The 461,373-nt window shown below is 42.0% G+C and carries 410 protein-coding genes, 10 tRNA genes, 1 pseudogene and 1 riboswitch (2 of these 422 cut by a window edge); of the genes and pseudogenes, 127 read left to right on the top strand and 294 right to left on the bottom strand.

The genetic code is table 11. From position 1 onward, the window contains the following. From purL to dapA, 3 genes are all read right to left on the bottom strand, one after another. Window positions 1-3,241 carry the 5' portion of a phosphoribosylformylglycinamidine synthase gene (purL, locus tag F612_RS0103745; RefSeq protein WP_019556412.1) on the bottom strand. The gene continues 629 nt to the left of window position 1, outside the view, so 3,241 of the gene's 3,870 nt are visible here — the first part of the coding sequence; the start codon lies at window positions 3,239-3,241; its stop codon lies beyond the left edge, outside the window. Between the two features lie 61 nt (window positions 3,242-3,302). Then, on the bottom strand, window positions 3,303-4,424 hold the full coding sequence (locus F612_RS0103750; protein WP_019556413.1) for an outer membrane protein assembly factor BamC: 1,122 nt from the start codon (window positions 4,422-4,424) through the stop codon (window positions 3,303-3,305). 32 nt (window positions 4,425-4,456) lie between these two features. Then, a complete protein-coding gene (gene dapA, locus F612_RS0103755) occupies window positions 4,457-5,335 on the bottom strand; it encodes a 4-hydroxy-tetrahydrodipicolinate synthase (RefSeq protein WP_456119695.1) in 879 nt (292 codons plus the stop codon). A gap of 202 nt (window positions 5,336-5,537) precedes the next feature. On the opposite strand from dapA, the gene F612_RS0103760 reads away from it, so the two are divergent. Together F612_RS0103760 and F612_RS0103765 are read left to right on the top strand one after the other, a co-directional pair. Then, a complete protein-coding gene (locus tag F612_RS0103760) occupies window positions 5,538-6,017 on the top strand; it encodes a peroxiredoxin (protein WP_019556415.1) in 480 nt (159 codons plus the stop codon). A gap of 34 nt (window positions 6,018-6,051) precedes the next feature. Then, complete coding sequence (locus tag F612_RS0103765; protein ID WP_019556416.1) at window positions 6,052-7,458, top strand: PhoH family protein; 1,407 nt, start codon at window positions 6,052-6,054, stop codon at window positions 7,456-7,458. 83 nt (window positions 7,459-7,541) lie between these two features. On the opposite strand, the gene F612_RS0103770 is transcribed toward F612_RS0103765, so the two are convergent. The 6 genes from F612_RS0103770 to F612_RS0103795 all read right to left on the bottom strand — a co-directional run bounded on the left by F612_RS0103770 (window position 7,542) and on the right by F612_RS0103795 (window position 13,983). Continuing rightward, window positions 7,542-8,492 (bottom strand): LysR family transcriptional regulator, encoded by a 951-nt coding sequence (locus tag F612_RS0103770; protein WP_019556417.1) that lies wholly within the window; start codon window positions 8,490-8,492, stop codon window positions 7,542-7,544. A 175-nt stretch (window positions 8,493-8,667) separates the two neighbouring features. Next, window positions 8,668-9,498, bottom strand: a complete 831-nt coding sequence (locus tag F612_RS0103775; protein WP_019556418.1) for a potassium channel family protein — start codon at window positions 9,496-9,498, stop codon at window positions 8,668-8,670. Further along, entirely contained in the window at window positions 9,499-10,791 is a 1,293-nt protein-coding gene (locus F612_RS0103780) for a UbiH/UbiF/VisC/COQ6 family ubiquinone biosynthesis hydroxylase (protein WP_019556419.1), read from the bottom strand. Next, a complete protein-coding gene (locus F612_RS0103785) occupies window positions 10,788-12,020 on the bottom strand; it encodes an FAD-dependent monooxygenase (protein ID WP_019556420.1) in 1,233 nt (410 codons plus the stop codon). The genes F612_RS0103780 and F612_RS0103785 overlap by 4 nt, the downstream gene beginning before the upstream one ends. A gap of 41 nt (window positions 12,021-12,061) precedes the next feature. Beyond that, a complete protein-coding gene (gene pepP, locus F612_RS0103790) occupies window positions 12,062-13,387 on the bottom strand; it encodes a Xaa-Pro aminopeptidase (RefSeq protein ID WP_019556421.1) in 1,326 nt (441 codons plus the stop codon). Beyond that, a complete protein-coding gene (locus tag F612_RS0103795; protein ID WP_019556422.1) occupies window positions 13,387-13,983 on the bottom strand; it encodes a UPF0149 family protein in 597 nt (198 codons plus the stop codon). Before F612_RS0103795 ends, pepP begins: the two co-directional genes overlap by 1 nt. Window positions 13,984-14,078: 95 nt before the next feature. Here F612_RS0103795 and F612_RS0103800 point away from each other — a divergent pair, with 95 nt between their 5' ends. Beyond that, window positions 14,079-14,360, top strand: a complete 282-nt coding sequence (locus tag F612_RS0103800; protein WP_019556423.1) for a cell division protein ZapA — start codon at window positions 14,079-14,081, stop codon at window positions 14,358-14,360. Between the two features lie 532 nt (window positions 14,361-14,892). After that, on the top strand, window positions 14,893-15,546 hold the full coding sequence (locus F612_RS12135) for a 5-formyltetrahydrofolate cyclo-ligase (RefSeq protein WP_019556424.1): 654 nt from the start codon (window positions 14,893-14,895) through the stop codon (window positions 15,544-15,546). 78 nt (window positions 15,547-15,624) lie between these two features. Here F612_RS12135 and F612_RS0103810 read toward each other — a convergent pair whose 3' ends face one another. Both F612_RS0103810 and tsaE read right to left on the bottom strand, forming a co-directional pair. Further along, window positions 15,625-17,187 carry an N-acetylmuramoyl-L-alanine amidase gene (locus tag F612_RS0103810; RefSeq protein ID WP_019556425.1) on the bottom strand — a complete coding sequence of 521 codons (1,563 nt, stop codon included), beginning with the start codon at window positions 17,185-17,187 and terminating at the stop codon, window positions 15,625-15,627. A 159-nt stretch (window positions 17,188-17,346) separates the two neighbouring features. Further along, window positions 17,347-17,868, bottom strand: a complete 522-nt coding sequence (gene tsaE, locus F612_RS0103815; RefSeq protein WP_019556426.1) for a tRNA (adenosine(37)-N6)-threonylcarbamoyltransferase complex ATPase subunit type 1 TsaE — start codon at window positions 17,866-17,868, stop codon at window positions 17,347-17,349. 204 nt (window positions 17,869-18,072) lie between these two features. Here tsaE and queG point away from each other — a divergent pair, with 204 nt between their 5' ends. Then, complete coding sequence (gene queG / locus F612_RS0103820) at window positions 18,073-19,371, top strand: tRNA epoxyqueuosine(34) reductase QueG (RefSeq protein ID WP_019556427.1); 1,299 nt, start codon at window positions 18,073-18,075, stop codon at window positions 19,369-19,371. A gap of 369 nt (window positions 19,372-19,740) precedes the next feature. On the opposite strand, the gene F612_RS0103830 is transcribed toward queG, so the two are convergent. Next, the gene (locus tag F612_RS0103830) at window positions 19,741-21,105 is read right to left on the bottom strand and encodes an anti-phage deoxyguanosine triphosphatase (RefSeq protein ID WP_019556429.1); all 1,365 of its coding nucleotides are present in this window, start codon (window positions 21,103-21,105) and stop codon (window positions 19,741-19,743) included. A gap of 205 nt (window positions 21,106-21,310) precedes the next feature. On the opposite strand from F612_RS0103830, the gene F612_RS0103835 reads away from it, so the two are divergent. The 6 genes from F612_RS0103835 to F612_RS0103860 all read left to right on the top strand — a co-directional run bounded on the left by F612_RS0103835 (window position 21,311) and on the right by F612_RS0103860 (window position 29,482). After that, on the top strand, window positions 21,311-21,538 hold the full coding sequence (locus F612_RS0103835; RefSeq protein ID WP_019556430.1) for a hypothetical protein: 228 nt from the start codon (window positions 21,311-21,313) through the stop codon (window positions 21,536-21,538). Window positions 21,539-21,623: 85 nt separating this feature from the next. Continuing rightward, a complete protein-coding gene (locus tag F612_RS0103840; RefSeq protein ID WP_019556431.1) occupies window positions 21,624-24,593 on the top strand; it encodes a YdbH domain-containing protein in 2,970 nt (989 codons plus the stop codon). A gap of 307 nt (window positions 24,594-24,900) precedes the next feature. Next, on the top strand, window positions 24,901-25,104 hold the full coding sequence (locus F612_RS0103845; RefSeq protein ID WP_019556432.1) for a YnbE family lipoprotein: 204 nt from the start codon (window positions 24,901-24,903) through the stop codon (window positions 25,102-25,104). A gap of 24 nt (window positions 25,105-25,128) precedes the next feature. Continuing rightward, on the top strand, window positions 25,129-25,479 hold the full coding sequence (locus tag F612_RS0103850) for a YdbL family protein (RefSeq protein ID WP_019556433.1): 351 nt from the start codon (window positions 25,129-25,131) through the stop codon (window positions 25,477-25,479). A 152-nt stretch (window positions 25,480-25,631) separates the two neighbouring features. Next, window positions 25,632-27,965 carry an AsmA family protein gene (locus tag F612_RS0103855; RefSeq protein WP_019556434.1) on the top strand — a complete coding sequence of 778 codons (2,334 nt, stop codon included), beginning with the start codon at window positions 25,632-25,634 and terminating at the stop codon, window positions 27,963-27,965. Window positions 27,966-28,222: 257 nt separating this feature from the next. Next, window positions 28,223-29,482, top strand: coding sequence for an APC family permease (locus F612_RS0103860; protein WP_245539510.1), 1,260 nt, complete (start codon window positions 28,223-28,225; stop codon window positions 29,480-29,482). Window positions 29,483-29,756: 274 nt separating this feature from the next. Here F612_RS0103860 and F612_RS0103865 read toward each other — a convergent pair whose 3' ends face one another. Continuing rightward, window positions 29,757-30,161, bottom strand: a complete 405-nt coding sequence (locus tag F612_RS0103865; RefSeq protein ID WP_019556436.1) for a DUF4332 domain-containing protein — start codon at window positions 30,159-30,161, stop codon at window positions 29,757-29,759. A 107-nt stretch (window positions 30,162-30,268) separates the two neighbouring features. Continuing rightward, window positions 30,269-31,723, bottom strand: coding sequence for a helicase HerA-like domain-containing protein (locus F612_RS0103870; protein WP_019556437.1), 1,455 nt, complete (start codon window positions 31,721-31,723; stop codon window positions 30,269-30,271). Between the two features lie 391 nt (window positions 31,724-32,114). Here F612_RS0103870 and F612_RS0103875 point away from each other — a divergent pair, with 391 nt between their 5' ends. From F612_RS0103875 to F612_RS0103895, 5 genes are all read left to right on the top strand, one after another. Continuing rightward, window positions 32,115-32,879 carry an SDR family NAD(P)-dependent oxidoreductase gene (locus tag F612_RS0103875; protein WP_019556438.1) on the top strand — a complete coding sequence of 255 codons (765 nt, stop codon included), beginning with the start codon at window positions 32,115-32,117 and terminating at the stop codon, window positions 32,877-32,879. Window positions 32,880-33,100: 221 nt separating this feature from the next. Next, window positions 33,101-33,625 (top strand): DUF2062 domain-containing protein, encoded by a 525-nt coding sequence (locus F612_RS0103880; RefSeq protein WP_019556439.1) that lies wholly within the window; start codon window positions 33,101-33,103, stop codon window positions 33,623-33,625. 47 nt (window positions 33,626-33,672) lie between these two features. After that, on the top strand, window positions 33,673-34,263 hold the full coding sequence (locus F612_RS0103885) for a DUF924 family protein (RefSeq protein WP_019556440.1): 591 nt from the start codon (window positions 33,673-33,675) through the stop codon (window positions 34,261-34,263). Between the two features lie 2 nt (window positions 34,264-34,265). Further along, window positions 34,266-34,877, top strand: coding sequence for a transglutaminase-like domain-containing protein (locus F612_RS0103890; protein ID WP_019556441.1), 612 nt, complete (start codon window positions 34,266-34,268; stop codon window positions 34,875-34,877). A gap of 262 nt (window positions 34,878-35,139) precedes the next feature. Continuing rightward, window positions 35,140-36,858 carry a proline--tRNA ligase gene (locus tag F612_RS0103895; RefSeq protein WP_019556442.1) on the top strand — a complete coding sequence of 573 codons (1,719 nt, stop codon included), beginning with the start codon at window positions 35,140-35,142 and terminating at the stop codon, window positions 36,856-36,858. Window positions 36,859-37,256: 398 nt separating this feature from the next. Here the strand turns inward: F612_RS0103895 and F612_RS0103905 are convergent, their stop codons facing one another. Beyond that, complete coding sequence (locus tag F612_RS0103905; protein WP_019556443.1) at window positions 37,257-37,583, bottom strand: DUF4156 domain-containing protein; 327 nt, start codon at window positions 37,581-37,583, stop codon at window positions 37,257-37,259. Between the two features lie 187 nt (window positions 37,584-37,770). On the opposite strand from F612_RS0103905, the gene F612_RS0103910 reads away from it, so the two are divergent. The 3 genes from F612_RS0103910 (at window position 37,771) to F612_RS12885 (ending at window position 40,595) form a co-directional block, all read left to right on the top strand. Next, window positions 37,771-38,373 carry a DUF938 domain-containing protein gene (locus F612_RS0103910; RefSeq protein WP_019556444.1) on the top strand — a complete coding sequence of 201 codons (603 nt, stop codon included), beginning with the start codon at window positions 37,771-37,773 and terminating at the stop codon, window positions 38,371-38,373. A gap of 5 nt (window positions 38,374-38,378) precedes the next feature. Beyond that, window positions 38,379-39,101 carry a tRNA (N6-threonylcarbamoyladenosine(37)-N6)-methyltransferase TrmO gene (gene tsaA / locus F612_RS0103915; protein WP_019556445.1) on the top strand — a complete coding sequence of 241 codons (723 nt, stop codon included), beginning with the start codon at window positions 38,379-38,381 and terminating at the stop codon, window positions 39,099-39,101. A gap of 288 nt (window positions 39,102-39,389) precedes the next feature. Then, complete coding sequence (locus F612_RS12885) at window positions 39,390-40,595, top strand: HD-GYP domain-containing protein (protein WP_019556446.1); 1,206 nt, start codon at window positions 39,390-39,392, stop codon at window positions 40,593-40,595. Between the two features lie 101 nt (window positions 40,596-40,696). Here the strand turns inward: F612_RS12885 and cynS are convergent, their stop codons facing one another. From cynS to F612_RS0103940, 4 genes are all read right to left on the bottom strand, one after another. After that, window positions 40,697-41,140 (bottom strand): cyanase, encoded by a 444-nt coding sequence (cynS, locus tag F612_RS0103925; RefSeq protein ID WP_019556447.1) that lies wholly within the window; start codon window positions 41,138-41,140, stop codon window positions 40,697-40,699. A gap of 157 nt (window positions 41,141-41,297) precedes the next feature. Further along, window positions 41,298-43,019, bottom strand: coding sequence for a bifunctional protein-serine/threonine kinase/phosphatase (locus F612_RS0103930; RefSeq protein ID WP_019556448.1), 1,722 nt, complete (start codon window positions 43,017-43,019; stop codon window positions 41,298-41,300). A 73-nt stretch (window positions 43,020-43,092) separates the two neighbouring features. Then, a complete protein-coding gene (locus tag F612_RS0103935; protein WP_019556449.1) occupies window positions 43,093-43,908 on the bottom strand; it encodes a formate/nitrite transporter family protein in 816 nt (271 codons plus the stop codon). Window positions 43,909-44,450: 542 nt separating this feature from the next. Beyond that, on the bottom strand, window positions 44,451-45,404 hold the full coding sequence (locus tag F612_RS0103940) for a lipid A-modifier LpxR family protein (protein ID WP_019556450.1): 954 nt from the start codon (window positions 45,402-45,404) through the stop codon (window positions 44,451-44,453). A 292-nt stretch (window positions 45,405-45,696) separates the two neighbouring features. On the opposite strand from F612_RS0103940, the gene F612_RS0103945 reads away from it, so the two are divergent. After that, the gene (locus F612_RS0103945; protein ID WP_019556451.1) at window positions 45,697-46,776 is read left to right on the top strand and encodes an alkene reductase; all 1,080 of its coding nucleotides are present in this window, start codon (window positions 45,697-45,699) and stop codon (window positions 46,774-46,776) included. Between the two features lie 186 nt (window positions 46,777-46,962). On the opposite strand, the gene F612_RS0103950 is transcribed toward F612_RS0103945, so the two are convergent. The 3 genes from F612_RS0103950 to F612_RS0103960 form a co-directional block, all read right to left on the bottom strand. Beyond that, the gene (locus F612_RS0103950) at window positions 46,963-47,214 is read right to left on the bottom strand and encodes a GlsB/YeaQ/YmgE family stress response membrane protein (RefSeq protein ID WP_019556452.1); all 252 of its coding nucleotides are present in this window, start codon (window positions 47,212-47,214) and stop codon (window positions 46,963-46,965) included. Between the two features lie 308 nt (window positions 47,215-47,522). Continuing rightward, complete coding sequence (locus F612_RS0103955; protein WP_019556453.1) at window positions 47,523-48,962, bottom strand: ice-binding family protein; 1,440 nt, start codon at window positions 48,960-48,962, stop codon at window positions 47,523-47,525. Between the two features lie 515 nt (window positions 48,963-49,477). Beyond that, entirely contained in the window at window positions 49,478-50,941 is a 1,464-nt protein-coding gene (locus tag F612_RS0103960; protein WP_019556454.1) for an ice-binding family protein, read from the bottom strand. Window positions 50,942-51,590: 649 nt separating this feature from the next. On the opposite strand from F612_RS0103960, the gene F612_RS0103965 reads away from it, so the two are divergent. Then, on the top strand, window positions 51,591-52,283 hold the full coding sequence (locus tag F612_RS0103965) for a hypothetical protein (RefSeq protein ID WP_019556455.1): 693 nt from the start codon (window positions 51,591-51,593) through the stop codon (window positions 52,281-52,283). A 225-nt stretch (window positions 52,284-52,508) separates the two neighbouring features. Here F612_RS0103965 and F612_RS0103970 read toward each other — a convergent pair whose 3' ends face one another. The 5 genes from F612_RS0103970 to F612_RS12890 form a co-directional block, all read right to left on the bottom strand. Beyond that, window positions 52,509-53,375, bottom strand: a complete 867-nt coding sequence (locus F612_RS0103970; RefSeq protein ID WP_019556456.1) for a delta-class carbonic anhydrase — start codon at window positions 53,373-53,375, stop codon at window positions 52,509-52,511. A gap of 378 nt (window positions 53,376-53,753) precedes the next feature. Continuing rightward, the gene (locus F612_RS0103975) at window positions 53,754-54,086 is read right to left on the bottom strand and encodes a hypothetical protein (RefSeq protein ID WP_211209470.1); all 333 of its coding nucleotides are present in this window, start codon (window positions 54,084-54,086) and stop codon (window positions 53,754-53,756) included. Between the two features lie 159 nt (window positions 54,087-54,245). Then, the gene (locus F612_RS0103980) at window positions 54,246-54,950 is read right to left on the bottom strand and encodes a dUTP diphosphatase (RefSeq protein WP_019556458.1); all 705 of its coding nucleotides are present in this window, start codon (window positions 54,948-54,950) and stop codon (window positions 54,246-54,248) included. A 208-nt stretch (window positions 54,951-55,158) separates the two neighbouring features. Further along, complete coding sequence (locus F612_RS0103985; RefSeq protein ID WP_019556459.1) at window positions 55,159-55,740, bottom strand: PilZ domain-containing protein; 582 nt, start codon at window positions 55,738-55,740, stop codon at window positions 55,159-55,161. A 150-nt stretch (window positions 55,741-55,890) separates the two neighbouring features. After that, window positions 55,891-57,081 carry a GGDEF domain-containing protein gene (locus F612_RS12890; protein ID WP_019556460.1) on the bottom strand — a complete coding sequence of 397 codons (1,191 nt, stop codon included), beginning with the start codon at window positions 57,079-57,081 and terminating at the stop codon, window positions 55,891-55,893. Between the two features lie 441 nt (window positions 57,082-57,522). On the opposite strand from F612_RS12890, the gene katG reads away from it, so the two are divergent. Continuing rightward, window positions 57,523-59,688, top strand: coding sequence for a catalase/peroxidase HPI (gene katG, locus F612_RS0103995; RefSeq protein ID WP_019556461.1), 2,166 nt, complete (start codon window positions 57,523-57,525; stop codon window positions 59,686-59,688). Window positions 59,689-59,804: 116 nt separating this feature from the next. Here katG and F612_RS0104000 read toward each other — a convergent pair whose 3' ends face one another. Then, window positions 59,805-60,239: an RrF2 family transcriptional regulator gene (locus F612_RS0104000; RefSeq protein ID WP_019556462.1), complete on the bottom strand. Its 435-nt coding sequence runs from the start codon at window positions 60,237-60,239 to the stop codon at window positions 59,805-59,807. A gap of 136 nt (window positions 60,240-60,375) precedes the next feature. Between F612_RS0104000 and hmpA the strand changes: the two genes are divergently transcribed. From hmpA to F612_RS13190, 3 genes are all read left to right on the top strand, one after another. Beyond that, window positions 60,376-61,566, top strand: coding sequence for an NO-inducible flavohemoprotein (gene hmpA, locus F612_RS0104005; RefSeq protein ID WP_019556463.1), 1,191 nt, complete (start codon window positions 60,376-60,378; stop codon window positions 61,564-61,566). A 194-nt stretch (window positions 61,567-61,760) separates the two neighbouring features. Further along, window positions 61,761-62,717 (top strand): sensor domain-containing diguanylate cyclase, encoded by a 957-nt coding sequence (locus F612_RS12150; protein ID WP_019556464.1) that lies wholly within the window; start codon window positions 61,761-61,763, stop codon window positions 62,715-62,717. 37 nt (window positions 62,718-62,754) lie between these two features. Then, a complete protein-coding gene (locus tag F612_RS13190) occupies window positions 62,755-62,928 on the top strand; it encodes a hypothetical protein (protein WP_157760449.1) in 174 nt (57 codons plus the stop codon). A gap of 94 nt (window positions 62,929-63,022) precedes the next feature. On the opposite strand, the gene F612_RS0104015 is transcribed toward F612_RS13190, so the two are convergent. From F612_RS0104015 to F612_RS0104025, 3 genes are all read right to left on the bottom strand, one after another. After that, the gene (locus tag F612_RS0104015; RefSeq protein ID WP_019556465.1) at window positions 63,023-63,304 is read right to left on the bottom strand and encodes a hypothetical protein; all 282 of its coding nucleotides are present in this window, start codon (window positions 63,302-63,304) and stop codon (window positions 63,023-63,025) included. A gap of 300 nt (window positions 63,305-63,604) precedes the next feature. Beyond that, on the bottom strand, window positions 63,605-63,892 hold the full coding sequence (locus tag F612_RS0104020; protein WP_019556466.1) for an encapsulin-associated ferritin-like protein: 288 nt from the start codon (window positions 63,890-63,892) through the stop codon (window positions 63,605-63,607). A 280-nt stretch (window positions 63,893-64,172) separates the two neighbouring features. Beyond that, on the bottom strand, window positions 64,173-65,417 hold the full coding sequence (locus F612_RS0104025) for an L-lactate MFS transporter (RefSeq protein ID WP_019556467.1): 1,245 nt from the start codon (window positions 65,415-65,417) through the stop codon (window positions 64,173-64,175). A 580-nt stretch (window positions 65,418-65,997) separates the two neighbouring features. Here F612_RS0104025 and F612_RS0104030 point away from each other — a divergent pair. Beyond that, complete coding sequence (locus F612_RS0104030; RefSeq protein ID WP_019556468.1) at window positions 65,998-66,600, top strand: TetR/AcrR family transcriptional regulator; 603 nt, start codon at window positions 65,998-66,000, stop codon at window positions 66,598-66,600. A 9-nt stretch (window positions 66,601-66,609) separates the two neighbouring features. On the opposite strand, the gene F612_RS0104035 is transcribed toward F612_RS0104030, so the two are convergent. Next, a complete protein-coding gene (locus tag F612_RS0104035) occupies window positions 66,610-67,281 on the bottom strand; it encodes a haloacid dehalogenase type II (protein WP_019556469.1) in 672 nt (223 codons plus the stop codon). 295 nt (window positions 67,282-67,576) lie between these two features. Here F612_RS0104035 and F612_RS0104040 point away from each other — a divergent pair, with 295 nt between their 5' ends. Beyond that, complete coding sequence (locus F612_RS0104040) at window positions 67,577-68,116, top strand: carboxymuconolactone decarboxylase family protein (RefSeq protein WP_019556470.1); 540 nt, start codon at window positions 67,577-67,579, stop codon at window positions 68,114-68,116. A gap of 318 nt (window positions 68,117-68,434) precedes the next feature. Here the strand turns inward: F612_RS0104040 and F612_RS12155 are convergent, their stop codons facing one another. From F612_RS12155 to F612_RS0104055, 3 genes are all read right to left on the bottom strand, one after another. Further along, window positions 68,435-69,694, bottom strand: a complete 1,260-nt coding sequence (locus tag F612_RS12155) for a TlpA family protein disulfide reductase (protein ID WP_019556471.1) — start codon at window positions 69,692-69,694, stop codon at window positions 68,435-68,437. 275 nt (window positions 69,695-69,969) lie between these two features. Beyond that, window positions 69,970-72,405 carry a phosphoenolpyruvate synthase gene (gene ppsA / locus F612_RS0104050; RefSeq protein WP_019556472.1) on the bottom strand — a complete coding sequence of 812 codons (2,436 nt, stop codon included), beginning with the start codon at window positions 72,403-72,405 and terminating at the stop codon, window positions 69,970-69,972. A gap of 346 nt (window positions 72,406-72,751) precedes the next feature. Continuing rightward, on the bottom strand, window positions 72,752-73,324 hold the full coding sequence (locus F612_RS0104055; RefSeq protein ID WP_019556473.1) for a hypothetical protein: 573 nt from the start codon (window positions 73,322-73,324) through the stop codon (window positions 72,752-72,754). Between the two features lie 386 nt (window positions 73,325-73,710). On the opposite strand from F612_RS0104055, the gene F612_RS0104060 reads away from it, so the two are divergent. Beyond that, the gene (locus tag F612_RS0104060) at window positions 73,711-74,175 is read left to right on the top strand and encodes a phosphate-starvation-inducible PsiE family protein (protein ID WP_019556474.1); all 465 of its coding nucleotides are present in this window, start codon (window positions 73,711-73,713) and stop codon (window positions 74,173-74,175) included. 210 nt (window positions 74,176-74,385) lie between these two features. Here F612_RS0104060 and F612_RS0104065 read toward each other — a convergent pair whose 3' ends face one another. The 7 genes from F612_RS0104065 to F612_RS0104095 all read right to left on the bottom strand — a co-directional run bounded on the left by F612_RS0104065 (window position 74,386) and on the right by F612_RS0104095 (window position 82,153). Further along, on the bottom strand, window positions 74,386-74,832 hold the full coding sequence (locus tag F612_RS0104065) for a DsrE family protein (RefSeq protein ID WP_211209471.1): 447 nt from the start codon (window positions 74,830-74,832) through the stop codon (window positions 74,386-74,388). Between the two features lie 144 nt (window positions 74,833-74,976). Further along, window positions 74,977-75,315: a DUF1840 domain-containing protein gene (locus F612_RS0104070; RefSeq protein ID WP_019556476.1), complete on the bottom strand. Its 339-nt coding sequence runs from the start codon at window positions 75,313-75,315 to the stop codon at window positions 74,977-74,979. A gap of 216 nt (window positions 75,316-75,531) precedes the next feature. Then, entirely contained in the window at window positions 75,532-76,920 is a 1,389-nt protein-coding gene (locus F612_RS0104075) for an NAD-dependent succinate-semialdehyde dehydrogenase (protein ID WP_019556477.1), read from the bottom strand. 7 nt (window positions 76,921-76,927) lie between these two features. After that, entirely contained in the window at window positions 76,928-78,184 is a 1,257-nt protein-coding gene (gene doeA, locus F612_RS0104080) for an ectoine hydrolase (protein WP_019556478.1), read from the bottom strand. A gap of 13 nt (window positions 78,185-78,197) precedes the next feature. Next, window positions 78,198-79,466, bottom strand: coding sequence for an aspartate aminotransferase family protein (locus F612_RS0104085; protein ID WP_019556479.1), 1,269 nt, complete (start codon window positions 79,464-79,466; stop codon window positions 78,198-78,200). 54 nt (window positions 79,467-79,520) lie between these two features. After that, complete coding sequence (gene doeB2, locus F612_RS0104090; RefSeq protein WP_019556480.1) at window positions 79,521-80,684, bottom strand: N(2)-acetyl-L-2,4-diaminobutanoate deacetylase DoeB2; 1,164 nt, start codon at window positions 80,682-80,684, stop codon at window positions 79,521-79,523. Window positions 80,685-81,250: 566 nt separating this feature from the next. Then, the gene (locus F612_RS0104095; protein ID WP_157760450.1) at window positions 81,251-82,153 is read right to left on the bottom strand and encodes a DUF11 domain-containing protein; all 903 of its coding nucleotides are present in this window, start codon (window positions 82,151-82,153) and stop codon (window positions 81,251-81,253) included. 793 nt (window positions 82,154-82,946) lie between these two features. Between F612_RS0104095 and F612_RS0104105 the strand changes: the two genes are divergently transcribed. Further along, window positions 82,947-84,536, top strand: coding sequence for an alkaline phosphatase D family protein (locus F612_RS0104105; RefSeq protein WP_019556483.1), 1,590 nt, complete (start codon window positions 82,947-82,949; stop codon window positions 84,534-84,536). Between the two features lie 131 nt (window positions 84,537-84,667). On the opposite strand, the gene F612_RS0104110 is transcribed toward F612_RS0104105, so the two are convergent. The 13 genes from F612_RS0104110 to F612_RS0104175 all read right to left on the bottom strand — a co-directional run bounded on the left by F612_RS0104110 (window position 84,668) and on the right by F612_RS0104175 (window position 95,116). Further along, on the bottom strand, window positions 84,668-84,916 hold the full coding sequence (locus F612_RS0104110) for a DUF3297 family protein (RefSeq protein ID WP_019556484.1): 249 nt from the start codon (window positions 84,914-84,916) through the stop codon (window positions 84,668-84,670). Window positions 84,917-85,157: 241 nt separating this feature from the next. Then, window positions 85,158-86,408, bottom strand: coding sequence for a DEAD/DEAH box helicase (locus F612_RS0104115; protein ID WP_019556485.1), 1,251 nt, complete (start codon window positions 86,406-86,408; stop codon window positions 85,158-85,160). Window positions 86,409-86,870: 462 nt separating this feature from the next. Then, window positions 86,871-87,467: a hypothetical protein gene (locus tag F612_RS0104125; RefSeq protein ID WP_019556487.1), complete on the bottom strand. Its 597-nt coding sequence runs from the start codon at window positions 87,465-87,467 to the stop codon at window positions 86,871-86,873. Between the two features lie 96 nt (window positions 87,468-87,563). Next, window positions 87,564-87,935, bottom strand: a complete 372-nt coding sequence (locus tag F612_RS0104130; RefSeq protein ID WP_019556488.1) for a hypothetical protein — start codon at window positions 87,933-87,935, stop codon at window positions 87,564-87,566. A gap of 171 nt (window positions 87,936-88,106) precedes the next feature. Beyond that, entirely contained in the window at window positions 88,107-88,709 is a 603-nt protein-coding gene (locus F612_RS0104135; protein ID WP_019556489.1) for a hypothetical protein, read from the bottom strand. Between the two features lie 72 nt (window positions 88,710-88,781). Beyond that, complete coding sequence (locus F612_RS0104140) at window positions 88,782-89,258, bottom strand: hypothetical protein (protein ID WP_019556490.1); 477 nt, start codon at window positions 89,256-89,258, stop codon at window positions 88,782-88,784. A 22-nt stretch (window positions 89,259-89,280) separates the two neighbouring features. After that, the gene (locus F612_RS0104145; RefSeq protein WP_157760452.1) at window positions 89,281-89,952 is read right to left on the bottom strand and encodes a hypothetical protein; all 672 of its coding nucleotides are present in this window, start codon (window positions 89,950-89,952) and stop codon (window positions 89,281-89,283) included. 107 nt (window positions 89,953-90,059) lie between these two features. Then, window positions 90,060-90,290 (bottom strand): hypothetical protein, encoded by a 231-nt coding sequence (locus F612_RS0104150; protein WP_019556492.1) that lies wholly within the window; start codon window positions 90,288-90,290, stop codon window positions 90,060-90,062. A gap of 79 nt (window positions 90,291-90,369) precedes the next feature. After that, the gene (locus F612_RS0104155; protein ID WP_019556493.1) at window positions 90,370-91,113 is read right to left on the bottom strand and encodes a toll/interleukin-1 receptor domain-containing protein; all 744 of its coding nucleotides are present in this window, start codon (window positions 91,111-91,113) and stop codon (window positions 90,370-90,372) included. A 142-nt stretch (window positions 91,114-91,255) separates the two neighbouring features. Next, window positions 91,256-91,873 carry a hypothetical protein gene (locus tag F612_RS0104160; RefSeq protein WP_019556494.1) on the bottom strand — a complete coding sequence of 206 codons (618 nt, stop codon included), beginning with the start codon at window positions 91,871-91,873 and terminating at the stop codon, window positions 91,256-91,258. Window positions 91,874-91,979: 106 nt separating this feature from the next. Continuing rightward, window positions 91,980-93,053 (bottom strand): DUF6602 domain-containing protein, encoded by a 1,074-nt coding sequence (locus tag F612_RS0104165; protein ID WP_019556495.1) that lies wholly within the window; start codon window positions 93,051-93,053, stop codon window positions 91,980-91,982. A 95-nt stretch (window positions 93,054-93,148) separates the two neighbouring features. Then, on the bottom strand, window positions 93,149-93,874 hold the full coding sequence (locus F612_RS0104170) for a hypothetical protein (RefSeq protein WP_019556496.1): 726 nt from the start codon (window positions 93,872-93,874) through the stop codon (window positions 93,149-93,151). A gap of 84 nt (window positions 93,875-93,958) precedes the next feature. Beyond that, on the bottom strand, window positions 93,959-95,116 hold the full coding sequence (locus F612_RS0104175) for a Shedu immune nuclease family protein (RefSeq protein ID WP_033394529.1): 1,158 nt from the start codon (window positions 95,114-95,116) through the stop codon (window positions 93,959-93,961). A 172-nt stretch (window positions 95,117-95,288) separates the two neighbouring features. Between F612_RS0104175 and F612_RS0104180 the strand changes: the two genes are divergently transcribed. Further along, window positions 95,289-96,269, top strand: coding sequence for an integron integrase (locus F612_RS0104180; RefSeq protein WP_026329619.1), 981 nt, complete (start codon window positions 95,289-95,291; stop codon window positions 96,267-96,269). 237 nt (window positions 96,270-96,506) lie between these two features. Here the strand turns inward: F612_RS0104180 and F612_RS0104185 are convergent, their stop codons facing one another. The 7 genes from F612_RS0104185 to F612_RS0104220 form a co-directional block, all read right to left on the bottom strand. Next, window positions 96,507-97,070, bottom strand: a complete 564-nt coding sequence (locus tag F612_RS0104185; RefSeq protein ID WP_033394530.1) for a YcbK family protein — start codon at window positions 97,068-97,070, stop codon at window positions 96,507-96,509. A gap of 16 nt (window positions 97,071-97,086) precedes the next feature. Then, window positions 97,087-98,823 carry a L,D-transpeptidase family protein gene (locus F612_RS12895; RefSeq protein ID WP_019556500.1) on the bottom strand — a complete coding sequence of 579 codons (1,737 nt, stop codon included), beginning with the start codon at window positions 98,821-98,823 and terminating at the stop codon, window positions 97,087-97,089. Between the two features lie 242 nt (window positions 98,824-99,065). Next, window positions 99,066-99,743, bottom strand: coding sequence for a spermine/spermidine synthase domain-containing protein (locus F612_RS0104195; RefSeq protein WP_019556501.1), 678 nt, complete (start codon window positions 99,741-99,743; stop codon window positions 99,066-99,068). A gap of 458 nt (window positions 99,744-100,201) precedes the next feature. Next, window positions 100,202-100,387, bottom strand: coding sequence for an EMC3/TMCO1 family protein (locus F612_RS0104200; RefSeq protein WP_019556502.1), 186 nt, complete (start codon window positions 100,385-100,387; stop codon window positions 100,202-100,204). A gap of 309 nt (window positions 100,388-100,696) precedes the next feature. Beyond that, entirely contained in the window at window positions 100,697-100,906 is a 210-nt protein-coding gene (locus F612_RS0104205; RefSeq protein WP_019556503.1) for a DUF3820 family protein, read from the bottom strand. 255 nt (window positions 100,907-101,161) lie between these two features. After that, the gene (locus F612_RS0104210) at window positions 101,162-102,481 is read right to left on the bottom strand and encodes a glycerophosphodiester phosphodiesterase family protein (RefSeq protein ID WP_019556504.1); all 1,320 of its coding nucleotides are present in this window, start codon (window positions 102,479-102,481) and stop codon (window positions 101,162-101,164) included. Between the two features lie 351 nt (window positions 102,482-102,832). After that, on the bottom strand, window positions 102,833-103,276 hold the full coding sequence (locus tag F612_RS0104220; protein WP_019556506.1) for a hypothetical protein: 444 nt from the start codon (window positions 103,274-103,276) through the stop codon (window positions 102,833-102,835). A gap of 858 nt (window positions 103,277-104,134) precedes the next feature. Between F612_RS0104220 and F612_RS0104225 the strand changes: the two genes are divergently transcribed. After that, complete coding sequence (locus F612_RS0104225) at window positions 104,135-105,112, top strand: ice-binding family protein (RefSeq protein WP_157760453.1); 978 nt, start codon at window positions 104,135-104,137, stop codon at window positions 105,110-105,112. Window positions 105,113-105,620: 508 nt separating this feature from the next. On the opposite strand, the gene F612_RS12900 is transcribed toward F612_RS0104225, so the two are convergent. Further along, window positions 105,621-105,944: a transposase gene (locus F612_RS12900; RefSeq protein ID WP_051080291.1), complete on the bottom strand. Its 324-nt coding sequence runs from the start codon at window positions 105,942-105,944 to the stop codon at window positions 105,621-105,623. Between the two features lie 221 nt (window positions 105,945-106,165). Between F612_RS12900 and F612_RS0104235 the strand changes: the two genes are divergently transcribed. The 3 genes from F612_RS0104235 (at window position 106,166) to F612_RS0104245 (ending at window position 108,279) form a co-directional block, all read left to right on the top strand. Next, window positions 106,166-106,987, top strand: coding sequence for a DUF2189 domain-containing protein (locus tag F612_RS0104235; protein WP_019556509.1), 822 nt, complete (start codon window positions 106,166-106,168; stop codon window positions 106,985-106,987). Window positions 106,988-107,089: 102 nt separating this feature from the next. Beyond that, window positions 107,090-107,416 (top strand): transposase, encoded by a 327-nt coding sequence (locus F612_RS0104240; protein ID WP_019556510.1) that lies wholly within the window; start codon window positions 107,090-107,092, stop codon window positions 107,414-107,416. A gap of 11 nt (window positions 107,417-107,427) precedes the next feature. Beyond that, window positions 107,428-108,279: an IS3 family transposase gene (locus F612_RS0104245; RefSeq protein WP_245539521.1), complete on the top strand. Its 852-nt coding sequence runs from the start codon at window positions 107,428-107,430 to the stop codon at window positions 108,277-108,279. Between the two features lie 239 nt (window positions 108,280-108,518). Here F612_RS0104245 and F612_RS0104250 read toward each other — a convergent pair whose 3' ends face one another. The 7 genes from F612_RS0104250 to F612_RS0104280 all read right to left on the bottom strand — a co-directional run bounded on the left by F612_RS0104250 (window position 108,519) and on the right by F612_RS0104280 (window position 117,641). Beyond that, entirely contained in the window at window positions 108,519-108,893 is a 375-nt protein-coding gene (locus F612_RS0104250; RefSeq protein WP_019556512.1) for a hypothetical protein, read from the bottom strand. Beyond that, a complete protein-coding gene (locus F612_RS0104255) occupies window positions 108,890-109,222 on the bottom strand; it encodes an STAS-like domain-containing protein (RefSeq protein ID WP_019556513.1) in 333 nt (110 codons plus the stop codon). Before F612_RS0104255 ends, F612_RS0104250 begins: the two co-directional genes overlap by 4 nt. Then, complete coding sequence (locus F612_RS0104260; protein WP_019556514.1) at window positions 109,197-110,306, bottom strand: hypothetical protein; 1,110 nt, start codon at window positions 110,304-110,306, stop codon at window positions 109,197-109,199. The genes F612_RS0104255 and F612_RS0104260 overlap by 26 nt, the downstream gene beginning before the upstream one ends. Before the next feature lie 396 nt (window positions 110,307-110,702). Continuing rightward, window positions 110,703-112,496, bottom strand: a complete 1,794-nt coding sequence (lpdA, locus tag F612_RS0104265) for a dihydrolipoyl dehydrogenase (RefSeq protein WP_019556515.1) — start codon at window positions 112,494-112,496, stop codon at window positions 110,703-110,705. 11 nt (window positions 112,497-112,507) lie between these two features. Then, complete coding sequence (aceF, locus tag F612_RS0104270) at window positions 112,508-113,839, bottom strand: dihydrolipoyllysine-residue acetyltransferase (protein ID WP_019556516.1); 1,332 nt, start codon at window positions 113,837-113,839, stop codon at window positions 112,508-112,510. Between the two features lie 81 nt (window positions 113,840-113,920). Next, on the bottom strand, window positions 113,921-116,581 hold the full coding sequence (aceE, locus tag F612_RS0104275; RefSeq protein ID WP_019556517.1) for a pyruvate dehydrogenase (acetyl-transferring), homodimeric type: 2,661 nt from the start codon (window positions 116,579-116,581) through the stop codon (window positions 113,921-113,923). A gap of 562 nt (window positions 116,582-117,143) precedes the next feature. After that, window positions 117,144-117,641, bottom strand: coding sequence for an RNA pyrophosphohydrolase (locus F612_RS0104280; RefSeq protein ID WP_019556518.1), 498 nt, complete (start codon window positions 117,639-117,641; stop codon window positions 117,144-117,146). Between the two features lie 183 nt (window positions 117,642-117,824). On the opposite strand from F612_RS0104280, the gene F612_RS0104285 reads away from it, so the two are divergent. Beyond that, window positions 117,825-118,478 (top strand): histidinol-phosphatase, encoded by a 654-nt coding sequence (locus F612_RS0104285; protein WP_019556519.1) that lies wholly within the window; start codon window positions 117,825-117,827, stop codon window positions 118,476-118,478. A gap of 176 nt (window positions 118,479-118,654) precedes the next feature. On the opposite strand, the gene F612_RS0104290 is transcribed toward F612_RS0104285, so the two are convergent. Beyond that, window positions 118,655-119,170, bottom strand: coding sequence for a flavodoxin (locus F612_RS0104290; RefSeq protein WP_019556520.1), 516 nt, complete (start codon window positions 119,168-119,170; stop codon window positions 118,655-118,657). Window positions 119,171-119,825: 655 nt separating this feature from the next. Between F612_RS0104290 and F612_RS0104305 the strand changes: the two genes are divergently transcribed. After that, on the top strand, window positions 119,826-121,847 hold the full coding sequence (locus F612_RS0104305; RefSeq protein ID WP_019556523.1) for a cache domain-containing protein: 2,022 nt from the start codon (window positions 119,826-119,828) through the stop codon (window positions 121,845-121,847). A gap of 79 nt (window positions 121,848-121,926) precedes the next feature. On the opposite strand, the gene ampD is transcribed toward F612_RS0104305, so the two are convergent. Then, complete coding sequence (gene ampD, locus F612_RS0104310) at window positions 121,927-122,547, bottom strand: 1,6-anhydro-N-acetylmuramyl-L-alanine amidase AmpD (RefSeq protein ID WP_019556524.1); 621 nt, start codon at window positions 122,545-122,547, stop codon at window positions 121,927-121,929. Between the two features lie 151 nt (window positions 122,548-122,698). Here ampD and nadC point away from each other — a divergent pair, with 151 nt between their 5' ends. Continuing rightward, on the top strand, window positions 122,699-123,559 hold the full coding sequence (nadC, locus tag F612_RS0104315; RefSeq protein ID WP_019556525.1) for a carboxylating nicotinate-nucleotide diphosphorylase: 861 nt from the start codon (window positions 122,699-122,701) through the stop codon (window positions 123,557-123,559). Between the two features lie 2 nt (window positions 123,560-123,561). Beyond that, on the top strand, window positions 123,562-125,556 hold the full coding sequence (locus tag F612_RS0104320; protein ID WP_019556526.1) for a monovalent cation:proton antiporter family protein: 1,995 nt from the start codon (window positions 123,562-123,564) through the stop codon (window positions 125,554-125,556). Window positions 125,557-125,601: 45 nt separating this feature from the next. On the opposite strand, the gene pgeF is transcribed toward F612_RS0104320, so the two are convergent. Further along, window positions 125,602-126,411, bottom strand: a complete 810-nt coding sequence (gene pgeF / locus F612_RS0104325) for a peptidoglycan editing factor PgeF (RefSeq protein ID WP_019556527.1) — start codon at window positions 126,409-126,411, stop codon at window positions 125,602-125,604. Between the two features lie 43 nt (window positions 126,412-126,454). Continuing rightward, complete coding sequence (gene rluD / locus F612_RS0104330; RefSeq protein WP_019556528.1) at window positions 126,455-127,498, bottom strand: 23S rRNA pseudouridine(1911/1915/1917) synthase RluD; 1,044 nt, start codon at window positions 127,496-127,498, stop codon at window positions 126,455-126,457. Window positions 127,499-127,639: 141 nt separating this feature from the next. On the opposite strand from rluD, the gene F612_RS12170 reads away from it, so the two are divergent. Next, window positions 127,640-128,512, top strand: a complete 873-nt coding sequence (locus F612_RS12170; protein WP_083917327.1) for an outer membrane protein assembly factor BamD — start codon at window positions 127,640-127,642, stop codon at window positions 128,510-128,512. Between the two features lie 110 nt (window positions 128,513-128,622). On the opposite strand, the gene F612_RS0104340 is transcribed toward F612_RS12170, so the two are convergent. The 3 genes from F612_RS0104340 to sucC all read right to left on the bottom strand — a co-directional run bounded on the left by F612_RS0104340 (window position 128,623) and on the right by sucC (window position 132,387). Next, on the bottom strand, window positions 128,623-130,251 hold the full coding sequence (locus F612_RS0104340) for an NAD+ synthase (RefSeq protein ID WP_019556530.1): 1,629 nt from the start codon (window positions 130,249-130,251) through the stop codon (window positions 128,623-128,625). Window positions 130,252-130,334: 83 nt separating this feature from the next. Continuing rightward, a complete protein-coding gene (gene sucD, locus F612_RS0104345) occupies window positions 130,335-131,219 on the bottom strand; it encodes a succinate--CoA ligase subunit alpha (RefSeq protein WP_019556531.1) in 885 nt (294 codons plus the stop codon). Between the two features lie 4 nt (window positions 131,220-131,223). Then, entirely contained in the window at window positions 131,224-132,387 is a 1,164-nt protein-coding gene (gene sucC / locus F612_RS0104350) for an ADP-forming succinate--CoA ligase subunit beta (protein WP_019556532.1), read from the bottom strand. A gap of 156 nt (window positions 132,388-132,543) precedes the next feature. On the opposite strand from sucC, the gene F612_RS0104355 reads away from it, so the two are divergent. Continuing rightward, the gene (locus tag F612_RS0104355) at window positions 132,544-132,825 is read left to right on the top strand and encodes a PP0621 family protein (RefSeq protein ID WP_019556533.1); all 282 of its coding nucleotides are present in this window, start codon (window positions 132,544-132,546) and stop codon (window positions 132,823-132,825) included. Between the two features lie 39 nt (window positions 132,826-132,864). Here F612_RS0104355 and F612_RS0104360 read toward each other — a convergent pair whose 3' ends face one another. The 5 genes from F612_RS0104360 to F612_RS0104380 all read right to left on the bottom strand — a co-directional run bounded on the left by F612_RS0104360 (window position 132,865) and on the right by F612_RS0104380 (window position 135,992). Beyond that, the gene (locus tag F612_RS0104360; protein WP_019556534.1) at window positions 132,865-133,323 is read right to left on the bottom strand and encodes an FKBP-type peptidyl-prolyl cis-trans isomerase; all 459 of its coding nucleotides are present in this window, start codon (window positions 133,321-133,323) and stop codon (window positions 132,865-132,867) included. Between the two features lie 40 nt (window positions 133,324-133,363). Next, window positions 133,364-134,623: a GGDEF domain-containing protein gene (locus tag F612_RS0104365; RefSeq protein ID WP_019556535.1), complete on the bottom strand. Its 1,260-nt coding sequence runs from the start codon at window positions 134,621-134,623 to the stop codon at window positions 133,364-133,366. Window positions 134,624-134,752: 129 nt separating this feature from the next. Then, window positions 134,753-135,205, bottom strand: coding sequence for a hypothetical protein (locus F612_RS12175; protein ID WP_157760455.1), 453 nt, complete (start codon window positions 135,203-135,205; stop codon window positions 134,753-134,755). 114 nt (window positions 135,206-135,319) lie between these two features. Next, window positions 135,320-135,634 (bottom strand): hypothetical protein, encoded by a 315-nt coding sequence (locus F612_RS0104375; RefSeq protein WP_019556537.1) that lies wholly within the window; start codon window positions 135,632-135,634, stop codon window positions 135,320-135,322. A 49-nt stretch (window positions 135,635-135,683) separates the two neighbouring features. Further along, window positions 135,684-135,992, bottom strand: coding sequence for a hypothetical protein (locus tag F612_RS0104380; RefSeq protein WP_019556538.1), 309 nt, complete (start codon window positions 135,990-135,992; stop codon window positions 135,684-135,686). A 227-nt stretch (window positions 135,993-136,219) separates the two neighbouring features. Between F612_RS0104380 and F612_RS0104385 the strand changes: the two genes are divergently transcribed. Together F612_RS0104385 and F612_RS12180 are read left to right on the top strand one after the other, a co-directional pair. Continuing rightward, the gene (locus F612_RS0104385) at window positions 136,220-137,527 is read left to right on the top strand and encodes a glycosyltransferase (protein ID WP_019556539.1); all 1,308 of its coding nucleotides are present in this window, start codon (window positions 136,220-136,222) and stop codon (window positions 137,525-137,527) included. Window positions 137,528-137,567: 40 nt separating this feature from the next. Further along, window positions 137,568-137,867 (top strand): VF530 family protein, encoded by a 300-nt coding sequence (locus F612_RS12180; protein ID WP_019556540.1) that lies wholly within the window; start codon window positions 137,568-137,570, stop codon window positions 137,865-137,867. 25 nt (window positions 137,868-137,892) lie between these two features. Here F612_RS12180 and F612_RS12905 read toward each other — a convergent pair whose 3' ends face one another. The 12 genes from F612_RS12905 to F612_RS0104450 form a co-directional block, all read right to left on the bottom strand. Continuing rightward, window positions 137,893-138,318 carry a c-type cytochrome gene (locus F612_RS12905; protein WP_019556541.1) on the bottom strand — a complete coding sequence of 142 codons (426 nt, stop codon included), beginning with the start codon at window positions 138,316-138,318 and terminating at the stop codon, window positions 137,893-137,895. A gap of 96 nt (window positions 138,319-138,414) precedes the next feature. After that, a complete protein-coding gene (locus F612_RS13325; RefSeq protein ID WP_019556542.1) occupies window positions 138,415-138,936 on the bottom strand; it encodes a c-type cytochrome in 522 nt (173 codons plus the stop codon). 163 nt (window positions 138,937-139,099) lie between these two features. Then, on the bottom strand, window positions 139,100-141,697 hold the full coding sequence (locus F612_RS0104405; protein ID WP_019556543.1) for a methyl-accepting chemotaxis protein: 2,598 nt from the start codon (window positions 141,695-141,697) through the stop codon (window positions 139,100-139,102). Between the two features lie 27 nt (window positions 141,698-141,724). Then, complete coding sequence (locus F612_RS0104410; protein ID WP_019556544.1) at window positions 141,725-142,603, bottom strand: sensor domain-containing phosphodiesterase; 879 nt, start codon at window positions 142,601-142,603, stop codon at window positions 141,725-141,727. 34 nt (window positions 142,604-142,637) lie between these two features. Next, complete coding sequence (locus F612_RS0104415) at window positions 142,638-142,979, bottom strand: EAL domain-containing protein (RefSeq protein WP_019556545.1); 342 nt, start codon at window positions 142,977-142,979, stop codon at window positions 142,638-142,640. A gap of 48 nt (window positions 142,980-143,027) precedes the next feature. Beyond that, a complete protein-coding gene (locus tag F612_RS0104420) occupies window positions 143,028-143,885 on the bottom strand; it encodes a hypothetical protein (protein ID WP_019556546.1) in 858 nt (285 codons plus the stop codon). 109 nt (window positions 143,886-143,994) lie between these two features. Continuing rightward, window positions 143,995-144,789, bottom strand: coding sequence for an ABC transporter ATP-binding protein (locus tag F612_RS0104425; RefSeq protein WP_019556547.1), 795 nt, complete (start codon window positions 144,787-144,789; stop codon window positions 143,995-143,997). 28 nt (window positions 144,790-144,817) lie between these two features. Next, the gene (locus tag F612_RS0104430; RefSeq protein WP_019556548.1) at window positions 144,818-145,816 is read right to left on the bottom strand and encodes an ABC transporter permease; all 999 of its coding nucleotides are present in this window, start codon (window positions 145,814-145,816) and stop codon (window positions 144,818-144,820) included. A gap of 79 nt (window positions 145,817-145,895) precedes the next feature. Further along, complete coding sequence (locus F612_RS0104435) at window positions 145,896-147,290, bottom strand: CmpA/NrtA family ABC transporter substrate-binding protein (RefSeq protein ID WP_019556549.1); 1,395 nt, start codon at window positions 147,288-147,290, stop codon at window positions 145,896-145,898. A gap of 363 nt (window positions 147,291-147,653) precedes the next feature. Next, complete coding sequence (locus tag F612_RS0104440) at window positions 147,654-148,805, bottom strand: CmpA/NrtA family ABC transporter substrate-binding protein (RefSeq protein WP_019556550.1); 1,152 nt, start codon at window positions 148,803-148,805, stop codon at window positions 147,654-147,656. Between the two features lie 12 nt (window positions 148,806-148,817). Continuing rightward, window positions 148,818-149,414 (bottom strand): ANTAR domain-containing response regulator, encoded by a 597-nt coding sequence (locus F612_RS0104445; protein ID WP_019556551.1) that lies wholly within the window; start codon window positions 149,412-149,414, stop codon window positions 148,818-148,820. Window positions 149,415-149,456: 42 nt separating this feature from the next. Then, the gene (locus F612_RS0104450; RefSeq protein WP_026329628.1) at window positions 149,457-150,062 is read right to left on the bottom strand and encodes an ANTAR domain-containing response regulator; all 606 of its coding nucleotides are present in this window, start codon (window positions 150,060-150,062) and stop codon (window positions 149,457-149,459) included. A gap of 466 nt (window positions 150,063-150,528) precedes the next feature. Here F612_RS0104450 and gnd point away from each other — a divergent pair, with 466 nt between their 5' ends. From gnd to pgl, 3 genes are read left to right on the top strand one after another with little or no spacing between them, the layout of a single operon-like run. After that, complete coding sequence (gene gnd, locus F612_RS0104455) at window positions 150,529-151,449, top strand: phosphogluconate dehydrogenase (NAD(+)-dependent, decarboxylating) (RefSeq protein WP_019556553.1); 921 nt, start codon at window positions 150,529-150,531, stop codon at window positions 151,447-151,449. 19 nt (window positions 151,450-151,468) lie between these two features. After that, window positions 151,469-153,034, top strand: coding sequence for a glucose-6-phosphate dehydrogenase (gene zwf, locus F612_RS0104460; RefSeq protein ID WP_019556554.1), 1,566 nt, complete (start codon window positions 151,469-151,471; stop codon window positions 153,032-153,034). Between the two features lie 3 nt (window positions 153,035-153,037). Further along, window positions 153,038-153,703, top strand: a complete 666-nt coding sequence (pgl, locus tag F612_RS0104465) for a 6-phosphogluconolactonase (RefSeq protein ID WP_019556555.1) — start codon at window positions 153,038-153,040, stop codon at window positions 153,701-153,703. Between the two features lie 265 nt (window positions 153,704-153,968). Here pgl and F612_RS0104470 read toward each other — a convergent pair whose 3' ends face one another. From F612_RS0104470 to uvrC, 6 genes are all read right to left on the bottom strand, one after another. Next, complete coding sequence (locus F612_RS0104470) at window positions 153,969-156,599, bottom strand: glycosyltransferase family 2 protein (RefSeq protein WP_019556556.1); 2,631 nt, start codon at window positions 156,597-156,599, stop codon at window positions 153,969-153,971. Window positions 156,600-157,037: 438 nt separating this feature from the next. Next, window positions 157,038-157,124 (bottom strand) — tRNA-Leu (locus F612_RS0104475). A 55-nt stretch (window positions 157,125-157,179) separates the two neighbouring features. Next, window positions 157,180-157,253 (bottom strand) — tRNA-Cys (locus tag F612_RS0104480). Between the two features lie 8 nt (window positions 157,254-157,261). Beyond that, a tRNA-Gly gene (locus tag F612_RS0104485) sits at window positions 157,262-157,336 on the bottom strand. A gap of 104 nt (window positions 157,337-157,440) precedes the next feature. Continuing rightward, window positions 157,441-158,019: a CDP-diacylglycerol--glycerol-3-phosphate 3-phosphatidyltransferase gene (pgsA, locus tag F612_RS0104490; RefSeq protein ID WP_026329630.1), complete on the bottom strand. Its 579-nt coding sequence runs from the start codon at window positions 158,017-158,019 to the stop codon at window positions 157,441-157,443. Between the two features lie 80 nt (window positions 158,020-158,099). Then, entirely contained in the window at window positions 158,100-159,968 is a 1,869-nt protein-coding gene (uvrC, locus tag F612_RS0104495) for an excinuclease ABC subunit UvrC (protein ID WP_157760506.1), read from the bottom strand. 131 nt (window positions 159,969-160,099) lie between these two features. On the opposite strand from uvrC, the gene F612_RS0104500 reads away from it, so the two are divergent. Continuing rightward, window positions 160,100-161,053 (top strand): S49 family peptidase, encoded by a 954-nt coding sequence (locus F612_RS0104500; RefSeq protein WP_019556559.1) that lies wholly within the window; start codon window positions 160,100-160,102, stop codon window positions 161,051-161,053. A 121-nt stretch (window positions 161,054-161,174) separates the two neighbouring features. Here the strand turns inward: F612_RS0104500 and F612_RS0104505 are convergent, their stop codons facing one another. Together F612_RS0104505 and acnB are read right to left on the bottom strand one after the other, a co-directional pair. After that, window positions 161,175-161,753 (bottom strand): hypothetical protein, encoded by a 579-nt coding sequence (locus F612_RS0104505; protein ID WP_157760456.1) that lies wholly within the window; start codon window positions 161,751-161,753, stop codon window positions 161,175-161,177. A 155-nt stretch (window positions 161,754-161,908) separates the two neighbouring features. Further along, a complete protein-coding gene (gene acnB, locus F612_RS0104510; RefSeq protein WP_019556561.1) occupies window positions 161,909-164,482 on the bottom strand; it encodes a bifunctional aconitate hydratase 2/2-methylisocitrate dehydratase in 2,574 nt (857 codons plus the stop codon). Between the two features lie 392 nt (window positions 164,483-164,874). On the opposite strand from acnB, the gene F612_RS13175 reads away from it, so the two are divergent. Continuing rightward, window positions 164,875-165,402: a hypothetical protein gene (locus tag F612_RS13175; RefSeq protein WP_019556562.1), complete on the top strand. Its 528-nt coding sequence runs from the start codon at window positions 164,875-164,877 to the stop codon at window positions 165,400-165,402. 498 nt (window positions 165,403-165,900) lie between these two features. Here F612_RS13175 and F612_RS0104520 read toward each other — a convergent pair whose 3' ends face one another. The 10 genes from F612_RS0104520 to F612_RS0104570 all read right to left on the bottom strand — a co-directional run bounded on the left by F612_RS0104520 (window position 165,901) and on the right by F612_RS0104570 (window position 178,369). Next, window positions 165,901-167,196: a DUF2254 domain-containing protein gene (locus F612_RS0104520; protein WP_019556563.1), complete on the bottom strand. Its 1,296-nt coding sequence runs from the start codon at window positions 167,194-167,196 to the stop codon at window positions 165,901-165,903. Window positions 167,197-167,306: 110 nt separating this feature from the next. Continuing rightward, on the bottom strand, window positions 167,307-167,558 hold the full coding sequence (locus tag F612_RS0104525; protein ID WP_019556564.1) for a GlsB/YeaQ/YmgE family stress response membrane protein: 252 nt from the start codon (window positions 167,556-167,558) through the stop codon (window positions 167,307-167,309). A gap of 13 nt (window positions 167,559-167,571) precedes the next feature. After that, window positions 167,572-167,781 carry a DUF3185 family protein gene (locus F612_RS0104530; protein ID WP_019556565.1) on the bottom strand — a complete coding sequence of 70 codons (210 nt, stop codon included), beginning with the start codon at window positions 167,779-167,781 and terminating at the stop codon, window positions 167,572-167,574. Between the two features lie 371 nt (window positions 167,782-168,152). Continuing rightward, window positions 168,153-169,484 (bottom strand): APC family permease, encoded by a 1,332-nt coding sequence (locus F612_RS0104535; protein ID WP_322785250.1) that lies wholly within the window; start codon window positions 169,482-169,484, stop codon window positions 168,153-168,155. 582 nt (window positions 169,485-170,066) lie between these two features. Next, window positions 170,067-171,143 carry a DUF4116 domain-containing protein gene (locus tag F612_RS12190; RefSeq protein ID WP_019556567.1) on the bottom strand — a complete coding sequence of 359 codons (1,077 nt, stop codon included), beginning with the start codon at window positions 171,141-171,143 and terminating at the stop codon, window positions 170,067-170,069. A 632-nt stretch (window positions 171,144-171,775) separates the two neighbouring features. Further along, window positions 171,776-173,308 carry a hypothetical protein gene (locus F612_RS0104545; RefSeq protein ID WP_245539512.1) on the bottom strand — a complete coding sequence of 511 codons (1,533 nt, stop codon included), beginning with the start codon at window positions 173,306-173,308 and terminating at the stop codon, window positions 171,776-171,778. A gap of 485 nt (window positions 173,309-173,793) precedes the next feature. Beyond that, complete coding sequence (locus F612_RS0104550) at window positions 173,794-175,020, bottom strand: ATP-grasp domain-containing protein (RefSeq protein WP_019556569.1); 1,227 nt, start codon at window positions 175,018-175,020, stop codon at window positions 173,794-173,796. Window positions 175,021-175,049: 29 nt separating this feature from the next. Then, a complete protein-coding gene (locus F612_RS13200; protein ID WP_019556570.1) occupies window positions 175,050-175,214 on the bottom strand; it encodes a hypothetical protein in 165 nt (54 codons plus the stop codon). Window positions 175,215-175,466: 252 nt separating this feature from the next. Beyond that, window positions 175,467-176,744 carry an Nramp family divalent metal transporter gene (locus F612_RS12195; protein WP_033394402.1) on the bottom strand — a complete coding sequence of 426 codons (1,278 nt, stop codon included), beginning with the start codon at window positions 176,742-176,744 and terminating at the stop codon, window positions 175,467-175,469. A gap of 491 nt (window positions 176,745-177,235) precedes the next feature. Then, window positions 177,236-178,369, bottom strand: coding sequence for a histone deacetylase family protein (locus F612_RS0104570; RefSeq protein WP_019556573.1), 1,134 nt, complete (start codon window positions 178,367-178,369; stop codon window positions 177,236-177,238). A gap of 743 nt (window positions 178,370-179,112) precedes the next feature. On the opposite strand from F612_RS0104570, the gene F612_RS0104580 reads away from it, so the two are divergent. Next, window positions 179,113-179,337 carry a hypothetical protein gene (locus tag F612_RS0104580; RefSeq protein ID WP_019556574.1) on the top strand — a complete coding sequence of 75 codons (225 nt, stop codon included), beginning with the start codon at window positions 179,113-179,115 and terminating at the stop codon, window positions 179,335-179,337. Between the two features lie 307 nt (window positions 179,338-179,644). Here the strand turns inward: F612_RS0104580 and F612_RS0104585 are convergent, their stop codons facing one another. Then, entirely contained in the window at window positions 179,645-180,202 is a 558-nt protein-coding gene (locus F612_RS0104585; RefSeq protein WP_019556575.1) for a hypothetical protein, read from the bottom strand. Between the two features lie 646 nt (window positions 180,203-180,848). Next, a riboswitch (cyclic di-GMP riboswitch) is annotated at window positions 180,849-180,932 on the top strand. A 158-nt stretch (window positions 180,933-181,090) separates the two neighbouring features. Between F612_RS0104585 and F612_RS0104590 the strand changes: the two genes are divergently transcribed. The 4 genes from F612_RS0104590 to F612_RS0104605 all read left to right on the top strand — a co-directional run bounded on the left by F612_RS0104590 (window position 181,091) and on the right by F612_RS0104605 (window position 187,644). Then, entirely contained in the window at window positions 181,091-183,385 is a 2,295-nt protein-coding gene (locus F612_RS0104590; RefSeq protein WP_019556576.1) for a methyl-accepting chemotaxis protein, read from the top strand. Between the two features lie 153 nt (window positions 183,386-183,538). Then, window positions 183,539-184,567: an IS30 family transposase gene (locus tag F612_RS0104595; protein ID WP_019556577.1), complete on the top strand. Its 1,029-nt coding sequence runs from the start codon at window positions 183,539-183,541 to the stop codon at window positions 184,565-184,567. Between the two features lie 282 nt (window positions 184,568-184,849). Beyond that, window positions 184,850-186,250: an adenylosuccinate lyase gene (purB, locus tag F612_RS0104600; protein WP_019556578.1), complete on the top strand. Its 1,401-nt coding sequence runs from the start codon at window positions 184,850-184,852 to the stop codon at window positions 186,248-186,250. 224 nt (window positions 186,251-186,474) lie between these two features. Continuing rightward, the gene (locus F612_RS0104605) at window positions 186,475-187,644 is read left to right on the top strand and encodes a cupin domain-containing protein (protein ID WP_019556579.1); all 1,170 of its coding nucleotides are present in this window, start codon (window positions 186,475-186,477) and stop codon (window positions 187,642-187,644) included. 99 nt (window positions 187,645-187,743) lie between these two features. Here the strand turns inward: F612_RS0104605 and F612_RS0104610 are convergent, their stop codons facing one another. The 16 genes and pseudogenes from F612_RS0104610 to acs all read right to left on the bottom strand — a co-directional run bounded on the left by F612_RS0104610 (window position 187,744) and on the right by acs (window position 209,129). After that, window positions 187,744-188,091 carry a 5-carboxymethyl-2-hydroxymuconate Delta-isomerase gene (locus tag F612_RS0104610; RefSeq protein ID WP_019556580.1) on the bottom strand — a complete coding sequence of 116 codons (348 nt, stop codon included), beginning with the start codon at window positions 188,089-188,091 and terminating at the stop codon, window positions 187,744-187,746. 18 nt (window positions 188,092-188,109) lie between these two features. Beyond that, entirely contained in the window at window positions 188,110-191,031 is a 2,922-nt protein-coding gene (locus F612_RS0104615) for an insulinase family protein (protein ID WP_019556581.1), read from the bottom strand. 353 nt (window positions 191,032-191,384) lie between these two features. Continuing rightward, window positions 191,385-193,475 carry a polyribonucleotide nucleotidyltransferase gene (gene pnp, locus F612_RS0104620; RefSeq protein ID WP_019556582.1) on the bottom strand — a complete coding sequence of 697 codons (2,091 nt, stop codon included), beginning with the start codon at window positions 193,473-193,475 and terminating at the stop codon, window positions 191,385-191,387. A gap of 345 nt (window positions 193,476-193,820) precedes the next feature. Then, complete coding sequence (rpsO, locus tag F612_RS0104625) at window positions 193,821-194,087, bottom strand: 30S ribosomal protein S15 (protein ID WP_019556583.1); 267 nt, start codon at window positions 194,085-194,087, stop codon at window positions 193,821-193,823. Window positions 194,088-194,359: 272 nt separating this feature from the next. After that, entirely contained in the window at window positions 194,360-194,848 is a 489-nt protein-coding gene (locus F612_RS0104630) for a Crp/Fnr family transcriptional regulator (protein ID WP_051080309.1), read from the bottom strand. Window positions 194,849-194,885: 37 nt separating this feature from the next. Beyond that, the gene (locus F612_RS12910; protein ID WP_019556585.1) at window positions 194,886-195,728 is read right to left on the bottom strand and encodes a methyltransferase domain-containing protein; all 843 of its coding nucleotides are present in this window, start codon (window positions 195,726-195,728) and stop codon (window positions 194,886-194,888) included. Continuing rightward, window positions 195,728-196,714: a tRNA pseudouridine(55) synthase TruB gene (gene truB, locus F612_RS0104640; RefSeq protein ID WP_019556586.1), complete on the bottom strand. Its 987-nt coding sequence runs from the start codon at window positions 196,712-196,714 to the stop codon at window positions 195,728-195,730. Before truB ends, F612_RS12910 begins: the two co-directional genes overlap by 1 nt. Further along, window positions 196,715-197,077, bottom strand: coding sequence for a 30S ribosome-binding factor RbfA (rbfA, locus tag F612_RS0104645; protein WP_019556587.1), 363 nt, complete (start codon window positions 197,075-197,077; stop codon window positions 196,715-196,717). A 108-nt stretch (window positions 197,078-197,185) separates the two neighbouring features. Next, complete coding sequence (gene infB / locus F612_RS0104650) at window positions 197,186-199,732, bottom strand: translation initiation factor IF-2 (RefSeq protein ID WP_019556588.1); 2,547 nt, start codon at window positions 199,730-199,732, stop codon at window positions 197,186-197,188. A 14-nt stretch (window positions 199,733-199,746) separates the two neighbouring features. Continuing rightward, the gene (gene nusA / locus F612_RS0104655) at window positions 199,747-201,237 is read right to left on the bottom strand and encodes a transcription termination factor NusA (protein ID WP_019556589.1); all 1,491 of its coding nucleotides are present in this window, start codon (window positions 201,235-201,237) and stop codon (window positions 199,747-199,749) included. Window positions 201,238-201,312: 75 nt separating this feature from the next. Continuing rightward, window positions 201,313-201,768: a ribosome maturation factor RimP gene (gene rimP / locus F612_RS0104660; protein ID WP_019556590.1), complete on the bottom strand. Its 456-nt coding sequence runs from the start codon at window positions 201,766-201,768 to the stop codon at window positions 201,313-201,315. 212 nt (window positions 201,769-201,980) lie between these two features. Further along, complete coding sequence (locus F612_RS0104665; protein ID WP_019556591.1) at window positions 201,981-202,643, bottom strand: 3'-5' exonuclease; 663 nt, start codon at window positions 202,641-202,643, stop codon at window positions 201,981-201,983. Continuing rightward, a complete protein-coding gene (locus tag F612_RS0104670; RefSeq protein WP_019556592.1) occupies window positions 202,644-204,653 on the bottom strand; it encodes a DUF294 nucleotidyltransferase-like domain-containing protein in 2,010 nt (669 codons plus the stop codon). It lies immediately after the preceding gene. A gap of 152 nt (window positions 204,654-204,805) precedes the next feature. Continuing rightward, on the bottom strand, window positions 204,806-206,464 hold the full coding sequence (locus F612_RS0104675; RefSeq protein ID WP_019556593.1) for a cation acetate symporter: 1,659 nt from the start codon (window positions 206,462-206,464) through the stop codon (window positions 204,806-204,808). Beyond that, entirely contained in the window at window positions 206,461-206,766 is a 306-nt protein-coding gene (locus F612_RS0104680; RefSeq protein WP_019556594.1) for a DUF485 domain-containing protein, read from the bottom strand. The genes F612_RS0104675 and F612_RS0104680 overlap by 4 nt, the downstream gene beginning before the upstream one ends. Window positions 206,767-207,169: 403 nt before the next feature. Beyond that, window positions 207,170-209,129, bottom strand: a pseudogene (gene acs, locus F612_RS12770) (acetate--CoA ligase). 554 nt (window positions 209,130-209,683) lie between these two features. Between acs and F612_RS0104700 the strand changes: the two are divergent. Then, complete coding sequence (locus F612_RS0104700) at window positions 209,684-210,349, top strand: nitroreductase (protein WP_019556599.1); 666 nt, start codon at window positions 209,684-209,686, stop codon at window positions 210,347-210,349. Between the two features lie 149 nt (window positions 210,350-210,498). Here F612_RS0104700 and dnaE read toward each other — a convergent pair whose 3' ends face one another. Beyond that, the gene (gene dnaE, locus F612_RS0104705; RefSeq protein ID WP_026329635.1) at window positions 210,499-213,975 is read right to left on the bottom strand and encodes a DNA polymerase III subunit alpha; all 3,477 of its coding nucleotides are present in this window, start codon (window positions 213,973-213,975) and stop codon (window positions 210,499-210,501) included. 400 nt (window positions 213,976-214,375) lie between these two features. Here dnaE and aat point away from each other — a divergent pair, with 400 nt between their 5' ends. The 7 genes from aat to infA all read left to right on the top strand — a co-directional run bounded on the left by aat (window position 214,376) and on the right by infA (window position 219,351). Continuing rightward, complete coding sequence (gene aat, locus F612_RS0104710) at window positions 214,376-215,152, top strand: leucyl/phenylalanyl-tRNA--protein transferase (RefSeq protein WP_019556601.1); 777 nt, start codon at window positions 214,376-214,378, stop codon at window positions 215,150-215,152. Window positions 215,153-215,287: 135 nt separating this feature from the next. Beyond that, window positions 215,288-215,677 (top strand): succinate dehydrogenase, cytochrome b556 subunit, encoded by a 390-nt coding sequence (locus F612_RS0104715; RefSeq protein WP_019556602.1) that lies wholly within the window; start codon window positions 215,288-215,290, stop codon window positions 215,675-215,677. Further along, window positions 215,674-216,036 (top strand): succinate dehydrogenase, hydrophobic membrane anchor protein, encoded by a 363-nt coding sequence (gene sdhD / locus F612_RS12210; RefSeq protein ID WP_019556603.1) that lies wholly within the window; start codon window positions 215,674-215,676, stop codon window positions 216,034-216,036. The genes F612_RS0104715 and sdhD overlap by 4 nt, the downstream gene beginning before the upstream one ends. 94 nt (window positions 216,037-216,130) lie before the next feature. Continuing rightward, window positions 216,131-217,930: a succinate dehydrogenase flavoprotein subunit gene (gene sdhA, locus F612_RS0104725; RefSeq protein ID WP_019556604.1), complete on the top strand. Its 1,800-nt coding sequence runs from the start codon at window positions 216,131-216,133 to the stop codon at window positions 217,928-217,930. Between the two features lie 97 nt (window positions 217,931-218,027). Then, entirely contained in the window at window positions 218,028-218,726 is a 699-nt protein-coding gene (locus tag F612_RS0104730) for a succinate dehydrogenase iron-sulfur subunit (protein ID WP_019556605.1), read from the top strand. Beyond that, on the top strand, window positions 218,726-219,067 hold the full coding sequence (locus tag F612_RS0104735) for an FAD assembly factor SdhE (RefSeq protein ID WP_019556606.1): 342 nt from the start codon (window positions 218,726-218,728) through the stop codon (window positions 219,065-219,067). Before F612_RS0104730 ends, F612_RS0104735 begins: the two co-directional genes overlap by 1 nt. A 65-nt stretch (window positions 219,068-219,132) precedes the next feature. Beyond that, window positions 219,133-219,351: a translation initiation factor IF-1 gene (infA, locus tag F612_RS0104740; RefSeq protein WP_019556607.1), complete on the top strand. Its 219-nt coding sequence runs from the start codon at window positions 219,133-219,135 to the stop codon at window positions 219,349-219,351. 181 nt (window positions 219,352-219,532) lie between these two features. Here the strand turns inward: infA and F612_RS0104745 are convergent, their stop codons facing one another. From F612_RS0104745 to F612_RS0104805, 13 genes are all read right to left on the bottom strand, one after another. Further along, on the bottom strand, window positions 219,533-220,471 hold the full coding sequence (locus F612_RS0104745; RefSeq protein ID WP_019556608.1) for a class I SAM-dependent methyltransferase: 939 nt from the start codon (window positions 220,469-220,471) through the stop codon (window positions 219,533-219,535). A gap of 53 nt (window positions 220,472-220,524) precedes the next feature. Next, window positions 220,525-221,430, bottom strand: coding sequence for a bile acid:sodium symporter family protein (locus tag F612_RS0104750; protein ID WP_019556609.1), 906 nt, complete (start codon window positions 221,428-221,430; stop codon window positions 220,525-220,527). 91 nt (window positions 221,431-221,521) lie between these two features. Next, on the bottom strand, window positions 221,522-222,226 hold the full coding sequence (locus tag F612_RS0104755) for a hypothetical protein (RefSeq protein WP_019556610.1): 705 nt from the start codon (window positions 222,224-222,226) through the stop codon (window positions 221,522-221,524). Window positions 222,227-222,287: 61 nt separating this feature from the next. Further along, window positions 222,288-222,653 (bottom strand): hypothetical protein, encoded by a 366-nt coding sequence (locus F612_RS12215; protein WP_019556611.1) that lies wholly within the window; start codon window positions 222,651-222,653, stop codon window positions 222,288-222,290. 77 nt (window positions 222,654-222,730) lie between these two features. Next, entirely contained in the window at window positions 222,731-223,114 is a 384-nt protein-coding gene (gene acpS / locus F612_RS0104765) for a holo-ACP synthase (RefSeq protein WP_019556612.1), read from the bottom strand. Window positions 223,115-223,151: 37 nt separating this feature from the next. Then, complete coding sequence (gene pdxJ / locus F612_RS0104770) at window positions 223,152-223,898, bottom strand: pyridoxine 5'-phosphate synthase (RefSeq protein WP_019556613.1); 747 nt, start codon at window positions 223,896-223,898, stop codon at window positions 223,152-223,154. A gap of 75 nt (window positions 223,899-223,973) precedes the next feature. Continuing rightward, window positions 223,974-224,693, bottom strand: a complete 720-nt coding sequence (gene recO, locus F612_RS0104775) for a DNA repair protein RecO (RefSeq protein WP_019556614.1) — start codon at window positions 224,691-224,693, stop codon at window positions 223,974-223,976. Between the two features lie 121 nt (window positions 224,694-224,814). Further along, window positions 224,815-225,795 (bottom strand): GTPase Era, encoded by a 981-nt coding sequence (era, locus tag F612_RS0104780; RefSeq protein ID WP_019556615.1) that lies wholly within the window; start codon window positions 225,793-225,795, stop codon window positions 224,815-224,817. 181 nt (window positions 225,796-225,976) lie between these two features. Beyond that, window positions 225,977-226,690 (bottom strand): ribonuclease III, encoded by a 714-nt coding sequence (gene rnc / locus F612_RS0104785; protein WP_019556616.1) that lies wholly within the window; start codon window positions 226,688-226,690, stop codon window positions 225,977-225,979. A 1-nt stretch (window position 226,691) separates the two neighbouring features. Continuing rightward, entirely contained in the window at window positions 226,692-227,462 is a 771-nt protein-coding gene (gene lepB, locus F612_RS0104790; RefSeq protein WP_019556617.1) for a signal peptidase I, read from the bottom strand. Further along, window positions 227,462-229,267, bottom strand: coding sequence for a translation elongation factor 4 (gene lepA / locus F612_RS0104795; protein ID WP_019556618.1), 1,806 nt, complete (start codon window positions 229,265-229,267; stop codon window positions 227,462-227,464). The genes lepB and lepA overlap by 1 nt, the downstream gene beginning before the upstream one ends. Window positions 229,268-229,616: 349 nt before the next feature. After that, entirely contained in the window at window positions 229,617-231,062 is a 1,446-nt protein-coding gene (locus tag F612_RS0104800) for a DegQ family serine endoprotease (RefSeq protein WP_051080312.1), read from the bottom strand. 198 nt (window positions 231,063-231,260) lie between these two features. After that, window positions 231,261-231,899: a SoxR reducing system RseC family protein gene (locus F612_RS0104805; RefSeq protein ID WP_083917288.1), complete on the bottom strand. Its 639-nt coding sequence runs from the start codon at window positions 231,897-231,899 to the stop codon at window positions 231,261-231,263. Between the two features lie 123 nt (window positions 231,900-232,022). Here F612_RS0104805 and nadB point away from each other — a divergent pair, with 123 nt between their 5' ends. Continuing rightward, on the top strand, window positions 232,023-233,624 hold the full coding sequence (nadB, locus tag F612_RS0104810) for an L-aspartate oxidase (protein ID WP_019556621.1): 1,602 nt from the start codon (window positions 232,023-232,025) through the stop codon (window positions 233,622-233,624). 94 nt (window positions 233,625-233,718) lie between these two features. On the opposite strand, the gene F612_RS0104815 is transcribed toward nadB, so the two are convergent. After that, window positions 233,719-234,273 carry a chemotaxis protein CheW gene (locus F612_RS0104815; RefSeq protein ID WP_019556622.1) on the bottom strand — a complete coding sequence of 185 codons (555 nt, stop codon included), beginning with the start codon at window positions 234,271-234,273 and terminating at the stop codon, window positions 233,719-233,721. A gap of 243 nt (window positions 234,274-234,516) precedes the next feature. Between F612_RS0104815 and ygfZ the strand changes: the two genes are divergently transcribed. Then, window positions 234,517-235,602, top strand: coding sequence for a CAF17-like 4Fe-4S cluster assembly/insertion protein YgfZ (ygfZ, locus tag F612_RS0104820; protein ID WP_019556623.1), 1,086 nt, complete (start codon window positions 234,517-234,519; stop codon window positions 235,600-235,602). Window positions 235,603-235,763: 161 nt separating this feature from the next. Here the strand turns inward: ygfZ and lysS are convergent, their stop codons facing one another. Then, window positions 235,764-237,275: a lysine--tRNA ligase gene (gene lysS, locus F612_RS0104825; protein WP_019556624.1), complete on the bottom strand. Its 1,512-nt coding sequence runs from the start codon at window positions 237,273-237,275 to the stop codon at window positions 235,764-235,766. 168 nt (window positions 237,276-237,443) lie between these two features. Further along, a protein-coding gene (prfB, locus tag F612_RS0104830; protein WP_096777653.1) for a peptide chain release factor 2 occupies window positions 237,444-238,539 on the bottom strand; the annotation gives its coding sequence in 2 pieces (ribosomal slippage) (window positions 237,444-238,466 and window positions 238,468-238,539; 1,095 coding nt in all). A 317-nt stretch (window positions 238,540-238,856) separates the two neighbouring features. On the opposite strand from prfB, the gene F612_RS0104835 reads away from it, so the two are divergent. After that, entirely contained in the window at window positions 238,857-239,585 is a 729-nt protein-coding gene (locus tag F612_RS0104835) for a DUF5610 domain-containing protein (protein ID WP_019556626.1), read from the top strand. 121 nt (window positions 239,586-239,706) lie between these two features. Here the strand turns inward: F612_RS0104835 and F612_RS0104840 are convergent, their stop codons facing one another. After that, window positions 239,707-240,354 carry a response regulator gene (locus F612_RS0104840; protein ID WP_019556627.1) on the bottom strand — a complete coding sequence of 216 codons (648 nt, stop codon included), beginning with the start codon at window positions 240,352-240,354 and terminating at the stop codon, window positions 239,707-239,709. A 59-nt stretch (window positions 240,355-240,413) separates the two neighbouring features. Then, entirely contained in the window at window positions 240,414-242,552 is a 2,139-nt protein-coding gene (locus tag F612_RS0104845; RefSeq protein ID WP_019556628.1) for an ATP-binding response regulator, read from the bottom strand. 129 nt (window positions 242,553-242,681) lie between these two features. Between F612_RS0104845 and F612_RS0104850 the strand changes: the two genes are divergently transcribed. The 11 genes from F612_RS0104850 (at window position 242,682) to atzF (ending at window position 255,627) form a co-directional block, all read left to right on the top strand. Further along, a complete protein-coding gene (locus tag F612_RS0104850; RefSeq protein WP_019556629.1) occupies window positions 242,682-244,091 on the top strand; it encodes a class II fumarate hydratase in 1,410 nt (469 codons plus the stop codon). 48 nt (window positions 244,092-244,139) lie between these two features. Beyond that, window positions 244,140-244,520, top strand: a complete 381-nt coding sequence (gene trxA / locus F612_RS0104855; protein ID WP_019556630.1) for a thioredoxin — start codon at window positions 244,140-244,142, stop codon at window positions 244,518-244,520. 217 nt (window positions 244,521-244,737) lie between these two features. Next, the gene (locus F612_RS0104860) at window positions 244,738-245,580 is read left to right on the top strand and encodes an MYG1 family protein (RefSeq protein ID WP_019556631.1); all 843 of its coding nucleotides are present in this window, start codon (window positions 244,738-244,740) and stop codon (window positions 245,578-245,580) included. A gap of 167 nt (window positions 245,581-245,747) precedes the next feature. Continuing rightward, window positions 245,748-246,023 (top strand): (2Fe-2S)-binding protein, encoded by a 276-nt coding sequence (locus tag F612_RS0104865; protein WP_019556632.1) that lies wholly within the window; start codon window positions 245,748-245,750, stop codon window positions 246,021-246,023. A gap of 212 nt (window positions 246,024-246,235) precedes the next feature. Next, a complete protein-coding gene (locus F612_RS0104870) occupies window positions 246,236-247,228 on the top strand; it encodes an ABC transporter permease (protein ID WP_019556633.1) in 993 nt (330 codons plus the stop codon). Between the two features lie 12 nt (window positions 247,229-247,240). After that, window positions 247,241-248,170 carry an ABC transporter ATP-binding protein gene (locus F612_RS0104875; protein ID WP_019556634.1) on the top strand — a complete coding sequence of 310 codons (930 nt, stop codon included), beginning with the start codon at window positions 247,241-247,243 and terminating at the stop codon, window positions 248,168-248,170. Further along, on the top strand, window positions 248,170-248,649 hold the full coding sequence (locus tag F612_RS0104880) for a CopG family ribbon-helix-helix protein (RefSeq protein ID WP_019556635.1): 480 nt from the start codon (window positions 248,170-248,172) through the stop codon (window positions 248,647-248,649). The genes F612_RS0104875 and F612_RS0104880 overlap by 1 nt, the downstream gene beginning before the upstream one ends. Then, entirely contained in the window at window positions 248,646-249,413 is a 768-nt protein-coding gene (locus F612_RS0104885; RefSeq protein WP_019556636.1) for an urea amidolyase associated protein UAAP1, read from the top strand. Before F612_RS0104880 ends, F612_RS0104885 begins: the two co-directional genes overlap by 4 nt. Further along, window positions 249,406-250,062: an urea amidolyase associated protein UAAP2 gene (locus tag F612_RS0104890; protein WP_019556637.1), complete on the top strand. Its 657-nt coding sequence runs from the start codon at window positions 249,406-249,408 to the stop codon at window positions 250,060-250,062. The genes F612_RS0104885 and F612_RS0104890 overlap by 8 nt, the downstream gene beginning before the upstream one ends. 139 nt (window positions 250,063-250,201) lie before the next feature. Continuing rightward, window positions 250,202-253,831, top strand: coding sequence for an urea carboxylase (gene uca / locus F612_RS0104895; protein ID WP_019556638.1), 3,630 nt, complete (start codon window positions 250,202-250,204; stop codon window positions 253,829-253,831). After that, window positions 253,831-255,627, top strand: a complete 1,797-nt coding sequence (gene atzF, locus F612_RS0104900) for an allophanate hydrolase (RefSeq protein ID WP_019556639.1) — start codon at window positions 253,831-253,833, stop codon at window positions 255,625-255,627. The genes uca and atzF overlap by 1 nt, the downstream gene beginning before the upstream one ends. A 244-nt stretch (window positions 255,628-255,871) precedes the next feature. Here the strand turns inward: atzF and glnT are convergent, their stop codons facing one another. The 11 genes from glnT to F612_RS0104955 form a co-directional block, all read right to left on the bottom strand. Further along, window positions 255,872-257,233 (bottom strand): type III glutamate--ammonia ligase, encoded by a 1,362-nt coding sequence (glnT, locus tag F612_RS0104905; protein ID WP_019556640.1) that lies wholly within the window; start codon window positions 257,231-257,233, stop codon window positions 255,872-255,874. A gap of 9 nt (window positions 257,234-257,242) precedes the next feature. Next, the gene (locus F612_RS0104910) at window positions 257,243-258,022 is read right to left on the bottom strand and encodes a creatininase family protein (protein WP_019556641.1); all 780 of its coding nucleotides are present in this window, start codon (window positions 258,020-258,022) and stop codon (window positions 257,243-257,245) included. Window positions 258,023-258,274: 252 nt separating this feature from the next. After that, entirely contained in the window at window positions 258,275-259,252 is a 978-nt protein-coding gene (locus F612_RS0104915) for an ABC transporter substrate-binding protein (protein ID WP_019556642.1), read from the bottom strand. Between the two features lie 191 nt (window positions 259,253-259,443). Next, entirely contained in the window at window positions 259,444-260,298 is an 855-nt protein-coding gene (locus F612_RS0104920; protein WP_019556643.1) for a DMT family transporter, read from the bottom strand. 58 nt (window positions 260,299-260,356) lie between these two features. Beyond that, on the bottom strand, window positions 260,357-261,205 hold the full coding sequence (locus F612_RS0104925; protein WP_019556644.1) for a sugar phosphate isomerase/epimerase family protein: 849 nt from the start codon (window positions 261,203-261,205) through the stop codon (window positions 260,357-260,359). Window positions 261,206-261,210: 5 nt separating this feature from the next. Next, window positions 261,211-261,993, bottom strand: a complete 783-nt coding sequence (locus tag F612_RS0104930; protein ID WP_019556645.1) for an N-acyl homoserine lactonase family protein — start codon at window positions 261,991-261,993, stop codon at window positions 261,211-261,213. A gap of 19 nt (window positions 261,994-262,012) precedes the next feature. Continuing rightward, complete coding sequence (locus F612_RS0104935; protein ID WP_019556646.1) at window positions 262,013-263,026, bottom strand: fatty acid desaturase family protein; 1,014 nt, start codon at window positions 263,024-263,026, stop codon at window positions 262,013-262,015. A 471-nt stretch (window positions 263,027-263,497) separates the two neighbouring features. Further along, window positions 263,498-264,193 carry a type 1 glutamine amidotransferase gene (locus F612_RS0104940; RefSeq protein WP_019556647.1) on the bottom strand — a complete coding sequence of 232 codons (696 nt, stop codon included), beginning with the start codon at window positions 264,191-264,193 and terminating at the stop codon, window positions 263,498-263,500. A gap of 339 nt (window positions 264,194-264,532) precedes the next feature. After that, window positions 264,533-264,608, bottom strand: a tRNA-His gene (locus F612_RS0104945). 39 nt (window positions 264,609-264,647) lie between these two features. Further along, a tRNA-Arg gene (locus F612_RS0104950) sits at window positions 264,648-264,724 on the bottom strand. Window positions 264,725-264,802: 78 nt separating this feature from the next. Next, window positions 264,803-264,879: transfer RNA gene (locus F612_RS0104955), tRNA-Pro, on the bottom strand. A gap of 307 nt (window positions 264,880-265,186) precedes the next feature. Here F612_RS0104955 and folD point away from each other — a divergent pair. After that, the gene (gene folD, locus F612_RS0104960) at window positions 265,187-266,047 is read left to right on the top strand and encodes a bifunctional methylenetetrahydrofolate dehydrogenase/methenyltetrahydrofolate cyclohydrolase FolD (protein WP_019556648.1); all 861 of its coding nucleotides are present in this window, start codon (window positions 265,187-265,189) and stop codon (window positions 266,045-266,047) included. A gap of 119 nt (window positions 266,048-266,166) precedes the next feature. Here the strand turns inward: folD and F612_RS0104965 are convergent, their stop codons facing one another. From F612_RS0104965 to F612_RS0105035, 15 genes are all read right to left on the bottom strand, one after another. Beyond that, window positions 266,167-267,981, bottom strand: a complete 1,815-nt coding sequence (locus tag F612_RS0104965; protein WP_033394549.1) for an ABC transporter ATP-binding protein — start codon at window positions 267,979-267,981, stop codon at window positions 266,167-266,169. Window positions 267,982-268,002: 21 nt separating this feature from the next. Next, entirely contained in the window at window positions 268,003-268,794 is a 792-nt protein-coding gene (locus tag F612_RS0104970; protein ID WP_019556650.1) for a TatD family hydrolase, read from the bottom strand. Then, the gene (gene holB, locus F612_RS0104975; RefSeq protein ID WP_019556651.1) at window positions 268,791-269,867 is read right to left on the bottom strand and encodes a DNA polymerase III subunit delta'; all 1,077 of its coding nucleotides are present in this window, start codon (window positions 269,865-269,867) and stop codon (window positions 268,791-268,793) included. Before holB ends, F612_RS0104970 begins: the two co-directional genes overlap by 4 nt. After that, window positions 269,864-270,499 carry a dTMP kinase gene (gene tmk, locus F612_RS0104980; RefSeq protein ID WP_019556652.1) on the bottom strand — a complete coding sequence of 212 codons (636 nt, stop codon included), beginning with the start codon at window positions 270,497-270,499 and terminating at the stop codon, window positions 269,864-269,866. The genes holB and tmk overlap by 4 nt, the downstream gene beginning before the upstream one ends. 51 nt (window positions 270,500-270,550) lie before the next feature. Next, window positions 270,551-271,579: an endolytic transglycosylase MltG gene (gene mltG, locus F612_RS0104985; RefSeq protein WP_033394403.1), complete on the bottom strand. Its 1,029-nt coding sequence runs from the start codon at window positions 271,577-271,579 to the stop codon at window positions 270,551-270,553. Then, window positions 271,576-272,499 (bottom strand): aminodeoxychorismate lyase, encoded by a 924-nt coding sequence (pabC, locus tag F612_RS0104990; protein WP_019556654.1) that lies wholly within the window; start codon window positions 272,497-272,499, stop codon window positions 271,576-271,578. Before pabC ends, mltG begins: the two co-directional genes overlap by 4 nt. 16 nt (window positions 272,500-272,515) lie before the next feature. Next, the gene (locus tag F612_RS0104995; protein ID WP_019556655.1) at window positions 272,516-273,934 is read right to left on the bottom strand and encodes an aminodeoxychorismate synthase component I; all 1,419 of its coding nucleotides are present in this window, start codon (window positions 273,932-273,934) and stop codon (window positions 272,516-272,518) included. A gap of 51 nt (window positions 273,935-273,985) precedes the next feature. Continuing rightward, window positions 273,986-275,224, bottom strand: coding sequence for a beta-ketoacyl-ACP synthase II (fabF, locus tag F612_RS0105000; RefSeq protein WP_019556656.1), 1,239 nt, complete (start codon window positions 275,222-275,224; stop codon window positions 273,986-273,988). 190 nt (window positions 275,225-275,414) lie between these two features. Then, the gene (gene acpP, locus F612_RS0105005) at window positions 275,415-275,648 is read right to left on the bottom strand and encodes an acyl carrier protein (protein WP_019556657.1); all 234 of its coding nucleotides are present in this window, start codon (window positions 275,646-275,648) and stop codon (window positions 275,415-275,417) included. Window positions 275,649-275,813: 165 nt separating this feature from the next. Beyond that, window positions 275,814-276,554, bottom strand: a complete 741-nt coding sequence (gene fabG / locus F612_RS0105010; RefSeq protein WP_019556658.1) for a 3-oxoacyl-ACP reductase FabG — start codon at window positions 276,552-276,554, stop codon at window positions 275,814-275,816. A gap of 150 nt (window positions 276,555-276,704) precedes the next feature. Continuing rightward, window positions 276,705-277,628, bottom strand: a complete 924-nt coding sequence (gene fabD / locus F612_RS0105015; protein WP_019556659.1) for an ACP S-malonyltransferase — start codon at window positions 277,626-277,628, stop codon at window positions 276,705-276,707. 102 nt (window positions 277,629-277,730) lie between these two features. Then, window positions 277,731-278,708, bottom strand: a complete 978-nt coding sequence (locus F612_RS0105020) for a beta-ketoacyl-ACP synthase III (RefSeq protein ID WP_019556660.1) — start codon at window positions 278,706-278,708, stop codon at window positions 277,731-277,733. 90 nt (window positions 278,709-278,798) lie between these two features. Then, a complete protein-coding gene (gene plsX, locus F612_RS0105025; protein ID WP_019556661.1) occupies window positions 278,799-279,833 on the bottom strand; it encodes a phosphate acyltransferase PlsX in 1,035 nt (344 codons plus the stop codon). Window positions 279,834-279,839: 6 nt separating this feature from the next. Beyond that, entirely contained in the window at window positions 279,840-280,016 is a 177-nt protein-coding gene (gene rpmF, locus F612_RS0105030; protein WP_019556662.1) for a 50S ribosomal protein L32, read from the bottom strand. 29 nt (window positions 280,017-280,045) lie between these two features. Continuing rightward, a complete protein-coding gene (locus tag F612_RS0105035; protein ID WP_019556663.1) occupies window positions 280,046-280,561 on the bottom strand; it encodes a YceD family protein in 516 nt (171 codons plus the stop codon). A 194-nt stretch (window positions 280,562-280,755) separates the two neighbouring features. On the opposite strand from F612_RS0105035, the gene F612_RS0105040 reads away from it, so the two are divergent. Next, window positions 280,756-281,424: a Maf family protein gene (locus F612_RS0105040; RefSeq protein WP_019556664.1), complete on the top strand. Its 669-nt coding sequence runs from the start codon at window positions 280,756-280,758 to the stop codon at window positions 281,422-281,424. A gap of 93 nt (window positions 281,425-281,517) precedes the next feature. On the opposite strand, the gene F612_RS0105045 is transcribed toward F612_RS0105040, so the two are convergent. Continuing rightward, window positions 281,518-282,177, bottom strand: a complete 660-nt coding sequence (locus F612_RS0105045) for an HAD-IA family hydrolase (protein WP_019556665.1) — start codon at window positions 282,175-282,177, stop codon at window positions 281,518-281,520. A gap of 74 nt (window positions 282,178-282,251) precedes the next feature. Then, the gene (locus F612_RS0105050) at window positions 282,252-283,199 is read right to left on the bottom strand and encodes an RluA family pseudouridine synthase (RefSeq protein ID WP_019556666.1); all 948 of its coding nucleotides are present in this window, start codon (window positions 283,197-283,199) and stop codon (window positions 282,252-282,254) included. A gap of 984 nt (window positions 283,200-284,183) precedes the next feature. Between F612_RS0105050 and rne the strand changes: the two genes are divergently transcribed. Next, the gene (rne, locus tag F612_RS0105060; RefSeq protein ID WP_019556668.1) at window positions 284,184-286,937 is read left to right on the top strand and encodes a ribonuclease E; all 2,754 of its coding nucleotides are present in this window, start codon (window positions 284,184-284,186) and stop codon (window positions 286,935-286,937) included. Between the two features lie 173 nt (window positions 286,938-287,110). Here rne and F612_RS0105065 read toward each other — a convergent pair whose 3' ends face one another. Next, window positions 287,111-287,605 (bottom strand): low molecular weight protein-tyrosine-phosphatase, encoded by a 495-nt coding sequence (locus tag F612_RS0105065; protein WP_019556669.1) that lies wholly within the window; start codon window positions 287,603-287,605, stop codon window positions 287,111-287,113. A 56-nt stretch (window positions 287,606-287,661) separates the two neighbouring features. Between F612_RS0105065 and F612_RS0105070 the strand changes: the two genes are divergently transcribed. From F612_RS0105070 to F612_RS0105080, 3 genes are all read left to right on the top strand, one after another. Continuing rightward, window positions 287,662-288,339, top strand: a complete 678-nt coding sequence (locus tag F612_RS0105070) for an RluA family pseudouridine synthase (RefSeq protein WP_019556670.1) — start codon at window positions 287,662-287,664, stop codon at window positions 288,337-288,339. A 67-nt stretch (window positions 288,340-288,406) separates the two neighbouring features. Then, window positions 288,407-289,834, top strand: a complete 1,428-nt coding sequence (locus tag F612_RS0105075) for a hypothetical protein (RefSeq protein WP_019556671.1) — start codon at window positions 288,407-288,409, stop codon at window positions 289,832-289,834. 41 nt (window positions 289,835-289,875) lie between these two features. Then, complete coding sequence (locus F612_RS0105080; protein ID WP_019556672.1) at window positions 289,876-291,042, top strand: methyl-accepting chemotaxis domain-containing protein; 1,167 nt, start codon at window positions 289,876-289,878, stop codon at window positions 291,040-291,042. Window positions 291,043-291,230: 188 nt separating this feature from the next. Here F612_RS0105080 and F612_RS0105085 read toward each other — a convergent pair. After that, a tRNA-Ser gene (locus tag F612_RS0105085) sits at window positions 291,231-291,321 on the bottom strand. 100 nt (window positions 291,322-291,421) lie between these two features. Between F612_RS0105085 and F612_RS0105090 the strand changes: the two genes are divergently transcribed. Beyond that, entirely contained in the window at window positions 291,422-291,754 is a 333-nt protein-coding gene (locus F612_RS0105090) for an MGMT family protein (protein ID WP_019556673.1), read from the top strand. A gap of 85 nt (window positions 291,755-291,839) precedes the next feature. Here the strand turns inward: F612_RS0105090 and serS are convergent, their stop codons facing one another. From serS to F612_RS0105135, 9 genes are all read right to left on the bottom strand, one after another. Further along, entirely contained in the window at window positions 291,840-293,126 is a 1,287-nt protein-coding gene (gene serS / locus F612_RS0105095) for a serine--tRNA ligase (RefSeq protein ID WP_019556674.1), read from the bottom strand. A 96-nt stretch (window positions 293,127-293,222) separates the two neighbouring features. Continuing rightward, complete coding sequence (locus F612_RS0105100; RefSeq protein ID WP_019556675.1) at window positions 293,223-293,750, bottom strand: glycine cleavage system protein R; 528 nt, start codon at window positions 293,748-293,750, stop codon at window positions 293,223-293,225. After that, the gene (gene gcvP / locus F612_RS0105105; RefSeq protein WP_019556676.1) at window positions 293,747-296,668 is read right to left on the bottom strand and encodes an aminomethyl-transferring glycine dehydrogenase; all 2,922 of its coding nucleotides are present in this window, start codon (window positions 296,666-296,668) and stop codon (window positions 293,747-293,749) included. The genes F612_RS0105100 and gcvP overlap by 4 nt, the downstream gene beginning before the upstream one ends. A 58-nt stretch (window positions 296,669-296,726) precedes the next feature. Next, window positions 296,727-297,098, bottom strand: a complete 372-nt coding sequence (gene gcvH / locus F612_RS0105110) for a glycine cleavage system protein GcvH (protein WP_019556677.1) — start codon at window positions 297,096-297,098, stop codon at window positions 296,727-296,729. Between the two features lie 84 nt (window positions 297,099-297,182). After that, on the bottom strand, window positions 297,183-298,310 hold the full coding sequence (gene gcvT, locus F612_RS0105115; protein WP_019556678.1) for a glycine cleavage system aminomethyltransferase GcvT: 1,128 nt from the start codon (window positions 298,308-298,310) through the stop codon (window positions 297,183-297,185). Window positions 298,311-298,446: 136 nt separating this feature from the next. After that, on the bottom strand, window positions 298,447-298,842 hold the full coding sequence (gene crcB / locus F612_RS0105120; RefSeq protein WP_019556679.1) for a fluoride efflux transporter CrcB: 396 nt from the start codon (window positions 298,840-298,842) through the stop codon (window positions 298,447-298,449). Between the two features lie 49 nt (window positions 298,843-298,891). Next, complete coding sequence (locus tag F612_RS0105125) at window positions 298,892-300,250, bottom strand: replication-associated recombination protein A (protein ID WP_019556680.1); 1,359 nt, start codon at window positions 300,248-300,250, stop codon at window positions 298,892-298,894. Beyond that, window positions 300,250-300,894 carry a LolA family protein gene (locus tag F612_RS0105130; RefSeq protein ID WP_051080292.1) on the bottom strand — a complete coding sequence of 215 codons (645 nt, stop codon included), beginning with the start codon at window positions 300,892-300,894 and terminating at the stop codon, window positions 300,250-300,252. The genes F612_RS0105125 and F612_RS0105130 overlap by 1 nt, the downstream gene beginning before the upstream one ends. Before the next feature lie 62 nt (window positions 300,895-300,956). Further along, complete coding sequence (locus tag F612_RS0105135; RefSeq protein WP_019556682.1) at window positions 300,957-303,494, bottom strand: DNA translocase FtsK; 2,538 nt, start codon at window positions 303,492-303,494, stop codon at window positions 300,957-300,959. Between the two features lie 303 nt (window positions 303,495-303,797). Between F612_RS0105135 and trxB the strand changes: the two genes are divergently transcribed. Together trxB and F612_RS12220 are read left to right on the top strand one after the other, a co-directional pair. Continuing rightward, complete coding sequence (gene trxB, locus F612_RS0105140) at window positions 303,798-304,748, top strand: thioredoxin-disulfide reductase (protein ID WP_019556683.1); 951 nt, start codon at window positions 303,798-303,800, stop codon at window positions 304,746-304,748. Between the two features lie 140 nt (window positions 304,749-304,888). Further along, on the top strand, window positions 304,889-305,584 hold the full coding sequence (locus tag F612_RS12220) for an FKBP-type peptidyl-prolyl cis-trans isomerase (protein WP_019556684.1): 696 nt from the start codon (window positions 304,889-304,891) through the stop codon (window positions 305,582-305,584). A gap of 260 nt (window positions 305,585-305,844) precedes the next feature. On the opposite strand, the gene F612_RS0105150 is transcribed toward F612_RS12220, so the two are convergent. Then, window positions 305,845-306,156, bottom strand: a complete 312-nt coding sequence (locus F612_RS0105150; protein WP_019556685.1) for a Nif3-like dinuclear metal center hexameric protein — start codon at window positions 306,154-306,156, stop codon at window positions 305,845-305,847. Window positions 306,157-306,273: 117 nt separating this feature from the next. On the opposite strand from F612_RS0105150, the gene F612_RS0105155 reads away from it, so the two are divergent. Continuing rightward, window positions 306,274-306,537 (top strand): hypothetical protein, encoded by a 264-nt coding sequence (locus F612_RS0105155; RefSeq protein WP_019556686.1) that lies wholly within the window; start codon window positions 306,274-306,276, stop codon window positions 306,535-306,537. A gap of 175 nt (window positions 306,538-306,712) precedes the next feature. On the opposite strand, the gene F612_RS13380 is transcribed toward F612_RS0105155, so the two are convergent. From F612_RS13380 to F612_RS0105170, 3 genes are all read right to left on the bottom strand, one after another. After that, window positions 306,713-307,954 carry a methyl-accepting chemotaxis protein gene (locus F612_RS13380; RefSeq protein ID WP_019556687.1) on the bottom strand — a complete coding sequence of 414 codons (1,242 nt, stop codon included), beginning with the start codon at window positions 307,952-307,954 and terminating at the stop codon, window positions 306,713-306,715. A gap of 267 nt (window positions 307,955-308,221) precedes the next feature. After that, a complete protein-coding gene (locus F612_RS0105165; protein WP_019556688.1) occupies window positions 308,222-309,343 on the bottom strand; it encodes a protein-glutamate methylesterase/protein-glutamine glutaminase in 1,122 nt (373 codons plus the stop codon). A 54-nt stretch (window positions 309,344-309,397) separates the two neighbouring features. Next, window positions 309,398-310,225 carry a CheR family methyltransferase gene (locus tag F612_RS0105170; protein ID WP_019556689.1) on the bottom strand — a complete coding sequence of 276 codons (828 nt, stop codon included), beginning with the start codon at window positions 310,223-310,225 and terminating at the stop codon, window positions 309,398-309,400. Between the two features lie 111 nt (window positions 310,226-310,336). On the opposite strand from F612_RS0105170, the gene F612_RS0105175 reads away from it, so the two are divergent. The 5 genes from F612_RS0105175 (at window position 310,337) to F612_RS0105195 (ending at window position 313,410) form a co-directional block, all read left to right on the top strand. Continuing rightward, the gene (locus tag F612_RS0105175; RefSeq protein WP_019556690.1) at window positions 310,337-311,371 is read left to right on the top strand and encodes a hypothetical protein; all 1,035 of its coding nucleotides are present in this window, start codon (window positions 310,337-310,339) and stop codon (window positions 311,369-311,371) included. A gap of 380 nt (window positions 311,372-311,751) precedes the next feature. Next, window positions 311,752-312,276: a chemotaxis protein CheW gene (locus F612_RS0105180; protein WP_019556691.1), complete on the top strand. Its 525-nt coding sequence runs from the start codon at window positions 311,752-311,754 to the stop codon at window positions 312,274-312,276. Window positions 312,277-312,335: 59 nt separating this feature from the next. Then, window positions 312,336-312,695 (top strand): response regulator, encoded by a 360-nt coding sequence (locus F612_RS0105185; protein WP_019556692.1) that lies wholly within the window; start codon window positions 312,336-312,338, stop codon window positions 312,693-312,695. A gap of 28 nt (window positions 312,696-312,723) precedes the next feature. After that, window positions 312,724-312,999, top strand: a complete 276-nt coding sequence (locus tag F612_RS0105190; RefSeq protein ID WP_019556693.1) for an STAS domain-containing protein — start codon at window positions 312,724-312,726, stop codon at window positions 312,997-312,999. A 114-nt stretch (window positions 313,000-313,113) separates the two neighbouring features. Continuing rightward, entirely contained in the window at window positions 313,114-313,410 is a 297-nt protein-coding gene (locus F612_RS0105195; RefSeq protein WP_019556694.1) for an EscU/YscU/HrcU family type III secretion system export apparatus switch protein, read from the top strand. 97 nt (window positions 313,411-313,507) lie between these two features. Here the strand turns inward: F612_RS0105195 and F612_RS0105200 are convergent, their stop codons facing one another. From F612_RS0105200 to F612_RS0105480, 57 genes are all read right to left on the bottom strand, one after another. Beyond that, a complete protein-coding gene (locus tag F612_RS0105200; protein ID WP_019556695.1) occupies window positions 313,508-314,014 on the bottom strand; it encodes a chemotaxis protein CheW in 507 nt (168 codons plus the stop codon). Between the two features lie 33 nt (window positions 314,015-314,047). Next, window positions 314,048-316,099 (bottom strand): chemotaxis protein CheA, encoded by a 2,052-nt coding sequence (locus F612_RS0105205; RefSeq protein ID WP_019556696.1) that lies wholly within the window; start codon window positions 316,097-316,099, stop codon window positions 314,048-314,050. A gap of 114 nt (window positions 316,100-316,213) precedes the next feature. Then, a complete protein-coding gene (locus F612_RS0105210; RefSeq protein WP_019556697.1) occupies window positions 316,214-316,894 on the bottom strand; it encodes a protein phosphatase CheZ in 681 nt (226 codons plus the stop codon). Window positions 316,895-316,987: 93 nt separating this feature from the next. Next, window positions 316,988-317,395, bottom strand: a complete 408-nt coding sequence (locus F612_RS0105215) for a chemotaxis response regulator CheY (RefSeq protein ID WP_019556698.1) — start codon at window positions 317,393-317,395, stop codon at window positions 316,988-316,990. A 49-nt stretch (window positions 317,396-317,444) separates the two neighbouring features. Next, window positions 317,445-318,173, bottom strand: a complete 729-nt coding sequence (locus F612_RS0105220) for an RNA polymerase sigma factor FliA (protein WP_019556699.1) — start codon at window positions 318,171-318,173, stop codon at window positions 317,445-317,447. 6 nt (window positions 318,174-318,179) lie between these two features. Beyond that, window positions 318,180-319,058 carry a MinD/ParA family protein gene (locus F612_RS0105225; protein WP_019556700.1) on the bottom strand — a complete coding sequence of 293 codons (879 nt, stop codon included), beginning with the start codon at window positions 319,056-319,058 and terminating at the stop codon, window positions 318,180-318,182. Beyond that, complete coding sequence (gene flhF, locus F612_RS0105230) at window positions 319,048-320,223, bottom strand: flagellar biosynthesis protein FlhF (protein WP_019556701.1); 1,176 nt, start codon at window positions 320,221-320,223, stop codon at window positions 319,048-319,050. The genes F612_RS0105225 and flhF overlap by 11 nt, the downstream gene beginning before the upstream one ends. Before the next feature lie 2 nt (window positions 320,224-320,225). Next, the gene (gene flhA / locus F612_RS0105235; RefSeq protein WP_019556702.1) at window positions 320,226-322,322 is read right to left on the bottom strand and encodes a flagellar biosynthesis protein FlhA; all 2,097 of its coding nucleotides are present in this window, start codon (window positions 322,320-322,322) and stop codon (window positions 320,226-320,228) included. Window positions 322,323-322,351: 29 nt separating this feature from the next. Continuing rightward, on the bottom strand, window positions 322,352-323,476 hold the full coding sequence (flhB, locus tag F612_RS0105240) for a flagellar biosynthesis protein FlhB (protein WP_019556703.1): 1,125 nt from the start codon (window positions 323,474-323,476) through the stop codon (window positions 322,352-322,354). 4 nt (window positions 323,477-323,480) lie between these two features. Then, window positions 323,481-324,260: a flagellar biosynthetic protein FliR gene (gene fliR / locus F612_RS0105245; RefSeq protein ID WP_019556704.1), complete on the bottom strand. Its 780-nt coding sequence runs from the start codon at window positions 324,258-324,260 to the stop codon at window positions 323,481-323,483. Window positions 324,261-324,264: 4 nt separating this feature from the next. Next, window positions 324,265-324,534, bottom strand: coding sequence for a flagellar biosynthesis protein FliQ (fliQ, locus tag F612_RS0105250; protein ID WP_019556705.1), 270 nt, complete (start codon window positions 324,532-324,534; stop codon window positions 324,265-324,267). Next, window positions 324,534-325,280 (bottom strand): flagellar type III secretion system pore protein FliP, encoded by a 747-nt coding sequence (gene fliP, locus F612_RS0105255; RefSeq protein WP_026329647.1) that lies wholly within the window; start codon window positions 325,278-325,280, stop codon window positions 324,534-324,536. The genes fliQ and fliP overlap by 1 nt, the downstream gene beginning before the upstream one ends. Beyond that, window positions 325,273-325,725: a flagellar biosynthetic protein FliO gene (fliO, locus tag F612_RS0105260; protein ID WP_019556707.1), complete on the bottom strand. Its 453-nt coding sequence runs from the start codon at window positions 325,723-325,725 to the stop codon at window positions 325,273-325,275. Before fliO ends, fliP begins: the two co-directional genes overlap by 8 nt. Beyond that, window positions 325,725-326,180, bottom strand: a complete 456-nt coding sequence (gene fliN, locus F612_RS0105265) for a flagellar motor switch protein FliN (RefSeq protein ID WP_019556708.1) — start codon at window positions 326,178-326,180, stop codon at window positions 325,725-325,727. The genes fliO and fliN overlap by 1 nt, the downstream gene beginning before the upstream one ends. Next, window positions 326,173-327,189 (bottom strand): flagellar motor switch protein FliM, encoded by a 1,017-nt coding sequence (fliM, locus tag F612_RS0105270; protein ID WP_019556709.1) that lies wholly within the window; start codon window positions 327,187-327,189, stop codon window positions 326,173-326,175. Before fliM ends, fliN begins: the two co-directional genes overlap by 8 nt. Before the next feature lie 10 nt (window positions 327,190-327,199). Continuing rightward, window positions 327,200-327,817, bottom strand: a complete 618-nt coding sequence (locus F612_RS0105275) for a flagellar basal body-associated FliL family protein (RefSeq protein ID WP_019556710.1) — start codon at window positions 327,815-327,817, stop codon at window positions 327,200-327,202. Window positions 327,818-327,868: 51 nt separating this feature from the next. Beyond that, window positions 327,869-328,750, bottom strand: a complete 882-nt coding sequence (gene motB, locus F612_RS0105280) for a flagellar motor protein MotB (protein WP_019556711.1) — start codon at window positions 328,748-328,750, stop codon at window positions 327,869-327,871. A gap of 41 nt (window positions 328,751-328,791) precedes the next feature. After that, window positions 328,792-329,643, bottom strand: a complete 852-nt coding sequence (motA, locus tag F612_RS0105285; RefSeq protein ID WP_019556712.1) for a flagellar motor stator protein MotA — start codon at window positions 329,641-329,643, stop codon at window positions 328,792-328,794. A 35-nt stretch (window positions 329,644-329,678) separates the two neighbouring features. Then, window positions 329,679-330,671 carry a methyl-accepting chemotaxis protein gene (locus F612_RS13385; protein WP_019556713.1) on the bottom strand — a complete coding sequence of 331 codons (993 nt, stop codon included), beginning with the start codon at window positions 330,669-330,671 and terminating at the stop codon, window positions 329,679-329,681. Between the two features lie 10 nt (window positions 330,672-330,681). Further along, on the bottom strand, window positions 330,682-332,319 hold the full coding sequence (locus F612_RS0105295; protein WP_019556714.1) for a flagellar hook-length control protein FliK: 1,638 nt from the start codon (window positions 332,317-332,319) through the stop codon (window positions 330,682-330,684). Window positions 332,320-332,402: 83 nt separating this feature from the next. Beyond that, window positions 332,403-332,858, bottom strand: a complete 456-nt coding sequence (gene fliJ / locus F612_RS0105300; protein ID WP_157760459.1) for a flagellar export protein FliJ — start codon at window positions 332,856-332,858, stop codon at window positions 332,403-332,405. A 67-nt stretch (window positions 332,859-332,925) separates the two neighbouring features. Further along, window positions 332,926-334,272 (bottom strand): flagellar protein export ATPase FliI, encoded by a 1,347-nt coding sequence (gene fliI, locus F612_RS0105305; protein ID WP_019556716.1) that lies wholly within the window; start codon window positions 334,270-334,272, stop codon window positions 332,926-332,928. 27 nt (window positions 334,273-334,299) lie between these two features. Further along, the gene (locus F612_RS0105310; protein ID WP_019556717.1) at window positions 334,300-335,061 is read right to left on the bottom strand and encodes a FliH/SctL family protein; all 762 of its coding nucleotides are present in this window, start codon (window positions 335,059-335,061) and stop codon (window positions 334,300-334,302) included. After that, the gene (fliG, locus tag F612_RS0105315) at window positions 335,062-336,084 is read right to left on the bottom strand and encodes a flagellar motor switch protein FliG (protein WP_019556718.1); all 1,023 of its coding nucleotides are present in this window, start codon (window positions 336,082-336,084) and stop codon (window positions 335,062-335,064) included. Window position 336,085: 1 nt separating this feature from the next. Continuing rightward, entirely contained in the window at window positions 336,086-337,774 is a 1,689-nt protein-coding gene (gene fliF, locus F612_RS0105320; RefSeq protein WP_019556719.1) for a flagellar basal-body MS-ring/collar protein FliF, read from the bottom strand. 56 nt (window positions 337,775-337,830) lie between these two features. Next, complete coding sequence (gene fliE, locus F612_RS0105325) at window positions 337,831-338,169, bottom strand: flagellar hook-basal body complex protein FliE (protein ID WP_019556720.1); 339 nt, start codon at window positions 338,167-338,169, stop codon at window positions 337,831-337,833. Between the two features lie 229 nt (window positions 338,170-338,398). Next, complete coding sequence (locus tag F612_RS0105330; protein WP_019556721.1) at window positions 338,399-339,820, bottom strand: sigma-54-dependent transcriptional regulator; 1,422 nt, start codon at window positions 339,818-339,820, stop codon at window positions 338,399-338,401. After that, the gene (locus F612_RS0105335) at window positions 339,817-340,965 is read right to left on the bottom strand and encodes a sensor histidine kinase (RefSeq protein WP_019556722.1); all 1,149 of its coding nucleotides are present in this window, start codon (window positions 340,963-340,965) and stop codon (window positions 339,817-339,819) included. Before F612_RS0105335 ends, F612_RS0105330 begins: the two co-directional genes overlap by 4 nt. 17 nt (window positions 340,966-340,982) lie before the next feature. Beyond that, window positions 340,983-342,110, bottom strand: coding sequence for a sigma-54 interaction domain-containing protein (locus F612_RS12225; RefSeq protein ID WP_019556723.1), 1,128 nt, complete (start codon window positions 342,108-342,110; stop codon window positions 340,983-340,985). Window positions 342,111-342,201: 91 nt separating this feature from the next. Next, window positions 342,202-342,489 carry a hypothetical protein gene (locus tag F612_RS0105345; RefSeq protein ID WP_157760460.1) on the bottom strand — a complete coding sequence of 96 codons (288 nt, stop codon included), beginning with the start codon at window positions 342,487-342,489 and terminating at the stop codon, window positions 342,202-342,204. A 6-nt stretch (window positions 342,490-342,495) separates the two neighbouring features. Beyond that, window positions 342,496-342,930 (bottom strand): flagellar export chaperone FliS, encoded by a 435-nt coding sequence (fliS, locus tag F612_RS0105350; RefSeq protein WP_019556725.1) that lies wholly within the window; start codon window positions 342,928-342,930, stop codon window positions 342,496-342,498. 19 nt (window positions 342,931-342,949) lie between these two features. After that, window positions 342,950-345,280: a flagellar filament capping protein FliD gene (gene fliD / locus F612_RS0105355; protein ID WP_019556726.1), complete on the bottom strand. Its 2,331-nt coding sequence runs from the start codon at window positions 345,278-345,280 to the stop codon at window positions 342,950-342,952. 229 nt (window positions 345,281-345,509) lie between these two features. Then, on the bottom strand, window positions 345,510-345,980 hold the full coding sequence (locus F612_RS0105360) for a flagellar protein FlaG (protein WP_019556727.1): 471 nt from the start codon (window positions 345,978-345,980) through the stop codon (window positions 345,510-345,512). A 30-nt stretch (window positions 345,981-346,010) separates the two neighbouring features. Beyond that, complete coding sequence (locus F612_RS12230; protein WP_019556728.1) at window positions 346,011-346,418, bottom strand: flagellar protein FlaG; 408 nt, start codon at window positions 346,416-346,418, stop codon at window positions 346,011-346,013. Between the two features lie 40 nt (window positions 346,419-346,458). Continuing rightward, on the bottom strand, window positions 346,459-347,280 hold the full coding sequence (locus tag F612_RS0105370; protein WP_019556729.1) for a flagellin N-terminal helical domain-containing protein: 822 nt from the start codon (window positions 347,278-347,280) through the stop codon (window positions 346,459-346,461). Window positions 347,281-347,436: 156 nt separating this feature from the next. After that, window positions 347,437-348,258: a flagellin N-terminal helical domain-containing protein gene (locus F612_RS0105375; RefSeq protein ID WP_019556730.1), complete on the bottom strand. Its 822-nt coding sequence runs from the start codon at window positions 348,256-348,258 to the stop codon at window positions 347,437-347,439. A 253-nt stretch (window positions 348,259-348,511) separates the two neighbouring features. Then, entirely contained in the window at window positions 348,512-350,968 is a 2,457-nt protein-coding gene (locus F612_RS0105380) for a motility associated factor glycosyltransferase family protein (RefSeq protein ID WP_019556731.1), read from the bottom strand. Between the two features lie 148 nt (window positions 350,969-351,116). Beyond that, complete coding sequence (locus tag F612_RS13205) at window positions 351,117-351,320, bottom strand: hypothetical protein (protein ID WP_019556732.1); 204 nt, start codon at window positions 351,318-351,320, stop codon at window positions 351,117-351,119. 95 nt (window positions 351,321-351,415) lie between these two features. Then, the gene (pseI, locus tag F612_RS0105390; RefSeq protein ID WP_019556733.1) at window positions 351,416-352,465 is read right to left on the bottom strand and encodes a pseudaminic acid synthase; all 1,050 of its coding nucleotides are present in this window, start codon (window positions 352,463-352,465) and stop codon (window positions 351,416-351,418) included. Then, on the bottom strand, window positions 352,465-354,075 hold the full coding sequence (gene pseG / locus F612_RS12235; RefSeq protein ID WP_157760461.1) for a UDP-2,4-diacetamido-2,4,6-trideoxy-beta-L-altropyranose hydrolase: 1,611 nt from the start codon (window positions 354,073-354,075) through the stop codon (window positions 352,465-352,467). Before pseG ends, pseI begins: the two co-directional genes overlap by 1 nt. Continuing rightward, window positions 354,075-354,773 (bottom strand): pseudaminic acid cytidylyltransferase, encoded by a 699-nt coding sequence (gene pseF / locus F612_RS0105400; protein ID WP_019556735.1) that lies wholly within the window; start codon window positions 354,771-354,773, stop codon window positions 354,075-354,077. The genes pseG and pseF overlap by 1 nt, the downstream gene beginning before the upstream one ends. Continuing rightward, entirely contained in the window at window positions 354,770-355,933 is a 1,164-nt protein-coding gene (pseC, locus tag F612_RS0105405; protein WP_019556736.1) for a UDP-4-amino-4,6-dideoxy-N-acetyl-beta-L-altrosamine transaminase, read from the bottom strand. Before pseC ends, pseF begins: the two co-directional genes overlap by 4 nt. A 12-nt stretch (window positions 355,934-355,945) precedes the next feature. Next, window positions 355,946-356,941 (bottom strand): UDP-N-acetylglucosamine 4,6-dehydratase (inverting), encoded by a 996-nt coding sequence (pseB, locus tag F612_RS0105410; RefSeq protein ID WP_019556737.1) that lies wholly within the window; start codon window positions 356,939-356,941, stop codon window positions 355,946-355,948. Window positions 356,942-356,983: 42 nt separating this feature from the next. Continuing rightward, window positions 356,984-358,210 (bottom strand): murein transglycosylase domain-containing protein, encoded by a 1,227-nt coding sequence (locus F612_RS0105415; RefSeq protein WP_019556738.1) that lies wholly within the window; start codon window positions 358,208-358,210, stop codon window positions 356,984-356,986. A gap of 91 nt (window positions 358,211-358,301) precedes the next feature. Further along, a complete protein-coding gene (gene flgL / locus F612_RS0105420) occupies window positions 358,302-359,330 on the bottom strand; it encodes a flagellar hook-associated protein FlgL (RefSeq protein WP_019556739.1) in 1,029 nt (342 codons plus the stop codon). A gap of 5 nt (window positions 359,331-359,335) precedes the next feature. Then, window positions 359,336-361,192, bottom strand: coding sequence for a flagellar hook-associated protein FlgK (gene flgK, locus F612_RS0105425; RefSeq protein WP_019556740.1), 1,857 nt, complete (start codon window positions 361,190-361,192; stop codon window positions 359,336-359,338). A gap of 41 nt (window positions 361,193-361,233) precedes the next feature. After that, on the bottom strand, window positions 361,234-361,719 hold the full coding sequence (locus tag F612_RS12915) for a rod-binding protein (RefSeq protein ID WP_019556741.1): 486 nt from the start codon (window positions 361,717-361,719) through the stop codon (window positions 361,234-361,236). Window positions 361,720-361,739: 20 nt separating this feature from the next. Further along, window positions 361,740-362,840 carry a flagellar basal body P-ring protein FlgI gene (locus tag F612_RS0105435; RefSeq protein WP_019556742.1) on the bottom strand — a complete coding sequence of 367 codons (1,101 nt, stop codon included), beginning with the start codon at window positions 362,838-362,840 and terminating at the stop codon, window positions 361,740-361,742. Window positions 362,841-363,144: 304 nt separating this feature from the next. After that, window positions 363,145-363,873 carry a flagellar basal body L-ring protein FlgH gene (locus F612_RS0105440; protein ID WP_019556743.1) on the bottom strand — a complete coding sequence of 243 codons (729 nt, stop codon included), beginning with the start codon at window positions 363,871-363,873 and terminating at the stop codon, window positions 363,145-363,147. Between the two features lie 123 nt (window positions 363,874-363,996). Further along, a complete protein-coding gene (gene flgG, locus F612_RS0105445; protein ID WP_019556744.1) occupies window positions 363,997-364,788 on the bottom strand; it encodes a flagellar basal-body rod protein FlgG in 792 nt (263 codons plus the stop codon). 17 nt (window positions 364,789-364,805) lie between these two features. After that, the gene (locus F612_RS0105450; protein ID WP_019556745.1) at window positions 364,806-365,549 is read right to left on the bottom strand and encodes a flagellar basal body rod protein FlgF; all 744 of its coding nucleotides are present in this window, start codon (window positions 365,547-365,549) and stop codon (window positions 364,806-364,808) included. Window positions 365,550-365,867: 318 nt separating this feature from the next. Continuing rightward, entirely contained in the window at window positions 365,868-367,415 is a 1,548-nt protein-coding gene (locus F612_RS0105455; RefSeq protein WP_019556746.1) for a flagellar hook protein FlgE, read from the bottom strand. Window positions 367,416-367,535: 120 nt separating this feature from the next. Further along, window positions 367,536-368,228 carry a flagellar hook assembly protein FlgD gene (locus tag F612_RS0105460; RefSeq protein WP_019556747.1) on the bottom strand — a complete coding sequence of 231 codons (693 nt, stop codon included), beginning with the start codon at window positions 368,226-368,228 and terminating at the stop codon, window positions 367,536-367,538. A gap of 16 nt (window positions 368,229-368,244) precedes the next feature. Beyond that, window positions 368,245-368,655 carry a flagellar basal body rod protein FlgC gene (flgC, locus tag F612_RS0105465; protein ID WP_019556748.1) on the bottom strand — a complete coding sequence of 137 codons (411 nt, stop codon included), beginning with the start codon at window positions 368,653-368,655 and terminating at the stop codon, window positions 368,245-368,247. 23 nt (window positions 368,656-368,678) lie between these two features. Continuing rightward, entirely contained in the window at window positions 368,679-369,086 is a 408-nt protein-coding gene (gene flgB / locus F612_RS0105470) for a flagellar basal body rod protein FlgB (protein ID WP_019556749.1), read from the bottom strand. Window positions 369,087-369,565: 479 nt separating this feature from the next. Further along, window positions 369,566-370,897, bottom strand: coding sequence for a hypothetical protein (locus tag F612_RS12245; RefSeq protein WP_019556750.1), 1,332 nt, complete (start codon window positions 370,895-370,897; stop codon window positions 369,566-369,568). Window positions 370,898-370,950: 53 nt separating this feature from the next. Then, window positions 370,951-371,916, bottom strand: coding sequence for a chemotaxis protein (locus F612_RS0105480; RefSeq protein ID WP_019556751.1), 966 nt, complete (start codon window positions 371,914-371,916; stop codon window positions 370,951-370,953). Between the two features lie 247 nt (window positions 371,917-372,163). Here F612_RS0105480 and flgA point away from each other — a divergent pair, with 247 nt between their 5' ends. The 4 genes from flgA to F612_RS0105500 all read left to right on the top strand — a co-directional run bounded on the left by flgA (window position 372,164) and on the right by F612_RS0105500 (window position 374,664). Beyond that, the gene (gene flgA / locus F612_RS0105485) at window positions 372,164-372,832 is read left to right on the top strand and encodes a flagellar basal body P-ring formation chaperone FlgA (RefSeq protein WP_019556752.1); all 669 of its coding nucleotides are present in this window, start codon (window positions 372,164-372,166) and stop codon (window positions 372,830-372,832) included. A 172-nt stretch (window positions 372,833-373,004) separates the two neighbouring features. Then, on the top strand, window positions 373,005-373,313 hold the full coding sequence (gene flgM / locus F612_RS0105490; protein WP_019556753.1) for a flagellar biosynthesis anti-sigma factor FlgM: 309 nt from the start codon (window positions 373,005-373,007) through the stop codon (window positions 373,311-373,313). 41 nt (window positions 373,314-373,354) lie between these two features. Further along, window positions 373,355-373,846 (top strand): flagellar protein FlgN, encoded by a 492-nt coding sequence (gene flgN / locus F612_RS0105495; protein ID WP_019556754.1) that lies wholly within the window; start codon window positions 373,355-373,357, stop codon window positions 373,844-373,846. 230 nt (window positions 373,847-374,076) lie between these two features. Next, window positions 374,077-374,664, top strand: coding sequence for a PilZ domain-containing protein (locus F612_RS0105500; RefSeq protein ID WP_019556755.1), 588 nt, complete (start codon window positions 374,077-374,079; stop codon window positions 374,662-374,664). Window positions 374,665-374,773: 109 nt separating this feature from the next. On the opposite strand, the gene F612_RS0105505 is transcribed toward F612_RS0105500, so the two are convergent. The 7 genes from F612_RS0105505 to F612_RS0105535 form a co-directional block, all read right to left on the bottom strand. Beyond that, window positions 374,774-375,064 (bottom strand): hypothetical protein, encoded by a 291-nt coding sequence (locus F612_RS0105505; protein WP_019556756.1) that lies wholly within the window; start codon window positions 375,062-375,064, stop codon window positions 374,774-374,776. Window positions 375,065-375,130: 66 nt separating this feature from the next. After that, complete coding sequence (locus F612_RS0105510; protein WP_019556757.1) at window positions 375,131-375,676, bottom strand: LPP20 family lipoprotein; 546 nt, start codon at window positions 375,674-375,676, stop codon at window positions 375,131-375,133. Window positions 375,677-376,032: 356 nt separating this feature from the next. Then, a complete protein-coding gene (locus F612_RS0105515; protein WP_019556758.1) occupies window positions 376,033-377,127 on the bottom strand; it encodes a hypothetical protein in 1,095 nt (364 codons plus the stop codon). Window positions 377,128-377,228: 101 nt separating this feature from the next. After that, complete coding sequence (locus tag F612_RS0105520) at window positions 377,229-378,740, bottom strand: penicillin-binding protein activator (RefSeq protein WP_019556759.1); 1,512 nt, start codon at window positions 378,738-378,740, stop codon at window positions 377,229-377,231. Between the two features lie 36 nt (window positions 378,741-378,776). Beyond that, a complete protein-coding gene (gene pepN, locus F612_RS0105525) occupies window positions 378,777-381,428 on the bottom strand; it encodes an aminopeptidase N (RefSeq protein WP_019556760.1) in 2,652 nt (883 codons plus the stop codon). Window positions 381,429-381,528: 100 nt separating this feature from the next. Continuing rightward, window positions 381,529-382,059, bottom strand: coding sequence for a peptidoglycan-associated lipoprotein Pal (gene pal, locus F612_RS0105530; protein WP_019556761.1), 531 nt, complete (start codon window positions 382,057-382,059; stop codon window positions 381,529-381,531). Window positions 382,060-382,372: 313 nt separating this feature from the next. Continuing rightward, entirely contained in the window at window positions 382,373-383,098 is a 726-nt protein-coding gene (locus F612_RS0105535) for a helix-turn-helix domain-containing protein (RefSeq protein WP_019556762.1), read from the bottom strand. Window positions 383,099-383,674: 576 nt separating this feature from the next. Between F612_RS0105535 and F612_RS0105540 the strand changes: the two genes are divergently transcribed. Then, a complete protein-coding gene (locus F612_RS0105540) occupies window positions 383,675-384,874 on the top strand; it encodes a PfkB family carbohydrate kinase (protein ID WP_019556763.1) in 1,200 nt (399 codons plus the stop codon). Window positions 384,875-385,006: 132 nt separating this feature from the next. Here the strand turns inward: F612_RS0105540 and rlmB are convergent, their stop codons facing one another. Both rlmB and rnr read right to left on the bottom strand, forming a co-directional pair. Then, on the bottom strand, window positions 385,007-385,756 hold the full coding sequence (gene rlmB, locus F612_RS0105545) for a 23S rRNA (guanosine(2251)-2'-O)-methyltransferase RlmB (protein ID WP_019556764.1): 750 nt from the start codon (window positions 385,754-385,756) through the stop codon (window positions 385,007-385,009). Further along, window positions 385,753-388,098: a ribonuclease R gene (gene rnr / locus F612_RS0105550; RefSeq protein WP_019556765.1), complete on the bottom strand. Its 2,346-nt coding sequence runs from the start codon at window positions 388,096-388,098 to the stop codon at window positions 385,753-385,755. Before rnr ends, rlmB begins: the two co-directional genes overlap by 4 nt. 678 nt (window positions 388,099-388,776) lie before the next feature. On the opposite strand from rnr, the gene F612_RS12250 reads away from it, so the two are divergent. Beyond that, window positions 388,777-390,171, top strand: a complete 1,395-nt coding sequence (locus F612_RS12250) for an MltF family protein (RefSeq protein ID WP_019556766.1) — start codon at window positions 388,777-388,779, stop codon at window positions 390,169-390,171. 149 nt (window positions 390,172-390,320) lie between these two features. Here F612_RS12250 and thiI read toward each other — a convergent pair whose 3' ends face one another. After that, window positions 390,321-391,760, bottom strand: a complete 1,440-nt coding sequence (thiI, locus tag F612_RS0105560) for a tRNA uracil 4-sulfurtransferase ThiI (protein WP_019556767.1) — start codon at window positions 391,758-391,760, stop codon at window positions 390,321-390,323. Between the two features lie 585 nt (window positions 391,761-392,345). On the opposite strand from thiI, the gene F612_RS0105565 reads away from it, so the two are divergent. The 4 genes from F612_RS0105565 to panD all read left to right on the top strand — a co-directional run bounded on the left by F612_RS0105565 (window position 392,346) and on the right by panD (window position 397,630). Beyond that, on the top strand, window positions 392,346-393,320 hold the full coding sequence (locus F612_RS0105565; RefSeq protein ID WP_019556768.1) for a class 1 fructose-bisphosphatase: 975 nt from the start codon (window positions 392,346-392,348) through the stop codon (window positions 393,318-393,320). Window positions 393,321-393,404: 84 nt separating this feature from the next. Next, complete coding sequence (ppa, locus tag F612_RS0105570) at window positions 393,405-393,935, top strand: inorganic diphosphatase (RefSeq protein ID WP_019556769.1); 531 nt, start codon at window positions 393,405-393,407, stop codon at window positions 393,933-393,935. A gap of 194 nt (window positions 393,936-394,129) precedes the next feature. Then, window positions 394,130-396,919, top strand: a complete 2,790-nt coding sequence (gene ppc / locus F612_RS0105575; protein WP_019556770.1) for a phosphoenolpyruvate carboxylase — start codon at window positions 394,130-394,132, stop codon at window positions 396,917-396,919. A gap of 321 nt (window positions 396,920-397,240) precedes the next feature. Continuing rightward, window positions 397,241-397,630, top strand: a complete 390-nt coding sequence (gene panD / locus F612_RS0105580; protein WP_019556771.1) for an aspartate 1-decarboxylase — start codon at window positions 397,241-397,243, stop codon at window positions 397,628-397,630. Between the two features lie 171 nt (window positions 397,631-397,801). On the opposite strand, the gene panC is transcribed toward panD, so the two are convergent. The 4 genes from panC to pcnB all read right to left on the bottom strand — a co-directional run bounded on the left by panC (window position 397,802) and on the right by pcnB (window position 401,462). Next, on the bottom strand, window positions 397,802-398,650 hold the full coding sequence (gene panC, locus F612_RS0105585; RefSeq protein WP_019556772.1) for a pantoate--beta-alanine ligase: 849 nt from the start codon (window positions 398,648-398,650) through the stop codon (window positions 397,802-397,804). Between the two features lie 6 nt (window positions 398,651-398,656). After that, window positions 398,657-399,448, bottom strand: coding sequence for a 3-methyl-2-oxobutanoate hydroxymethyltransferase (panB, locus tag F612_RS0105590; RefSeq protein WP_019556773.1), 792 nt, complete (start codon window positions 399,446-399,448; stop codon window positions 398,657-398,659). 73 nt (window positions 399,449-399,521) lie between these two features. Then, on the bottom strand, window positions 399,522-400,001 hold the full coding sequence (folK, locus tag F612_RS0105595; protein WP_019556774.1) for a 2-amino-4-hydroxy-6-hydroxymethyldihydropteridine diphosphokinase: 480 nt from the start codon (window positions 399,999-400,001) through the stop codon (window positions 399,522-399,524). A gap of 18 nt (window positions 400,002-400,019) precedes the next feature. Beyond that, window positions 400,020-401,462 carry a polynucleotide adenylyltransferase PcnB gene (gene pcnB, locus F612_RS0105600; RefSeq protein WP_019556775.1) on the bottom strand — a complete coding sequence of 481 codons (1,443 nt, stop codon included), beginning with the start codon at window positions 401,460-401,462 and terminating at the stop codon, window positions 400,020-400,022. Window positions 401,463-401,713: 251 nt separating this feature from the next. On the opposite strand from pcnB, the gene F612_RS12920 reads away from it, so the two are divergent. Further along, entirely contained in the window at window positions 401,714-402,169 is a 456-nt protein-coding gene (locus F612_RS12920) for a methyltransferase family protein (RefSeq protein WP_211209473.1), read from the top strand. 121 nt (window positions 402,170-402,290) lie between these two features. Then, window positions 402,291-403,301: a tryptophan--tRNA ligase gene (trpS, locus tag F612_RS0105610; RefSeq protein ID WP_019556777.1), complete on the top strand. Its 1,011-nt coding sequence runs from the start codon at window positions 402,291-402,293 to the stop codon at window positions 403,299-403,301. A 55-nt stretch (window positions 403,302-403,356) separates the two neighbouring features. Here trpS and F612_RS12925 read toward each other — a convergent pair whose 3' ends face one another. The 10 genes from F612_RS12925 to F612_RS0105660 all read right to left on the bottom strand — a co-directional run bounded on the left by F612_RS12925 (window position 403,357) and on the right by F612_RS0105660 (window position 412,330). Beyond that, window positions 403,357-404,196: a GGDEF domain-containing protein gene (locus F612_RS12925; RefSeq protein WP_019556778.1), complete on the bottom strand. Its 840-nt coding sequence runs from the start codon at window positions 404,194-404,196 to the stop codon at window positions 403,357-403,359. Window positions 404,197-404,256: 60 nt separating this feature from the next. Next, window positions 404,257-404,580: a hypothetical protein gene (locus F612_RS0105620; protein WP_019556779.1), complete on the bottom strand. Its 324-nt coding sequence runs from the start codon at window positions 404,578-404,580 to the stop codon at window positions 404,257-404,259. Window positions 404,581-404,955: 375 nt separating this feature from the next. After that, window positions 404,956-405,032 (bottom strand) — tRNA-Arg (locus F612_RS0105625). Between the two features lie 147 nt (window positions 405,033-405,179). Beyond that, window positions 405,180-405,256, bottom strand: a tRNA-Arg gene (locus F612_RS0105630). Window positions 405,257-405,329: 73 nt separating this feature from the next. Continuing rightward, window positions 405,330-405,421, bottom strand: a tRNA-Ser gene (locus F612_RS0105635). A gap of 348 nt (window positions 405,422-405,769) precedes the next feature. Continuing rightward, entirely contained in the window at window positions 405,770-406,996 is a 1,227-nt protein-coding gene (locus F612_RS0105640; RefSeq protein WP_019556780.1) for an aspartate kinase, read from the bottom strand. A gap of 67 nt (window positions 406,997-407,063) precedes the next feature. Next, entirely contained in the window at window positions 407,064-409,655 is a 2,592-nt protein-coding gene (gene alaS / locus F612_RS0105645; RefSeq protein WP_019556781.1) for an alanine--tRNA ligase, read from the bottom strand. A gap of 109 nt (window positions 409,656-409,764) precedes the next feature. Further along, on the bottom strand, window positions 409,765-410,340 hold the full coding sequence (locus tag F612_RS0105650) for a regulatory protein RecX (RefSeq protein ID WP_019556782.1): 576 nt from the start codon (window positions 410,338-410,340) through the stop codon (window positions 409,765-409,767). A gap of 33 nt (window positions 410,341-410,373) precedes the next feature. Then, complete coding sequence (recA, locus tag F612_RS0105655) at window positions 410,374-411,402, bottom strand: recombinase RecA (protein ID WP_019556783.1); 1,029 nt, start codon at window positions 411,400-411,402, stop codon at window positions 410,374-410,376. Window positions 411,403-411,844: 442 nt separating this feature from the next. Then, the gene (locus F612_RS0105660) at window positions 411,845-412,330 is read right to left on the bottom strand and encodes a CinA family protein (RefSeq protein ID WP_019556784.1); all 486 of its coding nucleotides are present in this window, start codon (window positions 412,328-412,330) and stop codon (window positions 411,845-411,847) included. Between the two features lie 118 nt (window positions 412,331-412,448). On the opposite strand from F612_RS0105660, the gene mutS reads away from it, so the two are divergent. From mutS to F612_RS0105685, 5 genes are read left to right on the top strand one after another with little or no spacing between them, the layout of a single operon-like run. Further along, on the top strand, window positions 412,449-415,073 hold the full coding sequence (gene mutS / locus F612_RS0105665) for a DNA mismatch repair protein MutS (protein WP_019556785.1): 2,625 nt from the start codon (window positions 412,449-412,451) through the stop codon (window positions 415,071-415,073). Between the two features lie 46 nt (window positions 415,074-415,119). Next, window positions 415,120-415,986 (top strand): tetratricopeptide repeat protein, encoded by an 867-nt coding sequence (locus tag F612_RS0105670; protein ID WP_019556786.1) that lies wholly within the window; start codon window positions 415,120-415,122, stop codon window positions 415,984-415,986. Between the two features lie 59 nt (window positions 415,987-416,045). Then, window positions 416,046-416,627: a cytochrome b gene (locus F612_RS0105675; protein ID WP_019556787.1), complete on the top strand. Its 582-nt coding sequence runs from the start codon at window positions 416,046-416,048 to the stop codon at window positions 416,625-416,627. Next, window positions 416,627-417,481, top strand: a complete 855-nt coding sequence (locus F612_RS0105680; protein WP_019556788.1) for a DUF5718 family protein — start codon at window positions 416,627-416,629, stop codon at window positions 417,479-417,481. Before F612_RS0105675 ends, F612_RS0105680 begins: the two co-directional genes overlap by 1 nt. A 43-nt stretch (window positions 417,482-417,524) precedes the next feature. Then, the gene (locus F612_RS0105685; RefSeq protein ID WP_019556789.1) at window positions 417,525-418,079 is read left to right on the top strand and encodes a DUF1415 domain-containing protein; all 555 of its coding nucleotides are present in this window, start codon (window positions 417,525-417,527) and stop codon (window positions 418,077-418,079) included. Between the two features lie 103 nt (window positions 418,080-418,182). Here the strand turns inward: F612_RS0105685 and F612_RS0105690 are convergent, their stop codons facing one another. Beyond that, window positions 418,183-419,070, bottom strand: coding sequence for a DMT family transporter (locus F612_RS0105690; RefSeq protein WP_019556790.1), 888 nt, complete (start codon window positions 419,068-419,070; stop codon window positions 418,183-418,185). Between the two features lie 115 nt (window positions 419,071-419,185). On the opposite strand from F612_RS0105690, the gene F612_RS0105695 reads away from it, so the two are divergent. Next, window positions 419,186-419,692, top strand: a complete 507-nt coding sequence (locus F612_RS0105695; RefSeq protein WP_019556791.1) for a thioredoxin domain-containing protein — start codon at window positions 419,186-419,188, stop codon at window positions 419,690-419,692. An 87-nt stretch (window positions 419,693-419,779) separates the two neighbouring features. Here F612_RS0105695 and F612_RS0105700 read toward each other — a convergent pair whose 3' ends face one another. From F612_RS0105700 to guaB, 10 genes are all read right to left on the bottom strand, one after another. Further along, window positions 419,780-420,556: a nitrilase-related carbon-nitrogen hydrolase gene (locus F612_RS0105700; protein ID WP_019556792.1), complete on the bottom strand. Its 777-nt coding sequence runs from the start codon at window positions 420,554-420,556 to the stop codon at window positions 419,780-419,782. A gap of 232 nt (window positions 420,557-420,788) precedes the next feature. Further along, a complete protein-coding gene (locus F612_RS0105705; RefSeq protein WP_019556793.1) occupies window positions 420,789-422,393 on the bottom strand; it encodes an ABC-F family ATPase in 1,605 nt (534 codons plus the stop codon). 219 nt (window positions 422,394-422,612) lie between these two features. Continuing rightward, window positions 422,613-424,508, bottom strand: a complete 1,896-nt coding sequence (gene htpG, locus F612_RS0105710) for a molecular chaperone HtpG (protein ID WP_019556794.1) — start codon at window positions 424,506-424,508, stop codon at window positions 422,613-422,615. Between the two features lie 147 nt (window positions 424,509-424,655). Continuing rightward, window positions 424,656-425,588 (bottom strand): hypothetical protein, encoded by a 933-nt coding sequence (locus F612_RS0105715; protein ID WP_019556795.1) that lies wholly within the window; start codon window positions 425,586-425,588, stop codon window positions 424,656-424,658. 209 nt (window positions 425,589-425,797) lie between these two features. Next, window positions 425,798-426,367 (bottom strand): hypothetical protein, encoded by a 570-nt coding sequence (locus F612_RS0105720; protein ID WP_019556796.1) that lies wholly within the window; start codon window positions 426,365-426,367, stop codon window positions 425,798-425,800. Between the two features lie 51 nt (window positions 426,368-426,418). Beyond that, window positions 426,419-428,488: a chemotaxis protein CheA gene (locus tag F612_RS0105725; RefSeq protein ID WP_019556797.1), complete on the bottom strand. Its 2,070-nt coding sequence runs from the start codon at window positions 428,486-428,488 to the stop codon at window positions 426,419-426,421. Window positions 428,489-428,500: 12 nt separating this feature from the next. Then, a complete protein-coding gene (cheD, locus tag F612_RS0105730; protein WP_019556798.1) occupies window positions 428,501-429,076 on the bottom strand; it encodes a chemoreceptor glutamine deamidase CheD in 576 nt (191 codons plus the stop codon). 156 nt (window positions 429,077-429,232) lie between these two features. Further along, the gene (gene tadA, locus F612_RS0105735) at window positions 429,233-429,787 is read right to left on the bottom strand and encodes a tRNA adenosine(34) deaminase TadA (RefSeq protein ID WP_019556799.1); all 555 of its coding nucleotides are present in this window, start codon (window positions 429,785-429,787) and stop codon (window positions 429,233-429,235) included. Between the two features lie 102 nt (window positions 429,788-429,889). After that, entirely contained in the window at window positions 429,890-431,470 is a 1,581-nt protein-coding gene (gene guaA, locus F612_RS0105740; protein ID WP_019556800.1) for a glutamine-hydrolyzing GMP synthase, read from the bottom strand. Window positions 431,471-431,573: 103 nt separating this feature from the next. Next, the gene (gene guaB / locus F612_RS0105745) at window positions 431,574-433,034 is read right to left on the bottom strand and encodes an IMP dehydrogenase (protein WP_019556801.1); all 1,461 of its coding nucleotides are present in this window, start codon (window positions 433,032-433,034) and stop codon (window positions 431,574-431,576) included. Between the two features lie 328 nt (window positions 433,035-433,362). On the opposite strand from guaB, the gene F612_RS0105750 reads away from it, so the two are divergent. Then, the gene (locus F612_RS0105750) at window positions 433,363-433,692 is read left to right on the top strand and encodes a hypothetical protein (RefSeq protein ID WP_019556802.1); all 330 of its coding nucleotides are present in this window, start codon (window positions 433,363-433,365) and stop codon (window positions 433,690-433,692) included. Window positions 433,693-433,792: 100 nt separating this feature from the next. Here F612_RS0105750 and F612_RS0105755 read toward each other — a convergent pair whose 3' ends face one another. Next, window positions 433,793-434,461 (bottom strand): energy-coupling factor ABC transporter permease, encoded by a 669-nt coding sequence (locus F612_RS0105755; protein WP_019556803.1) that lies wholly within the window; start codon window positions 434,459-434,461, stop codon window positions 433,793-433,795. Between the two features lie 127 nt (window positions 434,462-434,588). Here F612_RS0105755 and F612_RS0105760 point away from each other — a divergent pair, with 127 nt between their 5' ends. Both F612_RS0105760 and serB read left to right on the top strand, forming a co-directional pair. Then, window positions 434,589-434,984, top strand: a complete 396-nt coding sequence (locus F612_RS0105760) for an RDD family protein (RefSeq protein WP_019556804.1) — start codon at window positions 434,589-434,591, stop codon at window positions 434,982-434,984. Window positions 434,985-435,029: 45 nt separating this feature from the next. Beyond that, window positions 435,030-435,860: a phosphoserine phosphatase SerB gene (serB, locus tag F612_RS0105765; RefSeq protein ID WP_019556805.1), complete on the top strand. Its 831-nt coding sequence runs from the start codon at window positions 435,030-435,032 to the stop codon at window positions 435,858-435,860. 114 nt (window positions 435,861-435,974) lie between these two features. Here serB and F612_RS0105770 read toward each other — a convergent pair whose 3' ends face one another. Then, the gene (locus F612_RS0105770; RefSeq protein WP_019556806.1) at window positions 435,975-436,970 is read right to left on the bottom strand and encodes an MBL fold metallo-hydrolase; all 996 of its coding nucleotides are present in this window, start codon (window positions 436,968-436,970) and stop codon (window positions 435,975-435,977) included. Between the two features lie 280 nt (window positions 436,971-437,250). Here F612_RS0105770 and exbB point away from each other — a divergent pair, with 280 nt between their 5' ends. The 5 genes from exbB (at window position 437,251) to F612_RS12275 (ending at window position 441,505) form a co-directional block, all read left to right on the top strand. Further along, window positions 437,251-437,703, top strand: a complete 453-nt coding sequence (gene exbB, locus F612_RS12265) for a TonB-system energizer ExbB (protein ID WP_019556807.1) — start codon at window positions 437,251-437,253, stop codon at window positions 437,701-437,703. Between the two features lie 7 nt (window positions 437,704-437,710). Then, the gene (locus F612_RS0105780) at window positions 437,711-438,121 is read left to right on the top strand and encodes an ExbD/TolR family protein (protein WP_019556808.1); all 411 of its coding nucleotides are present in this window, start codon (window positions 437,711-437,713) and stop codon (window positions 438,119-438,121) included. 10 nt (window positions 438,122-438,131) lie between these two features. Beyond that, a complete protein-coding gene (locus F612_RS12930; RefSeq protein ID WP_019556809.1) occupies window positions 438,132-438,983 on the top strand; it encodes an energy transducer TonB in 852 nt (283 codons plus the stop codon). A 108-nt stretch (window positions 438,984-439,091) separates the two neighbouring features. Continuing rightward, the gene (locus tag F612_RS0105790; RefSeq protein WP_019556810.1) at window positions 439,092-439,526 is read left to right on the top strand and encodes a SufE family protein; all 435 of its coding nucleotides are present in this window, start codon (window positions 439,092-439,094) and stop codon (window positions 439,524-439,526) included. Window positions 439,527-439,636: 110 nt separating this feature from the next. Beyond that, a complete protein-coding gene (locus F612_RS12275; protein WP_019556811.1) occupies window positions 439,637-441,505 on the top strand; it encodes a methyl-accepting chemotaxis protein in 1,869 nt (622 codons plus the stop codon). Between the two features lie 315 nt (window positions 441,506-441,820). Here the strand turns inward: F612_RS12275 and F612_RS13215 are convergent, their stop codons facing one another. From F612_RS13215 to gatC, 6 genes are all read right to left on the bottom strand, one after another. Continuing rightward, window positions 441,821-442,087 carry a hypothetical protein gene (locus F612_RS13215; RefSeq protein WP_157760464.1) on the bottom strand — a complete coding sequence of 89 codons (267 nt, stop codon included), beginning with the start codon at window positions 442,085-442,087 and terminating at the stop codon, window positions 441,821-441,823. 9 nt (window positions 442,088-442,096) lie between these two features. Beyond that, on the bottom strand, window positions 442,097-442,510 hold the full coding sequence (locus F612_RS12935; RefSeq protein ID WP_019556813.1) for a hypothetical protein: 414 nt from the start codon (window positions 442,508-442,510) through the stop codon (window positions 442,097-442,099). Window positions 442,511-442,624: 114 nt separating this feature from the next. Next, a complete protein-coding gene (gene htpX, locus F612_RS0105805; RefSeq protein ID WP_019556814.1) occupies window positions 442,625-443,521 on the bottom strand; it encodes a protease HtpX in 897 nt (298 codons plus the stop codon). Window positions 443,522-443,779: 258 nt separating this feature from the next. Beyond that, entirely contained in the window at window positions 443,780-445,216 is a 1,437-nt protein-coding gene (gene gatB, locus F612_RS0105810; protein ID WP_019556815.1) for an Asp-tRNA(Asn)/Glu-tRNA(Gln) amidotransferase subunit GatB, read from the bottom strand. Window positions 445,217-445,234: 18 nt separating this feature from the next. Further along, window positions 445,235-446,689 carry an Asp-tRNA(Asn)/Glu-tRNA(Gln) amidotransferase subunit GatA gene (gene gatA / locus F612_RS0105815; protein WP_019556816.1) on the bottom strand — a complete coding sequence of 485 codons (1,455 nt, stop codon included), beginning with the start codon at window positions 446,687-446,689 and terminating at the stop codon, window positions 445,235-445,237. A gap of 13 nt (window positions 446,690-446,702) precedes the next feature. Beyond that, window positions 446,703-446,990: an Asp-tRNA(Asn)/Glu-tRNA(Gln) amidotransferase subunit GatC gene (gatC, locus tag F612_RS0105820; RefSeq protein WP_019556817.1), complete on the bottom strand. Its 288-nt coding sequence runs from the start codon at window positions 446,988-446,990 to the stop codon at window positions 446,703-446,705. 346 nt (window positions 446,991-447,336) lie between these two features. On the opposite strand from gatC, the gene F612_RS0105825 reads away from it, so the two are divergent. From F612_RS0105825 to hslO, 11 genes are all read left to right on the top strand, one after another. After that, window positions 447,337-448,383 (top strand): rod shape-determining protein, encoded by a 1,047-nt coding sequence (locus F612_RS0105825; protein ID WP_019556818.1) that lies wholly within the window; start codon window positions 447,337-447,339, stop codon window positions 448,381-448,383. Window positions 448,384-448,612: 229 nt separating this feature from the next. Further along, the gene (gene mreC / locus F612_RS12285; RefSeq protein WP_019556820.1) at window positions 448,613-449,434 is read left to right on the top strand and encodes a rod shape-determining protein MreC; all 822 of its coding nucleotides are present in this window, start codon (window positions 448,613-448,615) and stop codon (window positions 449,432-449,434) included. Continuing rightward, window positions 449,424-449,927 carry a rod shape-determining protein MreD gene (gene mreD, locus F612_RS0105840; protein ID WP_019556821.1) on the top strand — a complete coding sequence of 168 codons (504 nt, stop codon included), beginning with the start codon at window positions 449,424-449,426 and terminating at the stop codon, window positions 449,925-449,927. Before mreC ends, mreD begins: the two co-directional genes overlap by 11 nt. A gap of 49 nt (window positions 449,928-449,976) precedes the next feature. Next, complete coding sequence (gene mrdA / locus F612_RS0105845) at window positions 449,977-451,809, top strand: penicillin-binding protein 2 (protein ID WP_019556822.1); 1,833 nt, start codon at window positions 449,977-449,979, stop codon at window positions 451,807-451,809. Between the two features lie 35 nt (window positions 451,810-451,844). Further along, window positions 451,845-452,972 (top strand): rod shape-determining protein RodA, encoded by a 1,128-nt coding sequence (gene rodA, locus F612_RS0105850; protein WP_019556823.1) that lies wholly within the window; start codon window positions 451,845-451,847, stop codon window positions 452,970-452,972. Between the two features lie 161 nt (window positions 452,973-453,133). Continuing rightward, window positions 453,134-454,330 carry a D-alanyl-D-alanine carboxypeptidase family protein gene (locus F612_RS0105855; RefSeq protein WP_019556824.1) on the top strand — a complete coding sequence of 399 codons (1,197 nt, stop codon included), beginning with the start codon at window positions 453,134-453,136 and terminating at the stop codon, window positions 454,328-454,330. Window positions 454,331-454,355: 25 nt separating this feature from the next. Further along, window positions 454,356-455,243, top strand: coding sequence for a D-amino acid aminotransferase (locus F612_RS0105860; protein WP_019556825.1), 888 nt, complete (start codon window positions 454,356-454,358; stop codon window positions 455,241-455,243). A gap of 40 nt (window positions 455,244-455,283) precedes the next feature. After that, on the top strand, window positions 455,284-455,568 hold the full coding sequence (locus tag F612_RS0105865; protein WP_019556826.1) for a YbeD family protein: 285 nt from the start codon (window positions 455,284-455,286) through the stop codon (window positions 455,566-455,568). Window positions 455,569-455,578: 10 nt separating this feature from the next. After that, window positions 455,579-456,214, top strand: a complete 636-nt coding sequence (lipB, locus tag F612_RS0105870; RefSeq protein ID WP_019556827.1) for a lipoyl(octanoyl) transferase LipB — start codon at window positions 455,579-455,581, stop codon at window positions 456,212-456,214. 71 nt (window positions 456,215-456,285) lie between these two features. Then, a complete protein-coding gene (gene lipA, locus F612_RS0105875) occupies window positions 456,286-457,287 on the top strand; it encodes a lipoyl synthase (RefSeq protein WP_019556828.1) in 1,002 nt (333 codons plus the stop codon). 53 nt (window positions 457,288-457,340) lie between these two features. Further along, window positions 457,341-458,201 (top strand): Hsp33 family molecular chaperone HslO, encoded by an 861-nt coding sequence (gene hslO / locus F612_RS0105880; RefSeq protein ID WP_019556829.1) that lies wholly within the window; start codon window positions 457,341-457,343, stop codon window positions 458,199-458,201. 148 nt (window positions 458,202-458,349) lie between these two features. On the opposite strand, the gene F612_RS0105885 is transcribed toward hslO, so the two are convergent. The 3 genes from F612_RS0105885 to F612_RS0105895 form a co-directional block, all read right to left on the bottom strand. After that, window positions 458,350-459,255, bottom strand: coding sequence for a Dyp-type peroxidase (locus F612_RS0105885; RefSeq protein ID WP_019556830.1), 906 nt, complete (start codon window positions 459,253-459,255; stop codon window positions 458,350-458,352). 77 nt (window positions 459,256-459,332) lie between these two features. Next, on the bottom strand, window positions 459,333-460,109 hold the full coding sequence (gene yaaA / locus F612_RS0105890; protein WP_019556831.1) for a peroxide stress protein YaaA: 777 nt from the start codon (window positions 460,107-460,109) through the stop codon (window positions 459,333-459,335). A gap of 160 nt (window positions 460,110-460,269) precedes the next feature. Further along, a complete protein-coding gene (locus F612_RS0105895) occupies window positions 460,270-460,797 on the bottom strand; it encodes a YgjP-like metallopeptidase domain-containing protein (protein ID WP_019556832.1) in 528 nt (175 codons plus the stop codon). Between the two features lie 179 nt (window positions 460,798-460,976). Between F612_RS0105895 and F612_RS0105900 the strand changes: the two genes are divergently transcribed. Beyond that, window positions 460,977-461,373, top strand: the 5' end (the start) of a protein-coding gene (locus F612_RS0105900) for a bile acid:sodium symporter family protein (protein ID WP_019556833.1). Its footprint extends 464 nt past the window's final position; the window shows 397 of its 861 coding nt (coding positions 1-397); it begins with the start codon at window positions 460,977-460,979; its stop codon lies off the right edge, out of view.

A 461,373-nucleotide genomic window follows, 5' to 3' on the forward strand; every position in this document is an offset into this window, starting at 1 on the left:
CTGCAAAAGAGACTTCACCAGACAAAACATCTGTCATGTGAACGTCAATTGCATCAAAACCAGCTTGATCAAATGCAGCCGCCATCTCTAACTGACCATTAACACCTTGCTCACGTAAGATAGCCACTTTTGGCTTATTCTTGTTAGGGAAATGAGCAGTAATATCCTCATTGAGATCAAAAGTGACAAACGGTTCAATCTGAGTATGTTCATCGTTTTGTATTGAGTCGAACTCTTGCTGCGCGCAGTTTTCATTGTCACGTAAAGCTTGCATGCGATAAGACGTTTCAGCCCACCATGACTGTAGAGATTTACGATTTTTAGACAATAAAGTATTACCATGTGCGGTGATATTGATTTGATCATCGCTTAATGGGGAGCCGATCCAATGCGAAAGGGTCGACAGTCCATGCTCGGCTAATAAAGCTTCAACCTTTACTTTGTCATCTGCTTTTACCTGAATGACCACCCCGATCTCTTCTGCACATAATGCAGCAATTGGCTCTGCACCCAACTTGGAGACATCAACATTCAATCCACAATGACCTGCAAACGCCATCTCTAACAATGTGACCAACAGGCCACCATCCGCTCTATCGTGATAAGCCAACATTAAATCGTCAGCCATCATCGCCTGAGTCGCATTAAATAAATTCAATAAATCTTCAGCACTTTCTAGATCCGCAGAAACATCGCCAATTTGATTATAGACTTGCGCGAGACAACTGCCGCCAACACGGTTTAGACCGTGACCTAGGTCAATGACCATTAGTTCAGTCTCACCCAAATCTGTTCTTAACTGGGGCGTCACTGTTTTACGCACGTCCTCGACGGGTGCAAACGTCGTAATGTTCACAGACATAGGAGAAATAACGGCTTTTGAGACACCCTCTTCTTCCCAAACCGTCTTCATTGACATTGAATCCTTTCCAACAGGAACGGCAATACCAAGCTGAGGACATAACTCCAAACCAACGGCTTCAACTGCGTCATACATAGCTGAATCTTCACCAGGATGGCCGGCCGCTGCCATCCAGTTCGCGGAGAGCTTAATATCACTCATCTTCGCAATTTTAGCGCAACCAATATTGGTAATAGCTTCGGCAATAGAGAGACGAGCTGAGGCTTTTGGATTAATCAAGGCAACAGGGGGACGCTCACCAGAGGCCATTGCTTCACCAGTATAACCTTTATAGTCAGAACAGGTGATGCCCGCATTGGCAACAGGAACCTGCCAAGGGCCAACCATTTGATCACGAGTCACCATTCCAGTAATAGAACGGTCACCAATAGTGATCAAAAAGCTCTTGCTAGCAATCGTGGGTAACTTCAATAAACGTTCAGTTACATCATCAAAGTCCAATACCGCCGTTTCAAAACCCGCTTGAGGTATCTTGCGTGATTCTGCCGTACGGTGCATTTTAGGAGGTTTTCCTAATAAAATGTTTAATGGCATATTCACCGGGTTATTTTCAAATACCGTATCATTAACCACTAACTCTTGAGCTTTAGTCGCTTCACCGACAATTGCATACAAACAACGTTCACGTTTGCAGATCGCTTCAAATTGCTCAATTTGATCTGGAAAAATCGCAATAACATAACGTTCTTGAGATTCATTACACCAGATTTCCATCGGTGCCATGCCTGGTTCATCATTAGGAATAGAACGCAAATCAAACATCGCACCTTTACCTGCATCATTCACTAACTCAGGAAAAGCATTCGATAACCCCCCTGCACCCACATCATGAATTGATGCAATGGGTGTGTCTTTCCCTAAGTAAGTACAACGATCGATGACTTCTTGTGCACGGCGTTCCATCTCAGGGTTTTCACGCTGCACGGAAGCGAAATCGAGAGTTTCAGAACCTGAACCACTGTCAATTGAAGACGCCGCACTACCGCCTAAACCAATTAACATGGCTGGACCGCCTAAAACAACTAACTTTGCACCAACAGGAATATCACCTTTTAGGACGTGCTCTTCACGAATATTCCCTAAACCGCCTGCCAACATAATTGGCTTGTGATAACCCCGAACCTCTTCACCATCATGTGTGGTGTATGTGTTTTCGTAGGTACGAAAATACCCGTTAATTGCAGGACGACCAAATTCATTATTAAAACCAGCCGCACCTAAAGGGCCTTCAAGCATAATATCCAATGCTGAAACAATACGCGCAGGCTTACCATAAGGACGCTCCCAAGGCTGTTCAAACCCTGGAATATTTAAATTCGAAACAGTGAAACCGGTCAAACCAGACTTAGGTTTTGAGCCTCGACCGGTAGCGCCTTCATCCCGAATTTCGCCGCCTGCGCCTGTTGCAGCACCTGGCCATGGCGAAATAGCCGTCGGATGGTTGTGGGTTTCTACTTTTATTTGGAAATGCACATTTTCGGTGTGGGCTGCATAAGAACGTGTCACCGGATCCGGGAAAAAACGGCTGGCGTTCGGGCCTTCTAAAACGGCGGCATTATCACTGTATGCTGACAAAACACCTTCGGGATTCTTTTGGAAGGTATTACGAATCATGCCGAACAGAGAGTAAGGTTTATTTACACCATCAATCGTCCAGTCAGCATTAAAAATCTTATGGCGACAATGTTCTGAATTGGCTTGAGCAAACATCATCAACTCGGCATCGACTGGATTACGTTTTAAACCATTAAAAGCATCGACCAAATAATCGATTTCATCACTGCTTAGGGCCAAACCCATCTCATTATTGGCCTTATTAAGTGCAGTTTTACCACTGCCAAGTACATCAACAATAGAATAAGGCTTTGGTGATTGATGCGAGAAAAGACCTTCGAGAATAGCCACTTCATGAAAAACTTGCTCCATCATGCGATCATGCACTAACGCTTCCATCTTTGGCTTATCAATGGCTGAAACACCCTCAAAGAAATAAGCAATGCCACGTTCAATACGGTGGACATGCTCAATACCACAGGTATGAGTGATATCAGTTGCTTTGGATGACCAAGGAGAAATTGTTCCTAAGCGAGGAGTCACAATACAAGAATCCGCACTCAAAACGGATGTTTGATCAGATTCTGAATTATTTAATAAAACCTTAAGATGCGATTGTTCTGTATCGGTAAGTTCATTATCGACACCTATGAAATAAATGTATTGTGATTGCATTGCTGAGATACGGCCAACGGCTTGCAATTTATTAAGTAATTGAGTGCGACGGTAATCTGAATGAGCGGGATTTCCCCAAATGATCTGCATAGTTTTTGTCCTTTACAAAAAACAAAGCCCTCAAATAAGAGGGCGTTTAAGTCTGACTGAATTATTCTGCCAATAACCCCAGACTTTCAAACACATAGCGTCTTTGCTGTGCATTTAACGGCTTATTACCTTCGGTATTTTCGACCGTTAAGATGGTTTGAGCAGGATCTATTTTAGAAGGAGTTAGTTGAAGCTCAACAATACCAGGTAAATCGGCTTTACCTTTATCTTTCCAAAACGCTAAGTTAGACAGAAATGAATCTTCTTTTTTAGCACTGTCAGGCACCTTAACCCACATTTTATGATCACCAATACGGACCTTATCCATCTGCCAATTTGCGCGATATACCATGGCCTGAATATAACTCCAACTCTTATCAATATCAGCCCTTAATGATAGGCCTTTAAACTCTTCACCATCAACGATTTCAACCATTTTTTCAGTGATTTTCAACTGAGCTAAAGCCTTTTCACTGGTCGAGCCAAAGAAAACCATTGCTTGGTAAAGCGCTTCTGCCTCCATAACCGGATTATAAGGCTTAATTCTCCAACGATCGCCTAAGTCACGCGCTTCATTTGCATCCGGTGAAAAAAGCATATGATGACTGAAATAGATGCGTGTTTTATTGCCCGACACATCCGTTTCAACTCTAGCAACGTACTTGTCGTAAACCCCTTCGGCAAGCTCTGGACGCCAGCTATTTAGCATTCTAGTGAGGGGCCCAACATCATCCAATGGCACTAACTCAGAACGTTGCAGATACGCGGTTTTCATCACCCCGATATCCTTGCGTTCTTCAGCAATCGTAAAGCCAACCGATTCAAAGAAGCGCTTTAAGCCTGACCAAACTTCTTCACTATTGTCAGATTCAATCTCTAACCAACGCTCTGATAAATTCGATTGAATAGAAATTCCATTAGATTTAAAATTTGGAATATGGTCGTAGCTATCTTGCTGAGCAAGTGTATCTTGTTCAGCTTGAGCCAAAGCCAGTGAAAGATTACTTTTTGCCTTACCTGGATTAAATAAATTAGGTGGCATTTCTAGGTTTTGAACAACCTTACCTTCACTATTACGATATTCACGATCAGATCCAAACAGAGCGGTAGTTGTTGAACAACCACTTAAACTCGCTGCTATTAACGACGTAGAAATTACAACTGTTTTTGCAGTTAGACGCATAAACCCAGACACCTTTTAATGTGTTAAAAAAATTAAACTTCTACACCAGCTTCTTTCATGGCTTGCAACACTTTCGGTTGATAACATTCAGAAAGAGGCGTTAAAGGTAGACGCAGAGCTCCCCCCATCAAGCCCATCTTCGCGACAGCCCACTTAACAGGTATAGGATTTGATTCTATAAAAAGATCACGATGCAGGGCTCGTAATGGCGCATCCAATGCATAAGCTTGCTCTGCATTACCCGATAGCGCTAATGCATAAACATCATGTATTTGCTTTGGCACAATATTCGCAGAGACTGAAATTCCACCGTGTCCACCCGCTAAAATAAAATCAACGGTTGTCGCATCATCACCCGTATATAAGTCAAAACTATCAACAACACCGGCTTTAATTATAGCGACACGGCCAATATCTCCCGTCGCCTCTTTAACCCCGATAATATTAGGGATTTTTGAAAGCCTAATCACTGTTTCTGGTAGCATATCAACTGCTGTTCGGCCCGGAACATTATATAAAATCTGAGGAATATCAACGGTTTCAGCGATTTTTTTATGATGTAAAAACAGACCTTCTTGTGTTGGCTTATTATAATATGGACTCACTAACAAACAGGCATCAACGCCTGCATCTTTAGCACACTGCGTTAATTGAATAGCTTCACTTGTCGAGTTAGCCCCCGTCCCAGCTATGACCGGAATTCGACCTTTGACTTTTTCAACGACAAAGCGAACGACTTCACAATGCTCCTCAAAATCTAACGTTGCAGACTCACCCGTAGTGCCCATCGTAACAATGGCATCCGTTTGTGCTTCAATATGAAATTCCACCAGCCTTGCTAGTGATTCAAAATCAACTGATTCATCCTCTAACATCGGGGTGACTAACGCCACCATACTGCCTCTAAACACGGCGATTTTCTCCATTCAATTAACGCAAACATAAAAAAGGTAATATTAACCTTTCCCCCCTGACACTTCAACAAATTAATACTGATATTAAAGAGATACAACCAGTTAATTCCAAGCCTTAAATTTTCGTCTCATAACGGTTGCCAACAATTTTAAAAGCCGTCATACTGAATTTAATTCTTTCATTAAAGGAACGCTGTTAATGAGCATTCAGATTGGTGCAAAACTTCCTCAATTTTCGGCCTTAGCAACCTCAAATATCCATCTAACTGAGGCGGATTTAAAGGGTCATTACACCGTAATTTATTTTTATCCAAAGGACAGCACACCCGGCTGCACGACAGAAGGACTAGAATTTAGCCAGCTCACTCCACAATTCAAATTACAAAATACAGTTATATATGGCGCATCAATGGATTCCATGAAACGTCATGACAACTTTAAGGCTAAAAAAGAATTAAGCTTCGATCTTATCTCAGACCCTGAAGGTCAATTTTGTTCCCTCTTTAATGTCTACCAACCTAAGAAAAACTTCGGGATCGAATACATGGGTATTGTTCGCAGCACTTTTTTATTCAACCCTGATGGCGAATTGATCCATGAATGGCGTCAAGTCAAAGTCAAAGGTCATGCACAAGAGGTACTCGACACAATTCAATCACACCAACAAATAACACTATAGACACCCCTTAAATACTTCAAATGGAGAATCCCTTATGAACATCAAAGGCAACCGACTGTTTATTTTAGATACTAACGTACTCATGCACGACCCCATGGCACTGTTCCATTTTGCTGAACACGACATATTTATCCCCATGACCGTTTTAGAAGAGTTAGATGCCGGTAAAAAAGGCTTGTCAGAGGTCTCCAGAAACGTACGTGAAACCAACCGATTGATTGATCAAGTCATTAGCGATGCAACCTTTGAAGACATCAAGAATGGCCTTTCCTTAGAACGAATCCACCCAAGCCATAAAAAGTCCAGCATTCATCTAGGTAAACTCTACTTTGAAACCGAGCCGTTATTGGTTGAGCTCCCTACCTCCTTACCCAGTCACAAAGCCGACAACCATATTTTACAAACAGGCCTAGCACTGAAACAAATCCTGACGCAGTGTCAGGTCACCTTAGTGACCAAAGACATTAATATGCGTATTAAGTCTTCAACCGTGGGTCTTCATTCTGAAGACTACTACAATGACCGAGTACTTGAAGACACAGATTTACTCTATCGTGGTTGGGAGTATTTACCCGAAAACTTTTTTGAGACACAAGGTAAATTCATGAAGTCTTGGCAAGATGAGGGGCGTACATTTTATGAATTAGACGTTGATGAACATTGTAAATGGCTGCCCAATCAATCTTTAATTAGTACAAATGAGGCGGGTTTCAATGCCATTGTTAAAAGCATTGAAAACGGCAAAGCCGTTTTAGAGTATATGCAAGACTTCAGCCAGCAGAACCACACTGTTTGGGGAGTCAATGCACGTAATACTGAACAAAACATCGCCTTCAATTATCTCATGAACCCAGAGATTGACTTCGTCACCTTACTTGGGGTTGCAGGCACTGGTAAAACACTATTGACTTTAGCCGCCGCCTTAGAGCAGACCCTTGACCTAAATATCTACAATGAAATCATCATGACACGAGCAACAATCCCCGTGGGTGAAGATATCGGATTCCTACCGGGCACTGAAGAGGAAAAAATGACTCCTTGGATGGGGGCACTAATGGATAACTTAGAAGTTTTAAGCGCTTCAGACAGCGGGACTGAATGGGAAAATGCAAGTACCCAACAACTGATAAGTAAACGTATTAAAATCAAATCAATGAACTTTATGCGTGGTCGAACATTCCTAAATAAATTCATTATTATTGATGAAGCCCAAAACCTAACACCCAAACAAATGAAAACCCTCATCACCCGATCAGGTGAAGGCACGAAGGTTATCTGCCTTGGAAATATAGGACAAATTGATTCTCCTTATTTAAGCGAGACGACCACGGGCTTAACCTACGTAGTAGATCGCTTCAAAGAATGGGAGCACAGTGCTCATATCACATTAGAACAAGGTGAACGTTCACGCCTTGCGCTATTTGCTTCAGATAATCTTTAAACGAATATAAAAAGACGAATCCTAGAAACCAAAAAAGGCCGTAAACGGCCTTTTTTGGTGGGAAGAATTTAGCCTTGCTAAATTTAACGCCCCATTTTTTGATCTTCTTGAGTTGGTACTCTGAAGCCAAGCTCTGTCGCTCTTTCGCGACAATAATCTACAGCAAACTCTAACAGCTCACCCACTGCTCTATGGCGAAACTTGTGCTTTTGTCTCACATGCGAAAAAGGTCTAAGAATCGGAGGATCTAAAGGAATTGCGACTAAGGTATCCAGCTTTAACTCTTTCGCTAAAGTGCTACGCGAAACAATTGCAATCCCGACATCAGACTCAACAGCCATCTTAATTGCTTCAGGACTGCCTAATTCCATAACGACTTTCAAATCACTATACGTTAAGCCCTGCTCTCGAATATACGAATCAATAACAGTACGAGATCCAGAACCCTCTTCACGCGTAATGTAACCATACTTACGGAAGTCTTCAACCGTCACTTTATCGCGTTTAGCTAAAGGGTGCGTCTTAGGACAAATCAATTGCATCTCATCAATCCGGCAGACATCCACTTCTAAGTTTTTATTATGTACGGGCGCCTCAACCAGACCAAGGTCAATCATATTATTTTCAACCATTGAAACAATGGCATCCGTATTACCAACCTGAAGACGAATATTGACATCATCATACTGCTTTTTGAAAGCACCTAACAAGCTTGGCAGCATGTATTCAGCAATCGTGGTACTGGCTCCAATCACTAATGTGCCCGTCACTTCACCCGTCATCTCACGCACATCACTGTTCATTCTCTCATACAGCTCAAGAATCTGATCAGAATAGTCATACACGACTTTCCCAGCATCCGTTAAGGTAATTTTATTATGAGTACGATCAAAAAGACGAGTATTGAAAAAATCTTCTAGCTGTTTAACTTGGAAAGTTACTGCGGGCTGAGTCATATGAAGAGTTTCTGCAGCTTTGGTAAAACTCATAACCTTGGCAACGGTATGGAACACTTGAAGACGTCTGTCTGCCATTCGTAATTTCCTTTATGCTGTATAAATTAATTTTGGGTGGAGTGAATATAGGCTGTTATACGGCAAAAGTCAAACAACTTGTCGACCTATAAACAAAACATGGAATAAAACAGGATTTTTAGAAAGGTAGCCCAGATAAACAAAGGCATCCAAGCAACTATTTTAATAGATTTTTCTAATTTTTACGCTCTTTTTCAAGTGCTCGTTTTAAATCGGCCAACTCGTTTGAAAAATGGGTCATTAAGCGCTCTACATGTTTCTCATTGGCAACTGACTGTTGGGCTAAACGATCCTCTGTTTTACTCATATACTCTAAAAGATCGGCTTCCGATTTACGTTGGTCTGATCCAATTAAGAATGCTGCAATATTTGCGGCTACCAATGAGAAAAATACGACTCCAAATAAAATCAGTATCACACCGAAAATATGACCCGCTTTAGTCAATGGCACAACATCTCCGTAACCGACAGTCGTGATGGTGACGACAGCATACCAAACACCATCACTAAAGGAACGTTCTTCAAGATAGGAAAAAATCCCACCAGCCCCAATGATAATGAAGGCAAACGCCAACAGGATTTGACCAAAGCGATTACTTTTGAGAATAATCAACACATTACGAAAGAAACCACTGATAAAACGCAAAAATAAAACCAATCTTAAAGAACGAATAATGACAGCCCAATCGCTGCCATAATCAAGCCATGGAAATGCCAATATCACAATGAACAAATTCATCCAGTTTTCACGTAAATAACGTGAACGATCACGAACATTAAACAGGTTAACGACTAATTCCAGCGCAAAAACAGACCAGATAACCAGAGAGAACCAAAATGACTCTAGCGACTCACCTGAATAGAGCATTAATAACTGGACAAAAACAGCAAACAGGGCTACTAATACCAACCACTCAAAGCGATGGCCAATCTTAATGGCATAATCACTTTCTAAGTGATTCACACCCGCAACTCCTAAAAGAGCCTTAAAGTTCAAACGTTTCATTTATCTTTCCTGAAAACCGATTGATTTAGCGAGTTTTGGCAGGGCCTCTCGGCCATTTAAGGCTTGTCCCATTAACCAATTTTTGATCGGAGTGAGGCGATTGGCAAGAGGAAGAAGTCCTTTTCTGACAATGACCTTAAGAGACGCATCTTGTTTAAATAACCAGTCAAAAGCTTCCATCGATCGTTGCACTAAAGCATTATCGCCACGACGCCAACGCTCATACTTTCTTAACACGGAGTACCTACCCCATGCTTTATTCAATGCCTTAGCGTCTAACACGGTTTCAATTAAAGCCGCCGCATCAAGCAATCCCAGATTTACACCTTGGCCTGCTTGCGGATGAACAGTATGCGCGGCATCGCCAACCAAGGCTAAGTGTGGCTTAACATAGTGTTCAGCATGTCTTCGTACCAGAGGGAAAGCCCCTCTTTCAGCCACTTCAACCACGGCTCCCAATCGGTAATCAGAAGCCTTGGAGACTTCTTCTGCAAAATCTTTATCCGAAAGTGCCAAAGCCCACTGCATTTTTTCCATCGGCAAATACCAAGCAATAGAGCTGACGTTCTCCCCCATTGATAGATAAGCAAATGGGCCATTTTGGGTATAACGTTGCCAACAGGTGTCTTCACTCGACAACTCTGTTTTGACACAACCGACTACGGCACACTGTTCATAGTCATGCGTGTCTAAGCCAATACAAGCCAGCTCTCTCACTTGCGACATGGCGCCATCGGCTCCAATAAGCAATTCGGTTTGTATCTCACCCACGCTTTCTAGTGTTAACCAGGCCTGGTCGTTTTCTAAACGTAACGATTCTAAACGATGATCGAGAAGCACCGTTATATTGTCACAAACCTCAACCTGTTCCCATAAAGCGGACTGAATGACATCATTTTCGATGGTATAGCCTAGATTAGGTTCACCCATATCTTTTGCCGAAAAATGTATCTCCCCCGGAGTCACTTCATCCCAAACATGCATCGCCGTAAACGGATGGAAGCGGCGATTCTCTATGCCTTGCCAGGCACCTAGATTTCGTAATATTTTTTCAGAGGCTCTCGTGAGTGCACTGACTCTCATCTGATAAGCTGAATCAGCTTTCCATGATGTCTCAATCGCCTGCTTTTCCAACAACAAGACCGACATGCCTTGCTGGCCTAGCCCTAAAGCCACGGTGGCACCAACCATGCCGCCACCGACAATGACAGCATCCCATTTTTTAGAAGCGATATCTGTCACCGGCTTTTCAGTGCTCTGACTCTCTATAGTCTTATCTAAAGGGGCATTCATGAGTGATCGCCTCCCATTGCAAATCGTGAAAAACGTCTTTTTAACGTGGGCATCGCCTGCATTGCCATCAATCCAATCCCTCTTAAATGTCCGACAATAGGTGATTGGTGCTGAAAGAGATCAATCAAACCATCTGTCATTCCCATTACCTTTTCATGGTCAGATTTTCTGGCGTTTGCATACTCCGTTAGAAACACTGGCATGCCAATATCGTCGGTTAAAGAAGTCATCTCCAAAAACACCTCAATATCCCGAATCCCCAAATTCAAACCTTGCGCAGCAACCGGGTGCTGCGTATGCGAGGCATTGCCCATTAATAATGCACGCCCTTTAGACATTTGAGGCACATAGCTCTCTTTTAAGGGATAAATAACACGTGGACTAACGTGCTTAAATTGACCTAAACGCTCCCCCATCTTTGAGGCAAACAATGCAATATATTCGTCATCATTTAACGCCTTTACCCTATCAATTTCATCTTCAGGGCAAACCATTACGGCTTTATGAAAATGGCCTTTCATGGGCAATAATGCCACAGGACCTTTTTCAGTAAAACGTTCAAATGACCAACCCTGTGGATGCATTTCCGTTTCTATCTGTGTTATTACGCCAAAGGCTTGATACGATTTTTCTTCAATCGGTAAACCAAGTATTTTTCTGACCTGAGAATCCGTACCATCCGCCCCAACAATCAACTTGGCCTCAACTTCATAGGATGTATCTGAAATACCTGCACTCTCTGAAGTCATCGCTATTTCAGCCTGAATAATCGATTCATGCTCTTCAAAAGTCATTAATCGAGCCGGACAAAGCACTTTAATCTGTTGATTTTCCAGGACATGCTGCCAAAGAACCTTACCTAAATCACTCGACTGGATACTGTAGCCTAAAGCAGGCACATCAGCCTCTTTTGCATGTAATTTCGTCAGCCCCAAATAGCCTTTTTGCGACACATGAACGTGATGAATCTCCGTGACGTGTTCAACGAGGTCATTCCAGATATTGAGTTTTTTTAAAATCAGCATTGAACCATAGGACAAGGCTAAGACTCGGCCATCAAATGAAGTAGGGGCATCTGCACTGGGTACATACATCTCTGCCAGAACAACTTGAAAAGTTTGCTGGGCTAAACCTAACGCTAACATCAATCCAACAGGCCCACCACCGGAGATGACTGCATCGCACTTAATTAACTGAGACGTTTTTTCTGAAGAGATATCTGAATTCACTGTTTCAATCCTGCCCTGACTTAAATCTAAATAACATTGCTCTAGCGTAACGCGGTAAAGGCTGACATCTGTGCTTCAATCTCAGCCACCGTTCTTGGCAATCCAACGGTTAAGATTTCATGCCCTATCTCAGTCACTAAGATATCATCTTCGATTCGAATTCCAGTGTTATGCCATTGACTGTCCACATCAGAATGCTCCGCAGAAATATATAAACCCGGTTCAACCGTTACCACCATACCGGGTTTAAATTCTCGCCAGGCCTGGTTCTGTTTATAAGCGCCTACATCATGCACATCCATACCCAACCAGTGGCCAATACCATGCATAAAAAATCGTTTATAAGACTCTTCTTTTATCAAAGTCTTAAGCTTGCCTTTTAAAATACCCAAATCTATCAAACCTTGAGTCAATACCTTGACGGAGGCTTCATGTGCGACATTATATGCAACTCCAGGTTGAATGACCGAGATGGCGGCTTGCTGAGCCTTTAGGACTAGAGAATACAACTTGGCTTGCGCCGAACTGAACTTACCATTAGCAGGGAATGTGGTTGTGATATCGCCTGCATAACCTTGCCATTCTGCACCGGCATCGACCAGCACTAAATCACCGTCTTGAATCTCATCTCGATTTTCAGTGTAGTGTAGGATGCAGGCATTATGCCCACTTGCAATAATCGAACTGAACGCCACTCGCGGAGAGCCTTCGCGAACAAAAGTAGCCTCTAATTCGGCTTGCACTTGAAACTCAAATTTTCCAGGTAAGGCTGCCGCCATCGCCGCTAAATGGCCTTTTACCGAAATTTGTGCCGCTTGACGCATTCTAGAGATCTCTTCTGCGGATTTAAACAAACGCTGTTCGTGTAGAACCCCATCTAAGTCACAAATCTTACTCGGGGCTGAGATACCCTGTCGCCCCTTCTGCTTCAGACCATCAATCCAAGCACTGACGGGGGTCAACCAATCTGATATTTGAGAAAATGAAAAGTAGACCGATTCAATATTCTCAAGCAGTTCAAGTAGACCTTCATCCAACTCATCAATTGACCAGGCCTGGTCAACTGATAAAGCTTCACACGCATTTTCAAGACCCAAGCGCCTACCCTGCCAAGTTTCCTGTTCAGGATCCTTAGGACGCAAAAACAGATGAGTGACCCGCGACTCTTTTTTGAGCAGGACCAGGACACAATCAGGCTCGGTAAATCCTGTTAAGTAAAAAAAATCACTTTCAGCCCTAAACGGAAACTCTACATCTCGATTGCGAATTTTTTCAGCTCCCGAAGAGACCAATACAGCGCTATTATCGGGCAAACTAGCCAATAATTTATGACGATTATGCTGATGAAATTCATTGCTTTTTAACATTAGTGAATCGTACCGTTTTCTTCATCTTCCGCACTGAGCATAGGAATCGGTTGCGCATCCGCAGGGTTCAACGATTCATTCATCGTCAAAATGCCAATTTTCACAAATTCAACCAATTGCATCAGGTCTGACTCTTCGGTATCACCATCCGCTACGGACTTACCTAAATCTTCAACATCGATACTGGCGATATCACTAAAATCATTTACAAGCTCTCGAACATCTGGGGCAATTTCATTTTCAGCGTCATTTAGACAACCTATTAGCCCTAAGCCATAAAGAATACCCTCGCAAAGTTGCCCTACCATCATAGCGCGATAGACTAAGGCCTCATTATCGTCCGGCAGGCACAACTCCAATTCAAAACCAGAGCCATTCATGCCCTTATTGGTTTCTTGATAAAGGTCATGCAAAACCTGTAGAAATGACTCTTTAACCGACTTAATATTGGCCTCTTCAATCAATTTCTTAATCCAAACTGCTTCTTGAATATCATTATCGCCACACAACAACCCAATGAGCATCCCTTGAATAAATGCGGGTGACTCTAACTCTGAATGTGGTGTGACCACTTCTTTAACTCGATCGAAATCCATTAAAACCTTCCCTTGTTTATCCTTAGTGATTAGTGAATAATATCATAATTAGCTTAAATTCAAATTGCTTAACCCCTAATTTTCGGAGCAAACTCGTGTTAACGCTTACCTTAATGAATCACACCTTTGAAATCCCTTGTGAAGCGGAAGATCGTGAACGCCTAATCGAAGCCGCTACCTTGCTAGAAGACAAGCTTGACCAACTACCTGATTTAAAAGGCGAAGGTAAGGTTTTAATGATGGCTTTAAACCTTTGTTATGATTATCTTCACCTCAAAGAAGACACCACACAATACACTTTAAGACTTGAAGATCAGGTAGATACGGTAATGAAACACGTTGCTACTAATAACAATAAAGAAAACCCACATTCTTAGAATCAACCACTCTACTGAACTTAAAATTATGATTTAGTGGGCTAAACCCACCTAAAATTCATTTTTTATCTACGTGCACAATACAAAACGTCATCATTAAAACAGTCAGACTTGAGTGAATCGCCACTAAACTTAAGTGTATTAACGTATCATTAATTCTATTACTGGTTATTTATTAAAACAAATGATCACAATTCCAGATCAATATTTAAAATCTGATAGTCATTTTGTTATAATAGATTCCTAGCATTTAGTCATCGGGCATTAACCCCTTTCCGATAATTAATATATTGGGGTCTGAACTTGAATATGGTGTGCATCTCGTTAGCTTGCTAACCCGAGAAGCCTAAATACCTTGAGAAGACTGCCACCTAGAACTCTTCGGTTCCAGGATTTTTTGTTCGTTGGCTATTTGCTTTTCCATTCCTTCCAAATATTCAATGTATGTTTTATTGACTTATTAATAGTTTAGATTTTCTGTTTTATCCGTTAATATAAAAAGACCTACATAACCATTCAGGGACGTTTCATTATGACGACTCTTGTAACAAACTCAAAGATCCTCAGAAAACAACTTCGCGCGTTCAGAAATCAATTAACACCAGAACAACAAAGCCAACACGCTTTAGACGCTCTAGCGTATTTAAAAGTATGTCTAAAGCACTACGAAAACCAAGTGGCGCCGGATCCGCTACCTCATCCTCTAAACATTGCACTTTTTCTTTCTCAAGACGGTGAGCTAAAAACGCAATCTGCTATTGAGTATTTGTGGCAACAGACTGGACATCGTGTCTTTTTACCGACATTGGAAACCAAACCTGATCTTCACATGGCCTTTGTGGAATACCATAAAACGAGTCAGATGGAAAATAATCGATTTGGCATGCCTGAGCCTAAAACACCATTAGATCGACACTTTGCCGGCTCACACATGGACATAGTCTTCATGCCTCTAGTCGGATTTGATCTTCAAGGTAATCGACTCGGAATGGGCGGGGGTTACTATGATCGAACTTTTGCATTTAAACGTCTGCCACAAGATTCTGCGAACCCGACACTCTTGATTGGATGGGCACATAGTTGCCAGCAAGTCCCACAGCTGCCGAATCAACCCTGGGATGTGCCTTTAGATGGCATTATCACGGAAAAAGGGCTTGAATTCTTTACGGCAGAACAGCTTGAGTAGAATGGATATTTCTATGCAAAAAAGCGCCTAATAAGGCGCTTTTTTTAAAGTCGATTATATTTTTTATATTTCGCCCAACTACAAACCTGCCACTATTTTCTCTGACAACGGGATTTTAACTTTTTTACCGACATACAATGCATTGGCATTTTTGATCTTATTGATTTTCTTTAGACTCTGAGTGGACACTTCGTAGTTTGCGGCTATTTGTGACAAGGTATCACCCTTCTTCACTTTATATTGAACGTATAACGATTCACCCCATCGAGGTTTTTGGACATTTCTTGCAACAAATTTCGTTAAACCACTGGCGATTGCACTCGCCATTTTCGTTTGGAACGTTTTGTTCATAAGGTTACGTGCTTCGCGTGGATTAGAAATAAATGCCGTTTCAATCAATAAAGATGGCATATCAATCGATTTTAAAACTGCAAATTTAGCCGACTGAACGGAATTCTTATGCATTTTGACCTTTTTTTGCATTTCGTTCAAAACCGTATGCGCAAGTTTACGGCTTGCTCTGACATTCGCTTCGCGCGTTAAATCACTCAAGGCAAAAGCGACATCATCATCACGCCCTTTCAATTGAACATCTTGCAACGAAGCATTCTCACTTTTCGCCAATAAACGAGCCATCACACTACTCGCACCGCCTCTTGAAAGAATGTAAACCGAACCACCACGCACGGAGGTATCATGAAAGGCATCAGCATGAATCGAGATAAACATATCGGCATCCTGACTTTTTGCAATTTTCACGCGCTCGCCGAGTGGGATAAATACATCCTTGTCTCGTGTTAAAATAGCTCGCATACTGGGCTGCAAATCAATTAAACGCTTTAATTCTTTTGCCATGCTTAACGTCGCAACTTTCTCTTGCACATCATTATGACCTATGGCACCCACATCTTTACCACCATGGCCGGCATCAACTGCAATGACCAGCATTTTTGGTTGTGCAAAGACAGAACTCCCTTTATTTAATAAATTTTGCGTTGCGAGCTGGCTATCTGATTTTTGTTGAGATTTAACTTTCGTCATTTTAACTAATGGACGAATATTTTTCTCAACGGGGACTTTAATGCCCGTTTTTTTCCTTGGCTTCTCAACTTTAGCCATGACGTTTGGAGTCGCTTTAACGGATGAATTTGCAGATGCTTTGATTAAGGGTTTTACTGGAGATTTAACCTTGGTAATCTGCGTGGCGGGTTTATGCACGATCTGATTTGAAACCGTATCGCCTAAATCGACCACCAGACGCTGATGACCAGCTTTATCTTTAGACAAGGTGAACGCTTTATAAGTTGAGTGTTTATGCAGATCTAAAACGACTCGGGTCCGTTTTGCACTATCAGAGACGCGAATTTTAAACAATCGCTTATCGGTAATACGCTTATTTTTAAAGGAGAGCTTATTGGCCGTTTTATAGAAATCAACAACTAATCGGGAAGGATTTCTTAGTTGAGAGACTTTATATCCGTCCATCTGCTTTAAGTCGAACACTACACGCGTTTTGTCATCTGTTTGGCCGATTCGCATCCCCGAAAGTTCGGTTTTTGCAATCGCATTTGAGACCCAAACAGAAAGCATGACGAAGAGCGCTACACTGATAAATTTTTGAGAGAAATTAAGTAATTTCATACTGGATAGCCTGTTCATTATTACTTTTACTGGTTATATAACAAATTCCGTGCCAACACACATGCCAAAAACTCGACAGGCAAACCGGTTTGCTCAGTGGAAAACAACCATGACCATTGATACACTTCATTAAAACGTCATACACATTACAGCAACGGATTATTTACGCATATTCATCATCAGCTGTTCAACTACCGCACCCCCTAATACAGAGCTCGCGGTCATTTCGACCCTTCTATTTTCTGACTCAAATTCTTGGGGGTGCTGAAGCTCAATGACGACATCAGCTTCCGGAAAAATCGGCTCACCCTTTTGTGGCCACTCAACTAATGCGACATAAGATCCCATAAGTAAGTCCCTTATGGCTAAGTACTCTAACTCCTCTGGATCACAAAGTCTATACAAATCAAAGTGATGAATAGTAACTGTAGAAGTTTTATAGCTTTCAACGATAGTATAAGTCGGACTTTTGACCTTTTGTCCAGGTAAAAAGTTTTGAATAAATGCTCTTGAAAAAAAGGATTTTCCCGCCCCTAAATCTCCTTTCAAATAGACGATAAGCCCTTTATTTACGGCATTTGTGGCCTCACAAGCGAAAGCAAAGGCATGCGCTAAGTTAATGGTTTCCTGCTCATTTATTAAGGTAAATTGATTTGTTACAACGTCGGTATCGCCTGACATAGGTCTTCCTTTAAATTTTTGCACATATTTTACGTAGAACCTTCATTTATATCAGTAGTCCCCTTAACAACACGTTCGAAATACCGTTATGGCTGACACTTATAAAACAGCTTAGCTTGATTATTAAACACAGTGCCCGATACTATTTACATGAAGGAACCAATAAATAGACGATTTAATAGCAGGCTTGTTAAAATAAACAACATGCCAAATCAAAACAACCATTCCACCCCTCAACCGACCTTCGATCCAAAATCCAGAACGAGTCTATCTCACTGTATTAAGCAGTGGGGCAAAGAACTCGGTTTTGCAGACGTAGGTATCACCAATACTGACCTTTCAAGCTATGAGACGGACTATTTTAACTGGATAGGTCAAAACTTTCATGGCGAAATGGAGTATATGGCTCGCCATGGTACCAAACGTACTCGTCCCAACGAATTAGAACCTGGCACTCAGAGTATTATCAGTGTGCGCTTGAACTATTTAGATTTAAGCCGTGAATCCGCGACTGAACAGCTCCACAATCCAGAGCAGGCCTACATTTCACGTTATGCATTAGGTAAGGATTATCACAAGTTACTCAGAAAACGCTTGCAACTTTTAGCTGAAAGAATCGCCGTCGAAGTCGATGATTTCAAATATCGCGCTTTCAGCGACAGCGCGCCTGTATTAGAACGCCCTCTGGCTGAAAAAGCCGGTCTTGGCTTTATCGGTAAAAACAGTTTGATTATCCACCCACGTGCGGGGTCCTGGTTCTTTTTAGGCGAGCTCTATACAAATCTTGACCTGCCGGCCGATGCGCCTTTTGCAAAACAAGGGTGTGGCCCTTGTACAGCGTGCATTCAGGAGTGTCCGACCCAAGCCATTTTAGACAATGGCGTGGTTGATGCACGTCGCTGTATCTCTTACTTGACCATTGAATACCAAGGATCGATCCCTGAAGAATTCCGCCCCCTTATGGGTAATCGAATCTATGGCTGTGATGATTGTCAATTGGTCTGCCCTTGGAATAAGTTCACCGAAGACACTGAAGAAATCGCCTTTAAAGCCAATGATGTCTCAAACAACCAACTCGATAATCAATCACTTCTGGATCTTTGGCAATGGAATGAATCGACCTTTCTTAAAAATATGGAAGGCTCTCCTATTCGTAGAATCGGCTATGCGCAGTGGAGCCGTAACTTGGCGGTCTCTTTAGGCAACATTGAATTCAAGCAAAAATCACTCAATAGCCCAGAGCGCACGATCTTTTTAGAGCGTGTTATAGAGGCTTTACAGGATAAATTAAACCAGATCAGTGAGCTGGTGGATGAGCATATTTTGTGGGCGATAAAGCAGATACAAAGCCGAATTGAACGTTTATCAAAAACGCAACAGACCAGGCCTGGTGATTTTGAAGCGAATCCAATTCAACTTACTCCTGAGCCGGCTATTAACCTCCTCATAAAAGAAATTAAGCCGTTTATCGTTCGCAAGTACTACCTACCGAAGAAAAAGTAGTTAAATGGCGCAAACGTCTTCACAATACCCCCCTTAAATCTGATTGAAGCAAATTGACCAGGCCTGGTCAAATCTAAAAGCACTACAAAAACTAAAGAGGAATAAACAATCTCACGTAGAAACTCTACCCTTTTGTAAGCAATCGTGATTTCACTTAGTGAAGGACGCGTTTAAACATTCCCTGTGTTTGAGCTGAAAGCGAGTTTAGGGAATGTCAGCGGACAAGCTTAGTAAAATAGAGGGCGTCAGCAGGGTTCGTTTTTTGGTTACTTTTTGCCGAATAGCAAAAAGTAACGTGAAGCCTATAGAAAATAAGAAAGGTTTATCAGAATCAAAAAGGCTTCTCAACCACATACGAAAATTAGTTATTTAAAGTCGATCAAAGATAGAACCATGAGCAGGCGTAAACAACTTAGCATAAAGTCTCGCCGCATACGTGTTGGTCATACCTGCTATGTAGTCTGAAATAACACGTTGCTTTGCTTGCTCTGTCGGGGCATTTTTATACTTTTCATAAGCTGTCGTGGTGAGTAAAGCACTCGGATTGGCTCGTAAAGATTTAAATAACTCCAGCACAATCAACTGGCCTTTATATTCCATCTGTTTTACTTCTGGAATAGTAATCACATTCTTATACACAAATGTTTTTAACAGCTCTAAAACCGCAGCATGTTCTGGCTTCAACTTCGCTTGATAACGTAACAAAGGGTGTTCAAATTCTGAATTTTCGTCGATAAAAATACTTTCAACCATAATGCCAACCATCTTACTGATAGCATGTTTACGACCTCGAGATGAGTGACTAAAGAGACGTGTGGTCATTTCGTCATCCCATAAGGCATACTCTTGAAACAGTGGGTTTTCCATGACCTCAGCTTGCCAAAGTTCACGCGCCACCATTTTCATGGCAACCGCATCTTCTAAATCATGAATACCGTAAGCGATATCATCTGCCAGTTCCATAATGGTCGTGTCCAAAGCCTTATATTTTGTTTGCTTATGACAACCATCACAATCAGCAAGTTGCGTGAACTTTGCCCTATCTGCCAAAGAGAAAGGCTCCAACACCCAATCAAATAATACCTTCTCTTCTAAATAAAGGCTTTTAGGGGGCGACCAACGATTCATCTGTAAAGTTCTAAAGTCATCGACTTGCTGTTCTTGTAACTGAGCCAGGTAATTGGTATTTGATGCGGTCACATCATTATAGATGGCCGGGTACTTCATGACGCCTAGTGCGGTTCTACGGGAGAGGTCCAAGCCATTTTCCGGGGTATACTCTCCCAGTTTGGCCAATATTCTTAAGGTCTGAGCATTACCTTCAAAACCGCCATAATGGCGCATCATATAGTTTAAGGCGACTTCACCGCCATGTCCAAAAGGCGGATGCCCTAAGTCATGCGCTAAACAAATCGCTTCTATTAAATAGAAAGAAGGTAACCACGCTATGTAATCCGCCTCTTTATCACTCTCATCCGTACCGACCGTAATCAACTGCTCCACCAGACCGGAACCAATTTGGGCCACTTCCATAGAGTGCGTCAGTCGTGTGCGATAAAAATCGGACTCGCTTAACCCAAAAATCTGGGTCTTGGCCTGTAGCCTTCGAAAGGAGGCTGAATGAATAACCCGGGCACGATCTCTTTGATAGACAATTCGGGCGGGTCGCGCGGGCAAGTCATGCAGATAATCGGTATAGCGTTGTGTCCAATTAGGTGTCTCAAGAGAGTCCATATACGTTTGCTCTTTCAAAGTTGTGTGGTGGATTAACATGATACTAAAAAACAGTGATTCTAAGTGGCTTTACTTTAAATACAACTATTTCCATTGGATGTGGTGCGCCCCCTAGACGAAACCTATTTTTGGCGTTATTCTAATACCCTAAAGTTGACACTAAATAGAATCTACAAACGTCCATTGAACAGTATGAGGTTGAACAATGATTACAGTTACCAATCCGCTTAGAAAGCCCAGTATCCATGCAAAACTGCCCTTCCTTATGGTGCTAACGGCTTCAACGTTATTGCTCTCTGCTTGTGGACCCTCACCTGCTCAAGTATGCATTGAAAAAAAGAGCTCTCTTTGGGACAGTAAGGCCGTGAGCAAAGCTGACAACCAGACCTACTGGGATGCGGTTAAATTATGCAATGAAAAATACAAAGAATAATTCTTCCCAACCTTCCCCCTAATGTCTTTAAATAGGGGGAATCGGTTTCTTAGGAAAACTATCCACATAACTTGAGAAGCAAACGATGCGTTGGATAAAACCTCTTGGCCTAATTTTCCTGGTAACGTTGCTCCTTCTTATAGTGGGGCTTTCCTTCACGCTGCACCAAAAAATTAAACAAGCTGAGATTACCAACCTTACCTGGTCACTTGGCCACCTGGGGTTTAATTCCCTCGAATTAGAAAACATTAGCGCAACTTACCAACAGCAACAGCATATTCGATTGGAGAATGTCCAAGTCCATTGGACAGATATCAGTACTTGGTTTGACTCCTCTTTTCAAATCACAACGTTAGCCATCGAAAATGCGCAGCTGCAATTAACCTTTCAAAAACGCATCGAAGGCCAAGTGCCTAACAAAGAAACGCCTCTAGAATTTTCTTGGCCTAAAACGCCAGAAGAGTGGCAAGCTAATTCTTTTTTAAGTGAGCGGCTCCCTTGGTTGGCTTTACTGCCTAAAAAAACTGTGATTAAACACTTTTCATTCAGTCGTCATTGCCCAGAAGGTTTATGCAGTTTGACTGGACAACTCAGTGCTTCAATTGAAACCAGACAGACAACTCAGCAATCTATGCCCTTGCAAGCAAACTTTCAAGGTTTGATCTCGAATCCGATCTCTCCCGACAATCAACTCTCTTTTCAATTGAAAGCCGCCCTATCCTCTGAAAAATTACCCAGCCTGCAGTTACAACTTTCACTCGATAATAGCCTTAACTTAACTCTGAATAATGAGATCAGACTGCATCGCGATTTAAGCTCTGAAAACCAACTTTACACAAGTTTACAACTGTCCGGGACTATTCCCAACCCCATCTGGTTTAAAACGCTTGAGAACTGGTCTGGACTAAAACTAACAGAAGCGACTTTATTACAACTGCATCAGCAGGCATCGACGCCTGTTAACATCGACATTCTCAATAACATGCCTTTAACATCCGTTACCTTACTTGTTAAACAGCTGAGTTCGACAAACCCGAAAATTAAAAAAACAGCAACCACTGAACCATCACCTTTCAGCAAACCGGTTGAATTCGTTTCCAAACTGTCTACCCAATTTGAGATGAACATTGAACTGCCAAAACCCATCCCTATTCCTGCAATCGGTTTGCTCCAAGGGACACTCAAAGCTAAGCTTAAACTGCAACAGGGACTCTTACAGAATTATCAACTGCATGCCAGTGGTAACCTCTCAGAGCATGCCTTCTCAGAAAAGTTAAAAGCATTCGGGCAATTTAAAGGACTTGATATTGCGAAGATTTCTTTTGACCTAAACAGTCAAATTCGTTCTCAGAAAAACGATTTAGCCAACATTCCATTTAATCTGTCTTTAAACTCCGTTACGCCGACGATGAGTAAAAGCCAACTCCGTTTGGTGACTCAGGGTGAACTCTTTATTGGAGACAACCCTCGTCTCAAGCTGTATGACGCTCGAATCACTTTGCAGCAACCTGCATTAACCATTCAAGTCACTTCAGACCAACCACACTATGACATTCAGAACCTTGCGCTGAATATTCCCTTTACAGCGGATTATCAAAATCAAGTCTTTACTTTCAAATCACCTTCAGCGCTGATTAAGAGCGATGTCAAAATCGTTGATCAATCGAATGGTGCCTCTTTAGCGATATTCAACCAATCTAGCCTGCAACTGAACAGGCTCAATGTTCATTTAAGAACCGATCCTATTAACCCTCTAACGTGGTCACTCTCAAGCAAAAAAACAGTTCTTAATGCCCAATTTACAAGTCCACCGTTAAAAGCTAAAAACCTTCAGGTTAGCTTAACTTCTCTGCAATTAAACAATTCTGATAATGGACTGAGCTCTCACCCCGTACAAATCAATGCCCATTATAATGTCTCTACGGCACGGTTAGAGCAGGCTAAACTCGTGCCTCAATTCTGGTCGGCTAAAGGGGTTTTATCGGGAGGAGTGGATGACTTTAAATTTTCAGGTCGCATTAGCAATGCCTCTGAATTAAGCATTAAGCACAATAGCCGCTGGAAAAACCAAAACCTCAGCAGCACCTGGTCGCTAGAACCGCTGTTTTTTCTGGGCGGTAATCCACTGAAAAAGTCTTTCTCTTTTTGGCCTCAAGAACTCACATTGGCCAGCGGCCAAATGGCTTTACAAGGTCAATTAAAATTCAATTTTAAGCTTTTAAAAGCTCCCCTTGCAGCACTGTCTGGCACAGTCAATGCCGACATTAAACAAGTAAGCGGTCTCTATCAGCAAACGGCTTTCAGCCAAATCAGCGTATTATCAGCCCTTAATTTAAACAATAAACACTTTAATGTCTCTCTACCCACCTTACAGATCACCCGAGTCAATCATGGCCTGATTGCCGGGCCAGTTCAAATGACTGCTCGTTATGAAGGTGCATTGGCCAACCCTCTAAAGGGAGTACTCGAAATAGAGACTCTACGCAGCGGACTTTTTAACGGCCAAGCCTGGTTAGATCCTCAAATCATCAATCTGTCTAAACCTTTTAAAACCACACTCCATTTAAAAGACATTGATATTGAAGAACTACTGAAACAGCATCCAACGAGTAATTTAAAAGGCAAAGGATTGATCGATGGTACATTGCCATTAGAGATTGATTTAACAACGGAATCGCCAAGCTTCTTAATTCAACAGGGTCTAGTCACCTCTCAAGCCAGTGGAGGTTTATTACAATATCAACCAGAGGCTAAATCAGGCATTGGTAAAAGTAATCAAGGTATGCAACTCGTCTTAGATGTATTGGATGATTTTCACTACACATTATTACAGAGCAGTGTCAGCATAGGAGTGGATCAAAAACTAAATTTAGGATTGACCCTAAAAGGGCAAAATCCGAATGTCGAAAAGGGTCGAGCGATTAACTTAAATATCAATCTGGAAGAAGACCTACCTTCTTTGATAACCAGTATGCAAATCACCAATCAAGTGAGTGAAACCATTAAACGCAGAGTTCAAGAAAAAATTCGACAACAATCTAATCAGGAAAAATAAAACATTCGACTCAGTAAACAACTCTTACGCAAGTATTAAAGAAGGTTGAAAGTGTGTGTATTTGCTCAACCGACAGATGCGTTACTGTTAAATTCTGCTAAACTACAGCCATTATACTAGACGAGGCTGAGTCATTAGGTAGCCTCAATAGGATGCATACAATAATGACAAATATTAACGGTTATCTAGGATTTCATAATGAAAAACATCCCTTTTTTCATCGTTAATTAAGCCATTTAAAAAATGACTTTAATCCCAACAACGTTAATTTAAGCGCGATTCGCGTTTTAACATAGGAGTTTAAAATATGGATTTATTACAAAGCTTCCATAGAACCGTTATTTTGATGGGTCTACTCGGTGTCATTTCCGCGTGTACACCAACCGTTCAAATGGCCTTACCCAATGAACCCATTAACATTAATCTCAACGTTAAGATCCAACATGAAATTTTAATCAAAGTTGATAAACAACTTGATGCCATGTTTAGCAAATCTAGCGGATTATTCTAAGAAATGACTATAAGGATTAATATCATGATGCTTAAAAAAACACTCCAGCCTATTTTCTTTATTCTAATGTTTGCTTTCGCCGCAAATGCCTATGCAATGTCGTTACAACAGGCCATGGGACAATTAGGTGACTACAAATCTCAAGGATTAGTTGGTGAACACCCTAATGGTTACTTGGGGGTTGTAACAAATCAAAATGAAGCCACGGAATTGGTACAGTTGATTAATGACGCCAGAAAGGCTCAATACCAAAAAATGGCCAACGCCAATGATATAGCCATTCAAGACATTGAAACGTTAGCAGGTAAAAAATCTCTCGAAAAAACTCAAGCCGGTCACTATATAGAGATCAATGGCCGCTGGGTCAAAAAATAACGCGCTTCTCTCATCGCCCTCCTTCAAAACCTTTAGATAAACCTTTGTATTGAAACACAAAGGTTTATCTCTTTTAAAAATCTGTATTCATTCCACTAACGTATCTGTTAGTATTCCCATAATACCTAGTAAAAATACGCTGGAGCGTTTGTATGAAAGTCTTACCGTTAATCTTAAAAATAACCGCCGGTTTTGTGGCCATTATTATCATTGCAATCGCTGTCATTGCCGTCACAGTGGACCCCAATGATTACCGTGATGAAATTACTCAAGTGGTCAAGAAAGAGACTGGACGTGATTTAAAAATCGAAGCCATGAGTCTCTCCTTTTTCCCTCATTTGGGGCTAGAGTTAGAAAACACCTCATTAAGTAATGCAACAGGATTCAGTGAACAGCCCTTTTTAAAGATTGATAAAGTCCAAGTCGGCGCGGCTATATGGCCTTTACTGAGCCAACGATTAGAAATTGACACTCTGACCTTGCATGGCCTAAATTTAAACCTAGAAAAAAATGCCCAAGGCATCAGTAACTGGGATGATTTAATCCAGAAAGACGATGACGTCAAAATCAAAGAAAAATCAGTCGACAGTGCAAACCCTCTTGATAAATTGGCCGCGCTAAACTTTGGCGGAATGGATATTCAAAATGGTCAGATACATTGGAATGATCAGCAAACTCAACAGACTGTGGACCTAAACCTCTCCGAATTATCGACGGGCGCGATTACTTTTGGTGAATTTTTCAACATCGTTTTATCTGCTGAAACCACCGTTGCCAAGCCTGCACTTAAATCACAGTTGCATTTAACCATTGAAGCGAAACTTGAGAAAGATGGCCGTTATTTTTTGCGTAATCTGGCCCTTAAAAGTACGACGCAAGGAGCTGGCATTCCCGTGGAAAAAGCAACCGCAGAGCTCTCTATTCCAACGATTGATTTAGTCATGGCTAAAAACCAACTGTCACTGCCTAACTTAAAACTGACTTATGATGTGATGGGTGGCAAAGAGTTCCCGATGAAGACCATCCAAGGTGAATTAACCGTCAAAGAGTTTAGTGGAGACATAAAAACGCAACAATTTAAAGCACAGCAATTAACCGTAAATACCGATTTAACGGGTGATTTATTACCGGGTGGCAAGACGCAAGTAACCCTAGAAACTCAACCAACTATCGATCTTACCGCGCAAACAGCTAACTTAGATCAGCTGACTTTACGTGCCATGGATATTGTGGCAAAAGGCTCTGTAAAAGCCACACAAATTACGACCGATGCCCTGGTTGATGCAAAACTTGATATTGCACAAACAAATCTAAGAACCGCTTTAAAACAGTTGGAAGTATCTCTTCCCGAGATGGCAGATGCAAAAACCCTAACTCAGTTTGCAGCCACTTTAGGTGTACACTTTAATGCAAAAACGCAAGCAGTGAATGTTCAAAATCTTAAAGTAACCTTAGATGACAGTGTATTAACCGGTAATGGCTCTATCAGTCAGTTTAAGACACCCAATATTCGTTATGATCTAGCCTTAACTAAAATTGATTTAAACCGTTACTTGCCCGTGAAAAAAACCGTTTCAGAACCAGAAACCGTTACGGAGGAGACAGATATTCCTCTACCCACGGAGTTATTGCGCAACTTGACTATCAACGGAACCTTTAAGGCCGGAGCCGTTACCTTTGATAAACTCCAGCCTAAAAACATCGTCTTAACGCTAAAAGGCAGTCAAGGAAAACTCTACGCCAACCCAATTCGTGCCGACATTTTCAAAACGACTATAAATGCACAAGCAGGGTTAGATGTCAGTGGCAAAACGCCTCAATATAGCTTTAAAACTGATGCTGAAAATGTTCCTGTGGGAGAGGTCTTGATGGCCTTTACCGGTAAAGACAAAATCAGCGGGACAGGCGCAGTGAGTGCCAATATCACTACGGCTGGCACACGTGTATCGCATTTCAAACAAAACTTGAACGGTACCGCTGCCGCCAACCTAGAAAATGGTGCCATCAAAGGTTTTAACCTGGCACAATCGATTCGTGAAGCCAAAGCCAAAATGAACGGCACTACCGCACCTGCAGCAAATGGGGATTTGCAAACAGACTTTAGCTCATTGATTGCTCAAGCCAGCATCAAGCAAGGCATTATCACTACCACCAAACTGCTAGCACAAGCGCCTTTCATGCGTATCTCTGGCTCGGGTACAGTTGACTTACCTAAAGAATCCTTAAACTATTTGGTTCAAGCCAAAATTGTCGCTTCAGACAAGGGCCAAGGTGGCGCAGACCTTAAAGAACTTAATGGCTTAACCATTCCAGTCAGACTGAAAGGCGCTTGGGCCACTCCAAGTGTTTCACTTGATTTGGCCTCTTTACTGGAACAAAAAGCCACGGCTGTCATTGAAAAGAAGAAAGATGAAGTGATTAATGAGACAAAAAAGAAAGTTGAGGAGCAGCTTAAAGACACTTTGCTTAAGGGATTTAAGTTCTAAGTTAAAGTCCTGAACCTTTACTTTTAAATATTATGACCTTAACGTCCAGGCCAACCTCAAAATGACCAGGCCTGGTCTAAATTTGTCATCACACTTCACGCCTATTTCATCAATGACGATTAGATAGGCTTTTTTATGGTCTCGATAAAACCTTCTATGAATGACTGAACTACCTTTCTATACGAGAAGAAACCTTTAAAACTAGATATGCGTATTCTTTTAAACGTTAACTTTGTATACTCAAGGAAGCGTTCATTGTGAATACAAGAGATTCAATCCATATGCCCCAATCCACTCGTTTAAAACGTGTAATATCTCTGCCTATGTTGGTACTTTATGGTTTAGGCACAACAATTGGTGCAGGCATTTACGCGCTTGTGGGTGAACTCGCCGGCGTATCAGGTTATCTTGCACCAGCAGCCTTCTTGGTGGCCTCTATATTAGCAGGTATCACGGCCTTATCGTTTGCTGAGCTCTCTAGCCGTTACCCATGGGCGGCCGGTGCCGCGCTTTATACGCGGGAAGGATTGGGTTCTGAACGCTTTTCAACCTTAGTCGGTTTATTGGTGGTTTCAGCGGGCCTAGTCTCTTCGGCCGCCTTAGTGAATGCGTTTGCCGGTTACCTAAACCACTTAATAGCTCCATGGGTTGAATTAGACCGTATGACGATTGTTTTGTTGGCCACTCTTTTTTTGGGTCTATTTGCACTTTGGGGCATTCTGCAATCTATTCTCATTACCACAGCCATGACCCTGCTAGGAATTGCGGGTCTTATCATTATCATTTATGTAGGTCATGGCGCTTTAGCGGACCTTTCTACCGAATGGCCAAAACTGATACCCTCTGCAGACTTTACCAGCTGGGGTTTTGTTTTCGCAGGTACCTTATTGGCATTTTATGCCTTTATCGGGTTCGAGGACATGGTGGATGTTGCCGAAGAGGTCAAAGACGTTAAACGTAACCTTCCGCTCGCAATCCTAATAACATTAGGGTTCACAACAGTACTTTATATGTTGATTATGACCATTGCCGTGCTGTCCATGCCACCAGAAGTTTTTGCTCAAAGCTCTGCACCCATGGCGTTTCTGTATCAATACCATACAGGAGAGGATGCCAAACTTATCAGTATCATAGGGTTATTTGCGATTATTGATGGGGTATTGATCCAGATGATCATGGCTTCAAGGGTACTTTATGGTCTAAGTTCAAGAGGACAACTACCGGCTCTACTGAGCCGTGTGCATCCAAAAACACAGACACCACTTTATGCGACCGGACTAACGATTTGCTCTGTACTCATACTTTCTTTAGTAGGACGACTGGGATCTTTAGCCGAATTAACTTCGATTATCATGTTAATCGTCTTTTCACTGGTCAACCTTTCATTATGGCGTATCAAGCAACGTGTACCGAATAATGAAGGCCATATCAACTTGCCACCCTGGATTTCACTGACGGCTTTTATGCTAAGCTCTACTTTTGTGACGCTAGAGATCTCAAAACTATTTTTAAAATAATCGCTTTTACCATAAATAAAATAATATTTTATACTGGCGACTTTAGCGACAAGGCACGATCTCGTTATTATCGATAATGTCAAAAATTCCACCAACCAATCAACTGGTTATAGAACCCTAATATTTATCAACCGTTTAAGAATTTATAATCAACGCTTTATCCTCACAGAATAAACCTGCCCATTTTTCTCATAAAAAGGCACCCACCCCGTAAAAGAGAGGGGTAGATTCCTCAAACAACAAGCTGCTGTTTATTTAATAGACCCATTGCGTCTTAGTGAGTGACTACGCGAGGCAGTTCTTTAGCTTGTGCCACCCAATCCTCTACTTGCGAAACAGAGGGCAATTTGCGAACCAAATTTTTGGCGTCATTTACTTCAGTCATTTTGGTTTGAAGGTTTTCAGCATTACGTTGTGCAAGTTCAGGAATAGTATCGACACCTGCGCTTTCAAGTAAATCAGCATATTGCGTACTGACCCCTTTAATGCGAGTCAAATCAGCACGATTTACCCAGCTCAATACCAGTTTTTCATTAACACCTGATTTATTTGCAATCTCTTTACGGCCCTTTTTACTGGAACCCGTTTCTAATAAGTTTTCTAAAGAAGTAACACCAGCTTCTTTTAATTTAGTTGCGTAGCGTCCACCAATACCTTCAATTTCAGATAATTTAGTCATTTAGCGTTCCTTTCCTTTCGGTTTTTTACAGTTAAAAACATCACATTTGATCGATTAATCGTTTGTACCTATTTGTTTTGTGAAAGATTAAATTAAAGACTGCCTGATTATTTTCCACCAAAGATGGATCCCATAAGTCCACGCATAATTTTGCGACCTAATTGGCTACCCATAGCACGAGCTGCACTCGTAAATAAAGCTTCTGTTGGACTTTGGCGAGAGGAGCCACGCGTACTTTTAGAGTGACTACGTGCACTCTCACCAGATTGGGCTAATTCTGCTTTACGATGCTCTGCCTGAGCTTTTTCTAATGCGTCGGTTTTAGCTTGTTCAAGTTGTTCATTAGCACGGGCCGCCAAAATTTCGTAAGCTGAGTGGCGATCCAGGACCTCTTTATAACGGTCTTTTAACGGCGAACGGTCAATACGTTGTTGGCGCTCTTCATCACTTAGTGGTCCTATACGTGATTCAGGAGGACAAATGAGGGTTCTCTGGACAGGTTGCGGCCTACCTTTCTCATCCAACACAGAGATAAGTGCCTCTCCTGTGCCAAGATCGGTAATGGTCTCTTGGGTATCAAATGCAGGGTTGGTTGGAAAGGATTCCGCCACACTTTTAATGATTTTACGATCTTTGGGAGTGTAAGCTCTCAGGGCATGTTGAATTTTTAGGCCAAGTTGGCCTAGAATTTCCTCGGGGATATCAAGCGGAGTTTGGGTGATAAAATAAACACCCACACCTTTAGATCGTATTAAACGAACAACCTGTTCGATTTTATCCACCAGTAATTTTGGTGCTTGATCAAATAGCAAATGCGCTTCGTCAAAGAAAAATACCAATTTCGGTTTATCAGGGTTACCTACTTCAGGCAATTGTTCAAACAACTCAGAGAGCAACCACAATAAAAAAGACGAATAAACACGCGGAGATTGCACCATTAATTTTGAAGCATCCAACAAGCTAATTACACCGTTACCCGAGAAATCGACTTGCATCAAATCACTGAGTTTTACCGCTGGCTCGCCAAAAAAATGCTCTGCACCTTGCTCTTCTAAAACGAGCAATTGGCGTTGAATAGCACCGATACTCGAACTGGAAATATTGCCATATTTACCCGTCAATTCTTTCGAGTTCTTGCTCATCCAAGTCAGCATCGCTCGCAAATCTTTTAGGTCTAACAGCAACATACCTTGGTCATCGGCGATTTTAAAACAGCCATACAAAATTCCCGACTGGGTGTCATTTAGGGAGAGTAAGTTAGAAAGCAGAAGTGGCCCCATTTCGGAGATAGTTGCCCGAATAGGGTGGCCTTTTTCACCAAAAATATCCCAGAAAACCACAGGATAAGGACGTTGTTGAAAATGTTTAAGCGGAATTTTTGCTAAACGTTCATCTATTTTGGGGTGTGGATTACCCGCGATACCTAAGCCTGATAAATCACCTTTAATGTCCGCGGCAAACACCGGCACACCTAAACGAGAAAAATTTTCGGCCAACACCTGTAAAGTAACCGTTTTACCTGTCCCAGTGGCCCCTGTAATGAGGCCATGTCGATTGCTCATTTTGCAAAGTTATTCTACTAAGACGCCATCCGCCCCGCCAATCGCAAACTTTTTTAAATCGTCCATGTAACCTCAATGCTTAGCTGTTCCTACTAGAGTCTCTATGTACTTGTACTTACAATACGTGTTACATGTTTGATTTTACTACGAATAAATTTAAAGTTAAAGGATATTTTTCCATTTACATTAAGTGGCTTATTTCAGCGTTAAGGAGTCTTATATTTTTGCTTATAATGACCTTTTAAAGAGAAGTTCCTAGACAATTTTTGACGAATCCCTTTTCGCGATTAAGCAATTACAATTGCTCTTGATGGGTTGTCTCCTAAAATAAGACACGCTTTACGCTAGATTATCCTCTAAAATAATCATCTTCTTTATTTGAGACAGAGTTATGAACTATCAAGTTGCCCTCATTACCGGCGCCTCTAGCGGTATCGGCAAAGCCACTGCCGAAAATCTTGCCAAGCAAGGCATTAAATTGATCCTGCTTGCGCGAAGAGCTGAGCGACTCGAAACCTTGAAAACGACACTTTCTGCACAGACGCAATGTCACATAATCGCCTGCGATATTAATGACCACGCCACATTAGAAAACGAATTAAGCAATCTGCCTGTCATTTTTCAAAATATCGATATTCTGGTGAATAATGCTGGCTTGGCGTTAGGCATGAGTCCGGCACATGAAACGGATTGGATTGATTGGCAAACCATGATTAATACCAACTGTATGTCTTTGGCATTTTTAACGCATCTAATCCTGCCAGGCCTGGTTAAACGTAATCACGGTCACATTATCAATATCGGCTCGATTGCTGGGACTTATCACTACAAAGGTGCCAATGTCTATGGCGCGACGAAAGCATTTGTTGAGCAATTCTCAGGCAATTTACGCAGTGATCTATTAGGTACCGCGATACGAGTAACAAATATTGAACCCGGTATGTTGAATGAGAGTGAATTTTCTCTGGTACGTTTTAAGGGCAATGAAACGAAAGCAGATCAGGTTTATGCGGACCTAGAGCCGCTTAAATCATCCGATATTGCCGAGAGTGTGAGTTGGATTTTAAACCAACCAGGACATGTCAATATAAATCGAATTGAGATTATGCCCGTGCAGCAAGCTTCTGGCGGACCCATTACGGCCAAAAAGGTTTAATCTTTAGCTGCTTACGTTGTAGCCCGAGGCCACTTCTTCGGGCGAAACGTTCACCTTCGAGCATAATCACCTGCATTTTTTGCCTCATTCAGCACAATTCTTCTTCCTTTTTATCTTCTCCCCTTAGGCCTGAAAAAATAAAAGTAAACTAATTTCTCTAAGCCGTTGTCCTTAAACATTTTTGGCCACTAATTTCAGCAATCTCTGATATGATAATTTACATGATTCGATACTTAAGACTAAAAGTCCATCAGATTGGTCGCGCCACTAAACGCTCAGCGTTTTTAAACCAATACTTCCCAAAACTTAAGGATCCCGTTTATTGGGCGGGTGACAGGCACTCCTTTGCAAAAGCTGGCTTTATCGGCATGTTTTGCATGATGCTGCCTATTCCTTTTCAAATGTTGCTTAGTTCTGCGCTCGCCTATTACCTGCGAGCAAACATCCCACTGGCGACAGCCTTAGCCTGGATTACCAATCCCTTAACCATGTGGCCAATTTGGTATGGTGGATACCTTTTTGGCACTTGGGTTTTAGGCACGCCCGACCTTTTTGCAGCCTCCGCACATATTACTATTGGCTCACAGGTCTGGTTTAATGAAGTCTTTCCGCTGATTTGGAAACCTTTTTTCTTAGGTAATTTTTTATTGGGCAGCCTTTTTGGCTTCGTGACCTATCTTATGATTGGTTCCTTTCGTTGGTCGTACATTCGTAACCTAATGAACACTGTTTTAAGAAGACATTAAGCCTTTTTGCTTTGAGTGTAACAAGGCTTAAAATTCACGAGGTATATATGTTTAACGTAAACCCCAAACCATCAAACATACCTGTCGCGGCACAAGATCTTCTGGAGTTTTGGTTTTCTGCAGACGTTCAGCCTTTATGGTTTCATTCAACACCCAAATTCGACCATGAAATCAAATGTCGATTTGAACATTTATGGCAACAGCTTCAGAAAGATCCGCAATCAGATAGGTTCACCGAATGGTCGCAAACGCCTGAAGGTGTTTTGGCCTTATGTATACTGTTTGACCAACTCCCCTTGAATATGTATCGGGGTGAATCAAGCAGCTTTCAAACCGAATCTCTGGCCATTGACGTCGCTAAACAAGGCATAACGAACGGATTTGACCAACAGATTGCGCATGATAAACTGATGTTTTTCTATATGCCACTGATGCACAGTGAAAAACTAGAGGACCAAAACCAGTCTGTCGCGCTTTTTAGCAAAGCCGGACTTATTCATAATCTCCGGTTCGCTCAACATCATCAGCGTTTGATTAAACGCTTTGGGCGCTTTCCACATCGTAATGCTATTTTAGGTAGAAATAGCACGCAAGATGAAATGGAATACCTTGATTCTAAAGAAGCTTTCAGAGGATAGTCATGTCGAACAAACTTAACGTCCCCCAAAATCTCACCCTTTTTTTGTCCGAGAGTGACATCATTAACTTCAACCACCCACATGTCAAAGCTCTTGCTAACGCTTTAAAAGAAACGAGCACGGGTGAATATGAACTTGTAAAAAACTGTTTTGAATACGTGCGTGATTCTATTCGGCACAGTGGTGATTTTCCAGACAACAGTATCCAAACAGCCGTCTCTGCAAGTGATGTTTTAACATTTAAAACAGGCTGGTGTTACGCGAAAAGTCATCTTTTGGCGGCTTTACTCAGAGCCAATCAGATTCCTATCGGATTTTGTTATCAACGTCTTAGTTGCTCAGAATACCAACCGGATATTTTTTGTTTACATGGATTAAATGCAGTTTATCTGACAGACTTTGGCTGGTATCGTTTAGACCCTCGTGGCAACAAAACAAGTGTTAACGCTCAATTCAAACCGCCTGTTGAGCAACTTGCTTTTGCTTTAGCGGAGGGGGAACAAAACATTCAAGAGATTTATGCCGAACCTATGCCGATCGTTATCAACGCTTTAAAAAGCCATCAAACCTACGATGAAATGGTTCAAAACTTGCCTGATCTAAGTATTGAGTAGCCCGCGAAATACTAATACATAATGCAGATCACTTCGACACATGAATCAACAACAAAAATGGCAATTGACCAGGCCTGGTCAATTGCCATTTTTTGAGTTTTTATCCTTTTTAATACGTTCTCCTACAATTTCTAAGCGTTCATCAACAGAAAATGCATATTAGCGTTTAAGCATTCAAGACCACATGCTAAAATAACCGGTTACTAAGTCCTAAACTTCATTGAATTGCACCCAAACTTTACACCTAAGGTAAAACACCATAATGAGAACTTCCAACCTACTACTCGCCACCACCCGTGAAACCCCTGCTGATGCCGTTGTTATCAGCCATCAATTGATGCTTAGAGCAGGTATTGTTCGCCCACTGGCTGGTGGACTCTACAATTGGTTGCCATTAGGTGTCCGAGTATTAAGAAAAGTGGAAGCCATTATTCGTGAAGAGATGAACCGCGCCAATGCACAAGAAGTCTTGATGCCAGTGGTTCAACCGCTTGAATTATGGGAAGAGTCTGGACGTTTACAAGACTACGGCCCGGAACTACTGCGTTTTGAAGATCGTCACGGTCGTGGTTTTGCCCTTGGTCCAACACATGAAGAGATCATTACCGACTTAGTGCGTAAAGAGATTCGTAGCTATAAGCAATTGCCCGTCACCTTCTATCAAGTTCAAACTAAATTCCGTGATGAGATTCGGCCGCGTTTCGGTGTCATGCGCTCGCGTGAATTCATTATGAAAGATGCTTACTCTTTCCATATGGATCGTGAAAGTCTTGAGAAAACCTATGCCGAAATGTATGAAACTTACAACCGCATCTTTAGCCGAATCGGTCTAGACTTCCGTCCAGTACAAGCTGATACCGGTTCCATCGGCGGCGATGGTTCACATGAGTTCCACGTACTGGCTGATTCAGGTGAAGACGATATCGCCTTCTCAACTCAATCAGACTTTGCCGCCAACGTAGAACTTGCAGAAGCCCTAGCACCGCGTGGTGAACGTGCCGAAGCAACGGAAGTTTTGACCAAAGTAGCGACGCCAAACAAACACAGCATTGAAGAAGTCTGTGATTTTTTACAGATTAAGAAAAAGAAAGCCGTTAAAACCTTATTGGTTAAGGGTGCTACACAAGCTGCACCCGTGGTGGCCTTAGTGCTTCGTGGCGACCATGAACTCAATGAGATCAAAGCACAAAATTTAGAACTCGTCGCCGAACCTTTTGAAATGGCAACCGATGAAGAAATTCTGGCGGCCGCAGGTTGTAAGGCCGGTTCAATCGGTGCTGTTGGCTTAACGATCCCAGTGATTGTCGATCGCACAGCGGCACACATGGCTGACTTTGTCACCGGTGCCAATGAAGATGGCTTCCACTTCACAGGCTGTAACTGGGAAAGAGATGCCACATCGACTTTAGTGGCCGATATTCGTAATGTGATCAAGGGCGATCCTAGCCCATGTGGTCAAGGTAAAATCCAAATCCGTCGTGGCATTGAAGTTGGGCATATCTTCCAACTGGGTAATAAATACTCAACCGCTTTGAACGCCAATGTCCAAAACGAAAGCAGCCGCTCGCAAATTTTAGAGATGGGCTGTTACGGAATTGGGGTAACACGAGTGGTTGCGGCTGCGATTGAGCAAAACTATGATGACAAAGGTATTATCTGGCCAGAAAGCATCGCGCCTTTCCAAGTCAGTATTGTGCCAATGCAAATGCACAAGTCACCACGCGTGGCAGAGGTCGCGGAAGCAATCTATCAAGAACTGATGACAGCGGGTATCGAAGTCCTTTTTGATGACCGTAGCGAACGCCCAGGTGTTATGTTCTCTGATATGGATTTGATTGGTATTCCACACCGCATCGTGATCGGTGAGCGTGGTTTAGATAATGGTATGTTGGAATACAAGTATCGTCGTGATGAAAAATCGCAAGATATCCCGCAAGCGGACTTTATGGCATTTTTATTAGAAAAACTAGGTAAACACTAAACGCTCACCCCACACCTTTACGTCACTTCAAAAAAGAAAACCGATCGACTCCGATTGGTTTTCTACCCATTTCTACTCTACTTCAAGCTTAATCGATACAACACGTAAGTAGGCTCTTACAAGAAACCGTATTTTAGATGGTATAGACGCTTAAATATAACGATATTAAAGCTCATAAACGCTTTAATCCAAAACCAGCATGCCTGCTAAATTGACCCAACTACCAGATAAGGTGTGTGTCCAAACCGACTTCAACCGTGATAGTGAAGAGGTTTATGAATGACTTACAAAAAAAGATCAATATCAGCGTAATTGACATAAGACTGTCTTATGTCGGTATTGAAGAACGACATTCTCAGGAAACGTTAAATGCGTCAAATAATACTCATCATGAACATTTACGGTTGTGACACAGTCTTACAACGGTAGATATCAAAATTCATCTGCCCATCTATTAATGGAGAGCTTGATACAATAGTATTGCCCTGCATTTTGATGGCTTCATTTTGAGCCAATTTGATCAACTCCTTTTTAATCGCCTCATCATCGCGTTGGTAAAAGCCAACCTTAGACAACGTAGTGGTCGAACTGCTGCCTAATTTTTCACAGCGACTCACTTCATCGCTTTGTAAAACGGCTACCCTTTGCGCGCCTTCGATAGGATTGATCCAACTACACGCCGATATCGATATTAGCACAATTCCCAATAAACCTATTTTCAACATACCCATTCCTTTTATTAAATGCTTATTAGCCCGGTAAGGTTTCCCAAATTAAGTACCACTTTATACTGCAAAACCTTCTACAATTAGTCAAGTACAACTCAAAAATTGTAAAAGACCAGCATGACCAGGCCTGGTAACTTATTCAAACACATTAAATTTACGCTTTAGACGAATATAAAGACACATTATGAACCTAATGAAACCTTTTTCAGAATCCACTGAACAGAACAAGCAAGTCATACTTGCCATCATCCAACCACTTTTCTCGAAGCTTAAGCGTGTTTTAGAAATCGCCAGTGGTACAGGCCAACATGCTGTTTACTTTTCACAGGTTATGCCACACTTGGATTGGCAACCTTCGGATTTGGAAAATGCCCTTCCTGGCATACAGAGTTGGGTGAATGAAAGCGGCCTTAAAAATCTGAATCCACCCATTGCACTTGATGTCTCTTCTCCAAATTGGCCTCAACAAACCTTTGATGCCATTTTCAGCGCCAACAGTTTGCATATTATGAGCCAACAGCACGTTAAGGACTTCTTCTCTAATGTGGGCCGGGTATTGGATATAAACGGGCTTATCGCCGTTTATGGTCCCTTTAATGAGCACGGCCAATTTACCAGTGAAAGTAACCAACACTTCGATGCTTGGTTGAAATCTTGCAACCCTGACAGTGGCATCAAAGCGTTTGAGTGGTGTAATGAGCTTGCACAAAAAGCAGGATTCAAATTGATTGAGGATCATCCAATGCCACAAAACAATCGAATTCTAGTCTGGCAGAAAATGGCTTAAACACGATGAACTCAAATCAACTCTGTCTGCATACCATCGGCACCGTCCACAGTCCTTTTAAAGAAAAATTTGGTGTCCCTCGGCAACCTGGCCTGGTCGAAGGCAATATTGGTCGAATTGAATTATTGGCTCCCTGGAATAGAGAAGAGTCTCTGCAAGGCTTAGAAGGTTTTACTCATCTGTGGGTCATCTTTATTTTTCACCGGTCCATAAAACCTGATGCTGTCTGGCGACCAACGGTACGTCCTCCCAGAGAAGGTACAAAACGCCAGGGTGTTTTTGCCACCCGCTCACCTTACCGACCCAATCCGATTGGTCTTTCCGTATTGAAATATCACGATTGGATCAAGGAAAACGGCAAGCTCTATTTGAATGTTTCAGATTTAGATTTGATTGATGGCACACCGGTTATCGACATCAAACCTTACCTTCCTTATGCCGATAATATCTCAAATGCAACAGGAGGTTTTGCACATCAGGCACCAAAGGCAGCCGATGTGGCCGTTATTTTTACTGATAAAGCGTTAGACCAAATAAAACGGCTTAATAAAAAATATCCACAGCTTCAAGTCTTAATTGAAACCACATTAAAGCATAACCCACGTCCTGCATATTTTGGCAGTATTGATAAACGCAAAACGTTTGGCATTAAGCTGTATGAGTTTAATGTCAAATGGCAATTTGAAAACAGTTCCATCACCGTCTTATTACTTGAACCAATACCTTAGGACTTGGCCTTAAAGACCCTCATTAAATACAACAAGGTATGAGCGTTAGACGCGCCCCTCAAAAACCGACACGATGTTATTTACTCCAATAGATAAATAACGGGTTAAATAACATTTTTTCGCGATAAAAATGGCTACTTTGCAGGGGTTTGTTAACGTTTTATGACCATTTTATTAAGCTTTTAATAAAACCTATACCTTCCCAAATAAAATATCAATAAAACAGGTCATATCGGACTGGTATTTAGATATAATCAGCTCATTCATTTTAAACAAGCCTCATAAAACATGCCTAGAAACCAGCTCAATGCGAGTCGCATTCTCTATTTGTCACAAATGACATTCACCTCTGTCCTTGCTCAGATTGTATTTGCTTTATTACTCTCCACGCTTCTTATCCTTTCTGGGATAGAAGAGAACTTAGTATTCACCTGGCTCACGATCGTTTACGTTATTCTAGGCTTTCGCTACTATACCGCAAGACAAACCATCAAACAGGAGCGATTGTCTCTTAAACCTGATGGCGTTTTGACGATGACCCAAATACGCAGCCAGGCGATTATCCTTTTTGCCTTAAGCATCGCTTGGTCACTTTCCTTTATTTTTTTATTCATGGTCGAGATTCCAGAGCATCAGTCAGGTTATCATATGATTGCCGCCATTTTTACAGTGGGTTTAATTGCGGGCGGTGTCACCTCCCTGGGTACGGTTCGTCTTGTTCTATTTTCCTTTGCTATACCTATGACGTTGACCGTGGCCTACTTATTTTTCGCGCAAGGTGACCTATTCCATATCATGTCCGCCACTGCGACGATTGCAGGTATTTCATTTCTGTTGATTTTCAGTACCTTCTTTAGCAAACAATTTGATAAGAGCATCTTACAAACACAAGAAATTAAAGACACTGAATTGGAAATTATTACCCGTTTAGCGAAAGCATCTGAATTTAGAGATGAGGAGACGGGAAATCACATTCTTAGAATGAGTTATAACTGTTACTTGCTGTCAATGGCGTGCGGTTTTGATAAAGAGCGCGCCGAGCTCATGCTGTATGCAAGTTCGTTACATGATGTCGGAAAAATAGGCATTTCTGATACCGTTCTGCTTAAACCCGGCAAGTTCACGGCCGAAGAAAGACTCATTATGAACAAACACCCACTGATTGGGGCGAATATCTTGGGTAACTCTAAATCTGCTCTCATCAAGCTCGCCAGAACCATTGCTTTATACCATCATGAGAAAGTCGATGGCACAGGTTATCCGCATGGTCTAATAGGCGACAAAATTCCTATTGAAGCACGTATTGCGGCCATCTGTGATGTCTATGATGCTTTGACCTCCGTACGCCCCTATAAAGAGGCCTGGACGAATGAACAGGCACTTACATTCATCATTGATAATGCAGGTAGCCATTTTGATGCAGAACTCGTGCAAAATTTTCAAAACATTTACCCGCAAATACTCGAATACGCACAAACCTACTCTGACTGTTAACCTATCTTTCTCGACCAGGCCCGGTCATTATTTCAAACATTAATTTCTAAATTAAAAAACCGCTAAGAAGCGGTTTTTTAAGACATTGGCTGAGACTTAACTTACCAAGACTTATAGCCTAAAAACTTACCATTCATGGTCACGACTACGCGATCACCTGCTGGATTTTCTTCCTTTTCGATGTGCATTGAAAAATCGATTGCACTCATAATGCCGTCTCCAAACTTTTCGTGAATCAACTCCTTCATCGTCGGGCCGTAAACGCCAACGATTTCATATAAGCGATAAATAAGCGGATCGGTTGGCACCGCCTTTTCCCAAGTTTTATGCGGAAACATCTGCAATGCGGTAGAGACATCTGCCTCTAGCCCTAAAAAATCACAAAGTGCTTCAGCAGCTTGTGGATTTAAACTGTTCATACCCAAGCAAGCTGAGGTGGTATAAACCTCGCTTAATCCTGTCGCGGTGGCAATTTCACTCCAGCTCACTTGCTTGTGAGCTTTCGCTAGAATAATAGTTTCTGTCATTTCAATTTTAGTCATCATGTCATTCTCTCCTTAATGGATTACAAGGTATTAAAAGTTTTACCAATTTGGTGGTTTTATTGACTGAATATGCTTAATGTTGTTCACGGCTAAAGCATCATTTATCAAGGTCTCATATTTATTTAACTTACTCCTCTGTTTACTTTATGCGGGACGATTACTTCATTAATAAAAAAATAATTATTAACAGTAAGCCGAACGAAATTCCTTTCCAAAACAACAGTGGATTACGTTCAATTAAAGGCGGTTGTGTTTTATTTAAAAAAGCACTGCTAGGCCGACGTAAATCTTGAATAAATTCAGAAATCTCAGCATAACGTTTCGTCGGCATAGGCTGAACTGCTTTTTTGATGGCATCATCCATCCATGCAGGAATGGATTTATCATCATCCAATACCGTTTGATAACGTAGGTTTCTTTGGGCTGATTTTGTGGTTGCTCTTGCCACGAGAGTTCCGTAAGGCAATTTGCCAGACAACATTTGATAAGTGATGACCCCCAAAGAAAACAGGTCGGATTGCGTTGTGCCCGCTTCCCCTAGAAAATATTCAGGGGCTGTAAATTGTGCGGTGCCTAAGTTATCCTGACGATGAAGAGGGGTATTTATCTCCATTAAACCTGCCACTCGGGCAGCACCAAAATCGATAATTTTGACCGTACCATTTTGGTCAATCATAATGTTATTGGGGCGTAAATCCTGATGTAACATCTCTTGTCGATGAAAAGCTCGTAAGCCTTTTGCCAATTGCTCAACAATTCCACGTACGGTTTCAACACTCGGTGCCGGATGATCAACCATCCATTGCGCCAAGGTTTGGCCGTCAATGTATTCTGTCACGATATATAAATAATTACGTTTTCTGGTCTGTAAGCAAGGCTTTAAGACGTTTTCATGATGAATACGCCTTGCAATCCACTCTTCCATTAAAAATCGCTCTAGATAAGCGGTGTCATCGCGTAAATCAACCGACGGCGTTTTAATAATCACCTGGGTATTGGTTTCGTGGTCTCGAGCCAAATAAACATGACTGCGACTGGAGATATGCACTTCTCGAAGAATTTCATAGCCATCAAATTCCATTCTGGCACTCAGTTTGGCCGCAAATGGCAAGATGGTCAGCCGTTGATGAATTTCATTTTCATCGAAACTTGGCAGCTGCTCTATCTTAACAATTTGTAGCGTTAAATTATCATCGCTACCCTTTTGATAAGCTTCATCCAAAATCAATTCAGCTGCAAGATCCAAATCCTCAAGATTTCCATGAATGGTTTCCAACATAAATTTATCAGTGACAAACTCATAAATACCATCAGTGGTCAGTAAAAAAATATCCCCCTGCTCTAAAGGAAGTTTTTGATAATCTATTTCCAGCTGCTCATTCACCCCCAAGGCACGACTCAGATAGCTTTTTTCTTTCGACACCCACATTCTATGATCTTCTGTGAGTTGTTCTAGCTGATGACCTTGCAAGCGATAGACACGACTGTCTCCTGCATGAAAAATATACGCTGTAGTAGATTTAAAAATTAGGGCACTAAACGTGCAGACATAGCCTTTATCTTTATCGTAACGATACTGACTTTTTCGGGTTTGGTTGTATAACCAGGAGTTGGTGGCGAACAACACACTTTGCGCAGCTCTTTTGACAGACCAAGACTCCGAGGTACAATAATAGTCTTCTAAAAAGCCTTTCACCGCGGTCTCACTGGCAACTTGGCTCACCTGACTGCTACTAATACCATCGGCCAAAGCGACAACAATGCCTTTTGAACTGAGTAAGGGATCTTCAGGAATATAAATCCCATGAAAATCCTGATTCAGTACTTTACGGCCTTTGTCAGATTTCTGTCCAATGGAAACTGTTAATTTATTTGCCATATTAATTCCAATAAAAAAGTCCCTGTACCGAATAGTACAGAGACTCTATTGACCAAACAAAAGCTCTTAAAAACTATGCGTTTTTAGCACGCTCAGCACTCGTTTTAACATGAGTATAGTATAAAGGCAGACCTACAAATAAGAAGCCACCGACTAAGTTCCCTAATGCCGTAGGTAGTTCATTCCAAAGAAGGTAGTCAGATACGGCAAAGTCGCCGCCCATAATCATAGAGAAAGGGAATAAGAACATATTAACGATTGAGTGCTCAAAACCCATGAAGAAGAACAACATGACTGGCATCCACATCGCCACAATCTTACCGGTAGTTGAAGAAGAAACCATCGCACCCACAACTCCCATGGCCACCATCCAGTTACACAGCATGCCGCGGATAAAAACGGTCAACCAACCTTCCAAACCATGTGCTTGATAACCTAACGTCCGGGCTTCACCAATACTTGCCACCTTGGCACCAAGTGCTCCAGGATCAATGCTGTAGCCGTAGGTCAAGACAAACGACATCATAAATGCAACGGTCAATGCGCCCATTAGGTTACCCAAGAACACTAACCCCCAATTACGCAATAACCCTGGAAAGGTCACGCCAGGTCTTTTATCCAAAAGGGCTAAAGGCACCAACATAAACACACCCGTTAACAGGTCAAATTTCATTAAATACAGCATTATGAATCCGACAGGAAAAAGCAGAGCTCCAATTAATGGTGAACCCGTTTTAAAAGCAACAGTGATTGCAAACATGGCAGCGAGTCCTAAAATGGCACCTGCCATAATAGCTCTAATCAAGGTATCTTTCGTGGACATAAAAATCTTAGATTCACCCGAATCCACCATTTTGGTCACAAACTCACTGGGTTCTAAATAGGACATATTGTTTACCTCTCATTTCTATCTATTAATGCATTGAATGTTACTGACGCTCGATTAAGACTTGATGCGACTAAATCTTGCTCATTTATTCTCTATTCATGAATTTAAAGTGTCGCGTTGTGTATAGACGTTTTTTAAAACAAAGGATTCGGTAAAAGCAAACATGTGCCAACATATCTGAAAACTCTGGTTAAAGTCCGTTTTTGAACGCATCACTTTAAACTAATTAAAGAGCATAAAGAAATAAACGCTCCAACAAATTTAAGTTATTAATAATCATAAGGATAGATTTAAACACCCCACTTTCACAGGATCTTTAATGAGAAGTTACGCACCAATAAATGACATTGTCGCACCAAATTCTTTACGTGAATTTACAGGTACAAATAAACTAAGTAACCCTAGTTCACAATGAACAGACATTGGACTACTTACATAGAATGCATCCTATAAACGATGCTTTAACGTCTGCAATGTAATGAGGCATTACTTTGATGCTAGCGAATGAATAAGGTGGATATGGAGATGATAATGGCCAACGTTTAAAAAGACCAACTCACCGTCAAGGAAGCGAAGCTAAACACTTTTTCTGGCTGCCCTTTATAAACATTCCCAATGGCATTGCCACTTACAGTTACTGCAATATCCTTATAAGATAGCCCCACTCCATACTGCAGCATCGGCACCCAGCGATAACGTTCAAAATAAACTTGATCATGGCTCAATACTCTGCCATCTAATAAAGCACTGTAAACCAAATTACTTAAACCAATATTTCCAAAATAAAAATAGCCAAAGCCCTTAGCGCTAGGTTGAACATGATTAATTTTGTTATACATGATTACAGGACGACTATTCACTGTACGGATCATACCTAAACCGGCATAGACCTCAGTAGCAGGACTTCCAAGCTTCACCCATGTTGTCTGATAAAACTGCCAATCATCCACTAAAAACAAATCGGTGTTTACATCCAAGCCAATCTGGATCGTGGCTTGATTCGGTAATTCGTAAAGAGCATCTTCAACAGGGTCATTCCCTATCAACTGATGCAGTTCATTTTGCATCGGCTTTCCAGGGCTATCAGGACCTAACCATCCAAAAACAAACTCGACTCCAATTGACTGCCCTTTTCTTTTATAAAAACGTCGCAAATCAATATGCGTCCAAGTTTCATTTAAGATCGGTGTAATTTTATTGGCTCGATTCAATTTGGTCAGTGTAAAAGCCTCCACAGACACTTCAGCTTGGTCAAATAATAAAGTCATGCCTAAGTCATTGATCAAAGACTGCATAGGAGAGACTAAAAAATTATTAATGCCCAAAAAATCATCAGTGAATTTAAACTTAAAGCCTCCGGTATATCCTCTATCCGTTCCAAAAATAACATCATTATCGACATGTACTGTCAAAACGCTCTCAGCCTGCGCTGGCTGAATCAATGCCAGCAAGGCAAAACTAACCACTCGTGCAGAAAAAAAACCGTATTTTTGCATGACATACCCCATCGAAAGAACCTACCCCATTAACGATCGAAGTCTATCAGCTTAATACAACTCAAACCAATCGTCACAAACATTCTCAAACCAGGCTTGACGAGCCTTTTCAGACACCTGATGGTTTTAACTTCTATATTTGCGTTTACCGCAACAGTGTTTTCTACTAGGACAACTATATCTCGATGGAGAGTGCGTGTTAATATTGACCGAAGTTAGAATACGTACAAGACCGCATTTCCATAAAATCAACCTTAAAAACCGACAACCTTAATTCATGTTAGGAGATATTATGACAAACCCTTATCCGCACCTCTTTTCTCCCCTTAAGCTCGGGGCCATTCAACTGCCTAACCGTATAATCATGGCACCTTTAACGCGTGCTAGAAGCGAAGAGGACCATATCCCGACCGATTTAATGGTCGAATATTATGCTCAACACGCCAGTGGAGGTTTGATCATTGCCGAAGCCACCATGGCGATGGAAGGTTGCAGTGCCTTCTGGAAAGAGCCTGGCATCTATTCAAATGAACAAATTGCAGGTTGGAAAAAAATCACCGATGCCGTACATGCAAAAGGTGGGCGCATTGTTCTACAAATCTGGCATGGAGGGCGTGCCTGTCATCCTGTGCTTAACAACGGCCAAGTACCCGTCTCAGCCAGCGCCATTGCCATTGATGACAAGGTGCATACACCAGAAGGAGAGCTGCCCTACACCGTACCACATGCGTTAACCATAGAAGAAATTCCTGCGATTATCGAAGGTTTTAGACAAGCGGCAATTAATGCCAAAACAGCGGGCTTCGATGGCATAGAAGTCCACGGTGCCAATGGCTATTTATTAGATCAATTTCTACGCGATGGCAGTAACAAACGCACCGACAACTATGGTGGTTCCATTGAGAATCGGGCACGGTTATTATTAAAAGTGCTTGCTGCGGTATCAGAAGTTTGGGGGAGTAATCGAGTCGGCCTACGCTTATCGCCTTTAAATAGCTTTAATAGCATGCTCGACAGCGACCCCGTCGCTTTAACAAAATGGTTGAGTGAAAAGCTGAATGAATTTAATTTAGCTTACCTACACATAATGCGTAGCGACTTTTTTGGTATTCAAAAAGAGGACGTTCTTTCGGTTGCAGAACAATTTTACCAAGGAAATATTATTGGAAATATGGGCTACGATGCTGCAGAAGCTGAAGCCGCGATTGCCAAAGGTGATTTAGAAGCCGTTGCTTTTGGTGTCAGCTATTTGGCAAACCCAGATTTACCTGAACGCCTCAAAGCCGGCGCTGAACTCAACCAACCTAATCCAGATACCTTCTATACAGCGGGTCCAGAAGGTTACACAGACTACCCTTTCATGCAGAATTAAGATTCCAAGATCTTGAGAAAATAGTTAATAAAAAAACCCGCATAAAGCGGGTTTTTTACTGGATTAGATTTTTAGTGGTTAAAACTTACCAGGCCTGGTCATCTTGTTTTTAATTAAAAATTAACATGCCAGACAACCTTCACAACCAAATATTGATGGTTAATTTTCTCGTGAGTAACTATTGAGTTAGGCTCTCTTTACAAGACTAATTACAAACAACAAAATAATAGCGCCAACCGTCGCGGTAATAATGGAACCGAGTAAACCACCGGCGACCAAGCCTAGAAAATTAAATACGGACCCTCCCACGATAGCACCCACGATACCTATCAAAATATTACCAAGCAGACCAAAACCACCTCCTTTCATAATATTACCTGCTAACCATCCCGCTATCGCGCCAATGGCCAAAAATATTATTAAGCTATTTATATCCATAATGCCTTCCTTTATCTATTGAGTGTAAAAAAATCGGTCAACCGCCAAAACGGACGACACGACTCATGAAAAACGTCACTATCTTACTGATTGAGTCGGCGATTTGGTTATATGTGAATCACCCTTATCCAGTCTTTAAAAACTCATAAGTGAAAACACCTGCCTCACTAATGAAACTATTCAATGCTCATGCTGCATTCTTGCCTTCACATTGACAGGTAAGATTTAGCAATGGTCCTAATAGACAAAAAAAAGGACCCAACTGGGTCCTTTTTTTGTCATTGTGCTTTCACACGGTAACACATACTTTATGGAGTTGTAACTACAGTAGTCGTACCAAGTCTAACTTCTGTCTGTGCAAGTAATCGGCCGTCTATGGTAGAACCGGAGATCATTTCAATATCGGTTTTAGCCAATATATTGCCCTTAAATGCTGCAGCTGAATTAAGAGTTACTGTACTAGAAGCTTGCCAGAAGACATTTTTGGCCACAGCACCGCCCGTAAGAAAAATAGACTTACTTGCTGCGAGATCTAGCGTACCGCTCACCTGGAAAATCCAGACATCATTCGCGCCGCCATCAAGCGTAATGTCGCCTGTTAAGTTTACGTTGGTTCCCCATGTGTAAACACCAGGGACAAGTGTTTGAGCAGTCACCGTTCCAGCGCCAATATTCAAGTTTGAACCCACGCCTGCAGGAGCTGCAGCAGCTTCGGTGTATGCAGTACCCACGTCACCTATTGCAATGGCGGAAGCGTTCTTGTCAGTCGAAACACACGTATTAACAGGTTCAGCGTTGTCTGTAAACATTTCAGACCCAGCCGACAGTTCAGTACAGGCTACTGTAATAGACGCGCCAGTGATTGGGCTAGTACCAATATTACCAGTGATTGTAGTGGATCCAGCAGAGGTAATACCTGCGGCTGTCATGATCGCAAAATTAGCAGCCGTCCTAAGATTGACTGGTGCCGGTCCTTTAGCAACGGTACTACCGGTCGTAAATGTCCAGACCTTAGCCGCCGCCAAAGCATTTGCAGGCTTCGCGATGTCTGTAATACCCGTTGTTAATGTAGCCGTATAGGTCGTATTGATAACCAAATTATCAGTTGGAGTAAAGCTTGCTACCCTATTGCTATAGCTAACTACGCCTGAAACTGACGTACCACCAGCACTTAATGTGAAGGTCGAATCATTAACGGTAGCAGGGTGAACTGCTTCACTAAAAGTAGCACTGATTCGAGGGTTTATAACAACATCTGCCGCCACATCAAGAGGGTTAGTAGAGACTACAGTAGGCGCGATTGCATCAGCTGCCGTGCCACTAGTAAAACTCCAGACATAGGCTGCTGCAAGCGCCTGACCTGTGGCACTTTTTACTGCCGTTGAAAGTGTAGCCGTATGAAGTCTGCTAGCCGTGAAAGGTCTATCAGCCGTAAAAGTAGCCGTTTTAGATGCTGCATCATATGACACAGTACCCGTTAATGCTGACTCGTTTAAGCCAACAACAGTGAAACTACTGGTGGTAATAGTGGTGTCATCCATTGCTTCACTGAAAGTAACAACCACTTTGCTGTTAAGCGCCACATCTGTAACAGTATTTATTGGTGCTGTTTCGACCACTGTTGGAGCTGTGCCCGTGGTTGTACCCGTGGTTGTACCACTACTGCTATTACATCCTGTAATAAGAGAGGTCAGCACAAGTCCGGCTAGCAACAAACTTCGGCCAGTGTATTTTTTAATCATATTCATTATTTTTCTCCGGGGAGTTTTTAATACCGTGGGTGATAAGTAGCCATGATATTAATTGGCAAAAAACATATTCTTGCCTAAGGGGGGTTCTCTTTTATCCGCACCGCAGCACACTGTCCAATTACCTTGTATTGAAAGTTTTGCTGCGTTAAGGGGATTTTTTCGAGACTGTTCCGTCTAGTACTAAGGCCTCAGACGGAAGGAGGAGAGAACCCTACTATATACTTTAAATAGACCAATAGCTAAGTTAATCGGTCATTAAATAGGGTATTTCGTCACTAATTACATGGAAATGCGTATAAACACTAAGGAAAGGCTCGTGGTTTTGAGTAGCTATTGATCCATCACTCTATTTAATTTTCAGTCATACTTTTTGCAAGGCTCAATTTTTGCGCTACATTCTTTCTGTCAAAATCACACTACTAAGGGTAGTTATTCATTTGACTAGACAAAAAAAAGGACCCGATTGGGTCCTTTTTTTTGTCACGGTGCTTTCACACGGTATAACGCATACCTTATGGCTGCGTAACCGTATTACTTTGCAAGGTAACCGCAGTCTGCGATAACAGTCTGCCATTCACCGTTGCACCTGTTTTAACAGCAATCGCTTTTACAGCCAGCACAACACCTTTGAAATCTGCGTTGGTATCAATAGCAAGACCCGCTCCACCACCGATCTGCCAGAAGACATTCTTGGCTAGAGCCCCACCGGTCAATGTGACATGAGTGGCACTTGCCTGGATAACGTCCCCTGCGATCTGAAAGATCCAGACATCATTTGGACCCCCATCGAGAGTAACATCCGTGTTGATCAGGACACTCGTACCCCACTTATAAAGGCCAGGAACCAGTGTTTTACCACTAACATCACCGGCATACAACTCAGTAAAATCAGGTGTTGTTCTGCCTGCCGCATCGGTATAGGCGATTCCCATATCGAGCACCGCATTGGCGACTAACGTATTGTCAGGTGCCGTACCCTTAAAGCAGGTAACTGTACCACTGCCAGTATAGGCCGCATCCGCACCATAAATAAAACCAGTCATTTCTGAACAGGTCACATTATCCATTGCCGCAGCGGTAATTGGGCTAGCACCAATATTGCCAGTAATAGCGGATATAGGAACGTTTGTGATACCGGTTTTGGTCAAAATAACAAAGTCTCCCGCCGTGCTAAGATTAACCGGGGCCGGACCTTTAGCAATGACGGTGCCGGTCTTGAACGTCCACACTTTAGCCGTTGCTAGTGCATTTCCAGGATGCGTAATATCTTTAATGCCTGTTGTTAGCGTAGCAACATAGTCAGTGGAAATCTTTAGATCGCCATCAGGGTTAAAGGTCGCCACCTTGTTGTTATAGCTTACAGTACCTGAAACGGGTGTTCCGGCATCGGTTACCGTAAAGGTCGATGTATTAACAGTAACAGGATTAAGCGCTTCACTAAAAACAGCCGTCACGCTGCGATTAAGTAAAAAATCCACTGACAAGTCAACAGGGTCAGTAGAACTTACCGTAGGCGCAGTCGTATCGGTCACACTACCACTAGTGAAACTCCAGACATAGGGCGCTGCCAGAGGAATGCCTGTTGCTCTTTTTACCGCAATCGTCAGTGTGGCTGTGTGGAGAGTGAGGGATGTAAAATCGGCAGAGGGAGTAAAAGTAGCCGTATTAGATACGGCGTCATACGACACGGCACCGCTTAGTTTTAAACTTGTATTTTCATCAATTACGCTAAAGCTGTCGGTCGTAATTGTGGTGGCATCCATCGCTTCACTGAAGCTGACAATCACATTGCTGTTAAGTGCCACACCTGTAGCAAGGTCGACCGGTGTCGTTTCGATCACTGTCGGAACGCTAGTTGTAGTTGTAGTAGTGGTGGTACTTGTTCCACTACCACTACTACATCCTGCGATAAGTGTCGTTAACATAAGGCCGGCTAGCCACAAACTTCGGCCAGTGTATTTTTTAATCATATTCATTATTTTTCTCCGTGGAGTGTTTAATATCGTGGGGTTATAAAATAGCCATGATATTGATGGGCAAAAAACATATTCTTGCCTAAGGGGGGTTCTCTTTTATCCGCACCGCAGCACACTGTCCAATTACCTTGTATTGAAAGTTTTGCTGCGTTAAAGGGATTTTTTCGAGACTGTTCCGTCTAGTACTAAGGCCTCAGACGGAAGGAGGAGAGAACCCTACTATATACTTTAAATAGACCAATAGCTAAGTTAATTTATATATTTCCTTGTAAATATCCAGGTTAATTCATCATTTGCCTAGCTTAGGTATAAATAGAGGAGTTAATAAACCAAGAGATTACTTTTCAAGACAAGTTTGATGACATAGTTTGGCATGAACTCCCTAGAGGCTTTATCTTGTGAGAGGTATTGAAAAGAGAAGATTAAACTCAAATATCCTCATCCATGCCTCCCTACACACTAGGTATAAAATGTCATATCGTCTATTTTATGCGCATAACGAAGGCTCCATGTTTTTGAAAACGAGTCATCATCATTGTGACTTTATATGAGAAATAGCTGTCTTATAATAAGTAGTATAAAAACTATTCTTTCTGAGTTAACATGAGATAACTCTTTGTTTAAACACTTAAAATGGCAGGATACGTTAATGACTAGAAAATTTGATATTGAAATCATAGACTATAAAAAAATTTCTAGCATTCAAAATGCTTGGAACACTCAAGACTACACAGCCATTTTAGAACTCATGGAGAATGACGATGTTGCAGGGATGTCAGATTCCGATATAAAAGAGATGTGTTTGATGGCTCTTAACGATCTAGAAGCCGAAGAAGCTGCAACGATCGTTTTAACGTATCTGTTGGACGGTGCGGTAACAGCTGGCAAAATTAGCCAAATGGCACATCAAATGCCTGATGATAAACTATGGGAAGAGTTTGCAGACCCACTCTTTCATGAAAGATTGTTTAATGCATATGAGTTATTACGAGAGGCTTTTAATGGCGTTTTTGCCAAACCAACCGGAGTCATCATGCGACTCACGATCAAAGCTGAGAATGAACTTGCACAGCAACAGTTTAAAAAATCGCCTAAAGTGAGCCTTGTTCGCATTCTCTCTAAAGGACTCGATGACTCATCCCTGTTAAACCGTTTGTATGAAGAGCAAATTGCGGGAGAGCATTTTGAAGAAGCCGAAGGCATTATCTGGAAGATGACCCCACTCACCAACAGCGGGCTACAAACTGAATATGAAATCACCAGTTCTCAACTTTGGTTAGAAGACCTTGAAGGTATCTCACCTTTTAAAGCCTCTATCCCTGCGGATGCACTGGAAGAGTAACCGACGTAAGCTAATAACGACAGCACTTTAATGAAGTATCCTCTCGGATTATTTATTTAGAGTCGTCACACATCCCCTTGATAAATAACAGTAAGCGATATTTAAAGTTCGTTCAGACACAAAAAAACCCACTTAACAATACAGCTAAGCGGGTTTTATAATCCATTCAAATAAAAGCATTCAAATAAAGGAAAGAGCTCCCTTTATGGATGACTCATTTATAGATTACTGAATCTTAGAAAGTAAGTCAGGATTGGTCACTAAGTTTCTAACGCCATGTGCATGATCTTCATTAAAGACATTACCTTTACACCATTGTGCAACCGATTTGATATTCACTTTTTCTACTTGAGGACGAACGCTCCATGTAACTTGGAATGGAGAACCCGCTTCATTGTAACCCGGTCCAGTCGTAGAGCCCGCATACTCAACAGGTGTTCCTGTATTGCTTGGGATATTCAACGCTTGGTAAACGCCCTTTTTCATACCGTATTGGGTTAAGTTATTAAAATCTAAAGCCGCCTGATCATTAACCAAAACATAGACTTGTGTTTCTACGCGCAATTGAGGATTCTTAATAGAATCGCTTAAACAAGCTCCTAACGTTGGGCCTGGAGTGACATTTGCTGTTGAGTAAACATAATGCACTTCGATCGTGTCACCTGAAGACAAAACACTATGTTCACTCGGACAAATTTTAGATTTAGTTGGCATCTTTTCAGACGATGTTAGCTTACCGCTATATTTATAACCACTCTGATCACCATGACCATTACCATTGCCTGCAAAAGTAGTGAACTCGCCACCTTTATGCTCCGCATTTTTATGAAAGTGAATATTACACAGATTCATATTCGAAGAAGCAGGAGACGAATTAAATATAATCGAATTTGCCCCCATTTTGGCATCAATATCACGGGGTGATTGTGGCCCGAATCCTTTCCCTGTTGTATTTGCTGCTAAAGCGGCGCGCTGTTGAGAGACGACCTCATCGGCAACCGGACTATGATGGCTTTCATCGTGAAGACCGGTTGTGGCACAAGCTTGTAAAAGGACGGTTGATGCTAATACTGTAATAATTCTCTTATTCAATTTTCGACTCCTAGTCATTTTTAACGACGTTTAAAAAGTAAATAATGACTCTGGTTAAGATATTTGCAAATAACCGAGTATCCAACCTATCTAAAAAGTATGGACCCGTTATAAGATCAAAATTCACGAAGGAAAATTATACTCAAGAATGGTTATTAACAAACCATTAGATGGATAAAAATCACTTTTTTTGAATGAAAAGTGTATGTTTTTTATACTCAATACAGGCTTTTACGTAACTTACTTCCAGTCGAGCCAACTAGGCCTGTTCATAATCATTTAGCGGTACATTTATCCCATTTGTGTCTCGCCCTTTTCAATAAGCGACCGACCATTTTGCTCCCACTGAATCCGCTAAGAGATCACATCTCGGTAAGTTTATTTCAAAGGCAACACAACGCTCACTTCCCTGCCACCATACTCATGCACAGAATCAAATGCACGCACAGTCACCGATTTGATGTTTTTTGGAATAACCACATCCGCAAGAGTACGTGTAAAAGGCTGTTCATTCACATGTGGGTGATACAGAGTTCGAGTGGCTAACACCTTGCCGTGGCTGTCTAAGATCTCCCATTTATTGGCATAATGTTTCCATCCACTGTCTTGATGAAGGACCGTCACATTAAAATCATAAAGGGTATCCCCTGTTTTCTCCACGGCCACCTCTGTAACGTCAGCTTCACCTGCCAAACAAACTGTTCCAAACATGCACAAAAAACTTATACCTAAAACTTTATTCATCGCGTTATGAAAAATGTCCCAATTTGCTTGGACCTTAAAGAGTGGTTGAAAAAACATGCTTTTTCCCTATCTGTTTTAAAGCCGTTATTTGAGAGAGTGTCTCATTCTGGCGACTCTAGTTATGGGTTAAGAACCGTTTATTAAGCGATAGTTTTCTTTTAAACTGAGATAAAGCTGATCGCCAGAGAAGTCGGTCATGGTTGCGATGATTTCAAACATGACAATATTATCCTCTTTGCCATTCCACTCTTTAATATACGTGCCCTCTTTATAACCATGATCTTGTCTAAACTTATTTAGGACGTTTTTGGCCATATAGATTTGATACATCTGTTCAAAACTTAACTCCGCAACTTGGCATGCATTGACAAAACTCTTTGCTAAACGCGTAAGGTATCCTTCCGAAACCTCACCTGACTCTAACGCTATTCTCATCAGTGTTTCATGCACCAATACCTGCTTGATGATCGGCATGTCACAGTGAACAATCGATACTTGCTCACTGTTTGAGATAAATGCCTCGTCTAACAGGATAGCGGCTTTTGAAATCTCAAGCGTCTCTAACGTCAAACTTAACAGAAAATGCCAAATATCCACCAACTCAATCCGTACATTTTCCATATCCGTGGTGGCGGTAATATTTTTCCAGTGTTTCCACGGATAACTATCTATCAATTCTGCTGCTTCCATATAAATACAACGCTTCCAATCAATCACTTTACCCAATTGGGTCAGACCTGAACGCCACTCGGCTCCATTCGTCATCTTATTTAAAGCGCTTTGCATGTGGAGCATTTCGTGGATGGCATGGATTGATGATTGGTTTTGCATGAAATTTCTCGTTAGCGGTAGGGTTGGAACTGTTGGTTTAATGTAAATAGAATAGAAGATGGTCACTTAAGAAAGCGTTCTGTTGAGGTTTATAGCTTGGGGATGACGGCCATTCAATGAATCTATCCATTGATTTCAAGTTTAAAACCAGAGACAACCTCTTATTTTATCTCAGTTTTTATTGACGACAATACAAAAATGACCATTTCTATTTCGTTGAGAACCTGCTGGCCTCCCTTTCATGAGCGGCATCTTCAAGTTGCTTACGGTTAACCCAATCCGTCAAACGGCTTCGATCCGCTTCCACAATACTTTCAAATTCTAGCGCGAGGGAACACCCTTGAGACCCAAATTTAGGCGGTAATATTTTAACGATTTTACAACGAGTCACAATAGGCTTTATGTCTGGACTCGGCTGAATAAACACATCTACTTTATCATTTTCATTCGGAGCTTCATTCACATCAAAGGCCATGCCACCCGCACTGATATTCACCATCGTGACCGGCGCATCATTTGACTTAGGCATGGAATCAATTGCATAAGTAACACGTTTATTAATGACCGATAATGCCTTCGCCATTAGGCTACTTTTTTCACCAATGAGTGCAATGATTTCATTCGCTTCATCTTCTAATGATTTAAGCGTCTTTATCGCACTGTTTTGAATAAAACGGGCGTCAGAACTTTCTGATGCAGGCGTTTCTTCAGCTTCCTGCGCAGGGATAATCTGATAACAAAAAGGAATTTTCACATTGATGCGAAAAAAATTTCTATTTTCTTGGGCCACAATAAAATCTCAATTATTTTAACAATTTACAAACTTAATGAGACCTTCGGCTCAACACACTCAATTCCAAATATCCACCCTCACGATTGCTGGTTCATTTTAGTGCAATCCAATGTGACTGTTGTGGACAAATACAGATATTTATTAATGTTATTCGGCCAGAAAGGCCCTCTTTTCCTGCGAGTGATGCCATGCTGAAGTCACTTTATTTCGTCCATTACGCTTACTTTCAAACAGCATATGATCAGCCTCTTTCAGCAGACTATCCGCAATGCAACCATCGACGGGTATTTGAGCACTCACCCCTAAACTCAGTGTAATGCCTTGCTGACTTCCAGCAATGTCTATTGGGTCATTCATAATACTGTGGCGAATTGTGTCTGCAATCAATACTCCTTCATCTAAGGTTGTATTATGAAGTAAAACGGTGAACTCTTCACCACCATACCTAAACAAAACATCACTAGGTCTAAGCTGCTGTTGGAGATTATCTGCTACTCTAACTAATACAGTATCTCCAATCTGATGACCAAAAGTGTCATTAAAATCCTTAAACAAATCAATGTCGCACATAATTAAACAAATCGTTTGCTGGTTCATTTTGTGATCGGCCCAAGCGCGGTTCAAAGCTTCATCAAATGAACGTCGGTTTAACACATTGGTTAAAAAATCAGTCCGAGAAGATTCTGCTAATTTTTGATTAGCGGTTTGCATGTTCGTGATTAAAAATTCATTTTTTAATGTCTGAATAATACTTTTCTTATGTGTTCGATGAAGTCGACTCGCCTGCCCATACAACATTCCACCAAAGACCATGATAATCAGGCTAATAATAATGGATTCTAAACTCCATTGCGTTAAATGATAGGCAAATTGACTGCCCAGATAAGGCACTACGGATAAAAAAAAAGCCGGCATAAAAAAAGCCGAATACATGGCTGCACTTGCGGCTAAAGCCATGACCATCAAACTTAACGATAACGATTCAAGGGGTAACGTCTTAAAGTCCAAAAAAACGACAGTAGAGGCCCATAAAGCTCCACTCATTAAAGAGGTCCCAAGTGCCATATTCCGCATCCATAAATGTTCTCTGGATTCTTTAGTGGCATTCAACCAAGTTTTGATAAATAAAAACCGAACAAGCATATTTGTCAACAAAATGGCCAACCAACTGAAAAGCAAGATTGAATCGACTTTACTGAATAGAATGATCGAGACTAACAGGCCAAATACGGTATGAATAAAGACGGTTCCATAGGCATTTGAATACAATTTGTGAGTGAGCAATAAGTCGATTTTTTTATCTGAGTACTTAAATTCTGATATATCCTGTACATTCACTGGACGGGTTCTCCACTATCACAAAAGAATAAGTCTAATACAGTAATCCAGAACAGCACCAACTGCCAACCTTTGTTTAAAAATTAATATAATTACGCATAGAATCCGTCAAAATATAAGTCATACTACGCAATTATTTAACCGTTTTAATCAAGAAGACCAAACCTGGCTGTTTAGAGATGTCTTTATTACACTTTGACTTCCATTATTATGGAATAAAAAGGGCAAGCATTCCCGTTTGGTACTTATTTTTTTTTAAACAAAAATGCACCATACCTTACTTTACAAGCGCTGCATGAGCTGCATGAGCTACACCTTTAAAACTAGGGTCATTAATAAAAACTAACATAACGATTTGTAAATACTATTGGTAAATTACGAATAAATTACTTATAACTAAAGTTGGTAATTAACTGTTTAATGATCAAAGGATATAATGACATGTCTGAAAGTAAATGTCCGTTTCATCACGTTGCACATGAAAGTACCACTAATAGAGACTGGTGGCCAAACAAGCTACCCCTCAACATTCTTCGCCAACACGCTTCTAAATCCAACCCAATGGGCAGTGATTTCGACTATGCCGAAGCGTTCAAATCACTTGATTTGCAAGCCATAAAACAAGATCTTAATCATCTTATGACGGACTCTCAAGACTGGTGGCCTGCCGATTACGGTCACTACGGCCCCTTCTTTATTAGGATGGCTTGGCATAGCGCGGGTACCTATCGAATGGGTGATGGTCGCGGAGGAGCGGGCAGTGGTAACCAACGTTTTGCACCACTCAATAGCTGGCCAGACAACGTTAATCTAGACAAGGCCCGCAGACTCCTTTGGCCTATTAAACAGAAATATGGCCATAAAATTTCATGGGCTGACCTGATGGTACTCACAGGGAACGTCGCTCTTGAATCCATGGGGTTTAAAACCTTTGGTTACGGAGGTGGTCGCGTTGATATTTGGGAACCCGAAGAGGATGTTTATTGGGGCAGTGAAAAGACCTGGTTGGACGACAAACGCTACACGGGTGAGCGAGAACTCGAAGACCCATTAGCTGCGGTACAGATGGGGTTAATTTACGTCAATCCAGAAGGTCCGAATGGCCAACCAGACCCAATTGGATCAGGACAAGACGTACGCGAAACTTTTGCACGAATGGCTATGAACGATGAAGAAACCGTAGCCCTCACCTGTGGCGGTCATACTTTTGGGAAATGTCATGGTGCTGGCGATGCTGCACTGGTTGGTCCAGAACCCGAAGCGGCAAGCATCGCGCAACAAGGCTTCGGCTGGAAAAGTAGTTACGCAAGTGGTAAAGGGGGGGACACCATCAGCAGTGGCATCGAAGGCGCATGGACACCGACGCCCACAAAATGGGACAACAGTTACCTAGATATGCTGTTCGGCAACGAATGGGAGTTGAGCAAAAGCCCGGCTGGCGCGTGGCAATGGACTCCGACTGAAACAACAGCCACCAACCAAGCACCTGCTGCAGACGACCTCTCTAAACGAGTGCCTATTATTATGACCACCGCGGATATGTCAATGCGAATGGACCCCGTTTACGCTCCGATTGCCAAACGTTTCCATCAAAATCCAGCCGAGTTTGCCGACGCCTTTGCTCGTGCCTGGTTCAAACTCACCCACAGAGATATGGGGCCGATTACTCGCTATTTGGGTGAAGAAGTGCCGAACGAGGAACTTATCTGGCAAGACCCGATTCCGGACGTGAATCATCCCCTTATGAATAATGGGCATATAGCCGCACTCAAATCCACTTTGCGCCATTCAGGCTTATCCACATCCGAAATGGTGTCGACCGCTTGGGCATCCGCGTCCACCTTCCGTGGTTCGGATTTACGTGGTGGCGCCAATGGCGCACGCATTTGTCTAGCTCCGCAAAACAACTGGGAGGTCAATGAACCCACACAACTGACCAAGGTACTGAATACCCTTAAAGGAATTCAAAACGACTTCCAACGAGGCGGAAATCAAGTATCCATGGCGGACTTAATTGTACTCGCTGGCTGTGCCGCCATAGAACAAGCGGCCCAAGAAGCTGGCCTTAAAGTAACTGTACCCTTTACCCCTGGTCGTATGGACGCTTCTCAAGAACAAACAGATATTGAAGCGTTTGATGCACTGGAGCCCATGGCCGATGGCTTCCGCAATTACCAAAAAATGCATTACACCATTTCGGCCGAAGAGCTGCTTGTAGACAAAGCGCAACTGTTGACGCTTACCGTTCCTGAAATGACGGTATTGATCGGTGGCATGCGCGTCATGAATACCAATGTGAAACAGAGTCAACACGGCGTGTTCACGAACCAACCCGGTGCCTTAACCAATGATTTTTTTGTTAATTTATTGGATATGAACACTGAATGGAAAGCGACTTCCGAGGAAGAAATAACTTTTGAAGGGCGTGACCGAAAGACTGGTAACCTAAAATGGACAGCGACTCGAGTTGACCTCATCTTCGGTTCAAATTCAGAACTGCGTGCCTTATCAGAAGTCTATGGCAGTGCAGACGCGCAAGCCAAATTTGTGAAAGATTTTATTGCTGCCTGGCATAAAGTTATGCACCTAGATCGTTTTGATCTATAGCTTAATGCACCTCAATTCTTAAACAATCAACAAAAAGGACCGAGTTTTCACAAGCGGTCCTTTTATTATTCTCTATTGTTTAACCCCACATCCCATAAAAAACAGTCCTCTTCTTTTTACGATTTCAGAACATCCCAAAACACCTCAGTACGCACTGACGTTGTCACGATATCTGCAAGCGTAAATTGCCCCAAATGGTTCAAGAAGGCTAACTGTGCACCTTGAAGAACACTCTTTAATTGGCAACTTTTGTTAATTAAGCAGACGGGTTCATCACAATTGACTGGATTTAACGTGTGCTCCATAAGCTCTACAATTTTACGTAGATTAATCTCATGCATCGGTTGCGCTAATATAATTCCCCCACTTTGACCCCGTACCGATTTAATGATCCCATGGGCCACCAATTTTTGCACAATTTTCATAATGTGACTACGCGACATAGTGAATGTTTCTGCTATCGTTTGTATATGAGACAACTCACCGGTTTTTTGTGATCCAAGATAGATCAATACACGAAATGCAAAATCGGTATGTTTAGTTAACTGCATGTCCCCTCCTAATATAGGGACTTATTATATTTGACATTCGTACAAATATGCAAATAATATGAATCATTAAACATTCATTTTACATGCATGTTATAATTCTCCACAAAACTATTACCCTAAAAGGAACTTGTCTATTATGTTAAGTGAACACGTTATTAAAACCGTTAAAGAAACCGCACCTGTCCTTGCAGAGCATGGCGAAGCCATCACTACTTTGTTCTACCAAAAACTGTTTGCCAACCATCCTGAATTACAAAACACGTTTAATATGGCCAACCAAGCCAAAGGTGAGCAATCAAAGGCACTGGCAACCTCAGTCTTTATGTATGCGAGTCACATTGATCAGTTGGAAGCGCTTGGACCAATGGTCAGTCGCATTGCTAATAAGCATGCTAGTTTACAAATTCAACCAGAGCACTACCCTATTGTCGGTAAATATTTACTTGAAGCTGTTCAAGACCACCTGTCTCTCCCAGCAGACCACACGATCATTAAAGCGTGGGAAGAAGCTTATGGGTTTTTAGCGAACATATTTGTGACGACCGAAGAAAAAATTTACACCGATAATGAGCAAAAACCAGGTGGCTGGCGTGGGTTTAAGGAGTTTGTCATTACAGACATTCAAACAGAAGCTCAAGGTGTTCGTTCGTTTTACCTGTTTCCCAAAGATAATCAAAGCTTACCTATGTTTCAGGCTGGACAATACATTGGTGTTAAGGTTAAGCCTAACGAAACAGACTACGAAGAAATTCGTCAATATTCACTCTCTAATGCACCAGGTGACAACTACTTCCGTATTACGATTAAATCAGAAGCGTTAAATAAAGACCTACCAGGGGTTGTTTCAAACTACCTGCATAAAGCACAAATTGGCAACTCTCTTTGGATACAGCCGCCTACTGGAGACTTTGTCTTAAAAGACAATGATTTAGATAAAGTATTTATTGCAGGTGGCGTGGGCATCACCCCCGTTTTAAGCATGCTCTTAGATCAATTAAAACAAACGCCTGCTAATAAACTGACCTTTATTCAATGCAGTAAAGATAAGTCAAACCAAATTATGGCTGAAAGTCTAACGGCCTTACAAAAAGAACACGGCTTTAACTATTATGTGGCATACCAAACAGATGAAGGCGCAGATCATAAGGGATATTTGGACAAAAATGTCATGCAAAAATGGCTACCGGCCTCTGCCGATATTTATTTTTGTGGTCCTAAAAACTTTATGAGTGCAGTTAATACATTATGTGGTGAATTAGGCCATTCAGAGAATCATTTACACTACGAAGTATTTGGTCCAACCATTTCATTAAATGATCCGCAGTAAAAGCCAAAAAAAGTCCACTCTATGTGGGCTTTTCACTCTTCTCTCATCCGCTAGCTCTAGTCTAGTTAGATCCACTTAATTCGATGTTTATTCAAGAGATTGATGATGGCTTAAGTCATTAACCTACAACTAAATACGGATACTTTATCGACACCACTTACGTTATAATTCCAAAAAAATAAGCAAAGTCAATTATGCATAAAGATAAACATGTAGATGGTAAAAAACTCATTAGTGAGCTCGAATCATTGCTCGATGAAATTCATCGCTATTCCGATACCATTAACCAATATGTTATTACCTCCACTTCTGACCTACAAGGCAACATCACAAGTGTCAGTCAAGCCTTCTGTAAAATTTCTGGTTATGAAGAACACGAACTCATTGGCCAAAACCACAGCCTGCTACGTCATCCAGACATGCCATCAGAACTCTATCAAGACCTTTGGAAAACAATTCAATCTGGGGAAACTTGGGAAGGCGAAGTTAAAAATAAAAAGAAAAATGGTGATGCTTACTGGGTGAATGTTCACATAGATCCCATTATAGATGAGAGTGACGAAATTACAGGCTATCTAGCCGTTAGACAGGATATTACAGACCATAAGTACATTGAGAGTCTCACCGTGACGGATGAGCTTACAGGTGCTCACAATCGACGTTATTACAATCAAGTTCTTCAACCTGAAATTGATCGCGCAAAACGCGATGGCCGTTACCTATGTTTCTTAATGATGGATGCAGACAATTTCAAAAAATACAATGACACCTATGGACACCCAGCCGGTGATGAAGTTCTTAAAACCATTGTTTCATCCACTAAATCTGTTTTTAAACGCGCAGGCGATTACGTTTTTAGACTGGGTGGTGAAGAGTTTGCGGTTCTGTTTAGGGCCATGGATCAAGAGCAAGCCTTCCTCGTCAGTGAGAAATGTAGACAAGCTATCTTTGACTGTAATATAGAACATTCTGGAAATCCCCCTTTTCAAAGACTCACTTTGTCAATGGGACTTATGGTCCTAGAACCAAAACAGTCCTATATTATTGAAGAAATATATAAGTATGCTGATGAAGCGTTATATAAAGCAAAACAGAATGGTCGTAACCGCGTTGAAGTTCATAATACTGACGAAGATATAGAACTTTTCTAGTTTAACTGACTTTATATATAAATGGATATTGAGGGTGATGCCTCAAAACTCTGAGAAGAAAAATCCCAGAATCTATTTAGTGTTATGGCTTTTAATTAACTATGCCATTGAGTTGAATCGACCAGGCCTGGTCAATTTACAATCTGAGCGAAAATACATAATGAAGTCAGAGAACTATCCAACAGAATTTAGTTCGTTGGCAACTCTGTAAGAAATCGTGTTTGTCTACTTTTAAAAGCGCTAGAAAAGAGAGACGTTAAGAAGATAAGAATAACGTCTCTCGCTTTTATAGGGATCTTAATGGTTTAATGCTGTGACGCTTTGATATAGGTGCGGGCGCGTTCAACCTTATCGATACAGTTTGGATATTTATCGAACTGTTGTTGGACTTTTGCGGCCCCTAACAGGCTGGCGGCTTTGGTATATTCCACCGTTCCATCGAAACCGTGTGCCTTAGCAAAATCAAGCTCTTCATAGGCCACTTTCAGACCATTTTCGCATTGCATGGCTTGCGAACTATTAGGATTGCCGGCACAACCGGCTATTAGGAACGTAAACAAGCTTACTGCAAGTATTTTTGTGCGCATTTTGGAATACCTCCACTTAATTTTAATTTAATACATCTTTCATGTACGTCATTTTTATCATAATTTATTTGTAATAAATAAGCAATTAGTCTTACTTGACGAAACCTTCCAGCAAATACCTCCGGGTAAATAACCAGACCGTCTAAAAGACGCTTTAATGTATTCTACCCCCCCCATAATTTGAGCTATATGTGTACATTTACAATGACGCATCGAAGGTGTTGTTGTCACATAACGTGATTCATTAATGAGCGGCGCCTGTTTTTAGTCTCGCCTAAGTTAAACCTTGTTCAACCATCTCTATTTGTAAGCAATCGTTTTTTTGGTAAAAAGATAATCTTTTAATTCTTTATCCATCGCGGAATCTTTTCTTCTTATCCACTCTAAAATCATCGCAGCATGCTCTTTTTCTTCATCTCGGTTGTGCACAAGAATGGCTTTTAACTCACCATCCTTGCACGCATCCACTCTTTGATTATACAAATCAATTGCTTCTAACTCTTCCGTTAATGACACAATTGCTCGATGCATATCTCGAGTCTCTTCCGCTAAATCTTCTATTGGTTCTTGGTAACCGTTATTTGACATTATATTCTCCAGTTGAATTTGTGTTATCTTTTGTAATCTAAGAGGTCGCAGTTAAACACCGTACTTCATAACCTACTGAAGGCTGGGTAACTATACGTACATATCCTAAACCAGTCATACTACGTATGTCAATCCTGTATAAAGCCTGTTTTCCACCCACAAAAAACCCGCTGAAAAGCGGGTTTTTTGTGGGTAGATCAGACCAGGTTAAAATGGTTTAAGCGAACTTAGGCTCGCATCACATAAAACAGTGTAATGACGCAACCTTGTCTAACCTTATCTACAGCGCTCTATGCTGTTTTTTCTGGATCGATTTGATGTTGATTAACATAGCAATGGAGATCACCAACGCAATCATAAAGAACCCTGAAAACACATACAATGTGTCCGCATAAGAACCAGTTGCATCTTTGACCATCGAAATAATAAGCGGTCCAACCAAACCTGCTGCAGCCCAGGCTGTTAGGATATAGCCATGGATCGCACCCAACTCTTTGGTTCCAAATATATCTCCGATATACGCTGGAATTGACGCAAATCCGCCACCGTAACAAGACATAATGAAATATAAGATAAACTGAAAAATGATTATTTCAGTAATTGATGGCAACATGTAAAACGCGACGGCTTGTGTCGCAAAGAAAATGATATAGACAATCGGTCTCGTTAGATAATCTGATAACGAGGCCCAAAAAAGTCTACCTGCACCATTGAAAATGCCCATTAAACCAACGGCTGCCGCAGCTGCAATTGCAGAAAGTCCAAGCACCTCTTGTAACAGTGGTGATGCCACACCAATAATCGCAATGCCGCACGTTACGTTAATAAATAGCATTAACCATAAACCATAGAACCGGGGAGTTTTGACCGCTTCATCAAGACCAAGCATGGCAAGATCTTGTTTAATGGTCTTATGGCCCGCGGCAACCTTTTTCTTGAACCCTTCAGGCAGATAGCCCTCTTCCGGTTTTTCTAAATAAAGTGCCGAAGCGAACATGATGACAAAATAAGTCGCACCCAAAACAATAAATGTTGAAGATAACCCTATTGAAGTGATTAACACTTTGATAGTTGGTCCCCATATAGCAGATGCAAAGCCAAACCCCATAATCGCTAAACCGGTCGCTAAACCTCTTTTGTCCGGGAACCATTTGACCAACGTGGAAACCGGCGCAATATATCCAATTCCCAGTCCGCATCCTCCTATGACGCCATAAAAGAAGTACAAAAGCAATTTCGATTCCATCAAGATAGCAAGACCAGACCCTGCTGTCCCTAGACCAAACAAAACGGCTGCAATAATAGCAGCTACTTTTGGACCATTCCTCTCAACAAACTTTCCCATTAAAGCGGCGGATAAACCTAGGAAAAAAATCGCAATACTAAAGGCGATCGTGACATCGGTTAATGTCCAGTTCATCTCTTCTTTAATCGGATTAACGTAGACACTCCACGCGTATACCGAACCGATACAAATATGGACCCCGACTGCAGCTAAGGCCATAAGCCATCTATTTTTTTGCATATAAAACCTCTTTCAAAATGTCTCGCGAGTTATCGCTAAATTAAGCTAAGCCAATATCGTTGAAAGTCGGTAGTTTGTCTATCTATAACCCCGGTTTTAAGACTAAAAATATTTACACCCCTATAAAAATGACCGTTAACCAACATTTAAAATAAGATGCGTTTTTGTGAGAAGTTTGAAGTGCCCCTTTCTCCTTCAACAAAAAAATCCGCTCAACATGCCTTGTTAAGAGGGTTCTTTATTTTAAAAAACAACCAGACCTGGTAACCTTAAAATAAAAAAGTAGAATCCTATTTTCCCAAATGAAAGTTGATCTATCAGACCAGTGGCCTTATAAAAGAAAAAGTTCAAAGCAGCATATTTGAATAGACTGACGTGTTTTAAACCAAAATAAGAAGCTATTCATTTATCCATGATGCAGCATCTTCAAATTGTAAAATGGCGCTTTATGATAAAGTCTAACCGTCCTGTCTACTGGGAACGACTGTCTGAGTAATTGATTTTTGAACGCGCCTTTGACTTAAACTATACCGTTAGGTACAATTTATTAATTACTTATCTATTTTAATACGGAGTCATTGTGTCCAGCGGAAGAAAAAAATCATTTGATGAAGACACGGCTTTAAATGCCGCAATGGATGTCTTCTGGCAAAAAGGCTATGTTGGTGCTTCTCTTACAGATTTAACGAAGCGTATGGGGATCAATAAACCCAGCATGTACAGTGCTTTTGGTAATAAAGAGTCTTTATTCATTAAAGCCACGCAATGTTACATTGAAACTAAAATGAAACCTCATGTTGAATTACTATTTGAAGAAGACGTTAGCTTAAAGCAACGTTTGAAAAATCATATGATGTCTATTGTTACTATGCAATGTGATTCTGAACAGGCACAGGGTTGCTACCTAGTATTATGTCAGTCAGAACTTGTAAGTGGTGATATTCCTGAGCAGGCAGAGTCAATACTTAAAGAAGCCGATGTAATGCCAATTCAGCTGTATACAGAGTTATTTACGAGTGATATAGAATCGATTGAGCTAGGGCTTAATAAAAATGCTCAAGCCAATGGTTTAGCCTTATACACTATGTTAAAAGGCACGGCTTCAATGGCACGTTCCGGCATTGATAAATCAACACTGGAATACAGCATCGATCGCATTCTTGCTGGTATAGGGCTTCATTAGTCAGTTTGTTTAAAGGTTGTTTAACTGTTGGTTTAAGTTATCTAAACGCTTAATCACAATATTAGGTTCAATGCCCCAAGGATCATATACGGCTGAACGACTCCGCTTGATCCAAACCGCATTCATTCCAAACGATTTTGCACCAATGACATCAAAGGGGTTGCTTGATATGAGCCACGTCTGATTGGCTTTTGAGTGTGCTCTGTTCAGTAAGTGCTGATAGATATCCGGATCGGGCTTAAAGGTCTTAATTTCGTCAGCCGTCACAACATCCTTGAAATAGCTTCTAATATTGGCATTGTTAAGTAACTTCTCTACCGACTCTTTCTCACCATTTGAAAAAGCCACCAGTTGATAATTCCGTTGAAGTTGAGATAACCCTTTTTCAACATCATCAAATACAGGGAGCGTTTTATAGCTTTCTAACAACTGTTTCTTCTGCTCACTTGTTAACGCTATTTTTAACATGTCACATGTATAGTCCAAAGCCTCTTTAGTACAGACTGAAAAACCTTCGTAGCGCTTCATTAATCCACGACGAAAAGAGTACTCCAGTTGTTTTGAGCGCCAAATTTCGGAAAACAAGAGTGCTTTCTTGGCCACCATTTTTTCTAAAAGCACCAAAACACCCTGCGTATTGATTAATGTTCCGTAAACATCAAAGGCGAGCACTTGCTTCATTCTAAATCTCTTTATTAATTAATCTCATTAAGGTGTTAACACTCTATTCACAGCCGCATTCGTTCTAAATTCAACAAACTGTTTTATCCAAAAAATATTTTCACTCATTCAGTGTTGACTTTAATATACCTATCGGTACAATAAAAACACCAAAGCTTACCGATAGGTACAAAATAAAGTTTCAAAGATAAATAACCCGTTAACATGCTACTAATTGGCTTTAGATTAATGGTTAATAACTAAAACCCCTTAAACCCATAGTAAACTAAATTAACGATAAATTGAGGAAATAAAGATGACAACATTAAAGATCCACACCATTGAATCAGCACCGGAAGCCAGCAAGTCCGAATTAGAAAACTCACTAAAAACAAATGGCATGTTACCAAACCTGCATGGTGTATTAGCGGGTTCACCTCAAACATTAAAGGCATACCAAACACTACACCAGCTCTTTATGAATACGTCATTTGATGCTGAAGAATTGACCGTTGTTTGGCAGGCCATCAATGTAGAACACGGTTGCCGTTACTGTGTGCCAGCGCATACCGGCATTGCTCATTCTATGAAAGTTGATCCCGCATTAACGGAAGCATTACGTAATCAAGAATCCATGCCGACACCTAAATTACAAGCTTTGTTGGATATGACATTAACCATTGTTCGTAATCGTGGACATGTATCACAAGAAGATTTAGATCAATTCTATGCGGCGGGTTATGGCGAGCAGCAAGTCTTGGAAATTATCTTAGGCGTCTCTCAAAAAGTAATTAGTAACTACACTAATCGTATTGCAAATACACCGGTAGATAAACCTTTTGAAAAGTTTGTTTGAGAAAAGAAAGCTTAATACATAATTAATTTGGTGCTGATATTGCCGATCAACGAACAACTGATGGGCTAAAGCGTTAGGGTGATTTAGAACGAAAGAGTCATCATTGGGTCAAGATCAAAGTAAAACCTACCCAATCACCCTATATAAAAATAACGTAATAAAATCAATAATAAACCCGCGTAAAGTGGGTTTATTAATTTGACTAGGCCTGGTCAAATTAATATAACTCTCAACCAATCAATAAGAAATATAGGGTAGTACTTGATTCTTGAATTCAAGAGACCCTCTTCCCTTACGTTAGTAACTTAATGATCAAATCTACTTAAGTATTGAATCGATGCGTTCTTTAATTTGTGGGTCATCCCATTCAATGGCTGCATTCACCGAATAACGTAACTTGCCCTGTGCATCAATAATAAAAGAACTTGGAAAAGCAAAAATCTCATATTGGTTTGCTATTTTTCCATCCAAATCCATTAACACCGGAAAATCCACCTGCACACGCTTAAAAAAGGCAGAGATAGTCTCAGGACGCTCTTTAAAATTCACCGATACAATTTCAAATTTATCGGCATCAAACGATTTTGCAAGACGGTTCATAGAGGGAATTTCTTTGACACAAGGTCCGCACCAGCTCGCCCAAAAATTAAGCAATATGACCTTGCCTCGTTTCTCTTTTAAATGAATGGTATTGCCAGCCGTATCGGTTAATTCGAAGTCAGGCGCCGTGCGCTTAGCAACGGACACCAACCCTTTTACACTGACTGTTGCTTGTTTTGTGACCAAGTTTTTAACGGGCTTAAAGATTTTTTGGTCTGAAACCTGTCCCGCTTTTAACCAACTCTTAAACCACTCAGGAATGTTCTCTCCTGCTTTTCTTTCAAAATCAGTCGGCTCACGTCTTAAAAAATACCCATCTCTTGCATTCGGTACAGAAGCAATTGCTACTTGGCTTTGTGAAGATTCTAAAGCCGTTATAACCTCCGGCAGTTTCCATTTATAAGTCCCTTGCGTTGGTTGTACAATAAGAATAGGCAAGCTGGTGGCTGAGACAATTGGGAACAAGGTGGGCGCATCGCCTGCTTTTTTGGGCGCATCAAACAGATTTGGAAAAAAAGTCACCACTTGCTTAAGCGTACCAATCCCCTTATCAGGATGATACTCAAGTTGCCATAAACGGCTTCCCCGCAACAACACTAAACTCATCCGTCCAGTGCTGATCGGCACAAATTCTTTGCCTTGTTTACTCGCGTATTGCAACACGGCAGCCACTCCTTCCCCCGTTAGATCACGGACATTAGTTGGCGAGGATTCAATAAAATAAGAGTCCAATAAATCAATTTGCCAAAACGCATACCCTAAATCATTAAATTGAGAAATGAGTTGTTTAAACGGTTTTCGGCTGGCATAACCTTCAGTAAACCAAATCAATAATGGCTGATCGGATACACCTAAAGTCGCCGGATACACGTTTACAGTGACCTCTTCTCCTGAATCAAGTGGTAAATTGAAACTATCACTTGCCTGTGCTGAAGAAAGACAAAAGAGCACACCTATAAAACAGAACCAATGACGCACAAATAAATCCTTTAATAACACTGAACGGTCACTATATTATAGTGATACAGACTGAATAGGGAGCGTCATTTTTAACTCACCAAATCACTTAACTCTATATCGTATAATTACCCAATAAAAAACCCGCTTAACAAAACAGCTAAGCGGGTTATTTTGATTTGACCAGGCCTGGTCAGATTGTTTTAGCTTACTTAAATTCAACTATTCACAACAAGAGATACGAATAAGCATCCTAAAGCTGCCTCCATCCAATCGTCATAAAGGGTAACAACTTTTTAAGAGCATTTAAGCGCTTCCTCTGCTTCCAAAACGATAGGGATCGTGTCTAAAATCGAATCTGGATTCAAACTCATTGAACTGATACCTTCCTCTACTAAAAACGCAGCAAATTCTGGATAATCTGACGGAGCCTGCCCACAAATACCAATCGGTTTATTATTACGCTTAGCCCCTTCAATCGCCATTTTCACCATTTTCTTCACAGCAGGGTTTCGTTCATCGTACTCGAACGCGACCTTATGAGAGTCGCGATCAACGCCTAGAACAAGCTGGGTTAAATCGTTGGTGCCGATTGAGAAACCATCAAAGTATTCTGAAAACTCATCTATCAGCAGAACATTACTTGGCAACTCAACCATCATATAGACTTGCAAGCCGTTTTCACCCCGTACCAGATGATTTGCGGCTAAGTTTTCCATAACAAGTGCCGCTTCTTCTACCGTACGGCAAAATGGAATCATAATCACTACATTATCTAAACCCAGCGTCTCCCTAACCCGTTTCACCGCTTCACACTCTAGGGCAAAACTGGCTTTACATTCAGGGTCGTTATATCGAGCGGCCCCCCTAAAACCGAGCATAGGGTTCTCTTCGTTCTCCTCAAATACATCTCCACCAATTAGAGTTGCGTACTCGTTCGTTTTAAAGTCGGACAGCCTTAAAACCACCTCTTTAGGGTAAAAGCCTGCCGCAATGCTCGCAATGCCTTCTGCAAGCTTATCAATGAAAAATTCACGACCACTTTCATAGCCTGTCGTAAGTTCAGAAATCAACTTCTGAGTGGAAGTATCCGTGATTCTTTCTGGATTTATAAACGCCTGAGGGTGAACTTTAATACTATTACTAATAATAAACTCCATACGTGCCAACCCCACACCATCATTCGGTATTTGATTAACGATGAATGCTTGTTCAGGGTTACCCAAGTTCATCTTCACTTTTGTTTTCGGCATCGTTAAATGCCCAATATCGACCTCACTTTCTGTAAATTCAAGTGTTTTGGCATACACCCGACCTTCATCTCCCTCAATACAAGAAACCGTTAACTCTGCACCGTTTTTAATCAAGTCGGTCGCATTCTCAGTTCCGACCACGGCCGGAATACCAAGTTCACGAGCAATAATGGCGGCATGACAGGTACGTCCTCCCCGATTGGTGACTAATGCCGATGCTTTTTTCATAATCGGCTCCCAATCAGGTGTTGTCATGTCAGCCACCAATACCTCACCTTCTTGAAACTCATGCAGAAATTCTGCCGATTCAACAAGCCTCGCTTTACCGCTGGCGACACGGCTTCCCACTGCTCGACCTGTAACCAAAGGCATTGGACGATTTTCTTCTAACGTATATTGTTTTAAAAACCCACCCTGTTTTTGAGAAACGACGGTTTCTGGACGCGCTTGTACAATAAAGAGTTCACCTGTTTCACCGTCCTTAGCCCACTCTATATCCATCGGGCGATTTACTTGCGCAAGCTTACTGTAGTAATCTTCAATTTTGATCGCATAGTCAGTTAACTTCATCACATCTTCATCAGAGATACAAAACGAGTGCTGCTGCTCTAAAGGTGTTGGAACGTTCTCGATTGATTCACTACTTGTAGGGTCAGTTGCGTAAATCATTTTGAGCTTTTTAGAGCCTAGGTGACGTCTTAAAACACTGCGGTAACCTTTTTTGAACGTTGGTTTGTGCACATAGAACTCATCAGGTTCAATCGCGCCTTGCACTACGTTTTCACCTAAACCATAAGCGCCCGTGATCAACACAACATCCTCAAATCCACTTTCGGTGTCCACCGTGAACATCACACCAGAAGAGGCTAAATCAGAGCGCACCATAAGCTGGACACCCACCGATAAAGAGACTTCAAAGTGATCAAAGCCTTGTTCAACACGATAGTGAATAGCACGATCGTTGAACAAACTTGCAAAACACTGCTTACAAGCATCGATGTACTCTTCGAGACCCGAAACATTTAAATACGAATCTTGCTGTCCTGCAAAACTTGCTGTCGGTAAATCTTCGGCCGTGGCTGAACTTCTTATCGCTAAAGAAAAGTGGGGACCGAGAGGCTGAGTCAGCATTTCATAAGCCAATACCATTTCGTTATAAAGCGACTCTGGTAACGTTGCTTTGTAGATGAGTGCTCTTATTTCTGCACCACATTTTTGCAGGTCTTGTGTATTATCAACTTCCAAAGGGTCAAGGATCGCATGCAGTCTCTCCAACAAATTATTCTCTTTAAGAATGGCATTGTAGGACTCTGACGTAATTGCAAATCCATTCGGTACAGGCACGCCTTGAGGAATCAAGCTCTGATACATTTCTCCTAATGAGGCATTTTTACCGCCAACGAGTTGAATATCATCCATGCCGATTTCTGAAAAAAAGCGGATATACGAACTATTAGAAAACTGTAATTCTGACAACATGATTTTCACCAACTTTAGTAACCAAATTTCGAAAATCCAGAGTACACGTTTTTTTAAAAATACGAGAGCATTTAAACATTAATTTTTGTTATACCAAGTATAGCAATCCATCGATACCACTTAATTAAACTTTAAAAACAACAAGTTAATATCACAACTGGGGTGTTACACACATCATTAATAAAGTAAAAACAGCTACATCTAACCATTTAAAATCGGATTTTTGGGGTTCTTTTGAGTACAAAACAGATCAAAATGAGTTTATTTTTAAAAAAATAGACCTTTTAGTCGCGGTTCAATAGGTCTGGGTAGATTGATTTTCACCAGATAAACGGGTTCATTTGACTTAACGAATCCAAGATGTCGCCTTATCGTAGAAGCTCTCTTCTGGTTGTTCTATATGCTTTTCTCTGACCATCAACCCTGTTTGACTCTTTAAGACGGTATATTCTGTATTGAGCTTAATGTCCTGATATACCGAACTGCCATAAGTTGCATCAACAAAAAAGCTGAATGTATCGATGATTCCTTGGCTTTCCAGTTGATATGCTTTGTGCACACTGTTGTTTTCTTGATCGATATTTTTGTATCTTCCCTCAAATCGATTCAAAGCATATTTTGAGTCAAGGCCAAATATATTTGCCCAATATTCCATTTTAATGAACACCGCATCCATGCGCCATTGATCACCGTAGATTTCACAAGTATCAATCACTGAACCCGTATCATCATAAATGTGTGCGATATACACATACTCTTTATTTTCTACCTGATTAAACCTTATGGTGGCTATCGTTTTTTCTTGAGTAAGAGAGGAGTATGTTAAGACTAAAAGACCCGCTAAAAATACATTTAAAACTAAACTTATTATTGTTACAACAATGGGCAGTCCAATCATCCAACCAATTAATTGTCGCATTTAATCTCTCTTAATTATTTAGATCTAAAGACTATTAGACATCCTAATATAGGCCTTATGAAGTTAAGAAAAATCAACGATTTAACCTCGTTAGGCAATGAACACCATCCTATCCTATCATAAAGTAAAGTGATGCATTTCTATCAATAAAACCCATTGAATAGTTGGTTATTTTTGAGGTAACCAGGCCTGGCCAAAATGGTTAATTGTGTGTTCTGTTCCCCATTATTCAAGGGCTCAATTAAATCCTTTAATTCACTCTAATTTACAATATTTTTCTTGAAATTTTCCACTCTCCCCTCTATTGAAAATACAGGTTCTAATTAAGACCTTAACCCTTTTCTTTAGGGAAGTACCATCTATTGTTCTTGAATAGGAGAGTATTTATGGATACGAAATCTATCTGGATGACGATTCGTTCAGAGTGGTCTGCGATGAATGTATTTGAAAAGTTTGAACAAGTGATTGCGCTGATATTGGGGCTTTTTATCTCCCTTGTCATTATCATCTCTTTGCTTCATCTGATGCACTCAGTTCTGCCACTCTTACTCAGTGGGGTGTTTGACCCATTAGATCCCCAGGACTTTTACAAGCTATTTGGCATGATCATGACGGTGTTGATTGCGATGGAATTTAAGCACTCAATTATTCGTGTCGCCTTGCGACAGCAAAGCATTGTTCAAGTCAAAACCGTCATCCTAATCGCACTACTTGCTTTGGGTCGAAAGTTTATAATTCTGGACACCACTAAAACCGATGCATCGACCATTGCCGCTCTTTCCGTTGGAGTATTAGCATTAGGGGTGGTGTATTGGCTGATGCGTGAACGGGATGACAGTAATATTGACTGAATTCTAAAGAGGATAAGCAGGTGAACTCAGGTTGAACATTTGAACAGAAGAGAATCATTGGGGTCACATAAAAATGAGAAGTGGGTTTCACTTCAATGTTGATCCCAATCATGTTTAATCGCCGCGCACGATCTGTTTACGTTGTCCGACATAAGTTAAGGATTCTTGGTACGAGCTTATTGTGAAGAGAACGTGGATCATTTGATCCTGTTATTGCATGTATGCATACCCTTCCTGTTGCAGCTTCACAATCTCTGCGTCAGCCATAGGCACCATTTTAACAAAACCATGAATATCCCTTGGTTTATAGCCCATTGCTTTAGCAGCGGCCTGACACATACGAAACTCTATCGGTGCATCAACGGTAAGAGCATGCGCTCTTTTCATTAACTCTAAATTAGCCGAGTGAGCGATACTAAAAAAGGGAATGGCATCACCATGAATAATGATAACAATTGAACTATCAAACAAGTCTGAGTCGTATAGTTTATATAACAAACTCACTCTATCTAATATATTTATTAAGTCCTTTTCATTACCTGTCGTCAGGTCATACAGTACCTTTTGAGGCTTGTATTTAAAATCTGACTTTTCGGCAACGCCCCAAGGGCTGACTTCGTTTGCTTGAGCCGCAACGGTAAAAACCAGTTGAGACACAATATATATTGCTATCAATAACCTCGTGGCCATTTTTCTTCCAACGAATTAGTACACATAATATTAATTTAAGTTGCGCGCTTCAGCCTGCCCACCTTTAATAAAGCGGTTAGGGTTTAAGGTGTCGCTCATTCACCAGTATTATTAAATCGTAATGCCAGGTTCAGTCGCTCCAGCTTCTTCCCACATAACATTGCAGTGTTGATCAGAAGCGGCCTTTAATAATTCGATTAAAGGCATCGCACGATTTTGCAGACTGACACTCTGATCATCCCAAGCATTATTTTGAGTCTCAGTGTTTAAGTCTGCATCGCCCTCTGCTTCAATTGCATCTGTTAAATGTTTCAGCACCGCAGGTACATCCTCAGCTAGGACCGCACCTGGTATTGTGGCATTATGCCCCATTTTTTTTAGCATGAGTTTTGCAACGTCACCAAACATTGTGATTCCGGCGTGCGCTTCAGTTCGAAAAGTTACGAGCATATATTTTCTCCTTGTCCAATTCAGTTGCTACAGATTCCAGGCTAACATGAGCCATGTTTTTTACATTGTAGTCCGTATAATCTCCTAATGTACATGAGTTTCTTTGAGTTAAAACTTTTTCGGAAGCAAAATAAATTAGAGAGCCTTAAACTCAAGATCCCTCTTACATTTTTTATCATAAAGTCTAAGTGTCCAGTTTATTGGAAATACTTCACTTTAAACATCTACTTTCGGACCTACCCAGACCTGTTGGATATTAACAAACTCCCTAATGCCGTGCGGACCCAATTCTCGGCCATAGCCTGAACGTTTAATACCACCACTGGGTAATCGGGGATCGCTTTTAACCAACCCATTGATGGCAACTTGCCCAGCTTCAATCATCGGCGCCAACTTAACCGCCTTACCAACATCCGCCGTCCAAATTGAAGCGGCCAAGCCATAAGGTGTCTCATTCGCAATTTTCAGAGCGTGCTTTTCAGACGTCGCTTTCATGACGACGGCAATGGGTCCAAAAGTCTCTTCACAGGATGCTTGCATCTCAGGCGTGACATCAACCAACAAGGTCACTGGATAAAAAAATCCGGGACCATCCAGCATTTTACCGCCTAATAGGCATTTACCGCCTTGCTCAATGGTCATCTGCACTTGACGGTGTAACCCTTCTCTTAAATCTGCTCTCGCAATCGGACCCACTTGAGTGGTTAATTCGATAGGATTGCCCATTTTCAACGTCGCTAATTTACCTTTAAACTTCTCTACAAATTCATCGTAAACCGCATCCACAACAATCAATCGTTTAGCGGCGATACAGGACTGACCTGCATTGATCATTCTAGAGACAACCAACGCCTCTACAGCCGCATCAATATCGGCATCAGCAAAAACCAAACTTGGATCAGACCCACCTAATTCCAATACAGCCGGCTTGATTTGTGATGCGGCGAGTGAGGCAACCGCACTCCCTGCACCACTTGAACCCGTTAATGAAACGGCTTTAACAGCATCATGTCTGATGACCGTTTCTACTTGCGCTCGATGAATCGGTAAGTTCTGCATAATCCCCTGAGGCAATCCTAGCTCAGCACTCACTTCGCTAAATAATCCAGCAATCGCTTCCGCACAAGCCGGAACATGCTCGTCATGCTTCATCAAACAGGTATTACCCGCCATAATCGACGGCGCACAAAACCGAAAGGCTAACCAAAAAGGCGCATTCCAGGGCAAAATACCCAGAATAGTGCCTAGAGGCAGGTGTTGCACATAACTGTGTGTAGCATCCGATGGCAAATCAATCGATGACAGATAGGCTTCACCATGTTCAGCATAATGCTCTGCACACCACGCAGCTTTTTCCACCTCGCCATAGGACTCAGTAATCGGCTTTCCCATCTCAATGGTCATGAGGTGAGCAAGCCGCTCTTTATCTTCTCGCATTTTTTCTGCAACGCGATTTAACAGTTGTTTTCGGGTATTGAAATCGGTCAGTTTCCAACGTTTAAAAGCGTCAACCGATTGTTCAATCGCCTCGTTAAGTTGTGAATCATCCATTGGCGGATAACGGTGCACTTCTTGACCTGTGCAAGGGTTGATTGCTATTAACATAAGTTCCCTATTTGGTTTTTTTATCGGTTGACTCTTGCGTTTCGTCATTGTGACGACTGATGGGCGTAACGGATTTAGCTTTCGATTTTTCAGTGGTAGCCGGTTTAATCACAAAGTCCTGATCCACATCTTCAAAGAACGAGCCGCAGCCATCTTCCGTAATATAGAAGGTATCGGAAATACCACAAGTTTTGTCTCCATCAACCCCCCAAAGCCAAGGAATAATATGAAATGTCATTCCAGGTTTCAGCACATCCGATTGACCTTGATGCAAACTCAAAATATACCCTTCGTCCCAAGACGGTGGAAAGGCGATACCAATTGAATAACCTGAACGGGTAATCAAACGTGCCCCCACATTATTTTCATGCAAGATACTGCGTACCAATTTATCAACATCAGAAACCGTCAAACCTGGCCTTAGCTCTACACGTAAAGCGGCCAGCGCTTTTTTCATGATATCTTGCGCTTCCAGCATGCTTTCTGACAATTCACCACAAATCACGGTACGCATCATCGCGGTATGATAACGGCGATAACAACCTGCGACCTCTAAAAATACATGTTCACCCGGCTGGACCGTTCGCCCCTCCCAGGAGGCGTGACCGATCATCGTTCTCGGGCCTGATGTGACATAAGGCATGACTGCAGGTATCTCACCGCCAACAGCAAACATGGCCTGACTGATCGCGCCACCAATTTCGTTTTCAGTGACCCCAGCCTGCACCGCTTCAATTCCGGCCAGCATCCCAGCTTTGGTCGCAATGGCGGCTTTTTTCATCGCTTGCAACTCATACTCTGACTTACAGACACGGCTCTTCTCAACAATACCAAAACAATCCATTAAACGACTACGCTTAAAGGAGGTTCTGAAAACATCCTGATGGTACGCGCTGAAATAATAGGAGTTACGTTCATATCCAATGGTTTTACCCGCGAACCCAAACTCCACCAATGCACTCACCAGCATCTGAATCGCATCGCCAGTATCAGGATAAGGTCTGGAAATTTCAACCCAAGTACGGTGAATGACATTTGACTCCTCAAGCTTTCGGGTCACCATAAACGGTTCGCCTTCCAACGGCACCACTAAAGCCTGAAAAAAGGAGTAACCAGTGGTTTGATAGTCCGTTAAATACAGAATGTTTTCCGCATCCGAAATAATGACCACATCCAACAAACGCTCAGCCATATTTTCTCGCAACTCGTTCACACGGCGCAGATACTCGGAAAACGGGAAGGTCATATCATCTCTTTCTCTCATGATCTTCTCCTCTCTATTTGGCCTTGGATAGCAGTTTAATCTGACGATCAACCGCTTCTTTCAGAATGATAAACCCCTGTTTAAGATCTTTTTCAGGAATGGTCAAAGGCGGGATCATTTTCATCACCTCGCCCCCGACACCACATGGGCCAAAGAGCATCCCATTTTCAAAACAATCCTTAGCAATCGCCTTAGAAAGGGTGCCATTACCCACATCAATTGCCTGCATCATGCCTTTTCCACGAACCACAAAATCATGCTCCGGATAACTGTCCGCTATCTCTTGCAGTTCTTGACGCATCATCTCTCCCTTAGCTTGAGTCTCCAACATAAACGTATCATCTTCAAAGTAGCGCAAAGCCTCACGGCCAGCAATAAAAGAGATGTTTTGGCCTCGGAACGTTCCCGTATGCTCTCCTGGTAACCAATGCTTGTCATGCTCAGGTTTCACCAAATTCATCGCCATGGGTGTTCCCATACCGCCAAGCCCTTTTGCCAACGTAATAATGTCAGGCTCAACGCCGAGATCATCAAAGCTAAAATATTGACCCGTACGGCCACAACCCGCTTGAATATCATCAACAATAAGCAGCGATCCGAAGTCTTGACACAGCGTTTGCAGTGCCTGCATCCACTCTTTAGAAGCGACATTCACCCCCCCTTCGGCTTGGATGGTTTCAACGATAAACGCGGCAGGTGCTTCCACACCACTGGAGGTATTTTGGTACATGGCTCGAAGCGTATCTAGAGCCTGTATACCGCCACCTTGATGGGTTTCAAAAGGACAACGTGACACATTTAATAAGGGAACGCCGGCGGCTTGGCGAAAATAGTGATTGGCGGTACAAGAGAGCGCGCCTAAGGTCATTCCATGAAACCCTTGGGTGAATGACACCACCGTTTCTCGTTGAGTGACCTTACGTGCCAGCTTAAGCGCCGCTTCGACCGCATTGGTACCGGTTGGGCCCATAAATTGAAGTTTGTAATCCATCTCTCTAGGTTTGAGAATGGTTTCAACAAACGCTTTGATAAACTCTCGTTTTGGTGGTGTCATCATATCTAACGTATGAATAACACCGCCTGACTGCAAATAATCCACGATTGCGGTGGTCATTCCAGGGTTATTATGTCCAAAATTGAGCACACCTGCACCAGCATAGAAATCTATATATTCCCGACCTTCCTCATCCGTCTGGCGAGCATTATCACCCTTTACAAAGACCGCTGGGTAAACACGACTATAAGCACGAATATCCGATTCATAAGTAGCAAACCAATCCATGATGTTTCTCCTTTTTTGAGTGTAAAGAGACCACATCCGTGCGGTCAAAGTATTTTAAGCAGGAATTATGCCTACTAATTTTGAAAAACTACGCATCACTAATTCGATTAAGCGATCATTGAATTGATAGTGAGGATTATGACAAGGGTAGTGATACATTGATTGATCCCCCTGCTGTTCAGACATGCCAATTAAAGCAAACGCGCCAGGAACTTCATTTAGGTAATAACTAAAGTCTTCAGAGGCCATAATCGGCAACATTAAATCGACTTGATTATAGTCTTCACCCAATTCATCTTGTAAAACATGGCGGAAGCTGGCGGCAACAGAAGGGTCATTAATTGTGGCTTCATAACGGGGTAACACCTCAACCACGGCCTTCACACCATAAGATGAAGCCGTATCTTCTGATATCTGCGTGATCAACTCAGTTAATTGAAGGCGCCACTTAGGATCGGATAACCGAATACCGCCGGAAACTTTGACGGTTTGAGGAATAATGGTGACATCAGAATCAGCCAGAATGCGGGTAACACTAACAACAACGGCGGCTTGTGGCGGTAAACGTCGACTGACAATCTGTTGTAAATTTAACGTAATCGCCGCGGCGGCTAATACCGGGTCGTGACACGCTTCTGGCTGAGAAGCGTGTCCGCCTAAACCCATTACCTCTATATTAAAACTTCCATTACCCGACATCACCGGGCCATCAGGGCATACGGCGGTGCCAAACGACATAGCGGGCCAATTGTGCCAACCATAGATGACATCAACGCCATCAAGCGCGCCATCTTCTATCATTTTCTTGGCACCATGCCCTCCCTCTTCTGCCGGTTGAAACAGAAAGCTCACCGGGCCTTCAAGCTTACTTTCGTTTTGCTTTAACCAATAAATAGCCCCTAAAAGTGCCGCCATATGCCCGTCATGACCACACGCATGCATCTTACCGTCAAAGGTAGAACAAAATGCGATATCGGCCTGCTCTTTGATAGGCAAACCATCCATATCCGCGCGCAGTGCAATATGCTTTCCTGCTGTATTTTCTGAGAGCGTGGCAACCGTTCCATGGATCGCGCACACTCGCCAAGAAATAGCCCATTCATCTAAACAGTCACGAATTTTCTTGGCCGTATCCGCTTCTTGCCAGGTCAACTCAGGATATTGGTGAAACCAATGTCTTAGCTCTACTGCTCTTCGTACTGCTTTTTGCCACTCCATATGATTCCCCTTTGATTGCTAGCAAACTATTCAAATTTGTGACTCTTTTATTAACACCTTGCACAATGAATACCAACAAAACCTCTAAGCCAGTAAGAACCAAATCCAGGGTTAACCAACGTATTATTCAAAATAATTATGAGCGGAATAAAATTAAAATAACTCTAAATCTAATTCCATCATACATGAACTTTATACGTATTAAAATCAAGCAACACTTCTCTCAAAAGTGGGGACTCTAATTTTATAAATTGACCAGGCCTGGGGAAATCAAATGCCAATAAAATAACCAAACTAACGACCATTAAGCCAATGTAGAAAACGTAGCGGCCTATTACCAATTGTCATGGCATACCCTAAGGGTATTAGCTAGACATGCCATTAGTGAAAAGTTAAATGGTAAAGAATAAAAGGTAATACTCTTTCTTTTATCAACAAAAAACCCGCTAAAAAGCGGGTTTTTAAATTTGACCAGGCCTGGTTAGATTGTTTTAATTTTACTCACCCCTCGAATCTCGAAGGTCAAAAAGTGGTTAAAATACAATCCCCTCGTTCCTTTTATTTTTTTATTTACATTTATTACCTCTACAGGGTTTAACCCCACCGTCAGGGTCCTGTACCAATGTTGATTGACTCACATTGTTATTGTTCGGATTAAGATCGTCTTCAGTCAAATTGACGCTCGCACTATTGGTAAGCGTACCCGCCACGTTGGATCTGATCACAATATCAACGTTGGCTGAGGCGCCATCGGCCAGATTACCCAGAGTACAACCCACGTCTGTTGTTGTGACGGTGGTTTTATTACCTCTCGTTTTGGTGACCGTAGTTGGTGTGCACGTTCCTTGACTTGTTACTACGGATTCAAACGTAATGTCGGCTGGTAAGGTATCGGTCAATGTGACTCTTGTCGCCTCTGCGCCAATGTTAGTCACAACAAGACGATAGGTAAGCGGCTCATTTATTTGTACTGGACTTGGATTGTCATTGATGGTGATGCTTACATCGGTTGCCATCGTGGTACCGCTGCCCTCAAACAATTGCAGATAAAACGAACGTGGAATGAAACCATTAGGATCAAGGGTGGAGACTACTTTTTGATCCGTTACGTTATACATTATGGCAGAACTGCTCCCCTGCGCATGTCGGTTGTATAAAGGGGTTGGAATGTTATCGGTACCAATGGCTTCGTACTGCATACTAAACCATCCACCCGAAGCACCGCTATAATACAAGCCTGGTTCAGATGTGAACACAAACTGCTCGCTCGGATCGAGCTGAATCGTCACTGCCGGGTGTTCTCCAGCGGGTAAATCTCGAGAGATTTCAGCTACGAGGGCCCCTAAAAGTCCTGTTACCGGATCAACGCCGTAAAAACGAAATGTGGCTTTAAATGGTGGATCTGTTTCGTAAGATGATTTATAGCCAAACGTGAACGCACTCACCACATGACTGCCAGCAAAAGGCACATCATCCGCCCATTCCCGCGTACCACCGGTAGAGTAGACCGGCGCAGGGGAAATGGATGAGGGGGATATATTATTGTAGTAGACTGTATCTGCCTGCGCATGCACACTGCCGGAATGCAATGCAAAACCGACGAGTACCGCCGCAAAAAATATCTTTATTCTTATGGTAAATTCCATTCTTAATCTCCTTTTTATATTGAATTATTGGGTACTGCCTGACCCCATTAATTTTTAAGCTGACTCCAATTATTACTTTGGTGAATTGAACTCATACACCATGATGGGATGAGTTGCCCAAGAAAACCTCACAAAAGGTTCACATATGAGTACTATTTCCTGTTCATTTTGTTGCGTAACATAATCTAGAGTTTCATGTGCACGTGGGTTGTATGAGCGATGAGCAAAAAGGTATATTTAAAATTAATAGGGAGAAGGAATAGAGGGGTCAGCTTGAATTCAGAAACTACGAAATAAAATTTACAAAAAAACTGCTAAAACGCGGCCTTTCAAAAAGTGAGTCTTCATCCGTTGTAAATAAAGACCAGCGAGCCCTTCTGCTTGGATGAATTTAAATTGAACATTCCCAATCCACCTTGAATTAGAACGAAATAAACCCAATCTATCTCCATTGATTAATTTCCTTTATCCCATTGATTTCATTTATTTTTTCCTATTTCACTCTAAAAACATCATTTCATTAAACATCAATAAATACTTCATTGCCCTGTCACAGTATTTTTTTACATTAAAGTCTCACCCAATTACTTAAATCTACTTATAAAAGGAAATGACCATGTACAACTTTAAACATTTGTTTGTCATGACTGCGTTGTCACTCTCATTGAATGTCGCCCAGGCGACTCCAACTATTGAACAACCCGTTATGAAACAGGGCATCCAAATTGGTGATGTCACCGAAGGCCGTGCCGTTATATGGAGTCGTGCAGACCGCCCTTCTCGAATGATGGTGGAATACGCGTTTGATAATAATTTTAATGATGCCATTAAGGTAAAAGGACCATACGCTACGCCTGAAACTGACTTTACCACCAAGCAGGATTTAACCAAACTGCCTGCAGGTAAAGAAATATTCATTAAGGTCTGGTATGAAGACTTAACAAATAATCATAATAAAAGCACACCTGTGACAGGTCATTTCCATACCATCGGTAAACACGACAATATTCGCTTCGTCTGGGGTGGTGATGTCGGTGGTCAAGGCTGGGGAATTAATCCGGACTTCGGCGGCATGAAAATATACGAAGCGATGCGCCAGGTCAATCCGCAGTTTTTCATTCAAAGTGGTGACAGCGTCTATTCCGATGGACCTATAAAGGCAAGCGTTGTGGCCGAAAACGGTCAAGTCTGGAACAATCTGGTCACACCAGAAGTCAGTAAGGTCGCTGAAACCCTGAATGAATTCCGCGGTCGTTACAAATACAACCTGCTGGATGAAAACATGCTTCGTTTTAATGCAGAAGTACCGCAAATATGGCAGTGGGATGACCATGAAGTGGCCAATAACTGGTCTGACTCAAAAGATTTAAGTGCCGACAACCGTTACACTGTCAAAGATATACCACTGCTTGTCGCTCGTGCCTCGCAGGCATTTCATGAATACGCGCCTTTACGTCCACATAATATCGAAGAACCAGACCGCATCTATCGCAAGATATCTTACGGTGATTTGTTGGATGTATTTGTATTGGACATGCGCAGTTATCGTGGACCAAATACCAATAACCTACAGTCGCAGGAAAGTGCTGAGACTGCATTTTTAGGGGAGGCACAATTAGCTTGGCTACAAAAAGGACTGAAAAATTCTCATGCAACATGGAAAGTCATCTCTTCGGATATGCCCATCGGCTTAAATATCAGTGATGACTACATCCACAAGCCACCTCAAAAATGGGAAGCTATCTCTAATGGGAATGATGGCCCTGCGGCAGGACGTGAATTAGAAATGGCGCGTCTGTTTAGCTTTATTAAACATAAGCACATTGAAAATATCGTGTGGTTAACCGCAGACGTACATTACGCCGCGGCCCATTTTTATAATCCAGCGAATGCTGCAACCAAAGACTTTACCCCTTTCTGGGAATTTATTGCCGGACCTCTAAATGCCGGAACCTTCGGACCAAACAGTACAGACGGCACCTTCGGTCCACAAGTCGTTTTCAGCAAAGCACCACCGGCTGGCCAAGCTAATTTATCACCTTATGCAGGTCTGCAGTTCTTCGGTGAAGTGAACATCGACAGAGGGTCTCGAGAAATGATCGTGGATTTGAAAGATATTGATGGCAACATCGTATTTAGCAAAACGCTTTCAGCTGAGGAAAATGAAGATAACCGTCATGAAAGAGATGACAGAGATGAGGATTAAACCAACGGTCAATAATGCTTGTTAAACATTAACACGACGCCCGGTGCTCACACACCGGGTTCTTTTTTTAAAAAGAGGAAAAATGGTAGCCCCCTCTTTGTAAAACTTCAAAATTAGAAGGACCACACAACTTAACGATAAAAGACTTCAACCGTACCTTTCAGCTTAATCAAAAGCGGTTGTCCTCTGCGGTCCAACGCTTTAGGTGACGCAACTTTTACCCAACCTTCACTGATGCAATATTCCTCAACATCGGTACGCTCTTTTCCGTTCAACCGAATACCAATGTCGTGCTCGAAAATGTCTGCCACATGATGTGGGCTACTGGGATTACCCGAAAGACGATCTGGGAAAGCGGGAAGTGATTGAGTATCGCTCATGTTCGTGACCTGAATTAAATAAAAAGTACGCCATTGTAGACAATAAAGATGGGATGCTCAAGAACTGCCGTCGCCGTTTAATCGCATTGTTTAATGATTTGTGAATTTCGGCTAATTTATGGAGTTATTCATAAGATCTCCAAATCGCGACGGCTTTTCGGACAATAAGTAGATAAAAAGATTTTCTATTTTTCTGCGAATCTACTTAATTTGGCCGCGACCCTAATTATTGCGATCCTATCTACTGCCTACGTCTCTGAGGTTTACCCCGACGTCGGGATTTAGGTTTAAGCTGAGGTTTAGTATCTGGTTCAAAATTTCCGTACTCGTCATCATCAAATTTGCTTATTGGAGCCTTCTCAGTAGGCATAAAACCACGGAAAATCTTACGCTCAAACTGAAACCCAATGACCTCCTCAATAGACTTTAACTGTTTATACTCATCCTCGCTGACCAATGAAACCGCCAAACCAAAGGTGCCAGCACGACCCGTACGACCAATGCGATGCACATAGTCCTCTGCGACATAAGGCAGATCAAAGTTAACCACACAAGGTAGTTGACTCACATCAAGACCCCGAGCAGCAATATCCGTGGCGACCAATGCCACAACCTGACCACTTCTAAAATCCTCTAAGGCATGGGTACGTGCGTACTGGGTTCTATTTGCATGGATGGATGCCGCACTAATGCCAGAACTTTCCAGTTCGCTTACCAAACTATCCGCCCCTTTTTTGGTACGACTAAAGACCAACACTTGATGCCATTTGTTCTTTTTAATCAGGTCAATCAATAGCTCGCTTTTACGCTCTTTATCAACAGGATGAATGACCTGCTTAATCGTAGGCGCCGTGCTGTTCTCGGCAGCCACCTCAATCAAAAGTGGATTATTGAACATCCCTTCAGAAAGCAATTTGACCTCTGTAGAAAACGTCGCTGAAAACATCAAGGTTTGACGTTTGTCAGGCAGCAATATTTGAATACGACGGATATCATCGATAAACCCCATATCCAACATACGATCAGCTTCATCCAAGACCAATATCTCAAGCTCATCAAAGTTAATCGCCCCTTGACCATAAAGATCAAGCAAACGACCCGGCGTCGCAACCAGCACATCTACCCCTTCTTGCAGCGCAGCTATCTGCGGCTCAATCCTCACACCGCCAAACACCGCGGTAGAGCGAATATTCATATGGCGGCTATAGTTCTGAACACTTTCGCTTACCTGAGCAGCAAGCTCGCGGGTCGGCGTAAGCACTAACGCACGTACATGCAGAGCCCCAGGACGAGCACCACCAGACAAAAGCTGCACCATCGGCAGCGTAAAGCTCGCCGTTTTCCCCGTACCCGTATGGGCCGCCGCCATCACATCACGCCCACTAAGCACCGCAGGAATCGCTTTAATCTGTATCGCTGTTGGTATTGTATAACCTTGTTCAGCAACCGCTTTCAACAACTCATCACACAAGTTTAAAGAGGCAAATGACATAAAAAATATTCCTTGGATTGATTAATGAGAAATGTGCGAGAAGTACGGTTTTTTTCTAAGGTATGGTAACGCAATTGAATAAGGTCAGGTCTTGCTTATTTCTGATGTGTCTTGAGTGGCTTTTGGGAACTTCGAAGGGAATTAAATAAGGATAATTGAAATAAACAGGCTTCTCAACAAGATATGAAAATCAGTTTCCCAAATCGACCAGGCCTGGTAACTTTTAAATAAAAGACGTCCACTTTTCCTCCTTTTCCTTTCCCCTTTGCCTTGAGATTTTGGATTCTGCGTACAAGAAATAACCTGGGAAGAGAATTATCAATATCTGTCAATTTCTCATGAAGTTCTTCAACAGTTTCTGTCATATATTTTCCAGTTGCATAACGTCTCGCATAAATGGCCGAACGGTACCGAGAACCGAACCCGCGCATTTTGCGAGCGATTTTGATGCGATTGTTATGGCTACGTTGGTATGTTGGCAAGTTGATTATTTTTTCCATAATTACTTGCAAGATAATAGCGAATTTCCCACATGGATCGGCGTTTAATGTGCTTGCCTTTTGACGATTGAACGTGAAAGCTCATAAGTGAAAACAAAAGATAATTTATTGTTTTTGAACTAAAAAGGCATTCTTGCGCTTCAAGAATAACATTCATCATGTCATCCAACGGGATAGTTGCAGTAATTGATTCTCCTTCTACGAGAGCTTTGCTGGGATCTCGGTTATATGAAACAACTAGGTCGCTTGCGTAAGTTGTTAATGGTTTTGTGCCTGTAAAATCATCTAGTGCTCGAAGTATTTTCAAAGATTTAGGTACGGAAAGCCTTGGCTCGCTGTTCCCCGTAGGTAATGGAAACCGGATAGAGCTGATGACGATTGGTTTTTCTGATTTGTTTGTAACTGTAATTACCGCAGAAATTTTTCCATGAATTTCTTTCAATTCAGAATATGTAGAAAGTCTAGTGCGTTTAGACCTAATTAAATAGATTAGGGTAAAGACTGAGCAAAAAGTAGTTATCGAAAGAAGAGTTAGCTTTATAAGCTCAATATTTTCCATGTGTACCTCTTTTGCCATAACGCCGCAAATAACCGGGCGCAGATGAAGCGCAGCGGAATTTGCGATCCGTGTTAATTTGCCTTGTTAGGGGCTGCGTCATTCTTGAGATTTCCGCAATTTTACGACCTTGTACACCCAAACTATTGCAGCACAAAAAAATACTATCCCGGCAAAAACGGAGGCGGTTGATATAACTAGGGATAACGCAGTCATACTTGGCACAAAAGCCAAGATTTGACTAACTGCAGAAATGGGATTCGGATTCCTTGCTTCATCTTCCGGGGTTAATCTTGCTAGTCCGGCATAAGCGATGGTCGACGGAATGCTGATTGCGAAAAGAACGAGAATCACTTCAGTAAGCCAGCAACAATCACTCGCTGGGCTTTTGACGAGGTAAAGCACAATTGCGAACTGGAATGCAGCATATGCCCTCATAGTGTTTCTCATTTCTTTATGATGCTCAGACATAACTACCCCTAACGTTTAAGCTAACCGGCCGCGCGTTAGCGCGGTCGGGTTGAGTGAATTGTTAGTTATTTCTTTATACTAGGCCAATTTAAAATTGGTTTTTTTTCAGGTACACCAAATTCAATAGATTTTATGTTTGACTTTGACATAACTGCGACAATATTTTCAGATTTATCCCATAAAAAAAAAGTCACCAGCCCAGCCTATATATTTCTGTTCAATGACTTTGCCATTTATCTTTAAACCTTGGAGACTGTTCTTGGATTTTTCTGCATTAACTGCCCCCCTGCCAAACGAAAATATCAGAACAGCAAATAGAGTATTCACGACGACAATTCGTACCTGTTTGTTTGGAATATATGTACTTGCAAATTCAGCATTTCCAATCAAGATAAGTAAAGGCATAAATACTAAGACAGCGACTTTAAACCATCGGAGATTACCAACCTCAAAAAATACAACGAACAAAGCATAGCTTAAAATACAAACGGTAATAAGAATGAAAAACCAACGTATATATTTTGCTTCAGGTAAATCAGCCCCTCCTCCTGGAGGCATAACCTCACTAAGAGGCACACTGATAATTTGACCAACAGCTAAACCTAAAAGCAGAAAGATAGAGGAGTACAGGAGTGGGTACATAGCATTTTTTATTACATCAGACAAAGTGATGTATTCAAGCACGTTAATATTGAATGTGCTCCAAAAACCAAACAGGTACAGTAGTGAAACGACCAGGCTATAAGGAGCAATAAAGCTAATGTATTTTTGCAAATTTGAAAATCTCTATTAAATGACTAACGATTAAAATAAGAGGGGTTTAAAAGTGCGTGCGGAGCACCGCTTTTAAACGTCCTTTTTGATTGCCTTGTTAGAAGCATTAGAGTGCGCAACAACGGCTACGGATTTAATTACATTTTTTAAGTTTTCTACATTAAGTTCGTTGCCAATATTTTCATATACATAACGCCATTCAACAAATACATTATCGAAAGACTTGGCCAACTGTATAAACTCTTCATTAGTTAATTCTGTGTTAGCAGTTCGCCTACCATATTCACCTGTTATTTCACTCAGACAAGATACTTGTATATTTTCAAGTAATTTAGATAGCTGATGTGTTTTAGGTATCTCTGTTGGGTTTTCTATTAGTGACTTTAAATAAAGCTCTAATGAAAATGACAAGCATGTAATGAATGCTTCTATGGGGAAAAAGTGCTTACTTTCATCCTCTATTTCCATATTGTCTTCTAAATGTATAGCAGCGACGAGATATGATGCTGCTGTATCAATAATTTTTTTTGTGCTGATGTTATTGTTCATTCTTGTCTTCTAACGATTAAACTCAGCGGCTGCGCGGTAGCGCAGTCAGCTGCAGAACCTTGTTAACCAGTGGTTGATCGCCACTTGAAATAGAGTAACGGATAATATCTTCTTCTCTTGCCATTAGCCGATACTTGTCTATGAGGTATGGTATGTCCCTATTTGGAGGCCAGTATTTTTGGTTTATGGACGATACAAACATACCTGCATCTTCTTCACTTAGCGACCAACATATATTGGAAACAGATGTTCTTATTTTAGAAATTTCTTTTTGTTGTTCTGTTTGCGAAATTTTGCTTTTTAATTCTAGACGCTCAATAGCTAACAAAACTCTACGAATTTTATCTGGATCACAATAAGCTTTTTTACTTTCTATGATGTCAGATTCATTAATTCCATTTTTGATTAACTCACTTGTGACTAGGTGTTTTAATGATTTTGCATCCTGAATCATATAGTCTATACCAGAGCGAAACGAACCATATTGGCCAATACCAATATATATTGCTCCTAAGATTAAAATCTTTGCTTTAAGGCTTCCCTCTTCAAGGTGAACAAATATCTCCGTTTTCTGGTTATAAATAACATCAGAATACTTTGAAACCGTTTTCTTTAGATATTGTTCTGCATCTTCAATATCAATTTCATTAAAATCTAAATCGAAATGAAATTCCATTCCAGAGATATATGACACTTAATTTTCCTAGTGGGTTAACGCTTTGATAAGCGGCGCGCGGTAGCGCGTCCGAATGAGCAACGCGAATGACTTGATTTACTTGTTAGGCTTTTTATTGCCATGTGTTAATTGTTACACCTAACTCTGATTTCTTTACGATTAAATCCAGCATCTTCAGATAACACCTTATATCCATTTGGGCATTCTGACTTTGCCCTGTCATGACATACTGAAAATGACACAACCGCTCCACACTCTATTAGGATGGCTTCTTTACCGTCTTTTTCATATATCTTGTTTGCCGTAGTGCAGCCATAGAGCAATAGCAACGTTATTGTCGTTATAAATAATTTCATGCGCTGTCCTTCTTCTTGTGGAGCCTAACGCCCCTCTTATGTGGCAACTACGTAGCAGTTGTCCAACATGAAGGGATTGTTATGCCTCAATAATTCCATGGTTTATTAGATATTCATATCCATCATCTGTAACTGAATATTTGTTGAGGATGTTGCATTCAACGAGGCCCTCAGATTCAGCGAGACTCAGGTATCTTTCTATTTTAAGCCGATGAGCATTCGTAAATTTGGCAATCGTCCCAACGTCGAGCTCGTCATATGGACTTTTTTCAAAAGCCGCTGCAATAGCGCTCATCGCAGCCTTTAAGCCATCTGCTGTTCTGTCAGGTTTAGATCCCCCAAGAGGTTTAAATGGGTTAGCGCCAATCTCAGGTTTTTCATATAAAGGGGCTTTTAACAGTGTTCTAACAAGCTCATCTAATGAATACTCAACATCTGAGTCATTGGAAAAGTTTATATATAGTTTTGATTGAAGGAATGTTGGTAGAACTGGAGTATCAGACTGCCTCACAATTGGTATTATTTTATTTTCATCTATCTTTGATAGTAATGACGCGGATGCAATCATTTTTTCATATCCCACCCCCCCTTTTCCTGCATTGGCCTTAACTACATATTCTTCTGTACATACAATAACCACGAAGTCGCATTTTGCTAGCTCAGTTTCCATAAAGTGCGGTAAATCGTCGCCGGGCTTTAAATCCCATTGATCAAGTACTGCGTCTATTCCCCTATTCCGGAGCGTAGTAGCAAAATCGAGAACCCAGCCTTTGTGTTCTGCTGAGTCATGTGAATATGAGATAAAAACTCGTGGCGGTATCATTATTTCCGTGTCCTCTGATGTGGGTTTTAGGCATAACGCTGAGCTAAGCGGCTTGGGTGAGATGGCTGATTTTTTGCTGCTTTTATGCAAAAAATAGGACAGCTTGCCCAAGTTCGACTGAGCATTTTGTTAGCAGTTTTACTCATAAGTTACTCGGTTTATTTTCTTCAGCCAAAACTTTTTCCATATGTGGAAAAGCGAACTCTCTTAGAGTTGGATTGTCTGCTCTTATGTCACTGATTATTTGTGACAGATTTCTATTCTTAGCGTCTTTTCCTACAATATTATTAAAGCTTACCACTGCAAACGAATTTGTAGCCCTTTGAGGGGAATTATTTATATATTCAAGGAATTTTCTCATGCTCCCTTTGGGGGCATAGCCACCCCATGCCGAACATAAGAGATGAATAGCATTTTTTAACTCACGGTTTAATGGATGTATTTGTGTTCCAGCTTCGTTATTTCCTTCACCTCCACCACCTTGTCCATTTTCGGCTTGAAATGGATTAAACAGGCTGATCGGCGCATGGCCTGTTAACTGTAGAAATTGATCGCCGCAATCATAACCAACCGAGAAATTTTCAATCTCTTTTGTTTCTTTATGCTCGGCCTCGAACAGATAATATTTATCTGTAATTGGGCCGCAGCAACCATCTATTTTTTGTCCTGCAAGTAAGCGGATATATACAATAGGTTTTATGTTGTACGAATCAACAATTTTATTCTTTGCTTCACTTCCTCGACAATTTAAGAAACTCATGACTTCTCCATGACTGCTAACGCCTCAAACACCGGCTTGGTGAAGTTGGCGGCTTTTTTGTACCAAAAAAGGTGACAGCTTTATCAAGTCCGAGTGCTTTGACTTGTTAGCTGCTCTCGTTCTCTGAAATATTGAATAAGATTTTGCTTGATTCTTCACTGGTTTCAAAACTAAATCCAACTTTATCGACATCATAGCTCAATCCATTTTCATCGAAATCCTGACAACTTAAATTACCCCACATATCTTCGTAGCATACTGCAAACACCTTTGGTTCATGCACCGCAGAATGTAACAAATACTGGCCAAAATTTCCTTTTGATAATGTATTGGAGATACCAGAAAGAAAAGATAGCTCAACCTCGTTACTATTCACTTCAACTCCCACCCACTTATGAATATTAAACGTGATATCACTATACTTTAACTCATTGATTGTTAACTCTTTGCCATCAATTTCTGAAGAAAGGCTATTCATTCGAATCATACCTTGGATACACAATGCAAATTGCGAGCGACTCATTTGAGATAAGGCGACATCATTCAACATCAAATCTCGCATGGTCTCAATTGCACCATCTAAATCAAGCTCAGAGGCCTCTTGAAACAGTTTTAAAAACTCCGAATTACTAATGCAGTCTTTAAGATAGTGCTTGCTGACACTCTTAAAGTAATAACTTTTAGTGGAAGTACATAAAACGGTAATTGCAGGATTAATAAAGAAGTTCTTGTCGTATTTCTTCAGCCGCTTAAGCTCACTTCCTTCAATATCACTAGAGAATGAGAAAAGTACAGTAGGTGAAAATCCACCAATATTTTTAAACCTTTCAAATTTAGATAAAGTGGTTTTTAGTTCATTTGCATTCAAACCGCTTTTAACTTCAAAGTTATACTTTACCGCTTCGACGGGGACAAAAGTCAGTTCATTTTTCATGTATGAAGGAAGTATCTCATCATCATAGATGAGAATATCAGTTTCATTTGACTGATCTCCCCTTGAGTTTTCAATAACCCCTTTTGTTAGCTTATATCTATTCGGAATAACTTCTCTTACTAGATCAGAAAGTTCGCTTTCATTTAACCCACCTTTAATCCCTTGATGAACAACCTCTTTATTACTTTCAAACTCAACCTTTAAGGCTGATATTTTCGCGCTGAATTTATCAGATATGATGCTCATTTACTTCTCTAATCTGGATGGTTTTTCTTTGTACAGCTAACGATTAAGCTAAGCCGCTGCGCATTAGCGCAGTCGGCTTGAGCGCCTTGTTAGGCCTATTTAGCTGGCAACTGGAGTAGTTCATCAAAATTAATTTCCTCCCCATAAAATGCCTTATAGTTCCCATCTGGATATGATGTTGATACGCTAAGGCCTATAGAATGCTTTGAATAAAACTGCTTACACACATTCAATATTGTCTCTAGACATTTCTTTGCATCAGAATAATCAAGATTCACAGGCGAGTTGAACTTATTAGCTGAAAATTTCTTTGACCAATCTACTGAGTCCTCTTGATCATGGACTTCCCAACTATTCTCCCCAATTGGTTCTAAAAGCATTGTTGTATTATAGGAACTTCCATGCATTAATATATTTCTAAGGTTGTTGATTTCAGCGATCTTCTGCTTTTGGATTTCGCTCATTGCATCTAGGTCTAATTTTTCCAGTAGGAAAGTAATTTTATCTACGCTCCTAGTCATGTTCCAGTTTGAAGCCAATTTCTTTAATAGAAAGTCTCTATTTTCTTCTGATATATACTCATCGGAGTCTTTGTTAAAAAGTAATTTATAACCCAAATCATTAACCAAAGACTCTAGAAAACAAAATCCATGCATAATGCTAGACATGGCAAACTGATGCGCTGACATTTTTTCATAGCCAGTGTTTTTAGATACAGCCAAGTCATATGACCGCCTCATAGAGTCGATGGCTTGCCCAACGTGAGAATAAGTCAGCGACTGGACAACCGTATGTAAATTTCCTTCTGGCATGGTACTCATAATTCTCTCGTAAGCCTAACGTCCAAGCTGTGCTGTGCGGCGCAAACGAAGCGCAGCGTAGTTTGCATCCGAACAAGCGCCTTGTTAGCTTTGGTTGTGTTTAACAATAAATTTTGCTCTTTCATATAGTTCGTCAAAAGTAATAATTTCCGGATTTGAAGTATTCTTTCGCAATAATTCAAATGACCTCAATTTATCTTTGTTTACGCCATTATCTGAAACAAACTCGTTCATGCTGCCAATTACTAGGTAGGATTTAGGTTGGTAATTGAAGATTTCCTCACCCGTAGGGTTGCCTTCTTTATCGCTTGGATTAATTTTACTAGACAAGTTTTCGATAGCAGATGCAACTGTACCTTGCACCTGTGCAATAGCACCAGCCAATTCCTTAGAAGGTGCCCAACATCCCGACCTGTATGGCTTGGATTCAAGTAGTTCAGTTGCATGGGTTTTTATTTCAATAAAACAGAGGTTAGAAATAATACCTTTTGTTTTCATTAGGGCGTCAACACGCTTACCATGAGAATCTAAACTATACCCTTGAACTACTTGCTCAAGCTTCTTGTCATCTAAGCCTGATAAAAATATATAACCTAACCCATAGCCAAATACCCAATTGTTCTTTTCAAAGTATTTCTGCCAGAGCCCTTCATTGGAACATTTCTTTTTTTCTTTTAGGCTATCAAAGTAACTTTGATCACTGAGTAAACTTTCATAGACGCTCAATTGCTTCTTTCTGTAACCGACAGCAATTAGATCCTCTGTTGTAACCTCGGACTTCAGAACTTCAGCAAACAGATCTTGGTTTTCCGTAACGAATGTTTTTGCTTGGTGAGTAGTTAAAGCGATTTTCCGAAGTTCTTCGTCAGTAATATTTACTTTGGCTCTAGTTTTGAAATCAACAGACTGGATATTAGCCAGGAACTCACAAAATCTTCCTATTTCTTCACCTACAAACGAAAACCCCGTTCCGTTGGGCTGGCCTGTTTCTGATACAAACTTTTGGACAGTTAACACAAAGGTTTGCCGAGTATCTTCAAGAAACTTTGCTGTTATATATGTTTTAGCATCCGGTTTTTTTCGCAAAACAACTTCATCGCGCTCTTTCACATATTCATAACCATCTTCGGAGGGTAATATTTTTGAAGCAATACGAACCCTTCGCTCTTTGTCACCGAAAGACTGGAGAGAAGGACTTATATATGTTTTCCCAGGCAGAGGGCTTTGATAATCATCATCCATATTTTTGATTTTTCTCCGAGAAGCTAACATTTAGTATAAGGCATTCTTGCCTTGGTATTGGGTATTGAAATTAATTTCAGGTCTATTTTCCTGCATATAGAGAAAACTGTTGTTCTGACATGATAATACGTTATTATACATACAACCCTGTCAATTTCTGAAATACGGTTATATGAATACTACCCTAAAAAAACCTTCTTTTCTAGATGAAATGCGTAGTCAATTGCGACGAGAGGGATATGCGTATTCTACAGAAAACACTTACTGCGATTGGGTTAGGCGGTTTGTTAAGTTTCATGGTTTTTTGGATCGTGAATCGATGCTAATTGACTCCACCGCAAGAGTGGAGCAGTTTTTAACAAACTTGGCCGTTGAGCAAAATGTAGCACCCTCAACACAGAACCAGGCGTTAAATGCGTTGGTTTATTGCTACTGCAAGGTTTTACAGGTGCCATTTTCAGACCTGAAGGCCAGTCGTTCTCGAAAAGAGCCGAGAATTCCAGTGGTCTTAACTAAAGAAGAGGTTGGCGAGGTTTTATCGGTAATGGATGGCGCGGCGGGATTGATTGCCAAGTTATTATATGCGAGTGGGCTTCGCATCACGGAAGCCGTTAGATTGAGAGTTCAGGATATTGATTTTGGATTTAAACAAATAACCGTTCGTGATGGAAAAGGTAAAAAAGATAGAGTGACTCCTCTTGCCAACAACTTAGTACCACTTATTGAAAACCAATTAAAAATGGTCAAAACTTTGCACCTTCAGGATCTGGAGAAAGGATTAGGGTCGGTTTATTTGCCGTATGCATTGGCAAAAAAATATCCCAATGCGGATAAAGAGCTGGGCTGGCAATATGCTTTTCCGAGCCGGAACCTGGCAGTTGACCCGCGCTCGGGCATAATGCGCCGACATCACATTGATCAATCGGTTGTCAACAAAGCCATTAAGCGAGCGGTGAAACAGTGCAGCATATACAAAAAAGTGAGCGCGCACACCTTCAGACACTCGTTTGCCACGCATTTATTACAAACCGGTACGGATATTCGAACAATTCAAGCGTTATTGGGGCATGCCGATTTAAGGACCACGATGATTTACACGCATGTATTGAAACAGGGTGGTCAGGGAGTCGTGAGTCCGTTTGATAACTTATAATCATTAAAATCAATTCTGTTTTCGGCTGACATACAACTATCTTTATCGCTTTTAAACACCAATAATTTTAAAACAAAAAACCACTAAACTAGCCAACCACCCTATACAAAAACTACAAAATACAAGCCATAAAAAACCCGCATAAAGCGGGCTTAATTAAATCGACCAGGCCTGGTCGTTTTGAAATAGCATTTAGATTGCCATTAAGATTAAATAAAGAGGTCTGATCCCTGGTTTTTACCAGCTACGCACCCGTCCGGTGTCTACATGGACGAAATTCGATTTAGGATAGAAACCGACACCGCCTTGCCCTTCATGCATGGCAATCTTTCTAAGGTGTGTCAAGTCAAAGCCTGGAAGGTTGATGTCAATTGCCTTACCGACCATATGTAAGCTCTTTTTAGCCACGCCTTGAGTGGTATGGTTGAGCATTGCATTGGTTTTGGGTGAGCGATAACCGGAGATGACGTTAAACGATTTGTTACTGCCCGTTTTATTGCGGATATCGTGCAACAGATCAAACAAGGCGATGTCCATATCATGACTTTCACCCGTGCGGAAGTCTCTTAACACGTGATTAATCTCTTCAAGTGCTTCCGGATGATAAACGCCCTGCTCCCAGTAAGTGGTGCGCAATGATTCGCCTGTATGCAGGTTATACAAAGACAGCGAGCGAAACTCTTCGTTCTTGTGCTGTTTCTGTGTACTTGCGAACAGCGAAGTGGGTGCCAAAGCCGCCGCAGCGCTCATTCCACCTAATTTTAAGAAGGTTCTACGTTTCATCTGATTGTGTATTGGCATAGCCACCCCGTCCAATTTATGAAAATATACCATAATTTATTTTGTATGTACTTTCAAGTTTTTTCATAAATTTCAGTAGGTTAGCATCTAATCCATATACATCTTTACGTAAGTACAGTCTCCCGTCCGCATCAGCCCAGGCGGTTTGATAGGTTACATAGACCGGTAATTTTTCTTTGAGATGCTTAACTTGAAGAGCACCGGTCTGTATTTGCTTATAAATTGATTGCAGGGTGATTTCAGGCTGTTCACGACTCAATATTTCATAAGCCAGCTGCATGGGCTTTTCCGCACGAATACATCCAGAGCTGACCAGGAACGACTTGCTTTTGAAAAGATAACGAGCGGAGGTATCGTGGATATAGATGTCCTCGCTATTTGGGAACATGAATTTTATGATTCCTAGAGGATTTTTAATTCCCGGCTCTTTACGGAAGGTATAGCGAAGCATGCCTTTTTTGCTGATTTCGTGCCAGTTTATTGCGGTGGAATCGAGCGGGTAACTTTCGGTATTATCCACACTACTGAACAGAGTGATTTGATTGGCGTTCAGATAATTTTTATTGGCCTTTAGTTTGGGGAGGATATCTTCTGCGAGAATGGTTTTAGGGATGCGCCAATAAGGGTTATAGACAAGATAACTCATCCTTGCTTCCATGATTGGGGTTTGGCGTTTCGTCTGACCCACCACGACCGTCATCGACAGTGACTGGCCATCATGAACAAATTTCAGGGAGAAATCCGGAATATTGACCATGATATAGTTGTCATCCACCAGGGTGCCGTACCAACGCCAGCGCTCAAGGTTGAGTTTAATTGTTTCGATTCTCTCTTGTACGCTTTTAGCGAGATCGATGCGAGTTTGCGCACCGAGGATGCCGTCCACCATAATGTGCTGACGTCGTTGAAATTGTTTTATGGCCGCGATGAGCGCTTCAGGTTCAGAACTGGTTTCAGTCACGCCGTCCATGACAGTATCGTTGTTTGTTTCGTCGTTTGTTTCGGTGCCATCCCAACTCCAATCAATTGGGGCTGTGTTAAGAGTGTGATTCAACGCTAAAGCGCTATCTAGTTCATCATTGAACTCCCCCGTGATGGAGAGTCTTTTTTTAACCAGCTCGAGATCAAGGTAGGCTTCGGGGTCTTCGTTCCATCCGCCTTTGCTGGCCATGTCTCTGTAATGACGCAGTGCACTTTTAAGGTTCTGATAACCTACATACTTTGGTGCAAGCCTCTCAAGCATTTCAAAAACCTCTCCCTGTTGCAGGGCAATGGTCAGTATTTCCGGCATATTAAGGGTTTCACGCGGAATTGCGCGATGAAGTATGTCCGCGGTTGTGCCGAATGCCATGCCATGGAAAAGGTGTTCACCCAGTGTCAGGAATGCATCGCTAAGCAGCAAATCCCGAAGTACTCGTTCTTCCGCTGTCTGTGGCTGGGCGAGGTGTTGTATGAGGTTTTTGTGGTAAAGGGGGTAAGATGGATCCAGGCCATCATCTGCGGAGGCATCAATTGCTCGGAGCAATTGAGTGGACAAATCTTTGCCTGTAGCGTTGGTTTGCCACGCAAGATTATAGTTTCGGTGTTGGTAAAACTGTTGTAGTTTCAGTCTTTGTGAGAGCAGAACAACGTCTTTACCGTCTATAGAAGGCAGATTGTCTTGCGATAACATCGCTTGCAGCTCTTGCTGGGTACTTGGCGGTTGCGCCTGCGCGGTCGTCAGAAGCATGCCAGCAATCAGCAGTATACTCATAAATCGTACCACGGTGATTACCTCCTTACTGAGTCATCTTTACCGTTAGTTTAACGAAATTTCGCCTTAAAATCAGTATGATTCTGCTGGGATGGATTAAGCAGTCAGGCATAAAGGAAAGCTGAAGCTTGAGGGCTCAGCTAAAATTCAAGCGGCCCCCTCTTTAATTTGATTCTTTCATTTTTAATTCGAAAATAGACAAAGCCCTTAATGCCATTATCTGCACATTGCATGAACGAATGCTAAGGCTTTTTAGCCAGGAAAATAATATGCCGACTGCCTTTACCAGGCCTCGCTCTTACCATTTTATCGCTCGCTTTGAACCCGGCTTTTTTAAGTTGAGTAATGAACATCGAATCAGGCGCTGCAGACCACACAGCAAGCATCCCTTTAGGGCGTAGGCTGTTATATAAGGCACTTAAGCCAGCCGAAGTATAAAGCCAATTGTTATCACTGTTGGTAATGCCTTCTGGGCCATTATCAACATCGAGCAAAATGGCGTCAAAATCTGGCTTCTGTTGTTTGATTAATTCGGCGATATCGCCTAATCGCACATTGCTGCGTTCATCTTCTAACGGTTTGCCTGCACATTCACCTAACGGGCCGCGGTTCCATTCAACCACTTCTGGAATAAGTTCTGCCACAGTAACCCTTGAACTAGCCGTCACACACTCCAACGCGGTCGCCAAGGTATAGCCCATACCCAAACCGCCCACTAAAACTTCTGCACTCTCTTTGTTTTTAATATGCGCACAGCCAAGCTTAGCCAACTCCTGCTCGGAGTTATAAACCCGGCTATTCATCAATACTCCGCGTGAACCAGAAAGCTTTATCGTAAATTCATCTTCACTCTGTAATAAAACCAACTCACCGCCGTTGTTGGGAATAATCGCTGTCGCGAGTTTATTTAATTGCTTCATATTATCTCGTAGTGGTTGTGTGTGTTTTTACAAAAAATATTAGAACAGAAAACAGGTAGAAAGTATTCACCCTACTCCTAATCAATGATGAAAACGACAGCAAATAATCGTCATTTAAAGAGGTCGGAGTGAAGTTCCCTTTTCCATCCATAAAAAACCCGCTAAAGAGCGGGTTATTTTTTATTTGAATCTGCACTCACATGATTTTGTAAAACCGCGGGACATGCCAGGTCTGGTCAGGTTGTTTAATTTACTCTGACCACGAACTCTTGGCTAGGGGCATACGGTAAAAAGAAGCGAGTATTTCCAGGCCTAAAAACAGCGTAACAACGATTTATGAAATAAATAAGTTATGCACATTAAATAGCTCTAATCTCTTTAATATTTTGTGCTTCTCAAATTATATAAATCGCAAACGAGTACTGCACGGTATGTTCCACCATGTAGAACGTATCATTTTACATGCCTTTCATGTCCTGCATCATGGACATGTTGTCCGACATCATTTCCAAGTGCTCTTGCATAAGTTTCTCACGCTCTTCGGCATCCTTGGACTGCATAATCTTGTGCATCTGTTCGTGCATCCGCAGCATTTTTTCCTGCATAACGCCCATTTTTTTGTCCATATCTTGCGTATTATTCATCGTATTCTCCAAAAATATACTGTTAAGGAAACCAAGAATCAAAAACCCTTTGGCTCAGCATAATGATAACTACATATACTTATATACATACTTGCATATACCTACAATAAAGGTCAAGTTATTCTGTGCGCTACCAGGCATACAGTAAATTTTAAACTGCTTTGTACGGAGTGATTTTTAAGCTATTGCCCGAATACTTTATTAAAGGGGACGCTTTATTAAAAGAGGACGCTATGAGGTTCCCCCACAAAACTGGACACTAGATATCACTATTTGGGGTCTTAAGTGCCCCGTTTTCTACTTAAAAGCTTATTTTCTTAAGGGGTCAAGAAGGTGCTTTAAGCCATTGTGATCTAACTCCTGCATTAGAGCCAATAACTGCCCTAAACTACCCGATGGAAAGCCCTCACGCGCAAACCAATTAAGGTAATTTCCTGGCAAATCAGCAATAATTCTACCCTTGTATTTTCCATAAGGCATAGTGACAACAACTAGTTTTTTTAAGTTTTCTGGATTCATAAGTTAAAGTATCGAGATAAGCATTTATTAAGAAAAAAGAGTCAGCCTAGAATCAACTTGCAAGTGTTGCACTTTCAAGTTGATTCTAAGCTAACCCCTGTATTAAATAAGAAAGACCAAAGCCTTTTTTATCGGCGTTAAATCCTGCCAACATTGGCAGGATTTTTAAGTTTTAACATTTATGATTTAAACTAAAAGTTCACCATAGCCAGAGTAGAGTGACTTCATCTGCCACTCCTATTTTACCAGTAATAGCTAAAGCCCTTTGCAGTTTGCATAATAAGTGACTGAGGCAGGCCAATCAGAAAAAATCCCCATGATTCCTACGTCTTGTGCCAAAACATCCAAAGCCTCGTATTTATCCCCGTCATTATTAATCGCATTAGTGATGGTTTGGTAATACCAACCGCCACCATTTTTTAGCAATCCAGAACGTTCAAATGTCCAAGTAATGATATCAAGACCAGACGATTTTGCAGCGATCGCGTAGTCTGACGGCACAATATTATTCTCTACATCCAAATCCAATAACATCCACATAGGTGGCGAAATAATATTGACACCCATTGCTGATAGCTCAGGCATACTGGGAGTCAAAGTTGCTGGATATCTATGATCAAAGCTAGGATCGTCGTAACGACCATCTAAGAAAACAGCTTGTCGACCAAATTCCTGATCATTGTTAATCCAATAGAGGATGTCAGGCAAGTTAAATGACTGAGGGAAAACTTGGCTTGGGTTTACGCCTGCTTCTTTGTAGTCATTAATCATCTGTTGAGCATATTGTTGCTGTGTGTAATCTCCTTCATAAGGCATAACAACACTGGGGCTTTTAAGTTCAGGAGTCATTTTCACACCCAGTTTTTTAAACAAGGCGATGCTGTCTTTATGTGTCATTAACGTACCTGTAGCAGCATATAAATCCGTACGCCATGAGGGTGTTGCATTCATATATTCCGCAACCGTTGTCGCATTTGGGTTGACTGCATCCATTTTGCCTTTCAGGCTCTTAAACTCCTCTAGAGTAAGATCCGTCGCACAACATTGTGCGCTTGCTGGCGTAATGGTTTTACCCGTAACAGGATCAATCACAGCAGGTACAAATGGAGATGTACACTTAGCCGCTAAAGGGGTCGCCAGTATATTTGTCGTTGCATGTAAATCACATTGAGAATGACGGCAGACAAGTTCACGATCCTTTGTAAACGTGACATCGCATTCAATAATACCAGCCCCCATACGTGCTGCCGCCTCGTAGGATTCTTTGGTGTGTTCCGGAAACTGCATTGAGGCACCACGATGGCCAATTGAAAAGTCTGTTTTCTTAAACGGACCTTTACCGCATTTAGTTAATTCTTTTTTAAGTTCACTAGGGTCCATATCATTCACTAGGAAATATGGGCGAGGACCCAGTTGAATCGTCTTGGATAAATTCTTGGATGCATGATGAGACTCATTGGCCTCTTCCATAGAGTGATCACGTTGACTGTCTTCGTGAGAAGATGCGGCCGAGACGGTATTAAAATGTGTTAAAGATAAGGCAATGATTGTCGCCATCAGTGTCTGTTTAAACATGTTAGTGCTCCCTTTCATTCCACTACCAAAATTGGTAATTTCACGTACCATTATATTTTTACACTATGGCAGCTAGGTGAAAGAATTATGAACAATCAGGGTCAGAGTAAAATTAAATCACTCTTTGAAACTAACTAAGTATCGTACACAATGAATATGAGTAATAAAGCCTATCAAAAACAACCAGACCTGGTCCGTTCTAAAATAGGCAAGTGTCAAAGGCGCTTAGGATTAAAGGGGGGACGCCTTTTTCTCTTGGTCCATGCAACAAGAGTGAACAAGGTTAAACAAAAAAAGGCTGTCTCTGTTTAATGTAATGGCAGGCGAAGATATGTGACACTTCATTAGGCGTTATGATTCTTCTGTATTGAATTCAAAAACTACAGGTTCTACGTTCGGTCTTGAAACCGTAATGTCGAATTGTACTGGAAAGGTCGAAGTTACAATATAGGTGCCTAGCCATGTCTGTTTAGAATGTTTCATTTCCCGTCGCAATTCCATGATTTGTTGAGCAGTCCCGATGGTTCGATAGGTTGCTGTAACGTTATCCGCAAGCGGAGCCACGCATGACAATACACCTGTATTCGGGTCAGGCTTGATACTATGACGTGACAAGCTTTCTTTCGGCAACTGGGTTGAGTTCATGGCTGTACAGCGTATCTCTGTGCCATCGATGTTTTCTACATGGTAAGCACGTTTAAAGCTTTTATTCTGCGAAGCATCGTCACAGGCTACAAGCAAAGAGATACCTATCAGTAAAAATATCCATTTTTCGATTTTCGCTATGTTTTTCATTTCAATTCCTCTATCGATAAGATATGACCATTATGTAGGATTTATCCGTTATCCGCATTGAAATATGTCAATGCTTACCCCAGACGGCCACTGTAAGCGTCGCTGATCAGGAAATTGTCTTTCGTTTTTATACTCATGTTGCCGCTAATTCAGATAATGAAACCGTACGAAAATATGCAGAAATTTTAGCTAAGGAAGAGCTTGGCCATGCAGCTTTACTTCGAGCAGAACGTCGCTACACTTATCATGCTTAACGTAAAAATCGCGCGTTCTTCAGGACTTAAATGATAATAATTGCTCAGGTATACATTCTGATTGAATGTGTTGCACTTGCAACTTGAACCTAAGACGTCCCCTTTTCTTGTGAGTTGACAAGATCCTTATAAGTAAGTATTGTTACTACGTTGAGCGTATAAAGTACGACCTTCTATTAATCTTGGAATTTTTGACACGAAGTCTAAGCGGGCAGCTCTTATGATTAAAACCTGTAAGTTGCTGCTAAGACGACCCGATGCGGTACTGCATCCGGGAAAAAATAATTTAATGACGTCATTACTCATTTTTACAAATGATGTTTAAAATGCCCGTCTGGGCAACTGTTTAAAAACCAGTTAAAGGAGATCTATAATGATTACCCAACATTTGAAACTCGTAATTCCTCTCACTGTGGCCCTTGCATGTGGTAGCGCCGCAGTCAGCGCCGCGCCATTAGTACTCGGTGACGATTTGAATAGCTTAACGGTATTTTCTAATACCTACACCACCACTGGTGCGAATTCCAGTGTCTACGGCAACGTACTATCCGGCGGCGTTTCGACCACCGGTACAAATGCTGCGGTCACTGGTAATCTTGTATCGGTGGGCGCCGCAAACGTTGGCGGTGGTACGTCCACCGTCGGCGGCGATGTAACGTCTAACGGGGCTATGATGGTTGGCGGTGCAGTCACTGCGCTGAATGGCCCTATCGTTAGCGGTAGCATCACGTCCACTGGCGATTCGACGATTGGCGCGTATGCGACAGTCGGCGGTGATATGTTATCTGGCGGTGCGGCAACGACAGACGCCAACGCCAATGTCCTTGGCAATCTGTGGTCAGGTGGCGCGGCCACTGTCGGGGCGAACTCTACTGTATCCGGTAATTTGACGTCGACGTCAGGGCCCATCACTATCTCAGCCAGTGGTAATGTTGGCGGAATCCAGACGACGGGGGGAGCAATGCCAACGTTGTCGGGAGTACGCACCAGCGTTTCTTCTGAGTCGACACAAGTGACCAACGCGCAAACTTTGCTCAGTGGTTTGGGTTCAGGTACGGCCCTCGCCGCAGTGCCATATAGCATGACGCTCGCGCCTGGTGTTTATAGCGCTGCCAGTCTGTCCATGGCCGCGGGTAATACCTTCACACTGGATGGCCAAGGTCAAGAAGACCCGTTCTGGGTTTTCAACATCAAAGATATTCTGGCCCCTGGTGATAACACGGTGGTTAGCTTGATCAATGCTGGTGACAGTGCCAGTGTGTTCTGGAATGTAAGTGACGGTTATGCCAGTATCGGTGACAACTCTACGTTCATTGGCACGATTTTCGCAGACAATTATATCAGCGTCGGTGCAAGCACCACAGTGAGTGGCCTCGGGTCTTCTTGCGGTGGCATCTTTTCGGCGACTTCATACGTCTCAACCGGCGATGGCGCAAGCATTGGCGGAATAGGTTGTTCAGGTGTGAACGTGACGTCGGTGACGTCGGCAGTGCCTGAACCACAGATGTTTGGATTGATGCTTACTGGTCTTGGTGTGCTAGGTTTTGTTACACGTCGTCGCGCCCAAGCCAAGCGCGCATAATCTAAAACCAGAACTGAACCACTAAAAATCCAATCAGCTTCAACGATTCGGAACTTAAGGGTTCAGGTCTTTGGTTTTAACCCAGTATTTAGCTAGGCCGCATAGTGATGGTGTCGGCCTAGCGACTCAAGATTAAAGGCAGATTAAAGGGATTAAAGGGAACGCTACCCTTTTACAGGTCGCCCTACGGGTTTAAACTTTAGACTACGATTCGTTTTTTTCTCTAAGCCTTCAATAAAACCATCTCCTCCACACGGAAGACCTTTATCAATATTTCTTCTCAAAACTATCATGTGCTCTTCCGAGTTTTCTTTTTGTAAATAACTTTTCCAACCTCTTTACTCAGCCGGGCTGTAGGATTCAGAAATATTAGATAAAAGAACAGACTCGGTTATACCCATATGGGCTGAAGCACTAGACCAAAGATAATCTTCTGGATTATCAACTATTTTGGCTCTAACAGGGTTTTGCTCTACATAACGAATAGCCGAATGAGTATAAGCCCCATCTAAAGCTGAAGAGAAAAAACGACCTTGCCACAAGTGCCTTTCCAATGATGTTTTTTATTAATGTACTGCGCATAACGCATATGAAGGGGCTTAAGAACTTTTTGCAAGCCATCTTCCGTTGATGGCTTCAAAATTAAATGAATATGGTTTGTCATTAAACAATATGCCCAAACTTCAACTTCGTGTTTAACACTGTAATCATGTAACAAATCAAGATAGAACTCTCGATCTAAATCACAAAAGAACACATCTTCACGACGATTACCACGCTGGGTAATGTGAAACGGGATATCAGATAAAACAACTCGGGCTAATCTAGGCATGATTCAATAGCAGCAGAGTTCAAAATAAAAGGGTAGCGTCCCCTTTGCTACCCATGTTTTTTAAATTTTTCTTTATAAATCAATATGATGATGTAAATCATAAAATATATTACCATGTGTTATCAGGTTCTGATAAAGTAGTAAGATAAGTAATAAAACTTAGCCTTTAGTCTGCTATAAAACGCTTAATATTTGATATAAATTAAAGTAAGGAGGACGTAATGTCTAATAAAGCAACCTCAACACATGAACACGATCATTATACCGAGGCCGGAGAGAATATCATTTCAAGCGATGTTCAATTATCCAACATTGGGCGTTGGTTGAAAAAAGGCTGGCACGACATGGCGCATGCGCCCAGTATTTCCCTTTTCTATGGCCTGGCAATGGCCTTGTCCGTGATGCTGATGTTATTTGCTGTTCAATATCAGCCAATACAGATGATTACCATCGCAGTAGTGTTTATTATCTTATCGCCATTTTTGGCTACCGGACTGTATTACACAGCACACAGACTGGAGCAAGGGGAAAAACCTTCATTAGGCACATCTATGGTAGCTTGGAGTAGTAAAAAATCGAATTTCGGCCTTTTTGCCATCTGCTTAGTGATCATTGCCGCTATTTGGATAAACGCTGTGCCATTTTTTGTCGCGGTTGTACTTGGGGCAAGTTCACTCTTAATCGTTGACACGAGCATGGGTGTAACGGGGTTCCTCGCCACACAAGAAGGCCTAGCTTTCTTGGTTCTTTTTGTTGGCCATAGCGTGATAATGGCGGCTTTTGTATTTATGATCAGCGTGGTGACCATTCCGTTAATGTTACGAGACAAAAATATTGGCGCAATCTCAGCCATGATTTTAAGCTTTAAGATTGTGATGGAAAATAAACTTGTAATGACGGCTTGGGCGCTGGTTATTGGCTTTATGCTTATTGTGGGTATCATGTCGCTGGGCTTAGGTATGTTAATTGTGATGCCGTTGCTCGGTTATGCCAGCTGGCACGCTTTTAATGATCTGGTCTCAATACATGAGAACATTGTTTAAATAATCACAACGTTATAACTCACGATTTACCCGCCTATCAGAATAAAGTGAGGTTCCCCCACAAAACTGGACACTAAATATTACCATTTAGGAGTCCTAAAAATGAATCGAAAATACACCGCTTTTACTAAAGAGTTTAAACTCGAAACTCTGCATCTAGCAAGCCAACCTGATACAGTTATCGCTCACCTTGCTAGGGATCTTGGTATCCGTAGAAATATGATTTATAAATGGAGGCAGCAATTGAACTCAAAAGATGAAAAGGCATTCAAAAGAACCGCCACCAACGAAAATACAGAGCATAGACAGCTAACTGTCTCCGAACTTATCAAAGACAATAACCGGCTTCAAAAAGAACTGCAACTAGCTGCAATGGAGAATGAAATCTTAAAAAAGGCTCAGGCTTACTTCGAGGAAGAAAAGGACTGAGATTTAAGTTCATAGAGGCACAGCAGATGAACTACCCCGTAGCCCTGTTATGTAAATGCTTAGATGTCTCTAAGAGTGGTTTTTATCACTGGAAAACGGCACCCGTCAGCCAAAGAAGTAAGCACGATAACTATTTGTTATTGAAAATAATTGAAGCCTATAAAGCAGGCCGTAAAAACTATGGTTCACCAAGAGTTTATAACGAGCTTAAGGCAAAGAGCATCAGTATTAGTCTAAATAAAGTCGCTAGAATGATGAAAAAGCATGGCATTCATGCCGTTACATCGATAAAACACAAGAAGGCCAAAATCGCACGTAACACGAGGGGCTTTTCAGACAATGTTTTAGATAGAGAGTTCACTGCCATTAAGCCCGGTAAAAAATGGGTAAGTGATACCACTTTTGTCTATACACGACAGGGCTGGCTTTATCTTGCGGTGATTATTGACCTTTATTCTCGTAAAGTTATCGGTTGGTCAATGAGCCAATATAACGATACCAAACTGGTCTCTAGAGCATTAGAAATGGCAGTTAAAGTAAAGCCAATAAAGGAGCAAGTACTCTTGCACTCAGACCAGGGATCAACTTATCGAGCTGATGCTTACTTAGCCTTATTTAAGAACAATAAAATTATGCAGAGCATGAGTCGAAAAGGTGAATGCCACGATAATGCCGTTGCTGAAAGCTTTTTTAGCACCTTAAAATCAGAATTAGTCTATCAAACAACTTACCAAACTAGAGAAGAAGCTAAAAGCAGCATCTTTGAGTACATCGAAGTGTTTTACAATAAAGTGAGAAGGCATTCATATTTGAATTATGAATCGCCCAAAAATTATGAAATGGCTTTTTATAATAGAGTCTAAACAGTCCAGTTTATTGGGGGAACTTCATAGCGTCCCCTTTTCCACTGTTTGTGCTTACGCCCAATGAAATTAAAGGGGGTCAGAGTAAAATTTAAATCACTCTAAAACCAATAAGACATCACACACAGCAACTACGTAATAAAGTCACAAAAAACCCGCGTAAAGCGGTCTTATTAAAACTACCAGGCCTGGTCAGATTGTTTTGATTTTACTCTGAGCCCGAACTCAAAATAAATTACTTATGGCCGCAATTTATCGACCAATTCGCTTGTGATGTGGAATTTTTCGTGTGTTGGCTCTATTGATATTCTGCTAGGAGATTCAAAATCTGAGCCTGTTGTCGCCTGTCTAAGCTTGGTAAGCGTTGATTGATGCTTAGAGGGAAGTTTTGATTCTAATTTTTTTAAATGTTGTTTAATTTTTATAGATGCGATGATAGATTGATTATCAACGCCATTATTTGTCCAAAAAGCGGTAGAGTCTTCTTCTAGTTGATTTAAAACTGTGTTTAGCTCTTCTTTACTTTTCAGACGACTATTGAAGTAGTAGGTGATACTGGCTGTAACAATCGGGATGATAAGCCAACTAGCGACTATGTATTCGTTTGAAATCATAGTTTTCTTTGCTTTGCGGCATCTTCTATGTATTCCCAAATCTCAGACTGAATACTTGGGAATTCTGTTGTTTTTATTTCTAAGCTTTTTCTTAATTGATCTAGCGTATAGTTGCTTTCTCTGACAAGGCCTCCAAAAGCTTCTTCTACAAAAGATGAGCCATAACCAATAGAGCCATCTAATTCAACGATGACTTTATCGTATTCATTTAGAGCTGGCACTAGCAACTTTTCGCGAAAACCTTGTCCAGTAAATTGACCATCTCCGGTATATCTTCCTGCTGGTGCCCAGGTATAGTCGTTTTTAATGTTGATTGTTTTCTTGTTCATCTTCTATCATCTTTTGTAATTTATCTAATGGTGCTGACCAAGATATTATGGTGCCCATTATAGAATGTTTTAAGTCAGTGGAAAATTTTTCTTTTTTTGAGGCTGAATAAGTATATAAGCCTTTGTTGCTTAAAATCGACAGGCTACCGTCTTGCATAATATCTATGGCCTCTTTTAATTGGGCCATCCCTTTTCCTCGGTGTGCAAGATCAGAAGATGAAGAGCCAACCTCCATTGAGGTTTTAATAACTTTGCTTTCTTTGCCACCATCTAGCTTGCTTATTACTTTTTTTATGAATGAGAAGTCATTTCTATTTTTAAGTGATTCTGGTATTCCCTGTCCAAGGTCACAAATAACAAGCGTTAATCGCTCTTCATTGCAGCCTGTAAACATCCACCACTTGTGATCACTGAATGGATACCCGTCTGCTCTTTCTGGTATTTCTTTTTTGGTTTTTGTGTTTTTATATGCGTGCATGCAAGCATTCGTAATTGCCTCGCTTATGCCATTAAAGAAAGCAGACCTATACTTAGGCTTCAGATTTATCTTTTCTAACTCTTTGGCTGCGTTTATTACTGTTGCGTCTGTTCCTGTTAGGTAATTATTCCAATAGGTTACAGTTTTATGGTTTATATCAACTTTTGTATTAATGCCTAACAGTCTTGATAGCCCCGTTTTACAAAACACTTGTGCTGGTATATCTTCGGTTGGTAAACAACCTTTTATATAACTAGAGTTGGTTAGATATTGAATTCGTTCAATCTCTGCTATAAGCATCAGTGTTGCAGTAGATTCCATGTACTTAACATCTTTGAACGATATAAATATCCTTTTTCTTTTTTGAACCGTTAGTTTTTTTATTTTACTAAAGAACGCAATGGTTTTATTGTGTGCCTTTCGTTCGAATGAAATGTGTTGTGGCGAGATTATTTGTACAATTCTTTCATTGTCCAGTTTGTTCAAAAATCCAGAATTCAATCGGTTTTTAGCAAGCTTTTTACTTTTAGAAAGTAGTTTTCGTTTAAATCTTTTGCGACGGCGATTTATAGTATGTTTGGTTGTTTTCACGCTATTAATTTTCATTTAAAATTTTGTATTCCCTAAAAAGTTAATGCGAGTAGAAATGACCACACAAATGATTCTACGTTGCTAATCGGCAGTTATTTTGATTTAAATAATTGGGGTCAGAGTAAAAGTGAAATCACTCTAAAGCTAACAAGTCATCATACACAAAAAATACGTAATAAATTCTATAAAAAACAACCAGGCCTGGTCAGTTCTAACAACGGATAGATCGCTTATCAATACAGTGCTGAATTTAAGACACAAAAAAACCGCCAAAAGGCGGTTTCTTCAGATTAAGAAACGAGTTAGTTGCGAGATAAAACTTGTCAGTTCAAGGCTTGAAAATGTTGAGCATACAAGTGTATGTGATCATTTTCATAACGCAGAAATGGCGAGTTTTAGACGCAACCCAAATTACTTACGCTTCTTAGGTGGCATTAGATCTGTAATTGTCCCTTCCGCCATCTCTGCCGCGAAACAAAGCGTCTCTGACAAAGTAGGATGCGGATGAATAGTAAGCGCTAAATCTTGCATATCAGCCCCCATCTCAATCGCCAACATCGCTTCGGCGATCAACTCACCTGCATTAGGCCCGACAATACCGCAACCCAACAGTCTATGCGTTTTTGCACAGAACATCGCTTTGGTAAGGCCTTCATCGCGTCCTAGACTTAAGCTACGTCCAGATGCCGCCCATGGGAATGCGCCCTTCTCGTACTCAATGCCTTCGGCCTTAAGTTCGTCTTCGGTTTTACCCGCCCAAGCCACTTCTGGGTCGGTGTAAGCCACTGATGGAATGCTCATTGGCGTGAACGCGCTTGGCATGCCGCTAATGACTTCTGCCGCTACCTTACCTTCGTGTACCGCTTTGTGCGCTAACATTGGCTGACCGACAATGTCACCGATGGCGTAGATATTACCGACATTGGTTTCTTGGCGCTCATTGACTTCAATGAAGCCCCAATCGTTGACGGCCACACCGGCTTTTTCAGCATCAATCAGTTTACCGTTGGCCGCACGACCTACCGCGACTAAGACGCGATCGAAGGTATCGGTGTCAGGACAGTCTTTACCTTCAAAGGTAACGACCAGGCCTGCATCGGTGGCTTCAACGTTAGTGACCTTAGATTTAAGGAAAACGTTTTCGTACTGTTTTTTGATTTTCTTAAGCAATGGCTTAGAGATGTCTTTATCCGCACCTGGGATAATAGTATCGCCCAGCTCAACCACGGTAATGCTTGAACCTAAAGAGTCATAAACCTGAGCCATCTCTAGGCCGATAATGCCGCCACCGATCACCAATAGACGCTTAGGAATCTCTTCAAGCGCTAAGGCACCGGTAGAGTCCATAACACGTGGATCGTCATGTGGAATGAAAGGTAACTTAACAACACGTGAACCGGCCGCGATAATCGCTTTTTCAAACGCGATGGTCTTTATAGAACCATCAGCCGCTTCAACGCTGACCGTATTAGCCGAGGTGAATTTACCGTAACCGGTCACCACTTCTACTTGACGTGCTTTGGCCAGACCTGTTAGACCGCCAGTCAGCTTATTAATAACACCGTCTTTGAAGGCACGAATCTTATCAATATCAATTTTTGGCTCAGCAAAAGTAATACCGTGAGCGCCCATCTCTTTGGTTTCATTTAACACCACAGACATGTGCAATAGGGCTTTAGACGGAATACAACCGACGTTTAGACACACCCCACCGATATCGTTATAACGCTCAATCATGACCACTTTTTTGCCAAGATCAGATGCACGGAACGCTGCGGTGTAACCACCTGGGCCAGACCCTAATACCAATAGTTCACACTGCATGTCTGCATCTGGTAAGTCTGCTGCGGCAACCGCTTTCGGCGCTTCAGTTTTAGGTGCTTCAGCTTTAGGGGCTTCTGCTACCGTCGGTTCCGCCGTTGCGGCCACAGATGCTTCCACATTTGCCGCGACAGTCTCAGTATTGGCGATTTCAATCGTCCCAATAATGGAACCTTCTTTAACTTTGTCGCCGACCTCGACACTCATCGAAATAATTTTACCGGCAAAAGGCGCTGGAATTTCCATGGTCGCTTTGTCTGATTCTAAGGTTAACAAAGAATCATCTTGAGCCACTTCTTCACCCGCCGAAACCAATACTTCAATGACGTCTACTTCTGCAAAGTCACCAATATCTGGAACAATAATATCTACAATCTTAGTCATCTTATCCCCTACTACAGAATTAGCTGACGTAAGTCAGATAGGTAGTTGCCAACGGTGGTCGTGAAACGAACGCCTTCCGCACCATCTAAAGCACGGTGATCGTAAGAAACACTGAAAGGCATGACCAAACGTGGAATGAATTCTGAACCATTCCAAACGGGCTGCATTTTCGCTTTAGACAAGCCCATAATCGCCACTTCTGGTGCATTAACGATTGGCGTAAACTGAGTACCACCGATACCGCCTAAGCTAGAAATCGTGAAAGTACCACCCGACATATCGGCTGGCCCAAGCTTTCCATCACGTGCCTTAGCAGAGATTTCCATTAGATCGCGAGAAAGCTCATAGATGCCTTTCTTATCAACGTCTTTAACCACCGGAACCATCAAACCATTCGGTGTATCAACGGCAATACCGATATTGTAATAATGCTTTTTGATAATCGACTGACCGTCTGGCGACAGTGAAGCATTAACGCTTGGGAACTCTTGTAACGCTTTAACCACCGCTTTCATAACGAAAACCAATGGTGTTAATTTGATGCCTTGCTTTTCAGCAGAGGCTTTTTGATCTTTACGGAACTGATCCATTTCGGTAATGTCACACTCATCAAACTGAGTGACATGCGGAACATTCAACCAACTAGCGTGCAGGAACTTACCTGAAATCTTTTTGATACGACCCAACTCTTCAGTCGTGGTGTCACCAAACTTGCTGAAATCAATCACTGGAACAGGCGGTATGCCTGCCCCACCAGTCGCTTGACCTGGTGCAGAAGACTGACCAGACATAACGGCTTTAATGGCGGCTTCTACATCGGTCTGCTTGATACGGCCTTTAGGCCCTGATCCAGGAACTTTATCAATCTCAACACCCAGTTTGCGGGCAAAAGCACGCACAGAAGGTGATGCATGTGATGTCGCACCCATGCTTTGAGAATTGATCGGTTTAGACGCGTTGGCTAATGCCACCGGAGAACTTTGTACAACCGGTGCAGCTTTAGGGGCTTCTGTAGCTGCGACTGGCGCAGGTGCTGTCGCCACAGATGCGGCGGTTTGAGCCGGTGCCGAAGCAGGCGCTTCAACCGCCGGCGCAGCAGCGGCTGCCGAGGCTTCGATATCAAAGACGTAATCGCCTTCTTTAACATCGTCACCCACGGCAACGCTGATTTTGGTGACTTTCCCAGCCACGGGAGAAGGAATCTCCATCGTAGCTTTATCTGACTCTAACGTTAATAAAGAGTCATCAATGGCGACCATGTCACCAACTGAAACTAAGACCTCAATGACTTCGACTGAATCAAAATCACCGATATCAGGAATATTAATTTGCTGTGTAGCCATAATATCTTCTTCCTAAAAAATTCTGTAAAAACATGTTAAACGCATAAAAAAGCCGCTCTAAACAGAGCGGCTTTAAAAGGATTAAGCGTGTACCGGATAAGTCTTTTCGCTGTCAATGCCATATTTTTCCATGGCTTGAACAACAACTTCCGCTTTAATCGTACCCGCATCAGCCAATGACTTAAGCGCTGAGACAACAACATATTGAGCGTTGACTTCAAAGAATGCACGTAATTGCTCACGTGTATCTGAACGACCAAAACCGTCTGTACCCAATACATGGTATTCACCAGGAACATACTGACGAATACGCTCTGCGTAATCGCGCATGTAATCGGTTGCGGCAATGAACGGCCCTTGGGCACCAGAAAGCATCTCAGTCGTGAAAGAGACTTTAGGTGTAGCCGTTGGGTGCATTGTGTTCCAACGCGTTGTTTCGATACCGTCACGACGTAACAAGTTGAAACTTGGTACACCCCAGATATCAGCCGAAACATTCCACTCATTCTCTAGCATTTCAGCCGCAGCGATGACTTCACGGAAAATCGTTCCAGAACCCATTAGCTGTACTTTGTTTTTATGCTTAGCAGTCGAGTTCTTAAATTTGTACAGACCTTTCAGAATATGTTCTTCAGAGCCTTCAGGCATCGCAGGATGGCTGTAGTTTTCATTCATCGCGGTGATGTAATAGAAGACATCTTCTTTCTCATTAAACATACGTTTAATACCGTCACGAATGATCACGGCCATTTCGAATGCGAATGTTGGATCGTACGTCATACAGTTAGGAATGTGATCATACTGAATTAAGTTGTGTCCATCCTGATGCTGAAGACCTTCACCTTCAAGCGTGGTACGACCCGCGGTACCACCGATTAGGAAACCACGGGCACGCGAATCACCGGCGGCCCATGCTAAATCACCAACACGTTGGAAACCAAACATTGAGTAGTAGATATAGAATGGAATCATGCTGACGCCATAGTTAGCATAAGCGGTTGAAGCCGCCACCCAGTTAGACATCGCGCCCGCTTCGTTGATACCCTCTTCAAACACTTGTCCTTCTGAAGATTCTTTGTACCACATCAATTGGTCGTTATCCATTGGCTCATATAACTGGCCTGCAGGATCGTAAATACCAACCTGACGGAATAAACCTTCCATACCAAAAGTACGCGCTTCATCTGGAATGATTGGCACGATACGCGGACCTAGAACCTTATCGCGCAACAAGATAGAGATGATACGTACGAACGCCATAGTGGTCGACATTTCACGCTCACCAGTACCATCGGTTAGCATTTTGAAGGTTGATAAATCAGGAACCGGCAGCGGCTCAGCGTTATCTTGACGAGATGGCAATGCGCCACCTAATGCTTCACGACGCTCTTTCATGTACTTCATGACGTCAGAATCTTCTTCTGGAACATAGAACGGGACTTGCTTCGCTAGATCTTCATCTGAGAAAGGAATCGCGAAACGATCACGGAAATACTTATACCCTTCAAAATCTAATTTTTTCTGTTGGTGTGCTGTGTTACGAGACTCACCATAAGGCCCCATGCCGTAACCTTTAACCGTCTTGGCAAGGATAACCGTTGGCTGACCAACCGTCTCTTCGGCACGTTTATAGGCGTTATACACCTTACGCGGCGAGTGTCCACCACGCGTCAGCTTAAAGATTTGTTCATCGGTCATATCTTTAACAAGTTCAGCTGTTTCTGGGTATTTACCAAAAAAGTGTTCTCGAACGAACGCACCATCTTTTGCTTTATAAGCCTGATATTCACCATCGACGACCTCGCCCATGCGCTCAATCAACTTACCAGAGACATCTTTTTGTAACAGACGATCCCAACCAGAACCCCAGATGACTTTCGTCACGGCCCAACCTGCTCCACGGAACACGCCTTCAAGTTCTTGAATAATGCTGTCGTTACCACGAACCGGTCCATCTAAACGCTGGAGGTTACAGTTAATGACGAACACTAAGTTATCTAGTTTTTCGCGTTTGGCTAACTGTAACGCACCACGTGATTCCGGCTCATCCATCTCACCATCCCCAAGGAATGCCCAAACTTTACGACCGGTTGTTTTCGCTAAACCACGTGCATGCATGTATTTCATGAAACGTGCTTGGTAGATTGCCATCAATGGCCCAAGACCCATAGAAACCGTTGGGAACTGCCAATAGTCGCTCATCAACCAAGGATGCGGATAAGAAGACAGTCCGTTACCACCGACTTCTTGGCGGTAATTTCTCAGCTGCTCTTCACTCAAGCGGCCTTCCATAAAAGAACGCGCATACATTCCAGGTGAAGTATGCCCCTGGAAGAAAATCATATCTGCGCCAAGCTCATGCTTAGGCCCTTTAAAGAAGTGGTTCATTCCGACTTCATATAAAGTACAACTCGAAGCATAGGATGCAATGTGTCCACCGACGCTGGTGTTTTTATTGGCACCTGAAACGATTGCCATTGCATTCCAACGTAAAATCGAACGCATTTTCTGCTCTAGACCGACGTTTCCAGGGTAATTGGCTTGGTTTTCTTCGGCAATCGTGTTGCAGTACGGCGTATTCGCTGCATAAGGAATATCAATTCCGTGGACACGTGCTTTTTCAATCAGGGTTGCGATAATATGTTGTGCTTTATCAGATCCTTCAAAAGAGACAATGGCTTCTAACGCATCTAGCCATTCTTGGGTACCTTGTGGATCTTGGTCGATAAACTGTTCGCTCATTAAAGAGTTCCTTATGTAAAGTTGGATCAATATTGCTTTAGGACTGGGTATGCCTAAAGTAAGCCAGAAAGGATAGTTCGTATCTTTTCTGCCAACAAATCTTCATCTTGATGACGGCTACTTGGTCATTCAAAACGTTTCGCTTTTTAGTGAAGAGCGCAAGTGATTACCCTCGGTGTTTTGAAAACACCAAGATTCCACCACTAAAAAGGCAAATAAAGTCGTAGAATAATAACATGTTTTACTTAAAAAAACTCTTGAAAGCATCAAGCGCTTTGTTCTGACAAAACCAATAAAAGGCAGGTTTACGTTAAGTCATTGAATCCGAAAATAAAACGCGACGCAAAAGGCTTTGCGCAGATGAAATCCTTTACATTTCATAAGGGTTTAAACGCCCAGACAGGCCATCTCTGGCAAGGATGATATCGATATTTTTCATGCGTTATATTCAAAATTTAGCTTTTAGCCATAGATTACACGCCCCCTTAAACCAAAAAAGCACCGCTTAACGCATCGGTCAAACGGTACTTTTTATTGAACTTGCAAGGGGCATGATTAACCCTTAAGGCAGGTATTTATGAAACCAAAATTTCTCTAAGGTATCTTCCAGTTCTGTTAAAGCCTGGTGGTAAACACCCTGCTTAAAATTGACGACTTCTTGAACGGGTCGCCAATACTCTACCCAATCCCAACCTTCAAACTCAGGGGTATCATGTGAGTTTAGATCAATCTGACTCTCATCCCCTTCAAGCCCTAACATAAACCAAATCTGTTTCTGACCGACACAAATCGGATGACTATAGTGACGAATCAGATGTTTTGGCAGGTCATAACTTATCCAATCTTCTGTTCGACCGAGTATACGGACATCAGAAGGATCAAGTCCTACCTCCTCTTTTAGCTCTCTAAAAACGGCTTGCTGTGGGGTTTCATTTTCACGAATTCCACCCTGCGGAAATTGCCAAGCATCCTGCTGAATTCGCTTACCCCAGAACAGCTTACCTTCTTTGTTAACGATAATAATACCGACGTTGGGCCGATAGCCTTCTGAATCGATCATGGAAGCCTTAAATTCTTTTAATATTGATTATGGGTTAATAGTGCCTAAATTTGTGGCATTTTTCAATCCAAATTTTAAGCTTTTTATATAAATGCTTGTTATAACACTCTTTTTTAAAAAACAATCTTGTCCAATCCATGGGTTTAGTTTAGGATGTGGCCAAAATCAAATTGGAAAATATTTATGGCACTTGTAATTTTTGACCTCGATAACACCTTAATCGGTGGCGACAGCGACTACTTGTGGGGTGCGTTTTTAGTTGAAAACCAGTATGTTGATGCAACTGAATTTGCCGCGCAAAATGAACAATTTTATGAAGACTATAAAGCGGGCACTTTAGACATCATGGCCTACCAACGTTTTGCCCTTAAACCGTTAAGTCAACACAGTATGGAAACCTTGAATGAATGGCATGCTCAGTTTATGCAAACGTTCATTGAACCCATCGTTCTGCCTAAAGCTTTAGCGCTGGTGAATGACCATAAAAACAAAGGCGATCGCGTGATCATTATCACTGCGACCAATACCTTTATTACCCGACGTATCGGCCTGCGTTATGGCATTACAGAATTGCTCGGCACCAATGGTGAGATTGTGAATAAACGTTATACCGGAGAGGTTGAAGGGATCCCCACTTTTCAGGCGGGTAAAGTGACTCGATTAAATGAGTGGCTAGAACGTGAAAATGTCAGCCTTGCGGGGAGTGTCTTCTACTCTGACTCCTTCAATGACCTTCCCTTACTCGACATTGTCGACAACCCGGTCGTGGTTGATGGGGATGACAAGCTGCTTAACATTGCGAAAACACGTGGCTGGCCATCGATTAGCTTGCGATAACCTGCTACTTGACGCTCGGAAACAGACTTTAATTGTCAAAACAGTGATCAACTAAAACGACCAGGCCTGGTCATTTTAGTTTAGCGATCTTTTCCAGTCTGTTTAGACACAAAAAAGCCGCTAAGGACTCATCCTTAGCGGCTTTTTTTTGGTTGAAACCCGTCAAGAGGCAAGGTTTATAAAGCCATCTCTTCTTTGATTTGCTCAACCCAATCATCAATGCGGCCATCTGTCATTTCCGGCTGCTGATCTTCATCAATCCCCAGACCAACAAAAAACTCACCATCTTCTGTCAGAGCTTTAGACTCATCAAATTCAAAACCTTCCGTTGATGTGTAGCCAACAGGGGTTGCTCCACCTTCTAATGCAATATCGTGCATCAAACCCACGGCATCTAAAAAGTATTCGGAATAATCAGCTTGATCGCCTAAACCAAAGCAAGCCACTGTCTTACCCGTGAAATCAATGCCCTTAAAATCTTCCCAAAAATCATCCCAACTGCTTTGCAGTTCGCCATAGTACCAAGTTGGCTGACCTAAGATAATCTTGTCATATTTTTCAAAATCAGCCGCCGTGGCCGTCGAGATGTCATGCACATCAACAATGTCCGCACCAATTTTGTCCTTAATAATATCAGCTACACGCTCGGTATTACCTGTATCCGTTCCGTAGAATAGGCCAACTTTACTCATTTTTTTTAAACCTTTTAAATCTGATGATGAATCTTGTAAAATATCGCTTTATACCTTAATTTTAGCAGACCAAGGCTTTAAATATTTATTAAAATGAATAGCCAAAGATAATACACAACCACTTTATTATGGAATTCACTCATTTCTACGCTTAAATATGAAAAATACTAATCCATCTATTACTAATCAACCCATTGACTGTTTTCAATGCAAGCACTTTTTCGTTACTTGGGATGCTACCAATCCTCGAGGTTGCAGAGCTTTTGGTTTTAAAACACCCAAACTACCGAGCATCGTTGTTTTTGAGAACTCCGGTGAAGCTTGTTTAAAATTCACACCCAAAGAAAACCTCCAAAGCCCCAGCAAAAAAACAGGTTGGATTGCTTAAACGTACACTCAACTTTCTGATCGAATATTTATCCAGACCAACGATCGTTTAGCTTAGTTCACATGTACAAATAGTGCAAACAGGTCTGCTTGCGCTTCATTTTCGAACAACAACGCTTCATATTGGTGAGTTTCTTGAGAAATCTCCGCCACACTCCACCCTTAAAACCACAGATAAAATAAGTTAATTGATTGATAAATTTAAAAGAAACCACCCTGGAATAGGCATTGCTAAACGCTTGTTAATATACATCCATTTGAGATCATTATGACGCAGCCGAATAAGCAGACACACCACTATAACGACCACACAAAACACCTACCCAAAGTAAAAAAATACATCGCTGAACTGGAACATCAGGACTTGTGGTGGTCGACCGTCGCAATGGTTGGCAAGATTAACAATGAGAACATAGACGCTCAACTATTAGAGTCGATAATCAATACCCAAAAAGAGTTTCAAAGCCTTAGAGACATTATGATTAAAGAGTTGATTGGGCGCTATCTAAATCAAACCAATAGTGAAATCTCACTGAAAGCTCAAACCACCATAGACATTTTAATTAGAAACTTATTTGAAAGAACGGCCGATGTGGGATTTTTAGCGACCGATGATGATCTGGTCGATTTTATGGCGAAAAGTACAGCAACGACAGAGGATGAAGTTTTTATCCAACAACGACTTGAGGAGTATGTTGCCAAATACAGTGTGTATGATGACGTACTACTCGTCAGTACGACAGGGGACATTAAAGCTAAGCTCGACCCCACCAATCCAGTGATGCACAGCAGTTCCCCCGTTATTTATCAGGCGCTCACCACTCAAGAAGAATATATTGAAGTCTACGGTTATTCAGACCTGTTTCCCAACAAACCCGCCAGCTTAATTTATGCTAAAAAAATCATGAAAAGCCTGCCTAACGGACAGTTTGAAAACGTGGGAGTATTGTGTCTAAGCTTTAACTTTGCAGATGAAATGGAAGGAATTTTTAACACCCTCAATACTGAAAATAATTTTGGCATCATGTTACTGAATGACTCAGGAAAGATTTTGGCTTCAAACTCTCCACAAACGCATCCCATTGGTAAGCAAATCACCAACCCAAAGGCGTTTGCAGCCCCTCTCAGCGCAGGAAACAACATGCACTTCGCAACCAAAACCACTGGTTACCAGGGGTATTTTGGCCTCCCCTGGTATGGTTACATTGATGTTAAAAATGAAGTTGCATTTAATCTTAACAAGCACAAAAAAGATCTTGGGGTAAGTATTTCAAAACAGTCACCGCTGTATTTAACAGAACTTGAAGAGGTCAATATCAAGGTGAGTACTCTACTGCTTATTGTCATTATGAATGGTAAAATCATGTCCTTAAAAAAGCGTGTTAAATCATTCTTACCGATTCTAGATAGTTTTCATAAAATCAGCACTGATATTCAAAACATATTCGCAAGTTTCATTGATCACATCCATCAAGTATTACTCGATACCATTCAAGGAAAAGTCGCTTTTAGTGCTGTTTTAGCAGTCGAAGTGATGGATCGAAATCTCTATGAACGCGCCAATGACTGTCGATGGTGGGCACTCAACAGTAGCTTTCGTCAAATTTTATCTGCACATCAAAAAGACAATACCTTTCCAAAACAAGCATTTCAAAAACTGACTGACACGCTTGCATATATCAATAGTCTCTATACCGTTTATACCAATATTCTACTCTATGATCAAAATGGAAAAATTCTAGCCGTTTCAAATCCAGTTGAGCAACACCTTGTTGGCTCAACAATGCCACGTCCTGACGATACTTCGCGCTGCTTGGGTCTGAAGAATACTCAAGACTATACCGTGTCAGATTTCCATGCAACAGAGCTCTATGCAAATGAGCATACCTACCTCTATCACGCAGCGATAAAAGATTGGGAGAACATTCATGTCAATGTTGGAGGCATTGCGTTAGTGTTTGACTCTAAACCTGAATTTAAAGCCATGTTAGAGGAGACAGAGCCAAAATATATTAATCCACTCCTCAGTGACAACACTTTCAGCGTCTTTCTCAATCGAAGCGGAGATATCATCTCATCCACAAGTCCTGAAGTACTGCCTGTAGGGAGTAAACTCAGCTTGCCAAACGAGGTATTAACAGCAGAAAATGGGCAAAATGACACCATTTCTTGGGAGTGGCAAGGTAAACCTTACTTAGCGGGATACAAAGTAAGTGAGGGTTATCGCGAGTACAAAAAGGGGGATGGTTATGATAATGATGTGATTGCGCTCGTCTGTACAGGCATATAAACAGAGTAGATGTGATTGGATAGACAACCCATAAAACCATAACTCCATACTGAAGAGGTTTTGAGATCAAACTAATTCGTTAACTGTTTTTTTCTAATAACCGGTTCAGAGAGCCCCACTGAAAATAAGGACCCGGGTCGGTTTTACGACCAGGTGCTATCTCATTGTGCCCAACGACTTGATGTCTTTTTAAACTCGGGTAGGCAACCCACAGTGATTTAACAAGTTGTGCTAGAGCGGCATACTGGTAAGCGGTATAACAGGTTTGATCCGAGCCTTCCATTTCAATCCCAATTGAAAAATCATTGCAACGACTTCGCCCCTTAAATTCAGACAAACCAGCATGCCAGGCTCTGTCATGGAAAGGTACATACTGAATGACCTCACCATCACGTCGGATTAAAGCGTGCGCGGACACTTTCATCTCTTTAATTTTCTCAAAATAGGGATCGGCCTTAGGGTCGAGTTGATTGGTGAAAAGCTGGTTAATCGCTTCCCCACCAAACTGATTGGGAGGCAAACTTATCCCATGCACCACTATGAGCTCAGGCAATACACCTGCTTCTCGAGAATCACAATTAGGACTGGCAACAAACTTAATGCTTTGCGCCCTACCTGAATTTTCGTCAATCTTGAAGAGTGTTTGCGTTTGGCTTTTCACGTCCTGAAGCTCACACGATTTTTCATCCAATTTTTGCATAAGTTTTTTGTTTTATTTCTTGATTTCATTAGAGAGATAATAGGACTTATTATCCTCAACTTTAATAGGCATTAGTATACGTCAATAAGCGTGCATTTAATTCGGTATAATAATCGCAATTCCGTTAAAAGCAGATAGAAAGCGTGACACAATGAATGATATTAATTTTTTTGAAAACCTGGAAACCACTGTTGCAATCGCGCTTGAAGAGGATATTAAATCGGGTGACTTAACGGCGAGCTTAATCCCAGAAGTGACTCAAGCAGAAGCCAATATTTTCTGCCGCGAAAAAGCCGTTATCTGTGGACGACCTTGGTTTGATGAAGTCTTTCGGCAAGTGGATCCAGACATGACAATCAAATGGCTTTGTGAAGAAGGTGAACACGTTACAGCGGACCAATGTGTATGCACCATTAAAGGTTCCGCCAGAAACATTTTAACGGCTGAAAGAACAGCGCTTAATTTCCTACAAACCCTTTCCGCAACCGCCACTATAACGGCACAGTATGTTGTGCAATTACAGGGTTCCCATACGCAACTGTTGGACACACGTAAAACCCTGCCTGGCTTACGCCTCGGACAAAAGTATGCGGTGGCATGCGGTGGCGGCACAAACCATCGAATTGGTTTGTTTGACGCGATCTTAATCAAAGAAAATCATATTATGGCAGCAGGCGGTATTCGCCAAGCGGTTAGTACGGCCAAACAAATGCATCCCGACACAACGGTTGAAGTCGAAACCGAAAATTTAAAGGAAGTGCAACAAGCCTTAGAGGCCGGAGCGGATATCATTATGCTCGATAACTTCTCTTTAGAGATGATGTCTCAGGCGGTGATACTCGTAGATCGCAAAGCCAAGCTCGAAATCTCCGGTAATGTCGAACTATCCCATTTGCCACAACTCGTCAAAACTCAAGTGGATTTCATTTCTACCGGGGCAATCACCAAACACATTCAAGCGATTGATCTTTCAATGCGTTTTAAGATGTCAACCGAATCGATGGCGAGCTAATTATGGGCGATCATATTCTCCTGCATATCGTTTTACTGCTCGGCATTGCCGTGATCACGGTGTCGATTTTTAGACGTATGCATTTTCCGCCGATTCTGGGTTATATCATCGTCGGCATTATCGTCGGTCCAAGTGGTTTTGGTTGGATTCAAAATGAGGAGAGCATCTCCTTATTAGCTGAATTTGGCATTGTTTTTTTACTGTTTGCAATTGGTTTAGAGTTTTCCCTATCGCAAATGATTGCGATGCGCAAGCAAGTGTTTGGACTAGGGACGGCTCAAGTATTGACCACCGGAGGCGTAGTGTATCTCATTGGTTGGTTAGCAGGCCTAGACGCTAATACCAATATCGTCATTGCGGGCGCATTTGCTTTATCCTCAACCGCGATTGTCATTAAACAACTGACGGAACAGTCTGAGATTCAATCACGACATGGCCGTGCCACCGTCGGTATTTTAATTTTTCAAGATATCATGGCCATTCCATTACTCATCTTAATTCCCGCATTAGCCATGAGCCAAGGCAGCGAAAATGCGCTTGCGATTACACTCGGAATTTCTTTTCTAAAAGGGATTTTAGTCGTTGGTATCATGCACCTTATTGGTCGTTACTTGCTGCGCCCTCTTTTTCATGAAGTGGCCTCAGCGAAATCACAAGAACTGTTCACTCTAACCGTTCTCACCGTTGCATTAGGTGCGGCTGCTTTTACCGAAGAGATGGGGCTTTCAATGACGCTCGGTGCATTTTTGGCTGGCATGATGCTCAGTGAAACTGAATATCGCCATCAAATAGAGTCCGATATTCGTCCGTTTCAAGATATTTTATTAGGTCTATTTTTTGTCACTGTCGGCATGCTTATTTCACTTGATGTGCTTGCGAAACATTTCTGGCTAGTGGTATTAATTACGCTGGCAATTTTTGTTGTTAAAGGCGTCATAATCTACTTTGTTTCTCGCTTATTTAATAAAACACCGGGGGTTTCAGCACGTATCTCCATCTCCTTGTCTCAAGTAGGTGAGTTTGGACTGGTCTTGATGACCTTGGCTTTCACTTATAACTTACTGCCAGTTGAAACCGGTAACATTCTTCTCACCTCTGCAGTATTAAGCATGTCAATGGCTCCGTTTTTGGTTAAATTCAACGGTAAAATCGCCAAAGCATTACACAAGACCACCTATCATGAGAACCATAGTGAAATTGAACAGACTATTTCCACCAATAATCAGTTAATTTCGGATCACGTTATCTTATGTGGCTTTGGACGGGTTGGTCAAACAGTGAGTCGGTTTTTACACAGTTCAAACAAAGCGTTTGTCGGTTTGGATATGGATATCAGGCGCGTTAACGAGGCACGTGCGGCTGGTGAAAGCGTATATTATGGAGATGCATCCAAGCAAACTATTCTGCATGCTGCCGCCATCGAGCGCGCTAAGATTGTGATTATCACGTTCAGTGATTTTCATGCAACCATCAAGACGCTCAAAGCGATTAGACAACATTACCCTGACATTCCAATACTGGTTAGAACGTTAGATGATCAATACCTCAACGAACTGACGGCCGCTGGCGCGAATGAAGTTGTGCCAGATACTTTCGAGTCGAGCATTATGTTAGCCTCTCACCTGTTATTGATGATTGGTCAGCCTCCCAGAAAAGTTCTAAAACAGACGCGTGAGGCGCGTAAGGATCGTTACCGTCTATTAGAAAACTTCTACCCCGGTGAAGATTCGAATAAACACAAGCAACATCAAATTATGAAAAATATCATTCATACCATTATCCTGGATGAATCTGCTTATGCCGTCGGCAAGCAACTGAAAGAAATTCCGGTAGATTATCTTAAAATTCATATTGAAGCCATTAAACGTGGCAATGTCAGAGGGGAGCACCCGACGGGAGAGACCGTACTGAAAGAGCTCGATAATGTGGTGATCAGTGGGCTACCTGAAGATATTGAAAAAGCGAACGACTACTTAAAAACAGGAACCTTATCGTAATTATTGGGCCATGCGAATATTGGGCCATTCTAAAAATAAACGACCCTATCCATTTCTGGTAGTAGGTTCTATCCAGATCAAACAGGCCATTCTGCCCGTCTGACCAGAGCGTCTATAAGAGAAAAAATCCTCGCTTAAAGCAAAAGAGCATAAATCTCCACCATATACATGAGACACGCCCAAATCATTCAACTCCTTTTTGACCAGGCCTGGTAGGTCTGCCAGATACTTTTTGGGAAGAGGTTTCGAGGGGGTTTCATCCCGTGGTTTAGCGTGGAAATAGCTTGAATTAGCGCTGTCTTGATCTATAAAGGTATCATAGACATCCTGCCCGACTTCAAAGTGCTGCATACTGATGGCTGGACCAATCCAGGCTATCAACTGTTCGGGGCATTGCTGAATGTCTGTTGGAAAGCTTTGAATCGTTTTGCGCACAATCCCTTTCGCCAACCCTTTCCAGCCTGCATGTACTGCAGAAACAATCGTGCCCGCTTGATTGGTGATTAAAATAGGTAAGCAATCCGCTGTCATGACCACCGAGACGATGCCTGGATTTTGTGTCCAAGACGCATCTGCAATAGGAGGTGGAAGCGAATGAGAAACTTGAGCATTCAGATTGGATTGGTCAAGCTGTATTGCTATATCCGTATGTTGCTGATCTAACCAGATAGGTTCAGACGGCAGACAGGCCTGGTCAAAGAGTTGCTGACGATTAGCAACGACATTCTCTAGAAGATCGCCCACATGGGTGGCAAGATTGAAAGAATGAAAAGGGGCTTTGCTCATACCACCCTGGCGAGTGGTATAAATGGATTTAACCGTGCTGGGTACTGGCCAGTCAGGTTTGATAAGCATATTAATGGTTTTTATCCTACACTGACTAGCGCTTAACTTTTAATTACTCAGGAATGTCTTCATCGGTCACATAAGCGACTTCAACGCCGTAATCATAGTCAAAGCCATCATCGCCTTTCATTCTGGACTCATAGACTTCGACATCTTCACGTAAAACATCAATCAACTCGAATAAATCATCCGGCATTTCAACCTTCCACTTCACTTTTTTGCCTGTCACCGGATGCGTAAAACTTAAGGCCCCTGCATGTAACGCTTGGCGTTTAAAGCCGCGTAAAAATGTGACGAACTCTTCAATCATTTTTTTAGGAATTTTAAAGCGTTTACCGTAAGTTTGATCACCGACTAATGGAAACCCTAAAGAAGCCATATGCACACGAATTTGATGAGTACGTCCGGTTTCAAGCTTAACGCGAATACGCGTGTATTCTCTAAAGCGTTCTAAGACTCGGTAATGTGAAACCGCCTCTTTGCCACCAAAAGATCGGATGGCCATTTTAGTTCGGTCTTTAGCACTACGGCCAATAGGTGCATCGACTGTACCGCCAACTTTCATTTGTCCAACCACCACAGCATCATAGATACGCTCAACGTCATGGCGCTGTAACTGGTCGACTAGGTTGGTTTGCGCAGGAATGGTTTTAGCCACAACCATCAAACCTGACGTGTCTTTATCCAACCGGTGAACAATGCCGGCACGCGGCACGTCACGTAGCTTTGGGTTATGGTGAAGTAATGCATTCATCAAGGTCCCGTCTGGATTACCTGCACCAGGGTGCACGACTAAACCGACGGGTTTATTAATGATCATCACCGCATCATCTTCATAGACGATGTCTAAGGGAATATCTTGAGCAATAGCATTCAAATCAGTATTGATTTCAACAACCAATTCGACCTCTTCGCCCCCTAAAACGGGCTGTTTAGGTTTGGTCCAGGGCTGACCATTCACCACAACATTACCATCTTTAATCCACTGCTGAATTCGACTTCGAGAGTACTCAGGAAAAAGAGGTACAATTGCAATATCTAAACGTTCACCAAGGGCACTGTGGGGGATCGTTGCTGTTAATAGTTCTTTATTCAATTTATGACCTTGCTCTCTTTTACGCTGACCGATTATTAAATAGCGAAAATGCGCATTTTATATAATGGAGAGGTGATTTGATAATATTTAAGTATGATACAATCAGTATCAATTTTATTAACGCCTATTGTACCTAAAAATATGAAAAAAACGCTGCTATCCACTCTGTTACTTGCAACCTTGACTTTGCAGGGCTGTTCAACCCTATCCAATCTGATTGAAAAGCCCGATTCTGAAAAGTCGGTTGAAGAATTTTATCAAATTGCCACTGAAGCTTTTCAAGAGGGTCAATGGGATACTGCAATTCAAAGCTATGAAAAGCTTAAGTCTTTTTACCCTTATGGCGCCTATGCTGAACAGTCCTATACCGAATTAGCTTATGCTTATTATCGTTATGATGAACCAGAATCTGCTATTCGTGAATTAGAAGAATTTATTCGTCTCTTTCCAAAACACCCTGAAATTGCGTATGCTTACTATTTAAGAGCCGTGGCTGCTGATTCAATTAATCGTAGTTGGTTAGATAAATATCTAACCGACCCCGCTTCTCGTGACAGTAAGTCAACCTTAAGAGCTTTTCGCTATTACAGCGAGCTGCTTAACAAATTTCCTGAAAGCCGTTATGTTGCATCGGCCAGTAAGCGTTTAATTGTATTACGTAATCAAATGGCACGTCACGAACTTCAAGTTGCACAATATTACTTCAATAAGCAAGCTTATTTGGCCGCGGCGAATCGTGCTCAATATATCGTCGAACATTATCCACGAGCCGCGGTGACTTTAGAGTCGCTCGCCATGTTAGAGCAGGCTTATGAAAAGCTTGGAATGACTGAAAATCTGGCAGATGTTAAACGCGTTTATGAATTAAATCGTGATCTCGAAGTCACAAATGTCATGCCTTCAAAAGAGGTAAGCATACCGGAAGATAAATCCGAACATAAACCAGAAGATAAACCAGAGGATAAAAGCTGGTGGTCTAAGGTAAGTGATAGCGTTGGCAGTCTATTTGACTAAGGATTAGTTCATTATTCACTTAAAGTAAAAGCCTCGTTTTAGACGAGGCTTTTTTTATGGCGGTGTTTTAACCACCTATGAGTACTCTTCACTCAAACGCTTAACTCGATCTATTCTTTATAAAGACTGGTAATTGGATAGCGACGATCTCGCCCGAAAGCACGATGGGTTATTTTAATACCCGGCGCGGCTTGACGACGCTTGTATTCATTGCGGTTGATCATATTAATGACGCGACGCACATCATATTCAGGATAGCCCATATCAACGATCTGTTCAGGTGTCTTATCCTGATTGACGAACGCGTCAATAATGCTATCCAATACCTCATACTCTGGTAAAGAGTCTTGATCGACCTGATCAGGACGCAACTCAGCGGAAGGTGGTCGGGTAATCACTCTTTCTGGAATCACCAAAGAGACGCGATTGCGATATTCCGCCAAACGATATACTAAGGTTTTAGGGACATCTTTTAAGGGAGAGAATCCGCCGACCATATCACCATACAACGTTGAATACCCTACTGCGACCTCACTTTTATTGCTGGTCGCCAACACCATTTTTCCAGTTTTATTGGAAATGGCCATTAAAATGGTGCCACGAATGCGCGCTTGTAAATTTTCTTCGGTTAAATCGTCTTCCAGGCCAGCAAAGGTTTCGGCTAATGCCGATTCTAAAGCCAGATAACTGCCTTCAATTGGGATGGATTGGAAATTCACCCCCATCATTTGCGCTTGTTGCTCCGCATCCTCTTTACTGATATCTGCCGTGTACCGGAACGGCATCATCACAGCTTCGACATTCTCTGCGCCCAATGCATCGACAGCAATAGCAAGGGTTAAAGCGGAATCGATTCCGCCTGACAAACCTAATAAAATGCCTGAAAAACCATTTTTAGACACATAGTCTTTAACGCCCATGATTAAAGCCTGATAAATACGCGCTTCACCTTCAAATATATCGGCTTTCTCTCCAGTGAGCATCACCACAGAGTCGTCTTGTTTAATGAACTGTACTGGCGATAAACAGACTTTAAACTCAGGACTTTGCACACAGACGTCACCTTCGGCATTGATGGCAAATGATCCACCATCAAACACCAACTCATCTTGACCGCCCACTTGATTGACATAAATAATCGGTTTTTTAATTTCCTCAATGCGGCGCAATACGGTCTCTAAACGATCCTGATGTTTTTCCGCAGAGAAAGGCGAAGCATTCAATGTCAGAATAACATCCGCGCCCGCTTCTTTCGCTTGTGTACTCGGTGAAATTTTCCAAATATCTTCACAAATCAGCAAACCGAAACGAATCCCATTATATTCCATGACGCAAGGTTGATGACCGACACTAAAATAACGTTGTTCATCAAATACACTGTAATTGGGTAAATGTTGTTTCATATAGCTGGCCTGGATAATACCGCCTTCTATCCACGCAGCCATATTAAAGCGTTCACCCAACTCATCCATCATCGGATACCCAATCACACAAACTACATCCAATACCTGTTCACCAATTTGAGATAACGCTTGATGAATTTGAGGGTAAAGTCCGTTTCTGAGCAATAAATCCTCTGGTGGATAGCCCGTGATGGTCATTTCCGGAAAAACCACGATATCCGCTGAATGGAGCTTTTTAGCCTGGCGAGCCGCATCGATGATACGTTTTACATTGCCAGAAATATCACCGACAATCGGATCAATCTGAGCCATAACGACTGTTACAGTCTGTGTCATATAGGAGTTATCTCTATTGGGTGTATTGCATACACCAACCCATTTAACGTTATGGACTGGTTGTTTTATCGTTTTAAATGATCTTAAACGGAAAGCGCCTTGAGCATTGCATCACCCAGTTCGGCAGGCGAACGTACGATCGTAACGTTGGCAGATTCTAAAGCGGCAAACTTAGCTTCCGCAGTGCCTTTTCCGCCACTCACGATGGCACCTGCATGTCCCATGCGTTTACCAGCAGGTGCGGTAACGCCAGCGATATAGGCAACTACCGGTTTAGTCACATGCGCTTTAATGAATTCGGCGGCGTCTTCTTCAGCTTGTCCACCAATCTCGCCCACCATAATAATACCTTCGGTTAAAGGATCTGCCTGGAATAACCTTAAACAATCAATAAAATTCATGCCCTGAATAGGATCACCACCGATACCTACACAAGTTGACTGACCTAAGCCATTTTGGGTGGTTTGATGAACGGCTTCATACGTCAAGGTTCCAGAGCGAGAAACGACTCCTATCTTTCCAGGTAGGTGAATGTGCCCAGGCATAATTCCAATTTTACAACCCGTGCCATTGTCTCCAGGCGTAATCAAACCAGGACAATTAGGACCAATGAGATAGGCATCAGATTTTTCCAGTACTGCACGCACTTTCAACATATCCGCAACCGGAATGCCTTCAGTAATACAGGTAATGACTTTAATACCGGCCGAAATGGCTTCAATGATAGAGTCTGCTGCAAAAGCCGGAGGTACATAAATCATCGATGCTTGCGCACCCGCTAATTCAACTGCCTCTTTAACCGTATTGAAAACCGGTAGACCTAAATGAGTTTGCCCACCTTTACCAGGTGTGACGCCGCCGACCATATTGGTGCCATAAGCAATCGCCTGCTCAGAGTGGAATGAGCCTTGTTTTCCAGTAAATCCTTGGCAGATGACTTTGGTGTTGTTCTCAATTAAAATGCTCATTCTGTTATTTCCTTGCTGCTTCGACGACTTTAATAGCCGCATCGGCCAATCCATCTGCGGTAATAATACTCAAACCACTTTTGGCGAGTATTTCACGCCCTAGCTCCACATTGGTGCCTTCTAAACGCACAACCACTGGAATCGTCAAACCCACTTCTTGAACGGCCTGAATAATCCCTTCTGCGATAAGATCACAACGCACAATGCCGCCAAAAATATTCACCAGAATAGACTTTACCTCTGAGGAAGACAAAATCAATTTAAAAGCTTCAGAAACACGTTCTGGAGTTGCCCCTCCCCCCACATCTAAAAAGTTAGCGGGTTCACCACCATTAAGCTTGATTAAATCCATGGTCGCCATCGCCAAACCTGCCCCATTGACCATGCACCCAATATCGCCATCTAAAGCGATATAATTTAACTCATGTTCAGAAGCTTTCGCTTCACGCTCGTCTTCCTGAGTGAAGTCACGTAATTCAACCAGGCCTGGTTGTCTGTAAAGTGCGCTTGAATCAATACTGACCTTGGCATCCAAAGCAATCAGTTCATTGTCTGCAGTACGTACTAACGGATTGATTTCAAGCTGTGATACATCTTTATCCAACGTCAATTGGTAAAATTGTTTCATCAATTGACCCAACTGTTTGAAGGCTGTACCAGTGAGGCCCAGTGCAAAACCGATTTCACGACACTGATAAGGCATCACCCCTACCGTCGGATCAATATGCACCGATAATATTTTTTCAGGTGTGGCTTCTGCGACCGCTTCAATATCCATTCCGCCGGCGGCAGAGATCACAAAAGTATGGGTGCGAGTGACCCGATCAACGACTAAACTCAGATAAAGCTCTTCTTCAATCGCAAGCGTTTCCTCGATTAACAAGCTGTTAATCGGCAGTTCCTTACCCGCGGTTTGCATTGTGGCTAAAGCACTGCCCAGCAATTTCGCAGAAACTTGATGCGCTTCTTCACGACTCGTCACCAACTTTACGCCACCGGCTTTACCTCGTGCGCCCGCATGAATTTGAGCCTTTACGACCCAGCCCTTACTGTCGATGGAATCCAGTACGTCATCAAGTTGATCGAGTTCGGTGATTAAACGGCCTTTAGGAATGCCAATGCCATATTCGGCAAAAAGGGCTTTAGACTGATATTCATGTAAATTCATGTAAAGAAACGTCTCCAACGTCCACTGCTTAAAACATTTCTGATCTATTTTCAGCAGGATTTTTAAGATAATTTAAAAGATAAAAATTGCTTTTATTGTATGATTTTTAGACAATGATTGCATTAACAATTCCGAACCATTACTCGCGAGCCCCCCATGAGAGCCATTGTCTTTTTACTATTTGTAGTTTTAATCTTCTTTATTATTCGATTTATTCTGAATCGAGTCATTCAAATCCGTGAACACAATAAAAAATTAGCAGAGGATAAAAAAGGCAGTCTGGCAGAAAACACAACTGAAGCAATGGTACGTTGCGCCCTATGCGACATCCACCTTCCGCAATCTGAGGCTTATTATGATGGCAAAGACACCTTTTGCAGTGAAGGCCATATGCACAAATTTCATCATCAAAAAAACACGACAACGACGGAAGATTAAACAACTTAGTCCGTGTTTTAGGCGTTCTATCAGCACGCTTTAACCGCCGTTATTATGGATGGCTTTAATCGTTGCCGTAAACACCACCGTAGCATCCGCTAAGGGGTGATTAAAATCGATGATCACAGAATTGCCATCAACTTCATGCACTGTCCCTGGAATTTCTTCTCCCGTTGGGGTTTTGAAGCCAATGACATGTCCTGGATTCAAATCAATCTCTGCTGGAAACTCACTGCATAACATGGTTTGAACGTTATTGGGGTCAGACAAACCAAAAGCACGTTCTGCCCCTAGTGTAAACTTCGCTGTTGTCCCTAACTCTAAACCCACTAACATCTCTTCAATACGATTCAAAAAGGTGCCATCGCCCAGTGTAAATCTTAGCGTTTCACCCTCTGACGTCTCTTCTACAATGGTTTTATCGACCAACGCTAATTGAAACTCAATCTCAATGTCACTGCGCTCTTGAACAATTGGCAAAGGACTTTTTATGGCCATGATGTTTTCCTTATTTCTTCTATCTAAAAATAGTCTTAAATTATGAAATTTTACTCGGGGCCTTACTATTATTTGCTTTAATGGCTTTTGCCGTCGCTCTGGGTGAACGACTATTCACCTTATTGGGGGGAGAAAGACTTTCAACAACTTTATTCCGTCCTGTTTTCTTAGCTTTATACAAACCTTCATCTGCAAACTTCAAAACGGCCTCCGGCACTTTATAGATTTTGTCATTTTCGGCAAGACCAATACTGATCTTCACTTGAGTTTGCACTGGTTTGCCATTCGCGATAAATTCTAAACTTTCTGCGGCGATGGCTGCGCGTAAACGTTCTAGTTCAGGCAAGGATTCTGCCGCCGTTTTACCTGCAAAGACTAAGGCGAACTCTTCTCCTCCATACCGATAAGCCCTACCGCCTGAAACGGTGTTAAGAATTGAGGCCACGGTACGCAAGACTTCATCGCCGATGTCATGCCCGTAGGTATCATTAAAACTTTTGAAGTGGTCGATATCGACCATTGCAATGCTGTATTTTCGACCTAAACCTAAAAAGGTTTCATAAAGCGCACGGCGTCCCATAATTCCAGTTAACTCATCCGTATACGCAATATGATGCGAGTCGAAAATAACTGAGAAGATAATAATGGTCGCAGAAATCATTGAAAACCAAGCCAACATGCCCGGCTGGAAAAAGGCATTTAGCCCATAAGCCATCAACAGCAAGATGACCACAACGGCATGATATAAAACTTTAAAACGGTGATAACGTAATTTAAAAGACAGTACAAAACCGGCCAATAAAAACATTAAACTGCTCGCAAACGGCAACTGAATGACTTGAGAACCTTCAATAACACGTAAACTTAATGGTTCAACCCACTGGAGAGACAAATCCGTCATTAACCAATAAATAGCTATACCTTGAACAATAAACACCGATAAAACAGCGATATCAAAACGTTTATTGTAAATCCCTTTTTCAGGCAATAAAATCCAAAGCAATAAATTCAGCGGTAGTAGAAAAGCCAAAATAGGAAACAAAACGGCGCTCGATAAATTCATCTCTGAAGGCGCTGCGAAATACGTCAATAAGCCGTTAAGCAAACCAATCGACATTAACACGAGAAAAGGCTGAATTCGGTTTAACCACAAACTAATAAAAATGCCAATTGCCACAACGATATAAAGTGAATAGCTCAATAATGAATGCCATGCAACGGGCCAAAAGGCGATCTGCGTCGATTGCCAAATAGAAAACACAACGATACTAAACAACCAAATATAATGCTTTATAACCATAGACCAAGACCTTCTCTTCTCTTTACCGGTACATACTTTAAATTCAAATACAAAAAAGCCACATTATGAATAATGTGGCTTTTGTTGACAGACTTTAATCCAGTCTAATTTTATTGCAAGACAGAGCATTTAACTTTGGGTTTTTCCAAAGAGGGTGAACGGTTCATAAGGAACATCTTCACACTTTATGTTCCACTCTAAAGTATAACCACAACCATTTCCACCAACACATTGCTCATGTGAATAGGCAAATTCCCCCGCCTTCTTAGCTTGACGGGACTGGTAAGTATAGCCTTTAGGACAAGATTCTCTGGCTTTAGCGCGCATAGCAAGACTATCCAAACTGCCAACTGGCTCATAAAATAGCTCTGACAACTTAAAGTTATCATCATCTATTTTTTTAACCTGAACGTCGCTTGTCATAGATTGCAACTTATCGCTTAAACTGACGACACCTTGACCCACCGCATCCAAACCACCGGTTACACTAGAGCATCCCGCTAACAACGTTAAACTGATTGCTAACAAGGATGTTTTAGCCGAGGTTTGCATAAAGGACCCTTTGAATTCAACCATCTTCATTATTACTGTTCGCTCTACGTTAAGAATGAAAGAATCATATCAAAAATCAGCCGACCACAGGTGATTTTCTTACATTGTCGCCTCTACTCAGAGGCCCAAATAAATCACCTAACATTACTGTTTAATTGACTGTCCAGGAAAAGCCTCTTCTTTAACGCCAATTTCAGCAATCACGAAACATAAATTAGTATGAACTTTTTTGCCATCAATCAAGATAGAAGTCCCGTCAGAATCTTCCGGGTTGATTCTCACATCACCCTGATATACTTTAATCAACTTACCTGTCATGCAACTGTATAACTCAACAGTTCTCTCTAAACCCACCCAATCGGATTGAAGGTTTTTTGCGCTGTTGGCGACTTTATCGCACCCCGTCAAAAAAGAGGTACTTAACAGCAGGCTCAGTGATACCCACATTATTTTCTGCATTTTTTCTTCCTCTGAGTTCTAACGAACGGCTAGAATTTATAAAGCCACTCTATTGTTGTGGTATACCATTCTCATCAACATTAGGCTTTGAAGGATGTTTCGCACTCTCTTTTACATCTTTCCAGGCTTCTTTATAGGTTTCTTTATCGCCTAATTTTTTTATATCGTCTATCGGCTCTTCGCTTGACTCTGTTACTTCTTCTTTCACATCTTTTGCACCATCGGTCACGGAGTTCCAAACAGAGGAAGCGGCATCTTTAGTCTCACCCCAAGTATCACTCCACCAACCAGCTTGTGCATTCAAAGAGACAGAACTGATTAAAAGCGCTCCAAGCGTCATTAATAATTGCTTTTTCATTATGTTTATCCTATTTTTTATTTAACGCCCAATTAACTTAACCTGTAAAGATCACGGTTAAAAGTCTTGAATATACTTATTCAGTACAGACATTACCATACCATTCAAAATGCAACCACATTTTGTTTGCAACTTGTTGATAAAATAGTTTACAGAATAGTTACCAGCTCTGATTGAAGCCATTAAAATATCTTTATTCAAATCCCTACACATTTAAACTGAGCACCATGTCTTCTAAAACGTCTTCAAAAACACTCCTAATCATTGGCTATGTCTGGCCTGAGCCTAATTCATCTGCGGCAGGCACGCACATGATGCAGTTGATACATTTTTTTCTAAAACAAGGCTGGTCTATCACTTTTGCCAGCCCTTGCAATCTCGGAGAGCATAAAGCTGACTTATTGAGCCTAGGGATTAATGAACAATTAATTGAGTTGAATAATGAAAGCTTTGATCTGTTTATTCAACAACTTCAACCAGGCCTGGTGATTTTTGATCGCTTCATGATGGAGGAACAATTTGGCTGGCGTATTGAAAAACAAGCACCTCACGCAGTCCGAATTCTCAATACGGAAGATTTACACAGTCTAAGAGCGGTTCGTCAACAGCTTATTAAGGATTATCTCAATACCCAGCCTGACATAACTGATTTACAAAAGGTGCCATTGCACGATGCGCAGCGCCTTTTCGAGAAGATGGCCACCTCGGATCTCACCAAACGAGAAATTGCCGCCATCTTTCGCTGTGACTTAACCTTGATGATCTCTGAATTTGAGATGGACCTGCTGCAACAGCAGTTTCAAGTGCCTATTCGTCAGCTAATTTATCTGCCATTTCAATATGAAAAGCTACCGACAAGTGCACTCAAAGCATTCGAAATGCGTCAACATTTCATAGCCATAGGCAATTTTAGACACGAGCCTAACTGGGATGCCGTTCTATGGTTAAAACAAGAAATATGGCCTCTAATTCGTCAACAACTTCCACGAGCTGAACTGCATATTTATGGAGCATACCCCAGCAAGAAAGCAACCCAATTGCATAATCCTAAACAAGGATTTCACGTCATGGGATGGGCTGAAAATGCATTTGATGTCCTCTCTCAAGCCAGGGTGTGTTTAGCCCCTTTACGTTTCGGAGCTGGGATCAAAGGCAAGCTTGCTGAAGCAATGCTTTGCGGAACGCCTAATGTCACGACTTCCATTGGCTGTGAATCGATGCAAATAATAAACTCAGAAGCCTGGGGAGGTGCGATTGCCAACCAACCACATGAATTTGCAGAACAAGCTGTAAGGTTATACCAGGATGCTGCAGTGTGGCAAAAGGCTCAAAAACAAGGTTATAAAATCGTGACTGATCGCTATTTACAAACCCCAACAAGATCACAACTTCTATTAGATAAAATCAATGAATTAATGACAGACATCACTACGCACCGAACGGCCAACTTTATTGGCGCGATGCTAAACCACCATCACCATAAAAGCACACAATATATGTCACAATGGATAGAAGTTAAAAATAGACTAGAATAACCTCAAATCTCACTCAAGCAGATGCGGACCTAAATACAGTATGAATAACACAACAGAAAAAGCGAAATTAACCATCACAGCTCAAGACAGAGTTCATCCAAAAGACCCTTTACATGGTATCTCTTTAAAAGAGATTGTGACAAGCCTTGAAGAACATTATGGTTGGGAAAAACTCGCCTCGTTAATTCCCATTAACTGCTTTAAAAGTGATCCAAGTATTAAATCAAGCCTGACCTTCTTAAGAAAAACGCCTTGGGCGAGAACGAAAGTTGAAGAGCTCTATGTAAAATCGAGTCAAAACTGGGGGAAATACAAGAAAGCCGCAGTCGATAAGCCGTGAGAACCACGACTTCAAAAGGATGTTATTATTTTAACGTAGTGATAAATTCAGAGACTTGGTCAATGCCTTGTTCACTAAGAACACCTGCCATTGAAATCATGACGCTGGCATTAACACCTCGTGGCTCTCCACTCTTATAAAGGTTAAGCTTGGTGACCAACTCTTCTTTACTTTGGTTGTTAATCCGTGGACCAATACCACCGTCACCTTTGATACCATGACAGCCTAAACAAGTCACATACAACCTCTCGCCAGGGTTGATCGTGCTTATCAAGAGTTTTGATGTCTGCGGAAGCTTAAACTCTTCGGTTGTTGCATTCTGTTCAGTACAGCCTGAAAGCACCCATAAACTACTGATCAACAAGAGAGCTAATAACGGTTGAATATATGTTGAAATCAAACGGAATGACAACGATTTTGATTTGAGGGTAGATTGATTGCGATAAGTCATACGGCATCTCCAAAACGCATTGTTAAATACAAAAAAGGGCTCTAAAGAAATCTTTAAGACCTCCTTAGAACCCCTATTTGACCAAAACGAATCAACTTATTTTAATGTAACGACATACTCGGCAATCGCTTTCATATCATCCTCTGACAAACCAGCCGCCATAGGCGCCATCATACCTGTCATAGGTCCCATCTGCTCACCCGCTTTGTATTTCTTAAGTTTCGCGACAATGTCTTCAGGTTTTTGATTATTTAAACGCGGTCCAAGTCCACCTTCCGCTTTAGCACCATGACAACCGACACAAGTTGCATAGATTTTTTCACCATTGGGTGCAGCAGCAACTTCTTTAGCCATTTCAGCTTGTTTTTCGACAACTGGGGCTGGAGCAGGTTTAGGAGCAAGCAGAGGTGCTGGTTTAGGAGCCGGCTGAAGTGCGGGTTTTGGTGCTTCAACAACGGTAGGCTGTTTCACATCCATAGCACTTTGTTGTGTTGTGGCTTTGTTAGCCGATGACGCTTCATCTGTATCACTGGAACAGCCCGTACTTAATACGACTGCACCGCTTAGTAACGCGTAAGAAACTAAGCGTGTAACCTTTGTATTTGAAATTCTTTGCATGGTATTACCCTCTAATTTTGACTATTTTTCTAGCTGAACAACCGTCTAAAAGACGTACAAATACCCAAAATGAGTACTCTATGTTTGCACAGTGTATAAAGGTTTTTGAAACTTCTCAAGCTTAACACTTAAATAAGTATAAGTATTTATTAAAACCAAATGCTTAAGCGGCAAGTAGAACAACTTTTTTACTAGCCGACTGGTTAAGCTTATTCAAAGCAGCATCCAATTCATTGGTAATCGTCACAAAGGCATCAAGCAAACTATCTTTTTCTTTTAACATATCAAAAGTCATTGAACTCTTCGATTCTTTTATTAAAATAATATCCTGCACCAATTTGTGCTGCCTCTGATGTAACTCTTGGGCTTTAATAAACTCAGGCAAAGCCTGAATTGAAGAATCTGATTGTATCAAGCTCCCTAAGACTTTCCCTACGCCAGACTTGAGAGGATCTACTGCAGCCTCCATATCCACAACCACATTTATACCATTCAAATAGGATTGAATGTTCGTACGCCAGATGCGCATAGACTGCCTTACATCCGACATGCGAATCCCATGCAAAGGTGGTGTCACCTGGGTTAAATCCTGTGCCTTACTGTCATCTATTTGGAACTTACTGGTTTCACCGTTCAACAGCACGGCTTGTTGTTTTAAAGATTCCGCAGCGGCGGACGTTTCTTCAACCAAAGCCGCATTACTTTGAATATTTTGATCTAAATGACTAATGGCTTGAGCAATTTCTGTTACCGAATGTTGTTGTTCACCAATTGACAATACGACCGAACTCAGTGCTGAGCCGATATGTGTAACGCTTTCATTAACCACTTCGAAAGCTTGGTTTGTCTCCTGAACTTTATCCACGCCTTCTTTTACCTTAATGACAGATGCATCAATGAGTTTTTTAATGTCTTTAGCAGCATCAGCAGACTTTTGTGCAAGTGAACGTACCTCTCCAGCAACCACGGCAAAACCACGGCCATGCTCACCGGCTCTTGCAGCTTCCACCGCAGCGTTCAAGGCCAGTAAATTTGTTTGAAATGCAATGCCGTCAATAATACTGATTATATTTGCAATTTTCATAGACGTTTCTTGAATTTCTTCAATCGCATTGACGGTCGCACCCAAGGCAAGTTTTGCATTATTGTTTTCTGAAATAGTACGGCTTGTTAAACCGTGGACAGCATTCAGTTCAGTTGTATTCTCTTTTTGTAAACCGTGTACCATTTGCATTGACGCATTGATTTGCTCTAGGCTAGCCGCTGCTTGCTGGGTTCTATCAGACAAGTCCAAAGCAGTATTAGACGATTTATCGGCGGCTGTTCTTACGGTATCTGTTGCCTGTTTTATATACCAAACAATGACACTCAAATTATCTAATGAGACATTGGTTGCCCCTTTCATCGCCGCTAAAGACCCCTGTAGATCCTTATCTACCCTGCCACGTAAATCTCCGGTTGCCAGTTTTGTCATGACAAAAACGGTGTTTTCAATAATGGCATTAAATTCTGCCAATAATGAATTTATGTTGTTTGAAGTGTCTAAGAAGAATCCACTTAAATTTTCTGTTTCTATATGTAAATCCGTGTGTCCAATAGAAGCAAGTTCTAGCGTCGACCGCAAATTGCTCTCAATACTTCTTTGCTGAGTCAAATCTTGCCATTCTATGACGGTTCCTATCTGTTCACCCATCTCGTTAACGACCGGTTTAACTTTTAGGTAAACGGTTAACTCTCCAAATGTTTCTTCAAAACTTTGCATGTTATTTAATTCCCTAAAGCAGGCTTTATCAAAAATTTCGAGTAATTGGGCACCCACAACATTTTCGATTGAAAAATCAGTGCAACAACTTGGAAAAGTCCTCTCTTGTCCAAAAAACAGCGATTGTAATTCATTATTTAAATAAATAACCACACCCGCTTTATCAACCATCATGACATTCGCAGAAGCACTGTCTAGTGCAGATTTTAGACGAGTACTTCGATTCAATTTTGATTGCGAATCGTCATACATAGCGCCCAATTGCACCTGCATCATTTTTACTGCAGAAACCAATTTACTTAATGAATGTTTACCATAAAAATTCACCTGGCCGGTAAAATCCCCTTGTCGCATATTATCCATTAACACTTTAGCCTTACCTAGACGGTTAAAAACGTATTTTTTACCTGCCCAAGCATAACCATAAAAACCCACAGCAACAATTGCGACCCACTCAACGGGCAAACTCACCAGGCCTGCTTGAATTAATACCGCAAAACTTCCTAATAACCCAATCATCAATAGCATGAGATTAATTGGGTGAAAATGGTTGAACAAGCAAACTTTTTGCAAGCGGTTTATAGAATAACCATTTGAGATCGATTTTTGACCTCGCTGTATTTCTTTATACCATTGTGTCGTTAAGACTTTAGCTTGTGAACTTATCGCTCGACTAACAGATAAATACCCCACCACAGAACCATCTTCTAATATGGGTGTTGCATTTACTTCAACCCAATAATAACCGCCATCTTTACGCTTATTTTTGACCACTTGGACCCAAGGCTTTCCGGCTTGCAAAGTTTTCCACAAATCTTTAAATAACTCTTTTGGAACATCAGTGTGACAAATAATGTTGTGAGGCTGTCCAATCAATTCATTTTTGGTATAACCACAGGCTGCCTCAAAAGCATCATTCACTTCTATAATAAGGCCATTTAAGTCTGTTTTAGACACAATTGAACCCAAACTTTGAATATCCATTTCCATATTTTCCATGACTAGTGACTTCCTTTAACTTTATGCTTAGACAGTAATCTGTACAGATTCCGTAGATTTATCGTGATAAGCCATATCAAAACACACTACAACGATCACACCGTTCGCCCGCACAACTTTTGAAATGGTTAAACACAATTGCATATCAATCAACGATCGATAAGGCTTTGAAACATAAATTTGGTCAGGCTGTTGCATTGCTTTGACGAAATATTGGCGATTTTTCCAACACAACCCCTTGCCTTTTCGGAACACTTCTAGACGGCCAATGATTTCATCAGAACTGTCTTCATCGCTAATTTGATAACCACATTCGTCCAACACAAAATTGCGTTTTACAAAAGACAATAGCCCTATTTTGGCCATTTCTTCCTCAAGAATTTCCTGACTGTGGAGGCCTTCTAGACTGGCAAAAAATGCTTCATAACCTTTTCTTTGTATTCCTCGAACAAACGCTTTTTCTCGAAGATAGTCAGGATAAGACTCAATGACATCCTTCACTAGCTCCTGGCCTTCAAGAAGCTTGTCAAACGTTTTACAGGGTCTAGCAAAATAAAATCCTTGCACTAAGTCCACCCCAACATCCATCGCTAATAAGGCTTGTTCTTTAGTTTCGATGCCTTCTAATAAACAGACACTGCCAGCTTCTTTAATCAGTTTTGTGAGATTACGTAAAACACTTTGACTACGTAAACTCTTGGTTGCTTCTAATAAAACACCCCTATCAAGCTTCACGATATCCGGTTGTGCCTTCCAAATTCGATCTACATTAGAGTGCCCGGCACCAAAATCATCTAATGCAATAAGACACCCTAATTTTCTAAGAACCAAAATAATCTCTTCAAATAAAACCTCATCACTAATTTCACTTTCAACGACTTCAATGACGACTTCATAACCCTGCATCTTAAACTTTGTAATTAAATCGCCCAGGCAAATGTCACTTAGGTTCGTCACCCCCCTGGAAATCTAAATTTAAGAACAACCAGCTGTTCGGTATTTTGGAGGTTTGCCAGTTGCGTAAATGAAGTGTATTCAATCGTTGGCTAAATTCAGCATTTGTAAGTTCATTAGGGACACGTAAGCACTCATTAACAGATACTTGAAACCCTGTTTTCTCTGATCGTCCACGCACCAATGCCTCAGCGCCAATACAAGCTTGGTTAGAAAAGCTATAAATTGGTTGAAAGACGGAATAGAGTTCTTTTCCCTCCATTTCCATTACATTTAGTTTCGACTTAACAAGTTGACTCTCTATAATGCCTTGCGGTCTAACATTCATCGTTATTCATCCAATACCTGTGTTGTAAACTGCATCAATTGCTTAGTATTATTTCTCACTAATTACAAACTTACTGTAAACCGAAAGTGATAAAATAATTAAAGACACGCCAATAATCAGATAAAGTGCATAAATCATTTGACTTGGATCATCCAATGCAATCTTAAAGACCACCATCAAGGCTTCGATAGAGAGCGCGATAATAATCGCCGTTAAAAACTTAAGCAGCAACCTGCTTTCATCTTTCTTATCAGAGTAGGCCTTAAAAAACACCTCTCGTTCTAACAATGTCTTAGCCAAATCAAAAATAGCCAACCCCATTGTCAATGCAATAATTGGTTTAAAAACACTTTCTAGACTGTAATTTTCAGGCGCCAATAATTGAGATGACAAGTAATCATAAAAGGCATAACCAATCGACATTAAAGAGAAAAACATTAATGAAACGCCAATAGCCAAGTAAAAATACTTGGTCACTCGATTAAATATACTGTGGCGTTCCAGCACACCAAATAATGTCAATAAAATGGTTATATTAAAATCAAAGAAAAAGTATTGATCTCCTATGGAATACATCAGAGTGACACAGGGCTCACCTGTAGCGGAACTAATATAAGGCGTACTAATCGCCACATTTTCATCTCTGGCTTCAACCTTAGAGATTAAATACGTTCTATTTTTACCGATTGAACTTTCATCAATAGAACTTCTTTTAATATTTGGGGAGGTTTGATTATAAGACTGATCTGCAATATAGATCAGCTCTAGACTTGGGAAAATAGCAAATAACTGCTTTATTTCAGGCAAGCCAGATTGCGCGATATGACCATTAGTGCGAATAGTTTCAATTAACAACTTCTCTATTTCCAACCTATTCTGGTTGTAGAGGGTAATCACTTCTTGCATAAGACCTCCTTGTCTATTGTTGTAATTAGTTAAGCGTCTTAAGCTAAAATCTTTCTTTCAAAAAACTAGACGGTTTAACTTAACGCCTTAAAATAGTATTTAAAATGACTTAGTGTTCGACCTTTCTTTGCTTTTCATATAAAAATCGCATCACCTCTGAACGATAATGGTTATAAGTTGGGTCATCAGCCAGTGCCAACCGATCTCTTGGATGTGGTAAATCTATTTTTAAAATTTCACCAATGGTTGCATTTGGACCATTAGTCATCATGACAATTCGATCTGATAACAAGACCGCTTCATCGACATCATGGGTAATCATAATCACCGTGTTATTTAACGCTTTCTGTATCTCCATCAAGGAATCCTGCAAATGCGCTCTCGTTAATGCATCGAGAGCCCCAAATGGCTCATCCATTAGCATCACTTCAGGCTGCATCGCTAAAGCTCTGGCAATCCCAACACGTTGTTTCATTCCACCAGAGATCTCGTCAGGTCGTTTATGCATCGCATGATCCATATGAACGAGTTTTAAGTTGTACTCAATCCACTCTTTTTTCTCAGCGGCCGTTTTACTTTTCTTAAAGACTTGGTCAACGGCTAATTCGACGTTTTCATAAGCACTCAACCAAGGTAATAAAGAATGGTTTTGGAAAACGACCGCTCTTTCTGGACCGGGTGAATTCACTTCACGTCCATCTAAAAGTACACCACCTTCCGTCGCTTCATAAAGCCCGGCAACAATGTTTAACACGGTTGATTTACCACAACCTGAGTGACCAATCAGAGAGACGAATTCTCCTTGATCAATTTTTAAATTAATATCTCTAAGGGCTCGAAAAGGCCCTCTTGGGGTTGGAAACTCAATTCCAACATTGGTTAATTCTAAGTGGACTTCTGACATTTAAATTCTCCTAACCCTATTGGCTTTATTAACGCAATGTTGCTGACTTATCCCAAGATACGGCTTGCTGAATCATCAACATGCCTCTATCTAAAATAAATCCAACAATACCGATTACAACCACTGCAACCATAATGCGTCCTAAAGAATCAGAACTTCCATTTTGGAACTCATCCCAAACAAACTTACCTAAACCAGGGTTTTGAGCCAACATTTCTGCTGCAATCAAGACCATCCAAGCAATACCAAAAGAGATACGTAAACCGGTAAACATCATAGGAATTGAGCATGGCAGCACAATTTTTCGAATATGAGTCCACCAATTTAAACTCAGTACTTGGCTGACATTTTTAAGATCTTGAGTCACCGTGGCAACGCCAGCAGCCGTATTAATAATGGTTGGCCACAAACAACACAGTAAAACCGTAAACATAGAGTTTAAGAACGCCTTATCAAACATAGGATCATCCGTGACATAGACAGCCGAGACCACCATGGTGACTAAAGGTAACCAAGCTAAGGGAGAAACGGGTTTAAATATTTGAATAATAGGATTAAATGCGGCATAAGCATTACTACTTAACCCAATAACAATGCCAATCGGTACGGCAATCAAAGAGGCTAGTAAAAAACCACTAATGACAGTAACTAAACTACGACCAATCTGGTCAAAAAAAGTAGGTGGACCTGTGTAATCACGGACTTTAACCTCTGCTTCTGAATTGGCGGCCAATTTTTTCTCATTACGAACATATTGTCGTTCGTAAAATGCCTGCTCTTTTAGAGAAGAGGCTTTAGCTTCATCCACTAAAGAAACAAACTGTTCATAGGTCTGTTGAGGGCCTGGAAACTGACCTAAAGAAGTATGGATATGGGATGCAGCACCTTGCCAAATGAGCAGAAAAACAAAAATACCTGTTAAAGGCAAACCAACCATCTTCACTATGGCATTAAGCTGACCTTTACGATTCTCGCCAATAACCAGTTTATAAAAGGGCTCGATTGTTGGCCATTTTAAAGGATTCATATATTTCACCTTTGAATGAGTTGAATACTCAAAAATACTCTATCAACACACGGTGCCAATAGAGTCATTTATGATTGAATTAAAGTTTAGTTGAACCCTTAAGTCCGATTGTCATGCTGTCAATATAGGCATTCGGTTTAGTACCATCATAGGGAACACCATCCATAAAGTCGTTTTGAACACCACGGAAACCATCTGATTCAGACACACCAGGGAAGTCAGTTTCTTTAAATTTACCGTCAGCAATCAACTCATTAACGGCTTGTTTGTAAATATCAGGACGATACACCTTTTTAGCCATGTCTTTGTACCAAGAATCCGTTTTCTGTTCAGAAATTTGTCCCCAACGACGCATTTGAGTCATGTACCAAATGGCATCTGAATAGTACGGATAGGTTGCGTTATAACGGAAGAACACATTGAAATCGGGCTCAGAACGCTGATCCCCTTTTTCATATTCAAATGTACCCGTCATTGAATTAGCAATGACTTTGTAATCTGCTCCAACATAGTTTGATTTAGATAAAATTTTCACTGCTGCTGGACGGTTTTTATTGTTTTCAGCATCTAACCAATAGGCTGCTCGGATCATTGCTTTAACGACACGAATCGTTGTGTTTGGATACTTCTCATAGAAATCTTCACGCAGTCCAAATACTTTTTCAGGATTGTTCTTTTGAATTGAGTTATCAGAGATCACTGGGACACCAATGCCTTTAAAAACAGCTTGCTGATTCCAAGGCTCGCCAACACAGTAACCTTCAATCGTGCCAGCCTCCATAGTCGCAGGCATTTGAGGTGGCGGCGTAACAGAAAGCAAAACGTCAGCCTCCAACGTTCCTGCCGTATTGCCCCTGTCAGGTGCATAAAAACCTGGATTTAACCCCCCTGCGGCTAGCCAATAACGTAGTTCATAATTATGTGTTGAAACAGGAAAGACCATACCCATTTTGAAAGACTTACCAGCGTCTTTATAAGATTGTACGACAGGCTTTAAAGCTGAGGCGCTGATGGGGTGTACAGGTTTGTCGCCATCCATCTTGACGTACGGCTTCATTGCAGCCCAAGTCTTGTTGGAAACCGTAATGGCGTTGCCATTTAAATCCATTGAGATAGGAGTAATAATATTTGCTTTGGTGCCGTACCCCATTGTCGCGGCAATCGGCTGACCCGCTAACATGTGCGCACCGTCCAACTGGCCGTCAATAACGCGATCTAAGAGTACCTTCCAGTTGGCTTGCGCTTCTAACTGAACATAGAGCCCTTCATCTTCGAAATAACCATTTTCAGCAGCAATAGCTAAAGGTGCCATATCCGTTAATTTGATAAAACCAAATTTTAACTCTTCTTTTTCGGGTGCGCCTAAGGCGTAGGCACTAGAAACATAGGCACCTGATGAAAATGCCATAACGGTACTCACTGCAAGTACGGTTTTCTTTAAGAAATGACGACGTGATGATTTGAATGCAGACATGGCAAGACCCTTCCTTTATTTATATGTATTTACTAAACTTACAAAGCTTAAAGAATTCAGATATATAAATAGAAGGGATATGATTGCTCTACAGCCCTCCCATCAATAGGAAGAATTCTAGAGCAACATTACTCGATTAACTTAGTAACAATCAAGCATACCGTAGGCCAATATTAAATTTATCATTATTTTCATGGTGTTAATAAAAATAACACAACATAACCAGTTATTTAAACATGGGTTATCACCAAAAAAGACTGCCTTACATTTATTTTGGTGCAACCGTTCTTTAGATAGTGATGAACAGAATAGAAGTTTAGAAAAGTATATGAGAAATTTAGGCGAATAATGGAAACAGAGGAACTAAAGAAAGAGATCCTCTCCCAACAAATACCTTTCATTTACCCGAGGAACAGCATGCTCTCCTTCCACTTTTGAATTTACACTCGGAACAGAAATGCCATGCGCCAACAATATTTTACGATACAAATCGGTCCGATACGTTGCTGCAACAACGGCTTTAATATCAAAATCTCCAGAAATCTGACCGACAGCCTGCATTTGTTGCAAAATCCACTCTGCATGAGATTGCCACGGGAAATTGGCTTGATGCTTAAAGGGCAGTGAAAAATTTGGAACACTACGACACGTTTTATAGACTGGGTTACAAACCTGGCCACTGAGCGCACTCTCAATACTGGACACCGGTGCATTGACATACTCTTCCATCGCCAAATAAGAGATCAATGCTGGACGATTCTCCGCGTGATCAATCCACCGACTTGCTTGATATAATGCCCAAATTAGCCTGTTATGAATATCCGAATTGTTTTTTGCCCACTCTTCAGTGACCGCTAACACTTTCTCTGGCGCATTATTCCAGATTTCACAACCCGTTATAATCGTTACACCTACTCGCCGCTTGACCGCATGCGTATTCCAGGGCTCACCGACACAATAACCATCAATAACCTCCTCCTCCAAGGCTTGAACGACGCGGGATGGCGGCACAACTAACACCTCTACATCCTCATTAATATCGACCCCTACTGTTTGCAACCAATGACTTAACAAGTAGTAATGCATCGAAAAAGGAAAAACCACAGCGAAGCGTAACTTAGCCTTAAACTGCTCTTTGCGAACCTTTATAACCTGCTTTAAAACACTGGCGGTTTTTTCAGGACACTCAATTAACTCAGGTTCGTAAGCAAGCATCGCCTCAAACAATACATTAGAAACACTTACTGCATTGCCATTCAATCCAAATGAGTATGCCGTTAGCAATGGCTTTTTAATGCCACTCTGCCCTAAGGTTGTTGCTATCAACATCGGGGCCAACATATGTGCGGCATCAAACTCACCATAGACGAGTTTATCTCGAATATTTGCCCAAGAAACCTCTTTGCAAAGAGTGACATCCAACCCTTCCTGCGCAAAAAAACCCTCTTCTTTAGCGACAATCAAAGGCGCACAGTCCGTCAATGGGCTAAACCCTACTTTTATCTTATCCAACATGCAAATAACACCTCATATCTCCATTCCTAACACGCTGATAATATTCTGCGCGACATCCGCTAAGGATTTATTTTGATCCATAGACATTTTTATAATGGCCTGATGCGCTTCCTGCTCCGTTGTATTTTTATGCTGGACTAACAACTTCTTCGCTTTTTGCACCATCTTATTAGTTTGCAATTCACTCTTTGTCTGTAATAACTCATCCTTTAAAGCTTGATACTCCCTAAATCTAGCAATCGCTACCCGCATAATTGAGCGCACTCTTTCAGGGTCTGTATTACGCGCGATATAACCACTGACACCCGAACGGATGGCCTCGCGCACAACCGTATCATTATCTTCATCCGCGAACATTACCACTGGCAATGGGTTATGCTCATTTAATAAAGAGACACTTTCTAGCATATCCCTATCTGGTGAATCGGTATCAATCACAATCATATCCGGCATAATTCTGGCAATTTGTGCCAATAAGTTTGGCCCAGGACTTAAGCGCTTGATCACTTCATACCCCTGATCCTGAAGGGCCTGACCCAACAGTGCCGAACGCGCGGTATCAGTATCCACCAAGACAACTCTTAGAAACTCACCCCAATCCTTAATCACTGAAGCCACTCTTCATGTTTAACAATATAATTAAAACAGGCATCATGCAGACAAAGCCACTATGACATCGCAAATTTCATGTGCGACAATGGATATTTTTTTACCTTGATCCATCGCCAGTTTGCGCATAGTCTTATATGCTTGATCTTCTGTCATTTTCTTGTGCTCCATCAATAATCCTTTTGCCTTTTCAATCACCGCGCGCTCGGACAATTTATTTTTAACCTGCGCCAACTCCTTGCGTACTGCGAAACATTCATTGAAACGCGCCATCGCCACATCAATAATAGGCCTAATTCGATTAGCATCCTTACCATCCACAATGTAAGCCGTCACTCCAACTTTCACCGACTTGGCAATAACCAATGAATCACGTTCACAACTAAAACAGACGACAGGAAGCGGGCAAAATTGATGCACAATCGCAAATTGCTCAAACAATGCTGTTGAGGGTTTTTTTACATCCAAAACAATCAAGTCCGCAGACATTTCATTCAGAACATTTAACACATTAGAATCAGTCGAAATTATTTTGATCTGGGTAATACCTGAACGCCTCAGCCCTGCTTCAATCTCATGCGTATTAGCAACCTCATCACTGACCAGTAGCACTTTAAAATCTGCTTTCACAATATCAATCTCCATCATTAAGAACCTATTTCATAAAGCTTATCCAAGCCCATAAAAATTAAACATTTTAAATACAATCACTTAACTATTTATTAAGCCTTTATTAAGGCAACATCTAATAATATTGCACCCTAAACTCTTAGAGCTGCATTAACATGGTGCACTACTGCCCTTGTTCGTACATTTTAAAAATCTATGGCTTCAAACAATCGAGAACTGCACGCAGAATTTAAGTGAAAGAATAAAAACAATTTAAATAATCAGCTCTGGTTATTTATAAATTTCCGCTTTTCTTCTGCGTAATTACCTGTAGAATTAAAAGTAAGTTTGCAGCGTCGCAAACACCTAAATATTGGCTAAATCTGCCACACCTCTTCTAAAACGAATGCAGTGTCACCCGACTAGCCATGCTACCTAAGCATCCAACAAATAAATTTTTTCGTATTAAAGACATAAAAATATTCGATCAAATAAGGAGATTGACATGAAATTAGCAATGATTGGCCTAGGCAGAATGGGAGCAAATATGGTTCGACGTCTAGCAAAAGATAATCATCAGATCGTTGCCTACAATCGCTCAGAGCAAGTTGCAATTGACCTGGCAAAAGAAGATGAAAATATACAAGCGGTTACCTCATTTAAAGCCGTTATTGACAACCTAAGCGCACCGCGCATTATCTGGTTAATGGTGCCACATGAACACGTTGATACAACCATTGAAACCATCATTGAAGCGGGATTAGAGCCGGGTGATTTAATCATTGATGGCGGTAATTCAAACTACAAGCAGTCTCAAAGACGCGAGTTGGAGTTGGAAGCAAGAGGTTATCGTTTTATGGACAGCGGAACCTCTGGCGGCGTCTGGGGTTTAGAGAATGGCTACAGTCTAATGGTTGGTGGTAAAAAAGAGACCGTTGCCTTGGTTGAACCCGCCCTGAAGTCTCTGGCCCCTTCATACGATACGGGTTGGGGACATGTTGGACCTGCTGGCGCTGGGCATTATGTCAAAATGGTTCATAACGGAATTGAATACGGCATGATGCAAGCGTTTGCAGAAGGCTTTGAACTGATGGAAGATAAGCCGGGCATGGATTTAGACATGACGCAAATCTCACAAATATGGCAACACGGCAGCGTGGTTCGCTCATGGTTACTCGACTTAATTGCAGATGCCATGAAACAGGATGTCGCCTTAAGTGGCTTAAGTGATTATGTGGATGACTCTGGCGAAGGTCGCTGGACAATTGAAGCCTCTATCGAGCAAGCGGTTCCTGCACCCGTTTTGAGCTTGGCATTGCAAATGCGCTTCCGTAGCCGACAGGAAAATACCTACTCTGGCAAGGTTCTCAATGCGATGCGCGCAGGTTTTGGTGGGCACTCCATTAAACCAGTAAAAAACAAGTAACCTTACGGATGGACTTGAGATGACAAAGCGAAAAGCAAGCAAACAGCCCTTGGAGGCTGAAACCCACGAGACCGGCAATGAAAGCATTGTGCTAGCAAAAGCAGCTGATCCATCCAATATTGTTATATTTGGTGCCACCGGTGATTTGACCAAACGTAAGCTTATCCCTTCCCTTATTCGTATGCTCGATTGCGGATTAGTGCACAAAGACAGCCGAATTATTGGACTGGTGAATAAACGGAGCAAAGAAGAGTGGATTCAAATCCTCTTTGATGGTCTGGTGGAAATAGACCATGCCATTATTAAAAGCCCAAAAAAATGGAAGGCGTTTACCGAAAAATTGATTTTAGTGCCTGGCGACTTAAACCGGGATAAAAGCTATTCACTGCTAGCCGAAGCCATCCTTCCTCTAGGCAACTGCAAGCAAAAAAACGCGATGTTTTACTGTGCTATCCCCCCTGCTTGGTATGGCAAAGTCGCACAAGGTTTAGGAAAAGCAGGTTTAGTGTCAGAAGCCGAAGGTTACCGTAGAATTGTCATTGAAAAACCCTTTGGTATGAACCTGGAAACCTCTTTGGCGCTAAACGCTGAGTTACAAGCCGTTTTTAATGAAAATCAAATTTATCGAATAGACCATTATTTGGGAAAAGAAAGTGTCCAAAACCTATTAGTCTACCGCTTTGCCAACGGCATTATGGAACCACTCTGGAACCGAAACTACATTGATAATATACAAATCAATGTCTCTGAAACATTAGGCATTGAGTACCGCGCACAATATTATGAAAAAGCAGGCGCCCTACGTGACATGATTCAAAGTCATCTCATGCAAGTCATGACTTTAGTGGCCATGGAACCGCCGGTCGAATTCACAGAAGACGCTGTACGTGATGAAAAAATCAAAGTCCTACGTGCGGTACGACGATTTAAACCCGAAGATATTGACTCATTAACGGTTGCCGCTCAATATGCAAAAGGGGTGATACGTGGTGAAATCAAACCTGCCTACGTTGCAGAAGAAGGTGTCTCTCCAGACTCTGTCACTGAAACATTTGCGGCAGTACGCTTTCAAATTGATAACTGGCGTTGGCAAGGCGTTCCCTTTATTTTAACCTCTGGAAAACGTCTGCCGTGTCGAATGTCTGAAGTCATCATTCGCTTCAAAAAACCGCCTTTTAATCTCTTTAATGAACACGCTTCACTGCCAACCTCCAACGCACTCATTTTCAGACTACAACCAGACAGTGGCATCGTCTTAAGAATAAACGCTAAAAAACCAGGTCAAACCACAGACAACGAAGTCATGGAAATGCATGCTCCTTATGCGAATACCGATGCGGTAGCGGATGCTTACGAAGTCCTTATGCATGATGTACTGACAGGAGATGGCACGCTGTTTTCTCGGGCAGATGAAGTCAATGAGTCCTGGGCTATTATAGAACCTATCCTAAATGCTTGGAAAAACCGGGTCTCAATTGATCGTTACCCCGCAGGAAGTTGTGAGATTACAGCAATGGATAAACTTACCAAAGACTGTTTGTGTGGCTGGTACCAACCGGGCCAAGATCAGAGCAACGAGGAGTAAGTAATGGATCATTATCATATATATGACAATACCGAGCAGCTCGCGGAAGCCGCTGCTCATTTTATCGTTCAAAAAATCAATGAATGTTTACGTCATCAGCCCCGCTGCCGAATTGCACTGCCTGGAGGTAACACCCCAGCACCTTGTCTAGACAAACTCTCAAGGTTCGCTCTACCATGGGAGCAAATAGAGTGGTATATGGGGGATGAACGCTGTCTGCCTTCAGGAGATCGCGAACGTAATGATAGCATGGTGTCTAAAACACTTTTTAATGGACAAGGCCCCTCAAAAAAGCACTTTTACCCAATTAAAGCTGAATTAGGTGCCGAGGAAGCGGTTAAAGACTACCAACCCAAAATAGAGGCTTTCGATGCGTTTGATATAGTTATTTTAGGCATGGGAGAAGACGGTCATACAGCCAGCCTATTTCCCAATAATAAGGCATTAACGAGCCAAGATTCGGTGGTTGCGGTATTCCATGCGCCAAAACTACCAGAAGAACGGGTTTCCTTAAGTCTAAACACACTCATCAAAGCAAAATACCGCATTGTTCTAACATCTGGTGAGAGTAAAAAAGAGGTCTTGAAAAGGTTGACGATGGGCGAAAAACTTCCCATCAGTCTCATTGGCCCTAAACATTGGTTTCTAGACCAAGCCGCTATAGGTTAAATTTTCTCCATTCAAGCCCGTCAAAATGATGGACTACCCCCACCTAATGATTGAACACTAATTTCAAACGAGACACACCTAATCAGGTTACTTTACCACCCTACACTTGAGGGCAAACGCTTAGCACATGGTGGAAGCTTCTCTCATCAACTATTGAGGTGTATTGTGAGCGATTTGATTCAAAACTAGGTCGCCCTATTTAACCAGGCCTGGTCAGTTCAAGTCATCTTTACGTTTTTTCTCACTCGCACATTTTGCAAGCGAGTTATTCAAGCGGCGGAGTGACGGTATGACACGCTGATTTGTTGGCTTCAACCCCCACCCAAGCCGCAGATAATTTAGGCATAGCACTGATTAAAGACAAAATCAGAGCCGCTAAATAAGGAATGATTTGAACGACCATAACGATTATCCATAATGTCGTTTCAAATGAGTCCAAGCCTACACGCCAAACAATCAACCCCATCAAAACCAGCAAAAGAGTTGCCATAAAGGTTTCCATCCTGGCATCAATGAAGGCTTGGGTAAATGCTAGCGTATCCGCCTGTTTTGGCGTGCGTACAAAAGGCATTTGACGGCCGATGAATAAACCAGACAATACCGCCATTGCAATCGCGTGGGACAAAGCTAAACCAGCAATTGCCGCGCATAAGGCGGTTATAAAAGAGGTTTTCACCTGCCCTATGTACAAAATTAGCATTTTGATGACTTTGAACCCAAAAAACGCAATCGGAATCAGTGAAAAAATCATCTGCGGTGCGTTGAATTCAATGGGATTGGCAATCATCAAAGCAGACCAGACGATGGCCATCAGCGTGAAAATAAAGTTAAAACCATCCGCAATCCAAGGCAACCATCCCGCGACAAAATGATAACGCTGACCAGACTGGAGCTTGGTGCTTTTCCAGTGCAGCAAGGCTTTAGAATGTTCACGCAAAATCTGCATAGCACCATATGCCCATCGGTATCGCTGCTGCTTATAATCAATAAAAGTATCAGGCATTAAACCTTTACCAAAACTCTGTTCAACATAGGCCGCCTGGTGACCATGCTCAAAAATTTTCAACCCTAAGTCGGCATCTTCGGTAATCGTCGTTTCACCCCAACCACCTACTTCTTCGAGTACACTCCGACGCACAATGGTCATAGTGCCGTGCTGAATAATCGCATTACGCTCATTACGCGTAACCATACCGAGATGAAAAAATCCTTTATACTCTGCATAACACATCGCTTTAAAAGCATTTTGTTGATGATCACGATAATCTTGCGGTGCTTGCACAATGGCAATCTCAGGGTTGATTAACTGGGCCGCAAGCTGTCTTAACCAACAAGGCTCAACCATATAGTCGCTGTCAATCACGGCAATGGCTTTGGCTTCAGGCACGGTCTGTTTTAGGGCAAAATTCAATGCACCTGCCTTATAACCCGCGAGTGGAGACTCATGAAAAAATCGGAAGCGTTCGCCCAGCAGCAGACAATGGGCTTCAACGGGTTCCCAAACCTCTGGATCCTGGGTGTTATTGTCGATCACAATGACTTCAAAGTTCGGGTAATCCATCTCAGCTAACGCATTTAAGGTTTCAATCATCATCTCTGGCGGTTCGCTGTATGCTGGAATATGTACCGAAACAAAAGGCAAGTTTTCATCGGTCGTCTCTGTCTCGATCAGCACCCTTCTGCGAGATTTATACCAAATCGCCTCAGCCCACTCATGTGCTTCCGTTAAAATCACCACCAAAACACCCACAACACCTAGCAACAGTAGTACACCCACCAGAGCACTTACCCAGCTTTGATAATGGATTGAATAATCATAAACAAGCCATACAATCACAGACGAAGCCATGAACGATGAGCCCACCAAAAATCCACGACCACGGTTATCCAAAGTTGAACTATCGATGAGTAAAACCATAATCAAAAAAATGGCCAACAAGACTGAAGATGCCGCAAGCAATCGCCACTCAGGCACGGCAATAATAGAGGAACGAAATTCAAATTTTGCTTGGCGGTTAACGTCATATACTCCCCAATAACCGCCAACAGAGCCTTCTAGGCGATCTTTCCAGGGTTGGTCAAAAGCTTCCATGATATAAAAGGTATAATTTTCCTGATTGGCTCTTTCAATAAAACGGCGCAAGAACTTCGCCTCATTCGATTTAGACGCCGAAGCTTCCTTGATTGAGCGCCCACTACTTGGCCAACCTACCTCGGCAATCACAATAGGTTTATTAGGGAAAGTAGCTTTCAATAGATTCATTTTCTCAACGATATAATCTGTTGCTGAATCCATTGCAATACCCTCCCAAAATGGCAGCATATGGACGGCAAGGTAATCTACATGTTCAGCTAATTCAGGGTGCTTTATCCATATATCCCATGGTTCAGCAGTACTCACTGGAACGTCGACTTTACTGCGCAATGCATCAAGATAAGCAATCATCTGTTCTGGTGTTAAGTCCTTGCGTAATACCGATTCATTTCCCGCCATAACCCTAACAATATTGTAGGGTTTGTTTTTGACTATGCTCACGAGGCTATCCAGCTCAATTTGATTGGTCTCGAGATTGTCATCCAGCCAAGCACCAAGAGCGACATTAATTTTATACTTACTTGCTAAAGCCGGAATTTCACCAAAAACACCGTTCACCGTATAGGTACGAATGGCATGAGTTGATTGTGACAAAATCTGTATATCTTGTGCGACGGATTCACGTGAAGGATAAAGACTTGTAAACGGACTCTCGCCTTCTTGATAAGGAGAAAAAGCGAAACCGGGTATTTTATTAGGCCATGGTGGCTCTTGGCTTGGATTGTTAAAATAACCCCACAGACCAAAAACAAATAAAACAAATGCAAGTACAATTAAATAAGTATGTTTAGAACCAGTCATTATTTGCACTCCTAGAGATGACAGCATACGAGGGTATATTTGACTATTCTCACCCATTTAGTGCCTTTTGGGGAGTTGAAACTAAAATAGTTTAATTTAGGCTGTTCATTTTAGACTAAATAAACCGACATCAAACTTGCGGATAATACACAGATTGAATGCTTGTTCGAAAGATTAACGCGCATGACTTGCTGTTTAAAGTATAGCACTCCACCATGAGAGACAGCGTTGTGTAAAGAGAAGGTGTTCATGTTCGATTTACTTGAACTGAACATTGAGCAGAACAATCTGTCAGTCAGGCATCACTTATACATAAAACGCATATCTAAGAAATGGCTAAGCTAGGCAAGCCTGCTTTGTGAAGTTCCCCGTTAGAATCACTAAATTTCAGACATAAAAAAACCCCGTAAGCCATTGAGCTTACGAGGTTTTAGAATATGGTGCCCAGGGCCGGACTCGAACCGGCAAGGTGTTGCCACCGGGGGATTTTAAGTCCCCTGCGTCTACCAATTTCGCCACCTGGGCAGATAGCTAACATTTAAAATGCTAAGTCAAAATTTATCAAATTTCCAAATGTAAATGGAGGCGGAACCCGGAGTCGAACCGAGGTAGATGGATTTGCAATCCACTGCATAGCCACTTTGCTATTCCGCCAATATATTTGGAGCGGGAAACGAGGATCGAACTCGCGACCCCAACCTTGGCAAGGTTGTGCTCTACCGCTGAGCTATTCCCGCTTGATGTGGCGTATTATAGGGAATCGACTTTAAACGTCAAGCAATTTTTAGTAAAAATCCGAAAAGAAAGTTCAGTTAACAAGGCTTAAAGCACGAAAACAAAATTATCCTTCTGATTTGACTGAACGGATGATTTCTGGCAATGCGGCTTTGGTATATTGAATCCAAGTAATCACCGTCAGGGTTGCTGCAAAGTACAACATTGGGAAACCGAGCTCGCCCCAATTGACACCCCACAACTCGCCACCGTACAACAACCACGTCAATGCGGCCAGCTGTGAAGCTGTCTTAAGCTTTCCTAAGTTAGACACGGCCACAACTTCACGAGCATTATTCTCAGCCATCCATTCACGTAAAGCTGATATGCCAATTTCACGCATCATAATTAAAACGGCTGAAATAATCACATAAATATTATCGTGATACTCTGCCGCGACGACAATCAGCGCCGCGGCCACAATCAACTTATCCGCAACAGGATCCAGAAAAGCACCCAATTTACTATCAACACCTAATTTTCTGGCTAAATAGCCATCAAACCAATCGGTAATGGCGGCCACCATAAAGGCTAACCCTGCCCAGTAACGGGCGTCTTCTATCGGCGCGTAGTAACAGATCAAAAATACTGGAATTAAAACAACGCGTGACCAGGTCATCATCATCGGGAGGGATCGTAAATTCATAATTTTCTTTTTTTCTTTAATAATAGATAGGAGGAATACTATCATAAGCTAAGAATGTTTAAGGTGATTCACCCCAGTTTTTATAAACTTCCATGAAAAAAATCATAGATTCGTTGTGCTTTGTCCTGACTGACCCCTTTGACTTTACTTAACTCAGAGATTGAAGCTAGCTTAACCTCCGTTAATCCACCGAAGTGTAACAGTAAAATTTTTCGGGTTTTCGGCCCTATGCCTTCAATGGACTCTAAATTAGAATGGGTTTGCGCTTTGGTGCGTTTGGCTCTATGCGCTGTAATAGCAAAGCGGTGTGCTTCATCACGAATATGGTTTATTAGATGTAATGCTATATCATCCGACTCTAAATCAATGCCTTGCATATTATAAGGCGTATAAAGCACCTCTAAGCCCGCCTTACGCCCCTCGCCTTTAGCAACAGAGACCAAAGGAATATTGTCTAACTCCAATCCCTTAAGAACCTCAATGGCTTGGTTCAGCTGACCCTTACCGCCATCCACGACAATTAAATCTGGTAACTGGGCCGATTCTGTTTTTAAACGACTGTAACGCCGCTCCAGGACTTGAAACATGGCGGCATAATCGTCGCCCCCAGTAATGCCTGAGATATTGAATTTTCGATAGGCCTGGGTGTTTGGAATACCTTCTGCAAACACTACACAACTTGCAATCGTCAACTCGCCCATAGTATGACTAATATCAAAACACTCCATGTAGTTCGGCGGGTTCACTAACCCTAAAGCTTCTTGTAAGGCTTTGACGCGCTGAACCTGAGTCGCTTTCTGGGTAACATGTTGCTTTAGCCCTGCATTGGCATTGGTTTGTGCTAACTTAATTAAACCTTTTGCGGTCTGTTGAACGGGCTGTTTTATTTTAACCAGGCCTAGTCGTTTATCTTTTAACCACGACTCTAATCCAGCTTGCTCGGTTAATTTGATCGGCAGTAAAATTTCAGCAGGCACTGGATGAGATTGATAGTGCTGGGTGACAAAAGCCGCTAACACGTCTTGTTCTTCGGCTGAATCCATATATTTTGGATAGAAGTGCTCACTGCCCCACAGGTTGCCACCTCGATACATCATTAAACAGACACAGACTTGATTAGCCTGTTCAGCCGTAACAATCACATCTATATCTTTAGTACCAGGTTGATTAATAAGATGCTGACTCTGTATCGCCCTTAAAGCCGCCACCTTATCGCGATAGGATGCTGCCTGTTCAAACTCTAAAGAGTCAGCTGCCTGCTCCATCTTTTCACCAAGCACTTCAATGACCCTAAAGCTTTTGCCCTGCAGAAACATCAACGTATGCTCAACATCCTCTTGGTAGGCTTCCTTTGTCACCAATCCATCAACGCATGGGCCCGAACAGCGTTTAATTTGGTATTGCAGACACGGACGCGAACGATGGTTAAAAACGCTTTCGGCACACTGCCTTACTGGAAAAATCTTTTGTAAAGCCTGTAAGGTTTGATGGACCGCTGACGTATTTGGGAAAGGGCCAAAATACTCCCCTATTCGGCGCTTTGCGCCACGATGGTAACTTAATGCGGGATACTCTTTGCCTGTAGAAACATAAATAGAGGGATAAGATTTATCATCTCTAAAGAGAATATTGTATTTAGGTTTGTGGCGCTTAATGAGAGTGTTTTCGAGAATTAAGGCTTCGCTCTCTGTATCAGTGACCGTCACTTCAACTTTGGCAACCTGCTCAACCATAGAAGCCGTCTTGATCTCATCATGCCTTTTCTTAAAATAACTGCTGACTCGACGTTTTAGATTTTTGGCCTTACCGACATAGATAATCACGCCTTTTTTATTCAACATCCGATAGACGCCAGGTCGCTGTGTTAACTGCTTTAAGAAAGCATCTATATCAAATTCGAATAAAGCACTCCCTGACAGTTCCACAGGCGGCAAGCTATCTTCCTGCATATCGGTAGCTTGAATAAGTTCTGTCTGACTTTTGGCAGACTCACTATTTTTTAGAGTAGGCGTATTTTCTTGGGTCATAGGCTCGAACAGGGTAGAATTACAAAACTTGAAATTATTATAAGGCATTCAAAATGGAACAAGAGTCTCAAAAATCAGAAAATAGCTTTAATCGACTGGCCACGGCCGTAGAGTCTCTGGTCAAACAAGAACGTTGGACTCGCCGTTTTGCCAATTTTCTAAAACTGGCCATTGCGGCCTACATCATTTTCTTTATTTATATGGCCACTCAAAGCATAGGCTCTTTGAACGATATTGATGGATTGTCTGCAGGTAAAGATCATGTCGCTGTTGTCAGAATTGAAGGCCCCATTATGCCAGGGTCTAAAATCAGTGCTGAAAAAATCAATCCTTTGTTAGAACAAGCTTTTAGTAACAAGCATAGTAAAGCCGTCATTATTAAAGCAAACTCTCCTGGTGGAAGCCCCGTTCAGTCAGCCTTGATTAATGATGAAATTACACGTTTGAAAAAAATCTATAACAAGCCAGTTTACGTCGTCGTTGAAGACCTATGTGCATCTGGCTGTTATTACATTGCAGTGGCGGCCGATGAGATCTATGCCAATAAAGGATCGATGATTGGTTCTATCGGTGTGCGTATGGACTCTTTCGGTGTTACGGGCTTAATGGACAAGATCGGGATTGAAAACCGCTCAATGCATGCCGGAGCCCACAAAACCTTTATTGACCCTTTCAGCCCTAAAGACGAAGCAGGGCGCGCTTTTTTCCAAGAAAAAGTGCTCGAAAAAACACATCAACTGTTTATTTCTGCCGTACGTGAGGGTCGTGGAGATCGCATTAAAGAGACCGAAAACACCTATACAGGTTTAGTCTGGTTAGGAGAAGATGCGATGGCCAATGGTATGATTGATGGCCTTAGTGATTTAAACAGTGTGGCGCGTGATATTATCGGTGTTAAAAATGTGCGTTATTACGAAGGTGAGAAAAGCATTATGGAAGAGTTACTGGGGGATATTACCTCTGAAACCTCGAGTAAATTATCACTCTATTTAAGTACTCTGCATTAACCTTTTTAAAGCCCCACTGATTGATCCATACATACAATCATGTCTGGTGGCTTTCTTAGGGATAAAAAAGCCTGATAAACTCAGGCTTTTTGTCTCTAAAATTAATAATTCTCGCTGTGCTCTATAGTAAATTCAAAGACTTCATTGACTCTAAGGTCCATTCAACCTCTTCAACCCCATAAGCAAGACCATTCTCTTTTTGATAGGTTAACATCGCCCGCTGAGTTCTGTCATCCCACAGGCCATTCAACAAATTTGATCTAGTTACTTTCTCTGACGTTAAATAGCCTTTATCATGCAGACTGGCTTGCACTTTAATAATATTTTTCACGGTAAAATGCTTTTTACAAATAGCGGCACGATAACTTTCTCTCTGCTCAGAAATTTGCACTTTGGTATCAGATGATAACGTTTGAGCAGGCACCGTCACACGCACTATACAGTTCCCTGCAAGTACGGGTAAGTTCATCTTTTTCAGATGGGCAAATACGCTCGCTCTCACCACTTGTTGCTTATACTCTGCTTGAACTCTTACACGCTCTGCGGCCTTGGCTTTATGAATCATTAAGTCAATATCTGTTTGTGAGATGCCCCCGTGATTGGCCGAATCCATCCTCTTAACCACACTCTCCGAACAGCCTATTAAACTTATCGAAGAAAATATGAGAAGTGTACTGACGGAAAGTCTAAATATGAACATGCTTACCCCTTTTAATCTATTTTTCAAATAACGATCATTTTAACGTATTACTTTCGATGATACAGCCTGTTGAGAGGGTGATTTTTAGGCATAAAAAAACCGCTTTTGACATACGTCAGAAGCGGTTTTCTATTAAAAGGCCGTTAACAAGAGAGTTAACCTACTGCAACGCCAATTTCTGCCAATGTTTTTGGCGACACGACGTCGTAGTCCGCCATCTCATCAAACTGTAAGTAACGATAAACATCATCCCCCATGGTATCCAGCATCGCCACTTCTTTTAGATATTCAGCTGGCGTCGGCAATTTACCTAAAGCAGCACAGACCGCCGCTAACTCGGCAGAACCCAGGTAAACGTTTGCGCCATTCCCCAAACGATTCGGGAAGTTACGGGTAGAGGTTGAGAACACAGTGGCACCATCCATAACACGGGCTTGGTTCCCCATACACAGTGAGCAACCCGGCATCTCGGTACGCGCACCGACTCGGCCATAAATACTGTAATACCCCTCTTCAATCAACTGACGTTCATCCATTTTGGTAGGGGGTGCAATCCACAGACGCGTTGGTACATTACCCATACTCTCTAACACTTTACCCGCTGCACGATAGTGACCGATATTGGTCATACATGAACCGATAAAGACTTCATCAATTTTGGTGCCCGCTACATCAGATAATAACTTAACATCATCTGGATCATTCGGACAAGCTACGATCGGCTCTTTGATTTCGTTTAAGTCAATTTCAATCACGGCCGCATAATCTGCATCGGCATCCGCTGACAATAACTGTGGATTATTTATCCATGCCTGCATCTCATCACGACGACGTAACAATGTACGCGCATCGGCATACCCGTTTTCGACCATCCAGTCGATTAATGCCATATTTGATTTTAAGTAAGCAATAATAGGTTCTTCAGATAACTTAACCACACAACCATTTGCAGAACGTTCAGCGGAGGCATCAGACAACTCAAATGCTTGCTCTACGGCTAGGTGTTCAAGCCCTTCAATCTCTAATACACGACCATTAAAGACATTCTTTTTACCTTTCTTCTCAATCGTCAATGAACCTTCTTGAATCGCTTGGTAAGGAATGGCGTTGACCAAATCACGCAATGTGACACCTGGCTGCATTTTGCCTTTAAAACGCACCAATACTGACTCAGGCATATTCAAAGGCATAACACCCAAAGTTGCCCCAAAAGCCACCAAACCAGAACCCGCAGGGAAAGAGATACCAATCGGGAAACGCGTATGAGAATCGCCTCCCGTACCCACAGTATCAGGCAGTAACAGACGGTTTAACCAAGAGTGAATAACGCCGTCACCAGGACGTAACGCCACCCCACCACGACTGGTCATAAAGTCTGGTAACGAGTGCTGTAAAGTAATATCGACCGGCTTTGGATACGCGGCGGTGTGACAGAAAGACTGCATGACTAAATCGGCAGAGAAACCTAAACAAGCCAACTCTTTCATCTCATCACGGGTCATTGCACCAGTGGTGTCTTGAGAACCGACGGTGGTCATGTGGGGTTCGCAGTACATCCCAGGACGAACACCCGCAATACCACACGCCTTACCGACCATTTTTTGAGCCAAGGTATAACCGTGGTTTGCTTGCGACTTATCTGACGGACGAATAAATATTTCGGAAGGGCCCATTCCTAACGCAGTACGCGCCTTATCCGTTAAACCACGACCGATTATTAATGGGACACGTCCACCAGCACGTACTTCGTCCGGCATGGTCTCTGGAGCAATCTCAAAAGTAGAGAGAGTCTCCCCTGCTTCGTTAGTGACTTTACCAGCGTATGGGTGAATCGTAATCACATCACCCATATTCATAGAATCAACATCACACTCAATCGGTAATGAGCCTGAATCTTCAGCAGTATTGAAGAAAATGGGTGCAATTTTGCCACCTAAAACCACGCCACCTTGGCGTTTATTCGGGACATAATGAATGTCTTCACCAAAGAACCACATAACCGAGTTCATAGCCGATTTACGAGATGAGCCCGTTCCAACCACATCGCCAACATAAGCAACCGTATGGCCTTTGGCTTTTAATTGATCCATCACAGCGCCGACATCATCAATACGCGCCGCTAACATCTCTTTAGCATGTAGTGGAATATCAGGACGTGACCATGCAGCTGTCGCTGGAGAGAGATCATCGGTATTGGTTTCACCTTCCACCTTGAAAACGGTTACGGTAATTTCTTCTGGCATCTTTGGTTTATTGGTAAACCATTCGGCATTTGCCCACGACTGCATTACCTGCATCGCATAATCGTTAGTTTTCGATTTCTCGACCACATCATGATACGCATCGTAAACCAATAACGTTTTAGAAAGCGCCTTTACTGCAGCTTCTGCGACATTGGCTTTGTCACTGTCTAACAAGCTAATTAAAGGTTGAACGTTATAACCGCCAAGCATTGTGCCTAACAAAAACGTCGCTTGTTCAGCAGAGATTAAGTCATTGGTCATCGTGCCATTCGCCACATCTGTTAAAAAGCCAGCCTTAACATAAGAAGCTTCATCCACGCCTGGCGGTACGCGATTCGTTAACAAGTCCACCACAAAACTTTCTTCACCGGCTGGTGGATTTTTAATCAACTCAACCAATGAAGCAGTTTGTTCCGCGGTTAGCGGTAACGGCGGCAGACCTTGCTCTGAACGTTCTGCAACGTGACTACGGTAGGCATCTAACATGATGAGATTTCTCCTGAAAATTAAAATTTGAATGCACGTATTTTATCACAGTAAAAAACGGATGGTTTCTGGATTGTCTGGGGTTTTTCATGGGATTAAAATCTAACAGGTCTCGGTAGATTGAGACCATGAATGAAAGAGACGTTTATTTTGCTTGCCTTATTACGAATTTTTGCTAACATCATAAGTGATTTTATTATAATCACAAGATTATTGGCATTGAGTATATTAATACTCTCTTCCTACCTGCTGGACTTATATTCCAAATGCAGGTTACTCAAGTGTACACGCCAATCTGTAAAATTATTTATGACCAAGTTAGCCTCTGAATGGGTTGCAGGGGCCATGGTTACCCACTTGCATCAACCTCTATTTATAAGGAGTCAACCATTATGAAACACACATTGATTATATCTGCTTTAACTGGCGTCTTATCGCTGTCCACTGGCTATGCGCTGGCGGCAGGCCAAGAGAGTTCATCCACACAAGACACTGTCTACGGTAGTCAAATGATGACGCAACAGGAACGTGCAGAATATCGTAGCAAACTGAATGCCGCTAAAACGGCTACACAAAAAGAACAGATCCGTAATGAACATCATCAAAGTATGCAAGAACGTGCGAAATCACAGGGACTTAGCCTACCCGACTCACCCTCGATGCAAAAAAATAACATGAGACAGGGTAACGGCATGGGTTCAGGCAATGATATGAAAGGCATGGGTTCAGGACACGAAATGAAAGGCATGGGATCGGGCAATGGTATGGATGACATGGGGGCTGACGGAAACATGAAATCTGGCGGAGACATGGAATCAGGCAGTGGGATGGAATCGGACAGTAACAAGGGATATGGAAGAGGCATGGGAACTGGCAAACGCATGCCATCTGGTGAGGATATGGAGTCTGAAGACCGCTAATCCTGACCTCTCCTGGAATTTTAAAGTTCGTATGCAGTAAAGAAGCTTGGACGAGACATCTTTTGTATGCACCGTCCATTCATTTTAAATCTAGAAGCTTAAATCTGTTAACACATTGACGCTGGACCACTAGAGTCAATCAAATACAAGTCACTTGTCATTAATCATTAATCATTAATCATTAATTGTGTCGTATTTAATACCGTGGATATAGCCTTTCACATTAATTAACTCTACTTTAGCTTACATTCCTAAACATATTGCTCTCTTTCCAGAGAAACTCTCGCATTCATCTGTACGCACTCTTAGGAGTGTAAAAAATCTTCCTCAACTCCGTCCCTAACGTGATGCATTTGTAACTAACCACGCCAGGTTGAGAATGCCTTATAAACTCATATCATAAGATAGGAAAATCAACCGTCATTATCAAGACTTTGAAGAAATTAGAGGTTAAAAAAGATCAGAACATTTTAACGAGCTAGTCCACTAAAAGGGCTTCTAAGCGTTCTGAGAAGATGCAAACCTGGCAGCATCACGTATGGCCGTCAAATCTTCAGTTATATCCAGTACAAGTTGCGCACGTTTCAGTGCCAGTTGACTATGATACTCGGCGGCCTCTCGCATTTCTGAACCCCCTGTTGATGCAAGAGAGTGTAGCGCTTTTTGTAACCGCACTGACACTTCGACAGTACTTGCGCCGTCACGGGCAATGGCCGTAAAAGCGTCATCGAACATATCACTCACCGAGACTTCAGGGACTTCTACTCGATCGTACTTTGGAACAGATTCATCTTTATCTTTAGCCTTATCGTCGGACTCAAACCCACTCCATAAGGCAAAAAGTCGCACCATGGTTCCTATAATATCAATGGCTGTACCCGGATCATTAACGGCTGGTGACAAAGCTCGTCCGGCAATTTCCGACAATACAACCAAACCAAATCGTGGGTCGTCATCAAACAGGCGATCATTTCCGATTTGGAACGAGTCAATAACACCTTTGTGGTTCATTTTAGGCCGGTCGCTAGGCAAGGTACTGACGTAGGCCAAAGCTCTTCCAGGCACGGCGAATGTGCCTGGCAAAGCCGCCACCACCACCCGCACTTCATATTCTTCAGCCCACGTTTGAAGTGCAGCAATATCGATGTGTTGAACATAACCCACCTTTTCCGCAAACACAGCAAATCCTAGCGCTTGTCCACTGACTGGCATGCCATAAAGCGTTGGGCCTTTTCGTCGACGTCGCAAGGCATCGGCAGTCGCCTTTTCAACCTTGCTAATCGTCGAGCCCATACGCCCCAGTCGGGCGACTCGATCAACCCAACGGACAAACATAATGATGACCAAGCCAAATACACTCGTTGTCAAAACAAAAAGAATAAAAAGACCTGCCGTCATAAAATATTCATTCTTGACTGCAGTGAGAGCCACTATGCTAAAAATAAAGGCACCCACAAAAGTAGAAAGCGCATTCTGGGACGCATCATCTGCGACGACCAAAGTAAATGAACGAGGAGTTGCCGTGCTGCTTGCCGAAGCGTAAGCAGAGACCATTGAACCTACCGAAAAGGTGGCGATCACCAACATACTGGTGGCCATGATGGACAACAGTGTCACAAGAGATTCTTCTGCAATCACAGGGACGATATTCGCTAAAGAAGTACCATCTGCAAATTTTGCGGTGAAGACCATCGCGATTGAGAGTAGACAAACGGCCAACGGCTTTACCCAAAGCCGGTCACGAAACCGATTGAGGATAACTCTGACTCGGTCCGATGAAAAAATAGAGGCCATCTTAAAGTCCTTTTTGCCGCTAAACAACAGAATAACCTGGCAACCGTTCAGTGGGTACGTTTTCCTGTTGAAACGGCAATCAGGTTATGTTTTTACGAGCGACTATTGAGTTAGGCCCTCTTGACGAGACTGATTATAAATAACAAAATAATAGCGCCAATTGTGGCCATAATAATAGCACCGAATAAGCCACCCGTTATAACATTAAGCAAACCGAATATAAAACCACCCAATATAGCGCCTAGAATTCCGACAATGATATTGCCTATGAGACCAAAGCCTCTTCCCTTCATTATGTTGCCGGCAAGCCAACCAGCCAATGCACCCACAGCGATAAATACGATTAAGCTTATTATATCCATATTGCCTCCAAGGTTATTTTCTAGCGAAAAGGAAGAGACCTACAACAAAACTGATCGCGCCAGTAATGTAGTATGTCATGACCTTATCTGTGTCTGCTCCTGTCACCGCTTCTGTTATCTGTGATCCGACAGAATCAGATAATTGAAACCCCCATACTGCAAGACCAATTCCTAAAACCATTAAGGCAAGACCCATAACTTTCATTGTCGCTGCTGAACCCATTTGTTGAACTCCTATCATTTAAAAAAGACTAAATATATTTAATATAAAAACTAACGCTTAACCTAAATTGTTAAGAGTGGGCGTTAGCCTTTTAACTTTCGATGTTAATAAAAACCTAATATTAATAAGTATTTTAACTAACTATTGTAAGTTGGTTCAATACTATCAAATTAATTATTGGTTTGGTAGCTTATTTTTTCATCATATTGCCACACAGGCTCTTGTGAACAAGCCTATAAACAACCAGGCCTGGTTGTTTTGATATAAATAGACAAGACAACCCCCTCTTTCAATAACGACACCTTACCACTGGCTCTTGACAAATGAATAGAATAATCTAGGTTCAATGACCCATTAACGCCGAGTGTTACTTATGGTTGTGATGTATTTTCATCGGACTCAACCGGATGGTATCGCAAGAAAAGCGCTTCACCTATTAGGATGAGTAACATGACTGTCACAGCAACGCCTACCACCAGTAAATCACTTGATATTTTTACCCAGAGGAATCCTGTCAGAACAATCAGATCAAGAATGATCGCGGTTATAAGAATAGCACTATGGGCACCAATTTCTTGTCGGAGATGACGGAACACACCCCAATGGAGAGCAATATCCATTATCAAGTAAAAAATAATGCCTAACGCCGCGATGCGTGACAGATCAAAGAAAGCCGTCAATAACAGACCCAAAACGACGGTATAGACCAAGGTATGCTTTTGGATATTGCCCGGCATTCCAAAATGGCTGTGGGGAACAAGTTTCATATCAGTCAGCATGGCCAACATCCTTGAAACTGCAAATATGCTGGCAATCACCCCGCCCGCTGTCGCCAGCATAGCCAGCACAACGGTAAACCATACAGCATATTTACCAAGCGCCGGTTTAGCGGCTGCGGCTAGCGAGTAATTCTTCGTATCAATAATTTCCTGAAGCGATAAATTGCTTGCGACAGCAAAGCCCACCAGTGCATATATAACAACACAGAGCGCGATGGAAATGATGATGGCTCTGCCCACATTCCGGTGTGGGTCTTTCAGCTCCGAACCACTATTTGTAATGGTTGTAAACCCTTTAAAAGCCAGAATACCAAGCGCCGTCGCCCCCAAAAAACCCGTCAAAGAGGTATCAAGATTCTGAGCTGAGAAATTCACTTCGGTGGAATCGGCTACGACAACCCCAACAATGCCAAACAAAACGATGCCGCCAATTTTGATAAACCCAAGTACTGATGAGACCCCTTGGATCATACTATTAGCCGATAAATTGATTAAAAAGGCCACCACTAATAATGCAACACCCAATGTCGGTACCAGCAAACTTGAATCACTGATTTCAAATAACTGTAGAGTGTAAGATCCAAATGTACGCGCCAGAAAACTCTGGGCAATGACCATCGAAAAATACATCAATAGAGCAAAGAAAGCCGTGGTCAATGTACTGCCATAGGCCTTTTTTAGGTACATAGCTATTCCGCCAGCCGATGGATACGCATTTGACATTTTGATATATGAGTAGGCGCTAAAGGAAACGACCAGCGCGGCCGAAAGAAACGCCAGAGGGAAAAGATTCCCGGTCATTTCAGCCATCTGACCGGTCAGGGCAAATATGCCTGCCCCAATCATCACCCCTGTGCCAAGGGCAACCGCTCCGACCAATGTCAGACTGTCTTTGCGGTATCGTGAGGTCCTATCTTCAGTCATGTCCATACTTTCGCTACTCTCTCATTGTTCAGGATTGATATTCTTTATCCTGGTGGTTCGAATGCCCGACTTTATGGGCCACTAAAGTGCAACCTAAGAACATTTTATATTTCAATAAAAACTCATTATTAAAGTTGAATCCTTCTGAAGGCCTGATTCTAATGCAACGGCTTTACGACTTCTCTACAGAAAAAAATAATAGAGGCAAAGTAAAATTAACCTTACGACGAAACCTTAATCTATCCATATACGATCTATCCATATACGATTTTATTAAACTTTTACTGCATTAAACAGTTTATTGTTAAGTATTTTAACTAATCACATTGAGCCGCTCCAATATAGCAAATTAAGGAATGCTTTGGCAATGTGTATCCTGTGTATTTCCACACGGACCCGAGTAATAAAATCATACAATAATGACATTTATGTTTTCAAACATGGTCATTGCAAGACTCTAAAACACATAACATTTAGAACAGCACCCCTTCTATTAAGCCGCTTAGGCGCACATTATAGGCGGACAGAAAAGAGCGGTCTCCATGCCCTTCTGGCATCACTTTACTGAAGTAGAGCCAACGTTTATTTTTTACCCTTACCAAAGAGATTCAGGAGATCCTGTCTCAGGATTGGCAGAATATCTTTTACCAAAGATTCTTTAACAAGCTTGATTTGAAGTGCTTTTCCGTCCTTATGCAACGCTTTTATACAACTGTTTTTAAGCCTGTTATTTTGTATATATTTAAGCGCCTTAACATCTTTAGCCACCGCTTCAAGACAGATTTCTTTAGTCTGATGAGTGATATATTTAAGAGCATAAAAATTGGTACGAACGGCCTCTAAACAAATTTCGTCGGTTTGATTTTTAACGTAACCCACGAGTACCCCATCATGTCGAACTGCGATAAGACACATCTCTTCTGTTTGATGTTTTACATACTCAAGTGCGGCTCCATTTCGACGCACAGCGATAAGGCACATCTCTTCTGTTTGATCCTGTACGTGCCTCAGAGCAAGGGGACTTTTATGAACCGCTTCAAGACAAATTTCTTGCGTTTGCTTTGTAACGTACTTGAGTGCATTGCCATTTTGACGAACAGCTTCCAGAGATATTTCTCGCGTTTGATTGGTGACGTATTCAAGAGTTGATCCATTCTGACGCACGGCTGCCAGGCATAATGCATCAGTTTTATGCTTTATAAACTTAAGATTGTCGGCGTCTTTAGTGATCGCTAATTGACATATTTCATCGGTCTGTTCAACGACATATTCGAAGGCGTATCCATTTTTAGTGACCGCTGCAAGGCATATCTCTTCCGTCTGATGTTCAACCATCCGCAGAACGGTTCCTGTTTCACGTACTGCCGCTAGACATATTCTATCCGTTTGATGGATAACATACATCAATGCCGTCCCTCGATGATGAACGGCTTCTAGACATATTTCTTCTGTTTGGTTACGAACATACTGCAACGCCATATAGTCTTGCCGAACCGCTGCCAGACAGATTTCTAGCGTTTGATCGCTGACATATTCAAGAGCAGATCCATTTTCACGGACGGCTTCCAAGCAGATCTCTTCCGTTTGGTTTTTAATGTGCTTAAGTGCTAATCCATTTTCACGGACGGCGTTAAGGTCTTTTAGTTGCTCGGTCATCATGGCCTATCTATCGTTGATGCAAAATGAATGATGTCACTTTTTTAGGTGATAAAAAAGGAGACACTCTGTTTTAATTTTTTGTTGAATAAGAGACAACTATTACGCGTTGTTCTACCATCCTTTTAAGATGGTCCAATATATCAAATTTACCAAGGATCTTGGTAAATTAACGCCTCATTTACATTCCATTATGACAATATTTCCTCCCACCTCTTTTAACCCTATTATTACGTTCTATAAAATTTGAAGACAGAAGCAGAGTAAGTGCAAATTACGAGCATGCAATTGAGCTTAATTCGATGTAGGTCATGATTAGGAGGGATTGTGATGCTGCGTGCTAGAAATAAGTTAAAAGAGAAAAATTAAGCGTAAACGGAATGTCGTTGATGCATTAAGTCGGCGGGTCGTGATGAAATCAAATAAATTTCACTCCGTTCCCAAATTTATATAAGCTTTTTCATGATCTATTTTTAATGACATAACGTTAATGACATAACTTTAATGACATAACGGATGTGTTTGTCGGCTGCTTTATTTAGGTTTGCACGCAATATCCTATTTTTTACAAATTCGATTCCTTTCGTAAACCAATGACCAAGTGACACTCCTTCTATTTTCATTTAGACAATGCATTAAGCAACGGTTGGATGCCGTAGCGCCGCCCAGCTTTTTAGAGCCATGTCTTGTACTTGATCGAATTCTTCTGTGGGCAGTTCGATCATGTCTGTCTGCATTGGAATGGACTCGTCATGAAAAATATACAGGCGTGAAGCCAGTTCAGGGAACGGCAGAGATGCTTCGCCGAAACGTTCACCGTGTCCGTGGGTGGAGACCACCACACCATTACCCCAGTCCTGACCACTGTCATTATTGGGGTTGTAAAAATACACACGCATCACCTCACCCTGGTCGAGGGCAACGCGCAACAAAGTGATGGCATGCCAGCCCACGAATTGAGCATTACTGTCGGTCACCGCAATGCCCGCCGGCTGTGGATGAATCACTGGTTGATTGCCATTGTATAATGGGTGATAACTGCGATAGAACTGGGCGAGATAATGGGTATAATCCTGTTTCATCTTACCCGTAGCAACATCTACGGCAATGAAGAATTCGCGTCCCACCCACCAACCGTGAAATTCTGGGTTAATCCAACGGTGTGGGTCTTCTCCCCGTCCCACACAAGCCTCACCCATAGCGTGATACACCCGATCAAGATGAGGCACAAGTACAATCGAAACTGGATCGGTATCGAGTGGAATATCACTCGCCAGACCAGGGGGGAGTTCCGCGGAAGCAATGAGCTGGCCTTCGAAATTCATCTGAATATTATCAAAACGAGCCGCCTGTGCAATTAGGTGGAGTAAGAAGTCTGGATCGTTATATGACCACATAGAAATGGCGCGTGCCGACTGGCAAGTGGGGTTATTACCTTGACCCACACCCAGTGGCTGACCCAGAACAGAAATCACCCCCGCAAGCAGGCGTACCCTAGGCGTCACTTCATCGCCATAAGCCGTCTGCAGTGCCGTTTTGGCCTGTGCCGAGGGCTGTAAATTAAGCTGACGCCATAACCCTGGAGCAATGGGTGGTGAATAGAGAATACCGCGCTCCAGTAGCATCGCCAATCCATATACTGTCTGTGCGGTTTGCGGGTGAATGGCTTCTTCAATGAGCTTGTGAATCAAGTCCTGATAAGTGCGCAGAGCATCCAGCCCAGTACTACTCAGACCCAAAGCATCTGGTATTAACTGGCTTTGCTCATGTTGCAGTAACCAACGCAGGTAGCCGGCGTGGTAATCGGATACTAAACCAACGTCTAGCATTGCCCGGGAGAAACCATAGGCTTCCCGTTGCAGGGTCGGAAAGTCCATGACCTCCAATCGCAATAGGTAGACCTCCATCCCAGGATCATCTAGGCAGCCCTGGGTCGGACTGAACAGTGCACTGATCAATCGATCCGATCCCAATAAAGCTTCCCCAATATTACCCACTCCCTCTGTCAGGGTCAGGGCTATTTGGGTCACCATCGTTTTCACACCATCGACCTGAATAGGTCGCTGAGCCAATATGCGCCATATTTCTTCAATCAGGCTACCGAGAATATTTTCAAACCCTATGTGTTCCAGCAGATAACGAAACAGTGCTTGGAGCCCATCTCCCAAACGACCAAGCCGAGTCCGTTGGGTCTCATTAGCAAGCCCAAACTGATAACTGAGATTCAGTGCCAGCACCTGGGTGAGGAAATGGCGTGCCTGCTCGACGGAAATGCCTTCATGCTTGTGCACGCCCTTAGCAATTGCCAGCAGTCGCAATTCACTCAGACATTCCAATATAACCAAAGATTTACTGCCCTGTTCAAGCGTATTGTGTACCAGACTAGGCAACAGTGCACCTGGCTCAGCCCAATCAGTGCCGTCAAATAGTTCGGCATCATCCAGCCTAGGCGCCAGAGCATAGAGTTGTTGAATGCCACCCGGTTGTGCCAACATGCGCCCGGCTAATTCCAATACTGGCGACTGGAAGTTAAGCCTAGCGAAGGAGCTGGCCTGTTCTAATTGACCTATGGCATGCTCCAGCTTTTCTTGCAGCAGCCGAGTTTGTTCATTAGTAGCAGCCGGTTCCGCGTTGGCGTTCATCACGTATTCCTTCAGATATAATAATCGAGCTCTTCCTGGGCTTTTAGTAGATCTCGTAGACGATATGGATCCTCTCCAAAAAAGTATACCAGACCCCAGTGTGTGCCGAAGGCGCTACGCTTAGGCACTTTGTTTTGCATAGGCGACTGCAGTTCATGAAACTCAAAATAACTATCATTTTCGGTCGCTTCCGGTATTTTAAGTTCACTGATGACGCGTCGGCGCGGATAAACACCAAAGCAACCAGCATGTCCTTTGGCGTCCACCACTTCCCGTGGGAAAAACGCTTTAATTTCCTCATCGGTGGTTTTCGGGTCAAACATCATAACGAGAGCCTGGTAGGCGCTGAAACCATAGGCACGTTCAATCAGCTCGAAGGCATTGAAACCTGGTGGCCGGTAAGCCACCTCACCGAAGTACATTTTACCATCACTGGTCACAAAATATTCGGGATGTATGAAACCGAAGTCGATATCGAAGGTTTCGATCAGCTTTTCGATTTCCGCAACCACCTGGGGCCGCCACTTTTCCAGGTCGGGGGTGGCGGGTACGAACACCGAGTACCCCAGAGTGACATACTCAGATATATTTAGAAAATGGATCTTTCGGTTTTTGATAAACGCCTCGACGGCAAATTCCCATCCGTCGAGGTGGCTTTCCACCAGTGCGGGAAATTCTTCATCGGGTATATTAGCCACATCGTCTGGGGTGCGGATAACATAGTGCCCCAGACAGCCAGCTTTGTTGAAGGCTTTAAGGTGAATCGGGTCATTGGGATCACCATCCAATTTTAATAGAGCCTGATTGACCCGTTTGAGAAAATGGATAACATCATCCCTGTCGTGCGCCTCTTCAAAGATGCCGACACGAATGCCGCCAAGCTGCGCACGTCGTTTCATCATTGCCTTGTCACGGAACAGTAATGATTGACCCATAAAACGTGGGTTGTTCAGCAATACTGAGTTGATTGCGCCAGCCCATTCCACCGTTTCTTCAAACAGTGGAATAGCGACATCGACGCCCTCCTTTTTTAATTGTTCGGCAATCTCCATGGAACACTCATTTAGCTGTTCGAAATTCCAGGAAATGAAAGGTATGCTGTGTTCCTTCGCATATTCTTCTGCCCATGATGGTGCGACAATGACATAACGACGGTCAAAATTTTCAAGGGCGTTAATGGCATTTACACTCCAGCCAAGAATGGCTACATAGCCTTTATCAGGATTTTTTGGTGTCATATTAAGCCTCCTAAGGGGGTAGAGGGAATCTATAACGCTAAAACGTGAACCGTGCAAAAGTTGTACTGGTCATCCACATCCGCGTTATCGGATTGAAAATAAGTTTTGAGTGGAAAAAGTGAAGATGGGTCAAATATAAATGCAGACTCCGCTAAAGCTTTAGGATTTACAACCGCTAACGTTTGACTGGACATGCAAGTAAAACACCTTATAAATACGTAATTTAACGAACACTCTTACCTTCAAGTAATATATCAAACTAATAACTGTATGGGTAATTTATCTTACTGAATAATTCCCACATTCAACATGGAAATACATCATAAAATTAACCAGGCCTGGTTGGTTGAGAAGAATGGCACTTCGGGAGAGAGGCAGATGAATGGATTTAAAAGCTCGCTTTTTTCACAATGAGGCAAGCATGAAAATGGCTGTGTGAATAGGATTCACACAGCTTTCAAGGCATCAATGGTCAACATGATCAATAGCCAAAGATTCAATGCAACAATAATTGCCGTGGCCGACCAAGCTGTTACCTTGGTTTTTAGATCATTCGTCAGATCCCCCATCAGGTGTGGATTGGAGGTCATCCTCACTAAGGGAATCACCGCAAACGGCAATTGCATAGATAAAACGACCTGAGACAATACCAACAGGCTTAAGGGTTTGGCACTCATCAATATGGCTAAAGCGGCTGGAAACATGGTCGCTAAACGTATGTAGAGACGAATTTTGAGGATATTGAGGGGTCTTTTTTTAAAAAAGGATTCAAATACAATTTGCCCAGCCAAGGTTCCGGTGGTCGAACTGGCAATCCCCGACGCCAATAAAGCGATCGCAAACGTTAATGCGGCGGCATCACCTAATAATGGCCCCAGGGTTTTATAGGCCTCATCAATATCGGTAATGAGTAAACCTTGTTCATGAAATGCCGCTGAAGCCATGATTAAAATGGCTGAATTAACCAGCCATGCACCTACTAGCGCGATAACCGTATCCCATTTCATCATTTTGTAGAAACGTTGACGCACCTCTTTAACATCTCCATTGCCTTCTCGACGGCTAATTACTTGATGCGAATGTAAATAGAGGTTATGCGGCATAACAGTTGCCCCTAAAATACCCATGGCAATAAACAGTGCGGTGGTATCCAAAATAGTTGCATTGGGTATGGCCATTGCAGAAATGACCTCCGCCCACTGTGGCTCTGCCAACCAGAGCTCAACCACGTATCCCAAACCGATCGTCACCACAAAGGCCATAATGGTCATTTCAACCCAACGAAAACCAAAACGCTCCAGCCACAAAATCAGTAACACATCAAAAATAGTTAGAAAAATCCCCACTACCAATGGAATATCAAACAGCAGATTTAAAGCGATCGCTACCCCTAAAAACTCTGCCAAATCCGTTGCTACCATAGCGATAGCGGCAGAGGAGAGCAATAAGGTACCGCCGTTTCCAGGGTGTTGCTGGCGAATCATTTGTGCAAGATTTTTACCCGTTGCAATGCCCAACTTGGCACTCAATAACTGCATTAAAATGGCGATTAATGAGGCCAAAGTAATCACCCACAAGAGGTCATAACCATAACGAGAGCCCGCCTCCAATGAAGTCGCCCAATTTCCTGGGTCCATATACCCGACTGAGACCAAAAATGCGGGTCCTATGAAAAACCAAAACGAACGTTTGGTACTCAAAGATGTGTTTACAGAATGGCTCATAGTGATCTTATTAACTTTATTGTTTTATAATTCAGTGATCTATTATTAACCTAAAAATAGATTAATTAGACTAATCTAATCCATAAGTTAGCCATAGCTAACTTTAGTGAATAACTATAACAAAAATGAATAAGCAATACAGATATTTCAGTCACTTGGCAAGTTTTTATATAAGAAAATAAACAATTGTTTGTTGGTCTTATTTAAGAGACAGCATCCAGCAAACAATAAAAATCAAGGAAACGATGAATAACGCCTTTAAAACCCTTTACAGAGTTGGTATTCGATTCGCAAAGTCCATCCCTAAAATCGACAGGCCTGGTCAGTGCTTGTTTTTTTTTGATTTTGAAAGCATGAAAACAGCAGGGAAAATGAAGGGTTATCTATAGAATGTAAAACGAACGCGTTAACACTCACCCGACAGACGGCTTCAATGAGGAGAATTTAACTTCGATTCAATTGTGTTTTCACTCTCAGGTCATATTTCAGGGTCAACGTGGGCTTAATAAAGCGATGTTATTGGCATGAAAGAGCGCCGCCTCCTTCACTGCAGCACAGCCATCATCTATCGGCAGTATATTGATGTCAGTGATAGTGTTTCCGGCCAGTGCATTGACTACCGCATGTCCGCTGTCACCCAATGCTTTGGTATTGTACCCCCCTTCAAGCATCAGGACTAACCGTCCATCACAGAGTTCATCGGCTAGAGCACAGACACTCTGAGTAATTGCAGCATAGCCGGTCTCATCCATGGCAAACGTCATGTCGAGATAATGGCAATCAAAACCCGAAGAAATCAATAGAATATCGGGTTGAAATGCCCGTGCAGCCGGACTTACTATCTGCTTAAATACTTCAAGCAATGCCGCATTACCACTCCCTCTTGGCAAGGGTACATTAAGGGTGTAACCCACCCCCGCTCCTTCGCCAGTTTCAGTCAGCAACCCTGTGCCGGGATAAAAAGGTGCCTCACAATGACTGTCGACCAGCAATACGTTCGGATTGGCATAAAAGATGGCCTGGGTACCGTTGCCGTGATGCATGTCCCAGTCCCAGATCATGACCCGTGCATCACCGAGTGCGAGGCGGGCATGCGCGGCAGTGACCGCCATATTATTATAAAGACAGAAACCCATTGCGCGATCGGCCATGGCGTGATGCCCGGGTGGGCGCACGATACAAAATGCACGGCGTGCTTGACCTGTGGCTATAGCATCTATGGCGCAAACCCCCGACCCTGCAGCCAGGCCAGCAGCCACAACGCTGTGCGGCGATACGGCGGTCGTGTCCTGAAAAAGCCAGCCCGACTGACCTTCTAATGTTGGTATATAACCCACATAAGCGGCATCATGTGCCTGTTCAAGTTGAGCCACACTGGCAGCGACTGGTGGCATCCAGCGTACGCCTTCAATAGGTTCGAGAAAGAGTCGATCCACGATAGCGGTCAAACGTCCCGGACGCTCGGGATGGTCGTAGGTCTCAAGATTAGTGTCGGGAGATTGCAGCGCTATCATGGCCTTGACCGCATCAGTCCATTCGGGATGCCCCGGGTCCCACCCTTGCGGATTATGGCCGAGCATGCCCGGATCATAATAGATTAATACTGGGACCCTTATATCTGTCATCCAAGTTCCATCTGTAACACCAGCGTGCCCTTGACGAACTGCAGTGGCGTGTTAACTCGATTGAATACAATGCTTTTAAAAATTAGCATAAAACTGAAAGTATGCTTATTATTTAACAAGTTATGAGGGAAATATAACATGGTCAATTAACCTTATTTTTAGGACCTTGTATTTAAAAAAGGAACACTGTTTCGTTAACCTTTACGGTCATTAAAAGCCGCTTCACATTAAGTATTTTTACCAATAAATAAAGCTCGGCCAATATATCAAATTAATGCTGGGTTTGGTAGTTTATTCTGTTATGACACTCCTGCTTTGGAATGCTTTTTAAAAGTAACCTAGCTTGATTATTTTTAAAAAGGACATTTAAAATAACTCAAAATTAACAGGTAACACCCTCTTTTTTACTTGGTAATTTTATTTTGGAGTGGTTTTTAAGGATAGAGGCCATCCCTAAACAAAAGTTGGGAGGAGTAACTTTTTTCATTATAAGTGGCTTGTTGATATTGGAGATTTAGAACATTCTGAAATAGTGGGTTCCGTTGGATTCGTTATCGTAGGTTAGCTAAAGTTTGATTAAAGTCTTGATACATTCCCGCGAAACATGACCTAAACCTTAAGATGTCAGTAATCACATGATGAACGATTAATATCTTATTTCATTCGGCGTATAGTGAAGGTGAGTGCGTAAATTCACTCAGGATTATTTCAATTTTATTCTATGACTAATTCAGAGGTGACATATGAAAAAACAACTGATTGCACTACTTATGGGTGTGGCTTTTACCTCCTCAGCTTTCGCATTAGATCAAAGTCCAGTTGACGTTAAAGGCTCAGGCGCCGCGATGGAACAGGGCTTTGAGGCTTGGGCAAAAGATGTTTTAAACTATGGAGGAAAAGGCGGACAGGTTCTTGCAGGTGAAGTGAAGGCATGGGTTCAGGACTATAATAAAATGCCTCACACCTAAGATAAATGCCCTCTTATTTCACTCTCTCTTTTAAGACTGCAAAGACGACATTAAGAGCGACCCTATTCTATTGACCGTATGCTATTAATAGGGAAGCTCCTTATCCGGTTCCAGAATTGTTCATTTAACAAAGTGGTGGTTTTGAAACTGACCAGGCCTGGTCAGATTTAAAACGAAACGTTTTTTGAATGGTAAAGGACTAATGTTTTGACGATATCCTTGTTTATATGATCTAGCAAAACTTAAAAATCGTGCCTGCCCCCATTTATTCTGATGGGTATCATAGCCTTTGGTTTTTCAAGGATTCTCACCCTGCCTCTATCCCGCTTAATACCTTATAAAACGCGTCATACAAATCCCTCAACACTTCCGGATCGATAACGCCTTTTTCTATGGTGAATTCCAAGAAAGGCTCCTTCTCTTTTTGACCGTCTACAGGATGATGTGTAATGTGTAATGCAAACCGGGATAGTGACTGAAATAACTCTCTAACGTTTACGTCAGAGAATATCCGACGCGTTCGTTCCCGGTCATTCGTTTTTATGATGAGTGCTTCATCAAATTCCGGGTAACCAATCACCACATCCTCCATGCCGAAAAACTTTTCGACTGTGTCTATGAAATCTTGGTGATGCAGAGCAAGACGAAAGTCATGTTCCGATGCAACAGGCGCTTCAAAAGAAGTTAACTCATAACCGCTTTCAAAACCACCGCCCAGATCAATATCAATCACCAGTTCCACTTTCCTCCCGTCTTGCACCAGAAAGACGTTGTAATTATAAATTTCTTGGCCAGATAGATCATCAGATACCTGCTGCCAGATATCATCTGTAGTGCTACCAGAGATCTGTTTTGTTGCTGCCATATGTTTCATCCTTTTAAAATACCTGAATAACCTTAGTCGTTAGTTTTACTTTCTAAAACGAGCCATCCATGAGGGCTAGCTTAGACAGTAGAACAGCAATGGTAGCCACCACTACGATCCAGAATAACCAGTCAAGCTATAGTGGTGTTGTCACTTTGTCCAATTGCGTTTACCTGCAAATTATGCAGGCCTAACGTTAGAACTAAACGGCTGCGCAGTCGGGTTAAGTGAGTTGTTAGACAAAGCCTACAGAACAATTGCGGTAATTTTGCGACCAAAGTTCAATGTTTTATTGTTGTTAGCTGGCAATTAACTGTACAGATAAGTACGTAATTTGTAAAGAAGGTATTTATAAACTGACCAGGCCTGGTCAGTTCTTGCGGGCTTTTGATTTTGGAATAGTTTAAAACGTTAAGAGAAACCGACGTGTCGTTTTTAGAAATTGAAATTAAAGGGTAGCGCTTGCAACTTGAACCTAAGGCGTCCCCTTTATCATTCACCTTCACACTCTTTTATTGACATACAGAGCCTTGTCATAAAACAGTAATTTTAAGATGCACTCATGTCACATTACCCCCTACTTAGATATCTTATAATCTTCGCAAAACCGTTAACCACTACTCTCCACGAGTGCTTGTGGTTTTCTCTATTTTTAGGCCAAACTTGGTGTGAACCAAGGACGGAAAGTCATGGATCTTTTACTCAGTATAAAGACCGCCAGACTGCAAAGTAAGAGACGCTAATCTAACCTCTGCCTTATTTTGTCCTTTTTTATAAGAATCAATTTGAATAAGAAACCTAACTCTCATCAATTAAATCGCCATTAAATTTACATGAACAAACAATTAAATTTGGTTCTCTGGGAACATTCAAAATACAGGAAGAATTATGCGAAACAACGGCACAGTTACACAGAAAGAATACGATTTAGAGCCGGGCATCACCATCGTCTCTAGAACCGACACCCATGGCAATATCCTCTCTGCAAATGACGCATTTATTGAAGCAAGTGGTTATGAGTGGAGTGAACTAGTGGGTCAGCCGCATAATATGTTAAGACACCCAGATGTTCCAGAAGCTGTTTTCAAAGATTTCTGGCAAACGTTACAAGCTGGGAAGCCTTGGACACAAACTGTTAAAAATCGTCGTAAAAATGGCGACCACTATTGGGTTGTAGCAAATGCCACTCCCATCTTCGAAAAAGGTGTTATCACCGGATATATGTCTGTTAGAACGGCCACCACTGTAGTTCAAAAATCTGCAGCCGAACAAGCTTACCGTGATATTGGGGCCGGCAAGATAAAATTAGTGAATGGAAATATTGCTACATTTAAAGATAAGATGAAACCCACACGCTACTTGAATGCATCACAACTAATTATCACACTCTCGACTCTGCTACTTTTATCTGCATCCACCCCAATGGTATTCCAACATATTTTTGAAATCATCCCTCAAGGCGTTTTTGAAGTATTTAATACCCTCTTAGTGGCATTAATTATTCTATCGGCCAGTAGCAATTCTAAGCAGCTCAAACTTTTAAATATGCACATTACCAATATATCTTCTGGAAATTTTAATAACCATATAGAATCAAAAGGTACCAGTTTGGTATCAAACATTTTAGGACGTCTCCACTCTTTACAAATTAAATTTGGTGCGGATATGGATGATGTGAAAGCATCGTTGAAAAGCTCACAACGTATTGAAAGCGCCCTAAGTGCAACCTCTTCCAACATTATGGTCATTGATCAATTCCATAGCATTATTTTCATGAACAACTCGGCTGTAGACATGTTTAAGTCCGTTGAAAAAGAGCTACAGAAAGACCTACCCAGCTTCAACTCCAATCATTTGATCAGACAAAACTTCGATATTTTTCATAAAAATCCAGAGCAGCAAAGAAAAACGTTAGAAACCCTAACAGACACTTATAAAACGCGCATTACCAATTCTGGCGTTATTTTAGATTTAGTCATTGACCCTATCTGGGACGAAAACAATGAACGACTCGGCACCGTTGTTGAGTGGAAAAATATGACCGAACAGCTCGCGATCGAAGCCAATATTGAGAAAATTGTTGAAAATGCGTCTCAAGGTTTACTCAGTGGTCGAATTCAAGATAATCAGTTAAACGGGTTTGAGAAAAAACTATCCGTCTCAATTAACAGTTTGCTTGAAAGCTTCTCTGGAACCACTCAAATGTTGAACTCGATTCTTTCAAGCATGAGTAATGGAGATATGACTCAACGCATTGAAGGTGACTATATAGGTGAGCTTTTAGATATGAAAATTGCCGTTAATCTTGCACTAACAAATATTGAGACTACTTTAGGCCACGTTAAAATTGGCGCGGAATCTATTGATAACATGACAAATGAAGTTGCCGTATCTAGTGATGATTTATCACAAAGAACACAACAACAAGCCACCTCATTGGAGCTCACAGCAACCAGCATGGAAGAGCTAACGTCAACAGTACAACAATCTAGCAAGAACACCGAGCAAGCCAATATACTCGCACACAATGCTGCGACAGAGGCAAAAGAAGGCATTATTGTTATGAGCCGCACCATTGAAGCGATGAATGAAATCACCGCGTTAAGTAAAAAAATCGGTGAAATCACCAGCGTGATTGATAGCATTGCATTCCAAACCAACCTACTGGCTTTGAATGCCGCGGTTGAAGCCGCACGAGCGGGAGAGCATGGTCGAGGTTTTGCAGTCGTTGCCGGAGAAGTAAGAAACCTTGCTCAAAAGTCAGCCAGTGCCGCAAAAGACATCTCAACTTTAATCGGATCCGCCACTCAGAAAATTGAAAGCGGAACTGAATTGGTAGAGCAAACCAACGTTATGTTTGAAGGCATGGTAGGTAAAATTAATGAAGTAGAAAGCCTAGTCTCAGAAATTGCAGCCACGGCTCATGAGCAAAATAAAGGTTTGGAGAAAATAAACACAGCTATTTCACAATTAGACCAAACAACTCAACAGAATGCGGCCTTAGTAGAGGAACTCTCATCTACTGCGGGTAATATGCATGATGCCGCGAATCAGCAATCACAATTTATTGAATGTTTTAAAATTAACACGAGCCGAGAAAGTTTAGCGAAGCCCTCAGTAAATGACATGACCCGTCCTCATGTAAGACAACCAAAGCGTCTGGCATTGGCAAGTGCGGCCTGAAAACTTTCTAACCAAAAACCTAAACAGTATAAATTGATTGAATCAGTCTTGTCGAATCATATTAACAGTGTTGCACTTGCAACTTGAACCTAAGTTTCACAAAAAAGCTTAGGTTCAAGTTGCAAGTGCAACACATTCAATCAGAATGTATACATGAGCAATTATTATCATTTAAGTCCTGAAGAACGCGCGATCCTTATGATTAAACATCATCAAGGCCATTCAACCAGATCAATCGGTCGGTTTCTAAACCGTTCGGCCTCGACAATCTGTAGAGAATTGAACAGAAACTCAACTAATAAAGATTCTGGTTACTGTGCGAGCACTGCGGGTCGTCAATATTTTCAAAGCCGTAAGCGCTCTGTTAGACAGCCAAAACTCATTCCTAATACTCCATTGTACGATAAAGTTAAAGCATGGTTAACTTACAAACAATGGTCTCCTATGCAAATATCTGGCACACTTAAACGTCTTTATCCAAATCAAAGTGATATGCAAGTGAGCCATGAAACCATCTATACCTGTATTTATGCTCATCCTAAAGGTGAGCTTAAAAAAATGATGGTTCAATCCTTACGCAGAGCTAAATCAAAAAGAGGCCCTAGAGGCTCTAAAACCAGTAATTACAATAGTGTTAAGCTGACGGAAGATCAGAAAATAGAGAACCGTCCCGTTGAAATCAATGACCGTATTTTAGAAGGACACTGGGAAGGTGATTTAATTGTAGGGTCAAAAAATCAATCTTGTGTTGGAACATTGGTGGAACGCAAAACAGGGTTTCTAGCTTTATGTAAAATGGCGAGTAAAAGTGCCTTGGATGTGCGTACTGGTTTTGAATTACAGATGAAAAAGTTGCCAGATTTTTTACGGTTGTCGATGACTTACGATAGAGGTTCTGAGATGTCTCAACATCCGATTATGTCTCAGAACTTAGATATGAAAGTCTACTTTGCTGACCCACACTCTCCGTGGCAAAGAGGGTCGAATGAAAACATCAACGGGCTACTACGGCAATACTTACCAAAAGGCACCGATTTAAAACAGCACAGCCAAGGCGATTTAGATAAGATTGCTTGGCTACTAAATACTCGCCCAAGAAAAAGATACGAATTTAGAACGCCGCAAGAGTTGATGGAATCAGTCTTGTCGAATCATATTAACAGTGTTGCACTTGCAACTTGAACCTAAGCGATACCCTTTTAACTCTTGCCGTAATTAAAAACAACCCATCCACAAGTGATTTCACCATCCCACTTAATGTCATCCAATGTAACAAACTAACCAACTCTTTAATAGGTTAAGGCTCTATTTAAAATAGTTAATATCATCCCCTTCTCTCACTACTATTCATTGTTTCTCTTTACCCTTTAAAGCATAAATAGCCCAAGGTCTTTTAAGGTATAATAAGCGCCATTAAAATTACTGTACTTTTCTACTCAAGTTTATACTTAAGGAATTTCCCCTATGCAACTTTCAGAATTAACCGCAATCTCTCCTGTTGATGGTCGATACGGCCCGCGTTTGGACAATATTAAAGCCATTTTCAGTGAGTTTGGTTTGATTAAAAACCGCGTTAAGGTCGAAGTTTTTTGGTTGCGTATGTTGGCGAACCACCCTGGTTTCCCAGAGATTCCTAAGTTAAGTTCTGAAGCAGAACAGCATTTGTTTAAGTTAGTGGATGAGTTCACATTAGAGATGGCGCAGCGCGTTAAAGAGATTGAGCGTACGACTAACCATGATGTGAAAGCGGTTGAATACCTGATTAAAGAACATTTTGCAGGTAACGATGAGTTGCTTGCGATTGCTGAATTTGTGCATTTTGCCTGTACTTCTGAAGACATCAATAACCTGGCTTATGCATTAATGCTTAAAGATGCGCGTGAGTTTGCCATTATTCCTGAAATGGATAAATTGATAAACCGTCTGGTCGAGATGAGTGTTGAGATGGCCGATATTTCTATGATGGCACGTACTCACGGCCAGCCAGCGTCTCCGACAACAGCGGGTAAAGAGTGGGCGAATGTCGCTTACCGTTTACAGCGCCAGGCTAAGCAGTTAATGAATGTACAGATTATGGGTAAAATCAACGGCGCGACCGGTAACTATAACGCTCACTTGGCGTCTTACCCGGATGTTAACTGGTATGAGTTGTCTGAGACGTTTGTACAGAGCTTAGGTCTGCTTTGGAACCCATATACCACTCAAATTGAGCCACATGATTACATCGCTGAGTACTTCCACGCGATGTCACGCTTCAACACCATCGTCATCGATTTTGACCGTGATGTTTGGAGCTATATCTCGGTTGGTTTCTTCAAGCAAAAAACCATTGCCGGTGAGATCGGTTCTTCGGCAATGCCGCATAAAGTTAACCCGATTGATTTTGAAAACTCTGAAGGTAACCTAGGGATGGCGAACGCCATCTTCGAACACCTTGCAATGAAACTGCCTATCTCTCGCTGGCAGCGTGATTTAACGGATTCTACCGTGTTACGTAACCTAGGGGTGGGTGTGGCGCATACCATTATCTCTTTACAGTCGACCATGAAAGGTTTGAGCAAGTTGGAAGTGAACGCGCAAGCGATGGCGAATGACTTAGACAGTAACTGGGAAGTGTTGGCCGAAGCGATTCAAACGGTTATGCGTCGTTACGGGTTTGAGAAGCCGTATGAAAAACTTAAAGATTTAACACGTGGTCAACGCGTTAATAAAGAGATCATGCAGAACTTTGTGGATAGCCTAGAAGGTCTTCCTGAAGAAGCGAAGCAAGAGCTACGTGATATGACTCCGGGTTCTTACACCGGGAATGCCGCGAGCCAAGCCAAAAACATTGAACTCGCTATCATGATGCTTAAGGGCCGTTAATTACGTTTAGTTCACCGCTATAGCACGTTACTTCTTCGTCAGAATCGGTTGTGTACACTTGTACACGCCCTCTTTCTTCCTCGATTTAACGCACTCTATCAACGAACTAATTCGCAATTTAATATCCTAGTTTAGAAGATTTTAAAACCCACCAGGCCTGGTCAAACAGCTTGAGTGGGTTTTTTGTTTGTTTCACCAACACACTACTTGAATGAGAACTCCTGATGATTCAATTTAACGATACTGATTTAAAAACTTTTTTGAATGAATTCTGGCAGAAGAAACCCTTAGTGATTCGAAATGCCCTGCCTGATTTTGAATCGCCTGTTTCGGCTGAGGAACTGGGGGGGCTGTCTTTAGAGGAGGAAGTTGAAAGCCGTATTGTGATTCAGAATGGCGAACAGGATTATCAGCTTTTAAAAGGGCCATTTACCGAAGAGACTTATGAAGGTCTGCCGGACAGCAACTGGACACTGTTGATTCAAGGGATGGATCGTTTGGTACCGGAAGTTACGGATGTATTGAATGATTTTGATTTCTTACCACGCTGGCGTATTGACGACATTATGATCAGTTACGCCACCAAAGGCGGTAATGTCGGCCCGCATTTCGATCACTATGATGTGTTTCTACTGCAAGCGGCGGGTAAACGTCAATGGACACTTACCTCGCAAGACTGCTCTGAAGACAACTATATTCAAGGGGTCGATTTGCGCTTGATGGAGACCTTTAAAATCGAAGATGATTTTGTTTTTGAAAAAGGCGATATTCTGTATATCCCGCCTAAATGGGGACATCACGGTGTGGCGTTAGATGACGAGTGCATGACCTACTCAATCGGCTACCGCACTTACCGTGGGCAAGAACTTTGGGACAGCTTTGGCGATCACCTATCGGAGATGGGCTCTTTTAAAGACCTCTATATGGACCCGACTTGGACGGAAGATTTGAATCCAGGTGAAATTACCGATGCAACCAGTGAACGGGCGCAAACTTTACTGAAAAGTATCTTAGATGACAAAAACCTGATGAAAACCTGGTTTGGTCGCTTTGCTACCCAACTCGATCCTGTGGCAGCACAACAGTTGCCAGAACCTTTGACCGAAGACGAAACCCCTGACATTGAAGATTTTATGGGGGCAATGCAAGTCGAAACGGGTTTAATCAAAGACCCGGTTTGTCGTTTTGCTTATAGCGAAGTCAATGGCAATACGCTGCTGTATATCAATGGCGCGATTTGGGACACCTTTGGCGCGAGCAATGCATTTATGGCTAAGTTGGCCAACCAATCTTATTTAACACAAGATGAGTTGCTGCTGAGTGGCGATAATGAAGGGAATATCAAACTGTTGTTTGATTTATGGAAGTTGCAGTATTTGGTCTTTATTGAGTAATTTTTTAAGCAAAGAGCAGGCAAAAAAAGGGGAATAAAATTTCCCTTTTTACTGTGAACGATTTGGTCTTTCGACCAAGCCTAAAATTGAAATCCAGCGTTAAACAGACGGCGATTTTTTAGCATAACTCATTCCATCCATCTCAATCACTTCAACCGTAACGACGACGGCTTCGCTTAAACCGATTTGTAATGCAACCAATAAGCTCTGACTGAGTAACAATTTTTGGACATCTGTCTTCCCAATGTGAATTCGACACATTGCGTGTACAAAACCCGTATCAGGCAGGCCCAACCGATAGTCCATCACCGGATGAGCGCGTACTTTGATATTCTCAGTCTCAAACAAACCCGTTGCTTTAACCGTTTCAAAAGCACCATCCACCCAATTTTTTAGTGTGGTTGCTGGAACGGTATCTTGGCTGTATTCGATAATAATATGCGGCATAGTTACTGAACACCTAATTTAAAGCGTAATAATGTCAAATTTGCTGTCTGCCAATAACTCAGCACCTCCGGTGTTGGTTAACACCACCGATGAAGCATTATCGCCACTTAGGTAACGATCTGCCATCAGACGCAACTCATCCAGCGATGCTGAAATCACACCATGGCGATAGGCCATACGCACGTCCAAAGTCCGGCCGTACAACTCTTGGAAAAAGGCTTTCTTGACTTCACCTGACGGTGAACCCGGAGAATCCATCGCACTGATGACATTCAAAATGGCTTCATCCACTTTCGCTTGGGTCGCTTCAGAACTCATTAACCAATCTTTAGCCAATTTGAAATCGGCATAGGTCTCTAACAGACGAGGATCACGGTATGAGAAGAAGACAAACGCGCTGGCTTCGGCGTTATAAGTGGCACCACCACCATAAGCACCGCCCTTTTCACGAATACTAGAGTGCAAGAAACCATTACGTAAGCAGGCACCCAATACCGCCAGTTTAGGCGCATCTTCGTGATCGGCCATGACCGCTGGATAGGCCATGGCGCAGAAGTTAACTTGTGTACTCGTTACCCAGGCCTGGTTGATGGGTTGTTGCGTTGCTTGAATGGCAAACGAATTCTCTTCCGTACTTGGCATACTCAGCGCTGGCCACTGCTTTTCTAAGCCACTCAAAGCAGTCGATAGACCGGCTTCATCACTGACAAGCAAAGCTTGTTTAGGCGCTTTGCAAAGCTTGTTTTTAATCCCTGCCAAACCTTCTGCAAAGTTTTCAACGGCTTCAGCTGAAGCCTGTAACTCATCATTTAAGCGTTTGATGTACTGAATGCCCGCGAAACCTGAGCGTTGGAAGTTCCATTGCGCCGTTGGGGTAAAGTTTTGCGTCGCCGCCATCATCGCTAAACCATGACCGTTACCGGTAATACCATGATCGACAGACGCTCGAATTTGACCGACTAAATCTTTTAGACGTGCCGTTTCATCAAAACGCGCAGTATAAAGCGTCTCTTCAATCAATCCAGACATGGCGTCTTGATTACTATTCAATGCCTTAGACGACAACATAAAGTGGCTATGACACTCATTAGGCGCTTGGAGTTTAGAATGCACGGCTGAACGTGCCGATATACCACCTGATATTGCAGCATGGTAAGACTGTGTTTCAAGGTAATCACGACCACCACTACCCACCTCGGTGAAGCAGTTATTGAACAAAGGCATTAAGATTTTTTCGGCATCGGTTAAAGCGGGCAGATCAATAATCACCTGCTCATAGGTAAGACCATTCGTACCGCACTCATAACGAGTCACCGGTACAGCTCCGACCATTGAATGTTCAGAACGATACGTTTTAATGGTTTCTGGAATATCGTCTTTAGTGACTTCTGGCAAAATATCAAAATCATCAATCTCAGTCTGACGTTTTTCTAATGCCACGGCTTGATTTACAATTGCCTGCTTTTCTGTCTCGGTTAATTTGGCTTGAATATCGGCTAATTTATCTTTTTCAGCTTGGTCTTTTTTAGCAGACAACTCAGTGTCTGGCTGCATGGTTAAACGCACACGATGCGGATTATCCAATAACAAGGATTTGACCAGGCCTGGTATAAACTGCAGATCTTTAACTTCGCTTTCTAATATCTTAAGCGCTTGATCCGTGTCTAATAACGCAATCGGGTCACCTTCGTGCAGTGCGCCAGGCAAGGAGTGTAGAATCAATTGCAAACCATAAGGATAACCATCACCACCGACTTCGCGCTGAGAAAGTTCCACTTGATGTAACATCGCGTCTACTTGTGACTGCTCAACACCCTCTTCAACAATGCGTTGCAACTCATTCAAAATCAAATCTTCAACGGCTTGGGCATGTTCTAATTCTGAACCTTGCACACCGACCACAAATGCCATCTCTTTATTAGACTCTTCAAAGCCGCATAAAGGTGAAGGTGCCGATGCGAATGGACACGCTTCTAACGCCATACGTAATGGTGAGGCACTGTTATCAAGCAACACCGCAGACAACAAGTGACCTTTTAAAACCTGAATCGGATCTTTGTTTTCGCCAAGCAACCAACCTAAGACAATGTGCGTTTTGCTTTTCACATCCTCTTCATCTAACGCATAAAATGCATTCACAATTTTAGGTTCAGTCATTCTTTGCTCAAGACCGACATGCACTTGTTTGACCCTGTCTTTAAAAGCAGTCAAGGCTAACGCTTCAAACTGAGTTTGATGTTGCAGTGCTGGAATATCGCCATACGTCATAAAGACTGAGTTCGAAGGATGATAGTGATTTTTATGGAAATCGACTAACTGCTGATGGGTTAAATTTGGGATGTCTTCCGGCTCACCACCACTGTTATAGTGATAGGTATTGGTCGGATATAACTCGGCTGAAAAAGCCTGCCACAACGTCGAGATTGGCGAACTCATCGCCCCCTTCATCTCATTAAAAACCACGCCTTTGTAAGTTAAAGTAGATTCTGGGTTCGTCATCTCTTCAAACTCAAAACGGTGCCCCTCTTGGGCAAAATCCAACGCATCTAATTTAGGGAAAAATACTGCATCCATATAGACTTGCAATAGATTTTGAAAGTCTTTTCTATTCTCTGTTGCAAATGGATAAGCGGTCCAATCACTGGAGGTAAACGCATTCATAAAGGTATTTAAAGAACGGCGAATCATCATAAAAAATGGGTCACGTACTGGATACTTTTCACTGCCGCACAGCGTTGTATGCTCTAAGATATGGGCCACACCGGTTGAGTCCATTGGTACGGTTCTTAAGGCGACTAAAAAGACATTCTGCGGGTCATCTGCGGCTAAGTGGTAGTGCGTTGCACCCGTCACTTTATGTTCGTAATGCTCTACTGTTAGATTCAAAGAATCAATAGTGTGTTGACCAATGTATTCAAATGCTGGATGCGGTTTAGACATGTATTATTCCAATTTTTGTATGAATGCGGAGAATGCTTTGCATAGTAATTCAACGGCAAAACCCAACATTAAACGTCAATTATTGACTTAATATTTGAGTTGAATTGTTATGCAAAAAACTCTGTGGCATATTTAGTGTGTAGGTTATTAATGGGGATTTAAACTGATTTTTCAACTTATAAAAAAGGCCATTTCAAAATGGCCTTTTAAGCTTTCGCCATAACAGTTTTTAGTGAGTCAGATTGCGTCTAAAACTTTTCAAATCAAGGCGAAAAATGAGAGTGTACAAGTTGTACTCGATCATTTTTAAACGCAGAGTTGGAGTGTTTTAGGCGTGATATGACCACTAAAAATTATTTGTCTGCGTCTTTTAGTGATAACTTCACGCGACCTTGCTTATCAACTTCGGTTAGCTTAACGCGAATCTCTTGACCTTCTTTCAGGTAATCTTCAACGTTTTCTACACGCTCATCTGCAATCTGAGAAACATGAACCAGACCTTCACGACCCGGCATATAGGCAACAAAGGCACCGAAATCAACGATTTTCTTAACGACAGCATCATAGGTTTTACCAATTTCTGGCTCAACGGTAATCTCAGCGATACGTGCTTTCGCGGCATTTGCAGATTCATCATCTTTCGCTGCGATCTTAACGTTACCTTCGTCATCAATCTCGATGATACAACCGGTTTCTTCCGTAATCGCACGGATGGTCGCGCCACCTTTACCGATGATTTCACGTACTTTCTCAGGCTTAACTTTCACCATAAAGAAACGGGGTGCCGTTTCGGCAACCCCGGTGTTAGAAGAGCTAATCGCAAGTGCCATAGATTCTAAGATAGTCAAGCGACCTGCCTTAGCTTGCTCTAATGCGATGTGCATGATCTCTTCAGTAATACCGGTGATTTTGATATCCATCTGCAAAGCGGTAACGCCTTGCTCAGTACCCGCGACTTTAAAGTCCATATCACCTAGGTAATCTTCGTCGCCTAGGATGTCAGACAATACCGCAAAACCAGCGTCTTCTTTAATCAGACCCATGGCAATACCCGCAATCGGTGCGGCAATTGGCACGCCTGCGTGCATCAATGACATGGAAGTACCACACACCGATGCCATTGAACTTGAACCATTCGATTCCGTAATTTCAGAAACCACACGAATGGTGTATGGGAACTCTTCAACCGTTGGCAATAAAGCGGCCACACCACGACGTGCCAACATACCATGACCAATCTCACGACGACCCGGCATCCCAACACGACCACACTCACCAACTGAAAACGGAGGGAAGTTATAGTGCAACATAAAGCGATCGTGATAAGAGCCAGCTAGATCGTCAACAATCTTAGCGTCTCTTTCAGTCCCTAAAGTCGTGACAACCAAGGCTTGTGTTTCACCACGAGTGAACAGCGCAGAACCATGAACCTGAGGCAATACACCCACACGACAAGTGACCTGACGAACGGTTTGAGTATCACGACCATCAATACGTGGTTCACCTGCAATCACACGGCCACGGACGATCTCTTTTTGAAGTTTACCGAAGGCATTATGAATATCCTTCGCTTCAAAACCGGTCTCGTTGCTTTCAGAATCCGTCAACTCAGCCATCGCTTTGGCTTTCGCGGCATCTAATGCCGTATTACGATCCATCTTGTCAGCCGTGCTATAGGCGATTTCGACGTCAGGACGTACCAAAGCATACACAGCAGCCTCCAAATCAGCATTGGTCGCTTGCGCTTGCCAATCCCACATTGGTTTACCGACTTCCGCAGCAAATTCAGCAATCGCGCTAATCGCAACTTGCATTTGTGCATGACCAAACATGACCGCACCTAACATGATCTCTTCAGACAGCTCTGCCGCTTCAGACTCAACCATTAGAACGGCGTCTGCTGTTCCGGCAACACTTAATTCCAAATCAGAGGTCTGTAGACTTTCTGGCGATGGATTTAATAGATACTCATCATTACGATAACCGACAATTGCAGCACCTAGAGGGCCTGCGAAAGGCACACCGGAGACGGCCAATGCAGCAGACGTTCCCAACATGGCAGCGACTTCAGTTCCCACTTCAGGATCTAAAGCAAGCACTTGTGCAATGACCTGTACTTCGTTTTTGAATCCCTTAGGGAATAAAGGACGAATGGGACGGTCAATCAAACGCGATGTAAGCGTTTCTTTATCGGAAGGACGTGCTTCACGCTTTAAGAAACCACCCGGGATTTTTCCAGCCGAATAAGCTTTTTCTTGATAGTTTACAGTCAGAGGGAAAAACTCTTGGCCTTCTTTAGCCGTTTTGACCGCAACAACAGTCACTAAAATTCGGGTATTTCCCATACCGATCATAACTGCGCCGTCTGCTTGACGAGCGATTTCACCTGTTTCTAGTGTGACTTCATGGTTTCCGTACTGGAATGACTTGGTAATCTTAGCCATGTTTGTTCCTTTAATTTTTTATCGGTTTCGTTTGTTCAATACGCTATTTACAACAGATTGACTGAAACCTGAATCCCTAAATTAATCAGATAAAGTCACCACTGGTTTTGACCAGGCCTGGTTAACTTAGGGATTCAGGTTCAAATGGTTTGCAGACAATCCTAAAACAGAGAGGCCTTAACGTGTGTAAAGGTCTCTTATAAAGAGCGGTTAATTCATTCCTGAATTTAACCCCACCATTCTACCCTTTATTGCCAACTCTTCTAGGTCATTTGAGCCCTTTTTCATGAATTTTGAGCACAAAAAAACCCTCTTTCGAGGGCTTTTTTTAATCCAACCGTTTGATTACTTACGTAAACCAAGACGCTTAAGGATTTCTAAATAACGCTGTCCGTCTTTTCTATGGATATAATCCAAAAGCTTACGACGACGACTAACCAAACGTAATAGACCTGTACGAGAATGGTTATCATGCTTGTGAACTTTAAAATGCTCAGTTAAGTCCTTGATACGTGCCGTCAAAAGTGCAATCTGAACTTCTGGGGAACCTGTATCGCCTTCTTTAGTCTTAAATTCGGCTACTATTTTTGCTTTATCTTCTGCGGTAAACATACTACTTTCTCCATATCGGTTTTAAATAAAGTTCGCTTCCACAACCGATGATAGGAGCGAACCCGCGTATTATACTGATTTTAAACAGAAACACCAACGTCTTTCATCAAAAAGCAATGAAAGACGTTTAGTTAGAACACTAAAATTGATTTTCAGGTCAGATTGCCCCAGAAATCGAGTCAGTTCAAGGCGGGAACAAGGCGCTTACAAGCGTAAGCAACGACTTCCCAACGAAGAAATGGCCGATTTAAGGGGTAAACTGAACTAGAAAATCAGCGCTTGCCGTAACCGTGTACGTAGTGCCCTAGCGCGGATATATCATTGCCCATATGGCGTACAAGGTGATCCAAACTCACGATCGCATTTTCAAGGATATTCACCGCAATATACGGCTCTTCTACTTTCAGACGGTCATACATCGGACGTGTTAGCACTAAAAACTGCACACCTTTTTTACTGGCGCTCATTCTTAAGTTACGTGGTTTACGGTCAAAAAATGACATTTCACCAATGAGGTTACCAACCGTTTGCTTGCCTACGGTGTTATCAGGCTCATCTGCTACTGTAAATTCAACCTTTCCCTTTATGATAAAACCAAGCAATTCACCAATATCTCCGGCATCAAAAATAATTTCACCACCTTCATGGGATTTCTCTTGTAGGTAAGCCATTAATTTGCCGACTTCTTGTAAAGTAAGCGATTCACATATTGAGTTTGTTTGAAAAAAGTTAAACAACTCTTTATCTGACATTGAAATCATTTCATCTCCTTGAAACAAAACCTGCATTAGATACTCTTCACTCTGCAGGTTTTTGGGCTATAAAGGACGCCATTGGGCGCCCATCTTCTAATGTATCTATTCTATCAATAATAATTCGATAAGCTGCAAAAACTTCACTCAACTCGCCCTCTTGCAAGATAAAATTAGGGTTTTTAGGCGAACCAAATGCTTCGGCTCCACAACTAAAGGTTTGGTAGACAATATATCCACCGGGTGAAATGGCGGCGTCAATTTGACTGAATAGATCCCGATTCAAATATCGAACCACGGTCACCAAATCAAACGTACCTTCTGGAAAACAATCGGATTTCTTTAAATCACAGCATTTGAACTTAATGGAAGCACCCGACTTTGTGGCAAGCTGCTTTGCGCGTTTCAAGACACGAGCTTCTTGGTCTATAGCGGTCACCTGCCAACCATGGGACGCCAAAAATACTGAATCACGCCCACCGCCACAGCCTAAATCTAAGGTTCTCGGGCGCGGTTTCAGCGCTTTCGGATCAAAATCGAGTTGTTCCATAAACTCTTTAACCAACGGACTTGGAGACCATAAGTTTTTGGACTCTTTTCCTGAAACGACCAGGCCTGGTAACTGTTTTGCCCAACTTATCATCGCCTGCGAACTTTCAATCACGAGAGAACCGTTAACCTCATAACCTTTGGCATCCAAAAAGAGACTCGCGGCTTCAATTTCCTGTTTATCACCGACCAAAAACAACTTGGCAGGCGTGGCTGGCAACTCATTTAAGCACTCAGGCAAGGCCTGCCAAGTTAACCAAGTGGAATCCTGAAGATGTCCTGATTGGTACTCTTCGGCGGTGCGTAAATCTAAAATACCATCCGCTTGCTGAAAACGCATTAAGATGTTTCCTCAATAGCAGCCAACTTAGTCGCATCGATTTCGTCGTTTAAAATTTGGAGTGCATCGAGCTTCTGCTGCTCTTTCGCCAGATGTAAATTGAAGATCCGCTTAGCTTTCAGCATCTGTTTTTTATCAGACCATTCTCCGACTGCAAAACACTCATCTTTATCATACAGGCGCACGAGTTCACCTTCTGGTTTAGGATGATCCAGCATTTGACCATGCTGGATCAAATCCACTTCTTGAGGAGTCAAGTCGATCCGCTGTAGATGGGTTAAGGCAATGTCAATCGGATGAATACAGGCCAACTGTTGGACTTCAATCTCTTCAAAGGTCAACATGTCATCGTCTTTTAAGTCACCGGTTTGAGTACGATGTAAGGCAATCAAATGCCCTACCGTGCCCATCGCTAAGGCCATATCTTCGCCTAAGGTTCTGACATAAGTCCCTTTAGTGCATAACACATCAAACACGATTTCATTTGCGCTAAAAGAGACAAGATTCAACTCTTTAATGGTAATCGAGCGGGCTGGACGTTCAATTTCAATGCCTTGACGGGCATAGAAATATAACGGCTTACCTTGATGTTTTAAGGCGGAATACATAGGCGGAATTTGTTCAATTGCCCCTTTGAATTGTTCAAAAACGGACTCGATAAACTCAGTCGTTAAGGATGGAACGGCAAGCTCCTTAATGATTTCGCCTTCTGTATCACCGGTATCACTTTGCTGCCCAAGTTTGAGTGTCGCGGTATAACGCTTATCTGACTCTAACAACAGCCCTGAAACTTTAGTCGCCTCCCCCAAACAGATTGGCAACAACCCTGTTGCAAAAGGGTCTAAAGCCCCTGTATGACCGCCTTTTTTGGCTCTAAAAACACGCATCACGCGTTGCAGAATGCCATTAGACGAAACACCAACGGGTTTATTGAGTAACACAATTCCGTCTATGTGTTTTTTAGGTGGGTGTTTGAACTGAGCCATTTACGAATTTAGTGCCTTTTTAATGAGCGCTTCCATATGCTGTGCATGTTCTGGAACACTGTCATAAAAGAATCGTACGTCTGGCACGATACGTAAACGCAAGCGCTTACCTAACTCACTTCTAAAGAACCCTTTGGCTTTTTCTAAAGCTTCTAACGTCTCTTTCACTTCAGGGTCCGCTTCATTAAAACCAATTAAAGCAAAATGGATACGCACAATACTGAGATCTTTGCTGATTTTGCAATCGGTAATATTGACTCTTTGAAAGCGAGGATCTTTCACTTCACGCACTAATAACTGCGATAAAGTTCGTCTGATTTCTTGAGCGACCCTTGTCGGACGACTCACTGCTTGATTACTCATTTTTAATTCTCTTTTAAATACAAAATGCCCCAAATGGGGCATTTTAGATGCCAGCCTAATAAAAGCGACCAGGTCTGGTCGTTTTTATTAGGCTGATAATGAAGATGTTTAAGCTAAAGTACGCTTAACTTCAACACGTTCGTAACACTCAATCTGATCACCGACTTTAACGTCGTTGTAATCTTTAACACCGATACCACATTCCATACCTTTGTTAACTTCTTGAGCATCATCTTTAAAGCGACGTAGTGATTCTAAATGACCTTCATAGATAACTACATTGTCACGCAGTACACGAATTGGGCTGTTACGCTTAACGGTACCTTCTGTCACCATGCTACCTGCAATTAGGCCAATTTTCGGAGCCTTAAAGACTTCGCGAACATCAGCAACACCCAAAATATTCTCATGAATTTCAGGCGCTAACTTACCTTCAACAACACGCTTAACGTCATCGACGATTTCATAAATAATGCTGTAGTATTTTAAGCCAATCCCTTCACTATCAATGATTCGCTTAGAAGCCACATCCGCACGCACGTTAAAACCAAAGATAAGAGCATCGGAAGCAATCGCCAAGTTCGCATCGGTTTCAGTGATACCACCCACACCTGATGAGATGACACTTACTTTGATTTCTTCATTTGACAACTTAATAAGTGCATCGGTAATCGCTTGAATAGAACCTTGTACATCCGCTTTAAGAATGATGTTAACGTGCTGCATCTCTCCTTCAGCCATTCTGTTGAACATGTTTTCCAGCTTAGATTTCTGCTGACGAGCAATTTTCAACTCTTTGAATTTTCCTTGACGGAAGGTGGCCGCTTCACGCGCCTTACGATCACTTTCAACGGTAATCATTTCGTCACCAGCGACGGGTACTCCAGAGAGTCCCAACAGTTCAACCGGAATAGAAGGCCCTGCTTCCAATACGGTTTGACCAGCATCGTTGATTAAAGCACGAACACGTCCGTATTCCATTCCACAAAGTACGATATCACCCTTTTTCAAGGTTCCTGATTGAACAAGAACCGTTGCTACGGTTCCACGCCCCTTATCAAGACGAGATTCAACAACGACACCTTTAGCAGGACCTTCAATCGCGGCTTCAAGTTCAAGCATTTCTGACTGGAGCGCAATCGCATCTAACAGATCATCAATACCCAGTCCGGTTTTGGCCGAAACTGGCACAAACTGTACATCACCACCCCATGCGTCAGGAACGACTTCTTCTGCCACTAACTCTTGCATGACGCGATCCATATTGGCCGCTTCTTTATCCATCTTGTTGACGGCAATCACCATACCTACACCAGAGGCTTTAGCATGTTGAATCGCTTCACGTGTTTGCGGCATCACACCATCATCCGCTGCAACCACAATAACAACCACATCAGTGATTTTAGCACCACGAGCACGCATTGCTGTAAAGGCCGCGTGACCCGGAGTATCGATAAAGGTAACACCCCCCTTATCCGTGTCTACATGATAAGCACCGATATGCTGGGTAATCCCACCGGCTTCACCGTTGGCAACTTTTGCTTTACGGATATAATCCAGCAAAGAGGTCTTACCATGATCTACGTGACCCATAATGGTCACCACCGGAGAACGGGTTACCGTTGCACCGTGATACTCTTGGTTTACAACTTCATCTTCAACCGTCACTTCGTTAAAAGCGAATGCTTTATGACCCATCTCTTCTACAATCAACATCGCTGTTTCTTGATCTAAGATTTGGTTAATGGTCGCCATAGTACCCAATTCCATCATCATAAATTTAATGACTTCACCGGTTTTAATGGACATTTTTTCAGCCAATGCAGACAAAGAGATACTTTCTGGAACTTGAACTTCCTTAATAATCACTTCTGTAGGCTGCTGGAAACCATGTTCGTTATCCATCTGCAATGGCGCACGAGATGCTTTACGGCCGCCTTTACGGCCACCACGTTGTGGACGACGGTTACCTGCGCCACCAGGTGCTCCACCACCACCACGATGATTGTTAGCAGCTGCTTTTTTAACAGGCGCTTTAGGACCATCTACACCATCATTCACTTTACGAGTTTCATGATGCTTTTGATCTTTGGCTTTTTTAGCGGCCTTAGAGTGATCTTCTTTTGCCGCCATAGGCGCTTCCGAAACAACCACAGGTCTTGAAGGCATTCTAACCGGATTTGGCTTGGCTTCGGTCTTAGGTGCAGGTGCTTCAGCTTCAGTTTGAGTTTTTTCAACCTGAGTCTCTGTTACCTTAGTCTCAACAGTAGGCGTCTCGACAGGTGCTTCAATGTTCGTTTCAGTAACCGCTTCAACAGGCGCGATGACGTCTTCAACAACAGGCTCTTCTACCGCATCGTCTTTTTTAACGTAAGTACGTTTTTTACGAACTTCAACTTTAACATTACGTTTGTCACGTCCTGAACCAGCAGAAAGGTTCATCGTTTGAGTACGGCGTAATGTCACCTTTTTAGGTGCGTCACCCTCTTCACCATGCAAACCTTTTAGATAACCTAAAAGTTTAACTTTTTCATCATCATTGATTGAATCGCCGGCTTTTTTGCCTTTAATTCCTGAAGCTTCGATCTGTGTTAATAACTTATCTACAGAAAGGTCGAGTTTTTCCGAAAATTCTTTTATTGATACATCTTTCATTGAGTCTCTCCCTTTTATTCTTCGAACCATGGAGCACGTGCTTTCAGAATTAATTCTCCAGCGGTTGCTTCATCTAGTTCTAGGAACTCAAGCACTTCATCAGTGCCTAATTCTGCTAAATCTTCTTGTGTAATGATTCCGTTACTGGCTAATTGCTTAGCCATCTCTTCGGTCATGCCTTCTAAACTAAGAAGGTCTTCTGCAGGTTCTGCTAATGCGATTCTTTCTTCATCAGCAATCGCCTTAGTCAACAGTGCATCTTTTGCACGCTGTTTCAGTTCAGCAACAATATCTTCATCAAAACCATCAATTTGTAGCATTTCGTTCGCAGGAACGTAAGCTATTTCTTCAAGCGTTGCAAATCCTTCGCCGACCAACACATCAGCCATTTCTTCATCAATATCTAAGGCATTAACAAAAATTTCGATCTGATCTTTAGATTCAACATCATGCTTCTCATTCATCGCTGATTGAGTCATTACGTTCAATTCCCAGCCCGTCAATTCACTGGCTAAACGGATATTTTGACCGTTTTTACCAATGGCTTGAGAAAGCTGTTCGTCATCGACTGACAGGTCCATGGTGTGCTTGTCTTCATCGACCATAATCGATAAAACTTCAGCAGGGGCCATTGCGTTAATCACATACTGCGCATCATTAGGATCCCAAAGGATAATATCAATACGCTCACCAGCGATTTCATTGGTCACTGATTGAACGCGTGAACCACGCATACCAACACAAGCACCAATCGGATCTAAACGCGGATCATTTGCACGAACAGCGACCTTAGCGCGGAACCCAACATCACGAGCGGCTCCCATGACATCAATCAGATCGTCGCCAATCTCAGGCACCTCAATTTTGAACAACTCTGTCAGCATCTCTTTACAAGCGCGAGACATAATCAACTGTGGACCACGAGGACGGAAACTCACTTCTTGTAAGTATGCGCGAACGCGATCACCCATACGGAAGTTTTCACGTGCAATCAATTGATTACGCGGAATCACGGCATCAACGTTATCTCCTAAGTCTAAAATAACATCGCCACGTTCAACGCGCTTAACCTGACCCGTGATAATTTCACCAATACGTTTAGAGTAGATTTCTACAACCTTCTTACGTTCAGCTTCACGAACTTTTTGAATAATAACTTGCTTGGCGGTTTGCGCACCAATACGGCCAAATTCAATGGAGTCGATTGGCTCTTCGATAAAATCACCAATGTCGGCATTGGGATCTTCATCAATGGCATCCATTTCACGAATGTACCACCCCACATTATCCTCAATTGCGGTGGCATCATCAATCACTTCCCAGCGACGGAATGTTGCGTAGTCACCGGTAATGCGGTTAATTTCAACGCGAACATCAATCTCATCGTCATTACTTCTGCGTGTTGCGGTTGCTAAAGCGGTTTCGATTGCGTCAAAAATAATTTCTTTATCAACGCCTTTTTCATTCGCCATGATTTCTACGACGGCTAAAACTTCTTTACTCATCTGTCAACGTCCTAATATTTCTATAAACTGATTTTTATAAACTGTTGCAAATCGAATTTGAATGAACAAATTCGATTAAAATTCTGCGACCACACTGGCCTTATCGATGATGTCATAGGTGATTTCATATAATTCACCATCTATTTCAATGCCAATCATCGTGTCGTTTGCTAACACTAAAGGCCCTTTAAATTTTCTACGGCCCAAAACACCCACTGCGGTTCTAACCTGAATAGGTTTATTCAGATAAAGCTTAAACTGCTCTGGCTTAAATAATAAGCGATCCATTCCTGGAGAAGAGACCTCTAGCATATACGCGCTACTGATTGGGTCTTCAACATCCATAATGGCACTGATCTGACGACTCACTGCCGCACAATCATCTACGGTAATACCCATATCTGACTTTTCGACAAAGACTCTTAAAATCGAATGGCGACCGGCTGGCAGGTACTCAAAGCCCCACAATTCAAAGCCCATTGACTCAATCGTAGGCTTTAATAAGTTTTCTAATTTTTCTTCTAAATTCAAAAGATTACTTCCACTGCATTTCCAGATAACATTCCCTGGATTCAAATAACAAAAAACCCCGTAAAGACGGGGTTTTTTTAAAATTTGAGCCGGGGGTTCATTCGTTCAAACCCCCGCTCAATAATTTTTTTAAAAAAGCTGCGGTAATTATATCTAAAACGAACGTTTTGTCAAGGTATGCACCTTAATTTATTCTAGTAATCAACACCTCTCTAAAGGCTATCTTGTTGTAATTTAACAAAAACCAAAGCCGTCATCAGAGCATCACTAAACGCATCATGCTGTCCCAAGTTCGGCAATTTCAGTGTATGCAAAATCTGATCAAACGTTAAATCAATATTCGGTTGCTGAAACCCAGGCTGGCCTGAACGTTTTGTTAGGCGAACGATATGATCATAATAAAGTGCTGACACTTCAATTTGTCGATTCGGCAATTTTACTCCCAGCCAAGGCTTAATAATCTGATTCACCATCGCAACATCAAATTCTAAGTAATAGCCCACCAAAGTGGATCCCTTTATAAAGGCTAAAAATTCTTTCAGTGCCTGCTTTTCTGTCAGGAGCCTTACTGAACTTGATTCTTTTTCGACGATATCTACATTACGGATATGATGTACAACGATACTGTCGGGAGCGATTAAGTCATCTTGCTTAATCAACACATTCAAACTTTGACTGGTTAAAATTTGATTTTTTTGGATTTTAATGGCGCTCAATGAGATTATTCTGTCTTTTTTGGGATCTAATCCCGTTGTCTCACAGTCAAAGCTGACATAAGAACCAGGTACGCTTTTAGTGAAGATGAAATCAAATGCTGGCTTTTTTAATTTTTGCTTTTGACGTGTTAGCAAACAACGTTTCAACCAAGCCAACATCTATAGCATCTCGTGTAATTTAAAATGCTTAGTCACTCGCCTCTTAAATGCTTCAACCACATTTAGAGATTGCTTGAGTAAATCTTGTTGTAGGTGTGATAAGCCACTGACATCAATGTAATTGTTTGGCACAACTCTCACATCGCCAGTCACTTCGCTAAAATTGACTACTCCCGAATCGAGCTGATTGATTTGCTTAAGCATCGACTCCAAACGTAACGTATTTAAAAAATTCAATGTTTCGCCTAACTCTATGCCAAAGCTTTCTTCAAACAGACCTAAATCGATTAAGGCTTTTATTCGCCAATGCGTATTGGTGGGTTCGATCTTGTACTCTAATGCATAACAGCGAACACCATGAACGATCGGAAAAATACCGCCCTTTTTAAGGTCTATAGACTCCAGACCCGAGTTATTCTCTGTACGTAAGCCACCAAAAAAACTCACGGGCGTTTCAAACTGAATCACAGCCTTGGCGAAATGCCTTAAAAAAATGGGATTGTCTGCCATACGCTGTTGTAGTGTGCGTTTAACAGCAAACAACCACTCCGAGTGACCGTAAACGACCTCGGCATCACATAAAATCGCAATATACATAAAGTTTTCACGCGTTGGATGGTCAAACCAGTGTCGAACTTTTTCTGAGAACTGACTCACTGATTGTCGCCACATAGCATTAGAAAGCATAATTTTTCCTGGACACGTCGGAAAACCAATTTCAATCATTGCCTGAGTAAAACTGTCAGAAAATATCATTAACTGTTCTTGCGCTTTTTTGGACAACTCATTAGAAAACATCAGAGCATTATCCTGATCCGTCCTCACGACCTGCTCTGCCCGACCTTCGCTACCCATCACCATCAAACACACTTCTGATTGCAACGCTTCTGGCAAGAGTAATTCCACCAGTTTGTGAATCATTTTACGGTGTAACTCATTGACTAATTTGGCAATATAATGCGTTTTAATGCCTTTACGATTTAAATTCTCGACTAATTGATCGATCTGCTGGGCGACGATGTGTAGATCGTCAACAGATTGAGCCTGCTCTACCTTAAGTAAAGCCAGGCCCGATTGATTCGCAAACAGACTCATTAAATCTTTGAGATTCAAAAAACCGACCAGATCTGTATCACTTCTTACAATTAGGCGATCCACTTGAAAACGGGTCATTTTTAGCAACGCATTAAACAGATAGTCAAACTCATGCACCGTTAATAATGGACCATTGGCTACGCCCGAACTCGCTAAATCCTGTAGCAACAAGCCTGTTTGCTCATCGGCAATCAGCTTAAGGATATCGGTTGAGGTGATAATTCCATAGCCCACTTCGTCTGCTTGACCACCGCGACTCTGATTACCCATAGAGATAGCCCCATGAGGAGCGACCACACAAGCATCGGTTTTGTGTTCAACCATCTTTTGAATAGCGGACTGCAATGTTTCAGAATCAGATACAATAACCAAAGGCTGAATCGGTGCAGAACAAACGGTATCCATCATGACTTCAGTGGAAGTCGTTGTTTGGACTGCATGATGCATGGCATTCAATTTATCAACGATATTGGCATTAAAATACTCTTGAAAAGCCTCATTTTCCTGAAACAGTTCTAAGAAAACTGCGCCAGGCATCCGATACAGAATCGCTTCTTCTAATACTCTAAAGACAGAATCTGCATGCGCCATGCCTTTTGGTTTTAATCGAGCAGCGGCACTTTGCATTTGAATAACATTACGCTCACCAAAATAACCTCGGATGCTATATCGTCCTACTACCAACCCTTGGGATTCTTCTGCAATAACACCCTTTATAACAAAATAAAGGAACGTTGGAGTTTTGTATTCAGCCTGCTGATTGTCTGCTGATACACTTGCTAATAAAGGCACTGATACGCCTGTCGGCAAATAAATAACATCCATACTTAATGCGGCTTGCCTGAGAGCAGAAACATCAATCAAACCAAAAGGGGGTATTTGTTGTAGAAATTCTGCTTGTTGCTCAAGTGCCATAGACCCTACTCATTGCTTGAAAATGAATTACTTATTTATTTTACACATAAAAAAAGGGACGGTTACAAAGTAACCGTCCCTTTTTATTTGAATCGCTTTGAAAGCAATCCAGGCTTAAGAATGAACATTCATCCTTAATACCTTACACCATATTAATGAGAAGAACCTTCTGCACCAATACCCGTTTGAGAACGGATGAACTGAGCTTCAAAGCCCTCTTTATCTTCAGCTGCACGTGCTGATTTATCTGTAATTGAGAAAAACCAAATACCGATAAATGCAATCGTTACGGTGAATAATGCTGGGAACTTATAAGGAACAATTGCCGCACCCATATCTAGGATTTGCGTCCAAACAACAGGCCCTAACAACACCATAATAACCGCTGAGCTTAGACCTAACCAACCGCCTATAACCGCACCACGTGTAGTCATATTTTTCCAGTACATCGACATAATCAAGACTGGGAAGTTAGCAGAAGCTGCAATCGTAAATGCCAAAGCGACTACGAACGCGATGTTTTGATCTTTAAAACCAATACCGAAGATAATCGCTAAAGCACCGATAACGATTGTTGCATAACGTGCAACTTTAGTCTCTTGCACTTCAGTTGCATTTTTATTGATAACATTTGCATAGATATCATGTGAAATCGCTGACGCACCCGCTAAGGTTAAACCAGAAACAACCGCTAAAATCGTTGCAAATGCAACGGCAGAGATAAACCCTAGGAAGTAGTCACCACCAATCACATTTGATAAGTGAATCGCGGCCATATTGTTACCACCAATCAACTTACCATCAGCAAAGAACTCTCCACCTACGATTAGAGCCACCGCTCCAAAACCAATAATGAATGCTAGGATGTAGAAGTAACCGATGAAACCCGTCGCATAAAAGACTGACTTACGCGCTTCTTTAGCATCTGGAACCGTGAAGAATCGCATAAGAATATGCGGTAAACCAGCTGTACCAAACATTAGAGCAATACCTAAAGAGATCGCATTAATAGGATCAGAAACAAACCCACCAGAGAACAGGATACTCATATCCCCATCACGCTTTTCAACCGCTGTCTTAAACAACGTATCAAAACTGAAGTCCATTTGGTACATGACCGCGATCGCAATAAAGGTCGCACCAGAAAGCAATAGGACGGCTTTAATGATCTGCACCCAAGTCGTTGCCAACATACCACCAAAAGTCACATAAGCGATAATAAGTATACCTACCATGACAACAGCATAGTCAAAGTCTAAACCGAAGAGTAATTCAATCAATTTACCAGCACCCACCATCTGAGCAATCAGATACAGGATAACCACCGCAATACTACCGAAAGCCGCTAACACACGAACCGGTGTTTGCTTGAAACGGTAAGCAGCAACATCGGTAAACGTATATTTACCTAAGTTACGTAGACGCTCTGACATCAAGAACAAGATAATCGGCCAACCTACCAAGAAACCAATGGCAAAAATCAAACCATCGTAACCTTTGAGGTAAACCATACCTGTAATACCCAAGAAAGAAGCGGCTGACATATAGTCACCTGCAATCGCTAAACCGTTTTGCAAACCGGTAATGCCGCCACCCGCTGCATAAAAATCCTTAGCTGACTTAGTGCGTTTTGCTGCCCAATAAGTGATGTAGATAGTTAAACCTACAAATGCGACAAACATTGAAATGGCAGGCCAGTTTGTTGCCACCTTAGTACCATCAGATTCTATCGTACCTGCAGCCATTGCGACCATTGGCAATAACGCCAAAAGCATAAAGCTAAATAATGTTTTGAAAAGTGAGTTCATCATTCAACCTCTTTCTTAATTTTTGCAGTCAGCTCGTCAAAATCATCATTTGCTTTTTTAACGTAATAACCCGTTAATAAAAAAGAAAATACAATAATGGCAACCCCAATAGGGAAACCGATTGAAACATACTCTCCACTGACAATCGTTGTGAAGAACTCAGGGTTAAATGCTAATAACATAATATACCCGTAATAAACCACCAATATGGCAATGGACAACTTCCAGGCCAAGCCTGTACGTTCCTTTACCAACTGTTGATATTCTGGAAGACTTTTAATCTTCTCTATCTTAGCTTGATCCAATGTATCTCTCCTCGGTTGAGATAGTCTGAAATGACACTTTATGACTCATTCTAACCAAAGCTTTAATCGAACTTTAGCTCAGGTACAGAGAAATAAAATGCCTTACTTTCCTTATGGCTTAAAAAGCGATAAACCTGGCTATTATCAGGCTTAAACTACTCTAGTGACAATAGGTATTACTTATAGGAGTCTATAAAAAACTTTATGTCTCTTTTTTAAAATTTTCTGTCAAAAAATGTGATTACATTTCATAGCGTTATCATCCTAAAAATGCAAAGCTTCTTTTTTCAACGCATCACAAATCTATAAAAAACATATAAAAAAACCCCATTTGAATCCTTAAGACCAAATGAGGCTCTTTCGACGCACACAATAAGCGTGCTTAATTCTCGTCAAAATGAGTTTATTTCTGGTGTTTAAACTGCTCCAAAATACTGGGGTCTTCAAGTGTTGAAGTATCCTGAGTAATTTCTTCACCCTTAGCAATCGTTTTCAATAAACGTCGCATAATTTTGCCGGAGCGGGTTTTGGGCAAGTTCGTTCCAAAACGAATTTCATCTGGTTTAGCAATTGGGCCAATCTCTTTGGCAACCCAGTTACGTAACTCTAGAATTAGTGCCTCACGCTCACTGCCTTCTGGAATGTCGACATTCAAGACCACAAATGCTGAAACGGCTTCGCCTTTAATATCATGCGGGCGCCCCACTATGGCGGCTTCTGCTACTAAAGGATGAGAGACTAAAGCCGATTCAATTTCCATGGTGCCCAAACGGTGTCCTGAGACATTTAAAACATCATCAATACGGCCTAATATCCAGAAATAGCCATCTTTGTCTTTATGGGCGCTGTCTCCAACCACATAGTAGTTTTTGCCTTTCCCTTTTAAAGGAAAATAAGTGTCTTTAGTAACGCTGGTCATCGTTCCAAACAGTACGAATCATTGAAGGCCATGGTTTCTTAATGACTAATAAGCCTCCATCGCCTGAATCTAGTTCATTGCCTTCTTCATCTAAAATGGCGGCATCAATTCCTGGTAAAGGCTTGGTGCATGAGCCGGGTTTAAGTGGCGTAATGGGGAAAGGCGCAATCATATGCGCACCGGTTTCCGTCTGCCACCAAGTATCAATAACCGGACAACGACTGCCACCAATGACTTCGTAATACCACATCCAAGCTTCTGGATTAATCGGCTCGCCGACGGTTCCTAAAATACGTAATTTAGAAAGATCATACTGATTTGGTAAATCCCCGCCAAATTTCATTAATGCACGAATCGCAGTAGGTGCTGTATAGAAAACGGTAACACCATGATCCTGACAAACCTGCCAAAAACGTCCCGCATCTGGATAAGTTGGCACGCCTTCAAACATCAACATGGTCGCGCCGACCGACAAAGGACCATAGGCCACGTATGTGTGTCCAGTAATCCAGCCTACATCTGCAGTACACCAAAAGACATCACTGTCTTTCAAATCAAACATCCATTCATTGGTAAGATGCGCATTTAGAAGATAACCGCCTGAACTATGCTGCACCCCCTTAGGTTGGCCCGTCGATCCTGAGGTATACAATAAAAATAGAGGGTGTTCTGACGCCACCATAACAGGAGTATGATAGTTACTCATACCTGCTTCCGCCTCAAACCAATCAATATCACGCTCTGCTTTCATCATCACTTCATCATCTGTCCGGCGATAGACAATAACCTTTCGAACACTGTCACAACCTTTTGAAAGCGCCTCATCCACTGCACCTTTCAGGGGAATTGTCTTGCCACCTCGACGACTACCATTGGTCGTAATAACGAGTTTAGCACCCGCATCTTCTATGCGATCTTTCAATGCCTCGGCTGAGAAACCACCAAATACGATCGAGTGAATAGCACCAATACGGGCACATGCTTGCATGGCGATAACCGCTTGCGGAATCATTGGCATATAGATAATAACGCGGTCGCTTTTCTTTATCCCTTGTGCAGTCAATGTATTGGCAAAACGACAAACGTGATCATGTAACTCTTTATACGTATACCGTTCGATATCACCCTGATCGCCTTCAAAGATAATCGCTAATTTGTCACTCTTCGTCTCCAGATGACGATCAATACAGTTATAAGAAACGTTTAGTTCACCATCTGTAAACCATTGAAAGTGCGGTGCATTAGAGTCATCTAGGCCGACCGTAAAAGGTTTTGACCAAGAGAGTTTTTCACGCGCTAAGTCAGACCAAAATCCAACATTGTCTTTTTCAGCCGCGGCGTACATAGCATCCAGCTTATCCTGGGTAATGGCAACACTGGCGAGTGTTTCAGCAGAAGGTTCAAAAACACGGGTTTCTGTTAGGATAGATTCGATTTTAGACATGGAAACACTCTCTGTAATTTTTCAAAAATTGATGGCAGTGCCATTTAATAATAATTATTTTAGAAGTTTACCCTGCTCCCTCTAAAATTTAAAGCACTCCCCGCAAAGTTTGCCATATTAAAAGTGAATAACTTACCTTTAATCATTAAAATTTTCATAAGAACACCTTCATCTCTCTCAGTTTGTATTTTCATGCATAAACTTTCATTGAAACACCTGTTTTTTGAGATAATATTTAAAGGCATTAGAATGTTTACACACCTGCATGTACTACATACGGCTATCGTCATGGCTGACTTTTTGCAAGAGAGCCTATTAGTTATAATGCATTGATACTAAGCTAGCAGAGCAACCCAAATCGATCAAGTTTAATGACAGCCTTCATCTCCCCCTTTACGACCTAAACATTATCACAATCCTTAGACTGTCAGTCATCCCTCTGAGACTCTATTGATTTGAGCACACTATCCGTTTTTTAGGCTAAAACGCATTGCGTACCAAACAACTGCAATGTTACGATTAAAAACATCTATAGACAGAAAGGATCCCATCAAATGAACGTCACCCAAGCGATTAAACAACGTCATTCGACAAGAGCTTATTTAGATAAGGCTGTTAGCCAGCAGCAAATACAGAGTATTTTAGAGGTAGCACGTTTTGCACCTTCTGGTGTGAATATGCAGCCTTGGCAGGTTGCCATTATCAGCGGGCAAAAAAAATCATCACTGCAACAACAGATGCAAACGGCCTTTGAAAAGGGTGACAAAGAGTCCATGGATTATCATTACTACCCAACCCGCTGGGTGGAGCCATACAAAAGTCGCCGTATTGCAACGGGAACAGAGCTTTATACTGCTCTAGATATTTCACGTGAAGATAAAGCGAGACGACTTCAACAATGGCAAGCCAATTATCGTGCTTTTGATGCGCCTATTATGTTGTTGTTTTTTATGGATCCCAACTTAGAAACCGGCTCGTACATAGACTACGGCATGTTTCTACAAAACATCATGTTGCTTGCTGAAGAACAAGGACTAGCCACTTGCCCACAAGGTGCTTTAGCAGAGTTCCCTAAACTGATTAAAAACTTCCTCAACTATGATGAATCGCTGATTTTGTTAGGCGGAATGGCGTTAGGGTACGAAGATAAAGACCATGTGGTCAATCAATACCGCACCACTCGTGTGGAGGTGCCTGAGTTTAGTCAATTTTTTGAGTGAATAAGAGGGTTTTGAAGCCGATTGTGAAAAGTGTTTTTTAGTGAATAAGTCAGCCATATATGTCAAAAGTGACCAGGCCTGACATGTCCTGCGGCTTTACAAAACCATGTGGACGTAGGGTCACTTTTGAAAATGCCCTAATTCATTGCTTAGAGAACAACTTCCGGTTGCCAACCTTGTGCCGTTAGAGCCTCTAACAAATCGTCTTCAGGCAGATATAAAACACCATCATGACTCTTCATCTGCACGTTGGCGACTTGATTGGTGTAATCGATCACCACCGGCAAACCGACTTCAGCACGATAAACCTCTAATAACCGTTTTAATTCATCGATTTTATTCGATTTTACCGTCGATTGATTGACCGATAACTTAATCGCTCTGGCCTTTTCAACTCGCGCCTCGGCTAAGGTAACAATCTGTTCGGCATCCAGTTTGATACCACCATTGAAGGTATCTTCTGCGACTTCACCATAGGCTAAGACGACCATATCGACTTTAACCGTGTCTTTAATGGCTTCATAAACGGCTGGACGCATGACGATGTCAAGACGTGCTGTTTTGTCATCCAGCGCTGCGAAGCCCATTCTTTGACCATTACGCGTGGTTTTATTGCGTAACTCCATAACCAAACCCGCTACCCAAACTTTTTTCCATTTTTCTGGGCGTAAGCTAGACAATTTACCGTTGACCAGTGTCGATAACTCTTTTTGGTACATATCTATCGGATGGCCGGTCATATAAAGACCAAGTGTCTCTTTTTCACCTTTCAAACGCAGTTTTTCAGACATCTCAGGTACATTTAACAGTTGAGAATCACCACTCTCTTCAACCGACAAAATCTCTCCAAACAGATCGTTCTGCCCAAATTCATCATTTTTAAGTTGCTGCTCTGCCTGCTTAAGCGCCATCGGAATACTTTCCAATACCGACTGACGGTTATCATGCAGACTGTCGAAAGCCCCTGCTCGTACCAGCGCTTCTAAAACACGACGATTAACCTTTTTACCCACACGCAAACAGAAATCAAATAAATCTTTGAAATCACCATTCGCTTCACGTTCAAGAATCATACCTTCCAAAGCCGCCTCACCTGCGCCTTTAATCGTTCCCAGACCGTAATTAACGGTTCTTTCAGCGTAAGGTTTAAAATGCACCTGACCGGTATTGATATCGGGTTGAAGTATCGTTAGACCCATTGAATAACACTCGTTCACCATATGAACCACTTTCTCAGTGTTATCCATATCTGATGAGATCTGTGCCGCCATAAATTCAGCTGGGTAATGGGTTTTTAACCAGGCCGACTGATAAGAAACCAAAGCATACGCCGCCGAGTGGGATTTGTTAAAACCATACCCTGCAAACTTCTCTACCAAATCGAAGATTTTCATCGCCAGTTGGCCATCAACGCCATTGGCAATGGAGCCCGCCTCAAAACCAGAACGCTCTTTAGCCATCTCTTCAGGCTTCTTTTTACCCATGGCGCGACGCAACATATCCGCTTGACCTAATGAGTAACCCGCCAGAATCTGAGCAATCTGCATAACTTGCTCTTGATAAAGAATAACCCCGTAGGTCGGCTCTAGAGTTTCCTTAAGGCTTTCATGCTGGTACTGTGCATCAGGATAAGAGACCTTTTCTTTACCATGCTTACGCGCGATAAAGTTATCAACCATTCCCGATTCAAGAGGCCCTGGACGGAACAAAGCGACCAAGGCAATAATATCTTCAAAGCAATCGGGTTTTAAACGCACGATCAAACTCTGCATTCCGCTGGATTCCAACTGGAATACGCCAGTGGTTTTACCCGTCTTAATCATCTCAATGGTGGGTTGATCGGCTAAAGGGATACGCGCAATATCAACGAAACCTTCATCGCCGACTTTTTTATTGACGTTAATCGACTGCAAGGCCCAATCAATAATGGTTAGGGTTCTTAACCCCAAGAAATCGAATTTAACTAGACCGACTGTTTCTACATCGTTTTTATCAAGTTGTGTCACGACACTAGAGCCATCCGGGTCACACAATACCGGACAGAAATTATCTAAAGGCTTAGGTCCAATGACCACACCTCCAGCATGCTTACCCGAATTACGCACAGTACCTTCAAGTTTAAGGGCAAACTCGAGTAACTGACGGGCATCATCGTCATTGTCATATTTATTCTGTAATTCAGCTTCTTGCTCTAAAGCCCCGGCCAATTTAATGCCTAATTCATTTGGAATCAGTTTGGCAATACCATCGACTACGCCATAACCTAAGCCCAATACACGTCCAACATCACGCACTACGGCCTTAGCGGCCATCGTACCAAAGGTGACAATCTGTGACACGTGATCACGACCATAATGTTGTGCTACGTAATCAATCACTTCATCACGACGATCCATACAAAAATCAATATCGAAATCGGGCATGGACACACGTTCTGGGTTGAGGAAACGTTCAAACAGCAAGTCGTATTCAATCGGATCTAAGTCAGTAATTTTTAAGGAATACGCCACCAAAGAGCCCGCTCCAGAACCACGACCTGGCCCTACCGGAATCTGTTGGTTTTTACCCCACTGAATAAAGTCAGCAACGATTAAGAAATAGCCAGGAAAGCCCATTTCCAGAATTACGTCTAACTCGAATTTAATGCGTTCGTAATACTCAATGCGTTTAACGTCATAGGCCTCCGAATCTAAGTGACCAAATAAAAAGGCTAAACGCTCTTCTAACCCTTTATGACTCTCGGCAATAAAAAACTCATCCATTGTCATGCCTTCCGGCACGGGAAAGTCAGGCAGGAAATATTGATCTAACGTGAGGTTCAAACTACAACGCTTGGCAATTTCAACAGTATTGGCGATGGCTTCTGGAATATCTGCAAACAGCTCAATCATCTCTTCGGTACTTCTAAAGTACTGCTCTTCTGAATAAAGTTTAGGGCGATTTTGATCGTCGAGGATATAACCGGCGCCAATACACGTACGGACTTCGTGCGCTTCAAAATCTTCAGGTTTAGCAAAACGCACATCATTAGTAGCGACCACAGGTAAGTCATAACGTAGCGCGACGTCAATCGCTAACGCTAGATAAGCCTCTTCTTGAGGGCGACCTGTACGAATTAATTCCAGGTAAAAACGCTCGGGGAAGTGGGTTTGCCACCATTTAATACGACTGGCGACTAGGTTCGGTTTTTCAGCCAATAAAGCAACCCCAACGTCTCCTAAACGTCCCCCCGAAAGGACAATCAAACCTTCATTAAACTCTTCTAACCACTGACGTTTTATTAAACCAAGCATATTGTTTTGATAGAGCTTCTGGTTCTTTAAATAACTCTGAGAAATCAGGTGTGACAAATTTAAATAGCCGGCTTCATTTTGAACCAGTAAGAGCATTTTAAAAACGTCGCCGTTTTCATCTTCAATAAAGACTTCGGAGCCGACAATAGGTTTAATGCCCGCTCCCATCGCAGCCTTATAGAATTTGACCAGCGCAAAGAGGTTATTCTGATCGGTCAAGGCCATCGCGGGTTGCTCGCAACCTTGCACTAATGCCATCAATGGCTTAATGCCTAAGGTACTGTCGACAACTGAGTATTCTGAATGGACGTGAAGATGAACAAATTGAGTCATAATAATAGGGAGTTCGCTACTGGGCTTTGTACTGATTTAGGTACTAAAACATGGGCTATAAAACAGGGTTAATATTAAAGCTAGATCTAAGCCTTGAATCAGGGTGCGACAAAATAGAGGAAAGTACCCCTTGAGGGTGTAACCTTTTACTGATTAAGGCGGAAAACGGAGTGAATAGCTAGCTATTGACACGTTTTTCAACGAAAAGCAGTGACCTTTTAGCCATTTTTATCCGTTTATGATCTGGTGCAAGAGTCTCTTTAAATATTTTAAGTTATTCTAACGGTTTATGGCCTCGTTAGTGCTAAAATTACACAAAATTAATTGTTTAAAACCGTTTAAATTCGTTGCTTAAACAACCATAGAACCTCCATCAATCGAGCTATGCCACTAAAGCACTATGACACATATACCCATTAATACCCCTTTCTGGCTAGAACCCAAACCCGTAATGTTTCCGCCGACAAATTTGGCCTTAAAAGAACCCGACGGACTACTCGCCGTGGGCGGTGCTTTAACGCCTGAATGGTTACTGCAAGCCTACAGCAATGGCATCTTCCCTTGGTTTAATCCAGGTGAACCTATTCTTTGGTGGACTCCCAATCCGCGTAGTGTTCTCTTTATCGATTCATTAAAAATCAAACGCAGTTTGCGTAAAACCATCCAAAAACTGGAGTGGGATGAATCACTCACAGTGACATTAGATCAAAATTTCACCGGTGTCATGCAAGCGTGTGCAACGGTCTCTCGTGAAGGTCAAGACGGCACCTGGATCTCCCCTGAAATGTTAAGCGCCTATCAATCACTGCATCAATCTGGGCATGCTCATTCGGTAGAAGTTTGGCAAAAAGGTCAATTAGTCGGTGGTTTGTATGGCATTGCCATTGGTAAAATGTTTTTTGGTGAGTCCATGTTTTCCAAGGTCTCAGACAGCTCAAAAATTGCTTTAGTCGCCTTAGCGATGCAGTTAAAGGCATGGGGGTTTGAATTGATTGATACTCAAGTTGAAACGCCCCACTTGAATAGTTTGGGCGCTTCAACTCTCTCAAGGGTGGCATTTGAAAAGGTAATTCAGCAGCAAATCAATCAACCTTTTAAACCACAAAAATGGCAATTTTCAATTGATTGGGCAGATGCAGTCTATGGACACTGCCAAACAGAATGTAAGACACCTTAATATGTCATTTGACCAGGCCTGGTCAAATAGTATTTACGACGAAATTATTCGTACAATTTTTACCACCTGCTTTAAAATTCACAGTAGAATGGATTGCTTGAATATCGACTTGTAAGAGGTTGAAAAGGCTATTTTATGTACTCGCACCCAGGCAATCGTCCTCGTTTTCTAAAATTAAGTGCTCTTCATTTTCCAATCAATGCTGTGCTATCTGGTGGACATCGTCTAACGGGATTGGCACTGGTTATTAGTCTGGTAGGTTATCTGACACTGGCCAATCTTATTCTTATTCATCCCGGCATCACTCTGATTTCCATCTCTGACCATTGGGTATTACGTTGTTTACATACCGCTTTTTGGATAGCGCTGAGCTTTCACTGGCTCACGGGCTTGCGTCACTTGCTGGCCGAACACTTTGTAACACCCAAACCTTATCAAATCATTAATAGCCGATTTATCAGTTTTTTACTGATTACCGTTTGGGCTTTGATCAGTCTTTTTATCGTTTACCAGGTGTGGTCATGATTGAACTTAACGTCAAACTCAAAAACCTCTCTGGTAAAAAAGCGCATCTTTGGCAAAGAATCAGCGCACTCTATCTTCTTTTGTACATCCCATTTTTGGCCTGGACAGTATGGCAACAACCCAAGTTTCATACTCTGTACGCACTGGTTCACAACCTGGCCGACCCCCTTTTTAGCCTGACTAGTCTAATGGCACTGGGGCTCATTTTGGTACATGCTTGGGTTGGTGTTCGTGACATTATGATTGATTATTTACCCCGCAAGAATTTAGCGCTCTGGCTGACGATTTATCACAGTTTACTCGCGTTAATATTGATCAATAGTCTATGGTTAGTCGTCACACTTTTTGGCAGTATTTAATGCTTAATCTACTAAAAATCACACTCCATACACTCTTTTTCAAGACACTTCACACCAAACTGACATTAAGTTTTATAAGCAGATTAGGAACACTATGAACCTGAGCGACAATTTTCCGATTGAATTTTACGATGCCCTTGTGATTGGTGCTGGTGGGGCCGGTATGCGTTGTGCGCTAAAACTTACCGAGCAAGGTCACAAGGTCGCGATGGTGTCTAAGGTCTTTCCGACCCGTTCGCATACGGTGGCTGCCCAAGGCGGTATTAATGCTGCCTTGGGCAATGTTACCCCTGATCAATGGCAGTGGCATATGTATGACACCATTAAGGGCAGCGACTATTTAGGCGACCAAGATGCGATTGAATTCATGTGTCAAGAAGCGGCAGAAATCGTGCGTGAATTGGAACATTTTGGTGTCCCTTTTTCACGTTTAGAAAGCGGTAAAATCTATCAGCGTGCTTTTGGCGGACAAAGCCAGAATTATGGTGAAGAACAAGCGCATCGCACCTGTGCTGCAGCCGATCGCACCGGTCATGCCATCTTACATTCACTCTATCAACAAAACATCCGCTTAGGCACCACCATTTACGATGAGTATTACGCACTTGATCTATTAAAAACGATCAATGGGGAGATCGGAGGCGTGCTGGTGATGAACATTCACGATGGCGCCTATAAGATTTTACAAAGTTCACATACCCTATTAGCCACAGGAGGCGCCGGACAAGTGTTTCGTAACAACACCAATGCCAGCATTAATACCGGCGATGGTTTGGGTATGGTGTTACGTGCGGGTCTGCCGTTGCAAGACATGGAATTCTGGCAATTTCACCCGACGGGAGTGGCAGGAAAAGGCATGCTCATTTCTGAAGCCGTACGTGGTGAAGGCGGTAAGTTACGCAATGCCCTTGGTGAAGCCTTTATGGAAAAATATGCCCCCCATGTTAAAGATTTAGCCTCCCGTGATGTGGTCTCTCGAGCCATTGCGATTGAAGTCAAAGAAGGCCGTGGTTGTGGTGCAAATAAAGATTATGTGCTCTTAGACATTAGCCACATCCCAGAAGAAGTCATCACTGAACGTCTCCCTGGGATTCGAGATATTAGCCAAACTTTTTTAGGTATAGATCCAATCAAAGAACCGATTCCAGTTTTCCCGACCTGCCATTATATGATGGGGGGCATTCCAACCAATATCCAGGGGCAAGTTGTATCGCCAGACGATTTAGGAGAACAAAAAGTGGTGAAAGGATTGTATGCCATTGGCGAATGCGCCTGTGTTTCCGTACACGGTGCGAACCGCTTAGGGGGTAACTCCCTGTTGGATATCATCGTATTTGGCCGTAAAGCGGCATTAACCATCTCCGAAGCTCTGCACTCGCATAAACCTAACCGGAGCAATACCGATCTAAACCTACAGTCCATTAGACAACGTCTCCAACGTTGGCAAAAACGTAGTGAAACTTCTGCCGAAACATCAGCTCAAATCGACAGTGTGATTCAAATCAAAAAATCACTGCAACAAATCATGGACAGAGGGTGTGGCGTATTTAGAGACCACCAGACCATGCAGCAGGCATTCAATGATTTACAGGGCATTCAATTACGGTTGGATAACGTCTGTTTAACGGATTTTAACGATGTCTTCAATTTAGAACGCCTGGCAGGATTAGAGTTAGAAAATTTAGTGGCTATCGCGTTTGCGACAGTCACATCAGCCTTAGCCCGTACTGAAAGCCGAGGGGCACATTCACGCGTCGATTTTGCTGAACGAGACGACCAGGCCTGGTTGAAACATACACTGTATTTTCAAGAAGCGCATCGATTGGTCTACAAGGCCGTGAACTTACACCCAAAACATCATGTGGCTTTTGAACCAAAACCTCGCGTTTATTAATGCCTCACAAACTGAACATTCAACCATCTCAATTCACCGTTAAACCCATTTGGACATCACGACTGGTGAACTCAAGTGTTTAACGGAAGGAACCGTCATGCAATTTATTATCAGTCGCTATAATCCACAAATCGATAAAATACCTTACGACCAAACCTTTGAGCTAGACAATACACAAATCTCGACAGACAGTATGTTGCTTGATGCCTTGCACCTGTTACGCGAGCAAGACCCAAGCCTAGCGTATCGTTCCTCATGCCAGGAAGGGGTTTGCGGCTCTGACGGCATGAACGTCAATGGCCGTAATCGTCTTAGTTGCATCACACCGCTGTCTGATTTACCGCAAAAAATTGTTATTAAACCCATGCCAGGCCTGCCTATTATTAAAGACCTAATCATTGACATGGAGTTGTTCTATCAGCAATACCAAGGTGTCGACCCTTTCTTGCAGAGTGAACCACTCGATTTACAGCATGAGCATTTGCAATCGCCTGAAGACCGCGCCAAACTTGATGGTTCTTATGAGTGTATTTTGTGTGGCTGCTGCACGACCAGCTGTCCTTCTTTCTGGTGGAATCCTGACCAATTTGCTGGTCCGGCGGCTTTGTTAGCCGCGCATAGATTTGTCATTGATTCACGCGATATTCAGCACGTTGACCGTTTAAAAAACTTAGATAGCCCAACACAAATATTTCGTTGTCGTCATATTCAAAATTGTACTGACGCTTGTCCCAAAGGACTCAACCCCAGTCGTGCAATTCAGGAATTGAAATCAATTATGGTTAAAGAGATCTAATGCCTTTAAGTTACAAATTGTCTATTTCACAAAAGACGGAGCTTCTAACAGATATTGAAGCACATCGCAGAAAGCTACTTTTTTTATGTAAGCGGGGCAACTTAGAAAGTGAGTTACTGTTAATCGCTTTTGTTGAAGCACTAGACCTGCAACTTTCTCCACAAAAAAATCAGCTTTTTGAGACATTTTTAAATGAAAACGACCAAAATCTACTTTGCTGGCTACTTAAACACAATCCGCAAGCACCGAGTCAAACAGTGGGTATTCCCACTGAATATCAGGCCCTAATTGATGAAATACGCCTTAACTACCTAAATAAACCCTCATTAGTTGATAATTAATTGAATTTAAACAACTAAGTTGGTATAATCCGCGCAAATTTATTACAAGGGTTTATATAAAACTTATGGCTAAGCAAGACGTTATTGAATTCGACGGTGTCGTATTAGAAACATTACCAAATACACTTTTTAAAGTAGAACTAGAGAATGGGCACAAAATTTTGGCGCATATTTCTGGTCGCATGCGTAAAAACTACATTCGAATCCTAGCGGGTGATGCCGTTAAGGTTGAACTAACGCCATACGATTTGACGAAAGGCCGTATCACTTACCGCGGTAAGTAATTCCAGCGCAACCTTAACGGCTTTATATTCATTAAAGCCGTTAAAATCTGGAATCCATCGTTTGAATCAAGCCCTGAAAAGCCTCTTAATGTCATTTCATTAAGGGGCTTTTTGCTTTTTCTTAAAGTCGAACTCTACACCAAGTTTCAAGCCTATTGAAGCGTTTTGACCAACAGACCCATCAAAGCTCGTTCGATAAATATCGATAGATCATGACCTTTAAACCTCTCTCTAACATCGTCTCTACAAACACCTCTGGTGGTGAAATGGATTCAACATACTCACAAGCGGGACACTCTCTTGCAACCGTATCGTGCAAAAACTGCTCACTTAAATAGGGAGAGTTTAAACAAAGCATAATCAGACTATTAGGTTTCATAAATTCAGGGATGCGGCGGATAATTTTTTTGTAATCACGTTTAATGTCGACACTGCCCTTTTGGAACGATGGCGGATCACAAACGAATAGTTCATAAGGGCCATGCTTTTTGATGCGTCCAAAAGATTTGAAAATATCCAAGCCTTCAAAAAACACCTTATTGGTATCTTGCTGATTCAAACGGTGATTTTCTCGTCCCATCGACAGTGCCGCTCGGCTCATATCCAGATTAACCACCTTGGATGCACCGCCTGCAAGAGCTGCAACAGAAAATCCGCAGGTATACGCAAATAGATTCAGAACAGCCTTATCCAGAGCATGCTCCCTCACCCAGCGACGCCCATTAAGCATGTCCAAAAAAAGTCCAGTGTTTTGCGCTCTGCCCAAACTTATATGATATTTCAGGCCAGACTCCTCTACCACGGTTTGCGTGACAGGCTCACCTAATAACAACTCTATGGGTGCATTTGGCTGATCGCGATACTGAACCTGTACTGAGCGGCTTTTCGTGACCTCAGCAAACAGCTTGTCAGCTAAAGACAATAAGAGCGCTTCAGGCATGGCTTTATATAAGGTAATGAGGACCACAGGATGAAGCCAATCAATAGAGATATGCTCTAACCCAGGATAGGCATGACCACGGCCATGAAACAGACGCTGTGCATCCAAAGTACTGGGCACACTAAATACAGGAAAGCTAGGCATGGCTTTGGAGCTGGTGATCGGTAGGGTTTCAGACATAATATATTCTTATTTAGACTTATTAAAACAAAGGGTAAATATTAAACAGCATTCTATTTGTCTTTGTCTTTTTGTTGCCAGTAACTGGCGAACACTGAACCCGACAAGTTATGCCAGATACTGAACAAAGCCCCCGGTAAGGCACTGGTGGCACTAAAATAGTGTAGAGCGAGCGCCACGCTGAGGCCTGAATTTTGCATACCGACTTCAATGGCAACGGTACGTGCAATCACGCTGTCATACCCTAATTTTCGAGTCAACCAGTAACCACAAAGCAAGCCGGTGATATTATGCAGTATAACGGCCAGTAAAACGGGCCAAGCCAGGGTTTGTAAATTCGCCTGGTTAAGAGCGACAACGATGGCAATAATCAATAAAATGACCCCCATTGAAAACAGCGGGAAAACGGGCATTATTTTTGAGAGTTTATCGTGAAACAGTTTGTTTAACGCCATCCCGAACAACAATGGCAAGACAATCAATTTCAGTAACATCCACAGCATAGACGTCACTGGCACATCGACCGATTGACCGAGATAGAACCATGTCAGAAAAGGCAACATGACCACCGCGGCTAAGGTCGATACTAATGTCATGCTCACCGACAAAGCGACATCACCTTTGGCCAGATATGCCATCACATTAGAAGCTGTTCCCCCGGCCGTAGCGCCAACTAACATCATGCCGATGGTCAACTCTAATGAGAGTCCCATCAACAATGACAAGGCCCAGGCGGTAAGTGGCATGATTAAGAATTGAATACCAATGCCTAATCCGACCACCCGCCGATTGTGCCAGACTTGCTTAAAGTCTTTCCAGCTTAAGGTGAGCCCCATACCGAGCATGACCGCCATCAATAAGGGGACAATCCAAGACTTTAGATCGACAAAAAACTGCGGATAGAACAGTGCAAAACCACTGAAAATAAGTGCCCAGAAGGGAAATGCCATTAATAACATAGACTAAGTTCCGTGTGGCGGTGAGAGGCATTTAGTGTTTGAGAATGACCAGGCCTGGTCGTTCTACATAAAAGGCTCTTTTTCAAATGAGCTACAAAACAATCAGTGCTGAAGCGAGACCGATTAGACCGCCAAATACGCCACCCCAGACGACTAACCAACCTAAGTGTTCATGAATCAACTTCTGAACCATCTCTTTTACCAATTGTGGTGTCAGCTCTTCTAAACGAACATCAATAATGTCAGCGACCTTCCCACGAATATCGGCCATAACATCTGGTTGATCCATCTCTTCTTGCAACAGTTTATGAAACGACTCTGTTTGGGTCATTTCAATCAGTGAGACTTTCATATTCTCAACAAAAGGTTCTTTTAACGGGGTTAAGGCGTCTGCCCCGCCAAACATACCTAACATACTGCCAAAAGAAGAGTTCATAATCACCTCAACCAACTTTTCAAAAGAAGCGCTTAAATCCACCTTGGCGATGACTGGCTGTAGGTCGAACTTGGAGTTTTTCGCACTGCTGGCAGCAAAACGATCAATGTTTTCTTGAGTGAAAAATTGCTCCATCATTAAGCTTTTAATGGCGGCTTTAAAAGCTTCAAAACGATTAGGAATCACTCCAGAACCGACCAGGCCTGGTACCTTTTCAAACAACATGTAAACGGCTAACCAGTTGGTCAAAGCACCTGATAAGGCAAATAATCCGACCATCATGACAATAGAATTATGTAAAAACCAACCCGTTCCAAGAATGGCGGCGGCGAAAATATTAGTCAAAACACTTTTATTCATTTGTTACTCTCTTCAAAATTAGACTTAGTTGTTTTTAGATCATTGCATCAGCAAGGTCTTTTTATAATTCATCTGCGGTAGATTGAGCTTCAAATGCACTTAAATCGACCTTAATCTTACCCAAATCAGATACCGTAAAAGTAGCCTTATCTTTCACCTCACCAGTTTCATCCATTCCTATACAGCCTTGGAAAATATGCCAGGTATAGACAAAATGCAGTTGATAACGATTAGCGTGCAGATAACTAACATGGGAAATTTGCATACCGTCTTTATAGTGCGCCAACTGACTAATAAAACTTAAATCTCTTACCAATTTAAGATGAATATTGGTTAACTGTGCCGTGAAAAAACCCGCTAAAAAGTCACACCGATTTTCATCGGCAATAAATGGTTCATTATTGGCAAGTTCAAGCTGCAATAACATATCAACCCTTAAAAATTACTAGAAAATTGGTTATAAAAAAAGGGCAACCAGATCTGGCTACCCTTTTTTGAGTGAAATCACTCTCTTTGTTCGGCCACCACAAAAGCCACCGTATGGTGTTTTTCATCACTCACACTAATGGACCAATCGGTAATTCCCAATGCACCCGCTTTCTCTAACGTCGACCCCGTTAACACAAGAATCGGTTGTCCAGATCTCTTATGGCCAATCGTCATGTCTTTAAAGCAAACCCCTTGCGCAATACCGGTGCCTAATGCTTTAGAAACGGCTTCTTTTAATGCCCAACGTTTGGCCAGGAAACGTTCAGGGTAATGCTGGTCTTCTAGTTCCACTAACTCATCCGCCGAAAGCAGCCTATTCGCAAAGGCTTCACCCTGTTTCCTGTAAACCTTGGCGATACGCTCAACGTCGACAATATCGGTTCCAACGCCAATAATCATCGCACTTCCTCTTTCATCGAACGATTCCTTGAACCACTTATTTTAAATATGCTTGTTGGCGGGCTTCAACCATAATGCGTTTCATTTCTCGCACCGCTTCGGGTAATCCAGAAAACACCGCTTTTGCAATAATGGCATGCCCAATATTCAGCTCTTCAATCTCTTTAATGGCGGCAATGGCTTGTACATTGTGATAATGCAAACCATGTCCGGCATTCACGACAAGCCCTAAACGCACAGCATATTCTGTTGCATGACGAATGCGTTCAAGCTCTTCTTCAATATCAGCAGGATGTGTGAGTTCAGCATAGGTTCCTGTGTGTAATTCGATCACTGGCGCACCACACTCTTTAGCGGCTTCAATCTGAGTTTCATCTGGATCAATAAACAAAGAGACACGACAGCCTACATGCGCTAAACGCTCACAAACCTCGGTTAACCAAGGGATTTGTCCGGCAACATCCAAACCACCTTCTGTGGTAAGCTCTTCCCGTTTTTCGGGTACTAAACAGATGTCTTCTGGTTCATATTTACACGCAATTTTAACCATCTCTTCTGTCGCGGCCATCTCTAAGTTGACTTTGGTTTGACGCATCGCAGAGATCAACGCAACATCTTCATCCTGGATATGGCGGCGATCTTCACGTAAATGCAGGGTGATACTATCAGCACCGGCCATTTCAGCATCTAATGCGGCTTTAATAGGGTCAGGATAAGTCGTCCCGCGCGCCTGTCTTAGAGTCGCGACGTGATCTATATTCAAACCTAAAAAAATTGGATTCATGATTATTCCTTGGTAAATTTGAACGTAAACTCTGGTTGAGCTAACATTCTATGTGTGTTGTTTTCGATGTCTATATTATCTAAAAAGTTGGCGAGTCATCAACGGTTTCTCACCTAAATATTGATTGAGAATCGCTCGAAATAGCTGTTTCCACTGCCCCAAGCACGTTTCGCAAAAAGCCGCTTTTGCTAATGCTAACAGACACTCCCCTTCAATGGGTATGCCATTACCAATGCCATCCATATCCGCTCTAATCGCTCCATTTTCTGGGTAGAAATGATACAACACCCCCGGTTCAATAGGCTGCTGTTGGATATCTACATCACAGATCAATCCTTGACCGAGTTCATTTAGAAGGTGATATTCAAATTGCCGTAATGCCCAGGCCTGATCACTTCTATTATTGGCCGCCAATAGTTGATACAAGGCCTGTTGGTAGTAATTATAGAGTGGTTCCACCGGTACTTGTGCAAACAACAAACGATATAATAACTCATTGAGGTACAGCCCACAAAGACTGGCATCACCAGACAGTGGAAAACGTAAGTGATTAAGTTCAACCTGTTGAATAGAGACTAAATCTGATGGTTTGTGGGTTCGTTCACGCCATAAGACGGTCAATTGCTGAAAAGGTTGTAGCAGTGCGGTTTTTTGAGTCGCTGTTTTCCGACCCCCTCTCACGCCACGTACTATGCCATTAAACTTACCATAATCAGGCGAAAGAAACGTCACCAAAGCACTGGTTTCACGGTAAGGGCGAGAGTGCAGGACAAAAACAGACTGTTCAATCTCCATTTAAATCATTAAACCTTAAAATAGCCTGCGAAAATCATGCTTTCGAAGAAAGTTTGTTTTACGGCATAAGACAGTGTCTTAACGCCAATTAAAAGGAGCTTATAATCATTGAAAAACGAACTTAACTGCTGTAGTTATCGTCGTAACCTAAGCTGGCTAAAGCACGTGCATCATCCGACCAGTTCTCTTTGACCTTAACCCAAAGCTCCAAATGCACACGGGCATCTAATAAAGTGATTAAATCTTTGCGGGCTTGAATACCCATCGTTTTAATCATGTCACCCTTCTTGCCGATGACAATCTTCTTTTGGCCTTTTCGCTCCACTAAAATCAGCGCATTAATAATCCACCGATCTTCTTCATGATCAAACTTGAATTGTTCAATTTCAACCGTCGAACCATAAGGTACTTCTTCACCCAAGGTACGCATCAGTTTTTCACGGATGATTTCAGCGGCTAAAAAGCGTTGTGAGCGATCCGTCACATACTCTTCTGGAAAGATTTTTTCTTGTTTAGGCAGATACTTAAGCACTTCTTTCTTGATTAAATCCAGGCCACTTTTCTTATAGGCTGAGATCGGAATCAAAGTATCCATTTGAACATTGGCGGCAACGGTCTGTAAAAACGGAAATAGATCTTCTTTATTTTTGTAGTTATCGATTTTATTCATCAAAACAACCACTGGCGTTTCGATGCCTTCAAGTTTCTTGGCAACGGCATCGTCTTCTTTGGTCCAACGCCCAGCTTCGACGACAAATAAAATCACGTCCACATCCGAAAACGCGCTGTTGGCGGTACGATTCATGTATTCATTAATCGATTTTTCACCGCCTAAATGCATTCCCGGAGTATCGACATAGATAATTTGGTGCTCATCAGTGGTATAAATACCATGAATTCGATGACGAGTAGTTTGTGGCTTATGTGACGTAATACTCAACTTTTGACCCAGCAACTCGTTCATAATGGTCGATTTACCCACATTTGGGCGGCCAATCACAGCAGCAAAACCCGTTTGATACTCTGTTGGTTCTTTGGAACCTGAGTCATCACCACCGGCTAAAATAGCCTCTAAATCGAGTGTACGTTTTTCATCAGTCATTTTTAGTGTTCTCTTTTACAGAGACCTTTATGCGAGTCAGGGACGAGATAGAAATGAGATAGAATTTAGGCTGATTGCGGTAAAAAACGTGGGGAATAGTAAGCTATTTCTTAGTTTTTTAACAAAAATCAGTCAAATTATAGCCACTTATAGCCGTTCATTCACTCGTGCAATGGTCTCTCTATAGGTTATCCAGAGCATCAAGTGCGAACTCAGCCGCTTTTTGCTCTGCTTTACGTCGGTTCGAAGCCGTAGCTTCAAATTTGGTATTTAATTTTTCTACGAAACAGGAGACGGTGAACTGTTGAGCATGTGCGGCTCCATTAACACTGATAATACTGTATTCAGGTAAAGGCTGATTCTTTGATTGCAACCACTCCTGCAAGCGCGTTTTAGCATCTTTGCCTACTTTTTTAGGATCTAGAATTTGCAAACGGCCATCATATAGGTGATTTACCAATTCTCGACAAACATCCAAACCACCATCCTCGTAAACAGAGGCAATAATCGCTTCTACGGCATCCGCAATAATCGAATCACGTCTAAAGCCACCACTCTTAAGCTCACCAGGTCCTAACACTAAATAGTCACTCAAGTTATATTCACGGCCAATCACAGCTAAGGTGTCACCCTTAACTAAATGTGCCCTGACACGGCTCATATCACCTTCTGGTAAATTTGAAAATTGATGAAACAAGATATCTGCAATCATGAAATTGACCAAACTATCGCCTAAAAACTCGAGTCGTTCGTTATTTTTAGAACCAACACTGCAGTGGGTGAGTGCATGTTGTAAGTATGAAATATTTTGGTATTCATACCCTAGTTTTTTAGCCAATTGATGTAACTTAGCCAAACGTTCAACCGAGAGTTTTTCGGCCTTTTTGGTCGCCATCTTATTTAATCTCCTGACCCAAACGATTTAATTGTAAACCGTTGTCCCAGTGCATCCAGATTCCAAACGCTTTGCCTTTAAGATTTTTCGCTGGGACAAAGCCCCAAAAACGGCTGTCATTACTGTGATCACGATTATCGCCCATCATAAAGTAATGACCTTCCGGAACCACGACGGTATCCAAATCGAGGCTCGACTTATCCATATCCAACAGTACTTTATGTGTCGTGCCATTTGGAAAGGTCTCTTTAACGACCGAAGCACCGTCCATAATCGAGCCAGATTCCGTACCGTGATACTTACCGATAAACTCACTTTTGACCGGATTACCGTTAATAAAAATGGTGCGCCCAACATAAGTAATTTTATCGCCCGGCAAACCTACGACGCGTTTGATGTAATCCACCGCTGGGTCATTCGGATATTTAAAGACCACAACATCACCCCGTTCTGGTTCACTAACCGGAATAATGGTCGTTTGCAGAACCGGTAATTTAACACCGTATGCGAACTTATTGACGGCAATAAAATCTCCAATTTGCAGTGTCGGGTACATTGACCCGGATGGAATTCTAAAGGGTTCAATAATGAACGATCTCAAGACCAACACAACCAAAAATACAGGAAACAGTGAACGAGCATATTCCACCAAAATAGGTTCTTTGACGCTCATCATGGCCGCTTGGCGTTTTGGACGCCAGACAACACGATCTACATAGGTAATTACCCCCGTGATTGCGGTGATAATGACAAGAATAAGTTCAAAGCTCATTATGATTCTCCCGTGCTTAATATCGCTAAGAAAGCTTCTTGCGGAAGTTCGACATTACCAACTATCTTCATGCGTTTCTTACCTTCTTTCTGTTTCTGTAATAATTTCTTCTTACGTGAGACATCACCGCCATAGCATTTCGCAGTCACGTTTTTACGTAACGCTTTAACGTTCGCTCGACCAATGACTTTAGCGCCAATGGCCGCTTGAATGGCCACATCAAACATTTGGCGAGGGATCACATCCTTGAGCTTGTCAACAATCACTTTACCGCGCTGTGCAGCAAATGCTCGATGGACAATCACCCCTAATGCATCTACTTTTTCACCATTGATAAGGAAGTCCATTCGAACTAAGTCATCTTGCTGGAAGCGCTTAAATTCATAATCCATTGAGGCGTAACCGCGGCTACACGATTTAAGACGATCAAAGAAATCAAGCACCACTTCATTTAATGGTAATTCATAATTAATGGAAACTTGACCACCTGAATATAGCATGTCTTTTTGGACGCCGCGTTTTTCAATACACAACTTCATAACCGCCCCGACATGCTCATGGGGCACTAAAATATTCGCTTGAATAATCGGCTCACGGATCGCTTCAACCAAACTCAAATCCGGGAGTTCTGAGGGATTATCAATTTTAATGACTTTGCCATTTTTCAGCTCTACTTCGTAGATTACCGTCGGCGCAGTCACAATCAAATCAATATTATATTCACGCTCTAAACGTTCTTGAACGATTTCCATGTGCAGCATACCCAAGAACCCACAGCGGAAGCCAAAACCTAAAGCTTCAGAACTTTCTGGTTCAAAATGTAAAGCGGCATCGTTCAAACGCAATTTACGTAGTGACTCGCGCAGATCTTCATACTGTTCAGAAGAGACAGGAAAAATTCCGGCAAAAACGCGCGGTTGAGCGGGAGCAAAGCCAGGCAATGCCTCTACATCAGGTTTAGAGGCATCGACTAAAGTATCACCCACCGGTGCGCCATCAATGTCTTTAATTCCTGACGTTACATACCCCACTTCTCCTGCACTTAAATAAGGAGTTGACTTGCGTTTCGGCGTAAAAATACCGACATCATCGACCAAATATTCTTCTTTAGTCGACATGACTTTCATTTTGGTTTTTTTACCAATACGACCGTCAATGACACGAACCAATGAAACCACACCAAGGTAGTTATCAAACCAGGAATCTATAATAAGGGCTTTTAAGGGGGCATTTAAATCCCCTGTTGGCGGTGGAATTTTCGCTACAATATCTTCTAGCGTTTCTTTAATACCGATACCCGCTTTGGCACTCGCACGCACCGCATCAGTGGCTGAAACCCCGATAATCTCTTCAACTTCTTCAATGACACGATCTGGTTCGGCAGAGGGTAGATCGATTTTATTCAGTACGACCAAAACTTCTAGACCTTGTTCTATTGCCGTATAACAGTTCGCGACGGTTTGCGCCTCAACCCCTTGAGAGGCATCCACAACCAATAAAGCACCTTCACAAGCCGCCAGAGAACGCGAGACTTCATAGGAGAAATCAACGTGCCCAGGGGTATCAATAAAGTTGAGTTGATAGGTTTCACCATTATCCGCTTTATAATTCAGGGTCACACTCTGCGCTTTAATCGTAATGCCGCGCTCTTTTTCGATATCCATTGAATCAAGTACTTGTGCTTGCATCTCACGATCAGATAAACCGCCACATAGGTGAATAAATCGATCAGCAATGGTTGATTTTCCGTGGTCGATATGTGCAATAATCGAAAAGTTACGAATGTGTTTTAAATCGTCTGACATTGATGCTCCAGGTAGTATCTGTTTGAAAGCGGCTTAAATTGATTTAGGTCGAATTAAGTCGATTCTATAAACGGACAATACGGTCTATAAAAAAAGGGGACTATCGTCCCCTTTCAGCCTATTCTTTAAAACGGATGTTTTTATAATTATCTTCAATGGTTCGTCTTTCAAAAAAGACGCTTGCACATTCAATAACGGAATAAGAGTTGGTTTAAAGTTAATTGCGCGTATTTTACGCTAATTTATGGCGATTCGCATGGATTAATCGCCATATTAGGAACAATGTAAACTTAACCGAGTTCAAGATCCCCTTTTCTTATTATTTAATAAAGATAAGGCTCTTTGAAGCTTACTTATCTAAAATCAACGGTAAGAACAAAGAGTGCCCTTCTCTCAAGATGCGTACCGCAACAGACCGGTTTTTCGGTAAACTTTTTAACAAACTATCTAATATCTGGATATTTTTTACCGGTTTAAAATCAATGGTAACGATCACATCGCCTTGGCGTAAACCAGCACTTAAAGCCGGTTCTGCAAAGACATTTACCACTCTTACGCCAAATGGAATTTTCAATTGACTTAAGTCTGCTTTATCCATGACTTCGACTTCTGCGCCTAAAAGATTGTGCATATTATGGCCGGCTTGCTCTGCAGCCACGGACTCTGACTTATCCAGAGATGCCAGTTTAAGCCTAATAGTCTTCTCCTTTCCTTGGCGCAACAGCTTAACATCAACCTTTTTATCAATCGGCGTCACGCCGACAATAGGCGGTAAATCAGACGATTTGGTAATTTCTTTGCCGTCAAATTCTAAAATAATATCCCCTGGTTCAATCCCGGCCTTTGCCGCAGGTGTTGCAGGAAAGGTTTCCCCCACTAAAGCCCCCATTGGCTTTACTAAACCAAAGGATTTAGACAGCTCACTGGTCACTTCTTGTACTTGAACGCCTAAGTACCCGCGAACGACCTTACCACCATGCTTTAATTGATCAACCACATTCATAGCAATGTCGATAGGAATCGAAAAAGATAGACCCATTGCACCACCACTTTTGCTATAAATCATCGAGTTAATACCGATGACTTCGCCCTCTAAATTAAAAAGTGGACCCCCTGAGTTTCCTGGATTAATGGCAATATCTGTTTGGATAAATGGCACATAAGTATCTTCAGGCAAAGCACGCCCCAAAGCGGAAATAATGCCATGCGTTACAGTATGATCCAAACCAAATGGCTGACCAATTGCCAAAACCCACTGACCGACCTTAAGATCTTTCAAAGAACCAATTTTAGCAAAAGGCAAATCTTTAGCAGAAATTTTCAATAAGGCTACATCCGTTCTGGGATCCGAACCAATCACTTTTGCCTTTAGCTCTTTACGGTTACGCATACGGACAATAATTTCATCTGCACCATCAATAACATGGTGATTGGTTAAAATATAACCATCGGCACTGATCACAAAACCTGAGCCGAGTGAGTGGGATTGTTGCTGTTTTTGAGGCATCCCAGGCTGTTTGCCACCAAACCGATCTCTAAATTGATCTAAATCACCACCCGGAATTCCGAAAAAATAACGCAACAATTCCTCTGGCATACCCTGAAGCGGGGCGACTGATTGCGATTGGTCGCGAACAATCTTTTTTGTGGTGCTTATATTCACCACCACCTGATTGTTTTGTTCAACCAGTTCGGTAAAATCTGGTAAACCATAACTATTAACCGTCGTAGCCATCGCCGTTGTAGCCGTAAAACTTAGCCATATCGCAACCAGTAAAGATGTTAAAACTGACATTTTTTTCACAATCGTGCCCCCTTATTTTTCAAAACTTTTCATGATTCTTACAAAAAAACACCTTAAATCATGCTTAATGACTAAACCTAAAAATTTAATTTTCAACCTCTTGCTACTAAATACCTCAACCCAACAAGTTCACCTGTCTTATGTTGAGGGTTTATCGCATAAATTTAACTTAAAGTACCGTTCTAACCGTTAGGTGTTAGGTAAACTTATTTCAGGCAATACTGGCTGATAAATCGTATGCGTCAACCACCATCCCAAAGCTACGCCAAGAAAACCGCCAATCATTGCGGCGACATCAGCAACCGTATCACTGACATCGAAAACTCGTACACTCAACACACTAAACAATACTGAAAACAAAAACAAGCCTATTAATGGTACACCGTAGGCCATAAAGGAATGCTTAATCAATCGTGACTCATCCAGAGTTAATATAACGTGATCACCCACTTGAGCATTCAGTCTGTTTCTCACTTTGATAGCACTTTGAGAGGTATTCGTAAATAAAGTGGCCAATGCAGATGTACCACAGCTTGATGATGAAGCACAACCGCTACATCCCGACTGACGCTGGGCATCTACATAAGCAAACTCACCTTCAATGGAGGAGATAATGCCGGATTCACGTAATAGATGAGATTCACCCATTGGAAACACATCAAGTTCAGCGTCCCCGCCCAAGTCTAGCGGCCTGCTCTCAGAAACAGATTCTGTCTGTTGGTGACTTTCATTCACATGTTTATTCATTTTTTTACACCACTCTTTTTCCACTGAAACCAGGATGATTGTCCACAATACTCTCTTGCCGTCGCACAGGACTTTGAGCATAAAAGAACAGTCCTTAGCCAGTATTTAAATATAATATGCTACCATTAAATAAATTATTCAAGTTAAGTTCAGTTTTTATGACTCACTTGATGAACTTCTTTATAGAAATTAAAAGGTTCCTGCGTGGCCACTTCAACTCATAATCATAGTTTAAAAACCGACATATTAGTCATCGGTAGTGGCATTGCCGGGCTTTCTGCTGCACTTAAACTGGCCACGGATTACTCTGTCATCTTAATAGCCAAAGCCTCTTTAAATGAAGGCAGCACAAATTATGCACAAGGTGGCATTGCAGGTGTTCTAGATCCTTTTGACAGCATCGATGCACACATTTCAGACACCCTAGATGCCGGTGCTGGCTTGTGTGACCCTAAAGCAGTTTCTGTCGTCGCAACCCATGCAGCTGAAGCAATTCGAGAGCTCATTGACTTAGGCGTGCCCTTTAGTAAACAGGTTGACAGTGAATCCTCCTTTCCATTTCACTTGACTCAGGAAGGTGGACATAGTCACCGTCGAGTGATCCACGCCGCTGATCATACTGGGCAATCGGTCATCGATACCTTGATCTCCTGCGTTAAAACACACCCAAACATCACCCTTTTACCAGAGCACATTGCCATTGACTTGATTTTAAATCAAAAACGCAATCGCTGTTTGGGTACCTATGTTTTAAATAAAACGGAGAAAACAATTTATGGCATTGCGGCTCGTTTTACGATATTAGCCACTGGCGGCGCAAGTAAAGCCTATCTCTATACCAGTAATCCGGACACCTCTACCGGAGATGGCATCGCAATGGCCTGGCGCGCAGGTTGTAGTATTGCCAATATGGAATTTAATCAATTCCATCCGACTTGCTTACATCACCCCAAGGATCGTTCATTCTTAATCAGTGAGGCAATTCGTGGTGAAGGCGGTATTTTGAAGCTACCTGATGGCACTGCATTTATGGCGAACTATGATCCACGAGCGGATCTCGCTCCACGAGATATTGTTGCCAGAGCAATAGACCATGAGATGAAAATACACGGGATTGACTGTGTCTATTTAGACATATCACATAAACCACGCGACTTTATTCAAAACCACTTTCCAACCATTTACGAACGTTGTCTTAAGGTTGGTATTGATATCGCACGAGAACCAATCCCAGTCGTGCCTGCGGCGCACTATACCTGCGGTGGTGTCATCACCGATTTAGAAGGCCAGACCTCTTTAAACGGCCTTTATGCGATTGGTGAAACAGCTTATACAGGGTTACATGGTGCCAACCGTCTTGCCAGCAACTCATTGGCTGAAGGTTTGGTGTTTGCCAAAATGGCCGCTCAAAGTATTAAAAAGGCATTTCCACTGACCGTGCCAGCGGAGCATGAAATCACTCCCTGGGACTGCACTGGCATTACGGACCCCGCTGAAAAAATTCTAGTGAGTCACGATTGGGATGAGCTGCGCCGAGTCATGTGGGATTATGTAGGTATCGTGCGTACAAACGAACGCCTAAAACGTGCCCGTCAACGATTACGAAATCTACATAAAGAGATTGATGAATACTACCATCAACATACGGTGACCAGCGATCTCTTAGAGTTAAGAAATCTCGTTATGGTCGCTGAATTGATGGTGATGAGTGCGCAACGTCGTAAAGAGAGCCGTGGACTGCACTATAATTTAGACTACCCTCACACCCATAAAAAAGCCAAACCAACCATTTTAAAACCAAAGTAAAAGAGTCATTCAGGCACCCTAGACACGAAAAAAGCGCACTAAGCGCTTTTTATCGTCTCAAACGAGATGTCTTTTAAAGTTCGCCAGAACTGGCTCAACCGTTACCCGTTGGCATCCCACCATTATCAGCCACAATAGACTCAATCAAACCTTCTGATGCAAGCTTATCTATATCAATCAAAATGACCATTCGACCTGTTGATTTATTTCGGCTTTCCACCGCATTTTCTTGAGCAAGCGCTTGCTCAGCAGGTGTATTTTCGATGGTTGCCAATCCTAGAACAAATTGATTTTGAACAGACGTTGAAATATCTGGCGCCGCTTGCAGCTTAGTAAGGTCAAATACATGCACATCCGATACGGCATCAACCACTAAACCGACAACACGCTCTCCTTGACTGGTAATCACATGCACAACAATAATCACCGTTGTGTTATCAAAACTTGAGTTTAATCTGAACTTTTCTCGTAAATCAATAATGGGTACGACAGTACCACGTAAATCCACCACACCTTTTACAAAACTCGGCACGTTTGGCAAAGGACTAGGTTTTTCCCAACCCCGGATTTCCTGAACACGGAGTATTTCAACCGCATATTCTTCGCTACCGATAATAAAGGTTAAAAACTCTTTCTTTGATTCAGACACGTTTTGACTCCGTTACACAATAGTTAACTTGACATGAAAAAGGCTTTAAGCCCGTCAAGGCGAATTCCTTAGAAAAAGAATACACCCCATATTACTATACTTTAGAGAGAATTCAACTGCTTTTAACAGTGTTTGTAGTGGCGAAAAGCCAAGATGGGAGTTCATAAATTAAGCCAAGATATTTTGCGATTTTAAAGTCCTGCGGTATCATCTGCACACCGTTTAAGAATGAAGGATAAAGCAATGAGTTCCAGTGCCACTTTAGATCCACTATGGCTAGAGGTTCTAGCCTCACAAAATGTCGAATTTGATGAAACCGGAAAGATAGTCACTTTCGGGCAAGCCGAATTAGAGCGTTTTTTAATCAAAAATGGCCCAGTGTTAACAAGCCTAACCCACCAGGGACTCATTAAAGCCACTGGCAGTGATGTTGCAAGCTTTTTACAAAGTCAACTCAGTAGTGACATCAGCATTGTCTCTGATAGCCAAGCACAACTGTCCGCCTATTGTGATCCACAAGGCCAAGTTCTCGCGCTCTTCTTAGTTTTCAAGTACCAAGGTGACTTCTACCTAAATTTTGATGGCTCTTTGAAAGAGTCCATTTTAAAGCGTTTAAGTATGTTTGTTATGCGCTCCGATGTTCAATTAACCGATGTTTCTGACAGTTTGATCCAGATTGGTTTTGCTGGAGAATTCGGTGATTTAGACATCCAGCGCCGCTTAAGCACTAAAGTAAAAGACGTTTATGAAACGGGCTATATCGATATTGATGGCATGCGAGATGTCTGCGTGGTTAAAGTACCCGGTCCATACCATCGTTATGCTTTATTTGGTCCTGCTGAACAAATGAAAGAGGTTTGGAAAAGCTTGCGTAGCAATGCTGACCTTACCAACTCTTATGATTGGAATCTACTGAATATTGCCGCTGGCATGCCTGAAGTGAATACCGATACCACAGGAAAATTTGTCGCTCAGTTTTTGAACCTCGATAAACTGGATGCCATTAACTTTAAAAAAGGCTGTTTTCCCGGCCAAGAAATTATTGCGCGCATGCATTATCGCGGAAAAGTCACCAAACGTATGTTCCGTATTCGTTTTGAAGAGAGTCTTGATTTAAAAGCCGGTGAAACACTGATTTTAAAAGACTCAAATGATAAGAGTCACAAGTTAGCGATCATCAGTGCTAATCCAAACATCTTCAACGGCACACTCTGTTTAGCCATAGGCACATTAAGATCTTTAGAAGCGGTTGAAGGCGATTTATTAACCGAGTCCGGCTCACCTGCTATTATTGAACCTCTACCATACTCGGTGACAGACGACGAATAGACCGAACCTAACACAGGTTCAAATTCCGCTGAAATAAAGCGTAAAAGCAAAAAGCCCGTTAAACTGACCAGGCCTGGTCAGTTTAACGGGCTTTTTTATTGTCTAGGTTCTTAAATAACAGTTCAGGCCATTCTTCAGGCTAGAACATTTATCCATAAACTTTACTGCTTACGCATATGCGGAAACAGAAGTACGTCGCGAATCGAAGCCGAATCGGTAAAAAGCATCACTAAACGGTCAATGCCGATCCCTTCACCCGCTGTCGGAGGCATACCATGCTCTAAAGCCGTAATATAATCCTCATCGTAATGCATCGCTTCATCATCACCCGCGTCTTTTGCTTCTACTTGAGACATAAAGCGCTCAGCTTGATCTTCTGCATCATTCAACTCGTTAAAGCCGTTGGCCAATTCACGGCCACCGATAAACAGTTCAAAACGATCGGTAATAAACGGGTCTTGATCATTACGGCGTGCCAAAGGCGAAACTTCTGCCGGATACTCAGTAATGAACGTTGGATCCATTAGCTTTTCTTCAACCGTTTCTTCAAAGATTTCAGTAATGATTTTACCTAAACCATAACCTTCTTTAACATGAATCTTTAAGCTATTGGCCAAAGCCGTTACTGACTCAATCGTCTCTAACTGAGACAATTCAATGCCTTCGTTGTACTGTACAATCGAATCTTTCATGCTGATACGCGCAAACGGCTTCCCAAAATCAAACTCTTGCCCTTGATAAGGTACTTTCGTTGAACCGACGGCTAATTCGGCTAATTCCTTCAGCAACTCTTCGGTGTAATCCATTAACTGATTATAATCGGTATAAGCCGCGTAGAATTCAACCATAGTGAACTCTGGATTATGACGCGTCGATAGCCCCTCATTTCGGAAACTACGATTAATTTCAAAAACACGTTCAAATCCACCGACCACTAAACGCTTAAGGTAGAGTTCAGGTGCGATTCGAAGATAAAGTGGCATATCCAACGCATTGTGATGCGTATTAAAAGGCTTAGCAGTTGCGCCCCCTGGAATGACATGCATCATTGGCGTTTCAACTTCCATAAAATCATGACGAATTAAGAAGTTACGCACGTGCTGAACAATTTTAGAACGCAACATGAACGTTTCACGCGTTTCTTGGTTAACAATTAAATCGACATAACGCTGGCGATAACGGACTTCTTGATCTTGCAGGCCATGGAATTTATCCGGCAGTGGACGAATTGACTTAGTGATGAGCTCAATATGTTCAACGTGAATTGAAAGCTCGCCAGTGTTGGTTTTGAAGATAAAGCCTTCAGCGCCAATAATATCGCCTAAATCCCATTTTTTAAACTGAGTGTTATAGAAATCAGTTGGTAACTCATCACGCGTAACATAGACTTGAATACGCCCGGTAGGGTCTTGTAACGTTGCAAAACTGGCCTTACCCATAATTCGACGTAACATCATGCGTCCAGCTATCTTTACACGGACTGGCTCTGCTTCTGCAAGCTCTTCTTTGCTCATAGCGTTATAAAGAAGGTGTAACTCTGCAGCATTATCCTCACGGCGAAACGTATTTGGGTATGAATGCCCGCCTTCTTTTAATGCATGAAGTTTTGCGCGGCGTTCGGCAATGATTTTATTCTCATCAACTTCAGGGGCTGTATTTTGTGTTTCGGACATGGGATAACTCTCTTAACTTTAATGTGTAAAACGACCAGGCCTGGTGGTTTTGAAAACGACCAGGCCTGGTAACTTAATAGATTGGAATATGAATGGTATTTTAAGGCTTTAAATGCTTAAAAACTAGTTAAACAACACTTAACTTGGTTAAAGACACTTTTAAAAGTCTTACACACCTGCTTTTAAGCTGGCGACAATAAACTGATCTAAGTCACCATCTAAAACAGCACCGGTATTGCCGGTTTCAACATTGGTTCTTAAATCTTTAATACGTCCTGAATCCAAAACGTACGAGCGAATTTGACTGCCCCAACCGATATCCGATTTAGAGTCCTCTAACTCTTGTTTATCGGCATTACGACTTAACATTTCGAGCTCATATAACTTCGCGCGCAACTGCTTCATCGCTTCGGCTTTGTTTTGATGCTGTGAACGACCATTCTGGCACTGGGTCACGGTATTGGTCGGCAGATGGGTAATACGCACCGCTGATTCGGTTTTGTTAACGTGCTGTCCACCCGCGCCACTGGCACGATAAACATCAATACGTAAATCCGCAGGATTAATATCCACTTCAAAACTGTCATCAATTTCAGGCGATATAAAGACTGATGCAAAAGAGGTATGGCGGCGATTACTTGAATCGAATGGTGACTTACGTACCAAACGATGCACACCGGTTTCGGTACGCAACCAACCAAAGGCATAATCACCTTGCACATGGATTGTGGCGCCTTTAATACCCGCGACATCGCCGGCGGTTATTTCAATTATTTCAGCCTTAAAACCGTGGCTATCCGCCCAACGCAGATACATTCTTAAAATCATATTCGCCCAGTCTTGGGCTTCTGTGCCACCAGAACCAGATTGAATTTCTAAATACGCATTATTGGGATCCATCTCACCGGAGAACATCCGCTGAAACTCAAGTTTTTCAAGTTTTGCACCTAAAGCATCCAAATCGACAATGACTTCATCGACCATCTCCTGGTCATTTTCCATCTCAGCCATTTCGAGCAACTCTTTGACCGATTCGGTACCGGACTCCATTTGATCAATAGTGGAAACAATCATCTCCAACTGAGACTTTTCTTTGCCTAAAGCTTGTGCCTTTTCAGGATCATTCCAAACAGTCGGCTCCTCTAGTTCTCGTAAAACTTCGTCTAAACGCTCTGAACGGGCTTCGTAGTCAAAGATACCCCCTAAGCACTAGCGTACGCGCCTGGTAATCATCAATACGAGTATAAACAAGATTAAGTTCCATTCTCTTCCACTTCCAAATCACACTAAAAAATATCCACGCATGATACCAGTATTCCCCCTATCCTGCTGAAATTATGAGCAAATCTATTATTTATAACGTATTTTTTTGACACTTACACTCCATGCGAATGTCACGGCATTTTTCTTAACAAATGACCAGCAATTTAAGCTTTAGTATTGTCGGCCGATACAAACTGTATAAGAATTTATCTATAAGTTGTTTGAAGACTTATTTAGAGACATTTCCCAACATTACAAATAAGCGTTAACATAAACGCACTTGATCATAAAAATCTTCGACTAGAAAAAGGATCTATCATGGCTGTTGAAATGAATAATTTAAGTTCCATCCAGGCCTATCAAAAATCGGCTGGGCTTGATCATGCAAACACGGATAACCAAGGCCGCCGCGCCTTAGGTCAACCGGAACAAGCCAATCAAGCGAACCAACCTGACCTACCCGAACAAGCCTCCTTGCAAGCCACCCAAGCGACGATTCGTACCGAACGTCAGGCGAGTTTGGTTGCACACTTGTTTGGAGATGGCAAATCGGCCTCTGCAGATTCATTAAAACTGACCTATCAAGCCGCTATCGAAAAAATAAATGAAGTACTGAGTGCTCAGTTTGGTATCAGTGAAGGTGAAGGCGACACCGCCCCCATCAGCAAAGAAGCCTTAAAGACACAAGGCGGTATGGAATATTGGACGCCTGAAAATACCGCGAAACGTATTGTCGATGGTAGCACGGCTTTCTTAACAGGTTTTCAAGCCGCGAATCCTGAACTTAAAGGCGAGGCTTTAATGGATCGTTTTATGGACGTGATTGGTGGCGGAATTGCCCAAGGCTTCGATGAAGCAAAAGGTCTATTGGGTGATTTGGATGTACTGAAAGGTGATATCGCCACGAATATTGAATCAACTTTTAAATTAGTGCAAGAGGGATTACAAAACTTTCGTAATCAATATTTAGGCACAACAGAAACAGCCGTTCCTGTAACTGACACGGCCAAAACTAAAACTGACACAACAAATCTTGGTAATGTATAAACTCTATTGGATGGCTTGAATTCTAGAGTAAGTATATGACAGATAATAAAAAAGGGCCGAAAGGCCCTTTTTTATGCGTTGAAGAATAAGTCTTTATCGCCAACGCGAATTGAGAGATGAATTATTCGATCTCTTCCAGTCCAACTTTTGTTAGACCCGTTTCATTTGCATAGTTCGTTAACTCAGCCGTTGAAGTCGCGCCCATTTTGGTCATTAAGTTCTCACGGTGTTTAGACACCGTACGATCGCTGATCTCTAACATTTCAGCAATCTCTTTAGTTTTATAGCCTTCCGCAACTAACTTTACGACTTGTTTCTCACGAACCGACAAGCGCTTATTAAGTAAACCAGAAGCTTCTTCCAATATAGGTTGGATTTCAGAATGAATAAATAACTCACCCTTCATCACTTGGCGAACACCTTGAATCAACTCTTTTGGCGAAATTGATTTCATGGCAATACCACTTACACCTAATTCAAGAACCTCATTCCAAACATTGGTCGTTTCAGCTGCCGTTAACACAATCACTTTCGTCTCAGCATATCGTTTTTTAATGTGAGCAATTGCGTTTAAACCACTTAACTTTGGCATCGATAAATCCAAAAGCACAACCTGAGGAGATTTCGTTCTAACCAATTCCAAGCACTCTAAACCATCTTCAGCTTCACCAACGATCACAAAGTCTGCTTCTGCTTGTAAAATGGATTTGAATCCTGCTCTTACTAAAGCATGATCTTCCGCTAGTAGAATACTAATTTTTTCAGACATATAAATCACCCAATTTAACGAATCTTAAGTAACAACACTTATCAAAGTGTACGCTTTGTTTATTTAAAGCCATTATGACGAATCGCTAATGACTTCTCAAGGTATTTCAGGGAAATTTCTAGTTTTTCTAATACTAGGTCTACTTTTTGTTGTTTAATATGTGGCTGATCCTCATATTGAATGGTGCCTTCAACCGTTTTAAATAAACTCACCATCTTATCTAACTGAAACAACATACAATTACCTTTAAAATAGTGTGCTTTAGCGGCTAATGCAAACTCGTCATGGGCTTTATTCAACACATCCATTTCAGCTAAGCCATCTCTCATTTCGATTAGAAACGAATCGATTAGGGCATGAAACTGTACGGGAATTTTATCAACCCCATCCCATTCATTTTCTGCTTCAACTTGATTCGTTTCCGCGTGTGTTATTTGCTCTAATGGCTGTGCTGGTGTTTCTGACGTGCTTGAAAGCTGAGTTTCTTGTAACAAACCAATAATCTGTGCTTTAGTCACGGGTTTTACAAACCATCCATTAAAACCGACCGAAGCCAAAGACTCTCCTTGTGGAATTAAATTCGACTCTTCGCCACCGGCCGTAATGGCAAAAACCCCTTTTAACTTTTTTGCATGAGAAGGATTTTGTTTAATACTCTGTTGAATTTTTTGACTGACTTCAATACCATCTAAAAAGGGCATTTGAATATCCAGAAAGACAAAATCAAAGTTTTCTTTTTGGAAAATATCCCAGGCTTGTTTGCCATCCATTGCCTCAGAAACACTGCAATTTTGTTCTTCTAAATAACCCGCTAGAATCATTCTATTTATCTTTGAATCATCTGCCACTAAAATCTTGTAATGTTTTCTAGAGTGGTTGCTCGTATGTGCTTTATTCCTATTTTGAGAGAGGTCATTGCCTGCTTTAACCTCATATGCCGTTTGCTGTGATTCATGGGATTTTAATATTGATGCTTTTTTGCTCTCGGGCTCTTTCGCGTTTTTCACAACAACAACAGGGAGATTAGAATACGCCTTCTCACCCTCAACTTTTGGGGCCCGTGGCAGCGCGAGGTCTACATAAAAGGAGGTACTTATGCCCACATTCGATTTTACAGAGATCTCCCCTCCCATCAATAAAACCAATTTTTTAACGACAAATAAACCCAAACCAGAACCGATATTAAGGCTACTGCCTCGACTTTCTAACTGCTCGAAAGGTTCAAAAATATGCGCTTGCTGTTCCGCCGAGATGCCCTCTCCTGAATCTGTTATTTTAAACCGAAAGTGGTTATCAGCTTTTTCAGTGACTTCAATTGAGACACCACCAAACTGAGTAAATTTGAGACTATTTACAATCAAATTAATTAAAATCTGCGACAGCCGAACACTATCGCCAACCACTAAATCACGTTGTCCTAAATAGATCATTGAAACGATTAAATTTTTATCAGAGGCGATAGACTTCGTCAATTGTTTTACATTCTCCAATACGCCTTTTAATGAAAACGTCATCGGATGCAAAGTTATCACGTCATATTCTGTTTGTGAATAGGTCAAAATATCATTCACTAAAAAGATCGATTGCTCAGCGGTCATGTGTATTGTCTTTAACGCCGTCACCACCTCACCTCTCACAGATTCTGCACCTAATTGTTTTTGCAAGCGCTCTACTAGACTGCTAATCCCCAATAGTGGTGAACGTAACTCATGGCTTAGCATCGCTAGAAAACGAGACTGTTTTTTATAAGAGTCATTAATAAATTTATTCTGTTCCAGTAGAAGTGTTTCCCTCTCATATACTTGATTGAGAGAGAGCCTTCCCTGAGCATCCACCATTTCTCGTTCCAACTCAATCATTTCGGTTATTTCGATACAGACTGCCCAAATATAACGAACCCCTTCACTTTCAAAGGTACTTAAACAATGTTGAAAGGACAACTTGCCCATCAAAGTGTCAAATGAAGCAGAGAAACGTATGCTTACAGCGGGATTTTCCAGTATCTGTTGGATTTTGATGGACATCAATGGCGTCGTGTATTGCCCCGTCAAGTCGTTTAGTTTTCGGATGGGCCCTTCAAACAAGAGTTGTAGCGAGTCAGACAACTCAATAATTTGATTATCATCGTCAATCGCATAGCGCCACCATAAAGCCTTATCCAACATTTCATTGGCAAAAGCACTCTTATCAAAACTCATTCAAAAGCCTTATCATGTTGTTACTGTATTTTTGAATTAAACAGGCGTAAAATGAGTCCCATTCAATGTTATTTATAGGTTATTAAACCACGAATAACCTTCAATCACTTATATTAAAAGACCCTTCTAATGCCTATGTCAGTAAATAACAAACCACCCCAGACCCGAATTGAAAAAGATAGCATGGGGAGCTTAGAAGTTCCAATCGATGCCCTTTATGGCGCTCAAACTCAGCGTGCGATTAATAACTTCCCTATCAGTGGCATACCTATGCCACAAGCGTTCATTAAAGCGCTTTGTTACGTTAAGTTTGCCTGTTCAAGCAGTAACAATGAACTGGGTTTATTAAGCAATGAGAAGGCGGCTGCCATCCAAACAGCGGCAAAAGAAGTCATTCAGGGTCATTATCTAGAACAGTTTCCCATTGATGTCTTTCAAACCGGCTCTGGCACCAGTACCAATATGAATGCCAATGAAGTGCTCGCCTCTCTAGCCAAACAATTGACTGGAGTGGAGATTCACCCGAACGATGATATCAACATGAGCCAAAGTTCAAACGATGTCATTCCAACCGCCATTCATGTTGCCGCAGCGATCGCTCTAGAAGAAGCCTTACTGCCTGCCTTGCAACACTTAGCTGTCACCATTGAAGACCGCGAAAATGAGTTAAGCCACATCATTAAGACAGGCCGGACCCACTTGATGGATGCCATGCCGATCAAAATGAGCCAAGAACTTTCAAGTTGGCGCGTTCAAATTACGGATAATATTAGCCGTTTAAGCGAGACACGAAAACGCATTCAAAGATTACCACAAGGTGGAACCGCGGTTGGTACTGGAATTAACGCCGATCCAGAATTTGGACGACTCGTATCCGCTAACTTAGCGACCATAACGGCCATCAAATTTGAACCGATGGAAAATCTGTTTGTTGGCTTAAGCTCTCAAGATACTGCATTAGAGTTAAGCGGTCAATTAAATGTCTTAGCGGCAAGTTTGATGAAAATATCCAATGATTTACGCTGGATGAACTCAGGACCGCTAGCAGGTTTGGGTGAAATTCAACTGCCTGCCTTACAACCAGGCAGTTCGATCATGCCTGGAAAAGTAAACCCTGTCATTCCAGAGGCCGTCGCAATGGTTGCCGCACAAATTATGGGAAATCATACCGCGATTACAGTGGGTGCTCAGTCAGGCACGTTTCAGTTGAATGTTATGCTACCCATGATTGCGCTGAACTTACTACAAAGCATTGAGATTGCCGCAAATGCCTCTGTACAACTGGCCGATTTAGCCATTAAAGGTTTCACCGTTAATCAGACAAACCTTCAAAAAACCTTAGATGTAAATCCTATTCTCGTGACCGCCTTAAATACTGTTGTCGGTTATGAGAAAGGTGCGGCTATTGCCAAAGAGGCTTATCGTTCTGGAAAGCCTGTATTAGATGTTGCTTTGGAGATGACCGATTTGGATGAAGCCACTTTAAAACAATACTTAGATCCTGCCTTATTGACAGAAGGCGGTAATCCTAAGATTTAAACATCCCAATTTTATAGCATTATTTTTTAAAAACCAAAAGGAATCAATATGGCTGTTATCAACTTAAAAACGGATCAATTTGAAGAAACCATCAAAAATAATGAAATCGTTATTTTAGATTTTTGGGCGGAATGGTGTGGGCCCTGTAAGCAATTCGGCCCTGTCTTTGAAGACATTTCTGAAAAGCATCCTGACATTGCTTTCTGCAAAGTAAATGTCGAAGAAGAACAAGAGTTAGCAGGTATGTTCCAAGTCCGTTCTATTCCGACGATCACTTTTATGCGTCAAGGCATTGTCGTTTTCTCAAACCCAGGCGCAATACCAGGTAATGCCTTAGAAGACGGCATTAAGCAATTACTTGAACTCGATATGGAGCAAGTTCATAAAGATTTAGCGGTGGCTCAAGCTAAACAAGAATCTGAAGCTTAATTCACTCAGCGAATGCTCTACTGATCCTACAAAGCAACCACCACGTTTTGTAGGAACTCCCCTCCCAAGCCCTCTTGACCAAACCCCTCTCATGTACGGCAGAGAAAACCAGCCCACAAAGCCCTTAGTTGCGGATAATAAAGCCAAAATAAGCTAACATAGCCATAATTTTTAAACGTCGTTCCAAAACCCCCGTCATATACAAAAGGAAAACAGTATGCTCGTAACCCATTCAGGTCGATTTCACGCCGACGAAGTCTTTGCAATATCGATGATATTAATGATTGAAGACCGAGAAGTCACTCGCACAAGGGAGGACGAAATTATTCAAAAAGCCGACATAGTGTTGGATGTAGGGGCTGAATATAATCCAGAAACATTGCGCTTCGACCACCATCAAAATAGTTTTACCAGAGCCAGAGAGGATGGTACGCCGTATGCAACGGCAGGATTGGTTTGGGAACATTTTGGCGCACGCATTTTGGCCAAAAAAGGCCTGGAAGGCGATTATGAAAAACAGTTTGCATTGCAATGGGTCGATCAGAAACTCATCCGTGACATAGACGCGGTTGATAACGGTCTGTTCACCGAAGACCCTCGCCCATCGGTCTCAATGTTAGTCGGCATGATGAATGCATCCTCCTCTGATGAGGCTGAGCAACAAGAGGCGGCCTTTAATGAAGCGGTCAGTTTTACAACCGGTATCCTAAATAATTTTATTAAAGCCGCAATAAAAGAAGCCGAAGTGGTGGTTGAACTGGAGGCCTGTGCTAAACAGGTTGAGGCTGGGATTCTCACACTCGAAAAAAACCTACCTTTCAAAGATTTTATCCGTTCACATCCAGAAATCACCCGTGTTGTCTATCCAAGAAGTGCGGAGCAATTTGGTGTTTTCTGTAATGGTAAAGAGAATCATCTGCCTGAAAGGTTTCGCGGGTTAAGAGATATTGAGCTCAATGAAGCCACGGGATTAACGGACACTATTTTTTGTCATAAGTCCGGCTTCATGTCGGTTTGCTTAAGCTTGGAAAGCGCTTTGTTTATGGCGAAAAGCCATTAAATTCACATTTCCAGGCTTACAAAACAAGTTTTCAACGCGTTAATTAATCTAAATTAAAACCGACCAGGCCTGGTCGGTTTTAGAACTTTCCTTTAAACTTAACCTATTAGAGTCATTGTTAAATTTAGCAAATAATCCGTGACTGATAAACCGTTGATGACTTATAGATGATAGAAGACGCTTTAAATAAATTACCAGAAATACTCACCAGAGATTTGGAACGTAACCTCTGCGTCTGCAATGATGTGCTTAGAATTGATGTCATTCAAGCCATTGATGAAGGAGCGGATACGCTCGAAAAAGTACGTCAAAAAACCTATGCCACTGATGGCAATGGCTGTTGCAAACGTCAAGTACAACGTCTTTTAGAGTGTTTATCTGAGGATACAGAGAGCACTCCCATTGCGTCCGAAAATATAACTCACGATCCTTTCCCTAAATGATGAACACCTATTCCTTTGGTGCGCTTCCAGCACCATTTTGAACCAATCAAGCTAGTTTACAATCCAATAAATACCAACTCCTGCCACAACCTATTGAAAAAACTCTCTATTTAGTATTGGTACACCAATTGCTTATTACTATTTAATAAAATCGTAATACTTTATTAAACCGCTAAGTTTAAAGCCTTAATAAAACTACTTGAGAGAAATGAATGGCTATTTTTTCGAAATCCTGGACTACCCCTCGCGTTCCACTAGATAGACGCTCTAGAAATTGGTTAACGATTGCCAGTTTCGCCATTCCACTACTGCTTTGGTCTTTAGTGAGTTATTCGCCTTATATCTGGCATCCACAGATGGAAATCACCGAACCAGGCGATGTCAGTTATTTTAAGGTAGGTACATTGATTGATAGAGATATTTATGACCGTGAGGTTGAAAAAATACGCACTCTTCAAAAAAGTTCCACAGAGACTCTACCTCAAAACCTAAAGTTGCCAGTAGGATTTCCAAGTAATCCTGTTTATTTACCTGCACCCGATGAAGTCGCTACCGCGCTCTATACCGCTTTTACCACCCCACCAAAACGCACAAATGAGCCTTGGTTTCATGAGAGTCTAGGGCATTCCATACAAATTATAGCTTGGGGATTTTTCTGGGCGATGTTGTTTGGCTTACCCTTAGGTATTATGGCTGGCACCTATGATTCGGCTTCGCGTTTAATTGAACCCTTTACAGACTTCTTCCGTTATTTACCAGCACCCGCTTTTGGCGCTTTAGCGGTCGCAATTTTAGGGATCTATGATGCGCCGAAAATCGCCATTATCTTCATTGGTACTTTTTTTCAAATGGTTCTCATTACCGCCAATACAACTCGTACGTTAAATATGGCCTTTATAGAGGCTTCTCTGACATTAGGCTGTAAAGGTCTTTCTTTGATTCGTAGAGTAATTCTACCAGGCATTATGCCTGACCTGCTTCGCGATATGCGCATTCTGCTCGGTTGGGCGTGGACCTATTTAATTGTCGCTGAACTGGTTGGAACAAGCTCAGGAATCACTTGGTTTATTACTCAACAAGCACGCTATAAAAACTTTGATAATGTTTTTGCAGCCATTTTAATTATTGGCTTGATTGGAGTGACCACCGATATGATTTTAGCTAAATTGGGTAAACGTCTGTTTCCTTGGAAAGATGGCCAATAAGGAGTGACAAATATGACGAATAAAACACAAGTAGAGCAACAATCCCACCCTTTAAATTCTTGGCAAACAGCAGAGATTCAAGATCGAAATGAACGCATTTTAAAGCGTCCTAAGACTTTAGAAGTGAAGGGGCTGGATAAATCATTTGAACATAAAGGTAAAACTAACAAGGTTTTAAATAAGATTGATTTTACCGCTTATAAACGTGAATTTATCTGTGTCGTTGGTCCTTCTGGTTGTGGCAAATCGACTTTAGCGAGACTGATTGCAGGACTGGAAACGCAAGAAGCTGGCCACATATTGGTAGATGGTAAACATGTTACGGAACCCGGTCCAGATCGAGGCATGGTGTTTCAGAGCTACTCTCTGTTTCCTTGGATGTCAGTCAAACACAATGTTATGTTTGGCTTAACCCAGTCAGGCATGTCCAGAAATTCCGCTGAATCCGAAGCCTTTCAATGGATCGATTTAGTCGGTTTAACACCATTTTTAGATGCTTATCCGCATCAACTTTCGGGCGGAATGAAACAGCGTGTTGCAATTATTCGTGCCTTAGCCAATCAGCCTAAAATCTTGTTAATGGATGAACCCTTCGCGGCTTTAGACCCTCAAAATAGACTTAAAATGCAGCAGTATCTTCTTGAGATTTGGCAGAACATTGATATTACTGTTTTCTTTATTACCCACGATTTAGATGAAGCTATTTATCTCGCAGACCGCATCTTAGTGTTAGATGCTAACCCAGGACAGGTGAGAGAGGTACTCAATGTACCTCTACCGAGGCCGCGCGCAGAAGATACCTTATTAAGTCCCGCCTTTATGGCAACCAAAGATTATTTAGAAACTCTGGTACACCCTCCACAACCAGAACTCGATTTCGAAGAAAAGCTTAGCATGGTACGCCTCGTATCGGTTAATGCCCAAGTACCGGATATATTTTAATGACTCAAAATGCCAAAACCAATCATACCTTAGTGCGAACCAGCGCCTCACTGCCAGCTAAAGTCTTAGAAGATTTAGACCAACTGGTCATTAAACGGGGCTTTAATAACCGCTCTGCGCTACTTGCTGAAATGATTCAAAAAGAAGTCTCTTCTTATCGCCAAGAGTTCACCAATGAAATCATGGCGGGCACACTGACCATGGTATATGACCACTCTGTACCTGGACTACAACTCAAATTGAATCATTTAAAACACCTGCATGTTGCTGAAATCATCTCATCCACGCAAAGTCAGTTGATGGAACAACAGACGCTTGAGGTCATACTGATGCAAGGTGGAGCTCAAGATTTAAATAGAATCAGTCAAGATATGCTCTCTCATCGCGGGGTCAAAACAGGCAATCTCTATCTCACCCACTCAGCGCTTCCTGCTATTTATACCCCAGTATCCAGTTCAAAAAAGGAGAAGTCATTATGACTGAACACCATTCAAAGCGCTCTTTAGAAATTATTCCGCCAACTGACTTCATCTGGTCTGAAAGACTTCCTGGCGGTGCGCATTGGTCCGGCGTGATTCGTCGTGGCACGGTATTGCGCCTAACCGATTTAGAAGGCGGTTGTAATGTAGCGATGTTGTTGAACAATCTGGAAGTGAAAAACGAGCGTTACAACATGCCAGATACTCTTAAAGCGCAAAAAACTGCATTTTTAACCAAACCCAATATGTGTTTTACAGATATGGGAAGGGTTGTCTGTTCCATAATTGAAGATAGCTGTGGCTGGCATGACACACTTGGCGGTTTATCCAATGCTTCAATGCTACAAAAAAAATACGGTGAGAAAACCTATCAAGAAGCCCAAGATGACTACTATAAAAACGGCTATGACAGCTTAATCAATGAACTCGGAAAATGGGGTTTAAATGCCAGTGACATGATGCCAAACATCAATTGGTTCAGTAAAGTACGAGTGGAAAATGACGGCAGCATGACGTTTATAGCAGGCAATTCCAAAGCGGGGAATTATGTTGATTTGCGCTTTGAAATGGACGCGATTGTTTGTCTATCGACCGCACAACATCCGCTTGATCCTAACCCTGAATATGCACCTAAACCCATTGAGATGAGAGTTGTCAAAGCACAGCCTGTAAAAACCGATGATGCCAGTCGATTGTACCGTGCCGAAAACGAACGCGCTTATTACAACACCAAAATTTTCTACGGAGAGAATCCTGATGCCTAACCCTATAAAAAAGCCAAGATTTGATGAAAGCCGGATTGCCTATCGTGAAGTGGTTGAGGCAGGCACACCTTGGATGCATGAAGTTAAAGCTGGGCAATACTTTCGTATTGTCGATTTAGAAGGCAACCAAGCCGTTGATACCCTTTTTTATAATGCTCATAACCACTCTGAACGTTATTCAGCGACCGATACCATTCGCGAGCAGGGCAATATCTACCTGACGACAGGTTCCGTATTGCGTTCAAATTTAGTGAAGCCAATGCTCACTATTGTGGATGACACTTGTGGTCGCCATGACACCATTGGTGGGGCTTGTTCGGCAGAGAGTAACACGGTGCGTTATGCCATTGAAAAACGTCACATGCACTCCTGCAGGGACTCTTTTTTAACCGCTTTAGGAGAGTGTGATTGTTATTCTCAAAAAGCGATGACCAAAAGCGATCTTTCCAGCAATATCAATTTTTTTATGAATGTACCTGTCTCACCTGAAGGTCATCTTGATTTTGATGATGGTATCTCAGCTCCGGGTCGTTATGTCGAGATGTTAGCGCACATGGATACTTTAGTCCTAGTCTCTAACTGCCCACAACTCAACAATCCGTGCAATGGTTACAACCCAACCCCAGTAGAGATGGTAATTTGGGAATAACCTTCCTCATCACACAAAAAACTAAAGCAAGACTCTAAAAATAGTCGCAATAACAGCCATAGACTCACCCCCCGTCATCTTTTGATTGACCAGGCCTGGTGAATACTTCTTCAGAACGAGCTGAACAAGGAAATAGATTATGTTTAAAAAAGTACTTATTGCCAACCGCGGTGCAATTGCCACCCGTATTATTCGCACTTTAAAAGAGATGAACATCACCTCTGTTGTTTTGGCGTCAGATGCCGATCGTGCATCATTGCATGTACAACAGGCGGATGAAGTCATTTTCTTAGAGGGTAATGTTGCAACTGAAACCTATTTAAATGTGCCGCTTATTCTTGAAAAAGCGCGCGAACTGGGTGTTGAAGCGGTTCATCCTGGCTATGGTTTTCTTAGTGAAAATGACGGTTTTGCAGAAAGTTGTGAAGCGTTAGGCATACGTTTTATAGGGCCCGCGCCACACCATATTCGTGATTTTGGTTTAAAGCATACCGCTCGCGATTTAGCCATTGAAGCTAAAGTCCCCCTACTTCCAGGTTCTGGTTTGCTCGATTCCATAGAACATGCTCTGTCTGAAGCTTTGCGTATCGGTTATCCAGTGATGCTAAAAAGTACCGCGGGCGGCGGTGGTATTGGCATGCAAAAATGTGATACCGCTCAAGATTTAGAAGATGCCTTTGAGCAAGTCAAACGCCTGAGCCAGAACTCATTTGGTCAAGCGGGTATTTTTGTGGAAAAATTTGTGGTCAATGCACGTCATATCGAAATTCAGATTTTCGGTGATGGTTTAGGCGATGTGGTCTCTTTTGGAGAACGTGATTGCTCTTTACAGCGTCGTAACCAAAAAGTCGTGGAAGAAACGCCTGCTATCGGAATCGATCGCCAACAAGTTGCTGAGATGGAAGCGCATGCAGTACGTTTGGGTAAATTGGTCAAATACCGATCTGCGGGTACGGTTGAGTATGTTTATGACACCGATGTAAATCAATATTACTTTTTAGAAGTGAATACACGTCTCCAAGTTGAACACGGCATTACCGAAGCGGTACGCGGTGTAGACCTGGTTGAGTGGATGGTAAAAGTGGCTTATGAAGCCAAACTACCTGGCCTGGTCAAACCTGCACAAGGTCATGCGATTGAAGTTCGTGTCTATGCCGAAGACCCGTTTAAAAACTTTCTACCAAGCTCTGGTAAATTAACGGGTTGGCAGATGCCAAAGAACTGTCGTGTCGATACCTGGTGCTCTCGCGGCCAAGAGGTCAGCTCTTTTTATGACCCTATGTTGGCCAAAATCATTGTCACCGGCAAAGATCGAACCGAAGCGGTTAACAACCTGCAACAAGCCATGCACGAAACCCGTATTGATGGTTTCGAAACCAATATTTCTTATTTAGGTGCGCTCAGTGAATCGGCTGAGTTTATTGACGGTCATAACCTTTACACCCAATTTCTCAACCGCTTTACATATGCTCCTTTTTCAGTTGAAGTCACCAATGCGGGTACTCATTCCATGCTGGTGAGTTATCCTGGTCGTGTCGGTTTTTGGGATATTGGTGTACCACCTTCTGGGCCAATGGATGCGCTTTCACACCGTTTGGCCAACCGTTGCTTAAACAACCCGCTAGAAGCCGCAACCATTGAAATGACGGTTTCGGGCGTCAGCCTGAATTTTGACCGTGATACCGTTATTTGTATCACCGGTGCGGATATTCAACCGACGTTGGATAAGCAACCCATTCCTTTAAATCAGGCGGTCACTGTTAAAGCCGGCCAACAGCTTAAATCCAAAGTCATTAAAGACCTTGGACAACGCGCTTATTTAGCGGTGTTAGGTGGTTTTGATGTGCCAGATTATATGGGCAGTAAAACCACCTTTTCACTGGGTAAATTTGGGGGACATGGAGGGCGTCTATTACGCACTGGCGATGTATTGCATCTTGATAAAAACTTGTCTGACGCTATTTTTACACAGAATCTACCTCAGAATCTTCTACCAAAAATCAGTAATCACGTTGAAATAGCCGTCATTTATGGCCCACAAGGCGCACCTGATTTTTTCACCGCTGAAGGCATTGAAAGCTTTTTTTCAACCGACTGGGAAGTGCACTATAACTCAAGTCGTACCGGCATCCGTTTAATTGGTCCGAAACCTTTATGGGCACGTGATTCTGGGGGCGAAGCAGGCTTGCATCCTTCCAATATTCACGACAATCCCTATGCGATTGGTGCCATCGATTTCACGGGGGATATGCCGGTTATCTTAGCGCAAGATGGGCCAAGCCTAGGCGGATTCGTCTGCCCTGCGACCATTATCGAAGCCGAACAATGGAAGATGGGACAATTGCGTCCTGGCGATAAAATTCGTTTTAAAGCCGTCTCTACTGAAACCGCTGAAGCGGCTTTAAAGGCTTACGAGAATTCACTTGAAACATTAGATGCAAGCCTTTTAAAACCCTTGGTGTTTTTAGATTCGCCAACCGAACAATCTTGTTTAGCCCATGAAATTTCGTCAAAAGACCATGAGTTCGGTGTGAAATATCGTCGTTCAGGTGACAGTCACGTCCTTATTGAATATGGCGCGATGGAACTTGATTTAGCATTACGCTTCCGTATTCAAGTCTTGATTGAACGCTTGAAATTACTTAAAAGTGATAATGACCAGGCCTGGTCATTCCTCAGAGATTTAACGCCGGGGATTCGCTCTCTACAAGTACACTATAATCCTCGACAGATTTCACAAGCCGACATCATTAAAAAGCTGGTTGCATTAGAAACAGAGATTTCTTCTGCCAAAGATTTAACGGTTAAGAGTCGCATTGTACGCTTACCATTGTCGTGGGATGATTCCAGCACCAAGTTGGCGATTGAAAAATACATGCAATCGGTGCGTCCTGATGCGCCCTGGTGCCCAAGTAATATTGACTTTATCCGCCGTATCAACGGTTTGGACTCAATTGAAGAGGTCAAGAAAATTGTCTTCGATGCCAGCTATTTGGTATTGGGGCTGGGCGATGTTTACCTAGGTGCGCCAGTGTCCACACCACTCGATCCTCGTCACCGTTTAGTCACCACAAAATACAACCCGGCACGTACTTGGACTCCTGAAAATGCCGTAGGCATTGGCGGCGCGTATATGTGTGTTTACGGTATGGAAGGCCCTGGTGGTTATCAATTTGTAGGGCGCACCATTCAAATGTGGAACCCTTATCACACCACGCCATTCTTCCCAGAAGGCAAACCTTGGTTGCTAGAATTCTTTGACCAAATACAATATTACCCAGTCAGTGAAGCCGAACTCGCCCAAGCCAGACTAGATTTCCCGCTGGGACGTTACGATATTTCTATTGAAGAAACCACTTTGTCTTTAAGCAAGTACCAGGCTTTTTTATCTGAAGAATCTGACAGTATTCAAGCCTTCAAAACCACACAACAAGCCGCATTTGAAGCCGAACGTTTGGATTGGGAAGCCACAGGACAAGCTAATTTTGAAACCACGTCTGCGCAAGACGAAGTGCAAAATGAGCCAATGGCCGAAATTCCAGAAGGGTTTGTCGCCATCCTTTCCCCAATTACCGGGAGTGTCTGGCAAATCACTGTCAAACCAGGTGATCTAATAAAGGAAGGTGACATCATTGCCATTTTAGAAACCATGAAAATTGAGATTCCTGTGGAAGCCGAATTTGACGGCATCATTACTGAAATTTTGGTGAATAAAAAAGACCTCATTCAAAATGGTCAAGCCCTGCTGGTGATGGAGGTAAGTGAATAATGGACTTACGACTTCCACAACTTAAAGCAGCCTATGCCTCGGGAGAATTGACGCCTAGAAAAGTCATTTCGCACATAAAACAAGCCGCTGAAAACTATGATGATCACAATATTTTCATCCATGTTTTAAGTGATACTGAATTAGAACCTTACTTGGCAGCACTTGAGAAAACTGAGCGCAATAATTTGCCTCTATGGGGTATTCCGTATGTCATTAAAGACAATATCGACCTAATCGGCATTCCAACCACCGCTGGCTGTCCTGAATATGCCTATACTCCGACAGAATCGGCCACAGTGGTTCGCTTGCTAATTGAAGCCGGTGCGATCCCGATTGGAAAAGCCAATATGGATCAGTTTGCAACAGGCTTGGTCGGCACTCGCTCTCCTTATGGTGTCTGTCATAACTCATTCGATTTTGACATGATTTCAGGCGGCTCTAGTTCAGGCTCGGCAGTGTCTTTAGCGCTAAACCTATGCAGCTTTTCTTTAGGCACCGATACAGCAGGTTCCGGACGAGTACCGGCCGCCTTTAATAATTTAATTGGCCTTAAACCTTCTAAAGGCTTATTGAGCACTTCAGGTGTCGTACCAGCGGTTCGCTCTCAAGATGTCATCAGCATTTTCGCGCTCAATGCCCAGGATGCTTACCAGGTGTTTGATGTGGCCGCTCAAGTGGACGCGAGAGATGAATACAGTCGCGATGAAAACGCCTTAATGCCACCCGCTTGGGGTGCAAAACCTATTTTAGGCATACCTGATGAGACCAGCCTTTTTTTTAATGACGATAAAAAGGCTGAAATAAGCTTTTTCGCCACAATCCATCAACTTAAACAGATGGGCTATGAGATCAAAGAGATCCCTTTTAAACGGTGGTTAGACACAGCTAAGCTGCTTTATGGCGGTGCCTGGGTTGCCGAACGCTATGTCGCAATCGAAGACTTTTTGAATAGACATGAAGACAAAATAGATCCCACAGTGCGCACGATTATTGCTGGGGCACGAAGCCTCAGTGCCGCAGATGCTTATAAAGGTTCATATGCCCTGCAGAAGGCCCAAAGTGAAACCCAAGACCTCTGGCAGAGTGTCGATTGCATGATAACACCGACCACTCCGAGTATTTTCAGCCAAGCCCAACTTGAAAAAGACCCGATTGGATTTAATTCTATTTTAGGCACCTACACCAATTTCATGAACCTTCTTGACTACGCCGCTCTCGCCCTGCCAACCGGTTTTAGAAAAGATGACTTACCCACAGGCATCACGCTATTTGCACCCGCAGGCAGTGACCGCCAATTGTTACAACTTGCCGATCAATTGCAGGGCGAATTTAATAGCTGTGCTGGCGCTAAAAATACGCCTGTCCCGACTCATCAACCAGCCCTGTTTGAAAATAAACATTCTATTTCTTTAGCGGTGGTGGGGGCACATTTGATCGGTTTCCCATTGAACAAACAATTGGTTGAACGCGGTGCAAAACTGCTCAAAACCACAAAGACAGCGGCTAAATACAACTTTTATGAACTGCTAGGCGGGCCAATTCTGAAACCAGGCCTGGTTAAAACCACTGAAGGCGGTCAGCCGATTGAAGTTGAAGTCTGGACGATGCCTAAACAACATTTAGGGTCGTTCCTGGCGTTGATCCCCTCACCTTTAGGGTTAGGTAAGGTAGAGTTGATTGATGGTTCACAAGTCGTCGGTTTTATCTGCGAACCTTGGGGACTGAAAGGCGCAACAGATATTTCTCATACAGGTGGTTGGCGTAACTGGATGGCCGAGCGACCTGCTACTGAGTAATCGACTGTTGAATCGCTTTCATCGACTCAGAAACCCGAGAAAAAAAATCAGCATTCAAAGCCCTTAACCATTCTGGTTAAGGGCTTTTTTATTGCCCAATCCTATCAATAGTCATCTTAAATCATGCCCAAACTTCTGGCCTGTTTAACTGGCCAGGCCTAATCATAATTATTCTTAGGCTTAAATCAGACACAAAAAAGCGACCACGAGGGCCGCTTTAAGCGTATTCAATAGTAATTATCTATTAAAACAGGTTACTGTAACGTTTGATTTCCCAAGCAGAAACTGTTTGATGATAATCATTCCACTCTGCTCTTTTATATTTAATAAACTCATCACTGAGTCCTTTCCCGAGTACTTTCTCAACAAACGGATCATCTGCGAACGCTTGCACGGCATCATTAAGATTTTGTGGTAAAAACTCAATACCACGTGCAGTACGCTCTGCTTCTGTTAAGTCATACAGGTTATCTTCTTGTGCTTTCCCTGGATCTAGCTTTTCACGAATCCCTTCTAGCCCAGCCGCCAACACTAAGGTAGCCGCCAGATATGGATTGACGGCTCCATCGGCATTACGGTTTTCAAAACGGCCGCCGCCCAGAGGAATACGTACGGAATTGGTACGGTTGTTTGAACCAAATGAGTTGAAGACTGGCGCCCATGAAAAGGTCGCCATATCACCCTGTCTGACCAAACGTTTGTAACTGTTTACCGTTGGCGAGAAGACCGCACATAAAGCAGGACCGTGCTTTAATACACCCGCGATAAAGTGATAACCAATCTCGGTCAATCCTAAACCACGTGGATCGTCTTTAGGATCATACTCAAAAAGATTCTCTTTGCTCTCTAAATCAAACAACGACATATTAAAATGCGCGCCATTGCCTGTTTTATCGGCAAACGGTTTAGGCATCATAGTCGCTAAAAGACCCTCTTCAGCCGCATAGTGTTTGGCCATATAACGAAAGAAAATAAAACGGTCACACATGGTCAATGCATCACTGTATTTGAAATCGAACTCATACTGACCGTTGGCATCTTCGTGATCTAAAGAGTAGAGATCCCAGCCTAAATCATCAATGGTGGTTGCCATTTTATCAATCCAGGTAAAACGATTCATAAAGCTACTCACGTCATAACAAGGCTTCGTTAGATTGTCATTTTTATCTGGAATCGATAAAGAACCATCGGCCTCTTCTTTTACAACGAATAATTCACACTCAATACCTAAGTTAAATCCAAAGCCCATTTCCGCAGCTTCTGCCAATACCTTTTTCAAAGCCACACGCGTATTGATGTCATAGGGTTCACCATGCAGGGTATTGTCAGCCGCCATCCAAGCAACTTCAGGTTGCCAAGGCAGTTGGATTAAGCTGTTTAAGTCTGGCACAGAGGCAATTTCATCTTCATTAGGCTTTTGGCCGAGTCCATCAACGGCATAGCCTGTATAGAGTTCGGACCCTTTAACCATCTGAGGGAAATGATCGATTGGTACAAATTTACCTTTAGGAATACCATGTATATCAACATAAGCGCCTAGACAATACTTGACTCCTTTTGCTTTCAAATCTGCTTGTACTTCTTTTATATTAAATTGACTGTTCATAATAACGTCCTACTTTCCATTACTTGATTGGGTGTGTTTAAAATAACTTTCTGCTAATGGCGCTGTTTCTTGTAGCCCCTTGATGACTAAATTGGACAAGTCTTCAACCATCCAATCAAAGAGCATTTGACCTTTATCAACCGTGGCTAAACTAGGCTTTCCTGTCACACCATTTAGACTGGTGCGATTAACAGGGTGCGAAAATACACAGTCTTCCGTTCTATCAGGATCATCGCTGTCTAATAAACGATCCTCTCTGACAAGGTCTGGTGCAACCGCCATCATCAATGAGGTTTCTGCCTCATTAGCATGCCAATCGAAAGCATCTTCAAAATGTCGTTCTTTCACGCGATCACTTACCGTGGCTGAATTAATAATAGCGACCATAAATCCATCATGCTCTGCCCTCAACATCTCGAGGGCACAACGTAAAGGTGCAAAGTTAGAAACATGGCTATTTAAAATAAACAGACGCTTAAAGCCCGATGCATGCACCCAATCGCCAATTTCTTTAACCACATCAATTAGAGTTTTAGGCTGTAAAGCAATCGTTCCAGGCCAACGCTTGGAATGTCCGATTGAACAACCGTAAGGTAAGGTAGGTAACAAGGCAATCTGAGTGTTTTCAGAGACTTGTAAACTGAGTCGTTCAGCAATTTCTGAATCCATTCCACAGCCTAAATGTGGGCCGTGTTGCTCGGTTGCGCCTACTGGTAATAAGGCGGCATCCATGCCTGATTCAGTCAGTTGACCGATTTCTTCCCATGTCATTTGATGCCATAGGTTCATATTTTTCTCCCCGCTCATTTTGTCCGAGCAATAAAAAAGGTACACCCATCCGAATCTCCATAAAAAAGAAGTGATAGGAAGGTGAACATTATTTGTGGGGTTAATAGGAGTAAGCCATTATGAGATTCATAACAGCTGGATTAAAAAGTGATTTAAGGGGATGTAAAGCAAATAGAAGACTTACTTTACATTCCTAATTTTAAGCTTATTTTTAAAAATCTTATTTCATCAATCTGATCTTAAAACTTGACGTTATAGGCCAAGCGTTAATGAAGGATCAATATAAGAGTCAATATCAAGTGGCTTGTCATACACTTTATTGGCGACGTTAAAGTCATCAGAAAGCTTTGATGAACCATAAATGGAGTCAAAACCTGGCCCTTTTTTATAGAGCGATTTTGCTTCTTCTAACGTTAATATTTTGGTTCCTTTTATGAATGATTTATACACTTCTGGCGACAGTCCTACACGAGAAGCCATAATCGCAACAGCATCGTCTGTTGTTTTTGGATCTTTAATATAATCAACCACTTTGTACCAAACTTTTGCAACCTTCTCCCATTCTGCGCGTTTTGAAGCATAGCTACTTGGCGAAACCGCTAGCATGTCATAAATTAAACCTGGCTCATCCGCACTAGTATAAATTTTTGAAGAACCTGGGACTAACTCTAAAGCAGAACCAGAACTTGGCTGCCAAGCCACAATCGCATCAACTTGTCCCGAAGCCAAGACTTGCGGTGTTTCATTAGTTGGTACATTGACCAGTGTCACGTCTGACTCTGTCATGCCATTCTTCTCAAGTGCATTTAACAATAATAGATGGCTCACAAATCCGATTTCTACACCGACTTTCTTTCCTTTTAGGGCTTTAATAGAATCAATACCCGGTGCGCCAATCACCATATCATTACCATTACTATAGTCATTCATAATAACCATAACACTTTGTGCGCCTGTTGCTCCAGTAACCAATGCATCACCATTAGTCATGCCGACTGCATCAAGTTGACCTGCCGCGAAAGCATCCATAGAAGCCACGTAATCAAACCATTCAAACTTAACGTCAACGCCTGCTTCGGCAAACCATTTTTTTTCAACAGCAACCTCCCAAGCAACCCATCCTGGCCAGTCACTGTAACCAATTTTTAAAGGCTCAGCACTAACAGAAAAGGCCTGTCCAGAAAGAACTAAACCAACAAAAACACCTAATATTTTTCTACGAGAGATCATTATTACACCACCTTAGCTACTTAAGTTATTACGAATTAAATTATTAGTAATAAAGAAAAAGCATATAACAAACCAACTATAAATTTAGCCTATTTAACAAATAGTTATATCAAAATAACACTATTACTACCCTTAAAATCTGCTAGATAACGCACTTTAATAGAACTCCTAAGATTTAAATGGTGCAATTCTTAAGAAGAACGCCTCGCTTCAATAAATGCTGCAATCAAAATCAAACCGCCACCTAACATCTCAATTGGCAACATGGTTTCACCCAAAATCAAACTTGCCGAGACAATGGCTGTAACTAACTCCATAATTAAAATAATAGATGACCTACCCACTTCAAGATGTGTGACGGCCCATTGCGTTCCAAAATTAGCAAACATCATCCAAACTGCACCATATAAAAATAGCATCCCCCAAGCAGAAGCACTCACATTAAAGACTGGTGGTTCAGCCTGAAACAAGAGAATGGTGGCCGCCAAAATAACAGATCCCAGAAACATAAAGGTTATCTTAAGCCGAATGGAGACCGCTTGAGAGACCCTAAAGACAATATTATTCATAGCAAAAAGAAAGCCCGAAAGCAGTGCCAAACCATCTATCCAAGAGGGTGGCTCAAGAAAGGCATTCATACCTCCGACGATTAAAAAGACACCCGATATGGCTAAGCCAACTCCTAGCCACCGGCCTTTATCAATATTCTCACCTAAAAATAGTCGCCCCCCTAATACGCCCCAAATCGGCACCAGATAAAACAACACCATGACTCGAATGACTTCACCATAAATGAGCGCGGTATTAAACGCCAACTGCGCGCCCCCGCCTAACAGAGCAACTCCAAGCAGGACCTTCCAATGCGGTTTAATCTGACCCCTCTTAGCCCAGAGCCAAGGCAACATCAAACCAAACATGATTAGATAGAGAAACAGCGTTAGCTCTATGCCATCAAACCCTTGTTGATTTAAATATTTAAGCGGTAGCCAACTCAAACCCCATAGAACAGAAGCCGCAAATAAAACGACAACAGCATAAGATTGCATTATAAAACACCCTTAAAATATAAGAAAAACCAGAGAGAAGATTGGAGGTTTTACCTCCCTATTTGTACTGCTTAGAAAACTGTTTGAAGTGTTCGGATTCGGTTAACCTCATCCACTGATTAATCTCCCAAATATCTACGACGGGCGCTTGCGTAAAAGGCAATTTATGACAATACCCATCAGGTCCAAACTCAGGCGTTAAGGTCGTAAAATCATAGCCACTTTCTACCTGTGCTTGCCAAAACATCTCCCAGATTACTTGATGTGATCTTAAAGCCTCAGAATACTCAGGGGTGGCGGGATGAGGTACTTGCGGGCCTTGGTCATAACCAACTCGACCATGAATATGATGAATATTGCCTGCGATAGCTTGCATAGTCTCGATTTCGGAATCCATCAATCTTTCACAAACCACGCACCAATGACTAATGTCCACCGTCAGTTTTATATTTGGAATAGCCTCCACAACCCTCCTGGTTACCCAAGGGTTAAATAAACTACGACTGCGATGGGTTTCAAAACTTATTACAATATTGCTTTCATCTGCCAATTTCATCGCTTGCTGAAAGAACTCAATTGATTGAGTTTCTGACCAAGCATCAACCCCCGTAATCGCCGTTGCAAACAAAGGCTTCAATAATAAAGCGTTTTCTAGTTGCTCGGCTAAGTCATCTAAATGCTGTTGCAAACTCCATTGACGGTTAGGTACAAAATCCCCGCCCGTGACAACTTCTGCGATATACGAACAATGATTCTGCTCTAGCGCATCTTGCCATAACAATCGTTCATCTTGCGTTACAGGAGCTTGCCCCTCAATACCATCAAAGTGAGCTAAATGTGCTTGCTGACAAGCTTCGTGAATCGTTAGGGCATTGCCCCAGAGTGTTTTGAACGTTTGTAAATGCATAAGAATTACTCAAAATAGCCAGGAAAGACGTTATGTTTTTGGAAAAAAGCCCAATCGTGATTTGGCCAAAGCTGCACTTGTGCCTGTTTGCTGATTGTTTTTAACTTGCGAATACTCTCAACAGCCATCAAATCATTGTCTTGCCAACACAGTCCTGGCGCAATTTCATCGTTAATATTTTCCATTAAATCCGCTGCATCCCCCGCAAGCAAGATGGGTTTACCCTTAGGAAGTTCAACTAACATAGACATATGACCTGCGGTATGTCCTGGAGTTTCAATGGCACTTATCTCTGGTGCTAAATCGTACTCTCCGGTCTGTAACGTCCAGTTCAAAGGTAAGTCAAAGTCAGAGGCAAAATAGGCTTCATCAGCCGACTCCTTAGCCGCTTGCATCTCGAGCGTATGCACATGCACTTCTGCATGACAAAACTCACATAATCCACCTGCATGATCAAAATGCAGGTGGCTGCAAAATACCACATCCACATCTTCAGTTTTCAGACCCAGTGCTTGTAATCGATTAGGCAGCCGTTCTTCTTCACTCATCTCTGGTGGCCCAAATGGAAAGCCTTCATGCTCATAATACAATTCACGCTGTTTAGGCTGGCTGATTTTTTGATAATCACAGCCAACATCAAATAAGACTCGACCCTGCGAGGTTTCAATTAAATAGGCCAGAATAGGTGCTTTTATGATTTCACCCTGACCACGACCTCGGGTCGAGAGTGTTTTCTCATAGGTATGTCGACCTGTTAAGATTGGCCAAAATTTTTTAACTTGAGTCATCTAGTAAGCCTCTGCAACTTTAGTGGGCGGTTAAAAAAGAGACACCATCCACCCCAATAAAGGTCTCTCCCTCATTGTCTTTAACACGTAAATTGACTGGGTCGCCATTCAAAACCCGAGGGATACGGTAACGGTGAAAACTCTTAATTAGGTGCTTAAAGGTTAAAACCTGTTGCTCATCAGAACCATACTTTTGAGCATGTAATTTGGGCAGTCGATACCAGGGCTGTAACTGGTGACTATGATGGATATTGTGATAACAAAAATTCAATACTAAAAGGTTCAACCATGGATACTCTATAGACAGCAGATTCGAATAGGTATTATGTGCTTCGAATTCGGCATCTCTTAACCTCGCCTCGGGCCCACGTTTTTGATCAAGGGTTTCAAATACGTCATAGGTATGTTGATGCACATCCATAAAACGCATCACCGTTAAAAACAACAAATAAGCCAACGGATAGAGCCAAAGTACATCTATAGAAATTGAAGCTAACACCCAAAAGAAAGCCACTCTCAAGATCAATACAAGCACGATTCGTGGCCGACGTTTTTTACGACTGGATTTTATAAACGGTAAGATAATTACCAGTGTGTGCATCACTATTTCTAAAGCGGGAATATAGACCCACTCAAGCCCCTTTAACAACGTTAAAAAGTGTGGATGTTTTGCAAGGTGAGGACGAAAATCAAAAGAGACAATGTCTGCGCGATCAGAATGGTGGCGATTATGTTTATGTGAGATATCATCAAAATTAGAATAGCTGGACCCCGTTATCCATAAAAGAATCTCTCCCAACCACTGATTATGTTTTTTGTGCCTAAACAGACTTTGATGTGCAACCTCGTGGATTAAATAGGCGGCAATCACCATCGCATGTCCCAACCAAACAATACCTAATAGATTCAGCCAAACAGCCCCACTTAAAATCAGTCCAAAACCAGCAAAATACCCTACAATCACATAGAGGAAAGCCCATACATTGGGCCACAAGGCATCGTCATAACGAAATAGCGAGTTCTCTTTAGACATGACACATTCCTTGTATAGCTCACAAAGCGCGTTTGCGGATAACATTCAATATCGAGGAAAAACAGTACACACCATCAGGCCAGGTTGCTTTGTAGAATCCGCGCTTAAAGACCTGAAAACAGGCTATTAAAATATTACGATTTAATTAATAAGTAATACTAAAGCATTTTACATACCAAGCTAAGAACCACTGTTTTTACAGGCTTAATCTCCTCATTAATGGTCATTAATTCATAAAATCGCACTTATTTGGTGCCTAAAAAGTTTGTAATGAGTCTTTGTAAATTGTCTAATGAGAGGGTCTGAATAAATTGCAAAAGCATCAATTCAAGGCTTGCTTAAAGATAAGAATTTTAGAAAAGTGAGAGCGATTTAATGAGGTACAGATAGGTATTAAGAACAGCTATTTTTTTACATGGTCTGGTCATGTTAAAAGACAAAAACTTCATTAATAGATTAAAGCGTTCATCATCATGATTTCACTTTGACGAGATAATCGAGAATAAGATCCAATAGTTTTTGGCCTGCGGGCAATAAATCTTCCGCAAGTAATTTCATTTTCTCAGATGTTTGTACAAACTGGCTTGGTTGCAGAGAAGACCCTTCATCCTCAATCCATAGCCCAATAGTTTCTAAGGTCACTTCTGGATGAAATTGCAAACCAATAACTCGGTCACCGATTTGAAAGCCTTGGTTGTTACAAGCATCGCTCTCAGCGAACCGAATAGCATTTGGCGGGAGTTGAAAAGTTTCATTATGCCAATGAAATACCTCTAGGGCTTCTGGAAACTGGAAAACGTTTTTGACGTTTGATGTCTTCCGGACACTATGCCAACCAATTTCAGATTCAGGGTTTGCACTTACTGTGACACCTAATGCAGTCGCAATAAGCTGAGCCCCAAGACAGATTCCCAAAATGGGGATATTGGACTCAATCATCTGACGAATAAATATCTTCTCAGACGACAGCCAAGCAAATTCATTCTCGTCATTTACACTCATAATGCCGCCCAAAATGACCATTAAGTCAAATTTCTCAGTGAGATCAAATTGCGGATTGGACTCATATAATTTAATAAATGAAATTTCGGCATTACGCTTTGCACACCAATTTAAGATGCTTCCAGCATCTACATGTGCACCATGCTGCAGTATTAAAACTTTCACAACTCACCCTTTAACAAACAGTACCTTAATCATATGATAAGTGTTTTACATAAACAGATCGTCAAATAAACACATTTACACCTTGGTGGTTCATTAAAGAGTCACCTTAAACTAATCTCTTTGTTGATGTATTGATAATATTTTCTAATCGGGCTGTGATGCTCTAGCGAACCTATTTTAGACTTAGCAATCAGATGCATACTTGCCCAATATAAAGATTGGAAAAATATAGAATGGGAGTGACTCTCTCACAAACAATGACACACAAGTCGCATGAAATATATTCTGTAAAGATCAGAAGAGTTTTTTGATTATAGAGCGTTGAAAACGAGAAGAAAATGGGGCGAGCGACGGGGATTGAACCCGCGACAACCGGAATCACAATCCGGGACTCTACCAACTGAGCTACGCCCGCCATAGTAGATATTTACTTTGAAAATAGACAACAAGTAAATGGTGCGCCCATCAGGAATCGAACCTGAAACCCTCGCCTTAGAAGGGCGATGCTCTATCCAGTTGAGCTATGGGCGCTTTTTGTCAAACTTTCGTCGAACCTTTTGACTATTGGCCTGAAGATGAACTGTTTCCACCCGCAAGCTAATAAGAATATGGTCGGAGTGGAGGGATTTGAACCCCCGACCACCTGTACCCAAAACAGGTGCGCTACCAAGCTGCGCTACACTCCGATATGTTGTGGCGTATTCTATAGAGACGCCCTATCCCTGTCAACAAATAAAACGAAACAACCTATAGTTTTTTAGCGCTTTAGAGTGCCTTCAGCGCGCCTTATAAGGATGTCAGATTTAAAGTTGATAGCTGATTGCTTGCACTTTTAAAATAAACCATTGATTCTTTACTGTAATTTGGCCAATTAGTGTAATTTGGGATTTTTAAATGGTTCAACAAACCGCCTTTTTTTTGGGGATGAAAAAAAAAATAATTCGGGTATTATAGTGGCAACTATTTAACATCACTCTTACCTAGGAGACTAAAATGTCTGCAAAAATTTTAGACGGCAAGGCGATCGCAGCTGAATTGCGTGATTCGATTAAACAAGAAGTTGATACCCAAGTTGCGGCTGGCAAGCCAAGACCAGGCCTGGCGGTTATTATGGTCGGCGAAGACCCAGCTTCTCAGGTGTATGTTCGTAACAAGAAAATTGCTTGTGAAAAAGCGGGCTTTAATGATGTCTCGGTTGTGTTACCTGCTGAAACAACGCAAGAAGAAGTGTTGGCTTTGATTGATAAGTTGAATGCCGATGAGACCGTTCACGGAATTATTGTTCAGCTACCCGTTCCAAAACATATCAGCCCTGAGCCGATTATTGAACGTATCAGCCCTTGTAAAGATGTTGATGGTTTCCACCCTTACAATGTCGGTCGCTTAGCCACCGGGAATTTACAGTTAGCACCTTGTACTCCACATGGTGTGATGACGATGTTAGAGAAGACCGGCATTCCATTACGTGGCTTGAACGCCGTTATCGTGGGCGCGTCCAATATTGTCGGCGTACCAATGGCACTTGAGTTATTAAATGCGCGTGCCACCATTACCGTTTGTCACAGTGCGACGAAAGATTTGGCTCAGAAAGTTTCTGAGGCAGATTTAGTGGTGGTCGGGGTTGGTATCCCTAACATGGTCAAAGGCGAGTGGATTAAAGAAGGAGCAATCGTGATCGATGTAGGCATCAACCGCTTAGATGATGGAACTTTGTGTGGCGATGTAGACTTTGATACTGCAAAGGAACGTGCGGGTTGGATAACACCCGTACCCGGTGGCGTTGGCCCAATGACCATCGCGACTTTGCTACAGAACACCATGCAAGTCGCGTATCACTTGGAGTGTAAAGTTTAAGTTACTTTAAAGGACTCTTTAAACCGATCAGGCCTGGTCGGTTTGAAACAGACACAAAAAAGCCCGCTCTCAATCCAATTGAAAGCGGGCTTTTTTTATGCCTTCTGCTCAACTAAGGGCTAACGATACAATTTGTGATAAGTACCCTGTTGCGCAATCAATTCATCATGACTGCCGGTTTCAATAATATGCCCATCTTCAAACACCAAAATACGATCGGCTTGTTTAATGGAACTTAATCGATGCGCAACAATCAATGTGGTTCGATTGGCTAAAAATGGCGCGAGATCGACATACAGTTGACGTTCGGTTTCCATATCCAGTGCGGAGGTTGCTTCATCCATAATCACCACCTTTGGATCTTGCAGAATCATTCGCGCTATCGCCAGTCTTTGGCGCTGTCCGCCTGACAACTTAATGCCATTACGCCCTACAATACTGTCCAACCCCTCTTCCAAGCCTCGCACGGCATCATCTAACTGTGCCTGCTCCAACGCCTGCCACAGAAGAGTTTCTTCGACTTCCTGACCCATCGTCAAGTTAAACCGAATGCTTTGATGAAACAACACAGGATGTTGTAAAACAGTTGCAACATTTTGTCGAATCACCGACTGTCCAATTTCATGCATGGGCTCTCCACCATAATAAACTTGCCCCTGATGCGCCTCATAAAACCCTAATAATATTTGCACCAAGGTGGTTTTACCGCCACCGCTTGCCCCCACCAACGCTAACTTCTCGCCAGGTTGAATGGTAAAATTTAAGTTATGCAGCACATCTTCGGACTTGCCTGGATAACGAAAGCAAACCTCTTTGACTTCAAGCCCAATAGGCTTAGCCTGCGTAAATGGATTTACCTTACAGGGATGGACAGGCTCTTGATCAAGATCCAAGACTTCATTAATCCGTTGCAACGCACCACTGCCAGCACTAAAGCCATATTGAATCGCCAAAATTTCTTGAATCGGTCCCATCATGTACCATAGGTAACCAAACACAGCAATCATCTGACCGATACTCAAGTCAGAAAACACCACCATCAGCATTCCAGCCCCCCGAAAAAGATCGAAACCGACTAGAAAAATCATAAACGAGAAACGACTTGCGGCATCACTTCTCCAGGTATAGGCTTCAGACTTGGTCTTTATGGAAAAGGCATTGTTCCGAACACGGTCAAAGAAGTTTTTATCTTGATTGGCAACCCTGACCTGCTGTAGTGCATCTAGGGTTTCTGTTAAAGATTGTTGAAAGGCATCAACTGCGCTGTTTTCGTCTTTCTTAAGGGTCTTGACCTTACGCCCCATGCGCATGGTGAAATGCACCACAATCGGATTCAATAATAAAATAAACAGCGCCAACTGCCAATTTAACCACAGCAATACCAGCGTCACACCCACCAGGGAGAATAGTGCAATAATCAGCTTACTGACGGTGGTCCCTAAAAAGGCATCAATGGTATTTACATCATTGAGCATGGTCGCAGAAACACTGCCACTGCCCATGGTTTCGTACTGTGCCATTGAGACACCCTGTACTCGGGCTAATAGATCTTTACGAATTTTAAAGGTGACATTTTTAGCGATAACAGTGAATTGCTGCATCTGCCATACCCCTAACCCTAACCCTAAACCACGCAAAATAATGGTGATAATGGTAATGACAGCAATATAATAGACTGGACCATACCATTCTGGCGAACCAAAGAATTGTAGAAAATCTACAATCGGTCCAGGCTTATCCAAGAGGACTTCATCGACTAAAAGGGGTAATAAAAGCGGTAAAGGCACCATTGCGAGCATGGCAAAAAAAGCAATAATGTGCGCTTTTATCAGTTCAGGCTTGTGTTGCTTAACTAACTCATAGATACGCCGCCAGGTATAAGAGCGCTCTGATGATGCGATGAGTTTGACCTTTTGGGGTTTTTCGTCAGACATGACTCGCATGAGGAATCTCTTTTATGAATTGATTTTAAATAAGCGATTGAAGTTTTCAGTGGTTGCTTTGGCAACCGTTTCAAAAGGCAATTCTTTGAGTTTGGCGATCTCTTCCACCACATAACGGGTATAACCAGGTTGATTGGTTTTGCCCCGAAATGGCATTGGCGCCAAATAAGGTGAATCGGTTTCGACCAAGATTCGGTCTAATGGCAAGACTGTGGCAACCGATTTTATCTCTTTCGCATTCTTAAAAGTGACAATGCCAGAGAATGAGATATAGAAACCAATCTGCATGGCGCGTTCCGCTGTGGCTAAGTCCTCTACAAAACAGTGCATAATGCCACCAACTGAATCGGCGCCTTCTGACTCCAATAGTGACAAACAATCCGGCGTGGAATGACGGGTATGGATAATCAGAGGCTTACCGAGTTGCTTAGCAATGCGGATATGTTGTTTAAACCGATCGTGTTGCCAATCCATACCGCCTTCCTTTGCGGCATCGTCTTCAAAATGAAAGTAGTCTAGACCCACTTCGCCAATGGCAATGACTTTAGGATGAGAAGCGGCTTTAATCAACTCCTCATCGCTGACAATCACTTCCTTATCTTCACAGGGATGAACCCCAATGGCCGCAAAGACAGAATCGTATTTATCGGCTAATGCTAAGACTTCATCCCACTGCCCTGGATTTATCGCCACACATAAAATGCGTTCAACGCCGAGTTCAGCCGCTTTAGTGATGACTTCCTCAACACTACCGACTTTATCTTCTGGCAGAATATTAAGATGACAATGAGAATCAACAATCACGATAAGCTTCCTTTTTGTATTCTAGATTGAAACACCGACTGGAAAGGTTCGGCGATTTGTTGGACTTCGAGCCACTCTAAACAGAGGGTTTCTAAGACCAACTCTTTATTGGCATTACCCAACCAGTTTTCCTTGGCTTGTAAAGTGGCTTGCTGAAAACGCAACCAATTCTGTAACTGCAAAGTTTGTTCGGCAGAAAGTGACCAGGCCTGGTCACTTTCTTTTTCAGCTTGAGCAACAGAGACATACGTCACCGAACGCACGGCTGAAACACTCCATTGATAGAAATAATCAAATACCGTAATCGGGGTTGACCATTTAAGCCATTCGCTCACGACTTGTGAAACTGACTTGCGCCCAGACTGTAACTGTTTTAACCCGTCTTTCCACTGGGTATCCTCTTCAAACTTTGCAGCTTCTATCCACTGCAAAGCATCCAATGGTGCGCCCCAGTTTAGACGTAAAGCACGTTTAACCAATGCACCATCTACTTGGGGAGCTTTTTGGTGTAACCATTCGATGGCATCTTCCAAAGCGGGTGGCGTAAAGCTGAGTTGCTGACAACGACTTTTAATCGTCGCAGGTAAACGGCCTATTTCATGGGTCGTCAATAAAAACAGAGTATGCGCCGCAGGCTCTTCCAGCGTTTTCAATAAGGCATTGAAAGCAGATTGATTGAGGAATTCAACCCCCTCGATCCAGATGACTTTATAGCCGCCTTGATGTGAGGTTTCATTGAGTTTATTAATTAAGCCACGGACTTGATCCACCGCGATGTCTTTTTTATCTTCCAGACGTTTAAGATGATAAAAATCAGGGTGTTGCTGTCCTTTTAACAGATGACAGCCCTGGCAGTGACCACAAGCTTGTCCATTTACCGGCTGAACACATAAGGTAGATTGAACCACGGCATCTACAAATTGTTCAAGACCAATTCCTTTAGGACCTGAAAGTAAATACGCATGACCTAAACGATCTGACAGTTGTAACCACTGTGACCACTGCGGGTTTAACCAAGGCACCAAACCTGGTGGGTTGGCTTGCGACATGGACGATGAATCGACTTGGTTCATGCCAGCATCACTTTTAGGCGTTGTTTAATCGCGTGTTGTACATTGTCCAGTGATTGACTGGCATCTAATACCGTATAACGGGACGGTGCCTGCTGTGCACGGGTTAAGTAAGCGCCGCGTACCTTTTCGAAAAAGCCTTGTTTTTCAATTTCAAAACGGTCGATAACTTGACCCGTTGCTTGGCTTCTGGCCGCGACACGTGCCATGCCGATTTCGACGGGTAGATCAAATACAAATGTAGTATCCGGTTGAAAACCTTGCTGTACCCACGTTTCAATCAGAGCAATACGCTCAAACCCCATCTCTCTCGCCGCCCCTTGATAGGCGTAAGATGCGTCGGTGAAACGATCTGAAATAACCCACTTACCTTCGGCTAAAGCAGGTTGGATTTTCTCTTGGATATGCTGAGCACGTGCGGCAAACATCAGTAACAACTCTGTGTCAGAATGCATTTCAGAAAAGTCTTTATTCAGTAGAATACCACGAATGGCTTCGCCAATTTCTGTTCCACCCGGCTCACGAGTAACAACTACCTCAATATCTTTAGAGGCTAGAAATTCTTGAATAAACAATAGGTTCGTCGATTTCCCACCCCCCTCAGTGCCTTCTAAAGTAATAAATTGACCTTTCATTAAGCTTCCTGTGTTTCTAGAACGATATGGGCTTTAACCATTGATTCGAATTTAGCGTTTGAGCAGATATTTATTCACGGCTTGATTGTGTTCAATCAAGGTATTTGAAAAGTGATGCTCTCCACCGCCTTTGGCGACAAAATAAAGGGCCTTGGTTTTCTCAGGATGCATCACCGCATCAATCGCCTCTTTACTCGGTAGAGCGATGGGCGTCGGTGGTAAACCATTTATTTTATAGGTGTTATAAGCGGTTGTCTTCAATAAGTCTCGTTTACGAATATTACCATCATACTCCTGACCAATACCATAGATAACCGTTGGATCGGTTTGTAAACGCATGCCTATTTTCATACGTTTAATAAAAACCCCGGCAATCTTAGGGCGCTCTGGGGCAAAACCGGTCTCTTTTTCGACAATAGAAGCCATGATCAGGGCCTCATAAGGCGTTTTAAATGGCAAATTTTTATCACGTGTTGACCAGGCTTGGTCTAATTTCATTTTCATGGATTGATAAGCACGCAACACAATCTGTTTATCGCTATCGCCTGATTGATAGTAATAGGTTTCTGGTAATAACCACCCTTCTAAATTCGCATAAGGATATTTGCTGTCAAGTCTGCCTTTAATGTTCAATAAAGATTGTAAGCCTGTTATATCGCTGATATCCAACTCCTGCTTGATTTTCGGCAAAGAATGAATCATTTGTAAATTTTCTTGAATTGTCTGCCCTGCAATCAAAGCGACAGGGTAAAGCACCGCTTGCCCCTCAATTAACTTGTCAATCAGTGTATCTACAGACCATTGTGGATCTATCTCAATTTCGCCCGCTTTAATTTGGGTATGTTTTCCTAAATAACGTAAGTACCAAGAAAAAAATGTAGGGGATTTTAACAAAGCTTGTTTATGTAACTGACGTGCGACCTTATTGGCCGAACTGCCCGGTGTAATTTCAATTATTTTTTTAGTCGTACTGTTGGCTATTGGATGACTGAGAAAGCCATTCCATTGCCAGACTAAGACTCCTATGGCGATCAAGCTGAGTACAAAGCCCATCAAAACCAGCCTCTTTAAAATTCTCATAATGCTGCCCTCTCTGTTTCAAGTGACAAACTGACAGCATTCTCTCTCTGCCAAGTTGACCAGGCCTGGTGGATCTCGAACGTTTTAATCGTTGGGTATCTCTTTTGATTAAAGAGATTTACCGGCATAATTCCACGTACAGCATTGGCTAAAAACAGTTCATCGGCCTGCATTAGATCCGTTATGAGCAAATTGGCTTCTTGCCAAACTAAATCCAAACTGCCTGCCAACTGGCTCAGCTGATAACGAGTAGTACCTTCGACCCCACTGTCCGTCAACTGAGGCGTGATTAAGCGATGGCCTTTAATCAGAAACAGATTGGACTGAGTGCCACCAATCGCCTGCTGATAGGCATTTAACATGATCCCTTCAGGCAAACCTTTGTGGGCGATTTCTGAGCGTGCTAATACATTTTCTAAACGGTTTAAATGCTTTAAACCAGCCAGTTGCGGTTGAATACCACACAAGGTTTCACACAGCCCAATCTCTATGGCTTGCGGCTGTGCAAACATGGGCAAATTCGTTTCGGCCTCACGCTCAATTTGAATCGGTGCAAGCGCAACTTGCAGAATTGTACTGATCAGAGGTTTTTCCGGTATTTGATAACCGACGCCACCAACACCTCGCGTGAAGATAATCTTCACGACCTTGTTTGATTCGATTGTGCTTTTGGTATAGTTAAATACGGCAATCGCTTGCTTAACCTGAGTGAACAATTCCAATTCATCCATCGCTGGAAATTGTAAACGACTCTCTGCTTGTTGCACTCTTCGCCAATGACCAGGCCAGTTTAATAACTGATCTCCGGCCACCAGCATCGTCGTGAAAAAGCCATCACCATACTGTAGACCACGATCACGCACCGATACAGCATCAATGAGCGAGCCATTGACAATGGTAGTGATTTCGGAGGAGTTCATATTAGCTGCGTTCATTCTAACGACTGTCTCGACTGATTAAGGCATTGACCAAACCTTTGGCTTTATGGCGCGTCTCAACCAATTCACTTTTCGCTTCTGAATCTGCTACTATGCCAGCGCCTGCTCTAAATTGTACCGTGGGCAGACCCTCTTTTTCAAACTGAAGCATTGTGCGAATCAGAATATTCAAATCCAAAGAACCATCACGATTGATATAACCCATTGAACCGGTATAAGCTTCACGCGGCATCTGCTCCAGTTCTGCAACAATCTGCATACAACGCACTTTAGGACAGCCAGTGATCGTCCCACCTGGGAATAAAGCATGGATAATATCTAAAGGCGACATACCTTCTTGCAACTGGCCACGCACATTAGAGACGATATGGTGCACATGTTCATAGCTTTCAATCGCCATTAACTCATTGACTTCGACGGTACCGGGCTTGCAGATACGGCCTAGGTCATTACGCTCTAAATCGATGAGCATAATATGCTCTGCGCGTTCTTTCGGATGGGAGATTAACTCGGTTATCAAGGCTTTGTCGGTTTCTAAATCCGGCCCTCGTTTACGGGTACCCGCAATTGGACGCGTTTCTACCCAAGGCGCTTGATATTTCACCAAACGTTCTGGTGAAGAACTGATGACCTGCCAGGCTTGGTTTTTAATATCTTTAAAACAGGCCAAGGCGGCAAATGGGGCAGGATTAGAGCGACGTAAAGCCCGATAAACTGAGAGGTAATCGGTTTGTTTATCTAATGTAACCTGCCATTGCCGTGATAAATTCACTTGAAACACATCACCCGACAAGATGTACTCTTTGATGGCTTTAACGCCCTCTAAGTACTTGGCTTCAGGCTCTTCCGTGGCATGAACCGATTCAATAGGATGTATTGTTGACGGCAAGCGTAATGCTTGATGAAGATCGGCTTCCATTTGCGTAAAAAGATATGTGTATTCAGGCTCTGCAATCAAAAGTACGGATTGAGTCTTATGATTCACCACTACCGCAGCAGGAATACGCGTAAGCACGGCTAACGGGAATTCAGACTTAGGCAGATTCAAGACAGGCTCAACCACCTGGGCATAGTCATAACTAAAATAAGCAAACCAGCCGCCTTTAAAAGGTAACTCTGGCGAGACTGAAGAAACATGCACTGAATCATTCGTCGTAGCAATTGAAGACTCGGTAAAAGCCTGCGTTGCTCTTTTCAGGAAGTCATCTTTTTCCGACAGTTGATTTAACTGAATCGTTTCTTGAGGATAAGCAAAGAGGATATCAAATTGACCTAATCCACCTTGAGCCACACTTTCAAGAAGAAAAGGATAGCGCAAAGGATTCAGTTCATGTAACTTTGATAAATCTAATAGAGATGGATCAGGGAGTAAAACAGGCAAAGAAACCACAGTCTGGTCATTCGTCAAATTCGACATATGGCATTAAAACCTAACGAGGAGTTTGCAAGAAAGAATGCAAACACCCCATTAAATTTTACCTAGAACTAAGGTCGCATTTGTGCCGCCAAAACCAAAGGAGTTCGATAATGCGTACTCAAATTTAGCATCACGCGCTTCACCGGCCACATAATCTAAATCACAGCCTTCTTCAGGATTTTCAAGATTGATTGTGGGTGGTAACGTTTGATTTTTAAGCGCTAAGGCCGTAAAAACCGCTTCCATTGCTCCTGCGGCACCTAACGCATGACCCGTCATCGATTTAGTCGAACTCATCGTCAGATTGTAAGCGTGTTCACCAAAAGTTGATTTGACTGCACTGGTTTCGCAAAGATCACCCGCGGGGGTTGAAGTGCCATGCGCATTGATGTAACCGATTTTCGTTGGGTCTAACTTAGCATTGTTGAGAGCGGCGACCATGCAGCGCGAAGCCCCTTCGCCACCCGCTGCAGGTAAGGTCATATGATAAGCATCACCGCTCATACCAAAGCCTAACACTTCCGCGTAGATATTGGCACCACGCGCTTTAGCGTGCTCGTACTCTTCAAGCACCACCGCGCCAGCACCATCACTCAAGACAAAACCATCGCGATCTCTATCCCAAGGACGACTGGCCGTTTGAGGATCATCATTACGGGTTGATAAGGCACGTGCTGCGGCAAAACCTGCCAAACCTAACTCAGTGGTTGCATGTTCTGCACCACCAGCAACCATAACATCCACATCACCATATTCAATCATACGCGCGGCATCGCCAATACTATGGGTACCCGTGGCGCAAGCGGTAGCGATCGCCATATTTGGGCCTTTAAGACCAAACATAATCGATAGGTTACCAGAAATCATATTCACGATTGAACTCGGTACAAAAAAGGGAGATACCCGGCGAGGTCCAGATTTCAGAGCGATACTGTGCTGAGTTTCGATTGAACCGATGCCGCCAATACCCGAACCCATTGAGACACCGATACGAAATGCATTTTCATCAGTCACTTCCAACCCAGAATCACGAATGGCTTGCGCGCCTGCAGCAATACCATAGTGAATAAAAGGATCCATTTTTTTGACGTCTTTAGGTGAAATATATTCAGTTGGATCGAAACCTTTAAGAACACCACCAAATTTGACTGAATAGGCATCCGTAGCAAATTTAGTTAAATAATCTATACCACTCTTTCCCGCCAATAAATTGTCCCAGTTCTCTTTAACGGTCAAACCCACGGCTGATAAAGCACCCACACCTGTAATTACAACTCGACGTTTACTCAAAATGACATCCTCTTTTACTCTTTTTGTTCTTGCTAGACAATTTTACAATGGGTAGAACATTTTGCATAAGACGATGGAGAAAACTCAAAACGACCCCTCTTCATTTAACTATGCAAAACATTCTTAATTCTAAATACAAAAAAAGCCGTAATAATACGGCTTTTTTACAGTACGTGACTGAACTTAAAACTTATAAGTTCGCTTCAACGTAAGCTGTTGCTTGTGCTAATGTAGAAATATTTTCAGCTTCTTCATCAGGAATTTCGCAATCAAACTCTTCTTCTAGCGCCATAACTAACTCAACAGTGTCTAAAGAATCTGCACCTAAGTCATCTACGAAAGATGCATCAGCTGTTACTTGGTTCTCTTCTACACCTAATTGCTCAACAACAATCTTTTTTACGCGCTCTTCAATATCGCTCATGGAGTTCTCCAGTTTTTTATATGTTAAATGAATTATTAATTTTGACGTATTTTCGCTCTATACCGGGTATTTTTCAAGCTTTAAAAAAAAATACTTCAGCATTTCTCCCCAGAACCGTCAATTCGGCCTTAGAACAAAGGAGATCCACTCTTTTATTAAGCGGATTTAAACCATATACATTCCACCATTAACGTTTAACGTTTGACCCGTGATGTAAGCACCACCGTCTCCAGCTAAAAATGTCACAGCTTTAGCAATGTCTTCTGGCTGTCCTAGGCTCTGTAATGGAATTTGGGCCGTAAGGGCAACACGTTGTTCTTCTGGCAAATCTTTTGTCATGTCAGTGTCAATAAAGCCTGGTGCAATCGTATTCACCGTAATGTTGCGTGCACCGACTTCTCGGGCTAAAGACTTACTAAACCCAATAATGCCGGCTTTTGCTGCAGCATAGTTGGTCTGTCCGGCATTGCCCATGACACCGACAACCGAAGCGATATTGATAATACGGCCACCTTTAGCTTTCATCATGCCACGTAAACAGGCTTTACTCATGCGAAACACTGACGTTAAATTGGTCTGAATAATATCATCCCACTCTTCATCCTTCATACGCATCAGTAAATTATCGCGCGTAATTCCAGCATTATTCACCAAGATGGTGGGCACACCAAACTCTTTAGTAATTTCAGCCAATACGCTGTTAATCGTCTCTGCATCAGTGACATTCAGGCATTTACCACTACCTAAAGCGCCCGCTTCTTTTAAGTAAGCTGAGATATTTTCAGCACCTGATTGAGAAGTGGCCGTTCCGATGACTGTAGCGCCTTGTGACGCCAAGTCCAAAGCAATCGCTTTTCCTATTCCACGACTGGCACCCGTAACAAATGCGATTTTTCCCGTTAACATGTTTTCCCTACCTATATTTTAGATATCTTTGATGTCTTTAATGCTTCACAGAATCGATGATGACTTTACAAAAACGCCATATGTCATCCTGCGTTAAATGATCTAAACAATTCTATCAATTTATAAACTTGGTTTTTAGAAATTTGCCGATTATAAGCTGATTAAGGCTTTTTCAAAACTTACTTGGTCAAATACAGGCAACACAACCATCTTACGATCAATACGTCGATTCAGCCCCATTAGAACTTTTCCAGGCCCTAACTCATATAACATCTCAACGCCTTGAGCCTTCATTGCATTCACCGTCTCTACCCACTGTACGGGACGATACAACTGCTGAACTAAGAGCGTTTTGATTTCATCAACACTGCTCGCTTGTGAAAACTGAACATTGTGTAAAACAGGTACGTTTGGCATCTGAAACTCCATGGTTGCCAATTTTTCAGCCAACTTATCCGCGGCAGGTTTCATTAATGAACAATGTGATGGGACACTGACGGGTAAAGGTACAACACGAGACGCGCCGGCTTCCGTCATTAAAGGCAATGCAATTTCTACCGCAGCTTTATTGCCGGCAATAACCACCTGGCCTGGTGAATTAAAGTTTACCGCTTCAACAATCCCATCTACTTGTGCACAAACAGCAACAACTTGCTCGTCTTCTAGCCCTAAAACGGCCGCCATAGCCCCTTGACCTGCCGGAACAGCTTGTTGCATTAAACGTCCACGCTCAGCGACCAACTCAATACCCTGTGCCAAAGTCATTACACCGCTGGCCACAAGCGCCGTGTACTCACCTAATGAATGACCTGCCATAAATGCAGGCGCACATGTCTTTTGCGCCAAAAGGGTACGATAAACGGCAATACCTGCGGCCAACATAGCGGGTTGTGTCACATCGGTTTGATTCAGCTTATCATCAGCATCGTTTTGTACAACATCCCAAAGATCATAGCCCAAAACCGCAGAGGCTTCATCAAACACATCTTTAACCTGTGAATGAGATTCAGCAAGATTCGCTAACATACCGATTGATTGTGAGCCTTGGCCTGGGAAAACGAATGCATATGACATAGTTAAATCCTACTTAATTTTATATCTGACGTGGGTAGAACCTTTTAATTGAATCCATTAAGAGATTCTACCTATTGAATATGAATGACTAACAAACTTAGACTAATAGCGAATAAGGGCTGACCCCCAAGTGAATCCACCACCAAACGCTTCTAACAACAGCAATTGGTCTCTTTGAATTCGACCATCACGGATCGCTTCATCCAGTGCGAGCGGTATCGAAGCACTAGAAGTGTTCGCATGCTTGTGTACCGTAATGACGGTTTGATCATCCGTTAGTTTTAACTTTTTAGCGGTTCCTTTGATAATTCGCAGGTTGGCTTGGTGTGGAACTAACCAATCAATATCTTCTTTCTGCATGCCATTCGCATCCAGCGTCTCACTTGCAATACGACTCAAGGTATTCACGGCCATCTTAAAGACTTCATTACCTTTCATCTGCATTGAGCGTTCCGCCACAGAATCTGTTTGAGGCAGTTTTGATGGCCCTGAAGGGACGTGTAACAACTCTTCGTATTGTCCATCTGCATGAATATGAGTAGACAATATACCTTCATGTGCAGAAGCTTCTAAAATAACGGCACCCGCACCGTCACCAAACAGGACACAAGTGTTGCGATCACTCCAATCCGTTATTCTTGAAAGCGTTTCTGCACCCACGACTAAAGCGCGTTTCGACATACCAGTTTTAATAAACTGATCAGCAACACTTAAGCCATACACAAAACCAGAACAAACAGCCTGAACATCAAATGCAGGACAACCATGAATATTTAAACGAGCCTGTAATAAACAAGCGGTACTTGGGAATATTTTGTCTGGTGTGGTCGTAGCAACAATGATTAAATCAATTGTGCTGACATCGATGCCCGACATTTCAAGCGCTTTTAAAGTCGCTTGTTCAGCCAAATCACAAGTAGTTTGGCCTTCGGCTGCGATATGACGTTGCTGGATTCCGGTGCGTTCACGGATCCACTCATCATTGGTATCAACCATCTTTTCAAGGTCAGCATTGGTTAGAATTTTTTCAGGTAAGTAGCCACCGGTACCGATGATACGACTATAGATTTTTGTGTTCATAAACTACTCAACATATATTCAACATAAAGGGAGACTAAAAATGATCATATTCTGACCTTAAAAGGCCAAACAATATAACCTCAACTTGATCTATGCTTTTGACTCAGAGAGCGTATTCTGCTGCTTAATGAGCTTAGAAACTTCTGTTGAAATCAACTCAGGTACATTTTTGCTGACTTCTAGCCTCGCTTCGGCAATGGCGTAAAAATAAGAATCCTGGTCTGCACTACCATGACTTTTAATAACGATCTTACGCAAGCCTAATAAAGAAGCACCGTTGTATTTGGCTGGATCAACTTTCTTTTTAAACGATTTCAGGACAGGATATGCGATTAATGCAACAACCTTTGTCAGCAGGTTCTTCTTAAAAGATTGCTTAAGATAAAAAGAGATCATTTTAGCCACTCCTTCTGCCGATTTCAGTGCAATATTGCCGTCAAAACCATCACAAGCGACCACATCGACATCACCTTTAAAGATATCATCACCTTCTACATAACCAATATAATTAATATCAGTGCCGCGAATGAGCTGGTGTGCATCTTTTATACGCTGATGACCTTTAATCTCCTCTTCCCCGATATTTAATAGCCCTACTTTAGGCGAAGCATTATCATCTACCGCTTGTGCAAGCACAGAACCCATCATTGCAAATTGCGCTAACTGTTTTCCCGTACAACCAACATTCGCACCTAGATCCAAAACATGGACATGGCCTTTCATGGTCGGCATACTCGTACAGATTGCAGGACGGTCAATATCAGGCAACATCTTCAAAACAAATTTAGCCACAGCCATTAAAGCCCCGGTATTGCCTGCACTGACACACGCTTGTGCCTGATCATCTTTGACCAAATTCAAGGCGATACGCATTGACGATTGCTTTTTGTTTCTTAATGCTTTGGAGGGGAGTTCACACATTTCAACAATTTGATCAGCGTGTTGAACAGTGATTCGAGAGACATCGTATTGATGATTAGAAAGTTCAGCATTAATTAAGTCTTCTTTACCGACTAATATAATGTGAATATCTGAGAATTTTTTGAGTGCATCGATTGAAGCTGGAACAGTGACCACAAGTCCGTGATCACCGCCCATTGCATCGATGGCGATATTAATAGCCAAGATGATTTAAGCCTTATCGTGAACGACTTTTTTGCCTTTGTAAAATCCATCAGCAGTCACATGGTGACGACGGTGAACTTCACCAGTAGTTTCATCAACCGTTAATGTTGGTGCATCAAGTGAATCATGTGAACGACGCATACCGCGTCTTGATGGGGTTTTACGACTCTTTTGAACTGCCATGGCAATCTCCTAAATTATAATCTTAAATTCTATTTTTTTAACCCTTGCAATATTGCAAAAGGATTAGGTTTTTCGCTATCATCAGCAGCCATTAAATCAATGTCATTGACGTAGTCTAGTGAACTTGTTTCATCCACCGGTGACAAAGGCACCGACAATAAAAGCTCATCTTCTACCCACTCATATGAAGACAGCTTAGCGTCATCTTCATTGCGTAGAAAGACTTCGATGTCTGCCGGTAAATCTTTAGCCAAGGCCAGCGACGTTGTAAAAACACCTTTAACTTCCGTTTTAATTGGGTAGCTAAACGTTTTTAATGAACGCTGACATTGTAAATCGAGTACCGTTTCTAACTTCATGATAAAAGCAGGAAATCTTAATGCCTTATCATAAAAGAAATTCAGCTCTACCAAAACATCTCGATCTGCGGCAACAGTCAGCTCTCCCAGGCGTTTTAAACGGCTCTGGTTGACTCGACCCACGAATTGTTTATCATGGTTTACTGAGTTGATGGGATCGATGTATTCAGGTAGCTTGTCAAACATAGCCGCGAATCATACAGTCATCAATCGATTAAGTCAAAAAATAACGTAAAAAAACCTGCTTTTTTCGCAGTAGAATAGACATCGACTCAGAAACTTGAATCCCTCCCTTGAAAAATCGAGGGTAATCTAAGAACCAGTCGGCATTTTCGCCTATTTTATCTTAAAAAACAAAATACTAGGTAATCATTCGTTTTATGCATTCAAACCAACCCAACACAACGGTAGAAAAAGCGACCTCAATCGATCCTCAAGCGATATCGACAGAGCCAATGCCTCGGGTAATTCTTGGCTCTACCTCCCTCTTTAGAAAACAACTGCTTAAAAAACTACACATGGATTTTACACAAATAGCACCTGACATTGATGAGACCCCCCTTGAAGATGAAACTCCAAGAGAAATGGTGCACCGCCTCTCTTTAAGAAAGGCTCAAGAGATTGCTCACAATCACCCTAATGCCATTATTATTGCATCGGATCAAACGGCCGTTTTTAATGGTGTACCCGTAGGCAAACCCCATAGCGTTGAAAATGCCATTAAGCAGTTGAGTGATTTCAGTGGTCACTGCATAACATTCTACACAGGCTTAGTTGTTATCAATACGGCTACTCAACAAACTTACCAAACCCTGGACACCACTAAAGTCTATTTTAGAAACTTGAGTGAAAACGTTATTCGTAATTACATAGAGATCGAGCAACCCTTAAACTGTGCAGGCAGCTTTAAATCTGAAGGATTAGGTATCACGCTTTTTAAACGCATTGAAAGCAACGATCCTAATGCCTTAATCGGCTTACCTTTGATTCAGTTGACCGATATTTTCTGTCAAATGGGGTATCCACTGCCTTTACAACCCGCTAAATAATCCTAAACGCGTACTTATTCGCCAAGCGTCCTGAGTGGGCAACTCACAAAAAATCACCAGGCCTGGTGACTCTAAATGCCCACATCTAAAGCATTAAATATGCTGCATTAACCAAAGGTTCAACTCTTGCAATGAATCCAACTGCGCCACTGGATTATATTCGGCCAACAGTTCCATTTGATGCACGCCATGACTCAACGCAATGCGATCCATGCCGATACTTTGCGCCATCTCCATGTCAAATGTCGTGTCACCAATCATCACGACTTCATCAACCGAAAGAGCAAATTCAGCCAGAATTTGCTCCAACATCAAAGGATCAGGTTTAGAAGCCGACTCAACGGGGGTACGTGTCATATCAAAGTAGACACCAAACCCACAGTCACCCAATACCTGATCCAAGCCTTTACGACTCTTTCCTGTGGCAATCGCTAATTTAAGACCACACTGCTTAAGGTTCAACAACAAAGACTCTGCGCCATCAAAAACGTCCATTGGGACTTTACAGTCTTCTAAGAAATATTGAGTATAAGCCTCTGCCATTGCGACCACTTGAGACTGCTTCGCATTAGAATACAACCCCAAAATAGCCTTCTCCAAACTCAAACCAATAATCTGTTTAGATTCATAATCAGATAAGACAGGAAAACCACACTCTCTTGCCGCCGCTTGAATCGAATTCACGATACGTGCTTCAGAATCCATCAAAGTGCCATCCCAATCGAAAATAACGGCTTTATATTTTTTCACCATGCTCTTGATCCTCTACATTTTTTAATACGGCTTTACTTCTAAGTCACTTCAAAGCGGACTAAAAACTCTAAACACTAGGATTTCGATAGACTTAAAGCTTCGATAATCTGGGTGAAATCGGCATACATCGGTGCTTCCATTAACATCCACTCTCCCGTTCCCGGATGGGTAAAGCCCAGAAACTGAGCATGTAACGCCAACCGCTTCATGCCCATTGGTCGATATTTTTTATTGACCTCATGATCTCCATAACGATCATCTCCCAACAAAGGACAACCAAACGCCAAGGCATGCACCCTTATCTGATGCGTTCTACCCGTTTTAAGCTTAACAGAGACCAAGTCACACCCTTTAAGGTGTTGCTCTATTTTGAAAAAGCTAATCGCTACCTTGCCATCATCCGCCACCGACACCTTCCAACCTCCGTCGGGCAAATGATCCTTACGCAAAGGCAAGTCCACTTTCTGCACTTTTTTTGGCCATTGACCGGTCACAATTGCTAGATAACGTTTGTCCCACTTATCGGCACGTATTTGAGCATGCAGCTCTTTTAAAATAGAGGCCTTCTTTGCAATTAATATACAACCAGAGGTATCTCTATCGATACGATGAACCAACTCCAAACGCTTAGCCAGAGGTCGCAATACACGCACCACCTCAATCAACCCCCAATTGATACCACCACCACCATGCACAGCGACACCGGATGGCTTGTTAATCACCATCAAATCATTGTCTTCGTACATAATACTGTCTTCAATACGCTTTAACTGAGCATAAGGAATATCGGATTCAACAATCTCAACCTTATCAGGCACGCTGACAGGCGGTATACGTACGACATCGCCAGCATTCAAGCGGGTATTCGCTTTGACACGACCTTTATTAACACGCACCTCACCCTTGCGGATAATTCGATAAATCAGGGTACGAGGCGCTTTACGCAAATGACGCATCAAAAAGTTATCAACTCTCTGCCCTGCATCTTCCTCAGTCACGTCTATTAATTTAACATTTGCCACTACTTACTCACCCGTTGAAATCTGATTCTTAACTGCATTCGTAAACTGCATTTTATTGGCATTTAATATTAGACATTAATGCAATAAACAACCTCAATAACCTCTCTAAAACCCATTGATAATTCTGTTTTGAGAAAAAACTTTCACAAGTTATCCACAAGAATACCCACAAGGTTATATATATAAGGACTATTTAGTGAAATTTGCGACAGTTTACAGCCTGAAAGCGAGGTTGTCATTGCGCAGTTGGAAAATGAGTGATATATTTGCATGGCTTAAATTTGTAAGCGATGCTTTCGTAGCAAACCATACTGACCCAAATGGTCTAATGAAGTAGCACGATTAACGTGAAAGAATTTTCAATACCGACAGAAATCGGCGGCCTATCAAACCATAGGAAACTGGAGCGCTTTTGTTCATACAAACCCCCTCCTAAGACGCTTAAATTTATTCTGTTTTATCAAAACTTCTGAGTCACACATCCATACAAGACACCAAAAGCCCCAACATCTCTCTTTTACATAAAACGAAAGAGGTTGTTGAGATAATTGACTGGCGCTACACTTAACTAACCTCACGAAAGGTTAACCATAGAGACATAAGACGCCACGTCAATGATACGAGAGCTCAATCAAGCTGAAAGTATTGTAAAAAACAGACATTGTCTGTCGGCTAGAGCAAACAGCCCAATAATAATAAAATAATGCATTTGCTCGATACCACTGTTACACAAAGATAGAACGATATTAATGAAGCGTAATACGGCACTTCATTTGCCCAGTGAGGCTATTGTAAAAAGATGCGAGACATTGAACTCAGGACCAAAAATACCTGAGTTCACAGAAATAGTCGCAAAATACACTTTTTATTCTTGTCTAACAACTCGCCTATACAATACTTTTCAGACCTCTGAGTAAGTTCTTTCGTCCGCTTTTCCTGTCTTCTATTCATGATGTCTCTCAGATAACCTAAAAAGAGAAAAGCATGAAAAGAATGCTCATTAATGCGACTCAGTCAGAAGAGACGCGCATTGCCCTTGTTAGCGGGCAAACCCTGTACGACCTAGATGTAGAAACGCCACGCCACCAAAAGAAAAAAGCCAATATTTACAAAGGCAAAATCACTCGAATCGAGCCGAGTTTAGAAGCCGCTTTCATTGACTATGGCTCTGAGCGCCATGGTTTCTTACCTTTTAAAGAAGTCGCTGAAGAGTACTTCCCTAAGAATAAACCAGAATCTGGCCGTTTTAGCATCAAAGATGTTTTAAAAGAAGGTCAAGAGATCATTGTTCAGGTTCAAAAAGAAGAACGTGGTAATAAAGGTGCCGCCTTAACAACTCAAATCACACTTGCTGGTCCGTATGTTGTGATGATGCCAAACAACCCTAAAGCGGGAGGTATCTCACGCCGTATCGAAGGCGATGACCGCACGGATATTCGTGATACATTACGTGATTTAAACACGCCTGAAGGTATGGGGTTAATCATCCGTACTGCGGGTGTTGACAAAAACACTGAAGAACTACAATGGGGTGTAAATTACCTGGTACAACTTTGGGAAGCCGTTAAAAAAGCCTCTACTGAACAAACAGCCCCTTTCTTAATCCATCAAGAATCAGACATCGTTATCCTTGCCATCCGTGATTACCTTCGCCAAGACATTGGTGAAATCATTATTGATAATATGGAAGTATTCCATAGAGCACGTGAATTCATTCAGCATGTCATGCCAGAGCAAGTGTATAAAGTAAAACCGTATCAAGATACGATTCCTCTATTCACTCGTTTTCAAATTGAATCTCAGATTGAGTCAGCGTATCAACGTGAAGTATCCCTACCGTCAGGTGGTTCTATTGTGATCGATATCACAGAAGCGTTGACCGCAATTGATATCAACTCAAGCCGTTCGACTAAAGGAACGGACATTGAAGACACTGCTTTCACCACCAATATGGAAGCGGCTTGTGAAATTGCTCGTCAACTACGCCTGCGTGATTTAGGTGGTTTAGTGGTTATCGATTTCATTGATATGCATTCAAACAAACACCAACGTGATGTTGAAAACAAAATTCGTGAAGCGGTTAAGTCTGATCGCGCACGTGTGCAAATCGGTAAGATCTCTCGCTTTGGTCTGCTTGAAATGTCTCGTCAGCGTTTACGCCCTTCTATTGAAGAATCCACTCAAATTGTTTGCCCACGCTGTCATGGTGTCGGCGTTATCCGTGGTGTTGAGTCTTTAGGTCTTTCTATCTTGCGTCTGCTTGAAGAAGAGAGCATGAAAGAGAATACTCGCCGTGTTACCGTACAATTGCCGGTAGACGTTGCGACCTTCCTTCTCAATGAAAAACGTCCTCAATTGATAATGATTGAAGATCGCCATAACCTGCATATTTTGATTGTGCCAAATGAACATTTAGAAACGCCACAGTACATTATTGAACGTACACGTACTGGTGAAGATGTTTCAAACAATGCAAGTTATGAAATTAAGGAAGTTTCACTCCCTGATTTTTCACTGACAGAAGAAGATGCAAAACAGCAGTTGCCTAAAGAAGAGCCTGCCGTTAAACACATCCAACAAACAACACCGCCTCAAACAGCGATTGTGACAAAAGCACCTGAAAAAGCAGTCGCTAAAGTTGAAACCGAAGTGAAACCTGGTTTGTTATCTCGTGTTTGGAACGCTTTATTTGGTAAAACAGAAGTGGCTGAAGAACCTCAGAAGCCATCTCGTCCGAATCCACGTCGTAACAACAATCGTAATCGCAACCGTAATGAACGGGATGACAATCGTGGAGGTCGTAACCGCAATCGTAATGAACGTGATGACACCCGCAATAAACGCCGTCCACCGTCTGAAGCGACTGAAACGGTTGAAGATAAGGATTCTCAAGCAACGTCAGACCAGCAAAGAAAACCTAACCGTCGTCCAAATCGCGACAACCGTAAACGCAATAAAGACCGTGAAACTCAAGCGCCAACGGGTGATGAAAATATAACCTCTGGCGCAGCTGGCGAGACGACAACAGACGATCAATCTAAGGACCGAAAGGACAAAAAACCTCAGAAGCCTGAAGGCCGTCACCGTAGTCGTTACAACAGTCGTAGTTACAACAGCCGTCGTCGCGCACCTGCTAATGCTGAAACACTCTCTATTGATTCACCAGCACCGGGTTCAGAGCGTACAGAGCGTTCTGAAACCATTGCGGTAAAAAAATCAGATGAGAGCAGTGTAGCTCAGACCGTTGATACCGTTGTAGAAACCAACAACATTGTGACTCCAACGGTTGATACAGCTGCAGAAACAACGATTGAGACCCCTGTTAAAACTGTGCAAACTCAACCAGCAACTGAAAAACTTGTTGTCGAAACGACGGCAGCTGAGACGCCAGTAGAAGCAACAGTCGTAGACTCTACGATTGAAACATCAACGGTAGAAACGCCTGCTGAAATTCAAGTTGAACCTGTGGCGCAAACGGAGACTCAGAAAACTGCTGACATTGAAGTTGTAGCAGAGACTCAAGACGTAGTCACTGATACTGCTTCAGAAGAGACTGAAGAAGCACCAGAGAAGAAAACTAGACCTAGAAGACCTAGAAGACCTCGTGGACCGAGAAAGCCTAGAACGGCTGAAAGCAAAGCCCAAAAGGAGTCTTCGGACAGTTCAACTTCAGCACCAAAAGCTGAAGCTAAGAGCGAAGTCGCACAAAAAACGGAGGCGACTTCCAAAGAGTCTTAATCTTCTGGTTATTGTGCACCTACAAAAAAACCGCCCATTGGCGGTTTTTTGTGTCTGGATTTTATAAACTCAGCCAAATCATCTAAGTGATCTGTTATTTAGTAAGCTAATCAAAATATTGAACTCATTCAAATAGAACCAAATCAACGGACGACCAGGCCTGGCCAATGTATTTAAGATAAATGATGTTTTTTGATATGCGCTAACAACCCTAGCGAAGCCGATTCTACTAAATCAAATACATGATCAAACCCTTGTGCCCCACCGTAATAGGGATCAGGCACTTCAGATTCTGAAAACTCCTGAGTGTACTCCAAAAACATTTGCACTTTATCAACATGCTCCGGCAATGCCAACTCCATCAAGTTCGAATAGTTTGCATCATCCATTGCCAAGATATAGTCATAGGCGTAAAAATCACCAAAATCTACTTTACGCGCCCGTAGGTCTGTCATATCGATCCCACGCTCTAATGCAACGGTGGTTGAACGGCCATCCGGCGATTTACCGATATGAAAAGCGGCGGTACCTGCGGAATCTATCTCGATCTTATCCTCTAAACCTGCTTGGATAACCAAGTGTCTAAAGACACCATGTGCCGTCGGCGAACGGCAAATATTGCCCAAGCAGACAAACAGGACAGAAACTTTATTAGACATATCAGTCATTTCAATAGACACCTTCGTTTAAAATAAGCCAATAGTTTACAAGGCCTATCCATAAAATGCACTCACCTCCTACTTTTCCAAACCAATTTAGCTTTAATTCTAGCTGGATTCATTATGCCGATAAAGATATTGTCATTGCCAACAAACCGAGTGGCTTACTGTCTGTTCCCGGTCGAGGACCAGAGAAACATGAGTGCTTGTTATCACATCTTCAGGTGACCTTCCCTGAGATAAAAATTGTACATCGCTTAGATATGGATACCTCTGGTTTGATGGTGCTTGCCTTAAATGCCGAGGTACACCGCGCATTAAGCCGTCAATTTCAAGAACGAGAAACCTCTAAAAGGTATCAAGCGATCTGCGCTGGCAGACCTTCAGTACAGCAAGGCGTTATCAACTTACCCATGCGGTGCGACTGGGATCGGCGGCCTCTACAAATGATTGACTTTAAACAGGGTAAATCGGCAAAAACTCTTTGGAAAGTCCTACAACAAAGTAGCAATCAGTTTCTTGTCGAACTCACCCCCATCACCGGCCGTTCACATCAACTCAGATTACATATGAAATCATTGGGCCACCCTATATTAGGTGATAACCTGTATGCCGATGCGATCACACTCAATATGTCTTCTCGACTCCTTTTACATGCAACTAACTTGAGTTTTACCCACCCCGTAACCAAACAATGGCTTGAGTTCAATCTACCGTCTGAATTTTCACCTCCACCTTGTTAATAAATGGCACAAAAGATGCTTAATACTCTCTAATTACGATCACATTAAGCTTATAGGAATACCTGTCATGTCGGATTTAAACACTGAAAAAGATGATATCGCCACTCAGGAAATGTTGGATATGATGGGCGAATTACCAGAAGATCAAGCTGAAATCCCCGATGATTTGACGGACATCGATATGGATGATCTACTCAATAGTCTTGATGAGTTTGAATCCGAGGCAGATAACAGCATTGAGGTTGCCACCACACCCGCTGACGATACTAGCGCCATTGATTTAGAGGATATAGACTCTCTAATGGGAGAAGTGGAAAGTGATCATGACATGGAAATTGACGTCAATGATACGCCAAACAATACACCACCAGAAACTCAAAATGCTATCCTAGCTGACACCTTGGCAACAGAAGATGAGACTGAACAAATGGAGAATATTGATGAAAAAGCCGATATTTCCAGCAATCAAGCTTCCAAAGATATTGACTTAGACGGTATTGAAGACATTGATACAGTCATGGAACAAATTGACTCCACCCATTCTAGTGAATCTTCTGACATAACGGATAAGACCCCTGAAGCGACAACAGAACCTTCCAACGAAGTGAGTGATGAGATTGCTCATGCAACGAATGATGAAATGACAGATCTAGATGAAGTCGGAGACATTGATGAGATGATGGCAGAACTTGATCTACCCGCTGAGGCAGAACCGACTGATCACAGCAATGTTATCGATGAAGATGCGACCCCAACAGACCTCCCTGAAGAGGAAGCGGCTGATACCCCTGAAGAGGTTTCGCCAGAGACGATAGAGACTGACAATCTGGATGACCTGATGTCGCAAGCAGAGACCGTTGAAGAGATGGATACAGGCATTGAGACGCTTGCAGAAGAGGGATCAAACGAAATACCCATAGATGAATCGATTGATATGAGTATGGAAACTGAACTATCGACTGATGAACCTGATGCTGAACCACTGGACAATGCGTCTAGCGAAGCGAATGAACCAGATAAAGTAGACAGTTCAACATTGGACGTTGTAGAGGATGAGGTGACTAGCGATGAAAGTGCCGATAACACCCCACATACGGATTTTGAAGCCAATGTTGACAATCCCATTATTGAACAGTCAAGTCAATCCGTTGCGAGTATGGAAGATGCCATTGAAATAGACCAAGAAATTCAGGGGATTGCATCACTCGTGCAGAATACGGCTCAAGAAGCGACCCTGCTTGCATTGGCAACCTCAAAGAAGGCACATGAATCTGCTGAAAAAATTCAACAAGCCATTGAAGCCACGTTTGTTGCGACTGAACGTGCGTTTGAAGCAGCTAAAAATGCAGGGTATACCGTTGAGTTAAGTGAACTGGAAACACAGCTATCATCTCCTGAAATTGCGAAACGTTTGCTTGAAATTCAAGCTAAAAATAAAACACTCAAAGCCGTAAATGAAAGCCTTAAAGCAAGAATTTCAGACCTAAATGACTAAATTGAATCAACCATTACACAGCTTACTAAATAGGTAAAACCATGAGTAATATCGTTGACGATTTACTACAAGAAGTTGAACAGCTAGAAGAGAGTACACAACAATTGAATGATAATGTTGAAAACGTTGCTGCTCAAAACTCACAGCTTAAAAGTGGTGAAGCAAGTTCAATCGATGTTGACCTAATTGCGCTGGAAACCGCTAAAACGGCGCAAGAAGCTTCACTCCAGAGTCATTTGGCTGCTAAAGCAGCTGTCAAAACCGCTGAACAACTCAAATCGCAAAGCTTAGAGTTGGCGGAGTTCAACTACAATTTACGTCAGTCTGTCCGAACGGCCACGAAAGAGATACAGTCTACTAAAAAGACGTTTATCGCGCTAATGGTTGGTTCGGTCGTGGTGAATACTATTGCACTTAGTGTGATTGGCTATTTTTTCTATGAAACCAATAAACAAAATAGCCAATTTAAAGGTCAGACTCTAGATATTATTCAAATTGAAAGTAACTTATTGAGTAAAAAAATTACTCTCAAAGTAGATGAACTTTCTTCATTGATTGAAGCGATGAGTGCTGACATCATTCGCATGAAAGATACCGTTACCACACCGGTTAAAATTCATAGCACTGTCAACGATAATTCTGGCGAAATGCCATCCAAAACATTAATTAACGAACCCATAAGCGATGCTAAAGCAGATAGCACAACGCACAGCAAAGAGTCTGCCACCCTTCATCACGATATTGCAACCACCGCCATTGCACACGAAACAAAAGATGAGAGACAGACGTCTGCCATGATAACCCGTTTAAAAACAGAACAAAGTGCAATTGACTATTCTGAACTTAAGACCTTGGTTGAAAAAATATTGGCCGAACAGCATAAACTTCAAGCAATGACTCTTACGGGTAGCACGGCCGACAGTTCAGATGCCTCACAGGTCAAAAAATTAAATGATATTCGCTGGTTAGTTAGAAAGCAGGAAAAGGCACTTAAAGCCATTCAAGCGAATCTTACCAACGGAACAGCTCAACATCCTGCTGATGGTTCAACCAGCAAAGGAATCAATAACACTTTAAATGAGCTGAAAGTACAATTGCGTTTATTGACCGAACAACAGCTCACCATTCAAAAGCAAGTTAAAAACTTACAAACGGATTTAACAAAGTATGCTTCAAAACCCGCGCCCTACAGTTATAAAGCTAAGTAGCCGGCATTAGCCTTCTTATATAAAAACCTTCCCTAAAGCGAGTCTGTTTTATAAACAACTCGCTTTTTTTATAGGCATTTTTCAGGCCAGTCAATTTAGGCTTCTGATTTAACCAGCCAGTACAGTCCTAAATTTCAGACATAAAAAAACCCCAAGAAGGACAAGCCTTACTCGGGGTTTTCAAAATATGGTGGTGGACTAGGGATTCGAACCCTAGGTGGGCTACAAACCCACGGCAGTTTTCAAGACTGCTGCTTTAAACCACTCAGCCAATCCACCTTTTTGATGTTGCGTATTATAGAACTCTGAGCGATTATTGCAAGACGTTTTGGCAATATTTATGTAAAATTAATGCAATTAACCAGGCCTGGTCAAACTTATGAATTCCAAACTTAAGAAAAACAATCACTTAACGTTTAATGAGCACTGTTATGAACTATTGCTTAAAATTCCTAAAGGGCGGGTCAGCACTTACAAAGCCATTGCCGAGGCTTTAAACAGCAAGGCTTATCAAGCAGTGGGCAATGCCATGAACAGTAATCCTAACCCAGTTAGCGTGCCTTGCCATCGCGTGGTGAATACCGATGGTCGACTCGGTGGCTATGCTTTTGGTTCGGATCGGAAAATAGAGTTACTCACTGAGGAAGGCATTGTTATCCTAGATGGAAAGGTTCAAGACTTTAAGAGGGTCTTGTTTGATTTTAAGGAATAAGGAATTGCTACATATTTTAGACATAAAAAAAGCGACCAGGCCTGGTCGCTTTTAAAAGTCGTCATAAATAAGTATTGAAAGCAAATTAGATCGTTTCAACACCCCCCATATAAGGACGTAACACTTCAGGAACAGTCACTGTGCCATCTGCATTTTGATAGTTCTCTAAAACGGCAACTAAGGTGCGCCCTACTGCTAATCCAGAACCGTTAATGGTATGGACTAACTGTGGCTTTTCTTGCCCTGAACGGAAACGCGCCATCAAACGACGAGCTTGAAAATCTTCAAAACTTGAGCAAGATGAAATTTCACGATAAAGCTGCTGTCCTGGTAACCAGACTTCTAAATCATACGTTTTAGCGGCCGAGAAGCCAATATCACCTGCGCATAATGCCATTAAGCGGTAAGGCAAGCCTAGCTTTTGCAGAATAACTTCGGCGTGACCTGTTAGCTCCTCTAAAGCTTCAAGTGATTTATCAGGATGGACAATTTGGACCATCTCTACTTTTTCAAACTGGTGCTGACGAATCAAGCCACGGGTATCACGACCATAAGAGCCTGCTTCTGAACGGAAACAAGGCGTGTGTCCGACAAATTTAAGCGGTAAGGTACTCTCGTCCAGAATTTCATCACGCACTAGGTTCGTAATCGGCACTTCTGCCGTCGGAATCAAATACAGATCACGGTCACTGGTATCATGCTCGTCATGCTTACTGATTTTATATAAATCGGCTTCAAACTTAGGTAGCTGACCGGTACCACGTAAACTTTCTTGATTGACGAGGTAAGGAACGTAAACCTCTTCATACCCATGATTGGCATGGGTGTCCAGCATAAACTGGGTTAAAGCGCGTTGCATCTTAACCAACGGACCTTTTAAAACCGAGAAACGAGCCGAAGTGATTTTAACGGCCGCATCGTTATCATACCAACCGCGTGCTTCGGTTAAATCAACATGATCTTTAACCTCAAAATCATATTCTGCAGGCGTGCCCCACTTTCTAATTTCAACATTGTCTTCTTCTTCAAGTCCCGCAGGAGTCGACTCATGTGGCAAGTTTGGAATGCTCGAAAAGATCACTTCTAATTTTGCTTGAACGTCGACAGAGGCTTGTTCAGCAAGTTCCAACTGGGCTTTTAATGAACTGACTTCAGCCAATAAAGGCGCTATATCTTCGCCCTGAGATTTTGCTTTACCAATACCTTTAGCACGACTATTACTTTCGGCTTGTAAGGTTTGGGCCTTTACCTGGAACTCTTTACGCTGTGCTTCTAGCGTCTGAATCGTGGCCACATCTAAGGTGTAACCACGTGCTTTTAGTTTTTCGGCAACCGTTTCTAAATCTGATCTCAGTAGCTTTGCGTCTAGCATTGGAATTCTCTATTTGGTTTATTCAGTAATCTGTTCAGTAGTAAGGTCTTTTGACCTATCAATTTTGCGGGATATTCTAACACTTATTAAGGGCTATTATGCACCCGCTTCAACCAGTTCAATATCCACAATTAACTCATTGGCCAACTCTTCTAAAAGCGTGCGAATTTCGTCCGCTTTCACATCCGTGGCAATATGCATTTTAATATTTGCTTTAAAGAGCTTTTCGCCAGACATTGAGGCCTCAATCACTTCGGTATGCAGCTCATCTACATTCGCGTGAATTTGCGCTAATATGGATGATATCCGATGCACAATACCGGGTTGGTCTTGGCCAATAAGTTCAATTTCAAATTGATTCTCTGCGGGCTTTGAATCCGTGTGAGAACTCTCTTCAAAAATAACACTTAAGCCTAACCCTTGTGAATTTTGCAACGCTGCTTGAAAGTCTGCAAGCTGTTCCGCGGGTAAATCCACTCTTAAAATGCCCGCAAATTTACCGGCTAGACTTGCCATTCGGCTCTCAATCCAGTCACCATTATGCGCCACAATGATTTTAGACAGTGATTTCACCAGGCCTGGTGAATCATTACCCAATACGCTGATTACCATGGATTTTTTCATAACACCCCTCCTACTTCACTATAGTCACTTAATGGCGGACAAGAACAGACTAAGTGACGATCGCCATACACATTGTCAACTCGACCCACCGGACACCAGTATTTAACCTCTCGCAAGCTCTCAACAGGATAGGCTGCTAATTGACGTGAATAGGCATGGTTCCATTCATCGGCCATCACCATATCCGCTGTGTGGGGTGCATTTTTGAGTGGATTATCATGTTCATCTAACACCCCACTCATGACATCGTTGATCTCTGCTTTGATGGCAATCATGGCATCACAGAAACGGTCCAACTCGACTTTAGATTCCGATTCAGTGGGTTCAATCATAAAAGTTCCGGCAACCGGAAATGACATGGTCGGAGCATGGAAGCCATAATCTATCAAACGTTTAGCAATATCATCAACGGTGATTCCCGAAGCTTCTTTGATTGGTCGTAAATCAATAATGCACTCATGCGCCACACGACCTTGGTCATCACTATAAAGAATCGGATAATGCGGCGCTAAAGAGTGGGCGATATAGTTGGCGTTTAAAATCGCCGTGGCGGTCGCTTGCACTAAACCATTAGAGCCCATCATGGCAATATAGCTCCAACTAATCGGTAGTACACCCGCACTGCCCCAAGGAGCCGCTGAAACCGCCCCTACAACCTTTGGCTCATCTTCAGAATTGACCACAGCGTAACCCGGCAAAAATGGCTTTAGATGCTTACCGACCCCTATTGGACCAACCCCTGGCCCACCGCCACCGTGTGGAATGGCAAAGGTTTTATGTAGATTGAGATGAGAAACATCGCCCCCAAACTGGCCGGGGGCGGCTACCCCGACCATGGCATTCATATTTGCACCATCGATATAAACCTGGCCACCATGCTGATGCACCAGGTCGCACACCGTTTTGACGTTCTCTTCGAACACCCCATGGGTTGATGGGTAGGTAATCATAATGGCCGCCAATTTTGCAGAGTGTTTTTCAAGCTTAGCGTGAAGATCTGCCAAGTCAATTTCACCCTTGAGATTCGTTTTCACCACCACGACTGACATGCCAACCATCTGCGCCGATGCCGGGTTGGTTCCATGAGCCGATGCCGGAATCAAACAGACATCGCGATGCCCTTCTCCACGGCTTTTGTGATACGCACGAATCGCTAGCAAACCGGCATATTCGCCCTGCGCACCTGAATTGGGCTGTAAGGATACCGCATCATAACCGGTGGCTTCACAGAGCATTTTTTCAAGCTCTAACACCATCTGCTGATAACCCAAAGCCTGATTGAGTGGCACAAACGGATGAAGATTGGCAAACTCCGGCCAAGAAATCGGCATGAGTTCTGCCGCCGCATTTAACTTCATGGTGCAAGAGCCTAACGGAATCATGGCACGGTCTAACGCCAAATCCTTATCCGCTAAACATCTCATATAACGCATCATTTGCGTTTCTGAACGGTGTTCATGAAACACTGGATGTGTTAAAAATTCTGAGGTACGCAGCAAATCTTCGCCAATAACGGGAGGTTGATCTTTCATCAAAACTTCGGCCTTTAAGCTAACCGCCTGTTCTCCTGCAAAGACCTCCCAAAGTACTGTAATATCTTGAAGAGTGGAGCTTTCATCAAATGAGAGACCCACCGTGTCGGCATCAATCGGTCTTAGGTTTATCCCCTTATCAACTGCAGCCTGCTGAATGGCCACGGCCTTTCCTGGCACAAAAATGTTTAAAGTATCAAAATACACTTTGTTATTTACCTTAAACCCTAACTGAGTTAAGCCGTTGGCAAACAATTGAGTATAACGATGCACGCGATAGGCGATTTTAGTCAAGCCTACGGGACCATGATAAACTGCATACATACTTGCCATGACAGCCAGTAAAGCCTGAGCCGTACAAATATTACTGGTGGCCTTCTCTCGACGAATATGTTGCTCACGGGTTTGTAAGGCCAAACGGTAGGCTTTTTTACCGCGGCTATCGACAGAAACCCCAATTAAACGCCCTGGCATAGAACGTTTAAAGTCATCTTTAGTGGCCATATAAGCGGCATGGGGTCCACCATAACCGAGCGGTACACCAAAGCGCTGAGTATTACCGATGGCGACATCGGCCCCCATCTCACCCGGTGTTTTAAGTAAGGTTAATGCCAATAAATCGGCCGACATGGCCACTAAGGCTTTCTTAGCATGGATCTTTTCAATCAGCTCACTAAAATCCGAGACCTCGCCATAAGTTCCTGGATACTGTAGCAACACACCAAACAAATCGTAATCCGCAAGCTCGTTGATTGGATTGCCCACCACCACTTCAATGCCTAAAGGTTCAGCACGCGTTTGTATCACTTCTATATTTTGTGGATGACAGTCGTCCGCCACAAAAAACACCTTACCTTTCGATTTACTCATACGCTGACAAAGGGTCATGGCCTCGGCACAGGCGGTCGCCTCATCTAGTAGGGAAGCATTGGCAAGCTCTAAACCGGTAAGATCTGAAACCATCGTTTGAAAATTCAGCATTGCCTCAAGTCGGCCTTGCGATATTTCAGCTTGATAAGGAGTATAGGCGGTGTACCAGGCGGGATTTTCTAGAATATTCCGCTGAATCGTTGGTGGGGTGAAGGTATTGTAGTAGCCCATTCCGATATAGGATTTGAGCACGATATTTTTACTGGCGATGGCTTTCAGCTTTTCCAATGACTGCTGCTCAGTCAAACCTTCGGCCAAATCCATGGGGTCGTGACGGCGGATTGAACTAGGCACCACTTTATCTAATAACTCGTTTAATGAAGCCATTTTTAATGACCTTAACATAGCGAGTTGTTCATCGTCATCAGGCCCTAAATGGCGAGTAATGAACTTGTCACTTTGCTGCAACTCTTCTAATGAACAGTCAGCTAATTGCGATAAAGTGGCTTGGGACATGTTTAATTCTCCGCTATTTCAATCCATTCATTACTGACTTTTAAAGACGGTTCTATAATTACTCTTCTGTTAATTCGTTATAGGCATCTTCGTCCATTAGATCATCTAAATCAGAGGGATCTGAAAGTTTTACTTTGACAATCCAGTTCGCCATCGCATCTTCATTAATCAATTCAGGTTCTTCTTCGAGTGCTTCATTGACTTCAATAATCGTTCCATCAACGGGTGCAAACAGCTCACTTGCAGCCTTAACCGACTCAACGACTGAAATCTCTTCACCTTTGTTAATTTCAGTGCCGAGTTCTGGTAGCTCAACAAAAACCAAATCCCCTAGCTGTTGTTGTGCAAAATCGGTAATACCGATTAACACGGTGCCATCGCCGTTGTCTTGAATCCATTCGTGCTCTGCACTATATTTAATATCGCTCATTGAATTTCTCCTTATTTTTATTTTTGTTGAACTGACCAGGCCTGGTCATTTTGTTTAAATATTAAATTTAAAGGTTAGATAACGTTAACCTCGATAATAATTCTGTTTAACAAACGGTAGTTTCACAACCTCTAGCGGAACTTTTTTGTTTCTCACTAACGCTTGAAGTTTAGTGCCTACTTGAGCAAATTCTGTCTGCACATAACCCATTGCCACTGGGCAATTTAAGGTTACGCTAAATCCACCACTGGTGACGAAACCAATGATATTATCTTGGTCATCGACGACTTCTGCACCATCACGCACTGGCATCTTGCCCAAAGGCTTGAGACCAATACGCTTACGGCTAACGCCATTGGCCATTTGTGCCATAATCACTTCTGCGCCAATATAGCCTCCTGGCCGAACACCGTCTGCTCGACGCGATTTTGATAACGCCCATAACAGACTGGCTTCCACGGGCGAGGTATCGTTCTCTAAGTCGTGCCCGTACAGACATAACCCCGCTTCTAAGCGCAGTGAGTCACGCGCACCCAAACCAATCATCTCTACGGCATCATCTGCCAATAAGGCACGTGCTAAGCCCTCCGCTTCTCTGTTCGCAACTGAGATTTCAAAACCATCTTCGCCGGTATAACCTGAACGGGTCACAAAACATTCAATGCCATTTACTAAGAGGGTTTTCGCTGACATAAAGATCATTTCTGCCGATTCCGGTGCAAATTTAGCCAACACTTCCCCAGCGAGAGGGCCCTGCAAAGCCAACAATGCACGGTCATCTAATACGTCTATCTCACATTGATCGGCTAGATGTTTTTGCAGATGGGCGATATCTTGTGCTTTGCAGGCGGCATTAACCACCAAAAACAGATAGTCACCCGCATTGGTGACCATCAAGTCATCCATGACGCCACCCTGCTCATTGGTAAACAAAGCGTAGCGCTGCTGCATTTTAGGCAAATCAACAATATCAACAGGGACAAGGGCTTCCAAAGCGGTTGCCACATTTTTGCCTGTTAACCGCACCTGCCCCATATGAGAGACATCAAATAAACCGGCTTTTTGTCGTGTATGCAGATGCTCTTTTTTAATCCCTAACGGATATTGCACCGGCATAAGGTAACCTGCAAAAGGCACTAATTTGGCACCAAGTTCTTGATGCAGACTATAGAGTGGAGTTTGTTTTAGCGTAATCTGGTTGCTGCTCTGCATACTTTTTTCCTTAAAAGCCAGCTATGCGTGATAGCGAGTAAACTTTTCTAAAAGTAACTTGAATAGTTGATTCTACTGTTTTTTGGATAAAAGGTTTAATAAAAGATGAAAAAGGCTTGTTGAAACCCCCTCCTTATTAAAACTGACGTGCAGCCAGCATCCCTGCCCATACGGCAAGAACGCAGCTCACGAGACTGACCACAATATTAATGAAAGCTTTGTTGATTTCACCCACTTCAATGTACTGTAAGGTTTCATAAGAAAAGGTGGAGAAGGTCGTAAAAGCCCCCAAGAAGCCCACCATCACAAAAGCACGCCATTCACTGGATACATCCAGCTTTTGCACCAATAAAACCGCCACGAGTCCCATCACAAAAGAGCCGAGTACATTGACAGATAAGGTTCCCCAGGCAAATTCGCGTCCGAACCATTGATACACTTGGTGAGACATCGCAAAACGTGCGGTTGCTCCTAATGCGCCACCTAAAGCAATAGCGAACCACCCTAATGCTGTCATACCCAATGCTGTCATTACAAGTTCCTCATCTTTGCAAATTGTGATTATCGTGTTTGGCCGGCATTTATGGACGGCGTTTGTAGATCGCTCGTGTATTCAAAGCTTTTAAGTGTTCCATCTTAGCGGAAATTTTAATTTCCAACCCTCTATCGACCGGTTGATAATAGGACTTTTCAGCCATCTCTTCTGGGAAATAACACTCACCTGCGGCAAAGGCTTCTGGCTCATCATGTGCATAACGATAGCCTTTGCCATAATCCAATTCGGCCATCAATTTAGTCGGTGCATTACGCAGATGCAAAGGCACTTCATAGGAGCCATGTTCTTTAATCTCAGCCAATACGGCTTTATATCCCATATAGACCGCATTTGATTTAGGCGCAACCGCCAAATAAGACGCCGCGTGTGCCAACGCTAAATCACCTTCTGGCGAACCTAAACGTTCATAAGCTTCCGCGGCATTAACCGCAATTTGTAAGGCTTTAGGATCAGCATTGCCAATCTCTTCGCTGGCCATACGAATCAGACGTCGCGCCAGATAACGAGCATCCACCCCGCCATCTAACATGCGTACCAGCCAATACAAAGCCGCGTTGGCATCTGAACCACGAATCGATTTATGTAAAGCGGAGATTTGATCGTAAAAGGCTTCTCCCCCCTTATCAAAACGTCTAATGCCGCCTTGAATAACCTCTTTGCAAGCGCCTTTCGATAATTTGACCAGGCCTGGTAGATCTGACTCAAAGAGTTCTACAAAGTCCATTGCTTGTTCTAGGCTATTCAGTAAACGTCGAGCATCGCCGTCAGCAGCAGAAATTAACAATTCTTTAGCATCTTCTTCAATCTCTAATTGAATAGAAATGTCCGGGTGGGTCTCAATGAAAGTCGTTCTTAAATCCTGCTCTAATAAAAGACGACCACTCTCTAACACCAGAGCCAGTTCCTCCTCATCCAGTGTTCGTAAGACATAGACTCGTGCACGAGATAATAAAGCATTATTTAACTCAAATGAGGGGTTTTCAGTGGTGGCCCCTATAAACACAAAAGTGCCATCTTCTACAAAAGGTAGAAACGCATCTTGTTGCGCTTTATTGAATCGATGCACCTCGTCGACAAATAACAGCGTGCCCTGCTTAAATTGTGCTCGATGTAATTTGGCCTTCTCAACCGCAAGCCGGACATCTTTGACGCCATCTAAAACGGCAGATAGACTGATAAACTGCAAGTCCGACTGTAAAGCAATCAAACGCGCTAGCGTGGTTTTGCCAACGCCTGGTGGCCCCCAAAAGACCATAGAGTGCAAACTACCCGTCTCTAACATCCGTGACAGCGCACGTTTAGGCCCTAAAAGATGGGTCTGACCGACAAAGCCTTCTAGGACTTTGGGACGTAGACGGTCTGATAGAGGTTGGTAAACTGACATTACTGTGGTTCACCAATCAAGTCGACGCCTTCAGGCAATTGGAACTGAAAGGATTTTAAGGGAATGACCACGTTCGACTCTATATTTTTAAAGCGCACTTTGGTCACATTATCTGGACCTTGGTACATCCAGACTTCAACCATTTCACCATTAAGCATACCGACTTCGATGCTTTGGAAATAAGTGGCTTTTTTGGGTGTCAAATTATACCAATGTTTGCCAGTTCGTTGTCCAGCATCGATAATGGTAAATTTATTCTCAATTTTTTCGCTATAAAGAAGCCAGCTTAAAGGAATGTCTCCTTTAATGTCGGCAATCGGGCGCACAGTAACTTGATCCAAGTCTTTATCAAAGACCCATAGATTAGGTCCATCCACTACAATCTTTTGGGGTTCGGGTTTTAAGTATTCCCAAACTAATTTACCGGGACGATTTAGGTCAAAATGGCCGAACGATTTATTCAACTCAAACACCGCTTCATCTGGTTGAATTTGTTCAAAATCGGCACTGAACGTTTTAAGGTGGTTGACATAGGTTTGCAGAGCATTCTCTGCATGAGCACTGTTGGACAAGCCCAACAATATCACCATTGCCGAAGCCTGTGTCCATTGTGGTATCCGTCGTAATAGTCTGTTTATTTTCATCCGGTAGGCACACTCTTGATCTGTTATTGGTTTTTAAAAAATAGGTTTGTTAAGTTCTTTAATTATTCTTGTGGTTTAGGCGCCAACACTTCACGATTACCATTTGAACCCGCGGTCGATATGATCCCTGAAGACTCCATGGTTTCAACAATTCGTGCCGCACGGTTATAACCGATTCTAAAATGACGTTGCACAGAAGAGATCGAGACTCTACGACCTTGTACAACGAATTCAACCGCTTGGTCATAGAGTTCATCGCTTTCTGCATCTGGGCCAGGTCCACCGTTACTATCGGGTTTGCTAATCCCTTGAGTAATGCTTTCCAAATATTGTGGTGCACCTTGTGCGCGCACAAAATCTGCCACACGATGGACTTCATCATCTGTCATAAAAGCACCGTGCACTCGTTTCGGACTACCAGAACCCGGAGGAAGGAACAACATATCTCCCATCCCTAACAACTGCTCTGCGCCCCCTTGATCAAGGATCGTTCTAGAATCAATTTTAGTACTTACCATAAAAGACATGCGCGTCGGAATATTGGCCTTTATCAAACCGGTAATTACATTCACAGAAGGCCGCTGAGTCGCTAAGACCAAATGAATTCCAGCAGCACGGGCTTTTTGTGCAATCCGAGCAATTAGCTGCTCAACCTCTTTGCCGACCACCATAATCATATCGGCAAATTCATCGACCACCACCACAATATAAGGCAAGGTTTCCAGTGTTGGCGGCACTTCACCTAAGTCATGTCCATAGTTAGCAATCTGTGCATAGAGTGGATCGATAATCGGCTTGCCCGCATCAATGGCCGTTTTTACTTTTAGGTTATAACCAGCAATATTTCTGACACCTAATTTCGCCATGAGTTGATAACGTCGATCCATCTCAAACACACACCATCTTAAGGCATTGGCGGCTTCACTCATATCAGTGACTACCGGCGTAAGTAAATGCGGAATATCGTCATAAATAGACAACTCAAGCATTTTGGGATCAACCATAATCATGCGAACCTGCTCAGGCGTGCTTTTATACAACAGGCTAAGAATCATACTATTGACCCCAACTGACTTACCAGAACCCGTGGTGCCCGCAACCAGTAAATGCGGCATTTTGCCAATATCAGCTACCACTGGTTTTCCAGCGATGTCTTTTCCTAAAGCAATACTTAATGGCGAGCTTGCAGACTGAAATTCATCTGAAGCCAGAACATCACTGAAACTGACGATCTCGCGCTGTTCATTGGGAATTTCAATCCCGACCACTGCTTTACCTGGAATGACATCGACGACACGAACTGACTGAACGGAAAGGACTCGTGCCAAATCTTTAGCCAGGTTATTAATTTGACTCACCTTAACGCCAGGTGCAGGTAAAATCTCAAAGCGTGTCACGACTGGCCCTGGCTGAACTGATTCAACCTGTGCTGTAACACCAAACTCTAACAAGCGTTGCTCCAATAAAAGAGAGAGTGCTGCCAGCTCTTCTTTTGAAAAACCTTCCTCATAAAGCATGGGCGGATCCAATAAATCTAAACCTGGCAAATCCCCCGACGGCACAAACGGCAAGGTTGTATTAGGTGCCTGCTTCTCTCCGACTCTCACAGCCGTTTTGTTGTCAGAGTCAGAGACTGGAGCATCCAATGAAGGCTTGCCTCTGTTTTGGGCTGGTATTTTTGAATCTCCTTCAAGGTGTATGTCCGCTTTAACATCCGCACTCTTAGGGTGATTGGGGGTTCCTAATTCTTTTAATCCACCATTAGACAAACCTTTAGCTTTAGCCAGTTGTTTTGCGATAATCTCCTTGAGAGGGTTATTCACCACTTTTGAAGTGACTGACGGTAGGTTTTGACGAACTTCGGATTTTCTCTCTTTCAACGATTGTACGGTCGATTTAAAACGCCCGGGTTGAATCACTCTGCCCTTCACCAAACCACGTAGATAATCTGCCAACAACCATGCTTTATGACCTGTTGATTCAATAATTGTCAACCAAGAACAACTGCTTAACATACTAAATGCCACTGCGAATAACACAAGTAGCATTAACGTCGCGCCCAACAAATCAACCGCACCCACTAACCAATTGCTGAACTCATATCCCCAAACGCCTCCAGCTGAATAAGGCAGTTGTATTAAGGCCATATTGGGATTTAAATACAGATTTGCAAGACCTGATCCTGCGGTAATTAAGAGTAATAAACCGAATAAGCTCAGAATAAAACGCAGGTAATCAAGCTCATTACCCGTTCTAATTTTGAGGGTCACCCAACCCGCAAACACAATTCCAAAGGGAATTAAAAAACCAAAGATACCAAAGATATACAAAATCATCGAAGATAACCAGGCACCCGTTTTTCCGCCATAGTTATGGATATTATGCACCGCACCTACCGAATCAAATCCTGGGTCTTGGGGCGTATAGCTAAAGAGCACAATAAACAGGAAAAAAGCCAAGCCAATACTGCTCAGAACGACGCCATCTTTTAGTATCCAACCGAAGCGTTGCAGGGTCGAGACGTTCTCAGAAGAAACAGCCGCCTCTGCTTGGTGGGCCGGTCGAGTCATTGTTTTAGTGTTTTGGGTTTTAATGGACATGAACCTTCTATATGTAAATAAATTTAAGCTGAATCAGCTTGTTCGAAGAACTTTACAATGCTATGTTTAACTTATGAGTCAATCGTAAAGCAATGCAATCGAAAATCCTATTAAATCTAATATCAAAATTTAATAACGATTGCCTCTAGTTTATCCCCGAAAAACTGCTAAAATTTTAGCACATAACCCTATTAAAATGCCTCAATCTAACTTTATAGGTATGATAAAAATATCACATTTCTGTATTCTTAAGCACAAATTCGGAATAAAACAAAACCAAGTAATTAAGTAAAAGGAAACTCCATGGCGACAAAACATTGCAAACTACTCATTCTGGGAACAGGTCCTGCAGGCTATACCGCGGCCGTTTACGCAGCGCGAGCAAACTTAGAGCCTGTCATGATTACTGGCATGCAACAAGGTGGACAGCTCACGACCACAACTGAAGTAGACAACTGGCCTGGAGACCCTGAAGGTTTAACGGGACCTGACTTAATGGTTCGCATGCAACAACACGCTGAACGTTTTGGTACGGAGATTCTCTTTGACCACATCCATACCGCTGAATTGAACAGCAAACCTTTTAAACTCATTGGCGATTCTGGCGAGTACACTTGTGATGCTTTAATCATTGCCACGGGTGCTACGGCGAAATATCTTGGTTTAGAATCAGAAGAAGCTTTTAAAGGTAAAGGCGTTTCAGCGTGTGCCACTTGTGATGGCTTCTTTTACCGTAATCAAAAAGTTGCGGTCATTGGCGGTGGAAACACAGCGGTCGAAGAAGCATTGTATCTTTCTAACATTGCGGCAGAAGTCACCATTGTTCATCGTCGTGATAGCTTCTCTTCAGAAAAAATCCTGTCTAAACACCTGATGGAAAAAGCTGAACACGGTAATATCAACATTGAATACAATGCAACTTTAGACGAAGTCCTAGGCGATAAAATGGGGGTCACAGGTCTGCGACTGAAAAGCATGGTAGATGATTCAACCAAAGAGCTCGAGGTTTCTGGTGTATTCATTGCGATTGGCCACACACCTAACACGGGGTTATTTGAAAATCAGTTAGACATGACCAATGGCTACCTGAATGTGCAAAGCGGATTAAAGGGTAATGCAACACAAACTTCAATCCCAGGCGTTTTTGCCGCAGGTGATGTGATGGACCAATATTATAAACAGGCCATTACTTCAGCGGGTGCTGGCTGTATGGCGGCTTTAGATGCTGAAAAGTATTTAGATAACCTTAAATAAACCCACGATAAAACAGAACCACCAGGCCTGGTGGTTTTTTAGAGACCTTTGTACGTAGACATGATTGTAGTCATTCATTGAGCCATACAAAGTAAAAACTCTTATATCACACCCTAACAAGACTTAAACAAGGAATACGCATGAAAAAACTGTTCATTATGGCCCTAGGAGTGGCTTTCGCTTCTTCTGCTCTTGCTTCCAATAAAGCGTTAAGCACTTCGGAACAAAAAGCCAGCTATACGCTTGGAGCGGACTTAGCAAAAAATTTCACTGAACAGGGGCTAACAATCGATATCAAAGCCTTTACTCTTGGATTAGAAGATGCCATCAAACATCGTCCCTTAAAACTGACGGAAAAAGAGATGATGAGCGCTATCAGTGACGTTAAAAAAGAGATGCTTGAAAAACAACAAGCTGAAAGAAAAGTCATCGGAGATGCAAACCTAAAAGAAGGCCAAGCTTTCCTAGCCAACAATGCCAAAAAGGCCGGCGTAATCAGCTTACCGAGCGGAGTTCAGTATAAAGTAATTACTGAAGGTAAAGGCGCTCATCCTACTGAAGATGACACTTTGATTGCACATTACCGTGGAACCTTAATTGATGGTACTGAGTTTGACAGTTCATACAAACGTGGCACTCCATTGAAATTTCAGATGGGCAACGTGATTAAAGGTTGGAGCGAAGTGATGAAGCTGATGAATCCAGGTTCAAAATGGGAAGTCTACATTCCTGCTGATATGGCATATGGTGCGAAAGGTGCAGGGAAAGCTATTGGACCACATCAGACATTGATCTTTACAATCGAACTGATTACGTTTGACCCCACACCTAAGTAACGCTAAAAAGCATTAACAATACGATTGTCTTTAAACTTCTAAAACAGAAAGTCAGGCAAAAAAAAGCCCAGTGAAGAATTAACCAAACTGGGTATCCCAAATATAAGGGGAACAATCTTAGCTCTTAAGAGGAGTGTTGTAATGAAACAACGGCCACATAATAGTCTAAGACTTACTTCATATCAACATTTTCTAATATAAAAACAGTAAATGAGTTTAAAACGGTTCGAAACGAACATAACTCCTTATTTTATATAGGGTTATAGGTTTAAAACTTCAATCACATCATAAGCAGGTGTTTCAAAAGGGTGCGAAGCTTTCAAAGCTTGAACCGCAAGCTCTATATACTGACTAGCGCAGACTAACTCTACCTTATACTCCACTATTTTTTCTAGCTGATTCAACTCTCCCAAAAAAGGCTTACTGCCATCCAAGGCTCTAAACTGACCCTCGCCTTTAGATTGCCAAGCACAACAATCATATTGACCAATTTGACCTGCTCCAGCAGCAAACAGAGCATCTTTTACACAATCCAGGTGACTTTCAGGAACATAAAAACAAATTTTATACATTTAATTTCCTTAAAGAATTTTCATATAAAGTTTAAATAAACCCGTAAGGGTGCTTCAAATTCAATACAATAACGCATATTACAAAATTGATTCTAACCTGCTTTGCAAGGAGCTATTATGCGTTTACTACTTATTATCTATGGCATTATCTTAATTTTGGGCGTGACAGCCATGTTTACAGGCATTTACTATCTAGCCAATATTGCTGGTTTCATTTCCGCCATTGGACTTATGTTAATCTTTTTTAAAGATCGTCCTGATAAAGAGAGTGCATTGGACCTGAAAATGCGCCGCTACTGGTATGTTGTTTTTGCTACAGGAATTTTCTTTAGCATCATCTTTGGTAGTTTTTGGAATAACACCATGGGTAATATGGCCTAAATCTAAAATCTGTCTTAGTCACAATCATTCAGACTCAAGACTTTTACTGAGAACATCCTGTTAAGTCAATTCGAGCGAATCATTGTTTCTTCAATAAAAAAGCCCTGTAAGTACAGGGCTTTTTTATTGAAGAAACTAAAACCGTTATAACAATCTAATTGTATCTTGGTTCAGTTTAGAACAGCTCAATTTCGCCTTCATCCATCGATGCCGTATTGACTCGCGCCATACGTAAATCATCTATCTCTTGACGTTTTTTATGGATATTTTGACGCAAAACTTCTATTCTTTGCTTATGCTCATCTTCAGAAAGAGCCGGATTTGTATCGTTATCTTCAAGAAAACTAATAATTTCATTTGAAAACCCATTTAGGTTCTCCAGGTGGTTCATCACCTGCTCAACTAACTGCCGCACAATGTCTTCAAACTGTAATGAGCGCATCGCATCTGAAACACTGACTTCAATCCCAGAAATCATGCCTGAAAACTCACCTAATTTACTAGAAATGCCATCATTCATGCCTTCCAAATCGCTCAGCATGACATCCATTTTCTCTTGAGAGGATACGGCATGCTCCATATCTTTAGTGGCTGTTTCACTCACGATAAGACGAACTTCATCAACCGTAGTGCGCGCCTTTTCCGCTTGTTTACGGATTTGTGCATTTAATATATTTGAATTTAAAGAAAGCTTACGAACTTCATCTGCAACAACAGCAAAGCCACGCCCGGCTTCTCCCGCTCTTGCAGCTTCAATCGCCGCATTCAAAGCCAATAAGTTTGTCTGATCAGCAATACCCTTTACATCTTCCAGTAGATGGAAAATGGATTCAATTTGACCCACCATATCATCAATCTTAGCAACCGTTTTATTACTACGGTGACTCGCCTCAATCAGTAAATTTATCAAGTATTGCAACACAACCTTAATTTCGGCTGAAAACTCTTTAATACTTAAATCTTCAGAATTGCCATCACCGCCACCTAGATTTTCTATTAATGCCATCACTAATTCATACTGATTTTGGGTCTGCTCATGTAGCCCTGAAAAACTACCATTTAACGTTTCAATCGATTCGGCAACTAATTCTTTAACCTGCATCAACTCATCACGAACGACACCTACTTCATTGCCAATCACCGAATCTACATCATTCATCAGAACCTTTATCGTCTCACTCGCAACGGCCAATCTTACCATTGGTACAGGAGAACTTACCTGCAGAGCAGGTGCTACGTTTGAAGGAGACGGCTTCATGGCCGATGAATCGGCAACTCTTGCCACCATCAATGACCAAGTGATAGAAACCACTATAACCATAACCAGCCCTATGAAAGGAATGTCTAATTGAGTCAGTACAATGCCGCTCAACGTCGCAAGCCAAGCTGGCCAATAGGCAGTAATAATATGGGGCATGTTTATTTCCTTAATTACATACGAGTCTTTAAACCCGTATCAAAATACGATGGTTCTGAGTGATTAGAGGGTTAATAGCAGTTATTATGCCAATAAATCGCGAGATTGAGCTCTAAGAGAAACTCAATAAAAGAAGGTGTTCACCTAAGGTGAATTACGAAAATCGAATGAGTATACACATATTAAAGGCTTTAATGTTAAGCATTCTCAAGCGCACTTCAATGCTTAGCAAGGATCAAATTCGCCAAAGCATAAAGTGTGTTTTTGTTAGCGTGCAGCCAACTCTAGAATTTTTAGAGGGATATTTTCTAAGGGCAATATATAATCAGCAGCTCCTAACTTTACCGCTTCGCCAGGCATTCCCCAGACAACACTCGTCTTTTCGTCCTGGGCAATGGTTGGGACACCACTCTCTTGCAACTCTTTCATACCGGCCGCACCATCCGCCCCCATACCTGTCAATAGAATTCCAATGGCGTTTTGCCCAACATTTTGCACCACAGAACGAAACATAACATCAACAGCAGGTTTATGGCGATTAACAGGTGGCCCATCATTAAGACGGCAAATATAACGCGCACCATCTCGCACCACCATGAGATGTTTATCACCGGGTGCAATATAAACATGCCCCGGAAGAATCTGTTGGCCATCCTCAGCATGGAAAACCGTCATTTCTGAAAGCGAATCCATACGTTTAGCAAACGGTAAACTAAAGGCGGCTGGGATGTGCTGAGTAATCACAATGCCCGGAGTGCTGACTGGAAGGCGCATCAGTACTTCTTTAATCGCTTCTGTGCCACCCGTTGATGCTCCTAGTGCGATAATTTTATCTGTGGTCTTAAAGTGTTTCTGGCGAACAGTCGTCTTTGGGAGCACAGCATCGGTCGACAATTTATCAGGAACATTCTGAGGCTTTACTACTTCGGGACGGCTATTTTGATTAGCAACATAACGGGCATACTGACGCTCTAACATGGATTTATTAACGCGAGCGGCCGTTTTAACTTTACTGCATATTTCTTGCGTATAAGCCTCAAAACTGTGTGTCAAATCAATTTTAGGCTTGGTCACAAAATCGACAGCGCCTAAGTCCATGGCCTCAAAGGATATATCAGCACCTTTTTCAGTCAGTGTGGATACCATAACAACGGGGAGAGGATGCAATCGCATTAGATTCTTTAAGAAAGTCACCCCATCCATTTTCGGCATTTCTATATCTAATGTCAGCACATCTGGGTGCAGTAGCTTAATCTTTTCTCTTGCATCAAACGGATCTGAGGCCGTACCAATAACTTGTAGGTCTGGATCAGAAGACAACATCTCATTTAGCATTTTACGAACCAATGCAGAGTCATCAACAATCAGAACTTTAATAGGTGTGTTCACAGAATATTCCTTGTTCTATCGAACGCAATAAAAAGGGCTCTAAAGCCCTTTTTATTACTCATTTTTTTTATAGATAGTTTGCCCTAATAACTCAAACCGAGTACAAACTTTATAGAGTGATTCAGAATGCCCTACGAAAAGGTGACCACCTACCGGCAACCGATCAGCATATCGATCGAACAATTTGGATTGGGTTGGTTTATCAAAGTAAATCACTACATTTCGACAAAAAATCACATCAATTGAATCTTTGATAGGCCACTCACTCATCAAATTTAACTGATCAAATTTAATAATCTCCTGCAATTCAGACTTAACTTTAACAAACCCCTCTTTCGAGCCTGTCCCTTTCAAAAACCATCGTTTTTGACGCGCTTCAGAAACTCCCTTTAATCGGTCAATTGTGTAAACTCCATTTAATCCGGTTTGGACGACGTCAGAGTCTAAATCAGTCGCAATCACTTGAACATCCCAATCCAAGGGTGCTTTTTCCTTTAACATAATTGCGATGGAATAAGGCTCTTCTCCTGTTGAACAACCTGCAGACCAAATCCGAATTCGTCGGCTAGCCGCATTTGAAATGACTAATGCAGGAATCACATGTTCCGCTAAATACTCAAAATGATGATTTTCTCTAAAAAAGAAGGTCAAATTCGTAGTGATTGAGTTAATCAACTGAATAAATTCAGACTCACCTTGGGCTTCAACATAGTCAATGTATTGGCTAAAACTTGTTAAAGCTAGGAATCGTATGCGTTTTGCTAGCCGATTGTAAACCAAGTTAATTTTTGATTCATTTAAATCAATACCTGCAAAATCATACACAATCTTTTGGACTCGTTTAAAATCTTGCTCTGTAAAGTCAAATTCGCGTTCACTCATGTATGATGACCTTATTCAAATAATTCTATCGTTAAAGTACGATTTAATAGGGCTAATATAATTGTAATTTAATGGGATGCAAGTAAAAGTTCATTTTAACTGGTAAAAACAATGGTTAATATTTCCAATAATTTCACAACTGCACAGTCTCTAACACTGAATAGTGCGGCTCAAAGCGCTTCACTATTCAAAGTGGGTCAGGTAGTTACGGCAAACATCGAACAAATCCAAGGTAAACAAGTCACTTTGTCTATCGGTAGCCAAACACTTGTTGCCACAAGTAAACTCGACCTTCAAGAATCCGGCCTTATCCAGGTTCGAATAAAACAACTACAACCGACCATTGAACTTGCCATTATCCGTGCACCTAAACAGAATAACAGTCAACAATTACAAAATGTACTCCAAGCCGCTTTACGACAAGTGATACCTAACCAGACTGCACTGCCACAGGCATTTCAGCAAATAAGTTTACTGCAAGGTCTGCCAGCTTCATTATTGGGACCTGTGAATCAACTTCTAGAACAAATCGTCAAAAGTCAGATACCTTTATCTGGCTCGGCTTTAAAACAAAAAATGGCGGATAGTGGTCTGTTTTTAGAATCAAAACTTAAACAAGCTGATAAACCAAACTTGAACCATGACATTAAAAGCCAGTTGCTTTCCTTGCGACAGCAAGCAGAGGCACTGAATATAAGATCGCCTTCACCACAAATTGCTCAACTTTTAGGGTCGCTTAACCAAGCAATCAATAGAATTACGCTGCAACAATTACAACTCTACGAAAACCCTAATATAACGTCCCTAGACCTCCCCTCTAGTCATAAAAAACAGGATGAACAGGATTATATTGAGTTTAGAAAGCACTCTGAATCCGGTTCACCACGCTGGGAGGTCTTAATTGATTTACATTTACCTATAGGGGAAATGTCAGCTAAATTAACGCTCAATCAGCAAAATGAATTCAACTGCTTTTTATGGTGTGAAACAGAAACCTTAGAACGAAGTATTTCTGAACATCTCACGCAACTGAAGAAGCAATTCGAGCATCAAAATTTGCAGCTGCAGAACCTACTCATCGTCAAGCAGAAACCGACCAAAACTGAAAAATCCACCCAAGTTGCGCTGATTGATATTCATATCTAACCTAGTGTTCTATTTTAGGCATTTGCTCTGTCCAGAGCTGCATACCCTAGGCATAGGCATTCTAATTTAATGTTGATTGAATGAATAAATACTGAAACTCGTGACAAAAAGGTTAAAACTGAGTCTCTAATAAGCCCTTTGCTCGAGTCAGGATGACTTAAATATAAACCAAAACCATACCTATTAAAGTAGAACACACTATTAGCAGTAAGCTATTGAACAATCTTTTGTGAATTTTAGGCTAAATTGATTCATTTCTTATTTTGTAAAAAGGTCTTTCCAAATATTGTCGTAAAAAAATAAAAGAGAAAACTAGACCTTTACTAGCGAATCGGTTAGTTTAGCAATATCATTATGTCACCTAAGAGAGAGCCGTCTAAATGGACAATAAAATAAACTCCATTCAAGAACAAATTGATCAAAGCGCAAACAACACAGACCAAGTGTTAAGTTTTATACTCGGTCATGAAGAATACGGTGTTGACATTCTAAGAGTCCAAGAAATTACAGGTTGGGAAAACACGACCCCTATCCCGAACACCCCTAGCTATGTAATGGGGGTTATCAACCTCCGCGGCGCGGTAGTTCCAATCATCGATTTACGTGTACGTTTTGGACTACAAGACATCACTTACAATGAAACAACCGTTGTGATTATTGTAAGGTCAGAAGACAATACGGGTGCCCAAAAAATTATTGGCCTTGTTGTAGATGGCGTCTCAGATGTCTATACTATTAATAAAAAAGAACTTCAAATTGCCCCAGAGATGAGTGGAACGGTGCAATCAGAATATGTACATGGATTGGCAACGATAAATAGTCAATTAGTGATTATTTTACATGTCGATCCTTTAATAAATGATGGCATTCTTGCCTCTATTAAAAAAGCCCTAAATCTTGATTAACCCCCTGTATAATGACGTTAAAACGTTAATTTCTAAGCCTATAATAGTGAGAGGATAAGATGTCAAAAATCTTAGCAGTAGATGATTCTAAGTCAATGAGACAAATGGTAAGTATGTCTCTGAAATCAGCAGGTCATGATGTGACTGAAGCAGAAGATGGTGCCGTAGCTTTGGAAATTGCCAAGCAAGGTCAGTTTGATTTAGTGGTAACAGATATCAACATGCCTAATATGAATGGTATTGAGTTAGTTACCGCTTTGAGAGCCATGCCTAACTATAAATTCACGCCTATTTTATGTTTAACGACAGAGTCTTCAGGTGATATGAAAGCCAAAGGTAAAGAGGCTGGTGCAACAGGCTGGATTATTAAACCTTTCAGTCCTGAAAAGTTGCTTTCAGTTATTACTCGCGTTCTTTAAACTTTTAGATTAGATAGATGAGGCTTTCATGAGTAATCAAATTAAGTTGCCAGAAAATTTAACCATCCACCATATCGAAGCGCATTTTAGTGAGCTGAACAAGCTTTTCAATGACTCTGGTGATGAAATTACTGTGGATGCCTCTGGCATTGAAACCATTGACACTGCGGGACTTCAAACACTACTGGTTTTAGTGAGTAATGCTAAAGAAAATGGTAAAGTTTTAACCTGGTCAAATTCGTCAGAAATCCTTAAAACGAGCGCAGAAAAGCTTGGATTAATACACGATTTGCAACTTACCTAATACCTCGTCAAGGAGAGAACTTTCTCTCTTTGCTACCCCTTCCTAATCAGAAACCATACTCTTCTGTGATCTGTTCATTTAATATTTTCAAACCTAATAGACAAGGCTTCGTTAATGGATGAAAAAGGTCTACCGCTTACAACTAAGATTGCGATTTCTATCGAGTACGAAGGTACTAGCGCACCTAAAGTAACGGCTAAAGGCAAAGGGTATATTGCACAAGAGATTATTCAAACGGCGAAAGAGCTAGGTATCCCCATTCAAGAAAATGGTCCTCTCGTTGAACTACTCAGCCAGGTAGAGCTAGACCAAGAAATCCCACCAGAACTTTATGAAGCGGTTGTGCAGGTGTTAATTTTTGCCTACCAAATCAGTGGTAAAGAAATCGCGCCAACGACTCCCGAAGTTTAGTTATAAAAAAAGGGCATAACAAATGCCCTTTTTTATAAGATCTTAATGTTTGTTAGCAAATCCGTCCTTCATAGACTAAGCCTTGCATAGAAATAAACTACTCTTCTCCTGCGAACATATTATCGACATCAATCAGAATGATAACGTTATTCTGGAAATGAGCAATACCTTGAATATACCGAGAAACATTCTCTTTAGTCGCTGACAAAGCCTCTATTTTGCTTTCTGGGATATCTTTGACTTCCATCACAAAATCAACCAACATACCGACAGCGCGCTCACCATCCAACTCAACAATAATAATACGTGAATAATCACTTATTTCTTTAGCAGGCATTCCATACATGGAACGTGCATCAATGACGGTGACAATGACACCACGGACATTAATAACACCCAGGACATTATGAGGCGTACCCGCAACCGTTCGAATGATACCAACCCTAAGCACTTCCCTGATTTTCTTAACATGAATGCCATAAATTTCATTCTCTAGAGTAAAGAGCACACAGCGAGCACTTGGCCCTAGATAAGCGGCCTCATCTTGCATTTCACTCATCGAAGGACTATCGTTACCTGTCATACTTTGAGTCATCATATCCATAACTCCTCCTTATCTACTTATTGATGGCGAATGTTAAAAGCGCTCTACTACGCCAGGTAAATCCAATATGAGTGCAATACTACCATTACCAGTAATCGTTGCTCCTGCATATCCTCGTACTTTCTTAAGCATTACGCCAAGAGGCTTAATAACAACCTCTTCCTGACCATTAACTTGATTAACAACAAGACCTACTCGTTGATTGCCGACTGACACAATCACGACTTTATCACCCACATAGGACTCTTTTGTCTGATGGGGAGCCAACCACTCACTTAAGAATAGAAGTGGAATGCTTCTATCTCTCAAGCGCACCATCATTTGGCCATCAATTTTATTGGTTTTTTCGGGATTATAATCGAAAATCTCTTGAACACTGCTTAATGGAATGGCATAGCTATCCTCATCAAAACCGACCATTAAGGTTGGTAGAATGGCCAAGGTAAGCGGCACACGTATATTGATTTTTGTGCCTTCACCTAAGACAGAGTGAATCTCAATACTGCCATTCAATTTAGTGATCATTGTTTTGACCACATCCATTCCAACACCACGACCAGAGATATCACTAATCACATCGGCCGTCGAGAACCCTGCAGACAGTATCAATTCAAAAGCAGACTTATCATCAAGCTGACTGGCTGCAATTTCATCCATCATACCTTTTTCAACGGCTTTTTGACGAAGTACATCTGGATCCATTCCTTTGCCATCGTCCGTAATCGACAACAAAATATGGTCCCCCTCCTGTTCTGCCGCTAACACAATAGTACCTGTTTTTGGCTTACCTGCGGCTGCACGTACATCAGGCATTTCAACGCCATGATCCACCGAGTTTCGAACTAAATGCACTAAAGGATCCGCTAAAGCCTCGACTAAATTCTTGTCTAAATCAGTCTCTTCACCTTTCAATTCAAGGTTAATATCCTTACCCAGTTGTCGGGCAAGATCTCGCACAACACGTGGAAAACGACCGAATACTTTTTTAACCGGTTGCATACGTGTCTTCATCACTGACGATTGCAAGTCTGTTGTGACATGGTCTAAATTTCCAACGGCATTCGCTAGATCTTCAAGACTTACGCCTGCACCTTTTAACGTTAAAAGACGGTTTCGTACTAATACCAGTTCACCGACTAAGTTCATAATTTCATCTAAACGACGGGTGTCAACACGAACCGTTGATTCAGTGGTGTTTTTAGCCACAGGCTTTGCCTCTGCAGCGGTGTTAGAAGGTTTAGGTGTGCTTTTAACTGGAGCCGCTGGGACGCTTTCTTGAGGCTTAGAGCCCTTAACATTTAAAGGCGTCGGAACGTCACCCGACTCACCACCCTCAAGCAAATCTCTCTGACCCAGTAGAGCTTCAAATTCGTCTTCAGACATATCGCCATCCGGATCAACACCGGCTGCCAAAACAATAGAACCAGGTTCATCATTAGAATGATCAGGGCCAAGCACCTCACGCTGGTTCAGTAAAGCTTCGAATTCTTCTTCAGACATATCACCATCAGGATCGACGCCTTCAGTGAGACTGAGTTCAACAGTCGATACCCCAAGGTTAGCATCGTCGTCCTCAGGCTCCATAACATCACGTTGACTTAATAAAGCTTCAAATTCATCTTCAGACATATCTCCGTCCGGGTCAACCCCTTCTCCAAGTTGCAATGGAGATTCAACGATCTGTTCTTCAACGACTGGAGGTTTATTCTTTGCTGTTATGGCATCTAAATCAGTCAATAAGACAGGATCATTCTCAGGCATTTCACGCACGCCATCTTTCAATAGATCCATTAAATCACTAATGACATCAAATGCCCTTAATATCGCATCGGCAACAATTGCATCATAAGCAACTTCTCTATTGCGAATTTTATCGAAAACGTTTTCTGCTCTATGGCAAACTTCAATAAGAGGAGTAATGGCCAAAAACCCTGCCCCTCCCTTAATAGTATGAAAACCTCTGAAAACAGCATTCAGTAAATCTGCATCTTCAGGAGAGTGTTCTAATTCAACTAACTGCTCATTAAGTTGATCAACCAGGTCTGCTGCCTCTGCCAAAAAGTCCTGCAAAATCTCTTCATCCACAACCTTCCCCTCGCTTGCTTGCACTGAATGGAACATGTCCAATTAGTGGATATATGTATATTGCAGAAAATATAGCAATCATTGTGCCATTCAATAAATTACTCACCCTTAAATCTAGAAACCTAAATCACTTAACAAGTCATCGACCTCTGCTTGTGACTGAGTGGAGCCGTTCTTCGATTTTGCAGTGACATTTGGACCGACCCCTTTCATTTCATCTGAAGTCTTGTCTTCAGCACTCTCCTCACGATCTGGAATCGAGGCATAATCATGTGTAGACTGGTCAATTAAGTGGATTAAACTTTGCTCTAAAGAGGTAATAATCATAATGACCCGATTCAATACCTGACCAGTCAAATCCTGAAAAGATTGGGCTAACATGATCTCGGTTAATTCTGAATTTACCTTATTAATCGTCTTTAGCAAAATTTCTGTGTCACTGCCAGCTATTGAGTTGCAGGTTATTTCTTGCAAAGAACTCATTAGACTCAATGCATTTTCTGCAGATTCAAGTGTTTTATTACTGGCTTCTGCCGTCATATTTATGACATATTCCAGGCGTTCAGCCGCATCTGGAATATCATGCTTAGTTTGTAGCAAGAGAGTGCTGTCATTCAAACCATCCAGCGTTTGATGTAAATTCTGAGTCAACTCACTGACTCGCTGATATAGCTCCGACTCACGTACTTGAGTTAACTCATCTAATAGAGCTCCTGCCTGAGACGGTTCTCCGGACTCCAAAGCTTTTAATAGTGCCTTAACGAGATTCTGGTCAATTTGTGTAGGGAAAGTCATAGTTTATAAATCCTTAGCAATAACGGTGACAAAAAAAAGCCTTGTCGGTAATATACTACCGTACAAGGCTTTTAATCAAATTAAACAAACACTCTATTCGCTGTTTTTTCGCTCAGCGACACGTTCAAAAATCTTATGAATCTTGCCATTTAAAGTTGCTGCTGTAAAAGGCTTTACAATATAACCATCAACGCCTGACTGGGCGGCTTCCAATATTTGACTTCGTTTTGCTTCCGCGGTAATCAATAGAAATGGTGTGTCTTTTAAAGATTCATCTGCACGAACACGCCTTAATAGATCAATCCCCGTCATTTCAGGCATATTCCAATCACTGACAATAAAGTCATATTTCCCTGATTGAACCATAGGCCATGCGGTAGCACCATCATCAGCTTCATCAAAATGATGAAAACCTAACTCTTTAAGTAAGTTTTTGACAATTTTACGCATTGTAGAGAAGTCATCCACAACTAAAATATTCATCTCTCTATTGACTTGCATTTCTTGTCCTTAAAAGGCTGACTGGCCACTGAAAACAGCCATTTCAATCCTATTGAATCCAGTCAGCCATTCGTGACCTAATTCTTTTGACGGCCTGACTATGAATCTGGCTCACTCTAGATTCGCTAACGTCTAAAACTTCTCCAATCTCTTTTAGATTTAACTCCTCATCATAGTAAAGGGACATGACCAACTTTTCTTTATCAGGTAAGTTTGAAATTTCATTAACAAGTGCTTGTTGAAAGCCACTTTCTGCAAGCTCTCCGAAAGGCGACATATTCTGCCCCACCATTCGCCCTTCAGAAAGCTCTTCATGATCTGGCTGGTCAATCGAGAGTAACTGAGCCGAGTTGGTATCTTGTAAAATATGGTGGTATTCTTTAAGTGTGACGCCCATCTCTTCAGCGATCTCTTCATCACGGGCTTCTCGACCAATTTTCGACTCAACTTGATTGATTGCCTCACTTACCGCGCGTGACTTGCGATAAACTGAACGTGGCGTCCAATCCCCTTTACGAATCTCATCTAGCATTGAGCCTCGAATACGAATACCTGCATAGGTTTCAAAACTGGCACCTTGATTGGCATTAAATTTTTGCATCGCTTCAATTAAACCAACAACACCAGATTGAATTAAGTCTTCAACAAAAACGCTGTCGGGCAATCGCCCCTTCAAGTGATATGCAATACGTTTCACCAAAGGTAAATACTGCTCCAGCTCCATCACTTCACTGGCGGATTGTTTTTGAACTTGTTCATAAACAGATGTACCTGTCATACTCTACTAATGCCCCGTCTGAAATAAGTTTTCAACAAAAAACTGTAAATACCCTGTCATCCCTTTTGGGATTGGCCAGCGGTCGACTTTTTGAGCCAAATTTTTAAATGCTTTTGCAGATTCACTGTTTGGACGATACACCGTCACAGGCACTTGTTTTTGGACGGCATCTCGTAAATCATGATCGAAAGGTACTGAGCCAAAATAATCTAAACTGACATCTAAAAACTGTTCGCACACACGGGCTAATTTCTCATAAAGAATCTTACCTTGCTCTGGTGTACGGCTTTGGTTAGCCAACAATCTAAAACGGGTTAATTGATAATCCCGGCTTAATACTTTAATTAATGCATAAGCATCTGTGATGGAAGCAGGTTCATCAGTCACAACCACGACAACTTCTTGTGCCGCTCGACAAAAACTGACAACACTGTCGGCAATACCCGCCGCAGTATCGACAATTAAAATATCTAACTCACCATTGAGCTCGGAAAAAGCATTAATGATTCCAGCATTTTCCATCGCCGTTAATTGAGCCATACGGCGGACACCTGAAGCGGCAGGGATAATTTTTAATCCTGCAGGTCCTTCAACAATAACTTCTTGAAGTGTTTTATCACCATCCAAAACATGTGAAAGATTGTATTTTGTCTGTAACCCCAACATGATATCGACATTAGCCAAACCCATATCTGCATCCATAAGTAAAACACGGTGTCCAATCTTACTGAGCGAGACGCCAAGATTCACTGACACATTGGTTTTACCCACACCACCTTTGCCGCTCGCAACCGCAATTACCCTTACAGGTTGAGCGTCATTAGCACTGGCTGAACTCTGGCTTGAGTGCATTGCTCTTAAACCGGCTGCTTGATCATTGAGCATCTGATATCTCCTTACCCATTCCCATTCGAAAGGCTTGCTCATTTTGAGCTGAATTTTTATTTTGATGACCTAACACAATAGCACGGTCAATCAGTTCTCTTGTTCTAACAACTTCTAAATCTTCAGGGACTCGTTGTCCATTAGATAAATACATAATCGGTAATTGTTTTTCAATCAGGAGTGTTAGCAGATTACCGAGCTGTAAAGCCTCATCCACTTTTGTTAAAATACATCCTCTTAAAATCACTTTCCCAAACGAATTCACTATGTCAGTCATCACATTCAACTGAGTGGCGGCTGACATAACCAAATAATTGCGGACGCTGGTAGCTCCTTCATGCCCTGAGGTTAACTGCTGAGACAGCTGTAGGTCTCTCTGACTCATGCCCGCAGTATCAATTAACACCAATTTCTTGTGTCCTAAAGAAGTCAATAAAGCATATAACTCACCCTGAGTGCTGGCAACATGAACTGGTACATTAATTAAATCAGCAAAGGTTTTTAACTGTGCCTGAGCGCCGATCTTATAGCAATCAGTGGTAATTAAAGCCAATTCACTTGGACTATTGCGCATTACAAATCGACTGGCCATTTTGGCAATTGTTGTCGTTTTACCTACCCCTGTCGGCCCAACTAACGCGACTATACCACCCCGTTCGATAATATCTCGTTCTCCGGTTGGTATACTATTTTCTATTTTCAGAAGTATATCTGACCAGGCCTGGTGATTTTTAGAATCAATCGATTCAACTAACTTTTGACTCAACTCCCAGCCAATGCCTAACTTTAGTAATCGTTTAATCAAATCTACTGTATGTGGATTATTTTGTGATTCCTGGCCCCACGCTAGACCAGACAACTGGTTTTCAAGCATCGCACGAACGGCTTGCAACTCACTTGCAATGCCAGAAAGCTCCTGAGATCCACTCTTAACATCGCCTAGCTGAGAGGATGCAGACGCTTCAGTCGATTGATAAGTGCTTCTTGCGAGAGGAACCTCTTGCGCGGTTTGAAACTGCGTTGCTTCTGGATCAAGCGCTGCAACGATTTCTACCCCTTCAGGCACATCTTTAGTCGACAATATTACCGCATCATCACCGTGTTCATCGCGAACCAAACTCATTGCTTGACGCATTGTAGGTGCAACGTAGCGCTTAATCTTCACCGTTAGCCTCCCTGTCCTACGTTTGCAACGACACTAATTTGTCGATTTTCTGGTACCTCAGAATAAGCTAAGATATACAGTGTTGGTAAACTATATCGAAATAAACGAGCCAATTGTGCCCGTATTTGTGGCGCAACCAGTAACACAGCTGATTGACCGGCCATCTCGAGCTTCTGACTCTCCTCTTTCAAGGTATTGTGTAGTCTTTCGGCAAGACCAGGTTCAATCGCCAACTGACCTTCAGGAGCACCTTGCGTGGCTTGAAGCAAAAGTTGTTCCAAGCTAGGGTCAAGGGTAATGACCTTCAGTTCATCTTCATGACCTACAATATCTTGAATAATCGATCGGCCTAATGCGGCACGCACAAAAATCGTTAATGCTGTGGCATCTTGTGTGCTGCTGGCCTTCTCAGTCAAGGTTTCAAGAATTGTACGTACGTCACGAATAGAGACTTTTTCACGTAATAGATTTTGCAGCACTCTCACGACAACGGCTAATGACAATTTATCAGGCACCAACTCTTCGACTAACTTAGGGGAACTTTTCTTAAGTTTATCAAGCAGTTGTTGAGTTTCATCATGACCAAACAATTCAAATGCATAATCTTGTATCACCTGGCTGACATGTGTCGCAACCACCGTACTGGCATCAACAACGGTATAACCGAACGCCTGAGCCTGATCCTGATCATTTTGTGCAATCCACACGGCATCTAAACCAAACGTAGGGTCTTTAGTCGCCGTGCCAGCAATTTCACCAAAAACTTGACCCGGATTAATCGCCAGCTCTTTATCAGGAAAGACCTCTCCTTCACCCGAGGGTACTCCCATCAACATTATTCGATATTGATTAGGCTTTAAATCTAAATTATCACGAATATGGACAGGCGGCACCAAAAACCCTAACTCTTGAGAGACTTTACGGCGCACACCTTTAACACGGTCTAACAATTGGCCATTCTGAGCTTGGTCGACCATGGGAATCAACCGATACCCAACCTCTAAACCAAGAACATCGACCGCTTGCACGTCATCCCAACTAAGATCAACAGGTCTGGTATCGGCTTCTGGTTCTAAATCGAGTACGGATTTATCGGGCTTTGTTGTTTTATGTTGTTGACGATAAATCCAGTAAGCTCCACCCCCAGCCACACTGGCGAATGTCAAAAAGGCAAAGTTTGGCATCCCTGGAATCAACCCCATAAAACCAACAATACCGGCTGCTGTTCCTAAAGCCTGCGGTGTCGCGAACATCTGCTCTTGCATCTGTTCACCCATATCTTTATGGCCATCTCCCGTCACTCGTGTAACAATAATAGCTGTTGCCGTTGAGAGTAATAAAGCAGGAATTTGTGCAACCAAACCATCTCCCAAAGTGAGTATCGTATAAACCTCTCCTGCCTCAGCAAAACCTAAATTGTGCTGACCAATACCAATGGCAAACCCTCCAATAAGGTTGATAAACAAAATTAAAATACCTGCGACAGCATCTCCACGAACAAATTTGCTTGCGCCGTCCATAGAACCATAAAATTCTGCTTCTGTTGATACATCAGAGCGTCTTGCTTGAGCATCTTCTTGAGTAATTAGGCCAGCGTTCAAGTCAGCATCAATCGCCATCTGTTTGCCTGGCATCGAGTCCAAAGTAAAGCGTGCACTGACTTCAGCAACTCGTCCAGCACCCTTGGTGATAACTACGAAGTTAATCACAACCAGAATGGCAAAAACGACCAAACCAACGGCTAAATTCCCACCAATTACAAACTCGCCGAAAGCTTCAATAACATGCCCAGCAGCTGCGCCACCATCATGGCCTTCGAGTAAAATAACACGGGTTGAAGCAATGTTTAAAGAGAGCCTAAATAGCGTTGCTAAAAGAATAATGGTTGGGAAAATGGCAAAATCAAGAGGACGTTTTGCATAAAGTGTCAACATTAAAACCACTAATGACAAAGCTATATTGAAGGTAAAAAAGATATCTAGTAAAAACGGCGGCAAGGGAATGGTCACCATTGCTAATAGCGCCAATACAGCAATAGGAACGCCTAACCCACTGGTCATCGTTTTTTTAATTTTATTGAATAATTGGGTCAGATCCATTTAGACATTTAATCTTAGTTTGGGGAAATTCATTCTATTTTCATATCTTCAGGTATCGGTAGTTCAGAAAAATTTACGTTATCGGCTTTACCATACTCTTTTAACTGGTAAACATAAGCCAAAACGGCCGCCACGGCTTTAAATAAATCATAAGGAATTGGACGGTCTATTTCAGCATTATAGTACAAAGCTCGTGCTAAGGGGGGGGCTTCTACAATGGTGATATTATTTGCCGTTGCAATCGTTCTTATTTGCGCTGCCATAAAGTCTGCACCCGTTGCTACAACAATCGGTTCTTGCATATTATCTGGGTCATATTGTAGCGCAACTGCAAAATGAGTTGGGTTCGTTATAATAACATCCGCATCCGGTACTTTTTGCATCATTCGACGCTGTGACATTTCATGCTGTACCTGTCGAATTCGACCTTTAACTTCCGGGTTTCCTTCTTGCTGTTTATGCTCTTCTTTAACCTCTTGCTTGGTCATTTTGAGTTGTTTATTATGCTCATAAAGTTGAAAAGGCACATCTATTATTGCCACAATCAACAATGATAAGCTAATAAAAATAAAAGCCTCAGCAATCAATGCTCCAGCATGCCCTAATGCAAAATTTAAAGGCTCAATACCCAAAGCAAGAATTTCTCCAAAAATCGCATATAAAAAATAGACGGCAACGATCATAACCAAACTAAATTTAGCTAATGCTTTGAACAATTCCATCAGGGCTTTTGATGAAAACATGCGTTTAATACCTGAAACAGGATTTAACTTACTAAACTTAGGTGCCATCGCTTTTGCGCTAAAAGACCACCCTCCCAATAAAAGTGGCGCGACTAAAGCAATTAACATCATCAACAACAGAAAAGGTAAAACTAAATACACAGCCTCCAGTGTAATCGCGGCAATTAAATCAAACATTTTCAATTCATCAAATGCTAGAGAACGCTCAAAACTCAGGCCTTTAGTGATAATCACTTCAAAATCAGCAATCATGACTTTACCGTAGAACATGAAGAAAAGTGCCGCTATGAGAGTCAATAAAAGTGTGGTGAGCTCTTTAGATCGAGGGACTTGACCTTTCTCTCTGGCCTCTCTGATCTTTTTCTCAGTGGGTTCTTCCGATTTTTCAGAACCATCAGCATTTTCAGCCATCTGCTTAAGCTCCGGTTAATCGCAATTGTGTGATGACATCCATCGCCCGATGAATCAACTCTTGTAAATGCGGTAATACAAGGGGTGTCGTCAAGGACAACATGACCAGACCTGTTAACAAGGTTACCGGAAAACCTACTGCAAAAATATTTAAAGCGGGTGCGGCTCTTGTAACCACACCAAAAGCAACGTTGATTAATAACAGTGCCGTAATTGCCGGGAGGGCAATTAAAATCCCCGCAGAGAACATATAACTTCCAAATTCGACGATAAGGAGAAGACTGTCTCGAGTAAGAAAAGAGGTGCCTATTGGCAAATATTCAAAACTGTCCACCACCACTTGAATAACCAATAAATGACCATTGAGAGCCAGAAAGAGAAGTGTCGCAATAATTGTATAATACTGTGACACAACGGGGGCTTGAGAACCTGTACCAGGATCCACCATCGATGCAAAAGCTAAACCCATACCAATCGCAATCATATGCCCAGCAACCACAAATGCTTGAAACACAACTAAAAAAACCACCCCCATAGCTAACCCAATCAAGATCTGTTGAACGATAAATAATATTCCCTGCAAAGTAAAGGGGTCGACTGGGGGAGGTAATGCTAACGAAGGAGCGGCCGCCATCGTAATAAAGATGGTCAGAAATAGTTTAACCTGGACGGGTACTGCTCGAATGCCATAGATAGGCAGAATAGAAAGCATTGCACCGATGCGCACAAAGGGATAAAAATACAGACCAACCAGTTGTAGAAACTCTGGGTAGCTAAATGACATCAGACTAACCTATCATAGCTGGAATATTTAGATAAAGTTCTCTGGTAAATGAGATTAAGGTTGTTAACATCCAAGGCCCAGCCAAGACCAATGCAATACCGATAACAGCTAGCTTAGGGATAAAACTCAAGGTCATTTCATTAATTTGAGTGGCTGCCTGAAACATCCCCACCAACAAACCCACGACTAAAGCTGGAATTAATAAAGGAGCCGCTAACATCGTGACGACTTCAAGCATCCGTTGACCAAGCGTTAACACAAATTCCTGTTGCATCAGATGCCTCCGGGCACGACAAAGCTATTGGCAATTGTTCCAACCACCAATGCCCAACCATCAATTAGCACAAAGAGCATGAGCTTAAAGGGCAGCGAGATAATCATTGGGGAGAGCATCATCATCCCCATCGACATGAGCAAACTTGCAACCACTAAATCAATGATCAAAAAAGGGATAAACAACATAAAACCAATTTGAAATGCTGTTTTAAGTTCGCTGGTCATAAAAGCTGGAATAAGAATTTTAAATGGCACCTCCTGAGGATTAGTCAATGTCACATCCGCCATCTCGGCAAACATGCCTAGGTCATCTTCACGTGTTTGTTGCAACATAAATTGATGCATTGGGCCTGATCCAAGTTTAACTGCTTCTGTAAATTGGAGTTGCTCTTCCATGTAGGGTGAAACAGCAACATCATATATTTTGTCGAAAACTGGGCCCATAATAAACAGGGTTAAAAATAATGACAACCCGATTAATACTTGATTGGAAGGCGTTTGCTGCGTGCCGAGCGCTTGACGTAGCAATGCGAGTACGATAATAATTCGCAAAAATGAAGTTGTGGCAATCAATGCCGCCGGCAACAAAGTAAGCCCTGTCATCAGCAACAGGATTTGCATCGTTAACGTGTAGTCTTGACCTCCTGTTGCATCGGTTTCAACCGTAAATGCAGGAATGCCAGGTATTGCCCATGAAAGAACGGGGAATAGGGCTAAAAAAAGGAAAACTAATGGTTTAAGTATCTGCACGTGGAGTCTGTTTATTATCCCTGGATTTTAACGCTTCTTGCAGTCGTTGAGAAAACTGACCACCAATAGGTGCATTATCCTTTACTTGGACAGGTTCTTCAAGCAGATGTAACATTGAAATTTGATTCGAAGTCACTCCAACCAGAACCTGCTCTTTACCCACTTGTAGCAACATAATCCTTTCACGTTGGCCAACTGATAGAGCACCAATCACCTTTAAGTGGCCATCAGCTACACCAGGAAAACGACCATATCGTCTCAACAGCCAAGCTGCGACGAAGATAATCACGAGGACAAGAACCAGTGACACTAAAATTTGTCCAAAATACTCACTTGGACGGGTGACAGATTCTCCCACAGCTGGCGCTTCAATTGCTAAGCTCGAGGCTGAGAAAAAAAGCAATAGTAATAATGACCAGATCGGATAAATTTTAAGCATTATTTCAACTTCTTAATACGATCTTGAGGACTCACGACATCTGTCAAACGTACGCCAAACTTGTCGTTAATAACAACAACTTCACCATGCGCAATCAAGGTACCATTGACCAATAAGTCTAAAGGTTCTCCTGCAAGACGATCCATTTCTACGACAGACCCCTGAGTATAAGAAAGTAAATTTCGAATCGAGACCTTAGCTCGCCCAATTTCCAACTGCAACGTCACAGGAATATCGAGCAAAACATCCAAATCTACTTTATTTTTGCCATCACCACGCCCTGATGCTAACTCATCAAAAGCTGCTGAACTTATAGTATCAGTTTCACTACTCGCATCGGCCTGTTCGGATAAAGCAGCTCCCCATGGATCATCATCCATTGCACCTTCATCATCAGCACCCGCTTGATCGGCTAATGCATCACCCCAAGCACTTAAATCTTCTTCATCACTCATTATTCCACTCCTTAACATTTTCTATCGTTGGCTCATGATAAGCCGGGTGATGCAATATCTTTTCTATTTTAACTGCTTTTTTATTATTACTTTCACCAAGTTGTCCATGCACAAAGGCAATTCCCTCGGCTTTTATCGTGACCTGTTTTGGCATTTCAAGTGGAATAATGTCGCCTTTTTCCATCTGCATCAAGTCATCCATGCTCATCTGCAACTCAGTCAGATTTACACTTAAATTAATTTCTATATTCTTCGCTTCTTCTTTAAGTGTTCTTGACCAACGGTTATCACTTTCACCCTGTAGGTTCGACATCCCCTCCTCAAGCTTATCTCTAATAGGCTCAAGCATCGCGTAAGGCATAACAATATCGACTCGTCCCTCCGTACCTTCAAAGCGCACATTGATCTGACTAACGATAATCATATCTGTGGGATCAACAATTCCAGCAAACTTGGGATTCATCTCAGAATGCATGTATTCAACCTCAATATCCATTACAGGACCCCACGCTTTACGGAGGTTTTCTGCAGAAATATCTAAAATACTACGAACCATGCTCATTTCTACTGGAGTATATTCACGCCCTTCGATCTTAAAAGGTAATAACCCAGTACCACCAAAGTAAATATCAACAGCAGTGAAGATTAATTTAGAATCCAATGTAAATAACGAAACGCCATTCAGTGGATTAATACGGTAAATGTTCAAACTTGTCGGCACAAAAAGATTTCTTAAGTAATCTATCATTTTTATGATTTTAACTTCGCCGGCAGTGACTTCAACACTTGCCATAATCATTTCATTGAAGTGACGCTGAAAACCTCTAGCAAAACGCTCATTGATAATATCTAAAGCAGGCAAACGCCCACGAACAATACGCTCTTGATTGGTAAAATCGTAAGATGTAGCATTGCCGCCAACCGAAGAATCATCCTCGGTGTCAACATCACCGCCACCCATGCCCTTTAAAAGCGCATCAACTTCATCTTGACTTAAAATATCATCCATTTCGATGGCCTTATTGCATGACGAAACGTGTCATATAAACGTCTTCAATCAAATCGGGGTAAATATTATGCTTCTCCAATACTTTGCGAGCTACCTCAAGAATTTCTGCTCTTAAATGATCAGGCCCGTCTGGTTTATCCAAATCGGTAAAGTGTTGGTTACGTAATAGTCGTTGTATATCATTTTTTAAGATTGGACGTAAATGCTCCATCTCGCCATCTGCTCCAACAACTTGCGCATAATAAGACATAAACTGTAAATCGACCGCTAAAAACTTCGCCTTACCAGCGCCGTCAAAGTTAACGACAAATTTATCCATAATAAAATAACTTGGTGCCGCTTCTGGAGCAGGCGGTTCAAATTGCTTGTACTTTGGAGAGTAGCTCTTAGCGTGACTATTTACAGAGGCATCTTCACCTGAAGCTTCATCACCATGCTCAGCAGGTGCATGCATTTCACTCGTATCTGTTTTCGTGTCCTTATCATGACTTCCACTCATCAGTAAAAATGCCATGATACCCATTCCAACCAGGAGAAGAATTACGACAACAAGTAAAACAATGATCAGGCCTTTACCACCACTTTTTTTCCCTTCTTGACCTTCTTCAATAACTTCTTCTTTAGACATCACTCTTCCTTTTTCGGTTCAACGTATTTACTATGTTCAAAGGCATTCGCCTTAGTGTCCTGTTAACAGCGTTTGATCACTCAGACTTTCAATTTTTGGCGCTTCACTCAAACTCCGCAAGCGCTCTTCGGCTTCTTTATTGAGGACAATAATACTAATTCTTCTGTTTCTTGGATTATACGGATTTTCTTTATCAAAAGGGATGGTATCCGCCATGCCCACTGCTTGGGCGATTCGGCTGGTATCAACGCCACCTTCCAATAATAATCTACGTGCAGCGTTTGCCCTATCAGCAGAGAGTTCCCAGTTGGTATATTCTGAGCTAGCATGGTACCCAGAAGAGTCTGTATGCCCTGCAATACTAATCTTATTACTGGTTTTCGCAAGCACCGAACCGACTTCCCTTAATAAATTTGAGGCATATTCCTTAGGAATATCCACCCCGGAACCAAACATAGGTCGTTTACGATCATCTAAAATCTGGACTTGTAAACCATTCGGCGTAATGTCAATTTTAAGTTGATCCTTAAGCTCTTTTAAGGCTTCATTTTCTTCAATTTTTTGTTCAAGGGCAAGCTTCATCGCTTTTAAACTTGCGGTTTCGTCGGCCTTACCCGAGCCATCCTCATTGCCTTCAGTTCCCTTTGGCGCATCTTTAAATCCACCCATGTCAATCATGGCATCTGCCGTTTGCCCCGCTTCTTTAGATTCTACCAACGTCGAAGGCGCGGATTCAATAACGGATGGATCCCTGAAGTACTCCGCCATCGCTTTCATTTCTTCGTCGTTGACCCCCCCTAAAACCCACAGCATCAAGAAAAAAGCCATTGCGGCAGTCATAAAGTCTGCAAACGCTATTTTCCATGCCCCACCATGTGCTACATGTGGGCACTTGTTTAAGCGCTTGATAATTATGGACTGTTCATCACTCATGCAAGTTCAACCGATTCTCATATTCAGTACTATTCAATCAATTACTTTTGAGTCAGTAGAAATTCGTCTACTTCATTAAAGCTTGGACGTTCCATACTTGGAATAGCTTTACGTCCAAATTCAACGGCGACTTGAGGTGCATAACCATTCAAATTCGCCATTAAACCTGTTTTAATAACACCAAAAAAGGCACTTTCAGCTTCCGCTCGATTTGCTAAATCAGATGAAATTGGCGCAATAAATCCATAGGCAAATAAAATACCCAAGAAAGTTCCAACGAGTGCAACTGACATATGGTGAGCGATTTCCATTGGTCCTGCATCCAGATACCCCATAGTAACAATAATGCCTAATACTGCTGCAACGATACCAAACGCTGGTAAACCTTCAGAAACCTTACCAACTGCCGCGCTGGGCATCATCGCTTCATGATGGTGTAAATCTAACTCCAAAATCATCAAATCTTCTAATTGGTAAGGATTACTCGCACCACTTATCATAAGACGTAAATAATCACATATAAAATCTATCGCGTGATGATCAGCAGCGACTAAAGGAGCACTATTGAATAATTCACTGTCATGAGGATCTTCAACATCTGCTTCGATTGACATTAACCCTTCTCGACGGGCCTTGTTAAATATTTTAAAAAGGAGACCCAAGAGTTCCATATACAAGGCTTTGTTATGGGGTGAAGGTTTCGCTAAACCAAGCCCTTTAGAAAAACCCGCCTTTACGACCCAGCCTGGATTCGCAATAATATAAGCACCAATTGCCCCACCACAAATAATGACAACTTCTAGCGGTTGAATCAAAATAGCAAAACCACCATGTGGCAGATACCCACCCAACAGCGTTCCTATTACGACTAATGTACCGACAATTGCTTTCATTCTTAACTCACCCTATCTCTTTTATCAAATGATTTTTAACTGTTCTGAATAGCACTTGATAATTTATTCTGCGCAGATTTTAACTCAGAAAGGTTCTCGACAATACCATTTAATATTTCATTTACTCTGGCCGCTTGAGTTTGGGTCGAACCCACGCGCTCTTGACTGCTCTCCATGACTTGGACAGCATTTCTGGCACGCTGCTGTAGTTCTTCAATAATCGTTTGAATTTCAGTCGTTGCTTTTTGTGTTTTACCTGCAAGAATACGTACTTCATCAGCAACAACGGCGAATCCTCGCCCATGCTCCCCGGCTCGAGCGGCTTCAATGGCAGCGTTCAATGCTAATAAATTAGTTTGCTCAGCAATATCCCGAATCAAAATCAAAACAGTACCAATATTGCTACTGTCTTTTTCTAAATGCTTAATTACATCAGAAGCATGTGCTACATCATTTGTAAGCCCCCCCACTTCAGTAATCACATTACCAGTCGTCGTCGTCATCTCAACCGAATTGTGATTCATCTGCTCAACAACATCTGATAATTGTGCAGATAACCCAATCAATTCAGAGTTATCAAAACGGGTCGCGGGTAAGGCGCCTTGTTGAGCGTAACAACTGGCCAGCATTTCATTCAGCTCTTCCATTTGTGAGTGACAATCAGCTACTTTGGATTCAACCTGTGACTTTTCAAGCAGTTGCATTGTTATTTTATTAGAAGCGGCTTCCAACAAGGCATTAATGACAGCAGCGAGCTTGGGGTCGGTATTCTCAGGATTGATTGACGTTGCAAAATCCTCTGATTTAACAATATCATTAAGCTCATTTATTAATTCAGATTGTTCACAAATACCCGATTTATTACACCATAGGATATAAACTAAGGCGCCCACTACGACAGCCGTAACAATCACAGAGAGTGTCACAAAACCAATCGTTGGAACACCCATAATTGAAGAATTTGCCAACACTGGCGTGGAGCCCAAGACCAATAAAAGAGGTCCTGTGATCATATTTATAAATTTCATAGAAGTACCCTTACGCATAATAATCAACGATGTTATCTGTTGTTTTAACGGTTGAAAGAGAACTCTCAATAATAGTATCCTCTTCCTCAACTGCATTGTTTGATGCAACCCCTACTGAGGTTGGCTTATCAGAATCATTATCTGAAAACTGTTTTTGATCACTTACATCCATAGAGCCAAGGGCAATCCCTGCTTGTTCAAGCATTTCACGTAACTTCGGTAAAGCATTCTCCATATTTTCACGAGTGATGCCATTTTGTGCATTCAGTGAAACATTCATTTTCTGATCTTTATCTAATTGAAGAGTCACCTGAATGTGGCCTAACTTTTCAGGGTTTAATGTAATTTGTGCTTGTTGCATGCTATTATTGGCCATAAAAACCACCCGTTGGCCCAATGCCTGCCCCCATTGTGGATGCTTAAGTGGCTGTGGAATGCTCTGCAAGCCTAAAGGTAACAGACCTCTCCTGTCCGTAGAGGCAATTTCTGCCCCCCCTAATAAATCTTTCCCTTCAGACTTTAGAGCCGACTCATCAACCCCTCTAACAGCCGCTTGTTGCTCAAGAGCTTGCACCTTACCCTCTTTAACAAATTGCGCGAACATCATTGCTTGTTGCTGCCCTGACTGTCCTTGAAAGGCTTGACCATTCTGTCCACCCTGTGTAGAAGCTTGACTCTGCTGAGCTCCTATTTGAGCATCCCCACTCGCCATTGCCGCATGCGTTTGAGTTCCCCAGCTTGTGACACTATTAGATGCCGCATTAGAAATTCCACTATTCAGCTGAACACTTGCAGAATTTTCCTTTCCAACTGTAGATTGATTCATGGCCAAATTTTGAAGAGCTTCACCGCTCACGCTCTCAATTAATTCAGAATTTATTGCCGCATTGTTAGAAACGGCCGATGATGGTATCAACACTTCAGAATCCGATTTTAATGCAGGAGCATCGATGACCGGAGCTAATATTGGATTGTCGATTTCGGCCTCTGACAACCGAGCAGCTTCAGAACCTTGCAAGTCTGATATAAAGGGCATATTGCTGTTACCGTCGACTTCCTCAATCCCTAAAGCTGACAAATCGCTATTAATCTGCTCAGAATCTGGCAATGCTTGCCCAACAGTTAAAGACACACCCTCTGAATCTTGCAAATTTAATGCGACTGGTGAATTACTTCCAGCGTCATTAGCGACCATGTCTAAAGCAGGCAATTGCTGCATAACAGACAAAGACACGCCCTCTGAATCCTGCACACTTAACGCGGTAGGTGAATTGCTATCGATGTAATTAGAGGCCGCATCTAAAGCGGGGAATTTCTGCACAACGTTTAAGGCCACATCCTCTGAATCCAGCAAACTTAACGCGGCTGGTAAGTTACTATCGGAGTCAGTGGATGCGGCATCTAAAGTGGGCAATTGTTGAATAACAGATAAGGCCACATCTTCCGAATTTTCACCCGTAAGAACAGAGACTTCTACAGGAGAAATGCTGGCGGGTGCCTCAGAAGCAGCCCCTAATTTCATTGAAGTGAATAGCTTTGAAAAACTACTCTTTTCAGATAAGTCATTACCTGATTTAGACTCATTTTTAGATGCCAAAACACCCTGTAAAGGTTGCTCTGTACGCGTTGATTGGTTTGTAGTTAGCATATTTAGACTCTCATCCTAGCATTTCAGTTATCTCTGAATAAGCAACATACATGCCCAACACTCAAAAACATAAATATTTCATTTTAAAGTGTAGAGTCAGCTCTTCTTAAAATAACACTTTGAGCTGCTAACTCATCCATCATATGCTGCTCTTGCTTGTCCAGTTTTATTTGAGCCCCCAACTTCAACTTATCTAACAAAGCTTGCAAAGCTTTGACTCTGACACGCTTTTCTAACCAGCTCTGCCGAGCAGACTCGACTGTATCTACCAATTCATCAACCTGTATTGTTTGAGCCACTACAGCCTGCCCAAGTTTTTCACCAAATGCATGTCGTGTCTGTAACTGTATCGGTGAAATTAATGTCGATTGATTAGTCGATACCTGACCATATTCTTTCGCATAACTGGTTAAAGCCTCAAGTTGAGTCAAGGCTTCTGCATGCTGGGCCCGAATAACTGCAAGCGTCTGTGCCGTTTTATCTAACTCCGTTTCTGCCAACTCAACCAGCGCCTGCATTCTATTCATTCTAGGGGACATAATATGATTACCTAACAATCGAAATAACGTAAAACAACCCATTAAAATCTTTAAATAACGACAAAAATTAAGACATCAATGCTGTATCAAGGGCTGTGAGAGAGTCATCTATAGAAAAGTTTTCTGAAATATCCTGAGATAAAAATAGGTTTAAATCAGGTTGCTTTGCAATAGCGGCATCAATAATCGGGTCCGTCCCTTTTCGGTAAGCACCGACACTGATCAAATCTTTGTTCTGCTGGTAGCTTGAATATAGTTTCTTAAATTTACGAGCCTGTTCTAACTGATTTTTGGAGGCAATATCAACCATCACACGACTGATCGAAGATTCCACATCAATCGCAGGATAACGACCACTATCGGCAATTTCCCGTGATAATACGATGTGTCCATCCAATACACCACGCGCTGAATCAACGACAGGATCTGCCTGATCATCGCCTTCAGCCAACACGGTATAAATTGCCGTGATAGAGCCCGAGCCAGCACTTCCGTTACCCGCTCTCTCGACCAGCTGTGGAAGTTTTGCAAATACCGAGGGCGGATAACCTTTACTCGCAGGAGGCTCACCAACCGCGAGTGCAATCTCGCGTTGCGCTTGTGCAAAGCGGGTTAAAGAATCCATTAACAGCAAGACATTCAAGCCTTGATCACGAAAATATTCCGCAATTGCTGTCGCCAACATCGCACCATGCAAACGCATTAAGGGCGGATCATCTGCTGGGGTCGCGACCACAACAGAACGCTTTAAACCTTCCTCGCCCAGGTTATGACGCACAAATTCGTTAACCTCTCGACCACGCTCACCAATCAAACCAACGACGACGATATCAGCATTGGTATAACGAGTCATCATACCTAATAAAACACTTTTTCCAACACCCGTCCCTGCCATCAAACCAACGCGCTGACCTTGCCCTAAGGTCAAGAGTCCATTTATGGCTTTAACACCGACATCAAGAATTTCAGTTATAGGATGTCTACTAAGAGGGTTAATTCGTTCACCTGCAAGAGAAACATACTTCTCAACTGAAATAGGCCCCAAACTGTCTAAAGGCCAACCAGACCCATCCACCACTCTGCCTAACATTGCCATACCCACTCCGACTTTAACTCCACCTTCCATTGGTAGAACACGAGCATTTGGTGACAGACCTTGGGTATCTCCAATCGGCATCAAAAACAATCGGTCATCATTAAAACCAATGACTTCTGCTTCAATAGGTGGCAGATCATGACTTAAAATTTGACAGCGAGAACCGATGGGTGCAAAAGTCCCCACCACCTCTAGTGTCATGCCTACCATGCGTACTAGACGGCCTGCTATCTTCACAGATCCGGGTGTTATCAGGGTTTCATTGAAGTGCTTAAGTTGTTCTTGGAGGGAGAGGTTTAAAGACTCAGCGTAATCCATAAGCTAATTGACCTTGATGGTTGATGGCTAAGAAACCTCAGAAGGATTCGTTCGAGACAATAAATCATTAGAAATCTCATCAAAACGGTCCTGCCAACTATTCAGAATGGAAGAATTTTGTTGCTTAATTAAACAGGTGCCCAAGACTAATTCAGTATTGGCTTTAAGCTGCCATTGATCCGTGATATCAGAACTCAACTCTTGAAGTAATTGTAAGTCTTCCGGGTGTAATTCAACCTTAATAGCTGCTGAATCATCCGGTAAGAGCTGAACTGCTTCTTGAACAGCCTTTAGTACCCACTCTTTATCTTGAGCGACTTCCGCTTTAATAACCCGCTTTGTAATGTGCAGGCTTAGTGCAACAAGGTCTGACAGGGCTTGTTTTTCAATTTTTTGATAAGGCGATTGTAACATGTCTAGAATTTGCTCGAACTGTATCAACTTAGGTGCAAAAATCTGCACCTGCTTTTCGAGTCCTTGAGTACAACCTTTCTCTAAACCCTCTTCTAAACCTTTAGCAAGACCTACCTGATAACCTTCTTTATAAGCTACGTCATACGCATCTTTCTTAAGTAAATCTGCTTTTTGTTGCAATACGGGTTGAAGTCGTTGCTCTGCTTTTTGCAACACTTCTTCTGAAAACTCTGGAGGTAATTCCACTGCTTTTTGATTAAAATCATGCATCTGCCAGGCTTCAATTTTTGGCGATTCCATACTGGAGGAAGAGACCAACTTCGTTAGAACAGGCTCTTCTATAGAGTTAGTCTTTTTAGTTTTTGAATCAACCACTTACAAGAATTCCTCAGCCCCACCAGGCATCATTACTTTGTCCTCATCAGCTAAACGGCGTACCGTTTGAATAATGCTACGCTGTGCATCTTCCACCGCACTAAGTTTAACAGGAGGTCCTGTCTCAAGGTCATCTCGCATAATATCCGCTTGACGTTTAGAAAGGTTACCTAGGAACTTCTCTTTTAGGGCCGTATCAGCACCTTTAAGTGCAACGATAAGAATATCACTTGGCACCTCACCTACAATCGTCTGAATGCCACGATCATCAATACCACTAATATCATCAAAGACAAACATTTTGTCTTGGATACTTTTACTGACATCTTCGTGCTCAGAAGCAATATCATCCAAAATTCTCGTGTCGATCCCACCGCCAACCATGTTTAGAATTTCAGCGGCACGTTTTTCACCACCAATGGTTGCTAATTTTCCGCCTTCACCATCACTTGAAGCATTTTCCAAAACACTGTTTAAGTCAAATAATGCTCTAGGTTGGATCGTCGTTAAAGTGGCAATACGGTAAATAACTTCAGATTGGAAACGTTCAGGAATACCGCGCAACACTTCAGCCGCTTGGTCGGAATCAAAATAAGAGAGTACGATAGCAACCACCTGTGGATGTTCGTTTCGTAACATATTTGCAATCGTTGAAGGATGCTGCCACTTGAGCGCCTCCAACCCTTTAACTTGATCACCAAGCAATGCAGCATCCATAAGATGTCCGCCTCCTTCGCTTAATGCATCTGCCATTAAGGATTGTGCGAATTCACTTGGATCTACACCTAACGCATCATCACCTACTTCTTCTAAAAAAGATTTCATGACTTTATTAATATGTCGATGCGTGACGCCATCCACAGACGTCATGGCCGAACCAATTTGCTGCACTTCTCTAGGATTGAGATGTTTTAGCACTTTAGCAGCGGAATCTTTACCTAATGAGAGCAGTAAAATCGCTGCTTTATCTAATTTAGAGATCTCTTTCTCATCTCCAACTTCCTCAATCTCTGAATTTGGCATGCTACTTTCCCATCATCCATTGTTTAATCACATGAGCCGCCACTTTTGGATCTGCGGCAACAAGGGCTCTTACTTTTTCTAATATTTCACTTTCAGCTTCTGATGTGCGATCAGTATCCATAGCCGTCAATTCAACTTCTTGGCTCATTTGCTCAAGAGCTCTTGAAATTTCGTCTACATTTTCAAGCTCTTCATTTTCCTCTGGCACATCTTCTGGGTATTCTAAGTAACTCTCTTGCTTTTTCGAAAGATCTTTTAAAAGAGGACGAATCACACCGAAGACAATAATTAAAACGGCAAGCCCTGCAAGTATTTGCTTAATCAAATCCCAGAACCAGGATTCTTGCCAAATAGGCGCGTCCTCGATCTGTTCAACAGGCGCAACCATAAAAGAGGCGTTAACAATACTCAAGGTATCGCCGCGCGCTTCATCCAAAGCGACCGTATCACTGACCAAACGTCGAAAGCGTAACAGTTCATCTTCTGTCAATGGCGTACGTAATAATAAACCCGTCTCATCTAAACTTGTTTTATCATCCAGAACAACGGCAACCGACAAGCGGTGGATATTGCCGACAGCATTTTTAATATGACTAATGGTCTTATCAAGCTCATAGTTGATTGTTTTCTTTTCACTTGAACTCTTTAAGCTTGGATCTTTACCCGCCGTATAACCTTCTTCAGGGGCCAAACCCGCACGCGGCGGTTGATTTGTTAAGGCACCCGGTATACCGGTCGGCCCTTCATTACGATTAATCTCTTTTAAAGCTTGTTCTGAACGAATCGCTTCAGGATCCGGCTCATAATTTTCACGTGTTTGCTCTTGCTGCGTAAAGTCTAACTCAGCGGTGACCTGCGCTCGGACTTTGCTTTGACCGCCGACAATAGGGGAGAGTAGTGTAACAATTCGTCGGGAAAGCGTTTCTTCAACCGTGCGAGTATAGTCAAGTTGTTTCATACTCATATTCATGCCGGTATTAGCGGAATGACTCGTAAGCAGATTCCCCTTTTGATCCACGACCGTTACCGAGGCGGCTTCCATATTAGGCACACTAGACGAAACCATATGAATAATGGCACTGACTTGCTCATCATTAAGACCTCGTCCAGGATAGAGTTTTACCACAACAGAAGCCGATGGTTTTTGAACTTTACGCACAAAAACTGAACGCTTAGGCAAGCCCAGCATCACGCGGGCAGACTTGACTGAATTTAATGATGCAACTGACTTTGAAAGCTCGCCTTCTAACGCTCGATGATATTGGGTCGTTTCTTTAAACTGAGAAATCCCGAAACCTTGCTCGACATCCAGCAGTTGGTAGCCTGTTGCCGCTTCTTTAGGATAACCCGCCGCAGCTAACTTCAACCTAAGGGAATACACTAAATCTGAAGGTACCAAGATACCGCCACTGGTGTGGTCAATTTGATATTCGACCCCTTGTTGTTCTAGGGTTTGGACAATTTCGGTTAAGTCTTTGGCATCGACACTGCCAAATAAAAGGGTATAGGGTTTACTTTGAGACCATAATAAAATACCGACAATCAGCGCAACAGTGGCCGCTAAGGCAATCACTAAGCTAACTTGTTTGGCAACGGTAAGAGAGGTTAAATTATTTAATAGCATCGAACTCGAGCTTATGGGCGGCTGAGTATTAAGAGTATTATTTATAGAGGCTTGCTGTTCTGCCATTGCTAGTCTTCTTCAATTCAAAATAAGGAATTCATCTTTTCAGGAATCTACCAATGCTATAAGGGCATATTGATAACCGTCTTATACGCTTCTACCAACTTATTACGAACTTGAGTCATGGCCTGAAATGATAGACTGGCTTTTTGAACTTGGAGCATAACTTCAGATAGATCAACATCAGCATCTCCTTTTTCAAAAGCCGTTTTCAGGCCACCTGCTTTATGTTGCTCAGCACTGACAGACTCAACAGACTTCGCCAATAAATCGGCAAAGCCCGTTACCTTATCTTGAGCTGATGGATCAATATTGGCAGCGTTATCAACCGGCATAGTTCCCGCTTGCGCAGCTAACGACCGCATTTGCAACATTAAACTTTGTGTATCAATCTGACTCATGATGCTTCATGACTCCAAAATAAGGGTAAGAATTTTATTCGAGTATTTAGAACTAATGCCATTATCACATAATTCTGTAATGAGAAATAGCAATTGATATGCCAATTTAACCGTCAAATAACTGACCATGCCTACACAATTGCCTCAACATTCTAAAAAGTTGGCCGTTAACAATCAATTTTACGCCTAAAAACAATCTCAGAAGAGACTCTATATCACTATTTATACCTTAAGGTACAGCAACACCAAGCTCTTTAAGCTTAGCTATTTTATAGCGTAGTGTCCTAGGACTGATATTTAAATCCTCAGCCGTTTTCTGACGATGCCCACTATTTTGTTTGAGCGTTTCAAGAATCAACTCAGTCTCTCTGGTCTTTAGATCAAGCGGATACTTCAATGGCTTAAAGTCCGCATCCGTTGAATCCTCGACATGATGAACGACGGTCTCCCGTAGTGCCTGGGATACATTAGAATCCATAGAGTCCGATTCAGACAATGAATCCGCCGTCTGTTGCGCCCCCTCTATCACATACACATCATCCAATAAAATATCTTGCTCTTGAATAGTGTCACCCGACATCATCACCAAGGCCCTTTGAATCACATTATCTAATTCTCGAATGTTGCCTGGCCACTTATACTGAATTAAACGTTTCATCGCCTGCGCCGAAACCATTGGCTCGACTCTGGCGGAGCCGCAATGCCGGTGTAACAAACGTTCAGCAATCGCGACGATATCTCTAGGGCGATCTCTTAAAGGCGGTAAACGCATCGGAAACACATTCAGACGGTAAAATAGATCTTCCCTGAATTCCCCAACAGAAATCGCCCTCTTCATATCAACATTAGAAGCACTCAATACTCGAACATCCAACTGAATTAACTTGGCACTGCCAATACGTTCAACCTCTTTCTCTTGCACCACTCTTAATAGCTTAGCTTGCAATTCTGGCTTCATCTCGCCGATTTCATCTAAAAATATCGTACCATGCTGCGCCTGTTCAAATTTACCTGGCATCGCTTTAGCCGCGCCTGTAAAAGCCCCTTTTTCGTGCCCAAACAGCATTGCTTCCAGCATTCCTTCGGGAATTGCTGCACAATTAATCGCGACAAAGGGTTGTTTAGCACGATTTGACTGATTATGAATAAAACGCGCCAACACTTCTTTACCGGTTCCACTCTCACCACTTATTAGAATACTAGCATCACTTTCAGCCACTTTCTGTGCCATAGCTTTAAGCTGCTGAGTCGCGGGATCAGCCACCACAAAATCATCTTCACTAGAGGCATCTCGATTAAAATAAACCTTGGCTTTTTCGACAAGAACGCTTGCTTCAAAAGGCTTAACAATATAATCAACCGCGCCTGATTTCATCGCATCTACGGCTTGCTCTATCGTGCCATAAGCCGTCATTAAAACAATCGGCAGATAAGGTTTTATTGCCCTTATACGCGTCATTAAAGTATAGCCATCCATGCCATCCATACGAATATCACTAAACACCATGCCAATGTCATCGTCTAGTGCCACAAGTGCATCTTCGGCATTACTCACACTAATGACATCAAACCCATTCAAAGAGAGGGTATCCACGAGTGCTTCTTGGAGCTCTGAATCGTCTTCAACCACTAAAATCTTTGCAATACTCATTCTTTTTCCTTCATAACGACCAACGGCAAGCGAATGCCAAACCTAGAACCGTAACCGGGTATTGATTTTACCCAGGCTTTACCACTATGCGCTTCAGCAATTGCTCGAACCACCGCTAACCCCAGGCCAGTACCCCGTGCGCGCTTAGTATAAAAAGGTTCAAATATTTTCTCTAACAGTTCAGGCTCTATACCTGGACCATTATCACTAATGACTAAATCCACTTTTTCATCTGAAATTTTATTAACTGTAACTTGAATCATCGCATGTTGGCCAATCACATCAATGGCATTACCGACTAAATTCTGCAATGCCGTCATTAAAGCATCCTTATCACCAATAACAACCAGGCCTGGTAGGAATACCTCAAATTTAATCTGACTGTTGGAAAGTTTTACCTGAGGCTCCACATTTTGCTCGAGTTGCTTCATCAACTCCGTCAGCTCTATGCGCTGCTCACTGCCCTTACCGCCTCGTGCATATTGCAGCATATCTTTCACTAGGCCTTCTAGATGATGCAAACTATTCATCGCCTTGTCGACGAATTTTGCTCGTTTTTCATCATCTAAACTCTCTGAATTCATCTGTGAAACATAAAGCAAAGCAGAGGATAAGGGGGTTCGAATTTGATGGGCGAGTGAAGCGGCCATCTCACCCATAGAATGCAGCCGTTGATGGCGACTGACGTGCTCTTGCAAATGGCGTGAAGCTGTGACGTCTTGAATTAAAAGGATCTTTCCAGAGGTTTCATCAAGCAAGGTTTCAGACAATTGATAATAAATTTCGTCATGGGTCATCAATTCGCCAGCATCATTACTCAGCAAAAAAACATTCATGACCACAATTCCCCAATCTCGACCAAGTGCATCCTTACCCAAAATCTCATCGGCACTCGGATTCATTTCAATCACTTGATTATTCGCATTGAGGACAATCACACCCGCAGGCAGTAGATCTAACAAACGACTTAATCGGTCCGCTACTTGACGTTTATCTTGATCACTCTGAGCGAGCTGGGCCTGCAGACTACCCACTTGTGCTTGTAACGAATCATATGCATTAGTTAGCTGCAAAGAAGTCGTATTAAATAGCTCAAAAGCCTGTTCTAACTCTTTTAAACGGTCTTGCTCAACTTGGTTTAACACTATTCAACATCCGAAATTTAAGTTAACTCGTATTTGCGAATTTTCTCGACCAACGTGGTTCGGTTAGTCTGTAATAATTTAGCGGCCTGTGAAACATTGCCATCTGTCTGCGAGAGCGCTCTTTGAATAAGCTGCACTTCCATCTCAACTAAGTAGGATTTCAGGTCTAAACCATCGTCCAAATTAGGACTACTGTCAAGAGAGACTCGCACCGGTGATTCCGCTGATAACTCATTGAGAGTAGGTTCTGATAGAGGCGTATTATGGTTGGGTTGAGTGAGCGAAATTCCTGCATCCGCACGCTCCGCAACTTCATTATGTGACAAGTTACCATCAGAAGAGAGTGCTGGTTGAATAAATTCGGCACCATCCGCTAACTGAATCTGATATTTCTTAGGCAAGTCTGCGTAATCTACTGGTAGCCCAGGGAATAAGATTGACAACCTTTCGACTAAATTCCCAAGTTCACGGACGTTTCCTGGCCAAGGATAATGCTGAAGAGCAATGAGAGCATGCTCAGACAAAGTTGGAATTTTACGGCCAGTTTCCTGAATTTTATTAAACATGAAATCTAATAACAACTGAATATCTTCTGGCCGTTCGCGCAAAGAAGGCATCTCAATTGGGAAAACATTTAGGCGATAAAATAGATCTTCACGGAAACTTCCCGCCTCAATCGTCTCTTCTAAATCTCTATGCGTTGCCGCAATCACACGGATATCACACTGAAAGCTTTTATTACCGCCAACTCGTTCATACATACGTTCTTGTAAGACGCGTAACAACTTAACCTGCATAGGTAACGGCATATCGCCGATTTCATCCAAAAAGATAGTGCCTTTTTCAGCCATTTCAAAACGGCCTTTACGCGCCGTAATGGCCCCCGTAAATGCCCCTCGTTCATGCCCGAAGAGTTCACTTTCTAATAATTCACCGGGAATTGCACCACAGTTTATAGGAATAAAGCATTTTTGAGATCGATGAGAAACGTTATGCAACGCTTGCGCAACCACTTCTTTACCTGTGCCCGACTCGCCTAATATAAGAACCGTTGCGTCCGTTTCAGCAACTTGTTGAATCAGTTTTTTGACTCGCTGCATCGCAGGGCCATTGCCAACGAGGGAAGAAAAAATACCTTCTGACATTTAGCCGCCATTAATTTAAGTTAAACCATCTAGACTCCCTTTATATAGAGGTTTCGATGTGATGTCAAAAAAATGGCAATATTTTATAGATTTATTTTAGGTAAGACTTGATGGAAGAAGTATTTTTAGTACTTTGTTCTAGTTCTCGGAGCATTTTTTTCTGCTCTAATATAAAACATTCTTGAATTTTTTGGTTATCGTTTATTAACTCTGAGCCAATTGAGTTTAATGCCTTTCCATACTTTTCAACGGATGCTTGCAACCAGACCAACCAACCCGCTTCTAATTCCGAAAAGCGAGTCCATTGACTTTGCTGTGCCGCTGTCAGCATATTTTTAGAGTGAGTCAACAGCTGTAACTTTCTCATTTCTATGGACATAATCAATTAAACGCTCATTTGGTCCACTTGTGCTTTCGAGACTCTCTTAATGTTATCAGGCATCTGTTTCCAGGCCTGACTAATCGAAATGATATGCTCTAAAACTTCATCCAGGAGAGTTATATCATTCTTAACAGATGCTTCAAAAAGGCGACGATAGCAATAATCATATAAGTCATACAAGTTGCCTGCTACCTCAGCACCTTTATCCATATCAACACCAGCTCTCAATGCATTAATGATCGAAAGTGCTTTATTAATATGCTCTGATTTTTTTCCAAGATTTTTATGTTCGATAAAAACTTTTGCCAGATTCATATTCTTAATTGCACCATCGTACAACATCTCCACCAATTTATGCGGTGTCGCTTCTGAAACGGCGGTTTCAATATAGTTATTAGCGTATTGTTTAATAAACTGTTTTTTAAGTGCTAAATTCATCACTAGATCCTATTAAACTTTAGTTAGTACGGTTATTTGAAAAATTGGCTGTTAAAAAATCCCGAGTGCCCGTCGTGCTTGATATCAAAGATTGCAAAGAGGAAAATTGTATTTGATATTTGAGCAATAATTTTTCATAACGCGCATCTAAGGTGCCACGTTTATCTTCATAATCACCCGTTTTAGAGTTCAATGATTCAATTCTCTGTGTCACTAAGCCATTCTTATCTTCAAATAAATTCTTAATGGTTTCATCTAAGCGACTTGCAAATCCTTGTGAAAAGGTAATGCTGCCTCGCGCTCCTACCGCACCACCCAAAACCTCAAACTGTAGCCCTCGAACGGCGGCTGGGTCCGTGCCAATGATCGCAAAATCTGAAACGTTCACTTTACGTCCATCTTGACTATCAACATAGGCACCTATACTCAAAGATCCGGCAGCAGTGGTAATTGTTCCATCGAGATTCAGTCCTACATCGGTTAAATTAGCCGTTAGACCAGAATTACCCAAACCGACAAAATTTGAAAGCGTGACATCAGAAGCAGCCCCAAAACGATCAGAAGTAATACCTAAGACTCCACCTGCCGTTGAAACATTCACCTTAGCACCTGTGGCAACAACTTCACTCAAGCTATTTATATTATTTTGTAATGTATCTGAAAACTCTTGTAACGTGTATTTACCGATCGCAATACTCGTTGATGCAGTCGTTGATGCATCAATAGACACATCAAAACTGGTCGCAGTCGGTAAATCAATCAACTGCTCTCCAGCATAACTAGATGTGGCTGAAAAACCTTGATTACTCATATTGGCGATACTCGTTAAATCAATCGTACCATCTGCCGTCGTCATTTCGTAACGTGATTGCGATGCATCATAACTCATCGTAACGGTAGAGGGACCCGCTAAGCCTAATGCCGTGTTAATATCCACTTGCATCTGTGCGGCGACTGCATCCTTAGTAGCATAGCTGCCAGCCGTTAAACTTACCGCAACACTGGCCGCACCATTAATGGACACTTGCAAACTAGCTCCAGCCGCTACCGTTAAAGAAGCAAGCGGATCAAATACACGATCACCGCTGGCGCGATATTCACCTGGTGCATAAGTTACAGCCCCCCCGGCAACTGTCGCTCTTTCTGCAAGCTGGGTCACATCTATAGTGTAGTTGCCCGCTTGCGTTTCAGCACTGCCGCCAATGACATTGACAAGTGGATCATTACTCGTACCTCCTTTTGCAAAAAGCAAACCTAAGGCATCTACATTATTAGTGGCCAAATTTTCTAATTTGGCAACGTCTACCGTCAACTGGCCACCTTTATCGAATTCAATACCTGCAGATGCCAGGGTGTTTGGATCCGATAATTGTGAGATCGCCCCCCCTAAAGCACTTCTAACTTGATCTTTTAAGCCTCTTAAAAGCGAACTGCCAGCAAGATCGCCAAAAAAATCAAAATCTGGAGATGCCTGCTGTTCCTTAGTAAGAGGCTTATAAGAACCTACATCATCAAAAATAGTATCTAATTGATTATAAACATCAACAAAGCTAGAAACCGTATCAACAATTTTTTGAGTATCGGAAGCAACGCCTACATTTTGGGTGACTGCTGAAACGGACTTAAGTTGAATATTTAAACCCTTAATCACATCATTAAAATCATTAGTACTGTTTGAGACATTCAAACCATTGATTGCCATCACCGCATCTTGTGCATCAGTGGTAGTGGTCAATCCAGCCACATCAAAATCACTCAATCCACTTAAGGTAATCTCTGAGGCAGCACCGGTACTTTTAGACGAGAACATAATTTGATATTGCCCACCATTGTTTACAATAGCGGCATTTACACCATAATCGCCGTTATTAACAATGGTTTGCAGCCCTTCCAACGTATTATTAGAAGCATCAATGACAATACTTTTAGTTTGCCCACCGACACCAATACTTAAAGTACCCGTAGAAATAGCATCCGAAGCAGAACTATACGTTTTATTCGCCACTAAAGTATGGGACTGTGCTAATTGCTTAGATTCGATGCCATAGGAACCTGTTGCTGCAGCGCCATCCGCCTGCACAGAGACCACTGTTTGGTCAGTAGACGTAACATTACGAGATTGAAAAATCTTAGGGGATGATAGATCGAGTAAATAGGACTGAAATGCTTGCATATTTGACTCTAAATATGTCAACGCATTTAACTCAGTATTGGTCTTCAATTCTTTCGCATCTAAAGCGGCAATAGGGCCAGCAACACTCGAGTCAGCTAACACTTTGGCCATATTCCCGATATCAAACTTACTATTTGTAAGTGTATTTAGTAACGTGGTACCAATTTCATTGGCCATAATGGCGCTCCAGGTCAAATAGGATTTTATACTTCATTTTAACATTAATGACTTAAAGCACCAAAAATGCCAAGTTGATTATATTGTTCTTCTAATATTTAGTATCGACTATTAAGAGGAAAACTTTAGAAAAATCGCAGGATTTCGATAAGAGTGTCATATAAACCGAAAATAGGAATAAAAAAAGCGACCAAAAGGCCGCTAAACACACAAGGGAAAGGGGGCCACTTTAAACAGTCTCGTTGGTAAACATTCCAACGGGTGGCATAAACTTTTCAGAATTCTGTTGGCGCATCTCTATGTATTGACTAATACTTTTAGAAATCGCTAAAAATTCTTGGGTTGGAATCTGACGAAGTATTTCGTCAGTTTCACTGTCTTTTATGAAAATCACCATTTTGTCGGTGCTTTCATCTCTTGTAAACTTCATGTAATTTTGAAGCTGTTTTAACTGAGTATTTAGATGCATCATCAATGTATCTAATGCAGCTGAATCTATCGAATTATTAGATAAACCCGTTAGTTGATCGCTCGCTTCCCGTAATTTCAGTTGACCGATATCAGGTTTGTTTTGCGCAACTTCTTGAGCAAACGTTTGCTGATTCGTTTCCTGAAATGCACCTGAATCGAACGATTTCATTGCATTGCCTGTTGGCATTGTCGTCAAGTTGTTAGGCTGTATACCATTTAAAATGGCCATACATCCCCCCTTATTCAATTCAATATATATCTATATAATTTCATTGAATAAGACACCTGTCAAACCTTCTTTATTAAGCACGCCACCTTTTTGCACTGATTCCAGATAGCTTTGAATGTTTTTCATCATTTCAAGCGAACCTTCATTCGGGTACTGTTTAATGACTTCATCAGTTGTTCGATCTATTACTTTAATCACCGAAGACTGAGTTGTTTCATCCACTGAAAACGCTATACCCACTCCAAGCTGCTCAAGTCTTGAATTAACTTGTGCAACCTTTTCAAGAGTGGTCGCTCTCGTTTCTGACGGAGCCTTCGGTGCAGAAGTCGCGACTGAGGCTTCTATCTGCTGTTGTTTTGGCATTTCTACAGCAGGCTTAACACCTGACTGTAGAGCACTGTTTTCAATAGCGGACGTTGACAAAGAATTTATATCCATATCACTCTCTCCTTATTGAACTCAAACGTTAGCCAAGTTATTATCGAAGAAGTGTTAGTACGTTTTGCGAAGACTGGTTCGCTTGGCTCAACATACTCATACCCGCTTGCTGTAATACTTGGTTTTTCGCTAAGTTAGCACTTTCTTTTGCGAAATCCGTATCTTGAATGTTTGAACGTGCTGCAGATACGTTTTCACTGATATTTTGCAAGTTTGATACCGTATGATCAAGACGGTTTTGCACCGCACCTACGCCTGAACGAGCTGTGTTTAGTTTACTAAGCTGAGTGTCTATTTGAGCGATTGCCAATGCCGCTTTAGTAACTGTTAAAACATCTACGGTTCCGAGTGCAGTTGCGATTGACGAACCACCAATAGTCGTGACGGCAATTGAATCCTGAGCATTAGTCTCCCAACCCACCTGAATATTGGTAGAGACAGCGGTATCCATAACAGAAACACCATTAAATTTAGTGGTACTTGCAATACGTCCTATCTCTGAGGTAAGCGCGCTGAATTCAGCATCCATTGCAGTACGGTTGGCTGCTGAGTAGGTTCCGTTTAATGATTGAACCGCTAACTCACGCTGACGTTGCATCATGTTACTCATTTCATCTGCTGCACCATCAATGGTTTGTGCCATAGAGATACCGTCATTTGCATTACGAACCGCTTGGTCGGTACCCTTAATTTGCGTAGTCATATTGGTTGCTACCGCTAAACCAGCTGCATCATCTGCAGCTCTATTGATACGCTGACCAGAAGTCAAACGCTCCATAGCCACTGCCAAATCTTTACCTGAAGATTCAAGCTGACGAGTTGCATTCAAAGAACCTATATTTGTGTTGATTACCATAGCCATGATAATTCTCCTTTTTAAGATTAGTTAGTATTGCCCTAGTCGGCTTGCTAACTTTTATGTTATCCGCCAACTAGGTGGCGAACGCTATTGGGAACTCTATCTTAATTTCCTCAAATTCTGTTCTCAGCAGACCTACGTAGCCTGATGTTATTCTCTTTATTTCAATAGTTGCAATACATTCTGTGAGGCTTGGTTGGCTTGACTTAACATGCTCATACCTGCCTGCTGCAGCACTTGTGTTCTCGCTAATTCGGCACTTTCTTTTGCAAAATCTGTATCCTGAATAAATGAGCGAGATGCATTGATATTTTCACTAATGCTTTGCAAGTTAGAGACGGTATGATCAAGACGATTTTGCACCGCACCCACACCTGAACGAGCTGAGTTTAATGAAGTAAACTGAACCCCGAGTTCAGCAATTGCCAATGCCGCTTTAGTAACTGTTAAAACATCTACGGTTCCGAGTGCCGTTGCGATTGACGAACCACCAATAGTCGTGACGGCAATTGAATCCTGAGCATTAGTCTCCCAACCCACCTGAATATTGGTAGAGACAACGGTATCCATAACAGAAACACCATTAAATTTAGTGGTGCTTGCAATACGGCCTATTTCTGATGTTAGTGCACTGAATTCTGCATTCATTGCGGTACGGTTAGCTGCTGAGTAGGTTCCGTTTAATGATTGAACCGCCAACTCTCGCTGACGCTGCATCATGCTAGTTATCTCATCTGCCGCACCATCAATGGTTTGTGCCATAGAGATACCGTCATTTGCATTACGAACCGCTTGATCCGTACCCATTATTTGCGTAGTCATGTTAGTTGCTACCGCTAAACCAGCCGCATCATCTGCTGCGCTATTGATGCGTAGACCAGAGGTCAAACGCTCCATTGCTGTCGCTTGATCTTTACTTGACGCTTCCAATTGACGAGTTGCATTCAAAGAACCTATATTTGTATTAATTACCATAGCCATAATATTTACTCCCTGTGTATTCTTGTATTGTGTTTTTTGTGTTTCTATTTTAAGTTTTGAGGCAGTGTCTCCCGCCTTCAATTAAGTTAACGGACTTAAAACCAAAACCTTTAGGAGAAAATTGAAATTAAATACAAATAAATAACGAAAAGAAGCTGTTAGAGAGGTTTTAAAGCGTTAGAAACTAAAAAACCACTCATGATAGAGTGGCTTTAAATATAGAAAATACTTAATGTTAATGTATGTTAAAACACTAAGGACTGCCCGTAGCGTTCAGAGAGTCAACGAAATTTTGTAATAACAGTTGATCTATTGTGTCGCTACCTTCTGCTTGTTGAAGCAATTTATTAGCGGATTCAACATCCCCTGTCTGAACGAGCAACCGAAGTAAGCTAATAAGCGCTTCACTATCATTGTGCAGATTAGAATAAGAGCTATAAACCTCAATGGCAGCTTCAAGGCGATCCAACAAAACTAAAGCATCTGCATATTTTGGTAAATATCTTGAATCCATCTGACTTAATGACTTTAAAGCCGCGAGCCCTTTTTCATATTGCTGTAATGAAAAGGCTAACGGAACGATTTGCTGTTGAATAATGGCATGTTGTTTAGCTGAATCCAAAGTAAGATAATGTATCAATGCATCGTCTGTACTCCCCAGAATTTCTAGCAGTAAACCCTTCCCGTAAGATTTGACAAAATCATACTCTGGCTTATCGACAAATCCTAACTGGAGCAGGATGTCTTCTGTCGCATTACGCTCACGCTTTTCAAATGCTTGCTGCAACCTAAAAATAAATTCACCTGGGCTGTTTAAGCGATCTTTAAAGTGTTGCTCTAAAGCACGCTCATCTTCCCTCATTTCTTTAAATTCATGCTCTAACTCTATAACGGTATTTGTAAAGTGCGTTTTGTAGTATTCATAAGGCTGCGAAGCATAGTGCTCTAACCAAACATTAAAGCGACCGGGGATTCGAGTCTTTGACCAATGATTGGCCAGCTTTTCAAAAGCTGTTTTCGGGTCTATTTCTAATGCACGATAATCGATTTCTTTTTTTATCTCCTCCAGTTTTAACAGAAACTCCTGAGACGCGACATTCAAACCATTAAAGAACCCCATTAAAGAGTTCGTAATCTCTTGGTGAGACATATCCGATTCGGACTCAACGGGTTGCAGCGTCGTCATAAAAGCTTTATTGGCGTAGTTCACCATCGTTTGGTAATCATGACCCACCAACTTTTCCAATTTGTCTTTAAGCTTAATAATGTCTTTAACTCTTGTTCCTTGCTTAGACGCCTCAATAAACAGCCTTGACGTCAAGTGAACACCTTTTTTAGACTCTTTTGAGACTTTAGACAACCATTGAGCATGCGCATTTACTTCAGCCTTTAAAAAAGTTTGAAAGGCTTTCTCGCTATCTGCATCAAATTGCAAGACATCATTAAAAGCTTTGACCACCTTAAACTTATGAGGCCCAAACACAACATTATCGATAGGCTGATAATCAATGCCCTCCATCACAGCCGCGCCGTCATTTAGATTGTGGGCTTGTAAATTAGGCCACTGTTTTTTTAAACGCAGAAACTGCTCTTCAAATTGGTTACGCGCATCATACAGCTGAATATTGGTACCAACTTGCTCACCTCTATAGTTTAGGATTGTCGTATCAATACTGTCACGTTGTTGAGTTTTTGACTCTATACTACCCGACTCATGACAAATACCATCAAGAGTAAAGCAGAAATCAACGCCCGCTAAGTAAAAATTTGACACCCCTAAATAAGCCGCTATTCCAAAGAGTCCATTGGTCACCGTTGGACCATCAGAAATAAAATTATCTTCAGAACCTCTGATCCAAGGAAACCGTCTTCGACTATACGTTTTTAAACCTGGCCATTGACGAATTATCCGTGGATATGAATGCTCTCCGGTAATTAAAATACTTCGATCATGAAACTCAAACATCTCTTTGGAGTATTCAAACATCAAAGGATGTGGATCAAACACGCCGATAAAGTCGGGGGTAACCCCCTCTTTCAGCAAGCGTTTGCAGATACGACTTGCCGCAAATATCCAAACTTTACTCTGGTTTTCTTTTAACCATGGTATAACCTGGTCTAAAGAAGGACCTCCCCCTAACACCACGCCTGGAATATCCCCTTCGAGTTCACCTTTAATGACGGAAAGAGGATGTACTAAATCGCAGGCACTATCGAGCTGGAGATCAAAAAACTTTTTAAAATTGTGATTATCATCTCTATCAACCAAGAAGCGCTGAAACAGCTCTCGCTTTGCTTTGAACAACCCTTGATACAGCCCTTCGTCTTCGTGCACGACCAAGGATTTCAATAAGATAATTGCATTACGCATGACATAATCTTGATGCGTTTCATAAAGGGATTCAAACTCAAACTCCTCTATCGTATAGAACGCTACTTTATTTATTAAGTTGGGACTTTTGGTTGTTTTTATATATTCAATGACTTCAGGAAAATCTATACAAATAAAACGCTGACCTTTTGTCGAAATTTTTGCCAAATAATCAAGAATCAAGCCTGAATCCGCCCCCCAAATAACATACAACTTGCTTTTAGGTAACTCTAGTCCGATATAACGTTCATAAATTAACTCTGACAACTGATTGTTAAGCTGTTCAGGGTAGAAGCCCTTAAGTACTGTTTCTCCGGCATTCGTTTGAATTGTTTGCATAAATATCCTTAAATATTAATTCTCAATAGGCTATTAACCAGCTACTTTTCATTAAAAACTATATTGTGTTCTCTAGAGGGGATTTGTATCGAGGCGTTAGATAAAACCACAATCGACCAGTCTTAAATCCGGAAACAATTCCATCGTATTACCAGTAATACACTTCTACTGGCGTAGGTTGATAAGAATCTGGCAAGAGCAAACAACGTTTACTCGATTGATATAATCTTTTATACATTTTAGGGAGTTCATTAGTGTTTATATCAATCAACTCACCTAAAAGCATGGACTGTTGATAACGACTTGATAATTCAAAGTCTAGCGCGGATAAGGATGCTTTTGGTAATAACATAGTCAATATTTTTACGTTCAACGCAAACAACTTCGTTCGGAATGATGCCTACCCTGTTTATAATCCGCTTTAATTCCTCTTTAAGAATCTTATTGTCACAATGCAATAATGTCCATTGTCACCTTGCGACCACATTTTACAGTCTGCTTTACTTTTTTACCCAGCACTTGATCTAAATATTTGGGTGCTAAACCAAAACCAGGGCGGATACTTTTAACGTGCTCAGCCGTAATGGTTTCACCCTCGTTAATATCCTTAACAAAATAAAGTGACCGACGAAACTTCACATTATCTTGCTCACTGGCTTTACAGCCGTAATCCACAGATCCTAATGCACTCCACGCAGTTTTTGCATCATTACATAATGCTTGAAGCTCTGGTGGCTCTAATGAAAAACTATCGTCCGCCCCCCCTCCATCGCGATCCAAAGTGACATGCTTTTCAATGATACAACTCCCTAGAGCCACACTGGCAATCGCGGTTGTATTATCAATAGTATGATCCGACAATCCTACTGGAAGATCAAAACGAGTTTGCATATCCACCAAAGTTCTTAAATTATAATCTTCAGGTGGTGCCGGATAACCACTGACACAATGTAAAATTGCCAATGATTTGCAACCACCTTCTTTGGCCGCATCAATTGCCTCTTGTATCTCCTCTGCATTGGCCATCCCTGTAGAGATAATCATGGGCTTGCCAGTCAATGCAACGTATTTAATCAATGGCAGGTCAATTACCTCAAAGGAAGCAATTTTATAAGCAGGAGCATTTAAGTCTTCAAGTAAATCCACCGCTGTATTATCAAAAGGTGAGCTAAAAATCGTTATGCCTACTTTTTTAGCATAATCAAATAAGGGTTTATGCCATTCCCATGGCATATACGCTTTTTCATACAATTCATAAAGACTTTGGCCGCTCCATAAGCCACCCTCAATCATAAACTCGGACGTTTTCATATCCATCGTAATGGTATCAGGTCGATACGTTTGTAACTTAACCGCATCTGCTCCTGAGCTTTTTGCCATATCAATAATTCTGTAGGCATTATTAATATCACCATTATGATTGGCTGACATTTCTGCAATAACATATGGAGGAAATTCGGCACCTATTTGCCTTTTATTTATGGTTATTTTCCTCATTAAAACTTCCAAATCTTTAACATTCTATTTTCAAGCGTTTCTGAAATGCTTAACCAATCATTTTGTAGTAATCCCAACCTATATACATCTATGAAAACATTATCATATAGGTGTTCTTCCCGAAAAATCCCTTCTTCGATAAAGCCAAATTTTTTATGAAGCTTTATTACACTTTGGTTTATCCCTAAAACTTCACATTTTAATTTATGTAAATTCAAAACCTCAAATGCATATTTAATTGCATAAAACTCTATTAAAGATCCAATCCCTCGCGGTGAATTAGGGCCAAGATAAAAAGCCCAAACTGCATTTGAGTTAATCAAGTCTATTTGACTGAAACTAACGACACCTATGGGAATTGAATCGAGCTCGACTATCATCTGCAAGATATCACATCTATCACGAATCGATTCCCACCAACATTGGTGTTCATCCTTCGTAATAGCATGGCGAGTGTACATAAATTTTTTGACTTCTTCTCTTTCTCGCCACTCTCTAACGGTATCCAAGTCAGAATCGTTCATTTTTCTAAAATTAACTTTATTCATCATTTCTCCTACGACTTTACTAGCTCCTTTCCCATCACAAACATCACTGGATCTTCTACTCAATCCATAAAAATCCAGAGTGTCAATCAAGTCTTGCAGTCTTAAATTTTTATCCCACGCACGGACGATCCCACTTCTATCCAAAGTCTCCGAGGAAAACTGTTGATTCAAAGCAACAACTTTTTGAATAGTTGGAACACCTAAACAACATCTTTCCCATGTGGTTGCACCTGCCGCACCAATCGCTAAATCGGCATTTGCCATGATTTCCGCTATATTGTTGATATCGACTTTGACTTGCGTGTTATAAGGCATCGCTGCTGCTTGAGCTTTGACTGCGCTAATATGTGGGGCTGTCTCTCCCATCACCACCGTTATTTCTAACGATTTAGGCAATTTACACTCTGCTAACTCATGCAATACCTGGCCAGTAACATTGCCTGAATCCACTCCGCCCATCGTGATCAACACGTTTTTTAGTTGTGGCTGCCTCCGACGATTTAAACTATATTCACGCCATTTGATAAATTCAGGTCGGAGTAAAGCGTATTGTGAACCTAGTCTCATTTGACAATATTCAGGCACTAAATTTCTGTAATCCTTACCTTGACGACCATAGGTCTGATCCAAAAGTAAATCACACTGATGCTGGCGATCTGCCAAGTCATCAATTACCATTAACTTTGTGTACAAACCTGTTAAAGCAACCTGCCAAACCTGGTCAATCGCATAGTGGTCCACGATTAACCAATCAGGTCGAATACCCTGGAGAAAAGGTTGGCATTCTAAAGCATCTTGTTTTTGACTCCCCCCCAACCAATCCGCATGAAACAAATTCGCTTCGGGTTTAAAGTGACCAGGCCTGGTTGCTTGGGAGGCATCTAAAATAACTACGGCATAACCTTTAGACTCTATCATTTCTATTAAGTTACCAGGATGCGCTCGACAGATAAAGTGGACCTTTGCACCTTGCTTTTTTAACCCATCAGCAAGGGTTAAGCAACGCATGACATGTCCTGTACCGATTTGTAGCGATGCGTCTGCTCTAATCACGACTTGCATCAATTCCATCCAGTTTGATTGAGTGCTTTATACATCAATTCAGCTCGAATCCAATCTTCTGGTGTATCCATATCCTGGACTAAATATCTTGGTAAAACAAAGGGGGAAGCTGATTCTGAAAAAATAGGGATTTTCTGTTTAAATGCCTCTGGCATACCCCAGTAGAACTGACCTGCATCATGATAGGATTCTTCTAAATCCTGAGAGCGTTTATTAAAGTTTTCAGGGTGAAACATTTCCAGACGATTTGTTCTGGTAATTTTCAGCGCTCGTTGAATAGGTGATGCAAAAGGTGTCACACTAAAACAATAATCAGCTTGACTGTCTTGAAGTTGCTGAAAGGCATTTTTTAAAATTTCGGGGGTCACAAAAGGTGCTGTCGCATAAAGACAACAAACCATTTGAGGCGCTACATCATTTTCTTCAAACCACTCTACAGCCTGTTTAATAACCGGAATAGTTCCAGCATAATCATTCGCAAGTCCCTCTGGTCGTAGAAATGGGGTTTCAGCACCATACTTACGAGCTACTTCTGCGATTTCTTCATCATCGGTTGAAACAATGATTCTGTCAAAACAGCCACTCTTTAGCGCTGCCTCAATAGAATAAGCAATGATTGGTTTGCCAAGAAAATTCTTAATATTCTTACGTGGAATACGTTTACTACCCCCTCTCGCGGGAATGATGCAAAGCTTCATATCAAATCTCGCTCTAAGAGCTCAATGATCCTGTTTTGATCCTGAAGAGTCATGGCATGAAACACGGGAATGCTGATGACCTGTTGATAATAAGCTTCTGCCAAAGGAAAACTCCCCTCCGCAAAGCCCATTTTTTGATAATAAGGCTGAGTGTGCACGGGAATATAATGAATATTTACCCCAATACCATCTTCACGAAGCGCTTTGTACACCTCTGCACGGGTTTTAAAAATAAGATCCGTTTGAATTAGAATCGGATACAGGTGAAAGGAAGAGTCGCTGTCAGCATGTTGAAAAGGTAACACCAAAGGCAGGTTATGTAAAAGTTCATCATAGCGTTTAGCAAAGGCTTTGCGAGTGCCGACAAACTCGTCAACTCGCTGCATTTGACTCACCCCTAGGGCCGCTTGCATCTCAGTCATTCTGTAGTTAAAACCCAAATCTACTTGTTGATAGTACCAAGCGCCTTCAGTTTCTAACGATTTAGTCATCAAATGTGGTTCACGGGTCACTCCATGACTGCGAAGCAACTGCATTCTTTCAGCTAAAACCGATTGATTAGTGGTCGCTATTCCGCCTTCACCCGTGGTCACTATTTTGACTGGATGAAAACTAAACACTGTAATATCAGAATACTGACAACCCCCTACCGACTTTCCTAAATACTTACCACCAATGGCGTGTGCTGCATCTTCAATAATTTTAAAGCCATACTCCAGACTTAAGGCATGGATCTCCCGCATTTCACAAGATTGGCCTGCGAAGTGTACCGGAATCAAAATTTTAGGCAGTGTATTGCTCAACTTGGCCTGTTTGAGCTTATGCTCTAAGGCCTCAACGGACATATTATAGGTATGCGGATTAATGTCCACGAAGTCAACTTGTGCCCCACAATACAAGGCACAGTTGGCCGAGGCAACAAAGGTATTGGGACTGGTCCAAAGCCAGTCGCCTTCGCCTAAACCGAGTGCTAAACAGGCGACATGCAGTGCAGATGTGGCACTGTTCACGGCCACGCCATATTTAGCCCCACAATAGCTTGCCACTGTTTCTTCAAACAATGGTACTTGAGGCCCTTGTGTCAGATAATCAGACTTTAAAACGTCAACAACGGCATCAATATCTGCTTGAGAAATATCTTGTCTACCATAAGGAATCATCAAGTTAATACCTTATGCCATTTTATTATATTTTTTAAGGTCTTCAATAGACAAAAAATCTGGGTTTTTACCTGAACAGTAAGAGAAACCTTGGGCTACTTTTTTACCTTTTTCACCCAACGCATTTGTTTCGTAATTGTTACCTCGTTGAGTAAAGGTAATCGTCGGTGTAATGACGAAGAAATCAGAAAATTCTAAAGTATGCATTGAGTCATCCTCGGGACACATAATCTCATGCAGCTTTTCACCAGGACGGATTCCGACAAGTTCAATATCTGAACCAGGCAACATCGCTTCAGCTAAGTCAGTGATACGCATTGAAGGGATTTTAGGCACAAATATTTCACCACCGTGCATTCTTTCGAAGTTCTTAAGAACAAAATCCACTCCGCCTTGTAAAGTAATCCAAAAACGCGTCATGCGTGGATCTGTAATAGGCAGTTTTTCTACGCCTTCAGCAATCAGTTTTTCAAAAAATGGTACAACAGAGCCTCTTGAACCGACTACGTTACCATAACGGACCACTGAGAACTTGGTCGGTAGATCACCCGCCATATTATTAGCCGCGACAAATAACTTATCCGACGCTAATTTTGTCGCGCCATACAAGTTCACTGGGTTTGCAGCTTTATCCGTTGAAAGCGCAATAACACTTTTCACCTTATTCGCTAAGGCGGCTTGAATGACATTTTCCGCACCAATAATATTGGTCTTAATACACTCCATTGGATTATATTCAGCAACAGGAACATGTTTTAGTGCTGCGGCATGGATAACATAATCAATACCAGACATGGCTTGCTTTAAACGCTCTGCATCCCTTACATCGCCGATAAAATAACGCATTTTTTCAGATGTAAATTTTTGTTGCATCTCATATTGTTTGAGTTCGTCACGAGAAAATATAACAATTTTTTTTGGATTAAATCGTTCCAATAGGGTTTGCACATATCGATGCCCAAAAGAACCTGTACCGCCAGTGATCAAAATACTTTTATCGTCAAACATTCTCAATCCTTATCTTGGGAGAATTTAGAAATATACTTATTTTTACGCGTTTAAGCCTAATAAATCACGGTATCGATTTTTGGCTTTCAGGACCTTATCTAAATAAAGTCTTGCCTCAATGGACTGATGTTCATACCTTAAGGTACGATAAACTTGCTTAGGGTGCAACTGATTCACCCGCATAATTGCGATTTCGGGCGTTTTACCGAACAATTTAAGAGTATTAGAGATGCCTCCATTATAAGACGATATAGACAACATCTCTTTAGCTTCAAGATTATCTACGCCTTGAAGGTATTCGTGTGTTAATAAACCCATATAAGCAGTGCCCATTCTGATATTATTCTGCGCATCAAACAATTCATCCTGTCCGGGCTGGCCTTTTTTACCGTCGACATATTGGTAGACATCTCTACCTGCTGTTTCCGCTTTTAACTGCATTAAACCTAATGCATTTGATTTACTCACTGCAGATGGATTAAAGGCACTTTCCACCTCTATAATGGCAAAAACTAGATCTTCTGAAACTTTAAAACGTGTCGCGTAATCCTCTACCCAGCTTTTATACTTTTCAACGTTAATGGGTAATTTTATTCCGATCAATGGGATGTGCACCACAGTAAATTTCAGGCCTGTATCATCGATCTCACTGGTATGCTTTTTAAGTATGTATTCAGCATAGGCACTGGCCTCAACGGGATATCTAATTGCATGCCCGTACTGATTTCTAATTTTTTTATAATAAAATGGTTCGTACTGGCTTTTAATCGAATTCAAGCTTAATAAATTAGTTTCATCGACCTCTGACTCTCCAAGCAAGACTTTGCTAATGGCACGCTTTAAATTTTCCTTAGAGGCTAAAGTGGCTGGAAACTCGAGCACCAATTCATTGGCATATTCAATAAAAGTAGGCGAAGCTAATAGTTCACTATTTTTCGGGTTCAGTAATATTTCAGCATGACCAGGCGCAGTAGAAGAAGCATTTGACGAGATTTTGACGCTTTCTGGCACAATGGGTATAGCATTTGACTGATTGCTATCAAACCCGCTATTTTCTTCTAAGTGGACAAAACCAACGGCCATTTTAGGTATTTCACTGCTACTAATCGAGCGTATACTACCGTAACTAACTACTTGATTTACAATTACATTTTTATTAGATTTACTAAAAACCAGCCAGTTTTGAAGGCTCGATACATAACTGCCCGCTAACATCAGCATAAAACTGAGAATGAACAGAATTGAGAATGATAAGGTTTGGGTTTTCACAAAAAAGCCTCCGGTTAGGAGGCTTTTAGCAAAAGAAAGGCCAATTCAAAATAATGCATTGCAAAGATATTAAATCTACTGCAAATCAAGCCTATCTAAGGTAATCAAACAGCGACATAGACTGTACGCGGGTAAAGACTTGTTGAGCCATATCTAATGCATTTTGACTTTTTGTCAGGTCGGTGACACCTTTTACAATATCCATATCTTCCAAGCCCATTCGGCGCTCTTCAAGCGCTATTTTAAAAGATTCGCCGGCATTATACTGAGCCTCAATTCTATTCTGCCGGCCACCAATTTCAGCGCGTACTACAGACAATTGTTGAATACCACCTAATAGATCATCTAATGCTCCAGCTGGAGGCGCGGAACCTGTACTTAAGGAGTTTTTGAGCTCAACAAGGACATTCAAAACATTAGAATCAGGTGTACCAGTGAAAGCGGTTGTCGTATTTATCCCAAAGACCTTTTCTCCATTATCTGCTATTCGCACCCGACTAGAATCCCCTTTATCATCTGCTGTGAGTCGATTATCGGCATCAAAACCAATTTGCACAAAACGCGAACCGTAACCTGCTAACTCATCATAAACAGGTGTAACACCATCAGACTCAAACTGCCCAATAGCATTGGTGCTCCCAATATAAGCGTAATATCCAGGATTATTCACATCTTCTACAAATGCTTGTTCGGCTTGAACACTACTTCCAGCAAAAATCAACTCACCCTCTGAGTTTCGATAATTCATCATGCCTTTGGTTTGTTGAAGAATCTGGTCAACTTCTGCTGCTGCTGCCTGACGATCCGTGGCCGAATAGGTATCGTTGGACATTTGGATGGCCAACTCTCGCGCTCTTTGTAGTTGCGTAATCGAATCCGCAATCGCCGTTTCTTCTTGCACTAACTGTGATTTCGCAAAATCACCATTTTTGGCGTATTGATCAATCGTGCTCATCGTGCGGTTCAATGAATGTATCTGATTGGTTGCAACAGGATCATCGCTCGCAGCATTGACACGTTTACCAGTGCTTAATTTAAGCTGTGCATCCAATACATCGGCTTGATGCTTCTGAATTGAGTTAATCCCTTGACTCTGAAATTGGTTGGTTGAAACTCTCATCTCGATTATCCTCTAATCGTACTTAATATCGTTTGAAACAAAGATTGAGAGGTCGCAATAATTTGTGCGGCCGCTTCATAAGCTTGTTGAAATTTAATTAAATTTGCGGCCTCTTCATCTAAACTCACACCCGAATAGGACTCTCTTTGATCATTTATTTGCTGAAAGACATTCGTCTGCGCGGTTAATTGAATATCGGAGCTACGAACATACATCCCAATATTGGTCGCCATTTTGGAATAGCCGCCGAGTAGGGTTTCAGACGCTTTACCACTATCATTAGCTAATAATAATTTGGCGGATTCTAAGCTTGCCATATTAGCCATATTGACATTGTCTCCCACGGCAGCTGGCGCAGGACTTTCATCCGCTAACCCAGCAACACCCGTATCAACTGGACTTTGACCTCGAGTTGCAAGCCCTTCAGGATCGGTCATTTTTGTTGCAAAATTTGAGAGCATTTCTTGATGAGGTTTCACTAAAAAACTATCGCCTGAACTTGCCGCTGCAACACCATTTAAATCAAATGCTAATCCATCTAACTGAAACACGCCTGGTTTCGCTAGAGATTCAACAGCAGAAGCGGTTAAGTTCTCTCCCGTTTGATAGTCAAAAAATGAAAAATTAGCTGGCGTCGCACCATCTGATGTTATTTCATATTCACGGGCTTCAAATTGCCCAACCGCTGTAAAGGCGTTTTTCAGGTAATCTTCTTTATTTCCGAACGTTGCTGGCTGAGCATTCAAAGCAGGAAGAACGGCTGTATTATTGTATGGAGGTTCAGAAACCCCTACATTCGGATTAAAGCTGACCAAGAGATTAGAGCCATCTGCCGTTCCACTATTTGTGGCATTATTGATCGCCGTTATTTCCAACGGAGCAAATAAATCTCCACCTGCAGCCCCGTTAATATCGTAGCCCTGATAATGTTGCCAGTTCATGGATGATGTTAAACCATTTAAGGTAAGACCCAGATCAATTTGTGCCTTATCGAGTAAATTATCTCTAAAATCAAGAACCCCACCCAACTGACCGCCATTAATGCTATCACTGACAACCTGCCTTTGCCCACCCAATGTCATATAGACCTCAGTGCGATTTTCATCACTATAAGGCCCTAAACCTGTTTCTAATCGAGTCAGTGTATTATCACTCAACAAAGGCAACTTCCCATTGCCAGTATGAATGTCAATGCGGCCGTTATCTTGAGAAAAGGTAGTAATATCAATATATTGACTAAGCTCCAGAATCGCTTGATTTCGCTGATCCAACAAATCGTTAGGGGGTTGACGACCATTATTATTGGCACTTTCTACCTGGAGATTGATGGCTTGAACCGTTTCTAAACGATTATTGATTTCCACAGCCAAACCTGAAACCTGACCATTCACTTGAGCTTGAGTCTCTTTCATAACCGACGTTAAGTTACTGATATGGCTTTCTAAATTACTGGCCTCGTCAATCACTAATTGTCGACTGGTATTAGAAGTGGGATTGCCTGCAAGATTTTGCAAGGAGTCAAAATAACTTTGCATGAATTGCTGAATACCTTGGTCGTTACTCGCAACAATGCCTTCAACCTGACTACCTAGCTGCAACTGAGTATCATAACGTTCAACCTGAGACTGACTACTCACCAGTTGAGTTTGAATGTAGTTGGCATACACACGCTCAACACTATCGACCTTTGAACCGCCACCCAAAAAACCTGTACCTGTCACGCCTGGCGAATTGCTTGAAATCTCTGCACGTTGTCGCGTGTAACCTTCAGTTGACACATTTGCAACGTTATGACTGGTCACATTTAACGCCGTTTTAAAGGTATTGGTTGCAATCGATCCAATGGTTAGCATATCAGCCATATTTAAATTCCTTCTCTCTGGTCATCGTCACAAGCATCGAGTTACTTTAAATTATTATTTGTTATGTTTCTTAAAGCTAACGCATGTTCTGTTGAGCCTACCCGCCCTGTTACAGTTTGTTGGGGGGAAACGTCCGCGACTGTTTCATCTGCATGTTTAATTTGCATTGACGGATGAATGCTCTTACCAAGCTGCTCAACTATATTATCGGCAAACCCTAGCGTTCCTTTAGAAGATAAGTTCAATGATAACTGTTTATCAGACCAATCTTTATAAAAATCACCCTGGCCGCCGTCAAGCCAACCTTCATCAAAGCTGACTTTTCTGGCCTCTTTTAGGATCTGCTGCACAAAAATGGCTTCGAATTGCTCTGCAACTGGCCTCAATGCAGACTCTTGGTCATCTCGAGCTTTTTTCTTTAAATCGCTCAGCGCATTAACATCTGTATAGTTGTGATATGCCTGAGCGGAAGAGGACTGATTTGGTTGCAAACTGTCCAAATTTGGTTTTACATTTGAAAGTTCCATACTATTTCTCCAGATCGCGTCTAAATAATCATTAAGTCGGCTTTTAAAGCACCAGACTGTTTGAGGGCTTCAAGAATGGCGACGAGATCTCCAGGAGCCGCGCCGACTTTATTGACAGCCTGCACAATATCATCCAATGAAGCTCCTTTAGGAAATTTAAACATATGACCTTTACCACCCGACTGGATATCGACCACCGAGTTTGGTGTGACTGCGGTATTGCCTCCTGCCAAAGGATTAGGCTGGGACGTTCCATAAGATTCCGTTATTTTAACGGTTAAACCACCATGTGTAATCGCCGCAGGGCTTACTCGCACATTCTGACCAATGACTACGGTGCCCGTCCTCGAGTTAACGATGATTCTGGCAGACTCTTCACCAGGCACAACTTCAATATTTTCTAACATCGATAAAAATGCAACACGCTGATTCGTGATTCTTGGCGCCAACACCTCTACCGTATTGCCATCAACCGCACTTGCAGTACCGGCACCTAATTTTTTATTAATGGCATTAACTAAATGAGTAGCGGTTGTAAAATCTGAACTTTTCAAATTCAAACTAATGGTGTTGCCTAAGTCGAATCCAGTCGTTACCGTTCTTTCAACCATGGCGCCATTAGGAACACGACCGACGCTTGGGATATTAATGGTAATACGCGAACCATCCGCTCCACTGGCGTCTAGGCCACCCACCACTAAGTTACCCTGAGCTAACGCATACACATTACCATCAACCCCTTTTAAAGGCGTTAAGATCAAAGTACCACCACGCAAGCTTTTGGCATTACCCAATGAAGAAACTGTGATATCGATTTTTTGTCCCGGCTTTGCAAAGGCAGGTAATTCGGCATGCACGGCCACAGCTGCAATGTTTTTTGCCTTGGTTTTCACCCCAGATGGCATATGAATTCCAAATTTATTCAACATGCTTAACAAGCTCTGTTCAGCAAAAGGCGTTTTATCCCCTGAACCTGTTAAACCAACCACCAAGCCGTAACCAATCAACTGGTTGGCTCGGACGCCGCCAACATTAGCGATGTCTTTAACGCGTTCAGCGTAACTATAACTGCTCCAAACCATCAACAGTGTCAAAATCATGACAAACTTTCGTGTGAACATTGGAATCCCCTTGGAACCATTACTTTCTGGTAAGTATTTGTTTTGCATATTTATTATTATAGACCCTTGATAGGGTCAACAATAACATAGCACTTGATATGCCAATAGTGCAAAAGGCATTAAAGAAATAGAGACACTGGCCGTTAATAAAAAAATAAGATGACAAAGATTCGAAAAAAACGGAAAAATTTACATAAACTGACCAGGCCTGGTCAGTTTGAAAATGGCGTGATAAGAGAAACCTATTGAACTATTCACACCAACCAGCCAGGCCTTATTTTAAAACCAGCTAAGATAAATAAGCTTACCAAGGCCAATACTTAGATAGCCACCTGGTACCAACACCCGCTCGAGCATTATCACCTGACATACCAACATCTTTATAAACCAAACGTACATCCGCAACCTTCACGGATGAGATGGTATTATCTGGTTGAATGTCTTCTGGGCGAATAATACCTGCAAACTGAACGACCTCTTCACCGTCTTGAATTGTAATCCACTTTTCACCTCGAACAACCAAATTACCATTCGAAATAACCTCAACCACGGTCACGGCAATCGAGCCTTTTAAACTTGAGTTCTGCTTAACATTACTTTTGCCTGAAAATGAACCAGCTGAACCGTAACCAACCGATAACCCTTGCAATGGCGCTGTAATGCCATTCACAAGCTGACCCACGACATTATTTGGTGTGGAAACGCTAAACGGTGATTTCACGCCATAGTCTTGATTATTCGATTTATCGTATTTTGTTTCATCTTTTTTATTAGCAGACATCGTTTCTGACAGATCAATGGTAATGATATCACCAATTCGATGCGCTCTTGAATCATCAAATAATGTCATTGCACCCGTCTGATAGAGAGAACCATTTTTAGGTTGCGCGGCTTGTGGGATATTCGTAGGATAACTTGGCGAATAGTCCATTTTTTGCATACGCTCTGGCGCACTGCTACAGCCTGATAACACAACGGATGCAAAAATAATTGCACTTGCTAACTTGACCATTTCTTTAATTTTACGATTCATTTTAAGACTCCCTGCATCCTGAATGACACGATCTCTAACGGAGGATTTAGACTTTAAAAAATACTCATGGCTTATTTTGAACGAGGCCCATTGCACTTAAATCCATTTCGTTAAACTCGCTGATTAGGTATTATTGTTTAAGTACTGCATCATGCCATCCGCCGCTGAAATGGCTTTAGAGTTCATTTCATATGTTCGCTGAGCTTCAATCATTCCGATTAACTCTTCGACCGTATTAACATTAGAAGATTCGAGCGCGCCTTGGGTTAAACCACCGGCTTCTGCGGTTTGTGGATTATTGATATTTGCGGTACCGCTGGCGGTAGTCTCTTTATAAAAGTTATGCCCTATCGATTCAAGCCCGGCCGGATTAATAAAAGTCGCCAACTCTATTTGGCCTACTTGATTTTGTGCAACATTACCCGGCTGGGTCACATAAACCCCACCATCTCGAGTAATTGAAATACTCGTTGCATCTTGCGGGACATTGACATTTGGTTCGAGTAAGTAACCAGAGGAGGTCACCACATCACCATTTTGATTCATCTGAAAGGAACCATCACGTGTATACATTAAATTTCCATCCTGGTCTAAGGATTGAAAAAAACCTTTACCTTCAATAGCCACATCCAATTGGTTATCGGTCACCATCAAATTACCTTGAGTATGAATCTTCTGTACACCAATCGCTTTCACCCCCGTTCCTAATTGCAAACCAGAAGGCAGTGTATTGGTTTCATCTTGGGTTGCTTGCGCACCTGGCTGACGAACATTTTGATACAGTAAATCATCAAACTCCGCCCGTCCTGCCTTATACGCATAAGTATTGGCGTTGGCTAAGTTGTTGGAAATAGCCGCTAAACGAAACTGCTGTGCTTCTAAACCAGTTTTCGCTATATAAAGTGCTCTGTTCATTTTTCTATCTCCTTAACCTATTTCAACGACAACAATGAATCTGATTTTTGTGAGTGCGTTTTAGTGGTCGACATCATTTTGACTTGCATCTCATATTTACGAGACAATTCAATCATATTGACCAGTGCGGTGGCGGTATTCACATTACTGCTTTCTACTGCGCCACTGACAACCGTAACGTTCTCTTGAACCACTGGAGCTCCTCCCTCTTTCAAGCGGATAAACCCATCCAATCCTTTTTCTAAATCTTGTATATTTGGTTTGACCAACTTTAGGCGGTCCAAAACCACTAACTGATTACTCGGTGAGTCGGCTGGCACAATTGAAATGGTGCCATCATCACCTATCGTAATGCTTTTGGTCGGCGGAAGATTTATCTGGATGCCCGTTTCATTCAAAACTGGGTTGCCTTTCACATCCACTAAATTACCATTTTCCAGTACCTGCAAGCTGGCACTGCGAACAAATGCTTCATCGCCATTCGGTGCTTGAATGGCTAAAAATCCATCTTCTTTAGTCACAACATCGAGCTCTCGCCCAGTGACTTTAATAGCACCCGCTGAAAAATCAGTCGCTGGGCGTTCATCCATTGAATACGTTCGCGATGCCAAACCTGGACCCTGTACATGCTGCGCTCTAAACACATTGAAATCTTGTTTAAAGCCGTCAGTATTTGCGTTCGCCAAATTATTAGAGTTATTTGCTTGTGAAAGCATGACCTCTTTGGCACCACTCATAGCAATGTACAACATACGATCCATGACTTGTTACTCCGATAAATCCGTTTATATCCAGTCAAAAAATAAGAAAGCGTTAATCACGAATAATCAACGCAATCTAAAGTTTGGAACTCTTTATTTGATTGGGTCTAGTGCCCGAGTGAGTTTCCCTTGTGTGTTAGCATTTTGACATGCCTTATCTTTTCAAAGGATGTATAGCATGGAGTGTGCCAGATTATTCAATATTTAAATTAAAGGTTTCAGGAATCGGCCGATAAACTTATTTGGAGAAGTCTTGCCGGGTGGCAAAAGAGTTGCCGGTAAGACCAGAAAAAATTGTAGGTTAAAAGTTAAAACTTACTATAGGTTTAGAATCGTTTGCGTTAAGGTTTGTGACGTTGAAATAACCTGAGCTGAGGCCTGGTAAGTTCTTTGAATTTGAATCATATTAACCAATTCAGCGGTCGTATCTACATTGGAGTACTCTAACGAACCCTCCACAATAGAGCCCATACCATTAGTTTCTGGTGTACCCAATTGAGCCGGTCCAGAATCATAAGACTGAGCATAAGCCTGCCCTCCCAACTTCTGCATCGCATTTTTGTCGGTGAAATTAGCAAGCACCAACTGCGCGACCGCCACTGAACGACCATTTGAATAACGCGCCTCAATGGTACCATTCTGACCCGTTGCCAACCCAACTAAGTCACCAATTGCATAGCCGTTTTGCGTCACACCACGAATATCATAAGAGCCAGAAAACTCTGTCATTTGCTCATAATCTGTGGTCATCGAGATAGGATCAACCGCACCTGTAATCGGATTGTTAATTAACCAACTCATAGAAGGGGCTGTTGTCGTCGTATCGACCCAGTCTAAATCCACATTCACGGCAGAACCATCAATTGTAGTAACACCAGCATTTGCTGAAGAAGGGACCGTGCTATTAGGCTTACGGACTTCTTGTAAAACGCCCTTATCATCAAATCTTAATTCACGTAATACAGCGCTATTGCCACCATTGGTTTGTGCCGTCGTATCATTATCAACACCACTTGGCAACCAGGTACCGCTTACTGCATCATAATCCTGTACCGTCGTTTGCACCATCCAACTAGTATATTTATCTGAGGTTCCATCACCATTAAAATCTGATGCACTTGCTGGAAGAGGCCCGGCGGTTCCACCGTCAACCACCCCACGTTTATAGAAATCAGTGGTCATACGATGCTCGCCACCCAAAGAATCGTGAATGATTTTATTGGTTGAAAAGTCTGGAAACCCCTCATAAGGAATGGCGGCCGTTGCCGGATCAAGTAATGCGTCTAAATGGGTCGCCGTTCCCACCGTCCCTGTTGCAAGAGAAACATTCCCTGTCGAAACATTATAAGCCTCTTGACCATCGACATTGATATCGAATGTCATTTCAGAAGTCGAGTTAGGTGTTTTATTCAATGCATCTAAATCAATCGAGCCTAAGGTTGTGCCAAATACAGGAATACTATCAGTCGAAAGAGTCGAATTTAACGCATAGCCCTGAACTTCGTTACCCGCCTGATCAGTTAACAAACCTCCTGCATTTAGCTTAAAAGAACCATTTCGAGTATAAATATTGTCGTATTTACCCGTCTGGTCGGCTAATATAAAAAAACCTTCGCCATCTAATGCCATATCGAGTTCTCGACCAGTATTATTAATGGTTCCTTGAGTAAAATCTTGCGTAATCGATTCAACACGAACCCCGTTTCCGGCTGAGTTTTGAGCTCCAGAGAACATATCGGCAAACTCTGCTCGGGAGCTTTTAAAGCCAACTGATTGAGAGTTCGCTAAGTTATTGGAAATAACGGATAATCCGGTAGACGCCGCATTGATACCACTTAATGCATTTAAATCGAAATTCGCAGCCATAATGACTCTCCTAGGTGTGTTTCGAATAACATCTTAAAATGTTATCTATTCTGTATTTAACTTTACGTTCGGTTATTGCACAGGGGTAGACTGCGTTAAACAGCTCACCCATTATTGCGTTTAACCACTAATTTCACGCACAGTTTCCATGGCGACCTTTTCACCCGTTGCTAGGGTTAAGGTCATAGAACCATTACTATTTATTCCAACTGAATTCACTCTGGATGCCACAATCGTATCAATTGACTGCAACCCACCATCTGGATTTGTTCCATAAGCCGTCAATGAGTAAACGCCATCGCCTTTGGTCACATCAACATTATCCAAACCATTCCAATCCACTCTTTTTTCGCCGGATTGCATATCCGCAATACTCATTTCTTTGACAACCCCATTAGCATCACTAATCACGACTTTAACATCCGTTAAAGGAACCGTCGTGTTTAAACTAAACTGTGAAGTCTGCCCTTGAATATGAGAAAAATCCTCTCCCGAGACCTGCACATTTTTACCAATCAGTGAAGCGCCCTGCATGGTTTGTACATTTTGAAAGCTACTCGCCATCGCCAACAAAGAACTATTCATTGTATTGGTGGACTCTAACTGGCTCATCTGAGTTAAATCAGTAACAAAACTCGTCGGGTCCATCGGTTTAGAAGGATCTTGATTTTGCATCTGCGTTGTTAACAAACGTAGAAAATCCGCCTGACCCATTTGTTTGTTTGGCGCAGAACTTGCCGAATTTGTGTTCTGTTGCATTGCTTTTAAATAATCAGTATTGCCGGTTGTAATGTTGGGTAGTAAATCTGCCATTTTAATTCTCCCTTACCTATTTGCCGAGCTGAATCGTTCTAAGCAAAAGCTGCTTTGATGTATTCATAACTTCGATATTCGTTTCATAAGATCGAGAAGCTGACATCATGTTCGCCATCTCCTCAACTACATTGACATTCGGTCTAAAAATATAGCCTTCGGCATTCGCCATCGGGTGGTTCGGGCTAAATTCCATCTTTAAAGGGGCTTGACTCTCGACAATCTCTTTAACACGGACACCGCCACGAGGTTCAGATTTATTGCCTTCCAGAATAGTCTGAAACACCGGCTGCTTAGAACGGTAAGTATCTTCCGCGTTGGAACTAATACTATCGACGTTAGCCATATTAGATGCGACGGTATTTAAACGCACCGTTTGCGCATGCATCGCTGACGCAGAGATATCTAAAATATTAAACATTGACATATTTACTCTCCTAAACCGTTAGCCTATTCCCCTCGAATAGCGCTACGAAGCCCTGTTATTTTTCCGTTCAAGAATTCAAGTGTGGCTGTTTGTTGCATACCGTTTTCCATGAACTTTGCTTTTTCAATATGCGATTCAACGGTATTGCCATCTAAAGAAGGCTGTGTTGGTTGACGGTACATTAAATAACTTGAAGTGCTGGCAAAGCTATTTGCATCACCGTCTATGTGACGACTATTGGTTTTAGCCATCGCACTCGTTTCAAAACGGTTTGTTCCGCTAGAAGCATCTTGCAGAGCCGATCTAAAATCTAAATCTCGGGCCTTAAAATTTGGTGTATCAGCATTTGCTAAGTTGTTCGCTAGTATCTCAGCACGTTGCTCGCGTATTTTTAAGGCGCTTTCATGAATTCCAAATATTGATTCGGCCATAACAATTCCTTTCTAGGCTTTTTATTCCGATGCTGAATTCAGAGTTATTGGCATTCGCATCTTTATTTATGAAAATACCTAGCAACACAAGTGCCAAACTTTGTTTTTTTGGACTTTTTTATCGAAAAAGAACTAAAGAAATTCAAAATTGAGGGTATTCGGCCAAAGATTGCAAAACTTTAGACCCACATTGAAATAAAAAGGCGAATCTGACCAGGTGTACACAAATGCTCCTAAGGTAGAAAATGAAAAAAATAATGAACGACATAAAGCTGACCAGGCCTGGTTGTTTTTTGACAACTCTTTTTAGGCTTCAGAACAAGTTATTAAAAGGCATATATTAAGACGATAAAGATATAACAACCGGATAGTTCTTTTGCCCGCCAGGAGCAGAAACAAAAAAGCCAGCCTTATGAGAGGCTGGCTTACAAAAAGAGACTGTTGCAATACCTATTCTGAATAGAATTAGAAAAGTGCGGCTACCAAGCTTTGACTAGGTCTCCCACTTGAACGATGCCTTTTTTGGCGGTTACTTCAGCTATGGCAAACTTTGGTAAAATCCGTTTAATTTTTAAGAAGGCTCCGGGTACCTCATCCGTTCCGAGATTAACACCATTGATGCGCACCGGTCGGCCAGTTTTGTGATAAACCGCTAAATCATCACCCACCTTGGCGCCCGATGCCGAATTCAGATAGACAATGTATTCATTATTGCGCACATCGATAATTTGGCTTTCAAACGGCTTGCAGTGTAAGAAATCAAGCACATCAGTAGTTTGTTTCTCTAATAATGCATGAAAGGCCATTCCGGTATCGGTGGCAAAAAAGGCATTACTGCCAAACGGTCTGTCACGACCCACCGTTACATCACCTTGCAAATCAAAACCTTGCCTCATCTGGTGCACCGTTCTATTTTTCATTAAATCAAGCACATACCAATCTACTTCTATATGACGACTATCGGGTTTAACCTCGAGATTATAAAAACGCTTGGCACCATTTAGATAGCCATCATTTTGATGAGCTGAAAGCGAACGAATCACCGTTAATAATAAATACTGTGCCCCCGTTCTATCTCGGATTCCAGATAATAACTCTGGGTCTAAATTGGGTTCCACGATGATATTAGGCTGTAAATCTACCGGCTCTAGCAATAGACTGAAGTTACGATACCCCTGAAGTTTGATGCGGCGCTCTAACTCTTGTTGATACCCCATTAATAAATTAGAAACATCATTTGCTTGGTTGCCGTGCGCGATGACTACTGGGGCAACAGCTAAGCGAGTTTGATACTGATTACCGGTTAAATCAGTACAAACACCCCGATCTTCCGTCAGACAAACATTCAAAGTCACCTCATAGTTAAGGGGCCCTTTTTTAGTCTGCCCATACATATCATAAGGATCTTCTAGACCTTCTTTTAAAACCGTAAAACCTTTTACCTTACTGCTGGACGTAAAACGTGAGCTGTCTAACGTGACTTGGTATTGCTCAACGGATTGATCCGTTTTGACATTGACATTATTGTGAAGACTTGCCATTTTTAGAGCATCTCTAATGGCCATTTTACGCGCAAAGGAGTCATCAACTCCATTTGTGCTGGCAACTCCTTTCACATCCACACACATATTATCATTGGATGGAGCAGTGGTGGATAACGGTTGCACAGGTTGGGGTGATACGTCAGCAATGGATGGTGTTTCTACGCAGCTAGATTCGCTCTGAATACAGAAAAGATCTGTCAGGCCTGCCTGGCTATTTAAACTTAGCATCACCAGCAGTAAGCCGAACATTTGTTGAAAACCTGACATCAAGACAATCCCTATTATTTATTGAAAACACCCTTAAAGAGCTATAAAATAGATCATACAACCAATGCAGATTCTACTTCTTCAATTCTGGCCACAATGGTTTCTGCGAGTTCATCAGAGTGCCATTTTGATAAGAACACATTAGCACCAACTTTTTCAGTCAACGTATCATTAAAACCGCCACTCAATGAAGAGTTTAAAATGACATACAGATCTTTTAGACGATCATCTTTACGGATGCTTGTGGTTAAGGTGTAGCCATCCATTTCTGGCATTTCGATATCAGAAATAACCATTAATACGCGATTACTAACTTTATCGGCAATGCCTTTATCTGCCTCATCTGCCCACTTGGTCAAAAAGTCCAAAGCTAACTTACCATTATTCACAATTTTATTGCTAATGCCCATCCTATCTAAAACGCCTTTTAATTGGTTTCTTGCGACAACCGAATCGTCTGCGCCCAACACAAAATAATCGTGACCGTTGGTGACCGCCTTATGCTTTGAAATATACTCTTCAGACAACTCTGTCGAAGTACCAGAGACCTCTACCAATACTTTTTCAACATCGACAATTTCAACGATTTGATTTTGTGCACGCGTTATTCCAGTTAAATAGTTAACACCCATTAAAGAGGCAGGTGGAGCAAGAATATCTTCCCAGCGTAAATGTACAATGCGGTCTACATCCTCTACCAAGAAGCCTTGCACGGAACTATTAAACTCCGTCACAATCGTTAAACTTTTTGAGTAGTTTTCAGGCGCAATCTCCTCAAGATCCAATGCTTTGGCTAAATCAATCATAGGCATCGTCTGTCCACGAATATCAGCCACACCCACAATTCTTGAATCCGACTTTGGCACTGGAGAGATCGCTGGTGTACGAATGACTTCACGTACTTTAAACACATTTATCCCAAACAGTTGCTTACCTTTAATAGTAAACAGCAGCAACTCCATACGATTCATTCCTGCTAAGGATGTTCTTTGGTCAACCCCGGTTAGAAAGCTAGACATCTTAACGCCACCTTACTCATTGTTTGTTTAATCATCTGTTGTGTTTTCTTATTCATTTATTGAAATTGTTTAAATCACTTTATTTGGTTGACGGTTCTTATGATAAAGCCATCACTACAGTGTAATACACTGCAACAATAAACTGACTTAATTTAAAGTGACCTTTAAAAGCCATTTCAACTCATGTTAGTATTAGCGTATGAATTATCCCATTCCAAAAATAATAACGCTACTGCTAAGTGCTTGTATGACCTTGAATATTCAAGCCCAAGAGCCTCCTGCCTCAACCAGTCATCAATCGTTGGATGAGATTCATAACCTTGTGTCTGAGGATATAAAGCAAAAAATTGGCCAACAAATTTTTGAGCCTACAATTAAACTCAGAAAATTAAGCTCAACTTTAGAATTACCTCAATGCCAACAACCGCTTGAACTCAATGATAGAAGCCCTGATGAAACGATTGGACGAATGACCTATAGCGTAAGTTGCCATCAACCTAACTGGCGAGTTTTTGTACCGGCTGTCGTTGACGGCAAACAAGCGGTAATAATGACCACTCAAGGAATTCTAAAGCAGGCCGTTATAAAGAGCGAAGATCTGAAACGAGTTCTCTTGCCTTATAAGCAAGTACGAAGAGGCAGTGTTATTAACTTAGACACCGCAATCGGCATGAGGACAAAAAAATCGATCAGTGCCAATAGCATCCTTAGAATAAAAGATTTACAACCCCCCTATTGGGTTTTTAAAAAGCAACAAGTTACCTTGATTACGAAGGTTGGCAGTATTCAAGTGAAAACCAAAGGCATCGCTTTGCAAAACGCCGTTGAACAACAACAAGTCCCTGTCAGAAACAGTAATTCTGATAGAGTCGTAAAAGGCATAGTTATTGCTCCAAACACGGTATACATTCCATAAAAAGTGTTAAAGGGTTCAGCTAAACAATTCAAAAGTCCCTGTAAGCAAAAAATTGAATTTTCTTTCGAAAAAATGTTTTTTTTACTAAAGCTTTCTTAAAACTGCCGATATAAAAAGTAGAAACCAAAAACAATGCTGTTAAAATGACAGCGAAAAGGTGTGAGGCCATAAGATGGATATTAAAAATTTAAACAGCGGTGTACCACAGACCCGCTCAAACGAGTCGGTTAAAAACCCAAGCCAAGCGCCAACTAAAAACAGTTCTGCGCCTGCATCTCAACCCAACACTGATAAAGTCACTCTTACCCAAGCATTTTCTCAAGTAAGTAATCTTGAACAAAAGGCATTGAGTTCAAATATTGATAATTCTACGCGTATCGCTGAACTTAAAAGTGCGATTGAAGATGGCTCTTACCAGGTGGATGCCGAACGTATTGCGGATAAACTGATGCAGACCGAAGCTTTATTCGCCCGACTTTAAGCAAGTGTAACGACTACGACTAATGGGCATTAAAGTAAATTATGATTCAAACAGATAACATTCAAAACAAACAGCAACTAACCTCACTGGTTGCTGAGTTAATACGTCTGTTTGAAAGGTTTTACATCTCCCTGCAAACGGAGTCAGAAGCCTTAAAGAAAAATAATTCGGAACAGCTGATTCTAACCTCGGCAACGAAGCAAGAACAACTAGAAGAAATTGCAACAATGACGGCCGCGCTAGAGTTAAGCCTTAAAGCCAGTAAATTGACACTTAGCAATCTATTCGAATTAAACACGCCTACAAGGCTCCCCAAATCACTCCAAGAAGCAGGCCAAAAATTGGTCGCTATTTCGGATCAATGTCAAGACTTAAACCAAGCGAACGGCATGACAATACAAATATTGAGCAATATTAATAATCATGCTCTTAATTTGATCTCAGGAAAGGCTCAACCTAACATACAACTTTACGGCTCTAGCGGCACCACAACCACTGCATTGAAGGCCAAAACTTCTCTTGGCAAGGCTTAGAAAACGATTCCCCACCTCTTCTTACTCATCAGCACAGTACACACACGCTTGTTTTCATTCCATTGTAATAGAAATTGGCGTATTTTCTGCTTACCCTTTACCAACTCATTTTATAAAAAAATGAAGAGTATTTGATACGCTAAGGCGTTTTATACTACACTAGATTAATAAGTACTTTATATTAGTAACACTTACCTAAAAATACACTCAAGCTACCAGAGAGAAGACAAATGCGAAAAGATAAACGCTCCTTTTACCGAATTGATGTCATGATGCCATGTAGTTATCGCATTCTGTCACACGAAGAAGCCTTGCTAACCGCTCTTCCCGTGTCGGCTGATGCTAAGTATATTGAAGAGTATTTCATGGAAAATTTAGCGCAACTTGACCTGCAAATTAATGAGGTTATCTCCCAAATCAATCAAAAAAGTTCTTTGGTCGCGACAGCTCTTACAGCCATGAACAGTAAAATTAATTTTGTCTTGCAGACGATTGATGAGAAACAACTGACCCGAGCAATCCCACAAAAACTTGTTAACTTAAGCGGCAGCGGTATTGCGATTGATATTGAAGAAGACGTTCTTATCTCAGATAAAATTGATCTCCTCATCAAACCCCTTGAGAATGAATCGCCCATTTTAGTGCGTTGTGACATTGTTAAGATTACGCCTTTAAATGACAATTCAGAAGGCTCAACGATTGCGCTCAATTACCAAAACTTAAGTGAAGATGACCGCCGTAAATTAGTTTACTTTATTCAGGCTAAAGAAATCGAATCTGCTCAAAAGGAACGTCATAATAAAACACATACTCGTTAACTTTTTTGAGGCTCAACTGAACCGAAAAATAGACATCCAATAAAAAACCCGGTAAATTCCCGGGCTTTTTATTGGAGTAAAGACATAATAATGATGACGACATCATCAACTAAGGAAAGGCATAACGCTTATCCGCTCTTTGGCTCTTACGCTCTACACCTTCCTCGCCTTTTAATAACTTATCGACTTTCTTTTCAATCACCTTCACTTTAGCTAAACTTTTATCGATCTTAGAATCTTGTGCACGGCGCAGATATTCTGATTGTTTAATTTTGCTATCTTGTTTAGCGACCTTGCTCTCCAGCACTCGTACACGCGTACTGATGCTTGCCGCATCTGCAACTCCCTGCCAAACAAACAGACTTAAAAACAGGGGGATTAATACTCTATAACGAACCATATAAAACCTCTCCGAATTACTACTGGGACTTAAGCCCAACACCAAGTATCCACACGAGAATCAAGACTAATAAGAAGTAATTGTATAAGCTGCTTCAGGCTCTACCGCTCTGGCTTTATTAGAGCTATAGACAAACGTGTCTTCAAAGAAACGTTTATCAACATAAACTTCTAATACGGTTTCGTAGTTATTATCAGCCATTGGCGTCACACTTACCATTCTAGCACCACGAACGACGGCATTGACACGCGCTCTAAAACTATCGTTTTTCGCCGTCAGCGTCGAAACGGCAGTATTACTGTCAATTTTAATACCATATAGTTGCTCAGCAAGCGCACGGTAAGCATCTAATTTTGAAGCACGAATGGCCATTAATCGACGTTGTCCCGCCGTGTAAGCGCCAAAGGTACTTTCGGCACCATAACCAATTCCAGAGATTTTCATCAGTTCAGGCTTTTGTCCCACGACTGCTCTAGTCGAAGCTTGATGTGTCACCACTTCAGGTGCCATAGTCGCTGTTTTGTTTTCTGAACAACAAGGCTGGCTTTGAACACAACCACCTAGTGTAAGCGTCGTCGCGAGACTTGCCATTAGAACAGTTTGCTTTTTCATTGCCTTATACTCCATTATTTACTCAAATATTTATTTTAGAATTTTGTGAACTTACTTAGTAAGAACATCGATTAACACTGTTTTTACATCGCAAATCTTTGACATAATAAACAGAGTCAACCTGATGCTTTTTATCTATTTGTTTTGTGGAATAGTAATCGGGTACTGAATACTGAGTACCCGAGAACCAGTGCCAATCACTCTCTTCTGCTGACGTATTAGGAGTGTCACTAATCGAATTAAGCGAAGAACACCCCACAAAGAAACTACAACAGACAATCAACATTAAATTTTTGGCCATCATAATGCGCGCCCTATTCTGTAATATTCGTGGCAAGTCACTCAACGCTTAGACTCTATGGATAGGAATCTTTAACCGATTGATCATAAAACATTCCATCAGGCGCTGTATATTGATAAGGATTAGCATCTTTAACGGCCTTCTCCTTCTTAGCTTTTTCTACCTTTTCAACTTCCGCTAACTGCTCCATCACGATTTGTTTTTCAACCATTTTTACGCTTTTTAGTAATACCTGATATTGTTTCTGAATGCTCTTAACTCGGCTATTAACTTCATCAATTCTGCGCTGTGCTTTTATCATTTTGGCGTTCACTGCTGTAACTTTTAATAAGACCGCAGGGTCTACTTGAGTCGATATGACGGTAGCCACGTGCGTATCAGCCCCTGGGGTAGTGGCAGCATTAGTCATTTTGGAAATTGTTCCGGGGTCATTTGCGACAACGCTACTTCTGCCTAGACCCAGTGGATCAAGTATTTCTGTTTTAGGAGTGGCCACTTTGGTCGAAACAGCCGTTGCCAAATCCGTGACTAACTGTTCTAGCTGAAAATTAAGTGCATCTAATTTTTTCTCAAGCAATTGAACAGACTTAGTATTTTCTGACAAGGATGCGACACCTTGTTCAGAATTCACCTTAATCGATTCAATCAGGGTAATTGTTTCATCATCAACACCTGCCGAAGAAGCGGCTAAAGCACTCCAGACACCAATACCGATTCCAGTTAACACAAGAACGATCAACGTAGAGCTGAAAATAATGATCAGTTTTTTTATTGAATCCATATCTTTTGCCGCCATTTGAGGGTGTTGTTTGGTTTGTGCCGTAGCACGTTTAGAAAGAACGTCATCTTTATCGGCTATATCATCCACACTAGCCCGTTCAACATAGGGTTCCGTACTTGACTCTGTTTTTGAGACGGGTGGCGAATCCATTGATCCTTCTGCTTCGTCCAATGCATCAAGCAAGCCATCCGCATCATCCAGACCATCTTCTAAAGGAGCTTCATCTATTTCGGTTGCCGCATCAACAGGCACATCCTCGGTTAAATTATCTGCAGAATCATCAACAGCAGCTTCTAACTCTGCTTCATCGAGCAAAGCATCAATACTGTCTAAATCATTTGGATCAAATGCATCATCAGAGGTCGCCACGCTTAATTTCCTTAATAATATGCCACAACGTGTCCTAAAAGAGTTCAGACGACATTGAATGTTATTTGTTTTACAAGACTGACGCTACCGTCCCTGAAGGATTATTTAGTGAATGTTTCTGAAAATTCAGTGACACGCTCTAAAACACCTTGATCTACCCAGTAAATAACCGGCAACAAATGAAATTGTCCTGTCATATTTGAGGAAACGGCCCCAAATTCGGTATTTATATGCAAATTCTGACCATCAGAAATGGCTGAATTTTTAACAATTTCAATTGCTACTTGACCCAAAGCATAAAACGGGCCATTTATATCTTCCTGCTGGGTATTTGATTTTATGAAAGCAAGCTCCGCTTGAGTATAAACAGGCAAAATTGCATAGGTTTGCTGCCAGGAGGCAAGATTCTTACGAAGAGAATCTAGAGTGGGTGTTTGATTTGGATACCAGATATGGGTAATTTGGTTTAATTGGTAAAAATCCAAGATAGGACCTACTTGGATCGCTTTATTTTGGGGTATAAAACTCACTACAGCTTCAATATCACGCCTAGGTCTTGGAGTGAATTCGAACGTGCTCTCAGTGACTCTTTGCAACCATCGGTAGCGCTCTTCTGAGCGATTGATGTTCATTGCAGCTTCAATAGACTGTCCAACCGTTTTCTCTATGGTTTGATGTTGATATTGCCCTCTTGAATTTAAAGATGACCAGGCCTGGTAGAATTCAGCTTCGAGCTTTTTAGCGGATTCACTAGAGTCTGTTAACGCAAGTACATTATTAAACTGGTTATTTTCTAAAATAGAAAGTATCTGACCCAACCCTTTTGATTTACTTGGAGAGAAAGCACGTTCGTATCCAACAAGAGCATTCATCGAGTTAAAGTAAAAGGTTGGAATACCCGTCTTAAGTCCTTGCCACTGCTGTGCAGTCTGTTTTTGCAGCGGACCAAAGATGAAGTCAGGATCATAGTATTTAACGATCTCCCACAATTCAAACACCGTCTTATATATAGCCGTATCAAATACCGCTAAGGAGCCCTGAAAAGAATTGGCTTCCAAGCCACTTTTCAAACCTGAAAGAACCTTATTACCGGCTTGCGCATAGGGCCCTGTGAGAGGTAGTAAAATCACTATAATCGACTTATCTGAAATATCAGGGAACCTTAAGGGTTCCATAGAGCTGACATACAAAGAAGAGTTCAACGCATTAGCGGATGAATTAGAGGGGGTTTGAGAAGACCGTTTAGCCATCGTCAAGTAGAGCTTCAGGACAGCTAGACGCTTTTGAAAAACGGGCAATACAACCATACGATTAAGTTGATTAATATAAATTCTAACCTGATTTATATCACTATTTTTTTGAGCCAACTCAGCTCGCAGAAGAATAATTTCTTGATCAATCCTCTCAACCTGGTTTTCTAAATAATTATTTTGGGTTGTTTTTTTGCCTGATGTTAAGGGGTTTGCAGGCCAATCCCCTTGTGCTATTAACTGATTATCGATGGGTTTTGAAGACTCCATAGACACTAAGTCTTGCCATGCTGTTGTTTGAGAGGCAAAGCTTGCCATAGGCAAAATACTGCCGATCAATATGACTCCTCTTACCCATTGCATTACCCTCATACCTTTATGAGCCCGAAGCCATGCAACTCATCCTTGCAACGCGGATTGACCGAGTGACTTAGAAACAATTTCATAAACATCTTTTGAAAGGGTTGAACTCGCCAAGATTAGAGTAAGCGCTGAATGCATTTTCTTTCTTCTTGATTCATCATAACGTTGCCAATGGGTAAACGGCGCGACAATTCTTGCTGCCACTTGAGGATTTAATTTATCCAATTGAATGATTTGCTCTGCTAAAAACTGATAGCCTAACCCATCCTTTCGATGAAATCCTAATACATTTACTCGGCCAAAGACACCCAGAACACTTCTAACCCGGTTGGGATTAGTAAGTGTAAAATCGGCATGTTTTACCAATTCCTGCACATGTTCAAAAGCATGAATATGATGTGAAGCGGCTTGTAAGGTAAACCATTTATCCAGCACTAAGCTATCATTTTTCCAATGTTGGTAAAAGTGCTCTAAGCAACTTACTCTGTCGGCATGACTTGAATGAGAGATTGTCTCAAGTGCAGCTAATACATCGGTCATATTCTCCTGCTGATAATATTGCTCTTTACCCAATACAAACTGCTGTGGCAACAGCATTAGATAACGTAAACAAGCATTTTTTAACTTACGCGATGCTATGTCATCTTTATGATAGCGGTAAGCGCCACCAGACTGATTCAAACGCTTATAAACTGCCAATAAATCCGCTTCAAAATGCTCTGCTAAAGCGGTTCTTAACCACTTGTGCGCATGGTACACCGCATCCACATTAATCTCTTCAAATTGCTCACCAATATACGTTATATCTGGCAGAGTAATTGTCAATGAGATCAATCCAGCATCCGCTGAATGATCTTGCAATATGCCTGAAAAGGCTTGCTTCATAGCTGAAGAAAGCACTAGTTTCTGACCTTTTTCATAGCACTCTATATTGACTTTCAATGCCTTTAAGGCGAGAACCTGGAAAGACTCCCAACGTACAAAACTGTCTGAATCGGTTGAAGCCAATAAACTTAACTCAGAATCACTATAGTCATATTCAAGATGGACCGGTGCAGAAAAACCTCTTAAAAGTGAAGGGATCGGTTTTGCCACAATTGAAGTGAACGTAAATGTCTCAGTTTGCTGAGTCAAACGCAGCACCGCCTCTTTTCCTTCACCCATAATTTTAGTCGCGCTATCAACATCAGGAATGAGTTCTAATAACTCACCTTGCTCTGAAATAAGCGCAATTTTAATGGGTATCAGAAGTGGCTTAAAATCCTCAATGGCTCCTTCGAGATATTGATGACACTTAATTTGAAAAGTCTGTGATAACGCATCGTATAACGTTTCAACTTTTAAAGTCGGCGTTCCCGCTTGTACGTACCAAGCATGCATTTGTGATAGATCGACACCATTAGCATCTGCCATTGCATTTCTGAAATCAACAACCGTTACAGCCTGTCCATCATGTCTTAAGAAATATAAATCCATCCCTTTGCGAAAGCCAACTTCACCTAACAGTGTATGGTACAAACGAACAACCTCTGCACCCTTCTCATATACCGTTACCGTATAAAAGTTATTCATTTCAATATACGATTGCGGCTGAATCGGATGCGCCATTGGTCCAGCATCTTCTGGGAACTGATTACTTCTTAAACGTTTCACATCTTCGATTCGTTTCACCGCTGGTGACAACATATCAGCCGTGAACTCTTGATCTCTGAAAACAGTCAATCCCTCCTTTAATGTCAACTGAAACCAGTCCCTACAAGTCACTCGGTTTCCAGTCCAGTTATGGAAATACTCATGTCCGATAACGGCTTCAATCCCTTCATAATCAACATCAGTTGCCGTATCCGGTTTGGCTAATACAAACTTGGAGTTAAAAACATTTAAACCCTTGTTTTCCATCGCGCCCATATTAAAGTCATCAACAGCAACAATCATATAAATATCTAAATCGTAAATTAATCCAAAACGAGCCTCATCCCATAACATCGATTTTTTCAGAGATTCCATGGCATGTTCACACTTATCTAAGTTTCTTTCTTCAACATAAATTTTTAGGGCGACAGAGCGTTTTTCTGCGGTGATAAATTGATCTTCAACACACTCTAAATTACCTGCAACTAGCGCAAATAAATAGCAAGGTTTCTTATAAGGATCTTGCCAGACAGCATAATGTCGATTGCCATCAATATCCCCTGATTCAATTAGATTCCCATTGGATAATAGCACTGCATTATCAGCTTTATCTGCAACAATCTTGGTGGTAAACAACGTTAAAACATCCGGACGATCAAAAAAGTAAGTAATCTTTCGAAAACCTTCTGCTTCACACTGTGTACAGTAATTACCACTTGTACGATACAAACCTTCTAAAGCTGTATTCTTTTCAGGCGAGATGATTGTTTTAATAATCAATTCAAACTCACTTAAGCCTGTCATTATCGTCAAACTTTCGGCATCAACAACACATTGTTCAATGACTTCTTGCCCATTCAATAATACCGATACTAGCTCCAACTCTTCGCCCGCTAAAACCAGATCTTCATTCGTAGACACACGCTGTATTTGCATCGTGTTAATAACCTGAGTTTTGGTTGGGTGCAAGTCAAACTCGAGCAACACTGAGCGTATTTCAAATTGCGGTGCTTGATAATCTTTTAAATAATGAACAATAGGAGATTCAGAGGTCATGAAAAGCCTTCTTTTAGGAATGTAACAAACAAAAAAGCCTTTCTATCTGAATGATAAAAAGGCTTTAACAAAGATAGCGATTACTCTCGCAAAACTTTAGTTAATATGAAAACTCAGCACGACGATTTTTAGTCCAAGCTGATTCATTATGCGCCTCATCGATAGGACTGTCTTCACCATAACTTACGACAGTAATACGCGCAGGACTAACGCCTTCAGCTATTAAAGCATTTTTAACAGCTTGTGCACGACGCTCACCTAATGCAAGGTTATATTCGCGACTACCACGCTCGTCAGTATGACCTTTAACGCTGACAGATACAGATCCGTCTAACGCCATATAGTCGGCATTGCCTTTAATAATTTGATAGTCTTCTGATTTAACATCAGAACGATCAAAATCAAAATGAACGACCTTACCTTGAATACTCGCTAATAACTCCGCTTTTTGTGTTTCTAAAGCCTGTGCAGCGGCAAGTTGAATTGCAGCAACATCTTGTTCAACATGATCTGCAGCCACCTGAGTAGCTTCTGCATCAGCTTCCACCGTTTTTGGCGCTGAACTACACCCTACTAATGTTAATCCCAAAAGACCTACCAAAAATAATTGTTTAACGTTTTGAATAGACATGTTTTTTCTACCTTAATTTATATGAATTTATACACTGCTAATATACCTGAAATGAGATAAAAGAAAAGTGCTTTAGACTTCTAAAGTTTATTTAGGCAGTCATTTTTAAAAATAATTCGATTATTGCATCATGAAGCGAATAAATGTGTTGAAAAAACTAACGACTAATGAATACCTGGGTTAATGAGCCATATTCGTGAACGAATGAGACGCTTAAGGTGATCTATCTCTATCCGCAATTTAAGTTAGACATACCGAGGGATAAATTGATTGAAACCGATCTGAGGTTCCAATAACCTTCACACCTGAACCTTTAGCTGCAAATAGCGAAACCAGCTAAACCTTGAAGTACTGTTTTATTATGAATGATCAGCTCCTTCTTTTTCCAAGTTACTATGTGATCAGCATGTAATTTGGCTAAAATTCGTGAAACTGTTTCGGGTGTTAACCCCAGATACAATGCCACATCACGATGTAGGATACCTAACCGGAATTCATCAGAAGCATACCCCCTGCCGGCATAACGCTCAATCATATGCCAAATAAATTTCGCGACTCTTTGATCTGCATTGCGTCTTGTCAATAGTTCGGAATGCAGTCGACACTCATTGACTTCTTTACTCATCGCTGAAAAAAACTTGTGATTGAGATCTGGAACCTGCGTACCTAAATAGCACAGTTGAGCATATGGAAAATGGCAGACGCTTACTGTATCAATCGCAATGGCATTAAATGCATGTACTTCAGATTGTAATGCGTCAATACCGATCATATCACCGGGAAGGTAAAAACCATGAATAATCTCCTCGCCGATATCAGAGAACGAATAGAGTTTGACGACACCTGCCCTAATCACGTACAAAGCTGTGAACTTGTCACCTACCATAAAAAGATGTTGGTTCTTCTTCAAGGGCGCTTTACGCTCTACGATTGTATCCAAACGATCAATATCTTCTTTGGTTAATCCAGTCGAAAAACATACCTTTTGCAGGCCACAATTTTGACAATTGGCACTGAACCCAGCTTTCAACTCACTCATAATCCAACCTATAAACCACAAAAATCATCTTTTTTAGTTTTTTTGTTTTTAGTAGAAGAAGGGATTGTAGCGTACTTACCAAGTTTGGCCTACCTATCTGTAGAGTAATTTTAATGACGCCTTGTTGAATCAAAAAAATCAACCTCTCATAGAGCGACTTGATAAACCAATTGTACTTAAAATATTTGTAAAATTCTATTTGATTAATTTTTAAGCAACTTAATATTTATTGGCTATTTTAAAGAACTTAAGCGCCTTTTTATCTATTTACACACAAAGTTATCCACAGCTTTTGTGGAAAAGACATTGATATTTTTATATAGGGGCATAAAACAATCAACACTCCTACTAATAACACAGTTTCAACAAGTTATATCAATAACATAAAGCTATTAATAGATTTTAAAATTAAAATTAGACAAAATTATGTCAAGCCTTTTTTTGGATTATTCACTTTTTATTTCAGAATAGCCAAATTCATCAAAACTCACTGCCTATGGTAAAATTATCACTTATTTAACATTTTATAAAATAAGCACATTAAACTATCATCTCAGTATTTACAAAAGGCTTCATATGGCAAAGATTCTAGGTATCGGCAACGCTGTTTTAGACATAATTCACACGGTTCCACATTATCCTCATGAAGATGAAGAGATCCGTGCATTTAAAAAATCCATCACCTCGGGTGGTAATGTCAATAACTCTTTATATGTATTAAATCAACTGGGTCACAATACGGCTATTTGCTCAACAGTCGCAGCAGACAGTGAAGCCAAACTGCTCTTGGCAGATTTAAAAAAGCGAAATATCAGTACTGCTTATGTTCAAAAATTTATTCAAGGGTGCACACCCAGCTCATCTGTAACGCTCAATGCACAAAGTGGCCATCGCAGTATTGTGCATTACCGTGACTTACCTGAAGTAACCTTTGATTATTTTGCCAAAATAGAAATTGAAGAGTACGACTGGTTACATTTTGAAGGGCGTAATTTAGGTAACTTGCCCGGCATGCTAAATATTGCTAAGACCTTTTTGACTAACCAACCGATCTCATTAGAAGTAGAAAAGCCACGCGACGGTATTGAAGCTATGATTCCACTTGCCAACCTCGTTATCTTTTCACATCATTATGCCCAAGCGAAAGGCTTTAATGATGGCCATGCCTTGCTGTCTGAAATACAGAAAATAACAACTCACTCAAACCTCGTCTGCACATGGGGTGATCAAGGCGTCTGGTACGCTTCTCCAAATGGAGAGGTACATCATATTCTAGCCGAAGCCGTTAACCCCGTTGTAGATACCTTAGGGGCTGGTGACACCTTTAATGCAGGATTGATTCACTCTCTTATAGAAGGCCATTCATTAACCGAATCGGTCAATCGTGCGAATAAACTGGCCGCACAAAAATGCCGGCAGTATGGTTTGGATAACCTCATGGAAGTTAAACATGCCGATAAACCATTAGCCAACATTAAGCAATTGAGTAATGCCAAAACTCTAACAGTTAATTCGGGAACACGATCGGTTATTCTGATTAAGCACGGAGACTCTGTAAAAGCCTACCTCAATAACTGTCCACATCAAAATGTACCTCTGAATGAGGCCTATAAGATTGATGTAAATCCTTTTGAAAAGACAATGAAATGCTCAGTACATGACGCCTTCTTCAATATTGAAGATGGCCTTTGTATTGAAGGACCTTGTTGGAATGAAGCACTAGAAACCATTGATATTCACATCGACGACAAGGGTAATATTTTTCTGGGTAGCTGATTTTGCGAATTTGACTTGAATTGGATAGAAATAATCATAGATAAATATAAACTGACCAGGCCTGGTCAGCTTATAACATTAGCTTCTTAAGCGTTAATAAATCCTTCAAAAAAGCAGATAACCACTGATTACTTATTTTATAATTTTACTGGCTATATGACGCTGTCGATAAGCTTCATAAACAGTTACGCCAGTGGCTACCGATACATTCAAGCTTTCTACAACACCCACCATTGGAATCGCTGCGAGGTAATCACAAGACTCTTTAGTTAAACGTCTTAAGCCTGTGCCTTCTGTGCCCATCACGATCCCAATCGAGCCCGTAAAATCTTGATCATAAATGGTCTGCTCTGTATCACCATCTAAACCAACCATCCATACACCGGCTTGCTGCATCTCTTTAATGGTGCGCGTTAAATTGGACACGACGATCAATTTAACATTGTCTGCCGCACCTGAGGCGACTTTACGCACCGTTGGATTCATGCCCACTGAGTTATGTTTAGGAATAATAACGGCATCGACACCAACAGCATCTGCTGTACGCAAAACCGCACCTAAATTATGCGGATCTTGCACTTCATCTAAAAAGATAAACAACGGATTAGTGGTCTTCTCAATCAACGCAACCAAGTCTGCTTCATTTAAATCAGGCTGCTTTGCAACTAACGCCATGACTCCCTGATGATTGCCATCAATCTTATTGAAAGCCGATTTAGTCACGTACTCAGGTGACAGACCTAAACTAATGGCATAATCATATAAAGATTGCTGACGATTATTCAAACGGCCTTTAATGAAAGACAAGGTATAAACCAATTGTGGAGCTTGCTTTACAAACTTTTCGACTGCATGTAGTCCGTAAATGACTTCTTGTTTCACGATGATTCTTGCCCTTTTGCAGCGGGCTTTTTACCTTTACGGTAATAACGCTTTTTGCGCGGACGCTTCTGCTCATCTCCTGCTTCAATTGAAGCATCGTTTTCATCAATACTTGAATCGTCTTGTGTTGCCTCATCGGCATTCAGCTCGGTAGAACCACCAGAGATAAAACGTAAATCCACTTTACGATCGTCTAACTTAACCTGCGCAACCTGAACACGGATGCGATCACCTAAACGATACACTTTACCAGTACGCTCACCTTTTAGACAATGGCGTGCATTATCATAATGGAAGTAATCTTCACCCAACTCAGTAATATGGACTAAGCCTTCAACGTATAACGGCTCTAATTCCACAAACAGACCAAAGTTCGTAGCGGCTGTCACAACAGCATCATATTCTTCACCCAAACGGTGAGATAAGAACTCACATTTCAGGAAAGTAACCGCATCACGTGTAGCTTCATCCGCTCTTCTTTCAGTATCCGAACAGTGCTGGCCCAACTCAGCCATTTTCGCCTCATCATATGCAAAGCCTTCAGCACCCGTTTTCTTCCACGCATGCTGAATTGCACGATGAACCAATAGATCAGGATAACGACGAATAGGTGAAGTAAAGTGCGTGTAGTGCTCGTAGTTCAGACCAAAGTGACCCTTGTTATCAGGATGATAGACAGCTTGATTCATGCTTCTTAACATGACCGTCTGTACTAAATGCTCATGTGGCTCACCAGCAACCTTCGCCATGACCGCAGCATAATCATGTGCTGTTGGCTCATCGCCACCTTCAAGTGTCAAACTAAAATCGCCTAAGAAGGTTCTTACATTCTTTAAACGTTCTTCCAGTGGCTTTTCATGAACACGATACACAATTGGAATCTTGTGCCACTTCAGGTAACGCGCGGTTGCCACGTTTGCCATCAACATACACTCTTCAATCAGCTTATGCGCATCATTACGAGTCACCGGAACGATCTCTTTAATCTTACGATCATCATCAAAGACGATACGCGTTTCAGTCGTATTAAATTCTAAAGCGCCACGCTCTTCACGCGCTTTTTGTAGAACCTGGTAAAGTTCATACAAATCTTCTAAGTTCGTTAACTGATCAGAGAATTCTTCGCGATACTCGCTCTTTTTATTCGTCAAGATATCGTTAACTTGGTTATACGTTAAACGCGCTTTAGAGTTCATAACCGCTTCATAATACTGACTACGTTCTAGCTTACCGTCCTCGGTGATTGCTAAATCCGCTACCATACAGAGACGATCAACATGTGGGTTTAATGAGCACAAACCATCGGACAATTTAGAAGGCAACATCGGTACAACACGCTGAGGGAAGTAAACCGAGTTACCGCGCTTAATCGCCTCTTTATCGAGCTCTGTGCCTGGCTTCACATAATGCGAAACATCCGCAATCGCAACTACTAAACGCCAACCATTCTTACGACGTTTGGCAAATACCGCATCATCGAAGTCTTTAGTATCTGCACCATCAATTGTCACTAACTGCATAGAACGAAGATCTTTACGACCTTCCATTTCCGCTTCGGTGACTTCATCCGGAATCTCAGCTAACTCTGCGAGCAACTCCTCAGACCACTCATTTGGAATACCGTAGGCATGAATCGCAGATTCAATTTCCATACCGGCGGCCATATAGTCTCCGACCACTTCAATAATCTTACCAATCGGCCCTGAACGAGTCGTAGGTTGATGCAAAATCTCAACTAATACGACCTGTTCTTCATCCGCCTCCAACAAACCATCTTTAGGAATAAAGATGTCTTGTGTTAAACGATTGTTGTTTGGACGGACCCACGACAGGCCGTTCTCATGATTCAGACGCCCTAAAACCTGCTGAGTATTGTGTTCGACAATTTCAACAACAGCGCCTTCTTTACGACCACGTCTATCCTCACCCACGACCGATGCGATAATAATGTCACCGTGCAGGACTTTTTGCATCTCTTTTTCAGATAAGAAAAGGTCCTTGCCAGCTTCTTCAGGGACAAGAAATCCATAACCATCTGGATGCCCTAAAACACGTCCTTTAATGAGATCCATTTTTTCAAGCAATCCAAAAGCGCCGCGGCGGTTACGGATCAATTGACCATCGCGAACCATTGCTTTAAGGCGTCGTGACATAGCTTCGTAACGTTCTTCATCGTCTTCATCAACCTCTAGCGCTTTGGCTACTTGATAAAGTCTTAGAGGCTTTTGTGCTTCTTCTAGCGCCTCAATTATAAATTCACGACTTGGGATTGGATTATCATATTTGTCAGCTTCACGCTGAGCATGTGGGTCTTGTTGACCGGGTGCGTTTTCTGTAGTCACTCTATTCCATCTAACATTGAAAACGCCCTCTTCATTTATCACTCATCTCTATTCCATAGGGTGATAATTAGGGCGTTATATTAAAAACAGCGCATATTATAACAAATAGTTCGCGGACTTAGGGTATTACTGTCAACTCTAGAGAAATCCCCCTCTCTTTTTACGAATACAACGCCTTAAACCGCTGATTTAATGGTCGACCAAATCGTCTTATCTTTGATATTTTTCAAGAACAGTACTTTTATTGAGTAAACATTGGCATATCACTCTTAACGTTTTTGCATCCATTACCTCATTGTAAATTTTCTTATTTTATTCATTCAGGCCCTAACGGTTTAAAGGCGCCACTCTAGCTTTTCAGTTGAGATAATCAAAAAGAAGAATGTGGATTTGAGCATCAATAAATCGAAGTTAGATAACATGCAACACATACGTTAAAATAGGTATACGCAAAAACACACAGTTAACTATATTGCTTCTAGCCCTAAATATTTTGTATTTTATTCAGCTCTAAACTCATCTAAAATAGAAGGCCTCTGAATCCATAATGGATATGTTTTGCGCCCTATTAATTACCTTAAAGCACTCTCAATAACGCTCCTCTTTGTTAGCTTTGCTTTAACTACATCCCAAGCCAAAACAGAGGCCTTCGAGAGTTCGAATTTGATTCAGAACTCCATGAAAGGAAGAATAAATGATGTTTTTATTGGTGACTTGGCTGAAATTCGAAAGCGCAGAATATTAAGAGTACTTGTCAGTTACAACCGAACCAACTTTTTTCACACTATTAAAGGCCAACGCGGCCTAGAAAATGATTTAGTTCAAGCTTATATCAAATACTTGAATCGAGGACCTCGTAAAGAGCGCTACCAAACTCATGCGGTCTTTCTGGCCCGGCCTTTTAATAAATTATTCTCAGAACTTAAAGCAGGAAAAGGCGACATTATTGCCTCAGGCTTGACCATCACTCCAGAGCGACAAGCCGCCGTCGACTTTACGATACCCTATATCAGAAACATACAGGAAATTTTAGTCTCAAATAAGCATCTAGCGACCGTTCAGCGACTAGAAGACCTCTCTGAAAAACAAATTATCGTAGTCGCTAACAGTAGCTATGTCATCCATCTTGAACAAGCGAACCAAGCCCTCGGACTACTAGGCTTACCGGGCATTGAAATTATTCAGGCCGACCCAGCTCTAGAAGCCGAAGATCTGCTTGAGATGGTTAATGCAGGCCTATTCGAATACACGGTTGTCGACAATCATATTGCAGAAATTTACCAACGAAAATTTTCAGACTTAAAAGTCTATGAAGATTTTATCTTTTATTTTGGCGGGAAAATAGCCTGGGCGATCAACCACAACCAACCAAAGCTTAAACGTTCTTTAAACGACTTTCTTTATAAAAATGCTATTCCAGGTCGATTATTGGGCAATATTATTTACAAAAAATACTTTAAAAATGCTTTTTGGATCGAAAAACCACTCTCTTTAACAGCACTAAATACCACTCCATGCTTGCAATATTATTTTGAGAAGTACGCTGAATTCTATGATTTTGATTGGTTTTTAATTGCCTCTCAAGCGTATCAGGAATCGAGATTTAAACAGAATATTAAAAGTCCCGCTGGCGCTTACGGCATTATGCAAATAAAATATTCCACGGCGAGTTCAAAGGCTGTCAATATTCCAAATATAAAAAATTTAGAAGATAATATTCATGCAGGCGTTAAGTATCTTGCCTTTATCAGAGACTTCTATTTTTCAACACCAGACTACACCCCTGAAGATCGGATTAATTTCTCTTTAGCGGCTTACAATGCTGGCCCAGGACGTATTCGCAGACTGCAAAGAGATGCCCTAGCCCGCGGACTTGATCCGTATAAATGGTTTTATAATGTTGAAATATTGGCCCGCCAATTTATTGGCCATGAAACCGTTAATTATGTCACCAAAATTCAGAAAACCATGATCGGAGTACGATCATCATTTGAACTTTCTAAAAACAAACGACGAATTAAAAATGAGCATTTTGATACTCTTGAAGAGTATGGATTATATGAAAGAAACTGAAGAAACTGAAAGTTTGAAAGAACAACCACAAGTGCCAATGCACCACGATCATTAATACAACGCACACCCCTAACGAAAACCATATCGCTATAACTCACTTAGGGGTCTAAAAAAGATGGGATAAAATTTTCTGATTCGTAAAAAGCTTTTTAAGGGCGATATACTCGTATATTTTTAAAACCCGCATCAATTAAGTACTGGGCATGCAACTGACTCATAACCCCCTTATCACAATACAACACATAATCTCCTGACGGATCTAAATCCTTAAAATAACGATTCAACTCATAAAATGGAACGGCTAAAACACCTGCAACCTCCAAAGCAGACGCTGCGACCTCATCTTCACGACGAATATCAATAACGATCATTCCTGGCTTAAGTAATTTAACGACCTCAACGGCTTCTGTTTGATTTACATCATCAATAATGGAATCGACAGGAATGGATTTAGCTTGCTCAAGCGCAGCATCCAGCACCGTATAATCGAAACGAGCCGCCTCTTTCTCTATCCTTTTAAAAGAGCCATTAATCACGGGGTTTTGGGAAATAACACCACAGTATTCAGGCATATTTTCAGCGAAATGGCGCGTTCCAATTTGGTTTGCAATCGAAATAATTTCAGGTTTATTCATTGTGGCCAAAGGGCGTAAAACCAACTTAGTGGTGGCTTGATCAATCACAGCCAAGTTACGCAAAGTCTGACTACTCACTTGCGCGACACTCTCTCCTGTCACGATGGCATCAATTCCCATTTCATCTGCGATCTTTTCTGAAGCCATTAACATTAAACGTTTCAGAGTGATTCCCATATAGCTCTCATGGGTTGAGCGAAAAATTTCAGCAACGACATCCTCGAAAGGGACGGTTATAAATTTAACCCTATGCGAAGCACCAAACTGCCCCCATAAGTATAAAGCAACCTGTTTCACCCCAATTTCATGTGCAGCACCGCCTAACTTAAAAAATATAAAATGGGTTTTAAGGCCGCGTTTCATTGTCAAATAACTAGCAACAGTCGAATCAAATCCACCTGACATCAAAGAAAGCAACTCGCCTTGTGTCCCCATCGGAAAACCACCCAAGCCTACTTTACGTTGAGTAATCACATTTAATGTTTTTTGATGCAGTTCAAATTCAATCTTAACGTCAGGATGATGTAAATCCACACCTGTCGGGTTGCCATGCTCATAAAGGTAACTACCGACAAAACGTTCCATCTCAAAAGAAGATGTTTCATGTGTCCCTGTTCGCTTAGCTCTCACTACAAACGTTTTACCCTCAATGCTCGATAAAGCATGCTCAGCCACCTTTTGAGCGATGAGCGGCAACTCTTCACCCGTCTCGTATTGAACGACTTCCAAAAACTGCTCAACACCAGGCGTTTGACTGAGTATTTTTCTAACGGCATCATTAAAAGCATCATCGGCTTGCACCTCAATCTTATCCCAAAAGCGTTTTACAACGATTTGTGTATCAATGCGGTGCAGTAAAGTGCGTAAATTATCATTAAGCTGGCTAATCATCTTCTTTTTAACCGGCGCGCCTTTAATCATAATCTCGGGAAATAACTTAACGATAAATCTCATTCAATACTCTTTTCACTAATTTGTTTATATAATTAGAGTTCACTCTTGAACTCATTTAAAATTTACCCCTTAATCATCGCCGGGGCGGTAGGTATCTTAACGATTTTTCATTCGAGATATCCTGACCTCAATAACGTCATATCACAGGTAAAGATACTGTTACAATCTTTCATTCCACAAACCTCACCAAAACTAGAAAATTCCGTGACAAGACTTGATTCGATATATTAGATCTCATCTGGTATGCCATCTCTCACGACGGCTTGAAATCTAGTTACAAATACTTCTCGAACAAGACGCTTAAATCTAGATACCCGAAAAACCAACTCACCCTGTTCTATTAATGACTTACGTCACCCATTAATTAAGAGCGACTTTCGACCTTCAATAAGTCAAAAGTAAGAGTATTGTACACGGCTTCCTGATTGCTTAAAACCATCCTCTCAGGACAAGAAACCAGACTTATTAAATACGCGTGAACAATCGTTCTAAAAATATTTGAATTGATAAAAACGCTTAGAGCATGTTAAAATTCGTAAATCCGTTTAACATTTATTTAAATTTAATACAGCAGAGAGACTCTCGATGAAAAGATTAGATCAAGTATTAGCAAGTGATGGTACATCAGCAGAATTAGAGCTTGTTATCAAAGACGTTATGGTTGCATGTAAGGATATTGCATACAAGCTAAGCCAAGGTGAACTAGCCGGTATCTTAGGCGCGACTGAAGATGAAAACATCCAGGGTGAAACTCAGAAGATGTTGGACGTTATCTCTAACGATCTTTTAAAAGATATCCTTTGTGCTAACCCGTTTGTTAAAGGTGTTGGTTCAGAAGAAGAAGATTTCACTATTGCAGGTCATGCTGATGGTAAGTTCCTAGTGACCTTCGATCCATTAGACGGTTCTTCAAATATCGACGTTAACCTTTCTGTTGGTACTATCTTCTCTATCTTAGAAGCCCCTGCTGACAACCGTACTGGCGACGATCAAGAAGTTTTCCTACAAGAAGGTCGTAAGCAAGTTGCTGCAGGTTACGTTCTTTACGGGCCATCTTCTTTATTAGTCATGACAACAGGTAAAGGCGTTAACTTATTTACCCTAGACACGAACATCGGTGAGTTCGTATTAACGAAGCCAATGTTGCAAATTCCGGAAGATACGGCTGAATTCGCTATCAACATGTCTAACCAACGTTTCTGGGAGCCGGAAATGAAGCAGTATATTGATGACTGCCTAAAAGGTGAAGAAGGTTGTTTAGGCAAGCGTTATAATATGCGCTGGGTCGCTTCTATGGTCGCTGAAGTTCACCGTATCCTTATTCGTGGTGGTATATTCATGTACCCGTATGACAGCCGTGACCCATCAAAAGCGGGTAAGCTTCGCCTAATGTACGAAGGTAACCCTATGTCTATGATCGTTGAACAAGCCGGTGGCGCTTCTTCTACAGGTCGTATGGATATTATGGACGTTGAACCTAAAGGTATTCACGACCGTGTTCCAGTCGTACTTGGATCTAAAAATGAAGTTGCTAAAGTTATTGCTTACCACACAAAGTAAGACCTCAGCCACATTGAGTTAAAAAGCACCCGCTATTGCGGGTGTTTTGCTTTTAAACAAATATTACTGAAAAAGGAATTAACCATGGGTTATTCTGCTGTTCCAGCGGGTAAAGACTTACCAAACGACATCAATGTTATCATTGAAATTTCTGCATTTGCCGCGCCAATTAAATATGAGGTCGATAAAGAGACTGACTTAGTATGGGTAGATCGCCTTCAAGGTGCGACTATGTCCTACCCTGCTAACTACGGTTACATTAATGACACCCTGTCTGATGATGGTGATCCGGTAGATGTTTTAGTTGTCACCCCTCACCCTTTAATGGTTGGTTCGGTTATTCGCTGTCGTCCAATCGGCATCTTTAAGATGACTGATGACGGTGGAGAAGATGCGAAGGTAATTGCCGTTCCTGTTGATAAATTAACCCCTATCTATTCTAAAATAAAAAAAGTTGAAGATATTCCACTCCTGAAAGAGCAAGTAGAGCACTTTTTCAGCCATTACAAAGATATTGAGCCCGGTAAATGGGTTAAAGTGGAAGGCTGGGGAGATATTGATGATGCACGCCAAGAAATTGTAAATGGTGCCAAAGCTTATCAAGAAACTAAATAAACGACTTGAACCTAAACTAAGCACTCACTAAGCACTAACAGAAATATACATTTTCTTTTAAGCCCCTTCTAGGGGCTTTTTGACATCCCAATACCACCCCTCCTTAAAGCCCTCCATAGATTCCACATTTCACAATCAATTAGAATTTCCTGGTATAATGCGCTACTAATTTTCAGATGATTCAGAGAGTAAAGATGGCTACAGAAATTCGTGATAAGCAACTAAGAGCGCGCGTTAAGTTACTTGGTAATGTTCTTGGAAAAGTAATTGAGTCTCAAGAAGGCTCCGCCACTTATAATGCTGTAGAGAAACTACGTAAGGGCTACTTAAAGCTTCAAAAAGAAGAGAATCCTGCACTTCAAGCTGAGCTAACTGATTTTATCGAAGCACAATCGGCCGAAGAACTGTCGCCGATCATCCGAGCTTTCAACCTTTACTTCAGCCTAGTCAACCTTGCTGAAGAAGAGCACCAATACCATGAGAGACAAGGTCAGTTAAAATCAGACGGTCCTTTATGGACAGGCTCTGTTCTTAACACTATTGGCGAATTTAAAGAGCAAGGCATGGATGCACAGCAGGTACAAACCCTGTTAAATAAACTGCACTACATTCCAGTTTTCACCGCCCATCCGACAGAATCAAAACGTCGTTCAGTCATGGATAATTTAAGAAGAATATTCTTAGATATTAGTGCGTTGAATGAAGCCGACACTTACAACAACGAATATGTGAAAGAATCAATCTATCAACAACTGGAATCTCAAGTACAAGTCCTTTGGCAAACCGATGAAGTTCGTCGTAAAAAGCCGACGGTTGAAGATGAAATTAGAAACGGTATCTACTATTTCCGTAAATCTTTATTTGATGCCGTCCCTGAAGTTTATCGTTATATGGAACGAGCACTTGCCAAGCATTACCCGGGTGACAAAATTGAAACGCCTGATTTTCTAACCTTTGGCTCTTGGATTGGTGGCGATCGTGATGGCAATCCATTCGTTACTCACGACACGACGGTTCATGCACTTTTGCTTCAATCGCGTGCGGTCATTTATGAATATCAAAAGCGTGTTTTTGATTTAAGCTCAAAACTAACACACTCTCGTTTTATCAGCGATATTTCCCAAGATGTCATCAACCGCTCAACCATTGTTGATACGGATTTAATCGATCAAGTCTTTAGAAAACGTCCTGAACGATTCAAGGATGAACCTTACCGCCGTTTACTCTATTTGATGCATGGAAAACTACAAAAGAATCTTAATTATTTAGAAGGCCGTATCAATGGCGAGCATAGTGTTAAGAGTCGCTTTGCCTATGAATGTGAAACAGACTTCTTGGAAGACCTTGAACTGATCTACGATTCACTTTGTGGGCATGGTGATGAAAATGTTGCGAAAGCAGAGCTGCAAGATTTAATTCGTCTCGTTAAAACCTTTGGTTTCTACTTAATGCGATTAGATATCCGTCAGGAATCAAACGTGCATTCTGATGCCGTTTCAGATCTACTTTCTCACCTGGGCGTTGACTACAATAGCCTAGGCGAAAAAGAGAAACTTGATTTATTGGCAAGCCACGTTGCTTCAGCCACCATTATTGATATCCAGCACCTTGATCTACATGATATGACGAAAGAAGTGCTCGCCGTTTTTAAAGTCGTGCGTGAAATGCGCAAAGAGATCAGCGCAAAAGCCTTTAACAATTACGTCATCTCGATGACACATGAAGCAAGTCACATCATGGAAGTATTGTTCCTTGCTCATCAAACTGGCCTTGCAGGCTTTAATGCTGGCAAACCTTACTGTGAAATTCAGATAGCGCCTTTATTTGAAACCATTGAAGATTTAGAGCATATCGTCCCAGTCACTCAAGCATTATTTGAAAACGCGACCTATAAAGCCCTATTGCAAGCATCCGGCAATCAGCAAGAAATCATGTTAGGTTATTCCGATTCCGCTAAGGATGGAGGCAACTTGTCTTCCGCTTGGAGTCTTTATCAAGCCCAGCAACAAATTATGGCTTTAGCAGACACACATCAAGTTGACTGTCGTTTGTTCCATGGTCGAGGTGGAACAGTTGGCCGTGGTGGTGGACCGACTCACTTCGCTATCTTGTCGCAGCCAACGGGCACGGTGCGTGGATCTATCAAATTTACAGAGCAAGGTGAAGTGCTATCTTATAAATACAGCAACTCAGAAACCGCAATGTATGAACTGTCACTCGGGGTTACTGGACTCATGAAAGCCAGTACAAGTTTAGTTAAAGCCCATGATAAAGATAAACCTGCCTACCTATCCACTATGCAAACTTTAGCCAAAGACGGTGAAGCTTGTTTCAGAGAATTAACTGACGACACCAAAGGATTCTTCAATTTCTTTTATGAAGCGACCCCTGTCACTGAAATTGGCTTATTAAATATAGGTTCACGTCCATCGCACCGTAAAAAAGGCAACCTGTCCAAATCTTCCATCCGCGCCATACCATGGGTTTTCGGCTGGGCTCAAGCACGTTTAACCTTCCCAGCATGGCAAGGAACTGGATACGCCCTTGATAAATGGATAAAACAGCATGGCGATGCAGAATTAATCGAAATGTACAAAAACTGGCCATTCTTTAGATCTTTAATGAATAATATCCAGATGGCTTTATTCAAAACTGATTTAAAAATTGGGGCTCAATACAGTCTATTAGGTCAAGATCAAAAGATTGCGCAGACTGTGTATAAACTAATTTCTGATGAACATAGCCGTTCTGTACAGCGCATTTTAGAAATCAGTGGCAACCCAAGCTTAATGGCTGATACCCCGGTCATCGCACTATCGTTAAAACGTCGTAATCCCTACCTGGTACCTTTGAACAATATTCAAATTGCACTTTTGAGACGTTACAAATCGGATAAAGTGTCGGATGAAGAGAAAGAGATTTGGCTACCTGAGCTGTTAAATAGTATCAATGCTATTGCCGCAGGCATGCGCAATACTGGTTAAAAAAGCCATTATGCCAGTACACATCTAAACCCGCTTCTTAGCGGGTTTTTTATACCCTAACCACCCCATTTATTCAAGCTCTTCCGCCCAAAGACGACCTAGCCTGATCGCGTTAAGAGTTTAAAATAACTACACACAACTCTTTAATTTTTGGGTAGAATTTAAAGAAGAATATGTAGAGAACTCTTCTTCACATTAGATATTTTGCAAAATAACAGTATAATACGCAGCTAACTTAGAACTTCGTAGTTGACGAGTGGCCACAACAGCCTGTTCAACATTGTAATGGTAATTCCGTTCAGACGAACCCAAGAGAATATTATGCAAGTTACGTTATTAAAATCAAAACTACACCGTGTAACCACGACCCATGCTGAACTGGATTATGAAGGTTCCTGCGCGATCGACGGTCACCTTCTCGATATTGCGGGTATCCGCGAATATGAACAGATTCAAATTTATAACATTACCAATGGTGAGCGCTTTACGACCTATGCGATTCGTGCAGAAGATAACAGTGGGATTATTTCAGTAAATGGCGCGGCGGCACACAAAGCCAAGCCTCAAGACTTGCTAATTATTGCAACTTTTGCATCCATGAACGAAGCTGAAGCTGATGTGTTTAAACCAAAACTTGTTTATTTTGACACCAAAAATCGTATTACACATACTTGTAACACCATCCCGACACAAATGAAAGAGGCCAGTTAACAACCTCTTCATGATGCGTTAATGCGGAACATGACATTAACGCAACACCCGCTTAGCCTTCCTTAATATTTAAATTTTTCTGACAAAAACGATCGTCCACTTTTGTCCATCCCGACTTCTTTATATCCCACTACGGGGACTGAGTTAAAGTTGCTCTAAGTTCAGATACGCTTAATTTAGCAAAATATTATCTAATAATCGGGTACGTCCTAAGGATGCGACCGCTAAAATAATAAATTTTGATTGGTTCGAAGTCGAATCTAATAAGGTTTGCGGATCACATATTTGTAGGTAATCGACGGCATCAAATCCCTCTAATAAAAGACGCTGAGTGGCGACTTTCGTTAAAGCTTTAAAATCTCGGTTGCCCGACCTTAAGGCTGCGGCAATATCTAATAATGCCGCATTTAATTTTGGCGCGACAGCGTGTTGTTCTGCACTCAGATATTGATTACGAGAGCTCAATGCTAAACCCTTTTCCGTTCTGGAAATAGGTGCCATCACAATAGAGACAGGGATTGCCAGCTCATCAACCATTGTCTGGATAACTCGTAGCTGCTGATAGTCTTTTTGACCAAAGACGGCCAAGTCAGGTTGAACCATATTAAACAGCTTCATCACCACAGTAGAAACCCCATCAAAGTGACCTGGGCGGCGTTCACCCTCAAGTAAGCTTGTAAGACGATGTGGAACGGATACGACGGTTTGTAAAATTCCAAACGGATACATTTGCTCAACCGATGGAACAAAAATGGCATCGGTATTGATGGAACTTAATTGTTGCTGATCGGTTTGAAAGGTACGTGGATAACGGTCAAAATCTTCACCAGGACCGAACTGTGTAGGATTCACAAAAATGCTGACTACGACCTTATCACACTGCGCTTGCAATAAAGATACTAAACTTAAATGCCCTGCATGCAGATTTCCCATCGTGGGTACAAGACCAACCTTGAGACCCTGCATTTTCCAGATTGAAACTTGCTCTCTTAACTCAGAGGTACTTTCAAAAATATGCATGTTAAATCACCCAACTTCGTGACAAGGCGCAGGGAAATGCCCTGACTTAACGTCTGCAACATAACTTTGCAGAGCACTTTGTATTGAGTCTGACTGCGCCAAAAAGTTTTTAGAAAACTTTGGAGCCTTACCGACCGTCACCCCTAAAATATCATGCAAAACTAACACCTGCCCGCTGGTGCCAGAACCAGAACCGATACCGATAACCGGAATAGAAAGCTTATGAGTAATCTTTTTTGCCAACGATGAAGGCACACACTCTAATACCAACATTTCAGCGCCTGCGGCTTGTAAGGCTAAAGCATCTGCCAATAGAACTGCCGCGGAAGCTTCATCACGTCCTTGCACCTTGTATCCATGCTTCTCCACAGATTGAGGCAATAAGCCAAGATGGCCACACACAGGAATACCCAGCTGTGACAAAGCCGAAACCATCGGCAGGATACGTTGCCCACCCTCCAGCTTGACCATATTTGCGCCCCCTTCTTTCATCAGGCGAGCAGCAGTCTCTAAGCCTTTATCAAGTGTGGAATCCGACATAAAAGGCATATCAGCAATACACCAGGCCTGGTCATTGCCTCTTTGCACCATTTTCGTGTGATAAACCATATCGTCTACAGTCACCCGTAATGTTGTCGTATGCCCCTGTACCACCATACCTAATGAATCACCCACCAAAATCATATCGACTCCTGCCTGGCCAATCCAATAAGCATATGCGGCATCATAGGCGGTTAAACAGGTGATGATATCACCGGCTTGTACCATTTTTTTTATTTGAGAGAGCGATTTACGCATGGAAAACTACCTAATAAAGAGCTGATAATAAGCTGTAGGGATAAAAATTGCTGGGTGCATTGGCATCTTAGAGCTAATCTAAGGGCTTAAGGTAAGATGTTTCTAAGTTTGAAATCAACGTTTCAACACAACCTAAACCAGGAATAGTCTGGCCGGGTGATATTTCAGCCAAAGGAATCAAGACAAAATCTCGCAAAGCGATCTCGGCATGCGGAATGGTTAAATCGGCTGTTCTAATAATCTCATCGGCATACAAAAGAATATCTAAATCAATCAAGCGTTCACCCCAATGGCGTTTTTTTATTCGCCCCTGCTCAATTTCTATTTTTTGTAAAGCAGACAGCAGCGCTTGAGGTGATAATTGAGTTTCAACATGACAAACGGCATTAATAAAATCCGGTTGATCATTAGGCCCTAAGGGTTTTGAGCCATAAAACTGAGAACAACCCACTAAGGTTGTGTCTGGCAAGGCTTCTATCTGAGCGACTGCACTTTGTAATTGGAAAAATGGATTTTCAAGATTACTTCCCAAACCGAGGTAGACACTGGCCATGTTAAGTCCGTTTGCTTATTATTCATTTGTTTGAGAACGATTCGTCTGGCTACGTTTGCGGTAGAAGTTACGATTCTTGCGAGGTTTTTTTGAACGTTCAGGCCTTTCAACGGCATTCGCAAAAGCAACCTGCTCCACTGCGTCTTTCTCTTGATACAACGTCCACCAATCAAAAACTTCTTGCAACTCAGTTTCGCCTGCTGCAACACGAATTCCCATAAAATCATACGCGGCTCTAAAACGTGGATGCTCTCTTAATTTCTGCGCACGATCACCTTGACGATTTGGCAAGCGATATTGATAACTCCAAATCTCTCTAATTTGCGCCGTAAAACGTTTTGGTATAGCTGTACATTTAATCTGTTGTTCAATAACATCATTCGCAGCCGCGAACAGTGCATCTTGGTGATGCATACCGGAGTCTAAATGTTCGTTCTTACGTTGTAACATCGGCTCCCAAAGAAGGGCTGCAAACAAGAATGATGGGTTCACCGTTTTACCTTGACGAATACGACTATCCGTACTCTTAAGGGCTTCGATAACTAACATTCTGGGAAAGCCATCTTGCTCTTCACTTAATATTTGATCCGTCAATGGAAACAGATGCTCAAACATATGATAATGGCGAAGCTTTTCAAAAACCTGAACCGCAACACCACTATGGAAGAGTTTTAGGACCTCTTCAAACATTCTGGCATGTGAGACATCTCGTAACAATGATGCCATTTTAACCATCGGTGCTTCAGTATACTTTTCAATTTTAAAACCCAGTTTCGCGGCAAAACGAACCGCTCGAATCATTCTGACAGGATCTTCGCGATAACGGGTTTCAGGATCGCCAATTAAACGCATCTGTCCGGCATCAATATCATCCAAACCACCGGTATAATCAACAATCGTAAAATCTTTAATATTATAGTAGAGTGCATTGACGGTAAAATCTCGGCGCCAAGCATCTTCTTCCATCGTGCCATAAACATTATCACGCACTAAACGTCCTGCGTCGTCCACTTCACGAGCGGCTCCGGAAAACTTTCCATTACGTCCAAATCTGTCCTTTCGTTCAGTACTGCCCTGGCCTTCGCCTTGTCCACGGAACGTTGCAACTTCAATCACCAATCGTCCAAAACGGACATGTGCCAATCTAAAGCGACGACCAATTAACTGACAACGTTGTTTAAAAACCTGCTTAACTTCATCTGGCTCCGCGTCCGTCACAATATCGAAATCTTTTGGTTCAAGGCCGAGCAATAGATCGCGAACACAACCACCGACCAAATGTGCATCATGGCCAGAACGTTTAAAACCATATAAAACATCCAAGGCGGCTTTGTCTAAATCGCTTCTTGAAATATTGTGTTCATCACGGGTTAATATTAATGGCTCATCACCATAAACAGGTACGGTAGGCTTTTTAGGAGGGATGAAATAAGAGGTGATTTTACGAATAATTCGTCGCATAGAGTATGTTCAGTTTTTTTATCATGAATTAACCTACCATTTTAGCGATTTTTGCTCAGAGTTCAACGCATTACCCAAGTTTTACACCGATTGTTGGTTACTCACAACAATAAGACTCAAAGAGTAGCCTGATTACTTCACAAAACGTAGTTGAGTTTCGTTAAAATGAAAATCGTAGGATGCACTCAAACAATCCATCCCAACATGAAAAACCTAATACCCTCTTTTATTCATTAGACAGGTTAATGATTTTGTCTCAAAATACTCAGTTTAAACATCCGTTACTCTCGTATACCTTGGTAACCCTACAATTCTCTTTAATGGCAGGGTTAATATGGGTGCTGCCATGGAACATTGCTTGGCAAGCTCTGCCACTTCAACTGTTGGCCATTGCTATAGGACTTTGGGCTCTGAAAACCATGCATATTGGCAATTTTAACATTGTGCCTGACCCTCAACAGCGGATGAAACTTGTAACAACAGGTCCTTATCAATATGTCCGCCATCCAATGTATTTATCGATCCTATTGCTTTTCTTTCCATGGGTTTTGCTTCACGCAAGTATTATTAGCCTATTTGCTTTAGGATCACTGATATTAACCCTGCTGTTCAAGCTGCATTATGAGGAACGTTTATTAGTCGAATGTTTAGCAGACTATTCACTTTATCAAAACAAAACCAAAAAACTCATTCCATTTATCTACTAACCCCTCTGAATGGTTTAGGCCAACTTATTTTCATCTCTCGCTTAAAACGCTTCTCTCTAGTTATTCCTAGCAGAAAGTGCGAAAATAGCGACCATCTTAAATACATCTAAAAGAATTCAATATGAGTAAATTAAAACCTACGTTATTCAGTGGCATCCAACCATCTGGCGACCTTATGCTGGGCAACTACATCGGTTCAATCAAAAACTGGGTGACTATGCAGGATGACTACAACTGCCTTTTCTCTTTGGTTAATATGCACGCCATCACGGTTGAGCAAGATCCAAAGGAGTTAATGAAACGTAGTCTAGATTTTGTCGCACTTTATTTAGCCGCAGGTATTGACCCAAATAAGAGCACTGTTTTCATTCAATCGCATGTGCCTGAGCATTCAGAACTGGCGTGGATCTTAAATTGTTCAACCTATATGGGTGAACTGAACCGCATGACCCAGTTTAAAGACAAGTCTCAAAAGCATTCGCAAAACATCAATGTGGGCTTGTATGACTACCCGGTACTCATGGCAGCAGACATTCTGCTTTATCAGACCGAGATGGTGCCAGTTGGCGCAGATCAAAAACAACATTTAGAGCTGACTCGTGATTTAGCGACCCGTTATAACAACCGTTTTGAAAAAGAACTCTTTAAAATTCCAGAGCCATTTATTGCACCTGCCACTTCGGGCGGTCGCATTATGAGCTTACAGGACCCTCTTTCTAAGATGTCCAAATCCGATGAAAATAAAGGCAACTTTATCGGCTTATTAGATGATCCAAAAACCATTCTAAAAAAATTCAAGAAGGCGACCACTGATTCAGGGTCTGAGATTCATTACGATCTAGAAAATAAACCAGGCGTATCTAACTTATTGACGATTTATTCGGTGATCAGCGGTTTACCGATTGATGAAGTCGTTAAACACTTTGAAGGCAAGATGTATGGTCACCTTAAGGTTGAGCTAGGTGAACTGGTGGTGGATTACCTATCACCGATGCAAACGCGCTATTATGAAATTCGTCAGGATGAAACTGCGCTAAAAGCCATTCTAAAACAAGGTGCCGAGACCGCACGTCAACAAGCTCAGAAAACCTTAAAATCAGTCCATGAAAGCATTGGATTCGTACTACCATAGTCGATTAACCTGCCTGCTTTGAACTTAGTTAGCCACTGCCTTGAGGATTAAATCCTCAAGCGACAATGACTCTATTACGTCCTTCTCTTTTTGCCTGATAGAGTGCGTCATCCGCACGCTTCAATAATCCATCCATTAAATCCTTCTCATGTGCTTGCGTCAAACCCAAACTCACCGTGACTTTATTTTGTCCTTCATACTCCATACTTGCGATGGCCTGACGTATATTTTCGGCCACTTGCAAAACCGACTCGAGACCATCAGGACAGATAACCAAAAACTCTTCTCCTCCCCAACGTCCCACAGCACAACCTTCTGGCACGACTTCATTAATTTTAGTGGCAACCGATTTAAGAACACTGTCTCCTACAGCGTGACCATGCTCATCATTAATTATTTTGAAGAAATCTATATCAATAAACACCACCGAAAAAACTTCTTGGGTATGTTGGAGGCGTAACAATTGAGAAGTCAGCACCTCGCTGATACCTAAACGGTTAAATACTCCCGTTAAACCATCCTCGCGAGAAACCTGCTTAAGATATTTATTCTTTTCAAGCAATTTTTCTTGTGTCAATTTTAGAGCAGCTGTTCTCACATTAACACGGCCCTCCAAATCTTGATTAGAGGACTCTAACTCATTGGCCAAAATCTGAATTCGTCGTCCAACAAATACTGCAACACCAATACTCACTAGAATTACAACTACTGAGATGGTTGCAACGTTAAAGACCAAATCGCTCAATAACTTATCCTCCTGGTTGAGCTTATGCTTAAAGATAGCTTCTTGCGCATCCGCATACCAAGTAACCTGCTTTTGAAATGCCCCTGACAAGGGAAACACTACCTTTTGCATAAGCTCTATCGCCACATCATTTTGTCCATCAACAAGCAATGTCAGCGCCTCCTCCGTGCCTGCCGAGACCTTCCTAGTAATCGCATTCAACCCCTCCAGCTAAGTGAAATCAGTTTCATTCATTATTGTTTCAAATTCAGCACGATTTTGATTATAGGTGCGTGCATAAAGATAGCTAAGCATAATAATCTCATCACGATCAAAAACATCTTCCGTGAGAATAGCTTGCTGAACATGCAACGTATAGCTACGGCCAGATAGTTGCATTTTTAGAATTGAATTCTGTTTTTTATACTGTTGACTCAGCGCAGAATTGAAGGTTTCAGAAGACTCTTTGGTCATTTCAAAAGTAGTATACGCAGCCAATGACACTAAAAGTATAATCAAGCTAAAACCGAGTAAAAGTTGGCGTTTTATATTCATAGTGTGGTGTGACTTCTACCAGAAATAGAGAACAGTCATATTACCTACAAGTCATCAAAAATCAAACATAGTACCACTCGCTTATACCCTTTTATTTAACAAGGCCATTAAAGCAGGGATTAAATCTTCATCGATAACTCTCCATCCATAATAATTGGCTATTGTGTACTGCCAGACTTCAACTCCTTTGCCCTCACATTCACATAACCTCTAGTCAATCATGGATACCTTAAACGACCTCATCACACTGACTAGCATGATCAACGTCAGGATAAACTTACATACATCCAAGACCCCAAAAAATCACTCATAACGCTCTATATTTTAGGCAATAAAAAACCCCGCTTAATCAAAGATTAAACGGGGTTTAGAATATGGTGCGCCCGAAGGGAGTCGAACCCCTAACCGCTCGGTTCGTAGCCGAGTACTCTATCCAGTTGAGCTACGGGCGCGTTATCGTGTGGCCGTATTATATAGTCTTTAAAGTAAGATTGTAGGCTAAATCTACAATTTAACTTAAATACATTTTTTCATTTTATTGCTTAACATCAAGCAATAAAAAACCCCGTTTAATCAAAGATTAAACGGGGTTTAGAATATGGTGCGCCCGAAGGGAGTCGAACCCCTAACCGCTCGGTTCGTAGCCGAGTACTCTATCCAGTTGAGCTACGGGCGCATTATAGTGTGGCGTATTATATAGACCCTTAAAGGATTGTCAATAACATTTAACACGGTAAAAATCTAACAAATGGTGGAGACGGAGAGATTCGAACTCTCGATAGGATTTAAAGCCTATACTCCCTTAGCAGGGGAGCGCCTTCAGCCGCTCGGCCACGTCTCCTAAGTTAGGCGCGTATAATACAAGTTAATTGCGAGGTTGTAAACCGCCAGGACGGACTTTTTATCAAATAAAATGAATGTTTTGATAAACCCATCTACTTAACTGTATTTTCTCTCAAAAAACACGCTTTGCAGGCCCTTAACTGTAACACTCAGCAATCAACGTATAGACTTATGACAAACTTAGAGAGTCCTGCCTGTCTTATAACTTTGCTTCATTTTACAGTAGACTGTTAGCGAATGACTCACTTCTACCCACAGAAGAAACTTGCTTATTTTAAAGACAAAAAAACCCGCGAAATAGCGGGCTTTTGCAAGCTGAAACTCGGATGAATGGATTATGATAAATTTACTTATCTAACTCAAATGCTTCATGTAACGACTGCACGGCGATCTCCAGGTAAGCCTCATCAATGACCACAGAGATTTTAATTTCTGTGGTACCAATCATCTGAATATTGATCTCATTATCTGCTAAGGTCTTGAACATCGTACTGGCAATGCCAGCATGAGATTTCATACCGACACCCACCATAGAAATTTTAACAATAGAGTCATCCATTGTGACCTCTCGTGCTCCTAAATGGTTGGCCGTTTTTTGCAAAATCTCTAATGCAGATTCTGCATCAAGACGACTCATCGTGAAGGTAAAGTCTGTGGTACCGTCTCTTCCCTGGTTTTGAATAATCATGTCGATTTCGATATTGGCATCGGCAATTGGTCCTAAAATTTGATACGCGACACCTGGTTTATCTGGTACACCTAAAATCATTAATTTAGCTTCATCGCGACTAAATGCAATCCCTGAGATTAGCGGTTGTTCCATCTCGTTATCCTTAAAATTTTCTTCAGAGGTAATCAACGTTCCACCGCCATCTTTTAATGAGGATAAAACACGTAACGGTACTTTGTATTTACTGGCAAATTCAACGGAACGAATCTGCAATACTTTGGCGCCTAAACTGGCCAACTCAAGCATTTCATCATAGGTGATTTTATCAAGACGCTTCGCTTCAGGAACCACCCGTGGATCCGTTGTATAAACACCGTCCACATCTGTGTAAATCTGGCATTCATCGGCATTTAAAGCCGCGGCTATGGCTACTGCAGTCGTATCTGAGCCACCACGCCCTAAGGTCGTGATATCGCCGTCAATCGTCACGCCTTGAAAACCTGCGACTACCACGACTTTGCCTAATGCCAATTGCTCAAGCATTTTTTGGCCGTCGATCTTCTCAATACGCGCTTTGGAATAAGCGTCATCGGTAATGATTGGTACTTGCCAACCTGTATAAGAGACTGCTGGACAATCCCTTTGCTGCAGCGCCATACTGAGTAAAGCGATCGTAACCTGCTCCCCGGTGGTTAACAGAACATCCATTTCACGCTTACAGGGACGCGTTTGCATCTCTTTTGCCATCATTGTCAGACGATTCGTCTCACCACTCATTGCAGACAAAACCACCACGACCTGATGACCATCCTCAACAAACTGTGCAACCTTCTTGGCTACATTTTGGATACGCTCAACATTGCCAACTGAGGTTCCACCATACTTTTGAACTATTAATGCCATACGAGGTTTACTTTTCTTAAAATTAATTTACCGCCCGCCTTATGGTTATTCAATAAGACGATACGGATTACTTCGATTCGACCCAAGACTGAACCGAGGCTAATGCTTCTGCTAACTGACTTGGGTTATTGCCACCCGCTTGCGCTAAATCAGGCCGACCACCGCCTTTTCCGCCGACTTGAAGCGCAACATAATTTACCAATTCACCGGCTTTATACTGCTTAGTCAGTGATTTACTCACCCCCGCCACAATACTCACTTTGTCACCATCCACGGCAGACAATACAATAATCGCTGGGTCTAACTTGTCTTTTAGACTGTCCATGGTGTCCCGCAAAACGGTGCTATCAGCACCTTCCATCTTGGCAGCTAAGACATTAATATCGCCAAACTTGACAACTTGATTGGCAATATCATCTCCCTGAGAAGCAGCGAGTTTTGACTGTAGCTGCTTAAGTTCCTTCTCTAAAGCCTTATAGTCACCCATCACTTGCGTGATTTTCGTTTCGACTTGGTTTTTATCTGCTTTAATGGTTTCTGCTACAAATGCCAAACTATCCTCTTCTGCATAGATTGCATCCCACGCAGCATCGCCAGTGATGGCTTCAATACGACGTACACCTGAAGCGATTCCATTCTCAGAAACGATCCGGAAAGGCCCGATATCTCCGGCTGAATTGACATGCGTACCGCCACAAAGCTCCACCGAAAAATCGCCCATATCAATCACACGAACCACATCACCATACTTTTCACCAAATAATGCCATAGCCCCCTTAGATCTCGCCGATTCGATGTCCATCTCGTTCATACCAACGGCTGCATTCCCCATTACATTCTGGTTAACGAGTCTTTCAACTTGACGTAACTGCTCGTCAGAAATGGGTTCAAAATGCGAGAAGTCAAAACGTAGACGATCCGCAGTAACCTGAGAACCTTTTTGTCCAACATGCGTTCCTAAAACCGAGCGCAAAGCGGCATGCAATAAATGTGTTGCTGAATGGTTACGCTCACAAGCGCGACGATCTGCACTGTTAATTTTTGCGGTAATGACTTGATCAACTGTCATCGTCCCAGCTGAAACGACACCGACATGCAGAAACAACTTACCTTGTTTCTGGGTATCATTTACATGAAAACTATTCATACCCTCGGTCAAGCTACCGCTGTCGCCAGCCTGTCCACCAGACTCAGCATAGAAAGGCGTACGTCCTAATAACACGATGGCTTCAGACCCTTCGGTGACCGACTGTACCGATTTGCCATCCACAAAGAGGCCTAAAACCTTAGCTTCTGCTTCATCTGAGGCGTATCCAATAAATTGGGTCTCCCCTTCAAATTGAATACGTACCGCTGTAGCCGCGCCAAAATTACTTGCAGAGCGCGCACGCTCTCTTTGTGCTTCCATTGCAAATGTAAATCCAGCCTCATCCACCGTGAGGTTTTTTTCACGTGCGACATCGGCCGTTAAATCGAACGGAAAACCGTAAGTATCATAAAGCTTAAATGCCACGTCGCCTGCGATGACCGTACCGTCCATCTGCGCAATTTGATCTTCTAATAACTTCATCCCGTTTTCAAGCGTCTCAGCAAAACGCTCTTCTTCTTGTTTCAGGACTCGCTCAACATTGCTTTGTTCCGCTTTCAGTTCAGGGTAAGCATCCCCCATTTGTTCCACTAAGGTCTTAACCAACGCGTAGAAGAATGGCTGTGTTTGCCCTAACTTATAACCATGACGAATAGCACGACGAATAATTCGACGTAACACATAACCACGACCTTCATTTGAAGGCATGACGCCATCAACAATGGTAAAGGCACATGAACGGATATGATCAGAGATGACTCGTAGAGAGTTATTAGACAGATCACGCTCGCCTGTTAACTTTGCAGCACGCTTGACTAACGCTTGAAAGAGATCAATATCGTAGTTGTTATGCACACCTTGCATGACGGCTGCTAAGCGTTCAAGTCCCATACCCGTATCAACCGAAGGTTTTGGTAGAGGCGTTAGGGTTCCGTCTGCCGAACGATCGAACTGCATAAACACCAAGTTCCAAATCTCAATATAACGATCGCCATCTTCATCGGGTGTTCCTGGCGGACCTCCGGCAACATTCTGACCATGGTCAAAGAAAATCTCGGTACAAGGTCCACAAGGTCCTGTATCTCCCATTGACCAAAAGTTGTCCTTGGCGCCACAACGAGAAAAACGCTCTGGACTGACGTTCATTTCATTTAGCCAGATATCGGCCGTTTCATCATCTTCATCAAACACCGTTACCCAAAGTTTCTCTTCAGGCAGATTCAATTCTTGGGTTAAAAATTCCCAAGCGTATTGGATCGCTTCTTTTTTGAAGTAATCTCCAAAACTGAAATTGCCCAGCATTTCAAAAAAGGTGTGGTGACGAGCGGTATAACCGACATTCTCTAAATCGTTATGTTTGCCACCGGCACGAATACAACGTTGTACACTGGTTGCTCGTGAGTATTCACGAGTTTCCTGACCTAAAAAAGTCTCTTTAAACTGAACCATCCCGGCGTTGGTAAACAACAGGGTAGGATCGTTTGCAGGTACCACTGGACTGGAATGAACGGCGGTATGATGGCGCTTTACATAAAAATCTAGAAAAGCTTTTCTGAGTTCTGAACTCGTCATAATTGAAACAACCTTAAAAACGTTAATCTATTCTGTTTGAATAGCCAACTCATGCTATTTAGGCAGAACTGACAATGCTGTATATTTATTGATTTGTGCGAAGTCTTGTTTAACGAAAAGCTTGCCAAATCACATGGGGCGCAAACCCTCTACTTTGTAAAAAGCGCATCCGTTTAGCTTGTTCGTTACGCGCTTCTGGTTTACACGTATCGCCGTATTTTTTAATTAGGACATCTTTGGCCAATTCAAGCCATTCAGACTCATCCCAATCTAAATACATTGTAATCAGATCATCTCGAGCAGACGCTTGCTGTAATTTCTGGCGTATCTTGATGGGACCATTGCCTTTGGCTGCCCAGTTACGCACCGCGTGTTCTATATAACGTTCATCACTTTGCCAATTGTGTTCTTGGCATTTTTTTAAAACGTCATCTACCAAGTTTTTTACCAGGCCTGGTCGTTCTTTACAAGTCGCTAAAAGTTCGGACGTTTCAGGAAACTTTGTCACCAATTTAGTCTTAAGTTCCTTAGCACCATGTTCACGCATGGCCAGCAGGTAGACGGCTCGCGATTCAATTTGTTTGGACAGAGCCTGAACTTCTGCAAAACCATCGTCGACCAGTAATGCACTTGAAGACGTTGGTTTAACACCTAAATCTTGCAAGAAATCTTCTGCTCTTTTCACAACAAACCTAGTGCCTTTTGCATATCTAAACGCTTATTCGGCGTCTACCGCTTTTTCAATCGCCGCACCTTTTTTAGGCATTAATGCCGTTTTGATTTTGTCCATCACCTCTTCTGCCACATCAGGGTTATCGATTAAGTATTGACGCACATTATCTTTACCTTGGCCGACTTTTTTACCTCCATAAGCATACCAAGAACCTGATTTTTCAATAAAGCCTTCTTGCACACCTAAGTCAATAATTTCACCTTCACGAGAAATCCCTTGACCATATAAAATATCAAACTGCACCTGCTTAAAGGGAGGCGCCACTTTGTTTTTAACGACCTTAACACGGGTTTCATTACCCAGAATTTCGTCACCCTTTTTAATCGCGCCAATGCGACGAATATCTAAACGCACCGAAGCGTAGAACTTAAGCGCATTACCGCCCGTTGTAGTTTCAGGATTACCAAACATGACACCAATTTTCATACGAAGCTGGTTGATGAAGATAACCAAGGTATTAGTACGTTTAATGTTTGAAGTCAGTTTACGTAGCGCTTGAGACATCAAACGGGCTTGTAGACCCATATGAGAATCGCCCATATCGCCTTCAATTTCTGCTTTAGGGGTTAAGGCCGCAACCGAATCAACGACCACAACATCTACGGCACCTGAACGTACTAATGAATCGGTAATTTCTAGAGCTTGCTCACCATTATCTGGTTGAGAAACTAAAAGGTTATCAATATCTACACCTAATTTTTCAGCATAACTTGGATCTAATGCATGCTCGGCATCTATAAAAGCCGCCGTCCCACCCAATTTTTGCATTTCGGCAATAACATGTAATGTGAGGGTCGTTTTACCAGACGATTCAGGGCCGTAAATTTCAACAACACGCCCTTTTGGTAAGCCACCTATGCCTAATGCTAAATCTAAACCTAAAGAACCTGTTGAAACCGCTTCAATATCACGAGAGACTGAGCTGTCCCCCATGCGCATAATCGAACCCTTACCAAATTGTTTCTCAATTTGACCTAAAGCAGCTGTTAAGGCCTTTTGCTTATTATCATTCATTTATGCGTTTCCTTTTGTTTCTACAAATTCCAAAGCGACTGTCGCATTTGGAGGTAACTGTCTTTTACGGGTGGTTGTAATGCAGCCTATGATTAATGACCAGGATGCTAATCTATCTTAGTTTTTTGAATCTATTCAATACGTTGAGTGCGTTATTCGTTTATTAATATCCGAGCTGGCTTTAAAATGAAAACAAAACTTAATCGCCACTCAACAAAAAACCCTTGTTCTATCAGTGACCACAACGTCTTTAAAGCTTAAAAAACGCCCTAAACTACCGATTAAAACAAAGGTTTATCTAATTTTTTCTAATTTACAATCAGAAGCGAAATTATCCCATAATTTCCATTTAAATCCTAGAGACTCCGTGAATAATTAATCCCAGCTTTTGGGAGGATGATGCACCTCATCCGTTAGAGCGATGTCGATCAGCTTTATGACCTCAATGAGTTAACAATTTCATCACCCCCATCAAGGCCGCTTCCGTTGTTTGCTCACGTACTCTTTGGCGATCACCTTCAAATAAAAATCGCTGCGAAACTACCTTTTCTTGACCCTGTACTGCCCAAGCTAACCAAACGGTTCCAACAGGTTTATCCTCAGACCCTCCACCTGGACCGGCAATCCCGCTACAGGCCACACTAACCTTAGCATGTGATTGCTGCAACGCACCCAATGCCATCTCTTCAACGCAGTCCTGACTGATGGCACCTTTGTTCTGGATGGTAACCTCACTCACCCCCAGCATCTCTTTTTTGGATTCATAACTATAAGTGATATACGCTCGGTCAAACCAAGCACTGCTACCGGCAATTTCAGTTAATGCTTCAGCAATCATGCCGCCCGTACAAGACTCAGCGGTTACAATCATCGCGTCCTTATCTACTAAGGCTTGGCCCACCTGAGAAACTAGCATTGCAAACGACATGAAAACCACTCCTTTTCATCGTGCGTTATTTAATATAAAGAGCCATTATTTGATATATAGGCGATTATGCCCTAGCATACTACTTTTCAAATCCAATGCAAAAACATTCAAGAAGACTATGGCCATCAAAACCACTACGACTCCCTCCCCACATACCCCGATGATGCAACAATATCTGGCGATTAAAGCCGCGCATCCAGACCATCTGTTGTTTTACCGTATGGGCGATTTCTACGAATTATTTCATGACGATGCCCGTGTGGCTTCTGAGCTGTTAGAGATCACCCTGACAGCACGAGGGAAAACCGGTGGCAATGCGATTCCAATGGCTGGTATTCCACATCATTCAGCGGATGGTTATTTATCCAAACTTGTAAAACTGGGCATGTCCGTTGCGATTTGCGAGCAAGTCGGTGACCCGGCAACAAGCAAAGGCCCTGTGGAACGCAAAGTCGTTCGAGTGATTACGCCAGGGACGTTGGTAGAAGAGGCTTTGTTAGAAGACAAATCTGAAAACCTTCTCGCGGCCATCTCTCAACAAGGTGATTTTTACGGATTGGCATATTTAGACGTTGCCAGCGGCCGATTTGAAACGGCCCAACTTGATTCTTTGACGCATTTAACGGCTGAAATAGAACGAATCAAGCCATCTGAGCTGCTTTTACCGGATGATGATCTCTTGAGACAATCTCTGCCAGAGTCTATTTTAAAACGACCAGGCCTGGTCAGATATCCAAGCTGGCACTTTGAAACCATCAGTTGTCAAAAACGTCTAACCGATCATTTTGCGACCAAGGATTTAGTGGCCTTTGGCTGCAATAGCAAACCGGCCGCCATCAGTGCCGCCGGCAGTATTTTGCACTATGCACAGGCCATGTTACAAAGAACCTTGCAACATATTCACAGCTTGCACACCTACTCAACCGATGACAGCTTAGTGCTCGATGCCATCAGTCGGCGTAACCTGGAAATTGATACCAACTTAAGTGGTGGCAGCAGCAATACGCTGGCTGCTATTTTAGACCATACCGCGACTGCCATGGGTGGACGTCTACTCAAGCGCTGGTTAAATCAGCCACTACGTAACCAAGAGATTATCAACGGTCGTCTAGACGCCATCGAAATGATTATCCAACAACAATCGGATGACTCGTTTCGCCAGGAGCTCAAACAAATAGGCGATTTGGAACGTATCTTAAGCCGCATCGCGTTACTGTCTGCCCGTCCTCGTGACTTGCTCCACCTAGGCCGCTCTTTAAACACCTTGCCGCAACTGCAAGTGTTATTAGCCTCGCATCCCGTCACAAAACTGTCAGAACTTGCCAAAAAAATAAGTACCTTCCCTGAACTGGCTGAACTACTGAATCGAGCGATAGTCGATAATCCACCGATGTTGATGCGTGATGGCGGGGTTATTGCCGCAGGGTATGATACGGAGTTGGACGAGCTGCGTAATCTCAAAAATGAGGCTGGCGGCTATCTGTTAGATTTAGAGCAGCGTGAACGTGAACGTACCGGCATCAATACCCTCAAAGTCGGTTACAACCGCGTGCATGGTTACTATATAGAGATCAGTAAACTGCACGTTAACCAAGTGCCAGCGGAATACATTCGCCGCCAAACCCTTAAAGGCCAAGAGCGTTATATTATTCCTGAACTTAAAACCTTTGAAGACAAAGTATTGAGTGCCGGCGAAAAATCTCTGTCACGGGAAAAGTGGTTGTATCAACAGCTACTGGAAACCCTTAACAAACCCCTACAAGCTTTACAAAACTGCGCCTCAGCTTTAGCAGAATTGGATGTGTTCGTCAACTTAGCCCAGCAAGCCACTGCTCTAAACCTGACTCGTCCAGTTTTAACCAATCAACCAGGCCTGGTCATTACCCAAGGTCGTCATTTGACAGTTGAAGCAGTCTCTAGCGAACCGTTTATTCCCAATGACACCATTTTTCATGTCGAGCGTCAGTTACAGATTATTACTGGGCCAAATATGGGCGGTAAATCGACTTATATGCGTCAAACGGCTTTAATCACGCTTATGGCATTTATGGGCAGCTTTGTGCCCGCAGAGATGGCTGAAATCGGCCCAATTGATCGTATTTTCACCCGTATTGGCGCATCTGATGACTTAACATCTGGACGCTCTACCTTTATGGTGGAGATGACCGAGACTGCAAATATATTACATCATGCCACCGAACAATCGCTGATTTTAATGGATGAAGTCGGCCGTGGCACATCAACCTTTGATGGTCTGGCACTGGCGTGGGCAATTGCCGAACATATGGCGCTAGAAACCAAAGGGCTCTGCCTTTTTGCCACCCACTACTTTGAATTGACGACCTTAGCCGATCAATTCTCGAATACAGTGAATGTGCACTTAGATGCCATTGAGCACCAAGACAGCATTGTGTTTTTACATCAAGTTCAGGAAGGCCCTGCTTCACAGAGTTATGGTTTACAGGTAGCGGCGCTTGCGGGTGTGCCACAAACCGTGATTCAAAAGGCCAAGGAAGTTTTATATACTCTTGAAAATCAGAGTGTGCAAAATCCGAATTTATCGTCCAACCGCCTTCATGGCGTCACGCAAACCGCTGAACCCATCCAACAGTTTGATATGTTTGCCAGCATCGACCCTAAACAAGAAAAAATACACAGCCTGCTGAGTGAGATCGATCCAAATGAACTGACACCGCGTATGGCGTTAGATGCGATTTATCAACTTAAAGCACTGCAAAAATAGATTCCGTAGCGGTCATCCGCGCCTAACTAAAAAAGAGATTCAATTTATGTCACAAGCCATGATCGTTGACGTCACCGTCAATAATGTTCAAGAAATGGTCATTCAAAATTCAAGCCGACTTCCTGTCGTTATTAACTTTTGGTCGCACTCAAATGAACAAAGCAAGTTGGCTAATACCATCTTAGAAAAACTCGCTACCGAGATGGCCGGTAAATTCATTTTAGCTAAAATAAATTTTGATAAAGAACAAGCCATTATCGAAAAATTTGGTGTCACCTCAATGCCCTTCTATAAGGTCGTCAAAAATGGTGAAATCGCGACTGAAGGCTCTGGTTTATTAACGGAAGCCGCTTACCGCTCACTGCTAAATGCTAATATTACGGAAGAACCTTCGGAAGTATTGCGTAAGCAAGCGGCTTTAGCCTTTACAGAAGGACAGTATGATGAAACAGTGAGGCTCTTGGGTGAAGCCGCTAAAACCAATCCCAATAACTTTAAAATCCATTTGGATTTAGTGCAACTGTATCTCCATACCGACCAACTGGAACAAGCGAAAGAACTTTTTTCAAAGCTGCCTGAAGAGGCACAAAAAGACAAGCAGGGGCAATATATAAATGGCATCTTATATTTCACTGAAATCATATTAACTGCGCCCGAAGTCCCTGTCATTCAAGCTAATTTGGCAGAAAACCCAGCCGATTGCGATGCCTTATTTTACCTTGCTGCCTATCTAGTGCTCAATGGTAAATACGAGAATGCCTTGCAAACGCTGTTTAAGCTTTTCAATACCGACAGGAGTTATCAAGCAGGCACACCACAAAAAGCGATTATTAAAGTCTTTGATATGCTCTCTGGTTCACAACCTGAATTAATCACAGCCTATCGTAGAAAATTTCAGAGCTTATTGTATTAATCGGACTCAATTACACACACCGCATGACTTAATGAACTTAACACCCCCTGGACTTCAATATGTCTCTAAAAAACTCTGAACTGAATTACGGCATTGTTTCACGTGCTAACCATTGGCTATCCGCCTTTATTTTTATCGCTTTACTCGCCGTCGGTCTCTATATGACAGGACTTGAAAAAGGCGAAGATAGACAAGCCCTTTATGCTTTACATAAATCAATGGGCATCGCCATTTTTGGTTTAATGGTATTGCGTCTGATTTGGCTTAAATTCAGTCCTAATCCTGTGCAACTTTCCAAGAGCAAATTCGAACATATTCTCGCTCATTCGGTAAAAGGTCTTTTATATTTAGCCATGTTGGGCATGCCCATTTCGGGTTGGATTATGTCTAACTCAGGCGGACACGAAGTCGCCTTCTTTGATATGTTTGTGTTACCGACCATTATTGGTGAACATGAGACAACCCATGAGATTTCAGAGTTCATACACAGCACATTTGGCTTTTTGTTAATTGCCATTGTCTTGCTGCATATTGTAGGTGCCTTAAAACATCATTTTATTTATAAAGATGTGGCTTTGCTGCGGATGGTTGGCAAAAACAAAGCGACAGCCATGACAAAAAACGACATAGAAGAAAATTAATGACGTCCTACTCAATGTCCTTAGCGGATTTAAAAAATGTACTTTGTTTAGGGATCGCAGGTAATTTTGCTGGCCACTTGGAACAAGCCGGAGAAACCCATGATTTTGTGAATGTAAAAACAGCCGAGACGAAGGCCCCTAAAGGCTTGTTTCCATACTACATTCCCAATCAGCCTGGGATTATTGGCGGTTTCCCTCTGTCTTCCACGGAAATTCACTACCCCAAAAACTTAGATGATAATGCCCACCTGCAAGCAGAGCCTGAGGTTTGTATTCTATTTGATATGGCCTACCAAGACGACCTGGTGATGGATTTGCAACCGAAAGCCTTTGCCGTTTTTAATGATTGCTCTATTCGTAAACCCGGCGCTAAAAAAATCAGTGAAAAGAAAAACTGGGGGTCGGCGACCAAAGGTATTTCTGACAAATTCCTACCGTTGACGGGCTTTGAAATGGGGTGTGAATTAGACACCTTCCATATCGCGTCCTTTCTAAAACGCGACGGACAAATATACGCCTATGGCCAAGACAGTTCGGTGCTCACTTACTCCTTTTTTCATAACCAGTTAAAAAACTGGATGATTGAGCAACTCAATGTTCAAGCCGACTTTGGCCCTTTAGAAAATTTACAACAGATTATTCAGGAGTGTGATTACCCAGCACAAATCATGGTGAGTCTCGGCGCAACAGCCTATACTGAATTTGGTGAAAGTGTCTTTCTCGAAGTCGGTGATGAACTCTTCTTTTATGCCTATGATGCTTCTTTAAACAGTGCCGATGAGGTTTATCAACATATCACGGGTAAAACGAAACGTTTAATCAACAGCTCGATACTGCATCAAAAAATAACCTGACGCATAACCTACGTCTCTCACCCAAAAACTAACCGAGTAAATCATGATGCCAAGCAATGAACAAATTTTAAAAAAAGTGAATCAATGGTTAGACAAGGTGGTGATAGGTTTAAACCTCTGTCCTTTCGCATCCCGTCCATATGAGCAAAAGCAAATTCGTTTTTTCATTTCACAATGCAATACCGATGCCTGCTTACTTGAAGAGCTGCAAAATGAATTAAAATTATTGGCCGAAACCAATGCAGAAAAAATAGAAACGACCTTGCTGATCGTGCCTAATATGCTGCAAGATTTTTATGACTATAATGACTTTTTAGACTATGTGGATGGGCTAATTGCAGACAATGAATGGGAAGGAATCTTCCAAGTAGCCACCTTTCATCCAAACTATCAATTTGGTGGCACCCAGCCAGAAGATGCAGAAAACCTCACTAACCGTGCACCCTACCCGATTTTGCATCTGTTACGAGAAGCCAGCCTAGAAAAAGCGATTGAACACTATCCTAACCCTGAACGGATTCCACAACATAATATTGAAACGGTGAGTAACCTGACTTTAGAACAGAAAGTGAGTTTATTTCCGCATCTATTTAAATGACTAGGCCTGGTCAATCCCTAAATGACCAACGCTCTTTAAACGATGCTTCTATTTAGGGATTTATGTCCACAGAAAACCTTCTAGCACCTGCGCAACACGAACCTCATGCTGTTGCCGGGCGAGTAATTAAATACCCACCCAGCAAAATCGGCAACACGGCTAATAATTGCCAAAAGCTCGGCACTTCATTTAATAACCAGTAAGCCAAGCCTAATGTTATCAAGGGTGAAACGGCATATATAGCACTCACTTTAGTGATCGAAAGTCGGTGTAAAGATTCCATCCATAAGATTTTTGACATGACAAAAATCATCAGACCCAAAAACAATAACCAGGGCCATTGCGACTGGATCATTAACCAAGTCGGTGTGGCTTCAAAAATAGTAGCCATCCCATAGACTAAGGGAATGCCAATCAAGCTACGTGACCATAGAATATTGGTACTGTGGACTTTTTTTCTAGCCTGTTTTTGATAGAAGTTACCCAGCGGAACTATCATGGCCGCCAGCAAGACCAAGACATCTCCTAAATTAATTTTCCAAACTTCGCCCACTGGAAACAAAATAACAATAGCACCCAACCCCATTAAAATTGCGCCCAATAAATGCTGGCGATTCAGGTACTCTTCAGCTGATCTTTGAAAATAGAGATACGCAAATAACAGCTGTAAAAAGAGAATCAGTGCCACATGGCTAGCGGTAGTGTACTGCGCGCCCACAAATATCAACATATACGCCGTTGCCATCAAAAAACTGGTTTTAAGCAACGCCGGATAAGCAGAGATATCGCTAAACTGCTTGTACCGTCCTGTCCAGAATGCATGCACACCTAATACCGTACCCGCAATAACCAAGCTATAGAACAAGGCATGAATTCCACCTACACTATGGGCTAAATAAAAAGTAGCTATCGGAAACCAAGCCTCTATAAAAGAAGCCGACAGGATATATATTTCCCCTTGTACTTGCCTATTTAATTTAAATAATTTCACTGATCTCCATCTCTTTTTATAAATGCTATTTGATAATCATCGTTATAGGCTAGTTTGTTATGATAAGGTTTCTAGCATCGATTGCCAGCGGCAAACCCCACTCAAGGAGAAGCATATGAAAATCTTAACAGTGTTTACTTTTAGTCTTGCCTGCTTAATGAGCTTTGCAAGCAGTGCTGAATCAACCGGTGCTTACCAAAATCCATTACCGATTGCCACAAACCTGAAAACCCTGGGCCAGCAAGCGCTCAAACAGAACATTCCCATTGCCATCTTATTTAGTGCGAAAGGTTTAAATTCGACTGAAAAACTCAAAGATTTGGCACTCTATCCTGCATTGCGATCAGGCAATCTGGACGGGCGCGTTTTATTTACCGAGATTGAGGTGAATGTGGATTCTAAAACCGTCGATTTTTATGGTGAACCTTTGGCGAACAAGGAGTATAAAGCACTCTATAACTTAAGCAGCCTGCCCGTGGTTATTTTTGTCGATGGTGAAGGTGAAGAGATTACTGAACAGCTACTTTCCGGGGCGTATGACTACTATTACTTTTATCTTACACAATCCATTAACAATGCGCTTAAGGCGTTAAACAATCCAAACCTTATACCTGACTTATAATATTGTTTAAGTCCTTTCTATGACTAACAACAGACTTTTATTTGTCTAAAAATCGTGTCATTAAAGGTCACAAGGCCTGATGACCTCTTACTTCTGCATATCCTGTAAAAATGGAAACTGTTTACGTACCAGCTTAACCTCTAAAACCTCAATTTCGGTCACAACAACCTCATCTGTCGCTTTACCGTAAGAAAGCACTTCACCTAGGGGGTTAATCACCATCGAACCGCCAATATAATTTAAATCATTACCATCTCTGCCCACACGATTCACGCCGACGATAAAACATTGGTTTTCAATGGCACGCGCTGCAAGCAAGGTTTCCCAGTGAGATTGACGTGACTCAGGCCAATTGGCAATCACAAAAATAACTTCTGCCTCTCTAACGACTTTGCGGAACAGCTCTGGAAAACGTAAGTCATAACAGATAAAAAGACTGCAGGTTACCCCATTAAGGTCAAAGAGACAGGATTGATTGCCAGGAAGATAAATCGCTTGCTCATTGGCATAAGAAAAGGGCATTTGCTTGATATAACGTGCACTTCTCTGCCCATAAGGATTGAATACCCAACCCGAGTTTCTGAAGAGAGTATCCTCTCCGTCCATCTCTGTCTCAGCGACTCCAGCAATGAGAAAAATGCCAAACTCTCCTGCGAGCATAGCCAAGTTGCTCAGCAATTCATCCGTCCTTGATGTGAACCGCTCAGGGTGCATCGAGAAACCACTTTGATACAACTCTGGCAACACGGCAACATCCACCTTTTGCCCTTGCCCCATTATTTCGTTGAGCTGCGAACGTAAAGCGTCAACATTTGAACTGCTGTCCTCCCAAACGCCGTTCCACTGTAAACTAGCAATTTTCAATACAACCTCCCCCCTCTCTCTGCAGAGATAACGTTACGCTATTATGACCTCTACACGCATGTACATTTGCACTCTAAAACACCGATACAACACGAATGTTATCATCATTTTACAAGTCATCAAGTCTAGCTTAATACCGAAACGGTTAAGCGTCAAAATTAGCGCACAAAAAAGCCCGCTAATCCATTCCAGACGAGCAGGCCGTTTGAGTCTTACGTTTTGAGCTCTAAATTTAAACTAAGGTCGTCAAATAAGACTCATAATCACCACGGAAATCAAGACTTGTCCCGTCCCCTTTCATGACCAGCAAACGAGAGGCTACTGAAGAGATGAACTCTCTGTCATGTGATACAAATATAATCGTACCAGGATAATCCACCATCGCTTGGTTTAGAGACTCAATCGATTCCATATCCAAATGGTTAGTCGGCTCATCCATAATCAAAATATTTGGCTTTTGCAACATTAATTTACCAAACAACATACGCCCTTGCTCGCCCCCAGAAAGGACTTTGACGGACTTATCAATCTCTTTTTGTGAGAACAACAAACGGCCTAAAACGGCGCGTAAAGCCTGCTCATCATCCCCTGGCTGTTTCCATTGGCTCATCCAATCAAACAAACTCATGTCTTCTTCAAAGTCATGACCGTGGTCTTGACCGTAATAACCTATCTTAACGTTATCAGACCATTTGACGGTACCTGACGTTAAGTCTGTTTCGCCGTTCAAACATTTTAAGAAGGTGGTTTTACCGACACCGTTGGCACCGATTACCCCTAATTTTTCGCCGACTTCCAACATCAAGTTAAGGTCTTTAATCACCAGGTTATCTTCACCTTCGTTGTCAGAATAGACTTTACCAAGGCTGTCCACTTCTAGTGCTAAACGGAATAATTTTTTATCCTGTTCAAAACGGATAAAGGGATTCACTCGACTAGAAGCTTTGACTTCAGAAAGTTCAATCTTATCAATTGCTTTAGCACGAGAACTCGCTTGCTTGGCTTTAGAGGCGTTTGCAGAAAAGCGACTTACAAAGGCTTTCAACTCATTGATTTGTCCTTGTTTTTTGGCATTATCAGATAACAGTTGATCACGTACCATCGTTGAGGCTTCCATATACTGATCATAGTTACCAGGGTAGATACGCAACTCACCATAATCCAAATCGGCCATATGGGTACAAACACTGTTTAAAAAGTGTCGATCATGGGAAATAATGATCATCGTACTTTTACGTTCATTAAGAATGTTTTCCAACCAAGTGATGGTGTTAATATCCAGGTTGTTGGTCGGCTCATCCAGCAATAATATATCAGGATTTGAAAACAGGGCTTGTGCTAATAACACACGTAACTTCCAACCTGGAGCGACTTCACTCATTGGTCCAAAATGTTGCTCCACTGGGATCTCAAGTCCCAACAATAACTCACCGGCACGGGATTCAGAGGTATAACCATCCATCTCACCAAACTGTACCTCTAAGTTTGCCACCAGCATACCTTCCGTTTCTGACATCGCTGGTAAGCTATAAATACGGTCACGTTCTTTTTTAACTTCCCATAATTCAGGCTGTCCCATAATGACGGTATCTACAACACTGTACTCTTCGTAAGCAAACTGATCCTGTTTTAGTTTACCGACGCGTTCATTTTCATCCACACTTACGCTGCCCGAGGTCTGAACTAAATCGCCCCCTAAAATTTTCATAAAGGTCGACTTACCGCAACCGTTGGCACCGATTAAACCGTAACGTTTACCGCCACCGAACTTAACTGAGATATCTTCAAAAAGGGGTTTTTCACCAAACTGCATGGTGATATTAGCTGTTGAAATCAAAAATTATTCCTACTCTTTACTTGAAATGACGGCCTAAATTTGTCTACAAACCTGGCTGTCTAAAAATGGGGGGTTATTAATTGGCGCTATTGTGCCATAAATTAAGGGTAAACGTTTGTTTTAAATGTAAAAAACCCTAAATGACCAGGCCTGGTCATTTAGGGTTTTAGAAAAAAAATGATTTAATCGCTAAATTAAATCATCAATTTTATCAACGAATTAAATCACTTCACTGAGTAAAGCGTTCATACGTTTAATGAAGGCTGCTGGGTTTTCTAAAGAATCCCCTTCTGCTAGTTGGGCTTGCTCTAACAAGAACAGAGACCACTCTTTAAGCTTAGCGTCATCTTTAATTGATTCTAACTTTTTAACTAAAGCATGATCTGGATTCAATTCCAAAACAGGCTTCTGCTTAGGCATTGCTTGCCCCATCTGTTCCATCATGCGTACCATATGGGCTGACATATCACCTTCGGCACTCACCACACAGGCGGGTGAATCCGTGAGACGACTGGTCATGCGAACATCCGAAACAACATCCTCAATGACCGCTTTCACTTTATCCGTTAAAGCGTCGCGCGTTTTCTTCTCATCTTCAGACAGATCTTTTTCAGCTTCATCTGCAAACTCTTTTAGATCTGCAGAAGTAATCGATTTAAGCGATTTACCTTCAAAGTCCGTCAAGTGGGAGACTAACCACTCATCAATACGATCTGACAACAACAAGACTTCGATGCCTTTTTTACGGAACATCTCCAGGTGCGGGCTACCTTTCGCCGCAGCATGAGTATCGGCCACAATATAGTAAATCGCTTCTTGATCTGGCTGCATTCGATCAACATATTGCGCGAATGAAACACGTTGTTCGGTAGTGCTTTCATCATATGTAGAGGCAAAACGCATTAACTGAGCAATCTTATCTTTATTGGCAAAATCTTCAACCAAACCTTCTTTCATGACTTGGCCAAACTCGTCCCAGAAGGTGTTGTAATCGGCTTGGTCTTCAGCCGAAGACAGCTTGCTTAACTCAGTCAAAATGCGTTTAACCGAAGCCCCACGAATCTTATCAACCACTTTATTGCTCTGTAAGATTTCGCGCGAGACATTCAACGGTAAGTCCGCAGAATCAATGACCCCACGTACAAAACGTAAGTAGGTCGGCATTAATTGTTCAGCGTCATCCATAATAAAAACACGCTTAACATACAATTTTAAGCCATAACGACGATCACGTTCATATAGATCAAACGGTGCTTTTTTAGGAATATACAATAATGATGTATATTCCAATGTACCTTCAACTTTATTATGGATATGCGCTAGCGGCTCACCAAAATCATGAGTGATTGTTTGGTAGAAGTTGGTGTAATCTTCTTCACTTAGGTCTGATTTAGACTGGGTCCACAAAGCCGTTGCTTTATTGACCTGCTCAAATGTACCGGTCGGCTTTTGTGCTTTGGCCTCTTCATCCCACTCTGAACCCGCCATTTTAATTGGGAAACTAATATGGTCAGAGTAAGTGGTGATGATGTTCTTTAAACGCGCTTCTTCTAGAAACTCGCTCATATCTTTTTTAAGGTGGAGAACAATTTCTGTACCTTTAGTCGCCTTTTCAACGGTTTCTAAGGTAAATTCACCTTCACCTTGGGAGATCCATTTAGTCGCTTCAATCACGGGTGTGCCAGCTTTACGGGTCGTTAAGACCACCTCATCAGCCACAATGAAAGATGAGTAGAAACCCACTCCGAATTGACCAATCAGGTGAGAGTCTTTCGCTTGATCACCGGTCATGTTTTCCAAGAATTTTTTAGTTCCAGAATTGGCAATGGTTCCGATGTTTGCAATGACTTCGTCACGGGTCATACCAATACCATTATCCGAAATGGTCAGTGTACCGCTCTCTTTATCAAATTCGACCTGAATAAAAAGTTCTTCTTCCCCTTCGGTTAAAGCATCATTTGAGACCGCTTCAAAACGTAATTTATCCAAAGCATCGGAAGCATTGGAAACAAGCTCACGTAAAAATATTTCTTTGTTTGAATATAACGCATGAATCATTAATTTTAGAAGTTGATTCACTTCCGTCTGAAACGCGTGAGTTTCGGTTGTACTCATTGATAAATCTCCAAGTTAGGTTATTGAATGGATAGATGTGCCCATTTCATAGGGTTAAAAAAGTTGTTATTCAAGGCTTTTAAACAAAAAAAGCACAGAATATTCTGTGCTTTTTGTAGACCTACCATTCAGTATTTATAAAAAGGATTAGAAATCGGATTCTACTTCAATTTTTTTATTATTCGCGACGGCTTTTAAAGCTTCTGTAATATTATCAGGTGCACCTGCAATACTCATAAAACTACCCTCCCCCATCATAGAAAGATGTGGCCAGTTAACTGCGATACGGAATTTACCATTTAAGGCCATGACCTCGCCATCCACCACTAAAATTTCATATGGGAAATGGGCTGCGTGGGTCATTCCCTTTTTATCAATCGCTTCACTGATAAATTGATCAGAGGCTTCTTTATACTTTAAAGCGACGCCAAAAACACTCATTTTTTTGCCCGGAATATCTATGCGATACACTTTAGAAGAATCTGCCATATGCGCTGTTAAACCCGCCTCAACGGATTTCAGTGCAGATTCATACGAATCAAACTCTGCCAATTCATCTTCATCGTCAAAATAAGGCATCATCATTTTATAGTGATATTCACGCAACTCTTTATCACTAATAGGCTCATCGGCACCGTACTCTTGTTGTGCGCCCAAAGCGGTCTTCATAGAAGACTGGATAGGTTGGATATCACCTTTCATCCGATAGACATTCCACATGTATCCAGGGTTAGTATAACTAATGTCAACATCTGTCCCCTTTTGAACCACGGCAATACGCTCCATTGCACCAAAGCCACCATTTTCAGACAGTCCAGCCATGGATTTCAGTGCAGAATTCGTCACGACAATCACCTGAGTATTAGAACTTGGTGAATAACTGCCAACAATATCAAAACCATTTGCTTTTAAGGATGTTTGAGTACTTTCTATGGCACTCTGTAAAGAAGCACCTACTTGAGTAGTACCTTGCATGAAGGGCATGTACTCTGCTGCCATAGATGCCATCGGCACGGTTAAAAGGGATGCACTCAATAACGAAGATTGAATGAGTTTCAGATTGAAAGACTTAAGTTGCATACATTACCTTTTTATTTAAGAAGTTGATGACCAATTCTTCGGCTTGCTCTATTGTCATAAATTTTACTAATTAATGAAACATGAATTATTTTATGACCGAATAAACTCTTTGCAAAATAATGATATAGCGCTCTATGGGTAAATTTAATGCATAAAAAAACCCGCTTTAAACGGGTTTTAAAACAAGACTGTGTAAAAACAATCAAACTTTAAAAGAGCTCATCTTCATCCTCTAAGACTTCACCTTCATGCATTCTTTGCTTCATTCTCTGTTTCATAATAGAAATCGCTTCTTCTACAGGGGTATGCTGATCAAAAACGAGTTCAAACAACTCTTCTTCTTCCCGCATGGTTGTACCTTGACGAACGCTGGTTTTAAACGCTTTCCACTCAGCGGCATCTTTGACTCGCATCTCATGAGAAACAATCTCTGCAAGACCTGATATTCCATGAGAGACATGCTCTAGACGCTGACTCAACTTATCATAAAATTGAAAGGCGATAATGGATTGATTCATTTTAGATTCAAGTTCACTTGCTTCACTTTGTAATTCCGTTTGCAATGACTGCGCTGACTCTCCAGCCAAAGCGGCGATCTTCAGACTAAATGCCTGAATCTTTTCAATGTGCCGTGACATATACGTAAATGAATCAATTAACGTATTGACCGAGTTATCCCCCTCTGTTATCGATAGATCTATTTGAGCCACAGATAAATTTAAAATTAATATCGTTTGTTGAACTTCTTTTGAACCAAGTGAAAACTCTTCGCCTGTCATACTGACCTCTAAAAAATAAAAACATAATCATTAAAACAAACTGTTTGGATGCTATGCAGCATGTAATTTCGCACTGCCGCCTTTATGGCTGGTAACGGTTTCCATGACATCCAAAATAAGTGAGACGGTACCATCCCCTAAAATAGTCGCGCCCGCAATGCCATCAATTTTCATAAAGTTGCTTTCTAAACTTTTAATAACCACTTGCTGTTGACCAAGTAAATCGTCAACAAACACGCCTGCACGCTGCCCACCAGATTCAATCACAACCAGCAAACCGTCTGCCAGATCTTCTTTGGCATCATACACACCTAACTTTTTATGCAAACGAATAACAGGAATATAGCTATCGCGTAATTTGTATAACTCCGTCTCTCCTGCGATGCCTTTAATTAAAGATTTATCGACTTGAATTGATTCAATAATAGAAACTAATGGGAAAACAAACGTCTGGCTGCCAACAGAACATAATTGACCGTCTAAGATGGCGAGCGTTAAGGGTAGTGTAATTGTAAAGACACTCCCTTCGCCGACAGTGGTTTTAACATCTACAGAGCCTCCGAGCCCTTTAATATTACGACGCACCACATCCATACCTACACCACGACCGGAGATATCACTCACGACGTCAGCCGTTGAGAAACCAGCATGGAAGATCAGATCGACGATTTCATCCCGGGTTAAGTTATGATCAGCTTCAATCACCCCTTTTTCAATAGCTTTCGCTTCAATTCTATCAGGGTTAATGCCGGCACCATCATCGGTAATTTGAATCAGAATGCTTCCACCTTGGTGGAAAGCCGCCATTTTAACCGTGCCTATCTCAGGCTTGCCTGCTGCAATTCTTACTTCGGGCTGTTCAATACCATGATCAATCGAGTTACGTACAATATGTACGAGTGGATCAGTCAACTGTTCCAGCATGGTTTTATCAAGTTCCGTGCCTTCGCCTTCCATGACCAAATCAATTTGCTTACCGAGTTTTTGACTCACATCATGCACAATTCGAGGTAATCGGTTAAAAGCAAAACTGACCGGTAGCATACGGATATTCATCACACTTTCTTGAAGCTCTCGCGTATGGCGCTCTAAATGCATTAAGCCTTCTTTTAATTTTTCAACCCAGTCATTACCTTCATCAGAGCCTTTTCCACCGTTTGCTTCTTCGGCGTACTCGCCAAATTGGCTTAACATTGATTGGGTAATAACGAGTTCGCCAACCAAGTTAACCATTTGATCAATTTTGCTTAAATCTACGCGAATCGAACCTTCTTGCTTAGGTGCTTTTGCTGCCGGCTTTTCGTCTTTCTTAACCGTTGCAGGTGCTGCAGAGACGGTAGCAACAGGCTCTTTAGCTTGAGGAACAGGGGTAATTTCAGCAACCGGAGGCACGGAAATATCTACAGAGGTTGGTGCTATTATCGTGATTTCAGCTCCGTCACCGTCAATCCACTCAAAGACCTCTTTAATATCCTCTTCATTAACGGAATCACCAGTGAGTATCAAGTCCCACTTAAGGTACAATGATTCGGCATCAAACAGTGCTAATTCAGGTAAAGCACTGACATCCGTTTTAACAGAAAGCTTTCCGAGCGTTTCAAGTTCTCGAAAAATACGAATCGGCTCGTTTCCAGTCTGTAATAACTCTTTTTCTGGCACGATTTGAATTTGCCATTCACCACCACTCGCCTCAGCCGAGTCAACCAAGGGTATTTCAAGGTCTGCATCTGCGGACTCTCCACCCAATATGGCTTCCAATATTTGTTGAACAGAACTGGCTCGCTCATCATCAATAGGATCATGATTCTGCAGCTTAGAGAGCATGTCTCTCAAGACATCCACGGCCGCTAACATTGCATCAATAGATTCTTGGGTCACCTCTCTTCGACCGTCACGCATCTCATCTAACAAGGTTTCTAGAACATGAGTAAAGCCTGCAATTTCACTGAATCCAAATGTGCCACTGCCACCTTTAATTGAGTGTGCAGCACGGAAAATTTCATTAATTTTCTCATTATCAGGCACGCCAGTAGGCAAATCCAACAAGCCTGTCTCCATGACATCCAAACCTTCAAAGCTCTCTTCGAGGTAAGTTAAGCGAAAAGTTTCCATCATATCCATAGCGTTTATTCCTTAGAAAAGTTCTGCATCGCCTTCAACAGGCTTAGATTCAATATTTGTAATATAGCGACTTTCTTGATCAGCCAGCGACTGATTATGCATTGCATTCAACCGCCTAACTCGTACTCGACCACTCAAGGGGTAATACAACACCTTTCGTGGATAAATATCACCAATGTCTTGTGAGACTATTTTAAAGCCTTCTGTGTAGATGTAATCAAATGCGAAGCCAATATTGTACCAACCAATATTTGTCATCGAACTCATGATGCGACCACCACCAAAAAGCTTAAATTCCAAACGCTCTCTTTTACCGCCGGAAGAGAGTATGGCATTGACCAAATTTTCCATGGCATAGTTACCATATCGATTTGCATCCGACAGTTCCGTTGGCCGAGTTGAATTTTTATCAACCGGCAACATAAAATGGTTCATTCCACCTATCCCTGCAATAGGGTCTCTGACACAAGCAGAGATGCAGGAACCTAAAACGGTCTCAATTCGCTCATTGTTGTGAGTGACGTAAAACTCACCCGGTAAAATTTTAATGGTTGTTATCCCTTCTGCAGGATCAACACTTTTTTGCATATTGGCTAACTTTCATCCTAAATTAATAGTGTATTTTCGAGGAGGAAACACACAAGATGTATGATTCAGCACTTTTTATGTCCCTTATACTCGCATTGTTTCCTACAACTGGCAAGGTTCAATTGCATCATTTTTGTTTAGGCAACCTCTATAAAATTACGAATTGATCAAGCGAGCCTTTAACTGTCGCTTAATTTCCTTATTAAATGCTCTACGCATTCTGAAAAAATGACTTAATTGGGCACTGCACTCTGCTTGTAAAACACCTGCAACAATTTCGAGTTTGTGATTTAAATTTTCATTTGCGACCAGATTAAAGACAGAACCTGCGGCACCAGTTTTCAAATCAGGGGCCGCATAAACGACACGTGCGACCCTAGCATGAACCATCGCAGAGGCACACATTGGACAAGGCTCCAAAGTGACATATAAGGTACAGTCTATTAAACGATAGTTTTCGACTGCTTGACCTGCACTCTTTAATGCAATCATTTCGGCATGCGCCGTAGGATCATGATTTTGAATCGACTGATTCCAACCTTCTGCTACCCAATCTCCGCCCAAAACAATGACGGCACCCACCGGTATTTCTCCTTGGGATTCAGCCTTCTCTGCCAGTCGATAAGCATATTGCATCCAAAATAAGTCTTGCTCTTCCTGTGAAAGCCCGACGGGACAGAGTTGATCCGTTTTCAGAGTTTCTTTTGGCATAATCCTTCTCTAAAATAGGGGGCATTTAAAACGCTTAATAAAAATAAAAAAGGCCTTCAAAAAGAAAGCCCTTCAATTTAGAAATTTAATTTATTACTTAACCTATTCCCACTCAATCGTCGCGGGTGGCTTACTTGAAATATCGTAGACTACCCGTGAAATACGTGGGATTTCATTAATAATACGTCCGGACACATGTTCCAAAAACTCATAGGGCAAATGGGCCCAACGAGCGGTCATAAAGTCGATGGTTTCGACGGCACGCAGAGCCACCACATAATCATAACGTCTTGCATCCCCGACCACGCCAACGGATTTAACTGGCAAGAAGACAGTGAAGGCTTGTGATGTCTTATCGTATAACTCCCACTTAACCAACTCTTCAATATAGATATTATCCGCCAAACGTAAAATATCAGCATACTCTTTTTTAACCTCCCCCAAGATGCGCACGCCCAAACCAGGTCCAGGAAATGGATGACGATAGACCATGTTATACGGCAAACCTAAAGCAACCCCTAACTTACGTACCTCATCTTTGAATAGCTCACGCAACGGTTCAATTAACGACATGTCCATATCGTCAGGCAGACCACCCACATTGTGGTGAGATTTAATGACTTTGGCTTTGCCCGTTTTAGAACCTGCGGATTCAATCACATCTGGATAAATAGTGCCTTGCGCCAACCATTTTACACCCTGTAACTTAGTGGATTCAGCATCAAATACCTCAATAAATTCATGGCCTATGATTTTGCGCTTTTTCTCTGGATCCGTTTCACCCGCTAAAGCCGCCATAAAACGTTCTTCAACATCCGCACGAATGACTCTAAGCCCCATATTTTCAGCAAACATGGCCATCACTTGATCACCTTCTTTATAACGCAACAAGCCGTGATCGACAAACACACACGTCAACTGGTCGCCAATCGCTTTATGCAGTAAAGCCGCTACGACGGAAGAGTCAACCCCTCCTGAAAGACCTAACATAACTTGGTCTGAACCGACTAACTCACGTACTTTTTTGACACTGTCTTCAATGATGTTTTCAGTGGTCCACAACTTTTGACAACCACACAAGGTGATAACAAAACGCTCAAGCATTCGTAAGCCTTGCTTTGTATGCGTCACTTCAGGATGGAATTGAATACCATAAAAGTTTTTGTCTTCATTCGCCATGCCGGCAATTGGGCAACTCGGAGTGCTGGCCATCAATTTGAAACCATCTGGCATCGACTCCACACGATCTCCGTGAGACATCCACACGTCTAACATGCCATACCCTTCTGGCGTCACTTCATCTTCAATCTCACCTAACAGCTTAGTATGACCGTGTGCACGTACTTGAGCATATCCATATTCATGTTCTGTCGAGCTAATGACTTTGCCACCTAACTGCTCGGCCATAGTTTGCATGCCGTAGCAGATACCCAAAACAGGCACGCCTAGCTGAAAGACAATGTCCGGCGCGACCGGAGAATCTTCACCTGTCACCGTTTCAGGCCCCCCTGAAAGAATAATGCCTCGTGCTCCAAACGCTTCAACATCTTTGGCATCGATATCCCAAGGTTCTACTTCACAATAGACGCCAATTTCACGAATGCGGCGCGCAATTAACTGCGTATACTGAGAGCCAAAGTCTAAAATAAGAATTCGATGATCATGAATGTTTGCTTGAGTCATAGTTTTTCCCAATTTGAAAAGTTTATAAAGACAAAAAGCTTTTGTAGGTTGACCACAAAAGCCTTATTGATTTAAAGATTGATAAAGAAAGCTAATTTAACCATTACATTCTATAGTTTGGGGCTTCCTTGGTAATGGTTACATCATGCACATGGCTTTCAGCCATACCAGCCGAAGTTACTCTTACAAAGGAAGGCTTAGAGTTCATTGTTGGGATGTCCTTACAACCGGTATACCCCATACTCGAACGAATCCCGCCACATAATTGGTGAATAATCGGTGCTAAAGGCCCTTTATACGCGACACGTGCCTCAACACCCTCTGGCACGAGCTTGTCTTCTGCATTACTGGCTTGAAAATAACGATCACTTGAACCAGAAGGTTGTGCCATTGCACCCAAAGAACCCATACCTCGATACGACTTGTAAGCACGCCCTTGTAGATATTCGATTTCGCCAGGAGACTCTTCTGTTCCCGCAAACATGCTACCAATCATGCACGATGCCGCTCCAGCAACCAAGGCTTTGGCTACATCGCCTGAAAAACGCAGTCCGCCATCAGCGATCACAGGCACGCCCGTTCCTTGCAGAGCTTTAGCCACATTTGAAATCGCAGAAATTTGGGGTACGCCCACACCCGCAACAATACGTGTGGTGCAGATTGAACCCGGTCCAATTCCAACTTTAACCCCATCTACACCCGCTTTAACCATATCCAAAGCAGCTTCAGCAGTGGCGATATTGCCGCCGATCACATCTACTTGAGGATAGTTCTGCTTAACCCAAGCGACACGATCCAATACCCCTTGAGAGTGACCATGTGCCGTATCAACGATAATAACATCCACGCCAGCCGCAACGAGTGCTTCCACTCGATCTGCGGTTTCGGCTCCCGTTCCTACCGCAGCACCGACGCGCAAACTACCGCTGTCATCTTTACATGCATGTGGATGATCGGAGGACTTCATCATATCCGAAACGGTAATCATCCCTTTTAATTCAAAAGCATCATTGACCACTAAAACACGTTCAATACGGTGCGCGTGCAATAGGTCCAGAACCACTTCACGCTTTTCTTTTTCTTTGACCGTGACTAACTTGTTTTTTGGCGTCATGATTTTTGCGACGGACTGCGTTAAATCCGTTACAAAACGAATATCACGAGTGGTTACGATGCCAACCAGTGCATCGCCATCCATAACAGGTGCGCTTGAAATACGATTCTTTTTAGTCACTGAAACGACTTCTGCAACCGTATCCGTAACTTGCACAGTCACTGGATCTAAAATAACACCATGTTCGTATTTTTTAACCTTACTGACCACATCGGCTTGTTCTTCAACCGTCATATTTTTATGTACAATTCCAATTCCGCCTTCTTGAGCCATCGAAATCGCTAAACGTGCTTCAGTGACCGTATCCATTGCTGCAGATAGAAAAGGGATATTTAACGAAATATTACGGGTTAATTTTGTTTTTAAACAAACATCTTTTGGTAACACAGTTGAGTGCGCCGGAACCAATAAAACGTCATCAAACGTTAATGCATCTTGCAATATTCTCATTTTTTCTACCTTCTATAATTCTTTATGGGTCGATCAATTATTTTTCTAGGTTATTTACAGATACTACAGGCAAAACCTTATAACCTTAAAATTCAACAAGTTATATAGCACAATCGCAGTAAATCCTTAAAAAAACAACGTGTTTTCTATCTAATGCCGTCTATTATAAAGATTGACACGACTGGGGTAAACTTAATAACGTAGTCTTCTAGGCGAAAACAGTAAAAAACTGTTCGTAATTAGCTTTCACTATCTGTCAATAGCCATTACAATGGTTTGGCGAATAAAAATATAAAAGCGCGTTTTAGTTTAATTTGGAGGATGACTAATGAAAAAATTATTAATGACTGCTGCACTGGTAGCAACTGTATCTCTTGCTGGCTGTGCTGGCAATGAAGCCAAAGCTGATTCTTATGAGGACATTGTAGCAGCAGCCACAGCAACTCATGCTGATGCCGCAAAATCAGGTTACACTTGGAAGCAAAAGAAAATGAAAAAGGGCTATGTAGACACTTACTTAGCTAAAGCTGAAGAAGCAAAAGCCAAAGGCGATGATGAAGGCGCTCTTAAAGCGGCTAAACAAGCTTTAAAAACGGCAAAAGCAGAAGTTGCTCAACGTGACTCCGCAAATGGACTAAAAGCGGGTTGGGAAAAATAATCCAATTTTCTTTTATTAAAAAGACCGGCTTAGGCCGGTTTTTTTATGTCTTTAAATCAAGTGCTGATATGACATTCAACTTTCATTGGAGCTCGACTTACTAACGCTTTTTAATCTCAGTTTGATCTTGAAAACTACTCACCCATTGCGGTTTCAGCAAAATCACGACCAGCATAACCAGACTATTCAAAACCCCTTCAGGCACGGCGATTAATGGAATAAATGGCAGATAACTTTGTTTTAATACTTCCAAGCTATACGCCTCTGATATCCATAATACCCAAGCCCCGACCAAAAGCGAAGTCACTACCCCAATTGCAGCGGCTAAAAATGTATTAAATAACAGATAGACAAAAAAGTTTTTTTCTAAAAATCGGTTTGAAATTTCTAGCATCAGCGCAGTAATCATAATCGGCAACACCCCCATCACTACGCCATTTAACCCGAATGAGAGCCACCCTAAATCCTCTCTAAAAGTGATCCCTACTAATATCAAGGACATCCCAAGCATGGCAAATTGCGGTGAAAACATTAATGTGAAAATGGTCATTAATAAGAAATGAAATGTCAGACCACCCCCCAAGCTGGCTGAAACCTGCCAGACGAAAAAGATTATGGCTGCCACAGCCAATAAGACATGTTGCGCACTTTTATCCGTCTCAATTTTATGCCATGGTGCTGTCTTAAACGCCCAAAAAAGGCAGAACAAAAACAACAACCAGCCGGCCACAATAAAAGACAGTGTAAGGGTATCTGCGAACAAATTCATTCTTCACCTTCTGTTTAAGTACACTCTTAATCACTTACTCGCAGATAACAATTCATCAAGTTCCACAAGGGAGCGTGTACAATACTTTCTTAACCAATTCACTAATTAATTATAAGCTCAAGACCTCATGAATGGATTAAAAATAATTTTTGCTTTTTTTTATGATTTGCTATTATTGTGCGCACTCTGGTTTGTTGCCACGATCCCCTTCCTAATATGGCAAGGCGAACGTTTTGCACAAAATCCCTTAATGCTTTTGGCGTTTCAAATATATTTGATTGCCATCACCTACATATACCTAACCTATTTTTGGATGCAAAATGGCCAGACACCGGGCTTACGCACTTGGAAACTTCAACTTCAACGCGAAGATGGCTTTTTATTAACCCGACACAATAGCAACCTTAGGTTTACCTTAGCAACTTTGCTATTCCCCATCGGTTGGATTGGTTTATTTACGCCCAAAAAACAACTTTTGCAGGATATTCTAGCAAAGACTAAAATAGTTCCCATTCAACCTTAGTGCATTTAAAACACTTTTAAATGACCCATTTTTACAGGAATTTCCATGACAACGATCCTTATTCATAGCAACGTACTGAATTTTGAACAGAGTAAAGTCATTGAGCGTACTTTTGGCAAACCCTTCAAAATTGATAACCACTATCGAATTCATGTGAAAAACAGACCTTCTAATGAAACGATCAGCCAACTAGCTGAAAGCATCCAAGCTGACGTGAATGTCTTACCTGAAGACTTTAACGCCAAAGAAATTAAGTTGGTCATAAGTGATATGGACTCTACTCTTATTTCAATTGAATGTGTCGATGAAATTGCCGATTTTATTAATGTAAAACCTGAAGTCTCGGCAATCACTGAAGCAGCGATGCGTGGCGAATTGGATTTTGAAGCTTCGCTTGTTAAACGTGTCGCCCTCTTGACTGGACTGGATACGAGTGCATTGCAACAGGTGTTTGATGAGCGCTTAACCTTGAACCCAGGAGCCAAAACGTGGATTAAAGGGCTGCATAAATCGGGTATTAAGTTCGCATTGGTCTCAGGCGGTTTCACCTTCTTTACCGAACGGTTACATACGCAGCTAAAACTGGATTTCAGTCGCGCTAATTTATTAGGCGAAGCACAGGGTAAATTAACAGGCGAAGTGATTGGTGGCATTATTGGCGCCCAGGCCAAAGCCGATTTTTTACACGAGTTGTGTGAACAATTGGAGATACAACCAAACCAAGTCATTGCAGTCGGTGATGGTGCCAATGACTTACTCATGATGCATGCGGCCGGTTTAAGTGTTGCTTACCACGCCAAACCTGCAGTACAACAACAAGCGATGACATGCCTTAATCATCGCGGACTCGATGCGATACTGGATTTTATCGCTTAAGCACCAAAAAAAGCACGCTACCAGGCCTGGTCATTTTTAAAACCTCAATAAAAAAGCCGAGAGAATTGAGATTCTCTCGGCTTTTTTATTGAAAACTGTTTTGCTTAGGTCACATTAAAACAGATTGCTTTCTACTTCAGCTGCAGCAATTCCAATATAGTTACCAATGGTCGAATCATACCCTGGCCAATTACTCGCGACCTCCTTCATAAATGGATTTGCTAAAATCTTTGGCTTCATTTCAAAATCAGATAGGCCCTCATCATAGTACTTAGCCGCATCACCATAGATGATTTCACAGAAGGTCTGCATATCATTACAAATGGCCGCATCATCGTGCGGACCATGCCCTAACAGATAATGATCACACCCCAAGGCTTTGACTTCTTTCATGGTATGGATAGTGCCGGCAAAAGAACCATCAGCCATGTTAGCGACCCGACGCATCGCCGTATCGCCTATGTAAGCCAATTTGTCTTCCACCACCTGAACAATCAAATCAGACTCGGTATGCGCTTTACCAAACTGGTGAATCTTAATCGTTGTATCGCCAAGCGTAAATGTCTCACCACCGACAAAGGTTTTAGTCGGTAACGTCACAATCGTACCTGAAATTGCGTTATCAGAGTTACGCTGCATAAAGTTATACCAGAAGGCACCATTATCTTTTTTAATATTCGCAATACACGTTGGATGCGCATAGATTTCAACATCAGGATAAGCCTCAACAAAAGCATGATTACCCAAGAAGTGATCCCCGTGATAATGGGTATTAATGACTTTCACAACAGGCTTATCCGTTATTTTTTTGATTTGGCGGAGCACCATTTCACCGATTTGCACCGAACTGCCGGTATCAACCACAATGACCCCTTCGCTGGTAACAATGAACCCAGGGTTGTTAAAGAAAGCATGGTTTTCCGGGCTTGGTCCAGCATCCTTAGCCAAAATATAGTAAGAACGGTCCGTCACTTTAGTGGGTGTAACATCATACATCGGCTCAGCACGAACCATTAGGTCATCACTGGCGTATAATGGTTTGATGGCTGACATTCCCACCAGACCGACTGAAAAACTTAAAGCTGACTTTAACAAATCACGACGTTTCATTGACTCTTCCTATCGATAATTAACATTTAATTGAAATTCTTTAGATTTTATCACCTTTGACGATTCACGAACACTCCTACTTTTACGAAGAAACTGTCTCACACCATGACAATAACATTCCATTAAACCCATGGTTTTAACATGCCTTTTCTCACTGAGAATCATAAAAAGACAGTATTCAGTCATACATTTCATTATAAAACGCTGATAAAAAGATTAAAATATTCAGCCAGACAGTCCCTGTAAAATTCGCACCTCGACACTCAAATGGATAAACAGAATGGAATTTTTAAAAGCCTATCTTGATCTCGGCATATTTGGTCTTTTAGGCCTAATGGGCTTTATTGCCTTATGGATTACTATTGAAAGAGTCCTTTTCTTTCGCGCTTTGAAAATTAAAGAATTTGAACATGGCGCTTACCTGCATATTGAGATGACGAGACATCTGACGACCCTCTCAAGTATCGGTGCGAATGCCCCTTATGTTGGTTTGCTCGGAACAGTCGGTGGCATTTTAATTACTTTTTACGACCTAGGCCAGCAACAGAGCATTGATACGGGTTCAATTATGCTCGGTTTAGCTTTAGCCCTTAAAGCGACTGCGGCGGGCATCGCCCTTGCCATCCCGTGCATTATGGCTTACAACGGTTTGATGCGAAAAGTCGATGTTTTCAATGCGCTCTACCGAGCACAACACCCCTCAAGCACTCTAAATAAACCCGCTGTAAATTGAGACCTTTATGAATCATCGAGAAATGCCCCGTTTTGATGCCATTAATGTCATCCCATTAATCGATGTTATCTTGGTTCTATTGGCCATCGTGTTAACCACGGCCAGTTTTATTGTGAAAGATAATTTAAAAATTGAACTGCCTCAAACGACCAGCACACAAAGTTATGTGCCGTCTGAAGATCAAACCCCCATCCATTTTGATATTGATAAAGACAATCAGCTCTTTTTGGATGAACAACTGCAAACTCTGCAATTTACAGAACAATTCCTAACAACCTTAACCAAAGAGCAAACCATCATCATCCAAGTAGACAAAAAAGCAGAATTCGGGACCTTTGTTGGTCTCATTGATGCCTTAAAAGCGCACCAACTCAATAACTTGACTATTCTGACTCAATCCAAGCCCGTAAAAAAATAGAATATGCAGTATGAAATCGACTACTAACGTCTCATTTATTATGACTGTATTTATATATGCTTCTGTTCTGTTAGTGGGTTATTGGCTGTTCTCTTTAGACATAAAAGAACCCAACCCACAGCCTGTAAAACCGAGTACGCTTCCGCTTACCTTAAACATGTTCCAATCTGCGAAGCCGACTATTCAAACGATCGTTATGCCACCCGCCGTTGAAACCGAGGTCATTGAGAAGCCTGTTGTGAAACCCAGCATACAGCCAATCACTGAATCTAAACCTGTATCGAAACCCAAGCCTATCACGGCAAAACCAGTTTTGAAAAAAACGGCTCCGTCAGCTGAACCAGTCACCCCAAAACCTAATGTTAGTCATACCAAAGTCATCAAGCTAAAATCGCCGAAGCCGTCAAAGTCGAAGGTAACGCCCGCTAAAGAACTCGTTACCAAGCCGAGACCAACCTTAGCGGCCAAACCCAACTCAGCAGCGACTCAAACAACCAATACTGAGGCAAAAGTTGTTGAACCACACGTAAATAACGAGGTGAACAGGCAACAACAAGCGAATGCCGAACAAACGTATCTAAACGCACTGAGGAGTGAAATCTTATTGCATGCGCAAGACACCTACCCAAGACGCGCCAAACGCCGTCGCTGGGAAGGCGTTGTCACCGTTTCATTCACCTTGCTTCCATCTGGCAAAATCCTGGGGGTAAGTATTCAAAAATCATCCGGTAGATCCATATTAGATGATGCAGCTACCAGTATTTTTCAAAGCAAAATGCACAATCAATTTCACTCCTTTCCAGCGGAAATTACCCGCAAAGAGTGGCGTATAACCATTCCCGTTAGCTACCACCTCAGATAAAATCACACGACAGTAAATCCCCCTATTTTTATAAGATTTTAATTTACCTACGTTTTGGTACACTGTACGCATTAAAAAATATTAAAAATAAACTAATAGGAACGTTTTGTGGACTACACCCTGCCAACCAAAACCATAGATGAAACCAAAGCGGATTTAGTCAAACGTTTCACCCATTTTGCCAACCCTAAAGATCGGTACAAATACCTCATTGATATGGGTAAGCAGCTGCAAATGCTCGATGAAGATTTTCAGACGGAAGAAAATCGTATTCACGGCTGCCAGTCTCAGGTATGGATTCATATTGAAGAGAAAGATGGACATCTGTTTATGCAAGCCAAAAGTGATGCGGCAATCGTGTCGGGGCTGATTGCATTATTGCTGAGAATTTATCATGGTCGCACCCCACAGGAAGTCGCTACGACGCCGTTAGAATTTTTAGGTGAAATTGGTTTATTACAGCAGTTATCACCTAACCGCTCTACCGGTTTATATCATATGATTAAACGCATTCAGGCAGAAGGTCAACGTCGTTTTGTTTAACCACTATCCAAGCTTTAACCCTATTTTATTGACTCTACATTTAAATATATTAAAAAAATACTAAAAAAATTTATACTAAATTTGCTTGAAAATAATACTAGGAAGACTTTATGTTTTGTACAAAATACATTAATAAAATATCTAAAATTACACATGAAAAGCAACAATCTGATGCGATTGTAGACGCCATAAACCGCTCTATGGCAACCATTGAGTTTGATAAAACTGGAAAAATCATTACCGCGAATGATCTATTTCTTCAGACCATTGGATATAAACTGTCTGAAATACAAGGTCAACACCACCAGATGTTTGTGACAGCAAAAGATGTCAATACCCCTGAATACCGAGAGTTTTGGCAGGCATTGGCTCGAGGTGAGTTTCAGCAAGGCTTGTATCTACGAAACTCTAAACAAGGTGACCATATTTGGTTACAAGCTTCCTACAACCCTATTTTAGATGAAGATGGCCAAGTCGTTAAGGTGATAAAATTCGCAACCGATCTCACCATACCAACCAAACGAAACATCGACTTAGAGAACCAGTTTGTTGCCATAAATCGTGCATTAGCAGTGATTGAATTTGACATGCAAGGCATTATTCTGAGCGCCAATGACAACTTCACAAACACGGTTAGTTACAGCGCATCCGAAATTATCGGGCAACCTCATAGTACTTTCGTGAGTGAAGAGGTTAAAAACAGTTCAGAATATAAAAACTTTTGGAATAAATTACGCCAAGGTGAATATATCAACGGGACCTTCAAGCGTCTTGATAAAAATGGCAACGTGATTTGGTTAGAAGCGGCCTATAATGCCATTTTAGATGGTGAAGGCAATCCGTATAAAGTCGTCAAGTATGCGATGGACGTGAGCAACAATGATCTAACAAAATCCCTTGCGACTGCAATCGATGAGTGTGCTGATGTATTGAGCGCAATCTCTGAAGGGGATTTAACTCGACGTGTGGAAGGTGAATACGAAGGAAATTTGGTCAACCTAAAATCCACCATCAATGACACGATCACCCAACTTTCGAGCTTAATCAGTAACATTAAAGAGGTCGCCAATACGGTTTATAGTGAGGTCCAACAGGTTGAACAAGGGTCATTGGATTTAAATGAACGCGTACAAAGACAAGCCGCAGCACTTGAAGAAACTTCAGCTACCATGGAAGAGATAAACGCTTCTGTGCAAAATAATAATAAAAATGCCCAAGATGTCACACAACTGTCTAAAAAAGTACAGGAACAAGCCACCGAAGGCAGTTCCGTCATGCAAGACACCATTGCAGCCATGAGCACTATTGAAGAATCAAGCCAACGTATCCATGACATTGTGAGCTTAATCGATTCAATCGCCTTTCAGACAAACCTACTCGCCTTGAATGCAGCTGTTGAAGCCGCAAGAGCAGGTGAGCATGGTCGAGGTTTTGCAGTCGTTGCCGGAGAAGTTCGCTCCCTTGCACAGAAAGCAGCGGATGCTGCCAAAGACATCAAAGTTCTGATTGAAGAAAGTACGCAACGCGTCCAGAAAGGCTCTGAACTTGCTAGCCATTCAGGACAAACGCTCCAAGAAATAACCACATCAATCCAGCAAGTTCATCAAATGATGATACAGATAGGAAAAGCCTCTCAAGAACAAGAAGAAGGGGTCAGTCAGGTTAATACGTCTATAGGCGACCTTGACTCAACCACACAGCAAAATGCGGCAATGGTTGAAGAGACAGCGGCATCCGCAGAAGCCATGAAACATCAATCTGAGCAATTATTAAACATTGTCAGCAAATTCCGTATGAGCCAGGAAAACATTCCAAGCTTCAATTCAGAGACAGTGCCAAACGTCTTACCACGCCCTAAATTGAATCAAACCACCCCACCAATTCAATCACCCAAGCTTGAAAAAACCAGACCTACCCAAGCGATTGAAAAAAAATCAGTACCGGTCGCGGCTGAAACTGCAGAGTGGTCTGACTTCTAATCCCCTCCTAAAAAAGGCGCACTTTCTTTGCGCCTTTTCTTTCTATCACGCCTAAAACAGTTATCTTTTGTTCAATAAGCTTTCGCACTCACGCGCATCCATTAATCACACCACAAACCATCTCAGCCACACCATTTAACCAGGCCTGGTCAAATCTGAAAGCGCTATAGCCATAGCAATGAAAACAACTGAGTTCACGTAGAAACCTCCCCTTTTGTAAGCCATCGTCAGTTCACTTAAATAAAATGAACGGTCTATAAATATTAAAAAGGCTTCTCAATGTAAAATTTAAAACAGTATATATTCTATTAAAAATTAACTTCTATCGCTGTTAAGCACCGATTCTCTTGTTTCTCCAAAAGTTTCACAAACTTTTTTTGCCGCCTCAATAGTAACCTTGTGAATTCTATCTTTGATTGAATGCCTTCCACCGTATGAATCATATATAACCACTTTAATACGAGCTATATTGTTTGTTGTTTTTGGGTACATACTTCCCCATGATTCATCTTGTTCGAAATATACTATTCCGTTGCAACCTTGCCCCTCACGTAAATAAGTATCAACACTATTATTAGTCAACTGATTTCGCTACATCAAAAAAGGGTAGACTTTAAAGTCTTCTCCTAAAGGCGTTACAAAATCGGACTTTGAAATAATTAAATGCTTTAACCAAAACCACCTAAAGGGATTTTTATAAGCCTTAGATTTATAACCAACATGAATACCTTCTATACTCGTTGGTGCTGAACCAATATTTTTAACCGACAAATACAAAGATATTGCAGTCCTATGGGTACCAACATCATTAAACTGTCTATGAGTATCATATGATGCACAAAATGTTGGTCCCTTTAATATTTCAATTTTTAGTTTCGGCTTTCTTATTAATGCTCTAAAAACACCACTAATCCAACCAACTATAATAGTTATAATAAAAATTAACAGTCCCAAAAAACCTGAGTTTGTATTTGTCCAAACAATCACATTATTAATAATATCCATAAAACATTGACCTTAAATAACTTGCTTTAATAGTAACGTAAAAGCACTTACAAAAAAGCCCCGCTTAGTGAAACCAAGCGGGGCTTTTTATTAAGAGCTTTAGGACGTCATTAATTACGCCACTTTCAACGCCGTTTGCGGTGTTGCTTCTAATGCGGCAATACGCTCTTCAAGCGGTGGATGCGACATAAACAACTTACCGAACTTACTCCCCCCAGAAGAGATACCAAAGGCAGCAAGCTGATCAGGCAGTTCACCGGGTTGCATAGTCTGTAGACGACGTAATGCGGCAATCATATTCTCTTTACCGGCTAGGTACGCACCGCCGTTATCGGCATGGAACTCACGCTTACGTGAGAACCACATAGCGATTGTGCTGGCCAAGATACCGAAGAAAATTTGTGCCACGATATCAACAATAATGAATGTCCAGCTATGGCCAGACTCTTCATTTTTAAGCACAACACGATCCACAACATAAGCGACAATCTTGGCGAAGAAGATAACGAACGTGTTTAATACACCTTGTAACAACGCCATAGTCACCATGTCGCCATTGGCAATGTGAGCGACTTCATGTCCTAGTACTGCGTCTACTTCGTTCTGACGCATACTGCGCATCAGACCGGTAGAAACTGCAACCAGGGATTTGTTCTTAGTCATACCGGTTGCAAAAGCGTTTGGTTGCGGGGAATCATAGATAGCCACTTCAGGGGTTTTAATGCCCGCTTTAGCCGCATGACGGGCAACGGTATCTAATAACCACTGCTCGTCTGAATTGCGTGCAACCTCAATGACTTTAGCACCCGTCGACATTTTCGCAATAAACTTAGACATCGCTAAAGAGATGAATGAGCCTGCAAAACCGAAGATCAAAGCGAACATGAATAAGTTATTTAGGTTAAGACTGGTGCCTTCCATGTAGTTGCCTACACCTAAAATATTCATCGCCAACATAGCCACCGCGATGACCGCGATGTTTGTCAGTAAAAATAAACCAATACGTTTCATTGAAGACTCCTTATCCAGCGTTCAAAATTCAGTTTTTAAATTTAAAAGTTTCATTACTTGAGTTAGAAGTAATTTATATGACCAATATAAGGTTTTTTTATAACCTTTCAAGTCTTATTTATGACATTTTTTACTATTTTTAGATGAAAAACAGAACTGACCAGGCCTGGTTAGTTTTATTTTTGTTTAAAAACAGTTTGTTAAACAATCCAATAGGCTTATACATAGATGAGCAGTAAGCCTACGTCGGACTCTAGATCAAGCCTTTAACTTGGCCGTCAATAACTTATTCACCTGTCCAGGGTTGGCTTGACCGCCTGACGCTTTCATGATCTGGCCGACAAAATAGCCCATCATCTTCTCTTGTCCACCTTTGTAGGCTTCGACTTGATCTGGATTATTGGCCAATACGTCATCAACCAAAGCTTCAATCGCGCCAGTATCGGTAATCTGTTTCAGACCTTTGCTTTCGATAATCTCGTCCGCAGAGCCTTCGCCTTGCCACATGGCATCAAACACTTGCTTGGCGATTTTACCGGAAATGCTGTTATCGATAATACGACTGATCATACCGGCTAACATGTCAGCAGAGACTGGCGCGTTTTCAATCGATAATCCATCGCGATTCAATGCCGCTGAGAAACCAGAGGTTGCCCAGTTGGCACACATTTTAGGATCTTTTGCATCGGTCAAAGCCACCACTTTTTCAAAAAACTCGGCCATCGCGCGCGAGCCTGTCAAAACAGCTGCATCATAATCACTTAAATTAAAATCAGAAACAAAACGGGCACGTTTGGCATCAGGCAATTCTGGCATTACGACTCTTACCGCTTCAACGTCCGCTTCGGTGATGATCACCGGCAGTAGATCAGGGCATGGAAAATATCGATAGTCGTTGGCTTCTTCTTTGGTACGCATTGACCGGGTAATGTCTTTTTCAGAGTCGTATAAACGAGTTTCTTGAACGACTTTTCCGCCACTTTCAATTACTTCAATCTGACGTTCAATCTCTATTTCGATCGCTTTTTCAATGAACTTGAAAGAGTTAATATTCTTTAACTCGGCACGTGTGCCTAAAGGCTCGCCTGGGCGTCGAACTGAAACATTGGAATCAACACGGAAAGAACCTTCTTGCATATTGCCGTCACAAATTCCTAAATACTGGACTAACTCATGCATTTTCTTGGCATACGCTACCGCTTCTTTCGCGGAAGACATATCCGGATCTGAAACGATTTCGAGTAATGCGGTGCCTGAACGGTTCAAATCGATTCCGGTTTGACCTGGGACAATACCATGCACGGATTTACCGGCATCTTCTTCCAAATGCGCTCGTGTAACACCAATGACTTTTTTAGTGCCATCTTCCAGTTCAATCTCTAATTTACCTTGACCCACGATAGGAAAATCCATTTGCGTGGTTTGATAGCCCTTAGGCGAGTCCGGATAAAAATAGTTTTTACGGTCAAAGACAGAACGCATTCCTAGTTCAGCGTCTAACGCCAAGCCGAGCATAATCGACTTGCCTAATACCGCATGATTTAACACCGGCAGCATACCTGGCATACCCGCATCAATTGGGCAGGCCTGGCTGTTAGGAGCGGCACCATATTCGGTGGAAGCCCCTGAAAATATTTTTGATTTGGTGGTTAACTGAGCGTGAATCTCTAAACCAATGACTACTTCCCAACTCATGATTGGACTCCTACTGAATTATTGATACTGTGCTGGCATGTGTTTATGCCAATCAGTGACTTGTTGAAACTGATGACCAATATTCAGCAATTTAGCTTCACTGAAATAGGGCCCCACAATATGCAATCCTACTGGGCGATTATTTGCAAAACCGGCCGGTACGGATAAAGCAGGCAGTCCTGCTAAGTTGACAGGTATGGTATACAAATCAGCTAAATACATACTGACTTGATCGTCTGACTTCTCACCAATATTAAAAGCGGACGTTGGCGCGACAGGCCCCATAATGACGTCACAGCTTTCAAAGGCTTTCGTAAAGTCATCACGCACCATACGGCGTAATTTTTGCGCCTTCAGATAGTAAGCATCGTAATAACCGGCTGACAAGGCGTAAGCTCCCACCATAATTCTACGCTTAACTTCTTCACCAAATCCTTCTGAACGCGAACGTTTATAAAGGTCTTCTAAACCTGTAGGCTGATCGCAACGATAACCAAAACGGACACCGTCATAGCGAGATAAGTTCGCCGATGCTTCTGCTGGTGCTAAGACATAATAGGCTGGCACGGCTAAATCTTTATTCGGTAAGTGCACTTCTACCACTTCTCCGCCGAGCTTTTCGACTTCCGAGATTGCCGTTTTAATAACCACTTCCACTTCAGGATCTAAGCCTGCCCCAAAATACTCAGCAGGCACACCAACTTTTAGGCCCTTAAGGGATTGACCTAATTCGGCCGTATAGTCGGTTTTTTCACGATTAAGACTGGTCGAGTCACGTTCATCGAATCCTGCCATTGCGTTGAGCATCCAGGCTGAATCTTCCGCTGAACGAGTCATTGGACCAGCTTGATCAAAACTAGAAGCATAGGCGATAATTCCAAAACGAGAAACGGCACCGTACGTTGGTTTAATGCCCGTTATGCCACAAAAAGACGCCGGCTGACGAACCGAACCACCCGTATCCGTTCCAGTCGCTAAAGGGGCAAGCCCTGCAGCAATCACAGCGGCTGACCCTCCTGAAGAACCGCCGGGAACGGCTTTATGATCCCAAGGATTTTTGGTTGGGCCATAATAACTACTCTCTGAAGAAGAGCCCATCGCGAACTCATCCATATTGGTTTTACCCAAGATAGGCATGCCTATTTTATTCATTAAGGTCACTACGTGTGCATCATAGGGTGCGATAAAATTATCCAACATCTTAGAACCGCAAGATGTTTTAACGCCATCGGTACAGAAGATATCTTTATGTGCCACCGGAATACCGGTGAGTAATTCAGCATCCCCCGCGGCAAGTTTCTGATCCGCGGCTTCTGCCATAGAGATTGCTAGCTCGGGGGTCACGGTGACAAACGCGTTTAAATCAGCATCATATTGTGAGATGCGATCAAGGTAGTGTTGCGTTAACTGCACGCTGGTAATCTCACCAGAGTGTAACTTTTCGCTCATTTGTTTAATGGTTAAATTGTGCATAATCTGATTCCAATCACTCAATAACTTGTGGGACTAAATAATGTGCTTGTGCAGCAGAAGGGGCAATCGCTTGCAACTTTTCGTGTTGGTCCACCTCTGTCACAACATCCGCTCTAAATCGCTGCACCGCATCTAGCGGATGTGCCATTGGCTCGATACCTTGTGTATCAGCGGCCTCCATTTGCGTGAACAAATCTAAAATATTGGACAATTTAGCTGCGACACCATCCACATCGTCTTCTCGCACTTCAATCTGCGCTAAACGAGAGATATATTCGACTTCAGTTTTTCCTAAAGACACACTTTTCTCCTAATCGGAATCGGTAATATCGTTCTATCTAAAGAGGCTTTTAATGAGCTTCTTCAAGCCTAAATAAGGCTCAAAACGAGGGAATTTATTTAACCGCATAAAATACCATATTTACAGTCTTTATATTAGACTATTCTAAAACTGTTCTCAGCTGAAAAGTGTCTAAGTCGGTGTAACTTTATCAAAAAACAACGATAAACCATCTTAAAACCTCACCTACCCCAACATTCAATTCAATTAATGAGCTTCGTGACAAGATAACACTTCTCCCAACTCATTAATTAAGTTAAAATGCCATGAATATTTTTCAGCCTACACACTCAAGGATAAGCCATCAATGTTTCGTAAAATCATGGGACTTTTCTCCAACGACCTTTCAATCGATTTAGGTACTGCTAACACACTAATTTATGTACGCGGCAAAGGAATGGTTCTTAATGAACCATCGGTCGTTTCTATTCGAACCAATAAACGTGGCGGTAACAACCGTACTATCGTGGCCGTGGGTGAAAATGCCAAACTGATGTTAGGTAAAGAAAACCAAGACATTCAGACCATTCGCCCTCTTAAAGATGGGGTTATTGCAGATTTTGAAGTCACTGAAAAAATGCTTCAAGCCTTTATTCGTAAAGTTCATGAGGCTAAGTTCTTTCAACCAAGTCCTCGAGTCCTAGTTTGTGTCCCGTGCGGGTCAACTCAAGTAGAACGTCGAGCGATTCGTGAAGCGGCGGCAGGTGCAGGTGCACGTGAGGTTTACTTAATTGAAGAGCCAATGGCGGCTGCGATTGGTGCTGGTATGCCGGTAAGTGAACCGACGGGTTCAATGGTCGTAGATATCGGCGGCGGCACAACCGAAGTCGCCACACTTTCACTGAATGGCATCGTATGGGCAGATTCAGTCAAAGTAGGTGGAGATCGTTTTGATGACGCTATTATTAAATATGTACGCCGTAATTACGGCATGATTATTGGCGAAACCACCGCTGAAAAAATCAAAAAAACCATCGGTACAGCTTATCATGATGTGATTCCTGACACGATGGAAGTACACGGTAGTAATATCGCAGAAGCGGTTCCTCGTCGTTTTACGTTAAACAGCAATGAAGTGCTTGAAGCGTTGCAAGAACCCCTTTCAGCCATTGTAAGTGCCGTTAGAACCGCTTTAGAGAATACTCCGCCAGAATTAGGTGCCGACATTGCAGAACACGGTATCGTTTTAACAGGAGGGGGGGCTCTATTGCGTAACTTGAGCACTCTACTGTCAGAAGAGACCGGTATTCCTGTCATTATTGCAGATGACCCTCTAACGTGCGTAGCGCGTGGCGGCGGACGTGCACTTGAGATGATGGATGAAAAAGGTATTGATCTTTTCTCTTTTGAATAATCCATTTACTTAAAATAATACCTGTTTTTAACGTTAAGCAGTAACGCCCGATTAAGGGCGTTTCTATGATTAAATTATTGCTATCTATTTTAAACGTGATTATTTAATTCCATTTTTAAATGAACACCCAGTATTCAAGACGGTTTAGAACATCCCCACCTCTCTGACCCGTATTTTTTCTAGGAGCTATCCAATTAGCCTGCATACCACCTCGCCACAGCAAGAAGGCATGCATTTCGTGATTGCATTCATTGCCGCTATTGCGCTGATGTCTGCAGATCATTATGGTCATTTAATGGGCAATTTTCGCAACGCCCTACTGACCACAATCACCCCCCTTGAACAAATTGCTAGCTTACCGAAACAAATTTACCAATGGACCACAACAGACTTCACATCGATTGATGCTCTGAAAATTAAAAACCAGAAGCTAGAAACTGAAATTCTGTTATTAAAAGCCAAACAACAACAATTTACCAATCTGGAATTAGAAGTTGACCGGCTTGAATCTTTATTAGGCACCACAGGAAAAATAACCAATCAGTCGGTACAGATCGCCACCATTACCTATTACAGCAGTAACCCTCTCTCACAGTTTTTAACCATTAACAGAGGATATCTAAACGGTATTTCTGAACAACAAACTGTGATCGATTCGGAAGGCATTATGGGGCAAATTACGGCCACCACTCCCACTTCCTCTCGCGTATTACTTATTACCGACCCTGACCATCAAATTCCTGTACGAATTCAACGCACAGGGCAACGTGGCATCTTACGCGGCACTGGACAAGATACAACTAAGCTCGATTTTATTCCTAAAAATAGCGTTGTCAGAAAAGGCGACATATTGGAAAGTTCCGGGCTAGGGGGGCTGTTTCCGGCTGGCTATCCCGTAGCCACGGTGACCCAAGTGGATGAGTTGGGCGACAACCCTTATTTAGACGTGACTGCACGACCGATTGCACAGTTGCATCGATCTCGTAAAGTGCTGATCATTTCCAAAGAGCCCCTCCCAACCAAACCTAAAGAGGTTGAAAATGGCCAATAAGTTTATGAAAAGCGGGAGTTCTCAAGCACGTTGGTTGATCCTCTTTTCCTACATCATTGCCTTAGCGTTTGATATTATGGCTCTACTCGAAAATGCTACGGTCATTATTCCGCCTATTAGCCTTATGGTATTACTCTATTGGTGTGCGCATTTTTTAGATAAAACTCACCTACTTTCGGCGTTTATTTTAGGACTACTGGCGGATACTCTTTACCAAACAACATTAGGTGCACATGCACTCGTCTTTAGTGTATTGGCATTTTTAATGTTGCGTCACCGCTTACGTTTTAAAGCCTACCCGGTCTGGCGCCAGGCTTTCTCAATTGGGGTTTATATGATGTTGTATCAAATACTCAATTACATCTTTTTTAGCCCCGTTCTGGATAGTAATGATGCCATTCAATTCTGGAGCATGCCCGCCATTGCAATCATCATCTGGCCACTGCTCTCACTCATCTTTAGACGAATAACAACAAATGTCGTAAAAGGATAAAGCATGTGCCAATCTTTAAAACACCAGAATACCTTACTTATTACTGACTATGACTGAGCACTTAGAATTCAACAGTGATTCAGAAACCTTTCAAAAGAAAAGACAGTTTCGTTTTCGCCTGTATATCGCCCTGCTTTTTGTATTACTGCTCTTTAGTTTTTTGGTCAGTCGTATGGTTCAACTCCAATGGATTGAATATGACCGTTACCAAGGGCTCGCCGAAGGCAATCGAATTTCGATTGAAACGCTCTCGCCTACTCGCGGCAAAATCTATGATCGCAATCACCACCTATTGGCGGATAACCAACCGGTTTATACTTTGCAATTCATCCGTGAAAAAATGGATAATATTGGATCGATGCAAAAAACTGTTATAAAGATCCTGAACGATGTTTCTCCTGAAAAAATTCACAATTTTTTCACCGAGTTCAAGCTCAAAAACCGCTCCAAAAGTTATACCTTACCGTTTTCTTTATCAGAAGAACAAGCGGCACAATTCTCTGTCGTTAGCCATAAATATCCTGGCGCAACGCTGACCGCTAGGCTTAAAAGAACCTACCCTTACGGCTCAACAGGGGTTCATGCTTTAGGCTATGTTGGTAGAATTAATGCTAAAGACCTGTCAAAACTTGATGAAAAAGCCTATCGGGGCACCGACATTATAGGAAAATCAGGCATTGAGCGATTCTACGAATCCACTTTACATGGTACACCTGGCATCCAACAAATTGAAACCAATGCACGTGGTCGAGTGCTACGTAATCTAGAAACATTGCCTGCCAAAGCAGGACAAGATATTCAGTTGACACTTGACATAGAATTGCAGGAATTTGCTGAATCGCTCCTTGAGAATAAACGCGGAGGGATTGTCGCAATCGATCCGCGAAATGGTGAAATTCTTGCTTTTGTCAGCATGCCCACATTTGACCCGAATTTATTTGTGGACGGTATTGATCAAAGCTCATACAACCGTTTACTCAACAATCCAGATCGGCCATTAATCAATCGAGTGATTAATGGTCAATACCCTCCTGGTTCAACCATTAAACCATTTGTGGCATTAGGAGCAATTGAAAACGACTTCATCACGCCGACCAAAAAAATATATGATCCAGGCTACTTACTCTATAAAAAGCACCGTTATCGAGATTGGAAACGCAGTGGGCATGGATGGATGGATATGAATGATGCCATTGAGCAATCCTGCGACACTTACTTTTATAAACTCAGCTTAGATATGGGAATTGATGCCATTCACGATGCTATGGCGCCTTTTGGCTTTGGTCAGAAAACGGGAGTCGATATCCATGGTGAATCCTCAGGGATACTGCCCTCTCAGGCATGGAAAATGGCCAACAAAGGCAAGCCCTGGTATCGCGGAGAAACCATAATCGCTTCGATTGGCCAAGGTTACAACCTGGCAACACCACTGCAATTAGCGAAAGCCACGGCTATATTAGCAAACCGTGGACAGATCATTACACCGCACCTTTTGAGAAGTTCACACCCAGAAAATTTGCAACAGATAGAAATTAAAAACATAAAGAACTGGGAAAAGGTTATTTTAGGCATGAAGAATGTTATGCACGGCAGCAGAGGAACAGCCCGCCGCTATGCCGCCAAACTGCCCTTTAAGATGGCTGGGAAAACAGGCACTGCACAGGTCTATAGCTTAAATTCTGGCAGCTATGATGCCGACAGTATTCGCGAAAAACTACGAGATCACTCTCTATTTATTGGATTCGCACCCGTTGATAACCCTAAAATAGCCGTTGCCATCATTGTTGAAAACGTAGGAAGTGGAAGTGAAACAGCTGCGCCATTAGCGGTGAGATTAATTAGTAAATATTTGGAAACACAACTTCAGAACACTGAAAAATAGTCGCTCTATTTAATGTAAACCACAAAAGTAAACAGATGAAAATTAATATCTCTCAACCCCAACATGTGTACCGCACCAATAAAGGTCTTTTGCAAATTTTGCATATTGATGGCTGGTTATTGCTTGGCATTTTAATTTTACTCGCGACCAGTGTGGCCATCGTCTACAGCGCCTCTGGTGGTGATGAAGCCGTTACCATTCGTCAACTCATCCGTATTGCTTTTGCATTTGCGCTCATGTTGGTTTTTGCCCAAATTCCACCGCACATTATCTACATGTTCACCCCCTGGTTGTTTTTGATCGGTATCCTCATGCTACTGGGTGTTTTGCTCTTTGGAGAAGTTGGCAAAGGGGCTCAGCGTTGGTTAGACATAGGGCCTGTTAAATTTCAGCCCTCAGAGTTAATGAAATTGGTTTTGCCCATTACGGTGGCCTGGCTATTTGCCCACAGCCGCTTCCCTCCGAGCATGCGACGTCTTATCGTCGGTGCATCGCTGATTGGTTTTACCGCAAGTTTGATTGTGGTTCAACCGGATTTAGGCACTTCGCTTCTGATTGCGATGAGTGGATTATTTGTTCTGTTTTTTGCCGGGTTGCCTTGGAAAATCATTTTGGCATCCATCACCGCAACGGTGTTGAGTGCACCTGTTGCATGGCACTTTATGCACGGTTACCAAAAACAACGCGTCATGACGTTCTTGAACCCAGAATCAGACCCTCTTGGAAGTGGTTACCACATTATCCAATCAAAAATAGCCATTGGTTCAGGGGGCTTAGATGGCAAGGGATTTATGGGGAGTACGCAAGCTCACCTTGATTTTCTACCGGAAAGCACTACCGACTTCATCTTCTCTGTCTTCTCTGAAGAATTTGGTTTGATGGGTGTATTACTGCTACTGACCCTTTACAGCCTAGTCATAGCCCGTGGACTTTATATTGCATCGCAAGCCCAGGACAACTTCACTCGCTTAATGGCCGCCAGTTTAACCATGACTCTTTTTGTCTATATTTTCGTCAATATCGGCATGGTCAGTGGACTCTTACCCGTGGTTGGCCTGCCTCTGCCTCTCATTAGTTATGGTGGTAGTTCGTTAGTGACACTCATGATTAGTTTTGGTATCCTCATGTCTATCCACACCCATAAAAAATTACTGACAGACTAACCAAACACCCCCCACTCTTCGACCTTTAAACCTCACTACTTATGACAGCTTTTAAGCGTGAGGGAATGTTTAGGTTTCTGAAAAAATATGGTACATTATCGGTCATATTTTATGACTCAGTTTTTTGTATTTTTGATTTACTCCTGGAGAATCTGTCCCACATGCTTACGATAAAAAACACTTTCGGAATTTTGGCACTTTTGTGCGTTAGTATCTCCCAGGTTGCTTCCGCAGAAGCAATGCCGACGCCAAAGGTGGCAACCCCACACGTTGTACCCTCTGCGCCGTCTATCGCAAGTGAAGCCTATCTGCTAATTGATTTTGACAGTGGCTATATGCTTGCCAATAAAAATGCTGACCGACGTATTGAGCCTGCTAGTTTGACTAAAATAATGACCGGTTATGTTGTGATCAATGAACTCCACAATGGCAATATGAGCATGGATGAAGAAGTCACCATCAGCGAAAAGGCATGGAAGATGCCGGGATCTAAGATGTTTATTGAGGTCGGCAAAAAAGTTAAAGTGCGCGATTTGATTAAAGGCATGGTCATCCAATCGGGGAATGATGCCAGTGTTGCATTGGCAGAGATGATTGCGGGGAGTGAAGAAGTCTTTGCGCAGTTGATGAATAAATACGCCAAATCCTTAGGCATGAATCACACTCATTTCGTCAATGCGACGGGTTTACCAAATCCTGACCACTACACTACAGCACATGACTTGGCCATTTTAACGAAAAGCCTCATTACCAAGTTCCCTGAAGAGTACAAATGGTATTCACAGAAAAAGTTCACTTTTAATGGCATTACCCAATACAACCGTAATAAGCTTCTGTGGCAAGATCCTACTGTGGATGGTTTGAAAACGGGGCATACCAAAAGTGCCGGATACTGTTTAGTGGCTTCGGCTAAACGTGAAGATATGCGTTTAATCAGCGTGGTTCTAGATACTGCCAGCTCTAAGATGCGTGTTCAAGAAAGCCAAAAACTCCTTAATTACGGTTTCAGATTTTTTGAAACCCATAAATTGTACAGCTCACAACAGCGCCTGAATGATGCTGTCGTTTGGGAAGGTAACCGTGATTTAATTGGTCTTGGCACACAACAAGACCTTTACATCACCATTCCACGTGGACAATATAAAAACATTACTATTGAGAGCTCAGTGCAACCTGACATTGTCGCACCTATTACCAAAGGACAAGTATTAGGCAATCTCCATATCACATTAGACGGAAAAGTGATCGCAGAACGTCCCTTAATTGCATTAGCTGACGTTGAAGAAGGTTCTTTCTTTAAAAAGTTAATGGATCAAATCAGACGTTTTTTTAACCGTTTTTTTAGCTTTTTAGACTAAACCGATGACAGGGATAAACACAAACATGAATACCAACCCTATCACCGAACAAATTGTCTATTTGAATGGTCAATATATGCCTATGCTGGAGTCGAAAATTTCGACGCAAGATCGAGGGTTTTTGTTTGGTGATGGTGTCTATGAGGTCATACCTGTTTATGATCGTAAATTGTTTGCTTTTCCTGAACATCTACAACGCCTTAAAAACAGTCTACACGCGACAAGCATTCAAAATCCGTTAACAGATGCTGAATGGTTAGAGTTGCTTAGTACCTTAATTGAAAAACACCCTTGGTCAGATCAATATATTTACTTACAGATAACCCGTGGCATCCAAATACAACGTGATCATCTGCCAGAAGATGGCTTGATACCGACTATATATGCCTATAGCAACCCATTAAAAGCTGTGAGTGATGACATTATTGAAAACGGTATTAGTGCAATCACACTTGAGGATATCCGCTGGTTAAATTGTGATATTAAAGCCATTACATTGTTACCTAATATTATGATGAAACTGACGGCTAAAGCACGTCATGCCGATGACGCCATTTTAGTGTCAAGAGAGGGATTCATTACGGAAGGCACGTCCAGTAATTGCTTTATCGTCAAAAACGGTACTTTAATCACGCCTCCAAATGGGCATAGTTTATTGCCGGGAGTCACGCGTATGGTGATCGAACGAGTTGCAATTGCGCATAATATTCCAATGTTAGAACAACAAATCACCTTGACTGATTTAGAATCCGCTGACGAAATTTGGCTCTCGAGTTCAACGAAAGACGCCCTACCAGTGACACGACTAAATGACTCAGCCGTAGGCACTGGTAAACCAGGAGCGGTCTGGCAGAAAATGCGCGGCTTTTACCAGGAGCACAAATTAGCATTTATAGATGAACAGGCAGAATAACCTTAACAATTGATGACGTTTTACTAATTGGGAGAAGCTGATGACGACTGATTTACACACCCCTGACAACGAAAGCCTGATTGAATTCCCGTGTGACTTTAAATTAAAAGCCATGGGTAAAAACTGTGAAAGTTTTGTGGAACTGGTTTACCAGGTAACCATTAAACATGCGCCTGAAACGCCTCGTGAAAACATCGAAATTACAGATTCTAAAGGCCAAAAATTTGTCTCCGTCAATATCACTTTTTATGCGACCTCTATCCAACAGGTCCACGGTATTTATGGCGACTTAAAAAAGCACCCTGAAGTCTTAATGACTCTTTAAGTTTTCTTTCATGCCGATTATCATTAAAACCCTTGGTTTACAGCCTTATGAATCCACTTGGCAAGCCATGCGGAATTTGACCGAACAGCGCCAAGAAGACACTCCTGATGAGTTATGGATTGTTGAACACCCTTCCGTGTTCACCCAAGGACTCAATGGCAACCCTGAACACCTTCTACTCGGTTTGAACGACATACCACTTGTCCAAACCGATCGTGGCGGGCAAATCACCTACCATGGTCCTGGTCAGCTAGTGATCTATATCTTATTTGATTTAAAAAGGGCCAAACTGGGTGTACGCGCTTTAGTCACACTAATTGAAGCATCTATTATTGAGTATCTGCATCAGCTCGATATTGTTGCGATCGCCCGTGCAGATGCCCCAGGTGTCTATGTGAACAAGCAAAAAATCGCCTCATTGGGACTTAAAATTCGCAAACAACGAAGTTATCATGGCTTGGCTTTAAATGTCGATATGGATTTATCCCCATACAAACGGATTAACCCTTGTGGTTTGCATGGAATGCAAATGACTCAACTCTCTGATTTATTGCTTGAATCAAACAGCCAAAGTTTGCAGCAATCGGGTGAAAGGCTTGCTAAAATTTTAAAAAATCGTCTGACAGCCTTCCACTCTAAAACCTGAAATAGAAAGACTTATCCTTTATACTACAAGCAATTAAAATCCCTAAACACAGCAGTCTGCGACCCCAAACTATGTCAAACACTCCACAAATTCAAGAAATCAGCTTAGATTCAATCGGTAATTTAAAAGCCCGTAATGAAGCGATGCCTAAAGGCCAGTATAAAACCAAGTCCTTAAAACATCGTCCTGACCCAACCGCCGACAAGCTTAAAAAGCCAAGTTGGATTAAAGCCAAACTCCCGAAAGCGAAAGACATTCATCGCGTAAAAGAGTTGAAAAATATCTTACGTGAGCAGGGTTTGCACAGTGTATGCGAAGAGGCTTCATGCCCTAATTTAGGGGAGTGTTTTGGCCACGGCACAGCAACTTTTATGATCATGGGTGATATCTGCACACGTAAGTGCCCTTTTTGTGATGTGACCCATGGTCGTCCAAAAGCCTTAAACCAAGAAGAGCCAGAACACCTGGCGAAAACGGTTAAGGCAATGAAACTAAATTATGTGGTGATTACTTCTGTTGACCGTGATGATTTACGTGATGGGGGGGCTGAACATTTTGTAAATTGTATTACTGCGATTCGTATAGAAGCGCCTGACACCAAAATTGAAACCTTGGTACCGGACTTTAGAGGCCGTTTAACGGTTGCACTAGAAACCTTATGCCAAGCGATTCCAGATGTGCTAAACCATAACTTGGAAACGGTTCCTCGCTTGTATGAAGAAGCACGTCCCGGGGCAGATTATCAAGCTTCACTCGATTTATTGAAACGTTTTAAAGCCATGAACCCAAGTTCAACCACCAAGTCAGGACTGATGGTAGGTTTGGGAGAGACCATGCCAGAGTTGCTTGAAGTCATGCGGGATTTACGTGACCATAATGTTGAAATGTTGACGGTCGGTCAATACTTACAACCAAGTGACTTTCATTTAAGCGTCAAAAAATACTGGACGCCAGATGAGTTTAAACACATCGAAGATGCGGGTTATGAGATGGGATTTACCAATGTAGCGTCTGGTCCTATGGTGCGTTCGTCATACCATGCAGACTTACAAGCACAAGCTAATAACCCGTAATATTAAGTCGTAATCAACCGCCTTTTGCCCATCCCCTATTTGTGGAAACAAAGATGACCAATAATTCAATTCAACGTTTTTTATTTAAAGAACTTAATATCCGTGGCCAAGTCATTCAATTGAATGAAGCTTGGGAACTGATGTTAAAAGATCGCCATTATCCTGAAGCTATTCGCCATTTACTCGGCAAGTTAACGGCTTTTTCGGTCATTATGGCCAATGGCATGAAACACACCGGAAAAATCACGTTGCAAGTTCAAGGCAGTGGCCCTATTACGCTATTAGTCGTTGAAGTCACCCATGACCTTAACATCCGTGGTGTCGCCAAAACCAATGAAACCATCCCAGAACAAGCAACTCTAGATGAATTGCTGGGCGATGGTCAAATATTGGTAACCTTAGAAAACACCCAAACCCAACATCATTTTCAATCCTATGTTGATCGCACCGGCGATAGCATCGAAGAGACATTTGAAAACTTCTTGAGCCAGTCAGAACAACTACCTTCTAAAATCTGGTTAGCCGCAACCGATAAGGCCTTAGGTGGCGTACTGATTCAAAAAATGCCCGAATCCGATGATCTTGATGCCGATGGTTGGGACCGTATCCATAGCCTCACAACGACGGTGACTGATGAAGAGTTGACTCAACTCGATACTGAAACTCTATTACACCGTCTATTCCATGAAGAGACTGTCGAACTATTTGAGTCTCAGAGCATAAAATATGAATGCCCTGAAGATAAAGAGCGTGTTCTCAATATGCTGAAATCACTCGGTGAGGAAGAAGTCCGTAAAATATTAGAAGAGCAAGGTGAAATTGTTATCCATAACGAAATGTGTAACTTTCATATGCGTTTTCATCAAAAAGACGTTGACGCCTTGTTTGCTGAAGAGAAGCCGACCCTTCAATAGAACATCAAAATGGCAAAAAAGTATTTTCTAACTTCACCAGGCCTGGCCCATTTAATTTAATTCTATTTACCCTTAAGTCTGATGATTCTTTAAGCATTAATAATAATTTAGATTTTTTAGGCGTTTACCATGGCTAACTTATCGCTATTTAGCGTAGCATCTCCTGCAAATCATCAATCGCTGGCGCGAACCAATAGGAGCCAGAAACCGCTTTTGAATAGTTAATTAACTGGTCGATCTTTTTGTCCTCCGTTAAACCATACATGCTCTCTAATTGACTCGTAAAGCGTTTTAATTCACATGCAAATGCTAGAAATAGCAGCCCCTTTTCTTGCACCGTGCCAAAAGGCGCAGAGCGTCGATACATTTTCATTGCTACGCCATCCATGTCTAAATCGGTACGACTTATATGCGAATCATCGGGCATGGCATTACCCTCTAATTCAAGATTTTCATCTTTGGTTCGACCAATAATGCCTTCTTGGCAACGCACTGGAACAGCATTCCATTTAGCGAGATCATGCACCCATTTTTGGCTTAAAACTAAACTCCCACCTTCGCCCACTTGGCCTTTTGGAATCACCGCCGCCTCTCGTTTTAACGCTTCCGTTTCCGGATTGGCTGTCCCATCTTCAAACCCCGTCAAGTCCATACTATGATGATAATCAAAACCTTGCTGCTCGAGTGTCAGTTCAGCAACCACCTGCATGTTATTATGTATCTGCATAGCCTGATCAAAAACCACCCCCATATTAATGCCTTGTATCCAAAAGAACACGTCGGCTTGGGTAGAGGGTGCAATATGACTCTGCTGACCATAAAGTGTCATAAAATCTTCTAGAGATGCAGGAGTCCAATCCGGCTGTAACCGGTGCCAGGCCTGTTTACCAAAACTCACGACTAATGAAATATCGTCGGGGTTGATATTAGCCATCGCACCGACAATCGAGTGCTTTATCTCTTTTAGGTTTAAACGGTTAAGTCGGTATTCTAGAAAATGCATATGTTGTTCATTTTCTCTAAAAATTCCTATTTGAGGAAATTTCATCGGCATAAACTTTCTTTAACCCGTTTATATATACAAACGGAACAGGCCTGGTTCGTTTTGAAATTAAAATGCATTATTCAACTCTATCCTTCGATTTTACGCGTGAATATCCAATCGGTTTCACTAGAAGATTCAGCATCAAAGCCATAACCATCCACATCAAATAACTTTAACTCTTCAGCATTTTCAAGCAGATTATCTGCGGCATAACGCGCCATCAGCCCACGGGCACGTTTGGCATAAAAACTGATAATTTTGTATTTGCCGTTTTTCCAGTCTTTAAAAATTGGCGTGATAATCCTGGCATTTAACAGCTTAGGTTTAACGACTTTAAAGTACTCCACTGAAGCCAAATTCACCAAGGTTTTACTATTTTGTTGGGCCAGTTCTGCATTCAGTAATTCCGTGATTTTCGCCCCCCAAAAAGAGTAGAGATCTTTGCCTTTTTGATTCGCAAACTGAGTACCCATCTCTAAACGGTATGGCAACATGTCATCACACGGTTTAAGCAGACCATAGAGACCTGATAAGATACGCAAATGACTTTGAAGGTAATCAATTTTCTGTTCAGAAAGGCTATAAGCGTCCAACCCTTGATAGACATCTCCCTTAAATAGCCATGCCGCTTGCTTGGCTAGTTCTGGCGGAAAGGGTAGCTGCCAATCCTGAAAACGCTGATAGTTCAATTCTGAGAGTTTCTCACTGATGTGCATCAACTGACCAATCTCTTCTGGGCCAATGAGTTGCAATGCCTCAATCAATTGAGCCGCTTCTTTAAGCAATACCGCCTGAGTATGCAAGGGTGTTTGTACAGGTGTGCTTTCATCCAATGACTTGGCTGGCGAAACAAGCATTAACATATTAAGATCCTTGTGATTTTCAGCTATTTTATGGCCGTTTAATTTGTGAGTCATTATAGACGATTACCTGAAGTTCGGGTCTAGAAAACGGGGCTTTGAAGCAAATTCCAAAATCCACCAAGCCTGATTTAATTCACACGGGCAATTAGTTTTATGAGAGTTATCCCGACGCAGACCAAAGCGGCTCTCCGCTTATATCTAAATAGGTCAGGTAAGCCCTTAGGTCAAATTCCAATTGATAATAATCAGGCTCCATATGCAAACACATTTGGTAGAAGGCCTTGTTATGATCGTGCTCTCTTATATGGGCCAGTTCGTGTACCACAATCATCCGCAAAAACGCCAGAGGCATCTCTTTAAACACTGAGGCGACGTGCATCTCTTTCTTTGCTTTAAATTTTGAACCATGTTGGGTGGATTTACGGGTATGAGTGCCTAATGCGTTATGCGTCAGATGCAACTTACGATCAAATACTACTTTATTGAATTGTGGTGCCTTACGCAGATAGCTATTTTTGAGCTCCATGACGTAATCATAAAGCGCTTTATCAGTACGGATTGAGTGTGCTACAGGATATTTTTTAAGCAGCATACCTCCAAAACGACCTTGATTGATCATGTCATGAATCTGATCCGTTAGGCAGGAAGAATAACCGGCAATATAATTTGGTGATGGTTTGGGTTGCATAGACAGCGACTAAGTTTTGAAGTTGAATTTTTAGGACGCTATTTTACAACGAACTAGGTCTGACGAATTTAGAAATTGATACAAAAATTATCTGAGCATAGATTCAAATCTTTGAGTTGTTTTATAACTCAAATCCCCTACAATCCTTTTCAACACTCTAACTTAAATGGAATTAAAACATGTCACCTGACCTACTCACCAAAGTCATCCTCCCTGCCTCACTCTTTCTAATCATGTTCGGCATGGGATTATCACTGCTCTTAAATGACTTTAAAGCTGTTTTAAAAGCCCCTAAAGCCATGGCCATAGGGTTGATTGGTCAAATGCTCATACTGCCTTTAATTGCTTTTGCTATTGCCGTACTATTAAACCTCTCCCCTGAAATTGCCGTGGGGTTAATCATTATTGCACTCGCCCCTGGTGGCGCAACCTCGAACTTGTTTACCTACCTGTACAAAGGGGATGTTTCGCTTTCGATCAGTTTAACGGCCGTTGTCAGCCTGATTGCCCCTTTTACCATTCCATTGGTGGCGGCGTTAAGCATGACTTATTTCATGGGTTCAGCACATGAATTTA

It is taken from the genome of Thiomicrorhabdus arctica DSM 13458 (genome assembly GCF_000381085.1).
GTDB lineage: Bacteria > Pseudomonadota > Gammaproteobacteria > Thiomicrospirales > Thiomicrospiraceae > Thiomicrorhabdus > Thiomicrorhabdus arctica.

Bases quoted from the DNA above. Each gene is read 5' to 3' on its own strand.
- F612_RS0103750 (WP_019556413.1), bottom strand. From the start codon at position 4,424: ATGCGTCTAACTGCAAAAACAGTTGTAATTTCTACGTCGTTAATAGCA.
- F612_RS0103760 (WP_019556415.1), top strand. From the start codon at position 5,538: ATGAGCATTCAGATTGGTGCAAAACTTCCTCAATTTTCGGCCTTAGCA.
- F612_RS0103765 (WP_019556416.1), top strand. From the start codon at position 6,052: ATGAACATCAAAGGCAACCGACTGTTTATTTTAGATACTAACGTACTC.
- F612_RS0103770 (WP_019556417.1), bottom strand. From the start codon at position 8,492: ATGGCAGACAGACGTCTTCAAGTGTTCCATACCGTTGCCAAGGTTATG.
- F612_RS0103775 (WP_019556418.1), bottom strand. From the start codon at position 9,498: ATGAAACGTTTGAACTTTAAGGCTCTTTTAGGAGTTGCGGGTGTGAAT.
- F612_RS0103780 (WP_019556419.1), bottom strand. From the start codon at position 10,791: ATGAATGCCCCTTTAGATAAGACTATAGAGAGTCAGAGCACTGAAAAG.
- pepP (WP_019556421.1), bottom strand. From the start codon at position 13,387: ATGTTAAAAAGCAATGAATTTCATCAGCATAATCGTCATAAATTATTG.
- F612_RS0103795 (WP_019556422.1), bottom strand. From the start codon at position 13,983: ATGGATTTCGATCGAGTTAAAGAAGTGGTCACACCACATTCAGAGTTA.
- F612_RS12135 (WP_019556424.1), top strand. From the start codon at position 14,893: ATGACGACTCTTGTAACAAACTCAAAGATCCTCAGAAAACAACTTCGC.
- F612_RS0103810 (WP_019556425.1), bottom strand. From the start codon at position 17,187: ATGAAATTACTTAATTTCTCTCAAAAATTTATCAGTGTAGCGCTCTTC.
- tsaE (WP_019556426.1), bottom strand. From the start codon at position 17,868: ATGTCAGGCGATACCGACGTTGTAACAAATCAATTTACCTTAATAAAT.
- queG (WP_019556427.1), top strand. From the start codon at position 18,073: ATGCCAAATCAAAACAACCATTCCACCCCTCAACCGACCTTCGATCCA.
- F612_RS0103830 (WP_019556429.1), bottom strand. From the start codon at position 21,105: ATGGACTCTCTTGAGACACCTAATTGGACACAACGCTATACCGATTAT.
- F612_RS0103835 (WP_019556430.1), top strand. From the start codon at position 21,311: ATGATTACAGTTACCAATCCGCTTAGAAAGCCCAGTATCCATGCAAAA.
- F612_RS0103840 (WP_019556431.1), top strand. From the start codon at position 21,624: ATGCGTTGGATAAAACCTCTTGGCCTAATTTTCCTGGTAACGTTGCTC.
- F612_RS0103845 (WP_019556432.1), top strand. From the start codon at position 24,901: ATGGATTTATTACAAAGCTTCCATAGAACCGTTATTTTGATGGGTCTA.
- F612_RS0103850 (WP_019556433.1), top strand. From the start codon at position 25,129: ATGATGCTTAAAAAAACACTCCAGCCTATTTTCTTTATTCTAATGTTT.
- F612_RS0103855 (WP_019556434.1), top strand. From the start codon at position 25,632: ATGAAAGTCTTACCGTTAATCTTAAAAATAACCGCCGGTTTTGTGGCC.
- F612_RS0103865 (WP_019556436.1), bottom strand. From the start codon at position 30,161: ATGACTAAATTATCTGAAATTGAAGGTATTGGTGGACGCTACGCAACT.
- F612_RS0103870 (WP_019556437.1), bottom strand. From the start codon at position 31,723: ATGAGCAATCGACATGGCCTCATTACAGGGGCCACTGGGACAGGTAAA.
- F612_RS0103875 (WP_019556438.1), top strand. From the start codon at position 32,115: ATGAACTATCAAGTTGCCCTCATTACCGGCGCCTCTAGCGGTATCGGC.
- F612_RS0103880 (WP_019556439.1), top strand. From the start codon at position 33,101: ATGATTCGATACTTAAGACTAAAAGTCCATCAGATTGGTCGCGCCACT.
- F612_RS0103885 (WP_019556440.1), top strand. From the start codon at position 33,673: ATGTTTAACGTAAACCCCAAACCATCAAACATACCTGTCGCGGCACAA.
- F612_RS0103890 (WP_019556441.1), top strand. From the start codon at position 34,266: ATGTCGAACAAACTTAACGTCCCCCAAAATCTCACCCTTTTTTTGTCC.
- F612_RS0103895 (WP_019556442.1), top strand. From the start codon at position 35,140: ATGAGAACTTCCAACCTACTACTCGCCACCACCCGTGAAACCCCTGCT.
- F612_RS0103905 (WP_019556443.1), bottom strand. From the start codon at position 37,583: ATGTTGAAAATAGGTTTATTGGGAATTGTGCTAATATCGATATCGGCG.
- F612_RS0103910 (WP_019556444.1), top strand. From the start codon at position 37,771: ATGAACCTAATGAAACCTTTTTCAGAATCCACTGAACAGAACAAGCAA.
- tsaA (WP_019556445.1), top strand. From the start codon at position 38,379: ATGAACTCAAATCAACTCTGTCTGCATACCATCGGCACCGTCCACAGT.
- F612_RS12885 (WP_019556446.1), top strand. From the start codon at position 39,390: ATGCCTAGAAACCAGCTCAATGCGAGTCGCATTCTCTATTTGTCACAA.
- cynS (WP_019556447.1), bottom strand. From the start codon at position 41,140: ATGATGACTAAAATTGAAATGACAGAAACTATTATTCTAGCGAAAGCT.
- F612_RS0103930 (WP_019556448.1), bottom strand. From the start codon at position 43,019: ATGGCAAATAAATTAACAGTTTCCATTGGACAGAAATCTGACAAAGGC.
- F612_RS0103935 (WP_019556449.1), bottom strand. From the start codon at position 43,908: ATGTCCTATTTAGAACCCAGTGAGTTTGTGACCAAAATGGTGGATTCG.
- F612_RS0103940 (WP_019556450.1), bottom strand. From the start codon at position 45,404: ATGCAAAAATACGGTTTTTTTTCTGCACGAGTGGTTAGTTTTGCCTTG.
- F612_RS0103945 (WP_019556451.1), top strand. From the start codon at position 45,697: ATGACAAACCCTTATCCGCACCTCTTTTCTCCCCTTAAGCTCGGGGCC.
- F612_RS0103950 (WP_019556452.1), bottom strand. From the start codon at position 47,214: ATGGATATAAATAGCTTAATAATATTTTTGGCCATTGGCGCGATAGCG.
- F612_RS0103955 (WP_019556453.1), bottom strand. From the start codon at position 48,962: ATGAATATGATTAAAAAATACACTGGCCGAAGTTTGTTGCTAGCCGGA.
- F612_RS0103960 (WP_019556454.1), bottom strand. From the start codon at position 50,941: ATGAATATGATTAAAAAATACACTGGCCGAAGTTTGTGGCTAGCCGGC.
- F612_RS0103965 (WP_019556455.1), top strand. From the start codon at position 51,591: ATGACTAGAAAATTTGATATTGAAATCATAGACTATAAAAAAATTTCT.
- F612_RS0103975 (WP_211209470.1), bottom strand. From the start codon at position 54,086: ATGTTTGGAACAGTTTGTTTGGCAGGTGAAGCTGACGTTACAGAGGTG.
- F612_RS0103980 (WP_019556458.1), bottom strand. From the start codon at position 54,950: ATGCAAAACCAATCATCAATCCATGCCATCCACGAAATGCTCCACATG.
- katG (WP_019556461.1), top strand. From the start codon at position 57,523: ATGTCTGAAAGTAAATGTCCGTTTCATCACGTTGCACATGAAAGTACC.
- F612_RS0104000 (WP_019556462.1), bottom strand. From the start codon at position 60,239: ATGCAGTTAACTAAACATACCGATTTTGCATTTCGTGTATTGATCTAT.
- hmpA (WP_019556463.1), top strand. From the start codon at position 60,376: ATGTTAAGTGAACACGTTATTAAAACCGTTAAAGAAACCGCACCTGTC.
- F612_RS12150 (WP_019556464.1), top strand. From the start codon at position 61,761: ATGCATAAAGATAAACATGTAGATGGTAAAAAACTCATTAGTGAGCTC.
- F612_RS13190 (WP_157760449.1), top strand. From the start codon at position 62,755: ATGCCTCAAAACTCTGAGAAGAAAAATCCCAGAATCTATTTAGTGTTA.
- F612_RS0104015 (WP_019556465.1), bottom strand. From the start codon at position 63,304: ATGCGCACAAAAATACTTGCAGTAAGCTTGTTTACGTTCCTAATAGCC.
- F612_RS0104020 (WP_019556466.1), bottom strand. From the start codon at position 63,892: ATGTCAAATAACGGTTACCAAGAACCAATAGAAGATTTAGCGGAAGAG.
- F612_RS0104025 (WP_019556467.1), bottom strand. From the start codon at position 65,417: ATGCAAAAAAATAGATGGCTTATGGCCTTAGCTGCAGTCGGGGTCCAT.
- F612_RS0104035 (WP_019556469.1), bottom strand. From the start codon at position 67,281: ATGAAGCAAGTGCTCGCCTTTGATGTTTACGGAACATTAATCAATACG.
- F612_RS0104040 (WP_019556470.1), top strand. From the start codon at position 67,577: ATGACAACATTAAAGATCCACACCATTGAATCAGCACCGGAAGCCAGC.
- ppsA (WP_019556472.1), bottom strand. From the start codon at position 72,405: ATGTTGTCAGAATTACAGTTTTCTAATAGTTCGTATATCCGCTTTTTT.
- F612_RS0104055 (WP_019556473.1), bottom strand. From the start codon at position 73,324: ATGCGACAATTAATTGGTTGGATGATTGGACTGCCCATTGTTGTAACA.
- F612_RS0104060 (WP_019556474.1), top strand. From the start codon at position 73,711: ATGGATACGAAATCTATCTGGATGACGATTCGTTCAGAGTGGTCTGCG.
- F612_RS0104070 (WP_019556476.1), bottom strand. From the start codon at position 75,315: ATGCTCGTAACTTTTCGAACTGAAGCGCACGCCGGAATCACAATGTTT.
- F612_RS0104075 (WP_019556477.1), bottom strand. From the start codon at position 76,920: ATGTTAATAGCAATCAACCCTTGCACAGGTCAAGAAGTGCACCGTTAT.
- doeA (WP_019556478.1), bottom strand. From the start codon at position 78,184: ATGAGAGAAAGAGATGATATGACCTTCCCGTTTTCCGAGTATCTGCGC.
- F612_RS0104085 (WP_019556479.1), bottom strand. From the start codon at position 79,466: ATGGATTGGTTTGCTACTTATGAATCGGATATTCGTGCTTATAGTCGT.
- doeB2 (WP_019556480.1), bottom strand. From the start codon at position 80,684: ATGGAGTGGCAAAAAGCAGTACGAAGAGCAGTAGAGCTAAGACATTGG.
- F612_RS0104105 (WP_019556483.1), top strand. From the start codon at position 82,947: ATGTACAACTTTAAACATTTGTTTGTCATGACTGCGTTGTCACTCTCA.
- F612_RS0104110 (WP_019556484.1), bottom strand. From the start codon at position 84,916: ATGAGCGATACTCAATCACTTCCCGCTTTCCCAGATCGTCTTTCGGGT.
- F612_RS0104115 (WP_019556485.1), bottom strand. From the start codon at position 86,408: ATGTCATTTGCCTCTTTAAACTTGTGTGATGAGTTGTTGAAAGCGGTT.
- F612_RS0104125 (WP_019556487.1), bottom strand. From the start codon at position 87,467: ATGGAAAATATTGAGCTTATAAAGCTAACTCTTCTTTCGATAACTACT.
- F612_RS0104130 (WP_019556488.1), bottom strand. From the start codon at position 87,935: ATGTCTGAGCATCATAAAGAAATGAGAAACACTATGAGGGCATATGCT.
- F612_RS0104140 (WP_019556490.1), bottom strand. From the start codon at position 89,258: ATGAACAATAACATCAGCACAAAAAAAATTATTGATACAGCAGCATCA.
- F612_RS0104150 (WP_019556492.1), bottom strand. From the start codon at position 90,290: ATGAAATTATTTATAACGACAATAACGTTGCTATTGCTCTATGGCTGC.
- F612_RS0104155 (WP_019556493.1), bottom strand. From the start codon at position 91,113: ATGATACCGCCACGAGTTTTTATCTCATATTCACATGACTCAGCAGAA.
- F612_RS0104160 (WP_019556494.1), bottom strand. From the start codon at position 91,873: ATGAGTTTCTTAAATTGTCGAGGAAGTGAAGCAAAGAATAAAATTGTT.
- F612_RS0104165 (WP_019556495.1), bottom strand. From the start codon at position 93,053: ATGAGCATCATATCTGATAAATTCAGCGCGAAAATATCAGCCTTAAAG.
- F612_RS0104170 (WP_019556496.1), bottom strand. From the start codon at position 93,874: ATGAGTACCATGCCAGAAGGAAATTTACATACGGTTGTCCAGTCGCTG.
- F612_RS0104175 (WP_033394529.1), bottom strand. From the start codon at position 95,116: ATGGATGATGATTATCAAAGCCCTCTGCCTGGGAAAACATATATAAGT.
- F612_RS0104180 (WP_026329619.1), top strand. From the start codon at position 95,289: ATGAATACTACCCTAAAAAAACCTTCTTTTCTAGATGAAATGCGTAGT.
- F612_RS0104185 (WP_033394530.1), bottom strand. From the start codon at position 97,070: ATGCCAATACACAATCAGATGAAACGTAGAACCTTCTTAAAATTAGGT.
- F612_RS12895 (WP_019556500.1), bottom strand. From the start codon at position 98,823: ATGAGTATACTGCTGATTGCTGGCATGCTTCTGACGACCGCGCAGGCG.
- F612_RS0104195 (WP_019556501.1), bottom strand. From the start codon at position 99,743: ATGAAGCAATTAAATAAACTCGCGACAGCGATTATTCCCAACAACGGC.
- F612_RS0104200 (WP_019556502.1), bottom strand. From the start codon at position 100,387: ATGAATAATACGCAAGATATGGACAAAAAAATGGGCGTTATGCAGGAA.
- F612_RS0104205 (WP_019556503.1), bottom strand. From the start codon at position 100,906: ATGAATCCAGAAAACTTAAAAAAACTAGTTGTTGTCACTATGCCTTAT.
- F612_RS0104210 (WP_019556504.1), bottom strand. From the start codon at position 102,481: ATGTTTAAACAGACACTGATGGCGACAATCATTGCCTTATCTTTAACA.
- F612_RS0104220 (WP_019556506.1), bottom strand. From the start codon at position 103,276: ATGAAAAACATAGCGAAAATCGAAAAATGGATATTTTTACTGATAGGT.
- F612_RS12900 (WP_051080291.1), bottom strand. From the start codon at position 105,944: ATGCCTAGATTAGCCCGAGTTGTTTTATCTGATATCCCGTTTCACATT.
- F612_RS0104235 (WP_019556509.1), top strand. From the start codon at position 106,166: ATGTCTAATAAAGCAACCTCAACACATGAACACGATCATTATACCGAG.
- F612_RS0104240 (WP_019556510.1), top strand. From the start codon at position 107,090: ATGAATCGAAAATACACCGCTTTTACTAAAGAGTTTAAACTCGAAACT.
- F612_RS0104250 (WP_019556512.1), bottom strand. From the start codon at position 108,893: ATGATTTCAAACGAATACATAGTCGCTAGTTGGCTTATCATCCCGATT.
- F612_RS0104255 (WP_019556513.1), bottom strand. From the start codon at position 109,222: ATGAACAAGAAAACAATCAACATTAAAAACGACTATACCTGGGCACCA.
- F612_RS0104260 (WP_019556514.1), bottom strand. From the start codon at position 110,306: ATGAAAATTAATAGCGTGAAAACAACCAAACATACTATAAATCGCCGT.
- lpdA (WP_019556515.1), bottom strand. From the start codon at position 112,496: ATGACTAAGATTGTAGATATTATTGTTCCAGATATTGGTGACTTTGCA.
- aceF (WP_019556516.1), bottom strand. From the start codon at position 113,839: ATGGCTACACAGCAAATTAATATTCCTGATATCGGTGATTTTGATTCA.
- aceE (WP_019556517.1), bottom strand. From the start codon at position 116,581: ATGAGCGAACAGTTTATCGACCAAGATCCACAAGGTACCCAAGAATGG.
- F612_RS0104280 (WP_019556518.1), bottom strand. From the start codon at position 117,641: ATGATCGATTCAGAAGGCTATCGGCCCAACGTCGGTATTATTATCGTT.
- F612_RS0104285 (WP_019556519.1), top strand. From the start codon at position 117,825: ATGGCACTTGTAATTTTTGACCTCGATAACACCTTAATCGGTGGCGAC.
- F612_RS0104290 (WP_019556520.1), bottom strand. From the start codon at position 119,170: ATGAGTAAAGTTGGCCTATTCTACGGAACGGATACAGGTAATACCGAG.
- F612_RS0104305 (WP_019556523.1), top strand. From the start codon at position 119,826: ATGACGCAGCCGAATAAGCAGACACACCACTATAACGACCACACAAAA.
- ampD (WP_019556524.1), bottom strand. From the start codon at position 122,547: ATGCAAAAATTGGATGAAAAATCGTGTGAGCTTCAGGACGTGAAAAGC.
- nadC (WP_019556525.1), top strand. From the start codon at position 122,699: ATGAATGATATTAATTTTTTTGAAAACCTGGAAACCACTGTTGCAATC.
- F612_RS0104320 (WP_019556526.1), top strand. From the start codon at position 123,562: ATGGGCGATCATATTCTCCTGCATATCGTTTTACTGCTCGGCATTGCC.
- pgeF (WP_019556527.1), bottom strand. From the start codon at position 126,411: ATGCTTATCAAACCTGACTGGCCAGTACCCAGCACGGTTAAATCCATT.
- F612_RS12170 (WP_083917327.1), top strand. From the start codon at position 127,640: ATGAAAAAAACGCTGCTATCCACTCTGTTACTTGCAACCTTGACTTTG.
- F612_RS0104340 (WP_019556530.1), bottom strand. From the start codon at position 130,251: ATGACACAGACTGTAACAGTCGTTATGGCTCAGATTGATCCGATTGTC.
- sucD (WP_019556531.1), bottom strand. From the start codon at position 131,219: ATGAGCATTTTAATTGAGAACAACACCAAAGTCATCTGCCAAGGATTT.
- sucC (WP_019556532.1), bottom strand. From the start codon at position 132,387: ATGAATTTACATGAATATCAGTCTAAAGCCCTTTTTGCCGAATATGGC.
- F612_RS0104355 (WP_019556533.1), top strand. From the start codon at position 132,544: ATGAGAGCCATTGTCTTTTTACTATTTGTAGTTTTAATCTTCTTTATT.
- F612_RS0104360 (WP_019556534.1), bottom strand. From the start codon at position 133,323: ATGGCCATAAAAAGTCCTTTGCCAATTGTTCAAGAGCGCAGTGACATT.
- F612_RS0104365 (WP_019556535.1), bottom strand. From the start codon at position 134,623: ATGGTTATAAAGCATTATATTTGGTTGTTTAGTATCGTTGTGTTTTCT.
- F612_RS12175 (WP_157760455.1), bottom strand. From the start codon at position 135,205: ATGAAGATGGTTGAATTCAAAGGGTCCTTTATGCAAACCTCGGCTAAA.
- F612_RS0104375 (WP_019556537.1), bottom strand. From the start codon at position 135,634: ATGCAGAAAATAATGTGGGTATCACTGAGCCTGCTGTTAAGTACCTCT.
- F612_RS0104380 (WP_019556538.1), bottom strand. From the start codon at position 135,992: ATGAAAAAGCAATTATTAATGACGCTTGGAGCGCTTTTAATCAGTTCT.
- F612_RS0104385 (WP_019556539.1), top strand. From the start codon at position 136,220: ATGTCTTCTAAAACGTCTTCAAAAACACTCCTAATCATTGGCTATGTC.
- F612_RS12180 (WP_019556540.1), top strand. From the start codon at position 137,568: ATGAATAACACAACAGAAAAAGCGAAATTAACCATCACAGCTCAAGAC.
- F612_RS12905 (WP_019556541.1), bottom strand. From the start codon at position 138,318: ATGACTTATCGCAATCAATCTACCCTCAAATCAAAATCGTTGTCATTC.
- F612_RS13325 (WP_019556542.1), bottom strand. From the start codon at position 138,936: ATGCAAAGAATTTCAAATACAAAGGTTACACGCTTAGTTTCTTACGCG.
- F612_RS0104405 (WP_019556543.1), bottom strand. From the start codon at position 141,697: ATGGAAAATATGGAAATGGATATTCAAAGTTTGGGTTCAATTGTGTCT.
- F612_RS0104410 (WP_019556544.1), bottom strand. From the start codon at position 142,603: ATGCAGGGTTATGAAGTCGTCATTGAAGTCGTTGAAAGTGAAATTAGT.
- F612_RS0104415 (WP_019556545.1), bottom strand. From the start codon at position 142,979: ATGAATGTTAGACCGCAAGGCATTATAGAGAGTCAACTTGTTAAGTCG.
- F612_RS0104420 (WP_019556546.1), bottom strand. From the start codon at position 143,885: ATGCAAGAAGTGATTACCCTCTACAACCAGAATAGGTTGGAAATAGAG.
- F612_RS0104425 (WP_019556547.1), bottom strand. From the start codon at position 144,789: ATGTCAGAAGTCCACTTAGAATTAACCAATGTTGGAATTGAGTTTCCA.
- F612_RS0104430 (WP_019556548.1), bottom strand. From the start codon at position 145,816: ATGAATCCTTTAAAATGGCCAACAATCGAGCCCTTTTATAAACTGGTT.
- F612_RS0104435 (WP_019556549.1), bottom strand. From the start codon at position 147,290: ATGTCTGCATTCAAATCATCACGTCGTCATTTCTTAAAGAAAACCGTA.
- F612_RS0104440 (WP_019556550.1), bottom strand. From the start codon at position 148,805: ATGTTGGATAAGATAAAAGTAGGGTTTAGCCCATTGACGGACTGTGCG.
- F612_RS0104450 (WP_026329628.1), bottom strand. From the start codon at position 150,062: ATGATGGAGATTGATATTGTGAAAGCAGATTTTAAAGTGCTACTGGTC.
- gnd (WP_019556553.1), top strand. From the start codon at position 150,529: ATGAAATTAGCAATGATTGGCCTAGGCAGAATGGGAGCAAATATGGTT.
- zwf (WP_019556554.1), top strand. From the start codon at position 151,469: ATGACAAAGCGAAAAGCAAGCAAACAGCCCTTGGAGGCTGAAACCCAC.
- pgl (WP_019556555.1), top strand. From the start codon at position 153,038: ATGGATCATTATCATATATATGACAATACCGAGCAGCTCGCGGAAGCC.
- F612_RS0104470 (WP_019556556.1), bottom strand. From the start codon at position 156,599: ATGACTGGTTCTAAACATACTTATTTAATTGTACTTGCATTTGTTTTA.
- pgsA (WP_026329630.1), bottom strand. From the start codon at position 158,019: ATGAATTTACGATCCCTCCCGATGATGATGACCTGGTCACGCGTTGTT.
- uvrC (WP_157760506.1), bottom strand. From the start codon at position 159,968: ATGCAGGAAGATAGCTTGCCGCCTGTGGAACTGTCAGGGAGTGCTTTA.
- F612_RS0104500 (WP_019556559.1), top strand. From the start codon at position 160,100: ATGGAACAAGAGTCTCAAAAATCAGAAAATAGCTTTAATCGACTGGCC.
- F612_RS0104505 (WP_157760456.1), bottom strand. From the start codon at position 161,753: ATGTTCATATTTAGACTTTCCGTCAGTACACTTCTCATATTTTCTTCG.
- acnB (WP_019556561.1), bottom strand. From the start codon at position 164,482: ATGTTAGATGCCTACCGTAGTCACGTTGCAGAACGTTCAGAGCAAGGT.
- F612_RS13175 (WP_019556562.1), top strand. From the start codon at position 164,875: ATGAAACACACATTGATTATATCTGCTTTAACTGGCGTCTTATCGCTG.
- F612_RS0104520 (WP_019556563.1), bottom strand. From the start codon at position 167,196: ATGGCCTCTATTTTTTCATCGGACCGAGTCAGAGTTATCCTCAATCGG.
- F612_RS0104525 (WP_019556564.1), bottom strand. From the start codon at position 167,558: ATGGATATAATAAGCTTAATCGTATTTATCGCTGTGGGTGCATTGGCT.
- F612_RS0104530 (WP_019556565.1), bottom strand. From the start codon at position 167,781: ATGGGTTCAGCAGCGACAATGAAAGTTATGGGTCTTGCCTTAATGGTT.
- F612_RS0104535 (WP_322785250.1), bottom strand. From the start codon at position 169,484: ATGACTGAAGATAGGACCTCACGATACCGCAAAGACAGTCTGACATTG.
- F612_RS12190 (WP_019556567.1), bottom strand. From the start codon at position 171,143: ATGATGACCGAGCAACTAAAAGACCTTAACGCCGTCCGTGAAAATGGA.
- F612_RS0104550 (WP_019556569.1), bottom strand. From the start codon at position 175,020: ATGACACCAAAAAATCCTGATAAAGGCTATGTAGCCATTCTTGGCTGG.
- F612_RS13200 (WP_019556570.1), bottom strand. From the start codon at position 175,214: ATGTCCAGTCAAACGTTAGCGGTTGTAAATCCTAAAGCTTTAGCGGAG.
- F612_RS12195 (WP_033394402.1), bottom strand. From the start codon at position 176,744: ATGAGCCATTCTGTAAACACATCTTTGAGTACCAAACGTTCGTTTTGG.
- F612_RS0104570 (WP_019556573.1), bottom strand. From the start codon at position 178,369: ATGACAGATATAAGGGTCCCAGTATTAATCTATTATGATCCGGGCATG.
- F612_RS0104580 (WP_019556574.1), top strand. From the start codon at position 179,113: ATGAAAAAACAACTGATTGCACTACTTATGGGTGTGGCTTTTACCTCC.
- F612_RS0104585 (WP_019556575.1), bottom strand. From the start codon at position 180,202: ATGGCAGCAACAAAACAGATCTCTGGTAGCACTACAGATGATATCTGG.
- F612_RS0104590 (WP_019556576.1), top strand. From the start codon at position 181,091: ATGCGAAACAACGGCACAGTTACACAGAAAGAATACGATTTAGAGCCG.
- F612_RS0104595 (WP_019556577.1), top strand. From the start codon at position 183,539: ATGAGCAATTATTATCATTTAAGTCCTGAAGAACGCGCGATCCTTATG.
- purB (WP_019556578.1), top strand. From the start codon at position 184,850: ATGCAACTTTCAGAATTAACCGCAATCTCTCCTGTTGATGGTCGATAC.
- F612_RS0104605 (WP_019556579.1), top strand. From the start codon at position 186,475: ATGATTCAATTTAACGATACTGATTTAAAAACTTTTTTGAATGAATTC.
- F612_RS0104610 (WP_019556580.1), bottom strand. From the start codon at position 188,091: ATGCCGCATATTATTATCGAATACAGCCAAGATACCGTTCCAGCAACC.
- F612_RS0104615 (WP_019556581.1), bottom strand. From the start codon at position 191,031: ATGTCTAAACCGCATCCAGCATTTGAATACATTGGTCAACACACTATT.
- pnp (WP_019556582.1), bottom strand. From the start codon at position 193,475: ATGGCTAAGATTACCAAGTCATTCCAGTACGGAAACCATGAAGTCACA.
- rpsO (WP_019556583.1), bottom strand. From the start codon at position 194,087: ATGTTTACCGCAGAAGATAAAGCAAAAATAGTAGCCGAATTTAAGACT.
- F612_RS0104630 (WP_051080309.1), bottom strand. From the start codon at position 194,848: ATGATTTCAATGTCAGATAAAGAGTTGTTTAACTTTTTTCAAACAAAC.
- F612_RS12910 (WP_019556585.1), bottom strand. From the start codon at position 195,728: ATGCGTTTTCAGCAAGCGGATGGTATTTTAGATTTACGCACCGCCGAA.
- truB (WP_019556586.1), bottom strand. From the start codon at position 196,714: ATGGCTCAGTTCAAACACCCACCTAAAAAACACATAGACGGAATTGTG.
- rbfA (WP_019556587.1), bottom strand. From the start codon at position 197,077: ATGAGTAATCAAGCAGTGAGTCGTCCGACAAGGGTCGCTCAAGAAATC.
- infB (WP_019556588.1), bottom strand. From the start codon at position 199,732: ATGAAAGATGTATCAATAAAAGAATTTTCGGAAAAACTCGACCTTTCT.
- nusA (WP_019556589.1), bottom strand. From the start codon at position 201,237: ATGAGTAAAGAAGTTTTAGCCGTCGTAGAAATCATGGCGAATGAAAAA.
- F612_RS0104665 (WP_019556591.1), bottom strand. From the start codon at position 202,643: ATGTTGGCTTGGTTGAAACGTTGTTTGCTAACACGTCAAAAGCAAAAA.
- F612_RS0104670 (WP_019556592.1), bottom strand. From the start codon at position 204,653: ATGGCACTTGAGCAACAAGCAGAATTTCTACAACAAATACCCCCTTTT.
- F612_RS0104675 (WP_019556593.1), bottom strand. From the start codon at position 206,464: ATGATGAACTCACTTTTCAAAACATTATTTAGCTTTATGCTTTTGGCG.
- F612_RS0104700 (WP_019556599.1), top strand. From the start codon at position 209,684: ATGAACGTCACCCAAGCGATTAAACAACGTCATTCGACAAGAGCTTAT.
- dnaE (WP_026329635.1), bottom strand. From the start codon at position 213,975: ATGACTCAATTTGTTCATCTTCACGTCCATTCAGAATACTCAGTTGTC.
- aat (WP_019556601.1), top strand. From the start codon at position 214,376: ATGACACATATACCCATTAATACCCCTTTCTGGCTAGAACCCAAACCC.
- F612_RS0104715 (WP_019556602.1), top strand. From the start codon at position 215,288: ATGTACTCGCACCCAGGCAATCGTCCTCGTTTTCTAAAATTAAGTGCT.
- sdhD (WP_019556603.1), top strand. From the start codon at position 215,674: ATGATTGAACTTAACGTCAAACTCAAAAACCTCTCTGGTAAAAAAGCG.
- sdhA (WP_019556604.1), top strand. From the start codon at position 216,131: ATGAACCTGAGCGACAATTTTCCGATTGAATTTTACGATGCCCTTGTG.
- F612_RS0104730 (WP_019556605.1), top strand. From the start codon at position 218,028: ATGCAATTTATTATCAGTCGCTATAATCCACAAATCGATAAAATACCT.
- F612_RS0104735 (WP_019556606.1), top strand. From the start codon at position 218,726: ATGCCTTTAAGTTACAAATTGTCTATTTCACAAAAGACGGAGCTTCTA.
- infA (WP_019556607.1), top strand. From the start codon at position 219,133: ATGGCTAAGCAAGACGTTATTGAATTCGACGGTGTCGTATTAGAAACA.
- F612_RS0104745 (WP_019556608.1), bottom strand. From the start codon at position 220,471: ATGTCTGAAACCCTACCGATCACCAGCTCCAAAGCCATGCCTAGCTTT.
- F612_RS0104750 (WP_019556609.1), bottom strand. From the start codon at position 221,430: ATGTTATTAATGGCATTTCCCTTCTGGGCACTTATTTTCAGTGGTTTT.
- F612_RS0104755 (WP_019556610.1), bottom strand. From the start codon at position 222,226: ATGAATAAAAGTGTTTTGACTAATATTTTCGCCGCCGCCATTCTTGGA.
- F612_RS12215 (WP_019556611.1), bottom strand. From the start codon at position 222,653: ATGTTATTGCAGCTTGAACTTGCCAATAATGAACCATTTATTGCCGAT.
- acpS (WP_019556612.1), bottom strand. From the start codon at position 223,114: ATGATTATTGGCGTTGGAACCGATATTGTCGACGTTGAGCGTATCGCC.
- pdxJ (WP_019556613.1), bottom strand. From the start codon at position 223,898: ATGAATCCAATTTTTTTAGGTTTGAATATAGATCACGTCGCGACTCTA.
- recO (WP_019556614.1), bottom strand. From the start codon at position 224,693: ATGGAGATTGAACAGTCTGTTTTTGTCCTGCACTCTCGCCCTTACCGT.
- era (WP_019556615.1), bottom strand. From the start codon at position 225,795: ATGACTGATGAAAAACGTACACTCGATTTAGAGGCTATTTTAGCCGGT.
- rnc (WP_019556616.1), bottom strand. From the start codon at position 226,690: ATGGCGACCAAAAAGGCCGAAAAACTCTCGGTTGAACGTTTGGCTAAG.
- lepB (WP_019556617.1), bottom strand. From the start codon at position 227,462: ATGAGCTTTGAACTTATTCTTGTCATTATCACCGCAATCACGGGGGTA.
- lepA (WP_019556618.1), bottom strand. From the start codon at position 229,267: ATGTCAGACGATTTAAAACACATTCGTAACTTTTCGATTATTGCACAT.
- F612_RS0104800 (WP_051080312.1), bottom strand. From the start codon at position 231,062: ATGTCAGTTTTAACATCTTTACTGGTTGCGATATGGCTAAGTTTTACG.
- F612_RS0104805 (WP_083917288.1), bottom strand. From the start codon at position 231,899: ATGCTCAAAGTCCTGTGCGACGGCAAGAGAGTATTGTGGACAATCATC.
- ygfZ (WP_019556623.1), top strand. From the start codon at position 234,517: ATGAGTTCCAGTGCCACTTTAGATCCACTATGGCTAGAGGTTCTAGCC.
- lysS (WP_019556624.1), bottom strand. From the start codon at position 237,275: ATGTCCGAAACACAAAATACAGCCCCTGAAGTTGATGAGAATAAAATC.
- F612_RS0104835 (WP_019556626.1), top strand. From the start codon at position 238,857: ATGGCTGTTGAAATGAATAATTTAAGTTCCATCCAGGCCTATCAAAAA.
- F612_RS0104840 (WP_019556627.1), bottom strand. From the start codon at position 240,354: ATGTCTGAAAAAATTAGTATTCTACTAGCGGAAGATCATGCTTTAGTA.
- F612_RS0104845 (WP_019556628.1), bottom strand. From the start codon at position 242,552: ATGAGTTTTGATAAGAGTGCTTTTGCCAATGAAATGTTGGATAAGGCT.
- F612_RS0104850 (WP_019556629.1), top strand. From the start codon at position 242,682: ATGCCTATGTCAGTAAATAACAAACCACCCCAGACCCGAATTGAAAAA.
- trxA (WP_019556630.1), top strand. From the start codon at position 244,140: ATGGCTGTTATCAACTTAAAAACGGATCAATTTGAAGAAACCATCAAA.
- F612_RS0104860 (WP_019556631.1), top strand. From the start codon at position 244,738: ATGCTCGTAACCCATTCAGGTCGATTTCACGCCGACGAAGTCTTTGCA.
- F612_RS0104865 (WP_019556632.1), top strand. From the start codon at position 245,748: ATGATAGAAGACGCTTTAAATAAATTACCAGAAATACTCACCAGAGAT.
- F612_RS0104870 (WP_019556633.1), top strand. From the start codon at position 246,236: ATGGCTATTTTTTCGAAATCCTGGACTACCCCTCGCGTTCCACTAGAT.
- F612_RS0104875 (WP_019556634.1), top strand. From the start codon at position 247,241: ATGACGAATAAAACACAAGTAGAGCAACAATCCCACCCTTTAAATTCT.
- F612_RS0104880 (WP_019556635.1), top strand. From the start codon at position 248,170: ATGACTCAAAATGCCAAAACCAATCATACCTTAGTGCGAACCAGCGCC.
- F612_RS0104885 (WP_019556636.1), top strand. From the start codon at position 248,646: ATGACTGAACACCATTCAAAGCGCTCTTTAGAAATTATTCCGCCAACT.
- F612_RS0104890 (WP_019556637.1), top strand. From the start codon at position 249,406: ATGCCTAACCCTATAAAAAAGCCAAGATTTGATGAAAGCCGGATTGCC.
- uca (WP_019556638.1), top strand. From the start codon at position 250,202: ATGTTTAAAAAAGTACTTATTGCCAACCGCGGTGCAATTGCCACCCGT.
- atzF (WP_019556639.1), top strand. From the start codon at position 253,831: ATGGACTTACGACTTCCACAACTTAAAGCAGCCTATGCCTCGGGAGAA.
- glnT (WP_019556640.1), bottom strand. From the start codon at position 257,233: ATGAACAGTCAATTTAATATAAAAGAAGTACAAGCAGATTTGAAAGCA.
- F612_RS0104910 (WP_019556641.1), bottom strand. From the start codon at position 258,022: ATGAACCTATGGCATCAAATGACATGGGAAGAAATCGGTCAACTGACT.
- F612_RS0104915 (WP_019556642.1), bottom strand. From the start codon at position 259,252: ATGATCTCTCGTAGAAAAATATTAGGTGTTTTTGTTGGTTTAGTTCTT.
- F612_RS0104920 (WP_019556643.1), bottom strand. From the start codon at position 260,298: ATGCAATCTTATGCTGTTGTCGTTTTATTTGCGGCTTCTGTTCTATGG.
- F612_RS0104925 (WP_019556644.1), bottom strand. From the start codon at position 261,205: ATGCATTTACAAACGTTCAAAACACTCTGGGGCAATGCCCTAACGATT.
- F612_RS0104930 (WP_019556645.1), bottom strand. From the start codon at position 261,993: ATGACTCAAGTTAAAAAATTTTGGCCAATCTTAACAGGTCGACATACC.
- F612_RS0104935 (WP_019556646.1), bottom strand. From the start codon at position 263,026: ATGTCTAAAGAGAACTCGCTATTTCGTTATGACGATGCCTTGTGGCCC.
- folD (WP_019556648.1), top strand. From the start codon at position 265,187: ATGTCTGCAAAAATTTTAGACGGCAAGGCGATCGCAGCTGAATTGCGT.
- F612_RS0104965 (WP_033394549.1), bottom strand. From the start codon at position 267,981: ATGTCTGACGAAAAACCCCAAAAGGTCAAACTCATCGCATCATCAGAG.
- holB (WP_019556651.1), bottom strand. From the start codon at position 269,867: ATGAACCAAGTCGATTCATCGTCCATGTCGCAAGCCAACCCACCAGGT.
- tmk (WP_019556652.1), bottom strand. From the start codon at position 270,499: ATGAAAGGTCAATTTATTACTTTAGAAGGCACTGAGGGGGGTGGGAAA.
- mltG (WP_033394403.1), bottom strand. From the start codon at position 271,579: ATGAGAATTTTAAAGAGGCTGGTTTTGATGGGCTTTGTACTCAGCTTG.
- pabC (WP_019556654.1), bottom strand. From the start codon at position 272,499: ATGAACTCCTCCGAAATCACTACCATTGTCAATGGCTCGCTCATTGAT.
- F612_RS0104995 (WP_019556655.1), bottom strand. From the start codon at position 273,934: ATGTCGAATTTGACGAATGACCAGACTGTGGTTTCTTTGCCTGTTTTA.
- acpP (WP_019556657.1), bottom strand. From the start codon at position 275,648: ATGAGCGATATTGAAGAGCGCGTAAAAAAGATTGTTGTTGAGCAATTA.
- fabG (WP_019556658.1), bottom strand. From the start codon at position 276,554: ATGTTAACGGGAAAAATCGCATTTGTTACGGGTGCCAGTCGTGGAATA.
- fabD (WP_019556659.1), bottom strand. From the start codon at position 277,628: ATGTCATATGCATTCGTTTTCCCAGGCCAAGGCTCACAATCAATCGGT.
- F612_RS0105020 (WP_019556660.1), bottom strand. From the start codon at position 278,708: ATGAACACAAAAATCTATAGTCGTATCATCGGTACCGGTGGCTACTTA.
- rpmF (WP_019556662.1), bottom strand. From the start codon at position 280,016: ATGGCAGTTCAAAAGAGTCGTAAAACCCCATCAAGACGCGGTATGCGT.
- F612_RS0105035 (WP_019556663.1), bottom strand. From the start codon at position 280,561: ATGTTTGACAAGCTACCTGAATACATCGATCCCATCAACTCAGTAAAC.
- F612_RS0105040 (WP_019556664.1), top strand. From the start codon at position 280,756: ATGCATTCAAACCAACCCAACACAACGGTAGAAAAAGCGACCTCAATC.
- F612_RS0105045 (WP_019556665.1), bottom strand. From the start codon at position 282,177: ATGGTGAAAAAATATAAAGCCGTTATTTTCGATTGGGATGGCACTTTG.
- rne (WP_019556668.1), top strand. From the start codon at position 284,184: ATGAAAAGAATGCTCATTAATGCGACTCAGTCAGAAGAGACGCGCATT.
- F612_RS0105065 (WP_019556669.1), bottom strand. From the start codon at position 287,605: ATGACTGATATGTCTAATAAAGTTTCTGTCCTGTTTGTCTGCTTGGGC.
- F612_RS0105070 (WP_019556670.1), top strand. From the start codon at position 287,662: ATGCACTCACCTCCTACTTTTCCAAACCAATTTAGCTTTAATTCTAGC.
- F612_RS0105075 (WP_019556671.1), top strand. From the start codon at position 288,407: ATGTCGGATTTAAACACTGAAAAAGATGATATCGCCACTCAGGAAATG.
- F612_RS0105080 (WP_019556672.1), top strand. From the start codon at position 289,876: ATGAGTAATATCGTTGACGATTTACTACAAGAAGTTGAACAGCTAGAA.
- F612_RS0105090 (WP_019556673.1), top strand. From the start codon at position 291,422: ATGAATTCCAAACTTAAGAAAAACAATCACTTAACGTTTAATGAGCAC.
- serS (WP_019556674.1), bottom strand. From the start codon at position 293,126: ATGCTAGACGCAAAGCTACTGAGATCAGATTTAGAAACGGTTGCCGAA.
- F612_RS0105100 (WP_019556675.1), bottom strand. From the start codon at position 293,750: ATGAAAAAATCCATGGTAATCAGCGTATTGGGTAATGATTCACCAGGC.
- gcvP (WP_019556676.1), bottom strand. From the start codon at position 296,668: ATGTCCCAAGCCACTTTATCGCAATTAGCTGACTGTTCATTAGAAGAG.
- gcvH (WP_019556677.1), bottom strand. From the start codon at position 297,098: ATGAGCGATATTAAATATAGTGCAGAGCACGAATGGATTCAAGACAAC.
- gcvT (WP_019556678.1), bottom strand. From the start codon at position 298,310: ATGCAGAGCAGCAACCAGATTACGCTAAAACAAACTCCACTCTATAGT.
- crcB (WP_019556679.1), bottom strand. From the start codon at position 298,842: ATGACAGCATTGGGTATGACAGCATTAGGGTGGTTCGCTATTGCTTTA.
- F612_RS0105125 (WP_019556680.1), bottom strand. From the start codon at position 300,250: ATGTCAGTTTACCAACCTCTATCAGACCGTCTACGTCCCAAAGTCCTA.
- F612_RS0105130 (WP_051080292.1), bottom strand. From the start codon at position 300,894: ATGAAAATAAACAGACTATTACGACGGATACCACAATGGACACAGGCT.
- F612_RS0105135 (WP_019556682.1), bottom strand. From the start codon at position 303,494: ATGTCCATTAAAACCCAAAACACTAAAACAATGACTCGACCGGCCCAC.
- trxB (WP_019556683.1), top strand. From the start codon at position 303,798: ATGGCGACAAAACATTGCAAACTACTCATTCTGGGAACAGGTCCTGCA.
- F612_RS12220 (WP_019556684.1), top strand. From the start codon at position 304,889: ATGAAAAAACTGTTCATTATGGCCCTAGGAGTGGCTTTCGCTTCTTCT.
- F612_RS0105150 (WP_019556685.1), bottom strand. From the start codon at position 306,156: ATGTATAAAATTTGTTTTTATGTTCCTGAAAGTCACCTGGATTGTGTA.
- F612_RS0105155 (WP_019556686.1), top strand. From the start codon at position 306,274: ATGCGTTTACTACTTATTATCTATGGCATTATCTTAATTTTGGGCGTG.
- F612_RS13380 (WP_019556687.1), bottom strand. From the start codon at position 307,954: ATGCCCCATATTATTACTGCCTATTGGCCAGCTTGGCTTGCGACGTTG.
- F612_RS0105170 (WP_019556689.1), bottom strand. From the start codon at position 310,225: ATGAGTGAACGCGAATTTGACTTTACAGAGCAAGATTTTAAACGAGTC.
- F612_RS0105175 (WP_019556690.1), top strand. From the start codon at position 310,337: ATGGTTAATATTTCCAATAATTTCACAACTGCACAGTCTCTAACACTG.
- F612_RS0105180 (WP_019556691.1), top strand. From the start codon at position 311,752: ATGGACAATAAAATAAACTCCATTCAAGAACAAATTGATCAAAGCGCA.
- F612_RS0105185 (WP_019556692.1), top strand. From the start codon at position 312,336: ATGTCAAAAATCTTAGCAGTAGATGATTCTAAGTCAATGAGACAAATG.
- F612_RS0105190 (WP_019556693.1), top strand. From the start codon at position 312,724: ATGAGTAATCAAATTAAGTTGCCAGAAAATTTAACCATCCACCATATC.
- F612_RS0105195 (WP_019556694.1), top strand. From the start codon at position 313,114: ATGGATGAAAAAGGTCTACCGCTTACAACTAAGATTGCGATTTCTATC.
- F612_RS0105200 (WP_019556695.1), bottom strand. From the start codon at position 314,014: ATGGATATGATGACTCAAAGTATGACAGGTAACGATAGTCCTTCGATG.
- F612_RS0105210 (WP_019556697.1), bottom strand. From the start codon at position 316,894: ATGACTTTCCCTACACAAATTGACCAGAATCTCGTTAAGGCACTATTA.
- F612_RS0105215 (WP_019556698.1), bottom strand. From the start codon at position 317,395: ATGCAAGTCAATAGAGAGATGAATATTTTAGTTGTGGATGACTTCTCT.
- F612_RS0105220 (WP_019556699.1), bottom strand. From the start codon at position 318,173: ATGACAGGTACATCTGTTTATGAACAAGTTCAAAAACAATCCGCCAGT.
- F612_RS0105225 (WP_019556700.1), bottom strand. From the start codon at position 319,058: ATGCTCAATGATCAAGCAGCCGGTTTAAGAGCAATGCACTCAAGCCAG.
- flhA (WP_019556702.1), bottom strand. From the start codon at position 322,322: ATGGATCTGACCCAATTATTCAATAAAATTAAAAAAACGATGACCAGT.
- flhB (WP_019556703.1), bottom strand. From the start codon at position 323,476: ATGGCTGAAAATGCTGATGGTTCTGAAAAATCGGAAGAACCCACTGAG.
- fliR (WP_019556704.1), bottom strand. From the start codon at position 324,260: ATGTCATTTAGCTACCCAGAGTTTCTACAACTGGTTGGTCTGTATTTT.
- fliQ (WP_019556705.1), bottom strand. From the start codon at position 324,534: ATGCAACAGGAATTTGTGTTAACGCTTGGTCAACGGATGCTTGAAGTC.
- fliO (WP_019556707.1), bottom strand. From the start codon at position 325,725: ATGCTTAAAATTTATCCGATCTGGTCATTATTACTATTGCTTTTTTTC.
- fliN (WP_019556708.1), bottom strand. From the start codon at position 326,180: ATGAGTGATGAAGAAGATTTAAGTGCTTGGGGTGATGCATTAGCCGAT.
- fliM (WP_019556709.1), bottom strand. From the start codon at position 327,189: ATGGATGATATTTTAAGTCAAGATGAAGTTGATGCGCTTTTAAAGGGC.
- F612_RS0105275 (WP_019556710.1), bottom strand. From the start codon at position 327,817: ATGTCTAAAGAAGAAGTTATTGAAGAAGGTCAAGAAGGGAAAAAAAGT.
- motB (WP_019556711.1), bottom strand. From the start codon at position 328,750: ATGAGTGATGAACAGTCCATAATTATCAAGCGCTTAAACAAGTGCCCA.
- motA (WP_019556712.1), bottom strand. From the start codon at position 329,643: ATGAAAGCAATTGTCGGTACATTAGTCGTAATAGGAACGCTGTTGGGT.
- F612_RS13385 (WP_019556713.1), bottom strand. From the start codon at position 330,671: ATGAAATTTATAAATATGATCACAGGACCTCTTTTATTGGTCTTGGGC.
- F612_RS0105295 (WP_019556714.1), bottom strand. From the start codon at position 332,319: ATGCTAACTACAAACCAATCAACGCGTACAGAGCAACCTTTACAGGGT.
- fliJ (WP_157760459.1), bottom strand. From the start codon at position 332,858: ATGTCCCCTAGAATGAATAGAATGCAGGCGCTGGTTGAGTTGGCAGAA.
- fliI (WP_019556716.1), bottom strand. From the start codon at position 334,272: ATGGATTACGCTGAGTCTTTAAACCTCTCCCTCCAAGAACAACTTAAG.
- fliG (WP_019556718.1), bottom strand. From the start codon at position 336,084: ATGCCAAATTCAGAGATTGAGGAAGTTGGAGATGAGAAAGAGATCTCT.
- fliF (WP_019556719.1), bottom strand. From the start codon at position 337,774: ATGGCAGAACAGCAAGCCTCTATAAATAATACTCTTAATACTCAGCCG.
- fliE (WP_019556720.1), bottom strand. From the start codon at position 338,169: ATGAGTCAGATTGATACACAAAGTTTAATGTTGCAAATGCGGTCGTTA.
- F612_RS0105330 (WP_019556721.1), bottom strand. From the start codon at position 339,820: ATGAGTATTGCAAAGATTTTAGTGGTTGAAGACGATTCAGAGCTCCAA.
- F612_RS12225 (WP_019556723.1), bottom strand. From the start codon at position 342,110: ATGTCAGAAGGTATTTTTTCTTCCCTCGTTGGCAATGGCCCTGCGATG.
- F612_RS0105345 (WP_157760460.1), bottom strand. From the start codon at position 342,489: ATGTCCATAGAAATGAGAAAGTTACAGCTGTTGACTCACTCTAAAAAT.
- fliS (WP_019556725.1), bottom strand. From the start codon at position 342,930: ATGAATTTAGCACTTAAAAAACAGTTTATTAAACAATACGCTAATAAC.
- fliD (WP_019556726.1), bottom strand. From the start codon at position 345,280: ATGGCCAATGAAATTGGTACCACGTTACTAAATACACTTACAAATAGT.
- F612_RS0105360 (WP_019556727.1), bottom strand. From the start codon at position 345,980: ATGGCCATTTTAAATGGTATACAGCCTAACAACTTGACGACAATGCCA.
- F612_RS12230 (WP_019556728.1), bottom strand. From the start codon at position 346,418: ATGGATATAAATTCTTTGTCAACGTCCGCTATTGAAAACAGTGCTCTA.
- F612_RS0105370 (WP_019556729.1), bottom strand. From the start codon at position 347,280: ATGGCTATGGTAATCAACACAAATATAGGTTCTTTGAATGCAACTCGT.
- F612_RS0105375 (WP_019556730.1), bottom strand. From the start codon at position 348,258: ATGGCTATGGTAATTAATACAAATATAGGTTCTTTGAATGCAACTCGT.
- F612_RS0105380 (WP_019556731.1), bottom strand. From the start codon at position 350,968: ATGCAAACAATTCAAACGAATGCCGGAGAAACAGTACTTAAGGGCTTC.
- F612_RS13205 (WP_019556732.1), bottom strand. From the start codon at position 351,320: ATGTTATTACCAAAAGCATCCTTATCCGCGCTAGACTTTGAATTATCA.
- pseI (WP_019556733.1), bottom strand. From the start codon at position 352,465: ATGAGGAAAATAACCATAAATAAAAGGCAAATAGGTGCCGAATTTCCT.
- pseG (WP_157760461.1), bottom strand. From the start codon at position 354,075: ATGCAAGTCGTGATTAGAGCAGACGCATCGCTACAAATCGGTACAGGA.
- pseF (WP_019556735.1), bottom strand. From the start codon at position 354,773: ATGAAGCTTTGCATCATTCCCGCGAGAGGGGGTAGTAAACGTATTCCA.
- pseC (WP_019556736.1), bottom strand. From the start codon at position 355,933: ATGATTCCTTATGGTAGACAAGATATTTCTCAAGCAGATATTGATGCC.
- pseB (WP_019556737.1), bottom strand. From the start codon at position 356,941: ATGTTTGACGATAAAAGTATTTTGATCACTGGCGGTACAGGTTCTTTT.
- flgL (WP_019556739.1), bottom strand. From the start codon at position 359,330: ATGAGAGTTTCAACCAACCAATTTCAGAGTCAAGGGATTAACTCAATT.
- flgK (WP_019556740.1), bottom strand. From the start codon at position 361,192: ATGGCTGATATGCTAACCATTGGATCGATTGCAACCAATACCTTTAAA.
- F612_RS12915 (WP_019556741.1), bottom strand. From the start codon at position 361,719: ATGGAACTTTCAAATGTAAAACCAAATTTGGACAGTTTGCAACCAAAT.
- F612_RS0105435 (WP_019556742.1), bottom strand. From the start codon at position 362,840: ATGTTCACACGAAAGTTTGTCATGATTTTGACACTGTTGATGGTTTGG.
- F612_RS0105440 (WP_019556743.1), bottom strand. From the start codon at position 363,873: ATGAATCGTAAAATTAAAGAAATGGTCAAGTTAGCAAGTGCAATTATT.
- flgG (WP_019556744.1), bottom strand. From the start codon at position 364,788: ATGAACAGAGCACTTTATATAGCGAAAACTGGTTTAGAAGCACAGCAG.
- F612_RS0105450 (WP_019556745.1), bottom strand. From the start codon at position 365,549: ATGGATCGTATGTTGTACATTGCTATGAGTGGTGCCAAAGAGGTCATG.
- F612_RS0105455 (WP_019556746.1), bottom strand. From the start codon at position 367,415: ATGGCTGCGAATTTCGATTTAAATGCATTAAGTGGTATCAATGCGGCG.
- F612_RS0105460 (WP_019556747.1), bottom strand. From the start codon at position 368,228: ATGGCAGATTTACTACCCAACATTACAACCGGCAATACTGATTATTTA.
- flgC (WP_019556748.1), bottom strand. From the start codon at position 368,655: ATGTCAATGTTTAATATTTTAGATATCTCTGCGTCAGCGATGCATGCG.
- flgB (WP_019556749.1), bottom strand. From the start codon at position 369,086: ATGGCCGAATCAATATTTGGAATTCATGAAAGCGCCTTAAAAATACGC.
- F612_RS12245 (WP_019556750.1), bottom strand. From the start codon at position 370,897: ATGTCAGGTTTTCAACAAATGTTCGGCTTACTGCTGGTGATGCTAAGT.
- F612_RS0105480 (WP_019556751.1), bottom strand. From the start codon at position 371,916: ATGTCTAGCTTTCTAACCGGGGTTGACCAAAGAACATCCTTAGCAGGA.
- flgA (WP_019556752.1), top strand. From the start codon at position 372,164: ATGACCTTGAATATTCAAGCCCAAGAGCCTCCTGCCTCAACCAGTCAT.
- flgM (WP_019556753.1), top strand. From the start codon at position 373,005: ATGGATATTAAAAATTTAAACAGCGGTGTACCACAGACCCGCTCAAAC.
- flgN (WP_019556754.1), top strand. From the start codon at position 373,355: ATGATTCAAACAGATAACATTCAAAACAAACAGCAACTAACCTCACTG.
- F612_RS0105500 (WP_019556755.1), top strand. From the start codon at position 374,077: ATGCGAAAAGATAAACGCTCCTTTTACCGAATTGATGTCATGATGCCA.
- F612_RS0105505 (WP_019556756.1), bottom strand. From the start codon at position 375,064: ATGGTTCGTTATAGAGTATTAATCCCCCTGTTTTTAAGTCTGTTTGTT.
- F612_RS0105510 (WP_019556757.1), bottom strand. From the start codon at position 375,676: ATGAAAAAGCAAACTGTTCTAATGGCAAGTCTCGCGACGACGCTTACA.
- F612_RS0105520 (WP_019556759.1), bottom strand. From the start codon at position 378,740: ATGCAATGGGTAAGAGGAGTCATATTGATCGGCAGTATTTTGCCTATG.
- pepN (WP_019556760.1), bottom strand. From the start codon at position 381,428: ATGACCTCTGAATCTCCTATTGTTCATTATTTAAAAGATTATCAAGCA.
- pal (WP_019556761.1), bottom strand. From the start codon at position 382,059: ATGTCTATTCAAAACGTTAAACAATTATTTTTGGTAGGTCTTTTGGGA.
- F612_RS0105535 (WP_019556762.1), bottom strand. From the start codon at position 383,098: ATGAGTGAGTTGAAAGCTGGGTTCAGTGCCAATTGTCAAAATTGTGGC.
- F612_RS0105540 (WP_019556763.1), top strand. From the start codon at position 383,675: ATGGCAAAGATTCTAGGTATCGGCAACGCTGTTTTAGACATAATTCAC.
- F612_RS12250 (WP_019556766.1), top strand. From the start codon at position 388,777: ATGAAAGGAAGAATAAATGATGTTTTTATTGGTGACTTGGCTGAAATT.
- thiI (WP_019556767.1), bottom strand. From the start codon at position 391,760: ATGAGATTTATCGTTAAGTTATTTCCCGAGATTATGATTAAAGGCGCG.
- F612_RS0105565 (WP_019556768.1), top strand. From the start codon at position 392,346: ATGAAAAGATTAGATCAAGTATTAGCAAGTGATGGTACATCAGCAGAA.
- ppa (WP_019556769.1), top strand. From the start codon at position 393,405: ATGGGTTATTCTGCTGTTCCAGCGGGTAAAGACTTACCAAACGACATC.
- ppc (WP_019556770.1), top strand. From the start codon at position 394,130: ATGGCTACAGAAATTCGTGATAAGCAACTAAGAGCGCGCGTTAAGTTA.
- panD (WP_019556771.1), top strand. From the start codon at position 397,241: ATGCAAGTTACGTTATTAAAATCAAAACTACACCGTGTAACCACGACC.
- panC (WP_019556772.1), bottom strand. From the start codon at position 398,650: ATGCATATTTTTGAAAGTACCTCTGAGTTAAGAGAGCAAGTTTCAATC.
- panB (WP_019556773.1), bottom strand. From the start codon at position 399,448: ATGCGTAAATCGCTCTCTCAAATAAAAAAAATGGTACAAGCCGGTGAT.
- folK (WP_019556774.1), bottom strand. From the start codon at position 400,001: ATGGCCAGTGTCTACCTCGGTTTGGGAAGTAATCTTGAAAATCCATTT.
- pcnB (WP_019556775.1), bottom strand. From the start codon at position 401,462: ATGCGACGAATTATTCGTAAAATCACCTCTTATTTCATCCCTCCTAAA.
- trpS (WP_019556777.1), top strand. From the start codon at position 402,291: ATGAGTAAATTAAAACCTACGTTATTCAGTGGCATCCAACCATCTGGC.
- F612_RS0105620 (WP_019556779.1), bottom strand. From the start codon at position 404,580: ATGAATATAAAACGCCAACTTTTACTCGGTTTTAGCTTGATTATACTT.
- F612_RS0105640 (WP_019556780.1), bottom strand. From the start codon at position 406,996: ATGGCATTAATAGTTCAAAAGTATGGTGGAACCTCAGTTGGCAATGTT.
- alaS (WP_019556781.1), bottom strand. From the start codon at position 409,655: ATGACGAGTTCAGAACTCAGAAAAGCTTTTCTAGATTTTTATGTAAAG.
- recA (WP_019556783.1), bottom strand. From the start codon at position 411,402: ATGAATGATAATAAGCAAAAGGCCTTAACAGCTGCTTTAGGTCAAATT.
- F612_RS0105660 (WP_019556784.1), bottom strand. From the start codon at position 412,330: ATGTCGTTTGCAATGCTAGTTTCTCAGGTGGGCCAAGCCTTAGTAGAT.
- mutS (WP_019556785.1), top strand. From the start codon at position 412,449: ATGGCCATCAAAACCACTACGACTCCCTCCCCACATACCCCGATGATG.
- F612_RS0105670 (WP_019556786.1), top strand. From the start codon at position 415,120: ATGTCACAAGCCATGATCGTTGACGTCACCGTCAATAATGTTCAAGAA.
- F612_RS0105675 (WP_019556787.1), top strand. From the start codon at position 416,046: ATGTCTCTAAAAAACTCTGAACTGAATTACGGCATTGTTTCACGTGCT.
- F612_RS0105680 (WP_019556788.1), top strand. From the start codon at position 416,627: ATGACGTCCTACTCAATGTCCTTAGCGGATTTAAAAAATGTACTTTGT.
- F612_RS0105685 (WP_019556789.1), top strand. From the start codon at position 417,525: ATGATGCCAAGCAATGAACAAATTTTAAAAAAAGTGAATCAATGGTTA.
- F612_RS0105695 (WP_019556791.1), top strand. From the start codon at position 419,186: ATGAAAATCTTAACAGTGTTTACTTTTAGTCTTGCCTGCTTAATGAGC.
- htpG (WP_019556794.1), bottom strand. From the start codon at position 424,508: ATGAGTACAACCGAAACTCACGCGTTTCAGACGGAAGTGAATCAACTT.
- F612_RS0105715 (WP_019556795.1), bottom strand. From the start codon at position 425,588: ATGCAACTTAAGTCTTTCAATCTGAAACTCATTCAATCTTCGTTATTG.
- F612_RS0105720 (WP_019556796.1), bottom strand. From the start codon at position 426,367: ATGACAGGCGAAGAGTTTTCACTTGGTTCAAAAGAAGTTCAACAAACG.
- F612_RS0105725 (WP_019556797.1), bottom strand. From the start codon at position 428,488: ATGGATATGATGGAAACTTTTCGCTTAACTTACCTCGAAGAGAGCTTT.
- cheD (WP_019556798.1), bottom strand. From the start codon at position 429,076: ATGCAAAAAAGTGTTGATCCTGCAGAAGGGATAACAACCATTAAAATT.
- tadA (WP_019556799.1), bottom strand. From the start codon at position 429,787: ATGCCAAAAGAAACTCTGAAAACGGATCAACTCTGTCCCGTCGGGCTT.
- guaA (WP_019556800.1), bottom strand. From the start codon at position 431,470: ATGACTCAAGCAAACATTCATGATCATCGAATTCTTATTTTAGACTTT.
- guaB (WP_019556801.1), bottom strand. From the start codon at position 433,034: ATGAGAATATTGCAAGATGCATTAACGTTTGATGACGTTTTATTGGTT.
- F612_RS0105750 (WP_019556802.1), top strand. From the start codon at position 433,363: ATGAAAAAATTATTAATGACTGCTGCACTGGTAGCAACTGTATCTCTT.
- F612_RS0105755 (WP_019556803.1), bottom strand. From the start codon at position 434,461: ATGAATTTGTTCGCAGATACCCTTACACTGTCTTTTATTGTGGCCGGC.
- F612_RS0105760 (WP_019556804.1), top strand. From the start codon at position 434,589: ATGAATGGATTAAAAATAATTTTTGCTTTTTTTTATGATTTGCTATTA.
- serB (WP_019556805.1), top strand. From the start codon at position 435,030: ATGACAACGATCCTTATTCATAGCAACGTACTGAATTTTGAACAGAGT.
- F612_RS0105770 (WP_019556806.1), bottom strand. From the start codon at position 436,970: ATGAAACGTCGTGATTTGTTAAAGTCAGCTTTAAGTTTTTCAGTCGGT.
- exbB (WP_019556807.1), top strand. From the start codon at position 437,251: ATGGAATTTTTAAAAGCCTATCTTGATCTCGGCATATTTGGTCTTTTA.
- F612_RS0105780 (WP_019556808.1), top strand. From the start codon at position 437,711: ATGAATCATCGAGAAATGCCCCGTTTTGATGCCATTAATGTCATCCCA.
- F612_RS12930 (WP_019556809.1), top strand. From the start codon at position 438,132: ATGAAATCGACTACTAACGTCTCATTTATTATGACTGTATTTATATAT.
- F612_RS12275 (WP_019556811.1), top strand. From the start codon at position 439,637: ATGTTTTGTACAAAATACATTAATAAAATATCTAAAATTACACATGAA.
- F612_RS12935 (WP_019556813.1), bottom strand. From the start codon at position 442,510: ATGGATATTATTAATAATGTGATTGTTTGGACAAATACAAACTCAGGT.
- htpX (WP_019556814.1), bottom strand. From the start codon at position 443,521: ATGAAACGTATTGGTTTATTTTTACTGACAAACATCGCGGTCATCGCG.
- gatB (WP_019556815.1), bottom strand. From the start codon at position 445,216: ATGAGTTGGGAAGTAGTCATTGGTTTAGAGATTCACGCTCAGTTAACC.
- gatA (WP_019556816.1), bottom strand. From the start codon at position 446,689: ATGCACAATTTAACCATTAAACAAATGAGCGAAAAGTTACACTCTGGT.
- F612_RS0105825 (WP_019556818.1), top strand. From the start codon at position 447,337: ATGTTTCGTAAAATCATGGGACTTTTCTCCAACGACCTTTCAATCGAT.
- mreC (WP_019556820.1), top strand. From the start codon at position 448,613: ATGCATTTCGTGATTGCATTCATTGCCGCTATTGCGCTGATGTCTGCA.
- mreD (WP_019556821.1), top strand. From the start codon at position 449,424: ATGGCCAATAAGTTTATGAAAAGCGGGAGTTCTCAAGCACGTTGGTTG.
- mrdA (WP_019556822.1), top strand. From the start codon at position 449,977: ATGACTGAGCACTTAGAATTCAACAGTGATTCAGAAACCTTTCAAAAG.
- rodA (WP_019556823.1), top strand. From the start codon at position 451,845: ATGAAAATTAATATCTCTCAACCCCAACATGTGTACCGCACCAATAAA.
- F612_RS0105855 (WP_019556824.1), top strand. From the start codon at position 453,134: ATGCTTACGATAAAAAACACTTTCGGAATTTTGGCACTTTTGTGCGTT.
- F612_RS0105860 (WP_019556825.1), top strand. From the start codon at position 454,356: ATGAATACCAACCCTATCACCGAACAAATTGTCTATTTGAATGGTCAA.
- F612_RS0105865 (WP_019556826.1), top strand. From the start codon at position 455,284: ATGACGACTGATTTACACACCCCTGACAACGAAAGCCTGATTGAATTC.
- lipB (WP_019556827.1), top strand. From the start codon at position 455,579: ATGCCGATTATCATTAAAACCCTTGGTTTACAGCCTTATGAATCCACT.
- lipA (WP_019556828.1), top strand. From the start codon at position 456,286: ATGTCAAACACTCCACAAATTCAAGAAATCAGCTTAGATTCAATCGGT.
- hslO (WP_019556829.1), top strand. From the start codon at position 457,341: ATGACCAATAATTCAATTCAACGTTTTTTATTTAAAGAACTTAATATC.
- F612_RS0105885 (WP_019556830.1), bottom strand. From the start codon at position 459,255: ATGCCGATGAAATTTCCTCAAATAGGAATTTTTAGAGAAAATGAACAA.
- yaaA (WP_019556831.1), bottom strand. From the start codon at position 460,109: ATGTTAATGCTTGTTTCGCCAGCCAAGTCATTGGATGAAAGCACACCT.
- F612_RS0105895 (WP_019556832.1), bottom strand. From the start codon at position 460,797: ATGCAACCCAAACCATCACCAAATTATATTGCCGGTTATTCTTCCTGC.